The sequence below is a fragment of the Rhizobium grahamii CCGE 502 genome, assembly GCF_000298315.2.
Taxonomy (GTDB): Bacteria; Pseudomonadota; Alphaproteobacteria; order Rhizobiales; family Rhizobiaceae; genus Rhizobium; species Rhizobium grahamii.
In genome coordinates, this window is record NZ_AEYE02000035.1 from 282,101 (window position 1) to 607,513 (window position 325,413).

Sequence of the window (325,413 nt, forward strand, 5' to 3'; positions counted from 1 at the left end):
CCCGGGCCGCCTTGGACGTTTCCGAAGGGAAAGACTATGAATTCAATTGTAACGGCCTCGGCGACCGAGGCTCCGCCGCGGGCTGCGGCAGAAGAGGTAGTGCGCCTCGTCGACGTGCATCGGCATTTCGGTGCCACCGCTGCTCTCGACGGCATATCGCTTACTGTCCACAAGGGCGAGATCCTAGGAATCATCGGGCGCAGCGGCGCCGGCAAGTCCACCTTGATCCGTTGCCTGAATGGCCTGGAGCGTCCTGACACCGGTGAAATTGAGATCGAGGGTCGCAGCATCGTCGGTCTCGACGAAAAGGAACTGCAGCCGCTTCGCCGCCGCGTCGGCATGATCTTTCAACACTTCAACCTCCTGGCGTCGAAGACCGTCGAAGAGAACGTTGCCTTGCCGCTGAAGATCGCCGGGGTCGGAAGGGCCGAGCGCCTGAAGCGCGCACACGAATTGCTGGATCTTGTCGGCCTCGCTGGTAAGGCAAAGGCCTATCCATCGTCCCTATCCGGTGGCCAGAAGCAGCGCGTCGGTATCGCCCGCGCGCTTGCCGCACGGCCGGCATTGTTGCTGTCGGACGAAGCGACCTCCGCGCTCGATCCGGAAACGACGCGCGCTATCCTGGCGCTCCTCAAGGACATCAACCGCAAGCTCGGCCTCACGATCGTCCTCATTACTCACGAGATGGAAGTCGTGCGCAACATTGCCGACCGCGTCGCCGTTATCGACGCCGGCCGTATTGTCGAGGACGGGCAGGTCTGGTCGGTCTTTGCCGATCCTAAGGCGCCGATCACTCAGAGCCTGCTTTCCGGAAGCAGGCCTCAATTGCCGGAGCACATCGCCGCCAGACTGTCGCCCACCTCGGGACAGGAGGCGATCCTCAGCATCGATATGGCCGGACCAGCAGCTCAGGGCGCGGTCTTCGCCGAACTTTCGACGGCGCTTCCCCAGTCGTTCCGGCTTGTCCACGGCGGCATCGATCATATCCAGAACCAGCCCGTGGCGCGGTTCTTTATTGCTGTCCCGACGCGCGACCCCGCCCTGAAGGACAAGGTTCTGCAATTTTTGAAAGCCCGTTCGGCGCGGGTGGAGGTTCTTGGCTATGACAGCGACCATGTTTAATCTGCTGCTTCGCTCCCTCTGGGAGACGATCCTGATGACAGGCGCCTCTGGCCTGATCTCGCTGGTCTTTGGTCTGCCGCTAGGTCTGGCGCTTGTTCTTACCAACAAGGGCGGCATCGCCGAAAATAGCTGGGTCAACGGCATCCTCGGCGCGATCATCAACGGCTTTCGCTCCGTGCCCTTCATCATTCTGCTGGTAGCTCTGATCCCGCTGACACGCCTTATCGTTGGTACCGCGCTTGGCACCTGGGCGGCGATCGTGCCGCTCGCAATTGCCGCAACGCCCTATTACGCACGCATCGCCGAGGTATCCCTCCGTGAGGTTGATCGCGGCCTGATCGATGCCGTGCGCGCGATGGGCGGCAATCGCTGGACCATTATTCGCGAAGTACTGGTTCCTGAGGCGTTGCCCGGCATCGTCGCTGGTTTCACCGTCACGCTGGTAACGTTGATTGGCGCTTCTGCCATGGCCGGAGCGATCGGTGCAGGCGGTCTCGGAGATCTTGCCATCCGCTATGGCTACCAGCGCTTCGAGACAACCATCATGGTGGCGGTCGTCGCCGTGTTGATCGTGCTGGTCTGCGGCATCCAGTGGCTCGGCGACCGGCTGGTCGGCCGGCTGGATCACAAATAGTCAGGTACGAAACGCCGCGGCAGGGTGCGAAGACGGCAGCCTGCCGCGGCCCCCAAACAGCTTCTGCCGCAGCGGCCCCTCGGCATAGTCGGCTTTAAACAGCCGGCGTTCTTGCAATACCGGTACAACGAGATCGACAAAGTCGCGCAGGCTTTCCGGCGCCACCGTGCGCGCCAGATTGAAGCCGTCCACACCAGCATCCGAAACCCACTCAGCCAAGCGATCCGCCACTTGCTCGGCCGAACCCACAATGGGCCTCATGCGGCTGCCGAGCACCATCTGATCGATGATCCCGCGCAAGGTTACCGGCTTTGACGCCTCCTTGGTGATTGCGGCGAGCGCAGACTGATTGGCGTTCGTGGACCTTTGCTCGATCGGCTCGTCGAGGCTGTATTTCGAAAAATCGACGCCAGTCGAGGCCGAGTAGTGTGCTAGAGAGGCCTCGACGCTCGCATGTCGGCGATAGTCTTCGAGCTTGTCCCGTGCTTCTTTCTCACTGCGGCCGACGACGATGGTGATTAGACCGAGGACACGCAAGGCATTCGCGCCGCGTCCGAACGCCTCGGCCTTGCACCGCAGCGCCCCCACGATCGGTCGCGCTGCCTGCGGGTTTGGTGTGGCGATGAACACGCATTCGGCGTGCCGGGCTGCAAAATCCTGGCCGCGCGCCGAAGAGCCCGCTTGGAACAGCAGCGGCGTTCGTTGCGGAGAGGGCTGCGCAAGATGGATCCCTTCCATCTTGTAGTAGGTTCCATTGTGCCTGACGGCGCGCACCTTCGAAGCGTCGGCGAAGATGGCCCGCGCCCTGTCAGCGAGCACCGCGTCGTCGTCCCAGCTTCCCTCCCAGAGCTTGTAGAGGATTTCAAGGTATTCCTCGGCCGCATCGTAGCGCGCATCGTGTTCAGGTAGCTTCTCAAAGCCCATGGCTCGCGCGGCGCTATCAAGATAGCCGGTAACAATATTCCAGCCGATACGACCCTTCGTAAGGTGATCGAGCGTCGACATGCGGCGCGCCAGAAGATAAGGCGCCTCGTAGGTCGTGTTGGCCGTTACCCCGAAGCCGAGATGCCGGGTCGCATAGGCCATTGCCGAGATCGGCATCAGCGGATCGTTGACGGGAATCTGCGCGCCGGTTTCGATAACTGGCGCTGCGCTGCCTTTGTACACGTCGTAAACGCCGACGACATCTGCCAGGAATATGCCGTCCAGCTTGCCTCGTTCGGCGGTACGGGCGAAATCCACCCAATAGTCGAGGTCGGTATATTGAAGGGACGTATCGCGCGGATGCGTCCACATGCCGTGGTTGATATGGCTGACGCAGTTCATGTCGAATGCGTAGATCTGCATCTGCTTCATGTATTCGTTCCCTGTGCCGGCAGACCCAGCGCGGTCTTGAGCGACGAGGGCTTCTGTGCCTCGCTAGCTCTTACCTTTCCACGGAACGAGGGCGGCTTCCAAGAGCCGAACGGTTGCGCTGAAGACGAATGCACAGGCCGCGATAATACCGATGCCGACAAAGACCACGTCCGTCGCCAAAAACTGGGAGGCGGACATGATCATGTAGCCGATGCCCCGATTGGAGGCGATCAATTCGGCCGCGACAAGCGTGCCCCAGCCAATGCCAAACGCGATGCGGATCCCCGTCAAAATCTCAGGCAGCGCCGATGGCAGGACTATGCTGACAAGGAGCTGCCACGGTCTTGCGCCAAGCGATCGCGCCGCATTGACGCGCTCGATCGGAAGTGAACGCACGCCCGCCTGTGCCGACAGGCAGATCGGCGCGAACATCGCAAGCACCAACAGTGTCACCTTCGACGTCTCGCCAATCCCCAGCCAGATAATCATCAGCGGCAGATAGGCAAGTGGCGGCAGCGGCCAGTAGAACTCGATCGGTGCATCGAATACCCCCTTTGCCCAGCGATTGAGCCCCATCAGCAAGCCGATTGGGATGCCAATCACGATTGCGATCACTGCTGCTGCCGCGATCCTAAACAGACTTGCCGAAACGTGTTCCCCAAGCGACGCTCCCGCATAACCGTCGCGATAAACAGCGCCGATCTGCGTGACGACCTCTTGCGGTGTCGGCAGAAAGAGGCGCGGTACCAGTCCCAGCTTCGCAACCAGCCACCATATGGCGATCAGCACGACGGCTGTCACGAGGCTGATCACAATCGTACTGCCTTCCCCCACACCGAAACCCTTCATCTGAACGGTTTTCGGCTGATCGGTTGGAGTGCGAATGACAACACCCCTAGTTTCGATGACATCGCTCATTCGGCCGCACTCCTGATCTCGTCAGACTCATGCAAGATAGTCCGGATTTCCTCTCGCAAGGTGGCAAACTCCGGCGCCGTCTTGATTGATCTGCTATCGCCGGTTCGTGCGAACTCGCGGACAAAATCGAGATCAAAGCGCGCTATGATCCGGCCCGGACGCGGCGACATCACCACGACCTGCGTGCCAAGGAACAGTGCTTCCTCGATCGAGTGAGTGATGAAGAAGATGCGTTTTCCCGTTGTTTTCCAAATCGATACGAGCAGTTCCTGCATCTGTTCTCGCGTTAGGCTATCAAGCGCGCCGAATGGCTCGTCCATCAGGAGCACGTCGGGGTCGGCCGCAAGTGCGCGGGCAATACCAACACGTTGGCGCATGCCACCGGACAATTCGTAAGGAAAGGCTCTTGCGAAGTCTTTGAGACCAACGAGCGCCAGAAACTCTTCTGCACGAGCGCGCCGGGCAGCGCTCGGTACTCCTGCAAATTGCAGACCAAGCGCGACGTTGTCGACGACCGACTTCCAAGGCAGCAGCGTGTCTTTCTGAAAGACGACACCGCGGTCGGCACCGGGACGGGTGACCGGGCGCCCGTCGAGTGCGATCGTGCCTGACGAAAGCGGCAGAAAGCCCGCAATCGCATTGAGCAATGTGGATTTGCCGCAACCCGACGCTCCGAGTGCGACAACGAAGCTGTTGTCTGGAATATCAAGGGAAACGCGATCGAGGGCCTGGACCGTTTGCCCATCCCGCGTCCTGAAATAGACGCTTGCGTGATCGACTTTGAGCATGTGCCGTCTCTTCATTCTGTGATGCTGGCGCGATATCGCGCCAGCATGAGTGCATGGGAGGATTGTTAGCTATTTCAGTTGCTTGCGTTCACAAGCGCATCCGCCGTGACAAAGGCGGCGTAGCTCGGCAACACCTCGGAGACCTTGCCCTGCCCCTTCAGGAAGGCGGCCGTGTCCTTGAGGATCTTGGCGGCGCCCGACTTTTCGCCGCCACCGAGCCAGGCTTCGGAGGCCTGCACCTCCGGCGTCAGCAGAGTCAGGTTCTTGAGTGCGGCGGCCTGCTGTTCGGGCGTGCCGCCAAGTGTCTTGGCGAGCAGCGTCGCATTTTCGCTGCCGGCATCCCAGGCCTTCTTATCGGCGGCGAAGGAAGCGTAGTATTTGTTGATGACGCTCGCGAAGCTCTTCAGAAACGCTGGATTCTCATCTGCAAATGTCGATGCCGCCACCCAGGCTGAGAAGGTCGGCGCGCCATTGTCGGCCACGTCCTTGGAGGTAACCAGCACCTTGCCATTCTTCTTGAGTTCGGTCAGTGCCGGATCCCAGACAAAACCGCCGTCAATGTCGCCGCGGTTGTAGCTTGCGACGATCTCCGGCTGGGGAATTGCAAAGACCTGAACGTCCTTTTCCGTCAGGCCAAGCGACTTGATCAGCGCCAGGAGCTGGTAGTGGTCAGTGGAAACTGGTGCAGCGGCCAGCTTCTTCCCCTTGAGGTCAGACAGAGAGGCAATGCCCGAGCCGTTGCGTACAACGAGCGCCTCATCGATGCCGGAGATGGAGGAGAGATAGAATGCCTTTACCTGCAATCCGCGGGATGTCGCGGCCGCGAAAGGGCTGGAGCCGACATAGCCGACCTGCACATCGCCCGATGCGATAGCCGCAAAAATCTCGGCCCCGGAGTTGAACTTTCGGAAATCGATATCGTAGCCCGTTGCCTTGGCAAATTCTCCGTTGGCGATCGCAACCGATGACGGCAACGCGTCGGTCTGGTAGGCAACGACCACTTTCTTGTCGGCCGCCTGGGCGACAAAAGGCGCCAACAGGCTTGCGGATCCGAGCGCAATCGCGGCCAATAGTGTCCTGATATTCATGTTTCGCCCCCTTGTGGCTGAGACTTAGCTTCAGCACTGAACTTGTTTCGACGTCAAAACAGTAGGGCGGGCGTTTCATCACAGATAGAAAAAACTATCTATTTTATAGACTATAACGATAATATTCTTTTCGATTCGATTTCCACCTGCTCGCCGAGGCTAGGCCGGGACAGCGCCTCGGCCTGACCACCAGGTTCAGGCACCTTCAATGGAAATGAGATAGCAAGGTGCCTGGCCGCTCAGAGAAACCATCGCACCTTCACCACCCTCTAGCAAAAACGCATCGCATGGCCCAAGGGCGGCGTGATTACCATCGTATTCTAGGACGACGTCACCGTGGCCACATAGGGCGAGCCAGGTCGATGCAACCACCTGCCTCATGGACGTGCCGTTGACATCCACCCTCTCGACACGATGGCGGAGACTGCCACGGCGGGTCATGACGTTCAGGTCGGTGATTTCTCCGTCGGCAAGCGTTGCTGACACTGCGACGTCGGCGGGAAAGGTCAGGGGATCGTCACCCTGCGTCAGCAAGACGGGAGCCGCGCCATTGATCGCCAGTGACATGCCATTGCCGTCGAGGATCGACAGCGTACGGTCGATGCCGGGGAAGATAGAGAAAGGCCCGTCAACCGCCACCGTTGCCATGCTGATACGCCAGTAGAAATCGGATAGGGCCGCGCCTTCGGGGGAAACCGCGATTTCGACGGTTTCGCCACCACCGTTCTTCCACGGCATGCGACGATAGGTGTCGGCTTTGAGAACCGTGACTCGAGTCATTTTGTTTCCATCATCGATTTGGGCTCGGCCTTCTCACCGTGGACAAGGTCGCCGCGCGATGCGGCGGCCTTGTCCGGTTGATGCGAGCTTAGTTCCCCATGATCGCCGGCAAGCGCAGACCTTTTTCCTTGGCGCAGTCGATGGCGATCTCGTAGCCAGCATCGGCATGGCGCATAACGCCGGTTGCCGGATCGTTCCAGAGAACGCGCTCGAGCCGCCGTGCCGCGTCGTCCGTGCCATCGGCGCAGATGACGATGCCCGAATGCTGGGAAAAGCCCATGCCGACGCCGCCGCCATGATGGAGCGACACCCAGGTCGCACCCGACGCGGTGTTGAGCAGCGCGTTCAGCAGCGGCCAGTCGGAGACGGCGTCCGAACCGTCCTTCATTGCTTCGGTTTCGCGGTTCGGCGAGGCGACCGAGCCGGAGTCGAGGTGGTCACGACCGATGACAACTGGGGCCTTCAGCTCGCCGTTCCTGACCATCTCGTTGAAGGCGAGGCCGAGGCGGTGGCGATCGCCAAGACCGACCCAGCAGATGCGTGCTGGCAGGCCCTGGAAGGAAATGCGTTCGCGCGCCATGTCGAGCCAGTTGTGCAGGTGCTTGTTGTCCGGGAGCAGCTCCTTCACCTTGGCGTCGGTCTTGTAGATATCCTCCGGATCGCCAGATAGGGCCGCCCAGCGGAACGGGCCAATGCCGCGGCAGAACAGCGGGCGGATATAGGCCGGCACGAAGCCGGGGAAGGCGAAGGCGTTCTCGAGGCCTTCTTCCTTAGCCACCTGGCGGATGTTGTTGCCGTAGTCGAAGGTCGGAATGCCCATGTCCTGGAAGGCGATCATCGCCTCGACATGCTCGCGCATCGAGGCGCGGGCCGCCTTCTCGACCGCCTTCGGGTCGGAAACGCGCTTGTCCTTCCACTGGGCCATCGTCCAGCCCTTCGGCAGGTAGCCGTTGACCGGGTCGTGGGCGGAGGTCTGGTCGGTGACCATGTCGGGGCGAATGCCGCGGCGGACCATCTCCGGCAGGATCTCGGCGCAGTTGCCGAGCAGGCCGACCGACTTAGCCTCGCCGTTCTTCGTCCAGCGGGCGATCATCTCGATGGCCTCGTCCAGCGTCGCGGCCTTTTCGTCGAGATAGCGGGTGCGCAGGCGGAAATCGATCGAGTCCGGGTTGCACTCGACCGCCAGGCACGACGCGCCGGCCATGACAGCGGCGAGCGGCTGGGCGCCGCCCATGCCGCCGAGGCCGCCGGTCAGCACCCACTTGCCCTTGAGGTTGCCGCCGTAGTGCTGGCGTCCGGCCTCGACGAAGGTCTCGTAGGTGCCCTGCACGATACCCTGCGTGCCGATGTAGATCCACGAGCCGGCCGTCATCTGGCCATACATGGCGAGGCCCTTCTTATCGAGCTCGTTGAAATGGTCCCAGGTCGCCCAATGTGGCACGAGGTTCGAGTTGGCGATCAGGACACGCGGCGCGTCCTTGTGCGTGCGGAACACGCCGACCGGCTTGCCGGATTGCACGAGGAGCGTTTCGTCCTCGTTCAACGTCTTCAGTGTTGCTGCGATGCGGTCAAAGTCGTCCCAGGTGCGGGCCGCGCGCCCGATGCCGCCGTAGACGACCAGCTCGTTCGGGTTCTCGGCTACATCAGGGTCAAGGTTGTTCATCAGCATGCGTAGTGGCGCTTCGGTCATCCAGCTCTTGGCATTAAGCTCGCTGCCGCGCGGTGCACGGATTTCGCGAATGTTGTGGCGTGGGTTTGCAGTCATGCGAGTTCCTCCAGTGGAGTGATCGTTATCGTTTCAGGCCGGTTGCGATCTGTTCGATCCGCACCAGAATGTTTTTCAGATGTACCCGAAGGCGGTCTGCCTTGGCGGTATCGTAGGCGAAAGGCGGTGCTTCCGTTTGGAGGTGCGTCGATTGCGCGAGCTCCATCTGGATCGCATGCACACCCACCTCGGGACGCCCGTAGTGGCGTGTCGTCCAGCCACCCTTGAAGCGACCATTCAGCACACTGTCGTAACCTTCGGCAGCCTCGACGACAGTGAGCGTCGCCTGCTCGATCGCCCCATCGCAGGTCTTGCCCATGTCCGTACCGATATTGAAATCCGGCAACTTGCCTTCGAAGAGGAACGGAATATGGGAGCGGATCGAGTGGCAGTCATAGAGGATCGCGACGCCGTGAATTGCCCTCACGCGCTCGATCTCTGCGGCTAGTGCCGCGTGATAGGGAGCATGAAAGTTCCGCAACCGCGTCGCGATAGCGGCTTCGTCAGGAGCCTGTCCGTCCTCCCAGATCGCCTTGCCGTCGAAGTCGGTTTCCGGAACGAGGCCCGTTGTGCTCTGGCCGGGATAGAGACTGACCCCTGCCGGATCGCGGTTGGCGTCAATGACGTAGCGGTGGAACGTCGCGCGCACCGTCGTCGCATCGGAAAGCAGGTCATCATAGAGGTGATGGATGTGCCAGTCGGTATCGGCAAGAATCTTGCCGTTATCGTTCAGGCGCTCCCATATGTCGGCGGGAACCTCGGTACCGGTATGCGGGAAGCCCAGGATCACGGGCGATGTGCCCTGCTTGACTTCAAATACAGCCATGTCAGCCCTCCAGAACCGGCAGAATGCCGCGGGAAACGGATGCATTCAGCGCGCCCGTCGCGATCAGATCGCCCGCCGCCTTGAGGTCGTTTGCCATATACCGGTCAAGCTCGAGCGTCGGCACCGCCTCGCGGATCGTTGCAATGGCCTTCTGCAACTCGGGGCTGGTCGTGAGCGGGGAGCGGAATTCCACACCCTGCGCCGCCGTCAGTGCTTCGATACCGATGATATTGAAGAGGTTTTCGGTCATCGGCAGCAGACGTCGCGCACCATGGCAGGCCATGGAGACGTGATCTTCCTGGTTTGCCGACGTTGGCGTCGAGTCGACCGAGGCCGGATGCGACATCTGCTTGTTTTCCGACATCAGCGCCGCAGACGTTACTTCCGCGATCATCAGACCGGAGTTGAGGCCCGGCTTCTTGGCCAGGAAGGCCGGCAGCCCGTAAGAGAGGGCAGGATCGACCAGCAGAGCGATGCGCCGCTGTGCGATTGCGCCGATCTCGCAGATCGCCAGAGCCACCTGGTCGGCAGCAAACGCGACCGGTTCGGCATGGAAGTTACCGCCGGAGACGACCGAGTTGTCCGATAGCACCAGCGGGTTGTCGGTGACGGCGTTGGCCTCGATCTCCAGCGTGCGCGCGACCGAGCGCAGCAGATCCAGGCAGGCGCCATCGACCTGCGGCTGGCAGCGAATGCAATAAGGATCCTGCACGCGCTCGTCGCCTTCGATATGGCTTTGACGGATTACCGAGCCTTCGAGCAGGCTGCGAAGAGCCGCAGCCGTATCGATCTGGCCCTTGTGGCCACGCAACGTGTGAATGTCGGGATGGAACGGGGCGGAGGAGCCCATCGCCGCATCCGTCGACATCGCGCCGGTAATCAGTGCCGCCTGTGCAGCCCGGTGTGCCCGGAAAAGGCCGGCGAGTGCGAGCGCCGTCGAGGTCTGCGTGCCGTTGATAAGCGCCAAGCCTTCCTTAGCGGCGAGTACCACGGGCTTCAAGCCGGCCTTCGCAAGAGCTGCCGCACCAGGCAGGCGCTCGCCACCGACAAAGGCCTCGGCCTCACCCATCATCACGGCAGCCATATGCGCAAGCGGCGCAAGGTCGCCGGAGGCACCGACGGAACCCTTCTCCGGGATAACCGGGACGACGCCTTTTTCCAGCATGCCTTCAATCAGCCGCACCAGTTCGAGCCGGACGCCGGAGGCACCACGGCCGAGCGAGACGAGCTTGAGCGCCATGATCAAGCGAACGACGTTTTCAGGTAGCGGCGCGCCGACGCCACAGCAGTGTGACAGGATAAGGTTGCGCTGCAGGGTCGCGACGTCAGACGCGTCGATCTTGATCGAGGCGAGCTTCCCGAAGCCGGTATTGATGCCATAGACCGGCGCATTGCCGGCCGCGATCTCGGCAATGCGGCCAGCGGCCTTGGCGATGCCGGCATCAAAGGATGCATCGAGCCTCGCCGGCTCGCCGGTCCAGTAGATCGTTTCCAGATCCTTGAGTGAAACGGAACCGGGATGAAGGGTAATGGTCAACGGTCGATCCTTTCGCCCTTGAAGACATGTGCATGAAGCGGGTTGAAGCCAATGCGGTAGACGAGCTCCGCCGGGCTCTCGATATCCCAGATCGCGAAATCGGCTGACTTGCCGGTCTCCAGCGTTCCAGTGTCCTCGAGCAGGCCGAGAGCTCGAGCGCCTTCGCGCGTCGCCCCGGCAATGCATTCCTCGACGGTCAGGCCGAAGAGAGTCGCTGACATGTTCATCGTCAAAAGCAGCGAAGTCAGCGGCGAGGTTCCGGGATTGCAGTCAGTCGCGATGGCGATCCGCGTGCCGGTATCGCGCAGCGCCTGCACCGGAGGCTTTTGCTTCTCGTTGATGGCGTAGAAGGCGCCCGGCAGCAGAACCGCAACCGTACCGGCTGCAGCCATGGAGGCGGCCCCTTCCGCATCGAGATATTCGAGATGATCGGCAGAGAGCGCATCGTAGGAGGCCGCGAGCTTCGCGCCGCCGAGGTTGGAGAGCTGTTCGGCGTGCAGCTTTACCGGCAGGCCCAGCGCTTGCGCCTTGTCGAAGACACGCTTAATCTCCGCTGTCGAAAAGGCGATCCCCTCGCAGAACCCATCGACTGCATCGGCCAGACCCTCAGCGTGAGCGTATTCCAGCCCGGGTATGACGACATCGGTGATGTAGTCGCCGTTGCGGCCCTTGTATTCGACTGGCGTTGCATGCGCGCCGAGATAGGAGGTGACAACCCGGACGGGGCGGACGCGCTCGAGCTGCCGGGCGGCGCGCAGCATCTTGAGTTCGGCGTCAACGTTCAGGCCGTAGCCTGACTTGACTTCGATCGTGGTAACGCCTTCGGAAATGAGTGCATCCAGACGCGGAAGAGCAGCTTCGACAAGGCCTTCCACCGAGAGCGCGTTCGTCGCCTTGACGGAGGAGACAATGCCACCGCCAGCCTGTGCAATCTCCTCATAGGTAGCCCCTTCGAGGCGCATCTCGAATTCGCGGGCGCGGTTGCCCCCGTAGACGATATGGGTATGGCAGTCCACCAGACCGGGTGTAACCCAGCGGCCTTCGAGATCGGTGATCTGTGCCCGCTCGATTGCCGCCACCGGCAGGTCGGCCTCCGGGCCGACAAAAGTTAGACGGCCATTCTCGGTGACAATGGCACCCTTTTCGATGATGCCGAGATCAGATTTTTGCTGCTCGAGCGTCACCAATCGCGCGTTCCGCCACAGGTGTGGACGGAGATCTCCCGATGCGTCGCCGTCTGAAATTTTGTTCCCATTCATCAGCTTTGCGCCTTCCCTTATGTAGAAACATGTATATACATAATAGGAGCGGTGACAAGTGAAATTTTGTGTATCCTTCCCAAAAAGGAAGATGTGCAGTGCCAAAGAGGAGAAAAGCGTAATGACCGGACCTGTCGCGACCAGACTTCACGCCAGCGCGGCCCTGCTACCGGGAGGGTGGCGCGAGAACGTGCGCCTGACCATCGCAGACGGACGAATTGAAGACGTTCAGACAGGCGTTGGCGCCGGACCCGGTGACGAGCATCACCAAACGATCGTTCCGGCGATGAGCAACCTCCACAGCCATGCTTTCCAGCGCGCAATGGCTGGCCTTGCAGAGGTCAGGGGCCCCGCGAACGACAGTTTCTGGAGTTGGCGCACCGTCATGTACCGGTTTGCCCTGTCTATGGAACCCGAGCACGTCGAGGCCGTTGCCGCCCAACTCTATATGGAAATGCTCGAGGCCGGCTTTTCGCGCGTCGGAGAGTTCCACTATCTCCACCATGACCAGGACGGAATGCCCTATGGCAATATTGCCGAACTCGCAGAGCGCATCGGTGCGGCAGCAACCACCAGCGGGATCGGCCTTACACTTCTTCCGGTCTTCTACGCCCATTCCGGCTTCGGTGGTAAGGCGCCAATTGATGGCCAGCGACGTTTTATCAATAACCTGGACACCTTTGCCGCTTTGATGGAGGCCTGCCGCGGGGTGACAGCCGCAATCCCCGGTGCCGACCTGGGCATCGCGCCGCACAGCCTGCGGGCCGTAACACCGGAGGAACTTGCCAAGATCGTGCCGCTTGCCGGCGACGGGCCGGTCCATATCCACATCGCCGAGCAGGTCAAGGAAGTGGAAGACTGCGTGGCGTGGTCAAACGCGCGTCCCGTGGAATGGCTGCTTGCAAACGCACCCGTTGATGAGCGGTGGTGCCTGATCCATGCGACACACATGACCGACGCAGAGACCCGCGGTATGGCGAAGAGTGGCGCGATTGCGGGTCTTTGCCCGATAACGGAAGCCAATCTTGGTGATGGTACATTTCCCGCGCCACTTTTCATCGAAGAAGGTGGGCGCTTCGGCGTCGGCTCTGACTCGAATATTCGCATCTCCCTGGCCGGGGAACTGTGCCAGCTCGAATATTCGTTGCGACTCTCCTTGAGAGGTCGCAACGTCATTGCCTCCCCGAGCGGTTCGACCGGGCGGAACCTTTTCGATCGTGCGATCGGTGGCGGTGGTGACGCGCTCAAGGCTCCAGGTGGTATCGCAAAGGGAAACCATGCCGACCTCGTTTCGCTCGACGCAACCACCGTCCCCTATCTCTCCGGCGACCATCTGCTCGATCATTGGGTCTTTGCCGGTGGCGTCACCATAGACAGCGTCTGGACGCTTGGACGAAAGCAGGTCTCGAGCGGACGCCACGTGGCGCGCGAGGACATCAACCGAAAGTTTCTGAAGGCGATGGGCGAGCTCTTGACAACATAGGGCTTCCCTCTCCGCGGTATACCGACTAGAGCGGGAAGTCACCAACTGGAGCGTGGCGATGAATCAAGGCAAGGACACAACCTTGCACCAGCGGATCGTGAGCGAGATCGAAGGCCGCATCGTCTCGGGCGAATGGCCTCCTGGCCATCGCATCCCGTTCGAGGTGGATCTCACCAAGGAATATGACTGTTCGCGCATGACCGTGAACAAGGCGCTTACGCAACTGGCCAAGGCGGGCCTCATCGAGCGCAGGAAGAAGTCGGGCAGTTTCGTGACGCAGCCTCAAGCGCAATCGGCTGTGCTTGAGATCCACGATATCCGGGCGGAGGTTCAGTCACTGAACCTCGCCTATTCCTACGCCGTATCGAAGCGCGAGCATCGCAAGGCGAGGCCGGACGACATCATCCGCCTCGATGTTGCATCGGGATCGTCGGTGGTGGACGTGTCCTGCATCCATCATGCGGGCGGGCGGCCCTTCTGCCTGGAAGAGCGCCTGATCAGCCTTTCAACCGTCCCGGAAGCCGCCGAAGAAAATTTCGCTGAAATGGCGCCGGGTGCGTGGCTGATCAACCAGATACCATGGAGCAGCGCCGAGCACCGAATCCACGCCGTCTCGGCCGGCGCCGACGAAGCCATTGCACTGGATATACCGCGTCATACCGCCTGCCTGGTTGTCGAGCGACGTACCTGGAGCAATGTCGGACCAGTCACCCATGTCCGCTTCACCTATCCAGGTGACCGCCATGCGTTGGTAGCGCGCTTCACCCCGGCGTCGCAATAGCAAGTCGGCAGCAACCATCATCGACTCGTGGTCGGATATTCCCCGTCGCAGTGCTTCAGTAACAGATTTGGCGGTAAGAGCCAACGTGCGGGTCCACACCGCATCACCGCGGCTTCGCCTCCAAAGCATGGGCAATCAGGCCTTTTGCTATGGAGCGGATCGCAGATTGTGGAGAGTGATATCTACTGTTCTCGCTGCAGCTGTATTTTGCTCCTTGCCGGGAAACTTACGGTGCCCACCAAGATGACGAAATGTTGATTGGTTCGGCCTATTTCCGAGAAGCCCGGCGAGGCTAAGTTCTATCACTGATAGTGTTGCACGGGGGCTGTGATGGACACGCTTCGAAGAATGATATCCATTGGAATGCTCGTCGCTATTGCAGGTCTCGCATCGGCATGTTCAACCAGCTCCGAGGCACCTCTGACGACGGGGTCGGTCGGGTATGGCAGACACAATGCCGACTTTGATCTCAGACCCGCGTGCAGTGGCGGATTCGGCAACGATCGACCCTGCAGCTATTAGGCGCTTTTACCAGATCAGCGGGGTGGTTTGACGTCGCCGACACGCGTTGCAGTTCGGTCGAGGACCGTTCGTCTAAAAGCGCCGGAGCGTGGCGTCCCTCTCGCTGCGGACGTCCTCTGCTAGGCTTGCCAGGTTTCGTAGACGATTTCGGTTGGTGTCTCGCCAAATTCTAACGAAATTGCTTCACGACAGAGTACTTTCCGGCTTCCCAGACCCTCATCTCGCCGCCTTCGCAACTGTAGTTTGCGTCGGTCTCTGATATTCCGATCCCGATGCCCTCGATGCCTGGATCATCGAAGACGACAAACACATCGGCTTTCCTGACTTTCCTCTGCTGGAAATCTTTCAGGATGTACTTGTAGCACTCGATATCCTGGCGTGAATTCTGACGTAAGATCTGAGCTTCGATCTTTTTTGTGACCTCCGATAGCGGGCGCGTTTCGGCGAGCGCTGGAAGGGTGAGTGCGAGCATCGGGAAAGCCACGAGCGGGAAGGGGCATCTGTTCATTGATTGTCGACACCAAAAGCCAGCGATCGGAAATGGATATGAATTCTCGGTCATAACGTCAGATCCCTCAGAAATTGCAAGTGCTCAACGCTGCCTCCCATGTCTTGAGGAGAAACATCGTCCCCACGGATCGCACCTCACGTTACCTGCTGCTCCCGCGAAAGACTCCCCCCGATTGAACCGCACGTCCTTTGTCGTCATGATGAGGGCACCTGACATCGAGACACACGACGGCGATGCGTATCTTTCTGGTCCGACATGGAGAATCCCTCGGCAACATTGACGAAAAGGCTTACGGTGAGTTCGGCGACCACAATGTTCCTCTGACGCAATGGGGTTACCGGCAAGTGCAAACGGCCGGTCAGGTGTTGGCGTCCTACCTCGTTGGACTGCCGCAGACCGGCAGCGCCAGACTGGACATTTGGTACTCTCCCTATTTGCGGACCCGGCAAAGCAAGGACGCGCTTCTCGAAACCCTACCGCCCGAACGCATAGGCGCAGTAAGGGAGGATTACCTGCTTCGCGAGCAGGACTTTGGGCTTTTCACGGAAATATACGATCATGCGGAGCGTCGGCAAAAGTTTCCGGATGAGTTCGAAAAATGGGCCAGGCTGCGCAGCACCAGTGGAAAATTCTATGCAAGGCCGCCCGACGGGGAGAGCAGGGCGGATGTCGCCCAGCGTCTTCGGCTTTTCCTGCAAACGGTAATCGACGATCTCTCCGGCATATCCAACGATGTCATTATCGTGGGACATGGCGTGACGAACCGGGCGTTCGAAATGAATTTTCTCCACCTTGCTGTCGACTGGTTTGAGCGCTCCGACAATCCCGGAAATTCCGACGTCACATTGATCGAGGGAAATCGTTCCTCAGGATACAGCTCGTCCCTGCTGCACAGGGCGACCGACCGGATGGAAGGTGATGACGAGCTGCGTATGGCCCACGGATCAGAATTGACGTTTGCCCCGAGACAAAAACCATAGGCAGACGTCATATATGCGACGTCTTTGCCGGTGCTAATGGCGAGCAGATGACAGGCCGCACTCGGTAACCTCCGGCTCGTCCTTGATGCTGGCCTTGATCCGCAGTTCCCAATCCGGACCCAGTTGAAAACCGTGCGCCCGCAGCATGTCAGCCACCTTAGGACAGTCTGCGGGACTGTCGTACTGGCCGGCAAGAGAAACCTCGATGAGCGTCTCCCCGGCGTCCACTTCGCAATCGCCGTTCAGGCCGGTCCCCTGAAGAAAAGAGCAGACGGCCTGGGCGCGCTCGAGGCCTGTGCCATCGTTGGAAACGACCGGTGAGCCGGCCGCCAGAATGGCAGCCTCAAACAGCGATACCAAGGTTTTCATCGTAGCCTCCGTGGAGGGAGACATCCGCACCGGTCAACCGATGACTGGAGGCCTCCGTCTTCCTTCCAGGAGATGAAGGATGAAGGGGACATAGGTCGTAAATCAGAAGCGGGAAGGGCGCCACTCGGGATTGAGCCAGCCAATGGAATTTCCGGGGAATGGCAATCGGCGAGAAGCCGTGGTCAAGCCGGAAAAGGATGCCCCCCGGGGGTGAGCGGCGGCCAATTTATCTGCGAGGGCACGCTGATGCGCCGTCGTTCATCGAGCGATACCTGCGAGAGGTTTGTGCGCCTCAGAAGCGGCACCGGATCGATGTTTTGCCGCTTGATCCGCGACCGCGAGCTGTGAAGCGAGCCCATCGCGGTTGGAGCGGCAGCTAGCCCTGAAACTTGTTCTTGAGGACTTGAGACATCTCTCCCCCTGGTCTCTCATAAGTGCCAACAACATGATGAGGCCTCTCGCAGCCGAGCGCAAATGTGGTGGCGCGAACGGATGGAAATTTCGGAGAAAATTTCAGGCACCTGTCGATTTTCGCTTTTTTCAAACGTTCCTTGTCAGGATGACGACCGGTGCAAGGTTTGCGGTCGTTGCACAACAAAGGAGGAGTCTCATGATGGACCAGAACAATCTTGTCTCTGCCAGAGAACTGGCTCGGAGAAACGCCGTCACCTTTCCAAACGAAAGTAGCGAATACAGGAAAGCGCGCGACGAACTCCTTGCCGAAGAAATCGAACTGCGACGGCATATCGAGCGTGTCGCCGAGCAACGCCGTGCATTGCCGCCTGGCGGGCAGGTTTCGAAGGACTACCGCTTTCGCGGAGCGGATGGCGAGGTTACATTGAGAGATCTGTTCGGAGAGAAGCCGACACTTGTGATTTACAATTACATGTACGGACCGCAGCGTGAACAGCCATGCCCGATGTGTACTTCCATGCTGTCGGCGCTCGACGGAGAAATCCCTGACATTCGCCAGCAGGTCGCCTTCGCGGTTGTCGCGCGCTCGCCCATTGAGCGGTTGCTGGCATTCAAGAAGGAACGAGGCTGGCACCACCTGCCCCTCTACTCAGACATGACAGAAGAGTTCAGCCGCGACTATCACGCCATTGGCGCTGATGGCAGTGATGACGCAGCCTATAACGTCTTCACGATCAAGGATGGTGTGGTCAGGCACTTCTGGAACCCGGAAATGGGGCCGGTAACGGCCGATCCCGGCCAGGATCCGCGGGGCGCACCGGATTTCATGCCGCTCTGGACGGTGCTCGATACAACGCCTGAAGGCCGGCCCCCGGCTTGGTATCCAAAGCTCAGCTACGACGGCATGTGGTAACTTCCACGCATGCCGCGGGCGTCAGCGTCCCTTGCCGACGCTCGCATACATGCCTGTTGTACGAAACTCGGTTGGATTCGTGCCATAGACGCGGCGGAATACCTTCGAGAAGTAGTTGGCGTCTTCGAAGCCTGAGCGGATCGCCACCTCCTTTACGGGCATGTTCGCGGTTTTGGTCAGCAATTTGACAGCGCGCTTCAACCGCTTCTGCAGGACGAACTCGGCCGGCGGCAGGCCCTCGTTGGCTGCGAACATTCGCGAGAAATGTGCCCTGCTGAGGCCCGCGACCCGCGCAAGATCCTCGACGGGCAGCGGGCGCTCGAGATTTGCCATGATGTAGTCAATAACATGCTGCATCGTCCGGTATTCTTCACTGAAGACCGGATGCGAGCCGAAGACGTCGTCGTATAGCGCCATCGCTGCCTCGTAGGCGATTGAAGAGGCCAGCCCAGGCGTTTCCCCGCCGTTGATCAGCCGCAGACTGCAGTCCGCCAGATGCTCCACCGTTTGCGGTTGCAGCTTCAGAATCGGTCCGGTTACTGCGAGGATCGAGCGATGGATGCGCAGTGCCTCGTCGCCGTTCATCGAAATCCAGAAAAACTCCCAGCGGTCCCCGTCCTCGAGCCAGTAACGGTGATTATGCGGAACGAGGACAAGCAGAGTCTCACCCTCCTTCACGCGGAGCTGCCGATTCTCGTAGCGCAGGTTGCCCGCGCCTTTGATCGTATGCTGCAGGACGGTGAAGGGTGTCTGCCCGCGCTTTCTGCCGTCCCAGTCGTAGGTCGCGTTCTCACGGATCTCGTAGCCAGTGCTGGTCGGCATTGTGTGCAGACTCTGGCGGCCACGCGGCAGCGACACGGTCCGCATCACCGGTCCGTTGTCAATCAATTTCTGCAGCACAGAATTACCCATGAAAGCATAATCCTTCTCTGGCGGCCCCGCCAAATATGCGCATAATCCGCCCTCAAGAGAGAGAACACCGCCAGCACCGAGGAGCGGCGGGGAGGAGAATTCAGCCGGATTTCTGGCCTTTTTTGGCGTCGAGCGCAAGCCCGCGTCCTATTCTTCTTCTCATCGTTCAGCGCCGGCACATTTGATCGCATTGAGGCAAGGATCATGAGTTTCAAAATCGCTATCATCGGCGCGGGCAGCGTCGGCTTCACGAAAAAACTGTTCACCGACATCCTTTGTGTGCCGGAATTCCAGGATGTTGAGTTCGCGCTCACAGACATGAGTGAACACAATCTCCAGATGATCAAGCAAATCCTCGACACGATCGTGTCGTCCAACAAGCTGCCGACCAAGGTGACGGCGACGACGAACCGGCGCGAGGCACTGACGGGTGCTCGTTACATCATCAGCTGCGTGCGTGTGGGTGGCCTCGAAGCATATGCCGACGATATCCGCATTCCGCTGAAATACGGCATCGACCAGTGCGTCGGCGATACGATTTGCGCCGGCGGCATTCTCTACGGCCAGCGCAATATCCCTGTCATTCTGGATTTCTGCAAAGACATCCGCGAAGTCGCCGAACCGGGTGCGAAGTTCCTGAACTACGCAAACCCGATGGCAATGAACACCTGGGCCGCGATCGAATATGGCAAGGTCGACACGGTCGGTCTCTGCCATGGTGTCCAGCACGGCGCCGAACAGATCGCAGAAGTGCTTGGAGCGCAATCACCCTCCGAACTCGACTACGTCTGCTCTGGCATCAACCATCAGACCTGGTTCGTCGATCTGAAGCTCAACGGTCGCAAGATTGGCAAGGACGAGCTGGTTGCCGCTTTCGAGGCGCATCCTGTCTTCTCGCAGCAGGAAAAGCTGCGCATCGACGTGCTGAAGCGCTTCGGCGTCTATTCCACGGAAAGCAACGGGCATCTGTCCGAGTACCTTCCCTGGTACCGCAAGCGTCCCGATGAAATCACCAAGTGGATCGACATGTCGGATTGGATCCATGGCGAAACCGGTGGGTACCTGCGTCATTCCACCGAGACCCGCAACTGGTTCGAAACGGAATTTCCGCAGTTCCTGGAGCAGGCGTCGAAGCCAATCGATCGGTCCAGGCGTTCGAACGAGCATGCGAGCCACATTCTCGAGGCGCTAGAAACCGGACGCATTTATCGTGGCCACTTCAACGTCAAGAACAACGGCGTCATCACCAACCTGCCGTCGGATGCGATCATCGAGTCGCCCGGCTTCGTCGACCGCTTCGGCATCAACATGGTGTCAGGCGTCACCCTCCCGGAGGCCTGCGCCGCGACCTGCATGGCCTCGATCAACGTCCAGCGCATGTCGGTACATGCAGCCGTTAGCGGCGACATCGACCTTTTGAAGCTCGCCGTGTTGCACGACCCGCTGGTCGGCGCCGTCGCGACGCCCGAGGAAGTCTGGCAGATGGTCGATGAAATGGTTGCCGCCCAGGCCCGCTGGCTGCCGCAATATGCAGATGCGGTTCCGGCAGCGAAGGAACGCCTGGCCAAGTCAACCGTCAAAACCCGCGAGTGGGCCGGTGCGGCGCGCCGCAATGTTCGCTCGATCGACGAGCTGCGTGCCGAGAAGGCCGCGCTCAAGCAGGCTGTCTGAATTTCGCTGACGACGGGTGGCGATGGGGCTCGGGAGGGCCCCATCATCACAAGCCCGTCATCGGATCGTTGAGGAGAAGCGGGGCTGCCGAAGGCACCCTGAAGCAAGAGGGAGAAACGATGAGAAATTTCCGCAACATTGGCGTTCTTGCCGGACTGGCGCTGAGCGTCTCAGTCTCGGCTTTGAGCGCCTACGCCTCCGAGCCGACGGTACCGCCCGTTCCGCCGCAATTCCCGGCGGAAGGCAAGATCAAATACGTATCGAGAGATTCGATCGAAGAGTTCAAGGCGCTTCCGTCCTACAACGAACCGGATTGGGTGAAGAAGAACTTCGTCGACACCGGCAAGCTGCCGCCCGTCAAGGATCGCCTTCCCAAGGAACCGCTCGTCTTCAAGACCGAGAACATGGTTGATGGCATCGGGGTCTACGGCGACACCATGCGTCACGTTATCGGCGGACGGCCGGAAGGCTGGAACTACGGCGCCGGCCAGACGCAGGGCTGGGGCGGCATCGACATCGGCCTTTCGGAATGCCTGACGCGCACCGCACCGCTCTTCCAGGTTCAGGCCAAGGACACCGAGCCGCTTCCGAACCTCGCCAAGAGCTGGGAGTGGTCGCAGGACGGCCACAAGCTGACGATGCACCTCGTCGAAGGTGCGAAATGGTCGGATGGCGTACCGTTCAACGCTGACGACATCATGTTCTACTGGGAAGACGAAGTCATCGATCCGAACGTTTCGCCGCTTGGCGGCGGCGCTTCGCCGGAGGCCTTCGGCGAGGGAACGACGCTCAAGAAGATCGATGATTACACCATCGAGTGGACCTTCAAGGAAGCGTTCCCGAAGCAGTATCTTTACACGATGGCCTATCCGAGCTTCTGCCCGGGCCCCTCGCATATTCTGAAGCCGCAGCATCCGAAGTATTCGAAGAACACCTATGACCAGTTCAAGAATACGTTCCCGCCGGAATATATGAACATACCGGTCATGGGTGCCTGGGTGCCGGTCGAATACCGTCCGGACGACATCATCGTCATGCGCCGCAACCCCTACTACTGGAAGGTCGACGAGAAAGGCAATCAGCTGCCTTACCTCAACGAACTGCACTACAAGCTCTCCACCTGGGCTGACCGTGACGTGCAGGCCGTTGCCGGGTCCGGCGACATTTCCAACCTGGAGCAGCCGGAAAACTTCGTGGCTTCGCTGAAGCGCGCTGCCGAGAAGACCGCACCTGCACGCCTCGCCTTTGGTCCGCGCCTGATCGGCTACAACATGCGCATGAACCTGTCCGCCAACGGCTGGGGCGATCCTGATGCTCGTGGTCAGGCCCTCCGCGATCTGAACCGCAATGAAGATTTCCGCAAGGCGGTCACCATGGGTCTCGACCGCAAGGCGATCGGTGACTCCCTGGTCAAGGGTCCGTTCACCGCGATTTATCCCGGCGGCCTCTCCTCGGGCACGAGCTTCTACGACCGCAATTCCGTGGTCTACTATCCCTTCGACCTGAAGGGCGCCAAGGAGCTCTTGGCCAAGGCCGGCCTCAAGGATACCGACGGCGACGGGTTCGTGAACTTCCCTGCGGGGACGGCCGACGGCAAGAACGTCGAGATCGTGCTGCTCGTCAACAACGGCTACGCGACAGACAAGAGCCTTGCCGAAGGCGTCATCGGGCAGATGGAAAAGCTCGGCCTGAAGGTGATCCTGAATGCATTGGACGGCCCCAAGCGTGATGACGCCCACTACAGCGGTCGCTTCGATTGGCTCATCCAGCGCAGCTCGCCCGAACTTGCCTCGGTTGTGCAGAATACCGAGCAGCTGGCGCCCGTCGGCCCACGTACGAGCTGGCAGCATCGCGCTGGCAAGGACGGCAAGGTTGACCTGATGCCTTATGAAGAAAAGCTGGTGGACATCGTAACGAAGTTCCAGACCAGCCAGGACAACAACGAGCGTGTTGAACTGATGAAACAGTACCAGAAGGTCGCGACCGAGAATGTCGATACGGTCGGCCTCACGGAATATCCGGGTGCACTGATCATCAACAAGCGTTTCTCGAACGTCCCCGAAGGCACGCCGATCTTCATGTTCAACTGGGCTGAAGACTCCGTCATCCGCGAACGTCTGTGGGTGGCTGCCGACAAGCAGGGCAAATACGAACTGTTCCCTGAACAGCTGCCCGGCAAGCCCGGTGAAAAGGGCCCGATCAACTAAGAACTCCCTCCCAACCGAGGACTCCGGTCGCGCGTGAAGCGCGGCCGGGCAATATCAACAAGCCGGCCGCACCGACAGGCGCGACCGGCGGCAAGGAGAAGCGAACCGTCCGATGTTACGATTCCTGCTCGTGCGCATAGCCTCTGCGATCCCGGTGCTGATCATTTTGAGCATCGTAACCTTCGCGATCATCCAGGCTCCGCCCGGTGACTATGCCGACTACATCCGTTCGCAACTGATCAATCAGAGTGGCGCGTCCTTCGCGGCCGCCGATGCGCAGGCCCAGGCCTATCGCGTTGCTCATGGCCTCGATCAGCCGATGGTGATCCAGTATTTCAACTGGGTCAAAGGTATCGTGACGCAAGGCGATTTCGGCTACAGCATGTTCTACAACAAGCCCGTCGCGGATGTCGTGGCCGAGCGGCTGCCGCGTACCCTGGCGCTTGCTTTGGTCTGCCACATCTTCGCATCGGTGCTTGGCATCGGCTTCGGTATCTGGGCCGCAACGCGCCAGTACAGCTGGATCGACAGCCTGCTTTCGGGCGTCTCTTTTCTCGGCATGACGGTGCCGCGCTTCCTGATGGCGCTGATCATCGTCTACCTCCTCGTCTTCCAGTTCAACGTCTCGGAGATCGGCAGCTTCTTCTCGCCGCAATTTGGCGGGGCGCCGTGGTCCTGGGCGAAATTCGTCGACCTTGTCAGCCACGTCTGGCCTGTTGTCGCCATCGCCACTTTCGGCGGCCTCGCGTACAACATGCGCGTCATGCGCGGCAATCTCTTGGATACGCTGAACGCGCAATATGTCGAGACGGCTCGTGCCAAGGGCCTGTCGGGTGGGGCTGTCGTGATGCGCCATGCCGTGCCGAACGCACTCCACCCGCTCGTCATGTACCAGGGCGTCGTGCTCCCATACATGCTGACAGGCGAAATCGAGACTGCGATCATCTTCTCGCTGCCCACCGTCGGGCCGGCGATTGTTGGCTCTATGGCGATCGGCGACGTCTACGTTACTGCAACCTTCATGATGGTTCTTTCAGCGACGCTGATCGTCGGCAACATCATCGCCGACATGCTGCTTGCCATGCTGGACCCGCGTGTCCGCCAGTACGGAGGAGCCTGACATGCTCGCCTTCGATTCCGCTCCCCCACCGCCGCACGAAGAATCCGTGAAGAACGCACCGCATGGCAACGAGAGCTATCTTTCGCTCGTCTGGCGTCGCCTGAGACGCTCCTGGACCGGCATGATGGGCCTGATTCTGGTTGGCCTACTGCTGCTTATGGCCGTCTTTGCCGATTTCTTCGCGCCGATGGATCCCAAGGCGACCGACGTCGGCTTCGCGCCGCCGCAGATGATCAGCTTTCACGACAAGGACGGCAATCTAACCTATCCGCCGCGCGTCTATGCGCTGGGGGAATCGGAAGAGCTTGACCCTGTCACTTTCCAGCCCATCGTCGGCCCGGACTACGACAATCCCCGCATGCTCGGCTTCTTCGTGCCGGGTGCCGAATACAGGCTTCTCGGCCTCATTCCGACGAACCGGCACTTCTTTGGCTCCGTCGACGGCCAGCCGGTCCACTTTCTCGGCACCGACAAGTTCGGCCGCGATATCCTCTCGCGTGCCATTATCGGGTCGCGGATTTCACTGACGATCGCGCTCACCGTGGTCTTCATCGTGACCGTGATCGGCACGACGGTTGGCATGGTGTCCGGCTATTTCGGCGGCGCGTTCGATACCTGGGTGCAACGCTTCGTCGAAGTGGTACTCGCCTTTCCGCAGCTGCCGCTCTACCTAGCACTGACCTCGCTGATCCCGGTGACCGCGCCGACCAATGTCTTCCTCGCTTTCGTCATCGTCGTCATGTCGGCACTCGGCTGGGCACAGATGTCGCGCGAGGTGCGCGGCAAGACGCTGGCGCTCGCCCGCATCGACTATGTCCGGGCAGCGATGGCCGTCGGCGCTACCGACCGGCGTATCATCTTCCAGCACATCTTCCCGAACGTGATGAGCCACGTCATCGTTGCCGTGACGCTGCATATCCCGAGCGTTGTGCTGCTTGAATCCTTCCTCGGCTTCCTCGGCTTTGCCGTGAAGCCGCCGCTGATCTCCTGGGGCCTGATGCTGCAGGACACCGCCAATTACTCGGTGATCGGCACCTATCCGTGGATTCTGGCGCCCGTCGGCTTCGTGCTCGTCACCGTCTTCGCGTTCAATGCGCTGGGCGACGGCCTGCGTGACGCAGTCGATCCCTATTGAGGTGAAGAACATGGCACTTGCACTCGTCAACTCCTTCGCCCCATCCGTCCGTTTCGATCACGAAGCGCACAAGGAAAGCCCCGTCATCGACGCCCGCAACATCGGCGTCAATTTCAAGGTCGAGCATGGGACCGTGGAGGCGGTGAAGGATATCTCCTTCCAGCTCTACCGCGGGGAGACCATCGCGATCGTCGGTGAATCCGGTTCGGGAAAATCGGTGACAGCCAGAACCGTCATGGGACTTCTGTCGAAGCGTGCCGTGGTCGCACCGAAGTCGACCGTCGAATATGACGGCGCCAATATACTGAAGTTCTCCGAGCGCGAGCGCCGCAAACTGCGTGGCGACCGGATATCGATGATCTTTCAGGAGCCGATGAGCTCACTGAATCCGATTTATACGATCGGGAGCCAGATCGTCGAGGCCATTCGCGTGCATCGCAAGATGAGCAGGAAGCAAGCGGAAGCGCGCGCACTGGAACTGCTGAAGCATGTTCAGATCCCCGATCCAGAAGCACGGCTCAAGCAGTATCCGCACCAGCTCTCCGGCGGCCAACGCCAACGCGTGATGATCGCCATGGCGCTCTCCAACGACCCCGACGTGCTGATTGCTGACGAACCGACGACGGCGCTCGACGTCACCGTCCAGGCGCAGATCCTCAACCTGATCCGCAACCTGCAGACGGAATTGCGGATGGCGGTGATCCTGATCACCCACGATCTCACGGTCGTGCGGCAGTTCTCCGACTACGTCTACGTCATGCAGCATGGCGAGATGCGTGAACACAACACGACCGAGAAGCTTTTCGCCAATCCTCAGCATGCATATACCAAGCACCTGCTAGGCTCTGAGCCGCGGGGGCAGGCCAACCCGCTGCCGGAAGGGTCCGACGTCATCCTCGACGCCGAGGGCGTACGCGTGTCCTTCATGATGCGGCATGGCAGCTTCTTCAAACCACAACTGAAGGAGCTCGTCGCCGTCGACAGCCTCAGCCTGACACTTCGCCGCCACGAGACGCTCGGCCTCGTCGGGGAGTCCGGCTCCGGCAAGACCACATTCGGACAGGCGCTGCTTCGGCTGAACGATACCGATGGAGGCGAGATTTATTTTGATCGTCAGCCGATCCACGGAAAATCGCGTGCTGAGATGCGTCCTCTGCGCTCGCGCATGCAGGTCGTCTTCCAGGATCCGTTCTCCTCACTCAATCCGCGCATGACGATCGGCCAGATCATCGAGGAGGGGCTCGTTGTCAACAAGCTCGGAGCAACAAGAGCCGAACGGCTCGACCGCGTCCGCGAGGCGCTGATTGCAGCTGGTATGCCAGGCAATATCCTGTCGCGCTTTCCGCACGAATTCTCGGGTGGCCAGCGCCAGCGTATCGCCATTGCAAGGGCGATCGCGCTCGAGCCGGAATTCATCCTGCTCGACGAGCCGACATCGGCACTCGACCTTTCGGTCCAGGCGCAGATCATCGAACTGCTGCGCAAGCTGCAGGACGAGCGCGGCCTCAGCTACCTCTTCATTTCGCACGATCTCAAGGTCGTGCGTGCCCTCTGCCACCGGGTGATTGTAATGCAGCATGGCAAGATCATGGAAGAGGGACCTGTCAACGAAGTTCTCACCAATCCCAAGACCGCCTACACGGAACGGCTCGTCAAAGCCGCTTTCGAGGTAGCCTGATTGCACATGCCGGAGGTTATAATGGCAAGAAATCCCAAGATCACGTTTATCGGTGCAGGCTCCACCGTCTTCATGAAGAACATCATCGGCGACGTGCTGCAGCGCCCGGCGCTGTCAGGTGCCACCATCGCCCTGATGGACATCAACCCGCAGCGGCTGGAAGAAAGCGCCATCGTCGTCAACAAGCTGATCTCGACGCTTGGCGTCACGGCCAAGGCCGAGACCTACTCGGACCAGCGCAAGGCCCTGACCGGCGCCGACTTCGTGGTCGTCGCCTTCCAGATCGGCGGCTACGAGCCCTGCACGGTGACCGACTTCGAGGTCCCGAAGAAGTACGGCCTTCGCCAGACGATCGCCGACACGCTCGGCGTCGGCGGCATCATGCGCGGCCTGCGCACGGTTCCGCATCTGTGGAAGATCTGCGAAGACATGCTCGCCGTCTGCCCCGAGGCGATCATGCTGCAATACGTCAATCCGATGGCGATCAACACCTGGGCAATCGCGGAAAAGTATCCCACGATCAAGCAGGTCGGCCTTTGCCACTCGGTGCAGGGCACGGCGATGGAGCTCGCCCACGACCTCGACATTCCCTACGAGGAAATCCGCTACCGATCGGCCGGCATCAACCATATGGCCTTCTACCTGAAGCTCGAGCATCGTCAGCCGGACGGTTCCTACAAGAACCTCTATCCGGATCTGGTCCGCGCGTACCGAGAAGGCCGCGCGCCGAAGCCCGGTTGGAACCCACGCTGCCCGAACAAGGTTCGCTACGAAATGCTGACGCGCCTCGGTTACTTCGTCACCGAAAGCTCGGAGCACTTCGCCGAATACACGCCCTATTTCATCAAGGAAGGCCGCGAGGACCTGATCGAGAAGTTCGGCATTCCGCTCGACGAGTATCCCAAGCGCTGCATCGAACAGATCGAACGCTGGAAGGGGCAGGCAGAGGCCTATCGCTCGGCGGAGAAGATCGAGGTCAAGCAGTCGAAGGAATATGCCTCGTCGATCATCAACTCGGTCTGGACCGGCGAGCCATCGGTGATCTACGGCAACGTCCGCAACAACGGCTGCATTACTTCGCTGCCCGCCAACTGCGCCGCCGAGGTGCCCTGCCTGGTTGACGCGTCAGGCATCCAACCGACCTTCGTCGGCGACCTGCCGCCGCAGCTGACGGCGCTGATGCGCACCAACATCAACGTCCAGGAACTGACCGTCCAGGCACTGATGACGGAAAACCGCGAGCACATCTACCACGCCGCAATGATGGACCCGCACACGGCCGCCGAGCTCGACCTCGACCAGATCTGGTCGATGGTAGACGACCTGCTCGCCGCCCACGGGGACTGGCTGCCGGCATGGGCGCGCACCGGCCGTAAGGTTCAGGCCGCCTGACCATCTCTCTCCCGGTCACGGCCCCAAGAAGTCCCGCGGCACCGCCGCGGGACTTTTTCTATTGCGTTGCTATCCTCACCTTGCGGGAGCCGCAGCCGGAAGCAGTTTGCCGCGGGCAAGCAGCAGAACTGTTCCGACCGCAATCGTCAGAACAACAATGTTGCCGAGCACAAAGAGGATAGGCGCCAGCATGTGCACGGGACCCGGATCACCCCGCGCGACCATGCTGAGGCTTGCGGTCGAGAGTGCAGTAATGCCGAAGGTGAACGCCCAATAAGATGCCGCAAAGGGCTGCTTGCCGATCCATGGGAGCATGCGCAAAAGGAGCAGCGCCTGGAGAATAGCGTAGCCAAGCATCGCGTGCACTAGAGCATCGCACTTGAATTGAGAATCGAGTGGGGTTTTCACGAGGGTATCGGTGTGATTCACTGCGGTTGGAGGTGAATCACATGGGTAAATCTCATTCTGTTGATCTTCGTCAGCGTGTTGTTTCCATGGTCGCTAGCGGCCAATCACGGCGAGCGGCTGCCCGTCATTTCGCAATTAGCGACAGCAGTGCGATCAAACTGCTGCAACGCCGGGAGCGGACCGGGCTGATAACCCCCGCGCGTCAAGGAAGGCCACCAGGTGCCGGGAAACTGTCGGCGTTTCGCGATTTCCTAGTCGCACAGGTCGAAGGCAAACCGGATATCACCATGCCAGAGCTTGCCCGTCGCCTTGACGATGAACATGGGTTGGTCATTCCACCATCGTCCCTGTCGCGGTTTCTGATAACGCAGGGATACACATATAAAAAAACAAATATTGGCGTCGGAACGCGCTCGCGCTGATATCCGAAACGATCGTGATGTCTGGATTTCGAAACGCCAACCCCGGATGCGATTTGAACCGCATCGACTTGTTTTCTTGGACGAAACCTCAGTGAACACAAAGATGGTGAGGCTGCGCGGGCGCTCCCCGCGCGGCGAGCGTCTCATCACGGATGCTCCCTTTGGCCATTGGGGGACACAGACATTCATTGCAGGCTTGCGCTGTTTCGGTCTTACTGCGCCCTGGATTATCGACAGGCCGATGAACCGGGAAATCTTCGACACCTACATAGAGACCCAGCTTGCGCCGACACTCCAACCAGGCAATGTCGTCATCCTGGATAATCTTCGCGTTCACAAAAGCGATAAAGCCAACGCCTGCCTCAAGGAGGTTGGCGCGTGGTTCCTGTTTTTGCCGCCTTATTCGCCAGATTTGAATCCGATCGAAATGGCCTTCGCCAAAATTAAGGCCCATCTCAGAGCCGCCGCCGCTCGCACATTTGACGCACTCTCAAATGCGCTCGGATCAATCTGCAACCTCTTCAATAGCCAAGAATGTCGAAACTATTTTACAGCCGCAGGCTATGGGTTCGATTAAACGTACGGCGCTCTAGCATATCGGGCATATGATCGGTGACGCTGAGGTAGGCAACGCTCCCCACCGCCGGTGGCGCCAGCTGAATGCCTAGCGTTGGGCGCAGTGGCTCGGCCAGCTCAGGTGCGGTCAGCAGCCGATTGAACAGGACGGATTTGATGGCAAGCTATGAAAAGAAGCCGGCGCCAAAGGCAAGCTGACCCCAATCCGCATAGCCGAGCGCACCCGCGACGATCGCGGTGACGAAAGAGCCCGCAACAGTTGGCAAGAAAAGAACGGCGGTGGTCGTTGTCGGGTCCCGACCGCCACGCCAGAGGACACCCGTTCGCCAGAGTGCGAAGAGAGCCGTAAAGATTGCACCCATTGCAAAAATCAGTATGGCCGCAACCCGCGAGTAGGGAATGAGCGCAAGCGAAACCAGCATCGTCGCAACCCCTGCCAGTCCGATGAAGCAGCATTGGATGGAATTCTCGGCCTCCGCCAGCGCTGCGTTTCGATCGGCGATCCATTTCGCGGCATAAAGCATCACCAACACCAACCAGATGGCGACACCGACAAGATTTAGAGCTTCGCCGATCCCTGCTGGCACTGCCCGGATCGCGGACGCAGCACGCCAACTGCTTCCAAGCCCGATCACCCCCAGACGATCCCAAAAAAGGCCGCCGGGACACGCGGCAATCGGGTAGCGTTAATCTTCGGTTTGAGTAAAGAACCCATGGACATCTTTAACCTCCGGTTCGACGTGCCGGGCGGGCTAAACGTGGCCCGCCGGCGCCTTTACCTATACCGCGACGGCTTCGGCAGCATCCATGACGCGTGCCGAATAGACAAGGGCGGCACCCGCATTGATGGCAACCGCAACGCCGAGTGCCTCGGCGATCTCTTCGTTGGTGGCACCGAGCTTCTTCGCTTCGGTCGTGTGGACAACAATACAACCGTCACAACGCAGCGAAACGGCAACGGCGAGGGCGATCAGCTCACGTTGCTTGGGATCGAGGTGGTTCGTCTTCTGCCCAGCGTTTGATAGAGTCTGATAGCCTTTGATCGTCTCGGGTGCGATCTTGGCGAACTCGCCGATGCGGTCGCGAAGCTGCGTCCGGTATTCCTTCCAATTCAACATGAGGCTCTCCGTTCTAGTCAGCGTGGCGCCATAGCCATCGCTATTGAAGGTGAGCATGAACAAATGCTATGCTTCTTTGAATGCTCTAAATTCTCATTTTCTAGCCTGATCGTCTCATGGATGTGTTGAGCCGCCTTATCGATCTTTGTCGCCTGCAGCCGCTGCTGGACATACGCTGCCAGCTGGAGGGAGCGTTCCTCATCGAGCACGAGACTGTTGAGAGAGGCACAATTCCCTTTCACATTGTGCTCGGAGGCGCGTGCATCATCCGCACTGGCACAGGCCAGCCGGTGACAATGCGGTCCGGCGATTTTTTGATGTTTCCGAGGGGCACGGCCCACGCCATCGTCAACGCCCATCCGCACGCACAACGAGAAGCGCCTCTGGCCGTGACGTCGGACGGTATGTTGCCGCTCCGCAGAAATGGCTCCAACGAACCAGACGTCGACCTGCTTTGCGGCCATTTTACCTCCGCGCCCGGCGCATTGACGCTGCTGCTCGACACCTTGCCGGACGCCTTTCATGCTTCGCTGGCCAATGCACAGTCCGAGGAAACGCTTAAAATGATGGTCTCGCTGCTGCGTTCGGAGACGACGCTGGAGCAGCCTGGCGCCCTGACGATCGTCACCGCCATGTGCCTTGCTCTCTTCGTCATGGCGGTAAGGACCACCAACAATTCACGCCTCGAACTACCGGGCCTGCTACCGCTACTCACCGATCCGGGGCTAAGCAAATCGGTCAAATCGATCGTCGCCGCACCTGCACACCCCTGGACGATCGACGACCTGGCGCGGGCTTCCGCGATGTCACGAGCGACCTACGCACGGCGCTTCAAGGCACGATCGGGTTTCACGATCGGCGCCTTTCTGACCGACTTGAGGATGGGCTTCGCGAGCAACCTCTTGGTGACAACACGGCGAAGCATCGCCGAGATCGCCGAAGAGGTCGGCTATGAATCGGAGGTTTCCTTCGGCAAGGCGTTCAAGGCGAGCAGAGGCGAGACGCCAGCGCGATTTCGCCGCACACGTCGTGAGCTCGACTAAGACCTCTGACGACCTTTTGAACCCCACGGCATCCGGACAGCCGCATAATGTCAGAAACACTCATCATCTGTCAGCGGCGACGTTCGCGACCATCGAAAAACCAAAGCATCCCGAGGCCGATCATGCCGGCAACCGCGCCGGTTACCGCAGTCCCCGAATAGCCGCTGACGCCGGTTCCGAATGCAAACAGCAGGGCGCTCAGTCCGGCTCCGAGGAAAATATTGACCGAGATCAGGGCACTCCCGAGACCAGGCCTTTCGGCGATCAGATCCTGCAGGTAGGTGATCGGGATGCTGATCAGTGCCGCCGCGCCGATGCCGCTCAGCAAAGTCAGCGCATAGACATGCCAGGGCGTCACGGCAAAGCCGAGTAACAATAGATAAACCACATAGATGATCGTGCCGATGGCGAGCGCCTTGACATGGCTCATAATCCGTTGCGCGCGACTCCATACAACAATGAAGACGACTTCGAGAAGGGCGACGATGCCGACCAGGATCCCGACATCGCCGACGGTCCCATGCGCCGGCCCCGTCACGATCAACGGTAAGATGGCACCGTTTACGTGCAGGGTGCTGCTGATCAGCGATATCGCGAGCACACGAACGAAGACGCGCGGCGAGATGACTTCCCCAAGGGCGGCAAGATAGGACAGATGATGTGTGGCCGCCTTGTCCGTTCCTTTCTGCCGCGGCAGGAACGCAGCAATCAATCCGAGACAGATCATGCAGGCGAGGCTCGCAAAAAGGTAGGCTGGCAGCATGCTTGTCGAACGCGACAAGAGTACACCGACGAGCCCGGGCACCAATACCCAGGAAAGCGAGATCATCGCCCGTACGCCCGAGTTGACTGTTGCTACGTCGCCGCGCGGCATGCCGTTGGTGGTGGCGCGAACATTGGCAAAGAGCAAGGAATTGAGCGCGTTGTAGATCGGCAGCAGACACAGCACACTGAAGAGAAACGTCGCCTGGGCAGGAAACAGGTAGACAGCCCCGTAACCGAAGATGCCGAATACGGCGACCGTCAACATCATTGAGCGGTATTCGCCAAGCCGGTCGGCGAGATTGCCGAGCAGGATGCTGACGGTTACATTGACGGCTGCGGCAGCAAAGATCAGCGCCGAATAGATACCATTGCTCAAACCGAGTTCACGGATGCCGATGACTGACTGGTAGGGTGACGTCGCCGCCCCTGCAAAGCCAAAGGCGAAGATCGCGAGCATGCTCACCCGGATCGTTGGGTTGCGGAATACGTCGGGCAGGAAACGGGTCATGACTGGGATTCGCGGGTACAATCACCCAAGTGGTGCAGATGGAGGCGCCATTATCAGGTTCGGCGCAACGCCGAAACCTGCCGAGACAAAAAGTCAATCTTGCCAGCGCGCCGATAGGCGGGCCCGCGGTGTATATTCAAAGTCGCGATCAAAGGGAAAGACAAGTCGGACGCGACGCTTGCTCACCAGACCTTCAATGTCCTGGTTCACGACGCCCTCAGTCAATGCCATCAGATTCGGGTTGGCGATCGGCGTCAGTTCGGGTGAAAGATAGCCGGACTTCACCACCAGCATGCGCACGGATCTCGGATCGAGTTCGAGACGCTCGAAATCGGCGATATTGTGATAAGGCCGACGGCGTGCGGCGAGCACGACCGTAATACCTTTGGTGCGCACCACCGCCTGACGCTCGGCGGCAGGACCGGGATCGTCGAGGAAGATGACCTCCGCATCAACGTGGACGGGCGAGCTCGACGGGTCAAGTGTTGCGCCGATATCCAGGCCGACCTTGGCGCGCTTGCCAGCGGCAAAGCACGCCTCGACCGCCGGTCGATCGGTAATGCCGGCAAGCAGCGCGCCATCAAAACTCCGAGCCAGCAATGCCTTGAGCACATCAGCCCGATCTCCCACGCCGCCGCCGGTTGGATTGTCCGCGGAATCAGCCAGGATGACGGGCGTAGTTGAGGTTTGTTCAGCGATATCGAGCATGGCATCGAGCGGGCCGGTCATCGGACCAAACACGAAGTCCTTCCGCGCATTCCAATAGGACAGGGCGATCTCTTCCGCAGCTTGCGCTGCAGATCGCTTGTCGGTTGCTGTGACAACGGCGCAGGCTGTCGCCCGAGGCTCGTCCGCCCATACGTAGCCGATCATCAAGTTCGCATCGAGGACGCCATCGCGTTGGTCGACACCCGGCAGAACCGCGTAAAGACCCTTTGCTGGCTCGTCCTCCGTCGAGGTCCTTTCGCCCGGCCAAAGAACAGGCACCGGCGCCCAGGCGACACCCGGTCGCGTGCCTGAACGCAAGGCGTCCACAAGCAGTGACCATGCACGCACCATGGTTTCCCGGACATCTATATGCGGCGCTGTCCGATAGGCCGCGAAGATGTCGAGTTGGTCGATGATCTTCTGGCTGAGATTGCCATGCAAATCATAGCTTGCTGCAACCACGCAATCCGGACCGACCATGGCGCGGGCGGCAGCGATCCAATCACCCTCGGCGTCGTCCATGCCCTCGACATTCATCGCTCCATGCATCGCGAGGTAAAGGCCGTCAACGGGCAGGACGGCTTGCAACCGATCGAGGAATTCGGCCTTGAAAAACTCATAGACTAGTCGTGAGACCGGCCCTCCCGGCACCGCGCGCGCATGCAACAGCGGCAGGTGCTCGACCCTTTCCGCGTCGAGAAAACTGAAATAGTCCGACGCAAGAAGATCCTCTCCGCGCAACACGCGGAAATCTTCGACCGTCATCAGCACCGGCGAATAGGTGCTGCATTCCGTGTGAATTCCGCCAACCGCGATCCGCATTGCCGGTCTCACAGCTTCGGGCTCAAGGGCACGATTGCCGCGAAGCGATGCCAGTCCTTCATTCCCCGTGGCGTCCATGCCGCCTCGGCAATGGCGGGCAGGCGCGGGAAGACCAGCCGGTTGAAATAGCCGCGTGACAGGAAGTGCTCCGACCAGATGCAGGCCTGGACGCCCTTCATCTTGTCCTTGAGTTCTTCTGGGAAGTCACCCTCTGCTTCATAGGCGTAGGTATGGGCCGGCGGCACGGTTCCTGCCCAGCTTGCTCCTGGTTCCTGGAAGGCTTCCGCCTGCACCATGTCGAGGTAGTAGGCTTGGCCGGGTGTCATGACGACCTCGTAGCCTTCCCTCGCTAAGTCGATGCCCACCTGCGGATTCTCCCAGGCCATCAGTAGCGTGTCCTTGGCAGCCACTCCGCCGCCGTGGGCAACTTCGTTCCAGCCGGCGAGCTTGCGGCCGCGGACCGTCAGCATCTCCTTCACCCGCTTGAGGAAATAGGACTGCAGCGCGAAGGTGCCGGAAATCCCTTCCTTCTCCATCAGCTTCTTGGCAAGTGGCGACGCAAGCCAAGAGCCGCTGGCTACCTCATCGCCGCCGATGTGGAGATACGAGGACGGGAAGAGCTCGACCATTTCATCAAGCACCTTTTCCAGGAATTCATAGGTCAGCGGCACAGCGGGGTTGAGAGCGTTGTTTGGATACCCCTGGACGGAATGATAGCTCTCCGGCGCCTCCTGGCCGTCGGTCAGATCGGGTATCGCCGTCAAGGTCGCTGTGCTGTGGCCGGGAATATCGATCTCGGGGATGATCTCCACGCTCAATTCCGCCGCATGGGCGACGACATTGCGGACATCGTCCTGGGAATAGAAGCCACCGACAGGGTCTGCGCTGTTGCCGAGTTGAGGCAGGAGAGATTCATCCGGGCCACGCAGGACGCCGGTCGTCGTGAGTTGGGGATATGCCTTGATTTCAAGGCGCCATGCCTCGTCGTCCGTCAGATGCCAGTGGAAGATATTGAGCTTCAACCAGGCGAGGATGTCGATCAGCCGCTTGACGTCGGCGGTTGGATAGAATTGGCGCGACACATCGAGATGGCAACCCCGCCAGCCGTATCTCGGTCTGTCCGAAATCGTACCGGAGACAGGAAAGCGGAAGGTTTTCGGGTGGCTGCGGGCTCCATGGAGTAGCTGCGCGAGCGAGGTTAACCCATACTGGCGCCCCGCCTTCCCGGAAAAGGACAAAGCAATCTGTGTCCCGGAAAATTCGAGCTTGTAGCCTTCCGGAGCAATCGTTGCGTCGACGACGAACTGCACCGAAAACGCCTGCGGCGAGGCAGCAAGATTGAATGGTGCGTGACCACTCTCGAACAATCGGCGGTGAAGCGACAGAACCGACGAGACTGCCAGCACATCATCGCCCGTCGCTCCTTCGGCCGGGTAGAGAACAACGGGGAAATCTTCTCCCGGCTTCGCGTCGATCTCTGCCGGCCAGGGTTGCAGTGAAAATGGCAGCGGCACCTTTCCCTCCGGCAGAAGGACTGGCGGAGGCTCATTGACGCGGCCTTCAAGAAGAAGGTCTGATACCGCAACCGTGATATGTTTCCCGTTATGAAGCGTGACATAGGCCGACTTGGCACCATCGGTGCAATGACGCGCTGGCCGGTGGAGACCGCTGACCGTGAAAGTCCAGTGCTTCCCGGGTTCGATACGGAGGTCCTCCGGTGGGGCGAATTCATGGAAATTGGCGTTGCGACGCAAAAAGGTCGCATTCTCGCACGCCTTGGCATCGATGACGCGCGTCAGCGACGTATACACCAGCTTGAAGCCGAAGAGCGTCTCCCTGGAGAGATTGAAGAGCGAAAAAGTAAAGCGACCGTTCGGACCCCCGTCAGGCTGCCACGAACTCTCCAGGCGATAAGGCGCCAACGACATCTCGGTTCCTCTCATGACTTGTATTTGGGATCAATAGTGTTCGGACTGCGAGAACGTACGCGCCAGTTCTGCTTGACCGGCAGTCAGCCCGCAGTCGACCGGCAGGCAGACGCCCGTGATGGCGCCGGCCTGCGGGCCCGCGAGGAACGCCACTGCATTGGCTACGTCGCTTGGATCGACCACCCGCTGGAGAGGATACCAGCGTCGCGCTTCTTCGAAGACGTTGGGGTTGGCGGCAGCACGCGCTTCCCAGGCCCTCGTGCGAACAGTACCTGGCGCAACCGCATTTGAACGAATGCCGAGCTTTCCGTATTCGACGGCAACCAACTTGGTGAAATGTAACAGTCCGGCTTTCGCGGCACTATAAGCGGGGTGGCCAAACACGTTCATGCCATTTACGGAAGCAATGTTGATAACGGATCCCTTCGAGGCCTCAAGCTGGCGTTCGACAGCCCGGAAACACAAGAACGCAGCCTCGAGATTGAGGGCATTGTCCATCCGCCAGATCTCGGGCGTGGTGTCATGCAGGCTGACGGCACGCGCCGCGCCGGCATTGTTGACGAGTGTTCGCACCAAACCCAGCAAGGCTGCCTGGCTTGCCATTTCGGCGACGCTTTTTTCGCTCGTTACATCGCAGGCGTGCGCGACAAAGCGTTCGACAGGACCGAGATCGAGCGCGGCCTTGGCGGCGGCTGCGTCGTCTATGTCGACGATCAGGATGACATCGTGATCGTCTGCAAGTCGCTCAGCGATGGCTCGTCCGATATCACCTGCAGCACCCGTTACGATCGCTACCGTCCTTGTCATTCTGCATCCCTTTTTGGCATCTTAGTCTCCGAGGAGTTGCCGGTCGTCACCATCGCGATGGGCAACGAGTTGTTGCTTGATGCGGCGTAGCGCAACGGCGGCCTTCGGCTGAATCGCATAGGCGACCAGGCTGGCGAGAATGTCGACGATCGCCAGATAGGCAATGCGCGTCGACGTCGGCCGGAAGATGTTGCTACCTTCCTGCAGGTCGATAGGCACAACAATTTCCGCCACTTGTGCCACCGGGCTGTTGCTTTGGGTGAGTGCTATGGTGGTTACTCTTGCCTCGCGGGCAAGCGCGAAAGCGCGGACGAGCTCGGCATTACGTCCCGTAAAGGAAGAACCTATCAACACGTCTGTCGACTTCGCGGCGGCTGCCATCATCAACTGCATGCCATGATCCGAGCTCGCCGTAACATGCAAGCCGAAGCGAAAAAGCCGGTTCTGAAGTTCGCTTGCAATCATCGACGAGTTGCCGCCGGAGCCAAAGGCATAGATCATGTCGGCGCGTGAGAGCCGCTCAGCGGCAAGCTCGATCGCAGCCAGGTCGAGCGAACGATGAAGCAGGAACAGTGCGTTCTGTGCCTTGGTGATGATGTCCTGGGCGACATCACCCGGGTTGGTGCTCTTGGGTTCCGGCTTCAGGTAGCGCATGCCAACATAAGCTGTCCTAGCAAGCTGCACCTTGAAATCGGAAAAGCTTTCGCAGCCCAATCGGCGGCAGAAACGCGTGACGGTCGGCGGTGAAACGTCGGCTTTTTCCGCAAGCTCGATGATCGAGGCGTTTACTGCAAACTCGAAATCCTTGAGAAGGATATCTGCAATACGGCTTTCCGAAGGTGAAAGCCGGGGCTTCTCTTCCTGCAATGTCAAGAAAATATCCATCCTTGCCCCCGGTTTGTGTGCCGCTTACAGATCCTTCGACTTATATGCCACGCAATCAATTTCGACCTTGCAGTCAACCATCATCGACGATTGAACGCAGGCTCTCGCAGGGGGATGGTCACCGAAGTACTGCTGGTAGATTGCATTAAAGGTCCAGAAGTCACGGGGATCGTCGAGCCACACGCCACAACGCACGACATGCTCCACGCCGTATCCCGCCTCCTCGAGGATCGCCAGGACGTTTTCAATCGTCTTGTGGGTTTGCGCTACGATATTGCCATCGATGATTTCGCCATTTTCCATGGCGACCTGGCCTGAGACATAGAGCCAGCCATCGGCTTCCACGGCGCGCGCGAAGGGTAGGGGCTTGCCGCCGGCACCTTTTTGAACCGCTCCATAACGCTTGATGGACATCGACCGATCCTTGCAAATTATTTTCGTATCAAGTTGACAACTGACCATAGAAAGCCGAATTTGACCAGTGAAAAACCAAATTCATGAAAAGAATTTTAATCCGGAGGAGATAATGCGCGATCCTTTCAAAAACCCGTTTCCCGTTTCGGACGTCGCGCGGCATTCGATCTGGGAGATGCTGGTCCCTCGGGACATCGATGCATTCCTCGCTGGCGACTGGTCGATGGTCGAGCAGGATTTTGTCGAGGAAGGCTTCATCGGCATCGACGGACGGAAAGAGGTCAGCCCCGATAAATGGCGGCTGGCTTTTCCGACGCTGTCTGCCTACCGCGACGAATGGGTGCGTCAGGCAGAGGAATTTGCCACGCAAGCGTTTGCCGAAGACACCCGCACGGCCATCTTCACGACCACCACGCTCGAAGACATAGAGATCGAGGGTGACATGGCGCTGGTGCGTAAGAAGTTCGATGGCGGTCTCAGCAAGGCTGATGGCACGCGTGATATCATGCAGTGGCAGACACTTTATTACTGCCGCCTGCATGAAGGCCGCTGGAAGATCTGCGGATTTACCGGCTACCTGCCGAACCCGATGGGCTGACCAACACAAAGGCCGAACCCTTGCGCATTTTCACGGCGGCGCTCGCAACCGAGACCAACACGTTTTCACCGATCTGCGTCGATCGACGCGCGTTCGAAGCATCGCTTTATGCGCCTCCCGGCCAACATCCGGAAACGCCAACGCTCTGCTCGGCACCGATCACGGTGGGGCGCCGTGTTTGCGCGGAGAAGGGATGGGAACTGATCGAGGGCACCGCCGCCTGGGCGGACCCGGCCGGGCTGGTGAACCGCTCCGCCTATGAGGGATTACGCGACGAGGTGCTCGCGCAGCTTGAAGCCGCCATCCCTGTTGACGCCGTTATCCTTGGCCTGCACGGCGCGATGGTCGCGGCCGGCTACGAGGACACCGAGGGCGATATTTTGGCGCGTGTGCGCGAGATCGTCGGGCCAGAGGTCCTCGTCTGCGCCGAGCTCGATCCGCACAGCCACCTCACCGCCAAGCGCCTCAAGGCGGCAGACTTCTTCGTCTACTTCAAAGAGTTCCCGCACATTGATTTCGTCGACCGCGCCGAGGATCTCTGGCGGCTTGCCGTGGAGACGTTGGAAGGGCGCCTGAAACCCGTCATGTCCGCGTTCGATTGCCGGATGATCGACGTCTATCCCACCTCGCGCGACCCGATGCGTTCCTTCGTCGACAAGATCATGCACATCGAGCAGGACGACACTGATATCCTGTCGATCTCCGTGGTTCACGGCTTCATGGCCGGAGATGTGCCCGAAATGGGCACGAAGATACTTGTCGTTACCAATGACAAGCCGGAAAAAGGTAAGGCCCTTGCACGTGAGCTTGGCCTAGAGCTGTTTTCCAAGCGTGGCACTTTCATGATGCCGCAGATCGACGAGGTCGAGGCTGTCACGCAGGCCATGGCAGCAACCTCGTGGCCTGTCGTCGTCGCTGACGTATGGGACAACCCCGGCGGCGGCACTGCAGGCGACGCCACAGTCCTCCTCCAGGAGTTCATCGAAAGAGGCGCCAAGGGTGTGGCGATCGGCACGATCTGGGACCCGATGGCAGTGCAGATTTGTATGGCAGCAGGCGAGGGCGCCGAAATTCCGCTCCGGTTCGGCGCCAAGTCTGCCCCCGGTACCGGCAATCCGGTGGACGCGATCGTCAAGGTCGTAAAGCTCGTTGCGAATGCAGAGATGCGTTTTGGCGAGAGCTTTGCGCCGTTCGGCGATGCGGCGCATATCGTACTCGACGGCATCGATATCATCCTGAACTCGACGCGCGCCCAGAGCTTCGATCCGAGCCTCTTTTCGGTCATGGGTATAGATCCGACATCCAAGGAAATCCTAGTGATCAAATCGACCAATCATTTCTACGCGTCCTTCTCCGAGATCGCAGCGGAAATCATTTACTGTTCGGCCGGAACGCCTTATCCCAACAATCCGGCCAAGACGCCCTATCGTCGCGCGCCGAAGAACATCTGGCCGATGGTTGCCGACCCACACGGCCGCTAACACGGAGCGCGTCATATGCAGGAAAATCCGTTCGCCATCGTCGCCAGGCCAGGCGACAGGGTCGCCGATCTCTCGACGCCACGGCCGATCATCGACGAGGATCGCCTGGCGGCGAACATTGCCCGTACGCAGGCCTACATGGACGAGCACGGGCTGAACTTCCGGCCGCATATCAAGACCCACAAGATCCCGGCACTCGCAGCCGAGCAGATCGCAGCAGGCGCAAAGGGCATCAACTGTCAAAAGATCAGTGAAGCTGAAGTCTTCGCGGCGGCTGGTTTCCAGGACATCCTGATAACCTTCAACATCCTCGGCCCGCAAAAGCTTGAGCAACTGGCAGCCCTCAACGACCGCATCTCCGACCTGAAGGTAGTCGCCGACAGCACGGCCACGGTCGATGGCCTGTCTGCCTATTTCGCATCCCGTAAACCGCTGACCGTGCTTGTCGAATGCGATACCGGTGGTGGCCGCTGCGGCGTCCAGACGCCCGATGAAGCAAGATACTTGGCGAATCGCATTCATAGTATCCCCGGCCTCTCTTTCGGTGGGCTTCTCAACTATCCGAAGCCCGGGGCTGCCGAGTTGGTACAGGCATTTCTCGCCGAAGCACTATCGCTTCTCGAGGAGCAGGGAATTGATTGCCCGATCGTCAGCAATGGCGGCACGCCGAGTCTGTTTGAGGCACATCTCGTCAGCGCCGCAACCGAGCATCGTGCCGGAACCTATATCTACAACGATCGCGCCATGGTTCGCGCCGGTCACTGCAGCTGGGATGACTGCGCCATGCACGTGCTCGCGACGGTCGTGTCTCGCCCGACCGCGGATCGTGCCGTCATCGACGCCGGATCAAAGGCACTAACCTCCGACCTGCTTGGCTTCTCCGACTTCGGTACTGTGGTCGGCTACCCCGAGGCGGTGATCACTGGATTGTCGGAGGAACACGGCGTGATCGATCTATCGGAATGCAGCGACAGGCGTCCCGAGATCGGCGACAAGATCCGCATCATCCCCAACCACACATGCGTTGTATCCAATCTTTTCGACACGATGGTCTTTCACCGCGACGGCGTTGTCACGCGTGTCGAGGACGTGGCTGCGCGCGGGCTGGTCTGGTAACCAGTCCGCCTTCCTTTGACGTATGCCTCTTGACGTTACGCCATTGAAAAGCATCTTATTTTCAGCGGCGATAGGCGCGCGGGAGGTCAGGTCGATGAGAGTCTCCGTTGCAATGGGAATAGTGGCAAGTCTGTTGGCGATTTCGGCGGCGGAAGCACCGGCGGAATGGCAAAGCTTTCATGGCGTTCGGATGGATTCGGATCCGGTGCTTCTGGCGCGCTTTGAGCGGGCTTATCGCTATTGCGAGCCTGAAGCCAACTACCGGGGCTCTCCCTATCCGGCCAATCCCTGGCACGTCACGGCGCTCAGAAGCTGCATGTCCAGATTGGGAATCCTTGACCGTGGCGCCTATTCCTACCCAGCCAACAGGCTCTTCTATCCCCTGTACTGAGGGCGGCGCTCCCCAGGTTGAGGCTGATCACTCAGCCACGGTGGGGCTGAGCAAATTAACGTCGATATCTGTCAGTTCGACATGGCGCTCGAATGATATCCCCTTGTCGTCGAACAGATGGCAATCGACCACGTTGATCCCGGCCATCAGCGGCTGATCCGGCCGAACGGCAGCACCGCCCGGCAGCGTCGCGCAGAAATTCTCGCCTTCACCGTCAAGCGATGCATAGGCGACTGTCTGTGCGCCAAGTCGTTCGATGACCGTAGGTGCAACTCTGATCTGGATGTCACCCGATCCAATCTGGATGTGCTCGGGGCGCACGCCAAGCGTCAGCGTCTTGCCGACAGCGCCCTGCCGCGGCGTCACTGGGATGGTAGCTTTCTGCCCCTGATAATCGATCTCCACGCCGGCTTCACTGACTGCGCTACAGGTAACAGGCAGGAAGTTCATCTTTGGATTGCCGATGAAGCTCGCGACGAAGATATTTGCCGGTTTGTGGTAGAGTTCCAGCGGCGCGCCGGTCTGGGCAATCTCCCCGGCGTTGAGCACGACGATCCGGTCTGCCATGGTCATCGCCTCGATCTGGTCATGGGTGACATAGATCATCGTCGCCTTCAGCTGACGATGCAGCTTGGCAAGCTCGATGCGCATGTCGGCGCGTAGCGCCGCGTCGAGGTTAGAGAGCGGCTCGTCGAACAGGAAGATCTTCGGTTCGCGCACGATCGCTCGGCCGATCGCCACGCGCTGGCGCTGGCCCCCCGAAAGCATCCCGGGCTTCTGCTGCAGCCGCTGGTCAAGATGGAGAATGCGCGCGGCGTGCTCAACTTTGGCCTTCAGCTTTTCCTCATCCATCTTTTCCACGCGCAGTGGGAATGCGATGTTCTCGAAAACCGACATGTGCGGATAGAGGGCATAGGACTGGAAAACCATTGCAATGCCGCGCTTGACCGGCGGCAGGTCGTTCACTCGGAGCCCGCCGATGACGATGTCGCCGCCGGACGTTGCGTCCAGACCGGCTATCATGCGCAGCAACGTCGACTTGCCGCAGCCAGACGGCCCGACGAAGACCACGAACTCGCCGTTCTTCACCTCGAGCTGGATGCCCTTGAGAACCTCGAAGTCGCCGTAGAACTTCTGAACATTGTTGAGAAGAAGCTGTCCCAAAACCTGTCTCCGGTTGCCGCACCTGCAGCATGCATACTGTAAGGGGATCGCGGTTGTTGCGCCCGCGATCCCGACAAAGGCTTACTTGAACGCTTCGATCTCGCCAGCAGCCTTCTTGAGGGCATCGGCCGGCTGGGCCTTGCCCGTCACGACAGACTGGACCATTTCGATCATCGAGTTCTGGAAGCCCTTGTAATCCGTAAAGAGCGGCTCGGGACCACCGAAGGCGATGCCGTCGATGAACGGCTTCCAGGACGGATCTGCCTTGACGAATTCATCGACCTTCGGCGACGGACGCAAAGGCGTGAGGCCGGCGCCGCCCTGAAGCTCATATTCGCCCTGCGGCCCCGGCGACGTGATGAACTTGGCGAATTCGATCGCTTTGTCTTCCACGCCCGTGCCCTTGAAGACGGCGAGGCTGTCGGTGATGAGCAGCGTACCTTCGCCCTTGGCCGAAGGGCCAAGCGGCAGCGGTGCCACGCCCCAGTTGATCTTGGTGTCCTTCAGGCGGGCAGCAGCACCCGAGCCTGCCTGGATCATGCCCACCTTGCCGTCGAGGAAGATGGCACGGATTTCGTTCTGCTCGTAGGCGGTTGCGCCTTCGACGGAGTAGGGCGTGATGTCCTTATAAGCCTGCAGGGCTGCCAGCACTTCCGGGCTGTCGATCACGATCTTGTCGCCGTCGATTACCTTGCCGTTGTTGGTGTAAACCCAATGCATGAACTGATGCATCGTGTTGTCGAACGTTTTGGCCGGAAGGCCGTAACCTGCGATACCGGTCTTTTCCTTGATCTGCTTGGCGTCGGCGATTTCTTCAGCCCAAGTCTTCGGCGGGGTTTCCGGGTCGAGACCAGCCTGCTTGAAGATGTCCTTGTTCCAGTAGAGTGCCTTGGTCGAGAAGGCGACCGGCACGCCCCACTGATTGTTGTCGAAGGTAACCGTGTCGACGATATTTGGGTAGTAGCTCTTCTTTTCCTCGTCGGTCATCGGCACCGGAACGATCAGGTCGTTCTGGGCGAATTCCTTGAGCGTGCGCGAGCCGACATAGGCCATTCCGACCGGCGTGCCGGCAGCGGCAAGCGTCGTGGCCTTGTCCTGGCATTGTTCCCAGCCGACGACCTCAGGCGTGACCTTCCAGCCCGGGTTCTTGCCTTCCCATTCCTTGATGTATTTTTCGTGGATCGGATCGATCTTGTCGCCGCAGTAGATCCAGCTGATCTCCTTGTCAGCGGCCTGCGCGGTCATGGCGCCGAGCGCGGTGGAACCGAGCAGGGCAAGGGCCATCAGCCCGGTCTTGAAATGAATTGTCACTTTGTTAGCTCCCGTTTTTCTCTGGTGGTTGACTTACTGTTTCACCGCGCCCGCGGTCAGCCCGCTGACGAGATACCGCTGAAGGAAGAAAATCACGATCATGGCCGGCGCAATGCCGACGAAACTTGCGGCCATCAGTTCATTCCAGACCACTTCCTGGCGACCGAAGTAGGCGAAGAGGCCGACCGGTAAGGGCGCAAATTCGGTCTTGGAATTGAAGGTGAGCGCGAAGATGAACTGCTGGGCATAGGAGCCGATGAAGGTGGTGATTGCAACCACCATGATGCCGGGCATGGCGATCGGCAGGATGACGCGCCGGAGCGTATAGAAGTGGCTGGCACCGTCAACGAAGGCGGCTTCGTCCAACTCCCGCGGGATGCGCATCATGTAGGTTCTCAACAGCCAGATCGCCGACGGGATCAGGAAGGCAACACCCGGAACCATGATTGCGAAATAGGTGTTGAGCAGGCCGAGCGTGCGCATCAGCCGGAACAGCGGGATGAGCAGTACTGCGCCCGAAAACATGTTGACGGCCAGAAACGCACCGAGCAGCAGCCCGGCGCCCTTGAATTCAAACCGCGCGAACGCGTAGGAGGCAGGGATCACCAGCACGAGGACGACAGCGGTGACGATGGTCGAGATGAAGAAGGAATTGAAGATGTAGCGCGCAAAGCCAGGCACGCTAATCCACATAGTCCGATAGGCCTCGAAGGAACCGTGTTCCGGGATGAAGCGATAGGGTGATGAAAAGAGCTGGCTGAGCGGCTTCAGCGATACCAGGAAGCCCTCGACAAAGGGCGCGAGCACGAAGGTAAGGAAAATGAGGATTCCGGCATAGATGCCGATGATTTCATACCATTTGTACCGATGGATCAGCAGATGCGGCTGTTTCATCGCTTGTCTCCGGAAGTAAGGCGGCTGGTCACGCGGAAATAGCAGACGCAGAAGATCGACAGGAAGATGCAGATCAGCACGGCGCGCGCGGCGCCTTCGCCGTATTTGTTCGAGCCGATCGCGGTTTTATAAGTGTCGATGATCATCGTCGTCGTTTCGCCACTCGGGCCGCCACGCGTCAGGATCCAGATGATGTCGAAGGAATTGAAGGTCGCGATCAGTGACAGCATCGACATGGTGATCATCGAAGGGACGATCAGCGGGAGGGTAATGCGCCGAAAGCGATAGAAACGGCCGGCCCCGTCAGTCCAGGCAGCCTCGTAGAGGTCCTGCGGAATCGCCTGCATGGCTGCGAGCATATAAAGCGTGACCAGAGGAACGCCGATCCAAACGTCGGTGATGATCGTCGCCCAGAACGCCGTGGACCCCTGTGCGAGAAACGCAACCGGCGCGTCCACAAGGCCAAAACGCTGCAGCATGCCGGAAATCATCCCGAACTGGCCGTTGTACATCCAGCCCCACATGAAGATGCCGATCGCCATTGGGACAATCCATGGCGGCATCGTCAACATGCGGAAGAGCGCCCTGCCGGGGACCGCGGAATTCAGCATCGTCGCCCCGAAGACACCGATGATCATCTTGATGGAGACAGAAAAGAACGTCCAGATGAAGGTGCGGACGATGACTTCGGCGAAGGTAGCGTTGAAGATCTTACTGTAGTTCACCCAGCCGACCCAATTCGTCGTCTTCTTCAGCGACGCATCGGTGAAGGACAGGATGAACGTGTCGACCAGGGGATAGGCGACGATCACAGCGACGTAGAGGACTGCCGGAAGGAGGAGGATCCAGGCAAAGATGACTGCGTTGCGTTGGACGCTCATCTTGCCGCCCTCTCAAGCCGCTCTTGCGTGCAGGGCTTCGTCGAACCTGTCCCAAATCGGGCGCAGATCGATAACCGCCTTCTTCATCCTTGCCTCGTCCATCGATAGGGCCAGGATGCCGGCCTCGAGGGCATTGAGCGTCGAAACCGGAAGTTCGTTACCAGTACGCACGCTGTCGAGCAAATCTGCCGCCATCTGCTCGTCGGCACCGTAGTGCTGCGAAAGCTCTGTCGCGACGTATTTGTTCTCGACAACCTTCTTGCCTGTCAGCTGCTCATGAACATCGAGATAGCCTCGGACGAAATCGCCTTCAGCCATGCCGCGCGATCCCATGATGGCAAAGCGACGGAACTGGTCTGGAACGTTGAGATTGGTGTGGAAGTTCATTCCAACGCCGTTGGCGTATTCGACGATTGCCACCTGATAGTCGATGATGTCGGCGTCACTGTCGAACACCTTGTCGGACCCCATCCAGCCACTGGGCTTGCGATGAAACAGTTCGACGTCGTTGATACCTTCGCGCACGGGGTCATTTGCGGGGATGAAGCTCTTACGACCGCCAAAGCTTGCAACACGCTCGGGACGCGCGCCGACGACACCGTTATAAAGATCGAGGTCGTGGCAGCATTTCTCCAGCATGAAACTACCCGAATAGCGCTCATAGCGGCGCCAGTCGCGCATGAAAAACGCACCGTGGTAAGGCTCGATATGTTCCGCAGCCTCGATCGAGACAATTTGCCCAAGCTTGCCTGACGCCTGGATCGCGCGGAGATCCTTGTACAGTGGAGAGTAACGCAGAACGAGACCGACCATCAGCCGCTCATGACCAAACTTCGCCATCAGTCGTGCCAGTTCAATGCTTTCGGCAATCGTCGTTACGATTGGCTTTTCGCAGAAAACCTTCAGACCTTTCTCCAGGCCCAGTCTGATGTGGTCGAGATGCATGTGATTGGGCGAGCCAATCATCAGAAGGTCAAGCTTCTCGTTGGCGATGAGCTCTTCCGGAGACGCGTAGGCCGTTCCGGCGGAAACGCCCTGTTCGGCGAGACCAGGCAGGCCTGCTGGATCGGGGTCGACGTAACCGACGATCTCGAAGCTTTCATCCACTGCGGTGAAGACATGGCCAAGGTAGCCGAGCCGGAATCCTAGCCCGATAATTCCAACTTTCATGCTGTTATCTCGTTCCCAACGCGTAATTTATTTTCGTCAGGTTGGGACAAAAATTCGAACCCGTCAACTCAAATCCCACAAAAAGTTGACCATATGAAATTAATTTTCATGAGCGCTCATTTTCCCAGTCCGGTCTTCGTGTCTCCGCAAATAGGGGGCGCCGATGTCGATCGAATGATCGTTTGAACGGCGACGGTGTCGAACCCGGCAGGAAGGGACGGTCGACTAGCGGTTGCGCCGCTTGCCCTCCAGAAGATCCAGAACCTCATTTGCAGCGTCGAGGACATTGGTCCCCGGTCCAAAGACAGCGGCAACACCGTTCTCCATCAGATATGCGTAGTCCTGCCGCGGGATGACGCCGCCGACGACGACAATAATGTCGCCACCGCCCCGCGCCTTGAGCGCCTCGACAAGCTGCGGCGCAAGTGTCTTGTGGCCAGCCGCCAGCGATGACATGCCAATGACATCAACTTTGCTTGCAACAGCAAGATCGGCGGCTTCCTCGGGTGTTTGAAAAAGTGGACCTGCCAGGACGTCGAACCCGATGTCACCAAATGCCGAGGCGATGACCTTGGCCCCACGGTCGTGCCCATCCTGGCCGAGCTTGGCGACCATGATCCTGGGCTCTCGGCCGAGAACCCTGGCGGCAACAGCCATGCGATCCTTCAGCACCTCGAGCTCAGGCTCGCCCCGGTATGCCTGGCCGTAGACATCCTTGATGACCTCGAGCTCTGCAGCGTGATCGCCGAATATATGGCGCATGGTATCAGAAATCTCGCCAACTGTGGCGCGCGCGCGCGCTGCCTCAACGGCTGCCTCAAGCAGGTTACCCTGACCGCTCATCGCAACCAGTCCCAGCTGATCCAGAGCCGACGTGACCCTTGCCTGGTCGCGGCGGCGTTTCGTTTCCCCGATCCGCTTCACCTGGGCCGTTCGAACGGCCGCATTGTCAATGGCGAGGATCTCGATGTCTTCCTCCGTATCGAGCCTGTATTTATTGACCCCTACGATCACCTCGTCGCCCCTGTCGACCGCTGCCTGCCGGCGCGTCGCCGCCTCCTCGATGAGACGTTTGGGAAGGCCCTCATTAACAGCCTTCGTCATGCCGCCGAGTGCCTCGACCTCACCGATCAGCGTCCACGCCTTGTCCGCGAGCTCATTCGTCAGGGCCTCGACGTAGTAGGATCCAGCCAGAGGGTCGACGACCTTGGTCACACCAGTTTCGTGCTGGAGGATCAGTTGCGTATTGCGGGCGATGCGGGCCGAAAAATCGGTTGGCAAGGCGATCGCCTCGTCGAAGGAATTGGTATGGAGCGACTGGGTGCCACCGAGGACAGCCGACATCGCCTCGAATGCGGTTCTGACTATATTGTTGTAGGGATCCTGTTCCTGAAGCGACACGCCCGACGTCTGGCAATGCGTACGCATCATCAGCGAGGAGGCTTTCTGGGGTTTGAATTCCTCCATGATCCGCGTCCAGAGCAGCCGTGCGGCGCGCAGCTTTGCCGCCTCCATGAAGAAATTCATTCCAATGGCAAAGAAGAAGGAGAGCCGACCGGCGAAATCGTCAACATTTAGGCCTTTGGCGATCGCTGCCCGGACATATTCCCGACCGTCGGCCAAAGTGAATGCAAGTTCCTGCACAAGGGTCGCCCCAGCTTCCTGCATGTGGTAGCCCGAGATAGAGATGGAGTTGAACTTCGGCATCTGCTTCGCGGTGTATTCAATGATGTCCGCAACGATCCGCATCGATGGTTCCGGTGGATAGATGTAGGTATTGCGGACCATGAACTCCTTGAGGATGTCGTTCTGGATGGTGCCCGACAGCTCGGCCTTCGAGACACCCTGTTCCTCTCCGGCCACGATAAAATTCGCCAGGATCGGTATGACCGCGCCGTTCATCGTCATCGACACCGAGACCTTGTCAAGCGGTATGTCATCAAACAGGATCTTCATGTCCTCGACGCTGTCGATTGCCACTCCGGCCTTGCCGACGTCGCCGACAACGCGCGGATGATCGCTGTCATAGCCCCGGTGGGTCGCAAGGTCGAAAGCAACCGAAACACCTTGCTGTCCGGATTGAAGTGCCTTGCGATAAAAGGCATTCGAGGCTTCCGCAGTTGAAAATCCCGCATATTGCCTGATTGTCCATGGCCGGCCGGCATACATTGTTGCCCGCGGGCCGCGCGTGAACGGCGCAAATCCGGGAAGAGACCCGAGATGCTTGGCATTTTCGATATCGCCCTCGGTATAAAGCGGTTTGACATCGATCCCTTCTGGTGTCCTCCAGACGAGCGACTCCGGCGGCGCCTTGAGCTCTTTCTCGGCAAGAGCCATCCAGTCACCAAACGTTTTCTTCGCCATCCTATCCTCCGGCATTCTTCTTTTGCCGGAAGCTAGCATTTTATTTGCCGGTTGCGCGATAGAGCCATTCGATAATTTGCTGCAAAGCGCAGCCTCAAACGGCCAGCGCGGTCCGTCGGTAAGACGAGTAGATCTCCTTCCGCGGTGAGCAGTTCCTGTCCCGCCGCATCACGACAGGCGACGCTCCCATTCGCTCACACTGCTGCTTTCTCCTCCTGGCTTCTCATGCCGAAGGGGGGGTCGAGGCGTCAGATCGCAAAAGGCGACTGGGCATCGAATACGGGGTTCTTCGGACCAATCATCCAGTGATTGGGAGATTGCGTTTCCGGCAGCTTCCTCAAGATCGCGGCATGGAAGGCCGCATAGTCGCGGCTGAAGCGGCCATGGTCCCACACGCTGATCAAAGCCGCGGTAAACGCACCATTCCCGGGTCCGTCGAGCGACACCTGATTATCCTGGCATCCGGAGATCAGCCGGACACTGCACGAGATCGGTGTATCGGTGGCGCGCTTGACACTTTGCGCCTCCACGTTGGAGAGCGAACTTCCGAGCTTGCTGTAGAAGTCGCGGTTCTGCCGAAACGTCCGACTGGCGATGTTGATGGGCATCGCCCGTGCCAGCGGACTGCTGACAACAGCGACATCGGTAGTGGCGTCGGGAACGACTGCCCTGATGACGGTACCGCTGTGGCAGCTGTCCGAAACCACCAGAACCCGGACGCCGGGCCTGAATTTTGACCAGAACGCATAAAGCTCATCGTCAATAAGCTGGCCATCAAACAGGCACCAGGTTTCGTCGACGCCATCCTCCTCGTCGCCATTGAAATCGGGAACCTGGCCACCGTGGCCCGAATAGCTGACGAAGAAGATATCACCCTCCTTCAGCTCCTGCGCCGCCTTCTTGAATCCTTTGGCAACATTTTCGCGTGTCGCATTTTCCGTGAGCAGGAGGGTCGCGTCGTATCCGAGGCCCGTGGCAATCTCATGCATGTCCTGTGCATCGAATTCGCAGGCATTCAATGGGCCGGCCCATCCCGCATAATGAGCAGGATCGACGGCATTTAGACCGATGTGAAGCGCGATGCCGCGAGGACCCTCATTGGGCCTGGCACTCTGTGGGACCGCCCTTGACGGTCGCACTGCAGGACGGGCACTGCTGGTTTCAGTTGCCCTCGCAGCCCGTGCCTTATTAGCCCGGTAATCGACATCTCTCGTCCTCGGCTTTAGTTGCTCAATGACGGTCGCGAACTTTTTGGCGACTTTCTTGTAGCCATCGTTTGTCGGATGGAGTTCGTCAAACCATTCATCTGCCGGCACTGTGTTGCGGCAGTCGATATAGTGGAGCCTTGCTGATGTGGACTGCAGGAGACCAAGTCTCTCGTTGAAGCGATCGATCATCACCCGAGCGATTGCCCGCTGAAGCTCAGGATCGGTGATGCCCTTGGATGCCATGGGCTTGCCGATCCAGGGACCATTCGCAGGCCTTGCATAGTCATATCCATGACAGACAATATGAACATTCGGAAACTTCTGGGCGACCTGCCTGACCAGTTTCGAATATATCCCTATCGCTTCATCGAGGATGAGATTGAAGGAAGGACGCAGATGCGCGGCCGGCGATTTTGCCGGATCGAAGTCGAATAGGTGTGCGGCCAGGTTTCCACCAGCAACGACATCATTGCCGCCGCCACTGAACAGGAAGATCGAGGCTCCGGTATTGGCAATGGCGTCCAGATATTCGGCTTCGCGAAACATGTTTGCCAGTGTGTCGCCAGCGGCATCCAGACTGAAGACCGCGTAGTCCTGCATCAGGTCGTCTATGACGTCTTCCAGCTTGAAGGGATATTGGAACCAGCTGTCTCCTTCCGAGACAAGGATCGGCCCCCGGTAGCTTCCGCTTCCTACGCGGGCATTGAATGCGAAATGCCTGCGCAGGCGCGCGATGAAATTGGCACTGTTGAGCAGTGCCGCACTCCGCTCCGTGCCTTCTGCCGTTTGCGGCACGCTGACTGTGTCCGGGTTCAGGGTCAGAACCGGGTTGAAGGGACCAGATCGGTCTTCATCAACCAAGAAATACCGGGCGAGTTCCTCGTCCGAAAAAGATGCGTCGGCAAGCCGGCGATTGAGTTCTTCAAGCGATATTTTTCCGTTGGAAGGCATGGACTTTCTCCTCTGGCATTGTCGCAGGCCCGGTCGCTCGGATCCGGCTTAGGATTCGCGAAGCACGTTCGCTTCTCAGATCGGGTCGGGTTGGGAATCGGGCGCATGATGCATCCATCAAAGACACGTCGAACCTGAACGGCCCCCGCCATCGCCTCTGGATCGAGACACGTGCTGGTCCGTTCGGGGCTTTGCAACGGACGTTCCGACGCCCCCTCCCGCGAGCGGAAGAACGAAAAGAGCTATCGTTGGGTTGGGGCATCGACCGTGAGCAGATGCCGACGCTGGGGCGGGCGGCCCAGGTCGTAAAAACACCTTTACCGCTCCGGTCTCGCCGCTCCCTCCCAACCGGTGCGGGCATTTGGCGCGAGCAGATGACACGTTGGCAGGCGGCCAGACCGGCGGGGAGGGGCCGAACGATTGGCAAGTGGACATAATTGCAAAGGGGCGCGCCATCTATCGGGACGCTCGACGCTATATACACGCGCTCAAGGATGCTCACTGTCACGCCCCCCCGGGCAACGCGAGCGGACAAAATTATGCGGCGCATCAGCGCCATGACCACCACGACAGGTTAGCCAAGCAAAGCAACCTGAGACAGCCGATCCGGCTCAAGCGAAGATTATCTGAGAATTGGACTGCCAACCTGTCGAGCTATCGGCAATGATGAAATGCAGCTAAGCTCGCGTTGCATTCCCGCAATGATACACCGCAATGTAGAGGTAGCAAGTAGTATATTTAGCTTCCACTAACATTCGGAAGGCACGACGGTTGAAGTAAATGATTTCAACGATTAGCCTACCATAGATGGTTGAATTTAGACAATATTGGGCCTAAGATACTACTATCGCGCACATTCCCGTATAACGAATGTGGAGGGACGCAAATGACAAAGAAGACTTTGTTTATTATGGCTGCCTTTGCGCTGGCTCTGGCCATGACAGGCTCGATGGGCCTGCACCCGTCCATTGCGCTGGCCGGTCCATGCAATCCACAGCAACAACAATGCTAGGCTGAACCAACGTTTGCGAGGAAGTCGCAAGGGTGTACTCAAAATCCGCGTACTGGCCATCGACGGTTCCCGATTCATTATGGCAATTTGGTTTGCTTGTACCAGGGAGCCGTAGGGATTTTCCGTTTGTTGGCATCGCGGTAACCGGCCAGTTCGTCCTAGCCTTCGCAGCTGGGTGCGCTCTGATTTGTGCGTTTGCCTGGAAGCGATTTTCAGAACCCACTTACGACGTCAATGCAAGCGCGTTTCGCGACTTCAGGGATTTGACGATCTGGAACCTGAAGGACAGTTTCTCGCTGAGGCGGGCGTACGCGATATACTGCATATCCCTGATCTTCATCTATGCGACGCTTGCGTTCTTTGGGCGGATGATCGTCCAGCTCTTTGACGCACTCAATGTTTCCGGTCTGCAGATCGGTATGGGGACCATCGAATTCGACTCCTGGAAATGGCCCCTCTTTCTGGCGCTTGGTATCTCGGGTTTTGCTCCTCTGATCAACCCATTGGTTCCCGCCGAAAACTGGCTACGCCGGTTCTCCCATGAGGTGGTAGGCATTCCCACTCGTCTCAAGGAAAAGACAATCCGCATAAAGACGCTGATCGATGGTGCTCCATCCGATGATAGTCGCCGTAAGGCATCAGCGCTTGCGCAGCGCGTTCTCGGTCCGAAACTCAACAGCTTTTTTGCGTTGGAGCGAAACCTCAAATACGTCGTCCATTGGTCCTATGAAGAACACGTGGAATGGTCGGACCCCGAAATCCGAAGAAAGCTGAACGAGTATGAGCGAAACGTCCGCGACGAGGCCGAGAGTGCCCTGGCGGATTTCCAGTATCTGACCGATCCGGCAAGGACGCCAGACCCGTCAACGGCAGATGAGGACCGGATCAAGGATCTCGAAAAGCGGTTGTTGAACAACACGCGCCTGCTCGACGATCTTCGGGATCGGTTCTCGTTGATTATGGCCATTTACTGCGAGTATGGCTCTCGCTTCGACAAGATGAAGCCGGGCCGCCTAAGAGACAGCATCATCGAGAAAGTGGTCGACAAACGGGAGATGGCGGCGACCGGACTGCCGCTCTACGGGTTCGTGATCGTCTTCGTCGGATACTTCCTCGTCATACGGGCGCAATGGCACCCGCTCATTTCCTCGGTTCCGCTCACTGATCAGGCAGTCGCCATGAGTGCGGCGCTCGAAACAGCAAAGGTCTTCCTGCTGGTATGGCTGCCGTCGACTGTCGTCGCATCTTTTATCAGCGTTGTTTACGGCACCGGCCTATCGGAATCTCCGCTCAACAAGAGTGTCGCGTGGGCGACGATCTCCGGTGCAATTGGCGCTTTCGCTGTGGCGGCCAGCGGAATGACCCTCATTGCAATGCTCTATTCGGCGCTGCCGGCCAGCAACGTTTCCCAAATGTGGCAAAGCCTCTTCGGATCAGGAAGCTGGACGGGTGCACTCCTCTACTATCTTTTGCTTACGCCGGTTGCCATCATTGCCTTCTGCTTCATCAACTCGGTCCGGGCACCGGAAAGACCGCCGCGCTTCTCCGTCATTCTTGGCCTTGCCTCGTGTGGCGCGCTCGTGACCCTCATCTATCTGATCGTGTTCGCCAGTATCACTGTTTCGCAACCGTGCATGGTGGGGAACCCGGCGCAAGCCGCTTCAATATTGAAGGTCATTTCCTTGTCGGGGCACGACCTGGAGACATGCTTTGCCTATTACAGCACACTTGACCTCATCGTGATGCCACTGACAGTCTTCTTCTCGGTCCTTGGATTGGTGCCGCGCCGCCTGCGCAGGCCCAAGATCCTCGGCAAGGCGCAGGAAATCGCCGCGACCGGTGTCGCAGTGCTGCTTGCCTGCGCGATCTTTCTTGTCTCAAGCGCCTCATCGGCGCACACGCGTGAGATTGTCATCGGGTTCAGGACAGATATCCCCCCGTTCTCTTACCTTCCTCCGCCGGACGGCATTAACGAAAAAAGGCCATATCTCGGTTATCTAGCCGAGCTTTGCTACGAAATCTTCGACAACAGTGACTACCAGCTGATCCAGGTCCCCATCAATGGAAGGAACCGGTTCGCTGCAATGAGGCAACCACTGCCCGAGGTGGAAGACAGGAAAGTGGATGTCCTCTGCGACGCGGTCACGGTTCGTCTCGACGACCCCGAACGGACGAGTGCAGGCGTCTTTTCACCCATCGTCTTCGTGTCTGGGGTGTCCTATCTCTGGCGCTCGGTTCGGAGGTTCCGCGACGTCGAGGTCGGCTATCTCGGCAACTCGACCGCCGAACGGGTTGCCAAGGAAGCGTGCACCGTGGACGCGTTGAGGCTGGGGTCCTCAGGCAAGACTCCGGATTGCTTCATGGGACAGCCGACGGAGTGCCGCGCTGAAATGACGGCTGTCAGAAGCCGGGACCCTGAGCCGACGAAATCGCTCAAGGAGATCGGTGCCGCCATCCCTGCCTATGTCCTTTGTCCCATGCAGGATCACGATCAGCTCATCGAGTGGTTCTGCAGCAATACAGACCGGGACAAGGTGTATATTGGCGACCGTGAAATCATCCTGGGAAAGCTCGCCGCCTGGAGAGCGGCAGGGCGAAGCTGCACGGATGTGCGAGACCCGTTCCAGTCCTTTACATACGAGCCGTATGCCTTGTTGATCGCCACGCAGGACATGGCTCTCTTCGCTTTCGTTCAGCATCGGATCTACGAGTTGTTTTCACATCGCGCCGGGGCGGAAGCCCTGTTTTACAAATGGTTTCCTCAACAGACCATGTCCGAGCCGCTGGCGTGGCTTTTCAATCTCAACAGCGTCATGGACCAGGAGCAGGTCATTAGTGGCAAAAAGGAATTCCCGAACGTCAAACAACGCCACACTCCATGACCCGAGAAAACAAGCCGCAGAAGTAGCGTCAGTAAAGTCCTACCGCACCTCTACCGTCGATGACATCAGTTGATTGCGCTCGCGTTCGTCGCGCGTCTAACCATACCTGATCGCCTGGCGCTCATCGTATCATGTCGCCTGGCGCCGGTGAGGAACCAGTCGATCTCAGGTGTTTGTCAACGCGATGCGTGGTAACTACCTCGCAGGAAGAGGAGAACATCATGCCCCGCGACGTGATCTTGGTAGACCCATTGCCGCGAACACTCGACCTGATCATGGAGCCAGGCGTGCGACACCGCCTGGAACAGCTCGGCGAACTTTTCATCTCGGAAGACAAACCCATGTCCGCCGAACAGATCGACGATCTGCTTCCCGAGACCGTCCTTATCTTTGGGCAGACGGATATGCACACGGAGCGCCTCAACCGTGCTCAAAGGCTCAAGGCAATCATCAATGTCGAGAGTAATTTCCTTCCAAACATCGACTACAAGACCTGCGTCGAGCGCGGCATCTGGGTTATCACACCTGCAGCTGCCTTCGCTTCGCCGGTTGCCGAGGCAGCATTGGGGTTGGGGCTTGACCTTGCCCGTGGGTTTACCGAGGCGGACAGGGACTTTCGTGCTGGACGCGAACAGTATGGACTTGCCGGCAACGAAGGTACGTTCCGCTTTGCAGGGGCTCCCGTCGGCATCATCGGCTTCGGCGATCTCGGACGCCAGTTCAGAGAACTGATCCGCCCGTTCAAGAACCCTGTTCGCGTCTTTGACCCATGGCTTCCCGCAGAGGTTATTACGACCTTGGATTGCATGCCGAGCAGTCTTGAAGACCTGCTCTACGCGAGCCAACTGGTATTCGTCTTTGCAAGCGTTACCAGCGAAAATCAATCCTTTCTGGGCGAGGCTGAATTCGCCATGATGAAGAAGGGAGCAGCCTTCCTTCTCATGAGCAGGGCCGCGGTCGTCGATTTCCCTGCAATGATCGCGGCGGCTGCGTCCGGACACATCCGCGTCGCCACCGATGTGTTTCCACAAGAGCCGGTGGAATTGGACGATCCTGTGCGAAAGGCACCCGGCATCCTGCTTTCCGCCCATCGGAGCGGCGGAACGCGCGACGCGTTCTATGCCCTGGGTTCGATGGCGGTTGCCGATGCTGAGTTGATAATGCGCGGGCTACCGCCCCAGCTCTGCAGGCGCGCCGACCTGGCAACGGTCAACCGGCTGCGTTCCAAGCCGGTTGATATCTCGTGACGTCTTCTGGCACGTCCCTTCGATTGCATGCGCCTCAACTCGGTCTGATTTTGTCATGCTCGGCACCGAACTATAGGGCTCCCAAGGCAAGGAATGAAGATTCCGATGCTAATACTACAGTTGCGTTTGGTGCCTTGCTTTGTAGTGAGAGAGCATTGCGGATGCTTGATGCCTGCGTCGCCAGAGTGACCATGCCAAGATGAGGCGAACTCTAATCGGGGGCTGTAGCAAGAGGCGTTTGATCAGATAACGGATCTCTGCGACGCTGGGCACGAACGCCATGGTGGTGGTCAGGCGGCGATTGGCGGGTTTGGACTCGTTTCGTTCGGTTTGCCAGCAGCGGTGCGGCGTAGATCGGCGCCGAGTTTGGCGAGGAATGCCGCGGCTGCCATGACGAGCGTCATGTGCCGCTTCCAAGCATGCCAGGATCGCGCTTCGCAATGATCCAGGCCGAGGTCGTCCTTCGCACGCTGGAAGCATTCTTCCACGGTCCAACGCAGCCCGGCAGCGCCCGCCAATTCGCTCAGTTCCGTACCGGCGGGCGCAAAGACAAAGTAATAGGCGCGCGCATCGGGTTCGCGTCGGCTGCGCCGGATCAGAAGCCAGCGCTCCCATTGTGGATCCGGGCGAGAGCTGAGAGGAATACGGGCCCAATCATAAAGCCGAAGACCCTTGGCACCTTCGCCTGCTGCATGGCTCTGCCAAACCTCCGGTTTCAACTCATCAGCCATCGTTTCGGGATCGGTCTGCTCGATCCCTTGCTCACGCACAAAGCGCAGGCAATGATTGGAGCGCACTGCCAGAACATAAGGCTGGCCACGGCTTTCCAGCATCCGGCGCAGCTTGGAATCCGAACCATAAAGCGCATCCGCCAATACCCAGGCACAAGGCACGCCGGCATCCAGCGCATCGGCAATGAGCTTGGCTGCAATGGCCGGTTTGGTCGCGAAGGCTTGGGACTGGGGGACGTGAGCCGAAGCACGGCGGGCTTCATCCTCGGCCCACTCCTTCGGCAGATAAAGTTGCCGATCGATCAGGGTCTGACCGTAGCGGCTTGCATAGGCAAGGAAAACACCGATCTGACAGTTCTCGATCCGGCCGGCCGTGCCGGAATATTGTCGTGCGACACCGACTGAATGGGCGCCTTTCTTCAGGAAGCCGGTCTCATCGACCACAAGAACGCCGTCCGCGTCACCGAGAGACTCTATTGCATAAGCGCGAACCGCATCGCGCAATGCGTCAGCATCCCAATGGCTGCGCCCCAGCAGCGATTGCATCCGATAAGGGCGCTCCAGTCCTGCCTGTTCCGCCATCAGCCAGCCAGTCTTGCGCTCTACTCCCGACAACAACCCATCCAGAAAGGCACCGCACGATGCGCGCAATTCTCGGCGACCGAAGACCGGCCCCAACCGCACCTTCAAGGCATCGAGCTCACGATGCCACGCCAGAACCGACCCGGACCAACCCGCAACCGACATTGAACTTCCCTCCCGCCAAATGCGGGAAGTGAATCATGATTTCCGCTAAACCGCAACTGTAGTACTAAAGCTTGTCGCGTCTAAATCGCCTCATACCCTGCGGCTTTGAAGTAGTTTCGACATTCCTCAACGGAGAACAGTGCGCAGATGTCACTGAGGGCGTTCGATATTGCGTCGAAGCTCCTTGCGGCTTTCTTTCGTAGGAGCGACTTGAGCTTCGAGAAGGCCATTTCGATCGGGTTCAAGTCGGGCGAATAGGCCGGTAGGAACAGCAGCCTGGCACCGGTTTGTCGGATGAGTTTTTCGGCCTTTTGGCTTTTGTGGAAACGGACATTGTCGGCAATGACGATGTCGCCCTTTGATAGAGTTGGGACGAGTTGCGTTTCAATCCAAGTCTCGAATATCTCGGCATTCATTGGTGCGTTAACTATCCATGGCGCGACCATGGAATGCGATCGGAGGCCAGCGATAAACGTCTGCGTCTTCCAGGATCCGAAAGGCGCATGGCTGCGGTAACGTTGGCCCCGTAACGACCAACCGGAGCGTTTTGTCAGCTTTGTGTTTGTCGACGTCTCATCGATAAAAGTGAGGCGTGCCAGAGCCTTATCAAAAAAAGGCTTGCGCCTTTCGATCCATAGACTTCTCGCCCGAGCGATTTCCGGACGAAGCTGCTCGCTTGCCATGAGGCTTTTTTTGTGGCTTAACCCGAGCCGGTGCAACATGCGGCCGACGCTCGAGCGATGCACAATGACGCCGCGCTCGGCAAGCTCGATGCACAATTCGTCAAGCGTCAAATCACCCTTCTCAGCCATACGTTCCCGAAACCACGCACCGTGGTCGCTTAACTTGCCGCCGCCAATATGACCCTGTCGTCTCGGTGACAGAGAGCCTGTCTCACGCTTTAGAATAACAAGGTTATTCACAAAACGAGGTGACACCCGGAAATGACGGGACGCCTCGCGATTGGTATTGCCCTCTTCAACAAATGCAATAACACGGGAACGCAACTCGATCGGATGTGATTTGCCCATGATCGGTCTCCTTCCACCTAAGAAGGAATCACAAACCGGCCGATTCGAAAACCTGAATCAAAAAACGGGCGACGCGCTTTAAAATTGAAGCGCTGGGTGAGGAGATGCATATGGCGCCGAAAGATATTCTTACTGCTGAGGGTGCGTGGCCGGTTGCTGAGTGGCGTCGACATTCTTGCTGATACAGTGAAGGTAACGCTCGGACCGAAGGGCCGTAATGTCCTCATCGACAAGTCCTTTGGCGCTCCGCGCATCACCAAGGACGGCGTATCGGTCGCCAAGGAAATCGAACTCGAAGACAAGTTCGAAAACATGGGCGCCCAGATGGTCCGCGAAGTTGCTTCGAAGACCAACGACATCGCCGGCGACGGCACGACGACTGCGAGGTTCTGGCCCAGGCGATCGTTCGCGAAGGCGCCAAGGCAGTTGCTGCCGGCATGAACCCGATGGACCTGAAGCGCGGCATCGACCTCGCTGTCGCCGAAGTCGTCAAGGATCTCCAGGCCAAGGCCAAGAAGATCAACACGTCGGAAGAAGTCGCACAGGTCGGCACGATCTCCGCAAACGGCGAAAAGCAGGTCGGTCTCGACATTGCTGAGGCCATGCAGAAGGTCGGCAACGAAGGCGTTATCACCGTCGAAGAAGCCAAGACCGCTGAAACCGAACTCGAAGTCGTCGAAGGCATGCAGTTCGACCGCGGCTACCTCAGCCCGTACTTCGTGACCAACCCGGAAAAGATGATTGCGGACCGCGAAGACGCCTTCATCCTCCTGCACGAGAAGAAGCTCTCGAACCTCCAGGCCATGCTCCCGGTTCTCGAAGCTGTCGTTCAGACCGGTAAGCCGCTCCTCATCATCGGGGCGAGAACGACGACCAGGACGCCGGCATCAACATCGTGAGACGGGCACTACGCATCGTCGCTCTTCAGATCGCGGCAAATGCTGGAGACGATGCTGCCGCGGTAATTGGCAAAATACTCGACTGCTCAAACCGGTAGCTATGGCGGCATGTTCGCGATGGCATCATCGACCCCGCCAAGGTCGTCCGCTCTGCCTTGCAGAACGCGGCTTCGGTTGCTGGAATGCTCTTGACTATCCCCTGGCGGGCGCCTTTTCGCCGCGTCCCGTCAGTCTTGCCTGCAGGACCACGACCACGAGCAAGAACAAGCCACGGATCACCGATTGCCAGTAGGCAGACAAGGAAATCCAGCCCAAGCCATTTTCGAAATTGAGCACATTGAACACCATGCCAAGCAACAGCGCACCCGCAAGTGTTGCACCCACCGAGCCTGAGCCGCCAGTCAACAATGTGCCGCCAACGACAACCGAGGCGATTGCAAAGAGTTCCCACCCCACACCCTCTGTTGGCTGACCGGCACCAAATTGTGCCGCGAGGATCACACCGGCAAGACCCGCAAGGAGGCCCGAGCCGCCATAGACAGCCAGAAGCGTACGCTCCACCTTCAACCCCATGAGCGCTGCGGTGACTTCTCCGTCGCCGATCGCCAGAACATGTCGTCCAAATGCCCGCCGCTCGAGAAACACCCAGCCGACGACATAGGCGGCGACCGCAATCCAGGCGGGGATCGGAAAGCCAAGGAAGTCATCCTGTCCAATCATGGTGAAGCCGGTATCATAGGATACCGATACCGACTGGTTGTCAGCAAGAAGGAGCGCGGTACCATACGCTGCCAGCATCGCGGCAAGTGTCGCGATGAAGGGTTGGATTCGCATCTTGGTGATGACCAGGCCGTTCAGTAATCCGACGGCAAGCCCAGCGACAATGCCGCCGCCAAGTCCAGCGATCCAATGATAGGGCGACAGGAGCGCCGAAACGACACTCGCCAGCGCAGCCACCGCGCCGACTGACAGATCAATGCCGCCGGTCATGATCACGAACGCCATGCCGAGCGCAATCAGCGCGAACATCGAATTATATCGGAGGAACGTCAGTATATTAAATGGCGACAGGAAGTTATCATAGCGAAGCGCGCCAAAAACGATGAGGGCGAAGAGTGCAACGACAACTCCAACCCGCGCGAGATCCCCTGATGACTTCGGCGCCAATGGTTTGAAAATGGCAGATAGCATGAACCATCTCCTCAGGATTTGTCGGCGCGTTGCTGGATGAACACGGCAATGATGATCAGCGCCGCCTTGACGATCAGAGCAGCTGCGTCGGGCACGCCGTTGGCGAGAAGCGTGTAGCGCACGAGCTGAATCACGAGGGCACCGAGCAAGGTGCCAATGATATTGGCACGTCCGCCGGTTAGCAGCGAGCCGCCGACTGCCACGGCAGCGATGGCATCGAGCTCCATACCCATACCGACAAGGTTCGCGTCGCTCGCAGAATTTCGAGCCACCACGATCAGCCCGGCGAGGCCAGCCAATCCTCCGCTGATGACATAAACAACGGTCTTGACGTGCCTGACCGGAATACCGGTGAGGCGTGCCGCCTTTTCGTTGCCTCCAACTGCGATGATCTGGCGACCGATAACCGTAAAGCGGATGAGGCAGAAGGCAAGCGCCGCAATCACAAGCATCAGGGCAACCTGAGTCGGAATCCCGGCGACACGCCCCATTGCAATGAACTGGAAAATATCGTTCTTGAACACCTGCAGATTGCCATTGGTGATGACCTGCGCGATACCGCGACCCGCAATGAAGAGTACGAGCGTTGCAACGATCGGCTGGATCGCGAACCGCGTTACCAGAAAGCCATTGAACCATCCGAGTCCCATCGCGATCAGAATGGGAATGGTAAAGGCGAGTGCGACAGCCAAGGCCGGGCTGTTGATCGGAAATAACGTCCCCATGAAGATCATGGGAGCTACGGCGCCTGATATTGCCATCAGGGAACCAACCGACAAATCAATCCCTCCTGTGGCGATGACGAGCGTCATGCCCGTCGCAACGATCACGATGGTCGCGACCTGCGTCAGGTTCACATTCAGCGTCTGCCAAGACAGGAAATTAGGCGTGACAATAATGTTGAAGACAATAAGGGCGAGGAAGGCCAGGAACGTTCCATAACGGCTCAGCATCAAAAGCAGTGAGCCGCGCGACTGAGACTGTGGTTTGACCGTCGTATCTGAAATCGTCATGTCAATTCACCTGGTGGGCCATGGCCGTCAGAAGGTTTGCCTCTGACAGCTTTTGACGCGGGAGCTCGGCGACTGACATGCCGTCGCTAAGGACAGTAACGCGGTCTGCCGCCGCAAGGAGCTCTTCAAGCTCCGAGGAAATCATCAGAACACTCAATCCCTCGTCAGCAAGGCCCCGAAGCAGCTTCAATATCTCCGCCTTGGCCCCGATGTCGATACCACGCGTCGGTTCGTCGACGATCAGCACCTTTGGATCCGTGCAAAGCCATCGCGCCAGAAGAACCTTCTGCTGGTTCCCGCCGGAAAGCTCCTTGATAGGTTGGTCAGAGGAGGCGCACTTGACCCCCAACGACTTGATAAAACGTTCGACGATAGCGTCCTGCCTTGCCCGATCTACAATTCCCGACTTCTTCAACTTCGGAAGCAGAGCAAGCGTCATGTTCTCACGGATGCTCATATCGGGTACAATTCCATCAACTTTGCGGTCCTCGGATACCAGTCCGATACCATCAGCGATCGCGTTGGCCGGTTCGCTGTACAGTCGTTCAGAACCCTCGAAGCGGATTGAACCGCGTTCCAGCTTGTCGACGCCAAAAATAATCCGCGCCGTCTCCGTGCGACCGGAACCCAAAAGGCCTGCAAGACCTGAAATCTCACCCTGGCGGACAGAAAGGCTCACATCGCGCACCCTCACGCCGGAACCGACAGCGGCGAGGTCAAGCCGGACCGGCCTTTCCGGTCCTTCAGGGCCATCTCGACTGATCGCGGCAAAGGCCGCCAGTTCGCGTCCGAGCATATGCCGGACCAATTCCACCTTCGGCATATCCTCCATCGTGCTAACCGCGACCGTCTGTCCGTCTCTCATAATCGTTACGCGATCGCAAATTGCATAGAGTTCGTCCAGTCGATGGCCGATGAAGCAGACTGCCACGCCGTTCCCTTGCAATGTCCTAATCGTGTCAAACAGAACGGCCACCTCCCGCTCGTCGAGTGAGGACGTCGGCTCGTCCATGATCAGGAGTGTGGCGTTTTGCGTGACAGCCCGTGCGATCGATACCATTTGGCGCGTTGCAGCGCTAAAGCTTGCGACCGGCCGCTCGACGTCGATATCGAGCTTGAAGGCCTTCAGAACCCTTTGCGCGCCTTCACGCATGGAACGGCGATCTAGAAATCCATATCGACGGGGCTCTCGCGACAGGTAGATGTTTTCAGCCACCGAACGCTGCGGTGCCAGATTGATCTCCTGATAGATCGTGGCGATGCCGGCCGCCTGACTTTCGGCGGGAGAAGCAAAGGCTATATCCCGGCCATTGAAACGGATCGAGCCCTCGTCACGATGATATGCACCTGTCAGGATTTTTATCAGCGTAGACTTGCCAGCGCCGTTCTGACCAACAAGCGCCATGATTTCCCCCTCGGCAATCTCGAGTGAGGACGAGCGCAAGGCCGCTACACCAGAAAACGACTTGGATATTCCCTGCATGGATAGAAGCATCGCTATACGCTCCACGACGTCCTGCCGCATACGCTTTGACAGAAAACCGGCCGGTGCGGCAAAGCCGAACCGGCCGGAAGCGATCAGCTTGCGAGATCAATAGGCGCCGGCAAGCTCCGCCTTGGCGTTTGAGCTGTCGTAGAACTTATCATCATTGATGAGCTTCGGCTCAATCTTTTCGCCCTTGGCATAGCGAGCCATAGTTTCGAATGCTTTAGGGCCAAAGCGCGGGTTGCACTCGACTACCGCACCGATTTTCCCGTCAACCACGAGACCTACGGCTTCCTTGCCACCATCGATCGAGAGAACAAGGATGTCCTTGCCCGGGACCTTGCCGGCTGCCTCGATCGCCGAGATTGCACCGATCGCCATTTCGTCATTGTGGGCGTAGACGATGTCTGCGTCCGGATGAGCCTGAAGCAGCGCCTCCGCAACCTGGCGACCTTTGTCGCGAGCGAAATCCCCAGACTGCGACGCGACGATTTCGAAGCCACCGGCGGCCTTGATCGCTTCATCAAAGCCCTTCTTGCGGTCGTTGGCGGGCGATGCGCCCGTAGTCCCCTCGAGTTCGATGATCTTGGTCTTGCCGTTCGCATTCTTGACCAGCCATTCGGCGACGCGCTGGCCTTCCTTGATGAAGTCGGAGCCGATGAAGGTCAGGTAGTCCTCGCCGGCCTTGGCAAGCTTGGGATCGACGCTGCGGTCCAGCAGTATTACCGGGATACCGGCCTTCTTGGCAGCCATTACTGCGGGGATAAGGGGCTTTTCTTCGCGAGGTGCGAGGAAGATCAGGTCGACGCCCTGAGCGATCATCGAGTTAACGTCAGCGACCTGCTTGGCAGCGGAGCCGGCAGCATCCGTATAAACCAGCTGGTAGCCAAGCTTCTCAGCCGTCTCCTTCATGCTGTTCGTCTGAGCAATTCGCCATGGATTGTTGGACTCGGTCTGCGCGAAACCAACCTTATATTTGTCTTTCTGCTTCAGCTTCGGAACGTCCGCCATTGCGGTGGCGCCGGCTACGGCAAGCGCTCCTAGGGCTGTGGCAGCAAGCATGAATCTACGACGTGAGAATGTAGCCATCTCAGTTTCTCCTCCCAAAATTTCCGGTATTCCTCCCACCGGCCGTGAGCAATAGACGCTTCACATATCCGGATATTGTAGCTAATAATATTAGCAGTCAAGCGCGATTTTATGAGCAGTTGCGAAAGGCTGGTTTGCGGCGCAGCAAATTCGCGGGAGGGAAAGTATGGGCAAGCAGAATGGCGGGGATGTCGGTCGACGGGGATCGAAAACCCGGCCCACCATGACGGATATTGCCAGGATTGCCGGCGTTTCGCAATCAAGTGTTTCACTGGTTCTGAACGAAATGTCGGGTTCGCGGATCTCGCCTGAAACCCAGGCGAAGGTTCGAGACGCAGCTAATAAAATTGGTTATAAATTACCAGGGGGCCGAAACGAGCTGCCTGCAGAGACGATCGAGAGGGATACGATCGCCTTTATCGTTGACGAAATCTCGACCAGTCCGCATCCCGTCGTCAGCCTCGATGGAGCACGCGACTACGCCTTCGAGCAGGGCTTCCTCGTCTCTGCTCATGCAACCCGCTCCAATCCCGATCTCGAGGACGCCGTGCTCCGATCGATTCTGCGCGATCCAAGTATCATCGGCGTGATCTATGCAACGATTTTCACGCGAAAGGTTCGCGTACCGGCGGGGCTCAGGAACACGCCGACCGTTCTTTTGAACTGCTACGCGGATCCGCGTCAGCAAATGGCGATCGTTCCAGGCGAAGTCGCCGGAGGCTTCTCCGCCACTGCACACTTGACAGCACTTGGTCACAGACGCATCGGCTTCATCAATGGCGAGCCTTGGATGGACGCAGCGATCGATCGCCTAAGAGGCTACAAACAAGCGCTTGCCACTGTCGACGTCGCTTTCGACGAAAACCTCGTTCGCAATGGCGACTGGCTGCCACTCAGAGGCTACGAGGCTGGGCTTGAACTCCTGTCGCTTCCCTGTCCCCCAACAGCAATCCTTTGCGGTAACGATCTCATGGCGATTGGTGTCATGGAAGCAGCTGCAGAAATGGGCCTGCGGGTGCCGGAAGACTTGTCGGTCATGGGTTATGACGATCAGGAACTAGCTCGCTACACGCACCCGCCATTATCGACGCTTGTTCTTCCAAACTACGAAATGGGCCAGAAAGCTGCAGAGGCGCTGATCGACATGGCTGTCCACGGCAAGAAGCTGCGTCCAATGACAATCAAGGTTGACGGCCCACTGGTGGTCCGCAATTCGACTGGCGAACCTCCCAATTGGACAAGAACATCCGCGGAAGCCGTGGGGCGCTAGAGCCCTTACTGCGAGAGGGGGAAAGCGCCAGGTCACGGTAACTCACACCGGTTGCGGTTTGCCACCGGCGACGGATACTTTCCATCAGTCGTTTGGCGGAAAATCCGAGAATCCCGTGGCGGTAAGCGTCGTCCGTCCACTGAGAGGGCGGGTCCCAAACAGCTTCGGCCAGTCACCCGCCCGCGGGACGCGGCCGCTCAACGCCAATAGCTGTATTCATCCCGTGATCCGCGGCCAACGAAGTAACCGATTGCGAAGGCGATTGCACCTACTCCCAATAGGAGGCTGGTCGTGGTTTCGGGATGGTCAGCAGCGCCGGTTGCGATCGCAGTGGTTTCACGCCTCACGACCTCTGCGGCTGTCTTTGCGGCTTTGCGAATCTCCTCAGGAGGGGCACTCGGAGATCCGGTAAAGCCTGCTTTAAAGTCTTCTGCCATTTTATCCTCCGCTGCATCAAACAAAGAGGAAACTGACGGGAAGGGAACCTGTTCCGAACAAAGTCGCAAGGCTCCAAAAACTTGTCGCGCAATCCCGCGCGGGCCGAGCGAAAGGCGAGCTTGCGAGAGTTCATCCCTCCGACCTGATGTGGACATTTGGCCGGCCCAACCGCGGTTTGGACGATTGTGCGACCTGCTCCTGATCAGTTTTCGAACTGGCTTGATGCTCAAAGGGGCATTCCAAGCTAAACCTCGTCCCAGGGCATTGCCATCAAGAATCGAGGAAAACAATGGACTGGACTGGAAAACGGGCTCTTGTCACCGGCGCAGGGAAGGGAATTGGCCGGGCAACAGCCATCATGTTGGCGCAGCGAGGCGCCACGGTCGTCGCGCTGACACGCAATCCCGACGATCTGGCGTCATTGTCGCAGGAGATTCAATGCGAGACGATCTGCATGGATCTAGTCAACGTGGATGCCATCAGCGAGAAGGTCACATCGGTGCTCCCCGTCGATATGTTGGTGAATTGCGCCGGCACCACAATCCTTCAGTCCTTCATTTCGAGCAATGTTCAGGACTTCAACCATGTCCTGAATGTCAACACGGTCGCCCCAATGGTTTTGGCCCAGGTCATCATCCGCGACTGGCTTTCTCGCGGCCTTAAGGGTGCAATCGTGAACGTTTCGAGCGACGCAGCTCGTCGGGGCTTGGCCAGCCACACGGCCTATTGCGCGTCAAAGGCGGCGCTTGACGCGATTACCCGCGTCATGGCTGTAGAGCTCGGCAGCGCAGGCGTTCGCGTCAATAGCGTCAATCCGACCGTAACCCTGACGCCAATGGGGGAACTGGCGTGGAGTGACCCTCTTAAGGCGGGTCCGGTTAAAGCCCGCATCCCGCTCGAACGATTCCTTGCCCCGACTGAAGTCGCAGAAGCGATCCTCTTCCTGCTGAGCGATGAAGCATCAATGGTTACGGGCATATCTTTGCCCGTCGATGGCGGTCTAGCGATTTCGTGAGTGTATCGGGCCAAGCGATCAGGCTTCAGCTTGCGCGGGAACGGTGCCAAATGATTCACCGCGCTCAAGCAACCGATCGACAATCATTCGGCCAATGGGAATGGCCGATGTCGCTGCGGGTGACGGAGCATTGAAGACATGCAGCATCCGGTTTGTCTGTTTGAAGAGAAAATCGTGCACGAGGCTCCCGTTGGCCATGACCGCCTGTGCGCGGATGCCAGCCTGTGGACGTTGAAGATCGCTGATCGTCAGCGACGGGCAGTATTTCTGGCACTGCGTCAGATAGCGCGCACGCGAGGCGGAATTGGCAAATTCCGACATTGCCGAACGCCAGTTTTTCCGCGCCATCTTCCAGAACCCGGGAAAACCCGCCATGCTGCCAACGTCCTGGAGTGAAAAACTACACTTGGCATAGCCTTCCCGCGCAAATCCAAGCACGGCGTTCGGCCCTACGGTCATTCTACCGTCGATCGTTCGCGTCAGGTGTATTCCGAGAAAGGGCAAGTCAGGATCGGGAATTGGATAGATCAGGCGCTGCGTAATCTTAGCCTTGGAGGCTGGCAACGAATAATATTCTCCCCGGAAGGGCACAATTCGATGATCGAGCTTCAGTCCCGCCATCAACGCGATGCGGTCGGACTGAAGGCCAGCGCAGGCAACAAGTTTCCGGGTTTCTATGACCTCGGATGAAGCTTCGATGCGTACACCTTTTTCATGTTCATGGATCGCGCGGACCTCGAACCCACGTTTGATCTTGCCGCCCCGCTCCACGATCCTGTGAGCCATGGCGCGGCAAACAACCGCGTAGTCGACAATTCCCGTGGAGTGGACGAGAAGGGCACCTAGACCGGCAATATTGGGTTCATCGGCTTTCAACTGACCGATCGTCAGCCTACTATACTCGATTCCATTGCGCTGCGCTCTATCCTCGAGCGCCTCCATCCGCTGCACCTCCGCATTGGTCGTTGCAACCAGTAACTTCCCGCAGGTTTCGAAGGGGATACTGTTCTCGCGGCAGAATTGCTTGGTCGCTTCTGCCCCATCCCGACAAAGCTTCGCCTTCAGGGTGCCCGGAGCGTAGTAGATCCCAGCATGGATGACACCGCTGTTGTGACCCGTCTGATGTCTCGCCAGCTCCTGCTCTTTCTCCAGCACAATGATTTTGGCGCCAGCTAGCCTTTCCTGCAGAGCCATGGCAACTGCCAACCCAACGATGCCTCCCCCAATGATGCAATGATCATACATTCGGTATACCCTAACTGTGCGACGGATAGGCCCGCGGTCGACACAGGCTAACATCCCCGCGTGACGGCGTCTTGCGATCCTTATGGGGTATGTCGCAAAACGTCGCTCAACGACCTCTCCCTGCCACCTTGATTGCGGCCGACCGGACGGAACCCACATCATTGCGTGATGTTTGAGATACCGGCGATTGACTGGCTCCCAGTTGGTGTCAACTGGCGCGAAAATGCTCGAACCACTTCCGAGTTTCATATAAACACGATAAAGCGCAGCAAGTCTTTGCGAGGCAAATCCGATTACCGGACATAACATCGGACCAATGACCGAGTGAAACTTGGCGGCCGACTTGGCGTGTCTGCCGACTTGGCGTGTCTCATCTCGACCGCTGGTCAGCTTCGGCGGCGTCGGCAATCCATCGCATCGGATGCTCGCCGCGAACAGGCGCAAACCGCTTCGTTTGACAACGGCATGAAAAACCGGAGACCATCGCCTCTTTTTGTCCCGCTAACTGGCCCGCCCAGGACAATTCAAAAACACGCTTGCTGAGGCCTTGATGCCGCTTCTGATGGCCAAACAATCCAGCCATGCCGCAACATCCTGTTGCGGCGATTTCGACCGGAGCCCCGAGTGCGGCGAAGACCTTCTTCCATGCCGACGCTCCGGGACCTCCGCTTTCGCTACAATGAAGGAAGAGTTTGGGGGGAAGCTTACTTTTGGCCAGTTTAGGAAGGGATCGCTCTCGGGCGATTTCGTCGCTCAGAAACTCTTGGATCAGCTGTATCGTTGGCCCGCTCAGGCCGGCTTTCTGATATTCTTGGCGGATCATCATGACGAAGGCTGGATCTACACCAACCATTGACCGCCCGGTTGATGCCACCTTGTCGATCGCCGACCTCAGCGTGCCTGCTTGCCGGGCAAAACGCGATCTGTCGCCGAGGACGTGGGCTGCCTTTCCACCCGGGCACATGGTGACGAACACGGGCTGATAGCCGAAGGCGCGAAGACCGTCTGCAACCGCCAATACAGCTTGAGTATCAAACAATGCGGTGAAGGGATCCTGCCAGACGAAGACCGTATCCTCAGGCCAGTGCCGTTGTGCGATTATCTCGGCGGGAAATGTTCGATAGCCACCGTTTCCCGCGCCCCTGAAGGCGAGGCGTGGCAGGTCACGCAACCCTGTTATTTTCTCCATCACCCTGTTGGTGACCCAAGCCGCAAGCGCCGCCAGCTTACGGTACCGGACGACAACGGAGGAGTATTCTTCTAGGCGCAGCACGACACGATCAGCGAGGGGCCGCCGACGTTTCTGATAAAGTATTCCGAGGAAGTGGGATTTCATCTCGGGTATGTCGACCTGTACCGGACAACCCGTCGCGCAGCCCTTGCAGCCAAGACATCCGTCGAGCGCAGAAAGCACATCACTCTCCAACTTCTCGCCCGCACGATCTTGCCGATAAGCTTGATGCCAATGCCTTAGTGCGTCAGCGCGGCCTTTTGGGGAGTGACGAAGGTCGCGTGTCGCCTTGAAGGATGGGCACATGACGTTGCTACGTTGATAGCTCAAGCATTGAGCATTGCCATTGCATTTGAAGGCAAGACTGAGAGGATCATTTTCCTTGGTGTTGACACTGCGAAACGGGGTTGTCTTAATGCCCATGAGCGACCCTGTCTCACCGACAAGCTTTCCGGGATTGAAGTGGTTCCACGGATCAAATGCTTGTTTGACCCGCCGGAACGCATCATATGCTGCAGCACCGACGAACTCTTCGAGGTATGCTCCACGCACACCCTTGCCGTGCTCCCCCCAGAAAATGCCGCCATGCCTTCGCGTCAGTTCGAAGACTCCGTCAGAAACGGTCTTCATGATGGCACGATCTTGTTCGCGATCGATATCGAGCGCGGGACGAATATGAAGACAGCCGACGTCGACATGCCCGTACATTCCATAGTTCAGCCCGTTGTTGCTCAACAGCGTCGTGAAATCGGTAACGAAAGAAGCCAGGTTTGCAACGGGGACGACGCAATCCTCGACGAAGGCAATCGGACGACGCGTGCCATCGACCTTCCCGAGCAATCCGACACTTGCCGCCCGGACCTGCCAGAGGGCAGCCATTTCTATATCGTCAACTGCGATGTGGCTTGCGATTGCTCCAGAAAGGTTCTGCGCGGTGTCTCGCAGAGCTTCGACCCTCACGATCAAATCTGCTTCATCATCCCCGACAAACTCTACGAAATTGTAGGCGATCGGTTGACCGTCACGAGCGCGCAAGGATGCTGGCAAAGCTTGCAGAATTCCAGCCTTGGCTGCCAGGTCCTGTACCCACTCGTCCATGACTTCGATCGCCAGGGGATCATGTGCTAGCAGCATGCTGCCCGCGTCCAGGGCTGCGCCGAATGTCTTAAAGCCGATAACGATCAGTCGCTTGTATTTTGGCCTGCGCAACAGACGTAACCGAACACGCGTAACGAGGCCAAGGGTACCCTCTGCACCAATCGGGAGGCGCCACCATTCGAGTTCGCGCTCAGGCTGTTTTGCGCGCTCCAGGTCATATCCGGTGAACCTGCGGGAAAGTGCCGGGACGTGGTCGAGCAAGGCAGCACGACCTGCCTCGCAGGCAAGTTCGATCTGCGAAAGCATTGAGTTCGCCCATTCGGGCGCGGGGGCAGCGCTGTCCAGCACTCGTCCCCCATCGAGGACAATCTCCATCCCAATAACGTTGTCGCTTGTCTTGCCGTAGTGCCTCGAACCTTTTCCGGATGCATCCGTGCTCACCATTCCGCCAATTGTGCATCGGCTGGCTGTGGAGGTCGTCGGCGCGAAGAACAAACCGGTTCCTGCCAACTGGTCGTTCAATTCATCGAGGACGATCCCCGGCTCCACCTCCGCCCATTGCTCATCTACGCTCATGCCGACGATTCGATTCATATACTTTTGGAAATCGACGATGACGCCGGAGTTCAAGCTCTGACCGTTTGTCCCAGTGCCACCGCCGCGTGCTGTCACGGGAATATCCCGCAAATCCTCGGCCGCGAGAACCCGCATGAGCCGCCGAACATCCTCGCCGTCACGCGGAGCAACGATCATATCTGGCATTACCGCATAAATGCTGTTGTCGGTGGACATTGCTGCGAGCAGGGCGGAATCGGTTCCTATGTCGCCCCGAAATCCGGCGTCAGCAAGTTCCTTGGGAAGCCGCTCAAGGGCAGTATGGTATGTGGTCGTCGGGATAGTCTGGTGCAGCATTGCAAGTATGTCCGGGGAAAGGGAGCAGTGGGCATTGAACCACACATGCCTCCTTCGTATAATTAGAAAGATATGAAAGTTTTTTCGGAAAATACGAACATAGGCCTCCGCCATCTTCGTGCGGCACTCACGGTCATGGAGGAGGGCTCCTTCAGCCGAGCCGCGCAACGCCTTGGTGTGGTGCCTTCTGCCCTCACTGAGACGATACGGATGCTAGAGGTCGAATGTGGGACGGCGATTTTTGACCGAAAGACGCGCCCCGTGAGAGCGACAGAAGCTGGCCAGTCATTCCTCGAGGGCGCGCGAGATCTCCTCGACCGCTTCGAGCTGTCACTGGCGAACCTGCGACAGCTCGGCGGTCTAAAACGTGGCCGCGTATCTATTGGCGCCGCGCCATCGGCTGTGCTCACCCCGCTATCGCACGCCATCACCAATTTTCGCGCTAGCTATCCAGACATCGACCTCGTCATCCATGACGACGTAGCCGAGCGGTTAGCCAGCATGGTGGTAAACAGAACACTTGATTTCGCCCTTGCCGGACCCGGATTTGAATCGGCTGAGTTGGAAGGACGCAAAATAAGCGAAGATCCTTTCGGTCTTGCATGCCACAAGGATCATGAGCTTGCCTGTCTCACGCGGCCGGTTCTGTTGGACGATATCAATCCCGAGAGTCTGATCGCCCTGGACGCACAAGCCGGCATAGCGAGGATGCTGGCCGACTGCCCTGATCTGCCTCCAAGGCTGCGGTTTGGGCGCATACAAACGTTTAGTACCATCGCGCAACTGACCCTGATCAGCCGCAACGCCGGTGTAGCTCTTCTCCCGCAGCAGGCCGCGAAAGTCATACAAAGCGAAGAGATCGTCTTTCGGCGGATCGCGGATTTCCGGTTGATCCGCTCGCTGTACCTGCTCACTCGCAGCCGCTCAAGTCCGTCGCCAGCCGCGCAGCGTTTCATCAGCAGTCTTCTGAAGTCGCTCCCGACGCAGGAAGTGCAGTAATCGTTCCGGGAGGATTGGCGCACACTGGCGCGACAGCTTTCGGTACCGATTGCCAGCGGCACGCCAAAAACGCAGAGAGGTTTGAGGGCAGTTGTCTCAAACAAGCGGAAGGATCAATCCTTGGCACCGATTGCTTTGCACGTTCCGGCATCTTTTGTCGGACGGTGAAGGCGAGACCATTGCGATCGACCATAACGATAGGTGCGGGCTTTCGTACGGTATCCGTCTTAAATACCGGAGCGGTAAAACCGCACCGGTAGCTTCCCGTTGCCTCAGCGTGCCGCCCAATTCGCGCCGCGTCGGAAAATCGTCTTCATCTCGGGCACCAGGAACTCCTTGGCCTGATGACCGAGGGAGGAATAGAAAACCCGGCCCTTGCCATATCTGCGCTTCCATGCGACGGGCATCACCACACCGTCAATCCAATAGGCATGGTCGCCGGTGAAACGTGTCGTCGCCAGCACCTCGTTCGACGGGTCGACATGCATGTAGTATTGCTCGGATGTGTAGGGAAAGTCGCTGATGCCGTCCATGACGGGATCATCCGGGCGCGTCACGTTGACCGTGTAGTCGATGATATTGCCGGGGTGGGCGACCCATTGACCGCCGATGATGAACTGGTATTCGACGCAGTCGCGAAAGCTGTCGCCGGCGCCGCCATGGTAGCCGGCAATGCCGACCCCACCTTCGATGGCGGCCGCGAGGTTCTTGATCTCTTCCTTCTCAATTTTCGACATCGTCACGATGGGCACAACGAGGCTGAGGTCATGAACAGAGGGATCTGCAAAGGCCTCGGTCGTATGTTCGACGTACACCTTGAAGCCGTCCTCCTCCAGCATGTCTTTGATGACTGCAGAGCATTCCTGCGGCTCATGGCCACTCCATCCGCCCCAGACGATCAGTGCTTCACGCATATTTTCCTCCTGATAAATTAATTCGCCAGCCTGCCATCGACGAGAGACTCTGACAGCGGTGCGGGCCGCTCTGTTTGAGTGCCTATGGTGACCGTCCCGCCACTTTCGGAGGCCGTGTGAAACGCTTCCATAACCTCAAGGACATGCAGGGCCAGATCGCCATTTGCACGATGCGGACGGTTCGAGCGAATGGCATGGGCCATGTCGGCGACACCGATCGACCGATAGTTGCCATCGCCATACGGCGCCGTCGGCAGCTGCAGCTCGAATGCACCACCCTTCCTCAACAGTTCCACGTCGCCACCGAAGTGGTTCGGGTCGGGGACGATCAACGTTCCTTCGGTTCCGTAAAGCTCCAGCGGCACGTGCTTATGGCCGGCGACGTCGAAGCTCATGCCGATCTGGACGACCGCACCGTTGGCGAAGGCCATGAGGCCCGTGACATGGGTCGGTACATGCACCGGGATATGCTCACCATTTCGCGGTTCGCTGGTGATAACCCGCTCTTTGCGCGGCGTGACGGCGATGCCCGCCACCTGCGCGACCGGTCCGAAGAGATTGACGAGATCGGTAATGTAATAGGGGCCCATATCGAGCATCGGTCCACCGCCCACTTCATAATAGAAGCCGGGATTTGGATGCCAGCGCTCGTGGCCGGGGCACATGAAGGTCGCTATTCCGCCGACGGGTTGGCCAATCACGCCTTGATCGACCAGCGTCCGAGCGGTCTGATGGCCGCCTCCGAGAAAGGTGTCGGGAGCGGCGCCGATGCGCAAGCCCCTTGCTTTTGCGGCCACAGCAAGCCGCTTTCCTTCCTCGAAATTGATTCCAAGCGGCTTTTCTGAATAGGCGTGCTTACCGGCGTCAAGTGCCTGCAGGCCAACCGCGACGTGCGCCTTCGGTATCGTCAGATTGACGATGATCTCAACCTTGGGGTCGGCAAACAGCTCATCGATCTTTCGTGCGGACACGTTGAATTCGCCAGCCTTTGCTACCGCAAGATCATAGTTGAGGTCGGCCACGCCGCGAACGTCAAGGATCGGGAAGGACGCCATCGCCTTCAGATAGGCGCCGGAGATGTTGCCGCACCCAATGATGCCGATACCGACTCGTTCCATGATTTCCTCCCGTTGGATGTCGTGATTTTTACTGTTCAGAGCGCCGGACCGGTGGTGTTCCACGGCGACTCGTAGAGTTCGTAAAGCGCTACCGCGGCTGCCCCTTGCGCCCAGAAGTCGTCCGTCGAATCGTCGAACACAAGTTCGGCAACCCCTTTCAGAGACGGGGGAACTGCAAGCGCATAGGCATTTCGCAGGCTGTCGAGAAATGGCTCCCCAAGCGCCAGGCTGGAGCCGACAAGAATGACGCGGGGCGGCGCAAACAGGGTGACGATATTGGCAATCGCCACGCCAACGGCTTCTCCGGCGCGGATCGCGGCGCTGATCAGGGTGTTATCCTCAGCCTTGATAAGCGCTTGGGCATGCGTCATCCCCCGCCCAAGCCGGATCGCCTCGGCAAATCGGCCGCTGGTGGGTTGCTCACCGAGAATTTCGCTCTCTCCAGCCTGGCTCGATAGTCGCACGACCCCGCGCGGCCCCATCCCGAGCACCAGATCGCCGAGGTTATGGCTAAGCCCGCCGGCACCGCGGAACAACTGATTGTCGTGGAGCACGCCGAGGCCAAGGGTCTGCTCCAGCGATATCAAAACCATGTCTTCCAGATCGCGGGCCTTGCCAAACCAGTGGTGCGCAAGGGTGATGGCGTGCGCATCGCTTTCAACGATGGTCGGCGTATTCAGGCGGGTCGTCATCTCGCCGGCGAAATCAACATTCGTGTCACGAAAGATCGGACTGCTGCGAATGTGGCCGGTGCGATGCTCGATCACGCCCGGAAGGCCGAGACAGACCGTGTCGACATCCTCGAGCGAAAGGCCGGCGTCGACGACACAGCGGCGGACGCCGTCCTCGACCAGATCGGCGATAACGCCGATCGGCTGGCGATCGATTCGAATGGGAAGGGTGAGTTTTGACAGCACGTCGCCGCGAAAATCGGTCACGACGAAAACGAGGCGATTGGCAGCGATCTTGGCGCCGACCACTCTTGCGGCATCCGGATTAAGTTCGAGCATAACCCTTGGTCGTCCGCGGGCCGCCTCGTTGCGAATATCGCCTTCGTGGCGCGGCAGGATGAGCCCATCGTCAAGCAGGGACGCGGTGATCGCCGAAACCGTGGTGGTCGACAGCTGTGTTCGCTCACTGATCTCGACACGCGCTATCGGCCCATGACGGCGGATCGTATCCAGCACGTTCAAGCGGTTGATCGCGCGCATCAATTCCGGATCTGCGGTCTTCATGAGGGTCTTGCTGGCTCTTCAATCTTCCCCAAGACGCGGGGCTTATCTTTTCAACGGTACGCGAATTAAATAGCGCGTCATCAACCCACTATGTCAAGGCAGTTTTGGCAATTTTCGCTCAGGGAGTTGACATTCGCCAAAACCTCCCGATGATTTATTCCGCATAAGGGAAAAATTGAAGAGGACGATTTTTCCGTTCCTGGAGGAGAATCATGTTTAATCATATGAAGGCAAAAGCCTTGCTTCGCACCCGATTCATTGCCCGCTCTGCGGCCACTGGACTTGCGCTCCTAATTGCTGCGGGAAGCGCCGCAGCTGACACCACCGTCAAGTGGCTACATCTTGAGCTCGATCCGAACTACGTCGCGATTTGGCGCAGGATTGCGGACAAATACCAGGCCGAGCATCCCGGCGTGAAGATTGAAATGCAGTTCCTTGAAAACGAGGCCTTCAAGGCAAAGCTTCCGACCTTGTTGCAGTCGAGCGATGCGCCGGATTTCTTTTACAGCTGGGGTGGCGGCGTGCTGAAGCAGCAGCTGGCAACCGGGACGCTCATGGATCTCACTGAAGCGATGAACGCCAAGGACGGTGCCTGGGTGAAGTCCTATAACCCGGCTGCGGTCAAGGGCCTGTCCTATGACGGAAAGATCGGCGCCGTGCCGTTCAAGATGGGCACTGTCTCGTTCTTCTACAACAAGGCGCTCTTCGCCAAGGCCGGCGTCGATGCTGCCGGCATCAAGTCCTGGGACGACTATCTGGTTGCCGTGAAGAAGATAAAGGGGGCCGGCATCGTTCCGATTGCAGGCGGCGGCGGCGAGAAGTGGCCGATCCATTTCTACTGGAGCTATCTGGTGATGCGCAACGGCGGCCAGAAGGTCTTCGACACTGCCAAGACCGGCGAAGGCGAGGGTTTCAACGATCCGGCGATCATCAAGGCCGGCGACCAGCTTGCCGAGCTCGGCAAGCTCGAGCCGTTCCAGCCGGGTTATCTCGGCGCCACATGGCCGCAGACGCTCGGTGTCTTCGGCGACGGCAAGGCAGCGATGATCCTGGCGTTCGAAAACACCGCGGCCAACCAGCGCACGAATGCCGGCGATGGGAAGGGGCTGGATCCTGAAAACATCGGTCGCTTCGCGTTCCCGGCTGTGACTGGCGGCGCCGGCGCCGCCACTGACACTCTCGGCGGCCTAAACGGTTGGGCGGTGACCAAGAAGGCGCCTGCTGAAACCCTTGATTTCCTTGCCTACCTGACGAACGCCGAAAATGAGCGCGAGATGGCCAAGGCCGGCATGCTCATCCCCGTCGCCGTTGGTGCCGAGGATGGTGTCACCAATCCGCTGCTGCACCAGTCTGCCGAACAGCTCGCACACTCGACCTGGCACCAAAACTTCTTCGATCAGGATCTCGGCCCGTCGGTTGGACGTGTCGTAAACGATGTCTCCGTTGCCATCGTGTCCGGACAGATGAGCCCTGCCGATGGAGCTCAGCAGATCCAGGAAGCCTTCGAGCAGGATCAGCTCTGATCAGGACTATCGCGGCGCGGAGAACCCTCCGCGCCGCCTTCAATCAAGACAAGAGGATCGGCCTCCATGACGACCATCACCGCGACGAGCGTCATCCGTCAGCGCCCGACTGCGAGACTGTCAGCGCGCAGCAAGGATCCCAGCCTCGCGCGGCGCCTGCCTGTCCTGCTTCTGTTTCTGCCGCCAGCACTACTCCTGTTCACGATCTTCGTCATCCTGCCGATGGGCGAGGCGGCGTGGTACAGCCTCTACAAGTGGGATGGCTACGGTTTGCCGACGCAGTTTGTCGGCCTGCGGAATTTCGAGGTTCTGTTCAAGAACAGCGCCTTCCTGACGGCGCTGAAAAACAATGCTCTGATCATCGTCATTTCAATCCTGATCCAGATTCCGCTTGCCATCTGGTTGGCGACGATGCTGGCGCACCGCATTGCCGGCGTGGTCCTCTTCCGTTTGATATTCTTCCTGCCCTACGTCCTGGCCGAGGTCGCGGCCGGCCTCATCTGGCGTTTCGTCTACGACGGCGACTACGGCTTGTTTGCCTCGGCAGCTCACCTTCTGGGTGTCGAGACGCCCTATGTCCTTGCCGACAAGGACCTGGCAATTTATGCGGTTCTGGCCGTAGTCGTCTGGAAGTATTTTGGCTTCCATATGATGCTGTTCATTGCCGGGCTGCAGTCGCTCGACAAGAGCGTGCTTGAGGCTGCTGAAATCGACGGCGCCAGTGGCTGGCAGCGGTTTCGCTATATCACGCTGCCGCTTCTCGGCTCGACTGTCCGCCTGTCCGTCTTCTTCGCCGTTGTCGGTTCGCTGCAACTCTTCGATCTCATCATGCCGCTGACCGGTGGTGGACCGTTCAATGCGACACAGACCATGGTCACCTTCCTGTTCAACTTTGGCGTCACGCGTATGCAGGTCGGCCTTGGCAGCGCCGTGGGCGTCGTACTCTTCGTCATCTGCGTGACGCTCGCCTTCGGCTACAAACGGATATTCATGCGCAATGACTGATATGGCTTCTACCGCCCGGATTGCGACCGGCACGAAGATCTACCTCTACGTCTCGCTGACGATCATCGCCGCGATCGTGCTCGTGCCCCTGCTGACGACGGCACTTGGTGGCTTCAAGGACCTCGGTGACCTGCGCACCAACCCCTTTGGATTGCCCGTCGCATGGCACCCGGAGAACTACACCGACATTCTCTTTGGGGATCGCTACTGGCGGCAGATGATGAATTCGCTGATCATTGCAACGCTAACGGTCTGCCTTACGGTCTCGGTCTCCGCCATGGCCGCCTTCACCTTCGCGCATGTAAAGTTCTTCGGCGCCGGCTTCCTGCTCAATTATTTCCTGATCGGCCTGATGTTCCCGGCTGCGACCGCGATCCTGCCTCTGTTCATCCGAATCCGTGACCTCGGCTTGCTGAATTCCTACTGGGGTGTGGTCTTGCCACAGGTCTCCTTCGGCCTTGGCATGAGCATCCTCCTGTTCCGGAACTATTTTCGCAACCTTCCGGAAGAATTGTTCCAGGCGGCTATCGTCGACGGGTGCGGCTACATCCGCTTCTTCTGGCACATTTCGCTGCCCCTCTCGCGGCCAATCATTGCGACGGTGAGCATCATCTCCTTCGTCGGCAGTTGGAACAGCTATATTCTACCGCTGATCATGCTGAACTCCGAGGCAATGTATCCCTGGCCGCTGGGAATCATGGTCTATCGCGGCGAGTTCGGCACGGCCTGGCAGCTGGTACTCGCCTTCATCACGTTGACGATCATGCCGACGATCGTCGTCTTCTTCCTTGCCCAGAAGCACATCATTGCCGGACTGACGGCGGGTGCGGTCAAGTCCTGACCGCGCCGAGCAGTTGAGTGTCAATCCACATGTCCCCCAGCCAAAGGCCATAATTCATGAAAGTGTTGAACCGGTCCGTGTCCCGAGCCTACACTCAACATTACCGAGTGTTCGATAGCCCGCGCAAGGTAAAGCTTTGCATCCGCAACCGCGGTGGGCAACGCAGTACCCTTTGCGAGTTCTGCAGCCAGCGCGCTCGAGAGCGTGCAGCCGGTGCCATGTGTGTTCGCGGTCGCAATCCTGCTCGCTTCGAACCAAGTCAGTCCCGCAGCCGACACCAGGACGTCCGGGCTGTCCTCACCAACAAGATGACCACCCTTGACCAGGACAGCTTTTGGACCAATTGCCCGAAGGCGGATTGCCTGATCCGCCATTTCCTCCCGCGACTGCGCTACATCTTCGCGAAGCAGTGCAGCAGCTTCCGGCAGGTTCGGCGTCAGTAGTACCGCGAGCGGCAACAAGCGTCGCGTTATGACCTCAATGGCGGACTTGTCGAGGAGGGCCGCCCCGCCCTTCGCCACCATGACCGGATCCAGGATCATCGGTATCTGCCCTTGCTCTTCGATGACATCGGCCACGGCATTGGCGATTTCTGCGTTGGCAATCATACCAATCTTGACAGCGTCGACACGCACGTCAGCGAACACGGCTCTGATTTGATCGGCAACGAATGCAGCGGGGACCAGATGTACCCCGAAGACCCCTTGGGTGTTCTGCGCTGTCAGCGCAGTCAACACCGCCATCCCATAGACACCGCGTGCGGAGAATGTCTTGAGGTCGGCCTGGATTCCCGCGCCACCCGATGGATCTGAACCGGCAATGGAGAGAACATTGCGGATCATGAGCGTACCTTTCTGATGTTGGAGGCTAACTGACGGCTGGCGGCTTCAGGATCAGCGGATCCGCAGATTGCCGACACGACCGCGATACCCTTGGCTCCAGCAGCAAATACATCACAGACATGGTCAGTCTTCAGCCCACCAATCGCGATCGCGGGAACGGGGCAAACCGCGATCAGGCAGGCAAGGCCATCAAAGCCGATCGGCTGCTTGTGGTCCGCTTTTGTCGGCGTCGCAAACACCGGGCCGACTCCGGCATAATCCACGACAACGGGGTCAACCGCCCGTGCCAGGGCCTGCGTTTCCACGGAAAGGCCAAGGACCATGTCGGGCCCAAGGCGGGCGCGGGCCATACACACGTCCAAATCTTCCTGCCCAACGTGGACTCCGTCCGCTCCGACCGCGAGCGCGGCCTCGACGTCATCATTGATGATCAATAGCGCACCTGTGCCCGACAAGGCCATCTTCAGCGCGCGACCGGTTTCGATCATTCGGGAGGTATTGGCTCGCTTGTGACGCAACTGAACCACGGTCGCACCACCTGCAACAGCTGCGCGCGCAGTCTCCACCATGCCGAAAGAGGCACAAAGGTCGGGATCGATGACGAGGTAGAGAGAAAGATCGAGATGTTTCATGCGGTCGTAACCCTTGCACGGTGATCGAGGCAAGGCCCGTCAATAGCGCCCAACGCGTCTAGGAACCGCCACGAAAAAGATCCCGGGCCCTCAGACTTGTCGGCCGCCAGCTCACCGGCAACAGCAAAAGTGGCAACGGCCGCAACCGTGGCTTCGAATGGTGCGCCGGGTCGCACTGCCGCAAACGCTCCCACAAGACAGGTCAACGAGCAACCGAGCGCCGTCACCCGCGGCATCAACACCGAGCCACCTTCGATGCGAAACGCCCGTTTCCCGTCGGTAATAAAATCAACGGCGCCTGTTACCGCTACGACCGCGCCGTGCCTATCTGCAAGCAGCCGCGCAGAGTGTTTGGCATGCTCAACATCGTCTCCGGTGTCGACGCCTTTACCCCGGAAAGCACCTCCGGCAAGGGCTATAATTTCGGAGGCGTTGCCGCGGATGATAGTGGGACCAAGTTTCAGAAGGAGTTCTGTGGCGTCACGGCGGAATGCCGTTGCATAGTGGGCGACGGGATCGAGAACCCATGGTTTCCCAGATTGCGTCGCTGCAATTGCCGCGGCCTCCATGCCGCGCAGCCACCCTGATGATAGCGTTCCTATGTTGATCGTGATCGCCCCGGCAAGTTTCGCAAACTCTCCAGCCTCCTCCTCTGCATGCACCATGGCAGGAGATGCGCCGACTGCCAGAAGCACGTTGGCAGCGATATCCATGGCAACGTAGTTGGTGATACAATGGACGAGCGGGATCTGCTCGCGCAGTTCTTTCAGGAATGTACTTGGTGGTATTTGAAGCAGCATAGGGTTCGCCTTTCTATCGGGGGAAGGAAGGCGCGGGGGACCAATGCGAGAAGCTAACAATCCCGAGCGACTCCCTCCGCCGGCATTATCCGGTTCAGGTTCAAAGGGTACTTCTCAGCCACCAGAAGGTCGGCGCCCCTGTCTTTCACTCCATGCTTTTCGCAGAGAAGGAGGGGGCTGTCATCCCTTAAATGCACATACCAACCCGACGTATGAGAGAGTTTGGGCAAAGGCTTGGTCGGGCAGGTGTGCACGCAGTGTCCCACACGCTAATCGAAGCCAGCACAAATCCGGGATAACGCGCCCAGATCGATTGACAGTCGAGCTGGTCAACATTGTCTGTCAGGCATCGGCTTCACGACATAGGAAAGACCCCAATATATGGTCGCCGACGGGGTAAGAGGGACGCGAACGTTCACAGCCGGGGAGATCGGTCTGTTACATCATCGGTCTGTCCGCGCCGTCCAACTATTCTGTGGCAAGCCGCCTCGTCGCCACTCGGCTAGCCTTTCTATGCGTGAAGTTGAATGCCTGTCCTGGTCGGCGGCCGGAAAGAGCAGAAAAGAAATCGCTCAACTATCACCCCACAATCCGATGATGGAAATCGAGGCAAGGGGCTTCATGGCCGTATGGAAGAGGTTTCGCGCCGGGCTAATGACGTTGTCGCAGCGATCGGACGTGAAGCCACGTTGGCAGCCCCACATGGAGCCGAGAAGCTGAGAACGAGCCGTCAGCCTCCTACGGCGTGTGCTCGGGCAATCAGAGCATTGTTAATTTCAGTGAGTCAACAGCTAGCACGCTCGACAGCGCGTCCAGCAGCTTTTATCTATAAATAATGACTGCTGCCACCGAGGACACAATTGCCAATCGCATCTGCCGCGTTCTCGCGGACCGGATCATCACAGGTGCACTTGAGCCTGGTAGCAAGCTGAGGCAGGACCACATTGCCGACGAATTTGATACCAGTCACGTACCAGTGCGAGAAGCATTCCGCCGACTCGAGGCTCAAGGGCTTGCTATCAGCGAGAGCCGCCGGGGGGTCCGCGTTGCCAGCTTTTCAAGGGCTGCGGTAGAAGAAGCCGCTCTCATGCGTTCGGTGCTGGAGGGGTTGGCATTACGCCAAGCCGCGCCGAATTTGACTGCATCCATCATGGACGAGGCGATGTCGGCGATGATAGCCGGTGATACCGCGCGTGACGCACGGACCTGGGATGAGGCAAATCGGCGCTTCCATCACCTGTTGCTCGCTCCATGCAAAATGCCCCGATTGCTGGCAACAATCGATGATCTCCAGATGGTAGGTTCGCGATATGCGTTTGCAACCTACGGAGCGGAATGGGTTCCGCGGCTCGACTTCGATCACCATCTAATTCTCGACCATCTTCGAAAAGGTGAGGTCAGTCAGGCCACTGTCGTGCTTGAGCGACATGTGCAACGGATAAAGCCCGTTCAGCGCTGATTATCGATTTTCTTGCGGTCCGGCGTGGGAACCCGCTGTCGTTGCGTCGGCAGCTCAACCGCATGCCTCTCAATTCCCGCCAAGATTGATTCCACCGGCGAAATTCTCCGAGTGGTTTGTTGCGCATCTGCGTCGCGTCTATTTTTATAGATAATAATAGATTCTATCTATCAATGCCGACGAGGAGCATCGCATGAAGCAGGTGGACGGGGCTGTCACGGTTAGGACAAGTTACGCGGAAGCTAAGGTTATCTATAATTTGCCTTTCAACGATCTTCTTTTCCGCGCACAGCAGGTTCACCGCGAGGGGTTTGACCCAAACGCAATTCAGATGAGCCGGCTTCTGTCGATCAAGACCGGGGGATGCGCCGAGGACTGCGGCTATTGCAGCCAATCGGCCCACTACCCGACCGGCCTTAAGGCTTCCAAACTGATGGAGGTCGAGCGGGTGCTTGCAGAGGCGCGCCAAGCTCGCGACGGCGGTGCTACCCGCTACTGCATGGGTGCGGCGTGGCGTGGCCCGAAGGACCGCGACATGGACACGCTTGTCGCGATGGTTCAGGGCGTCCGGGCGCTTGGCATGGAGACCTGCATGACACTCGGCATGCTCACGCCTGATCAGTCTGAGCGCCTCGCAGATGCCGGTCTCGACTATTACAATCATAACATCGATACCTCCGAACGTTTCTATCCGGAGATTATCACCACCCGTGTTTTTGAAAATCGACTTGAAACCCTCGCCAATGTGCGAGGGGCTGGTATCAAGGTCTGTGCGGGCGGTATTCTCGGAATGGGAGAGACAACAGCTGACCGGATTTCCATGCTGGTCACGTTGGCCAATCTTCCCGAGCAGCCGGAGAGCGTGCCAATAAACATGCTGATCCCAATTCCCGGATCGAAGCTTGCAAATGCCGCACCGGTCGATCCGATCGATTTCGTGCGGACCATTGCCCTTGCCCGCATCCTGATGCCGAAGTCACATGTCCGCTTATCGGCGGGGCGCACAGAAATGAGTGACGAGATGCAGGCGCTCTGCTTCTTTGCCGGAGCCAATTCGATCTTCGTGGGCGAGACGCTGCTGACGGCGGACAATCCCGGCGAAGACAAGGATGCCATGTTGTTTCAACGCCTCGGTTTGGAACCGATGGCATTGGAGCGTCACCCTTGAGCGCGCCCGCGCTAGCCCGTTATGAGAAGACCATGGCAGGGTTGGAACGAAGGTCTCGCTTTCGCTCCGTAGCCGCCGGAACGGGCATCGACTTTGCCTCGAACGACTATCTGGGGTTCGCCAACTCTGCTCGGCTGAAGGGGGCGATTACGGCAGCGGTTGATCGAGGTGTGCCCGTGGGCGCCGGCGGTTCGCGGTTGCTACGCGGCAACCACATCGAGCACGAGTTACTGGAGGCGGAAGCAGCACGGTTCTTCGGAGCGGAGAAGGCGTTGTATTTTGCCAGCGGTTATGCCGCCAATACCGCGATCTTCTCCACCCTTCCACAGCGCGACGACCTGATCGTCTACGACGCCCTCATCCATGCGAGTGCACTGGAAGGAATTTCAGCCAGCAAGGCAATGACAAGCGCCGTACCGCACAATGACGCCGGTGCCTTCGAGCAGGCAATCCGTGACTGGCGCGACAAGGGAGGGAAGGGGGTTCCGTGGATTGGCGTCGAAAGCCTCTATTCCATGGATGGTGATAAAGCGCCGCTCCTTGAATTGGCCGAACTTGCCCAGCGACATGACGGTTTCCTTGTCATCGATGAAGCGCACGCGACCGGTGTCATTGGCGCAGAAGGTCGGGGCCTCGCCGGCGATCTTGGGGTTAGGAGTAATCTCCTGACGCTGCATACCTGCGGCAAGGCGCTCGGCACCAGCGGGGCGCTGCTGGGCGCCCCGAAGACCCTGGTGAACTATCTCGTCAACCGCGCGCGAAACTTTATCTACTCAACAGCACCGTCGCCGCTGATGGCCGCAGGAGTACGTGAGGCGCTCCGTATCCTGGCTGATGAGCCGGCGAGGATGACCCGATTGGAGAGACTCACGACCTATGCCGGCGCACAACTGCAATCGCGGCTGGCAACGATACCTAGCGGCTCGCAGATCATCCCGGTCGCAATTGGTGACAATGGTCGAGCCGTCTCCATTGCCCGCAAGATGCAGGCTGAAGGGTTCGACATCCGCGCGATCCGGCCACCTACTGTTCCCGAGGGTACGGCTCGATTGCGGATCTCAATCACGCTGAATGTCGATGAACAGAAGATTGCAGCGATGTTCGCACGGCTCTCAGAGATAATGCAGGAACATTCGTTATGACCGAAACCTTTGTCATCACCGGCACCGATACTGGGGTCGGCAAGACCGTTTTCGCTGCCGCCCTTACGAACGCTTTGGGCAGCTACTACTGGAAGCCGGTGCAGTCCGGCCTCGATGACGGAACGGACTCGCAAACAGTGTGCCGACTGGCCGACGCGCCTTCCGAGCGCATCGTCGCTGAGGCCTACAAACTCTCAACGCCAGCTTCACCGCATCTCTCATCCCGAATTGACGGGACCTCAATCGATCCGCGAAGGCTTGTACCACCCAATGTCGACGGGCCTCTCGTAATAGAAGGGGCAGGGGGACTCTTAGTCCCGCTCTCTGAAAGAACGGTGTTTGCCGATGTCTTCGCCGAGTGGCAGATCCCCGTCATTCTCTGCACGCGAACGACGCTTGGCACAATCAATCACACGCTATTGTCCATCGAAGCCATGCGCCATCGTGCGATCCCGATCCTTGGCGTCGCCTTTATTGGTGATGAGAACCTGGAAACCGAGAGCATCATCAGCACATTGGGCGGCGTTCGATCACTCGGGCGGTTGCCGCTACTCCGTAGCCTGACCGCAACGCGCTTGAGGAGGGTGTTCCACGACAATTTTGATCTCACCGCATTTGCAGGCGCCCGGCCATGACGCCCTCGATCATCTGGCATCCGTTCACCCAGCATGCGCTGGAGCCTCGCATGAAGCGCATTGTCTCGACCGAAGGGGCCTATCTCGTCGATGAAGACGGCAATCGAATTCTCGATGCCATCTCGTCATGGTGGGTGATCACCCACGGCCATCGGCATCCTGTCATCATGCAGGCAATCCGCGCCGCAACCGAAGCCTACGACCAGATCATCTTCGCCGAGTATTCGCACGAGCCGGCAGAACGTTTGGCGGAAGGTTTGATTGCTGCTGTGCCTCCCGGTTTGCGGCATGTTTTCTTTTCCGACAGCGGTTCGACGTCGGTGGAAGTCGCTTTGAAGATGGCGCTCGGCTACTTCCACAACAGGGACGAAAGACGCGATCGCATTGTCGTGATGGAGCACGGCTACCACGGGGACACTATTGGTACCATGTCCGCAGGCGAGCGCGGTGTCTTCAACGCTGCATACGCGCCGTTGCTCTACGGTGTGGACCAGATACCCTTTCCTGAACCAGGTCTCGAGCAGCATACGCTCGACGCTTTAGAGGCTTTTTGCAGAACCGGCCACATCGCGGCCATCTTGCTCGAGCCGCTGGTTCTGGGGGCAGGCGGCATGAAGACCTACGCCCCCGACGTTCTCAAGTCCGTCAGAGCAATCGCTAACTATTATGGGTGCTTGGTCATCGCCGACGAGGTAATGACAGGTTGGGGGCGCACCGGAACCATGTTCGCCTGCGAGCACGCAGATGTTTCGCCTGATATATTGTGCACCTCCAAGGGATTGACAGGCGGCGCCTTGCCGCTGGCGGCAACCCTCTGCACGTCTGATATATACGACGCACATCTTTCCACGGATCGGCGAAAGACATTCTTCCATTCGAGTTCCTATACGGCTAACCCCATTGCCTGCGCCGCCGGTGTCGCAAACCTCGAAGTGTGGAAACACGAAGGCGTGAGCGCGCGCATACAGGCTTTGGGAAATCTCCACGGTCAGCACTTGCCAAGGTTTGAGGATGACGACCGGTTTTCCGGTGTGAGACGGATTGGGACGATCGTTGCGCTCGACTTGAATGTGACCGCCAGTGGCTATCTGGCAGATGTCGGTCCGCGCATGCGGCGGCTTTTTCGCGAACGTGGGTTGCTCATTCGTCCTCTCGGCAACGTCATTTACCTTATGCCGCCTTACTGCATCAGCATGCCAGAACTCAGCCATGCCTACGACGCGATCGACGAGGTTGCCTCTATCATTCTCGGGAGACCACGATGAGACCAGCACCTTCCTCGCGCATGGCCGGGTTCGGGCATGCAGTTCCCGGCAGGCGCGTCGACAACACCGAAATCGAGAGGACGTTGGGCCTCGAGCCGGGGTGGATAGAACGCCGGACTGGCATACGCAGCCGCTATTGGGCAAGCGATGGCGAGACACTCAGTGCGCTTGCAGCGGAAGCTGGCCGGATGGCCCTGGATAATTCAGGTGTCGCACGGGACGATATCGCCTTGACCCTGCTCGCAACGTCGACGCCAGATCACCTGCTTCCGCCGTCGGCGCCGCTGCTCGCGCACCATCTGGGGCTCACGCGATCCGGCGCGATCGATCTCGCCGGCGCGTGCTCGGGCTTTCTCTACGCGCTAACCCTGGCAGACGCCTTCGCGCGCGTACATGGTCGTTCCGTCCTGGTGGTGGCCGCCAATATTCTTTCCCGCCGCATCAATCCTAACGAGCGCGCCAGCGCCGTCCTGTTCGCCGATGCTGCCGGCGCTGTCGTGCTTTCGCCGTCTAGCGAGCCCGACGCTGGACTGAGGGCGGTCGAACTCGCATCCGACGGCAGTGGCTATGACCTGATCACCATTCCGGCTGGCGGGAGCAATCGCCCGTTTAAGGGTGACATAGCCGGCGAGGAATTTCTTATGTCGATGAAAGACGGGAGAGAGGTTTTCTCGCGTGCAGTCGCCGTCATGACGCGTTGCTCACGAGACGCACTCGCAAGGGCTGATCTAAGCGCGTCGGAGCTTGACCGGTTCGTACCCCATCAGGCAAACGCCCGGATCTTCGATGTCGTTTGTAGCGATCTTGGCATCGATCCCTCAAAGACCGCGCGGACCCTCGAGGCCTTCGGCAATTCATCCGCTGCGACTATTCCGCTGTCCTTGTCAGTCGCGCATGCGACCAAACCATTTATTCCCGGTGAACGCTTGCTTCTTGCCGCTGCCGGCGCGGGGATGATTGGCGGTGCCTGCGTAATGGTCCATAGTCCGTGAGGGCAAGGAAGAGATCGCATCATTGATTTTTTGTCACTCACGTTTTTGGCGGCCGTAGAGCAGCAACATCGCTACTATAACCACTCCATAAATTAACTGGCGCCCGGCTTCCTCAATCTGCATGACAGAGAGAATGGACTGCAAGAGCGTAATCAGGATGACGCCAGCGACGGTTCCTAAGTACGATCCCCTTCCTCCGAGAACATGGGTCCCGCCGAGGACGACGGCCGCGATCGCCGGCAGCAGATATGCGTCGCCCATCGACTGAGAGGCCTTTGACGCATATCCAGCCAATAATACACCACCTAGTGCACTAAGGGCCCCTGAGGCAACAAAGGCCAGTAGGGTGACTTGTCGCGTGTCTATCCCAGATAGATAGGCAGCCCGCTCCCGATTGCCGATGGCGTAGAGCGAGCGGCCGTAGGTAGTTCTGGTCAACAGAAGGACTGTGACGATGCCGACGACAAGCCACACTAAGACGCCATTTGGGACAGACGGAATTATATAGCCGGTTGCTAAAAACCGCATTGCCGCGGATGCGGAATCCTGCGGTGAAAAGCCGCCGGTATAGACAACCATCAGCCCTTGGACGACTGCGTTCGTCGCAAGCGTGACGATCATCGAGGGTATCCGCAAATAGGCGACGGCAAAGCCATTCAGGAGCCCGACTGCCGCGCCGCAGGCAATTCCGAAGGGAACCGCAAATAACGAACCACTCGTTCCGTAGGCTGTCGCGGCGCACGCCATCATCGCACCGGCAGTGACAGTCCAGGGAACCGAAAGATCGATTTGCCCAAGCAGGATGACCATCATCATGCCCGTCGCTATCACTCCAAGAAAGGACGCCACTTTCAGCTGCTGCAACAGGTACGCCGGCGAGAAGAAGTTGGAAGAGTACAGAGACCCGCAAAGCAGGAGGAGAAGAATGCAAGCGAAGGCGATCAGAACCGCTGGGTCTTTACCTCGGAGCCGCATAGGAACGATTGATCGACGCATGCTTGACGCGCCCTCGCTCATTGGAACCAGTCCAGTCTGTTTCGCACCCGCGCCAGTCCGATCGCTCCAACACTTATTGCCAGCATCAATACCAACCCTTGAAACAGGGGCTGCCAGAGGGGATCGAGATCGAAGACGAAAAGCAGGTCGCCGATGGTGCGGAAAGCCAGCGCTCCAAACACTGCTCCGATAGCACTTCCCTTGCCGCCAGCGAGCGATACTCCTCCGAGAACAACTGCAGCAATCGAGTAAAGCGTGTAGGCATTACCACTCGCATAGGCTGCTTCCCCCGTGTACGAAAAGAACGTGAGGTATAGGCCACCGATGGCAGATAGGAGCCCTGCAAGTGAATAGGCGGACAGCTTTGCTCGCTTTAGCGGCATCCCTGACATAAAGGCCGCACTTTCAGCGGACCCCGCAGCATAGGCAGCCCGCCCATAGACGGAGCGGCTGAAGGGAAGCCATACCAGCAGGATGGTGGCAGCAAGTACAACAAGGCTCGTAGGCAGCACCCCGAAAAGCTTCGAGGTGAACGCATCTGCAAGGGTTTCGTTTACGGATCCACCGGGCGTCGGACGCAGCAGCAACGCCAACCCGAAGAATATCGCGCTTGTTGCGATGGTCGTGACGATCGGTTGTAGTCGGCCGAAGATGATGATCACCCCGTTCAGGGCACCACAGGCAAGCCCGGTAACCAAAACGGCGACGATGCCAAGGCCAGTCTGAAGAGGCGTGCCCACTACCAGCCAGGAAGCGAGGCAATTACACAGCACGAGGACCATTCCGGCAGAAAGGTCGATGCCGGCGGTGATGACGACGAGGCACTGCGCCATCGCGACAAATGCGAGCAAGGTCGCTTTATTGGATGCCGTCTGGATCACATTGGGCGTAAAGCCCGCTGGATGGTTCGAGGCATAGATCACGAACATTCCAACAAAGAGCATGGCGGCGAGCAAGGTTCCCTTGTGCAGGTCGTACCAGAAGCGCCATTCCCCGTGAGATACCGTCACTTTATTGTCCTCTGTGCCACAGCATCGGCGGTGATATTCAGAGCGCTGCCGACCAGCTCGCGTTCATTGATTTCGTCGCCCTCAAGCGTGCGAATAATTGTCCCATCGTACATGACGAGAACGCGATCGCAGCAACCGACAAGTTCGTCGTAGTCGGTGGAATAGAAGATGATTGCCGCCCCGCCATCTGCAAGCTTTCTCAGGAGCTGGTAGATCTCCTGCTTCGTGCCAACGTCGATGCCGCGTGTCGGGTCGTTAAGCAAGATGATGTGGGGTCGGTTCATCAGCCATTTTGCGATAACAACCTTCTGCTGGTTTCCACCGGACAGACTGCTGACTGGCATGTCGATGGTAGCGGCTTTAATAGCAAGTAGTTTCAAAAGTTCGTCGATGCTCGCGGCCTCCGCGCTGCGGTCAATTATCCCGCTACGCGAAACATTGCCGAGTGCGGCGATCGAGATATTTTCGCGCACCGTCATTGGAAGCATCAGCCCCTCGGTCTTTCGGTCCTCGGGAACCAGTGCAATCGACGTCGGGGCGGATTTGGCTTCCTTGGGGCTGCTCAAGTGCACGCTGCGTCCGCCGATTAGCAGATCGCCCCTGACATCGCGAAGGACGCCGAACATCGCTAGCAAGAGCTCCCGCTGGCCTTGTCCGTCCAGTCCACCAACGCCGATAATTTCGCCGGGACTTGCATCGAAGGTGATATCGACAAGGCGCTCGCCCCATGACAGACCCCGGCATGAGAGGACAGGTGCCTGTTTGGTCTGAGGGCCAGGTTTGGCCGGAAATACACTCTTGTATTCACGCCCGATCATCAGTTCGACAACCTGCTGGTCCGTCTTCGTGCCGGCTCGATAAGATTCTATGCTGCGCCCGTTCCGAAATACGGTGCAGTCATCCGCAAGTTCAGCGATTTCATGCATCCGATGGGAAATGTAGACTAGTGCGAGCCCCTCCGAACGCAACCGCTTCAGGACGCTGAATACCTTTTCGACATCGGATTTAGTGAGTGCAGATGTTGCCTCGTCGAGGATCATAAGTCTCGGCTTGCGGGCAAGAGCCTTTGCAATCTCAACCATCTGTCGACGCGAAAGTGGCAGATCCCTGACGAGCGACAACGGGTGGATGTCGGAAGCACCGGCACGGGCCAACGCCTCTTCCGCGATCAGCCTCTGAGCGCGCCTGTCGATCATTCCCAAGCGCCGCGGTGGTTTGCTGATCACGATATTGTCGGCAACGGAAAGGTCGGGAATAAGCGACAGCTCCTGAAAGACCGACACGATCCCTAAGTTATTCGCCACCGCAGGCGATGAGAAGGAAACATCCTTTCCCTCCAGAACCATCCTTCCTTCATCAGGCGCAGTTACACCAGCCATGATTTTGATAAGAGTGGATTTTCCGGCTCCGTTCTCGCCGAGCACAGCGTGAATCGCTGCCGGTCGGATGGCAATAGTTGCGTCCTTGAGTGCGATAACGCCGCCGTATCGCTTCGATATACTGTCCATTCGAAACAGTGGGTCTGGCAAGATCACGCACTCCACCTCCCATCGGGTGCAGTAAATTCAGACTGTGGGCGCACAACGCCCACAGTCAGTAATGGGGATATCGTGGCTATTGGTTTTCCTTAGTCTGTCCCATGATTTCCTGTGCCGTGAAGTTGATGCCGCAGGTTGGGAAGGAGTTACCGACGAAGAAATTGTCAGACTGCTCAGGGTAGTAATCCTGATCCTTCTTGAAATCCGGGTGCGAAACAAGTGCCGTTGGAAGCTTGACCGCCTGGGGAACCACTTGACCCTCGAGCGCGGCTATAGCAGTTTTGATGGCGACGGCCACCTGGGCCGGACCGGTTCCCGCAGATGAGCATACCAATCCATCACCCGCGTGTGCCGCGCAGAGTTTGCGGAAGCCATTCTCTGTCTCGCCGCCGAACGGTACGTAGGGATGCTTTGCGTCGATCATCGCCTGAACCACACCGGTATCTCCGCCTTGCGCAGTGATGCCGTCGAACGGACCATTCGTGGCGATCGCGTCAGCAGTCGCCTTCTGCGCGACCCCGTCGTCCCATTTGCCGACGACTTCTGTCACATCAAATTTCTTTCCCGACGCAGCCAGCGTCTCCTTGATACCGTTGTGGCGGTCGGTATCGACCGACGTTCCTGCAACGCCCCTAACCTCTAAGATTTTACCCCCCTTAGGCAGGTGTTTGACAAGCCACTCCGCCCAAGTGACGCCGAGACCTTTCTGATCGACATTGACGTTGATCGCATCCTTGGTATCCAGCGTATTGTCGAACGCTACAAGGACAACACCGGCCTCTTTGGCGCGCTTGATCACGGGTCCGAAAGCAGTCGGATTCTGCGCGTTAACGACAATCGCATCGTAACCGGCATCGATGAAATTGTTGATCGCGGAAATCTGCGCTGGGACGTCCTCACCAGTTGAGACGACTTTGAATTCCTTCAGCTTTGCCTTCACGTCTGGTTGAGCTGCGTAGGCTTTTGCCGTCTGGACCATCTGGATGCGCCACGTATTGGCTATGTAACCGTTGGCCAAAGCGATCCGGTACGGACCTTCTTTTTTCGGGTACTGCAGGAACTGCGTGTCGGAAGCCCATGGCGTCATGCAGCCGGGATCTGCCGCCGGTCCGGCTACGACCTTCGGTTCTGCATAAGCTGCACTGCATAACAAGGTAAACAAGGGAACAGAAACTGCTGCAAGGCAGGCAGATTTCGCTTTCGCGTTTCTAAGCATGGCTGTCCTCCTCCGGCGACCAAGTCGCCCTCCAATATTTTCATTGGCATGCTTGGTCCGAAAGGTCTCCCTCCAATCCTTTGCGGAACGGCAAAAAATTAACACACATGACAGCGCTGTCAAATTAAATTGATAGCGCTGTCATTTGCGGAATATTCATCTAGTCTACGGGTCCTAAGGCGATGCAAAGGATTTACTTGGATCATGCGTGCATGCGTAGAATAACCTTGGACCACGTTGCTACCTTGGCAGGCGTCAGCCCGATAACAGTATCACGGGTACTGCGACAACCCGGTTCTGTATCAGAGGCATTACGACTGCGCGTGAACGAAGCCATTGAGAAGCTAGGTTACGTGCCGAACCTGGCAGCGAGCAGACTGGCATCCTCCCGTACGCACACCGTCGGCGTCATCGTGCCAACACTCTATAATGTCATTTTTGCCGAGTATCTTTTGGCTCTCCATGAGGTACTCGTTCCGGCAGGGTTTCAGGTTATCGTCGTTAACAGCCGGTACTCGGAAGTCGAAGAGGAGAATGCGATAAAGGCTTTGCTCGGCCAGCGGGTAGAGGCCGTGATCATCGCTGGTATTCACCACACTCCGTTGTCGCGTCAACTCCTTAAACAGGCCCACCTTCCGGTTGTTGAAACCTTTGAACTGTCGGATGATCCCATTAACCTCAACATCGGAATGTCACAGGAACTTGCAGGGCAAACTGCAACATATCATCTCATTACCCGCGGCTTTCAACGCATTGCCTTCATGACTGGCAATCTTGACCATCGTGCCCAATCCAGGTTTGACGGCTATCATACGGCGATGCAAGCGTCAGGGTTCAAGAGCTTGGAGCTCAATAGTCGAATGGCACGTCACAGTTCGGTGGCACTTGGGTCAGATCTTTTCGCCGAAATGTATTTGCGGGGCGACCTGCCCGAGGCGATCTTCTGTACCGACGACAATTTGGCGCTCGGCGCTATGCAGGAGTGCAGGAAACGGGGCATTCGCGTGCCGCACGACATTTCCATCATAGGCTTTCACGACCTCGAGTTTGCAGCCTGTGCGGCCCCCTCGCTTTCTTCCGTCGCCACGAGACGCTACGAAACTGGGATGCTTGCGGCCGACAAGGTACTTGCAGCTCTTGACGGATCGAACAGGAACGTCGAGATCCAGCAAATCGACATGGGATTTTCCTTGGTCGTACGCGAAAGCACCGCTGTTGCCGCGGACGGGATATGACTGATCGAGACGGCGAAGCGCGCCGGCGCCGGCGGCCGAGGAAGAGTGATCCGCTGAAACCGTCTTGAAGGCATCGATCGGCAAATCTTCACCCCACCATGGAGGCGCGCGGGCTCATTCTTGCTGCCACGATTGACCGATAAAAGGCACGGGTCGGCAAGCAGATATAAGCACTCCATATGGCAGCGCTCTCTGCTGGAAGTGATTGTGGTCAGGTCATCGCTGGAGCCGGTTCCTTCGCTCCAGAAGAAGCTCGCGCTCGACCAGTTGCTTACCTGCTGGGCTGAGACTAGCTCCGTTTGCCTCAGTGACGCCCGCTTCTTTGAATCTGCGGACACGATCGTTCGGGACATCGGCTTTTTCGTGCCGATAGAGATGCAAGAGGCAGCTCCATTCTTCGTATGTAAAGTCTCTCCGACCGAGCATGCTGGTGTCCTCCTACCTAACAGACCAAGCGATAGCACAATTTGTCTTTAAGGGCATGGAGAGTGAGAAATGCAGGAAACAAATACCGTACCTAAAATCTTTTCCGGGAGAGGGGAGGTCTCGTCAGTCTTTCTAGTGGTCGTCCCCTCCGAGCATGCACCAGGAGCGGGTAAGGGCGCCGGCCTCGATGCCGCAAGCGACCTCGCGACCCAAGTGACCGTCCACTCCGGCATGGGCGACAAGCTGCGCTACATCCGATGGTCGTCTGCCGACGTTCGAGATCGCCTCCGGCGGCATTCGCCGGTTCTCGGCAATCATCTCAACACTCAGTCCAGACAGCCGCCAGCGCGCAATCTTGCGCCGTTCATTCAAATCAATATGGGAGTAGGTGCGTTTCATTGCGTCTTCCTTGCGAGTGACAACCCATTGGTATCATTCGCAAGTCGCACATCCTTGAACCCACCCCGGCTACAAAAATGTGGCATAATCTATCTTATGGAACTATTGGCCAAGCGACACAATACATGGGAGTCCGAGAGCCTGGCATCGGTGAGATAGACTTTGCTGGGGCGGAACACGCATCCGCCAGCTTTGGCGTTATTTCCCAACGGAAACAACTTTCAGAGTGTGCGTTGTTCCATCGCGAGCGATCCAGCTAATTGACTGCCCTTTCGACAGTCCGAGCAATGCGACACCAATCGGGGTGAGGACGGAGATTCGGTTCGCCTCTATATCGGCCTCGCCTGGATAGACTAGCGTGACCGTACGCGGCTCGCTCGTTCCGGTCTTATATGTCGTAGTCGATCCCATCTGGATTGTCCGGCACGCGGCCACTTCGCCCACGATAACGGTCGCTCTCTCCAATTCCGCCATCAATTCGTCTCCGACGGCCAAATCCTTGTCAATGGTAACCTGGGCCAAGGCAGTCAATCTACCGTAGTCGGCTTCTCTAATAGCGATCACGGGTTTGCTCGAAGTCGGTGTGTTCCTGTTCATGCACGTACTCCATATCCACGGCTTCACGCACCGCGTCCAATATTGGTAAATCTTGAAGTCGCGCAAAAGCATAAAAGCCGTGGCCCCGTCACCCGGGGCGCGACGGCGGCCGGGAGCGGGCTACTGTCCTGCGATAGGACAAATACGACAAAGTGAACGGCGCTGCGATTTCGACATTCCACTAGCATCTCTATGAAGAGATGCGGTGTCAAGGAGCAAAGACCGGCACATATGGCGCACACTCCACCCGCGACGCATTAAGTCTATCTCGTTGACACTGTTTGTTGGTTCATGACGGTGCACTGGTGCAATGGTGCACTCGGACCGCTTCCCTCTTCGCTTGCCGAGCGACACATTAGGCGCGCAACCGGAATGTCAGCGGCCGAATGTGGCCGGAGCCTCTATCACTTGATCGGCAAAAAGAAAGGCTTACATCACAAGCATGATAGCAGCCTCTACTCACAGGGAGCCTAAGAAGCTCAAAACGGGAGTCTAGCCCGGGCGCGCGAAGGTCGTGTCGTCCGGGGGTATGTCCCTGTTTCATCCTGTGTGACCGGATACCCGGCGAAGAGGCGTTATGGCTGTCTGTCTCGACATCATCCCAGAAGAAATTGTCATCAATCTTCCCGGAGGCGATCGTGCGTCCGCGCTCCATCATCTGGCGACCGTGCTTTCGCGCGAAGTTCGAGTTCCCACACAAACCATATCATCAGCGCTTCTTGGCCGAGAGCGCATGGGGTCGACGGCCATCGGAGGCGGTGTCGCCGTTCCGCATGCTTTGTTGACTGACATAGCCGAACCTGCCAAATGCCTAGCGATATTGAAACACCCCATCTGGTTCGACGCTCCCGACAGCGAACCCGTATCCGTCCTGCTCGCGTTGCTATGGCCTACTTCGCACGAAAACAGCTACCTTCCATCGTTGGCCGGGTTAATGAGGCGTCTACGTGATCCGAAGCTCCGTGAGGCACTTGCGGCAGCTCAAAGTGTCGAAGAAGCAGCGCTCGCGCTGTCTGTTTCTTCAGATCGCGAAATAACCAAAAACTACGCCAATCCCCTTTCCTACTTATGAGCGCTCGTGGAAGCGCGGCGGCTCTGGCCCTACCCGGCCGCAGATCCGCCACGTTGGCAAATGACCATTATAGTAACGAGAAATGTCCTTAACGGGCGATGGCGTTCATAGCACCGGCAAATGAATGCCCTCGTGAACCGAAGTGACGACGCCACTGCCGCCGAGAATGGCCCCGACGGCAGCGTGCTATCTATCACAGCTGAATTAGGCAGGAATCAACGCAAACCGAGTTTGGACCGGAGGTTGGCGTTCTCCACACGAAGCTTCTGAGCAAGTTCCTTGCGAAGCTTCTGGTTTTCGGCTTCCAACTCGATCAAATCGTCAAAACCATCGTCCGCATCCGGAGACAAAGAGTTACGCACATAAGCGTTGGCCGAGTTCGCCGGTGATTTCCGGCTGGCTGTTCTGCGGGCCCCATTGCCAGTTGCGTTCTCGGTGCGTGCTCCACGTCCAGTCTTTTTGCTTGCAGCAGCAGCCTCCATCTCCGCTTTTGTCCGGCGAGGAGCGCGCTTCTTCTTTGTTTCGATCGGTGGTGTCACAGCAGCCGCGGTAGTCGCGTCTTCTGATGGAATCTCGTCGGCCATTTTGGTCTCCTAATGTTCGAATATTGTGTTGCGGTCGCACTGCGGATGCGGCGAATCCTCGAGAGCGGGGGCGGCTTTACGCCGGGATCTATCTTTCGTTCTACGAGTATTTAATCCGCTTGTCTTGCTCATACTGATGATCGTGCTACGCCAATCCTCCATCGCGATAGCCGACATGATTGACGTAACGAATATAGGGAAGAAGCCTGAACGGCATTCCCGTTACACGTCGGTAGATAGCTTTGGGAAAATTTTGACAAATTGGTCGGTGCGTTTCGGAAGGCTCGACATCCCGATAATAGCTTTTCCGTACTTGCCAATTTCGACCTCGTGCACAAGATAGGTCTTCGAGAAACGGGAATTACAATGTGAATTAGGTGTACGCTTTTGCTTGGGCAAACTTTTTTTGATCCCTCCGTGTTCCTCCGAAAGCAGGTCTGCCCGCTTTGACAGTGACCACGAGCCTCATCATTGAGTTCGTCCGCGCGGCCAACCGTCTTCCTATGCTTCCGGTTAGCGAACGACGACAGTTGCTGGAGCGAGGTATGCGAGCCTCCGGTTCACTTAAAGGCCTGTTGGTGAAGAACGGCAAGATTGTGGCTTTCGATGGCACTGTTGAGCGTGTGATCGGGGAGATCGCGCGTAATGTGGAAGCCATGTCCGACGAAACTGTCGCGAAGGCGCTTTTAGCGTTGGCGGATCAGATACGGACGCTTAGAATCCTAAATCGCGAGCCAGTCTGAGCGCATGAGCGTAGGGGAAATGACGAGCTTGGCAAAATGCATCTTCGTCTTTGGACGGCTCTTCAGTAAAAGCTTGGATCCTTAACATTGCCAGGTATGACTAGGCAGTTCCGATTTTCCTTCTCGCCGCGCTTTCGTCGGGCATCTGCGACGTAGCCTCAACCTCGTGGCCATCATCTGCGATTAAGTCGTGCGCTATCCCACTGACCCACGGGCCACCTTCGTCTGGGTCAGGTCGATAGCTACCTCGCCTTCCGGCTTTTAAGATCCGCCTCGACGCTCTTCCGGAGAGCGTCCATGATGTTGACCGGGACGATCGGGCGTCGTCAGTACTTTGTGATCCCGCCATTGAGCTTTACAATCGCGGTTGTCGCTCTGTGGATGGAATGGCGGCGGCTTTGATCGGGGGCTACGTTGGCCTCCCCGGCACGCGCATCATGCACCTCGTTTTTTCTTACGGCACCCGGCTACGCGGGGGATCCCGCTTTGGTCGTGTGTCGGCCGCGATGACGCCGCCTCGATCAACCGCCAAGCACAAATCGCGAAAACGCGAGAGAATTTCGCGCATCCTCGTCCATCTTGGCTTCGTCAGCGCCATCTGTCAGATCACGCCAGACCCGGATATCAGAGCCAATCGTGCCGCCGGTCTTGACGAATGGCTCCATCACAACAACACCGGTGTAGTGTATTTTGCGAAGCGCAAGACCCACCTCGTGCCAGGGTATTCTGCCTTTCCCCGGTACGCGGCGATTGCTTTCTCCAGTGTGGAAATGACCCAACAACGGGCCAGCGGTGCGGATAGCATCGCCGAAACTATCTTCCTCGATATTCATGTGGAAGGTGTCGAGCATCACCTTAACATTTGACTTGCCGACGTCATTTACGAAGGCAACGCCCTCAGCGGCAGTGTTCAGAACATGGTTCTCGAACCGGTTCAACACCTCGATGCAAAGGTTTATACCTAAGTCGTTCGCAAAGTCGGCAATGCCGTAAATCCCCTCGACACCACGGGCCCGATCGCCGACTTTATCGACTGGCTGTGTGTAATCCACTGGCCAATAAGAGTGGAGTGCACCTCCGATCGTCTTGATGTCAAGCTTGGCTACGTTGGTGAGCGTCTGCTCGAAAAACGCTTTGCCAGCAGCCCGTACCGTGCTGTCGGGCGACGACAGATTTTTGGCCCTGGAAGGACCGATCCCCGCGGTCAGAATGATACCGTTATCTCTCGCGCTCTGCTTGATCGCCGCGAGGTCCGCGTCGCTGTATTCGTTGATGTGATGCGCGGCGACTTCGATAACGTCGAACCCAAGCTTTGCCACCTTTTCGACGTACGGGCCAAACTTCGCGCTCCATTCATGCTCCCAGTAGGAGTAGTAGATTCCGTGTTTCATAAGAGCCTCCTTGAGGTTTCAGCTGTGTTGGTGGCGGCTTGTTGGGCGAGACGCAATGGTGCGCGACCTCAAGCCGAATAGCGGCGAACCGAAAGGCCTTCGGTCCGTCTTGGCGAATTAGTTGTTGTCGATGCGTCTGTCGGGCTCAGCGCTGCCCGATATGATGGCAAGACCGTTCGGCAGATCGTTCTCTTCGACCTTGCGATTGATTTCCTGTGGACCGAGCCCAAAGGACTTCCAGCGATCCTGTAGTCGCTTCCGTAAATTGCCCTCGCTGACGTCCACGAAGACCGTGAAGTCGAAAATGGCTTTGAGCCTGTCCCATGGAGCTTGGCGGGAAAGAAGGTAATTCCCTTCGCAGACAATGATGTCTGTTGATTGCGGGATCAGACTTCCACCAGCACGGGCGATTTCGATCGAACGATCAAACACCGGGACGGCGATGACGTCGTCTTCATTTGCCTTGAGCCGCTCGAGCATCCGACGAAACCCATGTGCGTCGAAGGTGTCGATGGCCCCCTTAAACGGCCGCCGGCCCATCTGTTCCAAGACGACGTCATCGTAGTGATAGCCATCCATGGTGAACAGGGCGGCATTACAACCGTGGACCGAGTTGAGCGCCTGGACCACCTTTTGAGCGACGGTGGACTTGCCCGACCCAGGTGCGCCCGATATGCCAATCAAGACCCTCTTGCCGCTACTCTCGGATAGCCGCTCAGCAGCGACCTTGGCGATTTCACTCGCGCTTTCATCGATCTTGCTCAAGGAATTCCTCCCTTCTATCGGACTGGCGGACTATGCGACGAAGCCCTGCATTCCGTATTGCGCTGCCTTGCCACGCAGAAACGAGAGACCGCTTCCCATGACCTCCTCTTCGTCGCGGGCAACCGGACGCCAAGTTGATATGTCGCCGGCCATTTCGCGCGGCATGCTGACAAAGCTCTCAAGGACTAAAGCGCCCTTAAAGCCAATTGCCGAAAGGGCAACGAATATCGAATCCCATGGGACATTACCCGCACCCGGGGTGCCACGATCGCTCTCAGACATGTGCATGTACTTGAGGTGATCGCGTGCGGCGAGAATGCCGTTGGCGGCGCCCTTCTCCTCGATGTTCATGTGGAAGGTGTCCAGATGGACGAAGACGTTGTCCATGCCAATCCGCTCGACCAGCGCAACCGCTTGCTCCGCGGTGTTGACGAGATGGTTTTCGTAGCGGTTCACGGCTTCGACACCGAGCTGGATGCCCTTGGACTTAGCTCGTCTCGCTGCCGCCTCGAGGGCACGGGAAAGGTTGTCGTACTCGGCTTGAGTTGGCAATGAGCCAGTTCGTTCATTAGTGCCGCCAAAGGTGACGCCGGTGAGTGCCTCAGCGCCCATTTCGGCGGCCTTGTCGATTGCGATCTCCAAGTGAAGGGTAGCTGCATCGGGTCGTCTCGATGCCCACGCTGCCTCGGGAAGCACGAGTGAACATGCCGCTCTGATGTTGTTCTCCTCCAAAACCGCGCGAGTGTGCCCGGCGTCTACCGAGGGCGCATCGATCAACGGAATTTCGATGAACCCGAGCTGATACTTCTTTGCACCGCCAATGGCCCGCTCCGCCCCTGCGCGGTTCCAGTTCATTGTCCACATGCTTGCGTGAATTCCGAAACCCTGCAAGATTCATCCCTTCTTTCTGCGTGCGGCCATATAGGCCGAAGCCATGGTTCTCGCGGCCATGACGACAATCATCAGTACGCCCCATAGCGCGGTAGCCAAATGTTGGTTCGCTCCCATCAAATTAAGACCCGAGGACAAAAGCTGGAGCACGATGAGTGCGACGAAAACCGGCAAAACTCGTCCGAAACCACCGAAGGGATTGATGCCTCCAAGGAATGCGGCAAGTACCGTAATCAGCAGATAGGATTCACCGTGCCCGACGCGTACCGAATTGAACCTCGCGAGCATGATCACGCCGGCGACGGCGCACATCACTCCAGACAGCGTGTAGACGAGGACGAGAATGCGACGCGTATTCAGACCGGAATAGCGGGCCGCATCGATGTTGGAGCCGATCATCAGCAGGCCGAAACCTAGCTTGAAGCGCGTCAGCAGGAGTTGCCACAGCCCGACACATACAATGAAGATCAAGAGCGGGATCGGCAGCCCAAAAATCTCACCGTGTCCGATCGGCGCAATGAAGCTCGGGAAGCCCGATACGTCACCGCCCCGAGTGAGGAACTCGCCCAAGCCGCGCAAGAAGATCATCATCGACAACGTCACGAGGATCGGGTGCGCTCTTGTGTAGGCGATGGCAGCCCCCGTCATCAGACCCGCGGCACCACCGGTGACAAGGGCGGCAAGGACCCCAACCAAGAACGCAGACGGGGATGCGTCGACGCCACCGTAAATTTGCATTACCCAAGCTGCCGCGAGACCCGACAGATTGGCGGTGAACGTGACGGACAAATTGATGCCGCCTGTCAGGAGCGGGAGCAGCATGGCGAGCGTCAGCAGTCCTAGCTCCGGAAGCTGGAATGCGACCGATCCGAACGTTGCGGCCGAGATGAAATTGTTTGCTGCAAGACCGAAGATGACCATCACCGCGAGGAAGGCGATGGCGGGACCTGTCATATCCGCACCGAAGGTGGAGCTAAACTTCTGAGCGATCGCTTTCATCAGCGTGCTCTCCCCCGTCTGGCGTTGCTCTTTGCAAGGAACGGCAGAAGCTTGTCGATGCGTGCCGATGAGAGCGTTATGGCGATGAGAATGATCGCGCCAACGATCATTTTGAATGCGAATGGCGAGACACCCATCAAATTCAGGCCGTTCTGCGTGATTGAAACCATCAGAACACCGAGTACGCACCCGATAACTGATCCCTTACCGCCGCCGAGCCGTGCGCCGCCGAGGACAGTGGCGGCAAGGACGTCGAGTTCACGACCGTAAAGCGCGTTAGGAACGACTTCTTCGGCGTAGTGGGCCTGCATCAGACCGCCGATACCTGCCATAAGACCCAGCCACCCGAACGAGATGTAATGCATGGCTCCGATGTTGATGCCGAAGCGACGCGCTCCTTCCGGGTTGTCGCCAAACGCGTAGAGCTGTCGCCCGATCGTCGTCCGGGAAATCATGAACCACGTGGCAACGCAGCAGAGGACCATGACGACGACAGGCAGGGTAAGCTCAACCCAAGAGCCGTCAGCCATCTCGTGTTCAAAGAACACCACGCGGGTGGTCAGCCATTCAGGCAAGTCGTAGATCGAGACGCCCTTGGTGAAGAACATCAGGAGCCCGAAGAAGATGTTGAAGGTCGAGATTGTCGCGACAATCGAGATTATGTTCAGGCGGTAAACTAAGGCGGCGTTGATCAGACCCAACCCGATCCCGATAGCTCCAGCGATAATGAACGCTTCGGCCCAGTTCCCGCCGCCCAGTGCACCTAGGGCCAGTGCAGTGATGTATTGGACGACAGACGCGGCCACGGCGAATGAGATGTCGATCCCACCTGAAATCAGGACAACGAGTAATCCGACGGCAAAGATGATGTTGACGGCCGAGACGTTCAGCACATCAAACGCGTTCGAGGCAGTAAGAAACCGATCTGTCTGAAATGACAGGCCCCCGCAAAGAACGATCATGACCGCCAGAAGCGTGAACTCTGTCGTGTGTCCAAGGATCAGCCTACGCATAGACGGCAGCCTCCAGTTCGGCGAGCGATACACTTCGCGGGTCGTAGGTCGCGTGAATTTTGCCTTCCACCATGTGAATGATGCGGTCGGCGTTGAAATAGACCTCCGGCGGCTCGTCGGAGATCAGAATGATAGCCAGACCCTGGGTTGCCAGCTGGCGTACGATTTCGAAGATGCCTGCCCGGGCACCAACATCGACCCCGACTGTCGGAGCATCGAGGATGAGAATCTTCGGGCCAATAGCCAGCCACTTGGCGATCGCGACACGCTGCTGATTACCACCAGACAGCGTCCGAATGGGATCATCGGGCGTCCCAATCTTGACGCCGAGTGCCGAAATCCAGTGGTCGACGACGCTGGCTTTCTTGGCTGGAGAGATCATACCGCCCGACAGAAGTTTATCGAGGGATGCCATGACGAGGTTGTCGGCGATTGACTGCGGCTGGTTAAGGCCAAGCGAAAGCCGGTCTTCCGAAAGATAGGCAACGCCCGCGCGAATGGCGTCCCGATTGGAGCCGTAACTCACGCGCTCTCCCTCGATTGTGATCTCCCCTGCGTGCGGACGATGCATTCCGAAAAGGGTAAGCGCCAGCTCCGTCCGCCCCGCACCGAGCAGGCCGGTAATACCAAGCGTTTCACCTCGTCGAAGATCAAATGCGATATTCTCGAACTCCCCAGCTCGGGTAAGTCCGCGAACGGAAAGCACAATTGGTTTTTGGTCATGATCGTTGGCGATCACGGTGTTGTCGAAGTTGCGGCCCGTCATGAGTTCAGTCACTCGCGACTGGGTCATCCCTTCGACAGGGTAAACGCCGACCAGCGCGCCATCGCGGAGGACAGTAATCCGATTAGAAATTTCCAGCACCTCCGCAAGGCGATGCGATACGAATACGACTGCGACACCGGATGCAGACAGGTTGCGGACGATGTCGATAAGATAGTCAGTCTCGGATTGGGTCAGCGACGCAGTTGGCTCGTCCATGAACACAAGGCGGGCCTCACCGACGAGCGCGCGCGCAATCGCCACGATTTGACGTTGTGCGATCGGCAATTCCTTGAGCGGCAGGTGGGCATCGATGGTGACGCCCAGCCGGGCAAGGGCGTTTTCGGCCGCGTCTTCAATCTTCCTCTTGTCGACGAGGCCGTATTTGCCGTTGACCGCGTATTGAAATCCGATGTTTTCGGCGACCGTCATCTCTGGGAAGAGCGCGAGGTCCTGCCAGATGACCTGAATGCCAAGCGATTGCGCTAGCGCCGGTGTCATCGCAGTAATGGGCTGGTCGTCGAAAAAGAACTCAGCGCCATCCTGCGGCTTGTAAACGCCGGTGATCACTTTGATCAGCGTGCTCTTGCCGCAGCCGTTTTCTCCTGCGAGGCAATGAACCTCGCCGGGATTGACCTCGAACGAAACACCTTTCAGTGCCCGCACCCCGCCAAAGGTAACTTTGATATTCCTGAGTGAGAGAAGCGTTTTAGCGCTCATAGCGTATCTCCCTGATCAGCCGCCCAAATCGGCGGAGTGCGCAGGTGCCAGTAAATCTCAAGGGGTGGGCCGCGTGGAGCAAGCTCCTCGCGACCCCAGGCTGAGGCCTCGGGAGGTTAAAGGCCCATGCCCACCAACTTGTCGATGCTTTCCTTGTTGATCGCCAAAAGCTGATCCACAACGATCGTATTGCCTTCTGGATTGATTTTTCCAAGACCCTCGATGTCATCGCCCGCCTTCGGCTCCTGGCCCTTGGAGATACGATCAGCTAGGGTCACGAAGACCTCGCCGGCCTGCTTGGGATTCCACATGAACCCGCCGGTGAGAGCACCCGACTTGATGAGCTTTGCGCCCTGTCCTGGCGAGAACGGCCCAATGACGAACACTTTTCCGTCTTTGCGACGCTCTTCGACAGCGCGGCCTGCCCCGATGGGACCCTGTGATCCGAATGCCAAGAAGCCTTTGAGGTCGGCGTTTGCGGCCATGAGGTCGAGAGCGGTCGAGCGGCTCTTGTCCACGTCTTCAGCAACGCCGTAGCGGTCGCCCACAAGCTTCATCTCAGGATAGTTTGCCTTGATATAGGCGATAGCTGCGTCGGCCCAGGCATTGTGCAGCGGCACAGTCAGCGATCCAACGAAGACCGCGTAGGAACCCTTGCCACCCATCTTCTCCGCCAGGAGCTTGCCATGCGCTTCACCGAAGCCCTTGGCAGAAGCAAGCTCGAAGTCCCAGTCAGCACCGACCTGCTTGGGCGATTCATGCGTGATGACCTTGATACCGGCTTCCTGGGCCTTCTTGAGAACCGGTTCCAAGACCTTGGCGTCGTTCGGAACCACTCCGATGTAATCAACCTTTTGTGCAATGAGGTCTTCGATAGCGCGAACCTGAAGAGCCGGATCGGCGCTGGTCGGACCGACCATGAAGCCTTCGACACCGAGCTTTGTGCTCTGCTCCTTGATACCGGCTTCCATGGCATTGAACCACGGGATACCGCCGATCTTGACGACGACACCGATCTTAGGCCCTGCGAATGCAGTGGATGCAAGAAGCGTCAGCGAGAGGCCGAGCGTGATTGCGAGCATTCTCTTCATGGATTTCTCTCCTCCAAACAACTGACAAAGGAGATGCGCCACACGAGCCCTATGCCTGTGTGCTAAGCGTGTTCGGCTCCATGACAGAACCTCCTCCCTTGCCGCTTTCCTCAAAGCGCCCATCTGGTTGCACAACCGTTCTTGCTATCTTGCACAATCGATGGTGCACTAACCTTAACATCAAAAAGCCTTTCGTCAAGTGGTCCGATTGTTCTAGATAATGAAGCGCGCTGAGGAGATTCGCAGGATGTCGGAAAGAGAGCAAAAAAAAGCAACGATTTACGATCTTTCTGTCGTGTCCGGCGCGTCGCCATCAACCGTCAGCGCGGTTCTCAATGGCACATGGCGCAAGCGGCGCATTTCCGAGGAGACTGCTGACAAGATCATGACACTGGCCAAAGCGCACCGCTATACGGCAAACCTGCAGGCCCGTGCGTTGAGAAGCTCGCGATCCGGCCTTACCGGGCTGCTCCTGCCTGTCTACGACACCCGGTTCTTCTCATCGATGGCTCAGACCTTTGAAGCGAAAGCGCGCCAGCGCGGGCTGGTCCCCATGGTTGTTTCAGGACGGCGCGACCCGGAGGAGGAACGTCGAACGGTAGAATCTCTGATCGCGTACTCGATCGATTCGCTCTTCGTTGCCGGCGCGACGGATCCAGACGGCGTTCATCAAGTCTGCCTCCAGGCAGGTGTGCCGCATGTGAATATTGACTTGCCAGGCAAATGCGCGCCTTCGATCATCTCGGACAACCGGCAGGGGGCGGAGGCACTGACGACTGCTATCATTCGGCATGCCGAGGGGATTGGACCACTCTCTCCCGAAGACGTGTTTTTATTCGGTGGGCGTGACGACCACGCAAGCCATGACCGAGTGATCGGTTTCCATGCGGTAAAGCAATCTATCCTCGGGGGTGATGTCCCGAAGGACGACATTGAGACCACTGGATATTCACCGGGCATGACCGCCCTCGCCTTCGAGCGCTTCTATGAGAAACATGGCAGGCTGCCACGTTGCTTCTTCGTAAATTCCTCGATCAATTTCGAGGGACTCTTACGTTTCATGGGACGTCACGATGGTGAGGCCTTCGGCGATATCGTGGTGGGTTGCTTCGACTACGATCCGTTCGGGTCGTTCCTTCCCTTCCCTGTTTACATGATCAGGCCAAATGTTTCGGAGATGCTCGATCGTGGGTTCGACTTGCTAGAGGACGACGATACGGAACCGCAGATCATCATGATCGAACCGCAGCTCGTGCCCCCGCGCACGGCGCTTGAGGGACCTCTCGACGCGATAATAGATCCATCGCCCACCTCCGATCGGACAGGCCTAATCGACGTTGAACTGTGCTAGACAGCCCACGCCTTAGAACCCGCAGCTATGCTGATGGCAATGGCATGACCCACGCACATCTGGGCAATCAGGGAGCGGAACCCGAGACAAAGGGTGTCGTGGACCATAATAGCACCTTCGTCTTCTTTGCAGGCGCGAACCTCAGCCGTTTCATCCCCCTTTTGGCACGATGGAGTATTCCTGAGGCGGTGACTGGTGGTCAGCTCGCCACCGTGAAATAGGATCGAATAGGGGCCCGGGCACTTCGGGGCCTTATGGCCTGGGGAATAAGCCGCCGGGCTCTTTTCACAACTGCGCGCTGGCTTTTCGGCAATTCCAACTGATCGTGGCAGCTGTTCGCTGAACTGACAGATCCGCGGAACCTCAGCGTCAAGATGCCGGGGCAACAACTTCAATTGTTTGCCTTTTCCGCAGTTCCTTAGACACGTACCAGCCATCCCATTGCGAGAATTGCTGATACACTCTTCGATATCCTTTGCCGCGGAGAAGCTCCTCAATCATTTGCTCTGTCTTTGGATTATTCTCGACAGAAATGAGGTCAAAGCGTCGGTCAAACCCGTAAGCAGAAAGAATGTCCAACTCGCTACCCTCGGTGTCAACGGAAAGGTAGTTTATGACATCAGGCGCATCATACGAATTCAACAGGTCGCCCAATGATACTGTATCGACTTCGATCGCCGTTCCACGGCTTCGGATTTCGGAGAAATGATCATCCCCTGAGAATTCGACGATCGAACTCAATTCGGGATCGGAGAAATCGGTCGCAAGGAACTTCACAGTAGTGTCCGACCTCGATGAGACGCATCGGTGGTCGATGTGAGCAATTCGGTTCAATGCCAGTTCGGAATGCCAGATTGGGTTGGGCTCGGCTAGAATTCCAGACCACCCAAACTTCGTCTCAAGCAGCCACGTGTTGCTGTTCTTGAGGCCGTTCGTCGAGCCGAACTCGACAAAATACCCGCCCCTCATCTCGTAGAGTTCGAAGCAAACCCACAAGTCCTGCAGGATCTGCGCCCTGGACCACGCTCGCCTGGCCAGGCAATAACTGAGGAAGCTCACATCGTCGTTCACGATCAAATCGGCGATCTGTGGTCGGTTCAGCCGAACCGCGTTGAACAACATTGTCTGTAGAGATGTATTGCCTTGCACTCTTTTCAAAATGGCCGCCATCCCGGAGAGTGCCAACTTTGTTGGATTGAACATACACCGAGCCCCGTGTGGCGTTCCGTTAGGTTAATGTCTTGCTTGCTGATATTGGCGATGTGCTGAGCCGTACATTGCATGATAACTAGCGGCCATGACGTCTTAACCCAGCTTGTTTTTTACGGGGACGTCAATCCCAAGACTGTGCTTTCGCGCTTGGTTCTGACATTGCGGCAGATCGTCGGTGCCTCAAGAATTTCAGAAAACCTGCGCACATCGTCCCGGCCAATTCCGTCTAAAATGTCATCTTCCGCGCCACAACATCGTCGCCATCTTACGTCTAGGTAACTTGAAAGCCTATAACAATTTGTGGTGATATTGGAATGAGTAACGATGCTACCTTCGTCGAAAAGGCGAAGCTTCTTGCCCTTCTCGCCAATGAGAAGCGCCTGCTGATCGCATACTTCATCTCGCGCGAGGAAGTCAGCGTCGGCGTGTTGGCCGACAGGGTCGGTCTGTCTCAGTCGTCGCTTTCGCAGCATCTTGCGAAGTTCCGTGAAGCCAAGGCGGTAACTACCCGCCGTGACGCCCAGACAGTCTACTATTCAACAACACCCGAAGGCATTCGAAGGATCCTCGAAACTGTCGATGACCTTTATAAGAGAGCCCGATGAGGCCGTCGGCATCAACGAAGTCGGCACTGGAAAGCCTTGCGTTCGCGATTTCACAGTCGGATTGGTCCTGCTCAGCAACGGAGCAGAAGCGTCCGCCGATCCCGCGTGATGTCGTCGACACAATCGACATCGACGCGGATCGGTTTGCATCCCGGTGATGTTGCTGGTCTTACCCGATCGACATGAGGCTTGCGTTGCCCCCTGCCGCGGCGGTGTTGATTGATGTCGACACTTCTTCGAGAAGCCAATTCAGGCAGTAGGCGTCGACATCGTGCCTCACTTGTGCGGGCGTCGCAGATTGCGTCAACAGCAACGGTCCTGGCATAGCCGCTATCTTCGACAGCATCACGAGAACGCGGTCGTCTTCGCCCTCGATGAGTGCTCCGGCCATCGGCTCATTGATCGTGGTCGTTTCCTTCCAATCGATGCGCGAGCCGACGCTGGCGGGAAGTCCTTTGAACGTGGAACGCAAGCTGTCATCGCACTCGATCACCGCGCTGTTGCCGGTGGCAAGCACAGCGGAGATTTGACGGATGAGCCCCGTGCGAGACGACGGTGCGCACAAAATCTTTCCGCGGGGGTGAAGTGCGTAAAGATTGCGCTCGCCTACCGGACCAGGCAGTTCCGTTTGAAGTCCCAGCGCGGACTGGCCGCCAAGTTGCCGCGCGATTTCCGCGTCTTCAGAAAGACCCTGCTGCTCCAGCCATTTGGCAAAGTCCAGCAGAGACGGATCGCTATAAACCGAGCTGTGTTGCGGCGGAATGGGAGGAGATGAAACCAATCGGCCGAGATAGAGAGGGCCACCTGCCTTGGGTCCGGTCCCAGACAGACCACGGCCGCCAAAGGGCTGGACACCGACGACCGCGCCAATGACATTGCGATTGACGTAAATATTTCCTGCCTTCACCTGAGTAGTCACATTTGCGATCGTTTCATCGAGCCGCGTATGGAGTCCGAATGTCAGACCGTAACCCGTCGCATTTATCTCATCGATCAGGCGACCGAGGTCTTGGCGCCGCCATCGAATAACATGCAAGACCGGACCGAACACCTCACGCTTCAGTTGCGAGATCTTGCTGATCTCGATGATGGTGGGGGCTACAAACGTTCCCATTTGCGTCGCTTGTGACAAATTCACGCGTTCGACGTTGCAGCCGGCGCCACGCATAGCCTCTACGTGCGTCTCGATAATGTCCTTGGCCTCCGCAGTAATCACCGGACCTATGTCCGTAGAGAGGCGATTGGTGTTGGCGATGGATAGCTCTTGCAACGCCCCTTTCAGCATCACCAAGGTGCGATCGGCGATGTCCTCCTGCAGGCAAAGGACGCGGAGTGCGGAGCAGCGCTGCCCGGCACTGTCGAATGCCGAAGCAATGACATCCCCGACGACTTGTTCGGCCAGCGCTGATGAGTCGACGATCATGGCATTCTGTCCACCGGTCTCGGCAATGAACGGTATCGGCCTCCCTTCCTTGGAGAGTCGCTTAGCGAGCTCTGCCTGAATAATTCGCGCAACCTCTGTCGAACCTGTGAACATCACGGCTGCGGCTTCAGGAGCTGTAACCAATGCCGCCCCTACCCTTCCATCTCCTGGAACCAACTGAAGGACGTCGGTCGGAATGCCGGCTCCGTGCAGGATTCGAATTGCTTCGGCCGCGATCAACGGCGTTTCTTCCGCAGGCTTGGCCAAAACCGGGTTGCCGGCGACAAGGGCAGCAGCGACCTGCCCGGTAAAGATGGCCAATGGAAAGTTCCACGGACTAATGCACACCACGGGACCAAGCGGAGCATGAGAGGGGCCAAGGGTGCGGCGCGTCTGTTCTGCATAGTACCGCAAGAAGTCGACCGCCTCGCGGACCTCCGCGACGGCATTCAACAATGATTTCCCGGCTTCGCGAATAATGAGACCCAGCAAGGTTTCCATTTTCGCCTGCATGTCGTCGGCTGCGCGCTCGAGGCGAGCCGCCCGCTCTGCCGGCGATACCGCGGCCCAGGATGCCCCAGCTTGGAGTGCAATTGCCGCCGCCGCACCGGCCTCTTCGATCGTTGCCTCGCGTACAACCCCGACAATGTCTCTCCCGTCGGCCGGATTGACGACGTCCCGCGTTGGCGCTGCGCCTTTTTCATGGGTTGGCGCGGCTTTCCAAAGTACCGTTGCGCTGCCCTTCAGGGCTTCAGTTAATTCTTCAAGAGAGGTTTCGTTGGAGACGTCGATACCAGCGGAATTTCTGCGTGTGCCATAGAGGTCGCCGGGTAAAGCTATCTTGTCATGTTTCATACCGGGTATTTGCATCCTGGCGACAATGTCGACTGGATCGGCAACGAGGTCTTCAACCGACACGTAAGGATCGGCGATCCGGTTCACGAACGAGGAATTTGCGCCATTCTCGAGAAGGCGACGCACGAGATAGGCGAGCAGGGTTTCATGAGTACCGACAGGCGCGTAGATGCGGCATGGGCGGTTGAGATTCTGACGACCGACAACTTCGTCGTAAAGCGGTTCTCCCATGCCATGAAGGCATTGAAACTCGTACTTCCCGACATGGAAGTCTGAACCGGCCATGTGATAGATGACGGCAAGCGTCTGGGCATTGTGCGTTGCGAACTGGGGGAAGACCGCGTCTGGTGCGGCCAAAAGCTTCTTTGCGCAGGCCACATATGACACGTCGGTGTAAATTTTTCGGGTAAAGACGGGAAAGTCTTCGAGGCCGTCAAGTTGAGCCCGCTTGATTTCAGCATCCCAATACGCCCCCTTGACGAGGCGAACCATGATGCGGCGACCTGCGCGACGGGCAAGATCAATGATAAAATCGAGCACGACCGGACAGCGTTTGCCATAGGCCTGGACAACGAAACCCATGCCGTTCCAACCCGAGAGATCTTCGTCGAGGCACAGCGTCTCAAGGATATCCAGCGACAATTCGAGCCGATCCGCCTCCTCGGCATCGATGTTCAGGCCGATATCATAGGACTTGGCAATCAAGGCGAGCGTCTTCACCTTCGGCAGCAGCTCGCTCACGACCCTTGCGCTCTGCGCTCTAGAATAGCGCGGATGCAACGCGGAAAGCTTGATCGAGATGCCGGGCCCCTCATAGATACCACGCCGGTCTGACGCCTTGCCGATTGCATGGATCGCTGCTTCATAGTCTTTGTAGTACCGATCGGCGTCCGCGCCTGTCGTCGCCGCCTCCCCTAGCATGTCATAGGAGTAACGGAAGCCGCGCTGTTCGAGTGGCTTTGCCCGTTGCAACGCCTCATCGATGTTTTCGCCGGTGACAAACTGCTCGCCCATCATTCGCATCGCCATGTCGACGCCGCGTCTAATGACCGGCTCGCCGCAACGCGCGATCAGTCGAGTGAGCGCCGCCGAGAGGTTACGATCGTTGACTGTCGCTGTGAGCTTGCCGGTAACCACCAGTCCCCAGGTTGCCGCATTGACGAAGAGGGAACGGCCGCCGCCGAGGTGCGACTTCCAATCGCCCTCGGCAATCTTGTCCCGGATCAAGGCATCCCGGGTGGCCGTATCAGGAATGCGAAGCAAGGCTTCAGCAAGGCACATCAGCGCGACGCCCTCCTGGCTCGACAGGGAATATTCGTGCACGAGGCCTTCAACACCCGTTCCCTTATGCTTCGCACGGAGTGCCTCAATAAGCCCACGGGCAGTCTTCGTCGCCCCCTGCCTGACTTTTTCCGGTAGCACGGCAGCTTCAACGAGGGCCGGAACGCAGACGGTTTCCGGCGTGCGGTACGCCGCAGTGATCGCGCGTCGCAAATCGCTTTGCGGTCGCACTGCCGGTGCAAAACCGTCAAACGGATTCGCCCCATCAGTCATTGGGCTATTGATGTTGCTCGCCACCGTCTCGCTGGTGATCGCCATGTCTGTGCTCCAGGTAGGAATTTTGTCCAACACATAACAGCTCCCGAAAAGGGAAATTCACTTGAAATTGACATCCACTATCTCTAATTGCCCAATTTACAGGAATATTTGAGGGAAAATTGTGAATATTGTCGCCAACGGCAGAGAAATCGACCAGTTCGATCACAGGATCATTGAAGCTCTCGTCGGGGATGGTCGAATGTCCATAACCGATCTTGCCAAAAAGGTGGGCCTTTCTAACACACCCTGCCAGGTCAGATTAAAACGATTGATGGAAGATGGCTACATTTTGGGCTTTCGCGCAGTCGTGGACTTAAAGAAACTCGGCAAGAACCACGTTGCATTTACAGAGGTAAAACTCTCCGACACACGCGAACACGCGCTTAAGGCATTTAACATCGCAGCGCGCAGGCTGCAGGAAGTCGAGGAGTGCCACATGATCGCCGGCGCATTCGATTATCTTATGAAGATCCGCACCACAGACATTGCCAACTATCGTCTTGTCCTCGGTGAAAAGATATCAAGCCTTCCTTTCGTTGCCAGCACCTCAACTTTCGTGGCCATGGAGGCCGTTAAGGAAAGCGGCGTATGAAAGAAAGACCGCCTTTCCGCGCATAACACTATCACCCCTCCATCGCCGGAAAGAGGTCTCGATATTACTTGTTTACAACTAACATGTCAGTCTGCTATGCCTAACACATTAGTTTGGAGGATTGGTGTTGTCGAATAGATTCGGGCTTTCCGTTGCGCTTGCTACACCCTTCGATGCCGACGGCAGGATAGCTACAAATCTGATGATTTCGCAGGCTAGGAAATGCCTTGCGGACGGATGCGAGAGCATCACGCTATTTGGCACGACCGGAGAGGGCTCATCGATCGGATCGCAGGAGCGTGAAGAAGTCCTGACTGCCTTCCTTGGCGCCGGTATCTCAGCGAACCAAATCGTCGCGGGTGTGCTGGTCGATGCTGCCGAGGATGCCGCAGCACAGGCGGGGCATGCTCTTTCGCGCGGCGTACGCAACATCTTGCTGGCCCCACCCTGCTATTTCAAGAACGTCAGCGATGACGGGCTTTTCAAGTGGTTTTCTGCTGTCTTCGCGATCCTCGGCGACAAAGCGCGCGACGTCATCGCCTACAACATTCCCTCGGTCACCATGGTCCCTTTAACCGTGTCGCTGATAGGGCGTTTGCGCGCGGCCTTCCCCGCGGTGATGGCTGGTGTGAAGGATTCCTCCGGTGACTGGCCGTTCACGGAAAGCCTTCTAAAGGAACATGGCGACCTCATTATCCTGATCGGCGATGAGCGTCATCTGGGAAGGGGTGTACGCCTCGGAGGCCAAGGGGCGATCTCGGGTATGGCGAACTTTCTGCCCAGGGAGGTGAAAAGGATGGCAGATGACGGCATGGACGACACGCGGATCGAGGAGTTTGTAGAGGAACTGCTCAAGTATCCGGTGACTGCGGCGGTCAAGGTCATGGTCGCCCACCGCACCGACGAGAAGGCGTGGCTCGCGGTTCGTCCACCACTCGTTGCCATTTCGGGCGAAGGACAGCACCAGCTGGCTCTTGCCTTCGATGCACTTTTCCGCTCCAAAGCAGCCTAGGGGCTATGTACGAGGGGAAGACAGTGGATGGAATGGAGGAGCAGCCGACGCTGCGGGAGAAAGCGTATGAAAGCTTCACACGTCACCTCTTGGCGCGCGACGTTCGTCCGGGCCAGTTTGTGTCCCAGCGCCGGCTGGTCGAACTGACGGGATTGACGTTGGCTGCAATCCGCGAGTTGATCCCGCGGCTCGAAGCCGAAGGTCTGATCAAGACGGTGCCGCAACGCGGACTTCAGATCGCCCATATCGACCTCAACCTCATTCGCGAGGCTTTTCAGCTTCGGCTGTTTCTTGAGAAGGAGGCAGTGGCGCTCTTTACGCGGTCTGCGTCCGATGGCGCGATTGCCGAGCTTATCAAACAGCACCGCGACATTGCAGACGCCATTGCCGCCGGTGACGCGACGCATGAGCTCGAAGTTCGCGCGCAGGCTGTCGACTGGGGCATGCATGATGCCTTCATCGATGCGCTTGGCAATACGATCATTTCCAATGCCTATCGAGTCAATTCCATCAAGATGCGGCTGATCAGCCAAGAGCGTTTCCGAATTGATGGGCGGGTTGGTCCGGTCATGGGAGAACATCTGAAGGTACTTGAGGCGATCGAGAGGCGGTCTGCAGAGGATGCGGTGAACAACCTCGCCGCACACATCAACCACGCGCGCGATCGCGCCTTGAAGATCTAGTGAACACGACGCCGGCGATGAGGAGATCGACGGCAACAACAGGAGGAGTTACATGCCATCATCATTTATCAACCCCACCCGGCGCGGCTTTCTCGCGGGTGCTGCGGCACTCGGCGCTAGTGGTGTTCTGGGTGTCCGTGCAGCATCAGCGGCGGTTGATTGGAAGCGCTTCGCCGGCACGACGCTTGAAGTCAACCTGGTCAAGAGCCCAAGGAGCGAAACGCTCGTTAAGTATCTCTCGGATTTTGAGGAGTTGACCGGGATCAAGGTCAATGCCGAGGCGACGCCGGAACAGCAGCAGCGCCAGAAAACGACAATCGAATTGAGCTCGGGAAAGCCAAGCTTCGACGTCGTGCATATGAGTTATCATGTCCAGAAGCGCCAGTTCGAAAAGGGCGGCTGGCTCGCCGATATCAGTGGCTTCCTGAAGGATCCTTCGCTTACCGATCCCTCGCTTGTTGAGAGCGACTTCGCGGAAGCGGGCATGACCTTCGCCAAGGATTCCGATGGCGTCCTCCGCTCCCTGCCCTTCTCGGTGGACTACTGGATCGTTTACTGGAACAAGGCGCTTTTTGAGAAGAAGGGATTGTCCTACCCGACCACGTTCGAGGAGATGGCAGCTGCCGCAGAGGCTCTGACCGATCCGGCTACCAATACTTACGGGTTCGTCGCAAGAGGCCTCAAGAACGCCAACACGCCCGTCTGGACCACGCTGTTGCTTGGCTATGGTTCGAGCCCACTCGGGCCGGACCGCAAGCTGCGGACGAATTCCGAGGAGGCCGTGGAAGCCGCCAAGCTCTACCAGCGGCTTATGACCAAGGCGGCTCCCCCTGGTGTCTCTGGCTTCAATTGGGCCGAAGCGCAGTCTGCCTTTCTGCAGGGCAAGATCGGCATGTGGCTGGACGGCGTGGGCTTCGCACCGCCGATCGAGAATCCGGAAAAATCGCGTGTTGTCGGTCAGGTCGGATACGGCGTCATGCCAAAGGGACCGAAGGCCCAGGCGGCGGCGACCACGGGTGACGGCCTAGGCGTCGTGGCTGCCAGCCAGAAGAAGGAGGCCGCATATCTTTTCTGCCAGTGGGCCATTTCCCACGACATGGGCGCACGCCTCCTTCAGGCGGGTGCCGGCGTTCCCTTCCGTCAATCAGTGCTCGAGGATCAGACGGTGCGCGAAGGTGTGAAAATGCCGGCCGCGTGGCTTGATGCTGTCGCGGGTTCCGCGAAGGTATCGCAACTTGCGTTGCCCATCATCATCCCGGTCACGGAGTTCCGCGACATCTATGGTGTCGGACTGACTAACATGATCGGCGGGTCCGACCCAGCTGCGGAGCTGAAGAACGCAACGGCGCAGTTCGAGCCAGTCCTGGCACGAAGCGAGGGATAATGGCTTCGGCGAGCATGGAAACCACGGCCGCGGTCAATGCCAGTGCAAAGCAGAGGAGCAAACCGGGAAGGTTTGCTCCCAATTATTGGCCTTTTGTCATTCCTGCCCTGGTTGTCGTGGCGGCAGTGATCGTCTTCCCGTGGGTCTTCACCTTGTGGATGAGTATCAACAGCTGGACACTTGGCCAGGCACAGGTTTTCGCCGGACTGGATAACTACGTCCGCCTCGCAAGTGACCTGCGCTTTTGGGAATCGCTGTGGCATACCGTGCTCTACACGACCTTGTCGGTTGCAGCTCCTGTCGTTCTCGGGACGCTAGCCGGCCTCATCTTCGATGCGCAGTTTCCTCTACGCGGCATCCTGCGTGGTGTCTTCGTCATGCCGATGATGGCCACCCCCGTCGCCATCGCACTCGTCTGGACGATGATGTTCCATCCGCAGCTCGGCGTTCTGAACTACCTGCTTTCCAATATCGGGATCGGGCCGCAGGAATGGATCTATAATCAGGCGAGCGTCATTCCATCTCTTGTGCTTGTCGAAACCTGGCAATGGACGCCGCTTGTCATGCTTATCGTGCTCGGGGGGCTGGCCGCATTACCGCGCGAACCCTACGAGAGCGCAGAAATCGACGGCGCAAATGTCTGGCAAAAGTTTCGTTACCTGACACTGCCGATGATCGCACCGTTCCTGATGATTGCCGTCATTATTCGCAGCATTGATGCCGTTAAGAGCTTCGACATCATCTATGCAATGACCCAGGGCGGACCGGGCACGGCATCGGAGACCATCAACATCTACCTTTACAATACCGCCTTCTCATACTACGACATCGGCTACGGCTCAGCGATGGCTGTTGTGTTCTTCGTCCTGATCGTCGCGCTTTCCTTCATTCTCCTGATAGTCAAACAGCGCGCCAACTGGTCCGACGGAGAGGCACGCTAATGAAGCGCAAGACTTTGGACCGTCTCGGACTTTTGTTTGTCGCCCTCGTCATGGTATCGCCAGTCGTGCTGTTCTTCCTCTGGATGATCTCCCTGTCTCTGAAATACGAGATAGATAATGGCGCCTATCCTCCGATCTTCATCCCCGAGCGCTTGGCATGGTCGAATTACATCAAGGTGTTTGAGGAGAACAATTTCTTCCTCTATCTCTGGAATTCAGTCCTGGTTACGGGTGCGGCGACACTTCTGGCACTTATTATCGGGGTACCGGCCGGATACGGGATTGCCCGCCTGAAGGCAGAAAAGTCAGCTGTCGTCATTATGATCGCCCGCATGACACCCGGCCTCTCCTTCCTGATTCCGCTTTTCCTTCTGTTCCAGTGGCTCAGTCTGCTCGGCACCCTCTGGCCACAGATCATCATCCATCTGGTTGTCACAGTCCCGATCGTTGTCTGGATCATGATCGGGTACTTTGAGACCACACCAATGGAACTGGAGGAGGCGGCAAGTATCGATGGGGCAACGCCCTGGCAGGTTTTTCGTCTGGTAGCTCTGCCGATCGCAAGGCCAGGCATTGTAGTCGCTTTCATCCTGTCGGTCATTTTCTCATGGAACAATTTTGTGTTCGGGATTGTCCTTGCCAGCCGAGAGACGCGCACCCTGCCCGTCGCAGTCTACAATATGCTGTCGTTTGAGCAGGTCAGTTGGGGGCCGCTTGCAGCGGCAGCGCTGATTGTCACCTTACCGGTACTGATCCTGACCGTATTCGCTCAGCGTCAGATCGTTGCGGGCCTGACGGCAGGTGCCGTCAAGTGACGCCAGTGGGACAAGACCCCAAACCATCGAGGCATATTCTTTGCGTTGGGGCCGCAGTCCTGGACACGCTGTTCAGAGTCCGCACCATGCCAACCGGACAAGGAAAAGTCCTCCCTTATGACATGTTGCAGATTGCGGAAGGCATGGCGTCGAGTGCCGCGTTCGCGATCGTCAGGCTTGGTGGTAATGCAAGTCTGTGGGGTGCCGTTGGGGATGATATGGCGGGAGAACGGATCGTTGCCGAACTTTCTGAGAGCGGCATCGACACCAGAGGTTTGCGTCGCGTGGTGGACGCCCGTTCAGCCGTATCAACGATCCTTGTTGACGATGCCGGCGAGCGTCTGATCGTTCCCTTCTACGACCAGCGGCTCCATCAGACCACCAATCCCGTCACCGCTCGAGATGTCGATACATTCGATGCCGTTCTTGTCGACGTTCGCTGGCCGGAGCTTGCGTTAAGGACGTTGCTCGCTGCCCGTGAGGCAGGCATCCCTGCTATCCTCGACGGCGATGTAGCGCCCGACGGGGTAATCGAGATGTTGGCACCGGCCGCAAGCCACATTATCTTTTCGCAGCCGGCCGCAGAGCGGCTATCAGGAACAGAAGACCAGGGGTCGATCGTTCAGCTGTTGCAGGACCGATTCCCTTACGCCTTTGTCAGCGTGACCTTAGGAGATAGGGGTTGCGTCTGGTTCGACAGCAACAGTGCCTCTATCCGCCACCTAGAAGCACCCCGTATCAAGGCCATCGATACGTTGGCGGCTGGGGACATTTTTCACGGAACATTCGCGCTGATGCTGTCCGAGGGCATACCAATCGAAGACATGATGCGCGCGTCCTCAATGGCAGCCGCGATCAAATGCCAAAGGTTCGGGGGCCGTATCGGTTCCCCAGACAGAGAGGAACTTCACAGCGCACTGCTTGATTGGGATGCCAGGGCTGTTGATATTGCCTCACGCCACTCGACAGTGGCTTGAATTCAACGTCTTGCGGATTGGGGCACGCCCGCGGCGAGGTGAAATCAACTGATCCGAAGATCGCACAATGCCCCAATCAGCCATCGCCCGACTGGCCGGTGAGGATTGATAGGTCTTATCGGTGGTTGGAACCACGCGCTGGTCCAGTCGGGGCAATACCTAAGTTTAGTTACCTCCATTCCAGGAATGAATTACCTTGTACTCGTTGCCTCAACCCTCAATGAGGCGGGTAGCGTCCTCGCTGCTAACGGCTTCGGTGTCCCTCCCCTCCACCGAGGCCGCGGATCCTCCCAAGGTCCGCTAAGGCCGTCTCCATCCGCCCGGAGACGGCCTTCCTCTTGATGTCGCGTGCACCGCCACTATGGACAGTGAGCGAGTTTGACTGGCCGAGAATGAAATCCACGCACACAGACTGTTCCTGGGGCAGTTCTGTGCAGCGGACGCGTCAATTGCAACGGGAACCTCCCATCGATATCCGCGTCACTGCACGATCAGTGGTGACAGTTGTTTTCCTAGTATCGTAGGATAGACGCCCCTGACGGCGCGGGCTCGGCAGGCTCCCGCCAAACATACCATTGGCGGAAATTGCGTTGTCAAAAACCGAAACGATATGGTCATCGCGGCGGCTTGACAGACCAGACCTATGTATAGGTCAGGTGGCCCCTGGAACAGGATATGCTCGCGGCACAATAGGATGGGGGAACGATGTCGATAGGGTTGAAGTTGTTGCTTCGGGGGCGCGATCCGGATGGAGGCCACAACATGGCTTTTGTCCTAACTGCTGTTGGGCTTTCAGCCGCGGTGTTTTACGTCGACACATTCACCGAAATCGAAGGCGCCATTGCTGTTTTCTATGTCGTCGCGATGCTGCTCGCTGCACAAGCCACCTCGGGCACCGGGCTCTTCCTTGCGGCAGCCATTTGTGGGGCCCTCACCCTTTTTTCGTACGGAGTGACCCATGGGCACGATGCCGACCTCCCGTCTGCAATCCGCCTGACTGTCGCACTTGCCGCGCTGTTCGTGACAACGATGTTGCTTGTGAAGACGGAGACAGGCCGTCTGACACTTGTCTCGACCAACTCTGCCTTGAAAGAGAGCGAGGCAAGGTATCGTTCGATTTTCGATCGAACCCGTGTCGCTCTCTGGGAGCGAGACTATTCGAAGTTGCGGACTTATCTGATGGACATGAAGGCGCGGGGCGTTACCGACATCAAGGTGCAAGCGCAAGTCGATCCGACGCTTGTCGACCGTTGCGTCGGTTTGATCAGGGTGGTCGCGGCGAATGAAGCGGCGCACGAGATGCTGGGTTCGGATCCGTCCTCGGACGGAACGCTGCGCCGCGCAATAATTCCGGGCCAGGAGAGATTTCTTGACGTCCTGCAGGCGATCATCAACGGCGCCAGGATCTTCGAAGAGAGGGTTGAGATACGAACGCATGACGGCGAAGACAAGCTCGTGCTGCTCAGTATCGTCTTTCCCGAAGATCCGGCCGCTTTCAACCGCGTTGTGGTGAGCATGGTCGACATCACGCAGCGCGAAATGGCATTGAAGGCGCTCGCGGAAGCACAGGCTGAGCTAACGAAAGCTTCGAAAGCGGCCATGGTTGGCGCAATGTCGGCATCGCTTGCGCATGAACTTAATCAGCCCCTTGGTGCCATCGTAGTGAACGCACAGACATTACTACGATGGCTTGATCGAGATCCCCCCGATTTCTCCGCCGCAAGGCGGTCGGCCGAGCGAATGATCCGCGACAGCCAACGTGCTAGCGAGATTATCCAGAACACCCGCGGTCTCCTCTCTCCGTCCAGCAACAAGCTCGAGCCTATCGATCTGGACGAGGTGCTTGTCGAGACTATGGCGCTAATGGAGCACGAGCTACAGCGGAGCGGGGTTACTGTGCACGTCGCAAGGAAAGCTGATATTCCCCAGATCTCAATCGTCAAAATCGAATTGCAACAAGTCCTGATCAATCTGGTCACCAACGCCATCCAGGCCATGGACGCCGCCGGGAGTCGTGAAAGGAACATCACGATATCCGCAGGGAGGCCGGATAGTGAACACGTCAATATTACAGTGCGTGACACTGGACCGGGGATTACCGGGGATGTCAGGGACAAGTTGTTTGCCCCGTTTTTCACGACCAAGCCGACCGGACTTGGCATGGGGCTATCCATTTGCCGAACAACCTTGGAGGCACGGGGTGGGAAGCTGGATGGACGAAATCATTCCGATGGCGGCGCGGTTTTCGAGATGCACCTGCCAATCAAGCCGGAGGTAGAACATGCCTGAAATCCGCAAGCTGCCGAAGGAAGAACCTGGTCCTGTTGTCTTCATTGTAGACGATGATGTCTCGATGCGGGAGGCCCTCATCGATTTGTTCGGCTCAATGAAATTCGAGGCGGAGGCCTTCGAAAGCGCGACCGCGTTCCTGGAACAGGCGAGTTTCGCTCGAGCGGGTTGCATTCTTCTCGATGTCAGGCTGCCCGGGGTAAGCGGCCTGGACTTCCAGATGCAGTTGGACCGTATGGGCTGCAAAATGCCGATCATTTTCATGACCGGATTTGGAGACATTCCGATGAGCGTGCGAGCGATGAAGGCCGGTGCTGTCGATTTCCTGACCAAGCCGTTCAAGGACCAGGACATTCTTGACGCAGTGTCGACGGCCATCGACCAAGATGCGTCGCGGCGGCGGCAAATCGCGCAAAGCGAAGCCGTTGCATCCCTGGCAGTTAGCCTGACGCGGCGAGAACGCGAAGTCATGAAAGCCGTGGTTAAGGGCTTGATGAACAAGCAGATCGCATATGAGCTGGGCATTAGCGAGGTCACGGTGAAGCTTCATCGAGGCAACGTCATGCGGAAAATGGAAGTCCGGTCGGTAGCCGATCTGGTGAGGAAGGCCGAAATGCTCGGCGAAGACTCAGGAGAACCTGTATCTTAGTATGATACCTCAACATGGGCGATCAGCGCATAACAACAACAGAAAATACTTAGAAAAGGTTGTTTCCTTGCCCTCAGTTCCCACCATAGCCGTCGTCGACGACGACGAGGCCATCCGTGAAGCGATGGATGATCTCGTCAAATCCTGCGGCTACGACTCTCGGCTATTTGCTTCAGCTGAAGAATTCCTGGCGTTTGAACCCCGATCTGACATCGATTGTATGCTGGTCGACGTCATGATGCCTGGCTTGAGCGGCATTGAGTTGCAGGCCGAATTGAACAAGCGCCCAAGCCACCCGCCGGTGATCTTCGTCACATCTTACAAGGACGAGAGAACGCGCAACGCAGCGATGAGCGCCGGCGCATTTGCATTTCTTGGCAAGCCAGTCGACATCGAAAGGCTGATCGGTTGTCTCGAATCCGCGCTCACGCACCAACTTGATCAGGGCCGCGGAGATTCTTGAACCTTTCGGGTTCGTGTCCCGCCCGGCTCGAAACGACCGCCCTAATTTTCCATCAGAGGGAGACAAATTGATGTTCTCGATCAGGAACCTGCGCCGTTGGGGGCACCTTGGAGGGCCATCCATGGGTGTTCGCTTGATCCATGACGTCCCCCGGCGAATTTATAGGTTGCGAGGCGAACTGCGACGCGACGACCAGGCGGCCGTCGATGCGGCGCGTTTCGGCAGGCAGCTCGACTCCCTGCGCAAATCCATCCAGCTCTCGTTTTCTGGCGATTGACACTCAGGCTGGCGCATTGAGCGACATCCCGACGACGAGGTTACGTTCAAGGGCTAGTCACCTGGAACCAAAATAAGCTTCATTTTGTTCGGCTTCTGTTAGAAGAGCAGGAGTTGATTGATGGTTGGCAGCAAGCAGGCCTCGTCGTTCTGAGCGACGCGGATAGAAGCTTCTGGAATCTCAGGTGCGCCGGCATAAAGCGCCGCGCTCCTTGTCGGATCGATGCCGGAGATGGACAACTATGCGACTCACAAGACGCCGAGGATCAAGCCCTGGCTTGCGCGCCGCCCACACTGGCTTGTTCACTTCACGCCAACGTCGGCATCCTTGATCAATCAGGTCGAGCGGTGGTTCGCAGAGTTGACGCGAAAGCAGTTGCAGCGCGGCGTACACCGTTCCACCGCAGAACTGGAAGCCGACATCGACGCCTTCATCGAAACCCACAACGAAAATCCAAACCCATACAAGTGGCTCAAATCCGCCGACCAAATCCTCGCGTCGGTCAAGCGCTTCTGCCAAAAGACAATGAACCGACCTTCAGATTCAGGTGACTAGAGACAAGGCTCATTGTACAGCTTTGGCGCGTGTATTCGAGGTCTTTGCCACGCCTGTCCCATATTGTCCCCGGGCGATGGACGAGATCAGCAGGAATGAACTAAGGTTCATGTTCTCGATAATTAAGGGACTGTCTTTAAGTTTTACATAAGGGAGTAGTTAAGAAGGAAGACTTTAAAAGTCGCGTTCGCAGACGAAGCTTGAAGCATCTCCCTTATGGACGTAAAAGTGGCCAACGAGGCGCCCAGCGGAGCCGAGAGCAGCCCATCCGCGACTACCGGCCGGAGCGCTCCTATCTGCTCCCTCCCATGAGAACTCCGCACAGCCTGACCCGCCGCGTGCGGTATAGCGGACATCGAGGAGGCCATTGAGCGGCCCGAAGGTGATGACACCGTCCGTTGTGCCGTGGAATATGAGATGCGCCTCTGCGACCAGATCGAGGAAGTCAGTGTCCCTGTTGTCCATTTCGACGATGCGCCAACGACCGTGGGAGGCCTTGGCGAAGGGAGAAACTCTGGCCATCAATTTTTTCTTCGTCGTGGGCTCCGGCAGCTCTGAACAGAGTCCGACCGAGGCGGTCGCGGCTCGCCTTGATCCAAAGAACGCACCTTGATGCTCGTGCGCATGGCTACGGACAGCTACCCTTCCGCGTCGTGCGTTGGTCGAGCCGATCGGCTATCGGTGGCTCACCCATCATTTTCCGTAGAGCGCCCGGGATCTCTCGAGGTGCTTCAGGATCGCCGTCTCGGAACCATCCACATCGTTCGCCTCGAGCCGGTGCACAATCTCTTCATGCTCAACCAAGGTGAAATTTTCCTTCCCCGTCCAGATGAGCATCTCCGTGTGATACTCCTTCAGCCAGGCGAGCATCGCCTCGCTGACGGCTACGAAAATAGGATTGCCCGAGATCTGCGCGATACGCGTATGAAATTCCATGTCCGTTGAAATAAAGCGCTCTGCATCCCCCAGCGAGTTGCGCTGGCGCTGGATGATGGCCTTCAAGTCGGCAATGTCGGCCACGGATGCTCGTTGAGCAGCTTCGCGCGCCATCCCACGCTCAAAAAAGATGCGGGCGCTTTTGAGGTGCTCGAGTGAATCTGATGACTGTGACAGCATGATTTTGGCCGTTAGATCGACCTGCCGGAAAATTGACTTTGCAGTCAACTGCAGCACCTTTGCCCGCTCCCCATGGGAGATGCTGACCAGACCTTTGTTGGCGAGCGACTGCATGGCTTCGCGGATGGCCGGCCGTCCTACCCCGAAGCGCTCCATGAGAACGCGCTCGGAAGGCATTTCGTCACCCGGTTGCAATTCTTTGACGGTGATCATGCGCTCCAGCCTGTCAAAGACTTCATCTGAAAGTTTTCGGCGAACAATCTGCTCGATGGGCTGGGTCATAAGGTCTCGCTGTCTCAAACCGACTCCTCCTTATCATCTTCAGGCATAGCGACAAAGCCGGCCACCGTGCCTAAAAACAGCTTTTCATTTAATGGAATACTCATTATACCAGATCACGAGTTCCTGCTATAACAAACTTGCATCCCTTAGGGTAATCGAAGGTTCATGATGATTACACTGACCTACCGTATCGAGACGCCCGGCAGCATCGAGGCCATGGCTAACAAGATCGCGAGTGATCAGTCGACGGGAACCTTTGTCGCAGTTCCCGGCGAGACCGAAGAATTGAAAGCACGGGTCGCTGCCCGCGTCCTCGAAATCCGGCCGCTGCCGGATGCCGAGAGGCCAACCTGGCCGGAGGCCAAGCCCGGCACCCTACTCCACCGCGCCGACGTTGATATAGCCTTCCCGCTGGATGCAATCGGCACGGACCTCTCGGCATTGATGACGATTGCAATCGGCGGCGTCTTTTCCATCAAGGGAATGACAGGCATCCGGATCGTCGACATGAAGCTACCGGACCCGTTCAGAAGCGCCCATCCTGGCCCACAGTTCGGGGTCCAGGGAAGCCGCCGCCTGACCGGCGTCACGAACCGCCCCATCATAGGGACAATCGTCAAACCTGCGCTCGGCCTGCGTCCGGGGGAGACAGCAGCGCTTGTCGGGGAGTTGATCGGTTCCGGTGTAGATTTCATCAAAGACGACGAGAAACTCATGAGCCCGGCCTATTCACCGCTCAAGGAGCGCGTCGCCGCCATCATGCCGCTCATCCTTGACCACGAGCAGAGGACGGGCAAGAAGGTCATGTATGCGTTCGGCATTTCACATGCTGACCCGGATGAGATGATGCGCAACCACGACCTCGTTTTGGAAGCGGGTGGCAACTGCGCCGTCGTCAACATCAACTCGATCGGTTTCGGCGGCATGAGTTTCCTGCGCAAGCGCTCCGGCCTGGTGCTCCACGCTCACCGAAACGGCTGGGACGTTCTGACACGCGACCCCGGCGCCGGCATGGACTTCAAGGTTTACCAGCAGTTCTGGCGGCTGCTCGGCGTTGACCAGTTCCAGATCAACGGCATCCGTGTGAAATATTGGGAACCGGACGAAAGCTTTGTCGCTTCCTTCAAGGCTGTGAGCACTCCGCTCTTTGATGCTTCCGACTGCCCGTTGCCGGTCGCTGGTTCGGGCCAATGGGGCGGACAAGCGCCCGAGACGTACCGGCGGACCGGCCGGACCACCGATCTTCTCTATCTGTGTGGTGGCGGCATCGTCAGCCATCCAGATGGCCCCGCCGCGGGAGTTCGCGCCGTTCAGCAGGCATGGCAGGCCGCTGTTGCCGACATTCCGCTTGAGACCTATGCCAGGGAGCACCCCGAGCTGGCTGCGTCGATCAGGAAGTTCAGCGACGGCAAGGGCGCATGACGGCCATGGGCGATCTCCTCCTTAGCTTCTACGGCGACGACTTTACAGGCTCGACCGATGTGATGGAGGCTCTCGCCTCCAGCGGCATCTCCACCGTGCTCTTTCTTGGCATCCCCTCCTCCGAGATACTTGATCGATTTGGGGATTTCCGCGCCATGGGCATCGCTGGAACAAGCCGAAGCGAAACACCTTCCTGGATGCAACTTAACCTCGGGCAGGCATTCGAATGGCTGAAGTCCCGGGGAGCTGGAATTTGCCATTACAAGGTCTGTTCTACGTTTGATTCCAGTCCTGATGTCGGCAGCATTGGAAAGGCAATCGAGATCGGCTGCTCGACCTTTACGCAAGCCACTGTGCCGATTGTTGTCGGTGCGCCCCAGTTGAAGCGCTACACGGCGTTCGGAAATCTGTTTGCCGCATATCAGGGCGAAACATATAGGATCGATCGTCACCCGGTGATGAGCCGACACCCGGTTACGCCAATGGACGAAGCCGATCTGACGCGCCACCTCGCCAAACAGACGGACATCCCCGTTGTTCTCGCTGATCTTGCGACTGTTGCGGCTACTGACGCCGACAGCAGGATCGATCGCCTGATCGACCGCCCTCAATCGATCCTGATGATAGACGTCGACTCTGCCGAAAGCCAGTTGAGGGCTGGCCGGCAGCTGATACGATTGGCCAAGGTAGCAGGCCCTTTCGTTGTGGGATCCTCCGGCGTCGAGTATGCGCTTTTGGGCGCCTTGCGCGAGCGCAAGGTCGTTGGCGACGAGGCGACGTTTCCTGAACCCGGCGCCGTCGACCGGCTTGCCGTTGTCTCCGGGAGCGTCTCACCGACGACGGAACGGCAGATCCGTCACGCGGTTGCCAATGGGTTTGGCACAATTGCGCTTGATCCACTGTCGCTCGTCGATGACGACAGCGAACAGTCAATTGAGGCAGCAGTCGCCGCTGCGCTCGAGACGCTGAAGGCAGGCAGAAGCGTTATCTTGTATACAGCACTTGGCCCGGCAGCCGACCGCGGAGCCGACATCGACAGGGTTGCTGGCGCGCGCCATAAGCTTGGCGCTGCGCTCGGCACGATCTTGCGTCGGCTCGTTGCAGCAGAAGGACTGACACGAGCCGTTATTGCGGGTGGAGACACGTCAAGCCACGCCCTGAAACAGTTGCGTGTGGAGGCGTTGACCACCCTCCTCCCGCTCTTGCAGACGCCCGGCTCTCCACTCTGCCTGGCGCATGGCAATTACGAGCCGACCAATGGTCTGCAGATCGCACTGAAGGGCGGCCAGATCGGCTCTGACGACTATTTTTCACAGATCCGGGATGGAAGGCGGGCCTGAGAGATCTGAAGAGAGTGAGCAGGTTCGTCGACCGAGCCGAAATGGCCTCGATCTGGAGGTCTCGCGAGCCAAGAAAACGGTGATATGGTGATTGACTCATCATACCAGTTGTGGTCTATCTGCTTTAACGAGAAGGTGAGGAAACATGACAAGTATTGCCCTATTTGGCGCTGGCGGGAAAATGGGATACCGGCTTGCGAAGAACCTCAAGGGTTCCCGCTTCGAGGTTCGCCATATCGAGGTCAGTGAGACAGGCAAAGCGCGTCTGAAAAACGAACTGGGTCTCGATTGCTTATCTGCCGACGCCGGGCTCGAAGGTGCGGACGTGGTGATCCTGGCGGTCCCCGACACTGCGATTGGCAAGGTAGCGAACGGTATTGTAGAAAAGCTGAAGCCGGGCACCATGGTGATCGCGCTTGACGCGGCTGCACCCTTCGCCGGCCATCTGCCCGAGCGTGACGATCTCACCTACTTCGTCACCCATCCCTGCCATCCGCCGATCTTCAACGACGAGACGGAGATGCAGGCCAAGAAGGACCACTTCGGCGGTCTATTCGCCAAGCAACACATCGTTTCAGCATTGATGCAGGGTCCTGACAGCGCCTACGCGCTTGGTGAAGAAATCGCCAAAGTCATCTGGGCTCCAGTCATGCGCTCGCACCGGGTCACCGTCGACCAGTTGGCGATGCTGGAACCAGGCCTATCCGAAACGGTGTGTGCATCGCTTCTGGTTATCATGCGTCAGGCCATGGACGAGTGCGTGGCGCGCGGCGTGCCCGAAGAGGCAGCCCGCGACTTTCTCCTTGGCCACATGAACGTTCTCGGCGCCGTGATCTTCAAGGAGGTCGACGGTGTCTTCTCGGATGCCTGCAACAAGGCAATTGAGTTCGGAATCCCCGCGCTGATGCGCGATGACTGGAAGAAGGTCTTCGAGCCACAGGAGATCGCCGAAAGCATCCGGCGTATCACGTAAACCGGATTGGGGAGGAAAAAGCGCCTCCCCGTCACCCGCCCCATGGGAGAAGGGGCACTATCAACACTCGGGAGGAATGAATGACATTTACACGCAGACTGACACTTGCAGCCTTCGCCGGTGCCTTGGCACTCGGAACAGCGATGCCTGCCTTTCCGGCCGATCTCATCGCCATCATCACGCCGGCGCATGACAATCCGTTCTTCAAGGCTGAGGCCGTCGGCGCCGAAGCAAAGGCCAAGGAACTCGGTTACGAAGCCCTCGTCATGACCCATGACGACGATGCCAACAAGCAGTCGGAGATGATCGATACGGCAATCGGACGCGGCGCCAAGGCGATTATTCTGGATAATGCCGGTGCGGACGCTTCCGTCGCCGCCGTCAAGAAAGCCAAGGATGCTGGCATCCCCTCCTTCCTGATCGACCGCGAAATCAACGCGACGGGCGTTGCTGTGGCGCAGATCGTCTCCAACAACTATCAGGGAGCACAGCTCGGTGCCCAAGAGTTCGTCAAGCTCATGGGCGAAAAGGGCAACTACGTCGAGCTGGTCGGAAAGGAATCCGATACAAACGCCGGGATTCGCTCTCAGGGCTATCATGACGTGATTGATGACTATCCGGATCTGAAGTCAGTCGCCAAGCAATCCGCGAACTGGAGCCAGACCGAAGCCTATTCGAAGATGGAAACGATCCTTCAGGCCAATCCGGATATCAAGGGTGTGATCTCTGGCAACGACACGATGGCCATGGGCGCAATCGCAGCGCTACAGGCTGCGGGTCGCAAGGATGTCATCGTGGTCGGCTTTGACGGCTCCAATGACGTGCGCGACTCCATCAAGTCAGGCGGCATCAAGGCAACAGTCCTCCAGCCGGCCTATGCCCAGGCACAGCTGGCCGTCGAACAGGCTGACGCCTACATCAAGAACAAGACCGTGCCGAAGGAAGAGAAGCAGTTGATGGACTGCATCCTCGTGAACGCTGACAACGCCGGCAGTCTCGAAACCTTTGCACTGACGAACTGACATCACACCTTTATCATGCAGAGGGCGCCCTACCGCGCCCTCTTTTGTTCATTCGTATGTCGCCGAGGTTCGCTGCATGTTGAGAATGACGAGCACTTTGCTCGCTGCTTTTATTGTTGTGGCGCTGCCGGGCTGTAAGTTCGTCAAGACGCCAACCGCCGAAGAAAAGGCCGCGGCCGCGGCCAAGAACGCCTTTGATCCGACCGCCAAGGTCGATGCGATCTGGCAGCCACAGGTGGTTCCCTACTTCGAGAAGCGCGCAGGTGACCTGAAGGACGTCGTTCAGCTTGCCGGCTCCAGTCCGGATCAAGCCGGAGCAAAATACGGCAATCCCCGTAAGCAGAGCAGTTCGCCGTGGACCTACGCGGCCAAATTTACCGGAAAAGTGATAGCCGCCGATACCGCATCACGTGCCGGAACGCTTGATGTCGATACCGACGGCGATGGCAAGGCTGACGCCAAGGTTCAAATCGGTCCGGCGCTTCGCGGCACCGCTCTGCGCGACACACTCGACTTCGTCAATTTCAACGAATTCAAGAACCAGATCGAATGGGCCCAGTTCGGCAAGGCATTCAACGAGAAGGCCAATACCGTCTTCCTCGCCTCTGTCCCGCGCGATGGCCTGATCGGCAAGCCCGTGACGGTGATTGGTGCCTTTCCGCTCCCGAGCGGCGGCCAGCTCCCGCTCGTTACCCCCTCTGAGCTGAAGGTGGGATCATGAGTGGCACGCCCCTCAGCGATGACATCATCCTGCGTCTCGACGACGTATCGAAAGTCTATTCAGGCATCGTAGCGGTCAAGCGCGCAAATCTCGAACTGCGGCGCGGCGCAGTCAACGTCCTTGTCGGCGAAAACGGAGCCGGCAAATCGACCCTCATGAAGATCATCGCCGGGGTCGAACGGCCAACGCTCGGCAGCATTATCCTCGACGGCGAACACGTTTCCTTCGACAGCCCTGCCGACGCACAAAAGCACGGCATCGGCATGATCTTCCAGGAGCTCAACCTCTTCTCCAATATGTCCGTGGCCGAGAACATCTTTGCGACACGTGAGATTACCCGTCGTCTGAGAGGTATCGACCACATGGCACAGATCGAAAAGGCCAACGCGTTCCTGAAACGGCTGGATGCCGGCATCGACGCGGAAGCGTTGGTGGAGGACCTGCCGATTGGCCAGCAGCAGCTCGTCGAGATCGCCAAGGCGATGTCCCTTGATGCGCGGATCCTCATCATGGATGAACCGACGTCGGCACTTTCAGCTGCGGAGGTCGAAATCCTCTTCAAGGTGATTGCGGAGCTGAAGGCACAGGGTGTCGCCATCGTCTATATTTCGCATCGACTGGAAGAATTGATGCGCATCGGCGACTACATCACGGTGCTGCGTGATGGCCAAATCACCGGCCAGGCTGTCGTCCGCGACATCGACACAGGATGGATCGTGCGCTCGATGATCGGGTCCGATGCCAAGGACTTCGCCAAGTCCGTCGATCACGCGATCGGCGGGGAGATGTTTCGTGCGGAGGAAATCAGTCTTCCTCGACCGACGGGCGGCCTTGCCGTCGATCGTGTCTCGCTCTCTGTCAAGGCGGGCGAGATCCTCGGGATCTATGGCCTGATGGGAGCGGGTCGTAGCGAATTCTTCGAATGCGTAATGGGCCGCCACATGCATTCCACCGGCAAGATCTACATCAATGGCGAAGAGGTGCGCGCGCGAGACGTAACCCGCCGTATCCGCAAGGGGCTGGCGTTGATCCCAGAGGATCGGCAGCGGGAAGGCCTGGTGCAAGTCCTTTCAATCGCCAGCAATCTGTCACTGGCAAGCCTCAACCGCTTCGCCCGGTTCTTCCATATCAATTCGACAATGGAAAAAGCCGCCATTCGCGACGCCATCAAGGATCTCTCGATCAAGGCCCCCAATCCCGACTTCGAGGTAACGTCGATGTCGGGAGGCAATCAACAGAAAGTGGTGATTGGCAAGGCCCTGATGACCGAGCCGAAGGTACTGTTGATGGATGAGCCCAGTCGCGGCATCGACGTCGGCGCAAAGGCGGACGTCTTCCGCACCATGCGCCGACTCGCGGCAAACGGGCTAGCCATTCTGTTTTCGACTTCGGACCTCGAAGAGGTCATGGCGCTTTCAGATCGCATAGCGGTTTTGAGCAACGGCCAGCTGGTGGCCGTTTTCAATCGAATCGAGGCGACGGAAGACGCCATCATCGCGGCTTCGGCCAAGGGACACGGACATCAAGGGAAACTCGCGTCATGACGGCGGCTACTCCATCCACTACTTCGCCGACGAGCGCGAACGGCTCTGTCCTCCTGACGCTGATGAAGCTCAGGACGTTCATCGCGCTGTTCGCGGTGATCATATTCTTCGCGATCTTCGCTCCGAACTTCACCTCGACGGCGAATATGATCCTCATGTCAAAGCATGTCGCACTCAATGCCTTTCTTGCGATGGGAATGACATTCGTGATCATCACCGGCGGCATCGATCTGTCAGTGGGATCGATCGTCGGACTCTGCGGCATGGTTGCAGGTGGCTTGATCCTTTACGGCATCGAGTTGCCGATCGGTTATACCATCTACTTCAACCTGTTCGAGATCGTGCTCATCACGCTGTCGATCGGGCTATTGATTGGACTGATTAACGGCCTTCTGATCACAAAGCTGAATGTTGCTCCCTTCATAGCGACCCTCGGTACGCTCTATATTGCACGCGGCCTGGCCCTGCTTTCCTCCGATGGCCAGACCTTTCCGAACCTCGTGGGGCGCCCCGAATATGCAACGACCGGATTCGACTTCTTCGGTGCGGGTCGCATCGTCGGACTGCCGGTTTCGATCTGGATCCTGATCGCCTTGGCGCTGGTGGCAGCCTATGTCGCGCGTTCGACGCCGATCGGTCGGCATATCTTTGCTGTTGGTGGCAATGAACGTGCGGCACGCATGTCTGGCATCCGTGTCGATATCGTGAAGATCTTCGTCTACATGTTTTCCGGCCTCTGCGCGGCGATCGTCGGCGTTATCATCTCGTCGGAACTGATGGCCGCCCACCCGGCCACCGGCGAGAGCTTCGAGCTCAATGCGATTGCCGCAGCCGTCCTCGGCGGCACCTCAATGTCAGGTGGCCGCGGGACGATTGGCGGCACGATCATCGGGGCCTTCGTAATCGGCATTCTTTCCGACGGCCTGGTGATGATGGGTGTGTCGTCATTCTGGCAGATGGTCATCAAGGGTCTTGTGATTATCATCGCTGTGGTTGTTGACCAGGCGCAGCGGCGTTTGCAGCAACGGGTTACTCTTATGCAGATGGCAAAGGCAGGTTGAAATGACGAACTTCAAAGGCGCACTGATCGGTTGCGGGTTCTTCGCGGTCAACCAGATGCACGCCTGGAACGATGTCGAGGGAGCAGAGATTGTCGCAATTTGCGATCGGGATCCCGAGCGCCTCGACATTGTTGGCGAGCAGTTCGGTATCGAACGCCGGTATGCAGATGCGGAGGCGCTTTTTTCTGATGGCGGTTTCGATTTCGTCGACATCGCAACAACCGTGCAGGGTCATCGTCCGCTGGTCGAACTTTCCGCCCGTCACAGGGTTGCAGCCATTTGCCAGAAACCATTCGCCAAGACCCTTTCCGATGCGAAGGCAATGGTAAAAGCTTGTCGCGATGCAGGCGTGCCACTGATGGTCCACGAGAATTTCCGCTGGCAGACCCCGATCCAGGCGGTTCGCAAGGCGTTAGACGACAACGCGATCGGGACACCGTTCTGGGGACGCTTCTCGTTTCGTTCGGGCTATGATGTGTTTTCCGGCCAACCCTATCTCGCCGAGCAGGATCGTTTCATTATCGAGGACCTTGGTATCCATACGCTCGACATTGCACGCTACATTCTTGGGGATGTGCGAACAATCACCGCCAGGACAAGACGCGTCAACCCAAAGATCAAAGGCGAAGATGTCGCCACCATGCTGCTCGATCACGAAGATGGCGCAACGTCGATCGTCGACGTCAGCTATGCGACGAAGTTATCGAGCGAGCCCTTTCCCGAGACATTGATCGAACTCGACGGGACCGGCGGAAGCCTCCGGCTCCGCCAGGGTTACCAGCTTGAAGTGACCAACGCTCTGGGCTCGCGTAACGTTGACGTCTCGCCGCAGCTGTTGTCCTGGGCCTCGCGACCCTGGCACAATATTCAGGAGAGCGTCTATGCAATACAGCAGCATTGGGTTGCCCAGCTGCGACGCGGCGCAGAACATTCGACGTCGGGAAGCGACAACCTGAAGACATTCGCTCTCGTCGAGGCCGCTTACGACAGCGCCGCCAGGCACCAGGCGGTCGATATCGGGGTAATGCTGCGATGACGACCGATGTGTTCAAGCTCTACGGCACGTCAGAGGTCGAAGCTGAACCAAACCTCTTGCGTGCCGGAAAGCTTGAGGTTGATCTCGCCAACGGCAATCTGCGTAATATCCGCTATGACGGCGTCGAGGTTCTCCGGGCGATATCCTATATCGTCCGCGACCGTGATTGGGGCACCTACTCTCCGCATATTTCCGACCTGACCATCGATGAAGATGGCAGTCGCTTCGACATTTTCTATCGCGCGGAGGTTGCGGGCCCCGCTGGGACTGATCTCGTCATCGACGTCAGGATTGCCGGCACGTCCAGCGGCGTCGACTTTAACGCCGTCGCGACGTCACGGAATGGCTTCGAAACGAACCGCTGTGGCTTCTGCATCCTGCATCCGATCGTCGGGGTCGCGGGTGCATCTGCCGTTGTGGAACATGTCGACGGAACGGTGGTGTCAACGCAGTTTCCTGATCTCATCGATCCCTGGCAGCCATTCAAGGAGATGCGCGCCATCACCCACACTGCAATGCAAGGGGTGACAGCAGAATGCCGGATGGAAGGAGACACCTTCGAGATGGAGGACCAGCGCAATTGGTCGGACGCATCCTACAAGACCTATGTGCGCCCATTGGCTCTCCCCTGGCCCTACCAAATTGCATCAGGTGAAATCGTCTGCCAAAAGATCTCGCTGATCATGAACGATCGGCGCACCGTGCTGCCAGGTGTGGCTCGCCGAGGGAGCAATGCGATCAAGCTCGAACCGGGAGCCCGGTCCGGCACGATGCCCAGGATTGGGCTGATCATTACGCCGGAAGAGGCCGAGGCAACACTGCGATCGAAGGCGATCCTTGCCGAAATTGGACCTCAGGACCTGGTTTTTCATTTCGATCCGGAGGTGGGACATGATGAGCCTGCCCTTCGCAACTTCGCCAAGATAGCTAACGCCCATCCGGGCCGATCAACACTTGAGATTGCACTTGCCTGCCAGCGATCTCCATCGACAGAGACAGCAGAAATCGCTCGGCAAATCGATGCTTCCGGGTTTGCACCTGATGCAATCATGATCTCTCCCTCAGTCGATCGTCAATCAACTCCGCCAGGAAGCAAGTGGCCGGAATGCCCTCCCCTGGAGGAGGTCTATGCTGCTGCCCATGCCGCTTTTCCAGGCATTCAGATCGGCGGCGGCATGTTGAGCTACTTCACCGAACTCAACCGGAAGCGTGTTCCTGCCTCGCAGCTTTGCTTCATCAGCCACTGCACCAACCCGATCGTGCACGCGGCGGATGATCTGAGCGTCATACAAACGCTGGAAGCGCTGCCGTTCATCACCCGCTCCGTACGCGCCATATACGGCGACTTGCCCTACCGGATTGGCCCATCGACAATCCCGATGAGGCAGAACCCCTATGGCAGCCGCACGATGGAAAACCCGTCCGGCCGCCGGATCGCAATGGCGAACCGCGACCCACGCCACAATGGACAATTCGCCGAAGCCTTTGCCTTCGGATATGCAGCTCGGATCCTGGACGCCAATCTTGACAGCCTTGCGCTTTCTGCTTTGACCGGGAACTTCGGCCTCATTGCCGAACAAGGTGAGCCGGCTGCAGAGGGCACCCTGAGGCCGTTGGCTAATACCGTAAAGCTTCTGTCGGGCCTGGCGGGCTCCATCTGGCGCGAATGCCATTCTCCTGTTTCAAAGATTCTTGCCTTCGTCGCACAAACGACCGAGGGCCCGGTGCTCTTCGTCGTCAACCTTGCAAGAGAGGCGAGCGTCGTCGATCTCTCCTCATTCGAGTTAGCGCGTGACAACCCGGAGTCTGTATTTTCCATCTCTCCGTTTGCCATCGCAAGTCACGCCTTGGCGTAATTGACAGCGGCAGTCGCGAAGCTCGCCTTCTTGTTATCCAATCGGAGGGCAAGGTCGGCAAATTAGCACCGGACACACAGTGCTTTCCGATGTCGTCAGGCCGCCACTGCATCCCGCGCGCGCCCCAGAAGCAGGTTATCTCGTCATACCAGTTGACATGTTAATGTGCTTCTGTAAAAAGAGGACGAGCAAGCTTACTAGAGGAGGACGTAATGCTGAGCCTTTCTGCAAATCTTAAATCTGTGAGCCTCGTTGCACTGGTGCTCGCCGGACTGTCCGCGACACAAGCGCTCGCCGACGACATCACGCTCTGGACGCTCAACTTCGACAACAACGCCGCCAACGTTGCGCTGAAAAAGGTCGCAGCGGATTTCGAGGCCGCCAACCCAGGCACTCATATCGAAATCGTCCAGCGTGCAGTCGATGAACATAAGACAGCCCTCCGTGTAGCTGCGGGCTCCGACAAGGGGCCTGACATCTATTTCAGCTGGGCTGGACTTGGACTTGGCGGTGAGTACGTGAAGGCCGGCCTGTCCCTCCCACTCGATAAATACTACACCGAGTACAAATGGAACGACGAGCTTCTTCCCTCGGCGGCGGCTTTCGCGGACCTCTATCCAGGCGGCAAGCATGGCACGCCTTTCACCTTCAAGGGTGAAGCCGTCTACTACAACAAGAAGCTGTTCGAGCAGGCAGGCATCAAGGACGAGCCGAAGACCTATGATGAACTTCTCGCTGCAGCTGAAAAGCTTAAAGCTGCAGGCATTCCGGCATTCACCTTCGGCGGCACCGTCAACTGGCACGTCATGCGCCTAATGGACGTGATCCTCGAAACCAAATGCGGTGCTGACAAGCATGATGCATTGAAGTCCATGAAGGTCGACTGGACAAAAGAGCCTTGCGCGACCGATGCGTTCACCGAATTCGCGAAATGGGCAAAGGACTATACGCTGCAGCCGTTCATGGGCATCGACAACAAGCAGTCGTTCAGCCTCTTCACGGCTGGACGCGCGGCCATGATGCTGGAAGGTGATTGGCTGGTGGGCCAGCTCGACACCACAGGCGCCAAGCTCGATGACTACGGGATCTTCCCCTTCCCGACAAATACGGACCGTCTGTACGGCTTTGCCGAGTACAATTATGTCAGTACAAAGAGCAAAAATCCTGACATGGCGGCGAAGTTCCTCGATTACTTCCTGTCAACGAAGGTGCAGCAGGACTTGCTCGGCCAGGTCAGCTCGATTTCCGTCAACAAGGATGTTCAATACAACAACCTGAAGCCCCTCCAGGCCGAATGGCTGGATATCTTCAAGAAGTACGGCAAGATCTACATGAACGGGGATCAAGCCTTTCCGCTTGATGTGACGACGGAATATTTCCGCGTCGTCAACGACGTCGCCGCCGGCAGCATCGAGCCCGCCGACGCGGCAAAGCAGTTGCAGACCTTCATCGCAAGCAGAACCTAACTCCTCCCAGGACGCGGCCGATCGACATTGAAGTCGGTCGGCCGTCGAACTCACCGATCAGGCTGGCCGTGTCCATCACGCGCCTGGAGGACGTCATGCCAATACGCCAAACGACCCATGATCCCCGCGTGCAGGCGCTCATCCTGCTCGTCCCAGCGCTGGCAATTTACGCCGTCTTCGCGCTCTATCCGATGCTCAACGTCGTCATCCTGAGTTTTCAGAAATGGAACGGTCTGGATCCGCATCGGCAGTTTGTGGGACTTGCCAACTACTCGGCGATATTCACGCGAGATCCGGTTTTCTGGGTCGCCTTTCGCAACACGGTGATCTGGACCCTCATGAGCCTGGTCTTTCCGCCAATGGTTGGGCTCCTGCTGGCGCTTAGCCTCAATCAAAAGATTGTCGGGCGCAACAGCCTTAGAGCAATCTTCTATCTGCCAGTCATCATTGCGCCGATCGCCGTCGCGACGATGTGGAAGTGGATGTACGATCCCTTCTTCGGCCTGTTCAGCCAGATACTCACTTCATGGGGCTTGCAGGCCTGGATCAAGGACTGGCTTGGACAAAAGGATATTGCCCTCTATTCCGTGTTCATTGCCTACCTCTGGCAGACGGTTGGATTCTCGATGGTCCTCTTCCTTGCCGGACTGCAGAATGTCTCGCAGACCCTTATTGAAGCCGCCAGGATTGACGGCGCAGGACGGTGGGGCGTTTTCAAGCACGTTACATTGCCCGCGCTTCGGCCAACGATCACCATCGTGCTCGTTCTGTCGATCATCTCGTCGCTAAAGGCCTTCGATATCGTCTATGGCCTGACGGGCGGCGGTCCCGCCCAATCCACACAGATGCTGGCTCTCTGGGCGTTCACGCAGGCAATGCAAATCTTCGACTTCGGTCGCGGGGCAGCGATCTCTGTCGTCCTGCTCCTGATCACGATGGCAGTCGTCATTCCCTATCTCAGATGGACGCAGAAACACGAGGAGACCGGGGAGTGACGACCGTGCACATCGATTCCGGCATTTCGGACCTTCAGACCAGATCATCGTCCATGAAACGCGATCCCATCCTGATCGGTCTTTGGATCGCTCTATTTCTTGTCGCGCTTGTATGGCTCGCACCGTTTATCTTCATTGTCTTCACGTCGCTGAAGACACCGGCTGCAGTTACGAGTACGGGAGCCTTCATGCCTCCGACCGAGCTTGCGTTCGACAACTACAGCGGCGCCTGGAGCCGCGGCAACTTCGCGAACTCCTTCTTCAACAGCGTCATCATAACCGTCATCAAGGTTCCTCTCGGATTGGCGCTATCGGCCATGGCTGCATACGCGTTGGCCAAGATTAAGCTGCGGATATCCAAACTCCTGCTTCTTGTCGTCGTCTTCGGAACCATGATCCCTTTTCAGGTAATGCTTGCTCCGCTGTTTACGCTCGTGAACTCCTTCGGCCTCATCGACACCTACCCGGGCGTCATCCTGCCTTACATTGCATTCGGCGTACCCTACCAGGTCTTCATTCTGCACGGGTTCTTCAAGGGAATTCCGAAAGAGTTGTCGGAAGCCGCACTCATTGACGGCGCGACACACTTCACTATTTTCCGCCGCATATTCCTTCCCGTCTGCCTGCCGGTCCTTGCAGCCCTCCTCATTCTGGACTTCGTTTCGACCTGGAACGAGTTCGCGATGGCGCTGGTCCTGCTCCAGGATCAGCACATGTGGACGTTGCCGCTCGGTCTTATGTCGTTTCAGGGACAGTTCTCAAGCAACTACGGCCAACTCAACGCAGCAATCGTCATGACCGTGCTGCCGGCAACGATCGTGTACCTGATGTTCCAGCGCTATTTCGTGTCCGGCCTCACCTCCGGCGCGGTCAAAGGCTAGCCGCTACAGAAATCTTTGAGGAGAAATGTCAATGTCCATTGCAACAGTCGAAAAATGGGGCGTGTTCGAGATGTCCTTCGAAGGTCCCTCGGGTGGCAATCCGTATCTCGACGTGGCATTCGATGCCATCTTCACGCACAAGAGCCGTGAGGTCCGCGTTCCCGGTTTCTACGATGGCGCAAACACGTATCGCATCCGTTTCATGCCCGATACCGAAGGCGAATGGACATATCGAACGCATTCGAAGACTGCCGCACTGGATAAAATGACTGGCGCTTTCATCGCGTCTCCACCGTCTTCAGGCAACCACGGGCCTGTTCGCGTCAGAAACAAGTTCCACTTCGCCTATGCAGACGGAACCCCGTTCCTGTCTTTCGGAACGACTTGCTATGCCTGGACGCATCAACCTGTCGCCATGCAGCAACAGACCCTCGAAACCCTGAAGCAGACACGCTTCAACAAGATCCGCATGGGTGTCTTCCCGAAGGACTACCCCTACAATGTCAACGAGCCACTCCACACATGCTTCGAACGGGGCGCTGACGGCCAGGAAGATTTCGATCGTCCGAACCCTGCATTATTCCAGCACTTCGACAAACAGGTTGAAGCGCTCTGCAAGCTGGGGATTGAGGCCGACATCATTATTTTCCATCCCTACGATCGCTGGGGATACGCCGACATGTCCGCCGATCAGGATTACCGCTACGTAGCCTATCTCGCAGCACGCCTGTCAGCCTACCGGAACGTCTGGTGGTCGCTTGCCAACGAGTACGATTTCCTTCTCGATACAAAGCCCATGGAGCAATGGGATCGCTACTTCCACATTCTCGAGGAGAACGATCCGTACCGGCACCTGCGCTCGATCCACAACGGCGACGTCACCGCGAATTTCGATCACCGCAAGCCGTGGGTGACCCACACCTGCATCCAGAACTGGGACGTCAAGCGCACCCAGGAGTGGCGCAACGCCTACGGCAAGCCTGTCGTCAACGACGAGCCCGAATATGAGGGTGACATCATTCAATCATGGGGCAACATCAGCGCCTCCGAGCTCGTGCATCGGTTCTGGACGACAGTGACGCGAGGGGGCTACGCCGGCCATGGCGAGACCTACTCACACCCGGAGGACCTCATCTGGTGGGCAAAGGGTGGCGAGTTACGTGGCGAAGCCTGGAACCGCATCGGCTTCTTGAGAGACCTCCTGGAGGAGGATGTCAGGGACGGGCTTGAGCCGATTGCCTCCGTGGGCGAGTGGCCGTGGTCGCGCGTTTCCGGCGCACAGGATCGCGACGGCGATTTCCGGCTGATCTATCTCGGCGAACACCAGCCGATTATCTGGTCCTCAGGCTTGCCATTGGACAGTGACGACTACGAAGTCGACATCATCGACACCTGGGGCATGACGATCACGCCGGCGAAGAAGGTGGAGGCTCCCGTTCCTCACCCGACCCGTCACGGAGCGATCGTGCGTGGGGGCAAACCGGACGCAGCGTTCGGCGTTGAACTCCCGCGCAAGCCCTACCAGGCGCTACGTGTGCGCAAGAAGCGCTAGGCAAAGGAGAGTTTGACCATGACCGGGCTCAGCATCAGCAAAGTCAAAAAATCTTTTGGTGCGGTCGACATCATCCACGGCGTCGATGTCGAAATTGCCAACGGAGAATTCGTCATTCTTGTCGGTCCCTCGGGCTGCGGCAAGTCTACGCTGCTGCGAATGATTGCCGGATTGGAGGACATCACCGCCGGCCAGATCAGCATCGGTGGGCGTGTCGTGAACAATCTTCAACCCAAGGACCGCGACATCGCGATGGTCTTCCAGAACTATGCGCTCTACCCGCAAATGACCGTAGCGCAAAACATGGGATTCGCTCTCGAACTTGCAGGAACGAAGCGGCCGGAGATCGAGAAGAAGGTTGCTGAAGCCGCGGCGATCCTTGGCCTCGAACCACTGCTCGGCCGAAAGCCGGCTCAATTGTCGGGTGGCCAGCGGCAACGCGTCGCCATGGGACGGGCAATTGTCAGGGACCCGAAAGTTTTCCTGTTCGACGAACCGTTGTCCAATCTTGATGCAAAACTGCGCGTCAAGATGCGGGCCGAGATCAAGGCCCTTCACCAACGCCTGAAAACGACGATCGTCTACGTCACGCATGATCAGATCGAAGCGATGACCATGGCTGACAAGATCGTCGTCCTCCAGGGTGGCAAGGTGGAGCAGATCGGAAGTCCTCTGGAGCTCTACGACAGACCACGCAACGTGTTTGTTGCAGAGTTCCTCGGTTCTCCCGCGATGAACTTTCTTGAAGGAACGATCGAGGTCGACACCAACCCTTGGCTCGTGCTGCCGAGCAGTGCCCGTATCAGGCTTTCACACGCGCCCGCCAATTCGACCAAAAGGCCGGTCATACTCGGCATCCGTCCCGAGGATATTTCGCTCGGGGGCGAAACCGGCATCGAAGCCACTGTCAAGGTTGTGGAGCCAACAGGTTCGGAAACCCATGTCGCCGTTGAAGTCGATGGCAGGGAACTAACCTGGGTCGTGCGCGATCGCGTCGAACTTGCGCCCGAGCAAACAGTAAAACTCTCGATGGAAACGGCAAAGGTCCATTTCTTCGACCTACAGACCCAGCAGCGGCTGGAAACCTGAGGGCGCGCGCGTCTCGCGCGCTTTCGTCCGCGTCAGCGTGTCAGTTGCATCGTTCCTCGCGGGATCGATTGAACGAGCCGCCGCGTATACGGGTGCTGCGGGTCGCCGATGACCTTCTCGGTCGGTCCGTGTTCGACGATCTCGCCGAGATAAAGCACATAGATCCGCTCGGCGATCTGGCGCAGTACAGCAAGATCGTGCGTGATAAAGAGATATGAGAGGGCGTGCTCAACCTGCAGGCGTCGGAACAGGTTAAGCACCTGAGCTTGAACAGAGACATCGAGAGCCGAAACCGGTTCGTCGCAGACAAGAATTGCCGGCTTGACCGCGAGAGCACGTGCAATCGCAACGCGCTGGCGTTCGCCGCCAGAAAGCGACACCGGACGGCGGTTGGCGTATGCAGCAGACAAGCCGACCTCTGCAAGCAGAGACGCGACCCGTTCGGGTGTCGCCGGGCTCGTGGCGCCCACCGACGCGCCTAGTGCCTCACTCAATGCCCGACCAACGCTATGTCGGGGATTGAGCGTCGAATAGGCGTCCTGAAAAACCATCTGGATGGACCGACGGATGCGGGCAAGGTCCCTCTTCTCCATTGCGCCGTAGTCAGCTGCCGAGATACCGCCGATAACAATGTCACCGGAGGTCGGGTTCTCGAGGCCAACCAGGCATCTCCCGATCGTGGTTTTGCCCGAGCCGGATTCTCCAACCAGACCCACACATTCCCCGGACCTTATGTAGAACGAAACATCCCTTACCGCACGGACCGGTCGTCCCCGACCACCAGAAAATGTCTTTGCCAGCGAGTTGACACGAACCAGGCATTCCCTGGCTTCCCCGGGAGATAGCCTTTTCGGCTCCTCCGACAGTACTGTCGCGCGCCGGGCGTCGATCTCGCTCTGGATCTCGTCCTGACGCAGGCATGCTGTGAAGCGCAGACCATCGCGAGCAACAAGCGGCGGCTTTAAGGCGCGGCAAACCGCACTCGCCCAATCGCAGCGGTCGGCAAAACTGCAGCGGTCAACGACCTCGGCAGCGCGAGGCACGGAACCCCGCATTGCGACAAGGTTGGGCACGCGTATATCCACCGGGGGGTCCGACAGGAGTAGCCCTAGAGTGTAGGGATGGAAAGGTTGCCGCTCGATCGCGATGGCGTCGCCGACTTCGAGTATTGAGCCTGCATAGAGGACGTAGACGCGCTGGCAGGTCGCGAAGGCGAGACGCAGATTGTGGGTGACAAGGATGAGGCCCATGTGACGCTCCCGCTGTACATCGGCGAGGAGCTTCATGATCTCGGCTTGACTGGTGACGTCAAGCGCCGTGGTGGGCTCGTCGGCAATGAGTAGATCCGGGTCGCGCGCAAGGGCGGCAGCCATTGCGACGCGCTGACACATGCCTCCCGACAACTGGAATGGTAGGCGACGTGCCACATCCGGGTCAGAAATGCCGACTTCCTCGAGACGTCTTTGCACCTCGTTCGCCCTTGCTGCCCGCGATGCGAACTCCGGCCGCGCACGAAGCATCTCGTCTATGTGATCGCCGCAGCACATCAGAGGGTTCAGCATCGTGAAAGGATCCTGCATCAGCATCGACACCCGATATCCCCTAACTTTGCGACGTTCGCGTTCGGGAAGCGGCATCAGGGACATACCGTCGAAGGTGATCGCGCCGGTCGCGTCGAGGCCCGACGGCAACAGACCGGCAATCGCGCGGGCAGTCACCGACTTTCCCGATCCGGACTCGCCAACGATCGCAATGCTCTCGCCGCGCTCCAGCGCGATGCTCATGGATGTCGTGATCGTCATCGTGCCCAGCGAGATGGCAAGGCCCTCGACCTCGAGAAGCGGTCCACCTCCGCCGGCCGAGATCGAGCGTGTCTTCATTTAGCAAACCGCTCGAGCAGCCAGTCGCCGATGAGGTTTATGCTGATGGCGGTCAATATGATCAATCCAGCAGGTAAAAGCAGGGCAACGGGATTTGAGAACAGGATATTGCGGTTCTCGAAAAGCATCCGGCCCCAGTCGGGGGCACCTGGCTCAGTGCCGAGACCGAGGAACGACAAGCCTGCGAGGTTGACCAGGGCAAAAGCGAAGTCAAGGATCACATAGGCAAGGATTATTGGCGCCACATTCGGAAGAATGTGCACGAAGAGGATGCGTGTCTTCGATAAGCCAAGTGTGCGAGCAGCTTCGATGTAAGGAAGGGGTCGTTGCTCCAGGACTGCACTGCGTACAATGCGTGTATCGGGTGCGGAAAAAAGGACGACAAGAACGGCGACGGCGGTCCAGTATCCGCCTCCCACGACACCGACGACAACCACGGCCAGAAGCGGCCCTGGTAGTGCGAGCATGACGTCAACCCAGCGCATGATTGCCGTGTCGACCACGCCGCCGAAATAGCCTGACACCAACCCAAGCACGGTGGCGATCGCAAAAGAGCCGGCGGCGACGACGACCGGGCCCGCCAGCGCTGTCCTTGCGCCGTAGATAACGCGCGAGAGCACATCGCGCCCAAACAGATCCGTCCCAGCGATGTGGGCGAGCGATGGCGGTGTATCTCCAATCCCAAGCCGCTGAACGAACGGGGAATCAGGGGTAAGCTTTTCTCCAAACACGGCACTGATCGCCACCGTCGCGAGAACCAGCAAGGCAATGAGTATGACCGCTGGAACGCGCGGCCGTTCTTCCCTGCCTCCTACCTCGCCGGCCGCTGGGCTGCTCATGGCCGAACTCTCCCAAAGCGGATGCGAGGATCAATCAGTGCATAGAGCACGTCGACAACAAGATTAACCAGCACCACAAAGGTGGAAAAGAGCAAAACGATGCCCTGGATTGTCGGAATATCACGCTTCTGAATGGCCTCAACCGTCAGGGCGCCCAGGCCCGGGAGGGAAAAGGTGACTTCGACGTAGATCGCCCCGGCCACAATACCAACAACGATGATCCCCGCGGCTGTGACCAGAGGAATGAGGGAATTCCGCAGAACGTATGCAAACAGAATGCGACGCGGGGAAAGGCCACGTGACTTTGCAAACGTCACGTAATCCTGTCCAAGTTCCTCGATCATTGCAGCGCGGGTGATCTTGATGACGATTGCCATGACAGAAATCGCCAACGCAAGCGACGGAAGTGTCAGATGCCAGGCACGATCGAAAAAGCCCTCACCTGATCCAAAGATAGGAAACCAGCGTAGCAGAACACCGAAGACGTAAAGAAGGAAAATACCGGTGACGAAAGCCGGAGAGCTGATCCCGAAGACACCCAGCATGACAAGCGCCCGGTCCAGGCGCCTGCCATGGCAATATGCGGCAACGGCGCCAAGCACTATCCCGGGGCCAAGAACAAGGACACTGCTCATCAAGGTTAGAAAGACAGTGACACCTAGCCGATCCCTTATGGTTCGCGTCACCGCCCGGTTGCCCTGAATCGAGACGCCAAGGTCCCCCTGAATGACCTGCGATAGCCATTTCCCGTACTGTACAGGCAAGGGGTCGTCGAGGTGGTAACGGGCGCGGATCGCTGCAATCGTTGCCGGATCTGCCGCACGCGTGCCGAGCAGGGAGCGCACCGGATCGCCGGGAGCGATATGGACCAACACGAAGACACCAAATGAGATGATAAGAAGAAGTGGGATTGCCACCGCGCACCGGCGAGCAAGAAACATGAGGAAGCTGGAAGCCGTCATTGAGGCGCCCCGCAGGTGCGCCTGGAACAGCCGCTTATTGAGCGGCAGGCATCAAGTTGATTCCGTTCGCGCAGGCGATCGGATCGAGCGGCGGCCCGCAAACGAATAAAGCCAGCTTCTGGCGACGCCCGCAGGTCTGTGATCTGCCGTCGATCGATGATGCACGCTAAAAAAAGGTCCATCCGGCGATGCCTTCCATTTTCAGCCGGTGTCGATCGATGCGACGAAAGCAACCCATCCGCGTTCGGCCGGACAGCGGCTTTGCTATCCCGGGCCGAACCCCCTCATGGCCCAGGGAATATTATACCAGAAGGCCGTATATCCGGTGAGACTGTACTTGTTGCTGAGAGCCATAGCAGAATCGGGCCAAAATATCGGCACCAGCGGGACGCCTTCGTTGACTATCTTGAACACTTCCTTCAGCGCGTTGGTGCGCTCCTTAGGGTCTGACTTCTCGATAGCGATCTTTAGAAGAGCGTCAACCTTTGCATCTTTGAAGTTCGAGCCGTTCAGACCGTCCTTTCTCGCCGTAGAGCTTGACAAGAATAGGTAGGGATAACTGACCGCATCCGGATAGTCGGGGTAGTAGGCCATGATTTGCATGCCAAGCTTCTCATGGCGAAAATACTGTGCGAGCCACGCGTTGTTGTCGAGTTCCTCGATTTTTGCACGGATACCGATCTGCTTCAGGTTCTCCACTACGGATTGCAGGACATTGATCATGTACGGATCGGCAGTCGATGCCGGGATCGAAAGGTCAAAACCGTCCGCATGGCCGGATTTTGCCAGCTCGGCCTTGGCTTGCGAAAGATCGAAGGGGTAGTCCGCCAACGTGTCGTAAAAGGCGCGAACCTGATCCGCAGCCATCAGCCCTGACCACATCTGCGGAGGGTTCAGAGCCGTCGCAGCCTCGCCTTTGCCCTTCAGAAGCGCCTTGACCAAGCCCTCCCGGTCGACAGCATGGGCCACGGCGCGCCTTACATGGATGTCGTCGAAGGGTGGCGCCGATTGGTCCAGAATGAGTGCATAGACGCCAAGAGACGGTGTTGTCTTGACCTTGGCGTTGTCGAGGGCTTCCCATTGGTTGAGGTCGGAGATGGCGACATCGAAGGTGCCGTCTATGTCACCGTGCTGCATGGCAAGAAGTCGGGCCTGTCGGTCTGGTATTGCCTGGAAGACGATGCGTTTTGCGAGAGGTTTCCCGCCCCAGTAGTCATCGCGGGCCTCAAGGACAACGCGATCCGTCGGTACAAATTCGATCAATCTGTAGGGGCCGGTCCCAAGTGGCAGCACCTCTGGCGTTCCGATACCCTTGGCCGCAAGTTGTTCCTTCTTGAAGACGAATCCCGCCATGTGCGCAGCCGTATAGATGTACTGCACGTCAGGCGCTTTCAATTTGACAGTAACCAGATCTTTCGACGTCACTTCAACGGCTGCCACCGAACTGTAAAAGGAGGCAAGCTGAGAGCCGGAGTCAGGGTTCATGTGATACTGTATCGTAGCAGCCACATCCTCTGCCGTAAGAGGAGTTCCGTCGCCGAACGTGACACCGCCACGCAGATGATAGCGCAGGGTCGTCGGATCGGGCTGTTCCCAAGAGTCAGCGGCTGCGGGTTCGAGAGCGAGGTCATCCCCGAACGTCAGCGATCCCTCCTGGACAAGCGACATGATCGCTCCGACATAGGTTGTCCAGGCATGTGGAATGAACAGCGTGTCCGCAATGCTGGGCAAGGCCCAAGTGAGCTTGTCGATTTGATCACCAGCGCTTGCCGAACGTATGATCGAACGCGGACCTGACAGGGCAACGGCTGCGGTGAGTAGCACGCCGTTCACCATGGCATAACGTCGCGTCAAGCAGATGTCCATTCGATCCCCCGTCTCAAAATGATGCATTAGCCAACGTGAATGTACGCGTCTCGTTGCCAGGCCTCAAGGGGCACACCTACGTCCGGATACCCCAGTCCGCAATGGGAGTAAGCGAACAACAGATACCGGACGCCGATTCTGGTCGTCGCATCCGCAGCAATAAGCTATTGTTTCGTCTTGGAACGACGTGTGATGAAGGCAAGTCTGCCAGCAGAAGGGCGATATCATGCCATTGCCTCGGGTCGGACGAAAACTCGCAGCAATACTGGTTGCAGATGTCGTCGGCTATTCAGGCCTCGTCGAAGCGGACGAAACCGGAACGCTTAGCGCCGTAAAACATCTACGGCAATCCCTTATGGAGCCGTTGTTTTCCGAGCACCATGGCCGGATTGTCAAGGTCATGGGTGACGGATTGATCGCGGAATTCAACTCCGTCGTCGATGCAGTGGCCTGTGCGGTGACAATGCAGGAAAAAGTCGCCGACTGGCAAAGGCCGGTTAATCCCGAGCGTCGGATCGTTTTACGCATCGGGATAAACCTCGGAGATGTCGTCGTCGAGGATGACGACCTCCTGGGCGATGGCATCAACGTAGCGGCTCGTCTTGAACAGATCTGCCCTCCCGGAAGCGTGTTGATCACAGGCTCAGCTTACGATCAACTCTTGGGCAAGATCGATGTCGATTTCGAGTATGCTGGCGAGCAGCAACTGAAAAACATCAGCCGGCCTGTCAAGATCTACCGGATGGCCGCCCGGTCAGATGCGGCTACGCCGCTGGCGTCCAGGATGCGCGAGCCGAGCTCAGACGCCCGCAAGACGGTCACGATCCTGTTTGCCGATATCGTTGATTCCTCGCGACTGGGACTAACGCTTGACCCGGAAGCCCTTCGCAACCTGCTCGCACGTTACTTTGGCGAGATCAGCGCTGTCGTGCAGCGCCATGGCGGGTTCGTTGATAAATATATCGGGGACGCCATCATGGCCACGTTTGGCGTGCCCCTAGCCAACGAGGACGACGCGACGCGCGCCGTGCGGGCGGCGGCGGAGATGCGAGAAAGACTTGCCGACCTCAATCAGCAGCTGGAGGCTGGGTGGGGCGTTCGCCTTGCAAACCGGATAGGGATCAACACAGGAGAGGTGATCGCAGGCGGCGATTTGAGGGGGTTTCTCTCAGTCGCCGGCGAGGCCGTCAATGTCGCCAAACGGCTGGAGGAGGCAGCGCTGCCTGATGAGATCCTGATCGGCAGATCGACGCACAGACTCGTGCGCGACGCAGTCGTCGTGTCGCCAAGCGGACCGCGTCTGCTCAAGCACGGCGATACCATCACGGCACTTGTTGTCAGACAAGTCCTCCCCCACGCGCCCGGCCTTGCACGCCGCTTCGATTCGCCCTTTGTCGGGCGCGAACGCCAGCGTGTGTTGCTCGAAACCGTCTTCCAAAACGCAGTCGGCGACAGGACCTGCCACATGGTCAGCGTCCTTGGCGATGCCGGGGTCGGAAAGTCGCGGCTGGTGCGAGAGTTCGCGCGTGGTCTTCCATCAGACGTTACGATCTTGCACGGCAACTGCCTGCCCTATGGCGAAGGCATCACCTATTGGCCCCTGGCCGAGATCGTGCGGGAATTCATACGGGCGGAGGGGCTGGATACCGGTGAGCAACTCGCAACGATGATCGAAGCGCGGCTGGCAGGCGACGAAAAGGCAGGCCTCATTGCCGCGCGCGTGGCTGGGGCCCTCGGGCTTGGCGGGGCGGTACAAGGGACCACCGAGGAGACTGCCTGGGCCGTGCGCAAGCTCCTGGAGGCGCTCGCTCGATCCAGCCCGCTCGTCGTCGTGGTCGACGACGTTCATTGGGCGGAGCCGACATTCCTCGACCTGCTTGAGCACATTGCCGACTTCTCGCGTGACGTCCCAATCCTCCTCGTCTGCATGGCGCGGCCGGAACTCTTCGACGCTCGTCCAGGCTGGGGAGCCGGCAAGCGCAACGCAACCTCGATCTCGCTCGAGCGGCTGAGCGATGTAGAATGCCATACACTGATATCCAACCTCTTCGGCGGCGCACCACTCCCGGCGGCTGCCGAGTCGAGGATCTTCAATGCGGCCGACGGCAATGCACTCTTCGCCGAAGAGCTCGTCGCGATGCTGATAGACGAGAACTATCTTCGCCGCGCGCCCGATGGCTGGGTCTCTGTATCCGATCTTGCCGATCTGCCGGTCCCCTCGTCGATCAACGCTCTTCTCGCCGCCCGGCTCGAGCGGCTTCCATCCCTAGAACGTGCCATTCTCAGAACCGCTGCTGTGGAGGGCTCAGTTTTCCATCAAGGCGCCGTCGGCGAATTGGAAAGGTCATTGCTTGATGGGCTCGAGAACGGGTTGATGGCGCTCGTCCGCCGTGATCTCATCCGGCCTGAGGCCCCGACCTTTCCCGGTGACAAAGCCTATCGATTCCGGCACGTCCTCATCCGGGATGCCGCCTATCGCTCCCTGCCAAAGAACGCGCGGGCCGAACTGCACGAGCACTTCGCCGCCTGGCTTGAACGAACGACCGCAGACCGTCTGCGCGAATTCGAGGAATTCGTCGGTTATCACCTTGAGCAGGCCTTTCAATACCGGACATCGCTGGGTCCACGCGATACACATGCAGCTTCCCTTGCCGCCCGGGCCGGCGAACGGCTCGAGGCAGCTGGACGACGCGCTCTTGTTCGGAGCGACCTTCCAGCGGCGATCTCCCTTCTGGAGCGGGTTTTGCGGCTGATCCCGAGCGATGACACGCGCCGGATCGTGCTGCTCGCCGAATTGAGCGGTGCGCAGATCGAAAGCGGTCGGTTGGACGATGCGGGTCGCATGCTCGATGAAGCCGAGCAACTTGCTACCGCGACCAACAACCGGAGTTTGATTGCCCATGTCAGCGTCCAGCGCCAGTTCCTGCAGCTCCTCCTGGCCAAGGAAGACGGGGTAAAAAATGCGGAAGAGGCAGCAATCAAGGCTGTCCCGATCTTTGAAAGCCTGGGGGATGACCTCGGTCTATGCCGTGCACACCGGCTCAAGGCATGGCTTTGCTTCAACGGCGCCCGCGGCGAGGCGGCGGCCGAGGCGTGGGAGCGCGCAGCTGTTCACGCCCGGCGTGCCGACGACCGCCACGAGTATAACGAGATCCTCACCTGGATTGCTTCGTCGCTCTGGTTCGGCCCCACCCCTGCCCCCGAAGGGATCAGCCGTTGCGAGGCCATGCGCGCGGAGGTGACCGAAAGCCCGGTATCCGAGGCGGCGATCCTGCGTCAGCTTGCTTCCCTCAACGCAATCGCCGGCCGTTTTTCGGTTGCCCGCGACCAGATCGGAAAGAGCAATGCCGCGTACGCGGACCTCGGCCTGACCCACACCCTTTATGTAGCTTCGTCCGAGCATGAAGCCGTCATCGAACTCCTCGCCGGCAATCCTGCCGCAGCAGAAAAAAGCGCGCGCGCTTCCTACCGCGCGCTTGAGGAGATGGGCGAGCGCGCCTTCCGTTCGACGATGGCCGCCTCACTTGCAGCCGTTCTCATGGAGCAAGGGCGTGACGATGAGGCCGAGGAGTTTGCGAACCTCAGTTCGGAACTTGCCGCGATTGATGATCTGGTGACACAGGTTCGTTGGCGGCGTGTGCGCGCGCGTATCCTCGCCAGGAGGGCAAAAATCCAGGATGCGGAGGCCCTTGCGCGCGCGGCAGTGGAGTTCGCCGAAAAGACTGACTTCATCAACGACAAGGCAGTAGCACTCGTCGATTTGTCTTACGTTCTCGAGGCGGCGAGCCGACGCAGCGACGCGGTCGGCGCGGCGCAGGCGGCCTTACGTCTATACGAGCGCAAGGGAAACGTGGTGGGCGCTGCCACCACCCGACGTCGCGTCGTCGACCTAGATAATGCATGACCGCCGAAGCGCACGCGCCGAGATCGGGCTAGCCACCACGCTCCTTACCCGTCGGACTAGGCCGGACAGGCCCGAAGACCGTGTCTATCGCTTCTCCGTTGGCCACCCGCTCAAGCTTTTCCTCGGCCCTGCCGATCGCCTCGGTGACCCTCTTCTGCAACGTCCGCAGAACGTCGACCTGGGTCTTGTAGCGCTCAATGAATTCGCGCTGATCGATGGTCATGTTATCCTCCATCTGCATCTCGCTCGACCATCCCCGATCGGCGCTAGTTCTGAAGTGTGACAACATCGAACCACCAATCATACTGGTAATGTCCATGATCATCGCGCAATGCGAGGAGTGAAATACCGACTGCTGGGCCGGGCGCAAAGCGTCCGTTTCTCCACCCAGCCTCGGGCGCGGTCCACCGCCCGTCCTCGAAGCCCGTCCAGGAACTCTGAGAAGAGCTTTGACTTGGTCCGGCCCAAACTTGCCCTGGACCTATTCCGCCACCCTGTACAACCCAGGCCTCGACCCACCTGGGCTCGAAGTTCGGATCAATGTCTGTCATTGGACCTGTCGGCCATTCAATACGGCCTGTCTCGGAGTCAATCTGCTGATTTGGATCCCAATTGGCTGGCATACGTCTCTCCAATCGCTACCGGGCGATCCGCCCTTCCAACATGAACAAGAGAACAACTGCACAGCAAGTATGTCCCATCTCGGCAATTTCGGCTAGGTTAAATCCGACCAGATAAATATCGTCATGTTTTCTTCTTGGTGACTCCGAGATCAATGAAGACAGGCGCGCGATGCGTTCAATGCTTGGGATAAGATATGCGCATGAATCTTACTCGGGAATACTATTATTCTGGGGCAATATGCTGCGCCTTTTTAAACACGCTTCAGTCGATGCATAAAAGCAGTCCGGTCATCGTCGCCGCCCGGTCCCATAAGTCGACCGGTCTCCTGACGACACCTTCTGATCGCCCCTTCCATCGGATCATATCGGCAGGTCACAGCGCTCCTTTATGCGCAGTTCATGGAAATGTTAATTGTCCCATCAGTCACCGCCCCACGAATCCCCACCAACGCCCGAATTCCGGTATCACCTGCGAGTAGCGCCGAGCCTTACAAGGACCTCGCCCGGAATCTGGTAGCGATCGATGACTTCCCTGTTGTTTCGAAGCCCGCAGATCTCTCGCTGGATGAATAGGGCCCATACCGCCTGGGAAGCGTCATCAAGGAGCGTCGTTCGATCTATCTGATGATGGTTGTCGGACGACCATGCAGCCAACTTGGCCAACGCAGCTTCCGCCCTGCGGCCCTGACGGCCGAGATGTCTTCCCTTTAGCAGATCCCGTTGATTACTTGATCACTTCGATGACGCGGTGGGTATGGGGATCGATGATCACGCGTTGCTTGTTGATCACTGTGTAACCGTATGCATCATTGCTCGGGATCGTATGCACCTCTACCGAGGACGGCAACTCTGTTCCGACAATAATATCCCCGTCATAAGTGACAGACGGCACCTCCTGCTCGGTAATGTAAGTCCTCACCTCGCCAGGCACCGTAACGACGGTGGTCTGTGCCATTGCGGTACCGGTCAACATCAATGCCGCGATTGCGGCTGTAGCATGCACCTTCATATTAACCTCCAACGTTTCTGGATGATGAACTCCGTTTCCGCTTGAAGGTTCCGTCTGCGCCCCAACAGCCACGTTCGAGGCTTACTGCAACGTCTGGCGCGCGCCCTCGTCCGGAGCGGCGATTGCTGTCAAAAGCAGCTTGTCGATCCGTCGCCCATCCAGGTCGACAACTTCAATGCGCCAACCATTCATGATGAAGCTCTCGCCGACCTCGGGCAGATGCTTCATTTCCTCCAGGACAAGACCTGCGACTGTCTGATAGTTCCTGTAGTCATCAACCTGGAAGTTCATGAAATCCGCGAACTCGTCGATCGGGGTCCAGCCTGATACGAGATAGCTGCCGTCGTGACGGCGCACAATGGCTCGCTCGCCGATCGAGTCTTCCTGGACTGCTCCCAGGATCGCCTCCAGAATGTCCCCGGAGGTAATCACGCCCTCAAAGTGACCATATTCGTCATAGACCAGTACCATGTGGCAGCTTGATCGACGGATTGCCTGAATGATGTCTATTGCGCCCGACAGATCCGACACGATCGGGACCTGCTGCACAAGCGTCCCAATGTCGACATGACCCGTGGACGCGAGGGCATCATAGAAATCCTTGGTCAAGAGCACGCCGATGATCTCGTCCGAGCTATTCTTGCGAACAGGCAATCGCGCCTGTGCGGACCGGCGAAGTTGCTCCCGGATTGCGGGGAAACTGTCTTCGATATCAATCACCTCTACGTCCCGGCGCGGTGTCATCAAGGCTCGAGCATTTCGGTCCGCCAGTCTCATGACCCCGGAAATCATCGCCGACTCCTCCGTCTCGATGACACCGGCACTGTGCGCTTCCGCGAGAACCGTCTTGATTTCCTCGTCGGTGACGATATCGCCCGACTTGCCGGCCTGGCCGAGAAGGCGAAGGATGGTGCGCCCTGATGCGTCGAGCAACCAGACGAGCGGTGCGGCAAGGCGGGACAGGAATATCATCGCCGGAGCGACCTTGCTTGCAACCGTCTCGGGCGCGCGAAGGGCAATTTGCTTTGGAACAAGTTCGCCGACGATCAGCGAGAGATATGTAATCGCGACGACCACCGAGCCGACGCCAAGCGCGTCAGCAGCGGCGGGCGACAGACCTTGCTTGCCAAGCCAGCCGGCCAATCGCGCGCCAAGCGTCGCGCCCGAGAACGCGCCGGACAGCACGCCGACAAGCGTGATCCCGATCTGCACGGTCGACAGGAACCGTCCGGGCTCCTCGCCAAGCCTTATCGCCATGGCAGCCCCACGGCTCCCCTGGTCGGCAAGAACTTTCAAACGGGCCGGCCGGGACGAAACGACAGCAAGCTCCGACATGGCGAGGACGCCATTCAAGATGGTAAGAATGGCAACTATTGATATTTCGAGAAGCAAAAATGGGAACCCTGTAACGTCGAAACTACGCGAAACATAGGCATTCTCCGAGAGAACACCAGCGGCAATCCGATCGCGGTGGCTGTTTCTTTGCTTCAATGATCGCAGACCGAGGCAAAGCACTGACCGTTGCTTCCGATCCGGTGATCGTCACGCTTGCTGCCTAGTTTCTGCCGGGATCCTGGCCGAAGCCCATTCCGGTAGGTGCGGCGCACGGCCTTCGACGCCGGGCAAGGTCTCGGCGGCGTGCGCGTCCCCCGATGGATGCCAGATTGCAAGCGACGAATGCCCGCCCCGGTTGGCGTGCCGTACTCGATCCTCAGACGGCTCTGCCTTTGGAAGATCAAAGTAACCTCGAAAATCCCGGCAGTAGCGTTCACCAGTTCGAAGGCCCAGGTATCGTGATCCGCTGGCGCCGCGAAATACCCTCAAGTCCAAGCGTTCAGCTCCGCAATGCCGGCGACGGCATCCCTCACCCGCCAAGCCGTGCCGAGCGCCTCGTCATTTCCTTTTTGGCGACATAGGCGCCAAGTGACACGAAAATGGCGACGGCGACCAGTGCAATCAACAGGTGAACATCCAGTTGCAGGCGTCCGAGCATGGCTTCGATCGCCTGCCCGGCCAAAAAGCCGGCGCCTGTTATCAGGACACCCCATGCTGATGCGGCAATTGCATTGAGGCTAACGAATTTCAATCCGGAAACGCTCGACACACCGATTGCAACAGGACTGATCGTGCGAATCCCGTAGATGAACCGAAAAGCCAGGATGAAGCTCGTCGGATGCGCCTCGAGGAGCCGCGTCGCCCTGGCGATCGGCGCCGAGGCAAGAAGCCTTTTGACATAAGACCATTTCGCTGCATGGCGGCCCAACAGGAAGAAGAACTGGTCTGCGGCGAACGATCCAAGACTTGCGGCCAATGCCACCTGCCAGTAGGCGAGGAGGTGGCGGTGGGCAAAGATTCCGCCGAGAAATGCCGCTGTTTCACCCTCGATACCCGCGCCGAGAAACACGGCGAGCACACCGTAGTCGCCGATCATCTTTTCTAGCAATGCTAGACTCCAGTGTTCCATGCCAGGCAATCTGCATTGGATTGATCCTGGCGGCAATCTGTCTTCGCTTGATTTCAAACCTGAACCTTTCCGGCCAACCTTGCAGGCAATCACGCGAGGCTGTATCCAACCCAACAGGCGCGATACGAAGGGCGGTCGTGGCGTCTGGGGAGGACGGGACGCATGAGGATGACGAAGATCGGTTTCATCGGAACAGGGACGATTTCCGAGGCCATGGTCAGGGGGCTCCTGATAGAACCTCCTGCTCTCTCGCATGTGACGGTTTCGCCTCGAAGCGCCGAGATTGCGCAACGTCTTGCGGCTGACTTTGGAGAAGTCTCGATCGCGACCGACAACCAGTCTGTCATCGATCAGAGTGACATGGTTGTCCTCGCAGTCCGGCCGCAAATTGCACAGGATGTCGTGAGTGAGCTGACGTTCCGTAACGGGCAGTCCATTCTCAGCGTCGTCGCGGCGACCGATCGCCAGACCATGCTTGGATGGATCGGAGCGGAAGTTCACCTGGTCCAGGCCATCCCATTGCCGTTCGTGGCAAAACGCGAAGGTGTTACCGCCATCTTCCCGCCGGATCGGGACGTCGCGGCGCTTTTTTCCGTTCTTGGAACCACAATCGAATGCGATACGAAGAAAGAATATGATCTTCTCGCAGCAGCGAGCTCGCTGATGTCAACCGTTCTCGGGATCATGGACATCTCGGCCGGGTGGCTCGAAGACAAAGGCCTCGCCGCCGGCAAGGGGCGCGCCTTTATCGCACCGTTATTCACCAGCCTATCGCAAACAGCCATGCGCTCCGGGGTTTCACTCGACGACCTCAGCAGCGAATTCGCGACGAAGGGTGGCCTGAACGAACAGGTATTGTCCGACTTCAAGGCAAAGGGCGGACGTGCCGCGTTGCTATCGGCGCTTGATCGCGTCCTGAGGAGGATCGAGGGCGAGACAGACAGCTGACGGTGTAGCAAAACATGTCGACATTTCGGACACATGAAAAACCTATCGAGTGGTTTGCTTTTTGACCGCTCCGAGATAAGGATCCGGGAGCAAGCAGGAGTTTCGTAAACCAATGTCAAAACCCCGGTTGAGAAGGGAAGCCGACCTCCTTCTGCATCGTGGAACAAGAACGGCAAGTGGCGACTATGCCGTGAGCCGCGCGCGCAGACCTGCCAACGTGGCACGCGTCATCGGTGCGCTGGGCAACATCCTGATGTCGGACGCGGCTCCATTCATGGAAAAATTCGTTGCAGGCAAGGTATTCCACCTGCTGCAGGAGCCCGGTGCCGTCGCAATGAAACCTGCGAGCCCGCTGCCGCTGGCTTCCCAGTTGCAATTCGCGCTCCGCAACCTGGCCTTAAGGGGCGAGCCCTATGAAGAAGCTGCGGCCGCCATCAACGATGTCGCTAAGAGTCTCGAATGGGTCGCCAGCAAGACCGGCCCGTTTGCCAGCATCAATATCGAGCATACCCACGCTCATGCTGTAATCGCTGGTATGTCGGGCATCGAGGAACGAAGCGACGTCGCTCTCGGTCTGACCATCATGGCGCCCTACAGCCGTTTTCCCGATCACATCCAGTTTCGATCCCGTGTTTTTCTGGCTCTGTCGGACTGCGAATTCTCATGCGACGACAAGGGGTGGCAACGCGGTACGGTCGGTTCGATCTTCTTCAATGAAGCTGGCCACAACGTCGCGATGCGGTGCACGTCGCGACCACTCCTGGCGGCGTGGTGCCACGTCGAGAAGTAAAGCGACTTCACCTTAATTTACCCTTGACGTTTGCCCGTCAAACCTCTGAATTGAAAGGCCATCCGGTGGAGGAGAAGACCCTGCACAGCAACGACCCGTTACCCGGATCCGACGAGATGTCGGGTCGCATCTACGGTCAGGGCCTGGCCGAAAGCAGTCTGGGACAGCCAAGCACGTGGCCCCACTGTCTGAAGTCGGCCGTAGACCTCATGTTGGCGGCCAAGGCGCAGATCGTTCTGTTCTGGGGTGAGGAATTCATCGCCCTCTACAATGACGCCTATGCGCCAACCATCGGAACCAAGCATCCTCGCGCTCTTGGCCGGCCCGCTCGCGAAAACTGGGGAGAGTTGTGGAGCGATCTTGAGCCTCTCTTGCGCCGCGTCCTCGATTTCGGGGAAACGGTCGTTGCCAGGGACCGACCCTTTTACATTGAGCGTCACGGCTATCCCGAGACCGTCCACTTCGATATTTCCTACTCGCCGATACGCGATGAAACAGGAAAGGTCCGCGGCGTATTCTGTATAGTGAACGAGACCACCGAGCGCGTCAGGTCTGAAGCCGCATTGCGCGACAGCGAGGAGCGATTTCGCGCCATATTCACGCAGACGGCGGCCGGGATCGGCCAATCCGATCTCGCTGGCAGGCTGCATCTCGTAAACCGACGCTTCTGCGAAATCGTCGGTTATTCGGAAGCAGAGCTCCTGAAGATGCGGGTACAGGACATAACGTTCCCGAACGATCTCGATGACTATGTGCATTCGTTCAGGCGCATGCTGGAAACCGGCCAGAGCTTCGATATCGAGAAACGGTACGTACGCAAGGATGGAAGTCTTGTCTGGGTCGCGAATTCGGTCTCGTCCCTTCGCAACGAGCACGGGAACATAAGGCAGGCCGTCGCCGTTGTCGTCGACATCACTGAACGCAAGCGCGCCCAGGAGGTGGAACGTCGTCTTGCGGCGATCATCGCCTCTTCCAACGACGCTATTCTCGGCACCGACCTCAACATGCGCATCACGAGTTGGAACAGTGGCGCGGAAAAGCTTTACGGCTACTCGGCGGACGAAGCGATCGGACGTTCGGTGATGATCCTTGTTCCGGACGACAGGATTGAAGAAGAGCCTGCCATCATCAGGCAGGTCAGCGCCGGCCTGAGGGTCGATCCCTACGAAACAAAGCGCCGGCGCAGCGATGGCAAGCTGGTCGATGTCCTGCTCAGCGTTTCCCCGATTTTTGACGCCTATGGCAGGACGATAGGTGCCTCGAAAATTGCCCACGACATTAGTGCCCGTAAGGAGGCAGAACGACTTCAGACCGTTCTTGTTGGAGAGCTCAATCATCGCGTCAAGAATGTGCTTGCAACTGTCATGGCCATCGCTCGACAAACCCTTGGGCGTGAGACAGCGAACCGCGCAGGGGTGGATGCATTCGAGGCCAGGATCGCCCTGATGTCGAGGGCCCATGACCTTCTCATGCACGGAAACTGGGAACAGGCCGAGCTGGAATCGGTCGTGAAGGAGGCTCTGTCTCCCTATGCGCGCGAAAGGTTTTCGATATCGGGGCCCAGCATTCGCCTTGTCCCACGGGCAGTAGTGTCGATCTCGCTCGCGTTGCACGAACTGGCCACGAATGCGGCAAAGTATGGGGCCCTGTCCGTGCCGGAGGGGCAGATTTCCGTTCACTGGTCAATCGCGAATGACGACCCGCAACAACTCACCCTGCGATGGCAGGAAACGGGCGGGCCAAAGGTCAATGAACCGGCACGAAAGGGATTCGGCTCCCGCCTGATCGAGAACTTGCTTGCCGCCGAGCTCAAGGGCGACGTGACTATCACCTATGATCCGGCAGGCGTCATATGCGAAGTCAATGCCGTGATTGATGACGGGTGGGATCGCGAGCGCTCGTTCCAACCGCAGCAATAGCGGAAGAGAAGGGCGCTCGTGCGGACCTTCCGTAATCGACCCGGCCGGCCCCTCTTCTCGTCCCCCGGCCCTATTTTACGAGAAGGGGTGCCTTTCCGCGAACACGTTCGTAGAGGTCGATGACATCCTGGTTGAACATCCGAACGCAGCCAGATGACGCATTCTTTCCGATCGTTTGCCACTCCGGAGAGCCATGGATACGGTAGAGCGTGTCCGTGCCGTCCTGGAAGATGTAGAGCGCGCGCGCGCCGAGAGGATTTGTCAGGCCGGGTTGCATGCCCCCCTTCCACTGCGCGAGTTTTGGATTTCGGGCAATCATGGAAGGCGTGGGCGTCCAGGTCGGGAACTTTCTCTTCCACTGGATGATCGCTCGCCCTTTCCAGGCACGTCCCTGCGCACCCAGGCTTACCCCGTAGCGGATCGCACGTCCGTCCTTGAGAACGAGGTAGAGGAATTTCTTCTCGGTCTCGACAATGATAGTGCCCGGCGGCTCATCCGTTGGGTAGTCCACCTCCTGGCGCAGATAGTCGGGAGGAACAGCTGCGTGGTCGATCGCCGGCCAGCGGAATTCCTGATCGTCCACTTCTGCATACGCGATTGAATAGTCCGGCTTTTCCGTAGGTCGATCGATCGGCATGGCGGAGGGCTGAAGCGCAGGCTGGGGCTCTGGGACAGGTGCTTCGGTCGAGGCAGCATTGACGGACACGACCAGGCGGTCTGATGGAATTTGCGTACAAGCTGCAAGAAGAGAGGCGCCAGCCGCCATCAGGAGCGGTCGGATCAAGGATGTGGCATGCAATTTCAGAAGTTCCGATTCGAGTTTGGACAGGGCGAGACAGTCCTACTCGCCGACACCATGGCTGAAATGTGAAACGAGCGTGCACAATCGCGCGAACGACGCTGCTCTGCCAGCTACTGTTTCCGGAGAGCAACAACCGCTCCGGAACACCGGCTCGACGCGAGCAGAAGTCCCCTTTCGAAGCCGAATTTGAAGGAGGCAGAAACGCACTGGCAGTGATCGAGCATCCGCTGCCAGCATTGATGTCATCAAGTGGCCTGCTTCATTTTGACGGGGCTTTGTAGGCAGATGCGATTTTGCCCGCCTTTACTTGGGCGGCCTTGAATTCGGCACCCGTATATGCTCGCACGGTTTTGATATTCGAAACTGCTCCCGATGCGCCGATGACGAGGAGTGCGGGGATCAAGTCAACACCGTCAGGAAATTCGGCGACTACCATCCAGTCAGTTTCGCCGGTCGTGACGTAGAAAGAATGCTGTTTGCCCCCCGCTGCTTCCATGATGGCGCGCGCCGCCGCTTCCCGGTCCGATGGATCTGCAATCATTCCCTTCGCTGCCGTCGCTGAATAGCACCCTGTAATTATGAACAGTGGCATAGGATATCCTCCCTCAACAACCGGGCAGACCGGGCGACCTGCCCGTACTCAATATCTCACACCCAGGCGTTTGCCGCGACAGATAAACCGGAGTAAAGGCCGGCAGCGTAGCTCGCCGTGTCGATCAAGAAGCCCCGCGCCGCGCCCACCTCCGTCGAAACCACGATGCCGACATATCGGCGAAATCGCCGAAGGCCGTGCCAGGTGACTGAGACAAAGGAGGCTGTTCAGGTCACGCTGTGATCTCGAAGCCATCGGGAAGACTCTCGGGCCAGGTCGTTTCGACATTGACGGCATCGACCGAAGCCCCGGGTGGCCCCTTCCAGAAATCCTTCAACATGCTCGAAACGGCGGATTCCTCACCGGCGATAAGGGCCATGACAGAACCGTCGTCCTCGTTGCGTACCCACCCCTTCAACCCCAATCGGCGTGCCCGCATCCGCGTCCAGACGCGAAAGCTGACACCCTGGACGCGTCCGGATATTCGCACTTTGACCACTTTCGAATCGGTATCCATGCTAGCCTCCCGTCCACCTACCTGAAGACAATATGGCGCCGCCGACCAGGAATTCAGGGTGTAACGCCCGAACAGCTCCCGGTGCCGTTAATCATCAATCGACATGGCACAAATTTAAACTCCTGGATGGCTGCGAGTTGCTGGTGAAAATCAAAATTGGCTCTATATTCATAAGTGCTTCAACGTGAAGGGATCTCGATCATGCGCAGGCTTATCGCAGTGACTTCAGTGCTCCTCCTCGGTTTTGCTGGTTCGGCCTTCGCACAAGCGAGCATGGGCATGGACAGCAGCGGCCGTTTTGACGGTTCTCCGCCATTAGGAACATCTCCCGACACAGAGGGAACGGGGGGCGGAGGTCTTTCAATTCCGATCGATTTCGGCACGACCACCATCTATTCAGACCAGATCAATTGGACCATTTGCCCAGGCGGCCAGCGCGTGCGAGCGCAGCCGGGGACCCCTGCAGCCAGCCAGGCTTGCCGCGATATCCAGTAAGCAGTGCCGCACCTGTCCGGCGACCTGAGATTCGGTTCGCGGGACCGCCTTGTTGTGCTAGGGAGGGCACGCAAAGCGAGGTAGGACAGACATGCTTCCCTGGATTCAACTTGACTCGGCGCCCATCCCCGGAGAAAGCGGCGAATTGCGGCTCAAGCGACGCGGCAGCGAGTTTTCGATCATGCTCGGCTCAAACGAGCTGATGAACAACCGCCTCAGCGGCTCTGAAGAAGCGCTCGCAACTCTTACCTACGAGAAGATCAGGAAACATCCGCGCCCGACCATCCTAATCGGCGGCCTCGGAATGGGGTTCACACTCCGCGCCGCCCTTTCGGTTTTGCCCGAAAGCGCGTCGGTCATCGTTGCCGAACTTGTGCCGGCGGTCGTCAACTGGGCACGCGGCGCGATGTCAGAGGTCTTTCAGGGCTGCCTGGATGATCCAAGGGTCACCATTCATCAAGGCGATGTTGGCGAACTGCTACGGGGGCGTAAAGATGCGTTCGATGCCATCCTGCTTGACGTGGACAACGGGCCTGACGGATTGACGCGCCGTTCCAATGATCGCCTTTACGATGCTGCCGGACTGCGCGCGGCAAAAACTGCCCTTCTGCCTGACGGGGTCCTCGCGGTGTGGTCATCCGGGCCTGACGCCGGGTTCACCCGGCGGCTTTGCGACTGCGGTTTCGCCGTCGAGGCAGTCAACACGCGTGCCAATGGCAAGCGAGGAGGCGCGCGTCACGTCATCTGGCTAGCAGTCAAGTAGTCAGCTCGAAGCGTGAATTCGTCTTGCGGCTGCAATGGCGCTTGCCGCGCCTGAGCGCAGTTGCTGCGTGTCGGCGCCAGCAATGACGAAATCGAAGCCCATTTTCAACAGCTCACCTGCCCGCTCGCCGTTGCTGCCAAAAACGCAGGCGAACTTGTTATGAGCGCGGCATCGAGCGACCAAGTGCTTCAGGACGCCGTCGACCTCCGGCGTATCCGGCGCCACCGTCGCGCCTTGCGAGAGTGCGATCGACAGGTCCGATGGCCCGACGAAAATACCGTCGATGCCGTCAACGCGCATGATTTCGTCCGCGGCATCAAGCGCGGCGCGCGTTTCAATCATGGCGATGGCGACGGTCGCATCGTTCGCGGTCGTCAGATATTCGGCTGCGGGAAGTCCCGTATGGTTAAGGGCCAGCGTCGGTCCCCAGCTACGCTCTCCTACCGGCGGATACTTGGTGGCCTTCGCGAAGGCGACTGCATCCGATGCCGAGTTGATCATTGGTGCAATGATGCCCGAGGCGCCCGCATCAAGGAGGCGGGAGGCCGCAGCAAAATCGCCGACTGGAATTCGCGCGAGGACGGGCTTTCCGGCAAGTCTTCCCTGACCGATTCCGACGGCAGCCGATCCCAGATCCCAGACGCCGTGCTGCATATCCAGCACGACGGCGTCGAATGCCTCCTGCGCCAGATGATTGACGAATAGTGGATCGGGAATACCAATCCACGCAGAAATCAATCCGCCTTCACTGCTTCTGATCCGCTGTGCGAAGCTGTCGATCGTCCCGCCGCTCATTCCATGCTCCTTTTGCGGGTCAGCCGACCGCGCGCTGCCTGTCAAGTTGGAATTCCTCGATAAACGCCTTTTCACGCCGGATACCATCCCACTCATCGGCGTAGAACGTTGAATCGTAAATCAACGTAAATGGTCCGTCGTAGCCTGCCGTCCGACACGATTCCAAAGCCTTGCGATAATCATCACCATCGAGGCCGGACGAACTGAAATTGGCCTTGGCGTGGCATAGTTCTGCCCGTCGCATGATATCGCAAAGTCCCTCGTATTTGTCGGGCGCTGCCCAGTTGCCGAGGTCGCCGTTAAGGCCCACCTTGCCTTCCAGCGTATCAAGCAGCCAGTTCGTTTCCGTCGGGGACGGCAAGAGATCGAACCAGTTCTCAGTGACGATGCGAACCCCGCTATTGTCGGCCTGTCTTGCAAGCCAGCCCAGATGACCGGCCGAACGCTCCAGATTTTCCCGTACTGGCGCCTGCTTGCCGGCGATCACCCGCATGTTCCTGGCGCCAAGCGCCTCTGCGATCTCGAGCCAGCCGGCAATCCATTCGATGTCGCGTTTGGCAGTTGCCCGATGGCTCGGATCCCCATCCTCGACAAGAAGCGTCTGCAGCACGATATCCGCATCCTGGAGCGCCGCCCGCAGTTCTAGGAGATAACCCCGATCCAGGCTTGGCAGATGAAACGAACAGATCTCGAGCCGTCCGATACGGTTGCTCGCAAGCTGCCGCGGGATCTCGATGAGCGATGAACGCCCCGGTCCGTACGGCTCCTTGCTGTCCGAGCTCTGGTCTGGATCCGGGCCATAGGGATAGACGGCCCCCAACAACCGATGGAGCGACCACGTCGAAACTGCAAAGTGTCCATTTTCTAGCATGCCTTCAGTCATGATCTCTCCCAACACCGATTGTTCATTTCAAGTCCCCGCGCACAACCTCTTCCGCTCCAAGCGCCGCGCCAAGGACCGCTTCATCCCGCCCTGCCACCGCAGAGAGCAGGAGACCAACTGGCATATTGGCTTCACCAGTCCCGCAGGGAACCGATACACCGCACCAATCGAGGAAATTGCCGAGCATCGTGTTACGCAAGGTCTGACCGTTGGTTGCAAAGAAAAGCTCATCGTCGGCTTCGAGTGGCGCAATTGGCGGTGCGACATGGGCAACCGATGGAAAGGCGACGAGGCTGTCTCCGACGAGGCGTTCGACATCGACAATCAGCCGCTGCCGCGCATCCAGGATTGCAAGATAATCCGAGAGCGTAGTTTTCTCCCCGAGCCTGGTACGCAAGACGACACGTCGATCCATGTCGTCGGCGGCCGACCCGGTCAGCAGTTCGCGGTGAAGCGCATAGGCCTCGGCCGTTACGAGGGCGCCATACCGGCTCATGAGTCCCAATATGCTGTCGAAGGCCGGTATTGTGATCCGAGTGATCGATGCGCCCAACCCGGAAAGCCGGTCAAGCGCCGCCTCGAAGGATGCGATAACTCCGGGTTGAGCACCATCGAAGACGACGTTTTCTGGCACGACAATCTCAAGCCCCTCGACCGGGCGAGCCGGTAGCGACGGAAAGGGCGCCCCGCGCAAAGCCGCGTCAATCCACACGGCGTCCTTTACGGTCCTGCACAGCGGGCCAAGAGAATCCAGACTTTTCGCCAGTGGGTAGACGCCATCCATGGGGTAACGACCGCGTGTCGCCTTGTAGCCAACGATGCCGTTGAACGCGGCAGGAATGCGCACCGATCCCCCGGTGTCCGTGCCCATGGCGACCGGCACAAGCCCGGCCGCCACCGCGACGCCGGACCCTGATGACGATCCGCCGGGGATGCGCGGCACGTCAACACTTGCCGGGTTTCCGGGCGTGCCGAAATGCGGATTGAGCCCAAGGCCCGAAAAAGCGAACTCGCTCATCGCGGTGCAGCCGATCGAAATCATCCCCGCCTGTTTCAGCGCTGCCACGACTGCCGCGTCGGCTTCGGCCGCCGGGCCGGTCGCGAGAACGGTAGAGCCCGCGGTCGTCGTCCGACCCTTAATATCGAATAGGTCTTTCCAGGCGATGGGTATGCCGTCCAGCATTCCTCGCGAGCGGCCCTCCCTCAGCCGTTTGGACGACAGCATGGCCTCCTCGAGCGCACGATCCCTCAGGATTGCCGTGAAGACCGCCCGATCCGCATAGGCATCAATACCCTCGAGCACGGCTTGTGTTACCTCGATCGGGTCAACGGCTGCCGTTTGAATAAGACTGGAAAGCTGCGCGACGGACATCGCGCCAAATGAGTTTGCCATGGGCCTATCCGCAATCTGATTGTCCTGCAGACCTAAACCGAATTTTGTCGATGAGCCAAGCCCTTAAAGTCAGATCAAACCGATTGGTTCGATTTTATGAACACTGCGTTTGTGTATCCGCTCTTCAAACCGACGTCAGAAAATAACAAATGCGTTTCGCGTGCTGTCTGCCGGCAAAGGACGATCATATGCCGATGCACGCTTCAGTGTAGGAGTTAACAAAATGCAAGATGGTGAGACTTGGCACACGACGCGCGGCGACGTGGTGCATCATCATACAACGGAAGACGAGTTGAACGGCATGGGTGAACGCGAATATGGCGAACGAGTGAACGCGCATAGACCTTCCATATCGGACCGCGTGATTGTCCTTGCAGCCTTCGTGCTCCTGGGTGCCGCGGGATTGACGGTGCATTTTACGGCGCCAATGGCATCCCTCGACCCGGCAACGGTCGGATCAATCTCGGATACGCTTCCATCGGTGGACTACTGCCGTGAGCACAGCCCATACCCCGACAGGTCCTGCTAGCGGCAGGTCACGGTCCGAACATGGACAAGCTCTCCTTGCGGCATAGTTATGCGCAAAGGGAGGACCGTCGATGTCAGGTGAGATCGATTACAATCTTGATCGCTTCGTGGACGCACAGAATGGTGTCTACGAGCGAGCGCTTTCCGAATTGAGGGCCGGGCGCAAGCGATCACATTGGATGTGGTTCATCTTTCCCCAAATTGCCGGACTGGGCACATCCGCGATGGCCGAAAAATATGCGATCCGGTCCGCCGAAGAGGCCGCCGCCTATCTCGCAGATCCAGTGCTTGGCAGTCGCTTACGGCGCTGCGTCGATGCCATCCTCGGCATCGACGGCTTGTCCGCCCGCGAGGTGTTTGGATCCCCCGACGATCTCAAGCTTCGCTCATCGATGACGCTGTTCGCAGCGATCAGCGACCATGGCTCACCCTTTCACCAGGTCATTGACCGATTCTATCTCGGAGAGTTCGACGAGAGGACTATACAGCTGCTTGACGCGGGCAATTAATAACGAGCGTTCGAGTGCTCCAGGGTGTCGATCTCTTTGGAGACTTCGCTGAGCCGCTCTCGCAACTCGCGATCCGTGCCGTCATCAATTTCCTCGTCGCCGAAGCAGCTGCGCGCATCATACAGCTCAAGCTTGGCTTCGAGCTCAGCTCGCTTTTCGTACAGACGGTGAAGGTAGGTGTAATTCATACCAATTCTTCCCACGTCGTGAATAACGAGCGTAACGAAAGATGGTTCCCGCCTGGGCGGGCCGCGTTCACACAAAGGCGGTCATGGCAGCGTTGCAGGCCTTGGAGAAGTGATTGCAGCATGTGGCGTTGCCCATTGCCTGACGCGTCACGCGAGCCCCCTCCAGAAGTAGCGTAAGCGTGTCGGCCAGAAGCGTCGGTTCGCGCGCACCGGCTGCAAGGCAGAGCGCTTCGAGCCTGTCACGCTGTTCAGCCTTATGCCGCTCGATCACACCATAGGCCGGATGCCCCTCACCCTTGAGTTCGATGGCCGCATTGGCGAGATCGCAGCCGACGTGCTTGCCGCAGAGACTCTCGGTGCGTGCTTCAACCCACGCCCTCAGCTGGCTCTTTGGGTCCCCAGGATGGGCCGTCTCGAGGTCGCGCCAGATCGCCTCGGCCTTCTCCGAAGCGCGGCGCAGCGTCTCGCAGACGAGTTCGTCCTTGGAGCCGAAATGGCGATAGAGTGTCATCTTGTTGGTTGAAGCCGCGTCTGCAATCGCATCCACCCCGATCCCGCGGATGCCGTGCTCCCGAAACAGCTGTGTGGCGGTGGATACAATACGCTCGCGTGGCGGGAGTTTCTGGTCGTTGGCAGGAAATTGAAGAGCCAATGATTCAGCTTTTTTTGCGGACAAGGTCCTTGACATCCATGTGACCGATCGGTAACAAATGCATTGTTACTTACCGGTAACACTACTCTTGGCCGAAGTCAACGAGGCTGCATGCCGCAGCACATGGCGCCGCCGGAGTGGAACACGGGCTACCGCCCACGAAAGGAGGCAAACCATGAGCAAGACCAGAGAAGAATTGACGATTTCCGAAGCCCTTCGCGACCCCCTGATCGCCATGGTGCTCCGCGCCGACGGTGTAAAACTTGACGATTTCAAAAGTCTCCTCGAGACAGCGGCCAGGACGCGCGAACAGCGGACCTCACCCGTGGGCAATTTTCTGAAGTCGATTTCGAGTGATCCGGCTGCCATGTGCAGCTATTGCTGATGTTTTCCGGGCGGTTCCCTGCCCTTGGGAGGGTCGCCGTTGACCAACGGCGGCCCTTTCCGTTTGAACCGCTCTCTCAGAGCAACTCATATTTCAGGTTGTCGAGATAGACGGGGTCCGCCACGGCATCGATGGCGGCAATCTTTTCTCCCTCGAACGTCAACAGCAGGACGACGCGAAGTTGTCCGCCGACCACAACAACGAAACCGAATTCTCCATCGATTTTTGCCGGTTGTGCTGCCTGAGCCCGACCCTTAAAGGTCTCTGCAACCGCATCGGCGCCGCGAAGTTCGCGTACAGAAGGGTTGTACCGCATCGCCGCAACGTCAGGGGTGAAGACCACCTGCGGATCGAGGACCGACAGAAGTGCCTTAATGTCGCCGAGCCGCGAGGCCGCAAGGAACGCACTGATGATCTGCATCTTGCGCGTGGCGTCCGCCTCTGCCACGTCCGTCTTGCCCTGAACCCGACGGCGGGCGCGACTTGCAAGCTGTCGCGTTGCCGCAGGTGACCGGTTAAGGATTGGCGCAATGTCATCGAACGGCAGATCAAACATATCATGCAGCACGAAGGCGACGCGCTCGGCAGGCGCCAGTGTTTCGAGGATCACCAGTAGCGCCAGGCCTACGGAGTCGGCAAAGGCCGCCTCCCGCTCTGGATCCACCGACTTGGACGTGTCTGCGATGCGTCCGTGCACGGGCAGGTCAAACGGCTCCTCACGCCTCGCCTTTCTGGAACGCAGCATGTCCAGGCAGATGCGCGCCACGACGGTCGTCAGCCAACCGCTGATGTTGCCGATAGCAGTTACATCAGTACGACCGAGCCGAAGCCAAGCCTCCTGAACCGCGTCGTCGGCCTCCGCGCGGGAGCTGAGCATGCGGAATGCAACGGCGCTGAGGTGCGCCCTGTTCGCTTCGAATTCTTCAGCCAGCCAATTTTCTTGCGTCATTGTCACATTCCTCCAACCTGTTCCGTCAACGTCATGACGAACCAAACCCGGCCGATGTGACAAGCACGGCCGGCGACGTCATTTCGAAAACATATCAAGGAGAAGCATGATGCAAGCAAGAATGGGAAATCCGGCCGTCGTTGTTCCTGACGCGATGCAAGCGCTGCAGGCGCTGGCAACGATACCTGCCAAATCAGGTCTGTCGCCAATCCTGCTGGAACTTGTCAATATGCGCGCCAGCCAAATCAACGGCTGCAGCGTTTGCATTGACGGACATCCACGCATCGCCAAGAAGGCGGGCGAAACCGATGAGCGACTGTTCGCCGTCAGTGCCTGGCGCGATACGCCTTATTTCACTCCGGCCGAGCGGGCTGCCCTTGCGCTGACGGAAGCGGTTACCCGCATCAGCGATCGGGCCGACCCGGTACCCGATGACATCTGGGATGAAGCCACGCGACATTTCGATGGCAAGAGCCTGGCAGCGCTCGTCATCGCCATCGCCAACATCAACGTCTGGAACCGGTTGAACATTGCCACCCGGCAGATCGCCGGCGAATGGAAACCTTGAATTGAAGAGGGCCGCTGTCGCGCCGACAGCGGCCCTAGCAACGCTCATGGAGGCCAGGGATCAGATAATGCCGCCACCCCCGGCAACCGATGCAGGCCGTTCCGTTGCAACCTTCTTGCGATAGCCACTAGCACGGTAGGTCGCGACCGGATCGATCGCTCCACCAGCACGCCGGCGTGCCTCTGAAAGGATCGGCTCGACATCGGTGCGATAGGCGCGTTTCAGGGTTTCCGTCGCCATCAGCGCGTCGTTTTCATTCTGGTACCCGGAGAGCGCCTCACGGTCGACAAGCAGCGCCTGGGCATAGGCCCGACGGATTTCGTTGGCACTGTTGATCAGGCTTTCGATCGGATCCGTGACATTGTGTGACTGGTCGATCATGTGTGCTGGATTGAAGTCATTGACGCCGCGCTGTTCTGCCTCGACCAGTTCATTGAACACAAGGAAAAGGCGGTAAGGCTCGATCGCACCGGCATCCAGATCGTCGTCTCCATATTTGGAGTCGTTAAAATGGAAGCCGCCGAGTTTGCCGAACTGGATGAGGCGGGCGACGATCATCTCGATGTTGGTATTCGGGGCATGGTGACCAAGATCGACGAGGCATTGAGCCTTCGGACCGAGCGTCTGGGCGATCAGGTAGTTGGTACCCCAGTCCTGCACCACCGTCGAATAGAAAGCTGGCTCATACATCTTGTGCTCGGAAAAGAGCTTCCAATCGTCCGGAAGCGCCTTGTAGATGTCAGCCATCGACGCAAGGTAGCGTTCGAATGCTTTCGTGAAGTTGCTCTGGCCAGGGAAATTCGAACCATCGCCGATCCAGACGGTCAGTGCCTTGGAACCGATCGCCTTTCCGATCTCTATACATTCGATGTTGTGATCGACAGCCTGCGCACGCGTCGCCGCATCCGTGTGGCTCAGTGAGCCAAATTTATAGGAATGTGCCTGGCCGGGTGCATCTGAGAAGGTGTTGGAGTTCATTGCGTCGAAACCAAGGCCCAGCGCATCGCCCTTCGCCTTCAGTTCCTTCGCGTCTGCCTTGTCCCACGGGATATGAAGGGAGACGCTTGGTGTCGCGCGCGTCAGCTCGTTGATGACGGAGCAATCATCGAGCTTGTCGAAGATGCCCCGCGGTTCGCCGCTTCCCGGAAAGCGGGCAAACCGTGTACCACCGGTACCGACGCCCCAGGACGGAACGGCGACAAAGAACTCGGACACACCTCGTGTTATGGTTTCAATGTCGATGCCGCGCCGCGCCAAGTTGGCGCCGAGAGCTTTGTAGTCGGATTGGAGCGCTGCACCACGCTTGTCATTTTCCCGCGCGATCAGGTCCTGCGCGATTCTGGTTTCGGCCATAATTTCCTCCCTTGCCGCAACGAACCACGGCTCCTGTCCACGTTCTCATGCGTGGAATGCTTCATCGTGAACGAAGCGGCAGTGGACAACATACGAATACTTCTTCCTATCATCCTGCCGCCTCTCTTTTCTGCAGGTCGGTTTCGGCCTGCACTCTGGCTCGATGTTTTGCTGACGCTTTGCGGCTACATTCCGGAGGATCATCCATGCAACATGGATGAGCCTCCGGAGATGTCAGCGCGGGAAACTCTGCGCATTGCCGGCATCAACGTTGATGATGTTGCCGGTTGACTTTGCCGAAAGATCGGATGCCAGGAAGTAGATCGCTTCCGCGATGTCCTCTGGAAAGACATTCAGCTTCAACATCGAACGCTTGCGGTAGTGTTCCTCCAGTTCGCCGATTTCGATCCTGGAGGAGGCCGCGCGCTGTTCGCGCCACTCTCCGCTCCAGATCTTCGAGCCGCGAAGCACCGCATCCGGATTGACGGTATTGACGCGAATGCCAGCCTCTGCGCCCTCGAGCGCCAGGCAACGGGCAAGATGGATCTCGGCTGCCTTTGCCGTGCAGTAGGCAGCCGCATTCGGCGAGGAAGCAAGGCCGTTCTTCGACGCGACAAAGACGACGTTGCCCCCGAGGTTCTGCCTGCGGAAGAGACGGAAGGCTTCCCGCGACACAAGGAAGTACCCGGTCGAAAGAATGTCCATGTTCTTGTTCCACATCGAGAGCTCCGTGCTTTCGATTGGCGCTGACGAAGCAATACCCGCGTTCGACACGAGGATATCGATCCCACCGAATTCGACGCAGGCTTCGGCGAATGACGAAATCACCGCATCTTCGCTGGTCACGTCGAGCTTCATGCTGCGGACGGCATCGCCACCAAATTGCCTCGAAAAATCTGCCCGCGTGTTTTCGAGCGCATCCTGATCGATGTCGGCCAGTACGACGCAGGCACCCTCCCCAATCAATCGGGTGGCAGTCGCTCGACCGATGCCACCGGCGCCGCCGGTCACGAAAGCAACCTTCCCGGCAAGGCTCTTCGGCTTTGGCATGCGCTGAAGCTTGGCCTCTTCGAGCAGCCAGTATTCAATGTCGAATGCTTCCTGCTCGGGCAGGCCCTGGTATTCTGAAACGGTCGATGCCCCCCGCATGACATTGATGGCATTGACGTAGAATTCGCTGGCAATGCGGGCGGTCGCCTTGTCCCGTGCGAATGACAGCATTCCGACCCCGGGAAGAAGGAATATGACGGGATTCGCGTCCCGCATGGCGGGCGAATTGTCGTGCTTGCAGTCATTGTAGTAACGGGCGTAGTCGGCGCGATAGTCCTCGAGCGCCTCGTCGAGGCCAGAAACGACAGCATCGATATCCGGATTTGCCGGATCGAACGCGACGATCAACGGACGGATCTTGGTTCGCAGGAAGTGATCCGGGCAACTGGTACCAAGAGCCCCGAGCGGTTGCAGGTTCCTGGAGTTTACGAATTCCAGGACAGCATCCTGGTCATCGAAGTGACCAAGCTTGCGCTCCGCCTGGCCAATTCGGCCGCGGATTTCGGGCATCAGGCGCGCGGCGATGGCGCGACGCTGTTCGACCGGCAGGCTCGCGGTCGCTGCACCACCAAAGATCGTCTTGCCCTCGGTCTTCTCGGCAAACCAAGCGATCGCCTTGTTGATGATGTCCAGCGTCAGCTCGTAGCAAGCCTTTGCGTCGTTGGCCCATGTGAAGAGGCCATGGCTTTCGAGGACCACGCCCCTTGCGTTCGGGTTTGCCCGGACGAAGGCCTCGAGGTCGAGGCCAAGCTGGAACCCGGGGCGGCGCCATGGGAGCCAGCCGATGTCGTCACCGAAGATCTGCTTCGTCAATTCCCGGGAGTTCTTGGAGGCAGCAATCGCAATGATGGCGTCCGGATGCATGTGGTCGACATGTGTGAAGGGAACGAAACCATGCAATGGCGTGTCGATGGACGCGGCGCGGCCGTTGAGATTGTAGGTGCAGTGCGGAAGGAACCCGACCATGCGGTCTTCATCCGCGACGCCCTTGTAGATCCCTTTGAGCGAGTCGAGCTTGTCCTGGTAGAGCGTTGCAAAGCCGTCGAGCTTGATGGTGCCGACATCGCCGCCCGAGCCTTTGACCCAGAGGACCTTGACCTTCTCGCCAGTCAGCGGATCCGTCTCCGTCACCTTGGCAGAGGTATTGCCTCCCCCGTAGTTGGTGATGCGCTTGTCAGCGCCAAGCAAATTGGAGCGATACAGCAGCTTTCCAGGCTCATCGAGGCCTCCCGCATATGAATCGTCCCAACGGTTATCAAGAAGCCGGACGGTTGCCGCCATGTCATCCTCCCATATGAAATTTCGTGGATGCGCGAACGAACTCTGCGCTCCTTTGCGCCGACGATATCGCTCATCAAAGCTGGCATTGTCAATCGAAAACGATCAACTTCGATTATGTTGCAGCGCAATATGAACTTTTATGATCGTTTTTGATTGACAGTTTTTCGTAACTGCGAAATAAGCAGGTTAGGAGGAACCCCATGCACGAACGCGAACGCCATCGCATTATCATGAGTGCCGTTCAGGAAAAGTCGGTCGTGACAGTTCAGGACATATCCGAGCTGACCGAAGCTTCCGAGGCGACGATTCGGCGCGATATTGCAGCCCTCCACGTGCAGGGAAAGATCCGTCGCGTCCGTGGAGGCGCCGAGGCCGTGCATCCGCCGCAGCTCGGAAATCTTGCGGGGCGTCCGTTTCGGGTTTCGGAATCGGTCAACATCGATAAGAAGCGCTCGATCGCCCGGGCAGCTGTCGACCTTTGCGATCCCGGCGACGCCATCATCATCAATGGCGGAACGACCACGTTCCAGATGGTGCATTTCATGGCCGCCCATCGCATGCAGGTGATGACCAATTCGTTTGCCATCGCCGAGCACCTGGTCAAGCATTCGAAGAACACCGTGACCGTTCCCGGCGGCGTGATCTACCGCGAGCAGAGCCTCATCCTTTCACCGTTCGACAATGATGCGATCCGCAACTTCTACGCCAGGCGTTTCTTCATCGGCGCGCAGGGTGTCGGTCCGCTCGGCGTCATGGAGGCGGATGCGCAGATCATCCAAAGCGAGCAGAAGCTTATGCACCAGGCAGACGAACTGGTCGTCATGGTCGATTCCAGCAAGTTTCATCGTCGGTCGAGCCTCATTCTGTGCCCGCTCGACCGCGTTTCAACGATCATTACCGACGACGGCGTTCCCGAGGACTCCGTACGGATGATTGAGGATGCGGGCATCAAGCTCGTGATTGCGAGCACAATCTCGCAGGCCAAGGAGGATTCCTCGTCGGTCGCTTGAGTGGCGCCGTCAGGATGTAGTCAAGTCTTATCAACGTGGGAGGATTAAAGCATGAAACTCGCAAAGACACTGGCAGTGGGCGTTGCCTTTGCCGTCGCCCTGATGGCGGGCGCGGCAAGCGCCAAGGACGTCAAGATCGGTCTGGTCGTGAAGTCTCTCGGCAACGGCTTCTTCGAAGCCGCCAACAAGGGCGCGCAAGAAGCTGCGAAGGAACTCGGCGGCGTGGAGGTCATCTACACCGGCCCGACGTCGACGACGGCAGAAGGCCAGATAGAAGTCATTAACTCGCTGATCGCCCAGGGCGTTGACGCGATCGCCATCTCCGCCAACGACCCGGATGCCGTCGTGCCGGCTCTGAAAAAAGCCAAACAGCGTGGCATCAAGGTCATCTCCTGGGATTCGGGCGTCAATAAGGACGGCCGCATCTTGCAGCTCAACCCATCGTCCAACGAACTGATCGGCAAGATGTGCCTGACGCTGGCCAAGGACCACCTTGATGGCGGCAAGGGCGACTTCGCAATCCTGTCGGCTACGACCACCTCGACAAACCAGAACATCTGGATCGACCAGATGAAGAAGCAGCTCAAGGACTTCCCGGGTCTCAACCTCGTTACCACGGTATACGGCGACGATCTGTCCGACAAGTCCTATCGCGAAGCCGAAGGCCTGCTGAAGTCCAACCCGAACGTCAAGGTCATCGTCGCTCCGACGACGGTCGGCGTTCTGGCCGCCTCAAAGGTTGTTGAAGACAAGGGCCTCGTCGGCAAGGTCTATGTGACCGGCCTCGGCCTGCCGTCCGAAATGGCGGGAGCGATCAAGTCGGGTGCAACGAAGGAGTTCGCCATCTGGAACCCCATCGACCTCGGATATTCCGCCACCCAGATCGCCTACCACCTCGTAAAGGGTGACGCGACTGGAAAGCCGGGCTCCGAAATCGAAGCCGGTCGCATGGGCAAGATCAAGATCGACGACAAGGGCGAAGCCGCTATGTCCGATCCGTTTGTCTACAACGCTTCGAACATCGACCAGTTCTCGAAGGTTTTCTAGGCGCGCTCCTACAACAAAAACCCGGCGGTTCTCCCGCCGGGACTTTTCCACCTGAACACTGGTAAACGCTGATGAACACTGCCCTTCAACAATCCGTCTCGGGCATCAAGGCGGACGAGGTCCCCCCGATCCTGGAGATGCGTGGGATTTCGCAGATCTTCCCTGGTGTGAAGGCGCTCGATAACGTCAGCATCGCGCTCTATCCCGGCAAGGTCACCGCCCTGATCGGTGAAAACGGTGCTGGCAAGTCGACGCTCGTCAAGATCCTGACGGGCATTTACCGGCCAAACGAAGGCGGGATCATCATCGATGGCAAGATTACGACCTTCACCAATGCTCAGTCAGCCATCGACGTCGGCGTAACCGCCATCCATCAAGAAACCGTCCTTTTTGACGAACTGACCGTGGCCGAAAACATATTTCTCGGCCATGCGCCGCGAACAAGGCTTCGTACGATCGACTGGAAGCTGATGAACAGTCGCTCGAAACAATTGCTGCATTCCCTTGAAAGCAATATAGATCCGACGATCCGGCTCAAGGATCTCTCAATTGCACAGCGCCATCTTGTGGCCATCGCCCGGGCGCTCTCGATCGAGGCGCGCATCGTCATCATGGACGAGCCGACCGCTGCACTGTCGCGAAAGGAAATCGACGACCTTTTCCGGATCGTCGAGACCCTGAAGGCGCAAGGCAAGGCGATCCTCTTCATCAGTCACAAGTTCGACGAGCTCTATGAGATTGCCGACAACTTCGTGGTCTTCCGCGACGGCCGCGCGGTTGGCCACGGCCAACTCAAACAGACGCCCCAGGATGATATCGTTCGGCTGATGGTCGGCCGCGAGGTCGAGAATGCCTTCCCGAAGATCGATGTGACAATCGGCGGCCCGGTGCTTCAGGTCGAGAAATACTGTCATCAAACAGAGTTCCGAGATATCTCGTTCACCCTGCGCAAGGGGGAAATCCTTGGTGTCTACGGCCTGATCGGTGCTGGCCGATCCGAGCTCTGCCAGTCCCTTTTCGGAATCACCACGCCCGCCTCCGGACGGCTTTCGCTCGAAGGTCAGGAGATTGCGATCCGCTCGCCACAAGACGCCATCAGGGCAGGCATCGTCTATGTTCCCGAGGAGCGCGGCCGTCACGGACTGGCGCTGCCCATGCCGATCTACCAGAACATGACACTTCCCTCGCTTGGACGTACCTCGCGCAAGGGCTTCCTGAAAGCCGCCAACGAATTTGCACTCGCGCGCAAATATGCCGAGCGCCTGGATCTTCGCGCTGCCGCCTTTTCGGTCCCTGTCGGAACCCTGTCGGGCGGTAACCAGCAGAAGGTCGTGATCGGTAAATGGCTCGCCACCATGCCGAAGGTGATCATCCTCGACGAACCCACCAAGGGCATCGACATCGGCTCGAAAGCTGCCGTGCATGGCTTTATTAGCGAGCTCGCCGCCGAGGGTCTGTCGATCATCATGATTTCGTCGGAGCTGCCTGAAATCATTGGAATGTCCGACCGGGTCCTGGTCATGAAGGAGGGCCTGATGGCCGGTCTTTTCGAGCGCAGGGATCTCACGCCGGAAACGCTGGTTCGCGCCGCGACCGGCAACGCTTGAGGAATTCGGAATGTCCAGACTCCTGAAAAAACGAGAAACGCTTCTCTTTGTCATCATTGCGGTCATGGTCGCGATCTTCTCGACGAGAGCCCAGGACTTCGCAACACCAGGCAATCTCGCCGCGATCTTCAACGACACGTCGATTCTCATCATCCTGGCGCTCGCGCAGATGACGGTCATTCTCACGAAGTCGATCGACTTATCGGTCGCTGCGAACCTTGCCTTTACCGGCATGGCCATTGCGATGATGAATGCTGCCTATCCTGACTTGCCACTCGTCGTCTTGATCGTTGCCGCAATCCTGATCGGAGCATTTCTCGGGGCGATCAACGGCTTCCTCGTCTGGGCGCTCGAAATCCCGCCCATCGTCGTCACCCTCGGCACGCTGACGATCTATCGTGGCATGGCCTTCGTTCTGTCAGGCGGCGAATGGGTGAATGCCCACCAGATGACGCCGACGTTTCTGAATGTCCCGCGCACCGTTGTCCTCGGCTTGCCGGTCCTCAGCTGGGCTGCGATCATCATTGTCTGCCTGATTTTCATCCTCCTGAAGTATACGAAGTTTGGCCGCTCCACCTATGCTGCCGGAGGCAATCCGACAGCTGCGGTCTATGCCGGCGTCGATGTGGGCTGGACCAAATTCCTCGCCTTCGTCCTGTCGGGAGCGCTCGCTGGTCTCGCAAGCTATCTCTGGGTATCCCGTTATGCGGTTGCCTATGTCGATATCGCCAACGGCTTCGAGCTCGACAGCGTTGCTGCCTGCGTCATCGGCGGCATTTCGATCGCTGGAGGCGTTGGTTCCGTCATTGGCACGGTCCTCGGTGCGCTTTTCCTTGGCGTCATCAAGAATGCGCTTCCCGTGATCGGCATCTCGCCGTTCACACAGATGGCGATTTCAGGCACCGTCATCATCCTGGCTGTCGTCTTCAACGCAAGGCGCGAACGCAATCGCGGTCGCATCATCCTGCGAGACAAGGCCGCCGCCGAGGCCCCAGCAGAGGTTGCAGCATGAGCACCGTCGTTTCCACGCCGAGCGAAAAACGGGTCATTCCCGATCGCCTCGGAACACCGTTCAAGCGTGTGATGTCGAGCTGGGAGGTCTTGCTCTTCGGCGTCGCGGTTCTGATCTTCATCTTCAACTCCGTGGCATCTCCCTATTTTCTTGATGCCTGGAACCTCTCGGACGCCACCTTCAACTTTACCGAAAAGGCGATGATTGCCTTTGCGATGGCGTTGCTGGTCATTGCCGGCGAGATCGACCTATCGGTTGCCGCCATCATTGCGCTCGCCTCGACCGCCATGGGCGCGGCGGCCCAGGTTGGCGTCGGGGTGCCTGGGCTCGTGCTCATCGGCATCAGCGTCGGGCTTGTCTGCGGCATGTTCAACGGCTTTCTCGTCTCTGTCATGAAGCTGCCGTCGATCGTCGTGACCATCGGCACGATGAGCCTCTTCCGAGGGATCTCCTACATCGTCCTCGGAGATCAGGCCTACGGCGGGTATCCCGAAGATTTCGCCTATTTCGGCCAAGGCTACGTGTTCTGGGTGTTTTCCTTTGAGTTCGTCCTTTTCCTCGTGCTGGCCATTGCATTCTCGGTCCTGCTGCATGCGACAAATTTTGGTCGCCAGGTCTATACGATTGGCAACAATGATTTCGCCGCGCGCTTTTCCGGCATTCCCGTCGAGCGCGTAAAGTTCATCCTCTTTGTCATGACCGGCCTAATGAGCGGTGTTGCAGCCGTCTGCCTGACGTCGCGGCTTGGCTCGACCCGTCCCTCGATTGCGCAGGGATGGGAACTGGAGGTCGTCACGATGGTCGTCCTCGGGGGCGTTTCCATTCTCGGCGGCTCCGGCAAGATCGGCGGCGTCGTGATCGCTGCCTTCGTCATGGGCCTGGTGACCTTCGGCCTCGGCCTCCTCAATGTTCCGGGCATCGTAATGTCGATCTTCATCGGCCTGCTTCTCATCATAACAATCGCAATCCCGATCATCGCGCGACGCATCAAGGCCATGAGCTCAAAATGAGTGGACTAATGACGATCGAAAAACACGCCTTCAAAATGACGCTCAATCCGGGAATGGAAGCCGAATACAGAAGACGGCATGACGAAATTTGGCCGGAACTGGTCGACTTGCTGCATCAGTCCGGCGCGAGCGACTACTCGATCCACCTTGATCGCGAGACAAACACATTGTTCGGCGTCCTATCCCGTCGCGCCGACCATTCGATGACAAGCCTGCCCGATCATCCCGTGATGAAAAGGTGGTGGGCGCATATGGCGGACATCATGGCGACCAATCCGGACAACTCGCCTGTCCAGAGCGATCTCATTACCGTCTTCCATCTGCCATGAACGGGCAAGGTTTTAGACGCGTCGCCGTTTTCGATATCGGCAAGACCAACGCCAAGGTCGTCGTCCTCGACAGTGCATCCGGGGCGGAAATCGCCGTTGCGAGGACACCGAATATGGTCCTCAGGCACGGTCCATATCCCCATTACGATATCGACGGTCTCTGGGCGTTCGCGATTGGGGCGTTTCGATCGTTTGCGCACGAACCCGGTTTCGATGCGATTTCTGTGACGACGCATGGCGCATCTGCAGCCCTACTCGACGTTGCCGGCGCACTTGCATTGCCGGTGCTCGACTACGAACACGAATATCCTGAAGCGGTTAGAATGGCCTATGGGCGTTTGCGCCCCTCCTTTGAGGAGACCTATTCACCACATCAGACGATGGGGCTGAATGTCGGGGCGCAACTGCATTACCAGAAGACCACCTTTCCTGATGAATTCGCGAAGGTCGCGACAATCGTCACATACCCACAATACTGGACGGGAAGACTGACCGGCGTCCTTTCGAACGAAGTGACATCGCTCGGCTGCCATACGGACCTCTGGGATCCCCGTCACAGCCGCTATTCCTCACTTGTCGACACCCTTGCCATTCGTAATCTGATGGCACCGATCCGGTCTGCCTTCGACCCGCTCGGCAGGATCCACCCAAATATCGCACTGGAGATCGGCCTGGGGACGGATATTCCCGTCTATTGCGGCATCCACGATTCCAACGCCTCCCTGCTTCCGCACCTGGTTTCCCGTGCCGCGCCGTTCGCGGTCGTATCTACGGGAACCTGGGTTGTGACTTTCGGGGTGGGAGGCGACTTCGATCGTCTCGATCCCGGCCGCGATACGCTCGCCAATGTCGATGCCTATGGCCGCGCCGTTCCATCGTCGCGGTTCATGGGAGGTCGCGAGTTTGAAACCATGTTGCGTGAGATCGGCAGCGTCCGCGAAGAATATGATCACGGCGCCATCGAATACGTGATTTCGATTGGCGTGATGCTGCTCCCCAACGTGGTGCCGGGCTCTGGCCCGTTTCCCGACAAGAGTGCCAGATGGATCAACGCCGATGGCGTGAGAGCCGAACACCGCTACGCGGCGTTATGCTTGTATCTTGCTCTCATGAACCAGACCTGCCTCGACCTCGTCGTTGATGGCGGCCCGGTTATCGTCGAAGGGCCGTTTGCCCTTAACGAAACCTATCTCGTGCTGCTTGCAGCGTTGACCGGCAGGGCCATCGTTGCGGTCCCTGGATCGACTGGCACGAGCCAAGGCGCTGCGCTGTTGACCGGCATCACCCCTCGCCCGGGAGCCGAGCGGCGCATCGAGCCAGCCACGATCCCTGGCCTTCTGGACTATCGCCGGAACTGGTATGCTGCTCTGGCATAACTGTCTTTCCATCGAGCCTATCGCACCAGCCTTTCGCGCTCGATAAACTCGCGACTCAGATCAAAAATGGAGACGACCTGATGGCAGATCCAGCCGCCGTATTCGATCCGCGTGCCCTTGCATCGAAGCTTCACGCGCTGCATCGCGCCGGAGATCAGGCGCCGACCTCCGCGTTCGTCCTCCCTACGGATCTTCGCCATGCCATGAACGCGCAAAATTTTCTAGCAGCCGATGAGGCGATCTCCAGCAATGCATGGAAGGTAACCGTTTCACCCGATGGGCAGGCGGTGACAGCACCTCTCCATCCCTATGTTCAGGGTGATTCCGGCGCGCAAATCCCTTGGCGGCGTGGCACAAGGTTCGAGGCGGAGATTGCCGTTCGTCTCGGGCATGATCTGCCGACACGAGCAAACGCGGATTACACACGTGCGGAGCTCGTCGATGCGATCTCTGTCGTACATCTCGGTGCAGAATTTCTCGTCAGCGCCATCGAGGAGAGCGGTAAGATATCGTTCCTGCTATTCCTCGCGGATCGCCTCGGCAACAGTGGCTATGTGCTCGGCCCGAGTATCGCCAAAGCGGTCCTCGATACGGCAAGTGGCACGCCACTTCTGGTGACGTTGAATGGCCAGTCAATTTACGACGCACCCGCCCAGCACCCGAAGAGCGACGTACTGTCATGGCTGCTGGACTACGCGAACGACAAACTGCGACCAGCGACGTCGCTCAAGGCCGGCGCCGTCATCACCACCGGTTCGCTCTGTGGGGCGATCGAGCTTCTCACGCCCGGAAAGCTTGAGATTGTGTTTGATGGAACGACCCGTTTTTGCCTTGCGGTCGCTTGATAGAACAGGATCGTAGCCTGATTACCCTATGACTCCGGGGATGATAGGAGCGAGTGGCAGCGATACTGTACTCGTCCGCCAGGGTGGGCAATTTTGGGCAACGCCTTCGTTTATCCGCAGGACGCTCAAGGGGATAGCCGATCTGTTTTAGTGGTCCACCTGTTTTACACGATCAAACTGCTACAGGGATTTTTGTTAGCGCACCGAGAAACACTTCACGCGCAGCTAGACGCCCGGTTCTCCGGAGACGATCATTATCTGTTGTCTCTGGTGGCGAGGTCATCAAGGACGCGGTGCACGATTGTACTACCAAGGGGAATGTCGCACGACCAAAACATACCGCTGCGGTTAAGCCGGGTTAAGGGAAATTAGTCGATGGCACGGTTGCAAGACGCCTACGAAGGAGAGTTCGGATCATATCGGCCAGCTGAATACGCCTCAATCCGCCACGGTAGAACCGCCTTGCGAAATGGCTGGGTCCAGATCCAACAGAAACCTGAAGCATTTGATTGCTTCTTCCGGCCCGTACGGCTTCCTGAGAAAGCGACAGCGCCGTGGCAGCGTCGACTGACGGAGATTAACGACCGCAGACGTTATAACGATAGCGAGGTCGGGGCGCTCGCGATGAACACGCACGGCAAGAGCAACACCGTCGATTAGACCGGGCATATTGACAGCTGTGAACACAAGGGCGATGTCCGCCCTCTGGCCGAGAAGGCCAAGCGCTTCTGCCGCGTTTCTTGCAGAGATGGCAGAGAGGCCAGCGGATCTTATTTGAGCGGCCATATGAGAGTAGAGTTCGATATCGGGCTCGACCACGAGAATGGCGTCGGCAGGCTCTGGGTCAAGGCTTTCCTGTTTCAAGATTTTCCCCCTGCGTGAACCCGCACTCCTGCTTGCACATTCATCATTCCGCTCTAGGCCAAGACGCCCATCGATGCGGGGGCATCCGAGAACACCAACGGGAGTTGCGGAAGATGCCCGCATCCCGGGCATCTCAGGTTCGCTTTGCTTCCCCTGGCAGCAACGTTACGTGAAACCCGCCTAAAATAAATGCGTGTTTCTGCAATTCAGCCATGCGCTATAAACTTACGCATAGATACGCCCACAACAAACGATTAAAATGATTTTATCGCGCATAGCTGCAGCACCGTTCAATTGGATCCCGCTGCTACGCTGAGAGGCCTTAATTGAGTTTCAGGGATGCACACATCGTTCTCATCCCGGGCAAGGTCAGGTTGAAGCCAATCCATAGCCTCGCTTGCTCGACGGATGCGACAGCTATGCCCAAGGCAACTTCAGACAATTCTGTACCGGCGGCTGGTCGGAGGAAATCGCCGTGATTGACTGGAATGCTGGCTCCGGAGCGCGCAGAGAACATCAAGATGGCGGAGTGCCGGCATCAAGAAGTTCTATCAAAACGTCGGCGGTGTGCAGGCGCTTATAACTTCGCAGGCAACCGGACCGACGCACCGAAAACTGTGTGGCCTGCGACTTTCGAAATAATAGGCATCGCCAGGCCCCAGGATACGGCGCTCGTTATCCACGGTCACTTCGAGCCTGCCTGACAGGACGATGCCACCCTCCTCCCCTTCATGGACGAGCGGGACCTTTCCGGTGCTTGCTCCCGGTTGATAGCATTCCTTCAGGATCTGAAGGCTACGACCGAATAGATTTTCCCCTAGCTGCCGATAAGAGATCGCTCCTTTGCCGATCTCCACCAACTCGTCAGCCGCATAGAACGCCTTCCGCGGCGCGTCGGGTTCAAAGGCAAAGAACTCGGCAAGACCGATCGGAATGCCGTCCAGAATTCGCTTCAATGCCCCAACAGACGGGTTTGTAGAGTTGGATTCAACTAGCGAAATCGTGGAATTCGTCACGCCGGCCCTCTTCGCGAGCTCGCGCTGGGAGAGGTTGTGTGCTGTCCTCACAAAGCGAAGCCTGTTTCCGATATCGACAGACAACAACATCTCCTGTTTCACGTGTTTTATATATCGAAACATGTCGACCATTCCGACTGAAAAAACAAGGCGTTAAAATTCTCAAGAAAAGGACTTGTCGGAAGGTGAAAAATTGCCCAGTGCAAGATATCTCAACGGAGGCACCAATGGATCACACGCCGAAGTCAAATAGCCCGGTGCTCGAAAATTTCTGGATGCCTTTCACGGCAAACCGTCAGTTTAAGGCGGCTCCCAGACTGTTGGCCAGCGCTGACGGCATGTATTACACCGACGTGGACGGCAACAAGGTCCTCGACGGTACGGCGGGGCTTTGGTGCTGCAATGCCGGACATGGGCGCAAGAAAATCACACAAGCCGTCGAGCGACAGCTTTCGACGCTTGATTTCGCCCCCACCTTCCAGATGGGGCATCCAATCGCATTCGATTTTGCAACGAAGCTCGCTGCGATCTCGCCTGGCGGACCCTCTGCCGGCCTCGATCGTGTCTTCTACACAGGGTCCGGTTCAGAGTCCGTCGACACCGCGTTGAAGATCGCGATCGCGTATCAGCGTGCTATCGGACAAGGCACCCGGAGTCGTGTCATCGGCCGTGAAAAGGGCTATCACGGCGTCGGCTTCGGCGGTATTTCCGTGGGAGGCCTCGTCAACAACCGTCGCGTTTTCCCGCAAATCCCGGCAGACCATATGCGGCACACACTCGACCTCGACCGGAATGCCTTCTCGAAGGGGCTTCCCGCTTATGGTGTTGAACTCGCCGAGGATCTCGAACGCCTGGTCCAATTGCATGGAGCGGAAACGATCGCAGCGGTGATTGTCGAGCCGATGTCCGGCTCAGCTGGTGTCATCCTGCCGCCCAAAGGCTATCTCGAGCGAATTCGTGCTATCGCCGACAAGTACGGTATTGTCGTGATCTTCGATGAAGTGATCACGGGCTTCGGCCGTCTCGGCACGCCGTTTGCAACGGACTACTTTGGGGTTATTCCCGACCTGGTGACGACCGCTAAGGGCCTTACGAACGGTACGATCCCGATGGGTGCCGTGTTTGCAAGTCGCAAGGTTTACGACAGCCTGATGGCTGGGCCGGAAAATGCTATCGAGCTTTTTCATGGCTATACCTATTCCGGTCACCCGGTCGCTTGCGCGGCTGGTATCGCAACACTCGAAATATACAAGGAAGAAGGTCTGCTCACCCGCGCGGGCGAACTCTCAAGTGAGTGGGAAACCGCACTGCACTCGCTGAAGGGTCTGCCGCACGTGGTCGACATCCGCAATCTCGGCCTCGTCGGCGCGATTGAACTCGCGCCTCGAAACGGAGCACCCGGAGCGCGCGCCTACGACGTTTTCGTTGACTGTTTCAACAAGGGTCTTCTCGTTCGCGTGACTGGCGACATTATCGCCCTCTCACCGCCCCTGATCGTCGAAAAGGAACAGATCGGCACCATTGTTTCGGTCATCGCGGACGCGTTGAGCCGTGCAGCCTGACCAGCGCTGGCCAGCTCTTTACGGGCTGGCCTCTCTTCGTCCGCAAGAGCAACGCCACCGGCGGGCCTCTGACCGTGAGTGCGATCGACAATCTTGGCAGGCAAAGCCGCAAAAACGGAATTGCACTCTCGGGCATCCCACAACGCTTAGGTCTTTCCCTTCGGCCGCGCGCCGAGCACATTGCGTATCGAAAAACTCGAGTGAATTCGAAGAACGCCCGGCATCTTGGCGAGAATCTCCTTGTGTATCCGCTCGAATTCACCGGCATTGGCGACATCAACGCGAAGTAAATAGTCGGACCCTCCCGTCATCAGGAAACATTCCTTGATTTCAGGGTGCTTGCGAACTGCGGCCTCGAACTTGTCGAGGTGGTCTTCGGTTTGCCGTTCCAACGTGATGTTTATGATGACCGCGATCGTTGCCTCGGCGTTGCCCGTATCAACGAGAGCAGTATAGCCGCGAATGACACCGGATCGCTCCATGATCTTGATGCGTCGCAGGCATGCGGACGGCGAAAGACCAACCTCCTCGGCGAGCTTGGCATTGCTCATGCGGGCATCGACGCGAAGGAGCCTTAGAATGTTGCGGTCGATAGCGTCTAGGGCGGACATGATGGATTCGTGCAAATCTTGATCGGAAATTCGATTTATATTGGATATCTCCATTTATCCACCACGATAAGCTCTGCAATTCCATCGTTTATTTCATAAACTTTGTTCATTAATGGGGGCACTACGAACATGGTCGGGATCGATGCGCGCGCTGGGTTAGCTTCACGTCAGAACGGGCAGAGCGGATATCTTACGATCGATCTCGGCGCACTGGTGCGAAATTACGATCAACTGTCCTCTGTCGTCGCCCCGGCGAAAGCCGCAGCAGTCGTAAAGGCGGATGCATATGGCCTCGGCGCAAGGCAGGTTGCGAATGCACTCTACGAGAGAGGCTGCCGCGATTTCTTCGTCGCTCAGTTGCCAGAAGCTCTGATCCTCCGTGAATTCATCGCTGACGACGCTGACCTTTACGTGCTGAACGGCCTGCAGCCTGGAGATGAGATCACTTGCGCCGAGGCCAATATCATTCCCGTCATCAACAGCTTGCCACAATGGCATCAATGGTCGAGGGCCGCGAGCAGCGCGAAGCGCAGGCTGCCTGCAGTTCTGCAGTTCGACACGGGAATGTCGAGACTTGGGCTGCCTCCTTGCGAACAAGTTCAACTCGCAGGGCTGATCGTAGCCTCCGACGTCGAGGTTCGGTTCATCATGAGCCACCTCGCCTGCGCTGACGAACTCGACTCGGTACAAAATGCGGATCAATTGCTTGAGATGCGGCGACTGGCCGACGCGTTTCTTGGTCTCGATGTATCGTTTGCGAATTCCGGCGGTGCTTTCCTGGGACGCTCCTATCACGGCGCGCTCACACGTCCTGGCATCGCACTTTACGGCGGCGCGCCTTCTGCTGGCACGAAGAACCCGATGGAGCCTGTGGTCAGTCTCGACGTTGCGGTGGTCCAGACACGCATCGTGCCATCAGGCACCAAAGTGGGCTACGGTGGTGCCTTCGTGACACCACGTGAAATGCGGCTGGCAACGATAGGGGCGGGTTATGCGGATGGGCTGCCACGCAGTCTAAGCGACCGCGGTGCCGTCTTTTATGATGGAGTTCGCCTTCCGATTGTCGGTCGGGTTTCGATGGATAGCATCACTGTCGACATCTCCGGGCTGCCGGCAACGGCGATAGGACATGGCACTCTCGTCGAGGTTCTCGGACCCAATCAATCGCTGGAGGACTTGGCGCGTGATGCCGGAACCATTTCCTACGAAATCCTCACCGGCCTCGGAAGTCGCTATCACCGGCAATATCGCTGATCTCGCAAGATCTCAATTTTTGGAAGCATCATGAAAGTGATCGTACTCGGAGCCGGCATCATCGGCGTTACATCTGCCTATCAGCTCGCCAAGAGCGGTCATGAGGTCACCGTCATTGACCGGCAACAGGGACCGGCGCTTGAAACCAGTTTTGCCAATGCTGGTGAGGTATCCTTCGGATATTGTTCGCCCTGGGCCGCACCAGGCATTCCGATGAAGGCGATGAAATGGCTCTTCATGCACCATGCGCCGCTCATTCTCCGACCCAAGATAGACAGGGCAATGCTCTCCTGGCTCGTGAAGATGCTGTCGAACTGCACCTCTAAACGCTACGCCATCAACAAGAGCCGCATGCTTCGGCTCGCCGACTACTCTCGCATTTCCATTGCTGAACTGCGGGCAGAGACCGGCATTGCCTACGACGAACGTATGCAGGGTACCTTGCAACTCTTCCGCACACAGGCCCAGCTCGATGCGTCGGGCAAGGATGTCAAGGCACTGGCAGCCGACGGCATCCCTTATGAGGTCCTTGACCGCGATGCCTGCACCCGCGTCGAGCCGGCGCTCAGGCATGTTCGCGAAAAAATCGTGGGCGGGCTTTTGACACCAAAGGATGAAACGGGTGACTGCTACAAGTTCTCCGGCACCCTTGCCGGAAAGGCGCAAGACCTCGGCGTGAACTTCCTCTGGGATACCACGATCAAGGCGCTGGATATTGAGAGCGATCGGGTACGCGGTGTGCTCACAAGCAGCGGTTGGCTCGCTGCCGACGCCGTGGTCGTCGCTCTGGGCAGCTTCTCGCCGCTCTTGTTGAAGCGACATGGAATCAAGCTGCCTGTCTATCCTGTGAAAGGCTATTCGCTCACTATTCCCATCACCGACGCTACCCGCGCTCCGGAGTCCACGGTCATGGACGAGACCTACAAGATTGCCATCACACGTCTCGGCGATCGCATCCGTGTCGGCGGCATGGCGGAGATTTCCGGCTACACCAACGATCTGGGACAGGCCCGTCGTCGCACCCTGGAACATTCCGTCATGGACCTTTTCCCGGGCGGAGACGCGCGCAACGGTTCGTTTTGGTCTGGCCTTCGGCCGATGACACCCGATGGAACTCCCGTCATCGGTGCGACCAGGATCGGCGGGCTGTTCCTGAACACGGGCCACGGCACGCTTGGGTGGACCATGAGCAGTGGTTCGGCGCGCGTTATCGCGGACCTCGTCTCGGGCCGCAGGCCAGATATCGACACTACCGACCTGGCGATCAACAGGTACCAATGATGGAGCGGGCCTGAAGGCCACGGAGCCCCTGTTCGCGTGTGCGTGCAAAGGCGCTTGGAGACCAATTTGCTGCCAAAGAAACCGGTGAAGGCAGCTCTTTTACCACTGGGAAATGCCGGACAGGACTGTTGCGTTAATTAGCGAACTCTATATTGGGCGTTGCAGCATCGAGGACAACCCTGTCCGCGCGGCCACGCTGGATGGATTGCAGCGGCGCAACGCGGTCCTCGATGCCGTGTTTTACGATATCGATGTGATCACCGAGGATGAAACGAAGGTTTTGGCCTTCTGGCTCGCGCGGGAGGGAGCGATCGCCCTCGTTCCTCCCACAGACAAAGGCAAGATACAGGTCTTACCTGACACCCGAAGAATATCTCAAGGATGCTCCTTCTGCCGCAGCCTTGGCGATTGCAGGCGTGGGAAGTTCGGCGCTTGGAGCCGCAGCATTCGCTCGCAACGTCGCTGACGCACTGGGAGACCCTGTTGTCGCAGTGGTTTCTGGCTATGGCCTCGCTGACGTCCTAGTTGCTCGACGGCTGAAACAACTCGATAGGATTGCCAGCGGGGTCGTCGACAAGAACCTGCTTGCCACCAATTCCGGGAACGATCTCATTTCGAAATCTGGCGCCTGCGGCACGCAAGCGTTCGACCTCGCCTTCAATGTTCACGACCTCTATCTGGATCCGGTTCCAACCACCGGGTTCCGGCCGGCGCCCGTCCGGCATCGGTTGAGACGCTCCGCCTGGCCCCGTCGTTCCGTTCAACAGGAGGCGTAGATCTCCCAATTTCAGCATGGCGAAGCTCGGAGCAGGATGCATGACGAGTGCGAACCCGAGCGCATCCTTATAGAAGGCGATCGCCGCATCGACGTCGTCGACAATATAGCGAACGCTGACGGTAGACATATTAGATCCTCCTTCAGATGAAGCGGGCCTGGTGACAGAGGAGCGTCACGATGGGCAGCCGGCGAATAGATTCTCGCGCTATTCCCCTCGCCACGCAAGACGCCCAGAAGTCGACAACGGTCCTCCGAACTCGGCCCGTGTCGCGTCAGATTTCAGGCACAGCTTATCTCCAGGATGAGATGATGGATGTGCTTGCACCACCGTCACAAACAACTACGAACCCACGTTCGCTTTGGTTGCGGCGGCAGCGCTGCCGTTGTTCCGTTTGAATGTCATTTTTATACCCCCGCGCCCACCACCGGTGGCGCCGCTTCCCAGCAGGCTGACTTTTCCCTCGGCTGTTATTTCGACGGACAGCTCGACCTCGTCGAGTGTGACGGCCGGCGTCGACCGATCGAACACATATTCGACGACCTCGACAAGATTTGAAAACTGCTCGCGAAGAGCATCAGCGCTGACCGCAACGAGCTTCATTCCCGTACTCGCGACGGCTGCGCCGAAACTCCCACCAATGTCCTCCCCACCCCTGTAGCCAGTATGCACTGAAAGGGTTTCTGTTTTTACGAATATTTCCTTGTCCATCAATCACTCTCCGTTGAGTTCACAAACCGGGCGGAAACCTACTCGCCCCTCCCAGCCACTCGTCGCCTCTGCCATGCGATCTCGTGAAGCAGAGCGACAAAGGGCAGGATTGTGAGACCATGCCCCTCCTCTGAGGACCCGCAGGTCAGTACCTCCGACCTCGAACGCCCCTCCGTCGTCTGGCAGACGATCGAGATCCGGCGCCCAGTTGTCGAGGCAATGTTCCCACACATTACCGTGCATCTGAAAAAGACCAAATGCGTTTGGGGGGTAGCTTCGCACAGGCGTGGTCTTACCCAGGAAACCACCCGAAGGTCCGTTTTCATAACCTCCGTCCGGATATTTCACGCCGTCATAGTCGAGGCTCGACACCTCCCGCGTGAAGCTCGTGCCGCATACCGCGCCGCCCGTGCCACAATAGTTGGCGAGACTGTCCGTCAGGGTGGGAGGAAAATGAAAAGCCGTCGTTGATCCCGCGCGGCAGGCATATTCCCACTCGGCCTCCGTCGGAAGCCGGTAGAGCCGTCCGGTGATAGCGCTAAGCCGGGAACAAAACTCGGTTGCATCCTGCCAGCTTACGGTTTCCACCGGAAGATTATCGCCTTTAAAGGAGGACGGATCGGTCGAAATCGCCCGATCGACTATTTCGGGATGAAGGTCCTGGACGGCAAGCCATTGTTTCTGGCTAACAGCCGTTCTGCTGATTGCAAACGGCCTGACACGCATCGGGGACGCCCTCAGCCTTTCCGACATCTTGTTGGGAAACTCCCCGATTGCGGATCCCATCGGGAAATCTCCGCCTGGCAGCAGGCTTAGCTCCATACGGGCGTTTTGGCCGATCTGTTCGACAAAATAGCTGATCTTGCGGCGGGCAATTGGTTGCGGATCGCCGCGCGCATCCACGGTTTCCACAATAACGAACTCTGTCAGCCTTTCAAAAGCTTTAGGTCGCAGACCTCCCATCGCATTCCATGCGCGCCAGCCTGCGATCCCACCGGCCATTGCCAGGCCGCCGCCGGCGCTGGTGAGCACTTGCCGACGCGTGATCGTTTGCCACCAGGGGTTTTTCTTCGCCCGATCCCTGAGTGCTTCGCCAACCCGCTTGATTCCAGCCCTTGCGTCCATATCGGCTGGATCTACCGCCAGGATTCGCCACCAGAGCTGCTCTGCCAGGAGAAAATCGTCGATTGTCTCTGCTTGAAAGGCATCGATCTTTAATGCTGCAATATCTTCAGCCCGGGCAGCCGCGGGCAGGAGAATGAAGTTCCGTTTCGACAATGGTTCGGCGAACGTACAAGGCGTCTGGACTGGCTTCCCGTATAGTCGGCAAATCTCCGGCACCCGCGTCTGCAGGTAGTTGTCGAGCCGTTCGACCGTCGCACAGCTGCTCTTTCCCTGAATCTGAAGTGCTTCAAGCAGCCCATAAGTAAAGGCGCCATGCGAGAGCTCCTCGATCTCGTAGGAAAATTCTGCCGCCGAACAGGAACTCAGGGTCACAGTGCCCTTGATTTTTTGGAGGCCAGCCCCCTGTCCATCACGCGAACCTTCGTTGCGGCACGCGTCGAGAAGCAGGATGACGTTTTCCGCGCCGCTCCTGCGCAACCGCTCGACCACGTATCTTACGGGTATCCCGGTCTCCTCGACATTTCCCGGATCAACGTCGAGGGGAAGCAGATAGTCCTGCTCTCGCACCCGCTTGCCATGGCCGGCAAAGAAGAACCAGATGTTGTCGCTTGGTTGCAGAAACCGCTCCTCGAAACGGACCCGGAGAAATCGCCGCAAATTGATGAACGTCGGACTGGACTGCAACGACTGGCCAAAGTCTGCAGCGATCGGCGGTGCGTCTTCGGCGAAGGAATAAACGCCCTTGAACCCGGCCGCCTTGCTGAAGAAGTCAGCAATGGCCTCAGCGTCCTGCCTCGCATAGGCAAGAGGCTTGATGTTGTCATACCGGTTGATACCTACGCAGATTGCCCAATTCTCACTCATGTCCACCGACACAGTTTGCGAGGCATTGACGATCCTCAGTTCATGGGACTGGAGGTGTCATTGCCCATGGGGGAGGACGAGCCACCCATCGGGGAATTCCCGCCGTCTGACGAACTTGTTGACGAACTGCCGGATGAGGTCGACGAGGATGATTGGTTGCGGTTCCTGCTGCTGTTATTGTTGCGATTGCCTTCAAACCCAGGTGGCGCATTCGTCGTCCTGCAGAACGTTCCGTTGAAAAGGGCGATCAACGTGTTCTGACATTTGATGGCTACAATTGGCGCGCGGTCTCCAGCCGGCCCTTCCCCGATACCTTGATGAGGAACAGGGGCGCCAAGCCCGGCAACAATGACAAGGCTCGCAGTGATAGATGTGCTTATGCTTGACAAAATAGCCCCCACCGGCAGATCTACTTGAGTTTACTCTAATGTATCAAAACCTGGTAGTGCATAAATTTCAACCTGAACTTGCCGTGAACCAATGATCAGCAAAGGCCGCCACACGCATGTCAGCGTCATCAAGGGCGAATGGGTCACTACCGCTCACTGCGACGGGGCGTCGTTACTTTTTATAGCATGCCTTGAACCTCCTGATTTGCAGCGGCGATTTATGCTATCTTAGATTTCACTCCAGTCCTTCACGATCTTTCAGATCTTCACTCAGGGAAAACAGTAGAAAAAAGGAGCTTGTCGACCATGCCATCAGTTGCAGATGCCTACACGGTTCCTCGGCTACTCGATATGACACAGGCCGATCTCGACACGCTCTTCCGTGAAAGTGAACCCGGACCTATCCCGGACGGCGAAGGCGCCGGAACGGCAATCGTCGCGGCTGGCACGTCATTTACGCCCGAGATCGCGAGCTTCATCAACCTTTTTGCCTGGCAGGGAAAGATATTCGATGCGAAGTCGGGCTTATTGCGCAACCGCATCCTACCCTTTGGACTAAGCGCTATCATTGCAAAGGTCTATTTGGCGTCGAGCTGGCTGGATGAGAAGGATTGCATCGTTCTCGACTATTCGGAAACGTCGCTCGTTGCTCACTGGATCCGTGACGAGATTCGATTGATCGGACCTGGTCTCTATCTTGGAAAGGTTTATTGGGGAAAGGACCGCCTGATCGATTTCGCATTGCAGTTCTGAGGGCGCCGAGATGCCTGTGTCGTCCACCTTCATGTTTGTTTCCCAGCTTGATCCGGATCGCCGGGAGGCGCTTGAGCTCCTTCTCTCGACGATGACGTCTGAGCCAGGACTTGCGGATCCAAACAATTCCGTGGTTCCCTTTGCGCGCCTGCCGGGACTTCATTTCGCGCGGATCGTCATCCTTGACGACAACACGGCGGCCGACAACGGCGCCTACGGAATTGCGACAAATCCGGCCCCTCCCAAACTCGCCTTTCTTGGCGACATCGATGGTAGAGGGGAAGACTTCGTCAAGGATCTCGCGGGATTTGCGGGACCCGGCCTTTCGAGGATCTTCTCCCACTGCCTTGATTTCAACCCGGCTGTTCCGCTTGCCGCCTGGCTTACAGCGCACAATGTCGAGCCCGTCGTCAACTACAGCAACTGGCCGGGACGTACGGTCAGGCAGGTCCACGATGAGGCGGCACTCCGGGCCGCCCTGATTAGTTACTTGCCGCAGGAACGCGGGCTCGCTGCTTCTCCTTCGGATCTTCATCGGCGTTTGCGCAACCGGGCGATGAAGGAGGGGCGAAAGCCGGCGGCGCGACAAGCGGTTTCGTTAGAGGAACGATTGCGCGAAGCACTGGACCTCGCGATTAGCGTTGTCTTCCTTGTGGTGCTTTCGCCCCTGCTCCTCTTTGTCGCGCCCTTATTTCTTCTCATTTTGCGGCATCGGGAAACCACGGACGCGAGCATGCTGGCGCGACCATCCGAAGAGCACCTGAAGTCGCTTGTTGTCCGCGAGGACTTTCAAGTGACCAACCAGTTCAGTGCCTATGGAACCGTGAAGCCGGGCCGGTTCAGGCTGTGGACCCTCATCTTCGTGTTCTGGGTGCTTGGTGTCACGACACGTCATTTATACACGAAAGGAAGGCTCGCCCGCGTCGGCTCCATCCACTTCGCGCGCTGGGTCTTTTTTGACAACCACAGGCATCTGTTTTTTGGCAGCAATTACGACGGCAGCCTGGAGGCCTACATGGACGACTTCGTCAACAAGGCCGCTTTCGGTCTCAATCTCGTCTTCAGCAACGGGATTGGCTACCCAAGGACCCGTTACCTTATCCTCGACGGAGCCAAGGACGAGCAGGCATTCAAGTATTACATTAGACGCCATCAGCTGCCGACCGAGGTCTGGTACAAAGCCTATCCCGGCCTGACGACCGCTGATATCGCCCGCAACGCCCGTGTCAGGGAGGGTCTTGATTCCGCGAGGTTGAGCGACGTGCTCGCCCGGCAATGGTTGGCGGAGCTTTAAGGATGGGACCTCGTTCGCCAGTCACGACCGGAAAGGTCGAACTTGAGGATGTCCAGGGAATTGTCCGGTCGGGATATGGCACCCTACCCGAAGCGGTATTCCTGATCCTCACGATTACCGACCCTGCCTCCGCCAAGGAATGGCTTGCCAGCGCGCCGGTTACGCATGCAGCGTTTGAAACACAAATTCCAAGAGCCCTGCAAGTCGCGCTGACCGCCGGAGGCCTTCGCCGCATCGGTCTTTCGGAAGAAGCGCTTTCAACGTTTCCAGCCGAGTTCAAATCGGGAATGGGTGATGAAAGCCGGGCCCGCCGGCTTGGTGATCTTGGGCCAAGCGCACCGAAAAGCTGGACTTGGGGCGGTCCAGAGAACGCCCCGGTCGACGTCGTGGCCATGCTTTACGCAGGAGCCGGGGCGCTTTCCGATTGGCGTCGGTTGGTAGAAACGCCGGCCTTTTCTGCTGGCTTTCACCTGGTGCGGGAGCTGCGGACCGGCCTCATGGACGGACGCGAGCCTTTTGGGTTTGCCGACGGATTGAGCCAGCCTTATATCGACTGGACCCATGATCCTACATCGCACGAAAATGACGAGTATCATTATCACGACCGCATCGCCCCTGGTGAAGCGGTGCTAGGATACACCAACGAATACGGGCTCGTCACCGACCGGCCGTTCGTGCAGCCGAAAACCGATCCGCGTGGCTTGCTCAGATCGTTTGTCGGTGACGACAGTCGCGACCTCGGTGCAAACGGCTCCTACCTGGTGGTACGCCAGCTTGAACAGGACGTCTCAGGCTTCTGGCAATTCCTGGAAGGCGTTGGCGGTTCGCGCGAAGCAGCCGAGCAGCTTGCCGAAAAGATGGTCGGACGAACACGATCAGGCACCCCTCTTTCCCCGGTCGAAAGCAAGGTGCCGCCAGGACAGGAGCCGTCTAACGCATTCGATTTCGATGGTGATCCGGAAGGAATTATCTGTCCTCTTGGGGCACATATTCGCCGCGCCAATCCTCGCAATGCCGATGTCCCCGGCGGGACGCAAAGTCGGCTCTCCGGCTTGCTTCGCCAGGTCGGGCTTCCCCCGCCCGGTCCACGAACTGACGTGACGGCATCAGTACGCTTCCACCGCATTCTCAGGCGGGGGCGGAAATATGACCCATTACACGAGATCAACGACACGTCGCGCGGCCTCTACTTCGTCTGCCTCAACGCCAATATCGCGCGGCAGTTCGAATTCATCCAGAGCGCATGGCTGGAGAGTTCGAAGTTCCACGGGCTGACCAACGAGTCCGACCCGATCGTCGGTAGCCGTGTGCCCCTCCTGGATGGATCGCGAACCGACAGTTTCACGTGCCAGACCGACGGCGCGCCCATCCGGATTGAGAGCTTGCCGAGTTTTGTCACCGTGCGCGGCGGAGCCTATTTCTTCCTGCCAGGACTAAGGGCACTCCAATATCTTGCCGCGCTGTCCTAAGAAATTTATCGATTTCGGCGTGCATGGCTGCATCTACACCGAAGGTCTCAAAGGAATGTCTCAGAGCCAGTCGGTTCGACATGGGGAGTAGCATTCATCGTCTGACGCAGCGTCGACAGTTCCTGGTAGATGCGCTTGCGGGCACGGTTCTGGTTTCCGAGCGGCCTGTGCTCAGCGAGCGCATGCCAGGGATTGAACGACAGTCGATCCGCAAATGCAAGCTGCGCGGGACTGTCAAAAACCTGGCGCTCCAGGACGAGCGTTGCGGCAGGTATCGGCCGCGAAAGGCTTGCCGGCCAGATGATCGACGCGTCCTCGATCGGCATCGACGACGGATGCGTCTGGACCTGGATCCGGAATTCAAAACTGGCCGGACCAGCATTCAGCGTCGCGGCCATGGCTTCGCGGAGGTAATTGTCAGGCGGACGCTTTGGCAGGTTCGGAACACGCGTGCGACTGTTATCGACAGGGTGGATCGAGTAGCGCATTGCCTGCCCCTCGCCAAGTAGATACGGCACGCAGCTCCAGTATTCGGTCTCGATAGGGCTCGTCTGCGTCCTCGCCCATAGTCCCTGCATGACTGCATCGAGGAGATGCGTATCGGACGGATTGACGAAATAGAAGAGCGGCAGGCCGCGGTTGATCCACGTCTGGAGCTTGGCATTTTCGACCACGTTCGGGGTGGTGAAGGTTGGTGTGCTGATGCCGGTAAAATCCTGAGTGAATTGTTCGTCGTCGAGAAGTTTCGCTCCCTCGACCCCCATCAGTTTGATGCCGAAACTCAGCACGCCGACATCGTCGATATCCGGCGGCAAACCCGGACCAGGCCCGGCAAAACGCACCCAGGCCGGGAACTCCCGCGGGGCGCTGAAAACTCCGTGGCGCATCGTATCGGGCAGGTCGGCCCGGATGATGAAGCGACCGCGGACGACGCCGTGCGTCTTGGTGTTGCCTGCGCGCTGAAACCCGCCCGGGCGATAGTGGGTGGACATGTATGCGGTCATGTCCATTAAGACCTTGTCGTTGCATTCCTCTTCCCCGGCAATAGCCTGCTCCATCGCGGGCATTGATGGCGCGCGCTCCCGCGCGGCCCTCAGCCACGCTTGGACCAGACCAACGATCGCCGGACGCAGGAACGTGTCGATTGGCGGACGAATGAAAGGATCGATCCTGCGCTCCAGATTGAGAAGCCTTACCAAACCATCGTGCAGCTGTTTCCACGTCAAAGCCTTGTCTCCAACCAGTGACTCTCCCCTTGCCGGATCATCTCGGCTGCCTTCTCGCCCACCATGCACACGGCACTCGCAATGAAAAAGCCAGGAATACGTGGAAATACCGATGCATCGGCGACATACAGACCTTTCGTACCATGCACGCCAAGTCGACGATCGAGAACGCCTCCCTGTTCCCTCGGTCCGATGGGACATGTGCACGACGCGTGGTGGCCCCAGGCATTGGCGCGCACATGCCGGGCGAGTTGATCGTCGCTCTGCAATTCCTCTCCCGGCGTTTCTTCGGCCACAACCAGGCCGAGCGCCTTGAACAGGCGAGAAAGCCTGCGGGCAAAGCGAATGCCGGCAACGACCGCCTTCAAGTCAGAAGCCGCATCACCGCTCCCCTCCTCGAAATACCGGAAGTCAACGAGTGGCGGATCGCGAGGATCAGGGGATCGCAGTGTCACCACACCAGCCCGGTTTTCCGTATGCGCTTTCAGCACTGCCCAGGTTAGGACATTCTGCCTTGCCGAGACGAGCTCGGAATAGCCGGGAAAGTAACCTCGAAAATCGGCGAGAAGTGCCATCGTAAAGAGATCCGGAACATCCCTGTCCGGTGTCGATCGTCGCACGACTGCCATTGCGGCGCCATTGGAGGTGTACATGCCGCTGCGTTCGTTGAGCCACTCTTCGTACAAGGGATCCCCACGCTTGAAGCGCGCCCCCTTGAGGGCTTTCCACGGCCACCGTATCCGGTTGACGACACCGATCTCGTAACGATCCTGCAGGTTCTGTCCAACACCTTGAAGATCGACGCGCACGGGAATGCCGTGTTCTTCAAGATGCGCGGCCGGACCGACCCCGGACAGCATGAGCAGCTGCGGGGTGTTGAACGCTCCGCCGGCAAGGATCACGCCAAGACGCGCATGCGCCTCTCGATAATCGCCCTTTTCAGAGCTCGGGCTCGGGCACGCGCGGTAAAGTCCACGCCCCTTAAGAAATGAGACCCCTGTTGCCCGGTTGTTCGCATCGAACAAGACTCTTGAAACAAGCGTGCTCGTTTCGAGCCGCAAGTGGGATGGATGATCCTTTGCCACCTGCAGCAACCGCTCGCGTGTTCCGACGCGCCGACGTCCGGCGGTTGAAAGCGGGGTATAGAAAAGTCCCTCTGTCCCGCGCCTCACCATGGATCGGTCATTGGCATCTGCCCGTCCGCCCAACAGGGCGCGCAAAGCTGCCAAGGGTTGCTTGCTGGTGGCGATCGCTGCCACCGCAGAGGTGAACAAGGTAGCCCGCAAGAGGTTGTCCATGACAGCCTGCAAGGGCAACGCCCGCTCCGTCTGCAGCCAACCGCCCCAGCCATGACCGGTCTTTCTGATCCCGATCTGCGACAGGGCCCGCCAGATTGGACGATGACGGCAATTCTCGATCATCGCGAAGTAGCGTTGCATGGCTTTCGCCGACCAGGTCTCGTCCCCTGTCAAAGCGGCGATCCCGTCCCAATCCACGTCATGCGGTTGGATGAAGATCATCGCATTGTGAGCCGTACACCCGCCAATCGCGCTCGCGCGCGGATAGAGCACGTCTTCGGCATCCGACGAGTGCCGGACCCGAAAATTCCAAGCAATCGCCGGGTTCTCAGAAGCGAACGGATGGAAAGCGGGGACATCGTACTCATCCGCCAGGCTTTCGCCACCGGCAGAGCGTGGATCCTCGCCGGCTTCAAGAACCAGAACGCGGTATCCAGCCTCCGCCAGGCGCGCGGCAACCGTGCCGCCGCCTGCGCCTGCGCCGACGACAATATAGTCGAACTCCTCACCACCAATGCCGCTCGCTGCTTCCATCTCGATCCCATCAGAAGGTCTTCAGGAATTCGATGAGCGCGCGCTTGTCGTCGTCGTTGAGCGGCGGCTCGGTACCGAACGCCTTCTCGTCATCACTGAGGCCGTCGACCTCGTTGAAGGCCCCGGTTCCGAAATAGTGGCCCCTGTTGACCTCGAAATCGGTACATTTGTCGAGCGCCAGCATGGCTGGTCCCTGGTCGGCAAAATGGCGACGAAGTTCCTCGTCAGTGGCATTCTCCGGCACGGAGGCAAGAGAGGCCTTGAGACCGTGCAATAATCCGACCAGGCGGGCGGTATGGTTGGCGGCCTGGACGGGATCGCTCGTTTCCGCCAACGGCCGGAGATTGGCGATAAGATTGACAGGAACGCCCTCCGGAATGGGCCCGATGGTGATGTCTCCACCTTGGGTCACCAGCCATGGCAGCCAAAGATGGAGTGTGCCTTGAAGTGGTCGAAGGATTTCGGGCACAAAACCCTGTGGCAATGTAATGAGGCTGCGTGCGGTTGTACGGTCGATCCTGTAGACGCCGTCCTTTCCAAGCACAGTGTCCTTCGTCCGTCTTTCAGGCCATAGCATCTGTTCGACCGAGGCCTGAAAGACCTTCATGCGCGCATCGACCGAAGGACTCTCATCGAACGGTCCGACGCTATTGTTGAGAAGGTAAGGCCCGGTCGACCACAGACTGACAAGTGAAGGGACACGGGTATAACCGCGCCCTCCATCCGGCATTGCAAAGGGTCGACGCTGACCCTGAAACGGATCTCGTACCGTGATTGTCCCGACCGAGGGCAAGTGCTTGTAGGACTGTGAGGAGAAGTTGTCCCAGATATTGCCCGCAATTGCGTTTGTCGCCAGCGGGCTGCAGGCATTGGTCCTCAGCAGTGTCACCGGGATGCGCAGTTCGTTCGACAGATAATTATCGTTGAGAAAGTCAGGCTGAAGGACGATTTGGGTCATCTGCTCCTTAAAGTCCGATGTCTTCGTCCAGCTCCAATATTGCTTGAAGCAGTCGATGTAACCTCGGCCATTGCATGCAGCCAGATCAAGTCCCGCGGGCAAGGGTGGCATCTTGCTCGAATGGCAGCGGGCACAAGTGGTCGCGAAAGCCGACTTTCCGCGCATGAGAACAGCTTGATCGGTACTGAGGTAGGTATTACCCCCCGGCGCGTCCTTCAAAAGGTCCGGCCGAGCAGCCTTTAGAAAGAAGAGCGCCGTCGCAGGGGTCATCATCTCCGTGGCCTGCCAATAGCTCGACTGCTTCTGGGCATCTGATATCTTGATCGGAGAGATGGGCTTGCCGCCGACCACCGCGTTGAAATGCAGCAGCCATTCCTCACTGAAGAGGCCGATATTGAGGTAGACGCGATTGAGCGCTCCAAGCGCTCCTACGGCGTCCGATCCATCCTTCAGGACACGTGGTGTGAACACCGTGTCCGGCGCGACAAAGGACTTGGTCAGAGGCCCGCCCTGCAAGTAATCCTTGAACTGCTTGTTATTCAGTTCGCCGCCGGCAATCGTTTCCTTTCCGAGCTGCTGTGCCAACGCCAGGCGGTTCCCAACGTTGTAGATCGCGTTCATCGTGCGAGGATTGTTAATATAGTCAGTGGACACCAAGGAGGTATCCATTGCCCCTGGTCGATAGGTGTGGACGAGCTGGAACATGAAGTTCGACTTGCTCGCCGAATAGACGAACAGCCTGTCGACCCACATGTATTGCGCACCGACGGTCGAGCTCAGATCCGCCCATTGCGGGTGTTCAGGGTCGGCTGGAGGGTGAACCGGGCTCGGCCCGACATGGCAGAAGCCGCACGACATGCCGACACGATAGGGACGCACGAGGTTCTTGTCGTTATAGTAGGAGGGATCGTTGTAATAGCGATTGCCATCCCAGCGCTCGGCTGCAGCCTTGTCGAATTCGGGATTGGAAAATAGCCGCAGGCCAACGATGCCGGACGGCTCACCATAGTAGGAACCGAGCGGGACGGTCTTGCCGCGCGCGCCGATCGCAACGCCCGGATATTTCTGCGCATTGGCAAATGGATCGGCCGGACAATCGGACCGACGAACGTCGAGCAGCAGGCCATATTTCGGATCTGGTGCAGTCGCCTTATTGAAGCATGGCTCGTTCAGGAGGCCAAGAACCTTCCATCGCGTGTCGCGATCGGAGGAAACAATCTTAAGGAGATCGAAGCTTCCAAAGGTGGCCTTGGTCATGCCATCCCAGAATCGGTCATTGCCGCCTGTCCAGGCGATCCAGGCGTTACGCCCCTTGACCTCGTCCCCTGTCAGGGCAATGCCACGGTCCATGTCATGAAAATAGTCTTCGTCCGCAGCATGGAATGAGGCCGCATTGCGGCCGGCAGCCTTCGCCTCGTCGGCAACATTGCCAGAGCGAAACGGCGGATGCCACCAGTCACGGATGGCAGGATAGAGAATGAGCCCAGCCGACAGGACAAGGATGAAACCTACGCCAACAAGGATGCGAAAAAGCCACTTCACATCACGCCCCCCGGTTTATGGGCGCGTGGTGCAAGGTAATCCCCTAATGCGCCCGCGCTTTCACCTGCATCATTCCGGTCCGCACTCGCATCGACTTCAAATCAATGTAACGAAGTTCGCCATGAAGTAGAAGAAAATTTATCGCGACACCTAGAGAACCCCTCCGTCCCAGCACGGCGGCGCTGCCGGGGCCACTGGGCGGCCAAGCATGACATGCGCCCGCTCCCGTCTGCAGATTGCACTGCGTCCTGGGTAGTGAAACACGGCAAGCGTCCTATATAGCTCCGGGACGGCCCAAGTGAGGATCGAATACTGCCCTATGTCATTTGTCTGATGTTGACCTCGCCAGACGGAAGCCTTCATCCAAGCCGGTGGACGACCAGCCCCGATGGAGCCAAAGCAGATTGGGCGTCTCTCTATGAGAAGGTTCAAAAAGACCTTGGGGGAACCGCCTGGATGGTCGGGCGCGTAACGATGGCCGAGATCTCGAAAGTGACTGCTCACCCTCTAGCCGATCCACCAAACACCAAGAGACCAATTCACTTTGCCAAGCCGGATGCAGAAAGCTTTGCAATCGCGCTTGATGCGTCCGGAAAGCTGCATTTTGCTAGCGGCGAACTGTACGGTGACCATGTTGTCGTCCTGCTTGGCTCCGATGTGTCGGATAGCCACCTGGCGGAATTGACTGCTGACGGTGTTTCCTATGTCGTTTCTGACGGACCTGATATTGATGTGGCCGAGATGCTCGATGTGCTTGGCGAAGAATTTGGCGTTGACCGGATTGTTCTCGAAGGCGGCGCGCGGATCAACGGTTCGCTGATGGCGTCCGGTCTTGTCGATGAATTGAGCTTGATCGTTGCCCCTGCACTTGAAGCAAGGCACGGAAGCGACAGCGTTATCGAGTTTGGCGAGGAAGGTTTGGCGGGGAAGGTCGAATTGTCGCTTATAGAATGTGCACCTTTAGGCAACGGCGCGCTTCACCTTCGCTATGCGGTTCTGAAACCGAGCGATCAAGGGGCAATCGATCACAACGGCTGATGACGTGACCAAATTCAAGCAGAATGCATGGGAACGCGCCGGCGGTTCTGCGCAAATCAAAATGATCTTGATCCGCCGAGCATTTCTGAGCATAAGCGACATACTCACCACGGACCCGGTGAAACTCCGGGTGGCTCTTCTGGCCGCCGATCCGCCAGACCACGCAAAACTCCTGTCTTTTCAGGGAACGCTTACGCGTTCGCCACGCTTTGCGAGATCACCAGATGCTACTATCCACTTTCCATCGGGATTGGTCGGCCAATCCGATCCGCGAAATGCTCGCTGGAGCTGTCGCGACCTTTGCGCTCATTCCCGAAGTCATCGCCTTCTCCTTTGTCGCAGGTGTCGATCCCCAAGTCGGCCTGTTCGCGTCCTTCATCATCGGTATCGTTATTGCCTTTACCGGCGGCCGTCCCGCCATGATCTCAGCCGCAGCAGGATCGGTCGCACTCGTCGCGGCACCACTCGTTCATACGCACGGGCTCCCCTACTTGTTCGCCGCCGGCTTGCTTGCTGGTGTACTCCAAATCGCGTTCGGACTTTTGCGTCTCGGCGTCCTCATGCGTTTCGTGTCGAAATCCGTCAGGACTGGATTTGTCAATGCCTTGGCAATCCTGATATTTGCGGCTCAGCTTCCCCATATCATTGGGGGGGATTGGCTGGCCTACGCCATGCTCGCCGCAGGCCTTCTCGTCATTTACCTAGTTCCCAAGGTGACGACGGCGATCCCGTCTCCGCTGATCTGCATTCTCGTCCTAACCATCGCTTCAGTCACACTGAAGCTTCCGGTGATGTCAATTGCCGACCTCGGCAAGCTCCCGGATTCACTACCGATTTTCGTTTTGCCCGCTGTTCCCCTGAATATGGACACGCTCAAGATAATCGCTGGACCTGGGCTTGCCATTGCCACGGTCGGTCTTTTGGAATCGATGATGACTGCCAGCGTTGTTGATGATCTCACCGGCTCACCAAGTTCGAAGAATAGGGAATGCACCGGCCTCGGGATCGCCAACACCGCCGCAAACCTCTTCGGCGGAATCGCTGGTTGCGGCATGATCGGTCAAACCATAAGCAATGTGAAATATGGTGGAAGAGGGCGCTTATCCACGTTATTTGCCGGAGCATTGCTGCTCGTCTTGATGGTCTTATTAAAGCCGTGGGTCTCTCAGGTGCCTGTTGCGGCACTTGTGGCAATCATGGTGATGGTCTCGATCGACACATTTGACTGGTCGTCAGTGAAAACCGTTATGGTTCACCCAAAATTGTCGAGCGTCGTCATGATTGCAACCGTGTTCGTGACAGTGCTCAGTTCGAACCTGGCTCTGGGCGTGACGGTCGGGGTCCTCCTCAGCGGTGTTTTCTTCACATTCAAGGTGGCTCGACTTCTTCATGTCCAGGCCGAGAAGGATCCGGCTTCGGGTCGTTTGACGTATCGGGTCTCGGGCCAGGTATTCTTCGCCTCGGCAGACATTTTCGTCGACGCGTTCGATATCGAGGAAGCAAACGGTATGGCCGTTTTGATTGACGTCTCGCAAGCTCACTTCTGGGACGTTACTGCTGTCGCTGCCCTCGACAAGGTCGTCGAGCGGTTCAAGGCGCATTCCATTGCCGCCGACGTCCTGGGTATGAACGAAGCAAGTGCGACGCTAATCACCGACCTCAATGGTTCGACCGGCCTCCGGGCAATGTAGGTCGAGATCAACAACGAACGCTCGCTTAGGAAGTAAACTAGGTTTCACACAAATCCTCCCGACGGAATGAAATCGAATCCGTTCCCCATCGCTCCTCGACCGGCGCGAGATCGACAGTCTCTGCCTGGGACGTTACGATTCCTGAAGCAATCAGACCAAGGTCCGTCTTGCCGATAAGCGTCAGTTGCGTAGTGTCGGAATTCAGAGGTGCTGGGGGAACAAATGGGTACAACACACTGGCCAAAGGACCCCTTGTTCGGGGAAGATATGAATGTGCTGGCCTCGATCCTGCGGAGGTGGTGTGGCCAAAACCAGCGTGACTTCAATGGCGAGGAAAGCCGGGCGAAGGCCCGCGAACTCGTAGAATGGTTTGAGTTCGGCGTGAGGGACCCTGTAGAGCTTGCCGACTTGATCGAAGGCAGGCATTGGCAGGTCGAACGGCTCTGACCGCAAGTCCCCGTCGTTCAAATCGGCTGCTCGGAGAGCCGCAATCTAACGACTTTTGCAACGCCGACGTGTGATTTTATCGAGCCGGCTCGCGCCGACGGCTTCTCGGAACTTCTGGCAGAACCGGGAACTTTGAGGCATCGTGGCATCCATGATCGTCTCGAGGGAGAGAACGCCATGAAGTGCTGCCTCTACACCGCCATCGCTCTGACGTATTTGGGGATCACCGGAGCGGCATTTGCCGACGAAACGCCTTTCCTTCAATCCCTCGCGGGAGATTGGATCGGCGGAGGCATGATGAAGCGGTCGACGTCGTCGTCTCCAATCAATCTGGACTGCAATTTTAAGACCCAGGCGAGTGGCGAGGCCCTTTCAATGAAAGGGACATGCCGGGGGATGATCGTCATCACGCGCGCGGTCTCTGCAAGTATCAAAGCCAATGGCACCCAATATGCCGGCACTTATATCGGACCGTCAGGCGGCATTTCAGGATTGCAGGGAAAGCGGAGCGGTGAGGCAATCAACCTTGCCGTGCGCTGGTCCCGCGTGATCAACGGCGATCGAAGCGCCACCATGACCATCCAGCGTGTTGATGCCAATGCCATTAGAATCCGAACCGTCGACAAGGACCCGGCATCGGGACAGCAGGTTGTTACGAGCGAGATCAATCTGCGGCGCGACTGACTTGGGCGACTGCAACCTCTCGTCGGAGCAACGAATCCAACCTATATAATGCTGAAAAAGCCCGACGATTTCCGCCGGCTGAACCGGAGACATAAATGAGCCGCGATCCATATGAGCTTCTCGGCGTGAAAAAGGACGCCTCGCAGAAAGACATTCAGAGCGCATTCCGCAAACTGGCAAAGAAACTTCATCCCGATCTCAATCCGGGCGACAAGAAGTCAGAGGAACGGTTCAAGGAAATCTCGACCGCCTATGAGTTACTGAGCGACGAGGAAAAGCGGGGACGATTTGACCGTGGTGAAATCGACATCACCGGTGCCGAGCAAGCGCCTCGAAACTATTACCGTGACTATGCCTCCCAGGGAGGTGCTGGAAACCCCTACCAAAACAGTGCGGGCTTTGCCGACTTCGGCGACCAGGATGATATTTTCTCGAGCTTCTTCTCCAGCCGCGCCCGGGGCGGCGTTCGAGCGCATGGTCAGGACCGCAACTACTCCATGGAGGTGGATTTCCTCGACGCTATCAACGGCACGAAGACCCAGATCAGGCTCCCCGACGGACCGGCCCTTGATCTTCAGATTCCGCCGGCCACGCGGGACGGTCAATCCCTTCGATTGAAAGGCAAGGGAGAGCCCGGGATCGGTGGTGGTCCGGCTGGTGACGCCTATGTGGAAATCAGAGTGCGCCACCATCCTTTCTATGTTCGTGACGGAGACGACATCCGTTTCGAGTTGCCCATTGGCCTTCGGGAGGCAGTGCTCGGAGGCAAGGTACGGGCGCCTACACCCACCGGTTCAGTCAACCTCACATTGCCTCCGTATTCGAACACAGGGAAAGTCTTGCGTCTGAAAGGCAAGGGCGTGCCAAAAAAAGGTGGCGGAGCCGGTGACATCTATATTTCCCTGAAGATCATGCTGCCCGATTCACCCGACCAGCAACTGACCGAATTCATGATGAGCTGGAAGGCAGGTGAAGCGCAGGATCCGAGAAAAGGCATGGGAGAATAACCATGGATGATCTTGAATTCCGACGGTTCCTGAAGATCGACGTCACCGTTCTTGAGGTTTGGGTGGAACAGGGATGGCTGCTGCCCCAGAGCCAAGATGGCGCACGCGATTTTCGCGACACGGATGTGGCCCGTGGGCGCCTTATCCTCGATCTTACGCAAGATATGGGCGTCAACGACGCGGGCGTCGACCTGATCATGGACCTCATCGATCAAATTCACGGCCTGCGCGGGACCCTCCGAGACGTGCTGGCCGTCATGGCCGAACAGGACGAGGAAGTAAAACGCAGATTGCGCGGCAGGCTGGACGAGCTCTCCGGTACCGTCGGCCTTTGAGGCTTGCCTCGTTCTTCCCCCTGACTGAGACGGCAGAAGACCGTCCTCTCAGCCGGAGGACATGGCCATCGCGAACGAATTTACTGCCGCGCATTCACGATCCCTTTGATAGGCTCGCTGAACGTCAGCAGTGGAATCGATTGATGCTTGATTCCGTCTCACTGTTGGTGGGAACGACCGTGATAAGCGGAACACCTGCTTCAGCTGCAGCTCTTGTCAGCGCGGCACGCGCCTCCTGAGCTGTGAGGTTGCCTTGGATCGCATCAAGACAGGCCTTCGCGGCAGCCACGTATTCCTCGCCGTCGTCCAAAGGCCAACCACTAAGCTTCAGCAATCTCCCGGAGCGAGCTTGCGAGCCTGTGACCACGCACTATGCATCAGCGGGATAAAATCAGCGTTTTCGCGCCAATTCATTACAAATCCACCTCCACATAGTGATTTCCTCGAAGCCCAACAACGCTCATTCCTTTTCGAGAGAAAGTAAATTTTACTCGCGCACGCCCTACCCTGACGGAACTCTATGATTATCTGACGTCCTCATGACGCTACGAGCTTGGCGAGGCCGCGGGCCGTAATCCGCCGCAAGACCTCCCTTGCCCTTGAGATCGACGCGTACTGTCAGTCCCTCTCCTTGCATATCGACACGCGCCGGTCGGGCCACGTTAAAGCAACTGTCGCGTTCACTCTCAGGGCCTTGCACCAGTGTAGGGAGATGCTTTTGCTTCAGCTCGATATCCATTGGCTACCTTTCCAGGTTTGCAAACGGAGATCCGGGCACCCGCAAGGCGCTACGCCGCTCTGTTGATGCCTCTTTTTGACGAGAAATCCTTGCTGGGAAATGCCGAGATTTTGCGTGAGCTGCCAGGTGCCAAGCGCAGATCGGCGCCCCCCGGCCGCGGCTGCCGGACAAGGGCCGTCGGACGAAAAATAGCCTCGTACAACTCACGTACGGAACAGATTCTTGTACTGGGAGGGCTGCGATCTCAAGTATTGTGGAGGAGCCGATACCTGGCCTCCAAGGGCGGCGGCCGCGTGCCAAGGCCAGCGAGGATCGTAGAGTGCGGCCCGTGCAATTGCGATCAGATCCGCGTCGCCAGTAGACACAATCGCTTCAGCTTGGGCGGGCTCGGTTATCAATCCGACAGCCACGACTGGGATTTTGACCTCATTCTTGATAGTCCGTGCAAGTGGGACTTGGTAGCTTGGACCCACGGGGATTGATTGCTTGGGATGCAGCCCCCCGCTCGACACGTGGATGGCATCACACCCCCTCGCCTCAAGCGCTTTCGCAAAGGCAATCACTTCCGCTATTTCCAGGCCTCCCTGGACCCAGTCGGTCGCCGAAACCCTCATCGTAACCGGTCTGCCCGCCGGGAATGCGCTTCTAACCGCGTCGAAGACTTCCAATGGAAAGCGCATTCGATTTTCGATGGTGCCGCCGTAGTTGTCATTTCGCGAATTGGACAGTGGAGAAAGGAATTGGTGCAAGAGATAGCCGTGCGCACCGTGTATCTGGACGGCATCGATGCCGATATTGGCGGCGCGCATTGCCGCTGAGGCAAAGGCATTGCGAATGCGTTCTAAACCACCCTGATCCAAAGCCGTAGGCGGCACGTCGTCTGAACTGAACGCCACGGCGGAGGGCGCCTCAGTTTGCCACCCATTTGGGTGATTAGGCGGGATCTGCTTGCCGCCGATCCATGGGATATTGGTTGACGCTTTGCGACCGGCGTGAGCGAGCTGAATTGCAATCGGCACATCGGAATACCGGCGCACCCCCTCTAGCGTCCGGGCCAAGGCGACTTCGGTTGCGTCATCGTACAGCCCGACATCAGCGTAGGTGATACGCCCCTCTGGCACTACGGCGGTAGCCTCTATGGTTAGCAATCCTGCTCCTGACAGAGAGAGCTGACCCAAGTGGATGAGATGCCAGTCGGTCGTGCATCCATTCTCCGCTGAGTATTGGCACATCGGAGCGATGACAATCCGGTTTGCAATTTCCAGCCCGGCTACGCGAAAAGGGGTGAAAAGAACAGGATTTGGCATGGTATTCCTTATCTTTGCGAGGGGAGACTTCGTTTCAGGAGGCCAGGATAAGTCAGCCTCGGCCCAATTCGGCATCATATTGTCTGGCACTGGGCATTATCGCAACGTCTCCAGTCGACGGATAGCAATCACCGCAAACCGGAATCAACAATGAGCAGAAGAAATACTTAATCGCCGACAACTACAAGAGCACGACGGACGATACTCTGCGGTCTGAACGCGGCAAGGTGAGCCGCAGTATCGTTTCCTTTTTACCCCCTTCCTCTCGAGCCCCCGCACGCCTTGCTTTCAATCGCGTAGGCTCAAGGAAAAGCTGACCACAACACTGAGGCACAAGGGCAACAGCACGCTTTACCTGAAACACGGTAAAAAGACCGAGCAACAACGAAACATCATAGACGCACTGATGAAGTCAGTCGCGAATGAGCCGAATTCTCGCAAGGCTGAGTGAGTGAGAGAGCTATGTCAGCACGTGGTGTTGTGGTGTCAGTCGCTGGATTTTAAGATCGGCAGCACATGGCGCTGAGGGAGACAGCCGTCTTACGTGAAAGGGGCGTACAATTTTCGCAGGAGAAGCCCAAATCCGGCCTCGAAGAACTCTGACGGCACTCGGGGGCTTTAGTAAGCCGAAAACTTCACCGTCACGCCGCGCTGACGAAAGTAGGCCTGCATCAGCTTCCTCCCCGAACGATTGTTCTGCACGAGCCTAGCGGGGTCGAATACAGCCTCTTTCAAACCCGCCCGTGTCAGCGCCGCCTTGAGAGCTGCGATATGCGCATCAATTTCGGCGTTGTCTGCATGAAGCGCTTCATAGACGCGGTTTGTTGCATCTTCGACGGTCGGTTCGCTCACGATTACACTCCGGATGTTATTTGTCTGCCCTTAGCACATTGTTTGCCCTTATTGTGCTGAAAGACCCGCGTGAATGCGGAGCGATCGATTCACGTTGCTCCCACCTTGAAGCAACGGTTCAGGCCTGGGCGATCGCCGAAAAGACTTTTGATAAACGCAGTTGTCAGAACCCACCAATTCGCGTATATCGTGTATGACTGCAACGCTTAGGTGTCTCTCTCGCACCTCCGCAGCAGTTGTTCCCCTCGAAGGTTCCGGCCTTCGCACCTCCGGCCCTCGCAATTCGATGGGCCTTTTTTCTGATCTTTGTCGATCGTGGTAGTAGTGGAACCCGCCTTACGTTGAGCGGCATGTATCCACCATGGAAACGTGTGGTCGGGAATGGGTGAGCGAACTAGAATAGTCTCCCTTGCGACGGTCCAACGACAACGACTAATTCCTTTTCACCGCGCCGGCTCAACTCGGTTTCCGCGCTGAACTTGATATCAGGGTCTCGCGCGAGTGACATTTCACGAAGCATCTCAACGCTGAGACGATCCCAGGTTTTGCCGCGCTCGGCACCCGACGGCACCCGAGGCAACGATCCAGGTTCCAGGCTCCAAGCCACGAGCTGGTCGATCGAGACTTCGTTGAGCATATCTCGTAGGCGATGGGCCGTAACATATGCATCCGGCATTGCTCGATGCGCCGGGAGACCGATATCGCGATCAAGCCCCACCGGCACGCGCTGATACCGCAGCATCTGATTGGAGAAACTGGTAAGCTGGGGCCATAGCCGCATCGAACATTTCCAGGTACAGATCCAGGGGCTCCCGCCGGTGAGACCCGGGGTGCAGTAGCGTTGCTCAAAAGCTGATCGATGTGCCGTTAGCAGCTTGACTCCGGCCCCGGGTCGCAAAATGCTGGATGCCACCTGCCGCCAATACGGTGCCGTTGCGACATCCGCATCCACAATGTGGTAAATAGCCATGGTTTCGACAGCGATGGGACGACCGGGATTGACCATTAAAGCTCCCCGCTCCTGCTCGATACGCCAGCGGCCATCGGGCCCGAGGCCAACGTCCTGCCAACCTATTTCGCAGACGTCGTTCTTGCCATTGCCCGCGGTTTCGAGGTCGATGACACGAACCCGAAAATCACTATTCAAAACTGTCATATGACCGCCAAAGCCTGCCTCGGGTGGGGCGCCCCTCTGGATCGACGATGCCGCCGATCATCGGCCGAAGCAAGCGTCCGCTTCGAGCGCCACCGTCCGAACGCCAGCAAGGCTCGTGGTTGCAGCGACTTTATCCCAGCGTGGAACTTTCCGCCGTATCAGTGGTTTTGGCTTTCGACGCATGGCGGATGTTGTTGCACCTGACTGTTTTCCCAACTTCAGTCAATCACTAGCCCGGAGCTGCCCGCAGCACCGGGCTCTGTTATAGTAATGAGACTTCAGCCGACCCGGGCTTGTACTCTGAGACGGATTCCCAATGGCTCTACACCTGCGCCCAGACCTCCCCCCATTCATCCAGGACGAGAACGGTCACATCCCAATGACCGACGCAACGGCAAATTGGCTGGTGATTGTGACAAGGGAGGCCCTTGAAGGAGTAGCATCCCCGGCCGACTCATCTCAAGACAGGCTGCTATCGTACATCGATACGTTCGGTAAGGTTGCTACTTTCAAGTTGGAGCATGGTCGCGCCGGAAAGGAGCAAACGATCTGGGTTCAGATGGAAGACGTCACGGAATGGCGAAGGACTGGGTCAGTGTTGTGATTCCGGTTTCGTCAAGAGCTGGAAGCGACCGGCTTGGGACAGTTCACCGCCTGGCTTCCCTCAGAAACCAATCCCGGAAGGCGATTACTTTGGGCGAGTGCTGCCGGTTCTCTGAATAGACACGCCAGAACTTTCTTCTGCTGGCGGACAGATGGAACAGCCGCACCAATCGGCCGGACTCCACCGCGCCAGTCGAGTCTCATCTTGATTGGGCTCTTCCGCATATTTGGTGCAGGCCGAGGTCTGCGATGTACCTCGGCCTGCTAGCGGTTTCGCCATGGGTTTTCAGGGGCCAATTCCGCAGCATTTCTTGAACTTTTTTCCTGATCCACACGGGCATGCCCGGAAACCGAAAGCTGCGGCGCATGTTCGTAAATATGCTTCGGGAAACACTTGGCCTTCGCATTACAGGATTGCGGGTGCTGACCCAGAAGCCATGCACGTCTTCGCCGGGATGGCGGTCGCCAGGAACGGCTCCTTTCTCGCTTGGAGGATTGTTGCTGTTTCTTCAGGTCTGCGGTCCATCGGTAAACAGTGGCACGGCTTCCTTTAAATCCCTGGGATTTGATCTCGGACAGAAGCTGCCGACCGTTGCGACATCCTTCGTTCCAACGTCGAAGAAGATAATCCTGGAACCCCACAACTCTACGGAGCGAGATCGACGGTGATTGTCAAGGCGACTTGCACGGTCAAGGAATTGCCCCGCTTACACCAGGGTTTATCAACGCTGACATCGAGACCGTGCAGCACGACAATCAAGGGCTCTTCCGCGCATATTTGGTGCAAGAGGATTCACGTATGGCACGAATACGGTCATAGATTCGGAATCGTAGTCTATGCAGTGGCTACTTGCGTGACAGAGCGGCCTTCCTCATATGGTGCATCGCAGCCAGCCTTGCCTCCAGTTGGCACCTGCTTTAGCTCATTTGGGAAATGGAGGAGGAAAAATGATTTTCCTAATAGTTGCCGTCCCGATAATTATTGTATGTTTTCTTCTTTTCCCCAGACCTACTCTGACGGCGTTGGTTTTATTCCTTTGCGTAGGCGCAGTCGTCGGCGTTTATATCTATGTGCAGCAATCCGACAGCAGTGGGCTAGCCGGTATGGTGTCTGGTACCAGCACTGGAGCAAGTGCCTGCGATGACCCGGCGCGAACTGTTCTCGTCAAACTGTCGAATGCGTCAGACAGACAATTAAACGTCGTCCGTTTCCGGTTGATCGCGAAACGTCCAGGCTACAGCAACGAACTCTATTCAGACTACTTCACCAGCAATAAGATTATCGCACCGCATAGCGTCTTCGAGACCTGCTGGGCCCTCAACCAATACCGAGGCCTTGAGACATTGCCGGGCAAGCCTTTGGCTAGTGATTTCGAATGGTCGGTTGAGATCTCGTCAGTGGAATTTGCTGGCTGATTCGGATGGGATGTCGCCGGCTCAATCGGCGTCAGTTCGGGGACACCGTCCCATTGCCGGTGACGGCGGCGCCATCAAGTTCTCGGCAAACGGAATACAATAGCGTTGACTAATCAATTAGTATGGGCTAATCGTTGTAGCATGGCCGATACTGAGATCATCACCGCTGTCATGCGAGCCCTTGCCGATCCGACGAGGCGCGCCGTGTTCGAGCGTATCGCCAACTCCGAAGAAATCACCGTCGTCGAGTTAACCCGCGGCAGTAATGTTACGCAGGGCGCCATCTCGCAGCATCTCAAAGCCCTGAAAAAGGCTGGCCTCGTAAGCGAGCGACCGGAGGGGCGTAATGTCTACTACCGTGCCCATCAGGGTGGGCTTGAGCCGCTGGCCGACTGGATGAACCACTATCGCGTCTTCTGGCGCGAACGCTTCACCGACCTCAGAGATTTGCTGAAGGAGATCGACCCGTGAATGAAATTGTAAGTCCGCAAACTGAGACTATTGTCCTCGATGAGGTCTTTCCGCATGCCCCGCACGTTATTTGGAAAGCCCTGACATCCGGCGACTTGATGGGCCGATGGCTTATGCCGCCGAAGGGCTTCGAGCCCGTCGTCGGTAACCATTTCACCTTCCAGACAACCCCGTCTGGTGAATCGGGACGGGGTCATCCGATGCGAAATCCTTGAGGTCTTGCCAGATGAACGGTTCTCCTACGTCTGGCATGGTGGGCACGAGAGCAACGACGGCTATGGATCAAAACTGGAGACGGTCGTCACCTTCAGTCTTTCGAAGGCCGAGCAAGGCACTCGCCTTCGCCTTGTCCATTCAGGTTTCGTGCTTCCCAAAAACGACACCGCTTATCGCAACATGAGCGAAGGGTGGAAGAAAGTGGTCAAAAGCCTCAAAACTGTGGTCGCCGACGAGGCGTCTCCACAAACCCTGCATTGAAAAGAGGAGATCCGCATGAGCGAATCCTACACCGGTGGATGCGCCTGTGGTGCAATCCGCTATGACGTCTCCGGTGAGCCCGCCGTCATGGTCGAGTGCCAGTGCCGCCAATGCCAGCGTGACAGTGGCACAGGCCACCAATCCCACCTGACATTCGTCGCCGCAGAGGTGAAACTGCATGGGGCCGCATCGCATTGGCAGACGGTCGGGGACGGAGGTACCGTAAAACGGCGTGGTTTCTGCCCGACGTGCGGTTCGTCGGTTTACCTTACATTTCCCGATATGCCTGAGGTGTTTATCGTAACGCCGGCAAGTCTGGACGATCCAAGCCGCTACAGTCCACAACTTGTGTCCTGGACCACAGCCGGACATGCTTGGGACTACCTTGACCCGGCCTTGCCGAAATTCGACAAGATGCCTGCGAGGTGACGTCAGTCAATGGATGGCCGTACGCCATGAGCGTCCATCCTTTGTTGGGCCGCGACTTTCGGAGTTGGCGATTAGTTGGCGTGAAACTGTACAGGCCCCCGCTTTGCGTGTTCTTCACACGAACGAGAAAAGCTACTGGCCCCGGACGGCGACGAATTGACCAGGCTTTCACACAAAAATTTGTTTCCCAGGTGGCAAGTGAGTTCCGAGATGAGGCTTCCTGTTAGGATCTAAAAAAAAATTGAAAATTCTGCACAAACACTCTTGCGGTTTGTCCACGATCCGCATAGATCACGGCCACCGACGCGGCGGGCCGAACCGGACCGATCTCGCGAGGGGCGATTAGCTCAGTTGGTAGAGCGCCTCGTTTACACCGAGGATGTCGGGAGTTCGAGTCTCTCATCGCCCACCATTTTCCCTCCTTTGCTTCAATACCGCTCTTGCGAAGAGGCGGCTTCATATCTCTAGACCGTATGTTCGTGGGCTGAAGGTGGCCCGCCCCCACGATGAGCTGATTTCGGGGGCTGCTCTGGATAGGCCGGAGCCACCCGGCAGCTTAAGCGAAGGCTGAAAGACGATAGCGTAATTTTCCTCGGCTTGGATACGTCCAAGTTGAAGCTTTCAGTGGCCATTGCTGAAGGAGAACGCAACGGCGAGGTTCGGTTTTTCGGGGACATCTCTTCCGAGCCGGGCGAGCTGACCGCGGTCTGGGGTTCCACATGAAGCTCATGTGGCGATCCGCGACTTGGTGCGGGCTCGCGAGGCAGCCAGCGATGCCCTGAAACAGGCGCGCCAGCAACTTCAGTCTTTCTTGTTGCGTCATGGCCGGATCTATACCGGCCGCAAACCATAGACGCGCGCCCATATAAGATGGCCGACGTGCCAGGCCTTCGATCATCCCGCCCACCAGATCCTGGTGGCGGAATATTGCCAGGCCATCGAGGATGCCGGTGTGCGTCTGGACCGGCTGACCCAGCTGGTGGTGGAGACTGCGGCATCTTGGTCGATGGCTCCGGTTGTGGCCGCCTACCAAGCGATGCGCGGCGTTGCATTCATGACGGCGGTCACCTTTGTCGTCGAAATCGGCTATGTCAGGCGCTTTGATAATCCCCGTCAGTTAATGGCGTATCTTGGTCTTGTGCCGTCGGAAAGCTCGACGGGCGAACGGGTCAAGCGTGGTGGGATCACCAAGGCAGGCAACACAAGGGTGCGGCGGGTCCTTATAGAAGGCGCCTGGACATATCGCTTCCCTGCACGCGTAAGCCCTACGATCCAGGCAAGGCTAGGCGGATTACCAAGGACCGTTCGAGAAATTGCCTGGCAAGGCCAAGTGCGGCTTTGTGCGCGCTATCGCAAGCTGATGGCAGCAGGCAAGCCAAAGGTCGTCGCGGTTACCGCCATTGCCGGTGAGATGGCAGCTTTTCTTTGGGCGATTGGACAGGTGGTCGCAGAGCAAACGAACTTTCGACGTAACGTGCGAATGACGATTTGAACGACCAGGCCATTGAAGATCGCAAAAACGGCACTAATTGGATGTGTCGCGAAGGGAGGCGGCAATGCAAGACACCGATCTTCTTATTCTCTCCAGGGCCGTGCAACAATGGTACCGGTATTACGACGTAGATCCGGACGAACAGGCATCGACTTTTCTCAACCACGCAGCGATCGAGCTTTTCGATCAGGGCCATCGTTCGGTTGAAGGCATCGCTACGATGTTGATCGAGAACTACATCGGGGAATGGCCCATGATAATGAACGCGCCCGGCACAAATACACTTCAATAGGCGAGATCTAACGCGCCGTTTCCGTTGGAGGCGTGGCTCCCGCGGCCGAACTCTTTCCCGGTGTCTGCTTCAGGAGCACCGGGAGGCAAACGGCCTATGGAGATTCAATGGAGAGCGGGACGTTGGTTTTGCTCATGCCGTCAACGGCGTAAATCCTATGCGGGGTCAGCACCTTGGAAGCTATTTTGAAGCAACGATTGTGTCCGTCGCCGCCCGCTTTTGATCGCCCCCAGCGATCAGTTGCCTGTCTCAGCATACTTCCGGAGAGAGCACCCCGTCTTGGCTATGACCCGAGGAACACATGAGCACGACGAACAACGACGGCAAAGCCGAGAGCGCAATAAAAAGATTGGTCCGGCGTACGAATGACGGTTCATGCCGGCTACGAGGCCATCGGCCACGTTTTGGGGCGGATCTCCTGTCTGTCCAGGTGGACGACGGTCCGCCACGGACCTATGATCATGCATAGCAAACCGAATGTATAACCTTTTAGGCAAGGTTTTCGCCGTATCCGATTGATAAAGCGCATATTTCGCTGAAAAAATCCAGTGCGGCACTATTGCCGTTCTGCAACGGTCAGACCTTATGTGCCCGAATATAAGTACTTTCTTATGTTCGAGAGATTGCCAGGGCCATGCACCCGAACATAGGCTCATGCGTCGAGAAACCGGCGCAATGCGATGGGATTATGACTAAAATTAGTATGAAATCTACGATTGCAGAGCTGATTGATCGCATCCTCAGAATTTGGTGCGATGAACATGGGCACAAGAAAGGAAGCATCGAAGCATCTCGAAAGGTGAAAAGCCTCACGCAGTGGATCGAGTTCGGCGTGACGGATGAGACAGAGCTTTCAGACCTCATTCGCGACGATATCGTAATCAGCACGAGGTAGGCGGTGTCTTCTCGGTCCCGCTTCGCGGCCGATAGAGGCCCGTTACGTCCTTGCGGAATGGCTCGCTCCGACTCGGGAACCATCTTAGCCGGCAAATGGTGCCACGGTATTCTCTCGGCTGATTAGCTTTGCAACTGCAACCTCCCCGTCGGTAATGTAATGGTTGACCTTGCCGGTCACCAGACGCGAGCCTGACTGATGCCACGCGACCTCCCCAATGACGCATCTTTCTTTCAGTTCGTTGACGATGTAGTCACGCTCGGCATTCGTATCGGAATCGGTTGCGTGCGTGATCTTGAACGTTAGCCAAGTCAGAGATAGTCCGGTATCCCTTGTGCCCGCTCCAACCCACAGAACGCGCTCGTCGGTTGATGGCTTGTCCGTTTTTAGCCAAAAGCTCGCTTCGCTCATATCTTCGCTGGAATGGGTGAGACTAAGGGCCCAGAAACGAATATGATGGCGCTTGCGGGGGCTCCCGTCTATGGGCTCCTGAAACCCGACGTCCTGTCGCCTACCAAAAAGATAGAAGGTACTGAACGGCGCCGTGGGATAGGCAGAGTTCATAAGAAAGGCTCGCGCCATTCGGAGCGAGCTTGCCATCCCCAAACTGTCCGCCTTGGACCAACCCGCGATTTCGAACGCATCGTGGAGTTGCTGGAGCGTGCCGATGAGGACGAAATTGACGGGGTCACCGGGCAGGCCATCGGCGGTTATCGTATATCTCGGGATAAGTCCTCGATGGAGCACCTTCAAACTCAGGCGGACGATGTTCGGCAAGATGACGTACGCTGCCAAACCATAGGTGAGGCAAACTGCGAAGACCCATGGAAGCCTTTGATCCGCCGTATCGAAAACAATGAAGACTATCAGCCAAACGCTGAGACCTCCCAAGCAGAACACAAGCAATCTCTGGAAGAAGCGCGTCAGCAATCTCACAACACTCCCCCTCATCGAGCGTCAGATGAATTCGCTGTTCGCAATTTTTACACCAAAATCTCCAATTGGTAGGCGTCTCCCCTTGATGGTGGATCTTTCGCGACGCGGACGGCGTCGGCCAACGAGAGGTTCCGCCTGAGTGACATGTATTGGTGCCTTGCTCATCTCCGATGTGGTCGTAACCGATATATCCAACAGGGCCCTACCTTACTCAAGGAAACCCGGATACTATAAGCTGGCTTCAAACCACATTGTGGAGGAGGCCGTAAGCGTTGATCATGGCGTTGTTGCCGAAATGCGCCTACGCCATCCGGCGTCCGCAACGCAAAAACGTCCGGTATCGTACGCACTGCCTGAGGTATATTCATTTTTACGTTTTCTGATATCGTCCCCACCTGTTGTAGGGAGTCGAGGTCATGTTTGTAAGCAATTTGGTGCCGGGCGCGTTTTATTGGGCAAGATCCACTAAGCATGCCGACGATAAGGCGACCATCGTGCAGGTCTCGATGGTTTTCGGCGAAGAGCCTGAGTATTGGACTCTCGCGGTCGTCGGATCCGAACAGCACCACATGATCAGCGATTTCGAGATCATTTCCCTGGCAGAGCCTCCAGGCGTCCATTCGCTTCGTCAGGCCGCGGAGTAGCGATTTTCTTGATGCCCCTGGTGCAAGTTCAGGTCGATCTGGACATCCGCGATATCAGTCCCCACTTCACTAGGCGCTACCGAGCATGGCTAGGTTCTGGCGAGGGTGAATACAATCCGCCCGCCCTCGGGTATTGACTTCAAAGCGTTGACGGTCGAGCCGGCCTTTAAAGAATAGATGCCGAGTTTGGAATCGATGATGACATAGCCGTCGTATCGCCTGATCGTGTCTCCGGGCGCGAGACGAAATTCAGCCACTGATCCCAGCTTGCCGTTGCTCGACAGCATGACCCAGACGGTGGCCCCGTGCTCGTCACTTGCAAATTGGCGGCGGCCGCCATCCGGCCCTCTGCAGAAAACGCCATAGCCATTCGCAACCCAATCCTCGTAACGGTCTCCATCGAGGTCCGCGCCCGTGACGAATTTATCCGAAAGATCAATTTCAGACCCGTTGTTGCGCGAGTTGCATGCATCCTGCAGCCGGGCAATACTTTCGAGCATCTGCGCCGGGAATAATCCCTCCCATTTTCGAACGTATTCCCGAGAGTCGATTTTCCTCGGCTTTCCTCCCTTCACGACCCGGGGCGCCGTCGAGGTCGATCGATTCTCATTTGTCTTTGTCAGGAAAGCCTGAAGCCTCGAGCGAAGTTCGACTTCGTCGCCATCGGTCGACAGCCGGAAAAAAAGGAGGAGCGAGCGGGATACAGCCTCAGGGAGGTAGATTGGACTGATCCTTTCGGGATTGTCCTGTATCGTCACGCATGTGTCGCCGTCCTCAAGAAGGTAAAGGACCTGAACTTCCAGTCGGTTTTCGGCATTCGTCTTGGTCCCGAAAGCCGCCCATCCTTTTCCATCCCGGATCGTTTGCTCGACAAGGCCCCGTGCTTTTTCCGGCACATTGGCGAAGGCTGCCTGCGTGTCGTCCGCCATCTCCCCAGCGAAGACCGAGCCATCGGGAGAGATGTGGAGCTGCGAAGCAACGAGGTTCTCAAATGCTTCTGATCCCATTTGGAGGCATTTGGGCGATGGCCCCTCTTTCGAATGGGCCGTTCCCGCCACCAAAAGGCACATCGCAGCCAAGCAGTTCCTGAACCCTGCCGAAGTCACGTTAGCCCCTCCTCGACGTCAACCGAGTTTCTTGCTGCAACGCACGCGGAAACACTTTCCGAAGCTGGTGATCGAATGGAGACCACGATTGGGAATAATCCATAGCAATTCCATCGGTTGCTGTCTCCGCAGTGGATGAAATGTGGGCGTCCATCTTGAAGGGTGGTGAATGAAAGAGAGCCACAGGGCCGCGCATTTGTAACGGTGTAGCGGTTTTTACTCCGGAGGTAAGGCCGAGGCACTAGGTCGCACCCTTCAAAATTTTTGTCGGAACTTTTTTCGCTGCAAGACATCAAAGACATTATGGAGGAGCCGATGCCGAAACACGAAGAAAATGCAACCGCACCCGAACCAACCCAATCCGATCCGGAGCTTCTCGCATTGGTTCGTGCGGGACAGCCATTTGCATTTCGCCTGATCATGCGTCGATACAACCGCCGGCTCTATCGCATTGCCCGCGGTATCGTCCGTGACGATTCTCTGGCGGAGGATGTGCTCCAGGAAGCCTATTTGTTGGCGTTTCGTCATCTCGACGACTTCAATGGCAAGAGTACATTTTCAACCTGGCTGACACGCATCGTCATGAATGAAGCACTTGGACGTTTGCGCAAGGCAGGTCGGACTCCCGAAGTCCATCTCGGTGAAGAAGGGTTGCCAGGTCGTGTTCTCGACTTTCCAAGTGGCGCTGCTCTCGACAATCCGGAAATCACGATGGCCCAGAGGCAGATTTTGAAGCTGGTGGAAGCCGCTACCGACGAGCTTCCAGAGGAATTTCGCATTGTCTTCATTGCCCGGGTCATCGAGGAAATGACCGTCGAAGAAACTGCAGAACTGCTCTCATTGAAGCCGGAGACGGTTCGAAGTCGCCTTCATCGCGCACGCGCTGTGATCAGGGGAAAGTTGGATCGAATGATCGGGCCAATCGCTGTCGACGCATTTCCCTTTGCCGGCTGGCAATGCGAACAGCTCACCGAACGTATCATGAGACAGCTCTTTCCCCGATGATTGCTGTCGGACCCTCACCAGTTACAAGTTGAATAACAACCTGCGCAGTCCTGACGCCACTCCAAGTCGATCAGGATGTAAAGTCGCCTGTGCCATATGACCGGGCGCAACAAGTTCGTTCGCGTTCTTTTGCGATGGGCAGATGACGATCTTGATAGCCGTGACACGCCTGCTGGAGTGGTGGTACGAGCTTTTAAGGAGATTTTCTAAAGCGCGGACGTTCAGCGAGGTCAGCGGAGATTCCGAGGTCGTATTGTTCAAGTCAATCCCAAGTCTTACCTTCGGGAAGCCAGGGCGACGACTTGTTGTTGGGTGCTCCAGGGATGAATAGCCTAGGGCATCGACCGTTGCCAGCCCCATTTTCTCATCCTCACCCCGGATACGAACCTGTTCTATGACTGATCCTGTTAAAAGCCCATCGACGCACCAGATACGCAAGATCATCCATATCGACATGGACGCGTTTTATGCCTCCGTCGAGCAGCGGGATAATCCGGAGCTTCGCGGGCTCCCGGTTGCTGTCGGGGGCTCCGAGGCGCGTGGCGTTATCGCGGCGGCCAGCTACGAAGCCCGGACGTTCGGCGTTCATTCGGCCATGCCGTCCGTGACGGCAAAACGCAAATGTCCCGACCTCATCTTCGTAAGGCCTCGCTTCGACGTCTATAAGTCTATTTCCGCGCAAATCAGGGAAATCTTTGCCGAGTACACACCGCTGGTCGAACCGGTTTCCCTCGACGAAGCCTATCTCGACGTATCCGAGAACTTGAAACAAATGACGATCGCGACCGAGATTGCCCTCGAGATCCGGCAGAAAATCAAGGCAGTGACCGGCCTGAATGCATCTGCCGGAATCTCCTACAACAAATTCCTCGCCAAAATGGCGAGCGATCTCAACAAGCCCAATGGCCAGGCAGTAATCACTCCCAAAAGCGGACCTGGTTTCGTGGCTGGATTGCCGGTCAAGAAGTTCCATGGCGTCGGGCCAGCGACTGCCGAGAAGATGCATCGCCTCGGCATCGCAACGGGAGCCGACCTCAGGGAAAGGGAGATTGAATTTCTTGTCCGCCACTTCGGTAAATCCGGGCTCTACTTTTATGGCATCGCCCGCGGCATTGATGAAAGGCCGGTCAAGCCAGACCGGGTGCGAAAGTCAGTCGGAGCCGAAGACACATTCGCCCACGACATTCACGCCTACCAGGCTGCCACGGAGAATCTGACGCCACTTATCGCCAAGGTCTGGCGTTACTGCGAGGCCAACAGGATCACTGGAAAGACCATCACACTCAAGGTGAAATACTCGGACTTCACGCAGATCACTCGGGCTAGAAGTACGGTTCGCGGATTTCAATCGCCGGAAGAAATCGAGGAGACGGTTGGTGTCCTTCTGGAAGCTGTCTTCCCTGTCCGGAAAGGAATTCGCCTTCTGGGCGTGACGCTGTCTTCGTTAGAGCCACAGGTAGCAGGCTCGACAGAGCAGTTGCAGCTCACATTGTAGTGCGAGGTCCATACCCGCATTGGTGTCTTGAGTGTTGCTCAGGCCTGGCCCATCCCAAGGACATCTAGACGTGGTCGACCTCGTGCCCGCCGTCCCGTTCAACCCGGACAGCGCGAACCTCTGACAAGGAATAAGGGTCGCCAACGGCAACTTGGCAGCTCCCGCCTGAGGGCTTGGCATCAGCCGTCGCCTCACCGCCACCGCGGAATTGACGCTGCGGGGCCCTGCCGTGTCGTCATGCAGAGGTCGGCCGCGGCGAAAAGGTTGATCTGGAACTCGCGTTGCCAGGCAGCCGTCCAGTCAGACGCCGAGGCATCAATGGAGATCTCCGTGCGGATGCCAGCATTGTTGACCAGGCCATGGATGCGGTCAATGACCGATAAAGCCTTCGCCCACAGTTCGAACGGCCCTGCCTGCGTTGCAAGGTCCGCTTGAACGATCCAGCCCCCCACCGACCTCGGCAAGCAGCGCTTCTTCGCCGGCCTTGTCGCGTCCATAATGAATGACGGGCCTCGCTCCTTCCAGCGCAAGCTGCTTTACAATCGTCACGCCTATCCCGCCCGATGCGCCCGTGACAAGTATGACTTGACCTTCCAGCACCGCTTTCATGTCCTTACCTCATTTCAGAAGGCCGGCCCTGCGGCCCCCAGGTGTCCGAAAGAGCGAACCCGTCCCTGAATGGATCGTCACCCGCCCCCCTAAGCTCGGTCCGGCCGTAGACGTATCCCCAAACCGGTGATACGCGGCAGTACTGCCTTGCGGCCCGCAACCTCGGTCTCTCCGATAGCTTCCGCACGGAACTCGCCGCCGATAATCGAGCGCGATGTCCTGATGTCGCCCACCGAGACCAGACCCCGCGCGTGCAGCGTCGCAAGATTGGCAGAGCTACCTATGCCGCAAGACGACGGTCAACCCCGCCGGGCTGCAACGTCGTGCAGGTGCGAATGGCGCCGTCTGTGTTCGAGACCGGTGACCACGCAGGCTATCATTTTAGTCCAGTGATAATGCTGGTTTCGATCCCAATCGTTATGGCTGCCGTCGCCATTACGATACTTCGCGTCAAGCATGCTTTAAAAGGCAGAGACGTAAGGGCTGTTCCACTTCACCCTGCAATGCGCGTCGGAAAAGGGCGAACCCGGAGGCCGCACCCTTAGGCCACCGACTTCCGTCGCAGCATCCGGGTTAGGTTACGCCTCCTCTCGTGAAGAAGGTCTCCGCGAGTGGCAGATAGCCGGCCCCGGCAAGGCGTCGGCGACCTTGCTCAGCGAACGCGATTGCCGTTGGCTGGAAAGCGGTGCAGCTTGTCGGCCATTGTTACCATCTCGGCACCCGTGTAACTCGACGGCCGATTCATGACTTAAAATACTTTCGTTCTAAGGCGTCGCGCACTTCTCAGCCAGCAGACGGCCCCGTACTGTCGATCGCCGGTTTATCGCAAATCAAAAGGTCTCGATCAATAATCCGCCGATTGGCAATCTCAAGTTGGCTTTTAAGGGCGAAGCTATGACCTGCTTGCGAGCGAGTTACCCATGCCATCAGCGTCAGTACTTAAGATCAACTTCCTCTGTCCACCAATAAACATGCTGGACGGTGCCGCCCATTTTCTTTGTAATCAAAACGGCTGTTCCCAATGCCGCCCCGGGCTTGAAAAGTCCGCCGCTCAAGCTCCCGGACGGTGGGAAATATGGATCATCTGCCTTCCATGTCGTCACACCTGGGATAAACTCATCCTGGTAGGTCATTTGTATGGCTCCGGTACTTTGCTGCATAAGCCAAACCTCAACCCGTATCGGCTTATACCCGTCAACGGAACCCAACGGTCCGGTTGGCCATTGAACGAATCCAGTGCCACCATTAATTGTCAGCGGTGAATCGAAATTTGCTGGCATGAGATCCCCTCCGATCTATTAGCACCAACTAATTTTCTACTATGTCTTATGTTGAAGCGTTCCACAACGCAGCATCATTCGACTAGTGAGGTTACTTTTGGTTGGCTTGGGTCGAAATTTTGGCCTTTGGCCGGCTGGTCAGATTCGCCATTTCTCGCCGACGGATAGACTAGTAACATTGCTCATCTTGCCGCTCGCCGATTAGCAAGGACCGGGTGTAAAGACCTGTACGCCTCTGAGTTATTCAGGAGCCGGTATTTCAGCCCAACGTTCAATATCTTCGTCTCTCACCTTAATGCCAGGGCCACCATACCAAACCTCTAACGGTTGGTGGTAAAACACAACGTTATAGTGGAATCCAGCCTCATCCTGTGCGCCGATGATGATCTGGCGACCATCTTTAACCTTCGAACGGTCTGAAATCGTTTGCCACTTCAGTTCCATGGGCTTTCCTCCTATAAAGATGCGCGCATCAGTGTAAAAAGACTCCGCGCTTGGGATGACTTAGTGTCAAATCAATTCTGGCCCTACACTATGGTCGGTCGATCCCGACAAGATTATCGCGATGTTTGAATGACGCGACGTTCCGGGGGACCAGGGTCTGCCTCATACCACAATCTGCGAAGGATCGGCTTCGAGGGTTTGCCTTTGGCACTGCCAGATCGCCTTACTACAGCGCTTCGTTCGCCGGTGCTCTTATGCGATAAGCCAAGCTCTCGTGATCGAGGTTTGTTTCGCAGTCTCACGGTTCGCCATCGACAAGGCTCTCGCTGGTCGCCTATGTGGGAACCGTCGATAATCGCGTCGTTGCCGCTGACGTCCTCTTTGCGCCCGCGATACACGCCACTGTTTCGCGGCGACTATGCCTTCGCCATCCGCCGTTTCGCCGCTGCAATGCTTATGTTTTCCGAGTGAACAGTCTCAAGCCTGAGGTTTTTTCGAACTGTCGCGGGCGGATTGCCGAAGCGTTCCCGGAATTTCCGAATGAAATGCGAAGAATTCTCAAATCCCGACATGATGGCCACCTCCGCCAATGGAAGGGTCGTTGTCTTCACCAGTCGCATCGCTGCATCCAACCGAAGCTTTAAATAGGCCGAAGCTGGTGAAACTCCGAGTTTGGCTCTGAAGGAACGTTCCAATTGCCTGCGCGACAGCCCGGTCTGAGCCGCGATATCCTCGATCTCCAGGATATCTTCCACATGTTGTTCCATAATTAGCAACGCCAGCTCGACCCGCTTATCATCAGCAACTTGGCCAAGTGGATTGCGGGTTTGCATTTCCCGGGCGTCGCGGCGTCTGGCGATTTGCAGGATTTCCAGCGCATTCCTCTCGGCGAACTCACCTACATGGCGGTTCACTAGGAACGCTGCGAGATCAGCCGCGCTGCTGCCGCCTGCACAAGTGATTATATTGCCGTCCTCCACGAAAAGTTCGTGCGATATCACCGGAATATCGGGGAATAATTCGCGAAACTCCCCGTGATGCAGCCAGCTTACGCATGCTGTCCTCCCCTTGAGCAGGCCTGCGTCGGCTAAGATAAAGCTGCCGGTGCAGAGCCCGATAACAGGTACTCCGCTCTCAGTAGCCCCTCGTAGATACCGAATGGTATCAACGTCCAAAACCTCCGTATCGTTAAGTCGCCCACCCACGACTACGATGTAGGTAAATTCAGTTGCGGGTCGCAGAAGACTTGTGGGCACGACCTGCACGCCAGAGCTGGACGTTGCAAATCGCTTATCGGAACTCATCACGAGCCAATCGCAGGCTACCCGACCGGAGTTGTCCCTCTCGTCGCTTCCCAAGCGGAGCGTGTCGACAAACAACGAAAACGCACTCAAAGTAAAGTTCTTTGCCAACAAGAACCCAATTTTTAGTTTTGCCGACTTGCTGGGGTCCATAACATTAGATCGTCTTCATCTTGCGAGAAAGCAAATCTTATACCAGCCAGTGCAGTGTCGCCATACCTGGCGGCCGACGTTCTCTAGCCTCTCATTCCTGGAGCAGCGCTTCGATATTAGGCAAGTTTGGGCGTCGGCAGTTTGAACCGGTCGCTGATTGTGGAACGCAACATCTCCACTTGAAAGCTCCAGACAATGGACCGTCCGTGTCGAGTTGCGGGTAACGCTCCATGAATAGCCATGCTCTTCATGCCGGGAGCCAATTACTATATGACTACGTTCTAAATTATGATAGCGATCCCGTCGCATACGGGAGATTTTTGATGCGACGCTACAATCTGCGCCATGAGATCGATGATCGATGGCTTGTTGTTGACGGGATGACAATGCAGGCGCCACGATCGGCAAAATACCGGTTTCTGGTATGACCTGGGCTGAGGCATGCGAATTCGTAGACCTGATGAACTCACTTGACCGCATCGACAGAATGGCAGCTCGCTACGCTAATCCATCGCCCGTGGAATGATTGCAAGGAGGACATGGAGCTCCGTCGCGTCAGCGTTGTCAAATGGGTTTTATGAAGTTGACGGCAGTCCCAAGGGGGGACCCGTCGCATCCGGATCCAACGGCGACCAGACCTCAATCCAAGGTTTGCTAGTGAAGGGTCGGCGAAAGCGAACGGCGCAACATTACCTGTCGCATCACACTGACGAGCCTTGCGGCCGATTGGATGATTTCAAGAGCAACATCACTATCCCCATGCGCAATATCGTTGACCATTGCTTTGATGGACGCCGAAACGTCATGCAGTATCGTCCTCAGATCGCGATCGTCGCCCGGGAGCTGTTGCGCAAATGCCGATAGCGTCTCCGCAAACCCGAGGAGGATGGAGCTGGTCTGCTCTGCGGAGAGCGCTGCGGATTGGATGGAAGAAAGTTGCTTTGACATATCGGTTCACTTGGGTGGGCTCATACATGTCGCGACCGAAATGTATTTCAAGTAGTAGTCGGCCATGTCTTCGCATTCAGTTATAATGGCGCGTGGAAGCAGAAGAGCGGACACGCGTCGCGGAGAAAGGTCAGGCGGGCGTCTGTCGGCGCTCCCGTTCCTCGACCTTGTCTTGCGCGGCATCCTCGACGCATGCGGCCTTCTCGGCCAACTTCCGGCTCATTTCACGGAGCTGATGCTCGTCGAGTTTTTCAATGCCGACAAATTTGTTCTGGGCCTGCGACGTCAGGATGAGTTCGTCAAGCTTCGCATGGAGCGCTTTGCCGTCACGGTTCTGCGAGTTCTGCAATACGAAGACCATCAGGAAGGTAATGATGGTCGTGCTCGTGTTGATCACGAGCTGCCATGTTTCGCTGAAGCCGAAGGAGGGGCCGGCGATGGCCCATGCAAGGACAAGTACTACCGCTAGTACAAAGGTCGCGGGTCGTCCTGACGACTTGGCCGCTGCGGTGGCGAACCTGGCAAAGACGTTCGACTTCCTCGTCTCGCTCATTGAAACCTCGCTTTATGATGGGTGAAGTTTGAGGTCGTCACGGTTCTTGGGGGCCGCTGTCTGCAACCAACGCTTCGGCACCAGCACTCAATCCCGCCGATTTCGATCGTCTCGCCTGCAGAACGGTTTGGAAGACCATCATCAATAGGCCAGTAGCCAACGTCGAAATCAACGCAAGGTAGCCGATGAGTATCCACCACAGCATGTCGTCTTCCTTCCTCTGGGCACGAGCCGGCGTTTACCTCGCCTCTCGGGCCATTATTGGCACCTACCTGGATGAGGCCACCTCCTGGCGAGCAGGCGGAACGCACGTACGACGGGGACCATTGTAAGGCTGGTAGCTATTGTCCGAGGCCCGGTAAGACTGGTAGCGCGCCGCGCACCACGCCATGGCGGCGCCGCCCGCTGCCAAAGCAGAACCTGCCTGAGTTGTCACACTCTCCACGGCCTCCAATGCTGCGTACGGCGACAAGCATGTCTTCGTCGCCCCGCTGTGGGCCCGATAGCTGTTGGAAGCGGGGTCGTAAGATCGATAGCGTGCGCCACACCAGTTCAGGTGTTCGGCCGACAACGTCGGCTTCGCCGTGACCGATGTCTTCAAAGTGGAATCCGGATTGCTCGCCGCGACCTTGAGCTGCAGCGGATCGGTGACATAGGTTGAATGTGCTGCCGGGACGCGCTCGTACCGTTGATTGACTACATCGATCCGGACCGGTTTGTTCGTCCAGAGATCAGGCGACGACAAAGTATCGAGCTTATGAGCCTCGGGATCGGCCACTATCGCAGAGGCAAGCGAGGTAACGGCGATGCATGCACCTATGGAACTTGCGATACCAAACGCCAGCGAAGCGAAGGTCTTCATCTTGCGACTTCCTGCTTGAATATCTGGAGTGTTCGGACGCGGCGCGCAGGCCGCGTCCGAAGGGATCGATCAGTTGATGACCTGGATAACCTTGCGGGAAGACGGTTCGACGATGACGCGCTCGTCATTCACGATCGCATAGGAATATTTCGGGTTCTCCGGAATGGGCGTTACGACGACAGTTTCAGGAAGCGGATGACCGACGACAACCTTCTCTTTGACAATGACGCGCGTGGTCGGCGCCGGGGCTTCCCGGACATAGGTGACGACTTTCTCCGGCGGCGGATCAATCGCAGCGCCGACGACAGCACCTGCGACACCACCGACGGCCGCACCGACTGGACCACCCACAATCGCACCAGTAACGGCGCCGCCCGCAGCGCCATTCACCGTGGACGACCCGGCAAAAGCCGCACCCGACATGAGGGCTGCCGAGACGGCTGCACCGACGATAACCTTACGAAACATTTGAACCTCCTAGTTCTCAAGCACGATCCTACCGACCGCGGCGAGACAACGGATGACCTAGGAACCCGTTCCGTCCCTAGGACTTTGGTCCGGGGTGCGCAGACTTAGGTCCGTGCCGTGGAACAGCCAGCGCGCATCATCGTTTGTCACTCATCCCGCTACCGCGGTGATGATCGACAAGAGGACTGAGGAGGAATTCCACATGAACAACTTGATCTGGCTTGTAGGCGCCGTGGTGATTGTCCTTGCGATTCTAAGCTTCTTCGGGTTCCGATAACCCACGGCGGTCGCGTGTTGGCAGACTGGCTGGCCTTTCGATCAGTCCTGCCTTTCGACGAGCCGAGCAAGACAGAAGGGGCATTGCTGCGCTTGAAGAAGGCGCGGGCCATTATCTCCGTCGCTACGCGAAATTAGGTCTTGAAGGAAATTCGCCCATGCGGGGGGACGACTGCTGGAATTAAGTCCGGAAGACGAAGCGGATCCGATCCAAACTGTCAGGAATCGAGTGCAAACTTCAATGCTTTCGAGTGAATAGTCATTGGGTTTGCTGCCGAAGGCGGTCCAGAATTTAAACATCTATTAACTGAATGGCCTCTTAGGTACCTCGTCCGATGAAAGAGGATATCTGATGAAGCCTTTCGCTTTCGCAATTGCTGGCATGATGCTGGCAGTTTCTCACTCGCAAGCAGACCAATGGCGCGAGCCAGTCGAGGCGGGATACCGGCTAGACAAAGGTCGGCCGATGCCGAATCGGCGCTTTTACAAGAGCATAATAGACTATCGCCATTACGGTTTGCGCGAGCCCGGAGCGGGGCAACAGTGGCTCCGGGTCGATAATCATTTCGTGTTGCTCAATACAACGACGGGCGTCATACTGAGCATGGCAAGGATATGAGGAACGACTGCGCGAATCCGGCCGTATTTAATTCCCATTCAGCGTCTTAGACGGCAAGTGGGGGACTTTCGCGTTATAACCTCCTCATATGGTGTAACTATAAATTGTATAATTCGAACTGTACACTTCCGGGGCTCGTTCCCAAAACAGGCAATTTGGTATGACGAAGGCTCTCAGACTGGACCCCTCGGGCCGTCGTCTTTCCCAACGGGTTACCCTCCACCGCAGACAGTTGTACAGCGCGTGAGGCCGGATTTTTTATTGCGGTCTATCTGGAGACCGGCGCCCCGTCGCTTAAGAGGCCGTACTCGGAAGCCCTCAGCCTGATCGCCCGGCTCGGGAGAGTGGCTTGTTGGCCGAACAATTCACGATCCACTCAACCTCCGTTTGGAGATGCGGCACGCCCGGGGCGAGCGCGATAGAGGGTAGAGGGCGTTGGGAAGGATCCCTCCCAGTTGGTCTACCCGAAAGACGACCATCGCAGGACGAAACGCTTTCGACAGACGGAGAATGAAGTGAACCGCTTTCTGGTACTCCAGTCGGCTTGTCACAATCACCATACAGTTTAAAGTAGTGCGAGGTGATTGGCCCACCCCGGGTGATTGCTGAACGCATGAGTTGCATTCCTACATGATCTCCAGCATATCGAGGAAGCAATGTCAGACCTAACAGATCTCGCAGATCCACGTCTAGATCTGGTCACATCGACCGACCGGAAACTGGCGGAAGCAATGGCAGCGGCAAGAGGCACCTCCCCCGGCGTTGCGGTTAGCCGCAATGCCGCGCCAACCGTCGGGTCAATTGAGAGGCTTCAAATTCGACGCGATCTTCTGGAGCCGCGACAGTCGGACCCAACGGGGTTCGAGCGGGTTATTGGGAAGAGCGACCTCACTGCAATCAATTACCTAGAACGTGGAAAGCGAGCTGCCGCTGCCGTATGCCGGATCAGGGTGCCCTCGCCGGGTGGCGAGTGGTACGGAACGGGCTTCCTGGTTGGCCCGCGTCTGCTGATGACGAACGCCCACGTCCTCGGAAGCGGGAGCGAGGCTGGCCAAGCTGAAGCCGAGTTTGGATTCGAGCACGATATCGATGGTGTCCTTGGATCGCCGATTCAGTTCAACCTGATGCCGCAAGAGATATTCTTCTCAGATTCCCAGGCTGACGTTACGTTCGTTTCAGTTGCTCCCGTGTCGGACAATGGGGTTCCGCTCGAGCGCTTCGGTTGGCTGAGCCTCCTGCCTTTGTCAGGAAAGGCTGTCGATGGCGAATGGGTTACCATCATCCAACACCCAGGTGGCGGCCCAAAGCAGATCAGCATTGGTGCAAACCAGATCGTGAACCTCGATCTGAAAGGTCTGAACCTTGCAGCATTCATTCATTATCCATGGTGCCGGAGATATCCATTTCAACCGACGACGTCTTGGAATCCGACGGGAAGCCTTACAAGCCTACGCGTTGGACAAAGCAGAGCGTAGTATACGGATACGATCCCAACTTTCTCACCGAGGAGCTGCCGCTCGTTGATGTGGTCGAGCCGATAAAGGACCAGGCCGCACCCCTTCTGAGCGGCAAAGGCCATGAGCTCGTTTACAACAAATTTTCAGTGATCATGCACAAGGATCGGAAGTTTGCGATGATCACGGCAGTAAACATCAACGGATCTCAGCTCAGATATCCCGGTAATCGACCGAGCAGCTTTCGGCGAGACGCTCGAATTGCGGCGGAATATCAGCCGGACGGTGAGCTTTACGAAAAAGCCAAGGGGAAAAACAAGTTTCAGTTCAGCCGCGGCCACCTCGTCAGACGCTTTGACGCGGCGTGGGGGGCAAGGGATGAGGAGGCTCGGGAAGGCGATGAGGATTCGTTTCACTACACGAACGCCGCTCCGCAGTTCCAAACCTACAACAACGTCGATTGGGGCAATCTCGAAGACTACGTTCTGAATCAGACGCAGCTGACCGAGCGTAAAGTGACTGTTTTGCAGGGTCCGATCTATCGTCCCGACGACCCTCCGTATGGAAAGGAGCGAAAGGGTGGCCCTTGGAAGATACCTCTCTCGTTTTGGAAGATTGCAGTCGTCCAGAAAACGGCGAACACGGTTTCCGCAGCCGCCTTCATCGTCGGCCAAACGCAATACGTGGCTGCGCTATATGAAGCCAAAGTCTTCAAGGCACTGGCTCCGTATCGCTTCGAGGAGCTCCGGACTCGGAAGATTCAGACGACGATTGCGACAATTGAACAGGAAACCGGTTTAAACTTCGGGCGCATCCGGCAATTCGATTCCCACAACAGTCTGGAATCGACGCGCCGGACTAGATGGATAACCTCGGTGGACGACATTCTTATCTAGCCTCGCGATGGGGAAACCAAGGACTGCTTCATGCACATGGACCGATTGCGGCCAGTGATGTGCCGGCCGGCTGGATGGCCGCTCAAAGCGTGACTCGAACTGCCATCGTCGCCCACTCAAACCCAAACGGTTTCCCCTGATTTGGACTGCGCATTCTGGAAGCGCTCTGGTCTGAAATCGGCAAGAAGCGGATGACGCTTGCCCATTGCAATTTCGTCCGCGAGAAGCTCGCCGGCGATCAGGCCAAGCGTTGCGCCACTATGGCTGAACGCCACGAAATATCCCGAGATCGGTTCCAATTCACCAAAGACAGGGTCACCATCGCCAGGAATCGGCTTGGGACCGACGCCGAAGTCCTGCAATTCGAGCTTGGGATGACCTTCCAGCACCTTGGAGGCCTCATGCAGCAAACCATCCAGGGTGCTCTGCTTGATATCGTAGCTCCCGTCTTCCTTGACACCGACTTCTTCCTCCGACCATGCGGAGTCCAACGCAAGGCCCCCATCAGGGGTCGGCCTAACCGCCACGCGCGGTGTATTGAGAACGGCCTTCAGGGGATGACCAATTGGCTTCGTGCGGACGAGAAGCGCGACCGGCGTCTGATCACCGAGGTGCACACCGGCCTGTTTGACAATGCCGGGAACCTCACCACCTGCGGCGAGAAGTACGGCTTGCGCCGGCCAGCTTCTGCCGTCGGCAGTCTTTGCTCCGATTGCGCGCCCGCCTTCGACTACGACGGATGCGCGCCCTGCGCCGGTTTCGATCTGACCGCCAAGCAATTTGAACTCGTCTGCAAGCATTGCTATCAATGACGGGAGATTGACCCACCCCTCACCGGGATTGAAGATAGCACCCTGCTTCGTGATCACGGTGCCATCGACACCCGGGGTTATCGCACCGACATTGTCACGGTCGACCGATATCGCGTGATATCCGAGCTCCCGCTCATAGTCGAAAACGGCCGAGATCTGGTTCTCCTGGTCATCCGCGTCCCACGTCAGTCCCCCATCGAAACGAAGCCAGTCGGCGTTGGGATAGCGGTGGGAAAGCGTCCTGTATCTGTCGATGCCTGCAAGGCGCAGGCGGTGATAGGCATCGGAGCGCATCCGCGACGAATTCAACCAGGCCAGCGAACGCCCGGATGCTCCATTGGCGAGAGGGCCATCATTGATTAGTGTCGTCTTTACGCCAAGCCTCGCGAGGTGCACGGCGGTCGACATCCCGAAGATCCCGCCTCCGACGACGACCACATTTCCTGGTTTTGGCTGCTCTCTCATAGTCCTGATCCTAATTTGGTGAACGGGTATCGGATGTGTCGAAACGCGGGAAGTGAATCTCGCTCCTGTTTCGCCAATCAAAGTACTTCTGCGAGGAATCGTCGGAGACGATCGCTTTTCGGGGCGTCAAAGATATCCGCTGGCGACCCGACCTCGACTATGCGTCCCTCGTCCATGAAAACGACCTGATCTGCGACGCGCCGGGCAAATCCCATCTCATGGGTGACAACCGCCATCGTCATCCCCTGACGTCCGAGGTCGGCAATGAGGTCGAGAACACCTTTGACGAGTTCGGGATCGAGAGCGCTGGTCACTTCATCGAACAAAATGACTTCCGGATCCATCGCCAGAGCCCTGGCAATGGCGACGCGCTGTTGCTGACCGCCCGACAGACCCGACGGGCGATGGTCCTTGCGACCAAGCAGTCCGACGTCGGCTAGCCGCGCCTCGCCGATGCGCCGCGCCTCGCCGCGGGGCATGCCCTTGATCTTGCGCAGCGACAGCATCACATTGTCGAGCGCTGTATGATCGGGAAAGAGATTGAAGTGCTGAAAAACCATGCCGACGCGGCGTCTTAGCGCCTCGGGCTTCATCGTCAGGATGCTTTTGCCATCAAGGAGAATGTCTCCGCCTTTCGGTTCGACCAGACGGTTCAGGCATCGAAGTAGTGTTGACTTGCCAGATCCGGATGGACCGATGATGCAGGTCACGGAACCTTGTGGGATTACCAGATCGACGCCCTTGAGCACTTCAAGGTGTCCGTAGCTCATGTTCAGACGGCGAATAGCGAGCGTTCCGCCAGCGACCATATTTCCGCCCTTGCAAGTGCTGGACGTCGTGGTGGCGGCCTTCAACTCGCTGACCTCCATAAGTCCGCTCGCAGCGCCGCTGGAATTGCCTTGCCTGCCCGTCCGGAGCCGCTGATCGATGTAATTCACGAGATGCGTCAAGGGAACCGTGATCACGAGGTAGAATATGCCCGCGAGAAGAAGCGGCGACAGATTGCCAGTGACGACAGCCTGGTCCTGGCCTACCCGGAAGATCTCGCGTTCCGACGCGAGTAGTCCCAGAAAGTACACAAGGCTTGAATCCTTTACGTTCCCGATGAATTGGTTCACCAGCGCCGGGAGGACCCGTCTTACGCCCTGAGGAATCACAATAAGGCGCATGCCTTGCCCGTAGCTCATGCTCAACGCGCGGCAGGCCTCCATCTGGCCACGCTCGACGCTCTGGATGCCCGCACGGAAGATTTCACCGATATAGGCGCCTGCGATCAGGCTAAGGGCAATAATCCCTAGCGGAAATGGTGAGGGGCCGAAGAGCTCGCGCCCGATCCGTGCGAAGCCCTGTCCTATGATCAGAATGGTTACGATTGCCGGCAGGCCCCGAAAAACGTCTGTGTATATACGTGCCGGTATTCGCAGCCATCGGGACTGCGAAATACCCATGACGGCTAGGACCATGCCGATCACGACGCCCAAGACCGTCGACGCTGCGGCCAGGATCAACGTGTTCTTCAGTCCGACCGTAATCATGCTTGGCAGCACTTCCGCCATGGCATCAAAATCGAGGAAGCTGCGGCGGAGATTTTCCAGCCAGTTCATCCAATACCCCCTTCATCCAACACCCACGAGTTGGCGCGCCACGGTGCGCTCCGCTATCCGGGCCTATTTCTTCATAGAGCGTCGGTTCGGAGCCGCCCGTGCGGACGGGCGGCTCGCGGCATCACTTCTTGGGAAGATACTGGTCGGGCATGGGCGAACCGGGGAACCACTTCTCGTAAAGGGTCTTCCACGTTCCGTCCTGCATTGCTTCATGAAGCCCCTTGTCGAGTGCCGCCCGAAACGCATCATTGCCCTTTTTGACGACGAACCCGGCTGGGGCATCGAAGGATGGAATATTCACGGCTGCTTTCAGGCCCCGATAGCGCTCGCCGTACTGCTTGGCAGCTTCGTAATCGAGGAAATGAGCATCAATCGTACCGTTGTTCAAAGCAGCCACGGCGGAGTTGTTATCAGGGAACTTGACAAGGTCTGTGCCCGTGAAATTCTTCGTGGCGTAACCCTCCTGGAGAGTTCCCTGTACGACGCCAAGCCGTTTGCCCTTTAGACCATCCGCATCCTTGATTGCGGGATCCGCAGTCAAAACCGTAAGGTAGCCAGCCAGATATCCGTCGGAAAAGTCAACAGTCTTCTTACGGGCCTCGGTGGTGCCGATCGCGGCGACGGCGACATCAAACCTTTCATTGGCAACGGAAGGCAGGAGTGCCGAAAACTCCTGCCCGGTGAAGGTCACCTTCTCCTTGGGGAAGCCCATTCTGGAGGCGACGTTCAAGAACAGTTCGATGTCGAACCCGGTGAATTGTCCGTCTGCGGTTGCGAACGTGTAGGGCTTTGCGTCTCCCATCGTCCCGACACTGATGACGTCCGGATCAATAAGGCCATAAGGGTTTTCGGCGGCCAAGGTCGATCCGGACGCAGCAGCAAGGAATAAGCATGCTGCAATCCCTCTCCGAACCGGGGCCGCGACGGCTGCCCATACGCTCTGTTTAATCATGTCATTCTCCGCTCTGAAGGTTGCTCTTTCTGGCACTTCGGCTTCTTTGAAAAGTGGATTTGAATCACTCACTTCCCGGGTTAGAGACCGGTATCATTCGTAAAGAGACCGGTCTCATAACGAAATTGATATCCGGCAATTGACGAGCCGTCAACGACTCTTGTAGTCCTGTGACATGGAAGATTTGCATTCTCAAAGGCGACCTGTGACGGTAGCAGACGTCGCCAGAAGCGCGAACGTCTCGAAGGCAACGGCTGCCCGCGTTCTCGGCGGCTACGGCACTGTTAGCGACAAGATCCGGGAACAGGTGACGACTGCCGCTTCGGCACTCGGCTACAGACCAAACGAACTTGCGCGCAGCATGACCACGGGCCGCTCGGGGACGATCGGCGTGATCGTAGGCGACATCGAGAATGCGTTTTTCAGCCTCGCCGTCCGTGGGATAAGCGACTCGGCGCGGAATGCCGGTTTCAACGTGATCATTGCAAACTCCGGAGAGGAGCTGCAGGCCGAAAAGTCTGCCATCGATCTTCTGATCGGCAGGCGGGTCGATGGGCTGATCGTAACGCCCTCGGACTGCCGGGAGTCGGACCATCTCAGCGACGCGATACGCGTGGGCGTCCCACTGATCCTGTTCGACCGGACGATCCCGGCCCTTCAAGTCGATGCGGTTACCGGTGCCGACCGGGAGGCGGCGATCGCTGCGACCCGTCACCTTCAGGATTTTGGCCACCGCCAGATCGCGTATATAACGGCAAAGGAAGGTGCAGTCGGTGAGTTTTTCACCAACGAGTACCAGCTGCCCACCTCATCCGTCCTCGGCCGCGTCGAGGGTTTCCTGGCCACGCAGTCGGCCAATGGCGTGTTGGATGCGCACCAGTTGGTGCGGCTTGGTGCGACGGACCAGAAGCACACCGATGCTGTAGTTTCCCATCTCCTCAACGGCTCGGCTCCTCCGACAGCCATTCTGGCCTCCGACAGTCTCGTAGGGTTACAAGTACTCCGATCGCTTCATGCCCTGGGAATGTCTGTACCGGAGGACATTTCCATCATCTCCTTCTTCAACGCGGATTGGACAACGGTTACCACACCACCCATCACCGTCGTCGACCAGCCTGTTTATGAAATGGGACGGTTGGCTGCCGAAAGGTTGATAGCCAGGATCGACGGATCTGGTGGCCCAGCGGAGCATACGAGGCTACAGACGAGCCTCATTTCTCGGGGATCAGTTGGCCGGCCGAAATAGTCACCATGGCGCACTCAAACCTGCCGATGGCCTAGATCAATCCGGCTCCTGGGGTTGCCGGCCTCCAAGCGGGCCCGGCAATCGATGTCATGTCACCGGTGCACGTCCGTCGCTCGATAAGCGGCAGAGCTCGTCCCCGCTCTCGCGCTGATGAGTGTGGTGCCATCGCGGGCGGTCGTATAGTTGCTCCTGTCGAACAAACCGTTCGGACTGGCAAAGTGGGTACCGCTCATTCCAAGGCGCCTAGCTTCATCGTTCATTCGCTTTACAAACGATAGTTCATCGAAAGCTACCGCTTCTGCCAAGGCGACTGCCACATCGTTTGCCGAAGCGGTGATCGTAGCAAAGAGCGCATCCTCCAGCGTCATTGTTCGGCCCAGGCTTAAACCGGAATCCAGAAAAGCCTGCTTCACCGAATTCCGTGTCATGGTGACCGGCGTGGTAAGCGTCACCTCCCCGGCGCGAAGAGCTTCGAATACGACAAGCGCCGTCATCAACTTGGTGGTTGAAGCCGGAAACCAGGGGAGCCCGGCATCTTCCTGATAGAGCACCTCGCGATTGTTGCCATCCACGACGAGCACAGGCGTTGTCCGGACCGGCGTCGCCAGGAGAAGCGCGGCCAATAGAAGCGAGGTCCTGGCCGACCCCTTCCCTGTAGATGTCATCGTCATAGACAGTCTCCACAATCGTGCGGCGATGCCGTCTAGCCAGCCTTATCTAGCAGACGGCCGTCCCAAGCAACCAGCTTGCGGCCGGGCAAAATGACCTCTTGCTCAACTTTTCGTGCTCAATCTCCCGCATGAAACGCACCGTTTCAGCAACATCGGCGATCGCGGACGTCATCATTAAAAGGCTTTCCCAAGGGCAAGACGCCACCGGTTGACGCGACGAATCCAAACCCTGAACGGTGATGTGTCTGCCAAGCATTACCGCGAACTGAGAAATGGCTGACTGGTCGAGTAGGAGATGATTTCAACAGGCCGTGGAGCAACAGGGCAGAGACCACGCGGCGGAACCTGACCTTACGTCGATCTGGGCCGGCACCCGGAAACATATAACGAAGTCAAAATTGGCAAAGCTTAGGTCGACGTCTCCGATGCTGAAATCCGAAGTGCGTTTAAATTCCTCGGTGTGTCAGCTCGGCGATAACTATCGGCGCAAGGACCGGTATCACAGCCGCGCTCGCGTGGAGCGGGGCGTAGACAAAAGCAAACTCGTCTCACTGGCTGTTATGCCCGGCACCAATCGTATCTTTCGGAGAACCGCATCGAACTCAGTCAAGCTTCCAGCATTCAAGCCGACCAGGAGATCCCAACGACCGTTTGTCGTATGGATTTCCGCAATTTCGGGAAAGCTGCCCAGCGTCCGTATTACCCTGTCGGTCACGTGACCTTCGATTTCGATTGTCATCACTCCTCGGACGACGTCTTCCAATGCGTCGGCGCGGAGGATCACTGTGTAGCCGATGATCGTCCCATCGCGCTCCATTCGTTCAATGCGGGATCGCACGGTCGCCCTTGATGCCCCTGTTTCGATAGCGAGGTCCGACACGCTACGACGTCCATCGTCGCGAAGCAGCCGGATAATCTTCTGGTTCAAATCGTCCATCTTAGCAAATCGCCCATTCTACTTATCAGATTGGTCAGTATGGCATATCGAGATGCCAAAATTCAATGTTCGTTCCGCCACTCAAATGCATTACAGTCTATCAAATTTGATGGAGTACCAAATGGATTGCACATTGATCGGGGCCCCTTTGCAGATTGGCGCCGGGCAGCTCGGCTGCGAAATGGGACCAAGCGCACTAAGGATTGCCGGGTTGCGGTCTGCGCTTGAAGACCTTGGGCATCGGGTTTCGGACGTAGGCAACCTCTCGTCGCGCGCATTTGATGAGATAGAACATCCCAACTCTGCTGTGCATCACCTTGGGGAGACAGTCGCTTGGATCGAAGCGATTTCCGCTTCCGCCTATGAACACAGTCAACACTCGATGCCGATCTTCCTCGGCGGGGACCACGCGATATCTGCGGGTACGGTTGCCGGTTTGGCGAAGAGAGCAGCAGACAAAAACCGGCCGCTTTTTGTGCTGTGGCTTGATGCTCATACCGATTTTCACACTTTGGAGACGACGGCCAGTGGCAACCTTCATGGCACGCCGGTGGCCTACTATACCGGCCGAGCTGGTTTTGAAGGGTATTTCCCGCCGCTGTCAAACGCCGTTCCGTCAGAAAATGTTTGTATGATCGGGATACGCAGTGTCGATCCAGCCGAACTCAAAGCGCTTAGTGTTTCGGCTGTCACGGTTCACGATATGCGAGCCATTGATGAGCACGGTGTTGCCGTCCTGCTTCGCGAGTTCCTCGAAAAAGTTCGGGCAGCCGACGGCCTCCTACACGTGAGCTTTGACGTCGACTTCCTGGAGCCAGAAATCGCCCCGGCGGTCGGAACGACAGTCCCCGGAGGTGCGACCTTTCGCGAGGCGCACCTTATTATGGAAATGCTTCATGACAGCGGATTGGTCTCAAGCCTCGATGTCGTCGAACTCAACCCCTTTCTCGACGAGCGTGGCAAAACCGCCAAGCTTCTGGTCGATCTCGTATCCAGCTTGATGGGCAAGCGCGTCATGGACCGCCCAACCCTTGCAGGCTGATTGCACACATCGTTTCGGAGGACAAATGACAATCGATCAAAAGCTGAACGTGGTGCCGTTCATTAGCGTTGACCACATGATGAAGCTCGTTCTTAAGGTTGGCATCGACACCTTCTTGATAGAACTTGCGGCGACAATCGAGGAGGATTTCCGGCGTTGGCCGGCCTTTGACAAGACCCCGCGCGTCGCATCGCATTCCCACGAAGGCGTCATCGAACTCATGCCTACAAGCGATGGCACATTGTATGGCTTCAAATATGTGAACGGTCATCCGAAGAACACCCGCCAGGGACGGCAGACAGTCACCGCGTTCGGCGTCCTGTCGGACGTTGGTAACGGCTACCCAATGCTGTTATCCGAGATGACGATCCTGACCGCTTTGCGGACTGCGGCTACGTCCGCAGTGGCGGCAAAGTTCCTCGCTCGTTCCGGTTCCCGGACAATGGCAATCATCGGCAACGGCGCGCAAAGCGAATTTCAGGCACGGGCATTCAAGGCACTGCTCGGAACAGATAAGCTCCGATTGTTCGACATCGATCCGTCTGCAACGCGTAAATGTGCCCGCAATCTTGAGGGGCTCGGGTTCACCATTGTTGAGTGCGGATCCGTTGAAGAGGCGGTCGAAGGCGCTGACATCGTTACCACTGTCACCGCAGATAAGCAGTACGCCACCATCCTGTCCGACAACCACGTTGGGCCCGGCGTACATATAAATGCCGTGGGCGGCGATTGCCCCGGGAAGACCGAACTCAGCAAAGACATTCTGCTGCGATCCGACATATTCGTCGAGTATCCGCCGCAAACGAGAATTGAAGGCGAGATCCAACAACTGCCGTCAGATCATGCCGTCACCGAAGTCTGGCAGGTAATTACAGGGGAGGCCGTCGGCAGAAGGAACGATGGGCAGATCACATTGTTCGACAGTGTCGGCTTTGCAATCGAAGACTTCTCCGCACTTCGATATGTCAGGGCGAAAATCGCCGAACTGAACATGTTCGAAGAACTCGATTTGCTGGCCGATCCAGACGACCCACGCGATTTGTATGGCATGCTCCTCCGGTGTGAGAAAAAGCTGTCGGCCGTTTAAATTAACTATCTTCCAACAGTCTGAGCGCGGCGTGGATGACGGCGTCATAAGCCGGAAACTACGTCGCGCGGCTCTGGCATTCGCTAAAAGCGAAAGGCGCTATGGGAAGACAACCGTTGCATTTAATCGCGAAGCGCGACTGAAAGGCTTTCGATGTCCAGAGAGTCCGACGAAATCCCCGCGGCTATGCATGGGTTACGCGCTCGGTATCCCCTAGAGAAAACTGATCGACGCTGGGGTAACTCGTTGATGCCTACTTGCGCGGACCACGATCAGATTAAACCCGTATTTACCATCCTTCAGGCTCCTTTGCTCAACCCTTGCGTTGCGCACAAATCTTCATGGTTGCATAACCCGTTGCTTCTAGCTTCCCTCAACCCATCAGGTTACCACGAGGAATGAGATGAGCGCCTGCAGAGACCTAGGGCAGAAAGAGTTTGGTCAGACACTGCCTGACAAGGGCGAGCCCACGCGAGCATCAACCTGCGCCGAGCGACATGAATGGCTTGAGGCTATGATAAACCATGTGCCTGATTTCATCTATGCGAAGGACCTGGCTGGAAGATTCGTTTTTGCGAACCGTGCGGTAGTCCACAACAATGGCTTTTCCGGTGTGGATGAAATCGTCGGCCTCACAGACTACGATATTCACCCGTCGACGTTCGCACAGGAAATTGACGAGATCGAGCGACAGGTAATGACCACGGGGCGCGCCAATCTTGGCGTCGAGGAACCCCGTCTCAAGGGCGACGGTTGGCTTATGATGTCCCGCGTCCCCTTGCGTGATCGCGACGGCAACGTCATCGGTGTTGTCGGAGCCTCTCGCGATATCACAAGCCGCAAGCGAGCCGAGGAGCTCATGAAAGCCCAGACGAGGCTCCTCCACGACGTTGCACGAGGCGTTGATATTCAGTCGCTCCTGACCGATCTCGCGATCATGCTTCGTAACGTTCTTCCTTCTCGCACGGCCCAGATATCACTTCATGGCGATAGACAAGCCGTCCTTTCCCCCGAGGCCTTAGAATTCCCGATAGCGGCTCGCGACGGAGAACGGCATGGGGTTTTGGCGGTCTCGCAGGCGGCAGACGACGATACCGGCGTGCCGGAATTCTTGACCACAGTCGCCCAAATGGTCGGCATCGCGATAGACAGAAATCGAGACGTCGAGCGTATCGCCCATCTGGCCGAGCACGATACTCTCACCGACCTACCCAACCGATCCTTGCTAGATCGCACTCTGCAGGCACTGCTTCTTAACAGCGAGGCAAGTGGCAGCGGTATAGCTGTGGCGTTCCTGGATTTGGACAACTTCAAGCTGGTTAACGATAGCCTCGGACATGCCGCCGGCGACGAACTCCTTAAGGTTGTTGCCAACAGGATCGTGCGTGAGGTGGGTGGCGCTGGGCTGGTGTCCCGAATAGGTGGGGACGAATTTATCTTGGTTCTCGAGCAGACGAAGGATGTTTTCACCGATCGTCTCGAACGGGTTCGCGCCGCGATCGCCACGCCGATAACGGTCTGCGGAACAGATCTCCGCATCACGGCCAGCATTGGAGTAGCATGTTCAGAAAAGCACGGTGAGACCTCGTCCCAACTTTGCGCCAATGCCGATCTTGCCCTTTACAAGGTGAAGGAGTCGGGGCGGAACGGCATTCGTATGTTTACCCCGGCGATGGCCGCTGAGGTAAGAAACAAGCTTGAGCGTATCGATGACCTGCGTCGGGCGATAGAAAGCGACGAATTCGTCGTCCATTACCAGACTCAGCGGGACGCGGCTTTGGGCACCATAATAGGTGTTGAGGCTCTCGTCAGGTGGAACCATCCGATCAGAGGCCTGCTTGCACCATCGGAATTCGTGCCGCTTGCCGAGGAGACCGGACTGATCGTTGCTGTCGGCGACATTGTGCTCAACAAGGCCTGTCGTCAGGCTAAAGACTGGCAAAAACGCGGCGTTGCAGCGGTGCGCGTCGCGGTCAATGTCTCGACCCGGCAATTCTTGGAGCCCTCGCTGACCGCGCAGGTGCGGCAGGCACTTTCCGATGCCGACCTTGACCCGGAGTGGCTTGAGTTGGAAGTCACAGAAAGTCTGATCATGAAAGATGTAGACGGGGCAATCGCCCGAATGCATGAGTTGAAGGCCCTGGGCGTTAGCCTTTCGATAGACGACTTCGGAACCGGCTACTCCAGCTTAAGCATGCTCAAGAGGTTCCCCCTGTCGCGGCTAAAGATCGATCGCTCGTTCATCGCCGACATCCCAAACGATTCGGGAGACATGGCAATCACCAACGCCATCGTTTCGTTGGCGAAACTCCTGGGACTGGAAGTCGTTGCGGAGGGCGTGGAGACCGAAGAGCAAGCTCGCTTCCTCAAGGATACCGGCTGTGAGCTTTTCCAGGGATTTTTGTTCGCGAGGCCCCTTCCTCCAGCCGACGTGGAACGTCTGTTGCTGGTGAGACCCGATTGATAGTGTCGGTGCCCGGCTATGCGAGTTTCAGCCGAACGCGTTGCCAGGCTGATTAGGTGCGGCCGAACCTCTCTCTCGTCCGTGTCGTAGCGCTATCTTGTCGTCCAGCTGGTTCGGTTTCCGATCGAGCATGGGCCTGATCACGTTCATCGGCGCGCTCATCGTCCGTCGATTTTTCGTCCAATCGCGGCGAGGTCGCCAACAGTCGCTGCCCTAGCTCCCGGAGTTTCCCTCCGCGAGAAGGCCGAGAGGTACCTAGCCATCAGTAGGGTCCGACGCATTGGCGACGGGGTCCATAGTAGGGTTGGAAGGTTGTCGAACGCCCTGTACGTGCGATAGCGCGCATAGCACCAACTCACATGACTTCCCCCTTCGTAAGCGACGGAAGGCTCATACTGGCGATATGGCCGGTAGTAGCCATAAGACCGGCCGTAGTAGCCGTAGGGAGAGCCATAATACGAGCCAGAGTAAGGACCGTAGTAGGGCTGTGCCAATGCGCCACCAATAATCGCCCCGACAGCCAGGCCACCCAGCGCTAAGCCCCAGTCAGATCCGTGATGATGGTGGTAGCCGCCGTAGTGGCCGCCGTTCCAATGGCCGCCGCCTCCGTGCCGCCACTGCACAGGCTCCGTCTGCTGCTCTACCACGAGCTTGGGTGGGTTGATGGCCGGAAACGCCTGAGCGGGCGTATTGCCGGGAACACCTGTGACCAAGCCAAACGCTATTACGGCTAGCTTTTTCATGACTGTTTCCTCTGCGCTCAAAGTGCAGGAATTATTTACCCCTCCACCTGAACCAAAGGTGAACGCAATTTGTCCAAAATCGTTCCGCTGGAAGACCTTCTTGGCCATGTCTGGTGACGACCTCGATTAAAGTCGGGCACAACCTGTCGGACCATGATCGCCAACGGATGGTCTCGACCGATGGACGTCAAAAAGATCGGTCAGATCCTTGAAAAGTTGAACGCGGCTTGCCCCGTTTGGCGAAGCGATGCTCCGGCTCTCAAACTTGAGAGAGGACTCCCATGTCCTTGACGTTGCGGCCGGAACCGGTGAACCTGGGCTGACGGCGGCAGCTCGCGTGCCGCAGGGAAATGTGACCGTAACCGATCTTTCCGAGCGCATGCTGGCGATAGCCACCGAAAACGCGTTCGTCGTGGCCTGACGAATTTTGAGACTAGAGTTTGCGATGCCGGCGCGCTGCCTTTTCCCGATGCATCGTTCGATACCGTTCTCTGCCGCTTCGGCTTCATGTTCTTTCCCGACATCTCAACCGCCGCTCGAGAATTTGCACGGGTGTCAAAGCCAGGTGCACGGGTTTGCGCGGCCGTTTGGAACAGCCCTGACGAAAATCCTTGGGCAACGACGATCATGTCTACGGTGGCCCGGCACGTGGAGATACCCGCGCCGCCCCCTGGATCACCTGGGCTTTTTCGTTGCGCCGAAAGCAGATTGATGCGCGCACCGCCTTCGAAGAGGCCGCCCTGACAGATCTGCACGAGGAGGAATTTTCATCCACCATGTCCCACGAGTCCCCGGAGAAATACTGGGATTTCATGACAGACATCGCGGCACCCGTCGTTGGCGTGGCTTGCGAAAGCGACACGGCGACGCAAGCGAAAATCCGCCACGATGTTCTGGCCCTGGCGCGAGAGGCAACTCAGGGTGGCGAGGTGCGACTTCGTTCTTCTGCGACTGTCATTGTTTGAACACGCTAAACTGTCGCACCATAGAAGTGTTGAAGGGGAGCGGCGGAAAAATTGTCTCCCTCCCCAGCAGCGAATGTCGCGACTGTCTCAACAATCAGCGTCGATTTCCCCGCAACTTGGAAAAGTTGGATGGTCCATTCCTGCGTGTCCATACGGATCGTGTCTAACCACCCCCTTACATGGGGGAAACACCGTCGTCTTTTTGACGGTGCCATAGGCGAAGCTCGTGTCGATCCAGGCGATGCCTTCGATGTTGTGGATCTGTTGCCTGACGAACCGCACATACTCCTTCGGGCTCTGAACAAGAACGCGTGGGAGATAGTCGGCCTCCCTCGTCATCATCAGTCGTGTATTCTGTCGATGGATCGGACCTTCCGCGTCAGTTGAGGCCTTTCTATAGCCCAATCGACACATCCGTAATGCTGGTCTGAGCTTGAGTTCCACCCTTGATCCATGCCTCACGGACTGTGACGAACAGGGAAGAAGCGCATGTTGGCCTGTTTGCGCGTTATTTTCTCCATTAAGTTGACCTCACCAGTGGTTTCTCATTGCCCTGAGCACCAGTAGGCATTTATGACACATTAATGACAATCGCGCCGGCCCTGAAAGCAACCTCGCATGATGAACATTTTTCGCAAGCTGATGCCACGGGAGGACAGGTTCTTCGATATGTTTTCCAAGCATTCGAAAGCCGTCCTGGATGCAGCGGAAGCATTAAACGACCTGCTGAATGGCAAGGACCTTGATCAAAATTGCCGACGAATTGTAGCGCTTGAGAACAAGGCCGACGACATTACACGCGAGGTGCTGCTCGCTGTCAGGCGCAGCTTCATTACGCCCTTCGACCGTGGTGACATAAAGGACCTGATCCAGTCGATGGACGATGCCGTCGACATGATGCACAAGACGGTCAAAACCATACGGCTGTTCGAGCAATCGAGCTTCGATCCGCTAATGCAGCAGATGGGCGCGGAGATCGTTAAGGCAGCAAGACTCGTTGCGGAAGCAGTTGCCCTTCTCGATAAGCTTGGCCCGAACGCGCAGCGGCTCTCCGCAATTGCGGAAGAGGTCACTCGCGTCGAGGGAAGGTCCGATGAACTCTATGACGAGGGCCTGAAGACGCTGTTTAGAAGTCATGGGACCAGCGGAGACGCAATGGCCTATATGATCGGCAGTGAAATCTACGGCGAGCTCGAAAAAGTCGTCGACCGGTTCGAAGACGTCGCCAATGAGATCAGCGGCATTGTCATCGAGAACGTCTGATGGATGCCTCGATAGCTCTGCCACTTCTCGTTGGCTTGATCGTCATTGCGCTGTTCTTCGATTTTCTGAACGGCTTGCATGATGCCGCCAATTCCATTGCCACTATCGTGTCCACACGTGTGCTTCGTCCGCAATACGCGGTCCTCTGGGCAGCGTTCTTCAATTTTATTGCCTTTGCGTTCTTCGGTCTTCATGTCGCCGAGACGCTTGGAACCGGAATCATCGATCCGGCCATCGTCTCTCCGCAGGTGATCTTTGCGGCCTTGATGGGCGCGATCATCTGGAACATCGTCACCTGGATTTTCGGCATACCCTCAAGCTCATCGCATGCGCTCGTTGGTGGTCTCGTCGGCGCAGGCTGGGCGAAGGTCGGATTCGTCTCGATAGTCTGGGGCGGTTTCCTGAAAACAGTCGGAGCGATTTTCTTCTCTCCTGCCATCGGCTTCTTCCTCGCATTGATGCTGGTGCTTCTGGTTTCCTGGCTGTTCGTGCGGCAGACACCTTTTGCCGTCGATCGCACGTTCCGCGTCATGCAATTCGTCTCGGCCTCGCTCTATTCCCTCGGCCATGGCGGTAATGACGCGCAGAAGACGATGGGCATCATCGCCGTATTGTTGTTCAGCCAAGGTCACTTGGGTTCGGAATTCTACGTGCCGTTCTGGGTGGTTATCTCTTGCCAGTCCGCAATGGCACTGGGCACCCTATGCGGTGGCTGGCGCATCGTCCACACCATGGGCTCGAAAATTACGCGCCTAAATCCTATGCAGGGGTTCTGCGCGGAAACTGGCGGGGCACTGACCCTGTTTGGCGCTACATGGCTCGGAATTCCGGTGTCGACGACCCATACCATTACCGGTGCCATTGTGGGTGTCGGTGCTGCTCGCCGCCTGTCTGCGGTCCGGTGGGGCCTGGCAAGCAATATCCTGATTGCGTGGATCATCACGATGCCTGCCGCTGCCGCAATTGCCGCGCTCTTCTACTGGATCGCGAGGCTCTTTAGTTAGGACAAGCTTCTGCTGACTCCGGTTTGAAGCCATGAGAGACCAGACCTTATAGACACTCATGAAACCGATCAGAAGCGGGCATCTGCCAATCCGCAGAAGGGGTCGACCGGGTTGTTTCGGTTCCACGGCGTCTTTCCGAGCAATGCGTCCAGCACCGCGCGCTGCATCGTTTCGGTGGTCGAATAAGCGTTGATGTAGGTCGGTACGCGCGGCGCGTCGTAGAGAAGATAGGGATAGCCGAATGAGATCATTACAGTCGGAACATCGTGCCAGCCCCGCCACATGGCCTGGCCGAAATTGCCTGTAAGCTTGAGCCAGTCGAGAAAGACGCGGCCGCGTGTCAAAAGTGTTTCGTCGCCGAGGAGGTAGAGCAGGAGGTCATAATCTTTGGTTTCCACCTCCATTTCAGGCGTGTGCATCGTTACTTCGAAGCCATAACCTTCCAACATCTCCGGCAGTACAAATCGCTGTGGCCCTGGCCAGAACGGAACAACGATGTCACCGCTGAAAACCAGTACGCGTCGATGCTTTCGCGGATCAAGCGGCAGGAGTCTGCCAATGTCCTTGACGAGAGTGGGTATTCGCCGCGAGACCGCATTTGCATAGGCTGAGTTCCTCTCCGTCGCCACTTCGATGGCCGGGCTTGTCTCCGACTGCTGCGGTCTGTGCAATCCAAGTGCAGCCTTCAGACCGAGTTGGCGAATCAGCGCCTCGTCAACCCGCTCTTCACTCAGCCGGCCGTCGGCGAGCGCTGCCTTGAGATAGGCGAGGTCCGCGTCGCAATCGTCAGAAAAGAGAATGATGTCGCAGCCGGAAGAGATGAGTTCCGGCAGATACTCCGAACGTTTCGACCATGAACCGAGCCCCGCCATCGGGGTAGCATCCGAGACGATCAGACCATTGAAGCCCAAACGTTTGCGCAAGAGTTCGTCGTTCAGCAGACGGCTGATCGATGCAGGACGAAAGGCTTCGATCCCGGCGTCCGGCACAATGGAGTGCACGAAGCTTGGTAGCGCGATATGAGCCGACATCACCGACATCACCCCGGCCTCTATCGCCTGCCGGTAGAGCCGGCCGAAATTATTCTCCCAGTCTTCCATGCCAAGCGGGTTGACCGTGGTCAGCAGATGCTGATCGCGATCGTCGAAACCCTCGCCAGGCCAATGCTTGACGGCCGAGGCAATGCCGTTTTTCTGGAACACCTCCATCTGCGTGATCGCATGGCGCTCGATCACGGCGACGTCCGAGCCAAACCCGCGCGTCGCAACTATGGAGCTGCGAAACGCCGCATTGATGTCAAGGACCGGCGTGAACGACCAGTTGATCCCGGCAGCGCGAGCCTCTTCGGCCATAATGCGGCTCACCTCGGCGGTCGCTTCAATATCATCGAGTGCGGCAAGCCCGAGCGGGTTCGGCATCTCCGCCGCGCCTGAAAGCCCAAGCCGACTGCCCTCGAGATCGGCGGAGACGAGGAGCGGCGTCGGCAGGTCGTTGTTCAAGGAGGCGATCAGCGCGCGCTCCGCAGCCGCATCCGCACCGTCGAAACGCGTGATACTTCCCGGCCGGAAGGCTTTCAGTTGCTCAACCTTGCTGGAATCGGTCCCGAATAGGACGAGATTGAAAAGCTGACGCAGCCTGTCGTCGCCTGACAAGGAGGTGATGCGCTCCTTGACCCAAGCCATGCCGTGACTGTCGAGGTTGAAAGGCGGATTAGCGAGATGGTCGAATGTCATTGGCCCATACCTCCGCTGGTCTGCCAGTACCATAGGACAATTCAGCGACGTCGCCAAAGCTAGCACTCCCTCCGCGATGATCTTCCCAGCGTCGAAGACGATCAACAACCAGAAACGCTAGTACTGCTCCTCAGCGTGAGGAACGTGAAGTTCGGTCAAGGGCCGATAGTAGGCCCACTGCCCCATCTTCTGTCGCCGTATTGCGCGCTCACCTTAGTTCCTGGGCGAGCCCGATGAGAAGTCCCTCAGGCCCGCGGATGTAGCAGAGCCGATAGGTGTCCTTATACTGCACTACCTCGCCTACGAGCTGCGCGCCGTGCTGGTAGAGCCGTTCAAGAGTTTCGTCGATGTCCTCCACGGCGAACATGACGCGGAGATAGCCGAGGGCGTTGACCGGTGCGTTCCGGTGATCGGCGATGACAGGCGGCGCAAGGTAGCGGCAGAGCTCGAGCCGGCTATGGCCGTCCGGCGTGCACATCATGGCAATCTCCACGCGCTGATCGCCCAATCCGGTGACCCGTCCAGCCCATTCTCCTTCGATCGTCGCCATCCCTTCAAGCTCGAGTCCGAGTTCGCGAAAGAAATCAATCGTCCCTCCGAGGTCTTCGACGACGATTCCTACATTATCCATCCGCTTGAGCGCCATTTTCCCGATCTCCAACGTCCAGTCTCGGCCGTTAACTCATGAAGCTACTGCGAACTTAAAGACCCGTCACTCGATGTGAAGCCCCCATATTTCCAATCGTAACTCAACGTCTCGATCTTGTTTGATGCGAAGGGCGGACGAATATGATCAGCAGTTCCACCGATTGCTCGCGTGTCTCGAGACCGGGTTGGTGCCGGTCGTATACGTGTGGCGTTATCGGGTAACCTGTTAGGTCCATGAGGTTGCTGTGCTTACTCGTGACCTTCCAATCGGAATTCACCTACGCCATGCGGAGGCCCGATGGTGGGTCGAGATATCGGAATTCGGACGCACAGCTGCCGTGCAATCATCGCCGCCCACACTATTCGGTTCGGTTCGCACCACCCGTCGATCTGGGTGCACCGCTAACGCGCCAACGGTTGCTTCCGTAGCGACACAGCCGAGCAGAAGCACTGCGGTCTTGCGGTGTTGCTAACACCTCGTCCATCATCGATGGCGACATGGAATCGATGGGGCGTCTCGTGAGCAAAAGTGAACGACAGAAGATGGCAGCCGGAGAGTGGTACTGCTGCCTCGATCCGGAACTCGATGCTCTGCGCTTGATTGCGCGCAAAGCGGTGCATCAACACAATACCCTTGATCCCGAAAGTCGGGGCAACATTGCGCCAGCGCTAAAGGCACTTTTCCCGAAAGCGCCTGAAGATGCGTTCATCGAGGCACCGTTCCATTGCGCCTATGGATTGAACGTTTCGCTCGGCCATCGTGTCTATCTCAATGCCGGTTGCACTATTCTGGACACCGCGAGTGTCCGGATTGGCGATGGCTCCATGCTCGGACCTGGTGTCCAATTGCGCTGATCATCACCGGGACCCCGCTCTCAGACGGAGTGGTTTGGAAATTGACCGCCCAGTGGAGATCGGTGCTGACGTCTGGGTCGGCGGCGGCGCTATTATTCTCGGCGGCGTGATCATCGGCGATGGCGCCATCATCGGCGCCGGTTCTCTCGTCACCCGTAGTGTCGCGAAAGGCGCAACGGTCATCGGAAACCCTGCGCGAGAGGTACGCCCCAAAGACCCTTGAGCCATTTGCTCGCAAGTTGTTACCCAATTAGCGTGGAAACCGCGCGGCTAAACATCAATTGGGTAGAAACGCGTGATCGCGGGACCAATAAATTTGACATCGTGGGCCACGGGGGAGACCCTGAGGGAGCAGCGATTCGGATCGCACAGTTCGCTTCCGCGATTCAACGTGACGCGCGTTTCCCCCTTGTTGAGTCCAGAGCTATCAGGAGAAAAACCGTGATACCTTCGAGCCTCTTCTATGATCTTGTTGATTCCGAGATCGCGTTTAAAATCGTGCAGAGGAATTTCAACAGTCCCAATCACATCTTCAGCGTGCCGCGCGCCAAAGACGGCCAGCTCCGCTTAACGATACTCGGAAGTCAGGCGCTCATTGGGTCCGCCGATGCTATTCTTGCTCGTTTGAACGCGCTCTTGTGCGAGCATCCTTCGCCCCAGATCCAGCATACGTTCAGACAATCTACCGCCACTGGTACGGTTGTGCAGTATTCGCTTTTTCCCGAGGCGGAAAAGGGTAGGCAACTGGGTTTACCGGAACAAATGTCTGTCGAGTGCCGTATTGTTCCCACCGACCAGCCGGGTGCCGATCGGGAAACTGTGCTTGTGAATGTCAATGTTGAGGCACGACATAGCCTTCATCTTATGGAGCGCTTGGGAAAAGACAATATCCAGGAAATCTGCCGCCTTTCCACTCACGCGCTCCCCAGGGACATTCATCAGAGATTGGCAGCCAACGGATACTATGAGCAGAGCTTCATGAGTCTATATGGCGAGGAAGCCCTTGAAGAGGCCAAGACAAGACTAAAGGACGCTTGCGATCGCTGGGTTTCTGAGACTGGTGACCTGCGACACGCCCGTCACTGAAAAGTCTAGCCGTGAATGGAAGGCTTAGTTGGTTGCGAATTCAAAAGCCGGACTTGGCGTCTTTTTGCTAAGGAGCACCGGACAGTCATTGTTCGTCAACAACCGGTCCGGTGTTCGTTTCGATAACAATATTCACCGCTTCGCCCGCGCCATCGACCGTGCGATATCGACAATGTCGTCGCGTGAGGCGGTCGGATCTTCCCGGTTCCAGGCGATGCCAAGGCCGATCCGGAAGTCGATTCCCTTCACCGCCTTGAGCTCGAAGGCCCGGTCTGGAAGATCAAGCGTTCACAGGCGCAAAGCCAATGCCATGGCCGGCCGAGATCAGCGACACCAGTGAATAGGTGTCGTCGCAAGTATAGGCGATGTTGGCAGTCACCCCATGTTCCTCGAACTTTTTCTGGAAGTAGCGCTCCGTGAATGACTGGTTCTGGCGCTTGAAGACGATGATCTTCTTATTGCTAAGATCGTCGATGGCAATTTCCTCCTTGCCCGCCAGCGGATGGGTTCGAGCCACCGCCAGGTGATAGATCTCATGAGCAATCGAGAAGAAGCGCAGCGAGCCGATGTTTTCTACCGGGCGGATGAAGCCGAGATTGAGCTGGCCGCTCTCCAGCCCGCGGATGATGTCGCTGGTTTTGCCCGAGGCAATATGGATGCGGACATCGGGGAACTTCGGGCGATCTTTGCAAGGAAGGTCGGCAGCATGCCCATGGTGGCCGGATAGATCGAGCCGATTCTGATCTGGCGGATGCTCCTCCCACCGGCGGGCCCTCGTCAGCTCGGTCGTCAGGTCGACCTCGCTGAGGATCCTCACACGGAGGCAAATCGAGCAGCACGAGCTATTCTAAAGTGGTCTGTGGGGGAGCTTGCAGATAGAGCTGGGATAGCGTTCTCCACCCTGCATCGTTTTGAAAATACCGGTAGCGCGACCGAGGCAACGAAAGACAAAATTAAGGCGGCTTATGCCTCTCATGACGTCGAAATCACTAATGGCGATTATACCGGAGCCCGCTTACGTCTCCGCCGTGAGTTAAAGTAGGCCACGCCGCAACCAAGCCCACTGGACAAACCATTCTCAATCCGGGCCGCCCTTTTGGGACCCCGAGCCGGCGCCGCCCTTTTCCGACAAAGGTACGACCATTGCAACGGCACTCCGCGATAGATAATTGTTGGGAGGCAAGCCGCAATTTTTACTCCTTCAATATCGTTCTTTCGAAGATAGAAAGTTTGATGCTTGGCTCGTCGCAGTGTCGCGCCGCGAGAGCGCTCTTAGACTGGACGCAGAATGAACTCGCTGCGCGGACATCCATCAGCGCGGCGTCGATTCGTGCGTTCGAGAAAGGCGGGGGGATGCGCGGAAGCAATCTCCGACGACTGCGACAAGCGTTCGAGGCCGCAGGCGTAATTTTCCAAGGTGAGGGTGAGACGGCGCCAGGAGGAGCCGGGGACCGATTCCAATCGTCGAGAGATCGGAATGAATAGCGGGTGGGGAATGCCGACCGGACTCGGCCGCTCGGTGCCCTCACCCGAGAAGAGAAGCAGTGCCAGCCAATTTTGCGTCGCCAACCGGAATTGTCGTTCGCGGCGCAGGAACATCAAAGTCAATCGGTAAGGAGTGGTACTTGTCGCTTACCGATAGCTCCCTGAGCACCTGAACCGACACCGACGGGAGACGGCACCATCTCACGTCGTTCTTTCATTCCGCAAATTCAGCCCGCCGTACGGAAAAGTTCAGATTTTAAAGGCGCTCGCGTTGTAAATCTCCTCGACCGTGCTTGCGAGGATCGCATCGAACTCCATATCGCTCATTCCGATCCTAAGATCTTCGGTCAAGGCTCGCGAGAAGCTTGCAATCATGCCGTGATTTCTGGCGAGCTTCTCGCAGGCATCGGAGCGGCTGTAGCCGCCAGAAAGGGCCACGACCCGGACAACCGACTTGTGGTCGACGAGAGGCTTATAGAAATCGGCGACGGTTGGAATGGTGAGTTTGATCATCACTCGCTCGCCCTCAGGAAGATCGTCGAGCGCGCGAACAAGTTCTTCGCGCAGGATCGCTTCGGCATCCGGCTTGGTAGGGCTCTTGATCGACACCTCCGGTTCTATGATCGGAACAAGTCCGTGACGTAATATTTGCCGACCCACATCGAACTGCTGCTTCACTACCGCAGCGATCCCAGCCCGGTCAGAATGGGCGATCACCGACCTCATCTTCGTCCCGAACATTCCCTTCTTCACTGCACGGGCCAGGAGAGCGTCGAGATCGGGCATCGGCTTCATGAGTTGGACGCCACTTTCCTCGGCAGATAATCCTTTATCTACCTTCAGAAATGGCACGACGCCGCGATCCTGCCACAGGAACGAAGGAACGTCCTTTCCACTGGCCTCTCCTTCCATCGTCTTCTCGAACAGGATAGCGCCGATGACTTTGTCACCAGTGAACGCGGGCGCTGTCATGATGCGCACACGCATCATGTGCATCAAGCGAAACATCTCCTCCTCGCCGCTATAATCGGTATCGGCGATGCCATAGAGGCGTAACGCAGCCGGCGTGGAACCACCGCTTTGATCGAGAGCGGCGATGAACCCTTTCTTGCTGGCCATCTGTGACATCATGCGTTCATCTGCTGTCATTTCCATCCCCTTGAGTAACGCTTGCCTGTGTCCCGGTGTCGAAGATGTTGCACCAGACCGGGCTTGAACCTGAATTTCGGCTGAGATCGAACGGCGAAGTGTGGAGTAGTGCTCGAAATCGGTCTATTTAAGCAGCTCACATCGAACGGCTGCCCCAGGTAGTGTTTCGGCCAAGCGCGGGGCTGTCAACGGTTTTTCAGTGTCCGGTCGAGAGTAGTCGAAGCAGCGCCAGCCTTTGGCCCGTTTTCGTCGTCTACGCCACTCTGGGGAAGCCCTTCCCGACAACGACACGCTCCATCTTACAAGTGGCTTTTGGAGTGGCGGCCCTTTATCAAGACGCCTGACGCGCTATCTACGCAAGCCGGATAGATAAAAGGGCGAGCATGAACAGCGACAACGAAAGCATCGAACGTCGAATTCTTGCAGTCGACATTGGCGGCAACAATCTGAAGATTCTTTCTCCTGGCGTGGAGGAGCGAAAAACCAAGTCTGGACCCACGCTCTCGGCTCGGCAGGCTGTCGATGCCATCATACTTATGGCAAAGGACATCGAGTACGATGTCATCTCGATTGGCTACCCCGGTCCGGTTCACAACAACACCCCCTCCCGGGAACCAGCCAACCTCGGGCCAGGATGGCAAGGATTTGATTTCGTCGAGGCATTCGGAAAGCCGCTGAAACTCCTCAATGACGCACTGATGCAGGCCATAGGTAGCTACAAGGGCGGGCGCCTCCTCTTTCTTGGTCTCGGAACCGGCCTGGGATCGGCTATGGTGATCGAGAACGTGGCGCAACCTCTTGAGCTCGCGCATCTGCCCTACAAGAAGCTGCAAACATTCGAGGATTATGTTGGAAAAAGGGGCCTCGTCAGACGTGGGCACATGAAATGGAAGGCGTCCGTTTTCGATGTTGTCGCGCGGTTTCAAGCCGCTTTGTTGCCCGACTATACCGTGATTGGCGGAGGACAGATCGACGAACTTGACGAGCTCCCCAACGGCTGCCTCAGAGGCGATAACCGGCTTGCATTCCAAGGTGGATTTCGCATCTGGCAGGATAGTTCGATAATCCTTTGACAACTCCGGCCGCTGGCGATCCGGTTCCATGATGAGTGAGGGTCTCTGGCCGATGGTGTGCAGGATTGCGCCTTTGCTCAACCAATCAGGGATTGCCGGACGAGATACGCCGCGCGATAATTTATAAGGAAAGTCTCATAGAGGACTGATAAAATTGCAAAACGTCGCCCTGACAAGAAACCTGCAATATTACTGGCGGCAGCCAGAGCTCCATTACCGCGATCCCCAAGGATGAAAATACCGCCATCGTTGCTGACCTTGGTCGAGGGGCCGTTCATCTCCGGCCAGTGGGCAATGGTTGTCGCGACCATAGACGCCCGGCCGCGCTCGGTCGCCCTCTCTTCAGGTCGTGGTTGCCGCGCTACGTCAGCAGAGCGTGCGATTTCGCTTGCCCAACCGTAAATGGTCAATATGTTAGCTATTACTCATTTAGGAGGAGTATGTATGGCCAAGGGCACTGTGAAGTTTTTCAATTCCGCGAAAGGCTTCGGCTTCATCACACCAGAGGGCGGCGCAAAGGATGTATTCGTTCACGTTTCCGCCTTGCAGGCTGCAGGCCTCTTTGAATTGCGGGACGGGCAACAGGTTTCCTACGACACCGAGCTCGACCGCAATGGCAAGGGTCCAAAGGCCATCAACCTGCAGCTCGCATAACTGATGAGGCGGAGACGGTTGATACGTTCTCTCGTCCGCTATTCCTCCCCCGACGATCGCCCGGTCTGACCTTTGCGTTTGACGAAACCCAGTCAACAGCGGCGGCCTGTCATTCCGTTTGCAGAGAAGAATCTTTTTTGCTGGGAACCAATGGCGGCGAGGCGAGTTTTAAAGACGCAACGCCTGTTGCATTGGCTGCGCCCCCTCAACTGCAGTCGAAAGAAACCCGATGCCCACGGCACCGGGTTTCTTTTTGCTTATCAGATCAGCCTGTCCGCGACTAAGTGGTCACGGCGATCCCCTGCGCAGGTCCGTGCTGCGGCAATCTGGGAGTTGCCGGATTTAGCTGAGCGGGCCGAGGTATCACCTCAAAGCGATCCCTTCAGGATTGCCGCAAAGCTCGGATCGAACGCGCGGCTGATGGGATCGGCGGCTGCCCCGCGAGCGACGGCCCAAGGATCGGTCATCCCAAGTTGAAACCGCGGAATGGCGCGATCCCGGCGATCTGCAATCGACGGTGCAAGGGGATGCACTGCGGCGACCAGCCGCCGCGCCAGGGCTTCCGGTGCCCCGCCGCAGAGTATGACTGTTTGCGGGTCGAAGATTGTTTCGATCAGATGCACGCTCCAGCGCAGATCCATCACGGCCTCCTCGATCCAGCTCTCAATTCTCGCGTCGTCCGATTGAGCCAACATGTTTATCGTCGCGTAGACGCCAGGGTCGGCCGGGTCGACCTTCAGATGCTGGTAGAGCGAAGCAAGCGAGGCGCGATGCTCGAGAGGGGTCGGGCTACCGCTCGCCGAAAGAAGGGCCATGCCGATTTCCCCGGCGTTTCCATTGGCTCCGCTGTAAAGTTCCCCGGCAAGGATCAGACCGGCACCGATGCCGTATCCGAGATAAAGGCAGACCGCATGATCAAGCCCGTTTGCGGCACCAACCATGCGCTCTGCCGTTGCGCATGCGGCCGCGTCGTTTTGCAGACGCACACTCAAGCCCGTGCCGGCCGCCAGCGTCTCGAGCAGCGGGAACGCCTGCCATGCCGCCATCATCCACGGATCATCGCCCGCAGTCTTGATCCCAAACGGGCCGGGCATCGCGGCTCCAAGGCCGACAAGCCGACGCTCCGATTGATCAAAGAGATCAGCGAGGTCGATGCGAACCTTCTCTATCAGCTTCAAGATAACCGGTACACCGTTCGCGGGACCGTTCGGCGGTAGGTTGGCCTCGGCCCGGGCCAATACGTTGCCGACGAGATCGACGGCGATTGCCCGCGTCACGTGCCGATCGATCTGCAGCCCGATTGCAAACGCACCTTCCGGAACCAGCCGATAGGGTGTCGATGGTTGTCCCCTCCCCTTGCGAACTGCATCCTCCGCGGTGACCAGGCCCTCCTGCTCGAGTTCGTCGATGATGTTGGAAACCGTCTGCTTTGTGAGTTTCGTTGCGCGTGAAAGGTCGGCTCGCGACAGTGCACCATTCATCCGAAGGGCGTCCATCAGCACTCTTCTGTTATGGGAGCTGGTGCCTTCGTGATTGGTGCCGCTCTTTGCCCGTATGGGAAGCGTGTCATTCATCCTGATTTCCTCTTGACAGCAGTAGAATATTGAAGAACAAATTAGTTTGACTTAATAAGGAACCACAGAGTTCCAGGGAACGCAGAGAGCAACATGCTCTGACGACGCTCCGTATCTGGGCCGCAAGGACGGCACCAGTTCGAAACCTGACGGCGGCAGCCAGCCGCCCTCGGAAAACGGTGAATGTCAAAAACTGGAGGCTGGAATGTCGAAATCACTACACAAGACAATGCTTGGCGCCGCACTTATCGGCGCATCCTTCGCGCCGCATGCCTTTGCTGAAACCACTATCAACGCGCTGTTCATGGCCCAGGCGGCCTATAGCGAAGCCGACGTGCGTTCTATGTCCGAAGCTTTTTCCAAGGCAAACCCGGACGTAAAAGTCAACCTCGAATTCGTCCCTTATGAAGGCCTGCACGACAAGACAGTGCTCGCCCAGGGGTCGGGCGGTGGCTACGACGTCGTCCTCTTCGACGTGATCTGGCCGGCCGAATACGCGACAAACAACGTGCTTGTCGACGTCACTTCGCGCATCACCGACGACATGAAGAAAGGTGTCCTTCCAGGCGCGTGGACGACCGTCCAGTACGACGGAAAATACTATGGCATGCCGTGGATCCTTGACACGAAATATCTCTTCTACAATAAGGAAATCCTTGGGAAAGCTGGCATCAAGGCACCGCCCAGGACTTGGGACGAGCTGACCGAGCAGGCAAAGGTCATCAAGGACAAGGGCCTTCTTGCAACGCCGATCGCCTGGAGCTGGTCGCAGGCGGAAGCTGCAATCTGCGACTACACCACGCTCGTCAGCGCCTACAAGGGCGACTTCTTGAAAGATGGCAAGCCGGACTTCCAAAATGGCGGCGGTCTCGACGCACTGAACTACATGGTCTCCAGCTACAAGTCCGGGCTGACCAATCCTAATTCCAAGGAATTTCTGGAAGAAGACGTTCGTAAGGTCTTCCAAAACGGTGATGCCGCCTTCGCGCTCAACTGGACCTACATGTACAACATGGCCAATGACCCGAAGGACAGCAAGGTCGCAGGCAAGGTCGGCGTCGTTCCAGCTCCTGGTGTGGCTGGCAAGAGCGAAGCGTCGGCCGTCAACGGTTCGATGGGGCTTGGCGTCACCACGGCCAGCAAGCATCCTGAGGAGGCCTGGAAATACGTGGCTTTCATGACTTCGCAGGCAACGCAGAACCAGTACGCGAAGCTCAGCCTGCCAATCTGGGCATCCTCCTATGATGACCCGGCCGTCACCAAAGGTCAGGAGGAACTGATCTCTGCGGCCAAGGTCGGTCTCGCCGCCATGTATCCGCGGCCAACCACGCCCAAATACCAGGAACTGTCGACTGCACTCCAGCAGGCGATCCAGGAATCTCTTCTAGGTCAGTCCTCGCCGCAAGATGCCCTGAAGTCGGCAGCAGACAACAGCGGCCTCTGACCAGATAGCGACCTCCAGGCGGCACATGCCGCCTGGCTTAGCCTTGCCAAACCGACGAATTGAGGAGGCGCCCGATGTCCGGCACCTGGATGACAACCCGCGCGTGGCTTTTGATGTTGCCGCTGCTTGTCGTGATGGTCGCCGTCATCGGATGGCCTCTGGTCGATACCGTCGGCCTGTCTTTCACGGACGCCAAGCTTGTCGGTACGGCCGGCAATTTCGTCGGCATCGACAATTACGTGAAGATGGTTTCCGGCTCGAATTTCCAACGAACCCTGATCACAACCACCTGGTTTGCCGTCATTTCGGTCGCCGCCGAAATGGTAATCGGCGTTCTTGCGGCGCTCCTCCTGAACCAGAATTTCCGCGGGCGCGCCGCGTTGCGCGCGTTGATGATTTTGCCCTGGGCTCTGCCGACGGTCGTCAACGCGACGCTATGGCGACTGATCTACAATCCGGAATATGGCGCCCTTAACGCAGCGCTGACCCAAATCGGCTTCATCGACACCTATCGCTCGTGGCTGGGAGAGCCAGGAACGGCTCTTGCCGCGTTGATCGTGGCTGATTGCTGGAAGAATTTTCCATTGGTGGCGCTGATCGCCCTAGCCGCCCTGCAGGCGGTGCCACGCGACGTCACCGCGGCCTCGCTCGTCGATGGTGCCGGCGCTTTTGCCCGTTTTCGCTTCGTGATCCTGCCCTATCTCGCCGGCCCCCTGATGGTCGCTCTGGTGCTGCGGACCATCGAGGCCTTCAAGGTGTTCGACATCATCTGGGTGATGACGCGCGGCGGGCCCGCCAACAGCACGAGAACGCTCTCCATCCTGGTCTACCAGGAAGCGTTTTCGTTCCAGCGAGCCGGTTCCGGTGCCTCGCTTGCGCTGATCGTCACGTTGCTGGTGACGGTGCTTGCTCTCGCCTATGCCGCGCTGGTGCGCAAGACTGCCGGGAGTGCTGCCTGATGGAACGCAAGAGCCTGGTTTTTTCACTCTTCGTCTACGCTTGCGCCTTGCTGCTTGCAGCCGTCATCCTGGCACCCGTTCTGTGGCTCTTTGTCATGAGCATTTCGCCGGCTGCCGATCTTGCCGCTAAGCCGCTTCGCTGGTGGCCGCAGTCAGCCGACTTTTCACGGTACGGCGTGCTCCTGTCGACCCTCGAAAACAGCGCTGGCGCGGCTTTTACCGCGTCGCTGAGGAACAGCATCGAAGTTGCCGGCATGGCAACCGTCGCGGCAATTGCGCTTGCCATTCCGGCAGGGTGGGCGGTTTCACGCACGCCATCGGTCGGCTGGTCGCTTTCGATGGTCATTGCCACCTACATGCTGCCCCCGGTTGCGCTTGCCGTGCCGCTCTACATCGGCCTTGCTCATCTTGGCATGCTGAACAATGTTTTCGGCCTGGCACTCGTTTACCTCACGATCCTGGCACCCTTCACGACGTGGCTCATGAAATCCGGGTTCGATTCCATTCCGAGGGAGATCGAGTCGGCTGCGATGATCGACGGTGCGGGCCTGTTCCAGACCTGGAAGATCATCACATTGCCGCTTGCAATGCCGGTGGTCGCGACCTCGGCACTCTTCGCCTTCCTGCTCGGGTGGGATGAATTCTTCTACGCGCTTCTCTTCACGTCCGACCAGCGCGCCAAAACACTCACGGTCGCCATTGCCGATCTGGCTGGGGGACGTGTTTCGGACTACGGACTGATCGCAACTGCCGGTGTGCTCGCCGCCCTACCGCCAGTGGTCGTCGGTCTCATCATGCAACGCGCCCTGATCTCCGGGCTGACAAGCGGCGGCGTCAAGGGATGACAAGCACCATGGAAACCGCCCGACCCACCGGCCTGATTGCAATCGATCGCGAAATGGCACGTCAGCATGCCGACGCCCTGGCGTCCTTTGATAGCACCAGGGAGACCGCCCAGGCCATTGCAGCATCGTTGAAGAAGACCGGCAGACTCCTGCTTCTCGGCATGGGCGGATCACATGCCGTCGGACGCGCCGTCGAACCGCTTTATCGGGCGACTGGCATCGACGCAATCGCCCTGCCCCTGTCCGAACAGCTCGGACAGCCCCTGACGCTCGACGGCAGGACCGTCATGATCACCTCTCAATCCGGCGAGAGCGCCGAGGTTGTGCGCTGGTTCTCCGAAACGGGAGGCAGCCCCGACACGTTCGGGCTGACGCTCGAGGGCGGTTCTTTCCTGGCGCGCACCGCACCGTCCCTTGTCGGCGCCGGTGGAACGGAACTCGCCTTTGCTGCAACGCGCAGCCTGACGGTGTCGTTTGCCCTTCATCTGAGAGTGCTGGCTACCCTTGGCGTCGATCCCTCGGCAGCGCTTGGCGCACTCATCGCACCGGAAACGCCGAGTATCGATCCGGCACTCACTGCGCTCAGTACCGTGGCGACGGTCGTTACGTCAGGCCGGCGACTGCAGGGTCTCGCAGAAGCGCTGGCGCTCGGCCTGACCGAGCTCTCCCGTCGACCCTGCTTTTCGCTGGAGGGTGGGCAGTTGCGGCACGGGCCGATGGAGATGCTCGACCCTTCGATCGGCGTCGTTCTGTTCAAGGGAGAGGACAGCACGGCTTCTCTTGTGACAGCCATGGCCGTATCCGCCGTCGAAACCGGCGCGCCTGTTGTCATTTTCGACGCTTCCGGGGAAGACCCGGTCGCAGGCGCGGTCACCATCGCCTTCATGCCGGCTTCCGGTCTTGCCGCGATCTTTGCGATGCTGCCCGCAGCCCAGCGCTTGATGATAGCCTTCGCCAACGCCCGTGTTGACAACGCCGGTACTCCGGTGCGCTCGACCAAGATCACCCGGAGCGAATAATGCGTCCGCTTGCAGTCGTCGGAAATGTCAATATTGACCTCATCCTTGGCCCCGCGGCTCCCTGGCCAAAGGCGGGCACCGAAATCATCGTCGACCATGACGAATTGCGCGTGGGCGGAGCAGCCGGCAACAGTGCCCTTGCCTGGGCCGGGCTCGGCGTCGCCTTCGAGATTGCGGCAAATGTCGGCGATGACCAGTTCGGCAAATGGCTGATCGACGCTTTTGGGAATCGTGCTCTGAACTGGCCGGTTCGCCCGGAGCAGACGACACTCTCGGTCGGCATCACCCATCCCGACGGCGAACGCACCTTCTTTACCACTCGCGGCCATCTCCCGCGCCTCAGCCTTCCCGATGTCCTTTCGGTGCTGGAAGGCGCCCGGCTCTCCGGAGGTTGTCTCCTGCTTTGCGGATCGTTTCTGACCGAGGACCTGACGCGCGACTACGATGCCTTCTTCGATTGGGCGGACGCGCATCAAATAGACGTTGCCCTCGATACCGGGTGGCCGCTCGATGGCTGGACGAGCAAGAACTGCTATGCCACGCGGCGCTGGCTATCTCGCTGCGCCATCGCGCTACTCAATGAAGTGGAATCGACCACGCTGTCAGGCCTCGACGATCCGGGGCAAGCAGCCGCAGAAATCCGGTCGCATATGCCTGATGGCGCGATCGTCGTCGTCAAACGTGGGCCGGATGGCGCGCTCGCGATCGGTGCCGACGGAGAATGCATATCGGTTGCGGCCCCGAGCGTCACGGTCGTCGACACGATCGGTGCCGGCGATGTCTTCAACGCCGGCTTTCTCGCGGCATTGACAGGAGGAAAGCCGCTCGCCGATTGCCTTGAAATGGGAACAGAGGTCGCGTCGCGGGCCATTTCCACCCATCCACGAAGCTACGGCGGTGAACCCGCATCCAAGGACATGACTCGATGAGTGCGCTCGAAATTAATAACATCCGCAAGACCTACGGTGATGTCGAAACCCTGAAGGGCATCGACATCGCACTCGAAAGCGGCGAATTTCTTGTGTTGCTCGGCTCGTCTGGTTGTGGAAAGTCGACCTTGCTCAACATCGTTGCCGGACTGGCCGAGGCAACGAGTGGGGACGTTCGCATCGGCGGTCGCTCTGTCCTTGGGGTGCATCCGAAGGACCGCGACATCGCCATGGTTTTCCAGTCGTATGCGCTCTATCCGAATCTCACCGTGCACCGCAATATCGGTTTTGGCCTCGAGATGCGGAAGGTCCCGGCCGAGGAGCGCGATCGTGCGGTGCGCGACGCCGCGAAGTTGCTGCAGATCGAAAGCCTCCTCGAGCGAAAGCCAGGCCAGCTGTCGGGAGGCCAGCGTCAGCGCGTCGCAATCGGTCGGGCCCTGGTGCGCAAGCCTGAAGTCTTCCTCTTCGATGAACCGCTGTCCAATCTCGATGCGAAACTGCGCATGGAGATGCGAACCGAGCTCAAGCGCCTGCATCAGATGCTCAAGACCACCGTCGTCTACGTAACGCATGATCAGATCGAGGCGATGACGCTCGCCACCCGCATCGCAGTGATGCGCGACGGGCGGATCGAGCAGCTCGGAACGCCGTCCGAAATTTATGATCGACCGGCAACCCTCTATGTCGCCACCTTCGTCGGCGCACCATCCATGAACCTTCTGAGTGTGACCGCGCGCGGCGATGTGCTTCAGATAGACGGCAGCGCCACCGTACTGCCCATTCCACCCGGCCTTGAAACGAAGCCAGGCGACGGAAAGAGGCTGATTGCCGGCATTCGTCCGGAAGCATTTGGACCTGGGTCGTCCGGGCACGCGATTGAGGCGACGTGCGAGGTTGCCGAGCTGACCGGCCCGGAACTTGTCGTGACCGCCCTTGCCGGAACGCAGCGGATCATGGCCTGCCTGCCGCCACGCACCTTGTTGGAGAACGGACAGCCGCTGACGCTATCCTACGCTGTAGAGGCAATTCACATCTTCGACGGCGAGAGCGGACTGCGCTTAAACTAACGCGCTCAGGCTGCTTTGCCCGCAGCAACGAAGCGCTTGAGGGCGTCGAACGAAAAGGCAGAGACGGGAAGACCGGTTTCGCCCTGAAGCGCCAGATCGGCGAGGATTTCGCCGACGACGCTCGTGAACTTGAACCCGTGTCCGGAACAGGGCGAAGCGACCACCACATTCGGATTGCCAGGAGCAAGATCCAGCAGGAAATCCTCGCTGGGCAGCATGGTATAGCGGCAGGTCACCGCGTTCACGCGCTGACCGACGACCCCAGGCAGACGTTTGCTGACGAAACCGTCGAGAAGCGCTGTATCTCTGTCGTTTACCGGCGGATTGGGCTGGTTGGGATCGATCGGCTCGCGGAAATGCGCGTGCCGTCCGACTTTCACGCCGTCGACCCCGATTGCCGGGAACCCGAAATATGACCCCTCCGCGCCCTCGTCCCGCAGGAAACAAGGCATGCCTTGCGGCTTTGTCACCGTGCCGTCCTGCGGCTGATACCATGCGACGACCTGGCGGATTGGCGTTGCCTGCGTTCGCAACTCCGGAACAAGCTCGGCGATCCACGATCCGGTGGCGACCACGACCTTCGTGACGCGGTAGTAACCATCTGCCGAGCGGATCGTCACGCCAGCATCGTCAGGCTCGATTGCAATCACGCGTTCGCCGAAATGAAGGACAGCGCCATCCTGTGCTGCAAGCTTGAGGTAGCCCATGACCGCCGCCTCCGGCTTGAGATAGCCCCCTTGCGGATCAAGGACCGCTACCTCCTCGTTATCGAGCTGGAAGGCAGGAAATCGCCTGTTCATTTCTTCTTTGTCGAGGACCTGGTGCGCCAGGCCGTGCATCTGGCAGGAGGCGCGGGTTCCGGACACGATCTTGCTGTCTACGCCGCCAATCTGGAGAACACCTGTTATTGTCAGGATTTCAGCGCGAAGCCGTGCTTCAAGCGCGCTCCAGTTTCGATACGCCCGCTGCAGCAATGGGACGTAGGACGGATCCTCGAAATACCCGAGCCGGATGAGGCGACTGTCTCCATGAGACGAGCTCAGTGCATGGGATGGGAAATACGCATCGATGCCGATTGTTTTGGCTCCACGCTCGGCGAGAAACGAGAGAGCGGCCGATCCCATGGCTCCAAGGCCAATCACGGCAACGTCGAATTGAGCTGTCATGCGTATTCCTTAAATAACATCCGGAGGCGCTTCGGTGCGGATCAGTGTTCGAAGAGCTTCCATGTCACCAGCCAGCGGACGATCGTCACCATAGTTTGAAACGACCTTGCGCGCCGTGCGCTGGATTGCATCGGTCCCGGTGGCCCGGCTTGCTGTGGGTCCGAGGAAATCATGTGCCTGCGCAGCCGCCATCAGTTCGATTGCGACGATATACTCGGCATTGTCGATGACCGCCAGAAGCTTGTTTGCCGCAGCGGTAGGATGGGCGAGAAAATCCTCCTGAAGGCCGGAGGTCAACCCGCCATCGGTGGAAGCAGGCGCCGCCAGTCTGCGGTTCTCGTTGCTGAGCGCGGCCGCCGTATACTGCGCAATCATGAAGCCCGAATTGCTGCCAGCGTCACTTGCAAGGAACGGCGGCAGGCCGCTGACCAGCGGATTGACGAGGCGGTCCATGCGGCGCTCGCTCATCGCCGAGATCTGCGCGATGGCAATCGCAAGACTATCACATGCCTGCGCAAGAGCCGGCGCGACGGCGTGCGCCTCAGACGAAACGACAGGGTCCGCGGGCGAGCCTGAGACCGCCGGATTGTCGGTCACGGAGGCAAGCTCGCGATCGACGACCTCAGACGCATTCGCAAAGACGTCGCGGGCAGCACCGTGCGCGTGCGGGACCGAGCGCAGGCTGAGCGCATCCTGGGTTCGCTTTCCAAGCGCGGCAGCAACCAGGCCGCTGCCAGCCAGCCGACGGCGCAGCGACGCGCCGACCTCAGCTATGCCGCGCGAAGGACGCATGGCCAGCACGGCTTCATCAAAGGCTGCCATCTGGCATCCAGCGGCCTCGAGGGTCAGAGCGGCGACGGCATCTGCCCAGTCAAGCACGTGGAGTGCCCGAGAAAGGGCAACGCTTGCCAGACCGGTTGCGCAAGCCGTACCGTTGACGAGACTGAGCCCTTCCTTGGCGCGAAGCACGAGCGGTGTCAGGCCGATTGCGCTGAGTGCCTCGCCGCCCTTCAGGGGCTTTCCGTTCACCTTTGCGCTTCCCGCGCCAATGAGAACGAGCGCGGTGTGGGCATTATGCGTCAGGTATCCGGCCGACCCTTTCGACGGAACGTCCGGAATACAATCATGGTCCAGGAAGGCAGTCAGATACCGGAGGATTTCAGTCCTGACGCCGGAATGGCCGTGAGCAAAATTTGCAATTTGCGCAGCGATGATCGCCCGAACCTCGCGTGGCGCCAGCAGCGCGCCGACGCCACAGGCGTGGCTGAGGACAATGTTGCGCGACAGGCGGCTTTGCGAGTTGCGGTCGACGACCGTATCCGAAAGCGCGCCGACGCCTGTATTGATGCCGTAGGCACGCACGCCGGTCTCAACGATCCGCTCGACGATCCGGCTGGCACTCTCTACGCGTCCCCAGGCCGAAGGAGACAGTGCAAGCGCCTCCCCGTTGGCGACGCGCGCGACATCACACCAGCCGATGCGCGTCTCGATGATCACAGTCATTGCCCGGTTCCGAAGTGACCGATGAATTGGCGGAAGGCTGGGGTTGCGGCCCCGCCGAACATCTCGTCGGGTGTGCCTGAGCTTTCGACCAGCCCTTCCTTCATGAAGACGACGCGATTGGAGACGTTGCGGGCGAAACTCATTTCGTGCGTGACAACAAGCATGGTCATCCCCTCCTCTGCCAGAGCGCGCATGACCCGCAGCACCTCGCCAACGAGTTCCGGGTCAAGGGCCGAAGTCGGCTCGTCGAAAAGCATGACCTTCGGCTTCATTGCAAGCGCCCGGGCAATTGCGGCGCGCTGCTGCTGGCCGCCCGACAGATGGGCGGGATAGGCATGCCGCTTGTCGGCTATGCCGACCTTCTTCAACAGGACCTCCGCCTCGGCGATGCATTCCGCCCGAGGGCGTTTGAGAACATGCACCGGCCCTTCGATCACGTTTTGCAGGATCGTCATGTGGGACCATAGATTGAAGGACTGGAACACCATTCCGAGTTCCGAGCGAATATGATCGACCTGTTTCTGGCTGGCGGGACGGCTGGTGCCGCCCTTGTGGATCATCCGGATCTGTTCGCCATCGACCCAGATCTCGCCGTCGGTTGCCGTCTCCAGCAGGTTGATGCAACGAAGGAACGTGGATTTGCCGGAACCCGAGGCTCCGAGCAAGGAGATGACGTCGCCATCCTCTGCATCGAGCGAGATGCCTTTAAGAACCTCGTGCGTGCCGAAGCTCTTGCGGATGTTGCGGACGGATAGTCGGGTAACGCCTGGCATGGAAGCTCCAATCGTGTCCGTTCAGTCTCTCAGGCCTTCAGCGCCGGCGGAATCGCACGGCGATGTCGCGAGAGCGAATATTCGAGCAGGGACATCGCCTGCAGGATGATGAAGTTGAGAACGAGGTAGATGATGGCCGCGCAGAGGAATACCTCCATCGTGCGGTAAGTTTGCGAGATCAACCGCTGCGCCACACCCGTCACCTCCCAAACCGTCACCAGGCTTGCAAGCGCTGTCGACTTCATCATCAAGACGATCTCGGTGGAATATGCCGGGAGTGCGTGGCGGAAAGCGACCGGCGCGAGGATGCGGCGAACGAGCAGTGCGCCCGACATTCCGATCGAGCGGGCGGCTTCGATCTCGCGTGGCGAGACAGCGCGAATACCCCCGCGGAAGATCTCGGCCGAGTAGCCCGCGGTGCAAAGCGCAAGAGACAGCACGGCACAAACGAATGGCTCGCGCAGGAAAGGCCAGAGGAAGGAGTAGCGGATGAACCCGAACTGGCCAAGGCCGTAAAAGACGAGGAACATCTGAATCAACAGCGGCGAGCCGCGGAAGACGAAGATGTATCCCTTCGCAAAAGCCGAGAGCACCGGGTTGCCGCCGACGCGCATCCAGACGATCAGGAGCGCGAGGAGGCCACCGACGATGATCGAAAGAGAAAACAGCGCCAAGGTCATCGGAACGGCCTTGAGCAAGGTGGTCATTGTTTGGAAGAGAAAAGCAAAATCCATGATGCCACCTCACGCCTTTCCCATGGCCGCTGTCGGCATGCTGCGATTGGCGCGCCGCTCGGCGCCGTTGAAGATGCGGTCGGAGAGACTCGTCAGGACGAGATAGAGAATGCCGCCCACAATGAAGAAGAGGAAGTACTGTCTTGTCGAGCCAGCGGCGACCTGGCTGGTGCGCATAAGTTCGGCTAGGCCTGTCACCGAGATCAGTGCCGAATCCTTGAGGCTGAGCTGCCACACGTTTCCGAGACCTGGAATGGCAAAACGCAGTACCTGCGGAATGATCACCCGGCGGAACCGCAGGCCACGGTTCATGCCGATGGCATTGGCCGCCTCCAGTTCACCCTTGGAAATGGCGAGGTAGGCGCCGCGAAACACTTCTGCCTGGTATGCGCCGGATATGATGCCGACCGCCAAGGCGCCGGCAAGGAAGGAGGGCAGACCGAGGAAACCTTCGTAGCCCATTGCCTTGCCAATCGAGGTGACGGCAGACGAGCCCCCGAAATAGATCAGATAGATGATCAACAGTTCGGGCACGCCCCGAAAGACGGTCGTATAGACGTTGCCGATGGCAACGAGGCTCGTTTTTCCGGAGAGTTTTGCGGCAGCGATGATCGCCCCGAGCACAGCCCCGATCGCCAGCGCACTTGCAGTCACGCACAACGTCACGAGCGCTGCAAGCAGGAGAAGCGCACCCCATCCGGTCGAGCCGAATCCAATAAGTTCCAGTGTTGCCATGTCATGTTCCCCGCGCCCGCCGCTGTCCTGGCGGTGTCAGAATAGCATGCGGTCCCCGGCATCATGGCCGGAGACCGTGACGTCCGGCATTGGCCGGAAATCAGTTCTGCGGGCTGACGTCGACCTTGAACCACTTCATCGACAGTTCCTTCACAGTCCCGTCGGCAAGTGCCGACTTGATCGCTTCGTTGAACTTGTCGCGAAGATCCGTGTCGGCCTGACGCACGCCGAGGCCTTCGCCCTCGCCCCAGATCGGGCCAACGATTTCAGGGCCGGTGAAGGCCAGGCTGTCGTTTGCGGACTGGAACGCATTGGCGAAATAGACCGCATCGTCGAAGCCGAGGTCAATGCGGCCGTTCTGCAGGTCGAGATCCCGGTCTGCACCGGTCTTGTATTCGCGGATTTCTGCGATGTCGCCGAAATTGTCGTAGACGAACTTCGCATAGACGGTCGCCGCCTGGATGCCGATCGTCTTGCCCTTGAAGGCTTCCTTCAGTGCATCGACCTCCTTAACGCCGGTCTGGCCGGGCGTCATCTTGATCGTCGCCCCGGTTCCAGCTGCCTTGGCGAGCGGGCTGTCCTTGGCGGTTGCGAAGGCCGCAGGCGTCGCAGCGTACGGGATCGTGAAGCCAATGACCTTCTTGCGGTCATCGGTGATCGACAGTGCATCCATGATGACGTCGAACTTGCCAGCGTTGAGCGCCGGGATCATGCCGTCCCAATCGGAGGCTACGAGCTTGCATTCGATCTTGGCGCGCTCGCAGAGGATCTTTGCAAGCTCAGGCTCGAAACCACCAAGCGTGCCATCGGCATTGGTCATGTTCCACGGCGCGTAGGCGCCCTCGAGCGTGATCGTTGCGGTTCTCCAGTCCTTGGCGGCCACCGGACCAGCAAAAGCAGAAAGCGCGACGGCGCCGGAAAGAAGAAGCGTACGGAAAGTCATTGGTTGGTTCTCCTCTGAAATGAAACTTGACCTTACGGTACGATACCGGTCTTCGCCGGCTTGCCCGATGCCGACCTTAGCCTGGTCGATCTTTCGAGAGGTTGTATATGGTACCATATGTGATATTTTGTGTTATGCAAGTGGAAAGTCGATGGCATGTTCGGATTTGCCGTTGCGAAAGGAATAGGCAATGAAGCGTCAAAGTGAGTTGAAGCGGGACAACGATACCGCACCGCTCTACGCCGGCGTCAAGCAAATGATCCTCGATCGTATCCATAGTGGCGAATGGCCCCCGAAGCACCGCGTTCCTTCCGAAAACGAGCTCGTGACGGAACTCGGCGTAAGCAAGATGACGGCCAACCGCGCCCTGCGCGAGCTTGCCAGTGAGGGCGAGCTTGTCCGGATCCAGGGCGTCGGCTCCTTCGTGGCGGAGCGCAAGGGCTATTCAGCGCTGTTCGAGGTCCGCAACATTGCCGAGGAAATTACCGAGCGAGGCCATGCTCATGAGGCATCCGTGGTTATTTTGGCCCGGGAAACCGCCTCTCCGGAGACCGCCGACGCACTCGAGCTGGAGATCGGCGCGCCCATATTTCACTCCCTGATCGTGCACAGCGAAAACGGAGTTCCAGTCCAGATCGAAGACCGCTTTGTGAACCCGGCGACGGCCCCCGACTACCTGGATCAGGACTTCACGTCGCTGACGCCCAACGCCTATCTGACGACAGCCGCGCCACTCAGCGGTTCGGAGCACATTGTCGAGGCGGCAATGCCGCAATCCTGGGAATGCAAGCTGCTGACAATCCTCAAGAACGAACCCTGCCTCGCAATCCGCCGCCGCACCTGGTCCGGCCGGAACGTCGTTTCCACCGCGCGTCTCATTTACCCAGGCAATCGCTACAGGCTCGAGGCACGAACTGGCAAAACGTTCGAAGAGTAGACTTAGTTGTATATGGAATGTCGCCCTCATAAATGGAATCCATGGCGTCGAACAGCCCATCTTGGGCAGTCGCAAAGCGCAAATGCCAGCAGATTTCAATTTAGGAGCGCCTGAAAGAAAAATCAGATCCGGCGATGATCGGCCCGCCTGGCGTGCACGCTTGCAAGCATCGCAGCCACTGCATAGCTGCATTGCACAAAAATTGTTTTCCAATTGGTCAAAAAAGCGGCACAACGATCATAGCTGATGCACATGGCGGTGTTCCTCCCAGTTTTCCGCCGCAACAGCTGTTCCCTCTGGAGGTTTTGACCTTCACACCTTATGGGCCGCGGTTTTCCGTCGGCCCTTTTTTTCCTGGCTCTGCCCTCTCTGGGGCGAAGGCTGCCATCGAACCTGCGATAGACCATAGCCATCGGCAAATGTCTTGCAGTCGATTGCCGCGACATCTGCGGCACCCTCGGCGACCGCTATGATCGATTGGCGGTAACTGCCTGTCTCAACGCGCTGACGTGATCCGCAACACCGAGCTCCAGCGCCCCCCAGCATTGCCTGTGCGAGAAAAGCCCGGATGTAACCAAAATACGGTCTGATCTCGTCCGCTGGCAGATTTGCCCGATCGGACGCTTGCCGGCCCCGCTCAGGATGCCTCCCGGCACGGGAGAAAGATCCCCGTGGATCGGGCAAGATCGGCAGGCACCCCTGCGCCGCGCGAACGAAGAACCTCGCGAAGTCTCTCCCATCGTGCATTGGTCTCTTCCCGACTTCGGGCCAATCATACATGGGTTGGTGAGCACGCAACCAGGTTCAGCTGCAATGAACGAGCCTCTTTGCTTGGTAGCATGTGCTTGGCACCACGGACTCGCGATAACACGTCGGTTTTACCGACACATACGTCATTGTCTGATCGGACCACAGGCCGCATTCAATTATGGAGAGGGCATCACCACCAACCGCTTGCTTCCGTCGGCTTTTTGAACGTTTTCAATTACGTGATCGCTTCTGTTCGGAAAACGATGGAGGATCGAAGGCAACTAAAGTATAGGCTATATCTCGGTCAAGGCAGCCCTTCGTGCCCAATCAGCGAATGGCCGAGATTGCTATTCCGCCTTCCGCGTGAACATTGACCTAAACAGCTCTCTCGAGCGCTCCAGCCCTTCCTCCGTTAGGAACACCGATTTCGACTTGTTCATGGGATCGTGAATTAGTCCTTTCCTGTAGAGCCGATCCGTCGCCCCCCAATCGAAGCTCTTCCAGGCACGCCGTTCATCATGAATGGTGAGCCACATCAGCGCCAGGACAGCATCGTCTATCTTGTCTTCGTCAACAGTCATGCCCTCATCCTAGCACCCCCGACGGTCAAAATCTCCTCTCTGCGCAAGGCTTGTCGCCCCCCGCGTCACTGCCTCGGCCCGCTTGCTGTAGCAACTGGCCGGCGTGGCACGGACGCCGCGCTTGCCCCGCGCCGGAGCACGCTCACGACCGGCTTGCCTTCGGACGTGGAGGGACTGATGGATGGCGCCGCTCACCGCCCGTCAGTCTTTTGCATCCAGCCCAATATCAAGAGTCGGCGCACTATGGGTACACCAACCGACCGAGACGAGATCGATTCCTGAAGATGCAACCAACGCAACGGTTGCGGGCGTAACCCGGCCCGATGCCTCGGTGATGGCGCGACCATCGATGATCGAAACAGCTTCGCGGAGCTGTGACGGCGTCATGTTGTCGAGCAGGACAGCATCGACCCCCTCCTGCATGACCTCTCGCAACTGCTCAAGCGTATCTACTTCAATCTCGATCTTGACCATGTGCCCGGCGCCGGCGCGGGCGCGCCGAATTGCGTTCACCACCCCTCCAGCTATCGCAACGTGATTGTCTTTGATGAGAATGGCATCAGAAAGCGCAAAACGGTGGTTCATGCCGCCGCCGGCACGAACGGCGTACTTTTCCAGGGCGCGCAAACCCGGCGTCGTCTTGCGGGTACATGCAATCGACGCCTTTGTCCCGGCAACCGCGTCGACCAGGCTCGTCGTCACGGTCGCGATGCCTGACAGATGGCCCAGAAAATTGAGCGCAGTGCGTTCGCCAGTCAGGATACCGCGCGATGGCCCACTTATCGTGGCGATCCTATCACCAGTCCGAACCCGTGTTCCGTCCTCCACCTCGCGCGTCATTGTAATCGTCGGATCGACGAGCTGGAACGCCAGCTCCGCGGCGTCGAGACCGGCGATTGTCCCGGGCTGCCGCGCGACCATCAGGAAGGATGATTGATGGTCAGCTGGGATCACGGCTGCCGACGTAATGTCGCCGGCAAGTCCAAGATCTTCGACAAGGGCGGCGCGGACCATCGGTTCAATGACAATGCGCGGCAAGGGAGCAAGGGACATCTCAGGCACTCCTGGCAAAAGATTGGATGTTGGTGCGCGCGGCGTCAAGAATATCTGCAAGCGTCATGAAGCGGCGCGTTGCAACCGACAGCTTGGATGGAAAGTCTGTGCGCGCATGCGCACCACGGCTTTCCTCGCGAAGCATCGCAAAGACGCCAATCGCCAAGGCAACGGTAGCTGGATCGGCGCACGCAGCGGTGCCTTCGGCGAGCGGCAACAGAGTGCGAATGGCCCCCTGAAGCGAGACCCTGTTACGTAGAACGCCGAGGTTGAGCGATACAGCCCCCCGCACCACCGACGTATCCGGCGCCTGAGGAGGAGACATTGATAGAACATGACTGACAACACCAGCAGTGGTGCCACTGATATCTTGCGCTGCCCGCATGCCGAGGACAGCTGCCTCAAGAAGCGAATTGCTTGCCAAGCGGTTGGCGCCGTGAAGGCCGGTTGACGCGGCCTCACCGACCGCCCAGAGCCCCGCAACAGAGCTACGCCCCCTCACATCGGTTGCAATGCCACCCATATGGTAGTGAACCGCTGGCCGCACTGGGATAGCTTCAGCGGCCGGGTTTATCCCTGCCTCGTGGCATAAGGCGTCTATGGTTGGAAAGCGCTCGGCAAAGCGGTTGCCGAGCGCTGGACGTGCATCGAGGAAGACCCGCCGCCCCTTTGACAGCTCGGCGCTGATGGCGCGCGCAACGACGTCGCGTGGCGCAAGTTCCGCCCCGGCAACACCTGACATGAAGCGCTCTCCCCGGTCATTGACGAGAATTGCTCCCTCGCCCCGTACCGCTTCGCTCACAAGGGCGAGCGGACGGCGCGCTGAATCGAGCCCTGTTGGGTGAAACTGCACGAATTCCATGTCGGCGAGCACCGCGCCCGCCCTCGCCGCCAACGCAACCCCCTGACCGAAGTTGCTGGTCGGATTGGTGGTCGAATCGTAGAGGCCTCCAATACCGCCCGTTGCCAACACCACCCGGTTCGTGGCAATTGCCGCGATCTGGGAACCCTTGGAGACGATCAGGCCCCTAACGATCCCGTCAGTTGTCAGAAGCGAGCGTAGCTCGGTTCCATCCAGAACGGTGATGGAGGGTGTTGCGGCAACAGTCTTGAGAAGTGCGGCGACAACGGCAGCGCCCGATCCGTCTCCGGACGCATGAACGATGCGGCGACAGGAATGAGCCGCTTCGAGACCAAGAATAAGCTGCCCGGAGCTGTCCCGGTCGAATGTGACACCGGCGCGCTCCAGACTTGCAATGACGGCCGGTCCCTCAGCGACAATATCGGCGGCAACCGAGGGATCGCAGAGGCCGTCGCCGGCCGCGAGCGTATCGAGGAGATGGAGTTCGGCATTATCGCCATCGCCGAGACTTGCGGCGATCCCGCCCTGGGCCCAGGCGCTTGATGTATGCTCCCCGATTGCCCCGCGGGTAACGAGCACGACCGGCTGCGGCGAAAGCGTAAGGGCTGTCATGAGGCCGGCAAGCCCGCTTCCGACGATGACGACCTTGCCGTTCAAATCGTCGAACCGCCCGATCATATCGCGAGCATCCGCTCGACTGCCCGCCTTGCAGCGACGGCAATCGCCGGGTCGACGGTCACCTCGTGGCGATTTTCCTGAAGGGCTGTCCGGATATTTTTTAACGTGATCCGCTTCATGTGCGGGCAAAGGTTGCAAGGTCGAATGAATTCAACATCGGGATGATGAACCGAAACATTGTCGCTCATGGAGCATTCCGTCAGCAGCACGACACGAGCCGGGCGCTGCTGCCCGACAAAGTCTGACATGACCGCGGTTGATCCCGCAAAATCTGCTGCCGCGACGACATCGGGCGGACATTCCGGGTGCGCCAGGACTGTCACACCCGGGTGATTTTCCCGCAGTTGCCTGACATCGTCGGCCGTAAACAGCTCGTGGACTTCACAATGACCATGCCAGGCTAGCACCTCGACGTCTGTTTCGCGTGCGACGTTACGGGCAAGATATTCGTCAGGGATCATCAGCACGCGCGGTACGCCGAGCGATTCAACGACCTGCTTCGCATTTCCCGAAGTGCAACAAATGTCGGACGCGGCTTTCACGGCCGCCGAGGTGTTGACGTAGGTAATGACAGGCACGCCTGGGTGCGCCTTGCGCAAAAGCGCCACGTCCTCAGGCGTAATCGAGTCCGCAAGCGAACAACCCGCCCCCATATCGGGAATGAGGACGGTCTTATTCGGGTTGAGGAGCTTGGCCGTTTCGGCCATGAAATGCACCCCGGCCAGCACGATAACGTCGGCTTCGACCTCGATCGCCCTGCGTGCAAGAGCGAGGCTGTCGCCGACAATATCGGCGACACCATGGAAGATCTCAGGGGTTTGATAGTTATGGGCAAGGATCACCGCGTTGCGTTTTTGCTTGAGATCCAGGATCGCTTCGACGTCGTCTTCGAATGACATCCACTCTGCTTTCGGGATGACACGCTGGACGCGCTCGTAGAGGGAGGACGCGGAAACGTTGCGGTTCATGGCCTGCTCCTATTTATACTCATTATGAGTATATTTTGGAAGAAACAGTTATCCTCCCTGTGAGCATATGTCAACCGCGTGAAATGGGAAGTCGGGATCCGGACAGTGCGCGCTCTTCACGCACAGCATGGCGATAGCGGAAAAGCTTTGCGGGCCGCCCGCCGGTCTCACTCAGTGTCTCGCCCGTTTCCTCAACAAGATCCTGTTGTTCGATCAACCGCCGGAAATTCTGCTTATGGAGCGTCAGCCCGGCAAGGGCCTCCACGGTGCGTTGCAGTTGCAGCAATGTGAAGCTCTCGGACATGAGCTCGAAGACGACGGGTCGGTATTTGATCTTTGCCCTCAACCTCGCAATGCCTGTTGCAAGGATGCGCCGGTGATCGGCAAACATTGCCCGGCCGCCGCTAGCATCCATCTCGCCCCCCGCCTCTGCAACGAAACCGGCCTCATAGAGGAGCTCGTATCGCTGCAATACGAGGTCTTCATTCCATCGCGCGTTGCCGAACCCGAAGGCAAAATGGGCGCGACGTATCCGATCTTGTTGACGGTCCGGATCGCCCTCGGCCCATGCGGTCAGACGAGCTTCGATACCGTCTAGCTGCACAGGTCGTCCTGCTCGCCAATCCTCCCACGGAAAATACCGGTACCAGCCTTGCCAGCCTGGCCGACCTCCACCCGGAGTGGCCTCTTCATGGACAAGCCCCAGATAGCTTATCGAAATCGTTCTGCCGCCAAGTATCTCGTTGTTCCTGTCGCGGTCAGCGAAGGTGTATAGCTGCTCCAGATAGCCAACCGGATGGCCAGTCTGGTCCTGCACCCATTCGCGCAGCCCGCTTTGCAGCGTTCTATGGCCCATCTCGAACGGGCCCGACGGTAATGCATCGCCCGAACTAATGGTCATGACGCGCGGTTCATTGCCTGTAACGGCAACAAGGACAGCTATCAATTCGGCGTGGGCAAACCCGATCGTCACTGATTACGAATCCCATCTCTATCAACTGCCGCGATTTGTTGCACAACAAGATTGTGTCGGAAAGCACTCGACAGGTCGACACGACGCATATTTTGGCGGTTAAGCCGATGCCTCTTGCAGGCGCAGGAATTTGGCAACGAACAGGATGGAAACCGAGCCACGCACAATTTCGCCTCAAGGATACCAAGGGCATTCGCATAGCCGGTTACCATTCGCTTGACGTGAAGCCATTTGACGGGCTCCATGACCTTCAGACCGATCTCGACACCGCTGTCGGCGACAATATGGAGCGTGCGAATCATGTCGGCGGCCTGAAGGAGTGCCTTGCCAAGATCATTCCTACTTCGCTCTGGCGCGAGCGTGCAATGTAGCAATGCAGGACGACCATATTTCTCGGCGTGCCACTTCCAGGAATGCCGACAATTTCCCGGAGGTCCTGGATGAGGACGATCGAACGGTGGATCAGCCAAGTGAAATCGCCGGGCCGCATTTTGTCGACTTCGTTCGTTGCGCGAACGAGTTCCGAAATGACGTCCGTCGCACCGTCCAAAATTTATCATCGCCCCCCAAGCCATTGAACACCAAGCGACGGGGCCTCAACAGCGTATTTTGCCCCAGCCGCGAGCACCAGCCGCAGCGCTTGCTGGAGTTTCGGTCGAAAGGCTAACTCGCCAACGGATAGCAGGATCGCTATCTTTACGTACAACTGCGACGGCAAAATCAGGGGAAAGATGACGAGTATCCAAACAGCACCAGATTTTATGTCGGACCTCGTTCGGGCGATCAACCAAATCCATCTGCTGACGCTCGAGGAGCGAAGAGAAATGGTTGCCCGCGGCACCGCCAGCATTCACGACCTGCGGGCCACGCTTGATCAACATGGAGCGGACACACCCATGGCGTCGCGGACGTTGCGCGAGGTGGAGAGATTGATTGCCGAGATGGGCGACACGCCCAACGAGCTGGTCGCTGCAGCGTTCGTAGTGTTATGTGATCAAATCAACAAAATGCTGAGAATCTGTGATTCTGCATCTGCTGAACAACAGTGGAAGAAGTGATGCCGCCTCCGCCGTACGCGTTGCAGCGGCTCTAGTTTTGGCGCAACTTCAAGCAGGAAGCATCGAGTGGTTACTGCCGTCGGGCACAATGGACTTTTATCTCAATCGCCCGAACATGCACGGGCTGCGGCCTGCCAAAAAATCGTCCGCAAGAACTTTGGACTAAACGCGTTGCGCCGTCAACAAGCCCAGCACCTAACCGCCGCGCGCCTCGTCATAGGCAGTGTTCGAAACAGCTTTCGCAAAGCGGCTGTTTGGCCAATTGCCACGCACTTGCGTCTTTTATGCATTGAGGCCGTAGCAGGACGCTAAGCCGTGGCTTCGCTGGACCTTTGCTCCGAAAGACCATACGCCATGGCCTGCCCATGCAATCAGGAGGAGACATTGGTGTCGAATACCAGGCCGCGCCGCGGCAAAGGCGATCGTGGGTTCGCAACGCGGGACCCGTACGAGGTCGCTTTCTTTGCCAGGAAGCACGGAATCGCCACCGTAGACGCAAAGCGCATTATCAATACGCATGGCTCGGATCGAGATTCTTGTGACAAGGCAGCCAACCGCCTGAAATAGCTACCTCTTCGCACCAGCCGACAGCACACGGTGTGTTGCATCGTCGAGTGCGTGGCTTGATTGAACGCCGTCCTGTTTCAAGCCGTACGCTGTATTGGCGCATCCGGCCAGCGCGAGGAAGGCGATACAGATTATGATCGTCGACTTCATGCCGTTTCCTCACGTTGATCTACGACGTAGATGACGCAGCCATCTGTCAATTCAATTGCGAATGCAGCGCACGCCTCCTTATCGAGGCGGCCATCGCTCATAACCACAGCCGTTGTCAACACATAGGTGGCCTGTCATCGAGCATAAAGATCTGAACGCAGGCCCAATCGCAAGAACCGCGTTGGTTTGTGCTCCATAGCGGCATAGCCAGACACAAGCAGATTGCGTCCCTTCTTGAGTAGATCTGCCGCTATCCTTGCCTCCACATCAAAACGATCCTTCCGACGCTGACATTGACGAGGGCGGAGATCGGTCGAGCGGATCGACGATCACGGCATATGGGCCCCGGCAAGGACAACCACCTCTGCATCGAGTTCTTCCGACATTGCGCAAGGACAGAAAACAACGCGGTCGATTGTCGGGGATGGCGTGATCAGCGCCGATTGAGCCATCGATGGCTTCGTTTGGTTGGAAAATAATCCGATATTGAGAAAGCGCGAAAGCGGATTACAATATGGATGGGAATGGAGCGGATCTAGAGGGGTTCCTTAACGTCACGGCGGTGCACTGCGTCAGCATTTCGAGCCGGCCGACGTTTTTTGCCATGTTCGGGTTCACCGCTCTATGCGGGATAAAAAACGTATCAACACAATTGATCCGTTCAATTATCTCCGTTAGGTTGTTAACTGGCATTATAGTCGCGCAGCAACCGGCGTTCGAAGGAGAGACCGATGAAAGATGGACCGCACGCAGTCGATGTTCACGTCGGGAAGACGATCCGCATCAAGCGATTGATGAGAAAAGTATCGCAGACCGAGCTTGGTGACAGGGTCGGCGTCACATTTCAGCAAATCCAGAAATACGAAAAGGGCTCGAACCGCGTTTCGGCAAGCATGCTTGTCGAAATAGCCAGCGCCCTTGACGTTGACGTCCGCTCGTTTTTCGAGGAAGTCAACGTGGGTATGGCGAATGACAATCCGTCGCCCAGCGAAGAATTTGTCGTCTCGCGCGACGGCGTCCTCCTTAATGCCGCCTTCCTGTCGATCAAGAGCGAAGCTGTTCGCAAGAAGATCGTGAAGCTCGTACAGGCAATTGCAGGCATGGAGCAGACGGACGACGAATAACCTTCATCGTCCCGGATCCCGAACGTCAGTGGCAGTCGAGAAGCACCAGGTTTTCGGCTGCGTCTTTCATTGCGACCTGCGTTTTGGCGCCAATCAGCTTTTCAAGATTGACGTCGAGCTCCCGCTCCGGATCAATCCCGTCCCAGTCGATGACAACCTGAAGAAGCGCCATGTTGGTCAAGTGCGTCAAATTATGCAGCTTGAGCTTATGGGCTTCATCTTTTGCGGCCGACAGCAACCGGAAGATTCTGGCGTACTCCTTCCCCGTTCCTTCGTCCCTTGTCAGAATGTTCATTGCCACCGCCTTCTTCAATATTGAGCCTTCCGGGCTTCAATAACATCCATCATTTACAGGCGGCGTTACTCGGGCGTTACAGGCGTGACAGTGCCCGTGACTTCGGCGCGCAAATGCTCCCAGTGAGAGGTGGCAGCAAAGCCCCAGTCACGGTTCTGTGCGACACATTGGACGCCCCGCAGGAACTGCAGCACGAGATCGGCATCCTGACGCTTGCGCTCGACCTTTCCCGCGCGGATAGCCCGCAGGATTTCCCTCGCGCGGCCCTCGGGAGAAAAATTGCAGCACTCGACGGCCTTCGGGTAGGTGCGCTCGGAGAAATGCAGCGAACGACCGGCAAGCAGCAGCATCTTCTGCTCCGAAGGCGATAGCACACCATTCCGGTAGAGCCGATTGATCGTCGGTTCGAAATCCACCCAGGGTATGGAAAGGGGCAGCCAGCCGAGCTCCGCAGGGGCATGCACAAGCGCCACGGCCTCATCGTCCACCAAAGCACCACTTTCATAGTCTTTGTAGATCGAACCTATGCCGACCATACCGAAGTCCGCACATTCCGCAGCCCGCAGTGCCCCCATGCTTGCGCCCCCAGCCACGATCACATTGTGCTGCAATGCATAGAGGATTTCTTTATGCCATACAGACGGCACTTCCCCAAAGAAACCGTCAACGATTCCGATCGCTCGTGCTCCGTCCTGCACGGCCTGCAGGATGTCGCCGCGCGCAGCCGGCCCACGGAAAATCACCAAAGGATTTTCCGCCCGCAGCCTGTCGATGTCTGCGCCGAAACTGGGCCCCGCGAAAATGATTCTCATTGCAAAGCTCCTTGCATGGCGCTCACGGCGCGAAGCCCCAGTTGAATATACTCACCGCTGACATCGACCTCGAGCCCCGGAACAATGACGCGCACGACCGAAACCGGCAAATGCCGATGCTCCAGCGGGACAGCCACCACCTGCTGAATGCCCCTTGCCTTCAGTCGGTCGAGAATGTGACTGATGTTCTCCTGGATTGTCCGCTGCTCAGATTCAAAAGTGACGGCGACGGGCTTTTCATTGCAGAGATCGACAAGATCCTGCATCGGTCCGCCCTCTTCCAGTCTCTGGTAGATGCGGGGAGAAAAATCGTCCCGGCTTCCGGCAATAGCCGTCAAGCGGCTTTGCGCTGCTTCCGTAACGGCACGCAATGCCGCGCGTACAGGATCGGGGTGGCACCCGCACCCTCCGCAAACATGGGTCCAGCGCGCGTCGACGCGCTCCCCGAGATTGCCTGGGATGATCACTGCAAGAAAGCTTGGGATTCCAATATCGGTCGTCATATCGAGCAACAGCAGGCGCATACCGGCGCGCTCGATGCGATCGACGATGATATCGAGAACGGTGTCACCGAACGCGGCGGGATCGACCCGGGCACCGCGCAGCTGATCATAGGGGCGCAGTTGGGTTAGCGCCCATGCGTCACGCTCGACCAATTCACACAGGCCGTGCAGAACGGCTTCGGCGGGCCGGTTACCCGAGGCAAGACCATCACTCGACTGTTCGAACCCGGAGGGCCTGGCTCCTCTGTGGTCGAGACCGACAAGAGGCCAGGGCACGAAGATCGGGCGACCGGACATGATGTCGAGACCCTCACTCCATGCAATTGGCTGGTCACCGATTTCGGAGGGCACGCACCGGGCGACCGAATCAAGATCGATCATCGGCGCACGTTCGGCCTTCATGCCCTCGAGCGTCGCCATCACGGGCGCGCTTGGCTGAATTTCCGCAACACGGGTCTCGATTGCCTCCATTGCTGCGGAGGTCATTGCAGCTTCTTCATCGATCCCCTTGCCCTGAAATACCGACAGCGTGTAGCTGTTCGGCCGCGTGGCGAACGCCACGGGAATTTCGAGCAGATCGAGAGCCGTCAGCAGCCCAACGCGGGTAATGCCAAGCTCCTTGAAATACGGCTTGATCGCCGCAAATGTCTGTCCAGGCGTCATCAAGCGGTCGTGATAGCTGTTGATGCCCGTCGAGGACAGGCTGAGATCGCGAGCCAAACGCTGCAGTTCCGTCTGAACAGACATTCGCACGATCCTCAACGAAACTTCAGGGCGTGAACGATGTTCGCCGTGGCGTTCGTGTCGAGCTGGACGCATTCCTGCTTGAGAACAGCCTGGGCGGCTGCGGACAGGCGGACTGCAACGGGCTTGATGTGGGTCGTCGTCATTGGGTTTCTCCTGTTCAAGGCAGCATCATGCTGCGGACAGGAGCAAACATGCCTCGGGAGGCGTTATTTCGGCGTGACCGCAATCAGCACGAAGAAGGGGCCAAAAAGGCGGAAGTTGTAACGCTTCAGGACAAACCGGCCATGCGGAGGCCGTCAATCAGCTGGCGTGTATCATCCGGATTGCGGTCCGGCACGAATTGCCAGACGTCGTCCGTGCGGAAATCCGGGAAGTTCTCCAGCACGACCGAGGCGTATCGCGACGCAGCCCTGCGGTCCCCGTTCTTTGCGTGGGCGGCTGCAAGAAGGCGCGAGGTTGCCGGACGATCCTTGACGCGATCCAAAACTTCAATGGCCTTCGCGTAATTCTCCTGCACGAAGTGGATACCGCCCAGGTTCCAGTAGTAGTAATCGGGCGGCAGGGGATTGAGCTTCAGCGCAGCCAGACTGAGTTCGAGCGCCCGGTCACTCTGTCCGTCATGCAAGAGAGCATCCGCATGGTCAGCCAGGATATCGGCATCATTCGGATTGAGCATCTGTGCTTCGGCGAAGAAATCCAGGCTGTCGCTAAAGCGTCGTCGATAGAGGGCGACAAAACCCAGTTCACGCATCGCCCGCCCGCTGTTCGGATCATTGTCACGGGCAAGCCACGCGAAACGATCCGCCTCTTCGAGCAATTGCTTGTCCTTCATTCCGCGGACCAGCCATTCCATTCCAAGGACCCGCGCCATTCCGGCATTTGCGGACGAGAACCTGTCGTGGCGTGCGAGGGCCGACTTGAACCATTTTCTCGCCTGACGCAGATGCTGCAGGTCCGTCTTCGAAACCAGCCGCTTTCCTTCGAGATACAGGCGATAGGCCGACGGATTGACGTCATGCGTCATGTCGAGGAGTTCACGTCGCTCGATCGTATCGGCAAGCGTCATCACGATTCGCCGTGCAAGCTGGCCGAACGATTGGTTGACCTTCTGGATGGCGAGCGGCAGGTCTATTGCCCACAGCACCTCGGCGGTCGATGTTTTCGTCAGCCGGCAGGTTGCGTAGATGTCGTCCTCTCGGCCATGGATGGTGACGTAAACCGTGTAGTCAAACCTGAGTTCAGGCGGCGTCGGGTCTGATAATGCACCGGTGAGGCTACGATTGACGATTTCGAGACTGGTATGTGCAGCGATCACCTTGAAACCGCGCTGCTGGCTCAGTCCGATGGTCACCTCCTCAAGCAGAGCGCGACCCACGCGCTGCAGCACCGGATCGGACAGGATAGTATCCGGTGGCAGAATGAGGACCCGCGGCTGGCCAAGGGGATCAAATGTGATACTTGCCGCTGTCGGGGCGGCGGGCCCGGCAAGGCCAGCCGGAACGATGATGCCGAGTTCATGAGCCAGCGCCTGGGTCTGGCCGTCCGGCTGCGCACCATATTCGCTTTTGAGTTCATTACGGCAGCGCGAGTAGACTTGGCGCGCAGCAGCTATGTCTCCGGCCTGCGCATGGCGTTGCATCAGCGCCCGGCAGCCGATCTCGTTCGCGGGATCAGCATCTACGAGCAAACCGGCAAGCAGAAGAATGTCGTCCGAGGTAAGCTTTTCCGGCACGTCGAGGAGCGCGACTATATGGGTTTCGCGGCGCTGCTCGATGCGTTGGCGCTCCACGACGACCCGCTCTTCGGCTTCGATCGTCGGCGCCTTGAACCCTTCAAGGAAGTCACCTCGAAACAGGCCCCACGCAGACCGCGGCAATGGCGCGGCAGTATTGGTGAGGGTCAGGACATCGGCCTCCCAATCCTCATGGTTGAAGAACACGTGGGTGTTGGTCGCCTTCAGAAGCCGTGGCATGTCCTCGGGGACGCCGCGATCAATGCGGGCAAGAAGCTGGCGCAAACTGCCGGCGCGCTGCTTCGATTGGTCCGACTGCCAGAGGATCGCCCGCAGGACCTCCCGATCCACTGCCTGTTGGGGAGCCGTCACCAATAGGGCGAGAAGCGCATACGCCTTTTCAGGCAAGACGACCTCATTGCCGTCTGCGAATAGAGCGGGCGTACCAAGTAGACGGAGAAAGCGGCTCTTTTTGCCAGTCACGGGCAACTCGCGATTGGGGGATCTGCCTCAATTATAGGGGCAATCACCGCCAACGCAAAAGGATTATGCGTGTCAGGTTGAATATTTCAACCGGTGGATGATCGTACCGTGCCACGTTGCGGAAAGCTGCCCTGCCTGAGAATGCATCGGCGCGTTGCCGAAAAAAGGCGCCGATCGAAATCGGCGCCAACCGGTGTCGAGGACCGGCAGTTAGGCAGCAGCCGCAGCGAAGTCGACGGTCGGAACTTCCGAAATCGTCTTCAGAACCTGCGAGGCAATCTGGTAAGGGCAACCCTGGGAGTTGGGGCGACGATCTTCCAGGTAACCGCGGTAGTCGTTCTTGACGAAGGAATGGGGAACGCGGATCGACGCGCCACGATCAGCAACGCCGTAGGAGAACTTGTTCCACGGAGCCGTCTCGTGCTTTCCGGTCAGGCGCAGGTGGTTGTCCGGACCGTAGACATCGATATGATCTTGAAGGTTCTTGTCGAACTGCGCCATCAGCGCTTCGAAATAGGCCTTGCCGCCGACTTCGCGCATGAACTTGGTCGAGAAGTTGCAGTGCATGCCCGAGCCGTTCCAGTCGGTATCGCCGAGCGGCTTGCAATGGAATTCGATGTCGATCCCATACTTTTCGCAGAGGCGCAGAAGCAGATAGCGCGCCATCCAAATCTGGTCCGCCGCCTTCTTGGAGCCCTTGCCGAAAACCTGGAATTCCCACTGGCCCTTTGCAACCTCGGCGTTGATGCCTTCGTGGTTGATGCCGGCGGCGAGGCAGAGGTCGAGATGTTCTTCGACGATTTCGCGAGCGATCGATCCGACATTCTTGTATCCAACGCCCGTGTAGTACGGACCCTGGGGCGCCGGATATCCAGTTTCCGGGAAGCCGAGCGGGCGGCCGTTCTCGTAGAAGAAGTATTCCTGTTCAAAGCCAAACCAGGCATCTTCGTCATCGAGAATGGTGGCGCGGCTGTTGGACGAATGCGGCGTAATGCCATCGGGCATCATGACTTCGCACATGACGAGGACGCCGTTGGCACGGGCGGGATCAGGGTAAAGCGCGACGGGCTTCAGCACGCAGTCGGAGCTGCGCCCTTCGGCCTGCATCGTGGAGGAACCGTCAAAACCCCAGAGCGGCAGCTGCTCGAGCGTCGGGAACGCGTCGAATTCCTTGACCTGTGTCTTGCCGCGCAGGTTTGGTACCGGGGTGTACCCATCGAGCCAGATGTACTCGAGCTTATACTTTGTCATTTGCGAGTCTCTCAAACATGAACCGTGAGCGTATCCTCAAGCGAAACGGCCACACAAAGACCACCCGCAAAGAGATGTCATCTAATATGCACGTGGCGTGCCAGTTTGGGCTCGGTACGCCATTTTATCCGGCGCCGACGATCGAGTTCTCTGTTTTTGCAATGACACCCGCAATGGAACTGATAGCGGACTCAATTGGTTAGTCTGGGAAACACATGACCTCCGATGTCGATCGGAGGGCCACTGCGAAGGAACTTTTAAAAGGACGATTATTTCGCCGCGGGACAGGAGTGCACAAAGTTGGGTCAAATGCGTATTATTTAATCTCATCGAAAAACTGACACAAACGACGGCAGACCGTTGTGCCCATTATTCCAACAAATATTGCCTTCTTTTCAATCATGTCGCGCATTTACTGTGCATCCGTGCTATATCAATGTTGAGACCGAAAGATGTGGATGAGCAGGAGTCAGAAATGACCATTGGTGTGCATCACGAAACAGCGACGATCTATTCCTTTCCAGCAAAGCGCTTTGTGGCCGCGGAGCCGCGCATGTCTGTCGATCTCGAGAGCCAGATGGAAGCCTCCGTCTATGACAGCTGCTGGTATCACGACGAGGCAATGAAGGAATCTGAGAAGGCTTCCCAGCCAAAATTCACCCCCCGGATCGTGGACTGACGAACCGCGACCACGGCCCGATGCCTGTCGGCTGTTCCGGCAAATTGGCATAGGTGATCAGCAAACGCACGCGTGGAGTCAACCCTACCCCACCTTCTCGAAGCAGAATCCTTGCAGTTTCCACGCGGCTCGGTATTGAGGACTTTCAATCGAAAGCCTGGACGCCGTTTTATGGTCAAAAAGGACATTGCAGTATTGGGCGGTGGCCCCTCAGGACTGATGGCCGCTGAACTCCTGGCAGCAAAGGGCCACGCCGTTACCGTCTATGAAGCAATGCCGACGGTCGCGAGGAAATTTCTGCTCGCCGGGAAATCCGGGCTGAATATCACGCATTCCGAAGACTATCATGATTTTGTCTCCCGGTTCGGCCATTCGAATTCACGCCTGCGCGATGCGCTTGACGCTTTCACGCCATCGGACATAAGGGTCTGGGCAGCGGCACTCGGGACAGAAACCTTCATCGGGTCCTCCGGACGCGTTTTCCCCAATGCCATGAAGGCCTCACCGCTCCTGCGGGCATGGCTGCGTCGGCTTGGCTCAGAAGGCGTTCGAATTCTCAAGCGGCATCGTTGGATGGGCTTTTCTGACGGCGGCTACCTGATCGCATCGCCTGAAGGCACCCAGATCGTTCGCCCCGACGCCGCACTCATCGCGCTCGGCGGCATGAGTTGGCCCCGACTAGGGTCGGATGGAGCATGGGTCCCCTGGCTGCGCGGGCAAGCCGTCGCTGTCAATGAATTCCGCGCTGCCAACTGCGGCTTCGATGTCGACTGGAGCGACGTCTTGCGGCAACGCTTTTCCGGCGCGCCCGTCAAGTCAATCACGGCAACCTCGCAAGCAGGAACCTTTCCGGGCGAGTTCGTCATCAGCCAGCATGGCATAGAGGGGAGCCTTGTCTATGCCCATGCAGCCGCCTTGCGAGACAGGTTGTCGCGCAGCGAACCGGCTTCGCTGGTGGTCGATCTTATGCCGGGCCGTTCACGCGATCGCATCGCACGTGACCTGATGAGGCAGGATCCGAAAGCGAGCCTTTCCAATCGCCTGCGCAAAGGTGCAGGCATCGACGGAATAAAGACCGCTCTGGTGCACGAGTTTGCAGCCAGCGGAGACCTCAACGATGCTGATCGACTGGCAAGGCTGATCAAGGCCCTGCATGTGCCTGTTTTGCGACCGCGTCCCATAGCCGAGGCGATTTCCTCTGCAGGTGGTGTCGATTGGGCGGGCATCGATCACAACTACATGCTGCGCGCACTTCCGGGGCTTTTTGTTGCCGGAGAAATGATCGACTGGGAGGCACCAACAGGTGGTTACCTGCTCACCGCCTGCTTCGCCACGGGTCGCGCCGCAGCGCGCGGCATCACGGAGTGGCTCGCCTTATCACACCGTCCGGACGCCTTCTAGCACGTTTCGGAGTGACTCCAGCCTGGCGCGACGGCGCTCTGAAGCTTACTCGACCGCTGCCTTTATATGGCTGCCGCTGCCCGGACTCTAGCGAGGCTTCGGCTGGAACGTGTGCTCCTTTGCAGGAAACTGCCCCTCGCGAACCTCCTCCGCATAATCTCGTGCGGCTTGTGAGACCAGCGGGCTAAGATCTGCGAAGCGTTTGACGAAACGCGGCTTGAAGTCATTGAACAGCCCCAGCATATCATCCGATACCAGCACCTGACCATCGCAGGCCGGCGATGCGCCAATGCCGATGGTCGGCACTTTCAGGCTGGCGGTAATCTGCCGCGCAACCGGCTCGACGGTGCCCTCCACGACCACGGCGAACGCGCCGGCCTCGGCGACAGCCTCGGCATCGCGGTGGATCTTCGCGGCCTCTTCATCCGAATGGCCGAGCGAGCGAAATCCGCCGGCGATATTGACCAGTTGAGGCATGAGCCCGACATGACCGAAGACCGGCACTCCCCTCGCCGTGAGAAACGCAACGGTTTCGGCCATCTCCTCGCCGCCTTCGAGCTTGACGCCATCGCAGCCGGTCTCCTGCATCAGCCTGACGGCACTACGAAAGGCTTGCTCTTTCGATTCCTGGTAGCTGCCGAATGGCAAATCGACAATGACGCAGGCATGCGAAACGCCCCGCATGACGGCACGTCCATGCGCGGCCATCATGTCCAGTGTAACGCCAACGGTTGTCTCCATGCCATAAAGTACCATGCCGAGGGAATCGCCAACCAGGAGAAGGTCGCAATGGGGATCAAGGAGCCGCGCGATCGGTGTCGTGTAGGCAGTCAGGCAGACGACGCGGTCCTTTCCTTTCATCGCGCGAATGGATGCCGTTGTCTGGCGCTTTTGCTTGCCGTGAGCACTCACTATGCTGCCCTCGAATGTTGGGTCGGGCTTGTCCCGATGACGCGGTTGTCAAGCAGACGCGTCTTTCCGATTCGAACGAAAAGTGCCACGAGAGCAGGCGCGGACTGCAACGACGGTAATTTTTCAAGCGTCTCAGGATGGCGCACGGCGACCACCTCCGGCGTGGCAAGCGGCTCGGCGGCGATGAATGCTTTCAGACGTTTCTCCATTTCGTCTGGACTGTCACAGCCGGCCGCGTAGATCCTTTCGGCCTCCACAAGCGCCCTTGGTACGATGACGGCGGCTGCCCGTTCCCGCTCGTTGAGATAGACATTCCGCGACGAGCAGGCGAGCCCATCAGCTTCCCGCACGGTCGACACGGAGACAACCTTTACCGGCTGGGCGAGATCCTCGACCATGCGCCTGATCAGCGCCACCTGTTGGTAATCCTTCTCCCCGAAGTAGGCACGATCGGGTTGCACAATGTTGAAAAGCTTTGTTACGACGGTCGCCACACCTGCAAAATGTCCCGGCCTGACCTCCCCCTCCAATACGCTTCCAATTCGCGGTACGTCGACGACCGCTAGCATCTCACGCGGATACATCTCGCCAACCTCCGGGGCGAAGAGCACGTCGACGCCGGCTTTTTCGAGCATTTCGGAATCCCGCGCCAAATCGCGTGGATACTTGGCAAGGTCCTCGTTCGGGCCGAACTGCAGGGGGTTCACGAAGATCGATACAACGCTCACGTTGTTATCATCACGCGAACGGGTAACCAGTTCCATATGCCCGACATGCAGATAGCCCATCGTCGGAACGAGACCTATCGAACGCCCTTCACGCCTATGCGTGTCCAGGTACTGGCGCAGGTCCGCGATCGTGCTGATAGTACGCATATAACCTCCTCCGAATTTGCCTGTCGCGAGCCGGACCGGCAAACGGTGGCGGATAGAACTCGATTTGACAGACAGCGTCAACGCGGGCCAGGCCATTATAACGATTAAGAGCAACCGCCAGCATGCTTTAATTCGTGGTTTGGCCGCAAATGGACCTCAGGCTCCGTATGATTTCGCAATGCCCACGGCGATCTAAGGCTGATCGCAAACAAGCGTCCGTTTCACTGCCCCGTTGATTAAGGGATTTTGTTTATTCTTTTTGTCCAAACTCCGCCCCACTGATGATAGAAGAAGGCCTCGAGGGACGAATGCCCTTCATGGATGTCACGGCAATGTCCGAGCAACGACGGAGGGATAGTGACCAATCCTTATGAGATTCTTGGTGTGCGGCGCGACGCCAGTGACGACCAGGTGAAGGGCGCATACCGCCGGCGCGCCAAAGCGACCCATCCGGACTCGGGCGGCAGCCCGGATGCGTTCAGCCGCGTGCAGAAGGCCTACGAACTTCTGCAGGACCCGGTGCGCAGGAAGGTCTTCGACGATACCGGCTATGACGTGGAACTGGCGGACCCGGTAGACCTGCAGGCGCTGATGGTCGTCGAGAAGCTGGTCAATCAGCTGACACTCGACGAACGCGAGCCGGGGACCTTCGACCCGCTAGCGCGCATGCGCACGGATCTTTCTGAGGAAATGCGCAAGGCACGCTTCAGCAAACGCGAACTCGAACGTCACGCCCAACGCATCGAACATCATCTTGAGCGGCTGGAAAAGCGACCGACCACCGACATCCTGGGCTCAATGTTGCGGGCTCGTATCAAGGCCATTGCGGTAGCGATCAACGAAACGGACGCCAAGATCAAAGCCAATGAACGCGCGTGCGAAATGATCTATGACTACAGCTATGAGGTCGATGTCCAGGACCTCGAAGAAGAAGGCCTTGCCGTCGAGGACCAGTCCGGGCCTGCACTTCGCAAGCGCGAGGACCGGCCGCTATGGGTTGTGCCATCCGCCGCCCAGGAGGGCTAAGACAGGGCCAGGGCGGCTCGCGTCGCCCGATCAGGCGGCGCGCTGTTCGGTCCCTTGGATCGCGGCGAGCTTCCACTCGCCTCCGCCCTTGCGCACAAATGTCCAGACTTCCGTCGTCTCCGTCGGGCGGCTCTCATCGCCGCTGACAAGCTTGCCGCTGCCGCGCTCGACGAGCGAGTCAATCGAGGAGTAGCGCATCGCGAGCGTTGCGTAATCGGCCCCATCCTCACGCCAGGCTTCGGCGATATCACCCTGCAACAACTTGACGTTCGAGACCTTGTTGCGCACACCATTCGTAGCGTTCTCGCCCAGCTCTTCGGCAAGGTAAGACATCGCTTCGGGCGTCGTCAGTCTACGCAAGGTGCCGTAGTCTTCACTGCCATAGGCGGTCTGGATGTCCGTCAGCAATTGCTCGAAGCGATCAAGGTCGCGTTCGCCAAGACCGACCTCGTCGCCCTGCTTCACCTTGGCCTGGCGATCGCCGTAGCCACCGCCCGAGCCGATCGACGGAATGGGAAACGATGAGGTGTTACCGCTCGCAGCCATTGAGCTGCGCCCGGCCTGACCTGGCGCAGAGCCATAAGCAGGCTGGCGGCGGTTGGCGAAGAAGCGCATGGCAAAAGAGATCGCGATCGCGATCAGGGCGAACTGCAGCAACATGCCGAGGAACCCGAAGCCGCCGCCAAAGCCATGGCCAAGCAGCATGCCGAGAAGGCCGCCGGCCACAAGGCCACCGATCATCGACCGTCCGAAGCCGTTAAAAAGGCCTGGTCGCTGTGTATTGACAGGCGATTGGCCGGCATAGGGCGCAGTGTTCTGGGGGCGCGGCGTCATCGAGCGCTCGATCGGAGAAGCCGGTGCCGGCGCGGTCCTGGTGACAGGCGGTGCCTGGAATGTCCTAGTGCCGCGGCTGCCGAAGCCGGAGCTGCCCGCGCGGCGCGCGTCAGCCTCCCCGATCGAGGCAAAAACGGAAGCGCCTGTCAGGACGGCGATGGCCACAATCTTGGCAAAACGCGAAACGGCACCGGGCATCAAATCTTCTCCTGTCGTGACGACCAACTGATGTCAGGGACATATATAGGGACTGCTCGGCAGGTTTGAAGCTTTTGGGCGTTCAATCTCTATTGGCAGACATCCACCCATGTCGCGCCGGTGAGGTCGGCCAGGCGCTCGGTGGAAATCCGAACGGCCGAATTGGTCGAGCCTGCAGCGGGCACGACCACGTCGAATCGCCTGAGAGAAATGTCGCAGTAGATCGGCAATGTCGTCGGGAGCCCGAACGGACAGACCCCACCGACGGGATGGCTCGTCACCTGCATGACTTCGTCCGGACCGAGCATCCTGCCCTTTGCGCCGAACCTGTCCTTGACCTTCCTGTTGTCGAGCCGCGAGAGGCCGCCGGCGACAACAAGCATGGTCTCTTCGCCCACCCGCAGGCAAATCGTCTTGGCAATCTGCGCCGGATCGACACCATGCGCTTCGGCCGCCAGCGCCACGGTGGAAGAATTCGAAGCAGTTTCGATGATTTCTACATCGGGAGCGTGGGCGTTGAAGAACGCCCGGACGGTTTCTAGACTCATTGGGAGAAGCTAGCGCAGGATCAGAAGCAAATGAACCCCCTGTGCCGGTCTCTACGGACGGGTCGCCGATGTCTCGATCAATTTCACGCTATTTTCGTGACAGAGGCGTCGAATCGACGGGGTAATGCATCGATCCGTGATGAAGGTGTGCACCTGTGGAAGCTGTGCGATGCGAACGGGCGCGGTCCGCTCGAATTTCGTCGAATCGGCTACGAGAATGACGTGGCGAGCATTTGCGATGATTGCTTGCGCGACCTTCACTTCGCGAAAGTCGTAATCAAGCAGCGCACCATCCGCGTCGATCGCAGACGTACCGATGACCGCATAGTCAACCTTGAATTGCCGGATGAAATCGACGGCAGCCTCTCCGACGATACCGCCATCCGACCCTCGCACCACACCACCGGCGATCACCACTTCGATGGTAGGAAACAGCCGCAGCCTGTTGGCAACGTTGATATTATTGGTGATCACCATCAGTTCCTGATGGTTGGTCAGCGCTTCGCCAACTGCCTCCGTAGTCGTTCCGATGTTGATGAAAAGCGAGCTGTTGTTAGGAATGAGATCGGCAGCGGCAATACCGATTGCCTGTTTTTCGGTGGCCGCGATCTGACGCCTCGCTTCGTACTTCACATTCTCCGTCCCGCTCGGAAACGTAGCGCCGCCATGAACACGGGTCAGGATCTGTGCGTCACAGAGATCGTTGAGATCCTTTCGAATTGTCTGTGGGGTTACCGTGAAATGGGTCGCGAGCTCCTCGACGAACACGCGTCCGTTCGATCTTGCCATCCCGACTATTTCCGTTTGGCGATCGCTCAGGAACATGAGTGCGGTCTCTTTCGTTTCTGTTTGGGTCTACAGGAGAATGCTTAACAGAGGCGAAGACGCGCGCAAGACGGATGATGGCAAACAGGCAGTGGCAGCTGTCCGATCGGGCAGGCCGCACAAAGACTGGGCATCCCCGCGGTCCTCGAAAACTGTACAAGGCGATGCTATCGGGCTTGCAATGGCTTGCCAATCCGAGGATAGAGACTGCGGCGTTTCGAGGCCGCGAGCGCCGACTCCCTACCGCGCCGTTCGGGGAAAGCTGTTGTCACAATTGTGGACACACACGCAGAAGGTGTTGTAGATAAGAAAAGGCGGAAATACTATGGCTTGGCGCCATCAACGGCAGGTAGAACGATGACGATTCTCGACTTCCCCGACCGCGGTACACACGGCCGAGCGGCGCCACAAACGACGCGAATTAGATGCTAGAACTGACTACGGCAACAGGACAGAGGCGTTTGCAACGGTCGATCGGTGCGTACGTGATCAATATGGACGGCTCTTCCGAACGATGGGCGGAAGTGTCGTCGCAAGCTACCTTGGCCGGCATGCAGATCGATCGCGTGGCGGGCGTCGATGGACGCTCCATTCCTACCATCGAGAGATCGGGCTTCAACGAGAAGGAGTTTCTGCGCCGGAATGGCCGTCACATGCTGCCCGGCGAGTATGGCTGCTATCGTGCCCATATGAAGGCACTGCAGGCTTTTCTCTCGAGTGACTACGAAAACGCCATCATCATGGAAGACGACGTGGAATTGCAGCAGGATCTTACGCTCCGAGCGGAGGCGATCCTGCGGGCCGTTCCGTCTGCCGAGGTCGTCAAGTTGCTCAATCACAGGTCAAAATGGTGTCGGACGGTTGCAGTCTCGGAATACGGAGATGCAATCGGGCGCTGTCTTCACGGCCCACAGGGGTCCGCGGCCTGCTATCTCGTCACCCGCGAAGGAGCCCGAAAGCTGCTCCGAAGCGGTAACGACATCGAATTTCCCTACGACATGACCCTCGAGCGCGGATGGAAGACAGGCGTCAGCATCTACACCGTCCGGCAGAACATCGTCGAACTCTCCGAACGCTCCACTGTGAGCCAGATTGCCAACAGGGCTCAATACCGTGCGGTGAAGCTAAAAGGCGTCCGTAAGCTCGGAACGCATTTCCTTCGCGTCGTCGAGTATGCGCGCCGAATACGGTATGCACTATCATGACAATGCCCATATCAAGCGCTCAGGTGAAGTCGGCAAGCCTTGATGTCGTCCTCGCCATCCTTTGGCTCGGAATGATGTCCGTAACGATCATAGAAAGCGATTTCTATCGATATGCCGCCCTCCTGCTGATGGGTTTGACCCTCGCCTATCGCAGGCCACCCCTTCGCGCCAATTCGTCCGACTGGCTGGCGATCTTGTGTGTCGCCTGGGGCGCTTTTGCGCTGGTGCGATTCCTCTTTGGGTTGATCGTCGACGGGGAAAAGGGAGCGTCCGAGTGGCTCTACGCCTTCGCGATCTTCTTTCCAGCGATGGGCATGGCGCTGCACGCGAGCTGGCACCTCGTCAGGCCAATCCTTTTGGCATTCTTCTGCTGTGCCCTCATCTTTTTGATCGTATCGACGCCCTATTCCGTGCTCCTGGCCGGCGAGCGGATATCGCCTGGCTTCAACCACAATTCTATCCACGGTGCGGTCGGATGTGGCTTTCTGTTCATTGGAGCCTTCTACTGGGCCCTGCATCAATGGGAAACCGGAAGCTCAACACGCACGAAGTCGATCGTTTCGGCGATCGCCTTGGCAGTGATCGGCATTGCAATCTTCAATGTCTATGGCGCCAAGTCCAAGGGTGTCTGGATTGCCTTGCTGCCGGCTGTTGCGCTGATGTTTGCGTCGACATTGTTCTATCTCAGGCGGAAGACCGTCCTTCTCGCCGCGATCGGCGGTCTCGTGATATTGTCCTGGGGTACCTATGAGGTTCGTGGCAATATCGCGCATTTCGGAGCCTCCACGTTCGAATCCGTCATGGGCATCGCCGGTCGGCTGGAAAGCGGCGTTTCCGTGGAACATGCCATGCAGGACGCCATCTCCTCCCCCGACACACCGCCATCGCTGGATGAGCGGCTGCAGCTGTGGGCCAATGCGATCGACGTCATATCCGTCTCGCCGGCCTTTGGCAGCGGCAACGGATGGCTGGCGATCTGGCAGACCACGCCTTACCGCGGGGTCACCTATACCCTGATGCACAACGGATACCTCGAGATCCTCATCCGCTATGGTTTCGTTGGACTTGCAATTTTGGCGGTGATCGTCCTCTCAGGCATCTACCGTGTCTATCGCGCTTCGGCGGCCGGGATCATCAGCAGAAGCGCCTTTGCATGCCATCTGACGTTCGCGATCTACTTTGCCGTCACCATTCTCAGCAACTCCAACAATCGCCTTGCGATCGGCGAATCCTACGCACTGCTTTTTGCGGCCACATGTTTTGCGTGCTCGATGAAGCTGCGCTCGGCCGCCGTTGCCGATGGTCGTGACGGGTCCACGTTCAATGGCGGCTCGTCGATCCCACAGCCGGTCCAGGGGTAAGGCGGATGCGGGCGGTTTCCGACAAATACGTCCAAAGCATTCTCGACTTGCCAAGGCCAACAAAGCGCGCTTTGGCAGTGCTGGTCGATTGCTGCCTCTGCGTCCTGACGATCTGGCTGGCCTTTTGTTTTCGTCTCAATGACTGGGTGACGCTCACCGGGCTGCAGCTATTGACGATCCCGGTATCACTTGTGATCGCCCTGCCGATCTTCATCACCATGGGTCTCTACCGGGCGATCTTCCGCTTCCTCGGCTGGTCTGCATTCATCACGGTGATCAAGGCGATAACGATCTATGGCCTGGCGTTCATGGCCGTATTCACGGCCATCAGCTTTCCCGGGATACCACGCACGATCGGGATCATGCAGCCTCTGCTGCTCTTGCTGGCCATTGGACTGACCCGGTTCATGGCACGCTATTTCTTCAGCGAGGCCTACAAGCGGATCCTGAGGCAGAACACCCAGACGAACATGCTGATCTATGGTGCCGGATCCGGTGGCAGGCAGGTTGCCGGTGCGCTAAGCGGCAGCGCCGATTTCAAGGTCGTCGGCTATCTCGACGATGACAGGAGCCTGCACGGCAGTCTCATCGGCGGCGCAATGGTCTATGATCCGGAAAAGATCGTCGAACTGAGCGCGCGGCTGAACGTCCGCACGATCCTGCTTGCACTTCCGAAGATTGAGCGCTCACGTCGCAATGAAATTCTCGAGAAACTACGCGGCGCGCGCGTTGCCGTGCGCACGGTTCCGGATCTGAACGCGCTTGCCGGCGGCCAGGCGGAATTCACAGACCTGCAGGAACTGGATATCGAGGATCTGCTCGGCCGAACACCGGTCAAGCCGGATGCCGCTCTCCTGGAACGAAACATTCGCGGCCGGGTCGTGCTGGTGACGGGCGCGGCCGGTTCGATCGGCAGCGAGCTATGCCGAGGCCTTGCGAAGCTGAAGCCGTCCACGCTGCTCGTCCTCGACCAGAACGAATATGGTCTCTATGCCCTCGAAAACGAGCTGCTCGACAATAATTCGGATGGGGCCGTTCACATCGTGCCTCTTCTTGCCAGTGTCTGCGACGAACTGCGCATTCGCAAGATCATGGAGACATGGAAGCCCAACATCGTCTATCACGCCGCGGCCTACAAGCATGTCCCCCTGGTCGAGAAAAATCCGGTCGAGGGCGTGAAGACCAATGTCTTCGGCACGGTCGCCGTTGCCAGGGCGGCGATCGATGCGGGTGTCGAACGGTTTATTTTGATCAGCACGGACAAGGCCGTCAGACCGACCAACATCATGGGCGCCACCAAGCGGCTTGCGGAGATGGCCCTTCAGGGATTGGCAGCAGAGGGCGCGTCGACCATCCTGACGATGGTCCGCTTCGGCAACGTATTGGGATCATCCGGTTCTGTCGTTCCGCTGTTTCGCCAGCAGATCAGGCAAGGCGGTCCCATTACCCTGACACATCCCGAGATCACGCGGTTTTTCATGACGATACCGGAGGCGACCGAACTTGTGATCCAGGCCGGTACCATGGCAAAAGGGGGCGATGTCTTCGTCCTCGACATGGGCGAGCCTGTGAAGATCATCGATCTCGCCCGCCGTATGGTTGAACTGTCGGGCTTGACGCTTCAGGATGATCGGAATCCGTCAGGCGACATTCGCATTGTGACGACAGGCCTGCGCCCGGGCGAAAAGCTCTACGAGGAACTGCTGATCGGCGATGATCCCCAACCAACGGATCACATCAAGATCATGCGGGCACAGGAGCGGTTCATGGCATGGAAGATGCTGACGCCGAAGCTCGAGCAATTGAATTCAGTCGCCGAGGACGGAGATGTCGACGGCTTGCGACGGATTTTAAGCGACCTCGTCCAGGACTACCGTCCGTTTGACGGCGTGGTCGACCTCGTCTCAGTGCGCCAGGGAGTGGCCTCATGAGGCGATCCCCGGCCGATGTCAGCGCGGCCCCTCGGCCAACCAGGAGCTGACGATGCTGCTGGTCACCGGTGCGACCGGTTTCGTCGGTCAGGATTTGCAACAAGAGTTGTGCACACGCGGCCTTGCCTTCAGGGCGACAAGCCGCACCAGCCGGCAGGGATACAGTCCGGTCGGCGACATCGACGGTGCCACCGATTGGAGCGCTGCACTGTCCGGCATCGAGATCGTCATTCATCTTGCCGCGACCAACCAGAATGTCGTCACCGGATCCGGAGAGGATCGCGAGCTCCTTCGGACGGTCAATATCGAGGGAACCATCAACCTTGCCGGGCAGGCTGCCGCGTCCGGTGTCAGGCGGTTTATCTTCCTGAGCACGATCAAGGTGAATGGCGAACGGAGCGTCAAGGGGCACCCCTTCACGCCTGACGATGTGCCTGCCCCGCAGACCGACTACGCGGCCTCCAAGCTCGAAGCCGAAAAACGCCTGATCGAGCTGTCCCGGTCGTCGGGCATGGAGGTCGTCATCATTCGTCCGCCCCTGGTCTATGGCAGAGGCGTTGGCGGCAGTTTTCGCGCCCTGGCAAAGCTTGTCAAAAGCGGCATCCCACTGCCCCTTGCGTCGATCAGCAATCGCAGATCGATGGTCTATGTGGAAAACCTCTCCGACCTAGTTTTGACAGCAGCGCTGCATCCAGCCGCCGCTGGACAGGTCCTGCTTGCTGGTGACGTCGACGCTGTCTCGACTCCGGAGCTTGTCAGACACCTTGCCGCCGCGATCGGGTGCCCGGCGCGGCTGCTACCATGTCCTCCGCTTGCCTTGCGAACGCTGGCAGCCGTTGCCGGCAAGAAAGAACTGGTGTCGCGCCTGACCGAATGGCTGGAAGTTGACATCACGCCAACGCGCTCGCTCTTGGATTGGACGCCCCCTTTTGATATGGGGCAGGCGCTGAAGCGCTGTTTTTGAGCGCTTCGTGTCCCGGATCTTCGACAGGAACACTAGTTTTCCATGCTCTACGGCTTTAACCGACTAATGAAGCGGCTGTTCGATATCTGTGCAGCATCCTTCGGACTGATCCTGCTGTCGCCGATCTTCCTCGTTCTCGTGGTACTTGTTCGCAGGTCTTCTCCGGGCGGCGCGCTCTTCCGCCAAGAGCGTGTGGGGCGCTACGAGATGCCGTTTGTGTGCATCAAATTCCGTACCATGGCCGCCGGGACACCCAATGTCGGCTCCCACGACGCGGCAGTTTCCTGGATTACGCCGCTTGGCAGACGGTTGAGAACATATAAGCTTGACGAACTGCCGCAGCTCATCAACGTGCTGAAAGGTGAAATGAGCCTCGTCGGCCCCCGACCTTGCCTGCCGACGCAAGGCGAGGTCATTGCCGCGCGCCGCAAGCATGGTGTCTTTTCCGTCCGCCCCGGCATAACCGGCTTGGCACAGCTCCAGGGAATAGACATGTCGACGCCGCAGGCACTCGCCGAAGCAGACGCCCAGTATATCAGGAAAGCCGGGCTCTGGCAGGACATCGTTCTTGTCGTTGGCACCGTGCTCGGGCGGGGAACCGGCGACGCTGCCGCCAAGTGAAGGCCTCAGTGCAGGAACCGGGGCCACCGTCGACATGCAAGCGCGCGTTGCGCCTTAATTTTCCGGATGATCTGCGTTAGAGGTTTTCGGGGCAAATCGTCGGGAGAACGTCAATGTCCACGCGTTCCGAAAATCACGCATCGACAACCACAACGCACGGCTCCTGTCATTGCGGAGCCGTCCACTGGAAATTTCATGGCGCAATTCCTGATGCAACGATTTGCAACTGCACGGTCTGCCGTCGCTATGGCGCACTTTGGGCCTATGATTATGACGGTCAGGGGATAGAGCTCGAAGACAAGTTCGGCGCGCTCAGGGCATATACGCGCGGCAGGCCCACGCTTTCATTCAACTTCTGCAGTCATTGCGGAAACCTCGTGAGTTGGCGCGCGCTCAAGCCTGGTCGCGACGGGCTTGCGAGAACTGCGCTCAACCTTCGCCTGGCCGACCCCGACGATGTCGCCGGCATCCGCCTTCAACGGTTCGACGGGCTTCATAGTTTCGAGGATCTGCCGCCCGACACCCGGACCGTCGCCGACGTCTGGTTCTAGATCTGAGAAGTGCTTAGGATGCGATTGAGCATGCGAGCGCGTATTGGATGCCCGGCGCCTCGCCCGCCGGCCTGTTTCAATCCTTGGCCAGTGTAAAGACCGCGCATGGTTCGGCAATTCCGCGTAACCGGTGATGTCCGGCAGAGACAAGGGGCACCGTCACCTCGGTCGCCACGGCTCCCGAAACGAGCACAGTATGTCCCAAGGGCTTGCACAGTCCTTCAAGCCGGCTGACGAGGTTCACTGCCGGGCCGATCGCCGTGAAATCCAGGCGATCCGCCGCACCGACGTTGCCCCAGAGGATTTCTCCGAAGTGAAGGGCGATTCCGAAAGGAAGGGCGGGAGCTCCCGCGTTTTGACGCAAAGTGTCGAGATGCGCCATGCCGGCGCGCGCCGAGGAGACCGCTCGAAGTGCCGCTTCGCACGCGGCCCCGGGGGTGCTGGTAACGGGGAAGATCGCCAACACACCATCGCCCATGAACTTCAGTACTTCGCCGCCGAATGCGTGCACCGCACCGGCTATCCGTTCAAACCACGCGTCGAGCGTCGCGATCATCACCGCAGGCTCTGTTTCCTCCGAGAGAGCCGTGAAGTCCCGCAGATCCGCACAGAGCAACGTAGCCTGTATGGTCTCGCCGACGCCGCGTGTCATCGCACCGGCCTGTACGCGCGCGGCACTTCTCCGACCAAGATAGGCCTCGAGGAGAGCGGACAGCCCTGCCCTTGCCGAAAGTGCCGCCACCGATGGTGCGGCAAAGCGCGCCACGTCCCTAAGGCAAAGACACTCGCTGTCGGTAAATTGCCGGGCTCCGGCCCATCCAAGAGTGGCGTTGGCGGGAGGCTTGCCGACAGTGTTTTCCTCAACTGGTCCGAGGCCCGAAAGCCACTGGGCGTCGGCCTCGCCGAACAAGACATCGGAAAAGCTCAGGGCCTCGATCACCTCACCTGTCACAGCACGCCAAAGCCATGTGCGGCGGGTGACGATCGGGTGTGGGGCAGCAAGCGTGAGCGCGCCACCGGCGATCGGCAGACCGTCGAACAGAAGCCTGCGACCCAGTTCCGCAAGGAACCACTCAGGAGTTGGCGCCGTACCTGCTTCATCGAGAAGCCATGTGAGGGAGGGTGATAGCTCCATATAATCATGCCGTCATCGCGCTACCGCCGTCCGGTCCGTCCTAAGGGAGACATTTAATGATTGACTGACGGCCTTCCTGTCGGAGGCCATCAAACGCGACCACTCCAGGGATCCGGAGCCGGTGTTCGCCCGGCTGCACATTCTGCCAGCCGTCCAAGATAATGTTCCCAGCCTTCCGAATGGCCGGCGCATTGCTCGGCGTTCGGCAGCCCCGAATGGGTCAATTTCAAAAGTGTCCCGTCCGGCCTTTCGATCAGATCGATCTCCACCAGACTTGAGCCCGGCGGCACGATCTCGCTGCCGTCCCAGCCGAAACTGTAAGCGAGCCGATGCACAGGTATCACTTCCCGAAACGATCCTCGAGCGAAGCGAGACCCCGTGACGTTGACGAGATAAAGCCCGCCCGGCTGCGGTTCGACCTGGGCTTCCGTCCCCATCCATCGCAGGATCTTCTCAGGATCGGTCAACAACGCAAAAACGGCAGATGGCGGCGCGGGGATGTAGGTTTCACGGTGGACGACGGTCGACTCCTGCATGGCTCTTCCCTTTCCTGTCACGACTGCCGGCGCAACCCGTGACATAAAGTTGAATTAGTCTCATGAAGCACATAGGAGGGCCGGCGAGTCCAACAAGTTTATCAGATCACCCGCAATTGATTTTGACACCCCCGTGCCCGCACTTCGGCGCAGGAAAATCAAGACCCCTGCCACTGCGAACGCCCCGTCCAACCACAGCGACCGCACGCGCGCCGGTCTGCAACACCGACCGGCTAGGCACGTTTAACCCGATCCCAGCAATCTCGCCGAGCCGCGTTTCTGAGCACGCAAACACCATACGCCCGATACCCGACCAGTAGATCGCCCCGGAGCACATCGCCCACGGCTCAGTGGTGGTGTAGGGCGTGCGTCACCGAGAAAAGCATGGTCGTAGTGCTGCGCTGCCAGTTTAACCTGATTCATCTCTGCGTGATTGGTCATATCATGGCCGCTGGAGACGCTGTTTTCGGCGCGCAGGATGACCTCGCCTTGCTTTACCAGTACCGAGCCAAATGGTTCGTCGCCGTTTGCCGTCGCGGATATCGAGGGCGCAATCGCCTCGCGCAGAAACGGCTGCCGATTTTCCATGAGCCCCCCCAAGAGTTGCGCGGGATGATCTTCCCTCGGATCGGAGGGATTTCCATGGGCCGGAAATCAGATCCAAGATCGGTGATATGGATCGCTACAACAGTCATTTTCTGTTCTAAGCAATGAATCCGGTTGTCTAAGTAAAGGCATTTGGCTGCCCAAAATAGAGAAACAAATGAACGACTGCCCACGCTGTACGCTCAACGGCGACGCGTTATAGCGGTCGGCGCAGGCCGGCTCACGGAAGTCCTTGGCTGGTATGGCGTGCGGCTCGGTGCGTATGTCGCCTTCAATGAATGTCACGGCAGCGGCATTACCACTATCGATGGGAGTGGACGGACCCGTCGGCTTGTGGCGTATTCTCCAAAGCACAAAAAGGACGGCAGGATGGATCGGGAAGCAGCCGTACATCAACAAAGAAGGCTGGCGTCGATACGCCGCGAATGGCTACTTGGGTTCGGTCTTTTGACGAGCGTGGTGTTTCTGACTTCCGGTCAATCGATCTTCGCTCTCCTTTCCAATGCTGTGTGGCTGTTTATCATCTTTGCATGGCTGTTCTCAGTCGTCCTCGGCTGCGCATTGTCGGTCGTGCGGCATGCCGATCATCTGGCAGAACGACTGGGCGAACCCTACGGCACACTCATATTGACACTTGCGATCACCTCGATCGAAGTCATGGCCATCACGGCGGTCATGCGGCATGGCGAAAACAACCCGACCTTGGTACGCGACACTCTTTTTGCCGTTGTGATGATCATACTCAACGGCATGGTCGGACTGTCACTGCTGATTGGCGGCTGGCGGCGCAATGATCAGCATCACAACCTCCAGGGTGCCAACGCTTATCTCGGCGTCATCGTGCCACTGGCCACACTCAGCATGATCATGCCGAACTTTACCCATTCGGCGAGCGGACCGCCCTACTCGAGCGTTCAGCAGACAGTCCTCGCCTTTATTTCCGTCGGGCTCTACACCGTCTTTCTGATCTTGCAGACCGGACGCCATCGAGACTTTTTCATCGACGATGCCGGAGAGGTTCACGCGCGAGATGCCGAATGGGAAGAAGGAGGGCTCATTTTTCCCGTCGTCCTGTTGGTGGCGTACATGGCCCTCGTCGTCTTCCTGGTCGAAGAACTGGCTGCCCCGATCGACTACTTCATCGAGACGCTTCATGCCCCGGCAGCCTTGGGCGGCCTGATCATGGCAATCCTGGTCGCGACCCCCGAGGCAATCAGCGCGGTGCGCGCATCAGTGGCCAATCACTTGCAGCGATCCGTCAATATCTTCCTGGGATCGGTGCTCTCCACCATCGGATTGACGGTCCCCGCAATGCTGGCGATCAGCCATATGACCGGACACCCAGTCGTGCTTGGGCTGGAGCGTACGGATACCGTCATGCTTATCCTGACGCTGGCACTCAGCATCATCACCTTTGCAAGCGGTCGCACTCATCTGATGCAGGGCGCCGTGCACCTTGTCCTGTTCGTGGCATATTTCCTGCTGATATTTGAAACTTGAGGCGACGCTTCCCGCAGGCAGTCAGGATTTCGCCGGGCGGTCGATCCCTAAATCGATTGCCGAAGAGCCTCAGCGCCGTGTGATGCGTTTTTATGAGAACTGGCACCAAGGGCGAGCGCCTCGTCCTTGGCCAACTCAATCAGTCTTTCCCGGCTCGGCAACGGTGTCAGATTGTGGTCGGCATCGGGAAATAGGTGGAGCCGCACGTTGGGATAGGCAGACAGTTTTTCACCCGCATCGCCAAAATTGACCCGAAACATCTCCTGGCCCTCGTCCCCTTCCGTGTAGACGATCGCGAGCGGCATCTGCCGGTCGGCAAGAACCTGGAAATCGCGGTGCACCTGCCGGGTCAGTTGCGTCAGCGGCTTGGCTGGCGCAAAAACAGACGACAGGCGCCCTGCCATTCGGTCAACGAGACGCATGGAAATGTTCCTCGTCACGGCACCAAGGTCGAGATCTCCCGCCCACAGACGGCGCAGGCTCTCAGGGTCGAGGGCATTCTTAAGGTAGGACTTCAATGTCTTTGGAAGCCCCCTGAACCGCCACCGAAATGCGACCGGGTTGACAAGGATGCAGGACTCCCACCTTGGATCGGCAAGGACGCTCCGAAACGCGACGTAGGCACCGCTGCAACGTCCGATCAGGATCGCCCGGCCGCCCGTGCCGTGAGCGTCGAGAAAGTCTCGCGCCAGCGCCACATCGCCGACCTGCGCTTCGTCATAGAGAACTTGCTTGCGACGGCCGGACACGGGCGGACTGTCTCCCACCCCGGCGCTGTCAAAGCGCAACGACGCCACCCCGGCCATGGCGAGTTCACGCGCAAGCTCGACGGAGGAGCGTCCCCACCCTGCCGCATGATCGTACGCAGTCGTCAGAATGACCGCCGTCACACCGGCGAACGTTTCTATTGGTTCACACAGGATGCCATATAGCCGCGCATCCGGACCGAAGCGAACGGAGGTTTCACGAATGGACCTTGATCGAACCGATGCGACGGGCATCGGCCTAGTCCTGGGCAGCATGCGCTCGCTGCGATAGTGCGGAAGTGACTCGACCCAATCGATCAGCTCCCCAATCACCGTGTCGGGAATCTCCTGGTTGAGGGGATTGGAAACAAGGGCATCGTAGCCGGAAAAAGCCATCGCACGTAGTCGGCATCCGCTTGCCTCAAGCTGATTGCGGAGTGTGGGATCACTTTCGAGACCGGGGCGATCGGCAAAGAACACGTTCGGTTTTGCGTCGATCTCCAATTGTGTAAGGTCAAGCCGCCTGAGGTCATCGGCCACTGCCCGCGGCATGCGCAATCCGGCAATCGATCCGGCTGCGTTGTCTCGCAGTTCTGGCCTGATACCAAGGCCATCGTCGATGAGCCTGGAATAGAGCGACAGCTCGCGCAAGTAGGCCCGCCCCTTTAGCACAGGCGCAAGGAGGGCGACGGCATCCGGCTTAGGCGCCTGATCGGCCAGCAATAGGGCGAGGCTCGCGCCGATCCCCTGTCCGAGGAAAACGAGACTACGCGCACCCGAAAGCCCCTTGAGGGTCTCCGCCGCCGTTGCAACCTGCTCCTGCCAGACTGAGAGCCCACGTTCGCAGGCCGTTTCGTCGAGCGAATTCACCGTTCCCGAATAATCGAAACGCAAGCTGGCAACGCCGATGCCGGAGAGTCGCTCGGCCAGGATCCGGTAGAACCGGCGCGTGCACATCTCTTCTATCCCCCAGGGATTGAGAAGAAGCACGGCAAGACCACTGGGCCGCATCCCTTCCCGTGCTTCCGCATACAGGCCGATAGTCGAGCCGAAGGCGATCGGCCGCGAGGCGCAATGCACTCTTGTGACTGAAGTTGCCTCGCTGTCTGTCACTGTCATTGTCCCATGCCCCAGCCCGGCCGTTGCCGTGCGTTTTTCCCAGTGTATCTCTTAGTCGCTAAGGATTAGCGGAATCTGTACAGCTTGCGCCCGTCCCCGCGCATCGGAGCCAATCAAGCAACCGTGTTGGCCATCAGGCAAGCCGCAGCCGCCGCGTTAATGCAACGCGGATGCCGGCGAGATTGAGCGCTATTCCGGCAAGCGCGTAGGCGACGATGCCGGTAATGATCGGCGCTCCGAGGTCAAACAACGCATTGCCGGTCGGATGCCTCCCGACGATAACGGTAGGCACGGCCATCGTTGTGGTTGCGAGGCTCACCTTCAGGATCGGCCTGAGCTCGAATGGCAGGCGGTGGGCCCGATAGGAGAGGAAATAGCCTGCAATCGCGCCGCCGATTTCGGCAATCAACAGCGCGAAAGCCGCGCCGACCAGTTGGAACCGCGGCACGAGAGCACACATGCCGGCAACGTTGATCGCCAGGATGATTATACCCTGGACACCCATCAGCCCCGGCTTCTTTGCCAACTGGAAGCTGACGTGAACGAACTGATAGGAGATCGATCGAAATAGCCAGGCAAAGACGAGGATCGGCATCAGCACTGCGGCCGCGTCGCGAAATTCTGGGCCAAGGATCAAGGACGCGAAACCCGGAGCCACTAGCGCCAGCCCGACGACCATCGGCATCAGGACGGCAAGCAGCATCTCGGCTGTTTCGGTCAGATGCCGGTTGGTCGCCTCGCGGCCGTCCTGCGTCAACAGCCGGATCGCCACCGGGATTGTCGCAGATCCGATCGCAACACCTGGAAACAGGATGATCTGCCGCACAAGATCGGCAGCAGCACCATAAACGCCGGCGGCGGTCTCGCCCATATAGGTAACGATGATTATGCGGTCGAGCACGGTATGAAGGACGAAGACGAAGGACGACACCGTCATCGGAACCCCGAAGCGCAACATTTCCTTCAGAAGGTCGGCATCGAAGGGATGGCGCGGTCGACGCCAGACGCCGGGTGCGTAGACAAGGAGTGTCACGAGGTAGGAGCAGGCAACACTGATGAGCAGACCCTGCCCTCCCATGCCAAACAGCATTACCAGGCCCGCCGAGAAGACCACCGTCAACACCGCGCGCAGGATGACGGACCACATGTAGGCGCCCGTCTGCTGGCGTGATCTGAAGATCTCCTGGACAAATTCGAAGAGCCCAACCATGAATGCGACGAACACAGCCGGTACGACATATCTCGACGAATTTTCGGTGATCAGCCACGTCGCGGCAACGACGAGCGGGCTGACCAACACAAGTCCCACATAGGCATAGAGCGCGGTCGTGCGGACATCCTTGTCGCCGCCTTCGGATTCGAAGCGAAGCACCGAGAATTTTATCCAGCCAAAGAGAAGCGTGGAGATAACACCCGCAACACCTGTCCCCACGACATAGATCCCGTATTCATGAGGGCTGAGCATGCGCGTGAAAAGCACAACCGAAACGAAGCCGAAGGCTGCGGATATGGCATTCGCAATCATGTAGGTCGATATCTGGCGAAACATCATTCAGCTGCGCGCGTGAACTCGTCGATCACTTTCATCAACGCCTTCGGTCGGCACCCTGCATCAAGCGGCAGCGGACGGTTCGGCTTGCCGTCAGAACGCTTGAACCACATCGGGACCCATGTATAGCGATCCGTGATCCCCCAGGTGAGGATGGCGCCTGGTCGCACAGCCTCCCCGATTGCCGCGAGGAAATCGCCTGCGCGCTGGGCAACGATCTGGTCGCGCTCATACTCCGAAGCCGGCAGCTTGTCATCGATCACGTCGAGCTCAGTGACAAGAACCTCGAGCTGCATTCCCTTCAGTTCCTCGACGAATCTTGACAGGCCTTCCTTGTCGATCTCCATGTCTCCCGGCAAATGTCCTTGTATGCCGACCCCATGAAGCGGAACATCGCGATCCCTCAGACTGCGCAGCAGATCAAGCATTGCCTTGCGGCGGTCACGGCATTGAGATGTCGGGTTCTCGATATTGTAGTCGTTGACGACGAGCTGGGCGGAGGGATCGACGTCGGCAGCGGTTCTAAGGGCTATTTCGATATAGCGTGCGCCGAGACGTTCCTGCCAGATTGAATCGCGAATGACCGCACCACGTATCGGCGTCTCGGCAATCGCCTCGTTGACGACGTCCCAGCTTTGGATCCGTCCCCGATAGCGTCCGACAACCGTCGTGATGTGATGAACGAGCTCACGTTCGGCTTCGGCGGCACTGGAAATCGACTTCGTCCAGTCCGGCATGGCACCATACCATGCGAGGGTATGCCCCCGCATCTGCATCCCGTGCCGGTCAGCGAAGTCGATCAGGCGATCGGGCTGGTCGAATACGAACTGTTCCTGGCTCGGACGCAAATCGAACCATTTCAGGCCGCCCTCGCCGACCACGAGCTGGCAGTGATCGACAATCGCGTCCCTGTAGTCAAATTCCGCATCGAGAAGATCCGTGCGCACCGCAGCGCCGTAGGGAATGCCCCCTCTTGAGAACGCCGCTCGCGCAGCGGTGTCATTTCGAACAAGGCCGTCAAAAGCACCTGCTGACGCCAAACCGGCCCCAAGGGCACCGAGAACGAAATCCCGCCGGCGCATGCAACAACATCCTTCGATTTGTCTGCAAATGAGACAGGGTTCAGCCGAGCGCACGAGCCAAGCCTTCAGAGTCCGGCTTTTATCGAACACCGGTATCGCGCGCACGCGGCAAATGAAATCGCCATTAATGGATAGTTAAGGAAAATCAGGTCTTTTGACCATAAGTCGCGCTTTTCGCGCCGTGTCAGTCAGATCTCGCCGCCATGTACGAAGCCGCCCCCAGACATCAGACTCCGGTCATTAGCACGCGTGGCTGGGCAACGGGCCGGGAGCGGGGTGTCGCGCAGGCGCGCCCAGGCTTGACGTTGGTCGAGCAGGCTCCCCCGCAAACCCGTCTCGCAGTCGTTCAGGAGCTCCTTCAGTTCGATCTGACACGTATCCTCACCTGGCTGCGAAGGGGCATCTTTCTCATCCTTGCTTTTGCGTTCCTTGGGACGATCGCCGGGTACGCTGCCGTTTTCGTGGTTAAACCCCGCTTTACGGCCGGCATCGACCTCTTGGTAGACCCATCAAACTTGCGCGTGGTTGCCGACGACATATTTTCAGAAAGCATGCAGCGGGATACCCAGCTCCTGGATGTCGAAAGCAAATTGCGTGTCCTGACGTCGGGCAACGTGTTGAACCGCGTCATCCGTGACCTGAAACTTACTTCGGATCCGGAGTTCGTTTCCCCTGCATCGACGGATCCCGGCGCCGACGCGCTTCGCACTCTCGCCAAGCGCGTCACTGCCCGTCGCGACGAACGATCGTTCATCGTCAACATAACGGTGTGGACGCAAGATCCGGCAAAGTCCGTTACAATCACCAACGCAATCGCCTCCTCGTTCCAGGAGGAACTCGCCAAGGCGGAGTCGGAAGGGGCCGGACGGGCAGCCAGTTCGCTGTTTGCACGCCTCGGCGATTTGAAAGCAGAGGTCGCCAAGGCGGAGGCCGCCGTCGAAATGTTCAAGCGTGAACAGGGCCTGCAATCGAGCTCCGGCGAACTGGTCAGCACCCTGATGTCGAACCAGACGAACACCCAACTCATCGATGCAAAGGCGCGCCTTATCCAGGCACAATCTCGCTACAACGAACTGGTATCGACCAATCCAAAGAACCGGCTTAACGCGTCGGCACTGCAATCGGAAACGATGACGATGCTGCGGACCCAGTATTCGACTTTGCGCCAACGGGTAACGTCGCAATCGGCCGTTCTTGGACCAAGGCACCCGATGATCGTCACCCTCCAACCCCAGCTTCGCGCGCTGGAGGGCCAGATCGATGCAGAGACTGCGCGGATCGTGCAGTCGGCGAAAGCAGAGCTTGACCAGGCGAAGTCGGCTCTGGACGCGCTCAATGCGCAAGCCAACCAGATGAAAACATCCGTCTTCCAGGATACGGCCGCACAAATTCATCTCCGGGAACTCGAGCGGGAGGCCCGCGCCAAGGCAACGGTCTACGAGGCTTTCATGGCGAGGGCAGGCGAAGCAGCCGAGCGCCAGCAGATCGATACGACCAACGTACGGATCGTGTCCCCCGCAGTGGTGCCGACAGCGCGAAGCTTTCCGCCGCGCGGCTACGTGCTTGCCGGTGCGGGCGGAATTCTCGGGTTCGGTCTGGGGCTTTTCGCAGCACTCCTCTCCGGTTTTTGGCGGGACTACCGCCGGCTGAGCGAAGGCCAGCACAAGACCCATGGCTAAGGTGGAGAGTTCCAGGATGAGCCGAGACGGCGTCGGCTTCGCGGCCTTCCTGTTTCTACTTGTCCTCGGCTACTTCTGGATCGGCCTCAATCCATTTCCCGACCCGAACACTACCAGCCTCTCGAGGCCCTATGGCGCAAGCTCGAATGTTTTTAACCAATTGATCGTGGTCGCCATGTCGGGCGTTGTCCTGATCAAGGTTCTGCGAAATCCGGCACGCCACCTGTTGCTACGCCCTCACGGCCTGCTGGCCTGCCTGCTCATCTGGTTGCTGTTTACCGGCCTCTTTGCCGGTGACCCGGCGGCAGCCTACCGCAGGATCGTCTTTGCGATATTGGTGTGCCTGTGCGCCAATGCCGTGCTCCTCATTCCCCGCGACGGCCGCCAGTTTGCAACACTGATGTCAGTGGGCCTGGCCTTCGCGATCGGGCTCTCGTATTTCGGCGTCATAGCCTTGCCCCACCTTGCGATCCACCAAGCAACCGACGCACTCGAGCAATCGCTTGCAGGCGACTGGCGCGGCCATTTCGGCCACAAGAATGTCGCTGCAGCCGCCATGGTCTACGCCGTCTTCTTCGGTCTCTATGCAAGGCGGACCGGACACACCCGGCTTGGCCTGCTCATGGCCGCTTCCGCAGCCTTCTTCGTGCTCCAGGCCGGCGGAAAGACTTCTGCGGCAATGCTGCCGGGAATTCTGCTACTTGCCTGGATATTCGAGCGCTGGCCGAAGGCCGGCGCCGTCATGCTGGTTTCCGGCCTTGTCGGCTTGAACCTTGTCTTGCTGACCGCGGCGGTATCGACATCCTTCAGCAGTCTTCTCGCCTCTGCAGGCGTCGATCCGACATTTACGGATCGTAGCTCGATCTGGCGTCTGGCGCTCTCTGCAATCGCGGCGCGCCCCGTCGTTGGCTATGGTTTCCAGTCGTTCTGGCAGACCGAAGCCTTGTTCAATAGCGGCCAGGCGATGACGACATGGGCCGTGACCGCGGCCAATTCTCACAACGGCTATGTCGAGCAGTTGATCAACGGAGGAATACCGGCTCTGGCGATGGTGTTTGTCTGGCTTGTCATCCTGCCGATCGGATACGCGAAACGCGCTTTGAAGGGCCGAAATGACCCAGCAATGACCCGCCTCTTCCTCCGGATCTGGTTGTTTTCTCTCTTTCTCGCCTGCCTCGAGAGCCCCTTTTTCGGCAATAGCGGACCGATCTGGTTTACGATGCTTGTTGCCGTTTTCGGCCTGCGCCTGCAGGCAAATGCCGGTCTCGTCAGTGATGCAGCGGCGGCCCCGGCGCTTCCCGCTAATGGTGCCGCACTCCCGACGGAGCGACCTCGACAAGGCCTGTTAACCTCATGATCAGGCAGCAATTGTAGATTATCCCTCAGCCGGCTAGAGCTTCGCCGTCGTACGGGAAAAACCGCCCGCCCGGCTAACTGGACGGTCTTCGATGCGATCGAGGTATGGAACATGCAGGAAAGCAAGATCGCCGTAGAGGCAGTGGTTTGCATCCCGACGTTTCGACGATCCGCGTGGCTTGCGCGGACGCTGCAATCTGTCTGTGCCCAGGAAACCGACTTTGCCTTCGCCGTCGTCGTCGTTGACAACGACGCGCCGAACCCGGTCGGCGCGCGCTATGCCCGGGAATTCCTTGCCAGCAGGAGCTTCCCATCGCTGGTGTTGACGGAGGAGCGACAGGGCAACTGTCATGCCATCAACCGGGCGTTCGGCGAAGCCATGGATGCCTTTCCCGACGCCGAGTTTCTGCTTATGATCGACGACGACGAGATCGCCTTGCCCGGTTGGCTTGCCGCGATGGTCGGCACGGCCCAGCGCGAGAAGGCCGATATCGTCGGGGGACCCGTCGTGCGGCAGTTCGAGGTGCCCGTGACCGCCGCTGTCACACGGCATCTTCTTTTCGGCTCGATCGAGGGCACGACGCGCCCGATTGACCAGATCCACGGTTCGGGCAATTGCCTCATTCGCCGGCATGTATTTAAAGGTCTCGCCTCGCCGCTGTTTGATGTTCGCTTCAATTTTCTCGGCGGCGGAGACATGGAGTTTTTCACGAGGTGCCGGCGGGCCGGTTACCAAAGCTGGTGGTGTGCCGAGGCGGTGATCCGCGAATTCGTTCCCGAGGAACGTGTCTCAGCCCGCTTCCTGATGACGCGATCCTTGCGCACGGGCAGCATCAATTATGTGATCGATCGGATGCATAGCGGATCAGCCAGAAGGATAATAGCAAAGAACGCCCTCAGTCTTGGAGCGGGCGTGATGCGCTCTCTGGCGCTGCTCGTCAAAACCCGGCGCCTGCTGCCGGCAAGCCACCCGCTGCTGGTATCTGTAGGTCGAACGCTCGCGAGCCTCGGGTTCCTTCCAACGCCTTATCGGGCCAGCAACTAGCCTGCGGTGCCAAGCGCGACTTCGCGGATAACCTCGATCGGCGTGCGCGTATGAGACTGGACAGCAATGGTGGTCTGATCCGGCGCCATCTTCCGGATAAGCGCCGACAGGCCGGCCTTGTCGAGCGCCGGTCCTTCCCAGTATGTCAGACATCGGCCTTGCGAAGTACGTTCGTGGCGGCTGGCCAGCTCTTCATCGTTTGCGACGGCAACACCGTAAAGCAGGTACTCCGAAAAGTGCCTGACGCGTGAGAGCGCCTGCCACCAAGGGAGTCCGCTCGCTGCCTCTACCCGTTTCGTCATGATGTCGACGGTTCGCCGCTCCCAGAGCACCATCTGGCTGATGAAATCGTCACCTGGCAGGGACGGTTCAGTTAGCCCCAGTAGCTTATGGGCATTCTCCCACCAGCGGACATGGTTAGGTCGCGATGAATTGACATCGCCGCGCGCCACGAAATGGGCAACCTTGGGCTCCATTGCCATCGCACCGACGTCGAGGGGTCTGCAGAAACAATTGTCAGAATCGATGCACATGACCCGATCGCTCTGTTGTGCGAGGGTCATGGCGATCTTGCGCAACTGTTGCAAATGCCAGCCATAAATCGGCAGGCGCATATATGGGGCCCACCAGTAGTGCCGGCCACGCCATTTCGGAAGCGACCAGAGAGGCGGCAGGAGGCTGGAGGAAACCACGACATGGCGCTTTTCGTCCACGAAGCCGGCGAAGACGTCGGCATCCTCGTCGCCAACGACGATGTAATGAACATCATGACCGGTGACATAGCGATCGATCGAGTCACACAACAGCCGGCACCTCTCGCGATCACCACGATAGCTCGGCGTGATGAGCGATATCGAATGCTTCATGATCGCACGTCCCTTCCCTCAGTGGCCGCGTTTGGCAATGGTGCGCAGCATGGCATAGATGGCGACCGGATTACTGGTGAGGTAGCGCACGGCCAGCCGTCGGGGTTCGAGGATCATGCGATAGAGCCATTCCAGGCCGAGCGTCTGCATCCACTGGGGCGCACGGCTTTTGCTCCCGGCCAGAAAGTCGAAGAGACCGCCTGCCGTCTTGATCAGGCCGACATTGTGCAGTCGTTCGATGTTGCGGACCACGAACTGTTGCTCAAGCGGAACTCCAAAGCCGATCCACAGAATGTCGGGTGCGGCTGCGTTGATTGCATCGATGACTGCGTCTTCTTCGGCGCGATCAAAATAGCCGTTGCGCCGTCCGGCAAACCGGAGCCCGGGGTAGGCACTTGTCAGGTTTTCGACCGCGCGCGCATTTACCTCTTCGGTCGCGCCAAGAAAATAGAAACTGACGCCCGTCTTTACTGCGCGCGCCGCAACAGCGTGGACGAGGTCGGTGGTCGCGACGCGTTCCGGAAGCGGTTGGGTCGAGGACAGCCTGGAGAAGAGGACAACCGACATTCCATCGGCGTGGATTTGGTCGGCCTGGCGGGCAAGCGAGCGAAATTCGGCATCCTGTTCGCAAAGCGCGATCACCTGCCCGTTTGCCGACGTCGAATAGAACGGGCGTCCGCCCGTACCGCGCCGTTCAAGTGCCAGCCTTATGAAGGCGTCCGCGCTATCGTCCATTCCCGCCCGTACGATGGGAAGAGTACCGAGCCGATTTGTTGGCCAATCCACCATCGAGTAACTGAGAGGCGCCGACGCACCGCCATGCCTAGCCATTCACTCACCTTCGAAAACCGGCAACGGTCAAGAACAAGGCTTTCAATTAGCCCTTTTAGCGAGCAACCGCTGTAAAACCTCTCGCTATAGTTAACCCCCGCTATCGGTGAAGAGGCTGCCGCCACAGACATGTTTTCAAAGTCGAAATCGTAAGTCCGCCTTTACGAAAAAGGAGTATTCAAAGCCTTCGATCGTTGACCTCAGAAAGCCCGAAATGTCCAAGCGTCGCTACCTTGCACTCGTCTCTGACGCTGTTCAGACCTGCGGCGTCGAGGAATTTGCCCGCCAGACAGCGTCGAGATTGGGAAACCGGGGCCGGACCCATCGTCTCGACGGCAAGATCCGGACGTTCATGTCAGCCCTTGATGACGCCGACGCGGCTATTCTCAATTTCCCGGTGGTGGCGTGGAAAAGGAAACTCGCGGAGCCTTTTTCCGTCGCGTTGGCAACCCGCCTTCGGCGGAAGGACCTTGTCGTCGTCCTGCATGAATGGGACGCGCTTGATTGGAAGCGCAGGCTGGTATTGGTCCCAGTCTTGCTTCTTGCTACCCATATCCTGTTTTCAGCGCCCGAAGTTGGAGATGAGTTTTCAAAAAGCCCCCTGTCGGCCCATGCAACTCGTCAGCGCGCCGTTATTCCGATTCCACCAAACCTCATTCTTCCGACCTCACTGCGATCGGGTTCGGTTGCCCAGGCGCTCGAAAATCAGCGCAAGGCGGGTCGCCTCATTCTCGGGCAATTCGGTTCGATCTACCCGAGGAAACAGTCGACAGCGGTCCTCGAGGTTGCCGCGCACCTTCTGGCGCTCGGCCATGACGTTTGCGTCGTCTTTGTCGGCTCATTCATCCGCGGCCTCGACCATGTTGAGCGCGATTTCTATGCCCTTGCCGACAGGCTCGGCATTGCTGACCGTGTCATGGTCACCGGTTACGTAGAGGACGCCGAAGATATCTATGGCATCCTCAACCACGTCGATGTATTTTGCTACCTGTTTTCGGAAGGGCTGACGGCTCGCCGGGCAAGCGTGCTTGCAGCAAGCTTCTCGGGAAAGCCGATCGTCGTCAATGCGCCGCGACAGCGAAGCGCGTTTGCTCACCATAGTTTGTTTCGCAAACTGATCGATCTCGGAGCGGTCCGGCTGGTACCAACCGAAGCAGGTGTGGGTACAGTGGCCGAGGCGGTGTCGAAGGCGGCTCGCGGTGGCCTCGCGTCACTCGATGCGACTGCAGAGATTGGCGCACTGTGGGGATCGGTGATCGACACGCTCGATGCGGACGCCACCGCGCGTTGACTGTAGCGTCTTAGATTCCTTGTTCGATTTTGCCTCTGGCTGCTGGCGCGGCACGCGCACCGGAAGGACTGGTGCCTGCCTCGGCAGTTCCGAAACGTGTCAAGCTGGTGTTGACGTAAGGTGAACATTTTCCATCATCTTCGGAGCATGTCATCGCAAGTCAATGATCTACATATATTCATGAGCGAGAGGCTGATCTGAATAAATACCCCTCTAGCCCGAGCGTACGATGTTTCCCGCCAACGCGGTTTTAATACACGGGACCGGTCACCCTCTGGCCATCACGACGACCTCCGTCGTTCTCGCGGACAGAAGGACGTCGACATTGGCAAGGCTATTCAGTTTGCGCTGGAGGACGTCATCCGCTCGGAGCTTGCTGTCGAATTCGATCAGCGTCACGTGGCTAACGATATTGGCAAGGTCGATCGCAGCCTCTACTCCGGAGTTTCCTCCGCCGATCACTGCACCGCGCTTTCCCTTGAACAGCGCGCCGTCACAATGGGGGCAGTAGGCACCCCCCTCGATACAGATCTTCGCCAGGAACCTCCATCTGACGCCAGCGGGCGCCAGTCGAGATGATCACCTCGACTGGAGCGTCGCGCCATTTGCAAACTCGACTGAAACATAATCCTCACCTGGAACGAGCCTTTCTGCCCGCGGCAGGTTCATGACGTCGACGTGGTAGTCGCGAACATGCGCCTCGGGAGCACCAGCAAATTGCGGCCCTTCCGTATGGCGTACGGAGATGAAGTTCTCGATCGCCATTGTATCGAGGAGCTGTCCTCCAGACCGCTCGGCAGCCAGCCACGTCCGTTCCCCTTGCGGGATGCATAGATGGCGGCAGCTGCGCCAGCCGGCCCAACGCCGAAAACCAGAACATCGTAGGGCGCCCGCTCGTTGAGAACAGCGGCCCTGCTGGAAAGCCTGCGTTTTGAAGGGTTTAACGAGGGTGCTTAAAACGGACATTTAAGAGCTACTGTAAATTTGGTGCAAAGCAAAGCCGCTTTCGCGGCGCACCGTGCACAGGCAGATCCCAGGATTGAACTGGAAAAAATGTAATTCTCTTATCGTCAGGGCATATCAATGTGGATCGGGGAAATCCGTGCCGTATCCAGATTTCCCTGATCGGTTTCTGGTCTGGGCGACAGTATCGTTGTTGCGTGTTGGTGTATTCGAGCGCCCACTTCTCTTTCTTTAGCGTTGCTGTCCAGCAAAAAGGGCGCCCATTGGGGCGCCCGGTCGACTTCATTCGGCGTTGCGGATCGTCAGCGCCGGGTTGTGAGCGAAGAAGTTATGGGGCTCGATGTGGATGGTCTTCCACTCTGTCGACATCACCGGCCAGTCTTCCATGCGGGGGATGTGATGGAAGCCGGCGGTAAACCAGGTCACGACGTCCTTGCCCATCAGCGGCTTGTTGGCCTTCACCCATTCCGGGAGCGTATCGGAGCCGTCACTCTGCATGGCGAACTTGCCGCCCGCATATTGCTGGTCCGCATTGTAGACGGTGTTCCATACCGAATATTCGATATAGGCGTTGCGCTTCATTGGCGGGTCCTTGGCGAAGTCGAAGGGACCGTAGGCCACATCGCCGTGATGAACCATCCAGCCTGGCTCCTGGCCGAGATAACCTTCACGGGACGGATCCGATATCATGAAGTAGCGCGGCTTTGTGGCAGACAGCTGGTAGCGGGCTTCCAGTTCTGTCTTCGGCATTGTGTGCTGCACTTCCCACATCGACCGGCGCGGGTTCTTCGGGTCAACCCTGGAAGGAACGATGTCCATGGTGCCGAAATGGTTCTCCGGTTGATCCACATCGAAATCGATACGGAAGTTGAAGTAATGGTCGTGGTTGGCGGCCACAAGGTTAGGCGCGATCAGTGTGCCGTGAGCGGTGTCGGCAGCAGCGGTCGGGTCGTTCATCGAGGTCGATGCAACACCCTTGACCGCATCGAGGCCGGTTGCGCCGACCATGATACGAACCTGGCCGTCCTGTTGCAGGCGGTAATCCATCAGGTAGTCGTAGTTGCCGACTTCGGACGCGGTGCGCACCACGAGTTCGGTGGCCGGACGGCCTTCGGCTGGAAGCGGCTTTTCGGGCGTCTGGGCAAAGACTTCGAAGTGACGCCAGGCCGGGTCGCCGATAGAGCGCTCGAAGACGCAGATTGCGTTAGGGATCGTCAGCGGGTTGCCCTTGTCGTCGGCTATCGTCGCCGGCAGGAAGGTAGCATAGTCAGGGCAGTCGACGCCGGCGCGCAATGGGCTCAGGAACAGGCCGAACCCGTATTCCCCACTATCCATGTAGGTGCGCCAGTACCAACCCTCGGTCGGGTCCATGTAGGGTACGAAGACCTCCGACAGGTGGGATTGATAGATGACCGAGCGCCACTTGTCGCCGTCCTTGACGTCGAGGTTGGAGAGAACCAGGCCCGGGCGCTTGTCGACGCGGAAGTTGAAGCGCCACAGGTCCCATTCGAGATGACTGCCTGATATCTTGTAATTCGGGCCACCTTCCTGGGAGAGCTTGGCCATGTTCATCTTCGGTCGCAGCGGCTCACGCGCTTCGACTTCCTTCTCGGTGTAGCCCCAATTGTCCTTTGGACCTTCGATCACACCGATATCGATGACCTTCTCAACCTTCTTCTTGCCGATATCGTAGACGGCAAACAGGCCTTCGATCGGCTTCGCGTAGTAGTTGGATCCGTCGGGAACCCTGTAGCAGGGTACCTTCATCAGTCGGGAATTCTTGTATTCCTCGGTAAAAAAGTTTCCGGCCGTCAGCGGCAGGCAAAAGGCCTGCTCAGGTGTCAGGCCTCGCTTTTTCAGGCCTGCCACCATGTCCGGGTTCTGCAGCGCGCCCTGCAGCGCGTCCATGAATTCGGTGAAGAGTACCATTGGCTGGCCATTGGCCGGCGCCGTGCTTTCGACCTTGCCGGTGGTGATGTTGACGACGGCTTCCTTGAAGCCATCAGGGCTCGTCAGATGCACGCGCGCCTCACGGTCCAGCGGCCTGTCGCCATCCTTCCAGGAGATCACATCGGCCTTGGCCGGTTCCTTGAGCTCGATCAGCGGGTAGAGCGTATTCTCATCAACTACTTTCGCATCGCGCAGGATACTATTGATTTTTCGATATTCTTCTGCAGTCAGGCCATCCAGTGGGTGGGCGAAAACAGTGGATGCAGAAAGGGCCAGAGTCAGGCCGGCGGCTGCTATATAGGTTGTTCGTTTCATATCTCTCTCCCTCTTGATCTGATGATTGGGCGGCAACCTGCCTGCCCTCATTGTTCCTGCTTGCGCTGCAAAAGCAGGACTGTCACATTCCGCTTCGCGAGACGACCCGCCTCGCCAAAGCTCAGCTGAAGACCACCTGGATGTCCGTGTATTCGAGCAGGCCTTCCTCGCCGAACTCCACACCGAGGCCCGAAGACTTGACGCCACCGAACGGGACATTGGGCTGGATAGCGCCATGCTTGTTGATCCACACCGAACCGCAAGCCATGCGGCTCGCCACGGCCTTTGCAGCGGCGATATCAGATGACCAGACGGACCCACCAAGGCCGTTCGCGCTGTCATTGGCGAGAGTTATCGCCTCCTCGACGTCGTGGTAACGGATGACCGGCAGGGCCGGGCCAAACTGCTCCTCGTAGACAAGCGGATCGCCGTTCGTCAGGCCAGATACGATTGTCGGGGGATAGAACAGGCCCTCGCCCGGAGCGCCGCCAAGCAGGACCTTGCCGCGCGTCGTAGCGTCGGCGACAAGACGTGACACCTTGTCGAACTGCATGCTGTTCTGCACCGGACCAAGCACGCTCGTCTCCTCCATCCCATTGCCGACCGGAATGGTGCGGGCATAGTCTACCAGAGCTTCGCAGACCGCGTCATGGATGCTGTCGTGTACATAGAGCCGCTTGAGGGCGGCGCAGGTCTGGCCGTTGTTGATGAAGGCACCCCAGAACAGGCCCTCGGCGATGGCCTTGGGATCTGCGTCGGGCAGCACAATGCCAGCGTCATTTCCCCCGAGCTCGAGGGTAAGGCGCTTGATGTTGCCTGCGGCAGATTGCATGACCTTCTGACCGGTCGCACTGGAGCCAGTGAAGACGATCTTGTTGATCCTCGGATGGGCCGCCATTGCCGCGCCTAGATTGAAGCTCTTGTCATCGCTCGTCACGACATTGAGGACGCCAGGGGGCAGCACCTCATTGACAATTTCCACCAGCCTTAGCGTCGACAGCGGTGTCAGCGGGGATGGCTTGATGACCACGGTATTGCCGGTGCGAAGGGCCGGCATGACATGCCAGATTGCGATCATGACCGGAAAATTCCATGGCGTGATCGAGCCGACGACGCCGATCGGCTTGCGATGCAATTCGACGCGACCCTCGCTATTGTCCTGCAGGACCTTGACCTGAACCGAGAGAGCCGTCGTGTATCCGGCCCAAGCGATAGCTCCTCCGATTTCCCACCGCGATCCGAGGCCGTTCAAGGGCTTGCCCTGCTCGCGCGTGATGATGTTGGCCAGCTCATTGGCATGCTCCTCGATGCGCGAGGTGACGGCCGCGCAAATGCGCTGCAGGTCCTCGTCACTTCGCGCCGACCACGCCGGGAATGCGGCGCGCGCGGCCTCGACGGCCCTGTCGAGCTCGGCGCCGCCCATGTTCGGTGCGCGTCCAGCCAGTTCGCCCGTTGCCGGATCGAGAACTGCGAAATCTGCCTCGCCCGTAACTGGCGTTCCGTCGATGGTTGCAGAATAGAACGTCATGATCAGCCTCCTCCGCTGAGATCCGGTTGATCCCGGATATGGAAGGATCCTAGGCCAGAACTGGTCCTGAGACTTGGACGGAAGCGTCCCGTCCGTTGGACAAAAGCGTCAATGACACCGCGCTACAGCGCCAGGCGTAGTGTCGTATTTCTTGCGGAACTCCCGGTAGAAGTAGGAAAGATCGTTGAAGCCGGAATCGTAGGCGATGGCGGCGATGCCGTCGCTTGTCTGGTCGGCAGCCCGCGCGGCAAGCCGGCCATGGGCTACCTCGAGACGGCGCTTGAGAAGGCGTTGCCCAGGCGTTTCACCAATTGGCCGGAAGTGGCGTTGCAGCATGCGCTCGGAGACGTTGAGCCGGCTCGCCAGTTCGCTCGGTCCAAACGCCGGTTCGGGGCCATAGCGATCGATCAGAGCCAATGCGCGCGACAACAGTGTCTCGGGCGCGCGATTGGGGACCAAGCCCCGGCTCGACTGCAGATAGGCACCCATCAAACAAAGGAAGGCCTCACCAAGCTGCTGCTGCGCGCCCGACGCGTCTAGCATCTTGGTCACAACAGCCCGTATCGCAAGCCAAAGCGGATCAGAACGGCTGATTGGTACGCCGCCGGCGCAGGTATCGCCGAAGCGATGCACCATTTCGTCGCGCGGCAAATGGATCGAGACCTGGCTGGAGCGAGCGCCACCGTAAAGAAAGCGCGATGGCTTGACGGAATCCACCAGGAACATGTCACCAGGCATGAGATCGGCCGTACAACCGTTCTGCTCGACGCGGCATTGTCCGCTGTCCTGGATCAGCAGAAAGAAATGCTCGCCGGGATCCTGCCGGATCGCCTTGGCACCCCGCTCAACATGGCTGCTGGCATCGAGGCCGACAATGGCTGTGTCGAAGAGACCGATCCGCCGCGTCGCAACGTCGCCGGCAACGACGCCGGTTCCTCGCATCGGCTCAAGATCGAAAGCTCCGCAGACCTTTCGAATTTCAGCCTGCAGAATTTCCACCGGCACCGGCATATGGATTGGCGTGACAAGTGACTGCATCGTCCCTCCCGTGGCTTTGCAGATTGGCTTTTTGCTTAGATGTTATCGAATTGGCCCGATGTTGTGATACATCGAAGACATCGCCTCGGTGACAGGAACGGCCGCGTCGGCGCGATCAGTGCATCATGCGCCGCCATCACCAACGTTGACTTGCGCATTGCATCACGTCTGAACGTTTGCGGCATCCTTCCAACCCTCCCCGAAGCGGTTGAGCGCTCCATTCACCGACCGTTCGGTCATTTATTAGCATGAGATGTGTCACGCATCAACATTATTGCTTCGATCTTTTGTGACATTTAAGGTGACAGCCGTGCCGGGTCGATCCGCGGAAGGCGAAATAGCGGCCGGACATACGAGCATAATTAGATCTACAACCGGACGCCCGCGAGACCTCCCGTTGTAAGCCTCCCCGACCCGCTCCGACGAAATTCTTCCGCAGCGAGGAGCTTGATCTTGCCCGCCTCCCGAGCACGATTTAGCTCATCGCTCTGGCGGCAACGTCTATCGGCTAGCCAGATCCGGATGTTCGGAGACGACAGCCACCATGAAGTCCATCACTGCGCGTACCGGATGAGTTTTGTGGAGGTCGCTTTGAACCACGAGCCATATGTCGCGTGCGAAGTATGGCGCACGCTCGTCGATCCAAACGAGATCACGGTCGCGATCCCCGATAAAGCAAGGCAGCCCGGCAACGCCCACCCCGGCCCGCACCGCAATCAGCTGCTCGCTTGAGTAGGTCAATTCGCAAACGACCTGACGTCCGCCGGCAATACCGAGCAACCACGATTGTGCCTGCGTATCGGCAAAAGTCTGGTCCCAGGCTATGAACTCCCAGCGTTCGGGTGTGGCCAGGTGGGCATAGGATCTATGCGCATAGAGGCCAAAGGCCATTGTACCAATCTTCCGCATCACGCTGCCCGTTTCATCTGGCCTGACGAACCGTACAGCGACATCAGCCTCCCGGCGGCTGAGGGAAACCCGCTGTGCTTGCGCGGAAAGTGAGAGCAGGATGTCGGGATACTTCTCCCTGAAGAGCCTCAAACGCTCGGTCAAAAGATGTGTTGCGAGCACTGGCGGCGCGCTGAGCGTGATCCGTCCGAAAAGCGGCTTTCGCCAGACGAGAGATATTATGGACCGACGTCTCCATCTCTACGGCGCGCTCGAACACCTGCCTGCCCAAGCTCGTGAGCCGGCAGGCCCGCGGCAGGCGATCCACCAGCTTCACGTCGAGTGCCGCCTCCAGCGCAGCAAGACGCCGACTTACCGTCGCATGGTCAACTTTCAGGTAGCGAGCAGCGCCAGATAGCGTGCCGCTCTGCGCAACGGCAGGAAATGCCGGACGTCTTCCCAATCCACCATATGTGCAAAATCTCCAGGATCGACCGCACATATACCGAATTTTCGCAGGGAACGCATCGTACTTTCGGCATCTGAGATTCATCAGACGGAGATCGAACACCATGCCTGGACAACGCTTTAAGATCGGCATCGTTGGCGTGCAACCCGGAAGGAGCTGGGCTGCGCGAGCCCACATTCCCGCGTTACGGGCTCTGTCCGAAACCTTCGAGATCGTAGGGATCGCAAATACCAGTGAGGCCAGTGCTCAGGCAGCCGCGACCGAGATGGGACTGTCCAAAGCCTTCGCCGGCGTTGCCGAATTGATCGCAGCACCGGAGGTCGACATCGTCACCGTTGCGGTGAAGGTACCCCCGCATTTCGAGATCCTGAAAGCTGCGATTGAAGCAGGCAAACATGTCTATTGCGAATGGCCACTTGGCAACGGCTTGGCAGAGGCGCGAGAAATGGCTGCACTCGCGGCGGCAAAAGGAGTGCTGGGAGTGGTGGGAACCCAGGCGCGCATTGCACCGGAGATCGAGTATCTGAGACATCTGATCAACGACGGCATTGTCGGCGAGGTTGTGTCGACCACTCTGGTCGCGCGGGGCGGGAGTGCACTGCGCGGCGGTACCATTCCCGACAGGAAACCCTACGGATATTTGCTGGATCGCGCCCACGGTGCAATTTTGCTGACGATCCCCGTTGGGCATACCCTGGCCGCGCTCAGGGATGTGGTCGGCGATGCCGCGGAAATTTCCGCTGTAGTAGCGAGGCGGCGGCCCACGGCCGTCGCAGTCGATACCGGGGAAATACTGCCCGTTTCGGCACCGGACCAGGTGCTGGTGAGCGGAGTTTTGGCCAGCGGCGCAACCATCTCCATCCATTATCGCGGCGGCGCGCCGCTTGATGGCGATGGTTTGTTTTGGGAAATCCGCGGAACGAAAGGCGACATTCGGGTTTCGGGTTCCTCGGGACACGCGCAGATGGTGCAGCTGTCATTGATGGGTGCGCGTGCCGGCGAGACCGCATTCCGAGCGCTGGAGATCCCCGCCTCTTACCGCACTGGTTGGCCTGAGGACGTGGAGAGTGGGAATGTGGCCCGTCTCTACGCCAGAATGGCCCAGGATCTGCTGACCGGCACTCGTACCGCGCCAACCTTCGAGGATGCGGTCGCAGTGCATCGCATTATCCACGCGATCGAGAGGTCAGCCGAAAGCGGGTGTCGCCTCGTCCTAACTGATCGAAAGGGTACGAGGACCACCGTTCTGGCGGGGAAACGACGCACCAGCGCCTGCTGCTGGACGTGACCGATCCGGCAAATCGCCCCTCGGTACCCTCTATAACTCCACTGCCGGTTTTTGGCAGTTGCGTCACTGTTTTGCGTTTCGACTTCGTCGCAGCGATCGTATGCACTCACGCGGCGAGCTGCGGCCGGAAGACCACATCGGCATAGTAATTGGCTGAATCAAAGGTGCTCGTCGGGAAGAGTCCCGCGGTCGCAGATCCTCCATAGGAATACACGCCATTACCACCACTCGCCGCACTCGACAGCGCCGTTAGCGGACCGCTGGTGACGCCGCTTGCAAAAAAGCCATCGGTCGCCACATAGGCCCCTGTGGTGTGGTACGACGCGATGTAGGTGGTGCCGGCTGTGATGGTGACCGGGGTTGCAAAATTCACTGTCTGCCAGCCACTGCCCGTGGTGCCGGCATAGGTGGCGGTGGCTAGCTTGGTGCCCCCCGTGGTCCAAAGGTCAACGACGTTCTGCCCATTGTCGTTCGCGCTTCGGTAAAACCTGATGCCGGTAATGTCACCGGCAACGTTTGCCTGGAATTTGAGGCCGAGCTCGAGTTGCTGGCCATCGTTCAGGTTTGTCTGTGCCGGTGTGCTGGTGGCGCTGAACAGGCTGTAGGTCGAGGGCGCTGTCGCGGTGATGTTGAAGGTCTCGCTGGTGGCAAGGCCGGCAAGGTCGGTCGCCGTCACCTTGATGCCTGACGTGCCGGCTGCCGTCGGCGTACCGCTGAAGGTTCGCGTCGTGGCGTTGAAGCTCAGCCAGGTGGGGAGTGCCGTGCCATCGGCAGATGTTGCCGTGTAGGCGAGCGTGTCGCCGGTATCGACATCGGTGAAGGTGCCGGCCGGCAGCCCGAGCGAAAAGGCGGTGCCGACCGTGGCGTTCTGGGTGGCGGTCTGGGCCGCAAGAACTGGCGCGTCGTCGGCGCCGTGGATGGTAACGGTCAGCGTCGCCGTGGCCGTGGCACCGGCGGTGTCACGCATGGTGTAGCTGAAGACGTCGCTCAGCGTGTTGGTCGACTGCCGCAGCGCCTGCACCGCGGTGTTGGTCTCGTTGATCGTATAGCTATAGGCACCCGACGCATCGAGCACGAGGCTGCCATAGGTGCCGGCAAGCGCCGTGCCGAGCGTGCCTGTCGTCGCCCCGAAGACGATCGTCGTCACCGTCCTGGTGTCGCCGGCATCCGGATCGGTGTCGTTGGTCAAAACGTTGCCGCTCGCAACCGCGCCGCCCGAACCATTGGCAACACCGCCCTTCTCGGTCGCATCGCCGGTATCGGCGACAGCTGTCGGCGTCGTGTTGCCCGGAATCGTGGTGGAGATGTTGAAGGTCTCGCTGATGGAAAGGCCGGCAAGGTCCGTTGCCGTCACCTTGATGCCTGACGTGCCGGTTGCGGTGGGCGTACCGCTGAAGGTCTGCGTCGTGGCATTGAAACTCAGCCAGGTGGGAAGCGCCGTGCCATCGGCAGATGTTGCCACGTAGGCAAGCGTGTCGCCGGTGTCGACATCGGTGAAGGTGCCGGCCGGCAGCCCGAGCGAAAAGGCGGTGTTGACCGTGGCGTTCTGGGTGGCGGTCTGGGCCGCAAGAACTGGCGCGTCGTTGGCGCCGTGGATGGCAATGGTCAGCGACGCCGTGGCGGTGGCACCGGCAGTGTCACGCATGGTGTAGCTGAAGGCGTCGCTCACCGTGTTGGTCGACAGCCGCAGCGCCTGCACCGCGCTATTGTTCTCGTTGATCGTATAGCTATAAGCGCCCGACGCATTGATAAGCAGGCTGCCATAGGTGCCGGCAAGCGCCGTGCCGAGCGTGCCTATCGTCGCCCCGAAGACGATCGCCGTCACCGTCTTGGTGTCGCCGGCATCCGGATCGGTGTCGTTGGTCAAAACGTTGCCGCTCGCAACCACGCCGCCCGAACCATTGGCAACACCGCCCTTCTCGGTCGCATCGCCGGCATCGGCAACCGCGGCCGGCGGAGCATTGTTTGCCGTCCCCGGCCGGAAGACCACATCCGCAAAGTAATTCGATGCCTGGAAGGTGGCATTCGGAAAAATTCCTGCCGATGCGGTTCCGCCATAACGGTAGACACCATTGCCGCCGGCTGCCGCACTCGACAGAGCCGTTAGCGGGCCGCTGGTGACAGCTGCCGTGAAATAGTTTCCGGTCGCCACATAGGCCCCTGTGGTGTGGTACGACGCGATGTAGGTGGTGCCGGCTGTGATGGTGACCGGGGTTGCAAAGTTGACTGTCTGCCAGCCACTGCCCGTGGTGCCGACATAGGTGGCGGTGGCTAGCTTGGTGCCCCCCGTGGTCCAAAGGTCAACGACGTTCTGCCCATTGTCGTTCGCGCTTCGGTAGAATTTCACCGCAGTGATCTGCCCGGCGACGTTTGCCTGGAATTTGACGCCGAGTTCGATCTGCCGATTGTCGTTCAGGTTTGTTTGTGCCGGTGTGCTGGTGGCGCTGAACAGGCTGTAGGTCGAGGGCGCTGCCGCGGTGATGTTGAAGGTCTCGCTGGTGGCAAGGCCGGCAAGGTCGGTCGCCGTCACCTTGATGCCTGACGTGCCGGCTGCCGTCGGCGTACCGCTGAAGGTTCGCGTCGTGGCGTTGAAGCTCAGCCAGGTGGGGAGTGCCGTGCCATCGGCAGATGTTGCCGTGTAGGCGAGCGTGTCGCCGGTGTCGACATCGGTGAAGGTGCCGGCCGGCAGCCCGAGCGAAAAGGCGGTGCCGACCGTGGCGTTCTGGGTGGCGGTCTGGGCCGCAAGAACTGGCGCGTCGTCGGCGCCGTGGATGGTAACGGTCAGCGTCGCCGTGGCCGTGGCACCGGCGA

Annotated in this window: 295 protein-coding genes, 1 tRNA gene, 15 pseudogenes, 1 riboswitch and 1 other annotated feature; of the genes and pseudogenes, 153 read left to right on the plus strand and 158 right to left on the minus strand. The window is 58.3% G+C overall.

What is annotated here, in order from left to right; all coding sequences use genetic code 11:
* Positions 1-36 precede the first annotated feature (36 nt).
* Together RGCCGE502_RS28740 and RGCCGE502_RS28745 are read left to right on the plus strand one after the other, a co-directional pair.
* Positions 37-1,122, plus strand: coding sequence for a methionine ABC transporter ATP-binding protein (locus RGCCGE502_RS28740; RefSeq protein ID WP_016557733.1), 1,086 nt, complete (start codon positions 37-39; stop codon positions 1,120-1,122).
* Positions 1,103-1,756 (plus strand): methionine ABC transporter permease, encoded by a 654-nt coding sequence (locus RGCCGE502_RS28745; protein WP_016557734.1) that lies wholly within the window; start codon positions 1,103-1,105, stop codon positions 1,754-1,756. The genes RGCCGE502_RS28740 and RGCCGE502_RS28745 overlap by 20 nt, the downstream gene beginning before the upstream one ends.
* On the opposite strand, the gene RGCCGE502_RS28750 is transcribed toward RGCCGE502_RS28745, so the two are convergent.
* The 9 genes from RGCCGE502_RS28750 to hutI form a co-directional block, all read right to left on the minus strand.
* Entirely contained in the window at positions 1,757-3,112 is a 1,356-nt protein-coding gene (locus tag RGCCGE502_RS28750; protein WP_016557735.1) for an LLM class flavin-dependent oxidoreductase, read from the minus strand. It lies immediately after the preceding gene.
* A gap of 63 nt (positions 3,113-3,175) precedes the next feature.
* Positions 3,176-4,030 carry an ABC transporter permease subunit gene (locus RGCCGE502_RS28755; RefSeq protein ID WP_016557736.1) on the minus strand — a complete coding sequence of 285 codons (855 nt, stop codon included), beginning with the start codon at positions 4,028-4,030 and terminating at the stop codon, positions 3,176-3,178.
* The gene (locus tag RGCCGE502_RS28760) at positions 4,027-4,818 is read right to left on the minus strand and encodes a taurine ABC transporter ATP-binding protein (RefSeq protein ID WP_016557737.1); all 792 of its coding nucleotides are present in this window, start codon (positions 4,816-4,818) and stop codon (positions 4,027-4,029) included. Before RGCCGE502_RS28760 ends, RGCCGE502_RS28755 begins: the two co-directional genes overlap by 4 nt.
* 74 nt (positions 4,819-4,892) lie before the next feature.
* A complete protein-coding gene (gene tauA / locus RGCCGE502_RS28765; RefSeq protein ID WP_016557738.1) occupies positions 4,893-5,906 on the minus strand; it encodes a taurine ABC transporter substrate-binding protein in 1,014 nt (337 codons plus the stop codon).
* Between the two features lie 195 nt (positions 5,907-6,101).
* Positions 6,102-6,686, minus strand: a complete 585-nt coding sequence (locus RGCCGE502_RS28770) for a HutD/Ves family protein (protein ID WP_016557739.1) — start codon at positions 6,684-6,686, stop codon at positions 6,102-6,104.
* A gap of 88 nt (positions 6,687-6,774) precedes the next feature.
* The gene (gene hutU, locus RGCCGE502_RS28775) at positions 6,775-8,451 is read right to left on the minus strand and encodes a urocanate hydratase (RefSeq protein WP_016557740.1); all 1,677 of its coding nucleotides are present in this window, start codon (positions 8,449-8,451) and stop codon (positions 6,775-6,777) included.
* A gap of 25 nt (positions 8,452-8,476) precedes the next feature.
* Entirely contained in the window at positions 8,477-9,277 is an 801-nt protein-coding gene (gene hutG / locus RGCCGE502_RS28780) for an N-formylglutamate deformylase (protein WP_016557741.1), read from the minus strand.
* Position 9,278: 1 nt separating this feature from the next.
* Positions 9,279-10,814: a histidine ammonia-lyase gene (gene hutH / locus RGCCGE502_RS28785; RefSeq protein ID WP_016557742.1), complete on the minus strand. Its 1,536-nt coding sequence runs from the start codon at positions 10,812-10,814 to the stop codon at positions 9,279-9,281.
* Positions 10,811-12,073 carry an imidazolonepropionase gene (gene hutI / locus RGCCGE502_RS28790; protein ID WP_016557743.1) on the minus strand — a complete coding sequence of 421 codons (1,263 nt, stop codon included), beginning with the start codon at positions 12,071-12,073 and terminating at the stop codon, positions 10,811-10,813. Before hutI ends, hutH begins: the two co-directional genes overlap by 4 nt.
* 121 nt (positions 12,074-12,194) lie before the next feature.
* Here hutI and RGCCGE502_RS28795 point away from each other — a divergent pair, with 121 nt between their 5' ends.
* The 3 genes from RGCCGE502_RS28795 (at position 12,195) to RGCCGE502_RS39315 (ending at position 14,859) form a co-directional block, all read left to right on the plus strand.
* The gene (locus RGCCGE502_RS28795) at positions 12,195-13,556 is read left to right on the plus strand and encodes a formimidoylglutamate deiminase (protein WP_016557744.1); all 1,362 of its coding nucleotides are present in this window, start codon (positions 12,195-12,197) and stop codon (positions 13,554-13,556) included.
* Positions 13,557-13,614: 58 nt separating this feature from the next.
* Positions 13,615-14,337, plus strand: a complete 723-nt coding sequence (gene hutC, locus RGCCGE502_RS28800) for a histidine utilization transcriptional repressor HutC (RefSeq protein ID WP_016557745.1) — start codon at positions 13,615-13,617, stop codon at positions 14,335-14,337.
* Positions 14,338-14,667: 330 nt separating this feature from the next.
* Positions 14,668-14,859, plus strand: a complete 192-nt coding sequence (locus tag RGCCGE502_RS39315) for a hypothetical protein (RefSeq protein ID WP_114714834.1) — start codon at positions 14,668-14,670, stop codon at positions 14,857-14,859.
* Between the two features lie 169 nt (positions 14,860-15,028).
* Here the strand turns inward: RGCCGE502_RS39315 and RGCCGE502_RS28805 are convergent, their stop codons facing one another.
* Positions 15,029-15,367: a hypothetical protein gene (locus RGCCGE502_RS28805; protein ID WP_040675837.1), complete on the minus strand. Its 339-nt coding sequence runs from the start codon at positions 15,365-15,367 to the stop codon at positions 15,029-15,031.
* A 236-nt stretch (positions 15,368-15,603) separates the two neighbouring features.
* Between RGCCGE502_RS28805 and RGCCGE502_RS28810 the strand changes: the two genes are divergently transcribed.
* The gene (locus RGCCGE502_RS28810) at positions 15,604-16,350 is read left to right on the plus strand and encodes a histidine phosphatase family protein (protein WP_016557747.1); all 747 of its coding nucleotides are present in this window, start codon (positions 15,604-15,606) and stop codon (positions 16,348-16,350) included.
* A gap of 33 nt (positions 16,351-16,383) precedes the next feature.
* Here the strand turns inward: RGCCGE502_RS28810 and RGCCGE502_RS28815 are convergent, their stop codons facing one another.
* Positions 16,384-16,719: a hypothetical protein gene (locus RGCCGE502_RS28815; protein ID WP_016557748.1), complete on the minus strand. Its 336-nt coding sequence runs from the start codon at positions 16,717-16,719 to the stop codon at positions 16,384-16,386.
* 613 nt (positions 16,720-17,332) lie between these two features.
* On the opposite strand from RGCCGE502_RS28815, the gene RGCCGE502_RS28820 reads away from it, so the two are divergent.
* Entirely contained in the window at positions 17,333-18,046 is a 714-nt protein-coding gene (locus tag RGCCGE502_RS28820) for a DUF899 family protein (protein ID WP_040675924.1), read from the plus strand.
* A gap of 21 nt (positions 18,047-18,067) precedes the next feature.
* On the opposite strand, the gene RGCCGE502_RS28825 is transcribed toward RGCCGE502_RS28820, so the two are convergent.
* Positions 18,068-18,958 (minus strand): AraC family transcriptional regulator, encoded by an 891-nt coding sequence (locus RGCCGE502_RS28825; RefSeq protein WP_016557750.1) that lies wholly within the window; start codon positions 18,956-18,958, stop codon positions 18,068-18,070.
* Positions 18,959-19,162: 204 nt separating this feature from the next.
* Between RGCCGE502_RS28825 and RGCCGE502_RS28830 the strand changes: the two genes are divergently transcribed.
* The 6 genes from RGCCGE502_RS28830 to RGCCGE502_RS28855 all read left to right on the plus strand — a co-directional run bounded on the left by RGCCGE502_RS28830 (position 19,163) and on the right by RGCCGE502_RS28855 (position 28,161).
* A complete protein-coding gene (locus RGCCGE502_RS28830; protein ID WP_016557751.1) occupies positions 19,163-20,629 on the plus strand; it encodes an alpha-glucosidase/alpha-galactosidase in 1,467 nt (488 codons plus the stop codon).
* Between the two features lie 119 nt (positions 20,630-20,748).
* Positions 20,749-22,836, plus strand: a complete 2,088-nt coding sequence (locus RGCCGE502_RS28835; RefSeq protein WP_016557752.1) for an ABC transporter substrate-binding protein — start codon at positions 20,749-20,751, stop codon at positions 22,834-22,836.
* Between the two features lie 112 nt (positions 22,837-22,948).
* Entirely contained in the window at positions 22,949-23,956 is a 1,008-nt protein-coding gene (locus tag RGCCGE502_RS28840; protein ID WP_016557753.1) for an ABC transporter permease, read from the plus strand.
* Between the two features lies 1 nt (position 23,957).
* Positions 23,958-25,091: an ABC transporter permease gene (locus tag RGCCGE502_RS28845; protein ID WP_016557754.1), complete on the plus strand. Its 1,134-nt coding sequence runs from the start codon at positions 23,958-23,960 to the stop codon at positions 25,089-25,091.
* Positions 25,092-25,101: 10 nt separating this feature from the next.
* The gene (locus tag RGCCGE502_RS28850) at positions 25,102-26,769 is read left to right on the plus strand and encodes an ABC transporter ATP-binding protein (RefSeq protein WP_016557755.1); all 1,668 of its coding nucleotides are present in this window, start codon (positions 25,102-25,104) and stop codon (positions 26,767-26,769) included.
* Between the two features lie 21 nt (positions 26,770-26,790).
* The gene (locus tag RGCCGE502_RS28855) at positions 26,791-28,161 is read left to right on the plus strand and encodes an alpha-glucosidase/alpha-galactosidase (RefSeq protein WP_016557756.1); all 1,371 of its coding nucleotides are present in this window, start codon (positions 26,791-26,793) and stop codon (positions 28,159-28,161) included.
* A gap of 75 nt (positions 28,162-28,236) precedes the next feature.
* Here the strand turns inward: RGCCGE502_RS28855 and RGCCGE502_RS28860 are convergent, their stop codons facing one another.
* Entirely contained in the window at positions 28,237-28,518 is a 282-nt protein-coding gene (locus tag RGCCGE502_RS28860) for an SLAC1 family transporter (protein ID WP_016557757.1), read from the minus strand.
* Between the two features lie 92 nt (positions 28,519-28,610).
* On the opposite strand from RGCCGE502_RS28860, the gene RGCCGE502_RS35835 reads away from it, so the two are divergent.
* Positions 28,611-29,568, plus strand: a protein-coding gene (locus RGCCGE502_RS35835; RefSeq protein ID WP_114712961.1) for an IS630 family transposase whose coding sequence is annotated in 2 segments (ribosomal slippage) — positions 28,611-28,961 and positions 28,963-29,568 — 957 coding nt in all. Because the reading frame shifts where the segments join, the coding sequence is not laid out codon by codon here.
* 13 nt (positions 29,569-29,581) lie between these two features.
* Here the strand turns inward: RGCCGE502_RS35835 and RGCCGE502_RS39000 are convergent.
* Both RGCCGE502_RS39000 and RGCCGE502_RS28875 read right to left on the minus strand, forming a co-directional pair.
* Positions 29,582-30,288 (minus strand): annotated as a pseudogene (locus RGCCGE502_RS39000) (SLAC1 family transporter); the annotation flags it as partial.
* 58 nt (positions 30,289-30,346) lie between these two features.
* Positions 30,347-30,685: a carboxymuconolactone decarboxylase family protein gene (locus tag RGCCGE502_RS28875; protein ID WP_016557761.1), complete on the minus strand. Its 339-nt coding sequence runs from the start codon at positions 30,683-30,685 to the stop codon at positions 30,347-30,349.
* Between the two features lie 116 nt (positions 30,686-30,801).
* Here RGCCGE502_RS28875 and RGCCGE502_RS28880 point away from each other — a divergent pair, with 116 nt between their 5' ends.
* Positions 30,802-31,728 (plus strand): cupin domain-containing protein, encoded by a 927-nt coding sequence (locus tag RGCCGE502_RS28880; protein WP_016557762.1) that lies wholly within the window; start codon positions 30,802-30,804, stop codon positions 31,726-31,728.
* Between the two features lie 70 nt (positions 31,729-31,798).
* Here the strand turns inward: RGCCGE502_RS28880 and RGCCGE502_RS28885 are convergent, their stop codons facing one another.
* The 6 genes from RGCCGE502_RS28885 to RGCCGE502_RS28910 all read right to left on the minus strand — a co-directional run bounded on the left by RGCCGE502_RS28885 (position 31,799) and on the right by RGCCGE502_RS28910 (position 38,565).
* A complete protein-coding gene (locus RGCCGE502_RS28885; protein WP_016557763.1) occupies positions 31,799-33,001 on the minus strand; it encodes an MFS transporter in 1,203 nt (400 codons plus the stop codon).
* Positions 33,002-33,094: 93 nt separating this feature from the next.
* Complete coding sequence (locus tag RGCCGE502_RS28890) at positions 33,095-34,531, minus strand: M81 family metallopeptidase (protein ID WP_016557764.1); 1,437 nt, start codon at positions 34,529-34,531, stop codon at positions 33,095-33,097.
* Positions 34,532-34,539: 8 nt separating this feature from the next.
* The gene (locus RGCCGE502_RS28895) at positions 34,540-36,459 is read right to left on the minus strand and encodes a beta-N-acetylhexosaminidase (protein ID WP_016557765.1); all 1,920 of its coding nucleotides are present in this window, start codon (positions 36,457-36,459) and stop codon (positions 34,540-34,542) included.
* A 30-nt stretch (positions 36,460-36,489) separates the two neighbouring features.
* Positions 36,490-37,266: an SDR family oxidoreductase gene (locus RGCCGE502_RS28900; protein ID WP_016557766.1), complete on the minus strand. Its 777-nt coding sequence runs from the start codon at positions 37,264-37,266 to the stop codon at positions 36,490-36,492.
* A gap of 21 nt (positions 37,267-37,287) precedes the next feature.
* Complete coding sequence (locus RGCCGE502_RS28905; protein WP_016557767.1) at positions 37,288-38,151, minus strand: MurR/RpiR family transcriptional regulator; 864 nt, start codon at positions 38,149-38,151, stop codon at positions 37,288-37,290.
* A 24-nt stretch (positions 38,152-38,175) separates the two neighbouring features.
* Complete coding sequence (locus tag RGCCGE502_RS28910) at positions 38,176-38,565, minus strand: RidA family protein (RefSeq protein ID WP_016557768.1); 390 nt, start codon at positions 38,563-38,565, stop codon at positions 38,176-38,178.
* Positions 38,566-38,677: 112 nt separating this feature from the next.
* Here RGCCGE502_RS28910 and RGCCGE502_RS28915 point away from each other — a divergent pair, with 112 nt between their 5' ends.
* The 4 genes from RGCCGE502_RS28915 to RGCCGE502_RS28930 all read left to right on the plus strand — a co-directional run bounded on the left by RGCCGE502_RS28915 (position 38,678) and on the right by RGCCGE502_RS28930 (position 42,151).
* Positions 38,678-39,163 carry a hypothetical protein gene (locus tag RGCCGE502_RS28915; protein WP_016557769.1) on the plus strand — a complete coding sequence of 162 codons (486 nt, stop codon included), beginning with the start codon at positions 38,678-38,680 and terminating at the stop codon, positions 39,161-39,163.
* Between the two features lie 20 nt (positions 39,164-39,183).
* Complete coding sequence (locus RGCCGE502_RS28920; protein ID WP_016557770.1) at positions 39,184-40,644, plus strand: M81 family metallopeptidase; 1,461 nt, start codon at positions 39,184-39,186, stop codon at positions 40,642-40,644.
* A 15-nt stretch (positions 40,645-40,659) separates the two neighbouring features.
* On the plus strand, positions 40,660-41,760 hold the full coding sequence (locus RGCCGE502_RS28925; RefSeq protein ID WP_016557771.1) for a D-TA family PLP-dependent enzyme: 1,101 nt from the start codon (positions 40,660-40,662) through the stop codon (positions 41,758-41,760).
* Positions 41,761-41,854: 94 nt separating this feature from the next.
* Entirely contained in the window at positions 41,855-42,151 is a 297-nt protein-coding gene (locus tag RGCCGE502_RS28930; protein WP_040675838.1) for a hypothetical protein, read from the plus strand.
* Positions 42,152-42,178: 27 nt separating this feature from the next.
* On the opposite strand, the gene RGCCGE502_RS28935 is transcribed toward RGCCGE502_RS28930, so the two are convergent.
* The 7 genes from RGCCGE502_RS28935 to RGCCGE502_RS35840 all read right to left on the minus strand — a co-directional run bounded on the left by RGCCGE502_RS28935 (position 42,179) and on the right by RGCCGE502_RS35840 (position 52,094).
* Positions 42,179-43,315 carry an ABC transporter ATP-binding protein gene (locus tag RGCCGE502_RS28935; RefSeq protein WP_016557773.1) on the minus strand — a complete coding sequence of 379 codons (1,137 nt, stop codon included), beginning with the start codon at positions 43,313-43,315 and terminating at the stop codon, positions 42,179-42,181.
* An 81-nt stretch (positions 43,316-43,396) separates the two neighbouring features.
* Positions 43,397-44,599 carry an ABC transporter substrate-binding protein gene (locus RGCCGE502_RS28940; RefSeq protein ID WP_210281002.1) on the minus strand — a complete coding sequence of 401 codons (1,203 nt, stop codon included), beginning with the start codon at positions 44,597-44,599 and terminating at the stop codon, positions 43,397-43,399.
* A 60-nt stretch (positions 44,600-44,659) separates the two neighbouring features.
* Positions 44,660-45,520 carry a carbohydrate ABC transporter permease gene (locus tag RGCCGE502_RS28945; protein WP_016557775.1) on the minus strand — a complete coding sequence of 287 codons (861 nt, stop codon included), beginning with the start codon at positions 45,518-45,520 and terminating at the stop codon, positions 44,660-44,662.
* Entirely contained in the window at positions 45,517-46,401 is an 885-nt protein-coding gene (locus tag RGCCGE502_RS28950) for a carbohydrate ABC transporter permease (RefSeq protein ID WP_016557776.1), read from the minus strand. Before RGCCGE502_RS28950 ends, RGCCGE502_RS28945 begins: the two co-directional genes overlap by 4 nt.
* 12 nt (positions 46,402-46,413) lie before the next feature.
* Positions 46,414-47,571 carry a Gfo/Idh/MocA family protein gene (locus RGCCGE502_RS28955; RefSeq protein ID WP_016557777.1) on the minus strand — a complete coding sequence of 386 codons (1,158 nt, stop codon included), beginning with the start codon at positions 47,569-47,571 and terminating at the stop codon, positions 46,414-46,416.
* A gap of 225 nt (positions 47,572-47,796) precedes the next feature.
* Entirely contained in the window at positions 47,797-49,935 is a 2,139-nt protein-coding gene (scpA, locus tag RGCCGE502_RS28960; RefSeq protein ID WP_016557778.1) for a methylmalonyl-CoA mutase, read from the minus strand.
* Positions 49,936-50,183: 248 nt separating this feature from the next.
* The gene (locus RGCCGE502_RS35840; RefSeq protein WP_016557779.1) at positions 50,184-52,094 is read right to left on the minus strand and encodes a caspase family protein; all 1,911 of its coding nucleotides are present in this window, start codon (positions 52,092-52,094) and stop codon (positions 50,184-50,186) included.
* A gap of 886 nt (positions 52,095-52,980) precedes the next feature.
* Between RGCCGE502_RS35840 and RGCCGE502_RS38830 the strand changes: the two genes are divergently transcribed.
* The 3 genes from RGCCGE502_RS38830 (at position 52,981) to RGCCGE502_RS28975 (ending at position 57,235) form a co-directional block, all read left to right on the plus strand.
* The gene (locus RGCCGE502_RS38830; protein ID WP_019280351.1) at positions 52,981-53,106 is read left to right on the plus strand and encodes a hypothetical protein; all 126 of its coding nucleotides are present in this window, start codon (positions 52,981-52,983) and stop codon (positions 53,104-53,106) included.
* A 263-nt stretch (positions 53,107-53,369) separates the two neighbouring features.
* The gene (locus tag RGCCGE502_RS28970) at positions 53,370-55,988 is read left to right on the plus strand and encodes a type 2 periplasmic-binding domain-containing protein (RefSeq protein WP_244441812.1); all 2,619 of its coding nucleotides are present in this window, start codon (positions 53,370-53,372) and stop codon (positions 55,986-55,988) included.
* 221 nt (positions 55,989-56,209) lie between these two features.
* On the plus strand, positions 56,210-57,235 hold the full coding sequence (locus tag RGCCGE502_RS28975; protein ID WP_016557782.1) for a hydroxyacid dehydrogenase: 1,026 nt from the start codon (positions 56,210-56,212) through the stop codon (positions 57,233-57,235).
* 290 nt (positions 57,236-57,525) lie between these two features.
* Here RGCCGE502_RS28975 and RGCCGE502_RS28980 read toward each other — a convergent pair whose 3' ends face one another.
* Together RGCCGE502_RS28980 and RGCCGE502_RS35850 are read right to left on the minus strand one after the other, a co-directional pair.
* Positions 57,526-58,713 carry an IS701 family transposase gene (locus RGCCGE502_RS28980; protein WP_016557783.1) on the minus strand — a complete coding sequence of 396 codons (1,188 nt, stop codon included), beginning with the start codon at positions 58,711-58,713 and terminating at the stop codon, positions 57,526-57,528.
* Between the two features lie 80 nt (positions 58,714-58,793).
* Positions 58,794-59,744 carry an IS630 family transposase gene (locus tag RGCCGE502_RS35850; RefSeq protein WP_016557784.1) on the minus strand — a complete coding sequence of 317 codons (951 nt, stop codon included), beginning with the start codon at positions 59,742-59,744 and terminating at the stop codon, positions 58,794-58,796.
* Positions 59,745-59,854: 110 nt separating this feature from the next.
* Here RGCCGE502_RS35850 and groEL point away from each other — a divergent pair.
* Positions 59,855-60,601: pseudogene (gene groEL / locus RGCCGE502_RS35855) on the plus strand (chaperonin GroEL); the annotation flags it as partial.
* A gap of 234 nt (positions 60,602-60,835) precedes the next feature.
* On the opposite strand, the gene RGCCGE502_RS28995 reads toward groEL, so the two are convergent.
* The 4 genes from RGCCGE502_RS28995 to RGCCGE502_RS29010 all read right to left on the minus strand — a co-directional run bounded on the left by RGCCGE502_RS28995 (position 60,836) and on the right by RGCCGE502_RS29010 (position 65,422).
* Positions 60,836-61,834 carry an ABC transporter permease gene (locus tag RGCCGE502_RS28995; protein WP_016557788.1) on the minus strand — a complete coding sequence of 333 codons (999 nt, stop codon included), beginning with the start codon at positions 61,832-61,834 and terminating at the stop codon, positions 60,836-60,838.
* An 11-nt stretch (positions 61,835-61,845) separates the two neighbouring features.
* Complete coding sequence (locus RGCCGE502_RS29000; protein ID WP_051158744.1) at positions 61,846-62,787, minus strand: ABC transporter permease; 942 nt, start codon at positions 62,785-62,787, stop codon at positions 61,846-61,848.
* A 61-nt stretch (positions 62,788-62,848) separates the two neighbouring features.
* Positions 62,849-64,342 carry a sugar ABC transporter ATP-binding protein gene (locus RGCCGE502_RS29005; RefSeq protein WP_016557790.1) on the minus strand — a complete coding sequence of 498 codons (1,494 nt, stop codon included), beginning with the start codon at positions 64,340-64,342 and terminating at the stop codon, positions 62,849-62,851.
* A gap of 96 nt (positions 64,343-64,438) precedes the next feature.
* Positions 64,439-65,422, minus strand: coding sequence for an ABC transporter substrate-binding protein (locus RGCCGE502_RS29010; protein WP_016557791.1), 984 nt, complete (start codon positions 65,420-65,422; stop codon positions 64,439-64,441).
* A gap of 166 nt (positions 65,423-65,588) precedes the next feature.
* On the opposite strand from RGCCGE502_RS29010, the gene RGCCGE502_RS29015 reads away from it, so the two are divergent.
* Positions 65,589-66,692, plus strand: coding sequence for a LacI family DNA-binding transcriptional regulator (locus RGCCGE502_RS29015; protein ID WP_016557792.1), 1,104 nt, complete (start codon positions 65,589-65,591; stop codon positions 66,690-66,692).
* A gap of 197 nt (positions 66,693-66,889) precedes the next feature.
* Here the strand turns inward: RGCCGE502_RS29015 and RGCCGE502_RS29020 are convergent, their stop codons facing one another.
* Positions 66,890-67,129 carry a hypothetical protein gene (locus tag RGCCGE502_RS29020; RefSeq protein ID WP_016557793.1) on the minus strand — a complete coding sequence of 80 codons (240 nt, stop codon included), beginning with the start codon at positions 67,127-67,129 and terminating at the stop codon, positions 66,890-66,892.
* Positions 67,130-67,419: 290 nt separating this feature from the next.
* On the opposite strand from RGCCGE502_RS29020, the gene RGCCGE502_RS29025 reads away from it, so the two are divergent.
* On the plus strand, positions 67,420-68,145 hold the full coding sequence (locus RGCCGE502_RS29025; protein WP_016557794.1) for an SDR family oxidoreductase: 726 nt from the start codon (positions 67,420-67,422) through the stop codon (positions 68,143-68,145).
* 18 nt (positions 68,146-68,163) lie between these two features.
* Here RGCCGE502_RS29025 and lhgD read toward each other — a convergent pair whose 3' ends face one another.
* Positions 68,164-69,390, minus strand: coding sequence for an L-2-hydroxyglutarate dehydrogenase (gene lhgD, locus RGCCGE502_RS29030; protein WP_016557795.1), 1,227 nt, complete (start codon positions 69,388-69,390; stop codon positions 68,164-68,166).
* Positions 69,391-69,760: 370 nt separating this feature from the next.
* Positions 69,761-72,631 (minus strand): FAD-binding and (Fe-S)-binding domain-containing protein, encoded by a 2,871-nt coding sequence (locus RGCCGE502_RS29035; protein WP_016557796.1) that lies wholly within the window; start codon positions 72,629-72,631, stop codon positions 69,761-69,763.
* Positions 72,632-72,703: 72 nt separating this feature from the next.
* Here RGCCGE502_RS29035 and RGCCGE502_RS29040 point away from each other — a divergent pair, with 72 nt between their 5' ends.
* Positions 72,704-73,630: a LysR family transcriptional regulator gene (locus RGCCGE502_RS29040; protein WP_016557797.1), complete on the plus strand. Its 927-nt coding sequence runs from the start codon at positions 72,704-72,706 to the stop codon at positions 73,628-73,630.
* A 272-nt stretch (positions 73,631-73,902) separates the two neighbouring features.
* On the opposite strand, the gene RGCCGE502_RS29045 is transcribed toward RGCCGE502_RS29040, so the two are convergent.
* Genes RGCCGE502_RS29045 through RGCCGE502_RS29055 form a run of 3 tightly spaced genes read right to left on the minus strand, consistent with a single transcriptional unit; the run spans position 73,903 to position 76,897 of the window.
* Complete coding sequence (locus RGCCGE502_RS29045; protein WP_016557798.1) at positions 73,903-74,544, minus strand: ThuA domain-containing protein; 642 nt, start codon at positions 74,542-74,544, stop codon at positions 73,903-73,905.
* Positions 74,545-74,561: 17 nt separating this feature from the next.
* On the minus strand, positions 74,562-75,662 hold the full coding sequence (locus RGCCGE502_RS29050) for a Gfo/Idh/MocA family protein (RefSeq protein WP_016557799.1): 1,101 nt from the start codon (positions 75,660-75,662) through the stop codon (positions 74,562-74,564).
* 35 nt (positions 75,663-75,697) lie between these two features.
* Entirely contained in the window at positions 75,698-76,897 is a 1,200-nt protein-coding gene (locus RGCCGE502_RS29055) for an ROK family transcriptional regulator (protein ID WP_016557800.1), read from the minus strand.
* A 212-nt stretch (positions 76,898-77,109) separates the two neighbouring features.
* Between RGCCGE502_RS29055 and RGCCGE502_RS29060 the strand changes: the two genes are divergently transcribed.
* From RGCCGE502_RS29060 to RGCCGE502_RS29070, 3 genes are all read left to right on the plus strand, one after another.
* Positions 77,110-78,420, plus strand: coding sequence for an ABC transporter substrate-binding protein (locus tag RGCCGE502_RS29060; protein ID WP_040675840.1), 1,311 nt, complete (start codon positions 77,110-77,112; stop codon positions 78,418-78,420).
* A 66-nt stretch (positions 78,421-78,486) separates the two neighbouring features.
* The gene (locus RGCCGE502_RS29065) at positions 78,487-79,425 is read left to right on the plus strand and encodes a carbohydrate ABC transporter permease (protein WP_016557802.1); all 939 of its coding nucleotides are present in this window, start codon (positions 78,487-78,489) and stop codon (positions 79,423-79,425) included.
* The gene (locus tag RGCCGE502_RS29070; protein WP_016557803.1) at positions 79,418-80,266 is read left to right on the plus strand and encodes a carbohydrate ABC transporter permease; all 849 of its coding nucleotides are present in this window, start codon (positions 79,418-79,420) and stop codon (positions 80,264-80,266) included. Before RGCCGE502_RS29065 ends, RGCCGE502_RS29070 begins: the two co-directional genes overlap by 8 nt.
* 20 nt (positions 80,267-80,286) lie before the next feature.
* On the opposite strand, the gene thiD is transcribed toward RGCCGE502_RS29070, so the two are convergent.
* The 3 genes from thiD to thiM are packed head-to-tail and all read right to left on the minus strand — an operon-like array spanning position 80,287 to position 82,540.
* The gene (gene thiD, locus RGCCGE502_RS29075; protein ID WP_016557804.1) at positions 80,287-81,108 is read right to left on the minus strand and encodes a bifunctional hydroxymethylpyrimidine kinase/phosphomethylpyrimidine kinase; all 822 of its coding nucleotides are present in this window, start codon (positions 81,106-81,108) and stop codon (positions 80,287-80,289) included.
* Positions 81,105-81,740: a thiamine phosphate synthase gene (gene thiE / locus RGCCGE502_RS29080; RefSeq protein ID WP_016557805.1), complete on the minus strand. Its 636-nt coding sequence runs from the start codon at positions 81,738-81,740 to the stop codon at positions 81,105-81,107. The genes thiD and thiE overlap by 4 nt, the downstream gene beginning before the upstream one ends.
* On the minus strand, positions 81,737-82,540 hold the full coding sequence (gene thiM / locus RGCCGE502_RS29085) for a hydroxyethylthiazole kinase (RefSeq protein WP_016557806.1): 804 nt from the start codon (positions 82,538-82,540) through the stop codon (positions 81,737-81,739). Before thiM ends, thiE begins: the two co-directional genes overlap by 4 nt.
* 54 nt (positions 82,541-82,594) lie before the next feature.
* A riboswitch (TPP riboswitch) is annotated at positions 82,595-82,690 on the minus strand.
* A gap of 363 nt (positions 82,691-83,053) precedes the next feature.
* On the opposite strand from thiM, the gene RGCCGE502_RS38345 reads away from it, so the two are divergent.
* From RGCCGE502_RS38345 to bioZ, 7 genes are all read left to right on the plus strand, one after another.
* The gene (locus RGCCGE502_RS38345; protein WP_244441813.1) at positions 83,054-83,260 is read left to right on the plus strand and encodes a helix-turn-helix domain-containing protein; all 207 of its coding nucleotides are present in this window, start codon (positions 83,054-83,056) and stop codon (positions 83,258-83,260) included.
* 115 nt (positions 83,261-83,375) lie between these two features.
* Positions 83,376-83,999, plus strand: coding sequence for a GntR family transcriptional regulator (locus RGCCGE502_RS29095; RefSeq protein ID WP_016557808.1), 624 nt, complete (start codon positions 83,376-83,378; stop codon positions 83,997-83,999).
* A gap of 193 nt (positions 84,000-84,192) precedes the next feature.
* On the plus strand, positions 84,193-85,167 hold the full coding sequence (gene bioB, locus RGCCGE502_RS29100; protein WP_016557809.1) for a biotin synthase BioB: 975 nt from the start codon (positions 84,193-84,195) through the stop codon (positions 85,165-85,167).
* Complete coding sequence (locus RGCCGE502_RS29105) at positions 85,164-86,309, plus strand: 8-amino-7-oxononanoate synthase (RefSeq protein ID WP_040675842.1); 1,146 nt, start codon at positions 85,164-85,166, stop codon at positions 86,307-86,309. Before bioB ends, RGCCGE502_RS29105 begins: the two co-directional genes overlap by 4 nt.
* Complete coding sequence (bioD, locus tag RGCCGE502_RS29110) at positions 86,306-86,944, plus strand: dethiobiotin synthase (RefSeq protein WP_016557811.1); 639 nt, start codon at positions 86,306-86,308, stop codon at positions 86,942-86,944. The genes RGCCGE502_RS29105 and bioD overlap by 4 nt, the downstream gene beginning before the upstream one ends.
* Positions 86,941-88,209 carry an adenosylmethionine--8-amino-7-oxononanoate transaminase gene (locus RGCCGE502_RS29115; RefSeq protein ID WP_016557812.1) on the plus strand — a complete coding sequence of 423 codons (1,269 nt, stop codon included), beginning with the start codon at positions 86,941-86,943 and terminating at the stop codon, positions 88,207-88,209. Before bioD ends, RGCCGE502_RS29115 begins: the two co-directional genes overlap by 4 nt.
* Positions 88,206-89,201, plus strand: coding sequence for a 3-oxopimeloyl-[acyl-carrier-protein] synthase BioZ (gene bioZ / locus RGCCGE502_RS29120; RefSeq protein ID WP_040675844.1), 996 nt, complete (start codon positions 88,206-88,208; stop codon positions 89,199-89,201). The genes RGCCGE502_RS29115 and bioZ overlap by 4 nt, the downstream gene beginning before the upstream one ends.
* Positions 89,202-89,234: 33 nt before the next feature.
* Here the strand turns inward: bioZ and RGCCGE502_RS29125 are convergent, their stop codons facing one another.
* From RGCCGE502_RS29125 to RGCCGE502_RS29140, 4 genes are all read right to left on the minus strand, one after another.
* Positions 89,235-90,218 (minus strand): ABC transporter permease, encoded by a 984-nt coding sequence (locus tag RGCCGE502_RS29125; protein WP_016557814.1) that lies wholly within the window; start codon positions 90,216-90,218, stop codon positions 89,235-89,237.
* Positions 90,215-91,141 (minus strand): ABC transporter permease, encoded by a 927-nt coding sequence (locus RGCCGE502_RS29130; protein ID WP_051158745.1) that lies wholly within the window; start codon positions 91,139-91,141, stop codon positions 90,215-90,217. The genes RGCCGE502_RS29125 and RGCCGE502_RS29130 overlap by 4 nt, the downstream gene beginning before the upstream one ends.
* A 62-nt stretch (positions 91,142-91,203) precedes the next feature.
* A complete protein-coding gene (locus tag RGCCGE502_RS29135; protein WP_016557816.1) occupies positions 91,204-92,742 on the minus strand; it encodes a sugar ABC transporter ATP-binding protein in 1,539 nt (512 codons plus the stop codon).
* 79 nt (positions 92,743-92,821) lie between these two features.
* Positions 92,822-93,961 carry a sugar ABC transporter substrate-binding protein gene (locus RGCCGE502_RS29140; protein ID WP_016557817.1) on the minus strand — a complete coding sequence of 380 codons (1,140 nt, stop codon included), beginning with the start codon at positions 93,959-93,961 and terminating at the stop codon, positions 92,822-92,824.
* Between the two features lie 212 nt (positions 93,962-94,173).
* On the opposite strand from RGCCGE502_RS29140, the gene RGCCGE502_RS29145 reads away from it, so the two are divergent.
* A complete protein-coding gene (locus RGCCGE502_RS29145) occupies positions 94,174-95,196 on the plus strand; it encodes a LacI family DNA-binding transcriptional regulator (RefSeq protein ID WP_040675932.1) in 1,023 nt (340 codons plus the stop codon).
* A gap of 732 nt (positions 95,197-95,928) precedes the next feature.
* Here the strand turns inward: RGCCGE502_RS29145 and RGCCGE502_RS35865 are convergent.
* Both RGCCGE502_RS35865 and rnk read right to left on the minus strand, forming a co-directional pair.
* Positions 95,929-96,021 (minus strand): annotated as a pseudogene (locus RGCCGE502_RS35865) (integrase catalytic region); the annotation flags it as partial.
* 198 nt (positions 96,022-96,219) lie between these two features.
* The gene (rnk, locus tag RGCCGE502_RS29160; RefSeq protein WP_016557821.1) at positions 96,220-96,618 is read right to left on the minus strand and encodes a nucleoside diphosphate kinase regulator; all 399 of its coding nucleotides are present in this window, start codon (positions 96,616-96,618) and stop codon (positions 96,220-96,222) included.
* A gap of 577 nt (positions 96,619-97,195) precedes the next feature.
* Here rnk and RGCCGE502_RS34755 point away from each other — a divergent pair.
* Positions 97,196-97,690 (plus strand): PTS sugar transporter subunit IIA, encoded by a 495-nt coding sequence (locus RGCCGE502_RS34755; RefSeq protein ID WP_016557822.1) that lies wholly within the window; start codon positions 97,196-97,198, stop codon positions 97,688-97,690.
* Positions 97,691-97,905: 215 nt separating this feature from the next.
* On the opposite strand, the gene RGCCGE502_RS29170 is transcribed toward RGCCGE502_RS34755, so the two are convergent.
* Positions 97,906-98,274 carry an MreC domain-containing protein gene (locus RGCCGE502_RS29170; RefSeq protein WP_016557823.1) on the minus strand — a complete coding sequence of 123 codons (369 nt, stop codon included), beginning with the start codon at positions 98,272-98,274 and terminating at the stop codon, positions 97,906-97,908.
* A 545-nt stretch (positions 98,275-98,819) separates the two neighbouring features.
* Between RGCCGE502_RS29170 and RGCCGE502_RS29175 the strand changes: the two genes are divergently transcribed.
* Positions 98,820-99,017, plus strand: coding sequence for a hypothetical protein (locus tag RGCCGE502_RS29175; RefSeq protein ID WP_019280358.1), 198 nt, complete (start codon positions 98,820-98,822; stop codon positions 99,015-99,017).
* Positions 99,018-99,538: 521 nt separating this feature from the next.
* Here the strand turns inward: RGCCGE502_RS29175 and RGCCGE502_RS29180 are convergent.
* From RGCCGE502_RS29180 to RGCCGE502_RS29210, 7 genes are all read right to left on the minus strand, one after another.
* On the minus strand, positions 99,539-100,408 hold the full coding sequence (locus RGCCGE502_RS29180) for a D-psicose 3-epimerase (RefSeq protein ID WP_016557825.1): 870 nt from the start codon (positions 100,406-100,408) through the stop codon (positions 99,539-99,541).
* 117 nt (positions 100,409-100,525) lie between these two features.
* Complete coding sequence (locus RGCCGE502_RS29185) at positions 100,526-101,173, minus strand: nucleoside triphosphate hydrolase (protein WP_016557826.1); 648 nt, start codon at positions 101,171-101,173, stop codon at positions 100,526-100,528.
* 30 nt (positions 101,174-101,203) lie between these two features.
* Positions 101,204-102,064 (minus strand): sugar phosphate isomerase/epimerase family protein, encoded by an 861-nt coding sequence (locus RGCCGE502_RS29190; RefSeq protein WP_040675847.1) that lies wholly within the window; start codon positions 102,062-102,064, stop codon positions 101,204-101,206.
* Positions 102,065-102,067: 3 nt separating this feature from the next.
* The gene (locus tag RGCCGE502_RS29195; RefSeq protein ID WP_016557828.1) at positions 102,068-103,063 is read right to left on the minus strand and encodes an ABC transporter permease; all 996 of its coding nucleotides are present in this window, start codon (positions 103,061-103,063) and stop codon (positions 102,068-102,070) included.
* On the minus strand, positions 103,063-104,076 hold the full coding sequence (locus RGCCGE502_RS29200; protein ID WP_016557829.1) for an ABC transporter permease: 1,014 nt from the start codon (positions 104,074-104,076) through the stop codon (positions 103,063-103,065). Before RGCCGE502_RS29200 ends, RGCCGE502_RS29195 begins: the two co-directional genes overlap by 1 nt.
* Positions 104,069-105,559: a sugar ABC transporter ATP-binding protein gene (locus tag RGCCGE502_RS29205; RefSeq protein WP_016557830.1), complete on the minus strand. Its 1,491-nt coding sequence runs from the start codon at positions 105,557-105,559 to the stop codon at positions 104,069-104,071. Before RGCCGE502_RS29205 ends, RGCCGE502_RS29200 begins: the two co-directional genes overlap by 8 nt.
* Before the next feature lie 116 nt (positions 105,560-105,675).
* Positions 105,676-106,650, minus strand: coding sequence for a substrate-binding domain-containing protein (locus tag RGCCGE502_RS29210; RefSeq protein WP_016557831.1), 975 nt, complete (start codon positions 106,648-106,650; stop codon positions 105,676-105,678).
* A gap of 247 nt (positions 106,651-106,897) precedes the next feature.
* On the opposite strand from RGCCGE502_RS29210, the gene RGCCGE502_RS29215 reads away from it, so the two are divergent.
* Together RGCCGE502_RS29215 and RGCCGE502_RS37590 are read left to right on the plus strand one after the other, a co-directional pair.
* Positions 106,898-108,001, plus strand: coding sequence for a LacI family DNA-binding transcriptional regulator (locus RGCCGE502_RS29215; protein ID WP_016557832.1), 1,104 nt, complete (start codon positions 106,898-106,900; stop codon positions 107,999-108,001).
* 44 nt (positions 108,002-108,045) lie between these two features.
* Positions 108,046-108,222, plus strand: a complete 177-nt coding sequence (locus tag RGCCGE502_RS37590; RefSeq protein WP_019280361.1) for a hypothetical protein — start codon at positions 108,046-108,048, stop codon at positions 108,220-108,222.
* A gap of 148 nt (positions 108,223-108,370) precedes the next feature.
* Here RGCCGE502_RS37590 and RGCCGE502_RS29220 read toward each other — a convergent pair whose 3' ends face one another.
* On the minus strand, positions 108,371-109,204 hold the full coding sequence (locus RGCCGE502_RS29220) for an FkbM family methyltransferase (protein ID WP_016557833.1): 834 nt from the start codon (positions 109,202-109,204) through the stop codon (positions 108,371-108,373).
* Between the two features lie 323 nt (positions 109,205-109,527).
* On the opposite strand from RGCCGE502_RS29220, the gene RGCCGE502_RS29225 reads away from it, so the two are divergent.
* Positions 109,528-109,818: an ArsR/SmtB family transcription factor gene (locus RGCCGE502_RS29225; RefSeq protein ID WP_016557834.1), complete on the plus strand. Its 291-nt coding sequence runs from the start codon at positions 109,528-109,530 to the stop codon at positions 109,816-109,818.
* A 169-nt stretch (positions 109,819-109,987) separates the two neighbouring features.
* Here the strand turns inward: RGCCGE502_RS29225 and putA are convergent, their stop codons facing one another.
* A complete protein-coding gene (gene putA / locus RGCCGE502_RS29230) occupies positions 109,988-113,695 on the minus strand; it encodes a trifunctional transcriptional regulator/proline dehydrogenase/L-glutamate gamma-semialdehyde dehydrogenase (RefSeq protein ID WP_016557835.1) in 3,708 nt (1,235 codons plus the stop codon).
* 121 nt (positions 113,696-113,816) lie between these two features.
* Between putA and RGCCGE502_RS29235 the strand changes: the two genes are divergently transcribed.
* From RGCCGE502_RS29235 to RGCCGE502_RS29285, 12 genes and pseudogenes are all read left to right on the plus strand, one after another.
* Positions 113,817-114,287: an Lrp/AsnC family transcriptional regulator gene (locus RGCCGE502_RS29235; protein WP_016557836.1), complete on the plus strand. Its 471-nt coding sequence runs from the start codon at positions 113,817-113,819 to the stop codon at positions 114,285-114,287.
* Between the two features lie 127 nt (positions 114,288-114,414).
* On the plus strand, positions 114,415-115,299 hold the full coding sequence (locus tag RGCCGE502_RS29240) for a dihydrodipicolinate synthase family protein (RefSeq protein WP_016557837.1): 885 nt from the start codon (positions 114,415-114,417) through the stop codon (positions 115,297-115,299).
* Positions 115,300-115,304: 5 nt separating this feature from the next.
* Positions 115,305-115,982, plus strand: coding sequence for a GntR family transcriptional regulator (locus RGCCGE502_RS29245; RefSeq protein WP_176705734.1), 678 nt, complete (start codon positions 115,305-115,307; stop codon positions 115,980-115,982).
* Positions 115,983-116,034: 52 nt separating this feature from the next.
* A complete protein-coding gene (locus RGCCGE502_RS29250; protein WP_016557839.1) occupies positions 116,035-117,366 on the plus strand; it encodes an ABC transporter substrate-binding protein in 1,332 nt (443 codons plus the stop codon).
* Complete coding sequence (locus RGCCGE502_RS29255) at positions 117,366-118,307, plus strand: carbohydrate ABC transporter permease (RefSeq protein WP_016557840.1); 942 nt, start codon at positions 117,366-117,368, stop codon at positions 118,305-118,307. The genes RGCCGE502_RS29250 and RGCCGE502_RS29255 overlap by 1 nt, the downstream gene beginning before the upstream one ends.
* Positions 118,307-119,122 carry a carbohydrate ABC transporter permease gene (locus tag RGCCGE502_RS29260; protein WP_016557841.1) on the plus strand — a complete coding sequence of 272 codons (816 nt, stop codon included), beginning with the start codon at positions 118,307-118,309 and terminating at the stop codon, positions 119,120-119,122. The genes RGCCGE502_RS29255 and RGCCGE502_RS29260 overlap by 1 nt, the downstream gene beginning before the upstream one ends.
* Positions 119,119-120,099 carry a sugar kinase gene (locus tag RGCCGE502_RS29265; RefSeq protein ID WP_176705735.1) on the plus strand — a complete coding sequence of 327 codons (981 nt, stop codon included), beginning with the start codon at positions 119,119-119,121 and terminating at the stop codon, positions 120,097-120,099. The genes RGCCGE502_RS29260 and RGCCGE502_RS29265 overlap by 4 nt, the downstream gene beginning before the upstream one ends.
* A gap of 762 nt (positions 120,100-120,861) precedes the next feature.
* The gene (locus RGCCGE502_RS29270) at positions 120,862-122,388 is read left to right on the plus strand and encodes a sensor histidine kinase (RefSeq protein WP_016557843.1); all 1,527 of its coding nucleotides are present in this window, start codon (positions 120,862-120,864) and stop codon (positions 122,386-122,388) included.
* Complete coding sequence (locus RGCCGE502_RS29275; protein ID WP_016557844.1) at positions 122,381-123,037, plus strand: response regulator transcription factor; 657 nt, start codon at positions 122,381-122,383, stop codon at positions 123,035-123,037. Before RGCCGE502_RS29270 ends, RGCCGE502_RS29275 begins: the two co-directional genes overlap by 8 nt.
* Positions 123,038-123,104: 67 nt before the next feature.
* Positions 123,105-123,500: a response regulator transcription factor gene (locus tag RGCCGE502_RS29280; RefSeq protein ID WP_016557845.1), complete on the plus strand. Its 396-nt coding sequence runs from the start codon at positions 123,105-123,107 to the stop codon at positions 123,498-123,500.
* 121 nt (positions 123,501-123,621) lie between these two features.
* Complete coding sequence (locus tag RGCCGE502_RS37595) at positions 123,622-123,777, plus strand: hypothetical protein (RefSeq protein ID WP_019280363.1); 156 nt, start codon at positions 123,622-123,624, stop codon at positions 123,775-123,777.
* A gap of 231 nt (positions 123,778-124,008) precedes the next feature.
* Positions 124,009-124,332: pseudogene (locus RGCCGE502_RS29285) on the plus strand (IS630 family transposase); the annotation flags it as partial.
* Between the two features lie 174 nt (positions 124,333-124,506).
* Here RGCCGE502_RS29285 and RGCCGE502_RS29290 read toward each other — a convergent pair.
* Both RGCCGE502_RS29290 and RGCCGE502_RS29295 read right to left on the minus strand, forming a co-directional pair.
* Complete coding sequence (locus RGCCGE502_RS29290) at positions 124,507-124,854, minus strand: hypothetical protein (RefSeq protein ID WP_016557847.1); 348 nt, start codon at positions 124,852-124,854, stop codon at positions 124,507-124,509.
* Between the two features lie 171 nt (positions 124,855-125,025).
* Positions 125,026-125,730: a transcriptional regulator NanR gene (locus tag RGCCGE502_RS29295; protein WP_016557848.1), complete on the minus strand. Its 705-nt coding sequence runs from the start codon at positions 125,728-125,730 to the stop codon at positions 125,026-125,028.
* 165 nt (positions 125,731-125,895) lie between these two features.
* On the opposite strand from RGCCGE502_RS29295, the gene oiaX reads away from it, so the two are divergent.
* From oiaX to RGCCGE502_RS29365, 14 genes are all read left to right on the plus strand, one after another.
* Positions 125,896-127,152 (plus strand): 3-oxo-isoapionate-4-phosphate decarboxylase OiaX, encoded by a 1,257-nt coding sequence (gene oiaX, locus RGCCGE502_RS29300; protein ID WP_019280365.1) that lies wholly within the window; start codon positions 125,896-125,898, stop codon positions 127,150-127,152.
* The gene (locus tag RGCCGE502_RS29305) at positions 127,149-128,492 is read left to right on the plus strand and encodes a four-carbon acid sugar kinase family protein (RefSeq protein WP_019280366.1); all 1,344 of its coding nucleotides are present in this window, start codon (positions 127,149-127,151) and stop codon (positions 128,490-128,492) included. The genes oiaX and RGCCGE502_RS29305 overlap by 4 nt, the downstream gene beginning before the upstream one ends.
* A 145-nt stretch (positions 128,493-128,637) precedes the next feature.
* The gene (locus RGCCGE502_RS29310; protein ID WP_016557851.1) at positions 128,638-129,465 is read left to right on the plus strand and encodes a phosphogluconate dehydrogenase C-terminal domain-containing protein; all 828 of its coding nucleotides are present in this window, start codon (positions 128,638-128,640) and stop codon (positions 129,463-129,465) included.
* An 80-nt stretch (positions 129,466-129,545) separates the two neighbouring features.
* Positions 129,546-130,487, plus strand: a complete 942-nt coding sequence (locus tag RGCCGE502_RS29315; protein ID WP_016557852.1) for a D-ribose ABC transporter substrate-binding protein — start codon at positions 129,546-129,548, stop codon at positions 130,485-130,487.
* Between the two features lie 76 nt (positions 130,488-130,563).
* Positions 130,564-131,208 (plus strand): DUF2291 family protein, encoded by a 645-nt coding sequence (locus RGCCGE502_RS29320; protein WP_019280368.1) that lies wholly within the window; start codon positions 130,564-130,566, stop codon positions 131,206-131,208.
* Positions 131,205-132,752 (plus strand): sugar ABC transporter ATP-binding protein, encoded by a 1,548-nt coding sequence (locus RGCCGE502_RS29325; protein ID WP_016557854.1) that lies wholly within the window; start codon positions 131,205-131,207, stop codon positions 132,750-132,752. The genes RGCCGE502_RS29320 and RGCCGE502_RS29325 overlap by 4 nt, the downstream gene beginning before the upstream one ends.
* Positions 132,749-133,813 (plus strand): ABC transporter permease, encoded by a 1,065-nt coding sequence (locus tag RGCCGE502_RS29330; protein WP_016557855.1) that lies wholly within the window; start codon positions 132,749-132,751, stop codon positions 133,811-133,813. Before RGCCGE502_RS29325 ends, RGCCGE502_RS29330 begins: the two co-directional genes overlap by 4 nt.
* 1 nt (position 133,814) lies before the next feature.
* On the plus strand, positions 133,815-134,849 hold the full coding sequence (locus RGCCGE502_RS29335; protein WP_016557856.1) for a Gfo/Idh/MocA family protein: 1,035 nt from the start codon (positions 133,815-133,817) through the stop codon (positions 134,847-134,849).
* Positions 134,846-136,705 (plus strand): D-apionate lactonase, encoded by a 1,860-nt coding sequence (gene apnL, locus RGCCGE502_RS29340; protein ID WP_016557857.1) that lies wholly within the window; start codon positions 134,846-134,848, stop codon positions 136,703-136,705. Before RGCCGE502_RS29335 ends, apnL begins: the two co-directional genes overlap by 4 nt.
* A 212-nt stretch (positions 136,706-136,917) precedes the next feature.
* Positions 136,918-138,171 (plus strand): extracellular solute-binding protein, encoded by a 1,254-nt coding sequence (locus tag RGCCGE502_RS29345; protein WP_016557858.1) that lies wholly within the window; start codon positions 136,918-136,920, stop codon positions 138,169-138,171.
* Between the two features lie 95 nt (positions 138,172-138,266).
* Positions 138,267-139,166: a carbohydrate ABC transporter permease gene (locus RGCCGE502_RS29350; RefSeq protein WP_019280369.1), complete on the plus strand. Its 900-nt coding sequence runs from the start codon at positions 138,267-138,269 to the stop codon at positions 139,164-139,166.
* A gap of 53 nt (positions 139,167-139,219) precedes the next feature.
* Complete coding sequence (locus RGCCGE502_RS29355; RefSeq protein ID WP_051158748.1) at positions 139,220-140,047, plus strand: carbohydrate ABC transporter permease; 828 nt, start codon at positions 139,220-139,222, stop codon at positions 140,045-140,047.
* A gap of 31 nt (positions 140,048-140,078) precedes the next feature.
* Positions 140,079-141,599 carry a DUF5060 domain-containing protein gene (locus RGCCGE502_RS29360; RefSeq protein WP_016557861.1) on the plus strand — a complete coding sequence of 507 codons (1,521 nt, stop codon included), beginning with the start codon at positions 140,079-140,081 and terminating at the stop codon, positions 141,597-141,599.
* A gap of 18 nt (positions 141,600-141,617) precedes the next feature.
* A complete protein-coding gene (locus tag RGCCGE502_RS29365; RefSeq protein ID WP_016557862.1) occupies positions 141,618-142,688 on the plus strand; it encodes an ABC transporter ATP-binding protein in 1,071 nt (356 codons plus the stop codon).
* Between the two features lie 32 nt (positions 142,689-142,720).
* Here RGCCGE502_RS29365 and RGCCGE502_RS29370 read toward each other — a convergent pair whose 3' ends face one another.
* The 4 genes from RGCCGE502_RS29370 to RGCCGE502_RS29385 all read right to left on the minus strand — a co-directional run bounded on the left by RGCCGE502_RS29370 (position 142,721) and on the right by RGCCGE502_RS29385 (position 148,235).
* Positions 142,721-144,568 (minus strand): dipeptide ABC transporter ATP-binding protein, encoded by a 1,848-nt coding sequence (locus RGCCGE502_RS29370; protein WP_016557863.1) that lies wholly within the window; start codon positions 144,566-144,568, stop codon positions 142,721-142,723.
* Positions 144,565-145,407, minus strand: a complete 843-nt coding sequence (locus tag RGCCGE502_RS29375; protein WP_016557864.1) for an ABC transporter permease — start codon at positions 145,405-145,407, stop codon at positions 144,565-144,567. Before RGCCGE502_RS29375 ends, RGCCGE502_RS29370 begins: the two co-directional genes overlap by 4 nt.
* Positions 145,404-146,369, minus strand: coding sequence for an ABC transporter permease (locus RGCCGE502_RS29380; protein ID WP_016557865.1), 966 nt, complete (start codon positions 146,367-146,369; stop codon positions 145,404-145,406). Before RGCCGE502_RS29380 ends, RGCCGE502_RS29375 begins: the two co-directional genes overlap by 4 nt.
* Positions 146,370-146,633: 264 nt before the next feature.
* Positions 146,634-148,235 carry an ABC transporter substrate-binding protein gene (locus RGCCGE502_RS29385; protein WP_016557866.1) on the minus strand — a complete coding sequence of 534 codons (1,602 nt, stop codon included), beginning with the start codon at positions 148,233-148,235 and terminating at the stop codon, positions 146,634-146,636.
* Between the two features lie 226 nt (positions 148,236-148,461).
* Here RGCCGE502_RS29385 and RGCCGE502_RS29390 point away from each other — a divergent pair, with 226 nt between their 5' ends.
* Positions 148,462-152,139, plus strand: a complete 3,678-nt coding sequence (locus RGCCGE502_RS29390) for an adenylate/guanylate cyclase domain-containing protein (RefSeq protein ID WP_016557867.1) — start codon at positions 148,462-148,464, stop codon at positions 152,137-152,139.
* A gap of 28 nt (positions 152,140-152,167) precedes the next feature.
* Here RGCCGE502_RS29390 and RGCCGE502_RS36865 read toward each other — a convergent pair whose 3' ends face one another.
* The 5 genes from RGCCGE502_RS36865 to RGCCGE502_RS29415 form a co-directional block, all read right to left on the minus strand.
* Positions 152,168-152,362 carry a hypothetical protein gene (locus RGCCGE502_RS36865; RefSeq protein WP_141652434.1) on the minus strand — a complete coding sequence of 65 codons (195 nt, stop codon included), beginning with the start codon at positions 152,360-152,362 and terminating at the stop codon, positions 152,168-152,170.
* 865 nt (positions 152,363-153,227) lie between these two features.
* Positions 153,228-153,476, minus strand: coding sequence for a DUF6665 family protein (locus tag RGCCGE502_RS38350; protein WP_341875057.1), 249 nt, complete (start codon positions 153,474-153,476; stop codon positions 153,228-153,230).
* A 10-nt stretch (positions 153,477-153,486) separates the two neighbouring features.
* A complete protein-coding gene (locus RGCCGE502_RS29405; protein WP_016557870.1) occupies positions 153,487-153,771 on the minus strand; it encodes a DUF1236 domain-containing protein in 285 nt (94 codons plus the stop codon).
* 81 nt (positions 153,772-153,852) lie between these two features.
* Positions 153,853-155,163 carry a hemolysin family protein gene (locus RGCCGE502_RS29410; RefSeq protein ID WP_040675952.1) on the minus strand — a complete coding sequence of 437 codons (1,311 nt, stop codon included), beginning with the start codon at positions 155,161-155,163 and terminating at the stop codon, positions 153,853-153,855.
* Between the two features lie 472 nt (positions 155,164-155,635).
* Entirely contained in the window at positions 155,636-156,202 is a 567-nt protein-coding gene (locus RGCCGE502_RS29415) for a DedA family protein (protein ID WP_016557872.1), read from the minus strand.
* A gap of 195 nt (positions 156,203-156,397) precedes the next feature.
* Between RGCCGE502_RS29415 and RGCCGE502_RS29420 the strand changes: the two genes are divergently transcribed.
* From RGCCGE502_RS29420 to RGCCGE502_RS29430, 3 genes are all read left to right on the plus strand, one after another.
* Positions 156,398-157,183 (plus strand): pyrroline-5-carboxylate reductase, encoded by a 786-nt coding sequence (locus RGCCGE502_RS29420; RefSeq protein WP_016557873.1) that lies wholly within the window; start codon positions 156,398-156,400, stop codon positions 157,181-157,183.
* 112 nt (positions 157,184-157,295) lie between these two features.
* Positions 157,296-157,973, plus strand: coding sequence for a dimethylsulfonioproprionate lyase family protein (locus tag RGCCGE502_RS29425; protein ID WP_016557874.1), 678 nt, complete (start codon positions 157,296-157,298; stop codon positions 157,971-157,973).
* Positions 157,974-158,089: 116 nt separating this feature from the next.
* The gene (locus tag RGCCGE502_RS29430; protein WP_040675953.1) at positions 158,090-159,892 is read left to right on the plus strand and encodes a PAS domain S-box protein; all 1,803 of its coding nucleotides are present in this window, start codon (positions 158,090-158,092) and stop codon (positions 159,890-159,892) included.
* 70 nt (positions 159,893-159,962) lie between these two features.
* Here the strand turns inward: RGCCGE502_RS29430 and RGCCGE502_RS29435 are convergent, their stop codons facing one another.
* From RGCCGE502_RS29435 to RGCCGE502_RS29445, 3 genes are all read right to left on the minus strand, one after another.
* A complete protein-coding gene (locus tag RGCCGE502_RS29435) occupies positions 159,963-160,691 on the minus strand; it encodes a L,D-transpeptidase (RefSeq protein ID WP_016557876.1) in 729 nt (242 codons plus the stop codon).
* 262 nt (positions 160,692-160,953) lie between these two features.
* Positions 160,954-161,286, minus strand: a complete 333-nt coding sequence (locus RGCCGE502_RS29440; RefSeq protein WP_016557877.1) for a GYD domain-containing protein — start codon at positions 161,284-161,286, stop codon at positions 160,954-160,956.
* A 232-nt stretch (positions 161,287-161,518) separates the two neighbouring features.
* A complete protein-coding gene (locus RGCCGE502_RS29445) occupies positions 161,519-161,803 on the minus strand; it encodes an acylphosphatase (RefSeq protein ID WP_016557878.1) in 285 nt (94 codons plus the stop codon).
* 201 nt (positions 161,804-162,004) lie between these two features.
* Between RGCCGE502_RS29445 and RGCCGE502_RS37790 the strand changes: the two genes are divergently transcribed.
* A complete protein-coding gene (locus tag RGCCGE502_RS37790; RefSeq protein ID WP_016557879.1) occupies positions 162,005-162,298 on the plus strand; it encodes a hypothetical protein in 294 nt (97 codons plus the stop codon).
* Positions 162,299-162,389: 91 nt separating this feature from the next.
* On the plus strand, positions 162,390-163,061 hold the full coding sequence (locus tag RGCCGE502_RS29455) for a spermidine synthase (protein WP_016557880.1): 672 nt from the start codon (positions 162,390-162,392) through the stop codon (positions 163,059-163,061).
* Here RGCCGE502_RS29455 and RGCCGE502_RS29460 read toward each other — a convergent pair whose 3' ends face one another.
* From RGCCGE502_RS29460 to RGCCGE502_RS29470, 3 genes are read right to left on the minus strand one after another with little or no spacing between them, the layout of a single operon-like run.
* Positions 163,062-163,856 (minus strand): HpcH/HpaI aldolase family protein, encoded by a 795-nt coding sequence (locus RGCCGE502_RS29460; protein ID WP_016557881.1) that lies wholly within the window; start codon positions 163,854-163,856, stop codon positions 163,062-163,064.
* Between the two features lie 19 nt (positions 163,857-163,875).
* Positions 163,876-164,739, minus strand: a complete 864-nt coding sequence (locus tag RGCCGE502_RS29465; protein WP_016557882.1) for a sugar phosphate isomerase/epimerase family protein — start codon at positions 164,737-164,739, stop codon at positions 163,876-163,878.
* A gap of 22 nt (positions 164,740-164,761) precedes the next feature.
* Entirely contained in the window at positions 164,762-166,132 is a 1,371-nt protein-coding gene (locus tag RGCCGE502_RS29470) for an amidase (RefSeq protein ID WP_016557883.1), read from the minus strand.
* Between the two features lie 223 nt (positions 166,133-166,355).
* Here RGCCGE502_RS29470 and RGCCGE502_RS29475 point away from each other — a divergent pair, with 223 nt between their 5' ends.
* Both RGCCGE502_RS29475 and RGCCGE502_RS29480 read left to right on the plus strand, forming a co-directional pair.
* The gene (locus RGCCGE502_RS29475; RefSeq protein ID WP_016557884.1) at positions 166,356-166,661 is read left to right on the plus strand and encodes a hypothetical protein; all 306 of its coding nucleotides are present in this window, start codon (positions 166,356-166,358) and stop codon (positions 166,659-166,661) included.
* 70 nt (positions 166,662-166,731) lie between these two features.
* Positions 166,732-167,169, plus strand: a complete 438-nt coding sequence (locus RGCCGE502_RS29480) for a DUF1810 domain-containing protein (RefSeq protein ID WP_016557885.1) — start codon at positions 166,732-166,734, stop codon at positions 167,167-167,169.
* Here the strand turns inward: RGCCGE502_RS29480 and RGCCGE502_RS29485 are convergent.
* Complete coding sequence (locus RGCCGE502_RS29485) at positions 167,166-167,357, minus strand: hypothetical protein (protein WP_016557886.1); 192 nt, start codon at positions 167,355-167,357, stop codon at positions 167,166-167,168. The two genes, RGCCGE502_RS29480 and RGCCGE502_RS29485, sit on opposite strands and share 4 nt — an antisense overlap.
* A 67-nt stretch (positions 167,358-167,424) precedes the next feature.
* Positions 167,425-168,045, minus strand: a complete 621-nt coding sequence (locus tag RGCCGE502_RS29490; RefSeq protein WP_040675859.1) for a TetR/AcrR family transcriptional regulator — start codon at positions 168,043-168,045, stop codon at positions 167,425-167,427.
* Between the two features lie 139 nt (positions 168,046-168,184).
* On the opposite strand from RGCCGE502_RS29490, the gene RGCCGE502_RS29495 reads away from it, so the two are divergent.
* Positions 168,185-168,394 carry a hypothetical protein gene (locus tag RGCCGE502_RS29495; RefSeq protein ID WP_016557888.1) on the plus strand — a complete coding sequence of 70 codons (210 nt, stop codon included), beginning with the start codon at positions 168,185-168,187 and terminating at the stop codon, positions 168,392-168,394.
* A gap of 76 nt (positions 168,395-168,470) precedes the next feature.
* Here the strand turns inward: RGCCGE502_RS29495 and RGCCGE502_RS29500 are convergent, their stop codons facing one another.
* The gene (locus RGCCGE502_RS29500) at positions 168,471-169,343 is read right to left on the minus strand and encodes a sigma-70 family RNA polymerase sigma factor (protein ID WP_016557889.1); all 873 of its coding nucleotides are present in this window, start codon (positions 169,341-169,343) and stop codon (positions 168,471-168,473) included.
* Positions 169,344-169,452: 109 nt separating this feature from the next.
* Here RGCCGE502_RS29500 and RGCCGE502_RS29505 point away from each other — a divergent pair, with 109 nt between their 5' ends.
* The gene (locus RGCCGE502_RS29505) at positions 169,453-169,911 is read left to right on the plus strand and encodes a carboxymuconolactone decarboxylase family protein (protein WP_016557890.1); all 459 of its coding nucleotides are present in this window, start codon (positions 169,453-169,455) and stop codon (positions 169,909-169,911) included.
* A gap of 60 nt (positions 169,912-169,971) precedes the next feature.
* Here the strand turns inward: RGCCGE502_RS29505 and rhaI are convergent, their stop codons facing one another.
* A complete protein-coding gene (rhaI, locus tag RGCCGE502_RS29510) occupies positions 169,972-171,264 on the minus strand; it encodes an L-rhamnose catabolism isomerase (RefSeq protein ID WP_016557891.1) in 1,293 nt (430 codons plus the stop codon).
* A gap of 81 nt (positions 171,265-171,345) precedes the next feature.
* Between rhaI and RGCCGE502_RS38355 the strand changes: the two are divergent.
* A pseudogene (locus RGCCGE502_RS38355) lies at positions 171,346-171,496 on the plus strand (YqaE/Pmp3 family membrane protein); the annotation flags it as partial.
* A gap of 2 nt (positions 171,497-171,498) precedes the next feature.
* Here the strand turns inward: RGCCGE502_RS38355 and RGCCGE502_RS29515 are convergent.
* A complete protein-coding gene (locus RGCCGE502_RS29515; protein WP_016557892.1) occupies positions 171,499-173,595 on the minus strand; it encodes a bifunctional rhamnulose-1-phosphate aldolase/short-chain dehydrogenase in 2,097 nt (698 codons plus the stop codon).
* A gap of 200 nt (positions 173,596-173,795) precedes the next feature.
* On the opposite strand from RGCCGE502_RS29515, the gene RGCCGE502_RS29520 reads away from it, so the two are divergent.
* The 8 genes from RGCCGE502_RS29520 (at position 173,796) to RGCCGE502_RS29555 (ending at position 181,831) form a co-directional block, all read left to right on the plus strand.
* Positions 173,796-174,605, plus strand: a complete 810-nt coding sequence (locus RGCCGE502_RS29520) for a DeoR/GlpR family DNA-binding transcription regulator (RefSeq protein ID WP_016557893.1) — start codon at positions 173,796-173,798, stop codon at positions 174,603-174,605.
* Positions 174,606-174,656: 51 nt separating this feature from the next.
* Entirely contained in the window at positions 174,657-175,652 is a 996-nt protein-coding gene (rhaS, locus tag RGCCGE502_RS29525; RefSeq protein WP_016557894.1) for a rhamnose ABC transporter substrate-binding protein, read from the plus strand.
* A 71-nt stretch (positions 175,653-175,723) separates the two neighbouring features.
* Positions 175,724-177,259, plus strand: coding sequence for a sugar ABC transporter ATP-binding protein (locus tag RGCCGE502_RS29530; RefSeq protein WP_016557895.1), 1,536 nt, complete (start codon positions 175,724-175,726; stop codon positions 177,257-177,259).
* A gap of 10 nt (positions 177,260-177,269) precedes the next feature.
* Positions 177,270-178,271, plus strand: coding sequence for an ABC transporter permease (locus RGCCGE502_RS29535; RefSeq protein WP_016557896.1), 1,002 nt, complete (start codon positions 177,270-177,272; stop codon positions 178,269-178,271).
* Entirely contained in the window at positions 178,268-179,281 is a 1,014-nt protein-coding gene (locus RGCCGE502_RS29540) for an ABC transporter permease (protein ID WP_016557897.1), read from the plus strand. The genes RGCCGE502_RS29535 and RGCCGE502_RS29540 overlap by 4 nt, the downstream gene beginning before the upstream one ends.
* Before the next feature lie 8 nt (positions 179,282-179,289).
* Positions 179,290-179,610 (plus strand): L-rhamnose mutarotase, encoded by a 321-nt coding sequence (gene rhaM, locus RGCCGE502_RS29545; protein ID WP_016557898.1) that lies wholly within the window; start codon positions 179,290-179,292, stop codon positions 179,608-179,610.
* A complete protein-coding gene (locus RGCCGE502_RS29550; protein ID WP_016557899.1) occupies positions 179,607-180,986 on the plus strand; it encodes an FGGY-family carbohydrate kinase in 1,380 nt (459 codons plus the stop codon). The genes rhaM and RGCCGE502_RS29550 overlap by 4 nt, the downstream gene beginning before the upstream one ends.
* Positions 180,987-181,066: 80 nt before the next feature.
* Positions 181,067-181,831 carry a fumarylacetoacetate hydrolase family protein gene (locus RGCCGE502_RS29555; protein WP_016557900.1) on the plus strand — a complete coding sequence of 255 codons (765 nt, stop codon included), beginning with the start codon at positions 181,067-181,069 and terminating at the stop codon, positions 181,829-181,831.
* 438 nt (positions 181,832-182,269) lie between these two features.
* Here RGCCGE502_RS29555 and RGCCGE502_RS29560 read toward each other — a convergent pair whose 3' ends face one another.
* Positions 182,270-182,695 (minus strand): response regulator, encoded by a 426-nt coding sequence (locus RGCCGE502_RS29560; protein WP_016557901.1) that lies wholly within the window; start codon positions 182,693-182,695, stop codon positions 182,270-182,272.
* A 551-nt stretch (positions 182,696-183,246) separates the two neighbouring features.
* Positions 183,247-183,795: a cupin domain-containing protein gene (locus RGCCGE502_RS29565; RefSeq protein ID WP_016557902.1), complete on the minus strand. Its 549-nt coding sequence runs from the start codon at positions 183,793-183,795 to the stop codon at positions 183,247-183,249.
* A gap of 143 nt (positions 183,796-183,938) precedes the next feature.
* Between RGCCGE502_RS29565 and aptA the strand changes: the two genes are divergently transcribed.
* Positions 183,939-185,273: an omega-aminotransferase AptA gene (aptA, locus tag RGCCGE502_RS29570; RefSeq protein ID WP_016557903.1), complete on the plus strand. Its 1,335-nt coding sequence runs from the start codon at positions 183,939-183,941 to the stop codon at positions 185,271-185,273.
* A 146-nt stretch (positions 185,274-185,419) separates the two neighbouring features.
* Here aptA and RGCCGE502_RS29575 read toward each other — a convergent pair whose 3' ends face one another.
* Complete coding sequence (locus tag RGCCGE502_RS29575; RefSeq protein WP_016557904.1) at positions 185,420-185,884, minus strand: Lrp/AsnC family transcriptional regulator; 465 nt, start codon at positions 185,882-185,884, stop codon at positions 185,420-185,422.
* Positions 185,885-186,013: 129 nt separating this feature from the next.
* On the opposite strand from RGCCGE502_RS29575, the gene alr reads away from it, so the two are divergent.
* From alr to RGCCGE502_RS29590, 3 genes are all read left to right on the plus strand, one after another.
* Positions 186,014-187,138, plus strand: coding sequence for an alanine racemase (gene alr / locus RGCCGE502_RS29580; protein WP_016557905.1), 1,125 nt, complete (start codon positions 186,014-186,016; stop codon positions 187,136-187,138).
* A 30-nt stretch (positions 187,139-187,168) separates the two neighbouring features.
* Complete coding sequence (locus RGCCGE502_RS29585) at positions 187,169-188,419, plus strand: D-amino acid dehydrogenase (protein WP_016557906.1); 1,251 nt, start codon at positions 187,169-187,171, stop codon at positions 188,417-188,419.
* A 112-nt stretch (positions 188,420-188,531) separates the two neighbouring features.
* Complete coding sequence (locus tag RGCCGE502_RS29590) at positions 188,532-188,885, plus strand: hypothetical protein (RefSeq protein ID WP_016557907.1); 354 nt, start codon at positions 188,532-188,534, stop codon at positions 188,883-188,885.
* Between the two features lie 55 nt (positions 188,886-188,940).
* Here the strand turns inward: RGCCGE502_RS29590 and RGCCGE502_RS29595 are convergent, their stop codons facing one another.
* The 3 genes from RGCCGE502_RS29595 to RGCCGE502_RS29605 form a co-directional block, all read right to left on the minus strand.
* The gene (locus RGCCGE502_RS29595; protein ID WP_016557908.1) at positions 188,941-189,324 is read right to left on the minus strand and encodes a VOC family protein; all 384 of its coding nucleotides are present in this window, start codon (positions 189,322-189,324) and stop codon (positions 188,941-188,943) included.
* A 213-nt stretch (positions 189,325-189,537) separates the two neighbouring features.
* Positions 189,538-189,906, minus strand: coding sequence for a Pepco domain-containing protein (locus RGCCGE502_RS29600; protein ID WP_016557909.1), 369 nt, complete (start codon positions 189,904-189,906; stop codon positions 189,538-189,540).
* Positions 189,907-189,909: 3 nt separating this feature from the next.
* The gene (locus RGCCGE502_RS29605) at positions 189,910-191,895 is read right to left on the minus strand and encodes an SUMF1/EgtB/PvdO family nonheme iron enzyme (protein WP_016557910.1); all 1,986 of its coding nucleotides are present in this window, start codon (positions 191,893-191,895) and stop codon (positions 189,910-189,912) included.
* Between the two features lie 66 nt (positions 191,896-191,961).
* On the opposite strand from RGCCGE502_RS29605, the gene RGCCGE502_RS29610 reads away from it, so the two are divergent.
* The 4 genes from RGCCGE502_RS29610 to RGCCGE502_RS29625 all read left to right on the plus strand — a co-directional run bounded on the left by RGCCGE502_RS29610 (position 191,962) and on the right by RGCCGE502_RS29625 (position 195,800).
* A complete protein-coding gene (locus tag RGCCGE502_RS29610) occupies positions 191,962-192,156 on the plus strand; it encodes a hypothetical protein (RefSeq protein ID WP_016557911.1) in 195 nt (64 codons plus the stop codon).
* Between the two features lie 434 nt (positions 192,157-192,590).
* On the plus strand, positions 192,591-193,037 hold the full coding sequence (locus RGCCGE502_RS29615) for a hypothetical protein (protein WP_016557912.1): 447 nt from the start codon (positions 192,591-192,593) through the stop codon (positions 193,035-193,037).
* Between the two features lie 10 nt (positions 193,038-193,047).
* The gene (locus tag RGCCGE502_RS29620) at positions 193,048-194,331 is read left to right on the plus strand and encodes a hypothetical protein (RefSeq protein ID WP_016557913.1); all 1,284 of its coding nucleotides are present in this window, start codon (positions 193,048-193,050) and stop codon (positions 194,329-194,331) included.
* Between the two features lie 2 nt (positions 194,332-194,333).
* A complete protein-coding gene (locus tag RGCCGE502_RS29625) occupies positions 194,334-195,800 on the plus strand; it encodes a Dyp-type peroxidase (RefSeq protein WP_016557914.1) in 1,467 nt (488 codons plus the stop codon).
* 47 nt (positions 195,801-195,847) lie between these two features.
* On the opposite strand, the gene RGCCGE502_RS29630 is transcribed toward RGCCGE502_RS29625, so the two are convergent.
* The 3 genes from RGCCGE502_RS29630 to RGCCGE502_RS29640 are packed head-to-tail and all read right to left on the minus strand — an operon-like array spanning position 195,848 to position 201,358.
* A complete protein-coding gene (locus RGCCGE502_RS29630; protein ID WP_016557915.1) occupies positions 195,848-197,026 on the minus strand; it encodes a catalase family protein in 1,179 nt (392 codons plus the stop codon).
* A complete protein-coding gene (locus RGCCGE502_RS29635; RefSeq protein WP_016557916.1) occupies positions 197,023-198,858 on the minus strand; it encodes a GMC family oxidoreductase in 1,836 nt (611 codons plus the stop codon). The genes RGCCGE502_RS29630 and RGCCGE502_RS29635 overlap by 4 nt, the downstream gene beginning before the upstream one ends.
* Before the next feature lie 10 nt (positions 198,859-198,868).
* On the minus strand, positions 198,869-201,358 hold the full coding sequence (locus RGCCGE502_RS29640; protein WP_016557917.1) for a hypothetical protein: 2,490 nt from the start codon (positions 201,356-201,358) through the stop codon (positions 198,869-198,871).
* A gap of 309 nt (positions 201,359-201,667) precedes the next feature.
* Here RGCCGE502_RS29640 and RGCCGE502_RS29645 point away from each other — a divergent pair, with 309 nt between their 5' ends.
* The 6 genes from RGCCGE502_RS29645 (at position 201,668) to RGCCGE502_RS29670 (ending at position 206,560) form a co-directional block, all read left to right on the plus strand.
* Entirely contained in the window at positions 201,668-202,396 is a 729-nt protein-coding gene (locus tag RGCCGE502_RS29645; protein WP_040675863.1) for a RibD family protein, read from the plus strand.
* 108 nt (positions 202,397-202,504) lie between these two features.
* Positions 202,505-202,560 (plus strand) — a sequence feature (sul1 is cis-regulatory element that is thought to sense ions involved in sulfur or methionine metabolism; They are found in Alphaproteobacteria).
* A 60-nt stretch (positions 202,561-202,620) separates the two neighbouring features.
* A complete protein-coding gene (locus RGCCGE502_RS29650) occupies positions 202,621-204,087 on the plus strand; it encodes a SulP family inorganic anion transporter (RefSeq protein WP_016557919.1) in 1,467 nt (488 codons plus the stop codon).
* Positions 204,088-204,309: 222 nt separating this feature from the next.
* Positions 204,310-204,534, plus strand: a complete 225-nt coding sequence (locus tag RGCCGE502_RS29655; RefSeq protein ID WP_019280379.1) for a hypothetical protein — start codon at positions 204,310-204,312, stop codon at positions 204,532-204,534.
* 177 nt (positions 204,535-204,711) lie between these two features.
* A complete protein-coding gene (locus tag RGCCGE502_RS29660; protein WP_016557921.1) occupies positions 204,712-205,218 on the plus strand; it encodes a hypothetical protein in 507 nt (168 codons plus the stop codon).
* 95 nt (positions 205,219-205,313) lie between these two features.
* Complete coding sequence (locus RGCCGE502_RS29665; protein WP_016557922.1) at positions 205,314-206,225, plus strand: DnaJ C-terminal domain-containing protein; 912 nt, start codon at positions 205,314-205,316, stop codon at positions 206,223-206,225.
* Between the two features lie 2 nt (positions 206,226-206,227).
* On the plus strand, positions 206,228-206,560 hold the full coding sequence (locus RGCCGE502_RS29670; protein WP_016557923.1) for a chaperone modulator CbpM: 333 nt from the start codon (positions 206,228-206,230) through the stop codon (positions 206,558-206,560).
* Between the two features lie 124 nt (positions 206,561-206,684).
* Here RGCCGE502_RS29670 and RGCCGE502_RS38360 read toward each other — a convergent pair whose 3' ends face one another.
* The 5 genes from RGCCGE502_RS38360 to RGCCGE502_RS39125 all read right to left on the minus strand — a co-directional run bounded on the left by RGCCGE502_RS38360 (position 206,685) and on the right by RGCCGE502_RS39125 (position 211,611).
* Positions 206,685-206,927 (minus strand): DUF982 domain-containing protein, encoded by a 243-nt coding sequence (locus RGCCGE502_RS38360; protein ID WP_341875055.1) that lies wholly within the window; start codon positions 206,925-206,927, stop codon positions 206,685-206,687.
* A gap of 575 nt (positions 206,928-207,502) precedes the next feature.
* Positions 207,503-208,606, minus strand: a complete 1,104-nt coding sequence (locus tag RGCCGE502_RS29685) for an NADH:flavin oxidoreductase/NADH oxidase (RefSeq protein WP_016557925.1) — start codon at positions 208,604-208,606, stop codon at positions 207,503-207,505.
* 618 nt (positions 208,607-209,224) lie between these two features.
* Positions 209,225-209,461, minus strand: coding sequence for a hypothetical protein (locus tag RGCCGE502_RS29690; protein ID WP_114715180.1), 237 nt, complete (start codon positions 209,459-209,461; stop codon positions 209,225-209,227).
* Positions 209,462-209,852: 391 nt separating this feature from the next.
* On the minus strand, positions 209,853-210,614 hold the full coding sequence (locus RGCCGE502_RS29695) for a DNA polymerase III subunit epsilon (protein WP_016557927.1): 762 nt from the start codon (positions 210,612-210,614) through the stop codon (positions 209,853-209,855).
* Between the two features lie 889 nt (positions 210,615-211,503).
* Positions 211,504-211,611 (minus strand): SEC-C metal-binding domain-containing protein, encoded by a 108-nt coding sequence (locus RGCCGE502_RS39125; protein ID WP_081647330.1) that lies wholly within the window; start codon positions 211,609-211,611, stop codon positions 211,504-211,506.
* A 554-nt stretch (positions 211,612-212,165) separates the two neighbouring features.
* Between RGCCGE502_RS39125 and RGCCGE502_RS29705 the strand changes: the two genes are divergently transcribed.
* From RGCCGE502_RS29705 to RGCCGE502_RS29735, 7 genes and pseudogenes are all read left to right on the plus strand, one after another.
* Positions 212,166-212,633 (plus strand): hypothetical protein, encoded by a 468-nt coding sequence (locus tag RGCCGE502_RS29705; protein ID WP_016557929.1) that lies wholly within the window; start codon positions 212,166-212,168, stop codon positions 212,631-212,633.
* A gap of 141 nt (positions 212,634-212,774) precedes the next feature.
* Positions 212,775-213,104 carry an ArsR/SmtB family transcription factor gene (locus RGCCGE502_RS29710; RefSeq protein WP_016557930.1) on the plus strand — a complete coding sequence of 110 codons (330 nt, stop codon included), beginning with the start codon at positions 212,775-212,777 and terminating at the stop codon, positions 213,102-213,104.
* A pseudogene (locus RGCCGE502_RS29715) lies at positions 213,101-213,581 on the plus strand (SRPBCC family protein). The gene RGCCGE502_RS29710 and the pseudogene RGCCGE502_RS29715 overlap by 4 nt, the downstream one beginning before the upstream one ends.
* Before the next feature lie 15 nt (positions 213,582-213,596).
* Positions 213,597-214,010 carry a GFA family protein gene (locus tag RGCCGE502_RS29720; protein ID WP_016557931.1) on the plus strand — a complete coding sequence of 138 codons (414 nt, stop codon included), beginning with the start codon at positions 213,597-213,599 and terminating at the stop codon, positions 214,008-214,010.
* A gap of 336 nt (positions 214,011-214,346) precedes the next feature.
* Positions 214,347-214,422 (plus strand) — tRNA-Val (locus RGCCGE502_RS29725).
* A 155-nt stretch (positions 214,423-214,577) separates the two neighbouring features.
* Positions 214,578-215,502, plus strand: a pseudogene (locus tag RGCCGE502_RS29730) (IS110 family RNA-guided transposase).
* Positions 215,503-215,566: 64 nt separating this feature from the next.
* On the plus strand, positions 215,567-215,794 hold the full coding sequence (locus RGCCGE502_RS29735; protein WP_016557933.1) for a hypothetical protein: 228 nt from the start codon (positions 215,567-215,569) through the stop codon (positions 215,792-215,794).
* 979 nt (positions 215,795-216,773) lie between these two features.
* Here RGCCGE502_RS29735 and RGCCGE502_RS29745 read toward each other — a convergent pair.
* The gene (locus RGCCGE502_RS29745; protein ID WP_040675960.1) at positions 216,774-217,625 is read right to left on the minus strand and encodes an LssY C-terminal domain-containing protein; all 852 of its coding nucleotides are present in this window, start codon (positions 217,623-217,625) and stop codon (positions 216,774-216,776) included.
* 416 nt (positions 217,626-218,041) lie between these two features.
* Here RGCCGE502_RS29745 and RGCCGE502_RS29750 point away from each other — a divergent pair, with 416 nt between their 5' ends.
* Positions 218,042-218,269, plus strand: coding sequence for a hypothetical protein (locus tag RGCCGE502_RS29750; protein ID WP_016557936.1), 228 nt, complete (start codon positions 218,042-218,044; stop codon positions 218,267-218,269).
* Between the two features lie 89 nt (positions 218,270-218,358).
* On the opposite strand, the gene RGCCGE502_RS29755 is transcribed toward RGCCGE502_RS29750, so the two are convergent.
* Complete coding sequence (locus RGCCGE502_RS29755; protein WP_016557937.1) at positions 218,359-219,276, minus strand: hypothetical protein; 918 nt, start codon at positions 219,274-219,276, stop codon at positions 218,359-218,361.
* Between the two features lie 414 nt (positions 219,277-219,690).
* Between RGCCGE502_RS29755 and RGCCGE502_RS29760 the strand changes: the two genes are divergently transcribed.
* Both RGCCGE502_RS29760 and dinB read left to right on the plus strand, forming a co-directional pair.
* On the plus strand, positions 219,691-220,380 hold the full coding sequence (locus tag RGCCGE502_RS29760; protein WP_019280383.1) for an RNA polymerase sigma factor: 690 nt from the start codon (positions 219,691-219,693) through the stop codon (positions 220,378-220,380).
* 394 nt (positions 220,381-220,774) lie between these two features.
* Entirely contained in the window at positions 220,775-221,875 is a 1,101-nt protein-coding gene (gene dinB, locus RGCCGE502_RS29765; RefSeq protein ID WP_016557939.1) for a DNA polymerase IV, read from the plus strand.
* A 239-nt stretch (positions 221,876-222,114) separates the two neighbouring features.
* Here dinB and RGCCGE502_RS29770 read toward each other — a convergent pair.
* The 10 genes and pseudogenes from RGCCGE502_RS29770 to RGCCGE502_RS29805 all read right to left on the minus strand — a co-directional run.
* Positions 222,115-222,484, minus strand: a pseudogene (locus RGCCGE502_RS29770) (SDR family NAD(P)-dependent oxidoreductase); the annotation flags it as partial.
* 4 nt (positions 222,485-222,488) lie between these two features.
* Positions 222,489-222,830, minus strand: a pseudogene (locus RGCCGE502_RS35890) (proline racemase family protein); the annotation flags it as partial.
* Positions 222,831-223,416: 586 nt separating this feature from the next.
* Positions 223,417-223,764 carry a hypothetical protein gene (locus tag RGCCGE502_RS29775; RefSeq protein WP_016557942.1) on the minus strand — a complete coding sequence of 116 codons (348 nt, stop codon included), beginning with the start codon at positions 223,762-223,764 and terminating at the stop codon, positions 223,417-223,419.
* Positions 223,765-224,004: 240 nt separating this feature from the next.
* Positions 224,005-224,208 carry a hypothetical protein gene (locus RGCCGE502_RS29780; protein ID WP_016557943.1) on the minus strand — a complete coding sequence of 68 codons (204 nt, stop codon included), beginning with the start codon at positions 224,206-224,208 and terminating at the stop codon, positions 224,005-224,007.
* Between the two features lie 416 nt (positions 224,209-224,624).
* Entirely contained in the window at positions 224,625-225,662 is a 1,038-nt protein-coding gene (locus RGCCGE502_RS29785; protein ID WP_016557944.1) for a GlxA family transcriptional regulator, read from the minus strand.
* A gap of 654 nt (positions 225,663-226,316) precedes the next feature.
* Positions 226,317-226,610: a hypothetical protein gene (locus RGCCGE502_RS29790; RefSeq protein ID WP_016557945.1), complete on the minus strand. Its 294-nt coding sequence runs from the start codon at positions 226,608-226,610 to the stop codon at positions 226,317-226,319.
* 130 nt (positions 226,611-226,740) lie between these two features.
* On the minus strand, positions 226,741-227,163 hold the full coding sequence (locus tag RGCCGE502_RS29795) for a low affinity iron permease family protein (RefSeq protein WP_016557946.1): 423 nt from the start codon (positions 227,161-227,163) through the stop codon (positions 226,741-226,743).
* A 37-nt stretch (positions 227,164-227,200) separates the two neighbouring features.
* Positions 227,201-227,368 carry a hypothetical protein gene (locus RGCCGE502_RS37605; RefSeq protein WP_019280385.1) on the minus strand — a complete coding sequence of 56 codons (168 nt, stop codon included), beginning with the start codon at positions 227,366-227,368 and terminating at the stop codon, positions 227,201-227,203.
* Positions 227,369-227,431: 63 nt separating this feature from the next.
* Positions 227,432-228,025, minus strand: coding sequence for a BA14K family protein (locus RGCCGE502_RS29800; protein WP_016557947.1), 594 nt, complete (start codon positions 228,023-228,025; stop codon positions 227,432-227,434).
* 69 nt (positions 228,026-228,094) lie between these two features.
* Complete coding sequence (locus RGCCGE502_RS29805) at positions 228,095-228,493, minus strand: DUF1236 domain-containing protein (RefSeq protein ID WP_016557948.1); 399 nt, start codon at positions 228,491-228,493, stop codon at positions 228,095-228,097.
* A 628-nt stretch (positions 228,494-229,121) separates the two neighbouring features.
* On the opposite strand from RGCCGE502_RS29805, the gene RGCCGE502_RS34760 reads away from it, so the two are divergent.
* The 3 genes from RGCCGE502_RS34760 to RGCCGE502_RS29820 all read left to right on the plus strand — a co-directional run bounded on the left by RGCCGE502_RS34760 (position 229,122) and on the right by RGCCGE502_RS29820 (position 231,738).
* A complete protein-coding gene (locus RGCCGE502_RS34760) occupies positions 229,122-229,388 on the plus strand; it encodes an RcnB family protein (protein WP_016557949.1) in 267 nt (88 codons plus the stop codon).
* Positions 229,389-230,044: 656 nt separating this feature from the next.
* Positions 230,045-230,863 (plus strand): trypsin-like serine peptidase, encoded by an 819-nt coding sequence (locus tag RGCCGE502_RS29815; RefSeq protein ID WP_016557950.1) that lies wholly within the window; start codon positions 230,045-230,047, stop codon positions 230,861-230,863.
* Positions 230,773-231,738, plus strand: a complete 966-nt coding sequence (locus tag RGCCGE502_RS29820) for a DNA/RNA non-specific endonuclease (RefSeq protein WP_019280389.1) — start codon at positions 230,773-230,775, stop codon at positions 231,736-231,738. Before RGCCGE502_RS29815 ends, RGCCGE502_RS29820 begins: the two co-directional genes overlap by 91 nt.
* A 116-nt stretch (positions 231,739-231,854) precedes the next feature.
* Here the strand turns inward: RGCCGE502_RS29820 and RGCCGE502_RS29825 are convergent, their stop codons facing one another.
* From RGCCGE502_RS29825 to RGCCGE502_RS29835, 3 genes are all read right to left on the minus strand, one after another.
* Positions 231,855-233,015: an NAD(P)/FAD-dependent oxidoreductase gene (locus RGCCGE502_RS29825; protein ID WP_040675867.1), complete on the minus strand. Its 1,161-nt coding sequence runs from the start codon at positions 233,013-233,015 to the stop codon at positions 231,855-231,857.
* A 77-nt stretch (positions 233,016-233,092) separates the two neighbouring features.
* Positions 233,093-234,619 carry an amino acid ABC transporter permease/ATP-binding protein gene (locus RGCCGE502_RS38835; RefSeq protein WP_016557953.1) on the minus strand — a complete coding sequence of 509 codons (1,527 nt, stop codon included), beginning with the start codon at positions 234,617-234,619 and terminating at the stop codon, positions 233,093-233,095.
* A 121-nt stretch (positions 234,620-234,740) separates the two neighbouring features.
* Positions 234,741-235,571 (minus strand): ABC transporter substrate-binding protein, encoded by an 831-nt coding sequence (locus RGCCGE502_RS29835; protein WP_016557954.1) that lies wholly within the window; start codon positions 235,569-235,571, stop codon positions 234,741-234,743.
* A 175-nt stretch (positions 235,572-235,746) separates the two neighbouring features.
* Between RGCCGE502_RS29835 and RGCCGE502_RS29840 the strand changes: the two genes are divergently transcribed.
* Positions 235,747-236,817, plus strand: a complete 1,071-nt coding sequence (locus tag RGCCGE502_RS29840) for a LacI family DNA-binding transcriptional regulator (RefSeq protein WP_040675869.1) — start codon at positions 235,747-235,749, stop codon at positions 236,815-236,817.
* Between the two features lie 92 nt (positions 236,818-236,909).
* On the opposite strand, the gene RGCCGE502_RS29845 is transcribed toward RGCCGE502_RS29840, so the two are convergent.
* Positions 236,910-237,488, minus strand: coding sequence for a D-alanyl-D-alanine carboxypeptidase family protein (locus tag RGCCGE502_RS29845; RefSeq protein WP_016557956.1), 579 nt, complete (start codon positions 237,486-237,488; stop codon positions 236,910-236,912).
* 499 nt (positions 237,489-237,987) lie between these two features.
* Positions 237,988-238,425, minus strand: coding sequence for an Lrp/AsnC family transcriptional regulator (locus RGCCGE502_RS29850; protein ID WP_016557957.1), 438 nt, complete (start codon positions 238,423-238,425; stop codon positions 237,988-237,990).
* 121 nt (positions 238,426-238,546) lie between these two features.
* Here RGCCGE502_RS29850 and rocF point away from each other — a divergent pair, with 121 nt between their 5' ends.
* From rocF to RGCCGE502_RS29865, 3 genes are all read left to right on the plus strand, one after another.
* Positions 238,547-239,467: an arginase gene (rocF, locus tag RGCCGE502_RS29855; protein ID WP_016557958.1), complete on the plus strand. Its 921-nt coding sequence runs from the start codon at positions 238,547-238,549 to the stop codon at positions 239,465-239,467.
* A gap of 25 nt (positions 239,468-239,492) precedes the next feature.
* A complete protein-coding gene (gene ocd, locus RGCCGE502_RS29860) occupies positions 239,493-240,554 on the plus strand; it encodes an ornithine cyclodeaminase (protein WP_016557959.1) in 1,062 nt (353 codons plus the stop codon).
* Between the two features lie 403 nt (positions 240,555-240,957).
* Positions 240,958-243,018, plus strand: coding sequence for a putative bifunctional diguanylate cyclase/phosphodiesterase (locus RGCCGE502_RS29865; protein ID WP_019280391.1), 2,061 nt, complete (start codon positions 240,958-240,960; stop codon positions 243,016-243,018).
* Positions 243,019-243,280: 262 nt separating this feature from the next.
* On the opposite strand, the pseudogene RGCCGE502_RS29870 reads toward RGCCGE502_RS29865, so the two are convergent.
* Positions 243,281-243,761, minus strand: a pseudogene (locus RGCCGE502_RS29870) (BA14K family protein).
* Positions 243,762-244,008: 247 nt separating this feature from the next.
* On the opposite strand from RGCCGE502_RS29870, the pseudogene RGCCGE502_RS38375 reads away from it, so the two are divergent.
* A pseudogene (locus RGCCGE502_RS38375) lies at positions 244,009-244,313 on the plus strand (class I SAM-dependent methyltransferase); the annotation flags it as partial.
* Between the two features lie 59 nt (positions 244,314-244,372).
* On the plus strand, positions 244,373-244,726 hold the full coding sequence (locus tag RGCCGE502_RS38380) for a hypothetical protein (RefSeq protein ID WP_051158736.1): 354 nt from the start codon (positions 244,373-244,375) through the stop codon (positions 244,724-244,726).
* A gap of 87 nt (positions 244,727-244,813) precedes the next feature.
* On the opposite strand, the gene RGCCGE502_RS39405 is transcribed toward RGCCGE502_RS38380, so the two are convergent.
* Positions 244,814-245,140, minus strand: coding sequence for an Lrp/AsnC ligand binding domain-containing protein (locus tag RGCCGE502_RS39405; protein WP_500690642.1), 327 nt, complete (start codon positions 245,138-245,140; stop codon positions 244,814-244,816).
* A 204-nt stretch (positions 245,141-245,344) separates the two neighbouring features.
* Here RGCCGE502_RS39405 and RGCCGE502_RS29885 point away from each other — a divergent pair, with 204 nt between their 5' ends.
* Both RGCCGE502_RS29885 and RGCCGE502_RS29890 read left to right on the plus strand, forming a co-directional pair.
* Positions 245,345-245,989: a DUF47 domain-containing protein gene (locus RGCCGE502_RS29885; protein WP_016557963.1), complete on the plus strand. Its 645-nt coding sequence runs from the start codon at positions 245,345-245,347 to the stop codon at positions 245,987-245,989.
* Positions 245,989-246,993 (plus strand): inorganic phosphate transporter, encoded by a 1,005-nt coding sequence (locus tag RGCCGE502_RS29890; protein WP_016557964.1) that lies wholly within the window; start codon positions 245,989-245,991, stop codon positions 246,991-246,993. The genes RGCCGE502_RS29885 and RGCCGE502_RS29890 overlap by 1 nt, the downstream gene beginning before the upstream one ends.
* Positions 246,994-247,061: 68 nt before the next feature.
* Here RGCCGE502_RS29890 and RGCCGE502_RS29895 read toward each other — a convergent pair whose 3' ends face one another.
* Complete coding sequence (locus RGCCGE502_RS29895) at positions 247,062-248,726, minus strand: glycoside hydrolase family 3 protein (RefSeq protein ID WP_016557965.1); 1,665 nt, start codon at positions 248,724-248,726, stop codon at positions 247,062-247,064.
* Between the two features lie 208 nt (positions 248,727-248,934).
* A complete protein-coding gene (locus RGCCGE502_RS29900; protein ID WP_016557966.1) occupies positions 248,935-249,372 on the minus strand; it encodes a VOC family protein in 438 nt (145 codons plus the stop codon).
* A 521-nt stretch (positions 249,373-249,893) separates the two neighbouring features.
* Between RGCCGE502_RS29900 and RGCCGE502_RS29905 the strand changes: the two are divergent.
* Both RGCCGE502_RS29905 and RGCCGE502_RS29910 read left to right on the plus strand, forming a co-directional pair.
* Positions 249,894-250,452: pseudogene (locus RGCCGE502_RS29905) on the plus strand (sugar O-acetyltransferase).
* Between the two features lie 218 nt (positions 250,453-250,670).
* Positions 250,671-251,315 (plus strand): hypothetical protein, encoded by a 645-nt coding sequence (locus RGCCGE502_RS29910; RefSeq protein WP_016557969.1) that lies wholly within the window; start codon positions 250,671-250,673, stop codon positions 251,313-251,315.
* A 132-nt stretch (positions 251,316-251,447) separates the two neighbouring features.
* Here RGCCGE502_RS29910 and RGCCGE502_RS35910 read toward each other — a convergent pair.
* Positions 251,448-252,144: pseudogene (locus RGCCGE502_RS35910) on the minus strand (LysR family substrate-binding domain-containing protein).
* 404 nt (positions 252,145-252,548) lie between these two features.
* On the opposite strand from RGCCGE502_RS35910, the gene RGCCGE502_RS39005 reads away from it, so the two are divergent.
* Entirely contained in the window at positions 252,549-252,800 is a 252-nt protein-coding gene (locus RGCCGE502_RS39005) for a helix-turn-helix domain-containing protein (RefSeq protein ID WP_114714911.1), read from the plus strand.
* A gap of 249 nt (positions 252,801-253,049) precedes the next feature.
* Here RGCCGE502_RS39005 and RGCCGE502_RS29925 read toward each other — a convergent pair whose 3' ends face one another.
* Positions 253,050-253,949 (minus strand): fructose bisphosphate aldolase, encoded by a 900-nt coding sequence (locus tag RGCCGE502_RS29925; RefSeq protein WP_016557971.1) that lies wholly within the window; start codon positions 253,947-253,949, stop codon positions 253,050-253,052.
* A gap of 383 nt (positions 253,950-254,332) precedes the next feature.
* On the opposite strand from RGCCGE502_RS29925, the gene RGCCGE502_RS29930 reads away from it, so the two are divergent.
* On the plus strand, positions 254,333-255,022 hold the full coding sequence (locus RGCCGE502_RS29930; protein WP_016557972.1) for an ROK family protein: 690 nt from the start codon (positions 254,333-254,335) through the stop codon (positions 255,020-255,022).
* A 77-nt stretch (positions 255,023-255,099) separates the two neighbouring features.
* Here RGCCGE502_RS29930 and RGCCGE502_RS29935 read toward each other — a convergent pair whose 3' ends face one another.
* On the minus strand, positions 255,100-255,333 hold the full coding sequence (locus RGCCGE502_RS29935; RefSeq protein ID WP_019280394.1) for a hypothetical protein: 234 nt from the start codon (positions 255,331-255,333) through the stop codon (positions 255,100-255,102).
* Positions 255,334-255,466: 133 nt separating this feature from the next.
* Here RGCCGE502_RS29935 and RGCCGE502_RS29940 point away from each other — a divergent pair, with 133 nt between their 5' ends.
* Positions 255,467-255,676 carry a cold-shock protein gene (locus RGCCGE502_RS29940; protein ID WP_016557973.1) on the plus strand — a complete coding sequence of 70 codons (210 nt, stop codon included), beginning with the start codon at positions 255,467-255,469 and terminating at the stop codon, positions 255,674-255,676.
* Positions 255,677-256,044: 368 nt separating this feature from the next.
* Here the strand turns inward: RGCCGE502_RS29940 and RGCCGE502_RS29945 are convergent, their stop codons facing one another.
* The gene (locus RGCCGE502_RS29945) at positions 256,045-257,250 is read right to left on the minus strand and encodes an ROK family transcriptional regulator (protein WP_016557974.1); all 1,206 of its coding nucleotides are present in this window, start codon (positions 257,248-257,250) and stop codon (positions 256,045-256,047) included.
* 205 nt (positions 257,251-257,455) lie between these two features.
* On the opposite strand from RGCCGE502_RS29945, the gene RGCCGE502_RS29950 reads away from it, so the two are divergent.
* The 6 genes from RGCCGE502_RS29950 to RGCCGE502_RS29975 all read left to right on the plus strand — a co-directional run bounded on the left by RGCCGE502_RS29950 (position 257,456) and on the right by RGCCGE502_RS29975 (position 263,513).
* The gene (locus tag RGCCGE502_RS29950; protein ID WP_016557975.1) at positions 257,456-258,694 is read left to right on the plus strand and encodes an extracellular solute-binding protein; all 1,239 of its coding nucleotides are present in this window, start codon (positions 257,456-257,458) and stop codon (positions 258,692-258,694) included.
* A gap of 74 nt (positions 258,695-258,768) precedes the next feature.
* Positions 258,769-259,653 carry a carbohydrate ABC transporter permease gene (locus RGCCGE502_RS29955; protein ID WP_016557976.1) on the plus strand — a complete coding sequence of 295 codons (885 nt, stop codon included), beginning with the start codon at positions 258,769-258,771 and terminating at the stop codon, positions 259,651-259,653.
* Positions 259,653-260,498 (plus strand): carbohydrate ABC transporter permease, encoded by an 846-nt coding sequence (locus tag RGCCGE502_RS29960; protein ID WP_016557977.1) that lies wholly within the window; start codon positions 259,653-259,655, stop codon positions 260,496-260,498. Before RGCCGE502_RS29955 ends, RGCCGE502_RS29960 begins: the two co-directional genes overlap by 1 nt.
* Positions 260,495-261,517 carry an SIS domain-containing protein gene (locus tag RGCCGE502_RS29965; protein WP_040675872.1) on the plus strand — a complete coding sequence of 341 codons (1,023 nt, stop codon included), beginning with the start codon at positions 260,495-260,497 and terminating at the stop codon, positions 261,515-261,517. Before RGCCGE502_RS29960 ends, RGCCGE502_RS29965 begins: the two co-directional genes overlap by 4 nt.
* Positions 261,517-262,446, plus strand: coding sequence for a PfkB family carbohydrate kinase (locus tag RGCCGE502_RS29970; RefSeq protein ID WP_016557979.1), 930 nt, complete (start codon positions 261,517-261,519; stop codon positions 262,444-262,446). The genes RGCCGE502_RS29965 and RGCCGE502_RS29970 overlap by 1 nt, the downstream gene beginning before the upstream one ends.
* Positions 262,443-263,513, plus strand: a complete 1,071-nt coding sequence (locus RGCCGE502_RS29975; RefSeq protein WP_016557980.1) for an ABC transporter ATP-binding protein — start codon at positions 262,443-262,445, stop codon at positions 263,511-263,513. The genes RGCCGE502_RS29970 and RGCCGE502_RS29975 overlap by 4 nt, the downstream gene beginning before the upstream one ends.
* Before the next feature lie 5 nt (positions 263,514-263,518).
* On the opposite strand, the gene solA is transcribed toward RGCCGE502_RS29975, so the two are convergent.
* From solA to RGCCGE502_RS30005, 6 genes are all read right to left on the minus strand, one after another.
* The gene (solA, locus tag RGCCGE502_RS29980) at positions 263,519-264,679 is read right to left on the minus strand and encodes an N-methyl-L-tryptophan oxidase (protein WP_016557981.1); all 1,161 of its coding nucleotides are present in this window, start codon (positions 264,677-264,679) and stop codon (positions 263,519-263,521) included.
* Between the two features lie 9 nt (positions 264,680-264,688).
* Positions 264,689-266,182 carry an HAL/PAL/TAL family ammonia-lyase gene (locus RGCCGE502_RS29985; RefSeq protein ID WP_016557982.1) on the minus strand — a complete coding sequence of 498 codons (1,494 nt, stop codon included), beginning with the start codon at positions 266,180-266,182 and terminating at the stop codon, positions 264,689-264,691.
* Complete coding sequence (locus RGCCGE502_RS29990; RefSeq protein ID WP_016557983.1) at positions 266,179-266,955, minus strand: ABC transporter ATP-binding protein; 777 nt, start codon at positions 266,953-266,955, stop codon at positions 266,179-266,181. The genes RGCCGE502_RS29985 and RGCCGE502_RS29990 overlap by 4 nt, the downstream gene beginning before the upstream one ends.
* Positions 266,956-266,984: 29 nt before the next feature.
* Positions 266,985-267,689, minus strand: a complete 705-nt coding sequence (locus tag RGCCGE502_RS29995) for an ABC transporter permease (protein ID WP_016557984.1) — start codon at positions 267,687-267,689, stop codon at positions 266,985-266,987.
* Positions 267,690-267,698: 9 nt separating this feature from the next.
* Entirely contained in the window at positions 267,699-268,424 is a 726-nt protein-coding gene (locus tag RGCCGE502_RS30000) for an ABC transporter permease (protein WP_016557985.1), read from the minus strand.
* A 100-nt stretch (positions 268,425-268,524) separates the two neighbouring features.
* Complete coding sequence (locus RGCCGE502_RS30005; RefSeq protein ID WP_016557986.1) at positions 268,525-269,367, minus strand: transporter substrate-binding domain-containing protein; 843 nt, start codon at positions 269,365-269,367, stop codon at positions 268,525-268,527.
* A 190-nt stretch (positions 269,368-269,557) separates the two neighbouring features.
* Here RGCCGE502_RS30005 and hutC (RGCCGE502_RS30010) point away from each other — a divergent pair, with 190 nt between their 5' ends.
* On the plus strand, positions 269,558-270,304 hold the full coding sequence (gene hutC, locus RGCCGE502_RS30010) for a histidine utilization transcriptional repressor HutC (protein ID WP_016557987.1): 747 nt from the start codon (positions 269,558-269,560) through the stop codon (positions 270,302-270,304).
* A 1,097-nt stretch (positions 270,305-271,401) separates the two neighbouring features.
* On the opposite strand, the gene RGCCGE502_RS30020 is transcribed toward hutC (RGCCGE502_RS30010), so the two are convergent.
* The 5 genes from RGCCGE502_RS30020 to RGCCGE502_RS30040 form a co-directional block, all read right to left on the minus strand.
* Positions 271,402-271,635 carry a DUF6429 family protein gene (locus RGCCGE502_RS30020; RefSeq protein ID WP_016557989.1) on the minus strand — a complete coding sequence of 78 codons (234 nt, stop codon included), beginning with the start codon at positions 271,633-271,635 and terminating at the stop codon, positions 271,402-271,404.
* Between the two features lie 201 nt (positions 271,636-271,836).
* Positions 271,837-272,688 (minus strand): carboxylating nicotinate-nucleotide diphosphorylase, encoded by an 852-nt coding sequence (gene nadC, locus RGCCGE502_RS30025; protein WP_016557990.1) that lies wholly within the window; start codon positions 272,686-272,688, stop codon positions 271,837-271,839.
* Between the two features lies 1 nt (position 272,689).
* Positions 272,690-274,228 (minus strand): L-aspartate oxidase, encoded by a 1,539-nt coding sequence (locus RGCCGE502_RS30030; RefSeq protein ID WP_016557991.1) that lies wholly within the window; start codon positions 274,226-274,228, stop codon positions 272,690-272,692.
* Positions 274,225-275,196, minus strand: a complete 972-nt coding sequence (gene nadA / locus RGCCGE502_RS30035) for a quinolinate synthase NadA (protein WP_016557992.1) — start codon at positions 275,194-275,196, stop codon at positions 274,225-274,227. The genes RGCCGE502_RS30030 and nadA overlap by 4 nt, the downstream gene beginning before the upstream one ends.
* Before the next feature lie 70 nt (positions 275,197-275,266).
* The gene (locus RGCCGE502_RS30040) at positions 275,267-276,169 is read right to left on the minus strand and encodes an NUDIX hydrolase (protein ID WP_016557993.1); all 903 of its coding nucleotides are present in this window, start codon (positions 276,167-276,169) and stop codon (positions 275,267-275,269) included.
* Between the two features lie 107 nt (positions 276,170-276,276).
* Between RGCCGE502_RS30040 and RGCCGE502_RS35915 the strand changes: the two genes are divergently transcribed.
* Positions 276,277-276,540: a hypothetical protein gene (locus RGCCGE502_RS35915; RefSeq protein ID WP_141652438.1), complete on the plus strand. Its 264-nt coding sequence runs from the start codon at positions 276,277-276,279 to the stop codon at positions 276,538-276,540.
* Positions 276,541-276,900: 360 nt separating this feature from the next.
* The gene (locus RGCCGE502_RS30050) at positions 276,901-277,227 is read left to right on the plus strand and encodes a hypothetical protein (protein ID WP_016557996.1); all 327 of its coding nucleotides are present in this window, start codon (positions 276,901-276,903) and stop codon (positions 277,225-277,227) included.
* Between the two features lie 567 nt (positions 277,228-277,794).
* On the opposite strand, the gene RGCCGE502_RS30060 is transcribed toward RGCCGE502_RS30050, so the two are convergent.
* Positions 277,795-277,944 carry a putative periplasmic lipoprotein gene (locus tag RGCCGE502_RS30060; protein ID WP_016557998.1) on the minus strand — a complete coding sequence of 50 codons (150 nt, stop codon included), beginning with the start codon at positions 277,942-277,944 and terminating at the stop codon, positions 277,795-277,797.
* 731 nt (positions 277,945-278,675) lie between these two features.
* Between RGCCGE502_RS30060 and RGCCGE502_RS30065 the strand changes: the two genes are divergently transcribed.
* Positions 278,676-279,068, plus strand: coding sequence for a helix-turn-helix domain-containing protein (locus tag RGCCGE502_RS30065; RefSeq protein WP_016557999.1), 393 nt, complete (start codon positions 278,676-278,678; stop codon positions 279,066-279,068).
* 25 nt (positions 279,069-279,093) lie between these two features.
* Here the strand turns inward: RGCCGE502_RS30065 and RGCCGE502_RS30070 are convergent, their stop codons facing one another.
* The 6 genes from RGCCGE502_RS30070 to RGCCGE502_RS30090 all read right to left on the minus strand — a co-directional run bounded on the left by RGCCGE502_RS30070 (position 279,094) and on the right by RGCCGE502_RS30090 (position 284,891).
* A complete protein-coding gene (locus RGCCGE502_RS30070; protein WP_016558000.1) occupies positions 279,094-279,363 on the minus strand; it encodes a hypothetical protein in 270 nt (89 codons plus the stop codon).
* A gap of 65 nt (positions 279,364-279,428) precedes the next feature.
* The gene (locus tag RGCCGE502_RS30075; protein WP_016558001.1) at positions 279,429-280,175 is read right to left on the minus strand and encodes a TfuA-like protein; all 747 of its coding nucleotides are present in this window, start codon (positions 280,173-280,175) and stop codon (positions 279,429-279,431) included.
* On the minus strand, positions 280,172-281,425 hold the full coding sequence (locus RGCCGE502_RS30080; protein ID WP_016558002.1) for a YcaO-like family protein: 1,254 nt from the start codon (positions 281,423-281,425) through the stop codon (positions 280,172-280,174). Before RGCCGE502_RS30080 ends, RGCCGE502_RS30075 begins: the two co-directional genes overlap by 4 nt.
* An 11-nt stretch (positions 281,426-281,436) precedes the next feature.
* Entirely contained in the window at positions 281,437-281,568 is a 132-nt protein-coding gene (locus RGCCGE502_RS38840) for a hypothetical protein (protein ID WP_019280402.1), read from the minus strand.
* A gap of 125 nt (positions 281,569-281,693) precedes the next feature.
* Positions 281,694-283,640: a BTAD domain-containing putative transcriptional regulator gene (locus RGCCGE502_RS30085; RefSeq protein WP_016558003.1), complete on the minus strand. Its 1,947-nt coding sequence runs from the start codon at positions 283,638-283,640 to the stop codon at positions 281,694-281,696.
* A gap of 210 nt (positions 283,641-283,850) precedes the next feature.
* Positions 283,851-284,891, minus strand: coding sequence for a glutamine synthetase beta-grasp domain-containing protein (locus RGCCGE502_RS30090; RefSeq protein WP_016558004.1), 1,041 nt, complete (start codon positions 284,889-284,891; stop codon positions 283,851-283,853).
* Positions 284,892-285,366: 475 nt separating this feature from the next.
* On the opposite strand from RGCCGE502_RS30090, the gene RGCCGE502_RS30095 reads away from it, so the two are divergent.
* Together RGCCGE502_RS30095 and RGCCGE502_RS30100 are read left to right on the plus strand one after the other, a co-directional pair.
* Entirely contained in the window at positions 285,367-285,570 is a 204-nt protein-coding gene (locus RGCCGE502_RS30095) for a DUF2735 domain-containing protein (RefSeq protein ID WP_016558005.1), read from the plus strand.
* A gap of 171 nt (positions 285,571-285,741) precedes the next feature.
* On the plus strand, positions 285,742-286,971 hold the full coding sequence (locus tag RGCCGE502_RS30100; RefSeq protein WP_016558006.1) for a TIGR03862 family flavoprotein: 1,230 nt from the start codon (positions 285,742-285,744) through the stop codon (positions 286,969-286,971).
* An 87-nt stretch (positions 286,972-287,058) separates the two neighbouring features.
* Here the strand turns inward: RGCCGE502_RS30100 and panB are convergent, their stop codons facing one another.
* Together panB and panC are read right to left on the minus strand one after the other, a co-directional pair.
* On the minus strand, positions 287,059-287,883 hold the full coding sequence (gene panB, locus RGCCGE502_RS30105; protein WP_016558007.1) for a 3-methyl-2-oxobutanoate hydroxymethyltransferase: 825 nt from the start codon (positions 287,881-287,883) through the stop codon (positions 287,059-287,061).
* The gene (panC, locus tag RGCCGE502_RS30110; RefSeq protein ID WP_016558008.1) at positions 287,883-288,758 is read right to left on the minus strand and encodes a pantoate--beta-alanine ligase; all 876 of its coding nucleotides are present in this window, start codon (positions 288,756-288,758) and stop codon (positions 287,883-287,885) included. The genes panB and panC overlap by 1 nt, the downstream gene beginning before the upstream one ends.
* Positions 288,759-289,115: 357 nt before the next feature.
* Between panC and RGCCGE502_RS30115 the strand changes: the two genes are divergently transcribed.
* The gene (locus RGCCGE502_RS30115) at positions 289,116-289,784 is read left to right on the plus strand and encodes a J domain-containing protein (protein ID WP_016558009.1); all 669 of its coding nucleotides are present in this window, start codon (positions 289,116-289,118) and stop codon (positions 289,782-289,784) included.
* A gap of 30 nt (positions 289,785-289,814) precedes the next feature.
* Here the strand turns inward: RGCCGE502_RS30115 and RGCCGE502_RS30120 are convergent, their stop codons facing one another.
* The 3 genes from RGCCGE502_RS30120 to RGCCGE502_RS30130 form a co-directional block, all read right to left on the minus strand.
* Positions 289,815-290,816, minus strand: coding sequence for a Tim44 domain-containing protein (locus tag RGCCGE502_RS30120; RefSeq protein WP_016558010.1), 1,002 nt, complete (start codon positions 290,814-290,816; stop codon positions 289,815-289,817).
* An 89-nt stretch (positions 290,817-290,905) separates the two neighbouring features.
* Entirely contained in the window at positions 290,906-291,364 is a 459-nt protein-coding gene (locus RGCCGE502_RS30125; RefSeq protein WP_016558011.1) for a YbaK/EbsC family protein, read from the minus strand.
* Positions 291,365-291,415: 51 nt separating this feature from the next.
* Positions 291,416-292,189, minus strand: a complete 774-nt coding sequence (locus RGCCGE502_RS30130; RefSeq protein ID WP_016558012.1) for a DeoR/GlpR family DNA-binding transcription regulator — start codon at positions 292,187-292,189, stop codon at positions 291,416-291,418.
* A gap of 461 nt (positions 292,190-292,650) precedes the next feature.
* Between RGCCGE502_RS30130 and RGCCGE502_RS30135 the strand changes: the two genes are divergently transcribed.
* The 6 genes from RGCCGE502_RS30135 (at position 292,651) to RGCCGE502_RS30160 (ending at position 298,822) form a co-directional block, all read left to right on the plus strand.
* Complete coding sequence (locus tag RGCCGE502_RS30135) at positions 292,651-293,394, plus strand: glycosyltransferase family 25 protein (RefSeq protein WP_016558013.1); 744 nt, start codon at positions 292,651-292,653, stop codon at positions 293,392-293,394.
* Complete coding sequence (locus RGCCGE502_RS30140; protein WP_019280404.1) at positions 293,391-294,755, plus strand: O-antigen ligase family protein; 1,365 nt, start codon at positions 293,391-293,393, stop codon at positions 294,753-294,755. Before RGCCGE502_RS30135 ends, RGCCGE502_RS30140 begins: the two co-directional genes overlap by 4 nt.
* A gap of 5 nt (positions 294,756-294,760) precedes the next feature.
* Positions 294,761-296,686, plus strand: a complete 1,926-nt coding sequence (locus RGCCGE502_RS30145; RefSeq protein ID WP_016558015.1) for a polysaccharide biosynthesis protein — start codon at positions 294,761-294,763, stop codon at positions 296,684-296,686.
* Between the two features lie 52 nt (positions 296,687-296,738).
* The gene (locus RGCCGE502_RS30150) at positions 296,739-297,650 is read left to right on the plus strand and encodes an NAD-dependent epimerase/dehydratase family protein (protein WP_016558016.1); all 912 of its coding nucleotides are present in this window, start codon (positions 296,739-296,741) and stop codon (positions 297,648-297,650) included.
* Between the two features lie 42 nt (positions 297,651-297,692).
* Complete coding sequence (locus RGCCGE502_RS30155) at positions 297,693-298,271, plus strand: sugar transferase (RefSeq protein ID WP_016558017.1); 579 nt, start codon at positions 297,693-297,695, stop codon at positions 298,269-298,271.
* 113 nt (positions 298,272-298,384) lie between these two features.
* Positions 298,385-298,822 (plus strand): GFA family protein, encoded by a 438-nt coding sequence (locus tag RGCCGE502_RS30160; protein WP_016558018.1) that lies wholly within the window; start codon positions 298,385-298,387, stop codon positions 298,820-298,822.
* Positions 298,823-298,898: 76 nt separating this feature from the next.
* Here RGCCGE502_RS30160 and RGCCGE502_RS30165 read toward each other — a convergent pair whose 3' ends face one another.
* The 3 genes and pseudogenes from RGCCGE502_RS30165 to RGCCGE502_RS35925 all read right to left on the minus strand — a co-directional run bounded on the left by RGCCGE502_RS30165 (position 298,899) and on the right by RGCCGE502_RS35925 (position 301,048).
* On the minus strand, positions 298,899-299,957 hold the full coding sequence (locus RGCCGE502_RS30165) for an adenylate/guanylate cyclase domain-containing protein (protein ID WP_016558019.1): 1,059 nt from the start codon (positions 299,955-299,957) through the stop codon (positions 298,899-298,901).
* Between the two features lie 89 nt (positions 299,958-300,046).
* On the minus strand, positions 300,047-300,493 hold the full coding sequence (locus tag RGCCGE502_RS30170; RefSeq protein ID WP_016558020.1) for an SRPBCC family protein: 447 nt from the start codon (positions 300,491-300,493) through the stop codon (positions 300,047-300,049).
* 106 nt (positions 300,494-300,599) lie between these two features.
* Positions 300,600-301,048: pseudogene (locus RGCCGE502_RS35925) on the minus strand (nucleoside deaminase).
* On the opposite strand from RGCCGE502_RS35925, the gene RGCCGE502_RS39320 reads away from it, so the two are divergent.
* Together RGCCGE502_RS39320 and RGCCGE502_RS30180 are read left to right on the plus strand one after the other, a co-directional pair.
* On the plus strand, positions 300,938-301,207 hold the full coding sequence (locus RGCCGE502_RS39320) for a hypothetical protein (protein ID WP_439332353.1): 270 nt from the start codon (positions 300,938-300,940) through the stop codon (positions 301,205-301,207). The pseudogene RGCCGE502_RS35925 and the gene RGCCGE502_RS39320 overlap by 111 nt on opposite strands.
* 261 nt (positions 301,208-301,468) lie before the next feature.
* Positions 301,469-302,599, plus strand: a complete 1,131-nt coding sequence (locus tag RGCCGE502_RS30180; protein WP_016558022.1) for a calcium:cation antiporter — start codon at positions 301,469-301,471, stop codon at positions 302,597-302,599.
* Between the two features lie 47 nt (positions 302,600-302,646).
* Here the strand turns inward: RGCCGE502_RS30180 and RGCCGE502_RS30185 are convergent, their stop codons facing one another.
* From RGCCGE502_RS30185 to RGCCGE502_RS30195, 3 genes are all read right to left on the minus strand, one after another.
* Positions 302,647-304,464 (minus strand): serine aminopeptidase domain-containing protein, encoded by a 1,818-nt coding sequence (locus RGCCGE502_RS30185; RefSeq protein ID WP_019280406.1) that lies wholly within the window; start codon positions 304,462-304,464, stop codon positions 302,647-302,649.
* A 133-nt stretch (positions 304,465-304,597) separates the two neighbouring features.
* Positions 304,598-306,013, minus strand: coding sequence for an oligosaccharide flippase family protein (locus tag RGCCGE502_RS30190; RefSeq protein ID WP_016558024.1), 1,416 nt, complete (start codon positions 306,011-306,013; stop codon positions 304,598-304,600).
* Positions 306,013-307,095 carry an endo-1,4-beta-xylanase gene (locus tag RGCCGE502_RS30195; RefSeq protein ID WP_016558025.1) on the minus strand — a complete coding sequence of 361 codons (1,083 nt, stop codon included), beginning with the start codon at positions 307,093-307,095 and terminating at the stop codon, positions 306,013-306,015. Before RGCCGE502_RS30195 ends, RGCCGE502_RS30190 begins: the two co-directional genes overlap by 1 nt.
* Before the next feature lie 203 nt (positions 307,096-307,298).
* On the opposite strand from RGCCGE502_RS30195, the gene RGCCGE502_RS30200 reads away from it, so the two are divergent.
* The 3 genes from RGCCGE502_RS30200 (at position 307,299) to RGCCGE502_RS30210 (ending at position 311,175) form a co-directional block, all read left to right on the plus strand.
* Positions 307,299-308,774 carry a GumC family protein gene (locus RGCCGE502_RS30200; protein WP_040675875.1) on the plus strand — a complete coding sequence of 492 codons (1,476 nt, stop codon included), beginning with the start codon at positions 307,299-307,301 and terminating at the stop codon, positions 308,772-308,774.
* A 16-nt stretch (positions 308,775-308,790) separates the two neighbouring features.
* A complete protein-coding gene (locus RGCCGE502_RS30205; RefSeq protein ID WP_016558027.1) occupies positions 308,791-310,131 on the plus strand; it encodes an O-antigen ligase family protein in 1,341 nt (446 codons plus the stop codon).
* 111 nt (positions 310,132-310,242) lie between these two features.
* A complete protein-coding gene (locus tag RGCCGE502_RS30210; RefSeq protein WP_016558028.1) occupies positions 310,243-311,175 on the plus strand; it encodes a glycosyltransferase family 2 protein in 933 nt (310 codons plus the stop codon).
* On the opposite strand, the gene RGCCGE502_RS30215 is transcribed toward RGCCGE502_RS30210, so the two are convergent.
* On the minus strand, positions 311,172-312,041 hold the full coding sequence (locus tag RGCCGE502_RS30215; RefSeq protein ID WP_016558029.1) for a DUF6492 family protein: 870 nt from the start codon (positions 312,039-312,041) through the stop codon (positions 311,172-311,174). The genes RGCCGE502_RS30210 and RGCCGE502_RS30215 overlap by 4 nt on opposite strands.
* Before the next feature lie 18 nt (positions 312,042-312,059).
* Complete coding sequence (locus tag RGCCGE502_RS30220; protein WP_040675877.1) at positions 312,060-312,830, minus strand: WecB/TagA/CpsF family glycosyltransferase; 771 nt, start codon at positions 312,828-312,830, stop codon at positions 312,060-312,062.
* Between the two features lie 256 nt (positions 312,831-313,086).
* Here RGCCGE502_RS30220 and RGCCGE502_RS30225 point away from each other — a divergent pair, with 256 nt between their 5' ends.
* A complete protein-coding gene (locus RGCCGE502_RS30225) occupies positions 313,087-314,163 on the plus strand; it encodes a glycosyltransferase (protein ID WP_016558031.1) in 1,077 nt (358 codons plus the stop codon).
* Between the two features lie 253 nt (positions 314,164-314,416).
* Here the strand turns inward: RGCCGE502_RS30225 and RGCCGE502_RS35930 are convergent.
* From RGCCGE502_RS35930 to RGCCGE502_RS39010, 6 genes and pseudogenes are all read right to left on the minus strand, one after another.
* A pseudogene (locus tag RGCCGE502_RS35930) lies at positions 314,417-315,074 on the minus strand (FAD-dependent oxidoreductase); the annotation flags it as partial.
* A gap of 334 nt (positions 315,075-315,408) precedes the next feature.
* On the minus strand, positions 315,409-317,391 hold the full coding sequence (locus RGCCGE502_RS30235) for a copper amine oxidase (protein ID WP_016558032.1): 1,983 nt from the start codon (positions 317,389-317,391) through the stop codon (positions 315,409-315,411).
* A gap of 121 nt (positions 317,392-317,512) precedes the next feature.
* The gene (locus RGCCGE502_RS30240) at positions 317,513-318,919 is read right to left on the minus strand and encodes an aldehyde dehydrogenase family protein (RefSeq protein WP_016558033.1); all 1,407 of its coding nucleotides are present in this window, start codon (positions 318,917-318,919) and stop codon (positions 317,513-317,515) included.
* 108 nt (positions 318,920-319,027) lie between these two features.
* Positions 319,028-319,957 (minus strand): helix-turn-helix domain-containing protein, encoded by a 930-nt coding sequence (locus RGCCGE502_RS30245; RefSeq protein WP_016558034.1) that lies wholly within the window; start codon positions 319,955-319,957, stop codon positions 319,028-319,030.
* A gap of 501 nt (positions 319,958-320,458) precedes the next feature.
* Positions 320,459-321,028, minus strand: coding sequence for a LysR substrate-binding domain-containing protein (locus tag RGCCGE502_RS36905; protein WP_081647332.1), 570 nt, complete (start codon positions 321,026-321,028; stop codon positions 320,459-320,461).
* Positions 320,910-321,491 (minus strand): LysR family transcriptional regulator, encoded by a 582-nt coding sequence (locus tag RGCCGE502_RS39010; RefSeq protein WP_341875056.1) that lies wholly within the window; start codon positions 321,489-321,491, stop codon positions 320,910-320,912. Before RGCCGE502_RS39010 ends, RGCCGE502_RS36905 begins: the two co-directional genes overlap by 119 nt.
* Between RGCCGE502_RS39010 and RGCCGE502_RS30255 the strand changes: the two genes are divergently transcribed.
* Positions 321,418-322,602, plus strand: coding sequence for a Gfo/Idh/MocA family protein (locus RGCCGE502_RS30255; RefSeq protein ID WP_016558037.1), 1,185 nt, complete (start codon positions 321,418-321,420; stop codon positions 322,600-322,602). The genes RGCCGE502_RS39010 and RGCCGE502_RS30255 overlap by 74 nt on opposite strands.
* A 106-nt stretch (positions 322,603-322,708) precedes the next feature.
* Here RGCCGE502_RS30255 and RGCCGE502_RS30260 read toward each other — a convergent pair.
* On the minus strand, positions 322,709-325,413 hold a 2,705-nt coding region (locus tag RGCCGE502_RS30260), incomplete at its 5' end, for a DUF4082 domain-containing protein (RefSeq protein ID WP_016558038.1).

Excerpts from the sequence above, each read along its gene's own strand:
- RGCCGE502_RS30095 (WP_016558005.1), top strand. The coding sequence starts at position 285,367 with ATGACCATTGGTGTGCATCACGAAACAGCGACGATCTATTCCTTTCCA.
- RGCCGE502_RS29735 (WP_016557933.1), top strand. The coding sequence starts at position 215,567 with ATGCAAGACACCGATCTTCTTATTCTCTCCAGGGCCGTGCAACAATGG.
- RGCCGE502_RS28835 (WP_016557752.1), top strand. The coding sequence starts at position 20,749 with ATGAGAAATTTCCGCAACATTGGCGTTCTTGCCGGACTGGCGCTGAGC.
- RGCCGE502_RS30240 (WP_016558033.1), bottom strand. The coding sequence starts at position 318,919 with ATGACGTTCTATTCTGCAACCATCGACGGAACGCCAGTTACGGGCGAG.
- hutU (WP_016557740.1), bottom strand. The coding sequence starts at position 8,451 with ATGACTGCAAACCCACGCCACAACATTCGCGAAATCCGTGCACCGCGC.
- RGCCGE502_RS30225 (WP_016558031.1), top strand. The coding sequence starts at position 313,087 with ATGTCCAAGCGTCGCTACCTTGCACTCGTCTCTGACGCTGTTCAGACC.
- alr (WP_016557905.1), top strand. The coding sequence starts at position 186,014 with ATGGTCGGGATCGATGCGCGCGCTGGGTTAGCTTCACGTCAGAACGGG.
- RGCCGE502_RS29130 (WP_051158745.1), bottom strand. The coding sequence starts at position 91,141 with ATGCTCTTTGTTGGAATGTTCGTGATCTATGCCTCGAACCATCCAGCG.
- RGCCGE502_RS28910 (WP_016557768.1), bottom strand. The coding sequence starts at position 38,565 with ATGTCCATCAAGCGTTATGGAGCGGTTCAAAAAGGTGCCGGCGGCAAG.
- RGCCGE502_RS28770 (WP_016557739.1), bottom strand. The coding sequence starts at position 6,686 with ATGACTCGAGTCACGGTTCTCAAAGCCGACACCTATCGTCGCATGCCG.
- RGCCGE502_RS30020 (WP_016557989.1), bottom strand. The coding sequence starts at position 271,635 with ATGACTGTTGACGAAGACAAGATAGACGATGCTGTCCTGGCGCTGATG.
- RGCCGE502_RS29575 (WP_016557904.1), bottom strand. The coding sequence starts at position 185,884 with ATGTCCGCCCTAGACGCTATCGACCGCAACATTCTAAGGCTCCTTCGC.
- RGCCGE502_RS29845 (WP_016557956.1), bottom strand. The coding sequence starts at position 237,488 with ATGACGATGACATCTACAGGGAAGGGGTCGGCCAGGACCTCGCTTCTA.
- RGCCGE502_RS30205 (WP_016558027.1), top strand. The coding sequence starts at position 308,791 with ATGAGCCGAGACGGCGTCGGCTTCGCGGCCTTCCTGTTTCTACTTGTC.
- RGCCGE502_RS29990 (WP_016557983.1), bottom strand. The coding sequence starts at position 266,955 with ATGCCAGGCGTTACCCGACTATCCGTCCGCAACATCCGCAAGAGCTTC.
- RGCCGE502_RS28900 (WP_016557766.1), bottom strand. The coding sequence starts at position 37,266 with ATGACAAGGACGGTAGCGATCGTAACGGGTGCTGCAGGTGATATCGGA.
- RGCCGE502_RS28895 (WP_016557765.1), bottom strand. The coding sequence starts at position 36,459 with ATGTCGTTGGCGCCTTATCGCCTGGAGAGTTCGTGGCAGCCTGACGGG.
- rocF (WP_016557958.1), top strand. The coding sequence starts at position 238,547 with ATGGATTGCACATTGATCGGGGCCCCTTTGCAGATTGGCGCCGGGCAG.
- RGCCGE502_RS29315 (WP_016557852.1), top strand. The coding sequence starts at position 129,546 with ATGACATTTACACGCAGACTGACACTTGCAGCCTTCGCCGGTGCCTTG.
- RGCCGE502_RS29655 (WP_019280379.1), top strand. The coding sequence starts at position 204,310 with ATGGGTACAACACACTGGCCAAAGGACCCCTTGTTCGGGGAAGATATG.
- RGCCGE502_RS29800 (WP_016557947.1), bottom strand. The coding sequence starts at position 228,025 with ATGAAGACCTTCGCTTCGCTGGCGTTTGGTATCGCAAGTTCCATAGGT.
- RGCCGE502_RS30235 (WP_016558032.1), bottom strand. The coding sequence starts at position 317,391 with ATGAAACGAACAACCTATATAGCAGCCGCCGGCCTGACTCTGGCCCTT.
- RGCCGE502_RS29820 (WP_019280389.1), top strand. The coding sequence starts at position 230,773 with ATGGTGCCGGAGATATCCATTTCAACCGACGACGTCTTGGAATCCGAC.
- RGCCGE502_RS29380 (WP_016557865.1), bottom strand. The coding sequence starts at position 146,369 with ATGACGGCTTCCAGCTTCCTCATGTTTCTTGCTCGCCGGTGCGCGGTG.
- RGCCGE502_RS29685 (WP_016557925.1), bottom strand. The coding sequence starts at position 208,606 with ATGCCAAATCCTGTTCTTTTCACCCCTTTTCGCGTAGCCGGGCTGGAA.
- RGCCGE502_RS30125 (WP_016558011.1), bottom strand. The coding sequence starts at position 291,364 with ATGAGTCTAGAAACCGTCCGGGCGTTCTTCAACGCCCACGCTCCCGAT.
- RGCCGE502_RS29125 (WP_016557814.1), bottom strand. The coding sequence starts at position 90,218 with ATGAGCGAGGGCGCGTCAAGCATGCGTCGATCAATCGTTCCTATGCGG.
- RGCCGE502_RS28840 (WP_016557753.1), top strand. The coding sequence starts at position 22,949 with ATGTTACGATTCCTGCTCGTGCGCATAGCCTCTGCGATCCCGGTGCTG.
- RGCCGE502_RS28975 (WP_016557782.1), top strand. The coding sequence starts at position 56,210 with ATGCCCCGCGACGTGATCTTGGTAGACCCATTGCCGCGAACACTCGAC.
- RGCCGE502_RS29595 (WP_016557908.1), bottom strand. The coding sequence starts at position 189,324 with ATGTCTACCGTCAGCGTTCGCTATATTGTCGACGACGTCGATGCGGCG.
- panC (WP_016558008.1), bottom strand. The coding sequence starts at position 288,758 with ATGCGTACTATCAGCACGATCGCGGACCTGCGCCAGTACCTGGACACG.
- RGCCGE502_RS37605 (WP_019280385.1), bottom strand. The coding sequence starts at position 227,368 with ATGCTGTGGTGGATACTCATCGGCTACCTTGCGTTGATTTCGACGTTG.
- RGCCGE502_RS29480 (WP_016557885.1), top strand. The coding sequence starts at position 166,732 with ATGTCAGGTGAGATCGATTACAATCTTGATCGCTTCGTGGACGCACAG.
- RGCCGE502_RS34755 (WP_016557822.1), top strand. The coding sequence starts at position 97,196 with ATGGCTGTCTGTCTCGACATCATCCCAGAAGAAATTGTCATCAATCTT.
- RGCCGE502_RS29970 (WP_016557979.1), top strand. The coding sequence starts at position 261,517 with ATGCGTCCGCTTGCAGTCGTCGGAAATGTCAATATTGACCTCATCCTT.
- RGCCGE502_RS29455 (WP_016557880.1), top strand. The coding sequence starts at position 162,390 with ATGCTTCCCTGGATTCAACTTGACTCGGCGCCCATCCCCGGAGAAAGC.
- RGCCGE502_RS28815 (WP_016557748.1), bottom strand. The coding sequence starts at position 16,719 with ATGAAAACCTTGGTATCGCTGTTTGAGGCTGCCATTCTGGCGGCCGGC.
- RGCCGE502_RS30210 (WP_016558028.1), top strand. The coding sequence starts at position 310,243 with ATGCAGGAAAGCAAGATCGCCGTAGAGGCAGTGGTTTGCATCCCGACG.
- RGCCGE502_RS29260 (WP_016557841.1), top strand. The coding sequence starts at position 118,307 with ATGAAGCGCAAGACTTTGGACCGTCTCGGACTTTTGTTTGTCGCCCTC.
- RGCCGE502_RS29955 (WP_016557976.1), top strand. The coding sequence starts at position 258,769 with ATGTCCGGCACCTGGATGACAACCCGCGCGTGGCTTTTGATGTTGCCG.
- RGCCGE502_RS29310 (WP_016557851.1), top strand. The coding sequence starts at position 128,638 with ATGACAAGTATTGCCCTATTTGGCGCTGGCGGGAAAATGGGATACCGG.
- RGCCGE502_RS29215 (WP_016557832.1), top strand. The coding sequence starts at position 106,898 with ATGTCGGAAAGAGAGCAAAAAAAAGCAACGATTTACGATCTTTCTGTC.
- RGCCGE502_RS29660 (WP_016557921.1), top strand. The coding sequence starts at position 204,712 with ATGAAGTGCTGCCTCTACACCGCCATCGCTCTGACGTATTTGGGGATC.
- bioZ (WP_040675844.1), top strand. The coding sequence starts at position 88,206 with ATGAGACCAGCACCTTCCTCGCGCATGGCCGGGTTCGGGCATGCAGTT.
- nadA (WP_016557992.1), bottom strand. The coding sequence starts at position 275,196 with ATGAACCGCAACGTTTCCGCGTCCTCCCTCTACGAGCGCGTCCAGCGT.
- RGCCGE502_RS29790 (WP_016557945.1), bottom strand. The coding sequence starts at position 226,610 with ATGTCAAAGCAACTTTCTTCCATCCAATCCGCAGCGCTCTCCGCAGAG.
- RGCCGE502_RS28795 (WP_016557744.1), top strand. The coding sequence starts at position 12,195 with ATGACCGGACCTGTCGCGACCAGACTTCACGCCAGCGCGGCCCTGCTA.
- RGCCGE502_RS28875 (WP_016557761.1), bottom strand. The coding sequence starts at position 30,685 with ATGTTGAATTGGAAGGAATACCGGACGCAGCTTCGCGACCGCATCGGC.
- RGCCGE502_RS28980 (WP_016557783.1), bottom strand. The coding sequence starts at position 58,713 with ATGTCGGTTGCGGGTTGGTCCGGGTCGGTTCTGGCGTGGCATCGTGAG.
- RGCCGE502_RS29490 (WP_040675859.1), bottom strand. The coding sequence starts at position 168,045 with ATGTCAAGGACCTTGTCCGCAAAAAAAGCTGAATCATTGGCTCTTCAA.
- thiD (WP_016557804.1), bottom strand. The coding sequence starts at position 81,108 with ATGATCCGCAATGTTCTCTCCATTGCCGGTTCAGATCCATCGGGTGGC.
- RGCCGE502_RS37595 (WP_019280363.1), top strand. The coding sequence starts at position 123,622 with ATGGGTGTTCGCTTGATCCATGACGTCCCCCGGCGAATTTATAGGTTG.
- RGCCGE502_RS29865 (WP_019280391.1), top strand. The coding sequence starts at position 240,958 with ATGAGCGCCTGCAGAGACCTAGGGCAGAAAGAGTTTGGTCAGACACTG.
- RGCCGE502_RS28995 (WP_016557788.1), bottom strand. The coding sequence starts at position 61,834 with ATGCTATCTGCCATTTTCAAACCATTGGCGCCGAAGTCATCAGGGGAT.
- lhgD (WP_016557795.1), bottom strand. The coding sequence starts at position 69,390 with ATGTATGATCATTGCATCATTGGGGGAGGCATCGTTGGGTTGGCAGTT.
- RGCCGE502_RS30185 (WP_019280406.1), bottom strand. The coding sequence starts at position 304,464 with ATGACAGTGACAGACAGCGAGGCAACTTCAGTCACAAGAGTGCATTGC.
- RGCCGE502_RS29015 (WP_016557792.1), top strand. The coding sequence starts at position 65,589 with ATGGGCAAGCAGAATGGCGGGGATGTCGGTCGACGGGGATCGAAAACC.
- RGCCGE502_RS28830 (WP_016557751.1), top strand. The coding sequence starts at position 19,163 with ATGAGTTTCAAAATCGCTATCATCGGCGCGGGCAGCGTCGGCTTCACG.
- RGCCGE502_RS29325 (WP_016557854.1), top strand. The coding sequence starts at position 131,205 with ATGAGTGGCACGCCCCTCAGCGATGACATCATCCTGCGTCTCGACGAC.
- RGCCGE502_RS28905 (WP_016557767.1), bottom strand. The coding sequence starts at position 38,151 with ATGGATATTTTCTTGACATTGCAGGAAGAGAAGCCCCGGCTTTCACCT.
- RGCCGE502_RS29720 (WP_016557931.1), top strand. The coding sequence starts at position 213,597 with ATGAGCGAATCCTACACCGGTGGATGCGCCTGTGGTGCAATCCGCTAT.
- RGCCGE502_RS28850 (WP_016557755.1), top strand. The coding sequence starts at position 25,102 with ATGGCACTTGCACTCGTCAACTCCTTCGCCCCATCCGTCCGTTTCGAT.
- RGCCGE502_RS29200 (WP_016557829.1), bottom strand. The coding sequence starts at position 104,076 with ATGCGTAGGCTGATCCTTGGACACACGACAGAGTTCACGCTTCTGGCG.
- RGCCGE502_RS29825 (WP_040675867.1), bottom strand. The coding sequence starts at position 233,015 with ATGAGAGAGCAGCCAAAACCAGGAAATGTGGTCGTCGTCGGAGGCGGG.
- RGCCGE502_RS30075 (WP_016558001.1), bottom strand. The coding sequence starts at position 280,175 with ATGAGAATCATTTTCGCGGGGCCCAGTTTCGGCGCAGACATCGACAGG.
- RGCCGE502_RS29705 (WP_016557929.1), top strand. The coding sequence starts at position 212,166 with ATGATTTTCCTAATAGTTGCCGTCCCGATAATTATTGTATGTTTTCTT.
- hutC (WP_016557745.1), top strand. The coding sequence starts at position 13,615 with ATGAATCAAGGCAAGGACACAACCTTGCACCAGCGGATCGTGAGCGAG.
- hutI (WP_016557743.1), bottom strand. The coding sequence starts at position 12,073 with ATGAATGGGAACAAAATTTCAGACGGCGACGCATCGGGAGATCTCCGT.
- RGCCGE502_RS29500 (WP_016557889.1), bottom strand. The coding sequence starts at position 169,343 with ATGACGCAAGAAAATTGGCTGGCTGAAGAATTCGAAGCGAACAGGGCG.
- thiM (WP_016557806.1), bottom strand. The coding sequence starts at position 82,540 with ATGCTGCTTCAAATACCACCAAGTACATTCCTGAAAGAACTGCGCGAG.
- RGCCGE502_RS28760 (WP_016557737.1), bottom strand. The coding sequence starts at position 4,818 with ATGCTCAAAGTCGATCACGCAAGCGTCTATTTCAGGACGCGGGATGGG.
- RGCCGE502_RS29275 (WP_016557844.1), top strand. The coding sequence starts at position 122,381 with ATGCCTGAAATCCGCAAGCTGCCGAAGGAAGAACCTGGTCCTGTTGTC.
- RGCCGE502_RS30190 (WP_016558024.1), bottom strand. The coding sequence starts at position 306,013 with ATGTTTCGCCAGATATCGACCTACATGATTGCGAATGCCATATCCGCA.
- RGCCGE502_RS29255 (WP_016557840.1), top strand. The coding sequence starts at position 117,366 with ATGGCTTCGGCGAGCATGGAAACCACGGCCGCGGTCAATGCCAGTGCA.
- RGCCGE502_RS30100 (WP_016558006.1), top strand. The coding sequence starts at position 285,742 with ATGGTCAAAAAGGACATTGCAGTATTGGGCGGTGGCCCCTCAGGACTG.
- RGCCGE502_RS36865 (WP_141652434.1), bottom strand. The coding sequence starts at position 152,362 with ATGACCATCGATCAGCGCGAATTCATTGAGCGCTACAAGACCCAGGTC.
- RGCCGE502_RS29360 (WP_016557861.1), top strand. The coding sequence starts at position 140,079 with ATGTCCATTGCAACAGTCGAAAAATGGGGCGTGTTCGAGATGTCCTTC.
- RGCCGE502_RS29050 (WP_016557799.1), bottom strand. The coding sequence starts at position 75,662 with ATGGAACGAGTCGGTATCGGCATCATTGGGTGCGGCAACATCTCCGGC.
- RGCCGE502_RS30170 (WP_016558020.1), bottom strand. The coding sequence starts at position 300,493 with ATGCAGGAGTCGACCGTCGTCCACCGTGAAACCTACATCCCCGCGCCG.
- RGCCGE502_RS28950 (WP_016557776.1), bottom strand. The coding sequence starts at position 46,401 with ATGAGCGTCCAACGCAACGCAGTCATCTTTGCCTGGATCCTCCTCCTT.
- RGCCGE502_RS29405 (WP_016557870.1), bottom strand. The coding sequence starts at position 153,771 with ATGAAGGTGCATGCTACAGCCGCAATCGCGGCATTGATGTTGACCGGT.
- RGCCGE502_RS29370 (WP_016557863.1), bottom strand. The coding sequence starts at position 144,568 with ATGAAGACACGCTCGATCTCGGCCGGCGGAGGTGGACCGCTTCTCGAG.
- RGCCGE502_RS29365 (WP_016557862.1), top strand. The coding sequence starts at position 141,618 with ATGACCGGGCTCAGCATCAGCAAAGTCAAAAAATCTTTTGGTGCGGTC.
- RGCCGE502_RS35915 (WP_141652438.1), top strand. The coding sequence starts at position 276,277 with ATGCCTCTTGCAGGCGCAGGAATTTGGCAACGAACAGGATGGAAACCG.
- RGCCGE502_RS29530 (WP_016557895.1), top strand. The coding sequence starts at position 175,724 with ATGAACACTGCCCTTCAACAATCCGTCTCGGGCATCAAGGCGGACGAG.
- RGCCGE502_RS39005 (WP_114714911.1), top strand. The coding sequence starts at position 252,549 with ATGCTTGGCTCGTCGCAGTGTCGCGCCGCGAGAGCGCTCTTAGACTGG.
- RGCCGE502_RS29540 (WP_016557897.1), top strand. The coding sequence starts at position 178,268 with ATGAGCACCGTCGTTTCCACGCCGAGCGAAAAACGGGTCATTCCCGAT.
- RGCCGE502_RS29180 (WP_016557825.1), bottom strand. The coding sequence starts at position 100,408 with ATGAAACACGGAATCTACTACTCCTACTGGGAGCATGAATGGAGCGCG.
- RGCCGE502_RS30060 (WP_016557998.1), bottom strand. The coding sequence starts at position 277,944 with ATGAAGTCGACGATCATAATCTGTATCGCCTTCCTCGCGCTGGCCGGA.
- RGCCGE502_RS29415 (WP_016557872.1), bottom strand. The coding sequence starts at position 156,202 with ATGATCGGCGACTACGGTGTGCTCGCCGTGTTTCTCGGCGCGGGTATC.
- RGCCGE502_RS29925 (WP_016557971.1), bottom strand. The coding sequence starts at position 253,949 with ATGACAGCAGATGAACGCATGATGTCACAGATGGCCAGCAAGAAAGGG.
- thiE (WP_016557805.1), bottom strand. The coding sequence starts at position 81,740 with ATGAAACATCTCGATCTTTCTCTCTACCTCGTCATCGATCCCGACCTT.
- RGCCGE502_RS28755 (WP_016557736.1), bottom strand. The coding sequence starts at position 4,030 with ATGAGCGATGTCATCGAAACTAGGGGTGTTGTCATTCGCACTCCAACC.
- RGCCGE502_RS30130 (WP_016558012.1), bottom strand. The coding sequence starts at position 292,189 with ATGTTCCTGAGCGATCGCCAAACGGAAATAGTCGGGATGGCAAGATCG.
- RGCCGE502_RS29620 (WP_016557913.1), top strand. The coding sequence starts at position 193,048 with ATGCCTGTGTCGTCCACCTTCATGTTTGTTTCCCAGCTTGATCCGGAT.
- RGCCGE502_RS38835 (WP_016557953.1), bottom strand. The coding sequence starts at position 234,619 with ATGAACTGGCTGGAAAATCTCCGCCGCAGCTTCCTCGATTTTGATGCC.
- RGCCGE502_RS29485 (WP_016557886.1), bottom strand. The coding sequence starts at position 167,357 with ATGAATTACACCTACCTTCACCGTCTGTACGAAAAGCGAGCTGAGCTC.
- RGCCGE502_RS29270 (WP_016557843.1), top strand. The coding sequence starts at position 120,862 with ATGGCTTTTGTCCTAACTGCTGTTGGGCTTTCAGCCGCGGTGTTTTAC.
- RGCCGE502_RS29550 (WP_016557899.1), top strand. The coding sequence starts at position 179,607 with ATGAACGGGCAAGGTTTTAGACGCGTCGCCGTTTTCGATATCGGCAAG.
- bioD (WP_016557811.1), top strand. The coding sequence starts at position 86,306 with ATGACCGAAACCTTTGTCATCACCGGCACCGATACTGGGGTCGGCAAG.
- RGCCGE502_RS29025 (WP_016557794.1), top strand. The coding sequence starts at position 67,420 with ATGGACTGGACTGGAAAACGGGCTCTTGTCACCGGCGCAGGGAAGGGA.
- RGCCGE502_RS30150 (WP_016558016.1), top strand. The coding sequence starts at position 296,739 with ATGCTGCTGGTCACCGGTGCGACCGGTTTCGTCGGTCAGGATTTGCAA.
- RGCCGE502_RS29475 (WP_016557884.1), top strand. The coding sequence starts at position 166,356 with ATGCAAGATGGTGAGACTTGGCACACGACGCGCGGCGACGTGGTGCAT.
- RGCCGE502_RS29760 (WP_019280383.1), top strand. The coding sequence starts at position 219,691 with ATGCCGAAACACGAAGAAAATGCAACCGCACCCGAACCAACCCAATCC.
- RGCCGE502_RS30140 (WP_019280404.1), top strand. The coding sequence starts at position 293,391 with ATGACAATGCCCATATCAAGCGCTCAGGTGAAGTCGGCAAGCCTTGAT.
- RGCCGE502_RS29170 (WP_016557823.1), bottom strand. The coding sequence starts at position 98,274 with ATGGCCGACGAGATTCCATCAGAAGACGCGACTACCGCGGCTGCTGTG.
- RGCCGE502_RS29555 (WP_016557900.1), top strand. The coding sequence starts at position 181,067 with ATGGCAGATCCAGCCGCCGTATTCGATCCGCGTGCCCTTGCATCGAAG.
- RGCCGE502_RS30215 (WP_016558029.1), bottom strand. The coding sequence starts at position 312,041 with ATGAAGCATTCGATATCGCTCATCACGCCGAGCTATCGTGGTGATCGC.
- RGCCGE502_RS30255 (WP_016558037.1), top strand. The coding sequence starts at position 321,418 with ATGCCTGGACAACGCTTTAAGATCGGCATCGTTGGCGTGCAACCCGGA.
- RGCCGE502_RS29950 (WP_016557975.1), top strand. The coding sequence starts at position 257,456 with ATGTCGAAATCACTACACAAGACAATGCTTGGCGCCGCACTTATCGGC.
- RGCCGE502_RS29320 (WP_019280368.1), top strand. The coding sequence starts at position 130,564 with ATGTTGAGAATGACGAGCACTTTGCTCGCTGCTTTTATTGTTGTGGCG.
- RGCCGE502_RS28915 (WP_016557769.1), top strand. The coding sequence starts at position 38,678 with ATGCGCGATCCTTTCAAAAACCCGTTTCCCGTTTCGGACGTCGCGCGG.
- RGCCGE502_RS29590 (WP_016557907.1), top strand. The coding sequence starts at position 188,532 with ATGCCGGACAGGACTGTTGCGTTAATTAGCGAACTCTATATTGGGCGT.
- aptA (WP_016557903.1), top strand. The coding sequence starts at position 183,939 with ATGGATCACACGCCGAAGTCAAATAGCCCGGTGCTCGAAAATTTCTGG.
- RGCCGE502_RS29345 (WP_016557858.1), top strand. The coding sequence starts at position 136,918 with ATGCTGAGCCTTTCTGCAAATCTTAAATCTGTGAGCCTCGTTGCACTG.
- RGCCGE502_RS29460 (WP_016557881.1), bottom strand. The coding sequence starts at position 163,856 with ATGAGCGGCGGGACGATCGACAGCTTCGCACAGCGGATCAGAAGCAGT.
- ocd (WP_016557959.1), top strand. The coding sequence starts at position 239,493 with ATGACAATCGATCAAAAGCTGAACGTGGTGCCGTTCATTAGCGTTGAC.
- RGCCGE502_RS29350 (WP_019280369.1), top strand. The coding sequence starts at position 138,267 with ATGCCAATACGCCAAACGACCCATGATCCCCGCGTGCAGGCGCTCATC.
- RGCCGE502_RS37790 (WP_016557879.1), top strand. The coding sequence starts at position 162,005 with ATGCGCAGGCTTATCGCAGTGACTTCAGTGCTCCTCCTCGGTTTTGCT.
- RGCCGE502_RS39320 (WP_439332353.1), top strand. The coding sequence starts at position 300,938 with ATGGCCGCTGGAGACGCTGTTTTCGGCGCGCAGGATGACCTCGCCTTG.
- RGCCGE502_RS29610 (WP_016557911.1), top strand. The coding sequence starts at position 191,962 with ATGGGGGAGGACGAGCCACCCATCGGGGAATTCCCGCCGTCTGACGAA.
- RGCCGE502_RS29710 (WP_016557930.1), top strand. The coding sequence starts at position 212,775 with ATGGCCGATACTGAGATCATCACCGCTGTCATGCGAGCCCTTGCCGAT.
- RGCCGE502_RS29750 (WP_016557936.1), top strand. The coding sequence starts at position 218,042 with ATGTTTGTAAGCAATTTGGTGCCGGGCGCGTTTTATTGGGCAAGATCC.
- RGCCGE502_RS29290 (WP_016557847.1), bottom strand. The coding sequence starts at position 124,854 with ATGGCCAGAGTTTCTCCCTTCGCCAAGGCCTCCCACGGTCGTTGGCGC.
- solA (WP_016557981.1), bottom strand. The coding sequence starts at position 264,679 with ATGACAGCTCAATTCGACGTTGCCGTGATTGGCCTTGGAGCCATGGGA.
- RGCCGE502_RS29335 (WP_016557856.1), top strand. The coding sequence starts at position 133,815 with ATGACGAACTTCAAAGGCGCACTGATCGGTTGCGGGTTCTTCGCGGTC.
- RGCCGE502_RS28845 (WP_016557754.1), top strand. The coding sequence starts at position 23,958 with ATGCTCGCCTTCGATTCCGCTCCCCCACCGCCGCACGAAGAATCCGTG.
- RGCCGE502_RS29625 (WP_016557914.1), top strand. The coding sequence starts at position 194,334 with ATGGGACCTCGTTCGCCAGTCACGACCGGAAAGGTCGAACTTGAGGAT.
- RGCCGE502_RS29890 (WP_016557964.1), top strand. The coding sequence starts at position 245,989 with ATGGATGCCTCGATAGCTCTGCCACTTCTCGTTGGCTTGATCGTCATT.
- RGCCGE502_RS30160 (WP_016558018.1), top strand. The coding sequence starts at position 298,385 with ATGTCCACGCGTTCCGAAAATCACGCATCGACAACCACAACGCACGGC.
- RGCCGE502_RS30245 (WP_016558034.1), bottom strand. The coding sequence starts at position 319,957 with ATGCAGTCACTTGTCACGCCAATCCATATGCCGGTGCCGGTGGAAATT.
- rhaM (WP_016557898.1), top strand. The coding sequence starts at position 179,290 with ATGACGATCGAAAAACACGCCTTCAAAATGACGCTCAATCCGGGAATG.
- RGCCGE502_RS29465 (WP_016557882.1), bottom strand. The coding sequence starts at position 164,739 with ATGACTGAAGGCATGCTAGAAAATGGACACTTTGCAGTTTCGACGTGG.
- RGCCGE502_RS29390 (WP_016557867.1), top strand. The coding sequence starts at position 148,462 with ATGCCATTGCCTCGGGTCGGACGAAAACTCGCAGCAATACTGGTTGCA.
- RGCCGE502_RS29605 (WP_016557910.1), bottom strand. The coding sequence starts at position 191,895 with ATGAGTGAGAATTGGGCAATCTGCGTAGGTATCAACCGGTATGACAAC.
- RGCCGE502_RS28955 (WP_016557777.1), bottom strand. The coding sequence starts at position 47,571 with ATGAAAGTTGGAATTATCGGGCTAGGATTCCGGCTCGGCTACCTTGGC.
- RGCCGE502_RS28820 (WP_040675924.1), top strand. The coding sequence starts at position 17,333 with ATGGACCAGAACAATCTTGTCTCTGCCAGAGAACTGGCTCGGAGAAAC.
- RGCCGE502_RS39405 (WP_500690642.1), bottom strand. The coding sequence starts at position 245,140 with ATGTGTCGATTGGGCTATAGAAAGGCCTCAACTGACGCGGAAGGTCCG.
- RGCCGE502_RS29420 (WP_016557873.1), top strand. The coding sequence starts at position 156,398 with ATGAGGATGACGAAGATCGGTTTCATCGGAACAGGGACGATTTCCGAG.
- RGCCGE502_RS29960 (WP_016557977.1), top strand. The coding sequence starts at position 259,653 with ATGGAACGCAAGAGCCTGGTTTTTTCACTCTTCGTCTACGCTTGCGCC.
- rhaI (WP_016557891.1), bottom strand. The coding sequence starts at position 171,264 with ATGGCCGAAACCAGAATCGCGCAGGACCTGATCGCGCGGGAAAATGAC.
- RGCCGE502_RS30070 (WP_016558000.1), bottom strand. The coding sequence starts at position 279,363 with ATGAACATTCTGACAAGGGACGAAGGAACGGGGAAGGAGTACGCCAGA.
- RGCCGE502_RS29305 (WP_019280366.1), top strand. The coding sequence starts at position 127,149 with ATGACGGCCATGGGCGATCTCCTCCTTAGCTTCTACGGCGACGACTTT.
- RGCCGE502_RS29665 (WP_016557922.1), top strand. The coding sequence starts at position 205,314 with ATGAGCCGCGATCCATATGAGCTTCTCGGCGTGAAAAAGGACGCCTCG.
- RGCCGE502_RS29785 (WP_016557944.1), bottom strand. The coding sequence starts at position 225,662 with ATGGACCCCAGCAAGTCGGCAAAACTAAAAATTGGGTTCTTGTTGGCA.
- hutC (WP_016557987.1), top strand. The coding sequence starts at position 269,558 with ATGAAGCGTCAAAGTGAGTTGAAGCGGGACAACGATACCGCACCGCTC.
- RGCCGE502_RS29355 (WP_051158748.1), top strand. The coding sequence starts at position 139,220 with ATGAAACGCGATCCCATCCTGATCGGTCTTTGGATCGCTCTATTTCTT.
- RGCCGE502_RS29585 (WP_016557906.1), top strand. The coding sequence starts at position 187,169 with ATGAAAGTGATCGTACTCGGAGCCGGCATCATCGGCGTTACATCTGCC.
- RGCCGE502_RS28930 (WP_040675838.1), top strand. The coding sequence starts at position 41,855 with ATGAGAGTCTCCGTTGCAATGGGAATAGTGGCAAGTCTGTTGGCGATT.
- RGCCGE502_RS29535 (WP_016557896.1), top strand. The coding sequence starts at position 177,270 with ATGTCCAGACTCCTGAAAAAACGAGAAACGCTTCTCTTTGTCATCATT.
- RGCCGE502_RS29940 (WP_016557973.1), top strand. The coding sequence starts at position 255,467 with ATGGCCAAGGGCACTGTGAAGTTTTTCAATTCCGCGAAAGGCTTCGGC.
- RGCCGE502_RS28745 (WP_016557734.1), top strand. The coding sequence starts at position 1,103 with ATGACAGCGACCATGTTTAATCTGCTGCTTCGCTCCCTCTGGGAGACG.
- RGCCGE502_RS29965 (WP_040675872.1), top strand. The coding sequence starts at position 260,495 with ATGACAAGCACCATGGAAACCGCCCGACCCACCGGCCTGATTGCAATC.
- RGCCGE502_RS29055 (WP_016557800.1), bottom strand. The coding sequence starts at position 76,897 with ATGAAGACCGCAGATCCGGAATTGATGCGCGCGATCAACCGCTTGAAC.
- nadC (WP_016557990.1), bottom strand. The coding sequence starts at position 272,688 with ATGTCCCTTGCTCCCTTGCCGCGCATTGTCATTGAACCGATGGTCCGC.
- RGCCGE502_RS29780 (WP_016557943.1), bottom strand. The coding sequence starts at position 224,208 with ATGGAACTGAAGTGGCAAACGATTTCAGACCGTTCGAAGGTTAAAGAT.
- RGCCGE502_RS29060 (WP_040675840.1), top strand. The coding sequence starts at position 77,110 with ATGTTTAATCATATGAAGGCAAAAGCCTTGCTTCGCACCCGATTCATT.
- RGCCGE502_RS30200 (WP_040675875.1), top strand. The coding sequence starts at position 307,299 with ATGTACGAAGCCGCCCCCAGACATCAGACTCCGGTCATTAGCACGCGT.
- RGCCGE502_RS29895 (WP_016557965.1), bottom strand. The coding sequence starts at position 248,726 with ATGACATTCGACCATCTCGCTAATCCGCCTTTCAACCTCGACAGTCAC.
- RGCCGE502_RS37590 (WP_019280361.1), top strand. The coding sequence starts at position 108,046 with ATGACCCACGCACATCTGGGCAATCAGGGAGCGGAACCCGAGACAAAG.
- RGCCGE502_RS29140 (WP_016557817.1), bottom strand. The coding sequence starts at position 93,961 with ATGCTTAGAAACGCGAAAGCGAAATCTGCCTGCCTTGCAGCAGTTTCT.
- RGCCGE502_RS28890 (WP_016557764.1), bottom strand. The coding sequence starts at position 34,531 with ATGCGGATCGCGGTTGGCGGAATTCACACGGAATGCAGCACCTATTCG.
- RGCCGE502_RS29070 (WP_016557803.1), top strand. The coding sequence starts at position 79,418 with ATGACTGATATGGCTTCTACCGCCCGGATTGCGACCGGCACGAAGATC.
- RGCCGE502_RS29035 (WP_016557796.1), bottom strand. The coding sequence starts at position 72,631 with ATGCTGCACCAGACTATCCCGACGACCACATACCATACTGCCCTTGAG.
- RGCCGE502_RS34760 (WP_016557949.1), top strand. The coding sequence starts at position 229,122 with ATGAAGCCTTTCGCTTTCGCAATTGCTGGCATGATGCTGGCAGTTTCT.
- RGCCGE502_RS28940 (WP_210281002.1), bottom strand. The coding sequence starts at position 44,599 with ATGGCCCTTGCCCTGCTCGGTTCCACCGCGCTCGGCGCCATGACCGCG.
- RGCCGE502_RS38830 (WP_019280351.1), top strand. The coding sequence starts at position 52,981 with ATGACAAAGAAGACTTTGTTTATTATGGCTGCCTTTGCGCTGGCTCTG.
- RGCCGE502_RS30005 (WP_016557986.1), bottom strand. The coding sequence starts at position 269,367 with ATGACTTTCCGTACGCTTCTTCTTTCCGGCGCCGTCGCGCTTTCTGCT.
- RGCCGE502_RS29755 (WP_016557937.1), bottom strand. The coding sequence starts at position 219,276 with ATGGGATCAGAAGCATTTGAGAACCTCGTTGCTTCGCAGCTCCACATC.
- RGCCGE502_RS35850 (WP_016557784.1), bottom strand. The coding sequence starts at position 59,744 with ATGGGCAAATCACATCCGATCGAGTTGCGTTCCCGTGTTATTGCATTT.
- RGCCGE502_RS30065 (WP_016557999.1), top strand. The coding sequence starts at position 278,676 with ATGAAAGATGGACCGCACGCAGTCGATGTTCACGTCGGGAAGACGATC.
- RGCCGE502_RS29430 (WP_040675953.1), top strand. The coding sequence starts at position 158,090 with ATGTCGGGTCGCATCTACGGTCAGGGCCTGGCCGAAAGCAGTCTGGGA.
- RGCCGE502_RS29505 (WP_016557890.1), top strand. The coding sequence starts at position 169,453 with ATGCAAGCAAGAATGGGAAATCCGGCCGTCGTTGTTCCTGACGCGATG.
- RGCCGE502_RS29210 (WP_016557831.1), bottom strand. The coding sequence starts at position 106,650 with ATGAAGAGAATGCTCGCAATCACGCTCGGCCTCTCGCTGACGCTTCTT.
- RGCCGE502_RS29375 (WP_016557864.1), bottom strand. The coding sequence starts at position 145,407 with ATGAGCAGCCCAGCGGCCGGCGAGGTAGGAGGCAGGGAAGAACGGCCG.
- RGCCGE502_RS30000 (WP_016557985.1), bottom strand. The coding sequence starts at position 268,424 with ATGGCAACACTGGAACTTATTGGATTCGGCTCGACCGGATGGGGTGCG.
- RGCCGE502_RS29615 (WP_016557912.1), top strand. The coding sequence starts at position 192,591 with ATGCCATCAGTTGCAGATGCCTACACGGTTCCTCGGCTACTCGATATG.
- RGCCGE502_RS29330 (WP_016557855.1), top strand. The coding sequence starts at position 132,749 with ATGACGGCGGCTACTCCATCCACTACTTCGCCGACGAGCGCGAACGGC.
- RGCCGE502_RS29600 (WP_016557909.1), bottom strand. The coding sequence starts at position 189,906 with ATGGACAAGGAAATATTCGTAAAAACAGAAACCCTTTCAGTGCATACT.
- RGCCGE502_RS30165 (WP_016558019.1), bottom strand. The coding sequence starts at position 299,957 with ATGGAGCTATCACCCTCCCTCACATGGCTTCTCGATGAAGCAGGTACG.
- RGCCGE502_RS28810 (WP_016557747.1), top strand. The coding sequence starts at position 15,604 with ATGCGTATCTTTCTGGTCCGACATGGAGAATCCCTCGGCAACATTGAC.
- RGCCGE502_RS29095 (WP_016557808.1), top strand. The coding sequence starts at position 83,376 with ATGACTGCTGCCACCGAGGACACAATTGCCAATCGCATCTGCCGCGTT.
- RGCCGE502_RS29815 (WP_016557950.1), top strand. The coding sequence starts at position 230,045 with ATGTCAGACCTAACAGATCTCGCAGATCCACGTCTAGATCTGGTCACA.
- RGCCGE502_RS29225 (WP_016557834.1), top strand. The coding sequence starts at position 109,528 with ATGAGTAACGATGCTACCTTCGTCGAAAAGGCGAAGCTTCTTGCCCTT.
- RGCCGE502_RS29295 (WP_016557848.1), bottom strand. The coding sequence starts at position 125,730 with ATGACCCAGCCCATCGAGCAGATTGTTCGCCGAAAACTTTCAGATGAA.
- hutG (WP_016557741.1), bottom strand. The coding sequence starts at position 9,277 with ATGGCTGTATTTGAAGTCAAGCAGGGCACATCGCCCGTGATCCTGGGC.
- RGCCGE502_RS29220 (WP_016557833.1), bottom strand. The coding sequence starts at position 109,204 with ATGTTCAATCCAACAAAGTTGGCACTCTCCGGGATGGCGGCCATTTTG.
- RGCCGE502_RS30050 (WP_016557996.1), top strand. The coding sequence starts at position 276,901 with ATGACGAGTATCCAAACAGCACCAGATTTTATGTCGGACCTCGTTCGG.
- RGCCGE502_RS30220 (WP_040675877.1), bottom strand. The coding sequence starts at position 312,830 with ATGGTGGATTGGCCAACAAATCGGCTCGGTACTCTTCCCATCGTACGG.
- RGCCGE502_RS29115 (WP_016557812.1), top strand. The coding sequence starts at position 86,941 with ATGACGCCCTCGATCATCTGGCATCCGTTCACCCAGCATGCGCTGGAG.
- RGCCGE502_RS29445 (WP_016557878.1), bottom strand. The coding sequence starts at position 161,803 with ATGGATACCGATTCGAAAGTGGTCAAAGTGCGAATATCCGGACGCGTC.
- RGCCGE502_RS29145 (WP_040675932.1), top strand. The coding sequence starts at position 94,174 with ATGCGTAGAATAACCTTGGACCACGTTGCTACCTTGGCAGGCGTCAGC.
- RGCCGE502_RS28750 (WP_016557735.1), bottom strand. The coding sequence starts at position 3,112 with ATGAAGCAGATGCAGATCTACGCATTCGACATGAACTGCGTCAGCCAT.
- RGCCGE502_RS29885 (WP_016557963.1), top strand. The coding sequence starts at position 245,345 with ATGATGAACATTTTTCGCAAGCTGATGCCACGGGAGGACAGGTTCTTC.
- RGCCGE502_RS29995 (WP_016557984.1), bottom strand. The coding sequence starts at position 267,689 with ATGGATTTTGCTTTTCTCTTCCAAACAATGACCACCTTGCTCAAGGCC.
- putA (WP_016557835.1), bottom strand. The coding sequence starts at position 113,695 with ATGGCGATCACCAGCGAGACGGTGGCGAGCAACATCAATAGCCCAATG.
- RGCCGE502_RS28880 (WP_016557762.1), top strand. The coding sequence starts at position 30,802 with ATGGATGTGTTGAGCCGCCTTATCGATCTTTGTCGCCTGCAGCCGCTG.
- RGCCGE502_RS29425 (WP_016557874.1), top strand. The coding sequence starts at position 157,296 with ATGTCAAAACCCCGGTTGAGAAGGGAAGCCGACCTCCTTCTGCATCGT.
- RGCCGE502_RS29650 (WP_016557919.1), top strand. The coding sequence starts at position 202,621 with ATGCTACTATCCACTTTCCATCGGGATTGGTCGGCCAATCCGATCCGC.
- RGCCGE502_RS29250 (WP_016557839.1), top strand. The coding sequence starts at position 116,035 with ATGCCATCATCATTTATCAACCCCACCCGGCGCGGCTTTCTCGCGGGT.
- RGCCGE502_RS30120 (WP_016558010.1), bottom strand. The coding sequence starts at position 290,816 with ATGCCCGGTGCCGTTTCGCGTTTTGCCAAGATTGTGGCCATCGCCGTC.
- RGCCGE502_RS28825 (WP_016557750.1), bottom strand. The coding sequence starts at position 18,958 with ATGGGTAATTCTGTGCTGCAGAAATTGATTGACAACGGACCGGTGATG.
- RGCCGE502_RS29040 (WP_016557797.1), top strand. The coding sequence starts at position 72,704 with ATGAAAGTTTTTTCGGAAAATACGAACATAGGCCTCCGCCATCTTCGT.
- tauA (WP_016557738.1), bottom strand. The coding sequence starts at position 5,906 with ATGAATATCAGGACACTATTGGCCGCGATTGCGCTCGGATCCGCAAGC.
- RGCCGE502_RS29985 (WP_016557982.1), bottom strand. The coding sequence starts at position 266,182 with ATGACTGTGATCATCGAGACGCGCATCGGCTGGTGTGATGTCGCGCGC.
- RGCCGE502_RS29005 (WP_016557790.1), bottom strand. The coding sequence starts at position 64,342 with ATGCTTCTATCCATGCAGGGAATATCCAAGTCGTTTTCTGGTGTAGCG.
- apnL (WP_016557857.1), top strand. The coding sequence starts at position 134,846 with ATGACGACCGATGTGTTCAAGCTCTACGGCACGTCAGAGGTCGAAGCT.
- RGCCGE502_RS29670 (WP_016557923.1), top strand. The coding sequence starts at position 206,228 with ATGGATGATCTTGAATTCCGACGGTTCCTGAAGATCGACGTCACCGTT.
- RGCCGE502_RS29805 (WP_016557948.1), bottom strand. The coding sequence starts at position 228,493 with ATGTTTCGTAAGGTTATCGTCGGTGCAGCCGTCTCGGCAGCCCTCATG.
- RGCCGE502_RS29000 (WP_051158744.1), bottom strand. The coding sequence starts at position 62,787 with ATGCTGAGCCGTTATGGAACGTTCCTGGCCTTCCTCGCCCTTATTGTC.
- RGCCGE502_RS38345 (WP_244441813.1), top strand. The coding sequence starts at position 83,054 with ATGCGTGAAGTTGAATGCCTGTCCTGGTCGGCGGCCGGAAAGAGCAGA.
- RGCCGE502_RS30180 (WP_016558022.1), top strand. The coding sequence starts at position 301,469 with ATGGATCGGGAAGCAGCCGTACATCAACAAAGAAGGCTGGCGTCGATA.
- RGCCGE502_RS29520 (WP_016557893.1), top strand. The coding sequence starts at position 173,796 with ATGCACGAACGCGAACGCCATCGCATTATCATGAGTGCCGTTCAGGAA.
- RGCCGE502_RS28925 (WP_016557771.1), top strand. The coding sequence starts at position 40,660 with ATGCAGGAAAATCCGTTCGCCATCGTCGCCAGGCCAGGCGACAGGGTC.
- RGCCGE502_RS29835 (WP_016557954.1), bottom strand. The coding sequence starts at position 235,571 with ATGATTAAACAGAGCGTATGGGCAGCCGTCGCGGCCCCGGTTCGGAGA.
- RGCCGE502_RS29515 (WP_016557892.1), bottom strand. The coding sequence starts at position 173,595 with ATGGCGGCAACCGTCCGGCTTCTTGATAACCGTTGGGACGATTCATAT.
- RGCCGE502_RS29840 (WP_040675869.1), top strand. The coding sequence starts at position 235,747 with ATGGAAGATTTGCATTCTCAAAGGCGACCTGTGACGGTAGCAGACGTC.
- RGCCGE502_RS29245 (WP_176705734.1), top strand. The coding sequence starts at position 115,305 with ATGTACGAGGGGAAGACAGTGGATGGAATGGAGGAGCAGCCGACGCTG.
- RGCCGE502_RS29900 (WP_016557966.1), bottom strand. The coding sequence starts at position 249,372 with ATGGCGCTCAAGCGGATGGATAATGTAGGAATCGTCGTCGAAGACCTC.
- RGCCGE502_RS28860 (WP_016557757.1), bottom strand. The coding sequence starts at position 28,518 with ATGCTTGGCTACGCTATTCTCCAGGCGCTGCTCCTTTTGCGCATGCTC.
- rhaS (WP_016557894.1), top strand. The coding sequence starts at position 174,657 with ATGAAACTCGCAAAGACACTGGCAGTGGGCGTTGCCTTTGCCGTCGCC.
- RGCCGE502_RS29045 (WP_016557798.1), bottom strand. The coding sequence starts at position 74,544 with ATGCGTGAAGCACTGATCGTCTGGGGCGGATGGAGTGGCCATGAGCCG.
- dinB (WP_016557939.1), top strand. The coding sequence starts at position 220,775 with ATGACTGATCCTGTTAAAAGCCCATCGACGCACCAGATACGCAAGATC.
- RGCCGE502_RS39315 (WP_114714834.1), top strand. The coding sequence starts at position 14,668 with ATGGACACGCTTCGAAGAATGATATCCATTGGAATGCTCGTCGCTATT.
- RGCCGE502_RS29975 (WP_016557980.1), top strand. The coding sequence starts at position 262,443 with ATGAGTGCGCTCGAAATTAATAACATCCGCAAGACCTACGGTGATGTC.
- RGCCGE502_RS28855 (WP_016557756.1), top strand. The coding sequence starts at position 26,791 with ATGGCAAGAAATCCCAAGATCACGTTTATCGGTGCAGGCTCCACCGTC.
- RGCCGE502_RS30090 (WP_016558004.1), bottom strand. The coding sequence starts at position 284,891 with ATGACAAAGTATAAGCTCGAGTACATCTGGCTCGATGGGTACACCCCG.
- RGCCGE502_RS29850 (WP_016557957.1), bottom strand. The coding sequence starts at position 238,425 with ATGGACGATTTGAACCAGAAGATTATCCGGCTGCTTCGCGACGATGGA.
- RGCCGE502_RS29775 (WP_016557942.1), bottom strand. The coding sequence starts at position 223,764 with ATGCCAGCAAATTTCGATTCACCGCTGACAATTAATGGTGGCACTGGA.
- RGCCGE502_RS29010 (WP_016557791.1), bottom strand. The coding sequence starts at position 65,422 with ATGGCTACATTCTCACGTCGTAGATTCATGCTTGCTGCCACAGCCCTA.
- RGCCGE502_RS29945 (WP_016557974.1), bottom strand. The coding sequence starts at position 257,250 with ATGAATGACACGCTTCCCATACGGGCAAAGAGCGGCACCAATCACGAA.
- bioB (WP_016557809.1), top strand. The coding sequence starts at position 84,193 with ATGAAGCAGGTGGACGGGGCTGTCACGGTTAGGACAAGTTACGCGGAA.
- RGCCGE502_RS29470 (WP_016557883.1), bottom strand. The coding sequence starts at position 166,132 with ATGGCAAACTCATTTGGCGCGATGTCCGTCGCGCAGCTTTCCAGTCTT.
- RGCCGE502_RS35840 (WP_016557779.1), bottom strand. The coding sequence starts at position 52,094 with ATGCCTTCCAACGGAAAAATATCGCTTGAAGAACTCAATCGCCGGCTT.
- RGCCGE502_RS29495 (WP_016557888.1), top strand. The coding sequence starts at position 168,185 with ATGAGCAAGACCAGAGAAGAATTGACGATTTCCGAAGCCCTTCGCGAC.
- RGCCGE502_RS29195 (WP_016557828.1), bottom strand. The coding sequence starts at position 103,063 with ATGAAAGCGATCGCTCAGAAGTTTAGCTCCACCTTCGGTGCGGATATG.
- RGCCGE502_RS30080 (WP_016558002.1), bottom strand. The coding sequence starts at position 281,425 with ATGTCTGTTCAGACGGAACTGCAGCGTTTGGCTCGCGATCTCAGCCTG.
- oiaX (WP_019280365.1), top strand. The coding sequence starts at position 125,896 with ATGATGATTACACTGACCTACCGTATCGAGACGCCCGGCAGCATCGAG.
- RGCCGE502_RS29385 (WP_016557866.1), bottom strand. The coding sequence starts at position 148,235 with ATGGACATCTGCTTGACGCGACGTTATGCCATGGTGAACGGCGTGCTA.
- RGCCGE502_RS29020 (WP_016557793.1), bottom strand. The coding sequence starts at position 67,129 with ATGGCAGAAGACTTTAAAGCAGGCTTTACCGGATCTCCGAGTGCCCCT.
- rnk (WP_016557821.1), bottom strand. The coding sequence starts at position 96,618 with ATGAACAGGAACACACCGACTTCGAGCAAACCCGTGATCGCTATTAGA.
- RGCCGE502_RS29440 (WP_016557877.1), bottom strand. The coding sequence starts at position 161,286 with ATGCCACTGTTCATAATTACAGGGTGCTATTCAGCGACGGCAGCGAAG.
- RGCCGE502_RS29695 (WP_016557927.1), bottom strand. The coding sequence starts at position 210,614 with ATGACAGTTTTGAATAGTGATTTTCGGGTTCGTGTCATCGACCTCGAA.
- RGCCGE502_RS28740 (WP_016557733.1), top strand. The coding sequence starts at position 37 with ATGAATTCAATTGTAACGGCCTCGGCGACCGAGGCTCCGCCGCGGGCT.
- RGCCGE502_RS29795 (WP_016557946.1), bottom strand. The coding sequence starts at position 227,163 with ATGAGCGAGACGAGGAAGTCGAACGTCTTTGCCAGGTTCGCCACCGCA.
- RGCCGE502_RS30030 (WP_016557991.1), bottom strand. The coding sequence starts at position 274,228 with ATGATCGGGCGGTTCGACGATTTGAACGGCAAGGTCGTCATCGTCGGA.
- RGCCGE502_RS30145 (WP_016558015.1), top strand. The coding sequence starts at position 294,761 with ATGCGGGCGGTTTCCGACAAATACGTCCAAAGCATTCTCGACTTGCCA.
- RGCCGE502_RS28885 (WP_016557763.1), bottom strand. The coding sequence starts at position 33,001 with ATGACCCGTTTCCTGCCCGACGTATTCCGCAACCCAACGATCCGGGTG.
- RGCCGE502_RS28805 (WP_040675837.1), bottom strand. The coding sequence starts at position 15,367 with ATGAACAGATGCCCCTTCCCGCTCGTGGCTTTCCCGATGCTCGCACTC.
- scpA (WP_016557778.1), bottom strand. The coding sequence starts at position 49,935 with ATGGCGAAGAAAACGTTTGGTGACTGGATGGCTCTTGCCGAGAAAGAG.
- RGCCGE502_RS29065 (WP_016557802.1), top strand. The coding sequence starts at position 78,487 with ATGACGACCATCACCGCGACGAGCGTCATCCGTCAGCGCCCGACTGCG.
- RGCCGE502_RS29635 (WP_016557916.1), bottom strand. The coding sequence starts at position 198,858 with ATGGAAGCAGCGAGCGGCATTGGTGGTGAGGAGTTCGACTATATTGTC.
- RGCCGE502_RS29205 (WP_016557830.1), bottom strand. The coding sequence starts at position 105,559 with ATGAGCGCTAAAACGCTTCTCTCACTCAGGAATATCAAAGTTACCTTT.
- RGCCGE502_RS38840 (WP_019280402.1), bottom strand. The coding sequence starts at position 281,568 with ATGACGACGACCCACATCAAGCCCGTTGCAGTCCGCCTGTCCGCAGCC.
- RGCCGE502_RS39010 (WP_341875056.1), bottom strand. The coding sequence starts at position 321,491 with ATGTGGGCTCGCGCAGCCCAGCTCCTTCCGGGTTGCACGCCAACGATG.
- RGCCGE502_RS30195 (WP_016558025.1), bottom strand. The coding sequence starts at position 307,095 with ATGCGCCGGCGGGATTTCGTTCTCGGTGCCCTTGGGGCCGGTTTGGCG.
- RGCCGE502_RS30155 (WP_016558017.1), top strand. The coding sequence starts at position 297,693 with ATGCTCTACGGCTTTAACCGACTAATGAAGCGGCTGTTCGATATCTGT.
- RGCCGE502_RS29935 (WP_019280394.1), bottom strand. The coding sequence starts at position 255,333 with ATGGTCGCGACAACCATTGCCCACTGGCCGGAGATGAACGGCCCCTCG.
- RGCCGE502_RS29930 (WP_016557972.1), top strand. The coding sequence starts at position 254,333 with ATGAACAGCGACAACGAAAGCATCGAACGTCGAATTCTTGCAGTCGAC.
- RGCCGE502_RS28945 (WP_016557775.1), bottom strand. The coding sequence starts at position 45,520 with ATGAAACAGCCGCATCTGCTGATCCATCGGTACAAATGGTATGAAATC.
- RGCCGE502_RS29175 (WP_019280358.1), top strand. The coding sequence starts at position 98,820 with ATGCGAGCCTCCGGTTCACTTAAAGGCCTGTTGGTGAAGAACGGCAAG.